This window comes from Gluconobacter sp. Dm-44, assembly GCF_018256175.1.
Lineage (GTDB): Bacteria > Pseudomonadota > Alphaproteobacteria > Acetobacterales > Acetobacteraceae > Gluconobacter > Gluconobacter cadivus.
Genome location: NZ_JAERLZ010000001.1, coordinates 1 through 461373, shown reverse-complemented (window position 1 = coordinate 461373; position 461373 = coordinate 1). Strand labels below are relative to the sequence as shown.

The following is a 461373-nucleotide window of genomic DNA, read 5'->3' as shown; positions in this document are numbered from 1 at the left end:
CTCTGGGCAAGAAGCCGGGTGACAGCTTCATCGCCATCACCGATCCGGGTTCGCACATGCAGAAAGTGGCCGAGGAAAACGGCTTCTGGCGCGTGTTCTACGGCGATCCGAAAATCGGCGGCCGGTACTCCGTCCTGTCCAATTTCGGCCTCGTTCCGGCGGCGGCAAGCGGCATTGACGTTCGCAAGCTGCTGACGGTCACGCGCCTGATGGTGGAATCCTGTGACGGAAGCGCGCCTCCGGCTGCCAATCCGGGTGCGGTTCTGGGCTTGATCCTCGGTCATGCCGCGCACTGCTTTGGCCGCGACAAGGTGACGATCCTCGCCTCTGACGGCATTGCTTCGCTGGGCGCATGGCTGGAACAGCTCATCGCCGAAAGCACCGGCAAGAAGGGCCTCGGCCTGATCCCCATCGACGAGGAAGAACTCGGCGTGCCGGATGTCTATGGAACGGACCGCATTTTCGTGGACCTTCTGCTGGGCGACGACGTTCCCGACAGTCGCCTCGGCGCTCTGCGGGCCGCTGGTGCGCCGGTCGTCACCATCCGTCTGGCCGATGCGTCCCAGATCGGACAGGCATTCTTCCTGTTCGAATTCGCAACGGCTGTGGCTGGTGCGGTTCTCGGGATTGATCCGTTCGATCAGCCCGACGTTGAGTTCAGCAAGCTCGAAACGCGCAAGCTGACCTCAGCCTATGCCGAAACGGGCTCGCTGCCGCCGGAAACGCCGTTCGCGAAGGATGGTCCGCTGTCCTTCTACGCGGATGCGAAGAACACGGAAGCTGCTGGCAGCAAAAGCGATGCGGTCTCCATTCTCAAGACGCTTTTTGATCGTGTGAAGCCGGGCGACTATGTCGGTCTGCTCGCCTATATCCGCCGCGATCAGCAGACGCGGGACTGGGCACAGTCCGTTCGTATGGAACTGCGGGATACGTTGAAAGTGGCGACAGCCGCCGAATTCGGACCCCGCTTCCTGCATTCGACGGGTCAGGCCTACAAAGGCGGACCCGACAGCGGCGTGTTCCTTCAGGTCACGGCGACGGATGCGGCGGATGTGCCGGTTCCGGGTCATGGTTTCAGCTTCAGCGTTGTCAAGGCGGCGCAGGCACGAGGCGATTTCGAAGTGCTCGCGGCCCGTGGCCGTCGCGCCCTTCGCGTTCATATCGATGGACCGCTGGAAGACGGGCTGAAAGCTCTGGAAACGGCAATCCACGAAGCACTGGCAGGAGCATAAGTCATGCGGATCGGAATCATCGGACTGGGACGGATGGGCGGCAATATTGCCGTCCGTCTGACACGCCACGGACATGATGTCGTCGTGCACGACCGCACGCCGGAAGTGACGGCTTCGGTCGCCGGACGCTGTGAAGCGGGGCGTGCGACCCCCGCCGGTTCTGTCGCCGAGATGGCGAAGCTGCTCGAAGGTGATGAACACCGCGTGGTGTGGGTCATGCTTCCGGCAGGTGCCATCACCGAGGCCTGCGTGCAGGAACTCGGCGGCCTTCTGGGGCGTGGGGATGTCATCATCGACGGTGGCAACACTTACTATAAGGACGACGTCCGTCGCTCGGCCGAACTGGCCGAAAAGGGCATCTCCTATGTGGATGTCGGCACCTCAGGCGGTGTCTGGGGTCTGGAACGCGGCTACTGCATGATGTTCGGCGGCACGAAAGAAACCGCCGAATATATTGATCCGATCCTCAGCGCGCTCGCGCCGGGCATCGGGGACGTGCCGCGCACGCCGGGCCGTGGCGAAAAGGGTCATGACCCGCGGGCTGAACAGGGCTATCTGCACTGTGGGCCTGCCGGTTCGGGACACTTTGTAAAGATGGTCCATAACGGTATCGAATACGGCATGATGCAGGCCTTCGCTGAGGGCTTCGATATCATGAAAAGCAAGAACTCCCCCGTTCTTGCGGAAAAAGACCGGTTCGAGCTCAACATGGGCGATATTGCCGAAGTATGGCGTCGCGGCAGTGTCGTGTCGTCCTGGCTGCTCGATCTGACGGCTGAGGCCCTGACCCGTTCGGAAACTCTCAACGAGTTCTCTGGCGAAGTCGCGGACTCTGGTGAAGGTCGCTGGACGATCGAGGCCGCCATTGAGGAAGACGTCCCGGCTCCGGTCATGACGGCCGCGCTGTTCACGCGCTTCCGTTCGCGGTCCGGCAACAACTTTGCCGAGAAAGTGCTCTCGGCACAGCGTTTCGGTTTCGGCGGACACGTCGAGAAGAAATAAGACTACCGCCCCTCATGGGCAATGACTGGCTGGCAGGGTATGGTTTTTGCCATTGCTGACCAGCCAGCCCCCGCAAAGACTCTGACGGGGGTTTTTACAGGGGCTTTTATGTCCGTTGACCTCGACGCCATCCACGCGGATCTGCCACCGTTGCCAAAAACCATCCGGATGGTTGTGTCCGACATGGATGGCACGCTCCTGACGCCAGACAAGACCATTGCGCCGTCCACGCTGACGATGGCGAAAATACTTCAGGAGCGGGGGATTCCGCTGTGCCTCGCCAGTGCGCGGCCACCCGCCGCCATGGTGCCCTATATCGAGCAGCTTGGTCTGACCGGGCAGAATGCCGGTTTCAATGGCGGTATCATTTTCAAGCCCGACGGGACTACGAGCGTCAGCCGCGTTCTCGCTCCGAATGTGTTGTCGATCGTGTATGACATGCTACATCTGCATGGGATCGAAACATGGTTCCTGCGGCAGTCCTACTGGATGGTGCAGGACGCGCATACGCCGTTCGTCCAGCATGAGCATGGCATCACCGGCCTGACGCCGCATCAGGTTCCCGATCTGCGCAAGGAATTCGAGGGCATCGGCAAGGTGATGGGCGTGAGCAGCAATACCAGCCTGTTACAGGACGTCGAGACCGAACTCGGCGTGATGCTTCAGGGAGAAGCGAGTGTGCGCCGCTCTTCCGATATTCTTCTCGACGTGACGCCGGCCCTTGCCAACAAGGGCGAGGCGATCCGCGAACTGGCGCTTGCCCACGGCATTGCGCCGCATGAGGTGGCCTGCCTTGGCGATGCCCATAACGACCTGCCGATGTTTTCGGTCGCAGGACTGGGGATTGCCATGGGGCAGGCCGAAGAGGACGTGAAAGCCGCCGCTCAGGTTTTCACGGACACCAACGAGCGCGATGGCTGGGCCAAGGCTGTCGAGCGCTACATTCTGCCGAGGGTTCCCCATTCATGACGACCGATATTCGCACAGCCACTTTGGAAACCCTCCCTGATTCGGAAGCCGTCGCCCTGCGGATGGCCGATCTCTTCATCGAAGGCGTTCTTGCCAAGGCGGACGGCCTGTTCCGGGTGGCACTTTCCGGAGGCTCCACGCCCAAGCGCCTGTTCGAGATCCTCGCAACGCCATCACGGGCAAAGCTGATCCCGTGGGAGCGGGTCGAGATTTTCTACGGTGACGAGCGCCATGTGCCGGAAGGCCATGCGGATAGCAACCACACGGTTGGTCAGTCCGTTCTGCTGTCGCACGTCCCGGTGCCCACGCAGAACGTTCATGCCATTCCGACCGGCGGCACGGTCGAGGCGGATGCACAGGCTTACGAAAAAACCCTCCAGACCTCTTATGGCGCCACGGAACTTGATCCGAAGCGTCCGCTGTTCGATCTGGTCATGCTGGGCCTCGGCACGGATGGTCATACGGCCTCGCTGTTTCCGGGACAGCCTGTCCTGAAGGAGCGCAAGGCCTGGGTCGGGACGGCCGCACCGTCCACCGCGCCTTATGAACGCATCACGCTGACCTATCCCGCCATTCAGTCCAGCGCACTGGTCGTGTTTCTCGTGACAGGAGCGTCCAAGGTCGAAATGCTGGAGCGTCTGGTCGAAGGCGACAGTTCCATTCCATCCGCCCGCGTGACGAGCGAAGGCCGGATCGTCATTCTTGCAGATCGCGCTGCGGTCGGAGAAGACGCATGAGCGGCACGGACATGAACTTTCACAAGCGCACCGCGGCGCGTGAAGCCGCTGATATGGTCAAGAGCGGCATGGTCGTGGGGCTCGGAACGGGCAGCACGGCCGCCTATATGATCGAACGTCTGGGCGAGCGTGTTGCGGAAGGGCTGGAAATTTTCGGCATTCCGACCTCCGATGACAGTGAGGACAAGGCGATCAAGGCTGGAATTCCCCTGACGGATTTCAGCGCGCATCGTCGAATTGACATTGCGATTGATGGTGCGGACGAGGTCCAGCGCGGTTCGCTGAACCTCATCAAAGGTCTGGGCGGCGCGCTCCTTCGCGAGAAAATCGTGGCACAGGCCGCGAAGCGTTTCGTGGTGATCGTGGACGGCACCAAGCCTGTCGATCTGCTGGGCGAACGCGCACCTGTGCCTGTTGAAGTCATTTCCTTCGGCTGGGAATGCACGGCGGAGCGCCTTGCGGCCTGTGGCGCGCGTGGTGTGAAGCCGAGGGCCGATCGCGCCGGATCGCTGTTCGTGACGGATACCGGCAACATGATTCTGGACTGCCATTTCGGACCGATCGAAAACCCCGAAGATCTGGCAGGGAAAATCGACCGGATCGTCGGTGTGGTGGAGCATGGCATGTTCCTCAACATGGCATCGGATGTTCTGGTCGCCACGACAGAAGGCGTGGAGCGGTGGGAGCCATGACGGTTGCCGCAGCACGGGTGAAGATGGGTCTGGAGCCGCGTTTTCTCGTGATCATGGGCGTCTCTGGGACAGGCAAGACGACGATTGCAACGGGCCTCGCGACGCGGCTGGGCTGGCATTTTCAGGAGGGCGATGCCCTGCATCCGCCTGCGAATGTCGAGAAAATGAGCACTGGGCAGCCGCTGACCGATGCAGATCGCGCGCCCTGGCTTGCACTGTGTCATGACTGGCTGCGGGCACAGGTCGAAGCTGGCCATGGTGCGGTGCTGACATGTTCCGCGCTCAAACGCGCCTATCGTGAGCAGCTTCGCGCCAACGGATTGCCGATTGAGTTCGTTCATATCGACACGTCCGCCACTGAACTCGCGGCGCGGCTGGAGCGGCGGGAAGGGCATTTCATGCCTGCCAGCCTGCTGCCAAGCCAGCTCGCGACGCTTGAAGTGCCGGGGGACGACGAGCCTGTAATCCGCGTTTCAGGCGAAAAGCACCCGGACGTGGTGCTGGAGGAACTGATCCGTCATTTCCAGACGGAGGGCTGATCCGTGGCAAACACGACCCGACTTCTGGTGGATGCCGATGCCTGTCCGGTGAAGGACGAGATCTATCGCGTCGGGGCGCGCTATGGCCTGAAAACGGTCATCGTTGCCAATAGCTGGATGAATGTCCCACAGTCTCCGCTCATCGAACGCGTCGTGGTTCCTGAGGGGCCGGACGTGGCGGATGACTGGATTGCGGAGCAGGTGACGGCTTCCGACATCGTCATTACCAGCGATATTCCGCTGGCCGTGCGCTGCCTTGCCAAGAAAGGTTCGGTTCTGCGTCCGAACGGCGAGGAAATCGATGAGCGCTCCGTCGGCATGGTGTCGGCGATGCGGGATCTGATGCAGGGTCTGCGCGAGACAGGGGCGGTGACGACCTATAATCCGTCTTTCGGCAAAAACGACCGGAGCCGGTTTTTATCCGCGCTCGATACACTCATCGTGCGACTCCGCAGGAAAGCGGCTCTGGCGCAATCGCTCCCCAGTTCTTCAGAAACAATCCACAGGGCCTTCCCCGGAGATGTTCCCTGATTCTGGGGATATCTTTTGCCCCAACAGACGCTCCGTGTTGAAAAGATTTGGCCCTGTATGGGGTACAGTATCGCCACAGCGCTGGACAGTCTGCGTGAGAAAGGGTGCGTATTTTCACATCTTGATTCCCTGAGTGGACGTTACTCTACTTCATCTGGCATGATGCGGGACTGAACGATCGTTCCCGGAAATTGGCGCTTTATCGTTCTTGATTGCAAAAGAATGTCACTCTCGTGCCCTCATTGAGTGAACTGCTGGCGTCCTGATGCGTCTGTTTGAAGACAGGGCGCAAGTCGTCACACAGGAATGCAGGAAACTCCATGACTGAGAAAAGCACTCTTTTCATCAATGGCAGCTGGGTCTCACCGAAAGGCGGTGAATGGATTACGGTTGAAAATCCGGCCACGAAAGCAGTCATTGGTGAAGCCGCCAAAGGCGGTCAGGCAGATGTGGATGCTGCTGTCTCGGCTGCGAAATCAGCCTTTGTCGGCTGGAGCCAGCGTACGGCGACCGAACGGGCTGATTACATTCATGTGTTGAAGGATCTGGTGAAGCGGGATCGCGAAAAGCTGGCCGCTCTCATTACAGCAGAAATGGGCAAACCGCTGAAGGAGGCCCGCATTGAGGTCGATTTTGCGATTGGCCTGCTGCGGTTCGCGGCGGAGAATGTGCTGCGCCTTCAGGGCGAAATCATTCCGGGAAGTTCGCCGAACGAGAAAATCCTGATCGACCGCGTGCCGCTGGGCGTGATCGGGGCCATTACGGCCTGGAATTTTCCGCTGGCACTCTGTGCAAGGAAGATCGGCCCCGCTGTGGCGGCGGGAAACACTATCGTGCTCAAACCGCATGAACTGACGCCGCTGACCTGCCTGCATCTGGCTAAGCTGGTCAGGGAAGCCAAGATTCCTCATGGCGTCATCAATATCGTGACGGGAGATGGCAAGGATGTCGGTGTACCGCTGGTGGCGCATAAAGACGTCCGGCTCATTACGATGACGGGCTCGACCCCGGCAGGCAAGAAGATCATGGCGGCCGCCTCTGAAACACTGAAGGAAGTCCGCCTCGAACTTGGCGGCAAAGCACCGTTCATGGTGATGGAAGACGCCGATCTGGATAAGGCTGCGGATGCTGCCGTGGCCGCACGGTTCGGCAATGGCGGTCAGGTTTGCACGTCCAACGAGCGTACCTATATCCATGAAGCCATCTACGATCGGTTTGTTCAGAAAATTCGCGAGAAAATCGAGGCGCTGAAGGTCGGACTGCCAACGGACCCGGACACGGATATGGGCCCGAAAGTCAGCGAGGACGAACTCAACAAGGTCCATGCCATGGTCGAAAATGCCATCAGGCAGGGTGCGCGTCTGGCCATGGGCGGCAAACGCCTGAGAGGGGGCGTCTATGATCAGGGATATTTCTATGCCCCGACGCTGCTGACCGATGTCACACAGGACATGGACGTCGTTCATAACGAGGTGTTCGGACCGGTCATGTCGCTGATCCGGGTGAAGGACTTCGATCAGGCCATCGCCTGGGCCAATGACTGCCGTTATGGTCTGTCAGCCTATCTCTTCACCAACGATCTGAGCCGGGTCCTTCGCATGACCCGCGAGCTTGAATTTGGCGAGGTCTATGTGAACCGTCCGGGCGGTGAGGCACCGCAGGGCTTCCATCATGGCTACAAGGAGAGTGGTCTGGGAGGCGAAGACGGGCAGCACGGTATGGAAGCCTATGTCCAGACCAAGACCATTTACCTCAACGCATGAACGCATTGGCGGGGTACCACACGACGGTAGCCCGCTTTTTTCCTGAAGGAGGGGATCGGCATCATGGTAAAAGTCGCTGTACTGGCCACGGATGGCCTTGAGGAAATCGAACTGACCGCATCCCGCGCCGCTCTGGAAAATGCCGGGGCGACTGTCATGATCATTTCTCTCAAGGGCGGGGAATTTCAGGCCGTTAATAACGGTATTTATCCCTCGCATGGCATCCGGGCCGATCTGGCGATCGCTGATGCCAAGGCAGGAGATTACGATGCCCTGTTTCTTCCGGGTGGTCCGGTTTCGTCAGATGCGCTGCGTCTGAACAGAGACGTGGTGGCGTTTGCCAAGGCGTTCGTAAAAGCGAACAAGCCGATTGCAGCCATCTGCCATGGTGTGCAGACGCTGATTGAGGTGAATGAGCTTAAAGGACGAACCGTCACATCCTGGCCAGCCATTCGCCGCGATCTGGAGAATTCAGGGGCGATCTGGGTGGACAATGCGGTTGTCGTTGACGGGCCTTATGTCTTTTCCCGCTGTCCCGCCGATATTCCGGCTTTTAACAAGGCCATGCTCCGGCACTTCAGGCTCAGCTGACATCTCATGAAAACCCCAAAAAAGGAGGCTCCCGGAAAGAGAGCCTCCTTTTTTGTGGTGGTGATCTGACTGGTGTCAGATCGTGCCATCGACGGCTTTGCGCCCCAAAGCGGGATCGTCGGTGAAGAAGCCGTCGATGCCCATGTCCAGATAGCGGCGCAGTTCCGCGATCATGCCCTCGGGGTTGCGGGCGGCGTCGCCTGCAGTGTTGCGAAGCTGCGCGGGGAGGAAATGGTTTTCCGGCCGTGCCGTGTAGGAATGGACCAGAAGTCCGGCCTGATGGGCATCCGTAACGAGGCTGGATGGCTCCATCCAGGCGCCCTTGCTATCACGCGGGATCAGGTCCGTGTTGGACGGCCCGATCACGTCGGCATAGCGCCGGACCTCCTTAAGGCCCTCAGGCGTCATGAGATCGCCGAAAGTCGTGGTCTTGCCTGCTGCCAGCAGGTCTGGCGGTACGTCCTTGCGTTCACCCATCAGCAGCATCAGCCGTGCCTGCGGGTTGATGGACAGAACATCAGCGCGGATGCGCCCGAGGTTGCTGGTTTCGAAGGACTGGAGTTCCAGCGGGGCCTGCCGGGTATAGTCGTGGGCAGCGATGGTCTGGAGAAACGCGGCTTCGGGATTGAGCCCGAGGCTGTTGAAATAGGTGGAATGCTTGATTTCCGGCACCAGACCGAAAACTTTTCCCGTTGCCGCCGATTGTGCTGCGACCTGTTCGATGACTTCTTCAAAAGTTGGGATTTCGAAGTGATCGTCATAGCGCGTATTGTGGACGCGGATTGTGGAGAGGCGTTCACGGGCGCGGAGGGTCTTGAGTTCGGCGAGCGTAAAGTCCGTAGTGAACCAGCCGGTCTCGACCCGTCCGTCGATCTTGAGGGATCGGTGACGGGAGGCGAATTCCGGGCGTTCCGAAACATCCGTCGTCCCGACAATATTGCTTTCATGTCGGACGACCAGATGGCCGTCGCGCGTCATGACAAGATCCGGCTCGATGAAATCCGCGCCATCCATCATGGCGCGGGCATAGGAGGCCAGTGTGTGTTCGGGGCGCAGGGCCGAAGCCCCGCGATGGGCGAACACGAGCGGCTTCGGCGCCAGTGAGGGCGCGGCTTTCGCCCGCAGGTGCAGGGCGGGAAGCCCTGCCGCGAGCAGGCCGAGGCTCTGGCGACGTGTCAGCATAAGGCAGTGTTCCTTACAGGGCGGCGCTCAGGCTCAGGAAGAACATGCGCGGCGCGATGGGATAGGCCGAGAACTGACCCGCGGTCTGGGTCGCGTTGATCGTGGACCATCCCTTTGTGTTTGTCAGGTTGGTAATGTTGCCCTGAACCTTCAGCGATGCCAGATGCGGGATGTTGTGGAACGTATAACCCGCATTCAGGTTGAACTGCGCGTAGGGTGCGGCCCACATATCGTTGGTATAGGTCGCATAACGCTTGCCGATCACGTCGCCAGTGAATTGGCCGTAGGCATTGCCCCAGTTGGTGGTGAAGACGAACTTTTCCGACCAGTCCGGCATGCCCACAACGTTCTTCCCAGCCGTGTGGATGATGCTCGAACCCGTGCTGTAGTTATCGTTATAGGTGGACTTGTTGTAGGACAGCGCGTTGTACAGCGAGAAATGCGGACCGAAATGGGTGGTGAAGGAGAAATCCATACCATCCGTTGTGACCGAACCCACGTTGGCAAGCGTGGTTGCCGAACCAATGATGGACGACAGGGTCTGCGTCGTTGCCACGGCCAGAAGGCGGTTCGAGAAGTGAACGTGATAGTATTCGACCTGACCTTCGATCGCTGTCAGCGGACCAAGGTGGATCTGGCGGTGCTCACGCAGACCGGTTTCGTAGGTCCATGAGGTTTCCGGCTTGCCGTTCTTCTTGAATTCTTCGAAAGCGGCCTGGCTGGTCGCGCCCCACGGGGTGGCATTGCCATAGCCCGCATCCTGGAAGGAGCGCATGTTCTCCTGGATGTTGGCGAACCACTGTTCATGCTTCGTGATGTCCCAGACCGCGCCGAAAGCGGGGAGGAACGGCTTGGCGGCGTCGATTTCGCCACCCGGTGCCGTCACGGCATAGGACGGGGAAAGCGAACCCGGCTTCGCGGCTACGGGGAGGGTGCCGTTGGTATAGACCAGCTCGGACTTGAAGCCCGCCATCAGCGAGAAATTCTTTGAGATCTGCCAGTTGTCCTGCAGATGCGTCACGAACGTGTTGGTATAGAAATTGTTGGTGTACTGGTCGATCAGGGCGTTCTGCTGGCGCTCGTAAGGCGTGGTCGGGTTGTTGGCGTTCAGCGGATACCAGCGACGGGCCTGCGTGTTGTTGTTGCGCTCATACCAGCCGCCGAGTTCGATCGAATGCTTGCCGAGATGGTAGCGCAGCGTGGACATCAGGCCACCGCGGTTGTCCCAGTATTCGGTCGTACGGGTTGCGTAGCCCGAGCCACCGAACACGGTGTTCAGATCCTGCCCCGGATAATAGGCGGCGAACAGCGTCGGCAGACCGGCGGCCGAGATCGGACCGGCAACGACACCTTCACCCAGATCATGGTGATAATAGATGCTGTTGTCCCAGTGCAGGTTTTCGCTGAAGTCATGCGTCCACTTGGAGTAGGCAAGGAAGTCTTCGCGCTGGGCCGCAGAGTAGTAATTGCGATAGTTCAGACCGACCGCATTGGCGTTGGCCTTGGCGTAATTGAAATTGGGATAAGTGAACGGACGGACATAGAGACCGTAACCCTGCGGAAGCGTGATGCTGTCTTCATTGGGTTCGACCTTCTGGGACCAGTCGAAGAATGTCGAGAAATGATCATGTTCGCTGTTGTGAACAAACTTCGCGTTGACCTGATAGCCGCCCTGATGACCGGCAAAATCCCAGGCGCGCGCATCCTGACGGACGAAAGAGACATAAGCCGAGTTGCCGTTGCCGAACTCACCCGTATCGAGGCGGGCGAAGGTACGGAACGTCGACCAGCTGCCGAAAACCTGCTCGATCTGCGCGCCGCGCTTGTGAAGCGGGTCCTGCGTCGTGAACTGGAGCGTACCGCCGAGATTGGACGTCGACGCCGTACCAAGCGCACCCGCACCGGACGACACCGAGGCCGATCCGACGTTCTCGCTGATGACCGCGCGCTGCGGGGAGAGGCCGTTATAGTTGCCGTAAGCCTGATCGCCGAGGGGGATGCCGTCGAGCGTGTAGCCAAGCTGGTTCTGGTTGAAGCCGTGAACGTAGAGCGAAGAGTTCTGCTCGTTGTTGCCCCAGGGGTCGGCATTGTTGAACACGACGCCCGGCAGCATTTCTAGCGCCTTGACCGGGTTGATGCCCGGAAGAATGCGCTGGATCTGCACATGACTCAGCCCCTGTTCGGAACGGGTGCGGCGTGCCGTGATGACGAGCTGTTCCGTACCACCAGCGACGGCATCCACTTTGGCCTTGTGCTTGGCGCTGCTTTTCGCAGCATGTTTGGCTGGCGTGGCTTTTCTGGTTTCGGTCGCGGCGGCACTGGCAGAGTGCGGAAGAGCGGCAGCCAGCGCAAATGGCGAGCAGAAAACGGTCAGGAGCAGGCGGGAACGCAGCAGGTTGCGCGGCATCGAAGATCTTTCCGGAGCAAGAAGGGTTCGGACGCGGCGGACCCTAATCTTTCCGTAAAGAACTGCGTGTGAAGCTCCTGTGAACGTCCGATGACAGAATTATGACAGTCAGGCTGTCTGCCAGCCCAGCCCGACGATCGCCACCCGCCGCCCCAGCGGCGTATCCTGAAGAACGATGACTTCCCGCTCTTCCAGATAGTTGAGCTGACGGCGCGCGCGGCCCAAAGAATGTGTCCCATAGGCGCGGGCCAGTGCATCATCGTCCGGGCAGGTTTCCGCATCCAGCGCCGTGCGGGCCAGCAGCAGGAAAACGCCCTGCACGTCTTCCGGAAGGGTCGCGGCGACTGTCTGGGCCTGCTTCCACTCCTCGCTGTCGGAGCGCTCCCGGTCCATCCCGGCGCGGATCGTGGCCAGCATGCGGTTAAAAGACCCCAGTTCCAGCACATTGCGCGACAGGCCCTGAATGCGCGCCCGAAGCTGGAAGTCCTGATACAACGTCGCCAGCGGTTTGTAGTCCGAACCTTCTCCGGCCACGACTTCAGCGACCAGCGACCACAACTGATCGGGATCAGCCTCGACGCTCACGGCTGCGGGGGCGGGCTCCTCGGCCTCGCGCTCGGCACCATAGGCATCGAGTTGAGCGAGCAGATCCGGCGGAGGAGGGCGGGTTTCCCGACGCGCGCGGGGCGTGAACTCATGAACGGGTTCGAGAATGATGTCCCGCAGGTCTTCGGCGGAAACAGGCTCAAGCGGCACGAGAACCGGACCAGTGGCATGGCTTGCGGTCGTCACGGGGCCGATGGCCACGAGTTTCGGACGTCGGCTCAGGGCCGGCCCGAGCGCCATGAACTGACCGCGCGCCAGATCGCGGAAGGATTCCGCCGCACGACGCTCCATACCCAGAAGATCGGCTGCGCGCGCCATGTCGATATCGAGGAAGGTCCGGCCCATCAGGAAGTTGGACGCTTCTGCCGCGACGTTCTTCGCCAGCTTCGCCAGACGCTGGGTGGCGATCACGCCTGCCAGACCGCGCTTTCGGCCACGGCACATGAGGTTCGTCATGGCGCCAAGCGATAGACGGCGCGCTTCGTCCGATGTGTCGCCGCTGGCCACGGGTGCGAAAAGCTGGGCTTCGTCCACCACGACGAGGGCCGGATACCAGTGCGCGCGCGGGGCTTCGAACATGCCGTTAAGGAACGCGCCGGCCGCCCGAAGCTGCATTTCGGCTTCGACCTGTTCGAGGTTCAGCACCACGGAGGCCCGATGCGCCCGCACGCGCTCCCCAGCGGCGCGGAGGCTGGCTTCGGACTGGTCTTCGACGTCGATCACCAGATGACCGTAATGGTCGGCGAGAGTGACGAAATCGCCTTCCGGATCAATCATCACCTGTTGGACGAGGGTTGCCGTCTGCTCCAGCAGGCGCCGCAGGAGATGCGATTTCCCCGAGCCGGAATTGCCCTGGACCAGCAGGCGCGTGGCCAGGAGTTCCGGCAGATCAATGCAGGTGTCGGAGCCGTCGCGGCCCTGTCCGAGAACGATGGATGTCATGGCGTCAGGCGATAGCCGAACTGGACGATTCTAGCCACCCAAGGACGCCATTTGCCGCTGCATAAGCAGTGGAAAAACACCCCTGAAGCAGATAGCCGCCCGTTGGCGCTTCCCAGTCCAGCATTTCCCCGGCCACAAACACGCCGGGGCGGGACGTCAGCATGAACCGTGCATCCACGGCGTCCTGCCGCACGCCGCCTGCGGTCGAAATGGCGCGATCCAGCGCGTCCATGCCGATCAGCGGCAGGGGGAGAGCCTTGAGGGTCTGGGCAAGCTGAAGCGGGGTGGCGTTTTTCGGTGTCGCGAGCCTGAGAAGCTCCCGGGAGGGCGCATCAAGGGCCAGCGCCTTGCGTAGACGATTGGTCTGGCTTTCGCGTTCGCGCTGGGCCAGCAGGCGTTTCAGAACGTCTTCGGCCGAAAGTGTCGGACGAAGATCGAGCGTGAGAACTGCTCGCCCGTCGCGCTGGATCGTGTCCCGCAACGCAGCCGAGAGGGCATAAAGCGCCGATCCTTCAAGACCGCGGGCCGTGATGGTCAGGTCGCCCCGGCTGTGTTGTTCGTTAAAAGACAGCCCGACCGAATGCAGGATGCTGCCGTCGTACCGTGCTGCGAAATCCGCTGGCCATTCGGGTGCGAAGCCGCAGTTTGCGGGTGCGAAAGGCGCGGTGTCCTCCGGCAGAAGGTCTGCCCAGAGACCGTCCGATCCCAGACGGGACCAGCTTGCGCCCCCCAGTGTCAGGAGGGTCGCGTCCGCCTGAACGGAAATCCGGCCGTCAGGAGTATCGAAAACAGGGTCCGACCCCGCCCAGCCGACGAAACGATGTCGGGTCCGGATCGCTACGCCCTGCTGCGCCAGACGCTCAAGCCATGCCCGCAGGAGTGGAGAAGCTTTCATGGCTTTGGGAAACACCCGCCCTGAAGAGCCGGAAAAACAGGGCTGCCCGAGGCCTTCCGCCCATTGCCGCAGCGCTTCTGGAGGAAAGGCGCGAATAGTGGGTTCGAGCCAGTCGTGCGCGTTACCATAACGCTTCAGAAATCTGTCCAGTGGCTCCGAATGCGTCAGGTTCAGCCCGCTGCGCCCGGCCATGAGCAGCTTGCGCCCCACGCTCGGCATCCGGTCGAAGACCTGCACCCTGCATCCTCGCGCAGACAGAATTTCGGCTGCGAACAGCCCTGCGGGACCGGCTCCGATAATGGCGATGGAGGGGCCGAGGAACGGGGAAGGGGACGCAGCAGTCATAGGCGCCTGATTGCCATGTGCGGCAGGGTTTGTCAGGTTCCGCACGACTGGTTCTGGCCGGAAAGGACACACAGATGCAGGTTTTTGAGACAATCGCGGCGTTTCGGACCGCCCGGAAAGCCTATGCAACGCTCGGCTTCGTTCCGACGATGGGCTTCCTGCACGAAGGCCATCTGGGCCTCGTCCGCAGAGCCAAGGCCGAAAACGGTGCGGTGGCCGTCAGTATTTTCGTCAACCCGACGCAGTTCGGCCCGAACGAAGACTACGCTTCCTATCCGCGCGATCCGGACCGTGATCTGGCGCTTCTGAAAGATGCCGGAGCCGATCTTGTGTTTCTGCCAACGCCGGACGTGCTTTATCCGAAGGGTTTTGCAACCCGCATTGAAGTCGGCGGCGTTACGGACGAACTCGAAGGCCAGTCCCGTCCCGGACATTTCTCCGGCGTGGCGACGGTCGTGACGAAGCTGTTCAATATCGTCCAGCCGCAGCGGGCCTATTTCGGACAGAAAGATGCCCAGCAATGCGCGGTCGTCCGGCGTTTTGTGGCGGATCTGGATATCCCGGTCGAAATCGTGGTCTGTGACATCGCGCGCGAAAACGATGGTCTCGCGCGGTCCAGCCGCAATGTGCGTCTGACGCCCGAAAATCGTCAGAAAGCTCCGGCGCTATATCAGGCCTTGCAGGAAGCCGCGCGGCTGTTTCGCAGTGGTGAACGCAACGTGGATGTTCTGGAAGGTGCTTTGCGTGTCAGCCTGATAAAGGCCGGCCTGCCGGACATCGACTATGCCACGGTCGTAAATGCAGACACATTCCGCCGCGAAGACGCCTGTTCTGAAAACGCGCTGGCGCTTCTGGCTGTGCAGGCAGGGGCGGTCCGGCTGATCGACAACATGCCGCTTTGAGATCCACCTCCTTCGTGCGGTATAAGCATGAATTGCTGACGGACGGAGGATTTCAGACATGCAGAAAACCATCATGCGCCGGGTGGCCCAGGGGCAGGGACGCGAACCCGCCGATCTGGTCATCCGCAATGTCCGGCTGTTCGATCTGGTTACGGGTGATCTTGTTCCCACCGATATCGCCATCTGTGGCGACCGGATCGTCGGGACTTATGGTGACTATGACGGTGTGCAGACGATTGACGGTGTAGGCCGGATTGCCGTGCCGGGCTTCATCGACACGCATCTGCATGTTGAATCCTCGCTGGTCACGCCGTTCGAGTTCGACCGCTGTGTTCTGCCGCATGGCGTAACGACCGCTATCTGCGATCCGCACGAAATGGCCAATGTGCTGGGCCGCGTTGCATTCGATTATTTTCTGGCGGCCGCCGAGCGGACCATCATGGATTTGCGGGTCAATCTCTCAAGCTGCGTACCGGCAACGGCTATGGAGACGTCGGGAGCGGTTCTGAATGTCGATGATCTGCTGCCCTATCGGGACCATCCGAAAGTGATCGGTCTGGCCGAATTCATGAATATCCCAGGCGTTCTGAACGGCGATCCGGGCTGCATGGACAAGCTCGCGGCCTTTGCAGACAGCCATATTGACGGTCATGCGCCCCTCATGCGCGGCAAGGCCCTCAATGGCTATCTGTCCGCCGGGATTTCGACCGATCATGAGGCGACGGCAGCCGAAGAAGCGCTGGAAAAAGTCCGGAAAGGGATGACAGTCCTGATCCGCGAAGGCTCTGTCTGCAAGGATCTGGAAGCACTGGTTCCGCTACTAAACGTCGCCACATCGCCGTTTTTTGCGTTCTGCACGGATGACCGGAATCCGCTTGAAATTGCCCATGAAGGCCATCTGGATTTTCTCATTCGTCGGGCGATTGAACTGGGCGTGGAGCCTCTGGCTGCATACCGCGCGGCTTCGCTCTCGGCCGCCACCGCCTTTGGTCTGAAAGATCGCGGGCAGATCGCGCCCGGCAAGCGCGCGGATATCGTCCTGCTCGACGATCTAGAACGTTGTCAGGTGTCGGATGTCATTTCCGCCGGTCGTCTGGTGAATGACGCGTTGTTTGCAGGGCGCGAAATCGTAGCGCCCGTTGGGTTGGACAGTGTGCAACTGCCAAGCCCGGTGAGCGCGCGGGATATGCGGATTGAAGGCAGCAGAACAGATCGTCCGGTCATGGGGATCATTCCGGGACAGATCATCACCGAATTCCTGCGTCTTGATCTCTTGGAAGACGATGGCGTCGTCCTGCCGGATCCTGAGCAGGATATCGCAAAGGTCTGCGTCGTGGCGCGACATGGACATAACGACAATATCGGACGGGGCTTTGTCCGCGGTTTTGGTCTCAGAAGCGGCGCACTGGCCTCATCCGTCGGTCACGACAGCCATAATATCTGTGTTGTCGGAACCAGTGACGCCGATATGGCCTGCGCGGTGAACCATCTGGAGAAGACCGGCGGCGGTTTCGTGGCCGTCCGTGATGGACAGGTGCTTGCGGAGCTGCGTCTCCCCGTCGCGGGGTTGATGAGCGATGCACCTTATGAACAGGTGCGTGATGATCTGATCGTGTTGCGACAGGCCGCGAAAGAGATGGGCGTGGTTCTGGAAGAGCCGTTTCTACAACTGGCGTTTCTGCCGCTTCCCGTCATTCCCCACCTCAAGATCACGGATTTCGGAATGATCGACGTCCGGACCATGATTCTGGTTTGATCTCAATGGCTGTCCGAGGGGCAGCCGCGAATACTATGCCTGTAATTCATTGTTCTGAAGATTATTTCTATAAAGCCTAGCGAAGCGTCGCAGAGGTCAATGTTGGGGAAAATATTAACTAAACAGTTATAAAATAATATGGCATCCTCAATAGAAATTCTGACGCTGTTGTGACGAGAGAGGATCCTGTTTTGGGCCAAAAAACTGCAATTATCTTTGTTGCGGATAGAAATTTTCTGATGCCCAGCATCCTCGCGATGCTTCAGATCAGTCGCCAGAAAGATACGATGAGTGTCGCGGATCTATTCCTGTTCACGACAGATCTTGATGATACGGATTTTCGGACGATCACCGATCTCGTCACAACTCACGGCATTACGACAATTAGGCTTGATCTTGATAAAGTATTGAGTGAACAGGAAACGCTTTCGTTCAGAAAAACACATATTTCCATTTCAGCTCTGGGCCGTTTCTTTACTGGATCTTACATAGATTCCAAATATGAAAACATCCTCTATATTGATGGAGATGTTCAGGTTGTTGGATCGATTTTCGATTTGGCAAATGCTGATATTCCGAACGGTAAGATACTCGGTGTTATTGACCGACAGTTCCTTAAAGCAAAGGAGCATGACAAATCTGGAGAGAAAACACGCGAATACCTCAAAAAACTGGAGATTTCGCATGAGGAAGGTTATTTTAACTCAGGTGTCTTGGCTGCAACGCGTGAGACATGGATCAATATTTGCAAAGAAGCATTCGATTATTTTGTAAAACATTCCGAAGACTGTATGTTTCACGATCAGAGTGCTTTGAACGCTGTCTGCATCGGCAGAAGATTGCCCATGTCACCCAAATATAATTTTACGACAATGTTCGTCGAAAACAACCTCCTGAACATTGTTAAGCCGTCGATAATTCATTTTACAGGTGCTGAAAAGCCATGGTTTTCAAAAGCACGTCCTTGGCGGGGACGTTTTATGGCATCCTATGCTGAACTTTTAAGACAGTTCCCGCAGTTGGAGGCTTTCTATTCGCTCAGAGAATACTTTCATTCGTCAGGACAATCCGGTCTGAACAAAATAGACCGTCACGCGAACAGAATGTGGCTTCTAACCCGTATCCTGACACCCTGGCGTGTTATCCTGCGACGTCGCAAACTCCTGAGCTATCTAAAAACAACGCGATTTTTTATCTGAAGGTCGCTTTGAGGGTCGGGGCGCGCAATAACGTCCTGGCTCCCCTTTCAGCAGGAACTGAGGTTAACCAAAAAACCTTGAGCATCTCAAAATCTGGGGAGCATGGTGGACCTGACGCGATTCGAACGCGTGACCTTTGCCTTCGGAGGGCAACGCTCTATCCAGCTGAGCTACAGGTCCATGTGGGTTCAGATAACTGCTTCGGCGGAAGATTGCCAGCCCTCTTTTTTAAAGTTCTGTTGTTCAGACCTGTGATCGGGTGGTGATCATGGAAAACTCTGTGTCTGGGCCGTGGCCTGCCATGCGGCAGCGGCGATATCACCGCCGGAGGGCAGAAAATGCTCCGGTTCGGTCAGCCATGACACGGCATCCTGTGCAGCCCCTCTGCGATCACGGCTGAGAAGATGATGCGCGCCCGGCAGTTCGTCCAGTCGAGTACCAGCAGGCAATCTGCGAAGAAGTCGTGCCGTAAAGGGCGGCAGGACGAACTGGTCCCGGCCTCCAAAAATGATGAGCAGCGGGGTCCGTGTTTTTGGAGCCGCTTCGTAGGCGCTGTGCATTAACAATGTCAGGCCATAAAGCGGATGAATCGTCGAACTATGCAGGGTGAGGGGATCGAAATACATCCGGCGCAGCGCCTGAATATTGTCACTGGCGACGCGATGACCCGGCACTGCCGAGCCGTCCAGTTTCCAGTGTGGGGCAAGAAAATCCATCCCGCCAAGAACTGCTTCCCAAGGTTGGCCGATATTCAGGGCCGCTGGGGCAAGCAGAATTGTACTGCTGATCTGCGGCGTGTCGGTGGTCGCCAGCAGGAGGGCGATGGCACCCCCCATGCTTTCTCCCATGACGTGAATCGGGACGTGCGGATAACGGGCGTGCAGCCAGAGCACCTGCTCGCGGGCGTCCTGCACCAGTCTCGCCGTACTGCTCCATCCGCCCCGGTTCGGGGTCTGTCCGAAGCCGCGGATGTCCGGGGCGGCGAGTGTAAAGCCTGCGGAGGTGAAGGTTGGCGCCGCGAATTCCCAGGCGTCCCGGCTGTCGCCATATCCGTGCAGTGCGAGGATGATGCCATGTGGCTCTGATGTGGTGGCGGGATAAAGACGCAGCGGAACACGGGCGCCGTCCGACATGTCGAGCATCAGTGTTGGGGGGATCAGGGCCGTTTCCCGCGTCGTCGGATGCAGGTCGGGCATATGCGGCGTTGTGCACGCCTGTAACGCCAGAAGGCTAATCAGCCCGTAGGAAAGACGTGTGAGGCGGTTTGAAACGGAAAGGAATGGGCCTATCATCGCGCGGATTTTAGAACGTCCGCTCCTTCGGGGCGAGAAGGGAGACATTCGTGCCGTTAGAAAAACCTGATCTGGAAAAGCCTGATTCGGGAAAGCCCCATCTGGTCCTGATCGACGGATCTGGTTTCATCTTCCGCGCCTTCCACGCCCTGCCGCCGATGAGCAGCCCGCAGGGCGTGCCGGTCAATGCGGTTTATGGCTTTACGAACATGCTGACGCGCCTGTTGCGGGATCATGTGGGCACGCATCTGGCCGTGATTTTCGACGCTGGCCGCGTGACGTTCCGTAACGAGATTTATCCGCAATACAAGGCGCATCGGCCGGAAGCACCGGAAGATCTGCGCCCGCAGTTCGGTCTGATCCGCGATGCCACGGCCGCCTTCAACGTGCCGTCGATCGAGCTTGAGGGCTGGGAGGCGGATGATCTGCTTGCCGCCTATGCGAAAGCGGTCGTGGAGGAGGGCGGGTGCTGCACCATTATTTCGTCCGACAAAGACCTGATGCAGCTTGTGCGTCCCGGCGTTGAGCTGATGGACCCGATGAAGCAGAAGCCGATCCGCGATGCTGAGGTCGAAGCCAAATTCGGCGTGCGTCCCGATCAGGTTGTAGACGTTCAGGCGCTGATGGGAGATTCGACGGACAACGTGCCCGGCGTTCCCGGAATTGGCCCGAAGGGTGCGGCGCAACTCGTCAACGAATACGGCACGCTGGAGCAGATCCTTGCTGCCGCGCCGGGCATGAAGGCGTCCAAGCGGCGCGACAACCTGATCGAACATGCCGAGGCCGCGCGCATGTCCCGCAAGCTGGTGCTGCTGGACGACAATGCGCCGATGCCGCAGCCAATCAGCGAACTGGGATGCCGAGAGCCAGTGCGCGAGACCCTGCGGGACTGGCTGGAGGAAATGGGTTTCCATTCCACCATCCAGCGTATGGGGCTTGGTCTGGCCGCAAAGCCGCGCCCTTTCACGCGCCAGATCGTCCGGCCCGAGGACAAGGCCGCGGAACGGGAAGACGCTGCGGCTGTCGCGATCCCCGACGCGCCTTATGGCCCTTACGAAACCGTGACGGATCTGGAGACGCTGGATCGCTGGATCGCAGAGGCCCGAACCGCAGGTGTGGTGGCTGTCGATACCGAAACGGACAGTCTCAATGCGCGTCAGGCCAATATGGTCGGGCTGTCATTGTCAGTTGCGCCGGGGAAGGCCTGTTATGTGCCGTTCCTGCACGAAACCGTCCGCGACCTTCTGGAAGAAGATTCGACCGGGGAAGCGGCCTTCCGCCAGCTGGACCGTACCGAGGCACTCGAGCGTCTGAAGCCTCTTTTGCAGGATGCGTCTGTCCTCAAGGTATTTCAGAACGCGAAATACGATCTGACCGTCTTTCGTGGTGCGGGCATTCCTGGGATCACGCCGATCGACGACACGATGTTGGTTTCCTACGCCCAGTCCGCAGGTGAGCACGGGCAGGGGATGGACGAGCTTTCCGAACTGCATCTGGGGCATACGCCCGTCACTTATGATTCCGTGACGGGAACGGGCCGCAAGCGTATTCCGTTTGCACATGTCGCGATCGAGGCAGCGACGGCCTATGCTGCCGAGGATGCGGACGTGACGCTGCGTCTGTGGCAGGTGCTGCGCCCGCAGTTGCGGACCCGTCAGGCACTGGCGCTGTATGAAGAAATCGAACGTCCGCTGATCCAGATCCTGACGGATATGGAAGATGTCGGCATCAAGGTCGACGCCACCGAACTGCGCCGCATGTCCGTAGATTTCGCCGAGCGCATGGGCACCATCGAGCAGGACATCCATGAACAAGTGGGGCGGAGCTTCAATGTCGGCTCTCCCAAACAGCTTGGCGAAATCCTGTTCGACGAAATGGGGCTGCCCGGCGGCAAGCGGACGAAAAGTGGAAGCTGGGGCACGGATTCCGGCGTTCTGGAGGCGCTGGCTGAGCAGGGGCATGACCTGCCGCGGAAAATTCTAGACTGGCGCCAGTTGGCCAAGCTGAAATCGACCTATGCCGATGCGCTGGTCCAGCAGATGGATCAGGACACGCAGCGGGTTCACACGTCCTTCCAGATGGCCATCACCACGACGGGCCGTCTGTCGTCCAACGAGCCGAACCTTCAGAATATCCCCATCCGTACCGAAGAAGGCGCACGCATCCGCAAGGCATTCGTCGCCGCTCCCGGCTGTGTTCTGCTCTCGGCGGATTACAGCCAGATCGAACTGCGCCTTCTGGCTCATGTCGCACAGATTGAGCCGCTGCTCGAAGCGTTCCGTCTGGGGCAGGATATTCATGCCCGCACAGCGTCTGAAGTGTTCGGTATTCCGATTGAGGGCATGGACCCGCTGACCCGTCGCCGGGCCAAGGCCATCAATTTCGGCATTATTTACGGTATCTCGGCCTTCGGTCTTGCGCAGCAGCTCCAGATTTCGCCGGGCGAAGCGCGGTCCTATATCGACGCCTATTTTGCCCGCTATCCCGGCATCCGCGCCTATATGGAACGGACCAAGGAAGAGGCGAAGAAGGACGGCTATGTCACCACGCCGTTCGGGCGCCGCTGCTATGTGCCGGGCATCGCCGAAAAGAATGGTGCCCGTCGCGCCTATGCGGAACGTCAGGCCATCAACGCTCCGCTTCAGGGCGGTGCTGCGGATATCATCAAGCGCGCCATGGTCCATCTGGCGCGACGCCTGCCCGAAACGGGCCTGAAGGCGAAAATGGTGCTTCAGGTGCACGATGAACTGCTCTTCGAAGTCGAGGAGCGGGACGCGAAGGCACTGGCGGCGTTCGTCCGCACGGAAATGGAAGGGGCCGCCACACTCGACGTGGCCCTTGAAGTCGAAACCGGTATCGGCCCAAGCTGGGCTGACGCACATTAAAGACAGGAAGGTCATGCAGACCAATCACGAACGCCGCAAGCGGGTCGGCAATCGCATCATCTGGGGCGTTCTCGCCGTGGCGGCCGTTCTGGGATATGTCGGCTTCCACTTTGCGTCCAATGGTGGGCCGGGCCTTCTGGTCCAATCCAACGGCAATGAGGTCGGCGGCAGTTTCCGTCTGGACTCGCTGGGTGAAAGTACCGTCACCGAAGGCGATTTCCACAATACCTGGATGCTGGTCTGGTTCTTCGATGCCAACTGCCCCGAAGATAAGTGTCAGCCGGTCCTAAAGAGCATGGAGCAGGCTCTGGTAGCGCTCCGCAAAGACGGCATCCGTGTCTCGCCGCTTGCGGTCTCCCTCAATCCGTTCGACGAGGCCGACCCGCTTCGGGAATACGTTCTGCCCGTCGCCCCCCATGTCATGCCTTTCACCGGCACTCCGAACATGATCAAGGCCATGACGGAAGAATATCATGCGCCGCTCCAGAAGGAGGGAGACCATTTCGTTCCTGCGCCACAGATCGTCATCATGGACCCGAACGCCCGCTATGCCGGAACAATCCCGGCAGATGGCAACGCGGATGCGCTGATCGCGCGTCTGCGTGAACTTGTGAAGCGCTGAATGATACGGCGGGGGGCTACGCTTCTTGCGGCTGGTCTGTTTCTGGGGCTGGGGGCTTTTCAGGCCCGTGCACAGGACGAGACCCCGCCGGACTGGAACGGCATCACGCTCGGCAGCCCCCATCGTGGCGGCACACTACATCTGACGGCTGATGGTCCGGGCGGTACGCTGGACCCGCAGATCAATTACGGCACGCAGTACATGCAGGTGTTCCTCAACATGTACGATCCGCTCCTGACGTTTCGTCTGGCGCGCGGAACGGCGGGCCTGGAGGTGGTGCCGGACCTTGCCGATGCCATGCCGGTCATCAGCCCCGATGGCCTGACATGGCGGTTGCATCTCCGCTCCGGCCTGCATTTTTCCGACGGATCTCCCGTGCGTGTGGAAGACGTGGTGGCGTCTTTCCGCCGGATCTATCGTGCCGGAGGCCCGACGGCGGGATCTTTCTATGGCGGTATCGAGGGGGCCACGGACTGTCTGGCAAAGCCTGACCGCTGCACGCTTCCCGGCGTCGAAGGACATCCGAAGACTGGCGAAATCGTCTTTCACCTGACGAAACCGGACGGCGAATTTCTCTACAAACTGGCCTTCCCTCATGCCGTGATTCTGCCCGCCACAACTCCAGCTCATGATATGGGCGGCACAACCATTCCCGGAACCGGACCATATCGCATCACGCAGTACGATCCCGGACATGGCATGGTTCTGGAGCGCAATCCGTATTTCCACGTCTGGAATCCGCAGGCCCAGACGGACGGATTTGTGGATCGTATCGAATATGATTTCGGCCTGTCGGATGAAGCACAGGTCACGGCGGTCGAGCAGGGCCGGTATGACTGGATGCTGGACGCCAAGCCCGGAGACCGACTGGGCGAACTCGGCGCGAAATACACGGCTCAGGTTCATATCGAGCCATTGCTGGGCCTGTATTATCTGGCGATGAACACGCACGAAAAACCGTTCACCGATATGCGGGTGCGTCAGGCCGTCAGCATGGCTGTCAATCGCCACGCGATGACGATCCTGTTCGGGGGCAGCGCGATTTCCGTTCCCCTGTGTCAGATGGTGCCGCACGGTATTCCCGGCGCGGATCTGGGACTGGACTGTCCGCAGGATGTGGAGCGCGCGCGCAGTCTGATCCGTGAAGCGGGGGCGGAGGGGGCTTCGGTCACATTGGTGGTGCCTAACCGTGCCATGGAACTGGGTATGGGCACCTATCTGCGCAATGCCTTGCAGGCAGTAGGCCTGAACGCGCAGCTTCGCCCCATCACGGCGGGCCTTGCGGAATCCTACGAACAGAATACCGCCAACCACGTCCAGATCGCGCTGGCCTACTGGTTCGCGGACTATCCTTCCGCCTCAACCTTCCTCGACGACCTGTTCGGCTGTGACAATTACCATCCCAATTCAGCCGTCTCCCCGAATGTCACGGGCTTCTGCGACCCGCACATCCAGTCTTTGTTCGATCAGGCAAAAGCCCAGATAGACCCGTCAGAAGCTGCGCCGATCTGGCAGGACGCAGGCCATGCCATCATGCAGCAGATGCCCGGTGCTCCGATGATCCAGATGAAGACAGTCGATTTTGTTTCAAAACGGCTGGGGAATTATTATTCGACCCTTCTGAACCACATGCTGTTTTCCCATGTCTGGGTTAAATAAAATCAAGAGGGAAGCATGAAAGAAAATGACATAAATGATATTTTGAAAATAGCAAGAGAAATATCTTATAGAATAAAATTAAAAAATATTGAGGTGATTTTATTCTATTTATTTGAACATATATTAATAATTTCAATGATTTTAATGTCAATTTCATACTATTTCTATGTATCGAAAACAAATTTTATCCTTTTTTGTGTTGTTTATCCTCTTAGTTTAATTTCATTAATGATGATTATTTATGAAATTTTTTGGTTTATTAATGTTCAGAGAAAAAGAATTAAGAATTATATTCCTAATTTTTGTTCTGATATCAGTGTTTATGGTATTGAGGATGTTGCTTATGTAAATAGGCTTCTAAGGTACGATTCTGATGCTCTTCGTCTGGCACTGAACGTATGCAATCGTGAAATGACTTTCCGTCAAAATACAAATAATCTGTTTATTGGGGATAGCCGAAAAATTGGGTTATTGCCAATTTCCGCAGCTATTATTGTTGGCATATTGGTATTAAATAATTATCCGAAATACTTAATTGTGATATTGACTCTATTCTTTGTATTTAGAGCTATTTTTTCTATTTTGGATATTTTTGTTTTTCGGAGAGAAAAAGGGATTAACAGAGCGATAGATCTTCTGAATTTAGCAATAGAAATAAAGAAAAATACTATTAGCTCTGTTTCGTCCTGAGTTGTAAAAATTACAACCCGATATCGTTACGGAAAATCTTGTCTTCCCACTGGATTGCGGACGCCCCTTCATAGGCCAGCTTGCGGGCCTCTTCCGGCGTTGCCGCCTTGGCGCAGACCGTCAGGACACGGCCGCCATCCGCGACCAGAACGCCATCTGCCAGCTTCGTCCCAGCATGGAAAACCGAAACGCCCGGAACGGCATCGGCACGTTCGATGCCGCTGATGCGGCCACCCTTTTTCGGGGCGTCCGGATAGCCGTTGGCGGCCAGAACCAGCGAGATCGAATGCTCGTCCGAGAACTCGGCGGCGGCATGTTCCAGATTGCCCTGTGCCAGTGCGGCAAGGATTGGCAGCAGGTCTGATTGCAGGCGGATCAGCAGGGCCTGTGCTTCGGGGTCTCCAAAACGGACGTTATATTCGATCAGCTTTGGCCCTTCGGTCGTCAGCATCAACCCGGCAAAGATCACGCCCCGGAATGGCGTACCACGACGGACCATCTCGGCCAGCATCGGGCGCACCATGATGTCGAGCGCCTTTTCCTGCATCTCGCGTCCGAAAGCCGGAGGAGGCGAAATCGCCCCCATGCCGCCGGTGTTCGGGCCGGTATCGCCATCTCCGAGGCGTTTGTGATCGCGGGCCGCACCGATCAGAACGGCCTTGTCGTCCGAGCAGAAAGCAAAAAGCGAGACTTCCTCGCCCACCAGGCACTCCTCGATCACGAGCGGCATACCGAGCCTGCGGATGGCGTCTTCAGCCTCATCCACGCTCTGTGCCACCACGACGCCCTTGCCCCCGGCCAGACCGTCCGCCTTGATGACGATAGGCGCGCCCCGACGACGCACGAATTCGATGGCCGGAGCCTCGTCTTCAAAGCGCTCCCAGCGCGCGGTCGGAATGCCGGCCGCATCGGCCACGTCTTTCGTAAACGCCTTGCTGCCCTCCAGCAGGGCCGCAGCTTTCGTCGGGCCGGCGCATGGAATGCCCGCTTCGGCACAGGCGTCTGCCAGCCCGGCCACCAGTGGCGCTTCCGGGCCGGGGACGATCAGGTCGATCTTCTGCTCCTGTGCGAACCGGACCAGACCTAGAACATCGTCGGCTTTCAGCGGAACGAGCGTTGCAACGGACGCCATTCCGGGATTGCCCGGCGCCGCATAAAGAGCAGTCAGGCTCGGCGAGCGCGCAAGACATGTAGCCAGGGCATGTTCACGCCCTCCGGAACCGACCAGCAAAACGCGCATTCCGCTTATCCTTTATTCTGCACTCATGGGCTTCGTTTGAGGGCGTGCGTAGCATAGACTGGCGCCATGATGGAGAGTGATGGCGCGTCGATCCGCGGGAATGTACCGCAATATTCGGTTTCCGAGATTTCGGGGGCGATCAAACGCACTCTGGAGAGCGGATTCGGACGTGTCCGTGTGCGCGGCGAGATCACGGAACTCAAACGCTATCCGTCCGGGCATATCTACCTGTCGCTTAAAGATGAAGGCGGCAAGATCGCGGGTGTGATCTGGCGCGGGAGCGTCTCGCGCCTCGGCATGGCGCCCGAGAACGGCAACGAGGTCATCGCGACCGGACGCGTCTCGGCTTATGGCGAGCGCTCCAGCTATCAGCTGGTCATCGACCGCATGGAGTTTGCAGGCGAGGGGGCTTTGCTCGCAAATATCGAGCGCCTGCGCCGCAAACTGCTTGAAGAAGGTCTGTTCGACCCCGAGCGCAAGAAGGCCATACCTTTTCTGCCGTCTCTCGTTGGCGTCATTACATCGCGCTCCGGTGCGGTTCTGCACGATATCATCACCACGATCAGCCGCCGCTTTCCACGCGATGTTCTGCTTTGGCCGGTTCCGGTGCAGGGCGAAGGCGCGGCGGCCCAGATTGCCGCCGCCATCGAGGGCATGTCCGTCCGCCGTCCGCGCACGCCGGATGTGCTGATCGTTGCGCGCGGCGGTGGCTCTCTTGAAGACCTGATGGCGTTCAACGACGAGCGCGTCCTTCGCGCCGTCGCGGCCTGTCCGGTTCCGGTCATTTCCGCAGTCGGGCATGAGACCGACACGACCCTGATCGATCTCGTCTCAGACCGTCGTGCGCCCACCCCGACCGCCGCCGCCGAAATGGCCGTGCCGCTGCGCTCGGAAATGGTCGCGGACATGGCGCACCGGAATGCGCGTCTGATAGGTGCGCTGACCCGTATCATTCAGACGGCCCGTGCGCGGCTGGATCAGGCCGCCGCCCGTCTGCCCGACCTGCCGGGACTGCTGGATTCCGCCCGGATGCGTCTGGAGGATCGGGGTCAGCGGCTCGATCTGGCGCTACCGTCCTTCGTCATGCGCGTCCGGCATCGGCTTGATGCGCCGGGGATGCATCTGCCGTCGCCGGAGCTTCTGATCGGGCGCAGCCAAGCGCGTCTGCAGGCCCTGCGTTTGCCCGCGCCAGAACTTCTCGTCAGTCGTGCGAGAGCTCGCCTGAACGCCTCCGCTACCCATCTGCCGAACCCCGAGTTACTGATCGAACGCCGTCGTGCCGCCTTGCAGATGGTGTCCGGCGGTCTGGACGCCTCATGGCAGCGGTCGCTCCAGACCTTCCATTTGCGCACCGAACGTCAGCGCCTGTCGCCGGACGTTCTCAGAAGCGCCATCCGTCTTCAGCAGGCCCGCCTTCAGGGGGTGGGTAGCCATCTAGAAGCCGTCTCGCCCCGCGCCATTCTCAGTCGCGGTTATGTGCTCGTGCAGGATATGAACGGACAGCCTGTTACGAGTGCGGAAGCCCGACCTGTTGCCGATCGCGTCGTTCTGTCTTTCGTGGATGGAGATCGTGGCGCAAGACTGGACAGTCTGTCGCCGCAGGGCGATCTTGGGCTTTGATTTATTCATCCATCTGATATGCGATCCGGAGTCTGCATGCGTTCGTTCTGGTTGAGTCTCGTTGCCCTGCCACTGCTTGCAGCCTGCGCCGAGCAGCCCACGGCCCCCGCGCGCCCTGCCGCCGCTACGACGCAGGCCCGGATCCCGCCACAGGATTTTGCGCCGGGTCTGGCGGAAGAAGCGCCTGAAGACGGCAAGAAGAATCTGTTCAATGATCCTTCCGCGCCGCTGAACACACCGCTCTGCGGATCAGCGCTTCAGGAACAGGCACAGGCTGGTGCGGCGCTGTATCCGCAAAGTCTGGCCAGCACGAGTTCCTGTCCGCGCAATGCCTGTTTCCAGCCGCTGACCGGCACCTATATCGCGGCAACCGGGGCGCAGAGCGTCTGCCGCTGAAGCAGGTCACCGCTTCATTCAGTTTCAAAGAAAAAGGCCGGTCAGGATTTCCTGACCGGCCTTTTTTATAGGTGTGGAAAGTGCTGACGGATCAGCGCTTCCACCATCCCGCACGACGCTTCGCCGGAGCGACTTCGTCAATATTTACCGGCTGAAGGATGTTTCCATCCTCGGCAGGCGTCTCAACAGCGGCGGCCTTCGGCGTGCGACGGGTCCGGCCACGCTTCGGCTTGGCAGGCTCTTCCGCTGCGACTTCTACCGGAGCTGCCACGATTTCCGCAGCGGGTTCGGCCGGGGCTTCAGCGGCAACAGTCTTCGGAGCCCGACGGGCCCGGGTTCGACGGGGCTTGGGAGCCTCTTCGGTTGCGGATTCTTCCACAGCCGGAGCGACGTCCGCCGCAGGGGCTTCCGCAACCGTCTCGGCGGGAGCGGCATCCACCGCCTTGGCACGGGCCGGGCGACGTCCGCGACCACGGCGGGGCTTCGCAGCCTCTTCCGTTGCTGGAGCTTCCGCTACTGGAGCTTCGACTGCGGGCTCTTCCACGACAACGACCGTTTCGACAGCCGGGGTGTGCTCGATCACAACATCCGCAGGGATGCTGATCCCGGTCTGAAGGGCTTGTGTCGTCCCTTCAAATTCCGCCTGTTCGATCACGTCGAAGATGTCGAAGCTGCCGCCGAACGGATCGGCAGGCGTAGGGCCCGTATAGCGATGCTGGACGGGACGCTCTTCGCGTTCTTCCCAGCGGCGCGGGTTGCGGGCGACGGGCGCCGGTGCGGCAGGGCGCGCTGCGGGAGCAGGACGCCGGGGTGCCACGTCGCGGGCTTCGGCTACCGGCTCTGCGTGTGGTGCTTCGGAGCCTTCGGTCTCCCTGACGACGCGCTTGAAACGGGTGCGACGGCGGCCCGGAATGATGCCGTTTTCGTCGGCACTGTCCGCAACCGGGGTCTCACGCTCTTCGGGCGCATGGACGATGTGGTCCTGCGGTGCGTCCGCTGCGACGTCTCCGTTATGCTCGCGACGACCGCCACGACGGCGACGGCGACGGCGGCGACGGCCATCGTTGCTGTCTTCGTGACCTTCCGACGGCACAACATCCTCGATGATTTCCGCATCGACGACCGGGGTCTCCGTCCGCGGGGCGACCGGAGCCTGTTCTTCGATGATCTCGATCGTGCGGACGCTTTCTGGCGCACGCTCCATAGTGCGTTCCGTCCGTTCCGGAGCACGGGCCTGTGCCGGAGCCGGGATCTGGGCTTTCAGACGTTCGATCCGCATATCTGCCGCTGCAAGGTTTTCTTCCGTACGGAAGATGACCTGCATGCGATGATGGCGTTCGATATCCGCGAGCCACGAGCGCTTGTGGTTGAGAATATAAAGCGCGATCTCGGAGCCGACATAAACTTCGATTTCGGCTGAACGCTGGCGTGCGCCTTCTTCGTCAATGGCGCGCAGAACGTGCAGGGCCGAGCTTTCCGTCCCACGGATGAAGCCGGTGCCCTGACAATGCGGGCAGGGCGTGAGGACGGATTCTGCGATGGACGGGCGCAGGCGCTGGCGGGACATTTCCAGCAGACCGAAATGGGAAATATGCCCGACCTGAATGCGCGCACGGTCGGAGCGCAGCGCTTCCTTGAGGCGCTTTTCCACCTGTGCGTTGTGGCGGCGGCTTTCCATGTCAATGAAGTCGATCACGACCAGACCAGCCAGATCGCGCAGACGGAGCTGGCGCCCCACTTCCTCGGCTGCTTCGAGGTTCGTGCGCAGGGCCGTTTCCTCGATGTTGCGCTGCGACGTGGACTTGCCGGAGTTCACGTCGATGGCGACGAGTGCTTCGGTCTGGTTGATGACCAGATAGCCGCCCGAAGGCAGGCGAGCGGTCGGCGAGAACATCGCGTCCAGATGGTGTTCGACATTATAGCGCGCAAACAGGCTCTGGCCGCGGTTCTGCCACAGCTTCACCTTGTTGGCGTTGCTCGGCATCAGCAGGCGCATGAACTCACGTGCGCTCTTCCAGGCGGCTTCGCCATCCACGAGGATGTCTTCGATGTCCTTGGAAAACAGATCGCGGATCACGCGCTTGATGAGGCTTGCTTCCTCATAAACCAGCGTCGGCGCGACCGAAGACAGGGCGTGGGAGCGGATGTCGTCCCAGAGCTGAAGCAGATATTCGCAGTCGCGCGTTACTTCCTGTGCCGAGCGTCCGGCACCAGCCGTGCGGACGATCATCGCCATGGACTTCGGCAGGTCCAGTTCTGCAATCACGTCGCGCAGACGGCGGCGGTCAGCATCGGAGGTGATTTTACGCGAGACGCCACCGCCACGCAGGGCGTTTGGCATCAGGACACAATAGCGACCGGCAAGGGAGATGTAGGTGGTCAGGGCCGCGCCCTTGTTGCCGCGCTCTTCCTTGACGACCTGCACCAGCAGCACCTGACGGCGGCGGATGACTTCCTGAATCTTGTAGTTGCGCAGGAAGCGGGCCGTGCGACGTGATGATGCGCTTTCCTCGCCCGTATCATGCTCGCCACCAACAGTTTCGGGGGCACGACGGTCGTGGTTGTCACCGTCTTCGCTTTCGGAAGCGTCTTCGGAAACCGTTTCGTTGTCGGCCGCATCTTCGGCATCACCGCGTTCGGCAATTTCCTCTTCCTGGAGCGCGATGAGCTTTTCGCGATCTGCGACAGGAATCTGGAAATAGTCCGGGTGGATTTCGCTGAAGGCGAGGAAGCCGTGGCGGTTGCCGCCATATTCGACGAAAGCGGCCTGAAGGCTCGGCTCTACGCGAATGACCTTGGCAAGATAGATATTGCCCTTGAGCTGCTTCTTGGTCGATGTCTCGACGTCGTAATCTTCGACGCGGTCACCATCCATGACCACAACACGCGTTTCTTCCGCGTGCGTGGTGTCGATGAGCATACGCTTGGTCATGGAACACTGAACTCCACGACGCTCCGCAATGGCTGCCTGGGCCGGGGGGAACGTCAGATTGTGTGGGGTGGGGGGAACGGCGCAGTCCGAACGCACAGCGACGGGACATGTTGGGTCCCGTTTCACTGAGGTTGTTGGCTGCGAGCACGTTGAGTGACATTCGTCCCCTGAACAGACGGCCGGTCCGGAACTCCGGAGCCGGATGAAAAACCTGATCCGGACGGGCGTCTGGCCTGTACCGGAGTGACATATCACCAGTTCGATCCGGTCAGGACAGGGTGCGGAAGGCTAGTCGCGCATCTGTCAAACGACGGGACGTCGTGGCGGAGACAGGAAAAGGCGGGAGCGGCACGGGAAAGGTTAAGGCCCGTATCCGGTCGGACCGCGCTTTACAGGTCCCTGTCGTGTAGGATGACCGAAACTGCTGTCTGTGGCAAGTCCGGGGTAGATGCAGCATTTTTCATTTCTGCGTGGGGCGCTGTCGGCCGAAGCCTTCTGCCATGTTCCTGACAGGGTTTCGTGCTGTATGGTGGTTTCGTCATTCACCGCTGTAACCGGGAAACAAGGGATGCTGACGCGACGCATATTGGCTTTCGGCGGTCTTTCGGGAGTGTCTCTGCTGACGCCTCTGACAGCCTTCGGACGTCACCCGGTTCACGCAAAGCTGCACGCTCCCGCCGTGCATCGTGGTGCGCTGCCTCTGAAACCTCTTGTGATGCTGGACCCGGGACATGGCGGCAAGGACCCTGGCGCCATCGGGGTTTCAGGTACCTATGAAAAGCATATCGCCGAAGCCGCAGCGTCCGAACTGAGCCGCCAGCTTCTGGCTTCGGGTCAATACCGTGTTGCCATGACCCGTTCCGAAGACCGGTTCATTCCGCTTGAAGGACGTGTCGAACTGGCACAACAGCATCAGGCGCATCTCTTTATTTCCATGCATGCCGATGCCCTGCATGACAGGGATGTGCGGGGCGCGAGTGTTTACACACTTTCAGGCGGGGCGTCGGACGCGCAGACAGCATCCCTTGCAAAGACTGAGAACAGTGCCGACCGCTTTGCCGGACCGGCCTTTCATGGAATGTCGCCCGATGTGCAGCAGATCCTCGCGAGCCTCGTTTCGGAAGAAACGCGTCGGGGGTCGGCTCATATGGCGGCCAGTGTAGTCAATTCGTTCCGGAACAGGATCGGACTGCTGACCCATCCATCACGTCATGCGGCGTTCGTGGTTTTGAAATCTTCCGAAATTCCGTCGGTATTGGTCGAGATGGGCTTCATGTCGAACCGGCTTGATGAAGCCGCCCTACGTCAGGCGGTGCACCGCACACAGGTCGCCAGTGCCATGAAAACCGCCATAGACCGTTATTTTGCAACGCGCGCCGGTGTCATGACCGGCTGACCCGCTTTGTGCGCGGGGGAGACTTTATGATCATGCGGGTTGCGCATGGCGCAAGAATCGGTCATTTAACGCACCCATGACGTTTCTTTCGATCCTCTCGCTTCGACTTATCGGCCCCTGAACGCCTTATTCTAGGCGGACAGCGCTCCGTTGCGTTCAGGGGATAACAGACCGAAAGCCACCCTGAACCAGACGAGACGATCACAATCATGACTTTCCATCACCCGTCCTTCGGCACCATCGCCGACGACCGCGTCATCATTTTCGACACCACGCTGCGCGACGGCGAACAGTCCCCCGGCTTTTCGATGAACCTCGAAGAGAAGCTCCGCATGGCCCATGCGTTGAGCGCTCTGGGTGTGGATGTGATTGAAGCCGGGTTCCCTGTGGCGTCCGAAGGCGATTTCGAGAGCGTGCGTCGGATTGCCGAGGACGTTCGTGGTTCGGTGATCTGCGGTCTGGCCCGCAGTGGTGGCAAGCGGGATATCGAATCCTGTGGCGAGGCCCTGAAGAAGGCCGAGCGTCCGCGCATCCACAACTTCATTTCCACGTCTCCGCTGCACATGAAGTACAAGCTGCGGATGGAACCGGAAACGGTTCTGGATATCATCGCGTCCGGCAACCAGAAGGCCCGGCAGTACACGGATGACGTGGAATGGTCGGCCGAGGACGGCTCGCGGACCGATCCCGACTTCCTGTGTCGCTGCGTCGAAATGGCGATCCGCAATGGCGCGAACACGATCAACATCCCCGATACGGTCGGTTTTGCTACGCCGGAAGAAATGCGCGCGATCTTCACCATGCTGCGCGAGCGCGTTCCAGGTGCGGATCAGGTGATTTTCTCCGCACATAACCACAACGATCTGGGTCTCGGCGTCGCCAACACTCTGGCATCCGTCGAGGGTGGGGCGCGTCAGATCGAATGCACGATCAACGGCATCGGCGAACGTGCAGGCAATGCCGCGCTTGAAGAAATCGTCATGGCCCTGCGGACCCGTCACGACCAGTACGGTAAGGTGACCGGCATCGAGACGACGAAGCTGCTGGGCATGTCGCGTATGCTGGCGACGATCACGGGCTTTGACGTGCAGCCGAACAAGGCAATCGTCGGGCGCAATGCATTTGCGCATGAAAGCGGTATCCATCAGGACGGGATCCTGAAGAATGCTGCGACCTACGAAATCATGACGCCGGAGAGCGTGGGCTGGAACAAGACATCGCTGGTCATGGGTAAGCATTCCGGCCGCGCGGCGTTCCGCGACAAGCTGGCACAGCTCGGCTACCCACCGCTGGAAGACGAGGCTCTGAACGCTGCTTTTGCACGTTTCAAGGATCTGGCTGACAGCAAGAAAGTCGTGTTCGACGATGATATCCGCGCCCTTGTCGATGACGAGAGCCGCGATCATGAGAGGGTCCATCTGATCTCGCTGGAACTGGCTTCCGGGACGAAGCAGAAGTCTCAGGCCAAGCTCGAAATCAGCGTGGACGGCGCCATTCAGTACGCTGCGGTCAGTGGTAACGGCCCGGTCGATGCCGCTTTCCGCGCCATTGGTGAAGCGTTCCCGCACACAGCCGAACTGGCGCTGTTCTCGGTAGCCAACGTCACGGAAGGCACGGATGCGCAGGCGCGTACGACCGTGCGTTTGCAGGAAAACGGCAAGCTTGTGGACGGGCAGGGTGCTGATGCCGATACGGTGGTGTCCGCTGTCCGTGCTTATATTCATGCACTGAACAAGCTCCTGACCAAGCGCGAGCGTAGGGAGCCGGAAGCTCTGTCCTGATCCACCCGGAACGGTTCTCCTTCAGTCAGCGGGCATGCAGAGGATCTCTGCATGCCCGTTTTTCTTGTCCAATGGCTATATCGACTATACAAAATAGTTTATATAAGCAGTGGACAAACATAATACGATCGGTATGGTTTTCTTATCTGGCCGGACAAGGAACCCTCATGCCGCATTCATGGCTCTATACGCTTTCAGGACTGCTGGTAGGCTTTCTGGTTGGAATGACCGGCGTGGGCGGTGGCTCCCTGATGACCCCGCTGCTGATCCTGCTTTTCGGCGTTAAACCGCAATCGGCGGTCGGCACTGATCTGCTTTATGCCGCTATTACCAAGATCTTCGGGACGGCACTCAATCGCCATCACGGTGTTGTACGCCGGAGGATCGTTTTTCTTCAGATGGCTGGAAGTCTTCCGGCCGGTTTGCTGTGCCTGATTTTCCTGCGTCACTTTGGTCCGAGCCCGTTCATCTCGAAACTCATCACCGAAGTGCTGGGCATCGCACTTCTGCTGACGGTACCTGCCATCCTGTTCAAGCCGTGGCTTCAGAAATGGTCTGCCAATGCCGGTACGCTGCGTCCGCAGACGGTGGATGTGCTGACGGTCGTTCTGGGTGTCGTTCTCGGAACGCTGGTCACGCTGTCATCTGTCGGGGCTGGGGCAATCGGCATGGCCGCGCTGACGGTGCTTTATCCACGTGTCAGTACGCGCGAACTGGTGGCGACGGATATCGCCCATGCCGTCCCGCTGGCGCTTCTGGCCGGTGGCGGACACTGGCTTCAGGGCGCGGTCGATTCCGTCGTGCTTGTAGAACTGCTGATGGGGTCCATTCCTGGCATTCTGTTGGGAACGCTTCTGGCAGGACGGCTGCCAGAGGATGCACAGAGATGGTTTCTGGGCATCCTTCTGGCTATTATCGGCCTGAGAATGATCTGAGGCAGATGGGGCGGGGTGTTACGGCTCAGTAGCCGTAATTGCCCGGATAGCTCTGAGCCGGGGGTTGCTGCTGATAGCCACCCTGCTGTGAATATCCGCTATTGGGCGGATAAGTGTTGTTTGGGTAGCCATTGGGATATTGCGGCTGCTGACAGTTCGTGTTCGGCGGACACTGGTACTGCGGCTGCATATACTGACCCTGCTGTTGCGGGTAAGCGCCCTGCTGATTGTTGTAATAGCCCTGCTGCTGGCCATAGCCGCTTTGGGAACTGGGGCGGTTGGGTGTGGTGATCGCCCCTGCGCCGGCTCCCAGAACGCCGCCCGCCAGAGCACCGATCGCCGCGCCACGACCGCCGCCTGCCAGCGCGCCGATCGCAGCACCTGTTCCGCCGCCCAGAAGGCCGCCTCCCAGTGCGCGGGAGCCAGGGTTGTAATTCCCTTCACATCCACCCAGAGCCATGATCGTGGCAAATGCTCCGACCAACGCCGTGCAGCGCAGGCCAGTATGGGAAAAAGCGGTCCTCATAGTCCGAATCCTTGATCGTCTCTCACGGAGTGAGCGCTGCTTATAGCTCAATATCCGTTGCGTGGGCGGTTAGGTGTCGTTGCGGCACCAACTGCGGCCCCCGTGCCGCCACCAGCCAGCGCACCGATGAGCGCACCGCGTCCGCCACCGGCCAGCGCGCCGATTGCTGCACCACCACCTGCACCGATCAGGGCGCCGGACCCGGCACGGGATCCGCTGTCATACGGGCTGCCGCAGCCGGTGAGAGCGACGCCACAGAGAGCCAGAGCTGCCAGAAAGCGGGGTGTTGTAAGGGTTTTCATGACAAATCATCCTGTTTGACGTTCCGGTCCGTAATCCGATGATCGGGTCGGAAGGAACGGTTTCGCACTTCTAGACACATATAACGTGACAGAAGGGTGGCAGGATCGGGGCGCACGATTATTTTTTTCCATGTCCCCGGATGGGATCTGAAAAATGGGATCTGGACGCCCCGATCCCGTCGCGCGCATTATATTGACTCTCCGGGCCTTGCTGAACCTGCCGCGTCTGGTTAAGTCCACCCGCGGGGAACCGCCCCGCAATCACGATCCGCCATCTGTCACCCGCACAGAGCCGCGCCAGGAGTTTTGGATGTTTTCTCGTCTGCTGGGTCTCATGTCTGCCGACATGGCCATCGACCTCGGCACTGCCAACACGCTCGTTTATGTCAAGGGTCGCGGCATTGTCCTCGATGAGCCCTCCGTTGTGGCGATCGCCGAAGTGCGTGGCAAGAAACAGGTTCTTGCGGTTGGCAATGAAGCCAAGCAGATGGTTGGCCGCACGCCGGGAAACATCACGGCCATCCGTCCGCTGCGCGATGGTGTGATTGCGGACTTTGAAGTTGCGGAAGAAATGATCAAACATTTCATCCGCAAAGTTCACAACCGCCGCGCTTTCGCCAGCCCGCAGATCATCATCTGCGTACCTTCCGGCGCCACGGCGGTCGAACGTCGTGCGATTCAGGAAAGTGCGGAGAGCGCGGGCGCACGCAAGGTCATGCTGATCGAAGAGCCCATGGCGGCAGCCATTGGCGCGGGCCTGCCGGTCACGGAACCCTCGGGCAGCATGATCGTGGATATTGGCGGTGGCACGACGGAAGTTGCTGTCATTTCCCTCGGCGGCATCGTCTATGCCCGTTCCGCGCGCGTGGGCGGAGACAAGATGGACGAAGCCATCATCTCCTATATTCGCAAGACCTATAATCTTCTGGTCGGCGAAAGCTCGGCTGAGCGGATCAAGATCGAACTCGGATCCGCCATGATGCCGGACGATCCTGCAAACCCGGACGGTCCGCTGACGGAGATCAAGGGCCGCGACCTTATTAATGGTGTGCCGCGTGAAGTGGTCGTCAGCCAGGCGCAGATTGCCGAGAGTCTGGCCGAACCCGTCATGCAGATCGTCGATGCCGTGACGACCGCGCTTGAAAACACGCCGCCCGAACTGGCCGCCGATATTGTGGACAAGGGCATCGTTCTCTCGGGTGGTGGTGCGCTTCTGTATCGTCTGGACGAGGTACTGCGCCTCTATACGGGCCTGCCCGTGACGGTTGCGGAGAACGCTCTATCCTGCGTCGCACTCGGAACGGGACGGGCGCTGGAGGAAATGCGCCGTCTGCGTAGTGTTCTGAGCAGCATGTACTGAGGACTGGCTGACGCCGGATGCTGTCCATCCATGCCCGGCAGGTGCTTGCAAAGGCCATCCTGCCTCTCCTGATCCTGCTGGCGGTCGGGCTTGTCCTTCTGGGGCTGGTCCGTCGTCCGGCTGTTGACGGCGTGCGGCTGATGGCAACGGATTTCATGGCCCCGGCCTATCACGGACTGGTCTGGCCGCAGGAGCGTGTGGCCGTCTGGCTGACGGATCTGCGGGGTGCGACCGATCTGGCCAAAGAAAACTCTCGTCTTCGGGACGAAAACCGCGCTCTGCGACACTGGTACGATGTCGCGGTCGCGCTGGCGGCGGAAAATGGCCGTCTTAAGAACAGCCTGCACTGGATTCCGCAGATCGTTCCCCAATATGTGACCGGACGCGTCACCCGCGACGATGGGGGGCCGTATTCGCGCGCGGTTCTGCTGGATGTGGGCAGTGGCCATCAGGTCCGGATCGGGGATGTCGCGCTGGATGCGGCAGGATTGCTGGGCCGTGTGACGGAAGTCGGCCCCCATACGGTCCGTGTTCTGATGATCAATGACGATGCCAGCCGTATTCCCGTCACGCTGGCCTCCTCGCATGGGGATGCGATCATGGCCGGTGACGATACCGCCGCGCCGCGCCTGATCTTCTACCCGCAGGACCATCATCCCGTTGAAGGTGAACGCGTCGAGACGCGGGGCCAGAGCACAATGCCCGCCGGGCTGCCGGTCGGCACGGTGCATTACAGCGCACCGAACCGCCCGGTTGTGGTGCCGGATGCGGATCTGGACCGGCTCGATATCGTGCGCGTGTTCGATTATGGCGATGACGATTCGCAGGCGCCGGATGCGCCGGGCCGCGTGCGGGTAAAGAAACTGCCGCAGAATCCGCTTACCGGGCCGCTGCCATTCTCATGGCTGCCCAACCTGCCGGATATGCCGGGACGGGGAGGGCAGTAAGCGCATGGTCGCCGAGAACTCCACGCCCCATCTGCATTCCGCAGTCGAACCCAAACAGACTTTCCGCCGCGCGCTCGACATGTCCATCCGGGCGGCGATGCCGTCGCTGTTCATCATGTTTTCGGCCATCCTGCTCTCCGCGCCGTTTGGAATTCCCGGACAGGCGCAGCTTCAGTTCGGGATTGCGATGTGTACGGTCTGGTTCTGGGCCCATAGCCGTCCCCGCTCCATGCCGGCGCTTGCGGTCTTCCTGTGTGGGCTGGTTGTGGAAATTTTCAGCTTCGGGCCGCCGGGAACAGTGCTGCTGTCGCTTCTGGTGATTTACGGTGTGGCGCATCACTGGCGCTATGGCCTGTCGCGTCTGGGATTTCTCATGGGGTGGCTGATTTTCAGTATTTTTGCTATAATCGCCTCCTTCTTTCAGTGGGCGCTCGTGTGTCTGCACGCCGTGGCACTGCTCTCTCCCGCACCTGGCCTCTTTCAGGCGGCGCTGACAATCGGTATCTATCCCAGCCTGACCGCGCTGTTCGTCTGGGGACGCCGCACATTTGCCAATCCCGATCAGGCCTGACAGCGTCCTTCTACGTGCCGCGTCGAAGGCTGTTTTCTTTTCCGGATCTGAAATCCTGCCCTGATGTTTTCCCGAAACACTCCTTTCCGTTCGCGGATACGCCAGAAACGTCAGGCTGAGCCTGTGCGTTCGGGGCGCGGCGTTTTCACGCGCCGCGCCCTGCTGGTTATGGCCGTGCAGGCCGGGGTTCTGGGGGTGCTCGGGCGGCGGCTGTATAATCTTCAGGTCGTGGATGGCGGGCATCTGCGCCAGCTTGCCGAACGCAACCGGACCAGCAAACGCCTTCTCGCGCCTGCGCGCGGCACGGTCCATGACCGTTTCGGTGTGGCTCTTGCAGACAACAAGGTCAGCTGGCGCGCGCTTTTGATGCCGGAAGAGACGACGGACATCCCGGCCGTTATCGAGCGTTTCTCCCAGATCGTGCCTTTGGATGAGCATGACCGCACGCGCATCGAGCGTGATCTACGGCACGTCCATAAATACGTTCCCGTTACGCTGCACGAATTCCTGTCTTGGGACGACATGGCCCGGATCGAACTCAACGCGCCGTCTCTACCGGGTGTGCTGGTCGATGTGGGCTCGACGCGGCTGTATCCGTTCAAGGGGCTGACCGCCCATATCGTGGGCTATGTCGCGCCTCCGAACGAGGAGGACGTGGCGAAGGACACGACGCTTTCGCTGCCGGGAATGCGCGTCGGTCGCGCTGGGATCGAGCAGACGCAGGAAGCCTCCCTGCGTGGTGAGCCGGGCTCCGTGGAGATGGAAGTCAACGCGGTCGGCCGTGTCATCGGCGAGATCGACCGCGTAGAAGGGCAACAGGGCGAGGACGTGCGCCTGACGCTGGATTCCGTCCTGCAACAACAGGTTCTTGATCGTCTTGAAGACCGTGTGGCGAGTGCGGTCGTCATGGACTGTCGGAACGGCGAAGTGATGGCGATGGTCAGCACACCGTCTTTCGATCCGTCCCTGTTCGATTCAGGCGTCAGCCATGCTCAATGGAACGAATGGGCCAGTGATCCGCGCACGCCGCTGGTGGACAAGGCCGTGTCTGGTCTTTATCCGCCCGGCTCGACCTTCAAGCCCGCCGTGGCGCTCGCAGCCCTCAAATCCGGTTCCGTTACGGCGCAGGACCGTTTCAACTGCCCCGGATATTACGATCTGGGTGGCGTGCGTTTCCATTGCTGGAACCGGTGGGGCCACGGCATGATCAACATGCGCGAGGGTCTGAAATATTCCTGTGACGTCTATTTCTACGAAGTGGCGCGTCGTTGCGGCATGGACCCGATCAAGGCCGTCGGCAACCTGATGGGTCTGGGTGTCAGGCCAGATATCGAACTGCCCCATGTCCGGTCCGGTGTGATCCCGACACCGGAATGGCGCCAGAAGCACGGCTTTCACTGGAATGGCGGCGATACGGTCAATGCCGGCATCGGGCAGGGCTTCGTGCAGGTCACACCGCTGGAGCTTGCGACCTATACCTCCCGCATCGCTTCGGGCCGTAATGTTCAGCCGCATCTGCTGCGGGCGACCAATGACCAGATTTCCGCCATGGCATCGGACGAGGCGGTGCCCAAGGTCGATCTTCCAGAGGAATTTCTGGATGTCGTGCGCGGCGGCATGTTTGCGGTCGTCAACGATCAGCACGGCACGGCTCCCAAGGCGAGGCTGGATCTGCCGGGCATTCAGATGGCCGGAAAGACAGGCTCGGCGCAGGTCCGGCGTGTGTCGCGGGCACTGCGTGAATCCGGGCACTTCAACTCCATGAACCTGCCGTGGGAATACCGCCCCCATGCGCTGTTCATCTGCTTTGCGCCGTACGACAATCCGAAATATGCCGTTGCGGTGGTGGTGGAACATGGCAATGCGGGCGCGGACGAAGCCGCTCCGCTCGCCAAACTCATCATGACCGATACTCTGCTGCGCGATCCGGCCAGTGACGTCCGACCTGCCGCTCCGCAACCCCCTGTGGAGGCACAAACGCCGTCCGTCCCTGCTGAAGCCAGCGCTTCTGCTCCCACGGAGAACCCCGTTGCAGATGATCAGCCGGAGCGGGGAGCGACGCAATGAAACGTAACGGCCTGAACACGTTCGGCTTTCTCAAATCCGACCGCCGCCTCCTGCGTGCCGAGCCTGATTTCAGGCCCATGGCGCGTCTGCTTCAGGTCAACTGGCTGTATGTCCTGCTGGTCTGTGTGCTGGCGGGTGTGGGCTATATCGCGCTCTATTCCGCGGGCGGAGGCTCGGCCAAGCCGTTTGCCGGGCCGCAGATGGTGCGGTTCGGCTTCGGCCTTGTCATGATGATTGCGGTCTCGCTCGTCAGTCCGCGCGTTCTGCGGATGGCGGCGGTTCCCGTCTATCTGCTCTCGGTCACGCTCCTCGCTCTTGTGTTGCGGATGGGGCATGTCGGGAAGGGGGCGGAACGCTGGATCAATCTGGCGGGGATGCAGTTCCAGCCCTCCGAATTCGCCAAGATCGGCCTCGTCCTGATGCTGGCGACGTGGTTTCATCGGATTGGCAACGAGCGGATGGGCAATCCGCTGCGCCTGATCCCGCCCGCGCTCCTGACATTGCTGCCGGTCCTGCTGGTACTCAAGGAACCCAATCTCGGCACGGCCACTATCATCGGCGTCATCGGGGCGGCGATGTTCTTCGCGGCGGGAATGCGGTTGTGGCAGATCCTGCTGCTCGTGGCGCCGCTGCCTTTCATGGGAAAGCTGATCTACAGCCATCTGCATGACTACCAGAAAGCCCGGATCGACACCTTCCTGCATCCCGAACATGATCCGCTCGGCGCTGGCTACAACATCATCCAGTCCAAGATTGCTCTCGGTTCGGGCGGGATGTGGGGTGAGGGATATTTGCATGGCAGTCAGGGACAGCTGAATTTCCTGCCGGAAAAACAGACGGACTTCATCTTCACCATGATCGGGGAGGAATGGGGCTTCGTCGGCGGGATTGCCGTTATCGCCTTGCTTGCAACGCTCGTCATGGGTGGAATGCTCATTGCGATCCGCAGCCGCAACCAGTTCGGGCGGCTGCTGGGTCTGGGCATTGCGATGGATTTTTTCCTGTACTGCGCCGTAAACCTGTCGATGGTTATGGGCGCGATCCCGGTTGGTGGCGTGCCGCTGCCGCTGATTTCCTATGGCGGTTCGGCGATGCTGACGATGATGTTCGGCTTTGGCCTGCTCATGTCCGCCTGGGTGCATCGGAATGAACGCGATCCGGGGATGGAAGACGATGAGGACTGAGTATCTGCGTGCCCTCACGATCCCGCAGGGTGGGATGTCCGTGCGTCAGATGGTGCTCTGGGGACTGGTCTTCGCAGTGACCCTGTTCCTGAGACATCCAGGCGCACTGCTGATGGCGCAGTTCTGGGGAGAAGATTCATGGGTCTGGTACCCGCAGGCCTATGAGCAGGGTCTGGCAAGCCTGCTCAATCCGGAGACGGGATACCTCCAGACCTTCCCGCGCTTGATCGGCCTTCTGGCACAGGGGTTGCCGTTCCATCTGGCTCCGACCCTTTTTGCGGTCGTGGCCTTTATGGTGCAGCTCGCGCCGCCTCTGTTCCTGCTCACCGGACGTCTCGATCAGGCATGGCCGGACAGGACGTCGCGCCTGCTGTTCGCGCTGTTCATGGTCGCGTTGCCCAATTCCTACGAAGTGCAGGTCAATCTCACCAATTCCCAGTGGCACCTCGCCATTCTGGCGTTTCTGGTTCTCCAGAGCACGCCGCCACAGGGCTGGGGGCAGCGCCTGTTCGACGGAGCAGTCCTGCTGCTGTCAGGGCTGACAGGGCCGTTCTGCGTCTTCCTGTTTCCGATCGCTCTGCTCCGGGTTGCAGCGGTCCGGGATCGTTCACATCTGATACGACTGGCGTTCGTTACTTTGTGCGTCGGATTGCAGGCGCTGACCTATCTGCACAAAGCGCATCAGCGGGTTGGCACTGAACTTGGCGCCTCGCTCATCACGGGGATGCGCATTATCGCCCTCAATATCGAGATCGGCCTCCTGTTCGGGCAGCATGCCGCTGCGGATGTGGCGGGGTCGGCATTGTGGTGGCAGCACCGTAGCCCGGCGGTTGTACTCTGTCTTCTGGGGATCGCCGCCCTGATCTATGCCTGTCTGCGGGGTCCCGCGATTTTCCGTGAGGCGCTTCTTGCTTCCGGGCTGACGTTTGCGGCGGCCCTGGCCCATCCTCAGGTGTCCATTGATCAGCCCCAGTGGCATGTCATGCAGTATTCTGGCTGGAGCGATCGGTATTACATCTTCGCGATGCTGACCCTGCTCGGGTCATTCTTCGTTCTTGCTCGTGCTCCGCGTCCTGCGCTGAAGGCAGCCGGCGTCTCGACGCTCCTGCTCGTCACAGCAGCCTGTATCCGGGACTGGCACTTTCCATTCTTTCCAATGTCGGATTTCTATACGAAAGCCGCAGAGTTCGAGCGCGCCCCTTCCGGAACAATCATCACTTACGGCATCCAGCCTTCACCAATGACCGCCCAGATCCGCAAACGCTGAGAACCGACGGATCCTGCGTGTGCCCCTCAGGTCCTGTGACGCCCGGCCAGAATATCGGCGGGTGTGCGGGCTATAGAGGTCGGCGGCGATGTGTTGAAGTCCGCAATCGAAGCGTCACGGGCCTCTGGCGGGAGGGCTTCGATCATGGTCAGACGGGCATTAGCGGCCTGAATCTGTGGCATGGTCACAAACGTGAATTTCCCCGCCAGATAGAGCATGAGCGGGGCCAGAACGAGCCCGACCCCGAAAAATATGGTGAAAAGCGACAGAAAAGCCGCCGCCCACAGATAGATCGCTATAGCCCCGCTACTATGACGATAGGACGTCCCGTTGCTCAGGTTCAGGACGGACAGAACACCCCATTCTCCGGTCTTTGTCTTGCGACACAGGACAAGCAGCCTGTCTCCGGCCCGGATCGGAAGCTTCCCGTTAACCTGACTGAGCGTATAGGCCCGGTTTTCGTAAAAGATATGCGTGGAGAGAATGGTGTCAGTGCGCCCATGAACCATTCCGACCGTACCGGACTGTCCGCCGACGACGCCTCCGCTGACATGTCCCTTGACGATGGCAGACGTGTCTGTGGCTTCGGCGGTAATGAGGTGAATCTGAAGCGGGTTCATCAGCGTCGCCTTTTTTGTGGAAGGGAACAGAGCGTCTGTGGGCCGACGGTCGGTCGAAGGGGAAGCGAAAGACATCCGTATCCTGCGCTTCCCCTGAAAATCAGCCCTCGATCTGCCCAAAATCGGCAATCAGGGCCGTTGTGGTGCGGAAGCGGGCCAGCAGTTTGAGGCGATTGACTCGCACCTCCGGCTCCGGTGCATTGACCGTCACGGCCTCGAAGAAGCGATCCAGCGTCGGGCGCAGGGCCGCAATAGCCTGCATCGCATCCGTGAAACGCTCTTCTTTGAGAGCTGTTTCAATCGCAGGAACGGCCTGATCCAGACCTGTGGCCAGAGCGCGTTCTTCGTCCTGCGTATAGAGAGCCGGATCGGACGCGCCGGTATGCGGGCCGTCCTTCTTATCCTCGATACGCAGAATATTGGCGGCACGCTTGGCGGCAGAGAGCAGGTTGCGCCCGTCTTCCGTCTGGATCATGTCCGACAGAGCCGAGGTCCGGGCCAGAAGCCGGACCAGATAGCCATCCAGACCGTGCGTCAGGATGGCCGCAAGAACGTCATGCCGTTCTCCCTCACTGCGAAGCTGCACGCGCAGACGCTCGGCCATAAAGTCCGGCAGCTTGGTCAGTTCGCCCTCTGCACGTCCGTTCGCCGCCTTTGCGAACAGCGTCGTCAGGTCCAGACGCAGCCCGTTGTCACGGATCGTGCGGATGATGCCGAGTGCGGCACGACGCAGCGCATACGGATCGCCCGAACCGCTCGGCAGTTCGCCAATGGCAAAGAACCCGGCCAGCAGATCCAGCCGGTCCGCAAGGGCCACGGCCACTGAAACCGGCATTTTTGCCGTGTCGTCGGACTGACCGCGCGGCAGGTAATGCTCGGCCACGGCGCGGGAAACGGCCTCGTCTTCGCCATCATGCGCCGCGTAATAGCCGCCCATGACACCCTGAAGTTCCGGGAATTCGCCAACCATCCCGGTCGTCAGATCGGCTTTGGCCAGCAGACCCGCGCGCTCGGCCTGAGCAATCTGTGCGCCGTCGAGTCCCATGGCCTGTGCCACGGTGCCCGCCAGCTTCGAAATCCGCTCGGCGCGCTCGGCCTGCGTGCCCAGCTTGGCATGGAAGGTCACCGCTGCCAGCGCCGGAACGCGGTCAGCCAGCTTCGTTTTCCGGTCCAGATCCCAGAAATGTCGCGCATCGGCAAAACGGGCGCGGAGCACGCGCTCATTCCCCGCCGTTGTCAGTTTGCCACCGTCCTTGAACGGCAGATTGCCGATGAAGGCGAAGTACGGCGCGGCTTTCCCGTCCGGATTGCGCAGTGCGAAGTACCGCTGGTTGATCCGCATGGAAACCTGCATCACTTCGGCAGGCAGATCCATGAACGCCGCGTCGATTTTGCCCAGAAGCGGCACCGGATATTCGACCAGTCCGCAGACCTCATCGACCAGCCCGTCATCCTGCACGACCGTAATGCCATGCTGCTCCGCCAGCCGTGCCACGCCGGTGCGGACCATGTCGCGGCGGCTGTCCATGTCCACGATGACCGAGCGCGTCTCAAGCTCGTCCTGCCACTGCGAGGCGGACAGGATTTCGAACGCGCCGGTTGCAAGGAAGCGGTGACCTTCGGAGAGGTTCGACGCCTTCAGCCCATGCGCGTCATCCCCGTCACGGGCGAGGGTGAACGGCACGACCTGCCCGTCCAGCAGGCACGCGATCCGACGCAGCGGGCGGACCCATGTGAAGTTCGATCCCGCACCCCAGCGCATGGATTTGGGCCAAGGGAACTTCCACAGCAGATCCGGCACGGCTTCGGAAACGCGGCTTTCCGCGCTCACTGGATCAAGGGACTTGTTTAGAACCCAGAAGCCGTTTTCCTGCGCCAGATCCGCCGGTGTGACGCCATGCTTGCGCGTGAAGCCTTCCAGAGCCTTTTCCGGAGCGCCCTCGCGCGGGCCGCGTTCAGACACGCTGCGGGCGGGGATTTCGGCATCGATGTTCAGAACTGCCGCGATGCGTCGGGCCCCGAAAAACGTCCGCAGATCGCGCGGATTCAGGCCATCGAGCGCTTTGGTCAGCAGCGAACCCAGATCGTCGGCCGCGCGGGCCTGCATACCGGAGGGGATTTCCTCGCTGAACAGTTCGAGAAAGAGTTCAGCCATGGGACGTCTCCTCACCGGCGAGCCAGGCGTCGCAGGCGGCTTTGGCCAGCGCACGGACGCGCCCGATATAGGAAGCGCGCTCGGACACGGAAATCACGCCGCGTGCATCCAGAAGATTGAACAGATGCGAGGCCTTGAGGCACTGGTCATAAGCGGGCTGGGCCACGCCAGCCTCGGACAGACGCATGGACTCGCGCTCGGCATCGTTGAAATGGGTGAGCAGCATCTGCGTGTCGGCGAGCTCGAAATTATGGCGCGAATAGTCCTGCTCGGCACGCAGGAACACATCGCCATAGGTCAGGCCACGACCATTGAAATCGAGGTCATAGACGTTCTCAACGCCCTGCACATACATCGCCAGACGCTCAAGCCCGTAGGTCAGCTCCGTGGATGGCATGACGGTCGGAATGCCGCCAACCTGCTGGAAATACGTGAACTGCGAGACTTCCATCCCGTCACACCAGACTTCCCAGCCCAGCCCCCACGCGCCGATGGTCGGGTTTTCCCAGTCATCCTCGACGAATCGGATATCGTGCAGTTCCGGGTCGATCCCGATGGCGCGATAGCTGTCGAGCAGAAGCTGCTGGCTGTCTTCCGGCGTCGGCTTGAGCAGCACCTGATACTGGTAATAGTGCTGAAGACGGTTCGGGTTCTCGCCATAACGGCCATCCGACGGACGGCGGCAGGGCTGCACATAGGCCGCAGCCCACGGCTTGGGACCAAGCGCGCGAAGCGTGGTGTGAGGGGAGAGCGTGCCTGCTCCGAGTTCGGTATCGTAAGGCTGCAAAATGGCGCAGCCCTTCTCGGACCAGAATTGATGAAGGCGCAGGATCAGGTCCTGAAAACAGAGCGGCCGGGTCGCAGACAATTCGATAGGCTCCGGTTGGCAGAAATCGGGCGTCACCTTACAGGCACAGGCCCTGAACCGGAAGGGAGCCTCCTGCGGTTGATCTTGTAGAGTGCTCGTGGCTGCATCATATGATGGAGGCTCAGCAATTTCTTCATCTGGAAGGATGATGACGATGAATAACGAAGAACGCGATCTGATCGCCCGTTTCGTCGCCCGTGTCGGGGGAGGGCCGCAGGTCACGGGACCCGGCCAGCCACCGGCCGCCCCTCTGCCGCCTGTAGACCCCGAAGCGGACCGCTTCATCGCCGAAAACTTCCAGCAGTATCCGGAAGCACGCTACCGCGTCACCCAGATGGCGGTAGTGCAGGAAGCCGCTCTGGCGCAGGCGCAGAACCGTATCCGCCAGCTTGAATTCCAGCTCCAGCAGGCCCAGCAGCAGCTCGCACAGGCGCAGCAGTCCGGCGGCGGCAAGCCGGGTGGGCTCTTTGGTGGCTTCTTCGGTGGTGGCAACCGTCCGCAGCAGTCCGCCCCCCCGCCGGGCTGGGGTGCACAAGCCGCGCCTCCGCCGAACTTCATGCCGCAGCAGCAATATGGGTATCCGCCGGGCTATCAACCGGGCATGTTCCAGCGTGGCGGCTCAGGCTTTTTAGGCTCGGCCCTGACCACGGCTGCGGGCGTTGCGGGTGGCATGATGGCCGCCAACGCGCTTGAAGGCCTGTTTTCCGACCATCACAGCGGCGGCGGTGACGCAGCCGGTGGCTGGGGCACGGGCGGCGATACCATCATCAACAATTATGGCAGTGATGCTTCGAGCGCAGATCCCTTCGGCGGTTCGGGCACTGATGCCGGCAACTTCTCCAACTCCGATTTCGGCGGTGGCGATTCCGGTGGCGGAGACTTCGGCGGCGGTGACGGCGGCGGATTCGACGACATGTTCTGAGCCTGTCTCCACCGGACAGATGTTTTCCAAAAGCCCGTCCGGACTTGATGTCCGGGCGGGTTTTTTGATGTTTGTCAACCCGGCGCCTTATGCTGCGTTCGCTCTCATGACTGACCTCTTTCCCGATCGGGAGGCCCCATCTGATGTCTCACTCCGCCCCGAATGCCGATTTCCGCGATCTCTCCGCTTTCGATGCGCTCGAAGATGGCAGGATCACTCCGTTTTCGCTGGACGGAGCGCCGGTGGTGCTTATTCGCGACGGCGAGAAAATCCACGCCTTCGCTGGGAAATGCCCGCACAAGGAGGCCCCGCTGGAGCAGGGCGCGTTCTGCCGGACGGAAAAAGGCAGCGTGCTGGTCTGCCCCTGGCACAAGGCGGTTTTTGATGCGACGGATGGAAGCCTCGTCGAACCGCTGGCCCTCGATCCCCTGCCACGTTACCCCGCCCAGATTGTCGACGGACGTGTTCTGGTTGGGCTGAAACCGGTGCAGCGTGTCGCGCCTGCGAAACGACAGGAAAGCGACAGTGTTCTGCTTCTCGGGGCTGGGGCCGCAGCTGTCAGCGCAGCGGTGACGCTCCGGGCGGAAGGTTTTGCGGGCACGATTACAATGGTCAGCGAGGAAAAGGATCTTCCCTATGACCGCACGGCCCTGAGCAAGACCGTCCTCGTTAGCGAATCCGAAAAGGCCCATGCGCCCCCGGTTCGGGAGGAGGAGTTTTATACAGAGCGCGACATCACGCGCATCCGCGGCCATGTGGCACAGTTCGACCCGCAGACCCGCACCGCAACCTTGCAGGACGGGACAAAACTGACAGCCGATCATGTCCTGATCGCTACGGGAGCCGTCACCAAAAAGCCGGATATTCCGGGCGTGGACATGAGGGGCGTCTATACGCTGCACCGCGAAGCGGATGCCGAGCGGATTGCCGCCATTCTCGACCCCGATCTGGCGGTCACGATCGTCGGTGCGGGGTTCATCGGGCTGGAAGCCGCGTCTTCCCTGCGTCAGCGCGGCGTCGGAGTAACGATTGTTTCCGATAACGAAATCCCGATGGAAAAACAGTTCGGGCGTGAAATCGGCATTCGTCTGCGACAGCTTCATGAAGAAAACGGTGTGGCGTTCGTCTCGGATGCGCGGGTGACGAAGATCTATGCCAATGAGAGCGACGGCGAGAAGGCGTCGGGCGTGGAACTGGATGACGGAACCCGTCTGCCCGCTGCTTTCGTGCTTCTCGGCGTTGGGGTTATCCCGGCCACGGATTATGTTCTGGGGCTGGAGCGGGACAAGAGCGGTGCGATTGTCGTGAACGGCCAGATGCGCGTAACGCGGGGCGATGATGTTGGGGCCTATCCCGGCGTCTATGCAGCCGGGGACGCATCCGCCGTCTTTCATGATGGTGCGCCACGGCGAATCGAGCACTGGCGTCATGCCGAGGTACAGGGGCGGATCGCGGCTCTTGCGATGATGGGGCACGATACCCCGAACGTTCCGATGCCGTGGTTCTGGACGCAGCAGTTTGGCAAGAAAATCGAGCTTCTGGGCTGGGGCGAGAGCTTCGACAATGTGGCGCTGGAAGGCGATATCCGTGGTTTCAGGTTCCTCGCGACCTATCTAAAGGATGGCAAACCCATCGCGCTGGCCGGGGCGGGGCATGCCTCAGACATGGCGCGGGCTGCGGTCGATTTTGATGGTTTCATGAAGGAAAAGGCCTGAACCCGCCCCTGAGGTCGCAGAAAACTTGACATCAGAGGGCCGTCCCGGCTTCCTGCGCCCACTTATCCGCACAGGACGTTGAAGAGGCCCGCCATGCATCCATACCGCACCCATGACTGTAGCGCACTGCGTGAAGAGAACGCCGGGCAGACCGTCCGTCTTTCCGGCTGGGTGCACAGCAAGCGCGATCACGGCGGCCTGCTGTTCATCGACCTGCGCGACCATTACGGCGTCACGCAGATCGTCATCCCCTCGGGCACGGACCTGCTGGAAAAGGTCGAGCGCCTGCGTGTCGAGAGCGTCATCACCGTGACCGGCAAGGTCGTGGTGCGTCATGGATCGCAGCGCAACCCGAACCTGCCGACCGGTGACGTCGAAGTTCTGGCCGAGGCTCTGGACGTCCGCTCCAGCGCTGAAGTTCTCCCATTCCAGGTCGCGGGCAACGAGAACTACCCCGAAGAACTGCGCCTGAAATACCGTTACATCGACCTGCGCCGTGACAAGATGCACCAGAACATCCTGCTCCGCAGCAAGGTCATCACGAGCCTGCGCCAGCGCATGATCGCTCAGGGCTTCACCGAGTTCCAGACGCCGATCCTGACGGCCTCTTCCCCCGAAGGCGCGCGGGACTTCCTCGTCCCCGCCCGTCTGCATCCGGGCAAGTTCTACGCCCTGCCGCAGGCTCCGCAGCAGTTCAAGCAGCTCGCGATGGTTGCCGGTTTCGACCGCTACTTCCAGATCGCACCCTGCTTCCGCGACGAAGCCTCGCGCGCTGATCGTAGCCCGGGCGAGTTCTATCAGCTCGATTTCGAGATGTCGTTCGTCACGCAGGAAGACGTCTTCACGGTGCTCGAGCCCGTCCTCGCGGGCGTGTTCAACGAGTTCACGCCTGAAGGCTGGAAAATCACGGACGGCGCATTCCCGCGCATTCCGTATGCCGACGCCATGCGCGACTACGGTTCCGACAAGCCGGATCTGCGGAACCCGCTGATCATCAAGGACGTCACGGAAGCCTTCCAAGAGTCCGGTTTTGGCCTGTTTGCCAAGATCGCGGCCTCGGGTGGCCAGATCCGCGCCATTCCGGCTCCGGGTGCGGGCGACCGTCCGCGCGGTTTCTTCGACAAGCTGAACACATGGGCGCGTGAAAGCGGTGCCGGTGGTCTGGGTTACATCATTTTTGAAGCCGAAGGTGGCAAAGGCCCGATTGCCAAGAACCTCGAAGCCGAGCGCGTCGAGAGCATCCGTGAAGCCTGCGGCCTCAAGGCTGGGGACGCCGTGTTCTTCGCCGCAGGCAAGGGTGATGAAGTCGCCAAGTTCTCCGGCGTTGTCCGCACCAAGGTTGCCACAGAACTGGACCTGATCGAGAAGAACGCGTTCCGTTTCTGCTGGGTCGTGGACTTCCCGATGTTCGAGCTGAACGAGGAAACCGGGAAGGTCGACTTCTCGCACAACCCGTTCTCTATGCCGCAGGGCGGCCTCGACGCGCTGAACACGCAGGACCCGCTGACGATCAACGCCTACCAGTACGACATCGTCTGCAACGGCGTAGAACTGTCCTCGGGCGCCATCCGGAACCATTTGCCGGAAGTCATGCTGCGTGCGTTCGAAATCGCAGGCTACGGCCCCGAGGTCGTGGAAGAGCGCTTCGGCGGCATGCTGAACGCCTTCCGTTATGGCGCTCCGCCGCATGGTGGCGCCGCACCGGGCGTGGACCGTATCGTGATGCTGCTGGCCGATGAGCCAAACATTCGCGAAGTCATTCTCTTCCCGCTCAACCAGAGCGGCGAAGACCTGATGATGGAAGCCCCGGCCCCTATCGAACCGGCCCGTCTGAAAGAACTGCATCTGGCGCTCGACCTGCCGAAGCCCAAGCCGACCGCCAGCAAGTAACTTTCAAGAGAGTTTTTCCGCTGTTGCCTGAACGGCATCTCCTTCACGGGAGATGCTGTTTTTTTATGCCATGTGTGTTCGCACACTCACCAGTGCACTCGGATGCCTCCTGTGACGGCTGCACTCCCACCTGCGGCACCCTGAATGGTGTCGCGGTGTCCTCCGAAGAAACTCGCCGTCAGGTCCACGCCTGGAAGGGCTTTCAACGGGTAGGCGAAAGTCGTCGTCACGCCTTTTTCTTCCATCAGCGGTGACTGTGTCGCGCGTTCGACATTCAGAGGGCCGATTTTTGAGAGGTTGGCCAAATCCAGCTTCATCCATTCGGCTCGGATAGAGGGGCTCGTTTCTGTCTGTTTAAAGGTTAATCTGCCTGAAGCGGTTCGGTATTTCATGCCGTCCAGTAGGGCAGGACCCCGGAGGGAGTCTGGACGAGGTATCTGTGCGCGGGCGGTATGATGTGCGGGCATGAAATAGGCGGGCGTCTGTGCGCGAAGCGGGAAGGCCCAGATACTGCCGAAAATATAGGCCGCAAGCCGCCAGTCTATGCACATGATGAAAACCCCCAACGAAAAACGATATGAAGGTCTGCGGTACTGGCGTGCGAAGCGGATGCGCAAGATGTGAGCGCGCAGCAGGGGTTGTGTCAAAAAAGATACAGTCAATATAAGATATTCAAAATCAAAGACTGAAAATAAATTTCATCCTGATTTTGTGTTTTTAAGGACACAGATCAACTTCTGTATCTTTCCGTTACAGAGGTGGAAAGGGCATCACTTCTGCAACACAAAATCATCATCTGCCCGGATTCCGCCATAGATGCGCCGCAGCCGCGCCAAGACGGTCTCGCCATCATCTTTCCGTGACAAGGCGTCATGAGAAGGAGAGCATTGATGCTGAAACATCTGTCAGGGATCTTGGCTGTTTCCGCCCTGTTTGCAGGTACGATGGCGATTGCGCCGATGTCGGGAACAGCCCATGCCCAGTTCGTGCCCTATAGCGGCCCATACCGCCAGCCGCCTCCGCCTCCGCATACGCTGCCGGAAACAATTCCGCCCCATCGCGGAGACCTGCACTGGGTGCCGGGCTACTGGCGCTGGAGCGGCAACGGGTATCAGTGGCAGCCGGGCCATCTGAGCAGAAAACCCAGTCTACGACACGCATGAGGTGGCGCAAGGGGGACAGGCGGCCTGTTCCCCTTGCGCCTTCAGACCGTGACGAGAACCGGAACGTGATCGGAAGCCTTTTCCTTCGCCCGCTCGTCCCGGTCGATCACAAAAGCTGTCAGGCGCTCGGCCAGACGGGGCGACAGAAGCGCATGGTCGATCCGCAGCCCTGAGTTCCGCTGGAAGGCCGCCGCCTGATAATCCCAGAACGTGTAATGTCGGCCCGCAGGGAGCAGGGCTCGGAGGGCATCCGTCAGCCCCATCCATTCCAGCCTACGGAACGCCGCACGGGTTTCAGGACGAACCAGCGCGTCGTCAGGGGAAAGCGCGCCGGGTGCCAGATCCTCGTCCGTCGGGCAGACGTTGAAATCGCCGATGAACGCAAACGGTTTCTCAGCTTCCAGCAGAACACGCGCGCGTTCCGCTAAAGCGTCGAAAAACACGAGCTTGGTCGCGTAACCGTCCTCACCGCCGGAATTGCCGTTGGGCAGATACAGATTGCCGATCGTGATTCCATCAAGCTCCGCCTCGATATAACGGGCAGACGGATGATCGAAGCCCGGAAGCGCATGATGCGTCACTGTGAAAGGTCGGCGTCCAATCAGGGCCACGCCATTATAGGCTTTCTGCCCAGAGGTTGCGACATGCAGCCCGGCTTCCGCGAACACGGCCGGGAACTGGCTGTCCTCACATTTGATTTCCTGAAGGCACAGCAGATCGCAGTCCGGATGGCGCTCCAGCCAGTCCTGAACATGATGGGCGCGGGCGCGGATGGAATTGATGTTCCAGCTTGCGAAGGTAAACGGCGTGTTGCTCATGAACTCAGGCTAGCGAAAAGCTGGTGCCGCAGCCACAGGACGAGGCCGCATTGGGGTTCGTGACCGTGAAATGGGCGCCCATCAGCTTGTCCACGAATTCCAATTCCGCGTTTTCCAGCAGGTCGAGGCTGGTCGTATCCACGAACACGCGTGCGCCGTCCCGTTCGATGACGACATCATCCGCGGCCTGATCGCGTTCCAGCTTGAACTGATACTGAAACCCGTTGCAGCCTCCGGCCAGCACCGCAACGCGCAGCGCGAGCCCCTCAGGTTCGGGTTGCGCTGCAATGATCTCCCTGATGCGGGCGGCCGCACTGGCGGAAACACTGAAAGGCACGGTGTCGGACATGGGTTCTGGTTCCCGGACTTTTCTGAAAAGACAACTGCGGTCCTGATTATATGGCCAGAGCGCCCCCCAGAGCAAAGGGGAAGGGCAGAGGGACCACGCTTGCACCGGCACGATGCTGGCGTAGAATGCCCCCGTAAGCCGCCCGAAACGGCGCTCTCCCGGCCCGACGGCTCACGCAGGACATGTCTTGATGGTAGCGATCTACGCGGTACAGGATTCCGGCTCCCCTACGGATTTCAGAGGCCGACTCTACCCTGAAGTGGAAAGCCCAGTCCGCTCGCCCTGGCAGCGGGACCGGGACCGTGTGCTGCATTCCGCAGGCTTTCGGACCCTGCAATACAAGACGCAGGTCTTCATCAATCACGAAGGCGATTTTTTCCGCACGCGCCTGACACACTCGCTCGAAGTCGCGCAGATCGCCCGTTCCATCGCCCGTAATCTGGACCTTAACGAGGATCTGACCGAAACCGTGGCGCTTGCCCACGATCTCGGCCACACACCGTTCGGCCATGCCGGGGAAGACGCCCTCGCACTCGCGATGAAGGACTGGGGCGGTTTCGATCACAACACCCAGTCCCTGCGCCTCGTGACCGCGCTTGAAGCCCGGTACCACGCTTTTGATGGCCTGAACCTGACATGGGAAGCGCTGGAGGGGCTGGCCAAGCATAATGGCCCGGTCAAACGTCCGACGCCCTATTTCGCGGAATACGACGCGAAACATCATCTGGATCTGCAAAGCTATGCGTCCGCAGAAGCGCAAGTGGCCGCCATGTCGGATGATATTGCTTATCACGGCCACGATCTTGATGACGGTCTGCGGGCCGGGCTGCTGTCTTTTGAAGATATCGAAGACCTGCCTCTCGTCGGAGACGCCCTGCGCCGGTCGCGCGAGATGGAACGCCTGATCGGGCGTGAGGCGTCCGATCAGGCGCAGCGCGTGCGTCACGAAACCATCCGCGTCGTGATTAACCAGCTCGCCACGGACCTCACGGACCAGACGCGTCGCAACCTCGAAGCGCTTAACCCGCAGTCCGCTGACGACATCCGCCATGCCGGATATCCTGTCGTGGCGTTCAGCCCGGACATGCGGGAAGCCAACAAGGCCATCCGCAAGTTCCTCTATGCCCGCATGTACCGCCACTGGCGCGTCAACCGCATGGCGCGGAAAGCCAAGATCGCCGTGCGCGAAATTTTTGAGATCCTGTCCGAAGATCCCGGCCTTCTGCCCGATCCGCTACGGGGGCGGGCGAAAGCCGCCGATGACGTGCAGCGCAGGCGTCTGGTGGCCGATTATATTGCCGGAATGACCGATCGTTTCGCGATGGAAGAACATCGACGGTTGACGGACCTCTCCGTGCTGGGCTGATAGAGCCTCTGATTTAAAGACGCGTTACAGGAATCGAGCTGAAATGGCCGCTGACACCACGACCCTTACGACTGACTGTCTCTTTGCCCGCACCCGGGTTCAGGTGTGCGAGGCTCTGCGATCGGTCGTCCCCGGCCTGCCGGAAGAGGTGGTGCAGCGCGTCGACCTGACCCCCACGCGTGACCCGTCTCACGGCGATATGGCGACGAATGCCGCGATGCTGGCCGCCAAGCCTGCGCGCCGCAAACCCGCCGATATTGCCGCCGAACTGGTCGCGAAACTCTCCGAGCTGCCGGGGGTCGCGAAGGCCGAAGCCGCCGGTCCGGGCTTTGTGAACCTGACACTCAAGCCCGAAGTCCTGCAGGGCGTGGCTGTTTCCGTTCTCAAGGCGGGCGACCGCTACGGCCGCTCCACGATGGGGCAGGGAACGCGCGTGAACGTGGAATACGTCTCCGCCAACCCGACCGGCCCGATGCATGTCGGTCATTGCCGTGGTGCGGTGGTGGGTGATGCGCTGGCCAACCTGCTCGAAGCCTCAGGCAGCCCGGTGACGCGCGAATACTATATTAACGATGCCGGAACTCAGGTTGTCGCCCTGACCTGGGCCACATACTGGCGCTATCTTCAGGCCATCGGCACGGATATTCCGGCGGACGAATTCGGTGCCCTGACACCGAATGGCCTGCAATATCAGGGCGAGTACCTGATCCCCGTCGCGCAAAGCATTGCTGAAAAGCACGGACGTTCGCTCGCCAATGCCGAAGGTGGCCCGGCAGATCCGTCCGTCTGGTTCGAGACTGTGCGTCGTGAAGCGCTGACGCAGATGATGGCTGCCATCCGCGAGGATCTGGAAGCGCTCGGCATTTCGCATGAAGTCTTCGCCAGCGAAGCTGAAACGCTGGCCAGTGGTCGTGTCGACGCCGCGATCGCCAAGCTCGACAGCAAAGGCCTGCTCTATGAGGGCGTGCTGGAGCCGCCGAAGGGCAAGATGCCGGAAGACTGGGAAGCCCGTCCGCAGACGCTCTTCCGCTCCACGGAGTTCGGCGACGATCAGGACCGTGCGCTCCGCAAATCCGACGGCACCAACACCTACTTCGCCAATGATATCGGCTATCATGCCCAGAAAGCTGAAAATGCTGACGTCCTGATCGACGTCCTCGGCGCTGATCATGGCGGTTACGTCTCGCGGATGCGGGCCGCCATTTCCGCTCTGACGGATGGCAAGACCGGCTTTGAAGTCGTGATGTGCCAGATCGTTCGCGTCGTGAAAAACGGTGAACCGGTGAAGATGTCCAAGCGTGCTGGCACGTTTGTGACCCTGCGCGACCTTCTGGACGAAGTGGGCAAGGATGCCGTGCGCTTCACGATGCTGACCCGCAAGGCCGACGCGCAGATGGAGTTCGATCTGGACGCCGTCGTCGCCCAGACGCGCGACAATCCGGTGTTCTACGTCCAATATGCCCACGCCCGTTGCCGCTCGGTCTTACGCTCGGCAGAGACGATGTTCGGTACGGAGTCCGTGACGCCGGAAGCCCTATGCGGTGCTGACCTGACCAACCTGTCTTCGGACGTCGAACTGGCCGTTCTGCGCCGTCTGGCCGCGTTCCCCCGCAGTGTGGAAGCCGCGGCTACGGCGCGTGAACCGCACCGGATCGCGACCTATTGCATTGATCTGGCGTCTGACTTCCACGCCCTGTGGAACCGGGGCCGCGAAGACACCACCCTGCGCTTCCTGCACGAGAACGATCGCGAAACCAGCCTCGCCAAGCTGGCGCTTGTTTCGGCCATTGCGGGAACGCTGCGTTGTGCCCTCACCATTCTCGGCGTCGTGCCGGTGGAGGAAATGCGATGAGCCCGGAAAACGATCAGGGACGCGGAAACGCCGATCCCGGCGATTATGGCCGCTCTCCGAAACAGTCTTCCGGTCCGGCACCGGGCCCACGTCCGCAGCAGCGTTTTGATCGTGAGCGCCTGAGTAACGACTATGACGACGAACCCGCTCCGCGCCGTCGCCCGCCGACAGGAGCGAATACTGCCGGGGCAGGGCGCCTGACATCCCTGCTGGGCAATGATCCTGCAACGCGCAAGCTGGTCGGCGGCGCGGTGGGTATCGGCGTTGTGCTGATGCTGGCGGTCGGCGGCTGGTCGCTTATGGGAACCCATCACGGCGGCATTCCCATTATCGGACCGCCTCCCGGCCCCGTGAAGGACCGCCCCGCCGATCCGGGTGGCATGCAGATCATGAGCGGTGATGGCGGCGAAACCGACATGACTGGCAATGGCGAGGCGCATCTCGCGCCCGGCCCCGAACAGCCCGACACGAAGGCGCTGGCCCGTCAGTACGGCGTGCCTCCCGGAACGCCGGCGCAGGACCCTGCAAAGACGGATACAAAGCAGGACGCAGCTGCGGGAAATGCTTCTGCCCCGACCGCTCCTGCGAACAACCCTGACGCAAGCGCATCTGCCGCCCCCGAACAGCCTCAGCCCGCAGCACCGCCTGCGACGACGCCGGAGAAGCCGCAGGTTCAGCCTGCTGCCCCGACGGATACTGCTGCCAATACCCCGGCTGAAGCTCCAAAAGAGGTACCGAAAAAAGAAGAAGCGCCCGTTCATCACGCGGCCCGCCCAATTGAAAAGCCGCTTCCCGCTCCTGTGCCGGAACCCGAGAGTGTCGCACCGCCAAAGGCTGCTGCTCCCGAAAAAACGGCTTCCAAGGCGGATGCCCCGTCCGGTTCGCATGAAGTGCAGCTCGGTGCGCTCGACAGTGAGGCCGCAGCCCGCAAGGAGTGGGACAGTCTGCGCCATCAGGCTCCGGCCCTGCTCGCCGGGCATACGCCGCTGTTCGAGAAGACCACGCGCGGCGACCACACGTTCGTGCGTCTGCGGATCGGTGGATTTGCGGATCTGAAAGCTGCGCGGGCTTACTGTGTGAAGCTGCACGCGCAGTCCGTCGCCTGTACGCCAGCCCAGTTCTGAGCGCTGGCGTTTGAGCGAGACACTGCATCTGACGCTTGACGGGTTTGAGGGGCCGCTCGATCTGCTCCTCGACCTTGCCCGCAAACAGAAGGTGGATCTGGCGAAAATCTCCATCCTGCAACTGGTGGAGCAGTATCTGGCCGTCGTGGACAAGGCCCGTGCGGAAGCGCGGAGCCTGCGGCTGGAACTTGCGGCGGATTGGCTCGTCATGGCGGCTTGGCTCGCCTGGCTGAAATCCAAACTGCTGCTTCCCGCCGAAAATGAAGACCCGGACGCCGAGGACGCGATCGAACTTCTTCAGGAACGTCTGATCGAACTCGAACGGATGCGTGCCGCCGCCCAGTGGCTGGGCGCACAGCCCCGTCTGGGTCTGGACGTATTCCGGCGCGGGCAGGGCGAGGACCATACCGAAATTGACCGCTCGGGCCTGCGTGTGGAGATGCCCGCGCTCATTACGGCCTATCTGTCCGCCCGGCGCAGAACAGGCCGCCGCACGGTCTATGCCCCACGTGCCCGTCGCTACTGGAGCGTGCAGGACGCGCTCTCCCGCCTCAAACGCCTTCTCGGAACCGACAGCGTGGTCGGCTGGCACACCCTGACCTCCCTCCTGCCGGACCCGGACGAATTGGCTGGCGAAGAAGGCCCTTACGGACGCAACGCAGCACTGGCAGGGACGCTCCTCGCGGGGCTGGAGATGGCGAAGGGCGGGGCGCTGGAACTGCGTCAGCCCGAGGCTTTCGGTCTCATCGAATGGCGTCCCGCATCATGACCGACTCCGAAATGCTCGATCGGGCCTGCCACTTGGTGGAGGCACTGGTTTTCGCCAGTCCTGAGCCCATTAAACCGTCTGCAATCGCAGAACTTCTGAAAACCCAGTCTATCGCCATTTCGACGGATGAGGCTGTGGAGGCCGTCCGCGCACTCTATGCCGATCATGCCATCGAAATGGTGCTGGTTGCGGGTGGCTGGCAGTTTCGCACCCGTCCCGAATACGCTTCGGCTTTGACAAAAGTCGTGGAAAAGCCGCGTCGCCTGAGCCGGGGGGCGATGGAAACCCTGGCAATCGTGGCCTATCACCAGCCTTGCACCCGCGCTGAAATCGAGGCCATTCGAGGCGTTTCGCTCGGACAGGCCGTGCTCGACGCCCTGCTGGAAGACAGCTTGATTGCGCCCAAAGGCCGCAAGGAGGTGCCCGGTCGCCCTGTTCTGTGGGGCACCACGGCTCATTTTCTGGAAAGTTTTGCCCTCCCGGATCTTGCCGCTCTGCCGCGCAGGGAAGATTTCCTGCTGGACCGGGCCTCCACAGAAGCGGAAGACGATGCCCCGGACGGTTCTGCCGTAGGCGGAACGGAGCAGACAGGCTAGGAATGTCGCATGTTTGACTTCAGTTTCTCGGAAATCGCGCTGTTCGTGATGGTGGCGATGGTGTTCATCCGCCCGAAGGACCTGCCGGTTGCCATTCGCACCCTGTCCAACGGGCTGAAGGCGATGCGGCGCATGGCTTCGGAGTTTCAGTCCCATGTGGACGAAATGGTCCGTGAGGCCGATCTGTCCGAGGCGCGGGACCAGTTCCGGGATCTGAAGAGTTTTAACCTTCGCGACCGCGTCACGAAAGCCATCGACGGCGACAACTCCATCCGCCGCAGTCTGGAACTGGATGCGCCGACGAAAGCGTCTGCCGCCGCGCTGCCAAAGGTTCCGCCCGCCCCGCCGCTTCCGCCGCCTTCCCTGACCGATCTGGAAACGGTGCCCTACAATGCCCGTCCACAGTTCGAGCCAGCCGTGGACCTGCCCGCGCAAGAGGAACCGGACGTCAACGAAGATGTCGCGGGCGCTCCGTCCATTCTTCCGCCCAGCACGGCACGACGGCTTCAGCATGAGCGCTCCCGCTGGCGCGCGCCCGATATCCTGCCGCCCGTCCGGGCCATCCATGCCGGTCGGCGTATCCCCATCGCGAGCGGAAAGGACGGCGAATGACCGACACCGACAGCATCAATGACACGCCGATGCCGCTCCTCGAACATCTCGTGGAACTGCGCAAACGGCTGATCTGGTCGATCGTGACCTTCGTGATCGCCTTTGCCATCTGCTATCATTTTTCGGGCGAGATTTACCGCTTTCTGGCGGCCCCGCTCGGCAACATCATGCGCAAAAACGGCGAACAGCCGCACCTGATTTACACTGCGCTGTATGAGGCTTTCTTTACCTATATCCGCGTGGCCGTGTTCGGCGCGACCTGCCTCTCTTTTCCCATGATCGCCATTCAGGCGTGGATCTTCATCGCGCCCGGCCTGTATCGCAGCGAGAAACGTGCCTTCGCGCCCTTCCTGATCGCCACGCCCATCATGTTCCTGATTGGCGCTGCACTGGCCTATTACGTCGTGTTTCCTTACGCGTGGCAGTTCTTCCTGTCCTTTCAGACGCCACAGAACACTGATGGCGGCATGCAGATCGAGCTTCAGGCCAAGGTCTCGGAATATCTGACGCTGGTGACGAAAATGATCCTGGCGTTTGGGGTCTGTTTTGAGTTGCCCGTCATCCTGACGCTGCTGGTCCGTGTGGGGCTGCTGAGCGTGGCGCAGCTCAAGCGTTTCCGCCGTTATGCCGTCGTTGCGTCCTTTGCGGTTGCGGCCGTCATTGCGCCGCCGGATGCGATTACGATGCTGAGCCTCGCCATTCCCCTCGTCGCACTGTACGAGGTATCCATTCTGACGGCCCGGTTCGTGGAACCGAAACCGATGGCCGCCAACGAAGACTGATGACACCTGCCGGAGCCCTGAACCATGCATGACCTGAAAGCCCTGCGCGCCGACCCGGCCGCTTTTGACGCTGCTCTCGCACGTCGGGGCCTGTCACCCGTGGGACAGCAACTCGTCAGCGAAGACGAAGAGCGCCGGGCTGCTCTGGTCGCGCTTCAGGAAGCGCAGGCCGCCCGCAAGACGATTGCCAAGGAAATTGGCCTGCTCAAGCGCCAGAACCTTGATACCGCCGAAATCGAGGCAAAGGCCGTCGCGCTGCGTGACCAGATCGCGGGGCTTGAAGATCGTGCGAATACGATCCAGACCCGCATCGACGATGTGCTGAAAGCCCTGCCAAACCGTCTGGATGCCTCCGTCCCGGACGGCAGAAGCGAAGACGACAACGTCGTTGTTCATGTCCGTGGTGAAAAGCGTGAACTGACCTTCGAACCGAAACAGCATTTTGAGCTTGGCGAAGCGCTGGGCCAGATGGACTTCCCGACCGCTGCCAAACTGTCCGGCACGCGTTTCGTGGTTCTGCGCGGCGCACTCGCCCGTCTGGAGCGCGCTTTGGGCCAGTTCATGCTCGACACCCACACGTCCGAGTTCGGCTACAGCGAAACCAGCGTGCCGCTTCTGGTCAATGACGACGCGATGTATGGCACCGACAAGCTGCCCAAATTCGCCGAGGATTCGTTCCGCACCGAAGACGGTCGCTGGCTGATCCCGACTGCCGAAGTCCCGCTCACAGCGTCCGTCATGGGGGACATTCTCCCCGCCGATGCCCTGCCGATCCGCATGACCGCTCTCTCGCAGTGTTTTCGGTCCGAAGCCGGTTCCGCCGGGCGTGATGTGCGTGGGATGCTGCGTCAGCATCAGTTCACCAAGTGCGAACTGGTGTCGGTCGTGCGTCCCGAAGACAGCGAGGCCGAGCACGAGCGCATGACTCAGGCCGCCGAGACGGTTCTGGAGCGCCTGGGCATCACCTTCCGTCGGATGCTGCTCTGCGCGGGCGATACGGGGTTTGGTGCTGCCAAGACGTTCGATCTGGAAGCCTGGCTGCCGGGCCAGAAGGCGTGGCGCGAAATTTCCTCGTGCTCCAACACGCGCGATTTTCAGGCACGCCGCATGAATGCGCGCTATCGTGCAGAAAACGGACCGGCCTTCGTCAACACGCTTAACGGCTCCGGTCTTGCTGTCGGCCGGACGATGATCGCGGTCATGGAGACCTATCAGAACGAAGACGGCAGCATCGATATCCCCGAGGTTCTGCGTCCTTACATGGGCGGGCTGAACCGCATCGGCTGAGGACTCTGACGCATGATGATCACGCTCCGCTGTTTTGCCCTGAACCTGCTGGTGGCAGGCTCTTTCCTGTCTACTGCACCGGTTTATGCGGCCAGCCAGATGGCGAGTCAGGCGGCCACCATGCACACGCTGCAGGGTCAGGCTCTGTATCGTGAGCGCATGGCCCTGCCATCGGGTGCCGTTCTGAGCGTCTGGATCGAGGATACGGGAGCCACGCATGGTGCCCCGCTCGTTATGGCTGAGCAGCGCGCGGAGATCCATCATGGCGTGCCCATTCCCTATACGCTGACCTACCCCACGCTGCCGCCGGGCGGTCATTATGTGCTGAACGCGGAAATTACGGTCGAGGGGCAGCGACTGTTCGCCACACCCGACGGAGGCACGCCGCTCGATCACCCACAGCTTCTGCTGCGGCGTGTCGCGGAAACGACCGTTCGCGCACCGTACGGAACATGGCGAATCCAGAGTGTCGGCGATCTGAACATTCCCAATACCCCCGAAGCGCCGGGTCTGACCCTGCAACAGGATGGCACGGTCTACGGAACGGATGGCTGCAACCGTCTGATGGGCCATTTCCGGCTTAAAGCGCAGATGCTTCAGTTCCAGCCAATGGCCACGACACGCAAAGCCTGCCTTCCGCCGCTGATGGCTCAGGAACAGAAGATCGGCGCCTTCTTCCCGACCGTGACGTCATGGTCCCGGGACGGCGAAAACCATCTTATTCTGTATGGAAATACGACGTCCGGCACGATGGTGCTTGTGCCGCAGGATGCCCAGTAGAAATTCGCTAAAAGACGGATTTTCAGGAAACTTTTCGTCCTCCGCGTTTTTTGAAAGGGCAGGGGGGTATCCTCCCTCTTTCCTTGAAAAGCGAAATAGGACTAATCTAATCCGGCTACCGCTATCTTCCAAATGGATCGAGCAGACAGAGCTTTTCGCTGATGACGCGAAAACTCTGACAGGCGGAAAATTTCTGTCGCAGAACGGGCGCAGGATGGATCGCGCCGCTGTCATCAGTCTGGAGGTTTAGACATGAAAACGGCACTTCAGCTCGGTCTCGGGCAGAAATGGACGTCTTATTCCGCATCTGACCGGACAGTGCGCGAAGTGCGCGAAATTGTGACGCTTGCCGCGGGGCGCGTCTGCTTCAGAACAGAAGGAAAGTCGCTTGTTCCGACGCAGACTTCCGAAGCGGCATACAAGGCATGGATTAGAGAAACGGAGGCCGTATTGACCAAAGATGCCATTCCACAAGCACAGCTTTCCCCCGGGCTAGAGCTTGGGCGTCGTATTCGGCTTTTGCGGGAAATGGCCGGGCTGAGCCAGAACCAGCTGGCTGAAAAAGTCGGGATTTCGCGCTCGGCCGTGGCTTTTTGGGAAACAGGCCGCTCAGGCCATGTGGGAAAGCATCTGGGCGGTTTGGCCGAGGTTCTGGGCGTGGAACCCGAAGTTCTGCTGACGGGCATGGCCTACAAGGCGATTCAGGCCACCCTGACGCCAGATGAAGACACGATGCTTGCCCTCTACCGGCAGCTTGATCCGCTCATCAAGCTACAGGCCCAGAAATGGATCGAGCGGCGCGTGCGTCACAGCGAAGGCCAGAGCGCAAAAACTCCCCGCCCGCCCAAGTCGGCCTGAGCGAAAACGGCCTGACTTTCGCCAGGCCAGTGCCCTCTTAAGAGGGCCGTCTGCGCGTACTGCCGGGACGCTTGCCGCCTTTCGCAGGGAACGTCCGGCCTCCCGAGTGGGACCCCGGCTTTTTCGAACCCGAAAAAGAGCTTCTGTCTCCAGACTTCCCGCCGCCGCGCCCCGGACGCCCTCCGATACGCTGCTGCTTCTGGCTCTCGCGCATCCGGCTCTGGGTCCGCAGAACCTGTTCGATCCAGTCATTGAGAATGGACGTGTTGATTTCCGCGTCCTGACGGGCGGGATAAGCGTCCGGGAAGCGCAAAGCGAGCCAGCGCCAAGCCACCAGCCGTTTGTGCCGCTTCTCGGCTCGCTCCAGTTCCTCACGTCCCGCCTGTTCTGGATGCGGCAGCCGCCCTGTACCTGGCGGTGGCACCGGGCGTCCGGCTGCATGGTCCGCAGCCCACTGGACAAGGCGCTGGATCCCGTTGTCCCGCTCATCGATCGGGCACATGGCGTAGGTCCAGCGGGTCGAGAGATCGAGGTTTTCCACGCCCTCCAGAGCGGCCGCAATTTCGAGAGCCTGCTCCATGTCGGCGAGACGATAGTTCGGGTCATCCGCACGCAGAACGGCATGTTTGATGCGTGTCAGAACGCCATAAAGACTGTCGCTGGCAATTTCTTCGGCCACGGCGCGGACGATATCCGAATCCGGCTGAACCAGTGGGCGGAGTTCCGTCACGACTTCAGGTGGTGCACTCAGCATCTTCTTGACGAAGGTCGGGCTGCCCGCTCCGGCCAGCACACACACTAGTCCGTTTTCATGCTTGCCGTAACGCCCGGCCCGCCCGCCGATCTGTTTGACTTCCTGCGAGACCAGATCGCGCGTCTGACGTCCGTCGAATTTGCGCAATGCACTGAACACGACCCGGCGGATGGACAGATTCAGCCCCATACCGATCGCATCCGTCGCAATGAGGATATCGGCCTCGCCATTGTTGAAGCGGGCTGCTTCCGCACGCCGGACTTCCGGGCTCAGAGCGCCATACACCACGGCTACGCGACGCCCGCGCGCCATGAGCTCGGCGCGCAGATCCAGCACTTCGCGGCGCGAAAAGGCGATGACGGCGTCGCTGGGCTTCAGTTCATCGAGATGCAGCGTCTCACCCGCTTTGAGCGGGCTTTTACGCTCGAGATGGATCTCATCCACCGGGTCATCGCAAAGCTCGGCGATGCGCTTGACCAGAGGAATGCAGTCCGGCGCGCCAAGGATGAAGACATGCCGTGCCGGAACACCCATGATGGCAGCCGTCCAGGCGGCCCCACGGTCCGGATCGGCGAGCATCTGGGCTTCATCGATGATCGCCACATCCACCGGATTGTGGAACGGACACATCTCGACCGTCGCCGCCAGATGGCGTGCGCCCGGCATTTCAATCCGCTCCTCGCCCGTGGACAGGGATGCCGGAACGCCGCGCGAAAGCAGGGACTCACGGAATTCATGGGCCAGAAGGCGCAGGGGCGCGAGCGCTAGGCCGCTCTCGGCATTCGCTAGCGCATTGAGCGCTGTGTAGGACTTGCCGGAGTTCGTCGGCCCGGTCACGAGCGTGATGCGCCGTTTCAGCGCACGCGCGGTGCGGAAATGAGCCGCGAACCGGTCCAGCGCCGCGACACGGGCAATGGCCGCATTGCCCGCCTTGTTGCCCAGATCCAGAACTTCCGGCCGGTCTTTCGTCCCGCTGCGCCACTGCGGGAGGAAGGTCCGAAGCCGTTTGAGTTCTATGGGATCGAAAAAGAACAGCTCGATTCCGTCCGGTCGCGTTTCGCGGCGCGCAACGGGAATCCGGTTTTCCGCAACCCAGCGCAGGGCCTCGCGGCGGGAGCAGTGCAGAACGCCGGGCAGGTCGTCGAAGCTGACGAGTCCCTCTTCCCATTGCCGCAGGCGTTCCAGTTCGCGTGCCCTGCGTTCTTCGGCGCGTGCCTGAATATCGGCCTGTTCACGGGCGCGGCGTTCTTCGGCAATCCGCAGATCGTCCTCAAAGCCCAGATCGACGCTGCCGAAGGCGCTTGCAATGCTCTGTGAGAGCTTTTCAAGCTGACCACTCGACAGGATTAGCCCGGTATCGGCCAGATCGGCGCGGACATCTTCCAGAACGGCGCGCGGAGAATCGCCCATCTCCTGCCAGCGCATCATCAGGACATCGTTCAGTGTCTGGCGCAGGGCAGGCATGTCGGCGCGCGGGTCATGGGTGCGGGCCGCCGCATCCTGCGTGTCGGCTTTGCCGACCCAGACTTCACCGGCCCTGCGGCACAGATTCATGAGCTGGGACGCCCATGTCTTGCGGCGCACAAAGCACAGCGCCTCGATCAACCCGTCATGGGACAGGCTTGCCTCCGGGCCTTCAAGCCTGCGCGCGACCTGACGCAGCAGGGCAGGGCGTTCGCGCGATGTAATTTCGAGCGGGCTTCCGAAGTCAGCCTCGGCCCGCGCAAGGGCACGTTCGGCCGGAGAGAGTGTGTCGGAAAGAGGGGCGTCCGGCATGGAGTCGTCTGTCATAAGAGTCTTGTGCGTCATTCCGGCATGCGCTTCAACGCACATGGGTTTCCCGAGCGGTGACGATTGGGCTAAAAGACCCGACCCTTATCAGGTCCGAGACCTGTTATCCGTTCCGCATCGGAGACAGAACCAGACATGTCTAACCCGACTTTTGCCGCCCCCACGCCCGAGATCGACGAGCCCCTGACCGGCCTTGTGCCGTTTGAAGGCCATCCGAAGCAGTATCGTCTTGCCGAGCCGAGCAAGGAATATGCGCATCTGTATCCGGCCAAGGTGCTGACGGTCCATCACTGGACGGACCGCCTGTTCAGCTTCACCACGACGCGTGACCCCGGTCTGCGTTTCGAGAACGGCCAGTTCGCGATGATCGGCATCGAAGTCGAGGGCAAGCCGCTCCTGCGCGCCTATTCGATCGCGTCCGCCAATTACGAAGACAACATGGAGTTCCTCTCCATCGCTGTCCCTGATGGTCCGCTGACCTCGCGTCTGCGCCATGTGAAGGTTGGTGATACGGTTCTGATCGGCCGCAAGCCGGTTGGCACGCTGCTGCTCGATAACCTCAAGCCGGGCCGCAACCTGTATTTCCTGTCCACGGGAACGGGTCTGGCGCCGTTCATGAGCCTCATCAAGGACCCTGAAGCCTATGAGCGCTATGAGAATGTGATCCTCAGCCACACCGTCCGCATTTCGGGCGAGCTGGCCTACGAGAACCACATCCGCCACGAACTGCCGCAGCATGAGTTCCTCGGTGAGTTCGTTGCCGGCAAGCTGCGCTACTACCCGGCTGTGACCCGCGAAGATTATGCCGTGACCGATCGCATCACCAAGCTGATCGAAACGGGCAAGATCTTCGAAGATCTGGGCATCGACAAGCTGGACCCCGAGCATGACCGCGTCATGATCTGCGGTTCGCCGGAAATGCTGGCCGACACCGAAGCCCTGCTGGAGCGTATGGGCTTTGAGGAAGGCAATATGAGCCATCAGGGCTCGTATGTCGTCGAGAAGGCCTTCGCCGAGCGCTGAGGTTTCAAACAGGGTACGAAAGGCCGGAATGATGCAGGATTTTGATCTGTTCGTTATTGGTGCCGGATCGGGCGGAGTGCGCTGTGCGCGCATTGCCGCCCAGAACGGAGCGCGCGTCGCGATTGCGGAACGCCGTCACTGGGGCGGAACCTGCGTCAATCTGGGCTGCGTGCCCAAGAAACTGATGGTCTATGCGGCCGATTATGGTCGCGAGATCGCCGATGCCCCGTCTTATGGATGGGACGTCGCACCGGTCGCGCATGACTGGTCCACGCTGATCAGCGCCAAGGACCGCGAGATCGAGCGCCTCAACCGCATCTATGTGTCGATGCTGGAAAAGGCCGGGGTCACGTTGTTCACGGGCGATGCGCGTTTCGTGGACGCCCATACGGTCGAAATCGGCCCGTCCGAACTCGCACCGGACACGTCCGTCCAGCGGGTCCGGGCGAAGAACATCGTGATTGCCACGGGCTCCACGCCCACACGTCTGAATATCCCCGGCGCCGAGCATGCGATCGTCTCGGACGATGCCTTCCATCTGGCGGACCGCCCCGAGCGCGTCGCCGTGATCGGCAGCGGCTATATTGGCCTAGAATTTGCCGGGATTTTTGCAGGGCTGGGGTCGAAGGTCGATCTGGTGTTCCGCCAGTCGCACCCTCTGCGCGGGTTCGACAACGAACTGCGCGCCCATCTCTCCGAACTGCTGCCACTGAACGGCATCAAAGCGCATCCCGGACGCTCGCCGGAGCGGATCGAGAAGGTCGGCGAAATTTTCCGTCTGCATCTTGAAGGCGGCGAGATCATCGAGACGGACTGCGTCTTCATGGCGACGGGCCGTCATCCCAATCTGGCCCCGCTCAAGCTCGATAATGCGGGTGTGGCCACATGGGATGGCCGTATTCCGGCCAAACCTGACGATGCGACCACCAACGTGCCCGGCATCTATGCCATCGGTGACGTGACGGACACCTACAATCTTACGCCGACCGCCATTGCCGAAGGTCATATCCTCGCCGAGCGGCTGTTTGGCGAACCGGGCCGGGAGTGGTCTTTCGCCACGACGCCCAAGGCTGTGTTCTTCTCCCAGCCGCTTGCCACGGTGGGTCTGAGCGAAGAAGACGCCGTACAGAGCCATGACGTGGATATCTACACATCCAGCTTCACGCCGATGCGCCAGACGCTTTCAGGTCGCAAGGGCAAGACCCTGATGAAGCTCGTCGTGGACGCAAAGAGCCAGATCGTGCTGGGCGCCCACATGATCGGCCCGGATGCGCCGGAAATCATTCAGGGCCTGGCCATTGCGATTACGGCAAAGCTGACGAAGCGGGATTTTGATCGCACGATCGGCCTGCACCCCACCAGCGCGGAGGAATTCGTGACCATGCGAAGCCTCACACGCCACGTTCCCCGAAAAGCAGGCTGACACATCATGACGGCGCGTACTGGTCTCACGGAGGCCCGGCAGTCGGGCCGTCACAGAATCTCTGAAGGGCAAGACCGGGCATGAAGTTTGGCTGGCTGTTTGCCCCGTCCATCACGTCCGTCATGTTCGCCCTCCGCACCACGGTCGCCTCGCTTCTGGCGCTGGCGATCGCGCTGTGGATGGAACTCGGTGAGCCGCAATGGGCCGCCATGACCGTCTGGATCGTCGCCCAGAATTCGCGTGGCGAGAGTATTTCCAAAGGACGCTGGCGTCTGGTCGGTACCGTCATCGGAATGGTGATGGCCATTATCCTCATGGCAGCGTTCCCCCAGTCTCCGTGGTTGTTCCTGCCGGCCCTTGCCATCTGGGTCGGGCTGTGCGCGGGTCTTGCCACGCTGACACACAACTTCCGCGGTTATGCGCTCGTGCTTGCGGGCTATACCTGCACCATCATCGCGCTGGGCGCGGTGAAGGAGCCGGACCACGTCTTTAATATCGCGATGGCGCGGGGAACCTATATTTTTCTTGGCGTGATCTGCGAGACGGCGATGGGCATGATTGCGCTTCCCAATGTCGCCGGACGTGCACGTGAAGAACTGCGGAACCGTCTTCAGGCTATTCTGACCCGCGCCATCCCGGCGCTGACGGCTGTCCTGCGCCAGAAAACGGGCGCGACGGATGATCTGTCCGCGCTGCTGGGGTCTCTTCAGGCCTCCAGCGATCAGATCGAATTCAGCCGTATCGAGATCCGTAGCGAAGGCAACGAGGTCGAACACGCCTATGTCACGCTCGGACTGGTTGCGCGCGTTCTGTCGCGTGGACTGGGCCTGCGGACCCGTATGACGTCTGTGACGCACCAGCCCGAAGCCCTGCGGCCGTTCCTGGAAAATATGGCTAATGCGCTGGACGGCTTGCCGGAGCGTCTGGTGACGGATCGGCGCGGAATCGGTGCTCTGGTGCAGGCCGAGGCCCTTCTGGCGGAATGTCGCGGGCGCATGCAGACGGTCCTGCCTCGCGACGACGAGGATTCCCTCAACGAGGGCATCATCCTCACGGGCGTGGAAGTCATGCTGTCCGATCTGTGCGAGACCCTGCGCTCCTATCGGGCCAGCGTGGATGGGGCACCAGTGTCCGAACGGCATCGCCTGACCCGCAATCCGGACTGGCGCGCGTCCATGCGCAACGGCATCCGCACGACCGTGGCGTTGCTGTTCGGGGCCTATGTCTGGGAAGTCACGGCATGGCCGCAGGGCAGCGTGTTCCTGACCTTCATCGCCGTGGTCTGTGCGCGTTTCGCAACCTTCGAGAACACCGTTCTGCTGAGTTCTGCATTCTTCTACGGTGCGGTTTTCGCGGCTCTGGGAAGCATTATCCCGGTCTTTATCGTTATGCCGGTTACGGCGAATTATCCGTTCTTCTGCCTCGTGGTTGGATTCTTCATGATGATCGGCGGGTTGGCAGCCCGCAATCCGTCCACGGCGGTCATGGCGGCATCCTATGGGACGTTTTTTCCATTCCTGCTGGGAATGGACAATCAGGGACGTATCAACGAACTCGGCTGGTTCAATACCACCATCGCCCTGTTGCTCGGCCTTGGAGCGGGTGTGGTGATCTTCCGTGCCATCCTGCCGTTTACTCCAGCTCGTGCGGGCGAAGTCCTGCGCTATCAGCTCAAGCGTAGCCTGCGACGTCTGGCGCTGCCGGGTGTCGTGATGGACGAATATGTCTGGATCAACGAAGGCACGCAGAGCATGGAGCGCGCCGTGCGCTTTGCAGGCTCCCTGTCCAGCGACCGCGCAGAGGCCATGTTGCGCGGAACGCTTTCGGTGCTGACGGTCGGACGAAACGTTCTGATGCTGCGTAAACTCGCACAGCATGGAAGCCTGCCGGACACGGCGGTTGCGGCGGTGGACGGGCTGGTTCGCAACCTGTCCCGTCGCAAGCTGCCTCTGACGCACACAACCGCGACCATCGACCCGACGCTCGACGAGCTTTATGCGCTGGAACGCCAGTCACAGGACCCGTCGATCCGCCATGATCTGGTTCTGGCCATCGGGTCCCTGCTGATCGTGCGGACTGAAATGCCGGTCAGCAGGGCGTTTCTCAAAGGCGCGTTCTGAAGCGTCTCAGGGCGTGGCGAGGAAGCGGAGCAGATCCTCGTTCACCCGCTCGGCATGGGTCATGAAAAGTCCGTGCGGGGCGCCCTCATAGGAAATCCAGGTCGAACCCGGAATGGCCGCCGCGGCCTTCTCGCCAGAAATTTCCGCCGGAACGGTTGAATCACCTGTTCCATGGATCACCAGCGTCGGAACGGTAAAGGCCTGAAGATCCGGACGGAAATCGGTCGTGCCCCAAGCATCCACGCAGTCCAGCGTGGCCATCGGGCTAGCCATGCTGGCCAGCAGGAAGGACCAGTCCAGCACGCCCTGACTGACGGGGTGATGGATCATGCTGACGCCGTAGAAGTCTGGAATGAAATCTTTCAGGAAGCCAAAACGGTCCTGACGGATTTTCTGCTTGATGCCGTCGAGCACAGCAATGTCCACGCCTTTAGGATTGTCGGACGTCTTGAGCAGGAACGGCACGACGGACGACAGCAGGACGGTTTTGGAAATGCGTGAACGACCATGTCGGCTCAGATAGCGGGCGACTTCGCCGCCGCCCATGGAGAAGCCGACCAGCGTCGCATCCCACAGATCTAGCTGTTCGAGAATGACCGCCAGATCGTCGGCGAATGTATCGTAGTCGTAGCAGTCGATCGGGTGGCCGGACTGGCCAAAGCCGCGCCGGTCATAGGTGATGACGCGATAACCCGCCTCCACCAGTGCAAGCGTCTGTTTTTCCCACATGTCCCCGGTGAGGGGCCAGCCATGAATCAGGACGACAGGCTTGCCTGCCCCCATGTCCTTGACGTGCAGGCTCGTTCCATCAGTGGCGGTGATATACGGCATGGTTCTGATCCTCGAAGGAAGTCATACGGGGATCAGAACTTGCTGCCGGGGTTTTGGTTGCGTGTCTTACCAGCCGTTTCCGCGCGGCGCGACATAGCCGTTGCCGGTGGCGTCGCCGAGCTGGCCGGACTGCGTGTTGTTGCTACCCTGATAGGACGATCCAAACTTGGAGAGGTTTGCGCCCGTTACGGAATCACGTTCCACACCCGCCTCATGATCCGGGTCCGGGCCATGCTCGAAATCGTTGGAAGGCGTATCGGAATAGCCCGGAGGCGGCTTGCGATGGCCGCGTGCCCGGAAATGCTCGCCGCCTGTCGTGGCCTGCTGCTTGGCGTCCGTCTGCCCCTGATTCGGCTGCACGGGAAGGGTCGTGCCGGAGGCATAAGGCTGACCGAACGTCGCGGTCTGGGCCTGTGCCGCCCCTGCCACTAGGGCAGTTGCCAGCAGGGCGTGGCAGAAGAAACGGGAAGAGGACAACATGTGATCCAGTCCTTGGCCGATCATGACAACAAAACTGCCTTGCAGAGTTCTGATAACGTCATGGTCTGACATTCATCGGCAAGGCGGCATATCGTTTTATAATCGGCCTGCTTTGATCCGGGTTCAAGAGTTCTTTTCCTGTGCAACGTTCCCATATGCAGGGTCATGCCGAAATTCGGGAAATTTTATCGCCGTTCGGAGAGAGGTTGATGGAGGATCTTTTCGCGTCTCTGCGTCCCAGAACCGTTCTGGCGGAGGGCGCGGTGTGGTTGCCCGGCTTTGCACTGCCGGATGCTTCTGCGCTCCATCAGGCCATTACGGATGTCAGCGCCATCGCACCCTTCCGGCATTTTCACACGCGCATGGGGCCGATGTCCGCCGCCATGACCTCCTGCGGAGCCTGTGGCTGGACAGCCGATCCATCGGGATATCGCTACACCCGGACCGATCCACAGACCGGCCTGTTCTGGCCAGCCATGCCGGACGCACTTCGTCATTTTGCTGTCCGGACGGCAGCGGAAGCGGGATATGACGGCTTCGATCCCGCCTCCTGCCTCATCAACCGCTATGCGCCGGGAGCGGGCATGGGGCTGCATCAGGACCGTGACGAGGGGCGGCCGGAAGCGCCGGTTGTGTCAGTTTCCCTTGGCGTCCCGGCACGTTTTTCGTTTGGTGGCCTTACACGGAATGAGCCCAAGCGCATCATCGAACTTCTGGATGGGGATGTCATGGTCTGGGGTGGGGCATCGCGCTTTGCGTGGCACGGGGTCTCCCGCATTCGCGAAACATTCCATCCGCAGACAGGTGCCATGCGATACAATCTGACGTTTCGCGCTATCAACGTCGCGCTTTTTCGGCCATAACCAGCCCCCCGCAACTCCTGCATTCACATCCTTCCGGAGGGCATTTGATGCACCCCTCGAGCCAGACCCCGACGTCCACCAACACGATGTCCTGGTCTCCTGCAAGCTGGCGTTCCCGCCCCATCGTCCAGGCTCCATCCTATGCGGATGAAGCGGCGCTTGCTGCTGTCGAAGCTCGTCTGCATCGATATCCACCGCTGGTTTTTGCGGGGGAAGCCCGTCGCCTCAAGACCCGTCTGGCCGCAGCATCGCGTGGTGAGGCTTTTGTCCTTCAGGGCGGCGCTTGTGCCGAGAGCTTCGACGAGTTCACGGCTGACATCGTGCGCGACACGTTCCGCGTCCTGCTCCAGATGGCTGTGGTCCTGACATTCGCTGCCAAAGTTCCGGTCGTGAAGATCGGTCGTATGGCCGGGCAGTATGCCAAGCCGCGCTCGTCCAATACCGAGACGATCAATGGCGTGACGCTGCCGTGCTATCGCGGTGACATCATCAACGGTCCCGAGTTCACACCCGAAGCCCGTATTCCTGATCCGCGCCGCATGGAGACCGGATATTTCCAGTCTGCTGGCGTGATGAACCTGCTTCGTGCTTTCGCGCATGGCGGTTATGCGAACCTGCATCAGGTCCATAGCTGGAATTTGGGCTTCGTGGAGCGTTCTCCGCTCGCCGCGCGCTATCAGGATCTGGCCCATCGCATCGACGAGACTCTCTCCTTCCTGCGCGCCTGCGGCTTTGACGGCTCAGCGTCGCAGATCGACGAGACGGAGTTCTACACGTCTCACGAAGCCCTGCTCCTGCCGTACGAACAGGCCCTGACCCGCGTGGACAGCACGAGCGGTGCCTATTACGACTGCTCGGCGCATTTCCTGTGGATCGGCGATCGCACCCGTCAGCCCGACGGCGCGCATGTCGAGTTCCTGCGCGGCGTGCAGAACCCGATCGGCATCAAGGTCGGCCCGACCACGACGGTTGCGGACCTTGAAAAGCTGCTCGAAATCCTGAACCCGAATGACGAGGCCGGTCGCATCACGCTGATTTCGCGCATGGGCAAGGACAAGGTGCGTGAGCATCTGCCGCCGCTGCTCGATGCCGTAAACCGCACGGGCCGCACCGTGACATGGCTGTGCGATCCGATGCATGGCAACACCACGACCACGGCCAGCAAGATCAAGACCCGCTCTTTCGACAATATTCTTGGCGAGGTGCTCGGCTTCTTCGATGTGTTCGAGGCTGCGGGCCGTCGTCCGGGCGGGATCCATCTTGAAATGACCGGTCAGGACGTCACGGAATGCATCGGTGGAGCCCAGTGCCTCACCGAAGACGATCTGGCGGGTCGCTATGAAACATTCTGTGATCCGCGCCTTAATGCGGAACAGTCCCTTGAAATGGCCTTCCTTCTTGCTCAGGAATTGACGGGACGAGCAGGAAAGAAATAATGACCGCTTCCGATCCCCAGAATACTCCACAAGCCGCGCTCCGGCGCGCGCTTGGCACTCTCGGCCCGCTGGACGAGACAACCATCGAAGCGCGGACGGACGCCTATTTCGGGCGAACGCGGCATATCGTGGAGCATTTCGGAGATTCCCGCGTCACCTATGCGGTGTTCATCCGCCGCCCGGTGATTGCGGCCTGCGGTCTGGTCACACAGTGGCTGAAGAACGTGGCGGAAGCGCAGGGCTTCGACCTTGAATGCCGGGAAATGTATGCCGAAGGCGAGTGGGTTGGCGCGGGTGAACCGCTCCTGTACCTGACCGGCAGTTTCAGCTGTCTGGCGCCGCTGGAAACGCTGGTGCTCCAGCGGATCGGCTCGACCTGCGTGGCCGCCCATAACGCCTATCAGATGGCCATGGCGCTCCCCTCCATTCCGTTTCTCGCGATGGACGCCCGCCACTGTGCGGGCTTTGAGATGCAGGAACAGATGGCCTATGCGGCGGGCGTCGGCTCCCGCGCGGCCCGCAAGGAAGGCGCTCGCGGCTTCATCGGCAATGCCAATGACGCCACGGCCGGTTTCTTCGGTCTTGAGGCCGGTCTGGGCACGATGCCCCATGCCCTGATCGGATATGCAGGCTCCACGCTGCGTGCGGCGGAGATGTATGACGAGGTCTATCCGAACGATCCGCTGACGGTGTTGGTGGACTATTTCGGGCAGGAAATCACGGATGCGCTCGCCGTCTGCCGCCGCTTCCCCGAGCGTGCTGCGAAGGGCCATCTGAGCGTCCGTCTGGATACGCATGGTGGGCGCTTCCTTGAAGGACTGGACCCCCAGACCTCATATGGTGTGCTTGAGCGTCACACGCCGGGCACCATCCGCCGCTACCGTTCCGATCAGGAACTGCGCGATCTGGTGGGAACGGGCGTGTCGGCGGCAGCAATCTGGCGCATGAGGGAGGCTCTGGATCATGCAGGGTTCCATCATGTCAGGATCGTTGCCTCTTCCGGCTTCAACGTCGCCAAATGTTCGACGATGCGGGACGCTCATGCCCCGATCGACGTGATCGGCAGCGGGTCCTTCATCCCCGACCGCTGGTCCGAAACCTATGCAACGGCTGATATCGTGGCCTATGACGGGCAGCCCCGCGTCAAACTCGGACGCGAGTTCCTGCTCCAGAAGGTCCGTGACAGCCACGAGACATCCAAGGACATTTCATGACCGACGATACGATTGACCCTGTCGAAGGCGCCCCCGAAAACGACCCGCAGACGGGAACGTGGAGCGTACGCATCATCGACCTGTCCGGCGCTTCGGAAGGCGAGGATGACACGGTTGAGGTGGTCAAAGACTTCATCGACCTGATGCACGCCAACGCCTATGCCCGCGCTTACGTCCGCGACAGCATCGAGCGGTGCCGCACTCCGGGTGCGAGCAGCAAGGAAGTGATCGAGAACTGGTTCGCTTTCGGTGAAAACGCCGAAGTCGTGGACGCTGGCGAGGATGGCTGGAAGTCCTCCACGGAACTCGAAGACTTTGCAGCCAGCCGCGCGACCCCGATGGAGCGTGACTGGCGCGCCATTGATCCGCGTCGTCTCGTTGATGACGAGGAAATCGCCGGTCCGCCGGATGATGATGACGACGAGGACGACGAAAACCGCCACGAAGTGATCCGTCACTGAACACCGGATGCAGGGAAGGGGCCTCCCCCCTTCCTTCGCATGGCTCTTCATAAAAACCCGCTCTGGCAACGCGGCGCATCATGCGGCATTAAGGCGTCATGAAACTGCGCTTCGCTCCGTCCCCGACCGGTTACCTGCATGTTGGCAATGCGCGCCTTGCCGTCGCCAACTTCCTTTTCGCACGCCATAACGGCGCAAAATTCCTGCTGCGGATCGACGATACCGATACCAGCCGGGGCAAGCCCGAATATGAAGAGGCCATCGGCAAGGACCTATCCTGGCTGGGGTTGAAGTGGGACGAATATGTCCGCCAGTCCGAGCGACTGGACCGTTATGCCGAAGTCATCGAAAAGCTGAAGGCGACAGGCCGTCTCTATCCCTGCTTTGAGACGGAATACGAACTGAATGCCAAGCGCGAAGCCCGCATCCGTGCGGGCAAGGCACCGATCTATGACCGCGCCATGCTCAAGCTTACGGCTGACCAGCGCGCGCGCGCCGAAGCCAACGGCAAGACCCCGCACTGGCGCTTCCGCCTGAGCGATGGCAGCCGCAAATGGAACGACCTCGTCATGGACGAGTGCTCGGTCAAGCTGACGGCCATTTCCGATCCGGTTCTGGTGCGTGGGGACGGTACAATCCTCTACACGCTGGCGTCCGTGATCGACGATCTGGATCTTGGCATAACCCATATTGTCCGTGGCGAAGACCATGTGACCAACACCGGCGTGCAGATCGACATTGCCGAAGCGCTGGATGCGAAGCCCAACCGTTTCACCTTCGCGCATCTCCCACTTTTGCTGGATTCCGATGGTGGCAAGCTGTCGAAGCGGTTCGACTCGCTTGCGCTGAAATCCCTGCGTCAGGACGGGCTGGAGCCGATGTCGATCGTCTCCTATCTCGCCCGCGTCGGTTCTTCGGATGATCCGCAGGTCATGACGATGGACGAGGCCATTGCGGCCTATGACATCTCGCATGTTTCCAAGTCGGCCGCGCGGTTCGACATGACGCAGCTTCTCGCCCTGAACCGCCGTGCGCTGCACAGCCTGCCGTTCGAGGCGGCAAAAGCGCATCTTCCGCCAGAAGCCGACGAGACGTTCTGGAATGCCGTGCGCGGAAACGTGGATCTCTCCGCCGAGATCCCGCACTGGTGGGATGTGGTGCATGGCACGATCGTCCCGCCCTCACAGCCGGAAGACCGTGAGTTCCTTCAGCAGGCCCTCGACACCCTTCCCGCCGAGCCGTGGGGCGAGGACACCTGGAAGGACTGGACCAACACGCTCAAAGAAGCTTCGGGCCGCAAGGGGCGCACCCTTTTCATGCCGCTGCGTCTGGCCCTGACGGGTGAGGATGCCGGTCCAGAACTGCATGTTCTTCTCGGCCTGATGGGGCGCGAGCGCACGGTTTCCCGTCTGCGGGACGCCATTCAGGCCTGACCCTGTTGCCCCGTCGCGCTTTTCAACAACCGCGACGGGGTTGATCTTTCAGATCGCCTTGACGGACCAGAACGCCGTCCAGCTTTCGCCCGGCTTCAGATGTAATAGGCCGGGTTTCTGTGAAAAATCGCCCTTGAAGCCAACCGGCGTTGCATAGCCGTACCAGGGCTCGATGCACAGGAAATCGGCTCCGGGTTTCGTCCACAGGCCAAGTTCTTTGAAGCCGCCCCAGACGAACCGGATACCCGCTCCGTCCGGACCGCCCATGTCCACGGACCGGCTTTCGGGCTTCTCCATGATGAGCGCGTCTTTTTCAAAAAGCGCATCCGTCAGTGCAAGGACGTTGTCCCGGACCGGCGTATGCTGTTTTTCCGGCAAAAGCAGTCCGTCAGCGTCAATGCGCCGGACGGGCAAGGGTTCGTCATATTCAAAAACCAGCCTGTAGCTGTCTTTTGTTACGCCCTCTTTCAGCGGCCAGCGGAACGCCGGATGTGCGCCGAGGGAGGCATGGAGCGTGCTGGTGCTGTCCGGATTATGCAGATGATACGAGACGCGCAGGGTGTTGTTCTCGATCAGATAGACCAGTCGCAGCCTGAATGCGGATGGGAAGAGCGCGCGGCTTTCGGCATCGTCCACCAGTTCCAGCGTGCAGCCTTCGGGTGTCCGTGCGATCCAGCGGAAGACCCGGTCCCGCGCTAAGCCGTGCTGTTTCAGCCGGACGGGCGTGCCATCGAGCGTGATCTCGTATTCTGGGAGTCGGCCAATAATCGGAAACAGGACCGGCGACTGTCTCGGCCATGCCGGTCCTGCGTTCCAGAGCAGATCGTCCGTCCCGTTATGCAAGGCGACCAGTTCGGCGCCATGGCTTCTGACCGAGGCCTTCAGCAGGCCGGTCCCGAAATCATGTCTGTCGTCTGTCACGATATCCGTCATGGGATGTCTCCTGTCAGGGGGTAGGATCAGGCGTTTGCGGCGTATCGCCCGGCTCGGTCGTATGGAAGCGACGGAAATCGACCTCCACGCGCCCGTCCGGACGATTGGCGATCATATCCGAAAAACGATAGCCGTGTTTCACATGTCCGATCTCATAGGCATGACGGGCAAAAACGGTCTGGGATGAGATTTCGTCCGTTCCGTCCATCGTGATAATAATTTCCGCGTTCTGGTCAATCAGAGTCTCTGCGGACAGGCCATAAAGCGGGCTCTGGCCGTCGATCAGATGCGTGGCATTCAGGCTGATGCGGAAGATCGGCATGTGGGACTGCACCAGCGTGAGCCGGTCGAAACGCCGGACCAGACGCCCGCGCTCGTCCGGCATCAGGCGGGTGAGCGTCATCTCGATATTGGCGGACAGGATCAGGGTGCGGCGCTGGTTGGCGATGCGGATCGTGAGGGTGGGGATCACGTCGTCATAGGAGACGACCGCGACATGGCTGAACAGAACGCGGGCACGGGGGCGTGAAAAGCGGGCGAAGACCAGTCCTGTGGCGAGCGCGTTCAGCATCATGCCTGCCAGAACTTCGAACGACACGATGGTGTTCGTCAGGCGTCCGACGGGCGACATGGTGCCATAACCGACGGTTGAAATCGTTTGAACGCTAAAGAAAATATCGTCGAGGAAATCGCCGTCCGGAATACCACTGACGCTGTGCGGGATGATGTAATACATCAGCGCAAAGCCGATATTGATAACCAGATACAGCCCGATCGAGGCCCAGAAGAACATGAACCAGCTCATGGTCATCAGGGTATGGTAGAGGTCTCCAAGAGCGCCGGAATCCAGACCTGTGCGGATGATGTCGCTGCGGCCGTTCTCTTCGAGGACATGCGCCCGGATCCTGTTGACCGTCTCGACGACGGTGGGATGTCCGTGCTGTGATTCTGGCGCCCCCGGATCAGGTCGGGCTTGCATCCGTTTCCGGTGGCGCCAGTGAATCATGGGGTCAGCTCCTGTTCCTGCGGGCGCTGCTCAGTTCGCTGACAACGCCGTGAAGGGTGCGAAGCTCCTGTTCCGTGACTTCGCCTCTGGTGAAGAAATGACGCAGATTGCGCACCATGCCGGGGCGTTTCTGCTCGTTTCGAAGGAAATTGGTCTCATCCAGATCGCGGATGAGATGGGACATGAAATTCTCCATCTCCCCCTTCGTCGCCACATGCGTCTCATTGGTCATGAGTTCGCGTGGTGGCGTCATGTCCTCGGTCAGGAACCACTCATAGGCCATGATCAGCACGGCCTGTGCGAGGTTGAGGGACATGAATTTCGGGTTGAGCGGATAACGGACCAGCGTATCGGCGCGGGCCATATCCTCGTTGTCCAGACCGGCGCGTTCGGGTCCGAACAGGATGCCGGTGCGCAGACCGCGGGTAGAGGCGACGCGCAGTTCGGCCGCGGCACCTCGCGCGGTCATGACCGGCTTGACCACATGGCGCGGGCGCGGGCACGTCGCGAAAATGCGGTGCAGGTCGGCCACGGCATCGTCCACCGTCTCGAACACCTGAGCCGCGTCCAAGATCCGGTCCGCGCCCGACGACGCATACCAAGCGCGTTCCTGCGGCCAGCCGTCGCGCGGGGCCACGATCCGCAGATGGAACAGGCCGCCATTCGCCATGGCGCGCGCCGTCGTGCCGATATTCTCGGCAAGCTGCGGGCGCACAAGGATCACAACCGGATCAAAATCTCCAAGGGGGCCGATATCCGCCCCGCCGTCACGTCCGGTCATGATTACGCCTTCCGCCATGTTGTGCCACCGGGGCCGTCTTCAAGGGTGATACCATCGGCGGCAAGCTGCGCGCGGATGGCATCGGCGCGGGCGAAATCGCGGGACTTTCGGGCTGCAAGACGCTCTTCGATCAGTGCTTCGATCGCACCCGCATCGACACCGGACTGAAACCACTCGGCGGGCGTCACATTGAACAGACCTAGCATCTTTCCAGCAGCCAACAGGCTGGAGGCCGTGTCCTGATCGCCCTGCATGGCGGCATCCGCCAGCGGGTGAAGGGCGGCGATGGCCAAAGGCGTGTTCAGATCATCGCACAATGCGTCCATGACCGCTGCCGGAACAGCCGCACCCGGCTGCGCATTGCCGCGTTCAAGTGCCCGGTACAGCCGGTCCAGAACCCGGCGGGCTTCTTCCAGCTTGTCCCAGCTGAAATCCAGCGTGGAGCGGTACTGCGCGCCCAGATAGAGCAGGCGCAGCGGTTCCGCGGGCGAGCGGTCCAGCACTTCGCGGATCGTGAAGAAGTTGCCGAGAGATTTCGACATTTTCTCGCCGTTCGACAGCAGCATCCCGTTATGGACCCAGTGCGTGGCGAACTTGCCATGCGGATGGCAGCACATGGACTGCGCGCGTTCGTTTTCATGATGCGGAAACAGCAGGTCGTCGCCGCCGCCATGAATGTCGAAGCTCTCGCCCAGATAACGGTGTGACATGGCCGAGCATTCGATATGCCAGCCCGGACGTCCGCGCCCATAGGGGCTGTCCCAGCCCGGCAGCTCCGGCTCGGACGGCTTCCACAGCACGAAATCACCCGGATCACGCTTGTAGGGCGCGACTTCAACACGGGCGCCCGCGATCATGTCATCGAGCGAGCGTCCGGACAGCGCACCATAGGACGGGAAGCTGCGGACTGCGAACAGCACATGCCCTTCGGCTTCATAGGCATGTCCGGTTTCGATCAATTGCGCGATCATTTCCAGCATATCGTCGATATGATGGGTCGCGCGGGGCTCGATATCGGGCGGAAGAATGAAGAGTGACGCAAGATCTTCATGAAAGGCCTGCGTCGTGCGGTCGGTCAGGGCGGAAATGTCCTCGCCGTTCTCTTTCGCGCGTGCGTTGATCTTGTCGTCCACGTCGGTGACGTTGCGGACGTAAGTGACGCGCGGATACAGCGTCCGCAGCAGACGAATGAGGATATCCGCGCACATCATGGCGCGCAGGTTGCCCAGATGCGCGCGGTCATAGACGGTCGGTCCGCAGAAATAGACGCGCACATTCTCAGGATCGAGGGGCGTGAACGGTCGCTTTTCGCGAAGATGGGTATCGTGCAGGCGGAGCACGTGTGCAGCAGGATCGGCCATATGCCGATCAATGCGCCAGCCTTGGTTTGGGCGCAACAGGCTTGTTACTCTTGTCGGCAGGTTTGACGCCTGTATTAGGGAGGCATGAGCAGCACCTTTTCCAGTCATCCGCCGTCTGACCCAACAACGCCACGCAATCATGCCTTAACGCTCGTGCGGATTGCGCTGCCACTGGCTTTGTCGCAGCTCTCCGAAATGGCGATGGGTGTCACGGATACGGTCCTGCTCGGTGGACTGGGTGTGACAGAACTGGCCATTGGTGGTCTGTCCAGCACGTTCTTCTTCACGACGATGGTGACGTTCCAAGCCGTGCTCGGCGGGGCAGGGGTGCTTCTGTCACATGGACGCGGCGCGGAAGATCATGGTCGCACGTCCCATGACGGGCGCAGCGTCATGAGCGCAACCCTCTTACTCGCCATTGCGGTTTTCGTTCCGTGTGCCCTGCTGCTAGCCTTTTCGAAAACCATCTTCACTTCCATCGGCGAACCGGCGGAAGTCATCACACATGGCAGCCGCTTCATTGATATTCTGCTGCTGTCACTTCTGCCTGATCTGGCTGTCATTGGCGTTCTGCGTGTCGCGCTGCCAGCGCTCGGCGCCGAGACACTGCTGCTCTGGATCATGCCCGCCATGGCGGTCTGCAATGGGCTGACCAATGCGGCGCTGATTCACGGCTGGGCGGGGCTTCCCGCTATGGGGCTTTATGGTTCCGCAACGGCCACGACCCTGACAGGCTGGGTCGTCAGCTTTGCCCTGTTCGGTCTCTGCCTGACTCATGAGCGCGTCCGGGCGGTTCTGAAGCCAGCGCCTGTGCAGTGGGCCGTCATGAAGGATCTGCTGAAGCTCGGCGGCCCGATGATGATGGGGGCTGCGGCGGAAATCCTGATGTTCCAGATCACCAGTCTGCGTGCCGGTGAACTCGGAACGCCCAGTCTTGCGGCGCATCAGGTTGCGGTTAATGTCAGTTCGCTGCTGTTCATGGTGTGTCTGGCGATCGGTCAGGCGACAAATGTGCGTGTGGCGTACTGGCGCGGAGCGGGGCGTATGGAACAAGGCCGCCGCGCGGCTCTGACCGGAATGGGCATCGTTCTGATGTGGAGCCTTGCCACATCCTCGCTGCTGCTGATCTGGCCTGAAAAGATCCTGCCGCTTTATTTCTCGAATCGTGCGCCGGACCCCGAAACCACGGCGCTTGTCGTAACGCTTCTCAAGATCGCCGGGCTCTACCAGATCGCAGATGGTCTGCAATGCGTCTTCAACGGTGCGCTTCGGGGCTGCGGAGATGCCGTGACGCCCATGCTGATTGCCATGGCGAGTTATGGTCTGGTCGGGCTGGTGTTCGGAGGATGGCTGGCCTTCCACCAGCATGTTGGTGTGGAAGGCCTCTGGATCGGTATGGCGTTGGCACTGGCCACGACCTGCGTGGCCTTCGGGATCAGGCTGCTTCGCGTGATGCGGAGGCCCGTGCCTGCCATATCGTAAACCCGTAGATCACCAGTCCCAATGCCGAGAACAGCGCTCCGCCCCAGCCAACGGACCCCAGCCCCAGCCCTGAACTGACCAGCACCGCCCCCAGCCATGCTCCGAAGGCGTTGGCGAGATTGAACGCCGAATGGTTGAGCGAGGCGGCGAGGGTCTGGGCATCTCCGGCAACTTCCATCAGGCGGGTCTGGAGGGCGGGGGAGAGCATGATGATGCCGGCTGGAACCAGAAAGGTGATGGGCAGCATGGCGTAGGGCGAGGGTAGCAGCAGCCAGAAGCCCAGCATGAAGACAATGCTTCCCGTGAAGGAGACGATCACCGTCCGGTCGATGCTGCGGTCAACCATGGCTCCGCCAAACGCATTGCCCGCCACCATGCCCAGCCCCCATACGACCTGATAGACAGCCACGAGCCAACCCGGAAGCTGCGTCACTTCCGTCAGTCCGGTCGTCAGAAAGGTGTAGATCCCGAACAAGCCGCCAAATCCGACCGCGCTGGTTAGCAGCGTCAGCAGAACCTGCGGGCGTTTGAACGCGCCGAGTTCGGTGAGTGCGGTTGCGCCCGGATGAGGCCTGTCGCGCGGTGCGAAGAACCAGATTCCCACAAAGCACACGGCGCCCAGAGCCGCGATCGTGCCATAGGCCACGCGCCATCCCACATGATTGGCGGCATAGGTCGAGAGTGGCGACCCGATAACGGTCGAAATCATGATGCCTGACAGCACCCGTCCGACCGCGCGTCCGCGCCGGGCCCGCTCGACCATCGACGCGCCGATCAGGGCTGAAACGCCAAAGAAGGCCCCGTGAGGCAGGCCCGTGATGAAGCGCATGAGTTCGATGCCCGCAAAGCTGGGCATCAGGATGCTGCCAATATTGCCCGCGATGAACAGGCATAACAGGCAGAGCAGGAGCGTGCGGCGTGGCAGGCGCGCGCCCAGGATCGCAATCAGCGGCGCTCCGATGACGACGCCCATGGCATAGGCGGAAATGGCCCAGCTTGCCTGCGAAATGGTGATGTTCAGGGAGTGTGAGAATTCCGGCAGCAGACCCATCATGGCGAATTCGCCGGTGCCGATGGTGAATGTCGCTAGCATGAGGGACAGCATGGCCGGTTCGACACCGTGGGGTGGGCGCACCCGTTCGACGTCGAGAGGTTCGATGGAGTCCATAAGGAGAATTCCGGGAATGGAGGTCAGGACCGTTCTGCCAGTGCCGGATCGTGAAACGCAGTCGTGGCTCCCCATCTCGGAGGAGCCACGACGAACAGATCAGTTCTCGGTCGGCAGTCGGATGGTCTGACCCGGATAAATGTCATCCTTGGCCGTGACAAGCGGTTGATTGGCATCAAGCAGTTCATCGCCGGTGATGTCCTGCGGCAGCTTGTCCGCCACTTCGTCCAGCGTCTTGCTCGTCTTGATTTCCAGAAACTCCGGCTCCGGCGTTCCGGCCGGGACGGCAATTTCGGCTTCAACAGCCGAGACGCCTGCAACATTGCCTGCCGCAAGTATCATCTGGTCGCGGTCCTTGGCGTTGTCCGCCTTGCCGCGCAGATAGATCGTGCGATCGTCGATCACCAGATGGGACATGTGCATCTGGGCGAGGCCGAATCTTTTGAAGGCACGCTTGATGACGCTCTCCCCGGGCTTGGGGGGCAGAGGCGCATCAAGGGACTGCACCAGTCCTTCGAGGGAACCTTCGCCGATACGGCCGGCTTTGGGATTGAAGCGGTAGGTTTTCATACGGAAACTCGAAAAAACGTGTTGCTCCCCTTCAGGAGTGCTCGGGAAAAAGCGAAGGGGAGTTCCGGACAGTTAGCGCAGCCGGAGTTGATGTGGTTGCGTACTTTCCGCGCCCCCACTGCAAGAAAATGACATGGCTTGCAAGCAGGTTTTGATTGACCGCGATCGGGGACTCCTGTAGGCGCGACGGCACAGCCGGAAACGTGGACGTACCGGCCGGTCCAACAGCGCGGGAGTCTGCAATCCCGCCGGCCCGGCATCTGGGTGCGCGCCCGCTCTTTCCAATCCGGGAGAGGGCCTACCGGCACAACAAAACGGACCGCCATGCAGCATGGGGTGGTTCTGATGAGTACAGGGGTCAACCCATGTCAAAGCGTCTTGAGAGCAAGTACAAGATCAACCGCCGCCTCGGCGTCAACCTGTGGGGCCGTGCCAAGTCCCCGGTCAACCGTCGCGAATACGGCCCCGGCCAGCACGGTCAGCGCCGCAAGCAGAAGCCGTCCGACTTCTCCATCCAGCTGATGGCCAAGCAGAAGCTCAAGGGCTACTACGGCAACATCAGCGAGAAGCAGTTCCGCAAGTATTATGACGAAGCCGTCCGTCGCAAGGGCGATACGTCCGAGAACCTGATCGGTCTGCTCGAGCGTCGTCTGGATGCCGTCGTGTACCGCCTGAAGTTCGCGATCACGCCGTTCGCATCGCGTCAGTTCATCAGCCACGGCCACGTCACGGTCAACGGCAAGAAGGTGAACATCCCGTCCTACCTCGTGAAGGAAGGCGACGTCATCGAAGTCCGTTCCTCCTCCAAGCAGCTCGCCATCGTGCTTGACGCTGTCCAGACGGGTGAGCGCGACACGCCGGAATACGTTGAAGTCGATCACCGCCAGATGAAGGGCACGTTCCTGCGTGTTCCGGTTCTCTCGGACGTGCCGTACCCGGTGCAGATGGAACCGAACCTGGTCGTCGAGTTCTACTCCCGCTGATCCTGAGCCGGGCCTCATGGCCCGGATCGGAACGCGACCGGAAAATGCCGGATGGGATTTCCCATCCGGCATTTTTTTGTGCCAGGGCCGTAGGCTTCCGTATCCTGTTGCACGGATAGTCTACTGGTCATTACTGTTGCATGACGTTTGCAAAGGATCCGGGGATGCGCACTCCTATCGCTGTGAGGTTATGCCTGATGCTTCTGGCACTGCTCAGTGCGCCTGCCCTCTCCAAAGGGATCAATACTTTTGTCCCGCCCGTGCACGTCCCGGTCGATCTTCCACGGAATTACGCCGTGACGTCTGCGCAGACCTTTGAAGGATCCGGGCATTACGTGGACGCCCCGCAGGAACGGGTCATGGCCCCGCCCCCGCTCCGTCTCACGCGTGTCGGCAAAGCCTGGCAGTTCCTGCGCAGCGTTCTGCCTGGCGGGAAAGGAGATATATCCAATTCAGGCACTCTGCATGACCCTGTCTCAGGGAGTGCCATCGGGAAATTCGGCGAAGCCTATGCCACATCAGGCCCGATGGGAACCGGAATCGCACCCCATGGGAACACCGTGGACTAAGCGGCTTCGTCATCAAATCGACATTTCCCTAAAGAGCAGTCCTCCCATCCCTTGACGGGGCATGGGTCCTTCTGCACATTGCCGCCTTCCCGATGGAATAGGCTTCGATCAGGGGTGTCCTCTGCTTCTGCTGCCCGGTGATCTGCCTGTCTGGGTACTCTGTCTGGGCACCATGAAGGTTCCAGTCCCGGGTCTTTCTTTTTGCCGGAGGCATCATGTCAGAGGCGCAGAGCGCTGAAATCAGCCGCGAGATCGCTCGCCGGCGTACGTTCGCAATCATTTCCCACCCTGACGCCGGTAAGACGACCCTGACCGAACGCATCCTGCGGGCGGGTGGCGCGATCCAGATGGCGGGCAATGTCCGCGCCAAGGGCGAACGCCGCCGCACGAAGTCCGACTGGATGGGCATCGAGCGCGACCGTGGTATTTCCGTCGTCACTTCGGTCATGACGTTCGAGTACGGCGACTGCGTTTTCAACCTGCTCGACACTCCGGGCCATGAAGACTTCTCCGAAGACACCTACCGGACCCTGACGGCCGTGGATTGCGCGGTCATGGTCATCGATGCCGCCAAAGGCATCGAAGACCGGACCCGCAAACTGTTCGAAATCTGCCGCCTGCGCGACATTCCCATCGTCACCTTCATCAACAAGATGGACCGTGAGGCGCAGGACTGTTTTGCGCTGCTTGACGAAATTGCCAATACGCTCGCGCTGGACACGTCTCCGGCCACATGGCCGATCGGACGCGCCGCCAAGTTCATCGGCACATACGATCTGCGGACGCAGACAGTGCATACGAAAGAACCTGTCGGCGAGGACGACCCCCGCATCATCCAGATGCGCGAGGAAGTCGAGCTTGCCGAAGCCGCACTGCCTCTGTTCGATCGGGAGTCCTTCGATGCGGGCCATCTGTCTCCGGTCTTCTTCGGCTCGGCCATGAAGGAAATCGGCGTCACGGATCTGCTCGACGCGCTTGTGGCTTATGGTCCGGCACCCCGTGCGCAGCAGACCGAAACCCGCGAGGTGAAGGCTTCCGAAGATCAGGTCACGGCGCTGATTTTCAAAATTCAGGCCAATATGGACCCGAATCATCGCGACCGTATGGCCTTCGCCCGCGTCTGTTCCGGTCGTCTGACCCGTGGGATGCGGTTGAAGCATGTCCGGACCGGCAAGCAGTTCGCCCTGCACACGCCGCAGTTCTTCTTCGCCCGCGACCGCCAGCTTGCCGAAGAGGCGTTTGGTGGCGACGTCGTCGGTATTCCGAACCACGGCACATTGCGGATCGGCGATACGCTGAGCGAGAGCGAAGACCTGCGTTTCACGGGCGTGCCGCACTTCGCCCCCGAAATCCTGCGTCGTGTCCGTCTTGATGACGCCATGAAGGCCAAGAAGCTGCGTCAGGCTCTTGTGGAACTGGCCGAAGAAGGCGTCGTGCAGCTTTTCCGCCCGCAGGATGGCCTCTCGCCGATCGTGGGTGTGGTCGGAACACTTCAGCTCGACGTGCTGCAGTCGCGTCTGCTGGGCGAGTATGGTGTGACCATCGGCTTTGAGAGCACGCCTTATTCGCTGGCCCGCTGGATTACGGGTGACCGCGCCAAGATCGAGATGTTTCAGGACATGAACCGTTCGGCCATGGCCGACGATCTGGACGGAGATCCGGTTTTCCTCGCGACGTCCTCTTTCATGATGCGCCGGACCATCGAGATGAACCCCGATCTGGCGTTTCACGACATCAAACAGATCGGCATGTCAGCCGCCTGAACATCGAAACCCCGCTCTGCAAGGAGCGGGGTTTTTCTTTACAGCCCCATCAGGGACAGAATATCGGCAAAACTCCGCAGCGACGCGCCCTGCACAACCAGCGTTCGTCCGATCTGGAGCGCTTTCTGTCGTGCCAGAAGCCGATCCTTTTCGGTGCTGCACACTCCATAATCGGCGACCTGCGCAAACCCGACCGTGCGTCGGACCATTTCAAGCCCGCAGAACCCGGCCGTATCGCGCAGAATGCCGTTCAGGAACGTCTCGATCAGATCCTGACGGGTAGCAGGTCCGGACAGAGCCCACTGATCGCCACCCTCCTTTGAGAGGCTGGAGCGTAGTTCTGTCGAGAAGTTCTGCCAGAAGGCCAGCATTTCGTCTCTGAGGAACGCAGCCTTGTGGGGGACGGCGCAGAGATGCAGCGCCAGATTGCCCAGATAAAGCCCGCAATCGAACCCGACCGGCCCCATCGTGGCGAACTCGCCGTCAATGACGCGGACATCCGAACCGTCCAGCATGATGGAGCCGGTGTGCAAATCGCCATGAAGTAGCGCCTGCCTTGCCGTCAGGAAACGCTCCTGAAGCCGACCGACAGCAAGATGCAAAGTCTGGTCGTTCTGAAGCGCTTTCACGTCCTCACGCAGACCGGCCTCCGGTTCCGGGTTACGATCACAGACGCGGTACGGGTCCGTGAGGATCAGATCGACAGTAATGCGGGTGAGGGCGGTATTGCCGGAAAACTGTTCCAGCAGGCGCGCGCCGGTCTCAAACGGCTGGTTCACCCATCCCGTCGCCTGCACGGTTCTGGCCACATAGGTTCCGATCACGGCGGAAAATCCCGGAAGCGCACGATCCGCGATCAGCGCCGATCGCAGAACTTCATGAGCCGTCAGACATTCCATGACGATCAGAAACAGATCTGCATCATAGGCCAAGAACTCCGGCATCAACCCCGGAACGGCAGGCGCCATAGTCTGCATATAGCGCGATTCATACAGCGCCCGCTCCAGAGGCATCGGCCAGTTCGGAGCAACGCGCACATGGGGCAACGCCTGTTTGCAGCACAGTGCCCCCGTCGGACCCGTGACCAGAAACACCGTATTGAGGTTGCCGTCGCTGACCTCCCGAATGCTCCAGTCGTCAGCCTTGCCGCCCAGACGCTCCGAAAGCTCCGGTTGCTGTACGAGCCAGTCCCGCAGGCCCGCAGCATCCAGAATATGATAGGTCATCGGTTTTGCTCCAGCATGGCGGAGAGGGTGGGGACGAGCAGCGCGGGAAGTGGCGTATCAGGCCGGATCAGCATCAATGTTTGATATTCGGCATTGCCCAGACGGCTGCAACGTTCTTTCAGCGCTTCGAAATCCAACATAGTGGTAATCTTCATGCCGACATCCACGATATGCGTTTGCGGATGTTCACAGGCTAGAAGACAACTTTCGATCTGACATTCCGTCTCAGCCACCCCGAGTTCTTCAAAACATTCCGCCATTAACTGGGCTGCAAGATCAATCTGCGCTTCGCCAGCACGGCTTTCCACATTGCCCGCCGGAGCGCCCTGCCAGTAACCGGGCAGGTACAGGGACTGTTCCGAGCGCTGCCCAATCACGATCCCGTCTGTCGTCCGGAAAAGACCCACAACTGCCAGTGGGCGCAGAGAATCTGCCCCATACAGATCTGGTTCCCGCATCTGGGCCAGAACCCGCCTGTATTCTGACCAGTGCCCACGGATGATTTCTTCTTCGATCACATCCGCACAGAAAACACGCCCGTTATAGAGCATGGGGTGCGTCGCGAGCGCGGCATCCCAGTGCGATGCCACACGACTTTCGATTTCTGGCGGCAGTTTCGGCATAGCCCGCTCAACTCGAACCACGACCTGAGGGGCCAAAGGGGTAACGGGCCATGCAGATCGGAAATCAGACATCGATCGCTCCGGGCGGGACAGCGGGAAGGGTACCCTTCATGGACTGGAACCTTCGGCCCTGCAACGCTCTATCAGGGCATGTCCAGTCGGATCGAAACCGGGCAGTGATCCGAAAGACCCGCAGGAGCCGTATCGTTTTTATAGGTCATGACTCGCAGGCTGTCCGGCACGAGCCAGTTCCGTGCCGCATTGCCCAGCAGAATATGGTCGATGAAATATTCGCCGCCCCAGCAGGGACTGGCCTTGCCCGCCGTCGTTAGCATGACAGGTGTTTCAGTCTCGATCTGCTGCATCAGCGGATCATGCAGCGTCAGGCGCCGGTTGAAATCTCCCAGAACAGCATAAGCCTCCCCCTCGTCCTGTCGTTCGAGCATCCAGTCCTGCATGACGCGAACCTGCTGATACAGGGTAGGGCAGGAGTGTTGACGCTGGTTCAGCGGCTGATCCCAGCATCCCGTCTTGAGATGCACGACAAGCAGACGCAGGCTGGCGTGCGCATCACTGATGGTGACATCCAGACCGCCGCGAAGTTGGTGAGGCGCATCTGGTGCCGCGACATTGAGGGCCGAAAGTTCCTCATTGACCGTCACATGCAGATCGCGACGGACGGCGACACCCACCCGCTGTACTACCGCATCAGGCGTCAGGAGAATCTGATATGTTTTGGGACTGAAAACGCGGGAAGCGGCGATCGGGCCGTCCACTTCCTCAAAAGCCACCACATCTGAGTCCAGATGTCGGGCATAGGCCGCGAGTTTTGAAAAATCGCGATGTTCTCCCCCCGGAACATCATCTGGCAGTGCTTCATCGCCCGAGGGGCGAAGGGTCAGCCAGTCCATGTTCCAGGTCGAGAGCTTCAGAATATGCGCTGAAGCTGTTCCCATGCTGGCGATCCCGATAAGACCGGCCAGCACGGAAGCTGTGGCCTGTTTCAGGCAGCCTGTCCTTCGGTAGCGCACATTTCTTCAAGCACGCTCTCGACGGTGCGTGTCTTGCGTGTGCTCTCATCAATGATGAGGATCTCGCCCTTGGGAATGTCGTAGAACCAGCCCTGTAGCTTCAATTCACCCTGCGCCAGCGCCCGCACGACGGCAGGATGCGTGCGCAGATGCACAAGCTGGAGCATCACGTTGTATTCGGCCAGCGAACGGATATCTTCCGGGCCAGCATCTTCTGCCTTGAGGTTCCCAAGTGCGGCGCGGGCGGCTTCGCCATGACGCATCCAGCTCTTGACCGTCGGCAGATTGTCCAGCTTCGGCGAATTCAGATCCATCAGGGCGCCCATTGCGCCACAGTTGGAATGCCCGCAGATGATGACGTTCTTCACCTTGAGCGCGCCGACCGCATATTCGATCGCAGACGACACACCGCCCAGCATCTCGCCATAAGCCGGCACGATATTGCCGACATTGCGTACGATGAACAGCTCACCCGGCTCCGTCTGAGTAATCAGACTTGGGCTGATCCGGCTATCGGCGCAGGTGATGAACAGGGTTGACGGAGACTGGCTGGAAGCCAGGCTCTCGAACAGTTCCGCACTCTCGGGATAAACGTCCGTTTCGAATTTCCGGACGCCGCCCAGCAGTTTCGCCAGAGTATCACGACCACAGGCCATGGTGTTCTCCTTCATCTTGAACTACCGGGCAGTTAGAAGGCTTTATCAGGACAGGTAAAGCATGATTCCGGTCAACCCATGCTTTGTCACTGCCCTGACATACCATGATGCGATTGCTTAGGCTGCTCCCAATGTCGTGCGCAGCATTGCAAAGACCGCATCCGCATTGGCATCCGGACCACCGGCCTGAGCCATATCCGGCCGGCCGCCGCCACCTTTTCCGCCCATCAGTGCGGAAGCTTCACGGACGAGCTTCACCGCATCCAGACGGTCTGTCAGGTCCTTGGTCACGGCAATCACAATGCTGCCACGACCATCTGCGTTGGACATCAGCGCCACCACGCCGGACCCGATCTGCTGGGAAATGCTCTCCGCCAGACCCTTAAGTTCCTTGGGGCTGACATCCCCCAGATCGCGGGCCGAAAGTGTGATGCCGTTGATGCTCTCGGTTGCGCTTGTACCTTCACCGGTGGCCAGTTTGCGCTGAAGATCGGACACCTGCGACGTCAGGGATTTACGCTCTTCAAGCAGCGCCGCCACCCGGGCAGCAGCGTCGGTCACGGGAACCTTGAGCAGATCTGCAATCTGCTTCAGGCGGTTCTCGGTTTCCAGTGCCAGCGCTTCGGCTGCCAAACCGCAGACCGCTTCAATCCGCCGCACGCCAGCCGAGACACCGCTTTCCGAAACGATCCGGAACGGCCCGATCTCGCCCACGCGGCCCACATGCGTGCCGCCACACAATTCGATGGAATAGGCCGTGCGATCATCGTCGCCCTTGCCCATCGAAACCACGCGAACCTCGTCACCGTATTTTTCGCCAAAGAGCGCCATCGCGCCTTCCGCAACGGCTTCGTCCTGCGTCATCAGGCGCGTCTGGACCGGAGCATTTTCGCGGATGCGGGCATTGACCTCGGCCTCGACTGCCGCAAGCTCCTCATCTGTCAGCGGGCGTGGCTGGCTGATGTCGAAGCGCAGACGCTCCGGTGCATTCAGGCTGCCCTTCTGCGTGACATGGGTTCCGACCTGACGGCGCAGGGCTTCATGCAGCAGATGGGTCGCGGAATGATGGCCACGAACAGCCGTGCGACGGGCGTGATCGATTTCGGCATGAACCGCCATGCCCGGCTTGAGCGTGCCTTCGACGACCTTGCCGTAATGGACGATCAGATCGCCGTTGCGCTTCTGCGTATCCGTAATCTCAACGCGCAAACCAGAAGCCGTCAGCGTTCCATGATCGCCGACCTGACCGCCGCTTTCGCCATAGAACGGCGTCTGGTTCAGCAGGATCGCAACCGTATCGTCGCCAGCAGGCGCCGAAGCCAGTTCGTCATTGCCGCGGAAAATGCCCTGCACTTCCGCATCGGATTTTTCCGAAACATAGCCGAGGAACTCGCTGGGGCCGTGCCTGTCGCGCGCATCGAACCAGACCGTCTCGGCCGAGGTGTCGCCCGATCCAACCCAGGCCGCGCGCGCGCGCTTACGCTGCTCGGCCATGGCGGTCTCGAAGCCGGTTTCGTCAACCGTGCGTCCCTTTTCGCGCAGGGCGTCCTGCGTCAGATCGAGCGGGAAGCCGAACGTGTCATACAGCTTGAACGCCACATCGCCGGGGAGGGCTTCCGTTTCGCCCAGACGGTCCAGTTCATCGGAGAGCAGCGTCAGGCCACGCTCCAGAAGTGCTGTGAAGCGTTCTTCCTCGCCCTTCATCGTCTGTGCGATGAGCACCTGATGCTGGACCAGTTCGGGATAAGCCGCGCCCATTTGCTGAATCAGCGCGGGGAGTAGGCGATAGAAGACAGGCTCTTTCGCGCCCATCATATGCAGATGGCGCATGGCGCGACGCATGATGCGCCGCAGCACATAGCCGCGCCCTTCCTTGGACGGCAGCACGCCATCGGCGATCAGGAAGGCGGTAGAGCGCAGATGATCGGCGACAACGCGGTGGCTGGACTTGAAAGCCCCATCCGCGTCCTGATGCATCACATCAGCCGAGGCTTCGATGAGCGCACGCATGGTATCGGTATCATAATTGTCCCGTTTGCCCTGCATGATCGCGGCGAAACGTTCCAGCCCCATACCCGTATCGATCGAAGGGCGGGGCAGCGAGTCACGCGAACCGTCCGGCTGATCGAGGAACTGCATGAACACGAGGTTCCAGATCTCGACGAAACGGTCGCCGTCTTCGTCCGGGCTGCCCGGAGGGCCACCGAAGACGCTGTCCCCATGGTCGTAGAAAATCTCGGAACACGGACCGCACGGTCCCGTATCGCCCATGCGCCAGAAGTTGTCGGATGTCCCAATGCGGATGATCCGATCATCGGACAGCCCGGCGATTTTCTTCCATAGATCAGCAGCGTCTTCGTCTTCCGCATAGACGGTGGCGAGCAGCTTTTCTTTTGGTAGTCCAAAATCGCGGGTCAGCAGCGTCCAGGCGAATTCGATAGCTTCGGGTTTGAAATAATCTCCGAAGCTGAAATTCCCCATCATCTCAAAGAACGTATGATGGCGCGCCGTGTAGCCGACATTATCGAGATCGTTGTGCTTGCCGCCTGCCCGCACGACTTTCTGCGCCGTGGTGGCGCGGGAATAGGGACGGGTTTCCTGACCGGTGAAGACGTTCTTGAACGGCACCATGCCAGCGTTGGTGAACAGCAGTGTCGGGTCATTCTGCGGCACCAGCGATGCCGACGGAACAATGCGGTGGCCTTGTGCACCGAAATATTCGAGAAAGGCCGATCTGATATCGTTGGTGCTGGTCATGATAAGGGAGCGTCAGTTCCGGAAAAGCAGGGAAATCGTCTGCCTGTCCTAGACTATTGTAGCGGCCTTGGAAATGCAGCCTTCAGTCATTGCGGTCATGCAGTCTGAAGGTGTTATTCTCCAGACCCGACAGATCCGGTTCGGGCTCCGGTGCCGTCAGTCCGGCAGCAGGGATCTCTACAGCCATCTGGACGAGTTCCAGCGGAGTTTCCGGTGTCTGGGCGCGAAAGACGAGACGTCGCGAAAGATTGAAATTGGCGACCATGCCGCACAGCGCGCCTGCGGCCAGGGCCAGTGCAGGAAAATGCACGGTCAGTGGAACCGTAGCGTAAAGCAGGAAAACCATTCCACGGTTGAGGAGAAATCCGAACGAATTGGCCAGCAGGAATCGAAGCCATTGCAGGATCATATGCTGGTTGTCGGTGGCGGAAAGCCGAAAGGTCCAGAAACGGTTGAGGCACCAGTTTCCGGTCGCTGCCACGAAATAGGCAATCAGCGTTGCTGCGACTAACCCTGCTGGCTGGCGCAGCAGGGACACAGTTCCCCAGTCCACAAGAAATCCGAGAGCCCCGACAATCCCAAAACGCAGGAACTGGTCAATGATTTCCGGGCGGCTGCGCGGATAAAAGATACGGCTGCGTCGCAAGGGAGCATGTCTCCGGTGTGTCGGGGTGGAGTGGCTCTAGCGTGCCGGGAAAGAGACATGCAAGGGCGTTCTGTCTTCAGTCTGGATGAGCGCATAAAGAAAAAGGCGCCCCGAAGGACGCCTTTCTCAGAAACCGAAGTCGAAGACCCCGACGTCAGATCATGTCTGAATTACTTCAGGATGATCTCGACGCGACGGTTCTGCGGCTCGCGGGTGTTCGGGCCGGTCGGCACCAGCGGGTTGGATTCACCGTAGCCGTGGATGTCGATGGCAGCAGCCGGGACACCGTCACGGATCAGTTCAGCCTTCACGCTGGAAGCGCGACGGTTGGACAGGCCGAGGTTGTACTTCACGCCGCGCGGACCCGGGTGAGCAGCGGAGTTATCCGTGTAGCCGTTGACTTCGATGCGCGTCGTCTGGACGTGCGTGGAAGCCTGGGCTGCCTGGGCAACGATCTCACGAGCACGGCCCGTCAGGTCAGACTTGTCCCAGTCGAAGAACACGAGATACGTGCGAGCCGGGGTCGGAGCGGGCGGAACGATGACCGGAGCCGGCGGCGGCGGCGGGGGAGCCGTGTCGAAGGCATAGCGCAGGCCCAGGATGAACTGGTGCGAGAAGCGCTGGTCGAAGTTCACGTTGCCCGTCCGACGGCCAGACTTGCCGTAATACGTGCCGCTGTAAGGGCCGTCAGCAAAGGTCTGGCCAACGAAGCGGTACTCGGTCGTGACGGCCAGGCCTGGAACGTTCGGGATGTCGTAGGCGGCGCCCACGATGCCCTGGTAAGCGAAGCTGCCCTGCGTGCCGCCCAGACGGCCGACCGTGCCGTTGTTGAAGTGCGTATCGGTCGGGTTGTAATGCTGCCAGAGGTAGCCTGCACCAACACCAACGAACGGCGTGACAGGAACGTTCAGGCCAAAGTTTGCCAGATCGATGTCATACAGAACGTTGACAAGGCCGCCATAAGCCTGATCGGAACCGCGAGTGGAACCCGGGGTTGCCGTGTGGCCGAGGTGATTGATCTGGGAGTAGTTGTACACGCCTTCGACTTCAAGACGCAGGCCGTTGCCGAAGCCCCAGCCGAACGAACCGAAGCCCGTGAAGCCGTCATGGTGACGGTACTGAGCGCTTACGCCATCGTTGGCGCCCTGAGCGGACGGGGAGAAGTGGGCGTGCTGGTTCTGGACCAGGTTGTAACCACCGCCGATGTTGACATAGGGGCCGGTGATCGTGCTGGCCATGGCAAGCGACGGTGCGGCGACCATCGACGTCATGGCAAGGAGTGCCGTGCGGAGACGCATGTTTTCGTCCTCTTAGTGACTAACGTTCGAGCCGTTGGAAAATGCTTTCACCAACGGACCCAGCGCGATGCATAAGCGCATATAGAACTCAGAGTTCCCGGCGACAAAGCCACTCAGGGTGTTCCGGCTCTACTCGGGGAAGGGGAGTGACATAAAAGCCACAATCCATTTCGCCCGCTTTACGATCTACGCCTCGCGTCTACGCTGCCTTAGCTCAAGGTTCCAGCCGACGCCAGAGCCTCTCGCAGAAAGCAGCTATGCAAAAGGAGTTGTAAAACAACTATTTAGCCGAGGTATGACGAAATTTTAACATTCATCACGGGCGGCAACCCTCGCTTACAAGCAGATTACGCACTGTTTCTGCGGGGATTTCGCGTGTGGAGAAGGCTTTTCCAATTCCGCGCAACAGGACGAACGCAACCTTTCCGTCCTGCATTTTCTTATCCCGAGTCATGTGGTGCAGAAGTATTTCTGCCGAGAACGAGTCCCTGAACCAGTCAAAGCTCACCGGCATACCCAAACTGCGCAGATGCCGGTCCAGTCGATGCAGGTCTTCGACGGGGGCATAACCCAGCTCCACGGAAAGCGCCATCGCCAGATGAATGCCGATTGAAACCGCTTCGCCATGCAAAAGACGTCCGTCATATTCCAGTTCCGCTTCCAGAGCGTGACCGAAAGTATGCCCCAGATTGAGTAGGGCGCGTCCTCCGACAGAAGCCTGTTCCTTTTCGTCGGCAGCCACGACGGCCGCTTTGAAAGCACAGGCGCGGCGCACGGCTTCCGCAAGAGCCGCGGGATCGCCTTCCAGAACATTCTGTCCGTAGTTTTCGCACCAGGCGAACAGGTCCGGATCTGCGATCAGGCCGGATTTGACGATCTCGGCATAGCCAGCAATGCGCTGACGACGGGGTAGCGTGGCCAAAGCAGAGGTGTCCGCCAGAACAGCGACAGGTTGATGGAACGCTCCGATCAGGTTCTTGCCCGCCGCCGCGTTGATCCCGGTCTTGCCGCCGACGCTGCTGTCCACCTGAGAGAGCAGCGTCGTGGGGATCTGCACGAAAGGCAATCCGCGCAGGGCCGTCGCCGCAACAAAACCGGCCAGATCCCCTACCACGCCGCCGCCCAACGCCACGATGGTCGTCTTGCGTTCGATCCCCGTGGACAGAAGCCGGTTCATCACGTCGCCGTAACAGGCGAGAGACTTGCTTTCCTCGCCGCCTGAAACCGAAATCACGTCCGCACGGATGCCCGTTTCTTCGAAAGACGCCAGCAGGCGCGGCAGATGCAGTTCCGCTACGGTGTCGTCAGTAATGACGACCACGCGCTTTTGCGGCAGATGTGGGGCGAGCAGGGCACCGGCACGGGAGATAAGATCTGGCCCGATCAGCACGTCATAGCTGTGATGGCTGAGCGAAACATGGACCGTCTCCGGTCTGCGATATTCGGCCAGAACTTCCCGTACCCGCTGCACGCCCTGTTCCACGGTCTCATCCCCACAATCGATAATGATGTCTGCTTCGGCATAAACCGGATAGCGTAGCCCGACGAGGCGCTCCAGAACTTCGTCAGGGCGCCCCTGAGCCAGAAGTGGTCGTCCCGGACGGCCCGCAACCCGTTTAACCAACACATGCACGGGCGCGCGCAACCAGATCGAAACGGCATGTCGACGGACCAGCCGACGCGTCTGGGCATCCATCCATGCCCCGCCACCCGTCGCAAGGATGCAGGGTGGTCCATCAAGCAGGCGCTGAATGACGCGCCGTTCGCCGTCTCGAAACGCCGCTTCGCCATGTCGGGCAAAGATTTCGGGAATCGAGCATCCGGCAGCGCGTTCGATTTCGACGTCCGCATCGACGAAGGGCAGACCACAGATCTGGGCAAGGCGCCGTCCGATGGTGGTTTTGCCAGCACCCATCATCCCGACGAGGACAACCGTGCGTGACGGGATGCCGTCGGATGAGAAAAAGGGTTCCGACTTGGCTGAAAGGGAGAATGGCAGGCGTGACATGCCCTGCTACCTATCATAGGAGAAGGGACACGTCCTGCCCTCACTTCGAGACCTTTTTCATGGCCAATATCGATCGTTCCATTTTCCGCCTGCCGTTCATTGGCGGAGCTGTTGCCGTCCTTCTCGTTCTGGGCGCTGGCGGAGCGTTTCTGCGTCTGGGCATGACCGCTACCCCGCCGGAACAGACCATGGTGCACAAGGATCTGTCGGGTGCGGCTTTTGCAAGCTCCGCCGCGCCACAGGCCGAGTTGCCAGCGATGCCGCCTGTGCCGACGGCCCAGACCGCCGTCCAGACGACAACCCAAGCGCCTGTTGCCGCTTCTGGCACGACTCCGGCAGCCCCGGTTGCTGCTCCCCTGACGCCTTCGACTCCGCTGCCGACAATGCCCGCTCCCAAGGCCGCCCCGGCGCGGTCCATGCCTGCTGCTCCGGCTCCCGCTCCCGCGCACTGATCAAGCCATCATGCCGCGCTCCGGTGACAGCAGACATGTCGAGGCTTTCCTTGAGATGCTGGCCGCCGAGCGCGGGGCGGCCCTGAAAACCCGGCAGGCTTATGCTTCCGATCTTGCCGATTTCGCAGCACATTGCGCGCCCGTGTCCCTCGGCGATGCGCAGGGGGGGGAAGTTCAGTCCTATCTGGCCGAACTGTCCCGTGCTGGTCTGGCGGCACGAACCGCAGCGCGTCGGCTGTCGTGTCTGCGTCAGTTCTATCGTTTCCTGATGCTCGAGTCGGTGCGGGAAGACGACCCGACCGAACGCCAGCAGACTCCGAAGATCGCGTCCTCCTTGCCCAGACCGCTCGACGAGGCGGAAATCCGCCTTCTGCTTGAGGTCGGTACGCGAGGGCACGAAAACGAACGCCGGGATATCGTCTCCCGTGCCGCGTTGGAACTGCTTTACACGACCGGACTGCGCATTTCCGAACTGCTCGCTTTGCCCGCGACCTGTGTGTATGTGCGCGGCCCTATGCTGCTGGTGAGGGGGAAGGGGGGGCGGGAGCGGCTGGTGCCTCTGTCTCGAACTGCGCGCGAGGCGGCCGACCAGCTTGTGCATTTCGATCGCGATCTCGGCAGTCCATGGCTTTTTCCGGGGCGCAATCCGCAAAAACCGCTGACGCGACAGGGATTTGACAAGATCCTGCTCGCCTGTGCCCTGAAGGCCGGAGTAGATCCCGACCGCGTTAGTCCGCATGTTCTGCGGCACTCGTTTGCGAGTCATCTTCTGGCGCATGGGGCCGATCTGAGGGCGCTTCAGATGTTGCTGGGACATGCGGATATCGCCACGACCCAGATTTATACGCAGGTCATGTCGGAGCGTCTGCGACAGGCTGTGAGCGCGCATCATCCCCTGGCCCGTAAAGGCGTGTCTAAACGCGCGGAAGACTGACAGAAACATTCCGCCTGTCGCAGGGACTGTTTCCCGGCGCGCAAGCGTGCTATCGGGCGGCCATGCGCCAATTCCTAGATTTCGAGAAGTCGGTCGCCGAACTCGAGACCAAAATCGACGAACTCCGCCAGATGGGCAGCCAGGGCAAGGCCTCCGGCACCAGCGGCATCAATATCGATGACGAGATTGCCCGTCTGTCCGAAAAGGCCGACAAGCAGCTCCGCTCGACTTACTCCAAGCTCACGCCGCTGCAGAAAGTGCAGGTGGCCCGTCATGCCCAGCGCCCAAAGGCTCTGGACTATGTGCGTCTGCTGACGACAGATTACACACCCCTGTCCGGCGACCGCGCCTTCGGTGACGATGACGCCATGATCGGTGGTCTGGCCCGTTTCCGTGGAGAGCCTGTCGTTATCGTCGGGACCGAGCGTGGTCACGACACCGAGACGCGCCTGAAGCACAATTTCGGCATGGCCCGCCCTGAAGGCTATCGTAAGGCGCAGCGCCTGATCGAAATGGCCGGACGTTTTGGTCTGCCGGTCCTGAGCTTTATCGACACTGCCGGTGCATGGCCGGGAATCGATGCTGAAGCGCGCGGACAGGCTCAGGCCATCGCGAAGTCGATCGACGTGTGCCTCAAGACTCCCGTACCGTTGATTGCGACCGTGATTGGCGAAGGCGGTTCGGGTGGTGCCATCGCCATCGGTGCGGGTGATCGCATCCTGATGCTCGAACACTCCATCTATTCCGTGATCTCGCCGGAAGCTGCGGCCTCCATTCTGTGGCGGGATCCGAAGCTGGCCCCTGCTGCTGCCGAAGCTCTTAAGCTCACCGCTCAGGATCTTCAGTCACTTGGCCTGATCGACCGGATCGTCCCCGAACCCATCGGTGGCGCCCAGCGTGCGCCGGAAGAAGCCGTCATGGCGATCGGAAATGCGATTTCCGAAGAACTCGAGACCCTTAAAGGCCTGACAGGTCCGGCGTTGATCCAGAAGCGTCGGGACAAGTTCCTGTCCATGACCCGCACCCCTCTGCACTGAGGTGTTTCTGAAAGCCGCTGCTCCTTCGCAGCGGCTTTTGTGTTTTCAGGCTGTCTGCCTGTGCGGCGGTTCACCCGCCAGCGGCTCGCGTCCATGCGCCATGATGAGATCATGAATCGCCTGTGCGGCTTTCTCGACGATCGCGCTGTCATAACCCTTGGCTACGAGCGCCACGCCACTTGCGCCGTCCGGTAGGTGATAGGGATAGGAGCCCAGATCAATCGTCGGAAAGCCTTCCTGCAACGTCGCCAGATCAGAGGCGAAATCCCCTTCCTTCAATCCCGTTGCATGCCAGCTTGCGGAAACGAGAGGGGCGCCCTTTTCCATCTGCGGCACCAACCATGCGACCATGGATGCAAAGATCGACGGCACTCCGGCCATCACATGCACATTGCCGATGCTGAAACCGGGCGCCACGGACACCGTGTTGAGGATGGGTGTTGACCCTTCCGGCAGATAGGCCATGCGCTGACGGGCGGCATTAAAGCGATCCGCCCCAAGCGCCGCTTCCAGCAGACGGAAACTTTCTTCATGACGAACCAGCGGGGCGCCCATGGCTGTGGCGACGCATTCCGCCGTGATGTCGTCATGCGTCGGCCCGATTCCGCCGGACGTAAACACGATATCGAAAGCCGCACTGCATTCACGGACCGCACTAATGATCCGCTCCGCAATGTCGGGAATGACACGGACTTCCATGAGCCGGATGCCCTGCGCATTGAGCGCCTGAGCCAGAACGCGCGTATTCGCGTCCTGTGTGCGTCCCGAGAGGATCTCGTTGCCAATGACGAGAAAACAGGCAGTTTTTTGAAGCATGTGTCCGCTCCTGATAGTCTTCGCCACAGAACGTAACGGGTCGTCCCGCGTTGTCGAGAACAAACCCATCCCGAATTCTGGTTTTCATCAGGAGGAACTATGACCAGCAACCCGCTCCATCATCCCGAATGCCTCCTGGACCTGCGTGCAACACTGGGGGAAGGTCCGATCTGGATTGCCAGCGAAAAATCGCTCTATTTCGTTGATATCCCCGAGGCGAGAATTCACCGTTTCACGCCCGAGACGGGGGCTCATGAAAGCTGGAGCGCGCCGGACCGTGTGGCTTTTCTGCTGCCGGTCGAAGATGGGACATTCCTTGCGGGCATGCCCGACGGTCTGCGCCGTTTCGATCCGAAGAACGGCACTTTTTCGGATCACAAACTCGTTGAGCCTGAGAAACCCGGTAATCGTCTGAATGACGGCTGTGTCGATCCGCAGGGGCGACTTTGGTTCGGGACGATGGATGATGGCGAGGAACAGCCTTCCGGTTCGATCTATCGCGTTGTGCACGAAGGGGCCGCCCTGAACGTGACGCATCATGATGAAGGCTATACCGTCTCCAATGGCCCTGCCGTCTCCCCCTGCGGAAAGACGCTCTATGTCTGCGACAGCCCAGAACAGACGATTTACGCTTTCGACATTCAGTCCGATGGCGAACTTGCGAACGAGCGGGTTTTTGCCCGGCTGGAACAGGGATATCCCGACGGGATCGTGACCGATAGCGAGGGCACGCTCTGGTGCGGCGTGTGGGGTGGTTCGCGCGTGATGCGTTTCAGGCCGGATGGCACGGCACTGCCATCCATTCCCATGCCTGTTACAAACGTGACCAAGGTTGCGTTCGGAGGAGACGACCTGAAGACTGTCTTCGTGACAACGGCCCGCAAAGGACTGGATGCCGAAACGCTGGCGAAGGAGCCGCAGGCCGGGTCTCTGTTCGTGTTCCGCACGGATGTTGCGGGAGCGCCCCAGCAGGTCTTCCGTCTGAACTAGCCCAGAAGTTCCTGCAAAAGCGGGATCAGCGGGAGGTCCGGGTCCGGCATTGGATAACGACCCAGATCCGATGCCGAAACCCATTCCAGCGTCTGGCCTTCGCGCGGGGTGGGAACGCCCCGCCAGCGCCGCACCGCATAAAGCGGCATCAGCAGATGAAACGGCCCGGCATTTTCGCTGACGAACGTGAAGGGGGCCAGGCAGGAGCCGGTCAGATCCAGTCCGAGCTCCTCACGCATTTCCCGGATCAGCGCCTGTTCCGGCGTCTCATCGCGTTCGACTTTGCCGCCGGGAAATTCCCATAGCCCCGCGAGACGTTTGCCTTCCGGTCTTTTGGCGAGAAGAATCCGTCCTTGCGCGTCCAGAAGTGCGGCTGCCACGACCAACAGCGTTCGCGGCTTGGGTGCTTCCACAACGACAGGAGTCACTTCGGTCTGCTGCACAGGAGCCTCAACCGGTTCTGGCACGTCAGAAAGAAATGTTGTCCGGGACAATTCGAACAAATCAATCGGACAATCCTGTCCGCGCGACACGAAGCGTCGGCTGGATGTTCCCGTTTTTGCAAAACCGAGCTTGCCCAGAACCGCCAGAGAGGCCGCATTGTCCTGTGCCGCGTCTGCAGTAATTTTCTCCAGACGCAGAACCGTCAATCCCCATTCGATCACGCGCCGGGCCGCTTGAGTGGTCAGGCCCTGTCCCCAGACGCTCGGAGCCATCCAGTATCCCAAAGAACCGGAGCGCCGGTCGTCGGACAGAACAAGGCCGATTGCGCCCAGAAGGGATCCGTCCCGGGTGATGGCGAAATGATGTGCGCTGCCCTGCGCACTGTCATGACGTGTGGAGTCGATCCACTGTTCCGCCAGATCGCGCGGATACGGAAAGGGCAGGCGACTGAGCATCCGCACGACGCTCCAGTCATTGATCAGACGATGGACGGCCGGGGCATCTTCCGGCTGCAGGGCGCGCAGAACGAGGCCCCCTGCCTTGAGTTCAGGTGTCATGTCAGGATTGTGGAACCTGCTGTTCTGTAGGTTTGTCGTCTGGAACGCCGCATCGGGCCAGAAGCCGGCGCAGCATGTTGATGACCGGGAAGACTTCCTGATTGCGGTCGCCGCCCTGCTCGTTCCACGCAGCCTGTTCCAGCTCCACGATGTCACGGTCTTCCTTGAAGATCCGCTCCGTAAATGCGACGAGGAACGGCCAGGCAATGTCCAGAACCAGCTTCGCTTTCGGACGACGGATCGAAAGCAGTCCGAAGACGCGACAGGTCTTCTGGTCCGCATCCTGCGGGACATAGACGATCCACAGATCCATGACCGGCGGTTCGTCGCCTGTCGCGATGCGGAGTGTCTGGTACGGATATTCCGTCCGGATCGTCATGACGTCTTTATGGGCGTATTTCTCGCTCGCATCCCGGCGCTCGCCGAAAATGAATGTCTCGCCCCAGGGCTGCTTGCCGCCTGTCCGGGCGAAACTGTAGCGCGCCTCGACCAGTGTGGGTTCGTCCCGCCCGCCCAGAAAGCGGGGTTTCATCTGGCCCATCTGTTTCATGTGCATGAACTGATGGTTCATATCCATCAGGTTTTCATGCATGAAACTGTAATGACACGCGACCGTTTCGCCGAAACGGCGCGTCTTGTATTCGGGATTGCCAACCGATCCCATCTGCGGAAACGGCGTGCTTTCGGCTTTCGCGGGATCGCCCGGGAAAATGAAGATCAGCCCGCCTTCCTCACGACACGGATAGGTCCGCACGCCGTTCGGCAGCTTGCCTTTGCCCAGATACGGCACATCGATACACCGTCCCGAACGGCCATAGGCCCAGCCGTGATAGCAGCACTGAACCGCTTCGCCGCTGACTTTTCCAAGGCTGAGCGGCACCTGACGATGCGCGCACCGGTCTTCCAGCGCGAACACGCTGCCATCCATCGGGCGTACAAGCGCGATCGGCTGCCCGGCATAGCGCGTGCCAATGGTCTTGCCGCGCTTGAGTTCACGGGACCACGCGATCGGATACCAGTAATCGGGATTGGACAGGACGCGACGGAGATCTCCTGTCTTGCGAACCACATCCTCTACAGGAGAATATTCGCCGATATTCGGGTCGATCACCCGATCCGTGTCCGAAGGAGAGTTTTCGGCAGCAGAAGAGACAGAAAGCGTCTGCGACATGAGTATCCTGATCCGTGATGAAACCGCGACATTGTCTTGCTAAGGACAAACCTAACAGGCAAAGCCCCCCTACAGGAAGCGATCATTCATCCTCGCAGAGCGCGTCTTTCCCGCAACATGCGGCACAAAAACCACCGTTTTCGTGTCATTGAAACATCATCTAGCAATGCTGGCGCTTTCCGCAGTGTGCAGGCACGTTTAGGACACCGCTTCCCAAAGTTTACAAAACCCAGATTCCGGAGTTTCGTCCACGGTGCGAACCAGATCCCTGCTGCTGTCCTTCATCGCACTGTTCGCAGTCCGCCAGTCTGCTTTGGCGGCAGGGCATCAGCCTCTTCCTGCAGCCGGTGATGCTTCGCCGGTGTCGGTGTCTGCACACTCAGCGAAGCATCATGCCCTGAAAACAGCTCCGAAAGCTGTTTCTGGTGCATCTGCACGGAATGGCGTGGAGCGTGCCACACTGGCCCGTCGCAAGACCGAGGCTCTGGAATCCCGCGCGACCGAAAGCGTCGCTGTCACGGGACGGCAGCTGACGGGCCGTGACGCCGAGCAGGCTGTCTCGAAAGCCATTATGCGCCAGTATGTTCCCGGAACCAGCGCCTACAAGATGCTGGACCGTACGCCGGGCGTGAGCTTCACTTCCACCGATCCGTTCGGCATCGACAGTTTCGGCGCTAATCTCTACGTCCGTGGCTTCTTCATGAACCAGATGGGCGTGACGGTGGATGGCGTTCCCCTGAACGATCAGACTTACCAGTCCGTCAGCGGCATGAGCCTTGCCTCGGCCATTATTCCAGACGACATCCAGTCCATGCGGATGTCGCAGGGCGCAGGCTCGGTTGAGCTGCCCTCCATGAACACGCTGGGCGGGACGATCCAAATCGGCTCTTCGGACCCCGACGACAAACGCGGCGGCAAGGTGAGCCAGTCCTTTGGCAGCTATGGCTCCTACCGCACCTATGTCCGGCTGGATTCCGGCAAGCTGAACCAGACCGGCACGAAGCTCTACACCTCCTATGCCAGGACCGACGAAGGCATGTGGATGGGCAGCGGCGACCAGTTCATGCAGCAGGTCGATGCGAAGCTCGTCCAGCCGATCAACGAACGCAGCCGCATGTCGGCGTTCTTCAACTGGTCCAGCCTTGCCCAGTGGAACTATCCCGATACGTCCATCGGGATTTTGAAGAATCTCGGCTGGCGCACCCCTCATCTTTATCCGAATTACGCTCTGGCTTACGGCATCGCCAACGGCACGCGTCCTTATCCGGCCGGTTATGACAGTGTTCCGGGCATCGATGGCTCCAATATCGCCATGTATGATGGCGGACAGGCCGAAACCAACTACATGGGCGGCCTGCATTTCGACCTCGCCCTCACAGACCATCTAACCTGGAACAGCACGGTCTACGGTCACAGCCAGACCGGCTACTATAGCTATACCGACAGTGACCCCGACGATCAGGTCGAGGGCGGTGCGCCTCTGTCCGAGGAAGTCTGGCAGAACCGTCAGGAGCGCTACGGCTTTGATACCAGCCTGCGTTACAAATGGGGTCGCCATACGATTGAAGGCGGTGTCTGGTACGAGAATAACAACCAGCAGGCCGGGCTCTTCAATTACCGCGAGCCGATTCTGGGGCAGGGCGCACCGCTCAAGGCCGTTGGGCCCTATGACGTTTATGGCCCGGCCTATCTGGAAGGTTACAACTTCCAGTGGAACACCAATGTCATGCAGTTCCACCTTCAGGACAGCATCCAGCTTGCTGAAGGCCTGATCCTGCATGCCGGTTTCAAGTCCATGACCGCCACCACATCCGGCGGCGCACAGTATAACAATGCTGACTGGACGGGTGCGGACGCCCTGCCGAACGGATCACTGACAGCGTCTCAGGCCTTCCTGCCGCACATCAATCTGGATTGGCATATCAACCGCCACCACGAGATCTATGTGGACGTGGCCGAAAACATGCGCGCCTATGAAGTCTCGGCTTATGGCGTGGCAAACTCGGTCTATTCCGTGCAGGATCAGGCGACGTTCCAGGCTCAGAAGAAGTCTCTCGAGCCGTCAAAGGCCTGGGTCTATCTTGGTGGCTATCGCTATTCGTCCAAACTCCTTCAGGTGAATGCGACCGTCTATCACGCCAGCCTGATCCACCCGATTCTGGCCGCTGCTGTGGGCTCTCTGACCAATCCGGTTTCGCAGGTCATTGATTTCGGCCATATCTCCATGACGGGTGCGAATGGCGACATCACTATCACCCCCATCGACGGGCTGAGCATCAGCAACAACCTGAGCTACAACAAAGGCACCTACGACCGAAACGTCGATACGGTCGGCGGCTATTACGCGCTGGCTGGCAAGAATATCGTCAACTATCCGGCATGGATGTACAAAACGTCCGTTGCCTATAGCTGGAAGGGCATGACAGCGCATTTTGATGCGAACTACTACAGCCGCCGCTATTACAGCTTCATGAACGACACCTCGATCGGCGGCTACTGGCTGGCTAATGCCGGTGCGCAGTATCGTTTCGGCAAGCTCAGCGTTCTCAAGGACGTCACGGCGAGCTTCAATGTCTATAATCTGTTCAACACCAAGTACATCTCCATGATGGGTGAGAACGACAACCCTGCGGTGGGTGATTACCAGTCCATGGAACGCGGTGCTGTCCGCGAATTCTTCGGTACCGTCAGCGCGTCGTTCTGAACGACGGCAAGGCAGGCGGCGCTTCGGTCCGCCCGCTTTCATCGTTAGGCATAAGCTGAAAGAAGTGCCGGGTCAGGGTCATCTGTATTCCGGCCCTTCAGGCATACGCGGGCTGCGCTCATCATGCGCCTGCCGCGTTGCGCTGTTCGTCGGAACAGCTGCCGCAGAACCAGCATGTTTTTCCCTACGCCTGTCGTTAGTACCATGAACGCAATGCTGGATGCTGCTTCGATAAAGGACGTCACTTCAAAACTGGTCGCAAAAGTCAGAAAATCGGGAGCCATCCGCATGCTGCTGGCAAAACCATCATGCCCCAGCATCCATGTGGCACAACTTACAAACAGAATAGTTACCAATGCGAGCATTCCTAAAGTGTAAGGAAATTCTCTCATCCATCGGCAGGGCCGCGTCACAAGTCTATCACGACAGATTCTGCCGATGGGTGTGTCTGGAGCGGCATAAGCCAGAAAGAATGCGGCGATTATCATCAGGATGATCATATTATTACTCTCGTATCTTCAATGTTTTGTGCGAGTAAAAATAACCGTAAAATTCAGGCGTCCTGTTCGGGTGTTACGCCTAGTTCCGCAGCCAGATCGCTGATGAACTGCGAGGCCACGCGGCCGGACCGGCTGCCGCGCGCCATGGCCCATTGCAATGCCTTCCGCCGCAGTTCCTCGCGCGGAACCGGCAGCTTGTAATAAGCCGCATAAGCCTCGACGATCGCCAGATAATCGTCCTGTGTTGCGCCATACAGCCCGATCCAAAGGCCGAACCGGTCCGAAAGCGAGACCTTTTCCTCAATCGCCTCGGATGGATTGATTGCGCTTCCCGTCTCGTTCTCGATCATGTCCCTCGGCATCAGGTGTCGCCGGTTTGACGTCGCGTAGATCAGGACGTTCTCGGGCCGACCGCCGATGCCACCATCGAGCACGGATTTGAGAGATTTGTAATCCGCGTCCTGGCTCTCGAATGACAGATCATCGCAGAACAGGATGCAGCGGCGTTTTGTAGTCCGCAGAACGGCCAGCAGTTTGGGCAGAGACGCAAGTTCGTCACGCTGGATCTCGATCAGGGCCAGTGTTCCGCCGTTCTTCGCACGCTGCTCCGCGTTCACCGCTGCAACGGAGGCTTTCACGAGCGAAGATTTCCCCATGCCGCGCGCGCCCCACAGCATCACATTATTGGCGCTGAATCCCTCGGCAAAATGCCGCGTGTTGGCCATCACCTGATCCATCTGCCGTTTCACGCCCTTCAATAGCGATAGCGGCACGCCCGAAACCTTCTCCACCGGCGTCAGAACACCCAATGCGGCCTGCCACAGAAAGGCATCATGTTTGTGCAGGATATCCGCACTTGGCGGGGGCGGGCTCATACGCTCCAGACTGGCGGCAATACGTTCGAGAGCGCTGAGCAGGGCGTGGTCGGTCATGGAAAACGGTTCCGGGCTGAAAGGAGTTGAGATCAAAAGACATCGGCGCCACGCTTGACGGGCAGCCCCCGGACGATATGGTCCCCGCCAGCTTCACTCAAGACTGGACCCTGACATCCATGAGCAGTCTGTTCATTTCTTCCGCCCAGGCCGCCGATGGTGGTGGTCTGCTCTCCAATCCGCAGGTGCTTCAGTTCGCCCCGATGATTTTTATCTTCGTGGTGTTCTATTTCCTGCTGATCCGTCCCCAGCAGCAGCGCGCGCGCAAACTGCGTGACGAGCAAAGCTCCCTGCGTCGCGGCGACCGGATTGTGACGGCCGGTGGCATCGTCGGCGTCGTGCAGGCGACCCGCGATGACAGCGATGAAGTGGATGTCGAGATCGCTCAGGGCGTGCGCGTGAAAATCGTTCGCAGCACGATCACGAATATTACGTCGCGTGAAAAGCCAGCCAACGATTCCTGAACTGGAACTTGCAAAGCCGTTCACTAAAAAGCCCCGCCCGGAAAACCGGACGGGGCTTTTTTTGATCTGATGAACCCGAAAAGGGATCAGGCAGACTTCAGTTCAGCTTCCGCAAACTCGTAGTTGGCGAGCTTGTCCAGAAAGTTCGTGACATAGTCCGGACGGCGGTTGCGGAAATCGAGGTAGTAGGCGTGTTCCCAGACGTCGAGACCGAGCAGCGCCTTGCCCTGACCTTCGGCCAGCGGGTTGGAGCCGTTTGCCGTCTTCGTCACGGCCAGCTTGCCGGACTTGTCCAGTACCAGCCAGGCCCAGCCGGAACCAAACTGCGTCGTGGCAGCCTGTTTGAAGAGCTTCTTGAACTCGTCGACGGAGCCGAAGTCTTCAGTAATTTTCTTTTCCAGACCAGCCGGAATCTTGCCGCCCTTCGGGGAGAGGTTCTTCCAGAACAGGACGTGGTTCCAGTGCTGGCCCGCATTGTTGAAGACCGGCGCGATTTCAGGCTTGCCGTAGGAGAACGTAACGATCTCCTCAAGCGTTTTGCCAGCCAGTTCCGGTTTGCTTTCCGCGAAACCGTTCAGAGCCGTGACATAGGCCTGATGGTGCTTGCCGTGGTGCAGTTCCAGCGTTTCCTGGCACATGCCGGCGTCGGCAAGAGCGTTTTCGGCGTAGGGCAGGGTGGGAAGTTCGAAAGCCATGATGTCACTCCTTGGCACAATAAGGCGAGGTGACCGCCCTCAGGGACGGTCGCTCCCGCGTATCGTTCTCATTTATGAGGAAGATTGGCAACGCTGTGTTCCATCGCACCGATGAGGGCCGAGTAATCCTCGTCCGCATGCAGACGGTTTGAAAGGGCCAGTGCCTGATCGGCAACAGCCATGCCCGGCATGAACGCGCCGACCTTGCGACCGGCATCCAGCAGAAGTCCCATGTCTTTGGACATGAGACGCGTGGGGAACTGAGACGGGAACTCCCGGTTCTGGCCCATCTTCAGTTTGCGCTTGTGATGCGGGCTGACGACGGCCACCTGCTGAAGTGTTTCGAACACGACATCGCGGTCCAGTCCAGCGGCAAGACCGTAAGACACGCCTTCGGCCACGATATTGAGCGTCGCGCCCATCACACCGTTCACAACCAGCTTCAGGCGCGCCGCAGAACCCGCTGGACCAGCATGGATCGTCAGCTTGCCAATGACGTCCAGAACCGGCTGGGCCCGCTTCACCACGGATTCGTCGCCGCCTACCAGCATGACCAGATCGCCGCTTTCGGCTTCCGGCGTGCTGCCGGACATGGGGGCATCAAGCAGGGAAAAACCATGTTCGACGGCAAGTTTTGCAAAGGCGTCCGCCTGATCCGGCGAGACGGTGGATGTATCGAGGACAAGCTTATCAGCCGTCAGAGCGGCGAGGGCACCGTTTTCGCCGGACAGGGACTGAATTTCCGCTGCATCGTTCGGCACGCAGAAAATGATGATCTCGGCGGCTTCGGCAATTGCGCGGGGTGAGGGCAGCATCTCCGTCTCGTCCTTGCCGCCTGAAGGCGCGAACGCCACAACCGGGTAGCCGGCCTTTCGCAGATTGGCGCCCATACGCTGAGCCATCGCGCCGTAGCCGATAAAACCGATTTTAGGACGGGGCATGGATACTGGCTCCTTATGATGCGTTACGACAGACTCACGCATCATAGGTGCCAGAGTTTCTCAAAGTCCGGAAATTGATCATGGCACTTTTTCAGTACCCCAGACCCCAGCCGTCCGAGATTACGCCGAAAGAAGCCTATCTTTCCCGACGCGCTCTGATCGGCGGTGCCGTAGCCCTGAGCGCGCTTGCCACTACGGCAAAGGCTGCCTCCCTCCAGACACATCCGGGTCCGTATTCCGGTAATCTGACGCCGACGCCACACGAAGACGTGACTCATTATAATAATTTTTATGAGTTCGGGATGGGCAAGGCTGATCCTGCGGCCCGCTCCCAGGATTTCCATCCGCTCCCATTGACGCTGGAAATTACAGGCCTCGTCCGCAAGCCCGTCCGTCTGGATGTCGAGCAGCTTCTGCGTTCTGCAGCGATGGAAGAGCGGATTTACCGGATGCGCTGCGTCGAGGCGTGGTCCATGGTCATTCCGTGGGACGGTATTCCGCTTGCGAGCCTGCTGAAGGATGCCGATCCCGATCCACGCGCCACCCATGTCGCTTTCGAGAGCGTTCTGCGTCCGTCGGAGATGCCCGGACAGAGCGATGGTCTGTCGGGGATTCAGTGGCCTTATGTGGAGGGTCTGCGTCTGGATGAGGCCATGAATCCGCTAACGTTGCTCGCACTCGGCGTTTATGGCGAAACGCTTCCGAACCAGAATGGCGCGCCCATTCGTCTGGTCGTCCCGTGGAAATATGGTTTCAAGGGCATCAAGTCCATCCAGCGCATTCGCCTGCTGGATCACGAACCGCCTACGACATGGAACCGCCTCGCCTCCGATGAATACGGCTTTTATGCCAACGTTAATCCGCAGATCGATCACCCGCGCTGGAGTCAGGCGACAGAGCGCGTCATAGGCGCACACTCCCTGTTCGGCGCCACACGACAGCCGACGCTGATGTTCAACGGATATGGCGAGCAGGTGGCGGATTTGTATCGCGACATGGATTTGCGGAAAAACTTCTGATGCCGTCAGATTTTGTGTCCGCCTTAAGAGCCGTAAAACGGCATTGGCGCGTCATTCTGTATCCGATCGGCATGATCCCGGCTGCATGGCTCGTCTGGCAGGGGCAGCATGGGGCGCTTGGTGCCGATCCGGTCAATGTGTTCGAGCGGTCACTGGGTCTCTGGGCCTTCCGCTTTCTGCTGGCCTGTCTGGTGCTGGCTCCGCTGAAACGCTTTGCGGGTATCAACCTGCTCCGATACCGACGCCTCACGGGACTACTGGCGTTTTTCTACGCCAGTCTGCATGTGCTGGCCTATATCGGTCTGGATCACGGGTTCGACTGGGGCGTCCTGTGGACTGACATCACGCGCCGCCCTTTCATTATTCTCGGGATGAGCGCGCTGGTTCTGCTGGTCCCCCTCGCGCTGACCTCAAATGCGTTTTCGATGCGCCTGATGAAGCGGCGCTGGAAGGTGCTGCACAGGCTGATCTACCTGGCCGCAGTTCTGGCAGGCATCCACTTCTTTCTGTCGTTCAAGACACTGAACGCTGTCTCTGCGCCGTATCTTGCCGGTCTTGCACTGCTTCTGTTGTGTCGTGTCCTGCCTGAAAAACGGAGATAAGTGGGCTCTGAGCCAGAGCCCATCGGTTTCTCAGGCGGTCGGACGCAACGCTGCACGGATTTTGGGAGAAAGCTCTGTCAGGGCCGAACGACGCTGAGCCATCATTTCGGCTGGGAATGGCGTATTGGGGAAATGGCATCCATCGGCCAGAAGCAGGCCATCCGGAAGATGGGTGATTTCGCCGGGGCGGAAATCAAGGCGAGACAACGGAATGCCGCATGCTCCCAGAACCACAATATGCGCGCTGATTCCAAGTGTGAGGACCAGTTTCAGCCTGGGCATACTCTGAAGTTCGGTACAGAGAGCGGTGCTGCAGGACTCGAGTTCGGACGGAAGTGCCAGCGGCTGTGGCGACAGGGGCTGCATGACTCTGGTGATCCGTCCCAGAATGGCCTCTGGTCCGGCAAGGGCTGTGTCGAAAACGATGTTGTTGGCGTCCAGAAAGGACGCCAGTGTCGCCGTGGCGTCTTCCGGATCGAGGCAGACAATCAGCATTTCGGCTGAGAGCGGCCCTGTTCCTGACCGCGTGCCTTCTGTAAAGGCAGGGAGCGGAGGCGGGGCGGGGATCGTTCCGGTAGAAGCCCGAGGGGTCATGAGTCGTTGGTCTCGTCACTGTTGATATCAGCAGGATGACGAACCGGCCCCTGTCGGGGAGGATTGCGTGGTTCGGCCTGACGCCGTGTGAACGACGGCGCGATGTCAGCCAGTTCCACAAACATATCCGCCTGGCGCCGCAGATCGTCTCCGATCATGGGCGGGGTCGAACGCATCGAGGAAATGACCGTAACCCGGACCCCCCGTGCCTGCGCAGCCTCAACAGCGCGACGCAGATCGGAATCACCGCTGATGATCACGGCGTGATCAAGGCGGCCCGACTGTTCCAGAAGATCCACTGTCAGTTCGACATCCATGTTTCCCTTGATACGCCGTCTTCCTGAAGGATCCGTAAACTCCCGCGCAGTTTTTAGCACGAGATGATACCCGTTATAGGAGAGCCAGTCGGTCAGCGGACGGAGCGGAGAGTAGTCGTCTGTTTCGGGCATGGCGGCGTAATAGAAGGCGCGCTGGAAAAGGCAGGCATTTTCAAACAGTTTGCGAAGGCTGCGGAAATCGACTTCAAATCCCAGATTACGGGCGGCGTGATGGAGGCTGGCGCCGTCAATGAAAAGGGCGGTGCGTTCGTTCTGGCGCAAAAGCATGTAGAGTAATCCTGATATATAAAATATGTCGCCCCACGCGAGAGAGGCAGAGGCTGCCATCCAGCTGCGACCAGGCATGGAGGCACTCGCGTTCAATTCCGGAGGTGGGGCAGGCGCCGATTGCATTCGCATGAACTGCATGTTATTGCCAGCGTTCTCTCTTATTTTATTCTTTTGTCTTACCCGAAGGGGGCCTGTCGCATGGCGCGCGTAACCGTCGAAGATTGCATCGAGAAGGTTTCTAACCGTTTCGAACTGGTCCTGCTGGCCGCCCAGCGTGCCCGTGGCCTGTCACGCGGTGAAGAAATCCGTCTCGATCGTGAAAACGACAAGAACACGGTCGTTGCCCTGCGTGAGATCGCTGAAGACAAGGTGAGCCTGCCCGTTCTGCGCGAAGGGATCATCCGTTCGCTGGCCCGTGCGCCTGAGCCGGAGCCCGTGGACGAAGAAGTTCTGGATCTTATCCCGACGGACCAGAACATTTTTGGTCTGCAGGATGTGTCTGCCGAAGAAGAGCATGCTCACATGGCTGAGAACATGTCCGCTGACGAAGCTGCTGCCATTGAAGCCGAACTGGGTGGTCGGGGTCGCCGCTGATCTCTGACCGGCTTTACTGAGAGAGGAATGCTTCATGCCTGATGCATCTCCTCCAACTACGTCCCCGTCTATCGCAAGCGGGGACTTCAAGCCGTCCATCGCAGGACTGCTGAGGCGAATCGAAAGCTACGATCCGTCAGCCGATCTCGCGCAGATCGAGGCTGCCTATGATGTTGCGGCCAACGCCCATAACGAGCAGCGTCGCGATAATGGCGACGCCTACATCACGCACCCTATTGCTGTCGCCAATATCCTTGCGGGTTTCCGCATGGATGCGACCTCCATTATGGTGGGGCTACTTCACGATACTGTCGAAGATACCGGTGTTTCCTGTGACTCCCTGAAAGCCCGCTTTGGCGAGGATGTTGCCGCGCTCGTTGACGGGGTGACGAAACTGACGCGGCTCGAACTCCAGTCCGACCGCACCAAGCAGGCCGAAAATTTCCGTAAGCTCGTTCTGGCCATGTCGCGGGATATCCGCGTTCTGATCGTCAAGCTGGCCGATCGCCTGCACAACATGCGCACACTTCATTATGTGCAGCGCACGGACCGCCGGCAGCGTATCGCCCGCGAGACGATGGACATCTATGCGCCGCTTGCCGAGCGCATCGGTATGGATCGCGTCAAGACGGAGCTTCAAAACCTTTCTTTCGCTCAGCTCGAACCCGAAGCTGATGCAACGATCCGTGCGCGTCTGAACTTCCTGCGGGGGCAGGGGGCAGATGTCATTGAACAGGTCCGTCAGGAACTGATGGCCCTGTGCACGGAAACCGGGATCGACAGGGTCGAAGTCACTGGGCGTGAAAAATCGCCCTATTCGATCTGGGAAAAGATGCAGCGCCGGAACGTGGCGTTCGAACAGCTTTCGGACATTATGGCCTTCCGCCTGCTCGTTCCCACGCGTGACGCCTGTTACATGGCGCTCGGAGCGATTCATGGCGCCTATCCGATGATCGCCGGTCGCTTCAAGGATTACATTTCCACTCCCAAGGCCAACGGCTACCAGAGTCTTCATACGGGCGTGACCCTGCGCCATCCGCGCAACCAGAAAATCGAAGTCCAGATCCGCACTGCCGAAATGCACGATCTGGCTGAAAATGGTGTGGCGTCGCACTGGGCCTATAAGGAACATGCGACCCCCAGCGAGCGCGAAGCCGCGGCCCTGTCGTCCGCCTTTGGCGCGCCGACCCGCAAGCTGCGCTGGGTGCAGGATCTTCTGGAGATTCTTGAGGACAGTCAGGCTCCTGACGAGTTCCTCGAAAACACCAAGCTGGAACTCTATCAGGATCAGGTTTTCTGCTTCACTCCCAAGGGGCAGCTGATTTCCCTGCCGCGCGGTGCCACTCCCGTCGATTTCGCCTATGCCGTACACAGTCAGGTCGGTGATACCTGTGTTGGTGCCAAGGTAAACGGACGTCTGATGCCGCTGCGGCATGAACTGCAGAATGGCGATCAGGTCGAAATCATGACCGCCCGTGGCGGTACACCGTCGCCGTCCTGGGAGCGTTTCGTCGCAACGGGCAAGGCCCGCGCCCGTATCCGGCGTTTTGTGACGCAGCAGCAGCGGCAGGGCCATATCGACAACGGTCGTGCCGCCATCGCCAAGGCTTTCCGTCAGGAAGGCGTGGACGGTTCTGAAAAGGTACTCGACGGTATCCTCAAGGAACTGCGTCAGGCTTCGGTTGAAGATCTGTACGTCTCGGTCGGCAATGGTCAGCTTGGCCCCAAGGATGTCGTCAACACTGCTTATCCCGAGCTGCGCCAGAGCGTCCGTGCGCCCCGGATGGTGCCGGGTCTGTCGCCCCGTTTCGGGCAGTCCCTCATGCTGGGATCGGGGCATGGTACCCCGAAAACGACGGCGCATTCCGGGAGCACGATCAAGGGGATCGGTTCGGGGATCGCCATCAGTTTTGCGGGCTGCTGCCGTCCCCTGCCGGGAGACCCGATCGTCGGCATCATCGCGCAGGGCAAGGGCGTCACTATCCATAGGCGTGGCTGTCAGAACCTGTCCAGCTTTGCCGATACGCCCGAGCGTTTCCTGGAAGTGGACTGGGATTACGAAGCTCTTGGCCGCCGTCAGGGCGCCGAGCCCTATACGGCCCGACTGTCGGTGGTGGCTGCCAACGAACCCGAGGTTCTCGCGACCCTGACGAACGTGGCCGCAAAGCACAGTGGCAGCGTCCTCAACCTCAAGATCGTAAACCGCCAGCTCGATTTCATGGAAATTCTGGTGGATCTGGAGGTAAAGGATCTGCGTCACCTCTCGTCCATGATCGCGGCCTTCAGAACGGCTGTGGGCGTCATGCAGGTCGAGCGCGCCAAGGGGTGATTTCATGATCCTCGGAATGGGGACGGATCTGTGCATGATCTCGCGCATTGAGAAAAGCGTCGACCGCTTTGGCGATCGCTTTCTCATCCGCGTTTTCACAGAAGCCGAACGCAGTTATGCCGACCGGCTTTCGGGAGTCGCGCGCATGGGCAGCTACGCCAAGCGTTGGGCCGCCAAGGAAGCCTGCGTCAAAGCACTGGGAACCGGCTTTGCCCATGGGGTCCAGCTACAGGATATCGGGGTCTGTAATGGCCCGAGTGGTGCTCCTGAATTGCAGCTCTCCGGAAGAGCAAAGGAAGTCCTGCATCAGTTGACGCCTGCGGGACAGAGCGCCCAGCTTCTGGTCAGCCTGACGGATGATCCTCCGTTCGCACTCGCGCAGGTCATCATACAATCTGTTCCGTCGGGGCTGTCTGGACAGTCCGGGCCGATTGAAGCGCTCGCCAACGCCGCCAAGCTGCGTTAAGAGCGTCTGATGATCAAGGAGAACAGACCCGTGCAGGGTTCAGAAAGTACGGGTGACAAGCCCGCACGCCGCGAAGAGACGCTTGGCGAAAGCATCCGTTATTTCTGCGTGCTGCTGCTGGCGGTGTTTGCCGTGCGCTCCCTTGTGGTGGAGCCTTTCAATATCCCTTCCGGTTCGATGATTCCGACACTGCAGATCGGCGATTTCGTTCTGGTCTCGAAGTTCAGCTACGGATATTCCCGTTTTTCCTTTCCGTTTTCGCCAAACGTCTTCAGTGGCCGGATTTTTGGGTCCGAGCCTCATCGTGGCGATGTTGCGGTCTTCCGTTTCACGCGTGATACGTCCGTGGATTACATCAAGCGCATCATCGGTCTGCCCGGCGACCATATCCAGGTCACGGGAGGGCATCTGATTCTCAACGGAATCGAAGTTCCCCGGACGGCTCTTGGTCATTACGAGGTACTCGACGAGAACAACCGCCTCCTCAGTGGCGAACTCTATCGCGAAAGCCTCCCCGGAAGTGGCGGACGTCCTCCGGTTGAGCATGATATTCTCAAGCTGACGGATGACGGTTTCGCAAACGACACACCGGAATATGTGGTTCCGGAGGGATCGTTCTTCGCCATGGGCGATGACCGTGACGACAGTGCCGACAGTCGTTTTCAGGGTGATGGCCCGGACGATCTCGGGTTCGTGCCCATGCAGAATCTTGTTGGTCGTGCGCCGATCGTTCTGTTCTCGATGGATATGCGTCATCCCGCATGGCAGTTCTGGTACTGGCCGACCGAAATCCGCTGGAACCGCTTTTTGCATCTCGTCACATGAAGCTCTCTTCAACAGACGCTCTTGCGTCGATGCAGGCTGCTCTCGGGCATGATTTTGCAAAGCCTGAACTGCTGAGCGAAGCCCTGACCCATCGCTCTGCCGTGTCCGGCCGCGATCCGCGTCGCGCGCGTCGTAGCCAGCGACCCAAGGGTACAGGCTCGAACGAGCGTCTTGAGTTCATCGGGGATCGCGTTCTGGGTCTGCTGATGGCGGAATGGTTGCTGGAACGCTATCCGGATGAGCAGGAAGGCGCACTCGGTCCGCGCCATGCCCATCTGGTGTCCCGCACGGTTCTGGCTGAAATCGCCGATCAGGTCGGGCTTTCCGGTTGCCTCCAGATCTCTCCGCATGAGGAAGATGCCGGGATCCGGCGTCTGTCCAGCATCCGGGCTGATGCGATGGAGGCTCTGTTGGGAGCGCTCTATCTGGATGGCGGTCTGGAACCGGCGCGTCGTGTGGTCCGCCAGTACTGGCAGCACCGTCTCGATACTGCCGATCGGCCGCACAAGGAGCCCAAGACCCTGCTGCAGGAATATATGCTGTCACAGGGTCTGCCGCTTCCGAATTATGAACTCCTGTCTTCGGATGGTCCCTCCCATGCGCCCGTTTTCCGCGTCAGTGTGACGACGCTCGGGCAGACGGGAACGGGAGAGGCCGGCAGCAAGAGGCTGGCAGAAACGGCAGCGGCAACCGCCCTGCTGAAACGTCTCGGTCAGAATGTGGCGTCCTGAGATGTCATCAACAAAGGATCAGAACATGACCACGCGCTGCGGTTTCGTGGCTCTCGTCGGGGCCCCGAACGCGGGGAAATCCACCCTGCTCAACCGGATTGCCGGAGCCAAGCTGTCCATCGTCAGCCCCAAGGCGCAGACGACCCGTTTCAGGACGCTGGGCATCGTCATGCAGGACAATGCCCAGATCATCCTCGTGGATCTGCCGGGTATCTTCAAGCCACGCCGCCGTCTCGACCGGGCCATGGTCAACGCTGCCTGGTCGGGATCGCAGGACGCGGATCTGACGCTGCTTCTGGTGGATGCGAAGTCGGGTCTGCGCGAGGAAGTCCGCGAAATCATTGCGAAACTCGCAGAGAGCAAGGGCCGCATCTGGCTCGTTCTTAACAAGACCGACCTCGTGGAGCGTGGCGAACTGCTTCCTCTCACGCAGGAAATCGGCGGTCTGATCAGCGTGGAGCATGTCTTTATGCTGAGCGCGCGTTCAGGCGAAGGCGTGAATGACCTCATGGCCCGTCTGGCGACCGAACTGCCGGAAGGTCCGTTCCTGTATCCTGAAGATGACCTGACCGACCTGCCGGATCGCCTTCTGGCTGCCGAACTGGTTCGTGAGCAGATCTTCATGCAGACGCATGAGGAAATTCCCTATCAGGCCACGGTCGAGACTGAGAGCTTCAAGGAACGTCCGGACGGTTCTGTGCGGATCGAGGTGACGATCTATGTGTCCCGTCCCGGACACAAGGCCATTCTGATTGGCGAGGGCGGTCACAAGATCAAATCCCTCGGGGCGCGGGCGCGCATGGAGCTTCAGGAGCTTCTCGACCGCAAGTGCCATCTTTTCCTGAACGTCAAGGAACGTGCAGGATGGGACGAGGAAAAGGCCCGGCTTCGCGCCATTGGTCTGGACGACTGAAGAACACAGGTGCCGGAGCGTTTGAAATCCGGCATCCTGACATCGCTTGTTCCAATCCCGTTGCGTCTGTATGACGGGCGCAAATCAAGACACCACATCCAGCCGGAGACGGGCATGACGATCGAAAACCCAGAACAGAGCTCCTCCTACAAACGTGTCCTGCTCAAGGTGTCCGGTGAGGCGCTGATGGGCGATGGACCGTCAGGAGTCGATCCCGCGATGGTGGACATGGTTGCCGCCGATATCGCTGAAGTGCGGGCTTCGGGCGTGGAAGTCTGCCTCGTGGTCGGAGGTGGTAATATTTTCCGCGGTCTGGCCGCTGCTGCCAAAGGCATGGATCGCGCGCAGGGTGATTATGCCGGCATGCTGGCAACCGTCATCAATGCGCTGATGCTACAGAATGCGCTGGAGCGCCGTGGCATGGAAACGCGCGTCATGACCGCGATCCAGATGGCCTCGATTGCCGAGCCCTATATCCGTCGTCGTGCCGTGCGCCACATGGAGAAGGGCCGCGTCGTCATTTTCGCCGCCGGTACGGGTAATCCGTTCTTTACAACGGATACCGCGGCCGCCCTGCGCGCCAACGAGATGGAATGTGACGCGCTCTTCAAGGGAACGCAGGTGGATGGCGTTTATTCCGCCGATCCGCGCCGCAACCCGGACGCCCAGCGCTACGATCGCCTGACCTATCTTGAAGTTTTGGCCCGCGACCTGAACGTCATGGACGCTGCGGCCATCAGTCTGGCCCGCGAAAACAGATTGCCCATCGTGGTGTTCAACATGCATGCTCCCGGCTCTTTCAGTGCGGTCATGCGTGGGGAAGGGCGTTTCACCAAAATTATCGAAGCGGACTGATCTTCGCATTTTCAACGAAATCTTCAGGTTTTGTCCTGAGACCAACGTCGAACTGAAAGGAACAGCTCATGCCTGCTGACCTGAATGACCTTCTTGCCGATCTGACCCGCCGTATGGACGGCGCGATCGAAAGCCTGCGCCGCGACCTTTCCGGCCTGCGTTCGGGCCGCGCCAGTCCGAACCTTCTGGAGCCGGTCCGCGTCGAAGCCTACGGGTCCGAGGTGCCGCTGTCACAGGTCGGCTCCATCGCCGTTCCTGAGGCCCGGATGCTGACGGTTTCCGTCTGGGACCGCACGGTCGTGGGCGCTGTCGAGCGCGCCATCCGTGACAGTGGCCTCGGCCTCAATCCGTCCACGGACGGCCAGACAGTCCGCGTGCCCATTCCGGCCCTGACCGAAGAGCGTCGTAACGAACTTGCCCGTGCCGCTGCCCGCTATACCGAGAACGGCAAGATTTCCGTCCGTGGCGTACGTCGCGACGGTATGGAGCAGACCAAGGCTCTGGAAAAGAAGAGCGAGATCAGTCAGGACGATATGAAAACCTGGACGGATGCCATCCAGAAGCTGACGGACCAGTACATCAAGAAAGTGGACGATATTTTCGCGGACAAAGAACGCGAGATCAAACAGGTCTGATTGCGCATTTGCCCTTAGGATCTTTTCCCCGCTCTGAAGGCACGGTCTCCTCTCCCGCCGGGGGGGGAGCGAACGCTGTTCCCGTCCATGTCGCTGTGATCATGGATGGAAACGGCCGCTGGGCACGTGCGCGCAGACTCCCGGTGATCGCAGGACACCGCCAAGGTGCGGAGTCCGTGCAGAAATGCGTTCGTGCGGCTATCCAGCAGGGTGTGCGTTACCTCACGCTCTATGCATTTTCTTCCGAGAACTGGCGGCGTTCGACGAAAGAAGTCGGGGATCTGACGTCTCTGCTGCGCTTTTATCTGCGCCACAAGATCAACGAACTTCATGCGCAGGGTGTCCGACTGCGGATCATCGGCGAACCGGAGCGGTTCGAAGGCCCTCTGCGTGAAGAGCTTCGCCGCGCTGAAACCCTCACGCTTCACAACACGACGCTGACCCTCACGCTCGCGCTGTCTTATGGCGGCCGTGCGGAAATCGTACAGGCCGCGCGTCGTCTCGCCGAAGATGCTGTTGCAGGCCGGATTACACCTGACAACATCACTGAAAACACGCTTCATGATGCGCTTCAGACAGCCGATATGCCTGATCCCGATCTGGTAATCCGGACCAGTGGCGAATGCCGGTTGTCCAATTTCCTGCTCTGGCAGAGTGCGTATGCCGAGCTGATTTTCATGGACGTGCTCTGGCCCGATTTTGGTGAGTCAGAATTTCTGGATGCCCTGTCACGCTTTGCCGGTCGTCAGCGCAGATTTGGCGGACGCCCCGCATGAGCAGTGCTTCAGCACGCTGGTCCGATCTGAGATTGCGTCTTCTATCGGCCGCGGTCCTCGTGCCGGTTGCGGCTTTCTGCATCTGGCGCGGTGGTCTGGTCTATGATGCCCTGATCCTGCTGGCGATGTTCGGTCTGGTCTGGGAGGGCGAGACGCTTATTCGCCAACCTCTGAAAACGTGGCGTGGCGGTCTGCTGCTCGCTTGGCCCGTGATTGCTGGCCTTGCTGCCTTGAAAGGGGAGTGGAGCGCCGCCTTCTGGATGATCTGGCCCACGCTGATTTTTGGCTTTCCTGTCAGCGTTCCTGTCATAATCGCCATTGTTGGTGGCCTGTCGCTTCTGTGGTTGCGTCATCTGCCTTTTGGGATGGCGTCCGTTCTTTTCGTTCTGTCCGTCGTGATTGCCAGCGACAGCTTTGCATATCTGACAGGTCGTATTTTCGGTGGCCCGAAGCTGGCTCCGTCCATCTCTCCGGGCAAAACCCGCTCCGGCGCGATCGGAGGGCTTCTTGGAGCGTCTCTGGCGGGCGGTCTTGTTGCGTGGCTGGCCGTGCCGGGTACGCAGATCGGTGGTCTGATCTGCGGTGCGGTCTTGGGAATTTTTTCCCAAAGCGGAGATCTTCTGGAGAGCGCGGCCAAACGTCGGTTGGGCGTGAAAGATTCAGGACGCCTCATCCCCGGGCATGGCGGCCTTCTGGACCGCTTTGACGGCCTTCTTGCTGCGGCTCCTGCGGCGGCATTGTTATCGCTTGCGGTGGCAACGCAGCCTTTCTGGTCCATCCTTCCTGCACATTTACCTACTTCTTACGGGAGTTCTTCGCATGACTGACGGTTCTGCACGGTCCACACGCCGTCGCATCACAGTGCTGGGCAGCACCGGCAGTATCGGAACCTCCACGGTCGATCTCCTCGCCCGAATTCCGGATGAGATCGAAGTGCGGGCCTTGGTCGGAGGTTGCAACGCCACGCTTCTGGCAGAACAGGCCCGTCTTTTGAATGCCGAAGTGGCTGTTCTGCATGACGAAAGCCGTCATGACGAATTGAAATCGCTGCTGGCAGGCGCCGGCATCCGGACGGCCGCCGGTCGTCAGGCCGTGATCGAAGCCGGGGCCATGGAAGCCGACTGGACCATGGCTGCGATTACTGGTGCTGCGGGTCTGGAGCCCACACTGGCTTCCGTTCGCAACGGACATGCTGTGGCTCTGGCCAACAAGGAAGCGCTCGTTTGCGCGGGCGATGTCATGCTGCGTGCCGTGTCTGAAGCCGGAGCCACCCTTCTGCCCGTCGATTCGGAACATAACGCCATCGCCCAGTCTCTGGGCGGCTGCGATATGGAAACCGTTGAAAAGATTATTCTGACGGCGTCCGGTGGCCCGTTCCGCCAATCGACGCTTGAAGACATGCGAGCAGCCACCCCGGAAAAGGCCTTGAAGCATCCGACATGGTCTATGGGCGCCAAAATCACGATCGATTCGGCGTCCATGGCCAATAAAGGTCTGGAAGTCATTGAAGCTGCACGTCTGTTTGGTCTGACTGAAGACCGGATCGACGTTCTGGTTCATCCGCAGTCTGTCGTGCATGGTCTCGTGCAGTTCCGGGACGGCAGCCTCGTCTCGCAGATGGGCTCTGCCGATATGCGTATTCCCATTGCCCACACGCTCGCCTGGCCCAAGCGGATGGAGACGCCTTGCGGACGTCTGGATCTAGCCGCCTATGGCCGTCTGGAGTTTGAAGCGCCGGATGAAGTGCGGTTTGCCCCGCTTCGCCTTGCCCGGCAGGTTCTGCGGGCAGGCGGCGCGGCCCCAGCCGTGTTCTCTGCTGCCAACGAAATCGCCGTCGAGGCGTTTCTGAACCGCCGTATCGGGTTCCTTGGTATTGGCGAGACGATCGATGCTGCCCTTCAGGCCATGACTGAAAATCCCGAGCTTAAAAGTCTGGATGATGTCCTGCACTGGGATGCGCGAGGCCGGGAGCTTGCCGAGGCTCATATCCTGCGGACCAGCGGGCATCTGCGAAACCACCTCAGCGAGGCCACTCTGAATGCATGATCTTCTGCGGACCATTCTGGCCTATGTCCTGATTCTGGGCATTCTCGTCTTCATTCACGAACTCGGGCATTATCTGGCGGCGCGCTGGCGTGGCGTGAAGGTCGATACATTTTCGATCGGCTTCGGCCCCGCACTCTATCGCTGGCATGACCAGTCCGGGACCGAGTGGCGGATCAGCGCCATTCCTCTGGGCGGTTTCGTCAAGCCGCACGGCTTTGAAGGTCCGGAAGATGCGACCGAAGAACAGAAAGCCGCTTGGATTCCGGGGCGAACATTCCATGACAAACCCGTGGGATCGCGGGCGATCGTCATTCTTATGGGGCCGGTCTTCAATTTTCTCTTCGCCATTCTGGCGTTCACGGTGCTGTTCGCAGTCGTGGGCAAGCCGGAGCTTCATGGCGATATCTCACAGGTTGTCGTGGGAAGTCCTGCGGACCGTGCCGGGATCAAGCCGGGCGACGTGATTACCCAGATTGGAGAGACCCACATCCTCGGCGCCGAGGATGTGATGAATACCGTCTCTTCCCATCCAGGTCAGCAGACAGTTCTCGGGATCCATCGTGGTGCCGAAAATCTCAGTCTGCCTGTCACGTTTGATACCGTGAAAAGCGGCGGTCATGAGATGGGGAGCCTCGGGGTTGCTTTTGCCATTTCCCGCGGACGTCCGGTCTCGCTTCCCTCAGCTTTCATTATGGGCATTGAGGAAACCTGGGACAAATCGGTCATGACCTTGCAGGGCGTCTGGCAGATCGTCAGCGGCCAGCGGAGCGCCAAGGAACTGGGAGGTACGATTCGCATCGCACAGCTCTCAGGACAGGTCGCCAGCTACGGTCTGGCCAGCATCATCTCCTTTATGGCGCTGCTTTCGATCAATCTTGGCCTGATCAATCTCTTTCCAATTCCCGTGCTCGATGGGGGGCGTCTGGTCTTTTATGCGTGCGAACTGGTCCGCGGTCGCCCCGTCTCGCGCCGGGTCCAGGAGATCAGCATGCAGGTCGGAATGGCGCTGATCGGCGCTCTTTTCCTCTTTTCGACATTCAACGATCTGACCAACATCGGACTGTTTCACTGGATCTTTCACGCAGTAAGCTAAATATTCTGAAAAGACTTGTGATACAGTTGAACACGTCAGGGCATCTTGCGCGGGGCAGGGGTTATCGGATACCTCGGCCAGTGGCGTGACGTGTCAGTCGCCTGCAAAAAATATGTTACAAGGAAAGCCGGTTTGTCAGGATCACGGTCAAGAGGTTCCCGGTCTTCGAACACGCGTCTGATGCTTCTTGCATCAGCCTGTCTGCTGCCGGTCGTCCTCGGAACAGCTCAGGCGCGTTCCGTTCGTCATCAGGCCCCGGCATCAGCCCCCGGCGGAAACATCATCCAGGCGATCTCGGTCAAGGGAAATACCCGGATCGAGACGAGCACGGTGCTGTCCTACATGGTCGCCCAGCCGGGTGACACGTTCAATCAGGACGACCTCGACCGTTCTCTGAAGACGCTTTACGCCACCGGTCTGTTCAAGGACGTCACGCTACACCGCGACGGCAACACGCTGCTCGTGGATCTCGTCGAGAACCCGATCGTCAATCGCATCGTGTTCGAAGGCAATCACGCGCTGAAAGACGAAGATCTCCGCAAGGAAATCAGCCTGCGTCCCCGCGCGGTATTTTCGGCGGAAACCACGGCAGCCGACCGTCAGAAGATCCTGAACCAGTATGCAGGCAAGGCCCGCTTTGGCGCGACCGTCACGCCGCAGATCGTCAGGCTGTCCCATAATCGCGTTGATGTGGTGTTTAACATCAACGAAGCACAGCAGACTCTGATCAAGAAGATTGTCTTCGTCGGCAATCATGCCTTCAGCGAAGCGCGTCTGGCACAGGTCATTTCCTCCAAGGAATCGATCTGGTACCGCTTCTTCTCGTCCTCGGATGAGTATAATCCAGAGCGCATCAAGTACGATGCCGAACTGCTGCGTCGCTTCTATCTGCATAACGGCTTTGTGGACTTCCACATGGTCGATGCAACGGGTGAGCTTTCTCCCGATCACAAATCTTTCTACATCACGTTTACCGTCCATGAAGGTGACCGGTATCGTCTGGGTAAGATGGACGTCCGTTCCAGCGTGCGTCATGTAACGCCGGAAATGCTCCGTCCGCATATCGAGCTGTTCCAGCACCAGATTTATGACGGCACGGCGATCCAGAACAACACCAAGAATATGCAGGAATGGCTGCAGGCTACGGGTCATCCGTTTGCCATGGTCCGTTCGGAAATCGCCCGGAACCCGGAAAAGCGTGTTGTCGATCTGCTGTTCGATGTGACTGAGGGCCCGCATGTCTATGTCGAGCGCATTGATATCAATGGCAACACCATCACGCATGACGACGTAATCCGCCGGAACCTGCCGATGGCGGAAGGGGACCCGTACACCCCGTTCGATCGCAAGTATTCCAAGCTGGGTCTTCAGGATCTGGGATATTTCAGCTCCGTTTCCGTTGATCAGACGCAAGGCTCCGCGCCCGACCGCGTCAACGTTTCCGCAAACGTGGTCGAAAAGCCGACTGGCGAATTCTCGCTGGGGGGTGGTTATTCGACGGACGTTGGTATCCTTGGTAACGCCTCTATCAAACAGCATAACCTGCTCGGAACGGGTGTGGATGCCGGTATTTCGGGAACAGTCGCCTATTACGAAAAACAGGCCGACATCTCGATCACGGATCCATACTTCCTGAACCGGAACCTCGTGGCAGGTGCAGATTTCTACTTCATCCAGAACAACTACCAGACGTATCAGAGCTATAAGGAATCCCAGTACGGCATGAGCCTGCGTCTGGGTTATGCCTATAACCGCTATCTGTCGCAGTCGTGGAACTATACCCTCGTTGATCGTCAGGTCGGTAATTTCTACGATGCTTCTGCGGTTGCTTCTGATCCGAGCCTGATCCAGTGGGTCCCCTCGATCTATGTCCAGCAATCTGCTGGCTGGTCGTTGCTGTCGCAGCTCAGCACGTCCATAACCTATGATCGTCGTGACCAGCGGGCAAAGCCGCACTCCGGTTATATGTTTAAGGTTGGTGGTGACTTTGCGGGTCTGGGCGGTAACTCCAAATATGCCCGCGTTAAGGCTGACGGCGCCTATTACCTGCCGCTTGATGACCTGACCGGAAACCATGACTGGACCTTCCAGTTCAAAGGTGGCGTCGGTTACATGGGAGACTGGAGCTCCAGCGGAAACCGCAACATCATTGATAACTTCTATCTTGGTGGTGAAAACCTGCGAGGCTTCCTTCAGGGTGGTGTTGGGCCGCGTTCAGGCCATCTTAAAATCAACGGCGTTTATATTCCGGCTCAGGGACAGGAAGATCTTCTGGGTGGTCGTTTCATGTATACGGCCTCCGCACAGCTTAACTTCCCGCTGCCCATGGGGGACGATCTCGGGATTTCCGGTCGTGGCTTCATTGATGCCGGTAGTCTCGCGGGTGTGCGCGTCAAGCATCTTTACACGAACCGTACGAATGACGGGGACAACTATACCCCGATCACCGGTGACAATCTGATCCCGCGCGTTTCTGGCGGTCTTGGTGTGTCGTGGAAGAGCCCATTTGGCCTCGTCAACATTGATGGCGCCGTGCCGATCCGTAAAGAACATGGCGACCGTCTGTATCCGCTGCGTTTTGGTTTTGGCCAGCAGTTCTGATCTGCCTAAACCTTTTGCCATCCTGTTTTCCAACCCCTTGCCAAGAGGTGGTCATGACCCTCAATTCCCTGATGCGCACGGTTTCGGCCGGCGCGCTTCTGGCCGCGTCCCTTTTTGTCTCTACTCCGGGCGCCCACGCTCAGGCTGCTGGCGGCAATGGTGGCTGGTTCGTTCCCAAAGCCGCTCATCCTGATGCTCCGCCGCCGCGCCCCGTTCAGCGTCGCGTTCCCGAAGCCGCTCCTGAAGAGGAAGAAGAAGCCGCTCCTTCCGATCAGCAGCAGGCTCCTCCCGTCCTGCCTCTGCCTCCAATCCCGGCTCCTCCGAGCATTGCCAAGGGCGCTCCGCCTCCGGCTGCCATTATCGGTGTGATCAATGTTCAGGCCGTCATGCAGATTTCCAGTGCATGGCAGGAAATCCAGCAGGTTCTGGGCGCGCGTCGGGATCGTCTGGCGCAGGCTGTGCAGCGTGAAGAGGCTGCGTGGCGTGGTGAGCAGCAAAAACTGCAGGCTCAGGCTCGGACTCTGACATCCGACCAGATTCAGCTGCGGGAGCGTCACCTTCAGGAACGTCGCGCCAAGGACCAGCATGATTTCGGCGGTCAGGCCCGGATTATTCAGGAAGCAGCTCAGGTCGCCATGCACCAGATCGAGCGTGAACTGGAGGAGCCCAACGGCATTATCGCTGCCGTTGCCGCTGCGCATAACATGAACCTGATCCTGCATGCCGAGCAGGTCGTGTTGCATGTGGGTGGTCAGGATATTACCGAAGAAGTCGCTGCGCAGCTTAACAAGACGCTGCCGCATGTCTTTATCCCCGACGACGGTGTGGATCCGGAACAGCTCGCTCGTTCCGGCAAGATGCCGACAACCGCTGACGAACAGCGGCAGGCTCAAGGGCCACAGGCTCAGGGCGCGCAAGCCCAGCAGGCTCCGGCTTCTGCACCAAGCGAGTCCGTTCTTCGTCAGCATCACTGAAGCGAGTGACCGTGTCTGAAATGACAGCAAACGAGACCCGTCCCGGCGATAGCCGTTTTTTCCAGCGTTCCGGGCCTTTTGGTCTGGAACAACTGGCTGAGGCCTCTGGTAGCGAGATCGTTGCGTCAGCCTCAGGCAAAAATGTAGCAGCGTTTCGGGGCGTGGCTCCCCTGCATGTAGCTGGACCTGACGAGGTCAGCTTTCTCGATAATCGTCGGTACCTGCCGCTTCTGGCCGAAACGAAAGCGGGCGCTGTCATTCTGTCGCCTGCGTTTTCCGACAAGCTGCCGCCGGATACGGCCGGATTGGTCTGCAAAGCGCCCTATCTCGCCTGGGCCCGTGTCGCCACATTGTTCCATCCCGATCCGCAATCTACCGGAATCCGGCATCCGACAGCCTGCATCGCAGATGATGCAGAGATTGGCGACAATGTTGAAATCGGTCCCTTTGCCGTTATCGGAAGCGGAGCCCGTATTGGTCGTGACACCATCGTGGCCAGTCATGTCAGCATTGGTCAGAGCGTTGAAATCGGTTCGCGGTGCCGTATCGGTGCTCATGCCGCCATTTCTCATGCGCGTATCGGCGATCGCGTTACGCTCTATCCCGGCGTCCGTATTGGGCAGGATGGTTTCGGGTTCGCCGTCGGGCCGGAAGGGTTTGAAACCGTTCCACAGCTCGGTTTGGTCGTTCTCGAAGACGGCGTGGAAGTCGGCGCCAATTCCACGATTGATCGCGGGTCCATGCGGGATACGCTGATTGGTGCAGGCACCCGCATCGATAATCTCGTGCAGATCGGTCATAATGCCCGTCTGGGACGGTGCTGCATCGTGGTGTCGCAGGCGGGGATTTCCGGTTCCACGGAGCTGGGTGATTTCGTCACCATCGCCGCGCAGGCCGGTCTGATCGGACATATCAAGATTGGTTCCAAAGCCCGGATTGGCGCCCAGTGTGGCGTTATGTCGGACGTGGATGCGGGTGCCGACGTTATCGGTAGCCCTGCAATGCCGTTCCGCGAGTTTTTCCGGAATGTCGCCACCTTGCGGAAGCTTTCACGTAAAAGCAGTGACTAGCCGCCCTGTGGCGCGGATGGTAACTCCCCCTCAGGTTTGCTAAGGGAAGCCATTCGCGCTGCCACTGGGTAGCAATTGACAGACAACACCGCTTGAAGGGCATGGTGAAACGATGGACCGAGTGGACGCTCCAGCCGAACAGATGACTCCCGCGACAGACGCCGCCGCTGCAGGCCATCAGCTTCCGCAGAGCATCGACATTCTCAAGATCATGCAGTCGATCCCACATCGGTATCCGTTCCTGCTGATCGACAAGATGGTCGAGATCCATGCCGGGCAGTCCGCCATCGGCATCAAGAACGTGACGGTCAACGAGCCGTTCTTTCAGGGGCATTTCCCCTCCCATCCTGTCATGCCCGGCGTCCTGATTGTGGAAGCCATGGCCCAGACCGCAGCCACGCTGGTTGTGATGACTTTGGGTGAAGCGTTTGAAGGCAAGCTGGTTTATTTCATGACGATCGAAAACGCGAAGTTCCGCCGTCCGGTCGGCCCCGGAGACCAGCTCCGCATTCATGTGGACAAGGAGCGTTCTCGCGCGAATGTCTGGAAGTTCAAGGGTGTGGCCCGCGTTGATGGCGTGGCCGTGGCCGAAGCGACCTTCAGTGCGATGATCATGGGTTGACGTTGATGCAGATGGCAGGGAAGCGTCCCGAAACCGCCGAAATCCATGCGACCGCTCTCGTTGATCCGCGTGCGCGCATCGGCGAAAACGTGCGGATCGGTCCCTGGTGTCTGGTTGGCCCCAATGTTACCATTGGTGATGGGGTTTGCCTGCACGCATCTGTCATCGTGGATGGGTACACGACTCTACGCGAAAACGTGGAGGTCTATCCGTTCGTGACGATCGGACTGGCCCCGCAGGACCTGAAATATGCTGGTGAGCCTACGCTGTGCGAAGTGGGCGCCAATACGGTCATCCGTGAGAATGTGACGATTCATCGTGGTACAGCGCAGGGCCATGCTCTTACGCGTATCGGCGCGAACTGTTTGATCATGGCCAATTCCCATGTGGCGCATGACTGCGTCATTGGTGACCGTGTCATTATCGTCAACAATGTCGTCATGGGCGGCCATGTTGAGATCGATGATGATGCCAAGGTTATGGGATCGGCGGCATTGCACCAGTTCGTTCGGATCGGGCGCGGGGCTGTCGTCGGTGGCGTCTGCGGTGTGGAAATGGACGTTATTCCTTACGGAAGCGTTCTGGGCAACCGTGCCCGTCTGGTCGGGTTGAACTGGATCGGCCTGAAACGTTCAGGGGTTGGGCCGGAGGAAATGCAGGCCATGCGCCGTGCGTTCCGCACGCTTTATCCGCGTCATGGTGCGACGGAAGCCGTTCTGGAAAGCCGCATCGCTGAAGTCAGGGCAGAATACGGGCATCTTCCGCGCATCGCCGAGATGCTGGACTTCATGGAAGCGCCAAGCCGACGGGGCCTGACACGTGTTGCGCGTCAGGAAGGGCAGTCCGAAACCGAAGGCGCCTGAGCATGGGCGATCGAGGCTGCATCGGTATTCTGGCTGGTTCGGGACCACTTCCCGCGCAGGTCGCCGCCGCCGCCATTGCCAAGGGTCGCAAGGTTTTCGTCATTGGCTTCCGTGATTTCGCCGATCGTACGCTTCTTGGTCCTTACCCGCATGAAATCATTCGTCTTGCGGCTGCGGGTGATATTCTCGGCGCTCTCAAGAGAAACAACTGCCGCGAACTGGTTCTGATTGGGCCGGTTCGTCGCCCTGCATGGCGGGATCTGCGTCCCGACGCTGAGGGCGCGCGTATTCTAGCGCGTCTCGGGCGGGCGATTTTTTCCGGCGATGACGGGCTCCTCGGCGCAATCGTCCGTGTCCTTGGCGAAGAGGGCTTTCTTGTTCGGGGCGCCCACGAATTTCTTGAGCATGCCACGGGTCGTTCAGGGACACTGGGACGTGTTTTGCCTGATGCGCAGGCCCGACAGGACATCGCCCGTGGCGTCGATGTTCTTAAAGCGATGGCCGTGCTCGATATTGGTCAGGGATGTGTGGTCCAGAACGGGCTTGTGCTGGCAGTCGAGGCCTTGGAGGGCACCGACGCTATGCTGGGGCGCTGCGGACGCCTGATGCAGGCAGGAAGTGGTGGCGTTCTGGTGAAGATGCCCAAGACCGGACAGGATCTTCGAGCTGATATGCCGACGATCGGGCCGGAGACGCTGGAAAACGCAGCCCGGAACGGATTGCGGGGCGTTGCGTTCCAGCCGGGAGTAACGCTCATGACGGACCCTGACGGCTGCGTGAAGCTGGCCGATCGTTACGGGCTGTTTCTGTATGGGCTGACACCGGAAGATCTGAAGGACAAGTAATGAGTACGTTTCTGCATACGATGGTGAGAATCCGGGATATCGACCGGAGTCTGGCATTCTACAAGCTCCTTGGCATGAAGGAGCTTCGTCGCAAGGAAGTCCGGGAAGGGCGCTACACGCTTGTTTTCATCGGATTCGATGATAACGAACACGGCCAGGCCGAAATCGAACTCACCTATAACTGGGATCAGGAATCCGACTACGAGGTCGGGACCGGCTTCGGACACTTTGCAATTGGGGTTCCGGACGTGGCAGCTCTTGTTGAAACAGTCCGTACTGGCGGCGGCAAGGTGACACGGGAAGCCGGTCCCTTGAAATTCGGAACGATCATCATCGCCTTTGTTGAAGACCCCGACGGCTACAAAATCGAGCTTATCGAGAAAAAGTAGAGTTTTTAAGCAGTTTCAGTGCTTTTTCCAGCGCCTCGATGATGGTTTGCGCGTTCTGCTGGACGGTCCCGTCCTTGTGGCTGCTGAGAATATCGGCACAGAGGAGCGCAGGGGCCAGAGCGTTGCGCAGGTCGTGGCGAAAGGTGGCGGCGTCCTGAAGCGCTGTGCCAGAAGACGGGTTGTTACTGGACTCGGTCATAGGTTCAAGTTCCTGTAGCTCTGGCATTGACATGAAGGGCCTGTGTGCTTACAAGCCCGGGTCTCAATCACCGGGCGTTTCGTGCGCCCGATCGACGCGGATGTCCAGCAGTTGAGGCGTCCGCCTGGTTTTTAAGGATCAACGTCATGAAGCGCACGTATCAACCCTCCAAGCTGGTTCGCAAGCGTCGTCACGGTTTCCGTACGCGTAGCGAAACCGTCGGCGGCCGCCGCGTACTGGCCAACCGTCGCACCAAGGGTCGCAAGAAGCTCTCCGCCTGAGTTTGACCCAGATCGGTACGACCCATACACCGAGCCGTCTTAAAAAACGGCCGCAGTTTCTGCGTGTAGCCGGGAAAGGGCGCAAGGTCGCCACTCCCGGTATGGTTGTGCAGATCCTGCCGGATGACACAGCGACCGAAATCCGCGTTGGTTTCACGGTCACTAAAAAAGTCGGTAATTCTGTCATCCGTAACCGCACCCGCCGTCGTCTCCGCGAGGCTCTTCGCCTCGTTGCACGGGAAGACGGTTTGCCTTCCGGCGATTTCGTCCTCATTGGGCGGGACAAGACCCGTGGGCGCGAGTTCTCCCTTCTCAAAGACGATCTGCGACAGGCCCTTCGTAAAGGTCTGGATGTCAATTTCCGGGAAAAACCTTCTGGAAATCCCAATCATGCCCGGAATCGGACGAAATGATTGCGTCCCTCATCAGGAAAGCCGTCACGGCCCTGATGCTGTCGCTCATTGACGCCTACAAGCTCTTCATCAGTCCATTTATCGGCACCAACTGCCGGTTCGATCCGACATGCAGCACTTATGCGCTGACGGTGATCCGCGAGCATGGCCCTATTCGTGGTGGCTGGCTTGCCGTGCGCCGGATCGGGCGCTGCCATCCCTGGTCGGAAGGAGGTACGGATCTGCCTCCAAAGCCACACCGGCATTAAAAACACCCACCACCTATTGTTTTGGATGCGGTTTTCGGCCACTTGAAGCGCAAGCCCCATTCAGTGAGACGAAAGACCGGCATCCGCCCGATGGACATCAAGCGCATTATTGCGGCCACACTTCTCTCGGCCCTTATCCTGATCGGTTTCGACTATTTCATGCCGAAGCCCCATCAGGACGATCCCCATTCCGTCCCTCATGCACCCGCTGCGCAGGTTCAGTCCAGCGCTCCTGCTGCTGCGCCTGAAACATCTGCGGAGACGCAGGTTGCCGCACGGCGTATCCCACTATCCGGGCCGGACGTGCAGGGATCCGTCAATCTGAAGGGCGCTGTTCTGGATGATCTGATCCTCACGAAATATCGCGAGACGCTTGCCAAAAACAGCCCGCTCGTGCGGTTGCTGGACAAGGCGGGAAGTGCCCATCCGAATTTCGTTGTCATCGGCTGGACGAATGCTCCCGGCTCCAACGCCCATGTGCCGGACCTAAATACGGTCTGGGACAGCACGGACGAGACGCTGACGCCGGACCATCCGGTGACGCTGCACTGGGATAACGGGCAGGGGCTGGTGTTCTCCATCCAGATCGGGCTGGACGACCATTACATGTTCGCGATCAACCAGACGGTCGAGAACCATTCCGGGCAGCCCGTGGCGCTTGTGCCGTTCCAGCGCGTGCAGCGGGACTATGACGCGCCGGAAGGGGCTTTCACCGCGCATGAAGGTCCGATCGCGGTCGTCGGTGGCCGGATGCAGGACGAGAGCTATAAGAACCTCCGCAAGGGTGCTGACCACCCGGACCATGTCTCCTGGTCTTCGACGGGCACGAGTGGCTGGGATGGCATCAGTGACAAGTTCTGGCTGACAGCCGTGGCTCCTGCCGACGGTACGCCCGTTACGGCGAGCTTTGCTTACGTCCCGGGAGCGCCGGCATCTTATCAGGTTGGGATGTCCACACAGGCTCCCCAGCAGATCATGCCGAACGGCTCCATTACCGAGAAAAGCCATGTTTTCGCCGGGGCCAAGGTTCTCAGCCTGTTACAGGCTTACAGTAAGCAGCTTGGGATTCCTGATCTGGACAAGGCGATCGACTTCGGCTGGTTCAGCTTCCTGACCCGTCCGCTGCTGACGCTTCTGCACTGGCTGTATCTGCATATCGGCAATTTCGGTCTTGCGCTGATGGCGCTGACGCTGATCGTCAAGATCGTTCTCTTCCCGCTGGCCTCCAAGGCGGCCCAGTCTTCGGCGCGGATGCGTCTGCTGGCACCCAAGGTCAAGGAAATCCGGGAGAAGAACAAGGACGATCCGATGGCCATGAACCAGAAGGTCATGGCGTTGTATCGTGAAGAGAAGGTCAGCCCGGCCAGCGGCTGTCTGCCGATGCTGATCCAGGCTCCGATCTTCTTTTGCCTCTACAAAATCCTGAACATCAGCATTGATGCCCGTCATGCGCCGTTCTTCGGCTGGATCCGCGATCTGTCGATGCCGGATCCGACGAACGTCTTTAACCTTTTCGGACTGCTGCCCTTCGATCCGACGCATTATTCTTCATTCCTGCATGTCAGCATCTGGGGTGCGGCGCTCGGCCTGACGTTCTGGCTGCTGCAGCGCCAGACCAGTTCGACCGCAAGCCTTGATCCGGCGCAGGCACGCGTGATGCAGTTCATGCCGCTGGCTTATGTGTTCTTCATGTCCGGCTTTCCAGCCAGCCTTCTGGTCTATTACACATGGAATAACCTGCTGACGGTCGCGCAGCAGATGTTCATACAGCGCCGGACCGCTCTCCCCGTTCCGGTGTCCCGGACCTGAGGCATGATGAAAGAAATACCCGGGCCTCCGACCGAGGCCCAGATCGAGGATGGGCGGCTTCTGTTCGCTGGAGAATGTGAATTCTTCTTCGGCTCGCAGAAGATCGACCAGCTTCCTCCCATCGGTCGGCCCGAAGTGGCTTTCGCCGGCCGCTCCAATGTCGGTAAATCGAGCCTCATCAATGCGCTGACGGGACGTCGTGCGCTGGCACGGGCCTCTTCCGAGCCGGGGCGGACCAAGCAGCTCAACTTCTTCAATCTCGCTGACCGGATCTCTCTTGTGGATATGCCGGGCTACGGGTTTGCCAAGGCTGCGAAGTCGGTCAAGGAAGACTGGCAGGACATGATGTTCGCCTATCTTCGGGGGCGCACCACGCTGGAGCGGGTCATTCTGCTTCTGGATGCGCGGATCGAGCTCAAGGCGTCCGATAAGGACGTCATGGAATTGCTGGATCGTGCTGCCGTAGTGTTTCAGATCGTGCTGACCAAATGCGATCAGGTACGCCCCAAGGCGCTCGCAGCAAAGACCGCTGAAGTCGAAGCGCTGGCGCTCAAGCATGCCGCCGCCTATCCGCGGATCATCTCCACAAGCAGCGAGACCGGTTTCGGGATCGAGGATCTGCGGGCGGAAATCGCCCGTTTTGCCGTGCCACTCGAGACGTCAGGGGAAGGACAGTCCGGATCATGACCAGCAAGACCCACAGCGACAAACTGCCGGATGTGCCTCCGGTTGTGAATGCGGAAGAAGCGCAGGCACAGGCAGCTATCCTGTCGAGTGCCCTGCCGTTCCTACGCCGGTATGCCGGGGACACGATTGTCGTCAAATATGGCGGCCATGCCATGGGTGAAGGCAAGCTGGCGCATGCGTTCGGCTATGATATCGCTCTGCTCAAGCTGGTCGGGATCAATCCGATTGTGGTGCATGGTGGCGGACCGCAGATCAGCGCAATGCTGGACCGTCTCAAAATCCGCTCCGAATTCATTGACGGCCTTCGGGTTACGGACCAGTCGATGGTTGACGTGATCGAGATGGTTCTGTCAGGCAGCGTCAACAAACAGGTCGCCGAACTGATTAACCGGGCTGGCGCACTGGCTGTCGGTATTTCCGGCAAGGATGGTGGTCTGCTGCAGGCGCGCCGCCTGACACGGACAAAGCGCGATCCGGACAGTGAGATCGAAAAGGTCATTGATCTCGGTTTCGTCGGGCAGCCGGAAAAGATTGATCCGCGGGTCCTCTATGCGCTGCTCGGGGCCGGGCTGATCCCCGTGATTGCTCCGGTTGGCGTGGGTGCGGACGGCGAAACCTATAACATCAACGCCGATACGGCAGCGGGTGCGATTGCCGGTGCGGTCCATGCCTCGCGTCTGCTGATGCTGACGGATGTTCCGGGTGTGCTGGATGAAAACGGCAAGCTGATTGAAGAGCTGAGTGCTGAAGAGGCCCTGCGCCGGATTGCTGACGGTTCGATTTCGGGAGGCATGATTCCGAAGGTCGAAACTTGCCTTGAAGCCGTTCGTCAGGGCGCCAAGGCGGCTGTCATTCTGGACGGCCGTGTGCCGCATAGCTGTCTTCTGGAGCTTTTCACACGGGCAGGCCCGGGAACGCTCATCAAGGCATAAGCGGCCTGACGTTTAAATTGGCCTGGAGATTATGGCGCTTCGTGTGAGAAGCGCCATTTTCTGTTTTCGGCCAGTCCTTCCTGTAAAGCCAGCATCCCGCGCTCCAGCAGGCTTTCCGGCGTTTCCTCGGCATTGGCTTCACGGGAGACGAGCCCGAGTTGCAACGGGAGATGAACGGGAGGGTCGATCAGGATGGGAATGCCGTGCGCCGTCATGCGTTCAGCCCGTTCGGCTGCTGCGAAACGATCGCCGCCATCCATCCAGAGCCCGAAAATATTATTACTGATGCGGCCTATTGCGTCCGTGGGACGAACCGCTTTGCGGAGCAGTGCGACGCATTGCCTGAGGGCTTCTTCGCCTGCTTCAAACCCCCGTGTTTTTGAGAGTTCCGTCAGGCCGGGAACGCGCGCGATGATCAGGGTGGCGGGCATAACCTCCTGATCCAGACGGCGGGTGCGGCGGTCTATTTCCGCTTTCAAACCCTGCCAGTTCAGCAGATTGGAGGAAACATCATAGTCGGAATCGAGCAGGATCCGGCGATGAATGCTGTCCAGTTCCCAAAAACCCGCCAGCAGGGAGCAGACGGCCTGACAGAGTTGCTGTTCCGGCAGTGACCATGAGGTCGCGCGCCAGACAACCAGACACATCTGTGCGAGACTGCGGATGTTCTCGCGACAGATCATGGCATAGCGGGTGCCAGCTCTAAAAACGATTGTCCCTGTCTGTGCGGGGGTGGCGGAGAGAACGGCCTGAATGTCGTCTGTCAGACTTGAGGAACTGAACAGAAGTGTTTCGGGAGCTGCCGTATCCAGCAGGGCACCCTCGGCGGCGAGTGGCTCCAGCAGAGCCTCCATGGCGGAAGCAGCGGCTAGTCGGGGTACGATCGCCTTGCGCAAAGCTGTCGTCACGGCAGCAAGAATGGCGATTCCATCGTGTTCGGGGACAGGGACGGATTCGTTTGTAAGGCTGGAAAGGGGCGCGGAAACGGCTGTGAGTGTGCCGCGTGTTCCTGTAATGCGTCCTTCGCTGTCATGAAATGGGCAGGAAGACAAGATCGCGGTCAGAGGCGGCCCTTGCGGGGGCGTGATGGAAGCGGGCGTGCCCGTATGGGGCTGAAGAATATCTACAGAATCGCATAATGCGCTGAAAGGATGCCCGATCAGAGGAGTGGTCGGCTGCCCGAGCCATGTGTCCGGGGAAATGAGAATGATCCGACCGCGGCTGTCTGTCTCGAAGACCAGATCTACCGCCTGATAAAGCAGGGAGCGCCATCGTTCGCGGCTTTCCAGCGTGGACGCCAGCATGTTCCGCAGATCCTGCTGCGTTTTGCCTGCCGCAGATGGATTCACGAACTGGGACATCAAGGAACGTATATCAGGCAAGAGTGACATATCCCGCAGAAAGCTCTAGGTCGGGCCAGCCAGTCAAAGCCCCTCGCTTTCATAAGCTTGACGGATTAAGGATTCATGAACAACGCGCGAATGTGTGTAAGGTGAACTCCGGGGTAAAGATCCGTTGACATGCACCGTCGGGAACCGCATGGTCCGGCGGATTTTCTGCTTTTCTGACCGGAACGACCTGATGCCGAATGCACCCCTTCGTACTGCCATCGAAGCCCTGTGGGAGCGTCGTACGACTCTCAGCGCCCGTACGGAAGGCGAAGACCGCGACGTCGTGGAAAAAGCCCTGTCCGGGCTTGATGCCGGAACCCTGCGTGTCGCCGAGCCTTCCGAAAACGGCTGGGTCGTTCACGAATGGCTGAAGAAAGCCGTTCTTTTGTCGTTCCGTCTGAACGACAGCCGCGTCATGGAACGCGGTTGCGGTGGTGAGCCGGCCTTCGACAAGGTTCCACTGAAGTTTGACGGCTGGGACCAGTTCCGTTTCGCAGAAGCCGGTTTTCGCGCCGTTCCGGGTGCGATCGTGCGCCGTTCCGCCTTTATTGCGCCGAATGTGGTACTGATGCCGAGCTTCGTGAACGTAGGCGCACGCGTCGACAGCGGCACGATGATCGACACCTGGGCGACCGTCGGCTCCTGCGCCCAGATCGGCAAGAACTGCCACATCAGCGGTGGTGCGGGGATCGGCGGCGTGCTGGAGCCGCTGCAGGCTGCTCCGGTTATCATTGAGGACGACTGCTTCATCGGTGCGCGGTCTGAAGTGGCCGAAGGTGTTGTCGTCGAGAAGGGCTCCGTTCTGTCGATGGGTGTGTTCCTTGGCGCGTCCACCAAGATCGTGGACCGTGCGACCGGTGAGATTTTCATGGGCCGGGTCCCGGCCTATTCCGTCGTCATTCCGGGCACGCTGCCGCCGAAAGAGCCGGGTATGCCGTCACTGGCCTGTGCGGTGATCGTCAAGCGTGTGGATGAGCGGACGCGCTCCAAGACCTCCATCAACGACCTCTTGCGCGACTGAGTGTCGTGAGCGGATCACACCTGCCGACAGACCCCGTGACACTGGCGCGGGATCTGCTGCGTTGCCCGTCCGTGACCCCGGCCGATGGAGGCGCGCAGGCGCTTCTGGCAGGTGTGCTGGAGGGGATGGGCTTCGAAGCAGTCCATCTTCCTTTCGGCCCCGCGGAGGCCCCGACGCCCAATCTGTATGCCCGGATGGGGGCGGGCCATCCCGTGCTCTGCTTTGCGGGACATACAGATGTCGTGCCGCCCGGCGAAGGCTGGGCGCATGATCCGTTTGCAGCTGTGGTTCAGGACGGTCGGCTTTATGGACGCGGCATTGCAGACATGAAGGGCGGTGTGGCCTGTTTCGTGGCCGCCGTGGCCCGGCGTCTGGAACAGGGGCCGCTGAACGGCTCCATCTCCCTGCTGATTACGGGAGATGAAGAGGGCCCCGCGCATTTCGGGACGAAGCCAGTCATCGAATGGCTGGCGGAACGCAAAGAGCTTCCGGATTTCTGTCTGCTGGGCGAACCCACGAATCCCGAGGCTCTGGGCGATGTCATCAAGATCGGCCGACGCGGCAGCATGAATGCCGTGGTGACCGTTCAGGGCATTCAGGGGCATGTGGCGTATCCGCATCTGGCGGATAATCCGGTGCACCGTCTCTTGGCAGCGTTCTCCGAACTGACGGCGCGCGAGTTGGATACGGGCAGCGAGTGGTTTGATCCGACTTCGCTTCAGGTCACCAGCATCGACGTGGGTAATCCCGCGACCAATATTATTCCGGCGCAGGCCATCGGGCGGCTGAACATCCGTTTCAATGACCTGCACACCGGGGCCGCTTTAACGGCGTGGATCGAAGATGTCGTCCGGCGTCACGCACCTTCAGCTGATGTGCAGGTGTCCATCAGCGGTGAGGCTTTTCTAACACAGCCTGGAGAGGCCGTAACGTGCCTGTCGGATGCCGTGCGTCAGGTGACGGGGCGTACGCCTCGGCTCGATACCGGCGGCGGTACGTCCGATGCACGCTTCATTTCGCGCTATTGCGAGGTTGCGGAGTTCGGTCTTGTGGGGGCGACCATGCACAAACGGGACGAGCATGTGGGACTTGAAACGCTGGAGGATCTGACGCGGATCTATCAGGCGTTTATAGAAGGATACGGGCTGTGAATTCCGGACGGCAGGGGTCGTTTCCTCCCTCCGGGAACATGGCCATACCGCTGGGTGTGTGGCTTCTGGGGCGCGGGCGCTCCGAAGGGATCAACTGCTTCGCTCCGGGAGCAGGTGCGTTGTTCGCGGCTCTGGCACCCACGATCGCACTGGCGCTCATCGGTGTGTGGATGGCCTTCATGCTGCCTCCTGCCGAACGGGTCATGGGGCTGGTACGGGCGGTGGTGCCGCTGGTCTGCACGCTGTTGCAGCTTGTGGTGTCAGAGCTCTACGCGGTTTTTCTGAGCCGGAAGGGGCTGTGGACGCGCTATGCGACAGCCTCTTTATGGTGTGGCTGGCTGCCGCTGGTCATGCTCATTGTGGCCCAAGGCGTGCTGCATCTTGTGTTTCCAGGGGCTGCGGCCTCCGGTCAGGCGCTGGCCGGTCTCGCCTTCGGGGCACAGCTTTATACGCTGTGGCTGACCTGGTACGTCACGAAAGTCGGGCTTCTGACGACAGGGTGGCAGGCCTTCGTCATGACGCTTCTTCAGACCCTGCCGGTTGCCGCATTCCTCTGGATTCTGTGGCTTCTGCCGCCGCATTACAATGCGGTGGTGGATCTGCTCGGGATCTCGTTTTAGGTCCTGCTGAACGGATTGTCGGGATAGCCGACATCCATCAGGCAAAGTCCTTCCGGCGGGGCTGTCTGTCCTGCGGCGCAGCGGTCTTTCGCTTCGAGAATCTCAATCATTTTTTCGACCGGCCACAGGCCCGCGCCAATCATCATTAGGGTGCCGGCCATGTTGCGGACCTGATGATGCAGGAAGGAGCGCGCCTTCGTGTCGATCATGACCAGTTCGCCCTCGCGACGGATCGTCAGAACGTCCAGCGTACGAACGGGACTTCTGGCCTGACAGGCGACCGCGCGGAAAGACGTAAAATCATGCGGGCCGAGAAGATGGTTCGCGGCCTGCTGCATAAGGTCCACATCCAGCGGACGTTTGATGTGCCACACCCGGTTTTCCATCAGACCCGGACGGGCAGGGCGGTTGAGGATCGTGTAGCGATAGCTGCGCCATGTGGCGGAGAAACGCGCATTCCACTCCGGCCCGACTTGCGCGGCTTCCAGCACGACAACGCGGTGGGGCTTGAGATGATATCCCATGCCGTCGCGGATCTGGCGGGCGTCGATCGGGGCGTCATCCGGGAAATCGAGATGGATGACCATCCCAGCGGCATGGACGCCTGCGTCCGTGCGTCCGGCAGTGATGCTGGGCACGAGCCGGTTGCGGACCAGTTTCGAGGCGGCAGCTTCGATCAGGCTCTGAATGGAGACGCCGTCATTCTGCTTCTGCCAGCCGAGATAGCCGGTGCCGTCATATTCGATGCGTAAGGCCCAGCGGTTCAGGCCGGAAGGTTCATGCTCCTGAGCCTGTGCGTCAGACAAGTCCCATCCCTTTCGGCACGGGCTGACCGCGCAGGAAATCGGCGGCGGACATCATGCTGCGCCCGGGCTTCTGAAGGCGGTCGATTCGAATCGCACCGGTGCTACAGGCGATCGTCAGCGCGCCGTCGAGCGTGGTGCCGGGGGGGGCGTTGTGGACTGCGTCCGGCAGCGGAGTGGCTGTGCCGATTTTCAGCACGACACCATTGAGCGTCGTAAAGGCGCCGGGCCAAGGCGTGAGGCCACGGATCTGACGATCGATCTCGGCTGCCGTGCGCGTCCAGTCGATACGGCCATCATCGCGGGTCAGGCGTTCGGCATAGGTCACGCCGTCTGTGGACTGCGGCACGGGTGTCGGCTGCTCGGCGAGGGCACGCACGACCAGACGGCTCCCGATTTCGGACAAACGGTCATGCAGTGTGCTGGCGGTATCGGTCGCGCTAATGGGCGTGGCCTCCTCCAGCAGAACCGCGCCGGTGTCGAGGCCCTCATCCATCTGCATGATGGAAACGCCGCTTTGCGTGTCGCCTGCGAGGATGGAGGACTGGATGGGCGAAGCCCCACGCCAGCGCGGCAGAAGGCTGGCATGGATGTTCAGACACCCCAGACGCGGAGCGGCCAGCATTTCCTTGGGCAGAATGAGGCCATAGGCGGCGACCACGGCGGCGTCGGCATTCAGGGCTGCAAAAGCGGCGTGCTCCGTTGCGTCCCGGCGAACGCGGGCGGGTGTCCGCACTTCGATTCCGGCGGCTTCAGCGGCTTCATGAACCGGCGAGCGACGCAGCGCCTTGCCACGACCTGCCGGACGCGGTGGTTGTGTGTAGACCGCAACCACCTCGTGACCGGCGTCGAGTAGAGTGTGCAGCGCCGGGACCGAGAAGTCCGGCGTTCCCATGAAAATCAGCCGCATCGGAAATCAGCGCCTTCCGATTTTCTGCTCTTTGGCGAGGCGGCGCATGATCATGTTGCGCTTGAGCGTCGAGAGATGATCGACGAACAGGATGCCGTCGAGATGGTCCATCTCATGCTGGATGCAGGTGGCGAGCAGGCCGGATGCATCACGCTCGATCGTCTCTCCCGCGAGGTTACGATAGCGCACGCGGATCGATTCGGGGCGGACGACTTCGGCATACTGGTTCGGCAACGAAAGACAGCCTTCCTCGCGAGCCGCCATCTGCTCTGAATCCGTAACGATTTCCGGATTGATCAGCAGCATGGGCTCACGCGGCGCGTCTTCTTCGGCCACGTCCACCAGAGCAAAGCGCATGCCAAGACCGACCTGCGGCGCGGCGAGGCCGATGCCGGGGGCCTTGTACATGGCGGAAAACATGCCCGGAAGCTGATCGCGGATGAAGGCGATATCCTCGGGGCGGACCTCACGGGCGACCTCCCGCAGCACGGGCTGGGGGGCGATCAGGATCGGGGTGGGCGGCACATCGTCGATGCCGGACAGGAAATCGAATTCGCTCATGCCCTGCGATGTAGCGAGCACGGGCGTCAAATGCCAGTGCAACATGCAGAGCAACATGCCATTAACGTCGGTTTTGCACGTGCTTGGTTGAGAGCAGAGCTTGCATCCCTAGGGGTGGTCACCATATCGTAGGACCAGCCAGTTGCCGCAGAATGGGACTGGCTCTGTTTTACGTCTCGCTCATGGAGGAGGCTCTCGCCCTATGTCCGGTCGCCTGTTCACGTCCCCGATGTTCCTCGGCTTCGATCACCTCGAGCAGATGCTTGAGCGTGCTGCCAAGTCGACGTCCGATGGCTATCCCCCCTATAATATCGAGCAGCTTAGCTCCACGGCCTTGCGCATTACGCTGGCAGTTGCGGGCTTCGTCATGGACGATCTGCAAATCACGCAGGAAGACAACCAGCTCGTGATTCGCGGGCGTCAGACCGATGACAGTCAGGGGCGCATTTTTCTGCATCGCGGCATTGCGGCGCGGCAGTTCCACAAAGCCTTCGTACTGGCAGAAGGCATCGAAATCGGCGGAGCGTGGCTTGATAACGGCCTGCTGCATATCGATCTTCTGCGTCCCGAGCCCGAAGTTCGGGTCAAGCGGATTGCGATTTCGCAGGGGCGGCGAAGCCCGGCACCGGCTCCGACGGTTCACCACGAAGTGGTGCCGCCCGTCGTGAAGACCCGGCGCACGACGCGTCCTGCGCGCGATATCGACGACGAATAAGACCGGCCGCGCGCTTACAATTTTTACAGACTGAACCCAAGGCCGGGCGGCAGAAGCCGCTGCGGCTCCAAAAGGAAACGGAATTGAACAATCCCTTCGAAAACGGTGATCGTTCGGACGAAAAACTGCCTGCGGATCTGCGCCGCATCACGGGGCCGCAGCTTCTGACGCTGGGCATGTCCCGCCTCGCCTATGTCAGATCCGTCATGCATGAGGGCGAAATGCTCGTGGCCATCCACGCTGCCGACGGCACACCCATGGCCGTTGCAGAAGACGAGGAAAGCGCGCTCGACGCCATCCTTGAGCATGAAATGATCCCGACGCTTCTTCAGTAACCTCTTTCAGAAGGTCCGCCCCCATGAGCAAAAACGCCGATATTTCCCGTCACCTCGAAGAGCAGCGCCTTGCAGGCGTCGTCGTCCATAACGGGCTGGCCTATCTGGCCGGTCAGGTCGCGGACGATGCCACGCTCGATACGGAAGGGCAGACGGTTGATATCCTGCGCCAAATCGACGCGCTTCTGGCCTCGCTGGGAACGGATAAGAGCCGGATCCTGTCGGTGCAGATCTTCCTGACGGATATTTCGGAAATCGGGGCGATGAACCGCGCTTGGGATGCGTGGCTAGACACGGACAGCAAACCAGCCCGTGCCACGGTTGAAGCAAAGCTGGCCGTTCCGGAATGGCGCGTGGAAATGACGGCGATTGCTGCGCTGAAATAAGAGCAATCAGCGGGGGCGGTTCAGGCAGGAAACAGAAACGCTCTCAATCGACGGTCCAGTTCTGCGTGCAGGGGCAGATCATGGCCGTCGATGCTCGAAACGGCTGTCAGGGACAACGCATTGACCAGCCAAGCCCCCGTCACCGTTTTGAGGTCCTGCGGCAGAAGACAGCTTTCCATGCAGAAACCGCCGTCCAGCAGTCGGGCGCGGGACGTTCCCGGCAGGGCGCCGTCAGCGATGGGGGGCGTTTGCAAGCATCCCCCCCGCAAAAACAGGACGTTCGCAGCACTGGCTTCTGCAATAGCCCCTGTCGTGCCCAGAAGAAGCGCATCGTCCAGTCCTACTGCGACGGCTTCCATGCGGCTCATAACGGAGAGCAGACAGGCCAGCGATTTGACACGTGCCAGTGGAGAATCCCCGTCCCGCCGGTAGCGGCTGAGGCCCAGCCGGACCGGAGCAGGCACAGTCATTATGGAAGCCGTGGCCTGAATGAGAACTGTCGGATGCGGCATAGCAGGTGGCACAAGGCCACGCGGTCCGGTGCCTCGTGTGACTGTCAGGCGCAGCGATCCGTCTGACAGATTTGTGGTATGCAGTAGGTCGGATACGGCCTGTGTCAGTAGCGTCCGGTCCGGTGAAGGCAGGCTGAGGATCGCGCACCCTTCTTCCAGCCGCGCGAAATGACGTGCCAGATGAGGCGTTTGTCCGTTAGCAACGCGGATTGTTTCAAACAGACCATCGGAGAGCAGAAATCCCCGGTCATTCGGGGCAATATGGGCATCTGTAATGTTCAGAAGGCGCCCGTTGAGCCAGACTGTCGTGCTCATGCTTCAAACGCTTTCAGGATCGGGGCGACTTTCAGAAGCATTTCCTCATATTCCCGCATCGGATCGGACAGCACGGTAATGCCGCCCCCTGCGCCGACGGAGACGGTATCGCCCGATCTCGCCAGACTGCGGATGATGACGGAACTGTCCATCGCACCATCATTTCCGATACGGAACAGGCTGCCGCAATAGGCCCCACGGGCCGAGGCTTCCAGCAGGTCGATGATCTCCATGGCCCGTTTTTTCGGTGCCCCCGTAACGGAACCCGGCGGAAGCGTGGCCTGAAGCAGATCAATGGCGTCCAGTTCGGGGCGAAGCTGTCCCTGAACGGCCGAGACCAGATGTAGGACATGCGGGAACTGCTCAACCTTCGAGAGTTGCGGAACACGGACGGAGCCGATCTCCGAAACACGACCAATATCGTTCCGCATCAGATCCGTAATCATCAGGTTTTCGGCAAGCTCTTTTTCGTCCGCAGCCAGTGTCCGGCTGTTCCGGGCTGTGTCTTCCAGAGTGTGTCCGAGGGCAATGGTGCCCTTAATAGGGCGCGTCTCGATCAGGCCGCCCCGCGAGAGTGAAATGAACCGTTCCACAGACGCACTGAGCAGCGAAAAATCGGGTGTTTTCAGATAGGCCCCGAACGGAGCCGCGGAGGTCTGGCGCAGTGTCCGATAGGCAGCCAGTTCATCGAAATCGCCCGCACAGTTCGCAACCCAGCGCATCGTCAGATTGGCCTGAAAAATATCCCCGGCCCGAATGAAATCGACAATGCTGCGAACTGCATCCGTCCAGACATCCCGGGACTGTTCAGGCGCAAAGTGCAGGGGAGTTGCTGTGAGGCTGACGACGTGTTGGGTCAGATCAGGGAGGACCGGGTTTCCAGTCTGACTGATCCACCAGCAGCGTTCTTCATGCCGGTCGAACGCCAGTACGTCCGTAAAGGAGGTCGCAACCAGTCTGGGCGCGGAAGAAACATGACGGGACGGGACATTTTCAAGCGCCATGCCTGCTTCGTAGCTCACCATTCCGATTACCCCGCCCGTAAAGGGGATGACGCCCTCGGCCTCGGGGAAACGGCGCGCGGCAGCGGTCATATCGCGAAGGTGCGTCCAGACATCGCCTTCTACGGACACACCGTTCCGGCAAAGGCTTTCTCCCTGCCATTCGAGGGTCTCGGCAGGAGACAGGCAGAGAAAGGACCAGCGGGCCCGACCGTCCGTGTCCAGCCCCCCGCTATCGAGAAAAGCGGCCCAAGGGGCAGCTTTCATGGCAGAAAGTGCCTGTTCGGGAGGTTTCCAGGGAATTTCAATGAGAGACAGTGGGAATATCCTGCTTCGACGTCATGGAGACATGATGCAGGACGCTAGCCATCAAAGCACAGGATGGGAAGGTTCGGTATTCTGTCAAAATGAGACCATTGTTCCCGACAGAATGCCGCCAAAGGCAAAACAGGGATGTGATCAGTCCTGAAGTTCAGCCTGGATTTTCTTGATTTCGGCTTTGAGGGCATGAATGCGTTCGGGATCGGATTTTTCAGCGCGGGCAAGGTCGCGCTCAACTTCTTTGAGGCGCTGTTCGAGTTTCTGCTGAAAAGGCAGTGCGTGAGAATGATCGGCCATGAAATGTAATTCCTTGTCAGAACATGAAGCGAAGAGTGTGTTGCTCTTAGTTAAACATGGTTTGACATAAATACTTTTCAAGATGTCCGGCGCAGTCGCTTGCGCTGGCTGGACTTCGCAATGCCAAGCCCCTCACGATATTTCGCAACGGTGCGGCGTTGAATGGAGAAGCCTTCTTTTTGCAGAAGGGTCGTCAGGGCATCATCGGACAGAACATTGTCCCCTTCCGCCGAGACGAGCGCCTGTAGGCGATGCTGGATCGCATGGGCGCTCTGGGAGGTTCCGTCTTCGGACGTCAGGGCTGTAGAAAAAAATAGCTTGAGCGGGACGGTGCCCTGTGGCGTGTCGATATATTTGCTGCTCACGATGCGGCTGATGGTGCTTTCGTGCAGATCCGTGCGCTCGGCGATGTCGCGCATGGTCAGCGGGCGCAGAGCGCTGGGACCATCGCGCAGGAAATCGGCCTGATGCTGCACAATGGCGCGACCAACCGCGAGCAGGGACTGCTTGCGGCTGTCCAGCGCGCGGATTAGGGCCGTGGCCTCTGCCGCACAGACAAGGAGTGCCTTATCAGCGTCCGTGCGCCCGTCGAGCTGCGCGCGCATCGTGTCATCAAACCGAAGTTGCGGCAGCAGGCGCGTATTGAGAGTCAGACGGAAGCCAGCGCCGTTGGGACGGACGATTAGATCGGGTTCGATGGGGGGCTCGGGCGGTGGCAGGGTCAGGCCTGGACGCGGGTCGAGTGCCTGAATCTCGGCGAGCATCTCCAGCAGATCGTCCTGCTCAAGAGCGCATTTCTCGCGCAGCCTGCGCCAGTCCCGCCGTGCGAGAAGGTCAAGATTATCGAGCAAAACCTGCATCGCGGGATCAAGGCGATTTCGGACGCGGAGTTGTGCGGCCAGACATTCTTCAAGCGATCTGGCGAAAAGCCCGACAGGTTCAAAATGCATGAGACTTTGACGGATGGCTTCGAGCCTTGTCGCCTCCATGCGAAGGTCGCCTGCAAGATCCGCTACCGAAACGGGGAGGCGACCGCTTTCATCCAGACTGTCCAGAAGATGCAGTGCCGCATCCTGTTCGTCCGCAGGAAAAGAGAGGCGAATCTGAAGGATCAGATCGTCCCGGGCCGATGGAGGCGGGGCTGCGGCTTCCGGGCGATCAGAGGCCGTGGTGAAGCGGTCCGGGTCGTCGTCGTGAAACTCTTCCGAAGACGGTGCAGCTTCGGGCGCTGTGTCGCCGGGCTCCAGAATGAGAAGCGGATTGGTTTCGCAGACCTGTCGCAGATGCTGGGCGAGGTCGAGCTGCGTATATTGCAGCAGGGCAATCGCCTGACGCAGCTGGGGCGTCATGACGAGAGACTGCGACTGACGCTGGATCAGACCCGGGACAAGCATCCCGGCATGTTACAGCGAGAAATTCTCTCCGAGATAGACCCGGCGGACATCTTCGTTCGCAACGATGGCTTCGGGCGTACCTTCCATCAACACCTGACCGCCATGCATGATATAGGCGCGATCAATAACTTCGAGCGTTTCGCGGACGTTATGGTCCGTAATCAGCACGCCGATACCACGATCCTTAAGGTGAGAGACGAGATCGCGGATTTCTCCGACGGCGATCGGATCAATACCCGCAAGCGGTTCGTCGAGCAGGATGTAGTTCGGCTGACTGGCCAGCGCACGGGCAATTTCCAGTCGACGGCGCTCACCACCGGACAGGGCCAGCGAAGGGGAGCGGCGCAGATGGGTGATACCGAATTCAGCCAGAAGGCCGTTGAGCATCAGGTCCCGCTTTTCCGGGTCGGGCTCGACGACCTCAAGGGCGGCCATGATGTTTTGCTCGACATTCAGGCCACGGAAAATACTGGCTTCCTGTGGCAGGTAGCCAACACCGAGGCGCGCGCGGCGATACATCGGCAGCTGCGTGATGTCGGCGCCATCCAGCGTGATGGTGCCGGTATCGGGCTGAACGAGACCGACGATCATATAAAAGCTGGTCGTCTTGCCGGCGCCGTTTGGGCCAAGGAGACCGACCGCCTCGCCGCGCTGCACTTGAAGCGAAACGTTTTTGACGACGGCGCGTTTCTTGTAAGATTTGCCGATACCGCTTGCGACCAGACCGGTTGCGGGCGGCTGAGAGGGGATATGTCTGTCTGTCACTTGGGTGCCTGGCTGCTGTTGGCCTCGTTTGGCACGACGAGCCCCTGAATAGGGGAATCCGTGCCCGGCAACATGGTTGCGATGCCGGTCTTCATGTTCACGATGGCCTGCGAGCCATTGTTCTGGTTCTGCCCCTGCGTGACATGCACATGGCCGATCAGGCGGGCGATCTGGGTATCGAAAACATAGACGCCACGATCGCCCGTGGCGGTCTGGGTCGGTGTCCGCAGAACGACATGCCCCCAGCCATAGGCCCGGTCGAGCTTCGAGGAACCACCGCTCATCGGATTGGACGAATCCGCTGCCCCGGCCTGTCCCGGTTTTGCAGACTGTCCCGGAGCAGGCGCATCGTTAGGTTTGCTGAATGAGACGAGCACATCTGCCTTGACCTGCTTGCCGTCATTGGTTGTGACGGTCGCATCGCCCCGGCCAACCGACATGCGCGTCTTGGCGTGATATTCCATGACGTCGCGGGCCGTCAGAACGTCCTGCGGCGTCGTCAGTTTCAGATGCTTGCCGGTCATGACCATGACGCCCTGATCCATGTCGTACAGCGCATGATCGCCCCAGCCCTGATCGGTCTGGTTGTAGATATGGACATTGCCGCGCGCCTCGATCCGGTACAGTTCAAGCGAACCGCCCATCGGATCATTGCTGCTGGCGCTTTTGCCGTCGGCCGGTGTCGGCGCAGGAGCGGGCTGTCCGGGAGCAGGCACTTTCTTGCGCAGATATCCGATCAGCGTATCCGCATCGACGGTCGTATCCCCGCGCACGGCCCGCGCTCCGCCCGTGAGTGTCACGGTCTGGGCATTGCGGTCGTAGACTTCTTCCTTTTTCCAGAAAAGCTGCACGGCTTCCCCGTGGGACATGTCCAGCCCGTCCGCATAGGCAGGAGCGGAGGGAAGAGCCAGAGGAAGGGCGATCAGGAAGGGAAGGAAGGCTGCGGAACGGCGGGTCATTTCTCTGTCTTCAGTCCTTGCAGGTGCAGGCGGGCCGCCGCACTCGGAGGGCCGTTGTCATCGTTGCGGACCGTCAGTCCGGGGCCCGTAAACTGCATGATACCCGCATGCTGGTCCAGAAAATAGCCTTGGGCATCCTGCGTGCCGAACGGACCTTCCGCATGGACCCAGTCCCGCGAGGCGATGACGTCCGCCTTGAGGTCCAGATCGGCGGAGGGGCCATTCAGGAGAAAACCATCGTCGCGGTAGAGCACGACGTTGTCGTCAAGATCGAGCGTCTGTTCGTGCTGCATATAGACGCCGCGATCAGCCTTGATATGTGCCCAGGAATTGCCCGAAAGCTGGATGTCGGCAACCGGCTCTACCAGGTCCACGCGATCCGGGCCCTGCTGGTGGGTGGTGCGGGCCGTGATCATGTAAAGATGGTCGTGGGCGTCGAGGCCGCGATAGGTGGCCTGTTCCATGTTGCCGCTTTCCACGCGCAGGCGGGCCATTTCCTTCAGGGCGGCGCGGTTCTGGTTCATGAGATGGGAGATCTCGGGCCAGGCCGCGATGGAACTGAGGAGGACGAGAGCGAGCCCCGGGAGTGCCCATTTAGCGAATCCCAGAAGCGAGCGGCGTCGGGCGAGTTCCTGAGCGTTGGGGGCTTGGCGGATCCGCTGGAAGGCGGCGCGGCGCAGGTTGTCGAGACGGGCGAGGCTCTCTGTCCGGTTCGGGTCGAAATCTTCCCGGCGGATGCGGTGTTCGCCGTTATCAGGCGTGGGGTCGCTCATGACAGGCCGCTTCGCAGGAGGTCGTGAATATGGACGATTCCCGCAGGGCGGCGTCCTGCGTCCACGATGAATATGCTCGTGATGGGGCGCTCGCGCTGGTTCATAAGATGCAACACGTCCTGCGCCAGCGTGTCGGCACGTGCAGTGATGGGGGCGGGATTCATGACGTCCGCGGCCGTGGTCGCGTCGAGGTCGCCGGAGAGGGCGCGGCGCAGATCGGCGTCTGTGATGAGGCCCTGAAGTTCACCATTGTCATCAATGACACCCATGCACCCGAATGACTTGCGTGTCATCTCGAGAATGACGGAGCGGAGCGGGAGGCTGCCCTGTCCAAGGGGCAGAGCGTCGCCGGTATGCATGAGGTCGCTGATCGGGCGCAGGCGCGCCCCGAGAAGCCCTCCGGGGTGAAAAGCGCCGAAATCGCGGGCGGTGAAACCGCGCTTTTCCAGCAAGGCAATGGCGAGTGCGTCGCCCAGAGCCAGTTGCAGCAGAGTGCTCGTCGTTGGCGCCAGCCCCATCGGGCAGGCTTCGGCGCTGGTGGGCAGGACCAGCGGGATCTGTGCGGCACGGGCGAGGGCCGAGGTGCCGACGGCGGTCACAGCGATCACGCAGTGATTCTGTCGGGTGGCATAGGCCAGAATCGCGGCAAGTTCTGCGGTTTCGCCCGAATTGGAGAAAGCGAGGATCAGATCGCCGGGCGCTACCATCCCAAGATCGCCATGTGCGGCTTCAGCGGGGTGCAGAAACAGCGACGGGGTGCCCGTAGAGGCGAGGGTTGCCTGAATTTTGCGGGCGATATGACCTGATTTCCCGATTCCGGTCACGATCAGACGCGCGCGACTTTCTGCGATGCGGTCAACGGCTTCGCTGAACGCAACTCCGAGCGGGCCAGAGAGGGCCTGTTCGAGCGCTTCCAGCCCTTTGCGTTCGATGGAGACGGTCTGGCGGGCCGATTCCAGAGCGGTGCGGGAAAAACCGGGCGACGGGCGGTGCATGATCAGTCGGGCCGGAATTCAGGCGCGGTGCGAGAAAATGTCGGACTCGTCGTAGCCCAGCAGGTCGAGGCGGCAGCGGGCCGGAAGGAAATCGTAGCAGGATTGCGCGAGGTCGCGTCGGTTTTCACGGATCAGCATGGCTTCGAGCTTATCCCACAATGCGTGAAGATGCAGCACGTCCGATGCGGCATAGCGAAGCTGATCGGGGGTGAGGGTCTCGGCACCCCAGTCAGAGCTCTGCTGATGCTTGGAGATTTCGACGCCGAGGAGGTCCCGGCACAGATAGGCCAGACCGTGACGGTCCGTGAAGGTATAGACCAGCCGGGCGGCGATTTTGGTGCAGATGACAGACGGGATCGTAATATTGAAGGCGTTCTGCAGGACTGCGACGTCAAAGCGTGCGTAATGCATCAGCTTGGTGACGGAATCGTCTGTCAGGAGCGCTTTAAGGTTTGGGCAGTCATAGCCCCGGCCACCCATGGAGACCGGTTTGATCTGCACAAGATGGGCTTCGCCATCGCCGGCTGAGAGCTGGATGAGGCAGAGGCGGTCACGATGGGGATTGAGACCCATGGTCTCGGTATCGATGGCAACGACAGGGCCAAGATCAAAGTCATCCGGCAGATCGCCGTCATGAAGATGGATGGCGTCTTGCGAACTCATTTGTCGTCACCAAATTTTTTTGATCACCAGAGGATCGAGGCGATTGATCGCCTGATCGTCTGTGGTGCCCAGAAGAAGACTCGAACTTCCACGTCCTTTCGGACACAGGTACCTGAAACCTGCGCGTCTACCAATTCCGCCATCTGGGCTCAGAAAGCACCGGAGTTTTTTCAGTTTCCTGAAGCATCCCGGCTCGGTGAAGAGGCGTTTACCCCTCCACGTATGGGGCGTCAACAGCCAACTGAAAGAAAAATGCAAATGCGTAGAAATTTTTCCGTGGACGGGACGTCGAGTGGAGAGGGAACAGGCCGCAGTCCAAGGGTTGTGGCGGTTCTGGGCGGAGGAGGCTTTGTCGGGCGCGAACTTGTCGGACGGCTCGTGGCCTTGGGGCACGTCGTGCGGGTGGGGAGCCGAAACCCCGAAGACGATCAGGGACTGGCGCGGTTTCCGGGTGACGGGCGTGTGGAGTTCATCAAGGCATCCGTGAATGACGCTGCTGCGCTGGAGCGTGTGTTTGCCGGGGCTGATGTGGGGATCAATCTGGTGTCCATCATGTCGCCGGACGTGCAGGCGATGCATCGGGTCAATGTGGAAGGGGCGCGACTTGCGGCGCTCGTGGCGCGGCGTGAGGGCGTGGGGCAATACCTGCATATGTCGGCCATCGGCGCGTCGCTGACGTCGCCGGGGAATTACGGGCGCAGCAAGGGACTGGCCGAAAGGATGGTGCGGGAGGTCTTTCCCGAGGCGGTTATGTTGCGGCCTTCGGTGATTTTCGGGCCGCAGGACAGTTTCTTCAACATGTTCGCGCTGATTGCGAAGCTCTCCCCGGTTCTGCCGGTGTTTGAGCCAAAGACGCGGTTTCAGCCGGTCTATGTTGGTGATGTGGCGCGGGCGATCGTCACACTGACTGAGCCGGGGCACGAAGGTCTGACTGTCGAAGCAGGTGGACCGGATGTTCTGAGCATGAAGGACTTGATGGCGTTCGTTCTGGAGGCGTCGGGGCGTCATCGGATTCTGGTGTCTGTGCCGGGATGGGCGGCGAAACTGGAGGCCGATGTTCTTGAGTCGCTGCCGGGACATTTGCTGACGCGCGATCAGGTGGCGATGATGGGCGTGGACAATGTGGTGCAGCAGGGAGCGGTCGATCTTCAGGCGCTTGGGATCAGGCCTGCGGCGATGCGGAGTATCGTTCCAGACTATCTGAGGGGAAGTGTTTGTGAGAGCTGGCGGCGTTTCCGAAAGTGATTAGTCCGTTTCGGACCTAAAAATCTGTGTGAAAAATGGCTCATACGACAAGAAGATGGGTCATTTCGCACGAAAGGTCAGCATTACTGACTGTTATTGAATAAAGTGACGGAATAGCTGCATTCTCACTCGCATGTTTGCAGGAGACACGACGCATGGCCGAACGGATGTTGCAGTTCGTCACCCACCCCCAGGTGCTTCCGGAGAAGCGCGACGCGGCCGAACGCCGTCAGGATTTCGGGGAGATTTATCGTGGGTTCGCGCGCAGCCGGGCGGAAGAGCAGGCGTCGCGGTGTTCGCAGTGCGGGATTCCGTTCTGCTCCGTGCATTGTCCGCTGGGGAACAACATTCCCGACTGGCTGAAGCTGACAGCGGAAGACCGGCTTGAGGAAGCGTATGAGATGTCGTCCGCGACAAATACGTTTCCAGAGATCTGCGGGCGCATCTGTCCGCAGGACCGGCTGTGCGAAGGCAACTGCGTCATCAACAAAGGCTTCGAGAGCGTTACGATCGGCGCTGTCGAGCGCTTCATTACGGAAAATGCGTTTGAGCAGGGCTGGGTGAAGCCATCGCTTCCGGACCGGGAGCTTGGGCGCAGTGTCGGGATCGTGGGCTCCGGCCCGGCGGGTCTGGCCTGTGCGGAGCGGTTGCGGGCGCAGGGTTATGAGGTTCATGTCTATGAGCGTCAGGACCGTGTGGGCGGGTTGCTGACTTACGGCATTCCGAGCTTCAAGCTGGAAAAACATGTGGTGGCGCGCCGTCATGCGCTGCTGGAGGAGCAGGGGATCGTGTTCCACCTCTCCACGCCTGTGGGTTCGGGCGAAGGCGAGACGGCGCTTGAGGATCTGCGGGCGCGGCATGATGCGGTGTTTCTTGCAACGGGCGTGTACCGCTCGCGCGATGTGAAGGTGCCGGGGGCCGGGCTTGAGGGTGTTGTCGATGCGATCGACTTCCTGACGGCGTCTAACCGCCGCGGTTACGATGAAGATCCAGGCGAAGATGCTGCGCTTCATGCGAAGGGGCGTCGGGTCGTGGTCATTGGCGGTGGCGACACGGCCATGGACTGCGTGCGCACGTCGATCCGTCAGGGTGCCGAGCGTGTGACCTGTGTTTACCGTCGGGACCGGGCGAATATGCCGGGATCGCGGCAGGAAGTTTACAATGCCGAGGAAGAGGGCGCGCAGTTCGAGTGGCTGGGGTCGCCGGAAGCGTTTCTGGGCGATGGCGGAGTGTCGGGCGTGCGGGTTCTGAAGATGCGGCTTGGGTCTCCGGATGCGTCGGGGCGTCGTTCCATTGAAGGCACGGGACAGCATGACGTGATCGAGGGCGATCTGGTCATCAAGGCTCTTGGCTTTGATCCCGAAGATCTGCCGGGGCAGTTCGCGGCCCCCGAGCTGGCCGTGACGCGCTGGGGCACGCTGACGGTGCCGCCGGGCGGTTTTGAGACGAGCCTTCCGGGTGTGTTCGCCGGTGGCGACATCGTGCGCGGAGCGAGCCTTGTCGTCTGGGCGATCAAGGATGGCCGGGATGCGGCCGATGCGATCCATCATCATCTGACTGAAACAGTAACCGGTTCTCTGGAGGCCGCGGAATGACACACAATAACGATTTCATCCGCGAGTATGCTGAGAACGTCGAACGCCTGAAGGGGCTGTATGACCCGTCCCAGGAGCGCGATTCCTGCGGTGTGGGTCTGGTCGCGTCGCTGGATGGCAAGCCGTCGCGCAGCGTGGTGCTGGCGAGCATCGAGGCGTTGGGCAATATCTGGCATCGCGGTGCGGTCGATGCCGATGGCAAGACCGGCGATGGCGCGGGCATCCATGTTGAGATCCCTCAGGATTTCTTTGCCGAGGCGATCCATAACAGTTCCAGCGACGATACGATTGACGGTCGCATCGCAGTGGGCATGGTGTTCCTGCCCAAGACCGATTTAGGCTCGCAGGAGCGGGGCCGTCAGATCATTGAGACGGAGATCCTGAACTTCGGTTACGGGATCTATGGCTGGCGTCAGGTGCCGATCGATACGGCGTGCATTGGCGAGAAGGCCAACCAGACGCGGCCGGAAATCGAACAGATCATGATCCGCAACCGCCTCGGCCGGTCCGAGGACGAGTTCGAGCGCGACCTGTATGTGTTGCGTCGGCGGATCGAGAAGCAGGCGACGGCGCAGCAGGTTGATCTGTATGTGTGCTCGATGTCCTGCCGTTCGGTGATCTACAAGGGCATGTTCCTTGCGGAGAACCTGACGGATTTTTATCCCGATCTGCTGGATGAGCGGTTCGTGTCGCGGTTTGCGATCTACCATCAGCGCTATTCGACCAACACGTTTCCGACATGGAAACTCGCCCAGCCGTTCCGCAAGGTGGCGCATAACGGCGAGATCAACACGATTTCGGGCAACACGAACTGGATGCGCTCGCACGAAACGCGGCTCGCCCATCCGGATCTGGACCCGTACATGGCGGATTTGAAGCCTGTGGTGCAGGCTGCCGGCTCCGATACGGCGGTTCTGGACAATGTGTTCGAACTGCTGAGCTTCGCCGGGCGTGATGCGCCGATGGCGAAGACGATGCTGGTACCGGCCTCTGGCGGTGCGAACTCGGCAATGTCCGACGCGGCGCGCGCACTGTTCCGGTATTGCAATGCCGTGATTGAACCGTGGGATGGCCCGGCGGCTTTGTGTGCGACAGATGGGCGCTGGGTTGTGGCGGGTCTGGATCGCGCCGGACTACGGCCGCTGCGCTACAGCATCACGCAGGACGGTCTACTCATTGTGGGGTCCGAGACCGGAATGGTCCGGGTGCCGGATGCACGCGTTAAAAGTCGCGGGCGGCTTGGTCCGGGGCAGACGCTGGCGCTCGATCTGAAGGAAGGGCGGCTCTACCAGTCTGAAGAACTTCTGGAAATGCTGGCCTCGCGGCAGGATTTTCAGGGCTGGGTGAAGCGGATCCGTGATATCGAGCCGATCGTGCGCGATGTTGTGGAACCCGAGGCGCTGGACCCGGATGTGCTGCGGCGGCATCAGATGGCGGTCAGTCTGACGCATGAGGAGCTGGAGACGATCCTGCATCCGATGGTGGAGACGGCGGCTGAGGCTCTGGGCTCCATGGGCGATGATACGCCGCTTCAGGTGCTGTCGAAGATTTATCGTGGGCTGGCGCATTATTTCCGTCAGGGGTTCAGTCAGGTCACGAATCCGCCGATCGATTCCCTGCGTGAAACGCGGGTGATGAGCCTGATCACGCGGCTGGGCAATCTGGGGAATATTCTCGATCAGGCACCGGAGCAGTGCGACCTATTGCAGCTGCCGAGCCCGGTCCTGACGATCGGTGAGTTCGACGAATTGCGAAAAGTCTGCGGCGAGAACGCGGGCGTGATCGACTGCACCTTCCCGGCTGAGGAGGGCGAGGAAGGTCTGCGGGCTGCTATTGCGTCCATCCGCGTGCAGGCGGAGGATCATGTTCGCGGCGGGTGCACGCATCTGTTCCTGACGGACGACAACACGGACGCGACGCGGGTTGCGATTCCGATGATCCTCGCCACTGCGGCCGTGCATATCCATCTGGTGCGCAATTCGCTGCGGACGTTCACGTCGCTGAACGTGCGGACGTCCGGGGCGATTGATGTTCATGCGATTGCCGTCACGATCGGTGTGGGTGCGACGACGGTGAACCCGGCTCTGGCGCAGCATTGTGTGGCGGACCGGCTGCGGCGTGGTCTGTTCGGCAAGATGTCGCTGCGTGAGGCGATGGAGCGGTACCGCAAGGCCGTGGACAAGGGTCTGCTCAAGATCATGTCCAAGTCGGGCATTTCGATCATTTCGGCCTATCGTGGCGGGTATAATTTCGAGGCGATCGGACTGTCCCGCGCGCTGGTAGCGGAGTTCTTCCCCGGTATGCCCTCGCGGATTTCGGGGATCGGTCTGCCGGGCATTGCGCGCAACATCCTTGGCGCGCATGCGGCCGCGTGGAACCGGAAGGTCGAGGCACTTCCGGTCGGTGGACGCTACAAACTGCGCCGTCAGGGTGAGACGCATGCGTTCTCGGGGCAGCTTGTGCACATGCTTCAGAGTGCGGTGACGGCGAACAGTTTCACGCTGTACCGGCGTTATGCGGATGCGGTGCGTCAGATGCCGCCTGTGGCGCTGCGGGATCTGCTGGATTTCAAGCCGCTTCATGCGCCGGTTCCGGTGGATGAGGTGGAGAGCATCACGCAGATCCGTCGCCGTCTGGTGGCACCGGGAATTTCGCTCGGCGCTCTGAGCCCAGAGGCGCATGAGACACTGGCGATTGCCATGAACCGGATCGGCGCGAAGTCCGATTCTGGTGAAGGCGGCGAGGATGCGGAACGCTCAAAGCCGCGTCCGAACGGGGACAATGCGTCTTCGGCCATCAAGCAGGTGGCGTCCGGGCGTTTTGGCGTGACCGCGCAGTATCTGAACGACTGCCGCGAGATCGAAATCAAGATGGCGCAGGGTGCGAAGCCTGGCGAGGGCGGGCAACTTCCGGGCTTTAAGGTCACGGAGCTGATCGGGCGGCTGCGTCATGCGACGCCGGGGGTCACACTGATTTCGCCGCCGCCGCATCACGACATCTATTCGATCGAGGATCTGGCGCAGCTCATTTACGATCTCAAGCAGATCAACCCGACGGCGACCGTGACGGTCAAACTGGTGGCGCGGACGGGCATTGGCACGATTGCGGCCGGTGTGGCGAAGGCCAAGGCGGATGCGATCCTGATTTCCGGTCATTCGGGAGGGACGGGTGCGAGCCCGCAGTCTTCGATCCATTATGCGGGTCTCCCGTGGGAAATGGGGTTGTCGGAGGCGCATCAGGTGCTGATGCTGAACCGGCTGCGTCATCGTCTGGTGCTGCGGACGGATGGCGGCATCAAGACTGGCCGCGACGTTGTCATGGCGGCGATGCTGGGTGCGGAAGAGTTCGGCATTGGTACGGCCGCACTTGTGGCGATGGGTTGCATCATGGTGCGCCAGTGCCACTCCAATACCTGTCCGGTGGGCGTGTGTGTGCAGGACGAGAAGCTGCGCGAGAAGTTCGGAGGATCGCCGGAGAAGGTCATCAACCTGTTCACGCTGATTGCGGAAGACATCCGGCATATTCTTGCAGATCTCGGCGTGCGGTCGCTTGAAGAGGTGATCGGGCGGACGGATATGCTGCGTCAGGTGTCGCGTGGTGCGGATTATCTGGATGATCTGGATCTGAATTCCCTGCTGGTTCAGGCCGATCCGGGAGAGCATGCGCGGTTCTGCACCCGTGAGGGGCGCAACGAAGTGCCGGAGACGTTGGACGGGCAGATTATCCCGGATGCGACCGCGTTGTTCGAACGTCGGGAGAAGCTGCACCTGCATTACACCGTGCAGAACACCCATCGTGCGATCGGTACGCGGGTTTCAGGGCTGATCACGCGCAAATTCGGCATGAAGGAGCTTCCGGAAGGCCAGCTCACGCTGTCGCTTCGTGGGTCTGCCGGGCAGTCGCTGGGCGCGTTTGGTGTGCAGGGGCTCAAGATCGAGGTCGAGGGCGATGCCAACGACTATGTCGGCAAGGGGCTTTCGGGCGCGACGATCGTTGTCCGCAAGTCACCGGCCGCGCAGTGGGCGTCCGAGCAGAGCGCGATCATCGGCAACACCGTTCTGTACGGCGCGACGGCAGGCACGCTGTTTGCGGCTGGACAGGCCGGTGAGCGCTTTGCGGTCCGGAATTCGGGGGCGACAGCGGTGGTCGAGGGCTGCGGCTCGAATGCCTGCGAATACATGACCGGCGGCACGGTCGTGATCCTTGGAGAGACAGGCGACAATTTCGGCGCCGGTTTCACGGGTGGCATGGCCTATGTGCTGGATGTGAAGGGACGGTTCGAGGCGCAGATCAATCCCGATACGGTGATCTGGAGCCGTGTGCAGGCTGGCAGCCGCTGGGATCAGGAGCTTCGGGCGTTGGTGGAGCGGCATGTGGCGGAGACGGGCAGCACCTATGCCGAAGATCTGCTGCATTGCTGGGAGCGGACGCTGGAGCGGTTCTGGCATGTCGTGCCGCGTGATTATGCGCGGATCATCGGGTATGTTCAGGAAGACCTGTCGCAGCTTTCGGCTTGAAGCACGTTATCCCTGCCTGGGACGGAGTTTCAGGCAGGGGCGCTCCACGAGGCGCCATGACAGGATTGCGCCGGCGATCGTGGTGAGGATCGTGAGAAGTACGGCGTTTCGGCGGCTGAGGCCGTAGCGGATGTGAAGGTCTCCGGCCATCATCACCAGCGGGAGATGGCACAGATAAAGCCCGTAACTATGGGTGCTGAGGCTGCGGACTGCCGGGTCGATCACAGGCGGCAGGGTTCGCAGGCGCATCATTGCAGGCATGCAGAGCGCATAACCGAAGCCTACAGTATCAAATGAAATGATGGCGCTGAAGCGTGGCGGCCAGAGCGGGATGGGCAAGAGATCCCCCAGCCATGTCGTGAGGACGATCACTGTGCCAAGAATGGCCAGTGGTCTGTACAGGCGGGGGATGCTTTTCGAATATCGGTTCAGGCACGCGGCGGCGACGCCCCATGCGATGGAGTCAAGGCGGCAGGGCACGATTTTGCTGATGGCTTCCTCCCAGTTGAGGTCTGTGGGCAGCGACAGGCGCCAGCAGACCGGAACGATGAAGAAAGCCGCAAGTGTGAGTCCGAGAGCCCGAGTGGGTCTGATCCGGCAGGCAAGAAGCGTGAGTAGCAGGGCGGGAAAGGTGATGTAGAACCATTCTTCCACGCAAAGCGACCATGTAACGCCATACCAGTTCGAAACCATGGGCCAGCCGAGATTTTGCGTCAGGGTCAGGAACCAGGGCAGGACGCGTCGGGCTTCATCCCATGTCACGCCGTAGGGGCCGAAACGGGCGAGCGGGATCAGCAGTGCGAACAGCCAGACATAATAGGCCGGGAGGGTGCGCATCCATCGGCGGACGAGAAAAATTCCCCAGCCTTTGAGGGAGGTTCCGCGTTCCAGCAGATCCAGTATGATCGTGCCGATCAGAAAGCCACTGAGAACGAAGAACAGCATCACGCCATAAAAGCCGAGGATCACCAGATGGAACGGAAGCACGCGGTGCCACCAGTCCAGAAACAGGCTTCCGTCATGGCAGATCAGGACATCGAGGATGGCGACCGAACGCAGCAGATCGGGGCCTGCGATTCGCTGCTGCAGATTTTCAAAGGATGTCAGAGTAATTGATGCCTGGGGGGGGGTATTTTTTCATGAAATGGCGGAAGATCCCGGAGTGTGGCTCCATTAGGCTCCGAGAGGCGATTTTATACTACAGATTTGTCATCAACATCCCGTTTGACGGCGCGGATTGTGGCTCTAAGGTCAAGGTATGACCATGCTCTTTTCTGCCGCTGACGGCACGCCCAATTCATCCTCCGGGGAGCAGATGCCGCCCCGCTGGGACCTATCCGATCTCTATGCCGCGCCGGAAGATCCGGTTTTAGCGACGGATTTCGATCGCTGGGCGGCAGAGGCGCGCCGTTTCTGCGAGACGTATAAAGGACGTCTGGATAGCCTGAATGGTGCCGGACTCGCAGCAGCCTTTGCCGAATATGAAGCGATTGAAGAAGGTCTCGGGAAGATCGGGTCTTTCTCCAGCCTTGGCTTTGCGGCGCATACGACTGATCCGGTCTGGGGGCGGTTTGCGCAGGGTGTGCAGGAGCGGATGACGGAGGTGGCCTCCGATCTGATGTTCTTCACGCTCGAACTGAACCGGATTGCGGACGAGGATCTGGCGCGGATCTGCGAAGCGCCGGAGATGCGCAAATGGGATGCTTATCTGCGGGATCTGCGGATGTACCGGCCCTACCAACTCTCCGATGAGGTCGAGCAGGTGCTGATGGACAAGTCGGTGACGGGACGGAATGCCTGGAACCGGCTGTTCGACGAAACGATGGCGACGCTAAGCGTCACGATCGACGGTGAGGAAAAGCCGCTCGGCGAGGCGTTCAATCTGCTGACGAATGCGGATCGTGCGAAGCGCGAGGCTGCGGCGCAGCAGATCAGTGCGGTTCTGGGCGAGAATTCGCGTCTGCTGACGATGATTACCAACACGCTCGCCAAGGATAAGGCGATTGGGGACAAGCTGCGCGGCTATCCGCGCCCGACGAGTTCGCGCAATCTGGCAAATATGGTCGAGGACGAGGTTGTCGATGCGCTGGTGGGCGCGGTGGACGAGGCTTATCCGCGTCTGGCGCATCGGTATTATGCGCTCAAGGCGAAGTGGCTCGGGCTGGAAAAGCTGGAGCACTGGGACCGCAATGCCCCGCTGCCAGGTGTGGAGGCGCGTCAGATCGACTGGGAGCAGGGCAAAGAGATCGTGCGGACGGCCTATGCCGGGTTCGATCCGGCTCTGGGTGAGATCGTCCAGAACTTCCTGACCAATCCATGGATTGATGCCGCCCCTGTAGCCGGGAAGTCTTCGGGGGCGTTCTCCCATTCCTGCGTCCCGTCCGTGCATCCGTATATTCTGATGAATTATCGCGGGCAGCCGCGGGACGTCATGACGCTGGCGCATGAACTGGGGCATGGCGTTCATCAGACGCTGGCCGGGAAAAAACAGGGCTATCTGAATGCCGATACGCCTCTGACGCTGGCCGAGACGGCATCGGTGTTTGGCGAAATGCTGACGTTCCAGTCCCTGCTGGATGCCGAAAGCGATCCGAAGCGTCGTCGTCATATGCTGGCAGCGAAGGTCGAGGATATGCTGAACACGGTTGTCCGGCAGATCGCGTTCTATCAGTTTGAAGTGAAGGTCCATGACGAGCGGGCGAAGGGTGAGCTTTCGCCGGAGCGTCTGGGAGAAATCTGGCGGGAGGTTCAGGTCCGGAGTCTGGGGCCCGTGTTCCACTTCACACCAGATTATGACCTGTACTGGTCTTACATTCCGCATTTCGTGCATTCCCCGTTCTATGTTTATGCGTATGCTTTCGGTGACTGCCTGGTGAATGCGCTCTATGGCGTTTATCAGGAAAAATCTGAGGGTTTTGCTGCGAAATACCGCACCATGCTCGAAGCTGGCGGGACGCTGCGGCGCAAGGACCTGCTCGCGCCGTTCGGACTTGATGCGACAGATCCGGGTTTCTGGCGTAAAGGACTGGATGTGATCTCGGGGCTGATCGATCAGCTCGAGCAGGAGGACTGAGGAGCATCATGGCGAGGGATCTCGACAACACCGGCCTTATGGGGGAACTGCGTCGCATGGCGCGGACTTCCGGCGCGGTCGGCGGTATTGCAGCGCGGATGGCGGGTAACCGTCTGGGCTTCAAGACGGACAAGGGCGTTCATGCAGAGGGCCTGAAGTCGGCGTTGGGAAACCTCAAGGGGCCGCTGATGAAGGCGGCCCAGCTTCTTTCCACCATTCCCGGCGCGCTTCCGGACGAATATGCGGAAGAACTGGCGCATTTGCAGTCCAACGCGCCGCCGATGGGCTGGAGCTTCGTGCGCCGTCGCATGCAGGCAGAGCTTGGGGCGGGTTGGGAAAAGCATTTCCGCTCCTTCAGCCACGAAGCCGTGGCAGCGGCGTCGCTCGGGCAGGTGCACCGGGCGCGTCTGGTTGATGGGCGCGAAGTGGCGTGCAAATTGCAGTATCCGGACATGCAGGCGGCTGTGGATTCAGATTTGCGGCAGTTCCGCGCCGCACTCGGTATTTACAAGCAGTTTGAGACGACGATCCGTCAGGACGAGGTTTACACTGAACTTGCGGACCGACTGCGCGAGGAACTGGATTACCGGCGGGAAGCCAGCCATCTGCGGCTGTATCGGGACATGCTCTCGGAAACGCCCGAAGTCACGGTTCCGGCGCCAGTCGAGGAACTGTCCACCGGGCGCCTGCTGACGATGGACTGGGTGAGCGGCCGCAGCATGAGGACCGTTCTAGGCGAGAACCTGCCGCTTGAGGATCGCAATGCGATGGCCACGGCGCTGTTCAAGGCCTGGTACACGCCGGTGTATCGCTATGGTGTCATTCATGGTGATCCGCATATGGGCAATTTCACCGTGCGGGATGATTATGGTCTGAACCTGCTGGATTTCGGGGCTGTTCGGATTTTCTCGCCGCGCTTTGTGGAAGGGATCATCGACCTGTTCACGGCGCTGCGTGAGAACAACGAAGAGCTGGCGTTCCATGCCTACAGCAAATGGGGCTTCGTCGGGATTTCGCGTGAAACGGCGGGTATTCTGAATGAATGGGCGCGGTTCTTCTACCGCCCGCTGATGACGGACCGCGTGTGTTCCATGCAGGAGAGCAATGATCCGGCGGAAGCGCGTCAGGTTCTTGAGAAAGTCTATGACGGTCTCAAGCGCACGGGCGGTGTGAAGCTGCCGCGTGAGTTCGTGCTGATGGACCGGTCCGCGATCGGGCTGGGCAGCGCGTTCCTGCGTCTGGAGGCGCGGTTGAACTGGCACAATATGTTCGAGGAACTGATCGAGGGTTTCGATGTGAATGTTCTGGCCGCGCGTCAGAAAGAAGCTCTGGAGAAGGCGAGGGTGCCCCCGGCACTGTCTTCACTTTAAGGGGTTCAGCCAACAAAAAGGGCGCTTCCTTTGCAGGAAGCGCCTTTTCTGTTTCTGGAGTGCTTATAACGGTTCAGAACTGGGCTGCAATCGTTCCAAAGAATTCGCGCGGCGCTGCGACAAACAGGTTTGCGTTGTCATCGCCAGCAACCGAGGCTGCGCCGTAGACGCCGCCGATATAGTTCTGATTGTAGAGATTGGTGATGCCAAAAGACGTCTTCAGGTTCTGGGCAAAACCCACCTTACCAAAATCGTAGGCAACGTTGAGGTTTGACGTCCAGTAAGCGGGGATTTGCTCATCGTTGGTGTAGGTCATCTGACGTGCGCTGGTGTACGTCGTGTTGAAGTTGAAGGTTGCGCGATGCCATGTGTAGCTCACGTCAGCCTTATACATGAACTTCGGGTAGTAGACCTGCTGCTTGCCCTTGATGCTGACGTAACCGCCATTATACGGCAGATGCGTGTCTTCGTAGGTGGCATCATTCCAGCTGAAGCTATTGGTGATGGCCAGACCGGGCAGCGGGCGGAACGTACCTGCGACGTCTGCGCCATTCATGGTTTCACGACCCACATTCATGAATGCGCTGTAGGTGTTGCCGGTTGATCCGCTGGTGATGGCGGCAAGGCGGTTATAATAATCGGTGTGGTAGAAATCGGCACTTCCGGAGAAGAAGTGGGAGTTGAAACGGTAGCCGACCACATAGTTCCAGGTCCGCTCCGGACGCAGGGATTTTTTGTTCTCGTCAAAGACGGTTTGTGCCGGGTTGGCTGCGCTTCCAAGACCGGACCAGGGCGATCCGCTGGAACTCTGGGCGGAGTAATCATAAGCGCGCATGTTTTCAGCAATATCGAAATAGACTTCGTGCTGATTCAGGAAATGATAGTCGAAGTTGAAATGCGGAAGGAACGCGTTCGCTGCCGTCAGATTACCGGAAGCAGGATGGCTGTAATAGACGCCCCATGAGGACAGCGTGCTTGTGTTGTCGACGCTGGTTCCGCCATGCGTCGTTTGCAGCAGGGAGCGGAAGCCTGCCTCAACGGTCATACCTGGGATGATGTGGTATGTATCCTGCAAATAGAACTGAAATGTATTGGTGTTAAAGGAGTCTGCCCACCAGGTTGTTCCGTTCTTGAAGTTGGAGATGGAGGAATGCGGTGTATCGACGCCGTCTTCATACATCATCATCGGGTAGTTAAAGCGGTCGTTTTCGTACCAGATGCCGGTTTTGATATCGTTGTTATGACCGGCATGGATATCAAAATTCTGGACAAAACCGAGACGTCGGACGTCGGGATGGCCGGTTTCCATCGCCATGGGAACCTGTGAGGTCGGGGAGGTCAGGAACGGGTTCGTGGCGCTGTAATCGCCGTTCGAGACGTGGGCGTAAGCGATTGTCTTGGATGTGACGTTGGGGAACAGCTGGAACTCACCCGTGATGGCAGAGAGATAGTTCCGCTGGGTCTGGGTGCCGTCGTAAGCGTAATCGCCAATTTCATCGTTGGACAGAACGCCTTCAAGACCAGCCGGGACGCCGCCATTCTGGGCATAATAGGCGTATTCTTTGGCAAGAGCATAATTGGGTTTCAGATAGGTCGTATTGCGCCCCATCTTCTGCCACATGTTCTTGGTCAGGCTGAGATAATTGTACTGTTCAAAGTTTGAATAGTCGAAAACTGCCGTAATTTTGCCGCGATCGCCAACGGGCTGGACCAGTTTGAAATTGGCCTGCTGTTCCTGCTGATCGCCATAGCCTTTCCAGAGATCCTGATCGGTTCGGGCATAGGCAGCGTAAAATTTGGTGCCGCTGGAATTCAGCTTGCCACTATCCACACGGCCGAAAGTTCTGAAGCCGTTATAACTGCCGAAAAGCTGACTGATCTGGCCGCCTGCCTTGTCGGAAGGGTCTGCAGAAGTAAAGGTAATGGCGCCTCCAAGCGTCTGGGCTGATGGCGTGTCCAGTGCGCCTGCGCCCTGAGACATGGTCAGGCTGGTGATGTTTTCCTGAATTTCCATCTGGTCGACACCAAGGCCGTTCCAGTTGTGGAAGCCCTGCCCACCCATCGGGATTCCGTCGAGCGAGACACCGAGCTGGGTCTGATTGAAGCCGCGGACATAAAGGGTATTGGCGACTGTATCGAGTCCGAAAGCGTCATCGGAGGCAAAGTTTGCGCCGGGTGTTGTCAGAGCAAGGATCTGCATTGGGCTTGTGCCGGCGACGAAATGATCCATTGTCTCACGTGTGACGACTTCCACCGCACTATGCGAGCCTCTGCGCTGTGCATGAACCGTCATATCTTCAGTGCCGGATGCCACTGTTGCATGTTTATGCGTCGGGAGTGCGCGGTGTGCAGGCGTCGTGGTCCTGGCGTGGTTTGCATGATGCGGATGTGTTTTGTGCGTAGTGCTGGCGGCCCGCGTCGGGCTGACCAGAAGGCCGATCAATGCGACACCAGATAAAAGATATCGTCCCAAGGCTGACTGCACGAGCGGGTTCCAGTTCTTGTTCATAAAAATTCTGGAATTCACGCTATGTCATCGAATTGAAACACTGCAATATGTTTATTAAACAATAAGTCATAATTCCAGTCGGGCTGGCAAATACATCACATATGAAACGAATTGTTGCGGCGAAGATTCCTGAGAGAATTTTATAAATAAAAAACAATTCGGAATATAATTATCAAATAATGCAACTGAAAATTTATATTATTATCTTATTGGGTATTTTTCATTCATTATATGTTGGAGTGGTCGGTAAAAAGATTTTCGTTTTAGAGATTGCTAGAGGCTGGCCCGTTGGCAAGTCGGGCCTGATCATGACTTTGCGCAATAGAGCGTGTCAGAATGTACGGAAAATCAGAAGATTTCCTTGATAAGGTCGTTGCCAATGCTGAACCCTGCGCCAGCTTCGACCGAGCGGGCAAAGCCGGAATTGAGGATATCGGAAATGAAATTGTTGTCGGGCAGGGCCTGAACCGGTTGGACGGGGATCTGCTGCGTCGGGGCTTGATAGGTCGTTGATGTGCCGTCATCGGGCTGCGCGTTGGACAGGGCTGCGTGAAGCTGCTGCAGAAGATTCGTGACCTGCTGCTGTTCCGCCTGAAAGGCGAGGGCGAGTTCACGCAGGTCTAGAGACCATTCCCGGGCCTGCATATCACCGCTCTGGACAGCAGTCTGCATCTTGGACCCGAGAGCCTGAAGTGCCTGCGCGGTCTGCTGGGCCTGCTGCTGGAGCTGGATATAGGTCTGTTCGATCGTTTGGACGTCCATGACGGTTTTTCCTTCAAAGAGACATGGGCGTTGATAAGGCCGGACGGCGAGTCTCTCCATCCCTTTCAGCAATAAAATGTCATAAAGATATGCGGGCGAAATGTTGTCCGGAGAGGCCTCTGTGCAGATGCCTCTTGCCCTGTGTCGCGCGGTTTCCCATCTTGCGATGATGGCCAAAAAACCGACCTCTTCCATTCGCAATGCTGCTTCCATGCCCCTGACGCAGTTTCTCCCTGAGAGACAGCCCGTCAAACCCAAAACGCGCCGGCTCGTCGTCAAGTCGGATTACGAGCCGGCGGGCGATCAGCCGACGGCGATTTCGGAGCTTGTGAAGGGCGTTGAGGGCGGCGAGCGGGATCAGGTCCTGCTGGGCGTCACGGGCTCGGGCAAGACGTTCAGCATGGCGAAAGTCATTGAGGCGACACAGAAGCCGACGCTCATTCTGGCGCCGAACAAGACACTGGCGGCTCAGCTTTACGGAGAGATGAAGCAGTTCTTCCCGGACAATGCGGTCGAGTATTTCGTGTCGTACTACGATTACTATCAGCCGGAGGCCTACGTGCCTCGGTCGGACACGTATATCGAGAAAGACAGTCAGATCAACGAACAGATCGACCGGATGCGCCATGCGGCCACGCAGGCGCTGCTGGAGCGCAATGACGTTATCATCGTGGCGTCTGTGTCCTGTATCTACGGTATCGGGTCGGTCGAGACATATTCGAAGATGGTCGTGCGACTTGAGGTCGGTGGCTCCATCGATCGCGAACGGCTGATCAAGGCGCTGGTGGAATTGCAGTACCGGCGCAACGATGCAGCATTCGAGCGCGGGACGTTCCGGGTGCGGGGCGAGCAGATCGACATCTTTCCGGTGCAGAACGAGGACCGGGCCTGGCGCGTGTCGCTATTTGGCGACGAAATCGATCAGATCGTGGAGTTCGATCCGCTGACGGGGAACAAGACGGCGGATCTGGCGGAAATCAGTGTTTATGCGAACTCGCATTACGTGACGCCGCGTCCAACACTCAATCAGGCGATGATCGGGATCAAGAACGAACTTCGCGGACGCCTTGAGCAGTTCACCGAGGACGGAAAGCTGCTGGAGGCGGAGCGTCTGTCGCAGCGGACCACGTTCGATCTGGAAATGATTGAGACGACGGGTGCGTGCAAGGGGATCGAGAACTACTCGCGCTATCTGTCCGGGCGTGGTCCGGGCGATCCGCCGCCGACATTGTTCGAGTATCTGCCTGAAGATGCGCTGCTGATCGTGGATGAAAGTCATGTCACCGTGCCACAGATTGGTGGCATGGAGCGTGGAGACAGGGCACGGAAAAGCGTGCTGTCGGATTATGGTTTCCGTTTGCCGTCCTGTATCGACAACCGTCCGCTGGCGTTCGGGGAATGGAATGCGTTCCGGCCGCAGTCGATTTTCGTCTCCGCGACGCCGGGGCCGTGGGAAATGGAACAGACGGGCGGTGTGTTTGCCGAGCAGATCATTCGTCCGACGGGGCTGATCGATCCGGTGACGGATGTGCGGCCTGTCGAAGGGCAGGTCGATGATCTGCTGCATGAATGTCGGGACGCGATCAGCAAGGGCGGGCGGGTTCTGGTGACGACGCTGACCAAGCGGATGGCTGAGGATCTGACGGATTATCTGGGTGAGGCGGGCGTCAAGGTCCGGTATCTGCACTCGGATGTGGATACGCTGGAGCGGATCGAGATCATCCGTGATCTGCGTCTCGGGGCCTTCGATGTGCTGGTGGGGATCAACCTGCTGCGTGAGGGGCTGGATATTCCGGAATGTTCGGTCGTGGCCATTCTCGACGCCGATAAGGAAGGATTCCTTCGGTCCAAGACGTCGCTGATCCAGACGATCGGGCGTGCGGCGCGTAACGTCGACGGGCGTGTCCTGCTTTATGCGGACAAAATGACGGACAGTCTGAAATACGCGATCGAAGAGACGGCGCGGCGTCGAGCCAAGCAGACGGAATGGAACGAGGCACACGGAATTACGCCGATGACGGTGCGGTCAAAGATCGGCGATGCGCTGTCGTCGGTGTTCGAGCAGGATTATGTGACCGTGGCGCCAGATGGCTCTGGCGATACGGAACAGTTTGTCGGCAAGTCGCTGCCTGCCACGATTCAGGATCTGGAAAAGCGGATGCGGGAGGCCGCGGCCAATCTGGACTTCGAACAGGCCGCCCGACTGCGCGACGAGGTCAAGCGGCTTGAGGCGATTGATATGGGGCTGGAGCCGCCACCGATTGCGAACTCGACTGCCGGACGTCCGGGTGCCCGAAAGGCTCCGAAGACGCCTGTTCCTCTGGGACCGGGCGGGGGCGGGTATGATCCGGCCAAGAAAAAACGCGGTCGGGGAGGCCGCTGAGATGGCTGAGAAAACGCCGCTATCGCATTATCTGTCGCCAAAAGGGGCGTCTGTCATGCGGGCTGAACTGAAGGAGTTGGCGCAAAAGGAACGGCCACGCATTGTGGAAATCGTGTCCTGGGCGGCCAGCAATGGCGATCGTTCGGAGAACGCCGATTATCAGTATGGCAAGCGCAGGCTGCGGGAAATCGACCGGCGGATGCGGTTTCTGGGCAAGCGGCTGGAAAACGCGGTGATTGTCGATCCTGCGGCCCAGACGACGCGGGATCGTGTGTTTTTCGGCGCGACCGTGACTTATGTGGACGAAGATGACGTCGAGCACACGGTGACGATCCTCGGTGTGGACGAGTCCGATCTGGCGCGGGGCGAGGTCAGTCTGGTCTCGCCGGTGGCGCGGGCACTGATGCGGACGCGGGTCGGGGACGTGGCGATGTTACAGACGCCGCGCGGGCCGGTCGAGATCGAAATCCTGAAGATCGCCTATCCCGTGGCGGTAGCGGCCTGACGTATGAACGCGCGGCAGGGGAGTGGCTTTGAAAAAGTACGACCTGCGTTTACACAGACTGTTCCACTCCCATTTCCCCGGACCGGAGTTTCCTGATGTCCCGTTCTCTTCGCGTTGCTGTTCAGATGGACCCTCTGGAGTCCGTCAATATTGATGGCGACTCCACGTTTGCGATGATGCTTGAGGCTCAGGCGCGCGGCTATGAACTGTGGGTCTATCCGGTGACGACGCTGAGCCTTGTCGAAGGACAGGGACGTGGCGGGCGTGTTCAGGCGCGGGCACGGCCGGTTGAAGTACGGCGCGAGCGTGGCAATCATGCGACGTTCGGCGAAGAGCAGGTTCTGGATCTGGGGCAGGCAGATGTGATCCTGATGCGTCAGGACCCGCCGTTCGACATGGGCTACATCACGGCCACGCATATGCTGGAGCATGTGCATGGTGTGGGCGAGGGACGCTCGCTTGTGGTGAACGATCCGGTGGCAGTGCGGAACGCGCCGGAAAAGCTGCTGGTGACTCATTTTCCGCATCTGATGCCCCCGACCCTCGTGACATGGGATACGCGCGAGATTCTGGCGTTCCGCGAAAAATATCACGACCTGATCGTCAAGCCGTTGTTCGGTAACGGTGGGGCCGGGATTTTCCGGATCAAGCCGGACGATGAAAATCTGGGCGCGCTACTGGAGATGCATTTCGCACGTTCGCGTGAACCGCTCATGATCCAGCGTTACGAGCCGGCCGTGCGTCAGGGAGACAAGCGCATCATTCTGGTGGATGGCGAGCCGATCGGCGCGATCAACCGGGTTCCGGCAACGGGAGAGGCGCGCTCGAACATGCATGTCGGCGGTCGCGCCATGAGTGTGGAACTGACGGCGCGTGATCTGGAAATCTGTGAGTCGATCGGGCCATATCTGCGCGACCATGGGCTGATTTTTACAGGAATCGACGTGATCGGGAACTGGTTGACGGAAATCAACGTCACGTCCCCAACCGGTTTGCAGGAACTGGACCGCTTTGATGGCATCAACAGTGCGGGGCTGATCTGGGATGCGATCGAGAGACGCGTTCTGGCGTGAAGTCTGTCGGGGACGGGCTGCCGGTCAGGGCTGTCCGTCCTCTGAAGGAAACCTGTGAGCGAAGGACGTCCGCGGTTCCTCCGGCGGAAGTTCTTTCACCTTGGGGGGCTGGTCCCGGCCGAAACGGTTGCCGAACCACTCCTCAAGATGTTTGCGGAAATACATGAAAAAGATGCTGCCCCAGGCCACGCAAGTGAACGCCACAAGGAAATAGATCAGCACGTTTGTCCTCCCTGGTCTTGTTCATGGCATGGGTTTGAAGGGTCATGCACACTGCGTGTCTTGCCAGATGCCTATCGGGGAGGGCAAGAAGGTGCGAATTGAACATGTTCCGGATAGCTCTGGTCTGCGAAGGCCGAGCGGACAAAGAAGGTCGCATATTACGATGTCCTCAACCCTTTCCCCGCGTTCGGCACTGGACGCGGAAGCCGTCAAGACGGCTTATCGTCGTTGGGCCCGTGTTTATGATACTGTTTTTGGCGGTATTTCGGGTTACGGGCGCAAGAGAGCAGTGGCTGCGGTCAATGCTCTGCCAGGCGAGAGGGTTCTGGAAGTCGGTGTCGGAACGGGGCTGGCCCTGCCGTCCTACTCCCAGAGCAAACGCATCACGGGAATCGATCTTTCCGAAGACATGCTTGAGCGTGCACGGATGCGGGTGCTTCAGGAGCATCTGACGAATGTGGACGATCTGCTGGAAATGGATGCGGAAGCCACAACGTTCGAAGATAACAGCTTCGATATTGCGGTGGCGATGTTTGTGGCCTCCGTTGTCCCGCACCCTGACCGGCTGCTGGCCGAACTCAAGCGCGTCGTGAAGCCAGGTGGGCACATTCTTTTCGTGAACCATTTTCTGGCAACCGGTGGCGTGCGTCTGTCGGTGGAGCGTGGCATGGCCCGGGCGTCGCGCTCGTTGGGCTGGCATCCGGATTTTGCCATTGAGTCGCTCCTGCCGCCGGAAGATCTGCGTCGTGCCACGCTGACGCCGGTTCCGCCTGCGGGGCTGTTTACACTCGTGACATTGCCGCAATGCGAGAGTAAAAGCGACGCAGCAGCCCTGGTCGCCTGATCGGCGTTTGGTTCCGCATGTGTGTCGGCGCCGAGTATTCCGACGCTCGCTGCGGTATTCCTAAGTTCAGGGACCGACTACGCGATCATGACTTATCAGGCCGTCGATACTGCTCCGGATACTGGCTCGGACCGCTCAAGCCGCCGAGTCGGAACATCCTTCATTCTGCTGGCCCTGTTTGCGGGTCTGCTGGGTGGGTCGCTGGCCCTGCCAATTCTCCAGACACATCCCACAAGCGGGCAGGCCTTCTGCCACGGTATTCTCATGACGTTCTTCGTCATGTGTCCTGCCGCGCTGGGTGGGTTTGGGCAGTGGCTTCTCCCGGCAGCGCTCGGAACTGACCGGACGGTACTTCGCGGACTGACGCTGGCGGGGTTCGGTTTTCTTTCGGCAGGCGTTGTCCTTCTGCCCCTCCTGCCGTTCGTCGCGATGCTGCTCTGGTCTGCTGGTATTCTGGCCGTAGCGATTGATGTGATTACAACCTGCCTCGAAGGACGGACCTGCCGCTTCAGGGACATGGCCCCGTTGGCATGGTCGCTTCTCGCAACGGCATGCAGTGTCGTTCTGGTGGCGCCGGTTCTGGCGGCTGTCGTGACGCGCGGTATGATGAACGGACTGACCACCGACGCTCTCATCGAAACGCTCCATCTGCCTGAAATGGCACTGATGCTGACCCCAGCACTCGGGCTGGTCACGTCGGCCCTTCTGTCACGTTCTGCCCGTGGCGGGGCATCATGGACGGTTGCACCTTATGTGTTCGGCGTGATGGGGATTGGCGGACCGCTGTTCTGGATGGACGGGCTGTATGGGTCTTTGGCATCCGGGGTAGGGGCCAGTCTTGTTCTGGTGACGCAGATCGTGCCGTCAGTGGTGCTGATCGGGGCGCTATGCCGGGATGTGTGGCAGCAGAAGCGTGATTTGGACGGAGCGGCGCTGTGGGCGGTCGGCAGCATCCTGCTGTTTGCGGCGGGATGGCTGTCAGATGGTCTGCCGGGCCATTCAGGCGATCATACGGCCGTGGCGTTTGGTGGGATCATGGCGCTGTGTGGCGGGTTCTATGCCTGGGTTGAGGGGCTTCTCCCCGGTCGTATTCCTGCTTTGCTGAGCCGGGTCCATGCGGGTCTCATGCTGGTGGGTGCGTTCTGTTCAATCGTGCCGGGCGTGATGATCTATGGTGAGATTCTGATGGGTGTCAGTCTGCTGGCCTTTGGGCTGGTGGGGCTGTTCCTGTTGAGGGAGACCGGGCGTGCCCGGGTCTCGGCATGAGCGATACGACAACACCTCTGGCCCCTTCGGGGGTTTTTTCCGTTCCGGGGAAGGATAATGATCCGTCCCTACGCGAGTGGCTGGCACTTCTTAAACCGCGTGTGATTTCTCTGGTGGTGTTTACCGGGGCCGCGGGTATGGCCGTGGCGCCGTGTTGGCCGTCCATTCCCATCGGACTGATTACCATCCTGTGCATTTGCATCGGGGCAGGGGCCGCAGGCGCCATCAACATGTGGTACGACCGCGACATCGACGCGATCATGAAGCGGACGGTCGTGCGGCCTATCCCGGACGGGCGGATGCCGGAACAGGCGGCGCTGGTTTACGGGATCGTGCTGTCGGTTCTGTCTGTCGTTGTGCTCTGGCTCGCGACGAATGCGCTGGCAGCCGGTATTCTGGCGTTTTCGATCTTTTTCTACAGCGTCATTTATACGATGTGGCTCAAGCGGAGCACGCCGCAGAACATCGTAATCGGTGGGGCTGCGGGCGCGTTCCCGCCGATGATCGGCTGGGCTGCAAGCATGAATTCCATGGCGGTTCTGCCGGTCGCAATGTTTGCGATCGTGTTCCTGTGGACGCCGCCGCATTTCTGGTCGCTGTCGCTTTATGCCTGCAAGGATTACGACAAGGCTGGCATTCCGATGCTGCCGGTCGTGAAGGGCGCGCGCCATACGCGGTGGCAGATCCTGATCTATACGTTCATTCTTACGGCGGTATCGTTAGTGCCGACGTTCGTTCATGAAGTCGGGCTGACCTATACGATCGTGACCAGCTTGTTGGATCTGGGATTCATTCTCTGCGCGTTCCGGGTGCTGATGGACAAGCAGGATGCAGCGGGTGTGAGCCTGACAAAGGACAAGCCCGCGCGCTTCGCGTTCCGTTACTCGCTGGCTTATCTGTTCCTGCTGTTCTGCGGACTTCTTGTTGACCGGGTTCTGATCGGATGACCATGACGACGGATGTTGATCTTGCCCGCAAGCGGCGACTGAGCCGGATTACGGGGATTGTCAGCGGCGTGGTGCTGCTGGCCGTGATTTTTTACGTGATTACGCTGACGCGGCTTTAAGAAGCGTTCAGGCAATAAAAAAGGCCCGGGGTTATGCCCGGGCCTTTTTCGTTTGAGGCGCTTTTCAGCCTGCCTGCTGGATGGCGGACAGGATCCAGTTGCCGCGACCATCGGCCCGAACGAAAGTCCAGAGTTCTGTTACGGTCACGGGTTCGGTGGAACTGCCGTCAATGACATTGCCCATGGAGTCCGTCGTAACGTCTGTCATGGCGTAACGCATGGCGACGGTGGCGTAGGTCAGATTGCCTTCACGCCAGGCTTCGGAGAGATCACCGCGCTGGAACTGGACGTTGGACACGATGTTCCGTGCGCCCCGGCTGGCCAGTTCGGAAAGCTGGGCGTTGAAATAGCCCGTCATTTCCGGAGTGGCCATGCTGGCAAGCGCACGTATGTTCTGTGCGCTCCAGGCCGCCTGAATGTCGAGCAGAAGCCTCTGGAAGCTCGTATAGTCGTCATTCGTGAGCGTCACGGGTGTGCTGCCGCCGTTATTGCCGAAAGGCGAGGCCCCTGCGGGCATTCCTGTGGAACTGGCGCCCATCTGGTTCTGACGGCGATTGCCGAACAGACGCAGTACAAAAGCAATCAGGCCGCCGATGATCAGAACCTGAAACAGGAAGCCGAAGAACGACGTTCCGCCTGTCATGCCGCCCATCATGCCGTGACCGCTGAGGAGACCGAAAAGCCCCGCGCCCAGAAAGCCGCCCGCAAAGCCGCTCAGGAACGGATGCCGGACCGGATAGGACGGTCTGTAGGCCGGAGCACCGTAACCCGGCATCGGACGGGCCCGAGCGGCATAGCCGGGTGCGCCGCCGTAATTGGGCGAGGGACGCGGGGTTGCGGACTGGTCCATCGGGCGCGCCCAGCCGGGCGTGATGGACGTGCGCGGCGGGGCGCTCCAGGTGTGGGAGCCGCGGCTTCCGATGGAGCTGCCGCCGCCCGGACGCGCATCTGCCGTTCCAAGAAGGCAGAAGACCGCGAAGGCGATGGGGAGAAGTCGAAAATTACGCATCAAAGTCCTGCAATGTTCATGCCGTCGATCCGGATGCTGGGCGCATTCACGCTTTGCCGGAAGATCAGGTCACTGCCCGGAACCATGCGGGCAAACATGTCTTTCAGATTGCCCGCAACCGTGAGTTCGGCGACGGGTTCGGCAATCTCGCCGTTGCGGATCATGAAACCCGAAGCCCCACGGCTGTAATCGCCGGTCAGCATGTTGACCGATGAGCCCATGAGTTCGGTGATCAGGATTCCTTCACTGATATCGGAACGCAGGGCGTCGGAAGAAAGGGTTCCGGCTGCGAGATGAAGATTTGTCACACTTGGGGAAGGCGGAGAGGCGACCCCACGGCTGGCACGACCGTTTGTAGGCATGTTGAGCTGGCGACCGCTGCGGGAATCGAGCAGCCACGTCTGAAGGACGCCATCTGCGATCAGGTCCAGCGGCAGGGCGGCACAGCCCTCAGCATCGAACGGACGGGACGCCGCGCCCCGGATGCGGCGCGGATCGTCATGCACAATGAGGCCAGCGGAGAGGATCTGCTTGCCAAGGCTGTCCTTGAGGAAGGACGTTCCGCGAGCGATGGCCGCGCCGTTGATGGCGCCAACCAGATGACCAAGCAGTGATGCGGAGACGCGAGGGTCGTAGATGACGCTGTAAGTGCCTGTACGGGGGCGGCCGGGATTGATGCGAGCCAGAACCCGCTCGGCAGCTTCGCGTCCAATAGCGATCGGGCTTTCGAGGTCTTCCAGATGTACGGCACTGCGATACGCATAGTCGCGCTGCATCGTCGCCCCTTCGCCAGCAAGAACGCTGGCGCTGGTGGAATGAGCAGTGCGGCTGTAAGCGCCGAAGAACCCTGCCGAAGTACCGAGTGCGACCGAGGTCCGGCCGTGCCCGGCGGAGGCGCCGTTGGTGTTGGTGATGCCTGCAAAAGACAGTGCAGTATCCTCAGCTTCACGGGCGCGGGCGAGCAGGTCGTCCATGCTCGGCGAGGAACTGCATTCGAGATCCAGTCCGGCGGCATCGAAACGGCCCTGAAGGGCGGATTCGGCCAGTCCGGCATACTGGTCTTCGGGAATGACGAGGGCCATGGCGCAGGCCTGTTCGGCCAGACGGTCGAATTCGGCCTCGTTCAGAACGCTTGTCGAAACCGTGGCTGCGCGTTTGCCGCGAAAGACGCGCAGCCCGAGCGCGATGCTTTCGGAGCGCTCGATGCCTTCGGGGACGCCCTTGCGGATGAGCGCGGATTCAGATTCGTCACGGATGAAAATGGCATCCGCGTGATCTGCGCCGTGGCGGCGGGCCGCGGCGAGGAGGGCTTCGACGGGCGTTGTGGTCATGCGGCAAGCCTTGCTGTGATGTCCTCCAGAGAGGGCATGGTGCCGACGGGGCCGATCGCGGTGAAGGTCGGCGTGCCGGAGAAAATGGTACGGGCCACGCGCAGGATGTCGGCTTCCGTCACGGCGTCGATTTTCGCAACGGTCTCGGAAGTCGGGACCGGGCGGTTATGGACCTGGATCTGGCGGGCAAGCTGTTCGCAGCGGCTGCCGGTGCTTTCCAGCGACATCAGAAGCGAGGATTTGAGCTGGGCGCGGGCGCGGGAGAGTTCCGCTTCGCTCAGACCGTCCTGAAGACGCTTGAGTTCGTCGATCATGACGGGAACAAGTTCGGCAGCCTGATCCTCGCCCGTACCAGCATAGAGGCCGAACAGGCCGCTGTCGCTGAAAGGGGACGCGAAGGAATAGACGCTGTAAACCAGCCCGCGCCGCTCACGGATTTCCTGAAACAGGCGCGAAGACATACCGCCGCCAAGCAGGGTCGAGAGGATCATGACCGCGTAATGGTCGGGGTGCAGGTAGCTGACCGAGGGGAAGCCCATGACGAGATGGGCCTGATCCAGTTCTCGCGTCGTGCGGAGTTCGCCGCCCTCATAGGCCGCGGCACGGGGGCGGGGCGTCTGGTGGGATGGCAGATCGCGGAAATGCTCCTTCACCAAGTCCACGACGTCCTGATGGTGCAGGTTTCCGGCGGCGGCGATGGTGATATTGTGGGTGGTGTAGTGTTCGCGCATGTAGGACATGAGCGTGTCGCGCGTCATGCTCGACACGAGCTCTTCCGAGCCCAGTGTGGGGCGGCCCATGGGCTGTTCGGGGAAGGCGCGTTCCTGAAACTGGTCGAAAATAATGTCGTCGGGGGTGTCGTTGGCCTGACCGATTTCCTGAAGGATCACGCCGCGTTCGCGCTCGATTTCGGCATCGAGGAACGTGCTGTGGGTCAGGATGTCACCGATGATGTCCACGCCCAGAGCCAGATCGTTCTTGAGCAGCTTGACGTAATAGGCCGTGGTTTCGCGGGCCGTGTAGGCGTTGATGTAGCCGCCCACGTTCTCGATATCTTCTGCGATCTGCGCGGCGGAACGACGCTCGGTGCCCTTGAAGGCCATATGTTCGAGGAAGTGGGAGACGCCGTTATTGGCAGCGGTCTCGTCGCGTGTGCCGATGGAGACGTAAGCTCCGAAAGACACGGTTTCAACGCGGTCCATCCGTTCGGTGATGATGGTCAGGCCGTTATCGAGGCTGGTGACTTCAATCGTATCGGGCATGAGGTTCCGTAATGTCGAAGGAAGGCAGGCTCCCCGGATGGAGAGCCTGTGTTTTTCTGAAGATCAGGTGTGTTTGATATGAGCGCGGACAGCGTCCTGAAGACCAGCGATCTGACTGTCCATGCACTCGTAACGCTCGGTGCGCTCGAACAGGTCGGACAGGTGCGGCGGCAGTTTGGGATGAATGCCGGTAGCAGCGGTGACGGCATCCGGGAACTTGGCAGGGTGCGCCGTGGCGGCTGCGACCATGGGGATGCCGGGTTCCTGAAAACGCTTGCCCACGGCGAGGCCGATCGCGCTGTGCGGGTCCGCGAGATAGAGGCTCTCGTTATAGAACAGGCGCATGGCTTCGCTGTTTTGCTCGTCGGTGAGGGTCATGCCCTCGAAGACGTCCTTCATACGGGTCCAGGCGTCGTGCGGGACGGCCATGCGACCAGTCTCGCGGAACTCGCGCATGATGGCGGCGCAACGCGTGGAATTGCGGTCCAGCAGTTCGAACAGCAGGCGCTCGAAATTGGACGAGACCTGAATGTCCATCGATGGTGACAGGCTTGGTTCGACAGTACGCACGCTCATATCGTTGTCGATGACGAAGCGCGTCAGAATGTCGTTGCGGTTGGAGCCGATGCAGAGCTTTTTGATGGGAATGCCCATCTGCTTTGCGGCCCATGCGGCGAGGACATTGCCGAAATTGCCGGTCGGGACCGAGAAGGAGACTTCGCGGTCCGGAGCGCCAAGCGCTAGAGCTGCGCGGACATAATACGGGATCTGGGCGGCGATACGGGCCCAGTTAATCGAATTAACCGCTGAGAGCGAGACTTCGTCACGGAAAGCGTGGTCGGCGAACATCGCCTTGACCAGATCCTGACAGGTATCGAAATCGCCCTCGACGGCAATGTTGAGGATGTTGTCGTCCTGAACGGTCGTCATCTGGCGCCGCTGGACGTCAGAAGTGCGGCCCTTGGGATGCAGGATGACGACGGAGAGGCGTTCGCGGCCACGGCAGGCTTCGATGGCGGCCGAGCCCGTGTCGCCGGAGGTCGCGCCGACGATCGTAACATGGCGGTTGCGCTGGGTCAGGACGTGATCGAACAGGCGGCCGAGCATCTGCATCGCCATGTCTTTAAAGGCGAGCGTGGGGCCGTGGAACAGTTCGAGGGAGTAGAGGTCCTGCTCGACTTCAACCAGCGGGACGACGGCGGCATGGTCGAAACCGGCATAGGCGTCCCGCGTCATGTCGCGCAGGGTGTCGACGTCGATGGCGCCTTCCGTGAAGAGGGCGATGACTTCTGCGGCGAGGTCCGGATAGGAGAGCGCACGCCATTCGCGCAGGGTCTGCGGGCTGATCTTCGGCCAGCTCTCCGGCATGTAGAGACCGCCGTCTCCCGCAAGGCCAGCGAGAAGGATGTCAGAGAAATTCGGGGCGTCGGCGGTCAGCTCGCCGCGGGTCGATCGGTAGCGCATGGGGGATTTTATATCACGTCCTGTCAGGGCAAGGCGATGCGAAGAATGTGCGTTTTGCCATCTTCCGTCGCGAGCACGGCCATCTGGTGGCTGTCGGAGACTGCGGGCGCGCCTGCATCATAAAGACGAGGGTCTGTCAGTATCCGCAGGGGAATACGGTCAGTGCCGAATTTCAGGATGCTGCCGACGGTAATGTCGGAAAGGTAAAATATGTTGTCCGGCGTCAGGGTTTCGCCGCCAATGCCAGGGGTTGTCCGCCATTCAGTAATGCCGTCAAGCTGCTCGACGGGGGTGAACTCCGTGTCGGTCAGTAGAGCGGTGTCGATGCGGGACATTGGGCCGCAGGCGGGTTGATAGAACAGCCACTGGCCTTTTGCATCCAGAAGCAGGAAGCGCACATTGCCACCTGCCATGGGGCGGCCATCTGGTCCCATCCGGGGCTGGCCAGCGCGCAGGAGCGGATGACGCCCGGTGAGAGAAGGATCATAGGACAGGAAACGCTTTGCGTTGCCAGTCTTGAGATCAACCGCGACGAGAGCAGGTTTGCCTTCGTCGGCCAGATAGGCCTGTGTGCCGTGAACCTGAAGCGCGACAAGATTGCTGCCCGCAATCGCGGCACCTGTCAGCGGGAGGCGGGACTGGGCTGCTCCATCCGGGGACATGCGGATGAGGGTGGGAGTTTTCTCTGTCGAAAGACCCCACAAATCATCGCCTGCGGTCGCAAGCACGCTCAGCGGTTCGGTGGGAACGTCAGGGCCGGACAAGGGAGTCGGCGTGTTGGTGGCGTCGATCCGGACGGGATGTCCGCTGGCATCAAGAGCGAGATAGGTTCCGTTCTTACCTGCAAGCAGCGCGGTGGATCGAAGGCCGGGGAGTGCTGCGTCGGCTGTAATGGAAGCCTGAGTGGGAGAGTCCTGCCAGGGGTGATCCGCTCTGGCGGGAGAGGCGCTCAAGGCCAGTGCCGCCAGCCCTGTTGCGGCGGCGACGTGCAGGAGACGGGTTTTCATAGGACTGACATTGCCTTGCCGGACGCATTTGGCAAGGATGAAGTGGACTCAGGAGTTCGCTTCGGTTTTCTGTTTGAGAGTTTTCGGAGGTGCCGGAAGGGGCCCCTGACCATCAGCAATCGGGCTCTTTATCGGTCCAGCAGCATTGCTAAGCGCGGACGGGGCAGGCTTGGGATTGGAGAGCCAGGGAGAGAGTTCCTGTTCAATCGGGAACAGGACTGCGGCATGCATGAGCAGCGCGGCTTCGACGGTCAGGCATTCGATGGACCAGCGATTGTCTGGCATACGGGAGATATAGTGGCCGGAAGCCGTACGGCGTACTTCGATGGGGAATGTTCGGGTGGTCATACCCTGTCGGACAGTCGCGTACACCAAGCCCGGCACAGGACCGGTTCGTTGCTCAAGATGCATTGCTGAAAAACCTCTGCTTCTGTCTCGGACTTACAATATTGACCAGAGAATCGTGAAAACTTCGTTAACACTATCTTTGGGAATTTTTAGGATTTTCCGGAGCACGAAGAATTGATGACAGTGCTATTTTCTTCTGACCCCACAGAAACTGCTTTCGCCTGTTTCGACGCAGGAGACCTCTCAGGCGCGGAGGAGGGCTTTCGCGTCATTCTGACCACCGAACCGGGCCAGCCGGATGCTCTGCACGGTATGGCGTGTCTCGCCCGAGCCCGCGGGCAAAGTGCTACAGCAGTCGCCTTGGTGGGGCGTGCCTTGCAGAAATCCGCTGTTTCTCCCGATCGCAGGGCACGGATGCACATAACGCTGGGCCTGGCCTTGCTTGAACAGGGTCATACTGAGGCGGCGCGGGCAGCATTGCATGTGTCCGTACTATTACAGCCTGCCGATCCGCGTGCCCACGCTGCGCTTGCGGAGGCCCTTGCAGGGCTGGGGCGTCGAGGCGAAGCGCGGAAGGCTTTGCAGAAAGCAGCGGGTCTGCTGCTAGATAAAAGTAATGTGAGAACCCGAATCGGGGAACTTTTTCTCGATGACGGTTTGGTGGTGCAGGCGGTCGAAGAGTTCCGGCAGGTCGTGCGCGACAGGCCCGGTGACGGCGCAGCGCTGGCCAATCTGGGTGCCGCTCTTTTCGCTGGAAATGCTTTCGATGAAGCAGGAGACGTTTTGTTGCGGGCCTGTGAACTCGGGGCTGGGACGGCGGAGACTCTTAACAGTCTTGGCCTTGTGCAGATGGCACGGGGCGAGCTTGCGGCGGCGTACAGCACATTAGGGCAGGCGTTGGAGTTACGTCCTTCGGATGCACGGATTGCCAACAATCTTGGCACGATCCTGATGGAAATCGGGCGCGTGGAGGATGCGGACGCTCTGTTCCAAATGATCATGGCCCGTGAAGCGGGGGAAGAAGCCGAGCGGGCGCGCTTCAACCGGGCGACCGTTTTATTGGGGCAGGGACGGTTCGCGGAAGGTTGGCCGGACTTTGAAAGCCGCCGCTCGCTTCTGGGGCTGGCTTCGGAAAGTCCGCAATGGGATGGCGCGGCGGGAGAGGAGCCTGTTGCAGTCGTGGGAGAGCAGGGAATGGGCGACGAGGTCCAGTTCCTGCGGTTTCTGAGAGAGGCGGCGCGGCTCCGTCCGTTGCGTCTGCGGTTCCGCACGGCCGCGCTGGCGGGGCTGATGCCAGACCTGGATCAGGGGCGGATTCTACCAGCGGAAGGGCCTGTGGCGGCGGAGATCAGCCTGTTAAGTCTGCCGGCTGTTCTGGAGCTTGAAGCGCCACCTTGTACTGAGCCCTATCTTGCGGTTGGAGAAAAGTCTGAGGCGGGGCGCATCGGACTCTGCTGGTCGGGAAATCCGTCCTACCGCTTTGATCGCAGACGCTCGGTTCCGACCGGATGTCTGGAGGCTTTGCGACAGCTTTCCGGGATACGGTTTGTGGCGCTTCAGCCCGGCGATGCGCCGGAATGGATGGAGCGCCTGTCGCTTGAAACTTCTGAAGATCTGGCGCGGGAAGTGGGGCGATGTGCGTTGGTGATCAGTGTGGATACGCTGGTGGCGCATATGGCAGGAGCATTGGGGCGTCCGCTCTGGCTGCTGAACCGTGAAGGCGGAGACTGGCGCTGGAAAGACGTGAACTGGTACCGCGATGTCCGTCAGTTCCGCCCGCCCGCCGGAGCGGGCATCGCTGAAGGATGGTCGATTGTGTTGAAGGACGTGGCCGCGGCGCTCAGTTTGCGGGAGCGGTGACCGGAGGGCTTGTGAGGGACGCCAGCAGGGTCTCGCGCAGACGGGTAAGGCGGACCGGATCGGTGATTTTCAGGCCCAGCAGGTCCCGCACATAGAACACGTCCACGGCGCGCATGCCGTAGGTCGTGATGTGGGCCGAGGAAATCTGGAGGGACTGGCTGCTAAGCGTTGATGTGATGTCGTGCAGCAGACCGGGACGGTCGCGACCGTTGACCTCGATAACGGTATGACGGTCCGAAGCCGTGTTGTCGATGACGACGCGGGGAGGCACATGAATGGCGCGCATCCGGCGCGAGGTGCTGTGGTGGCTGGCGTCTTCGATGCCCTTGCGGATGTCGAGGCGCCCTGACAGTGCCTGTTCCACGAGATGGTTGAGGCGCCCGAGTTGATGAGGCTCCTCGAAGGAACAGCCTTCTCCGTCCTGTACCCAGAATGTGTCGAGCGCCATGCCGTCGCTCAGCGTGTGAATGCGGGCATCCACGATGGAGGCCCCGGCGACCGCGAGCGCCCCCGCAATCTGTGAGAAGAGGCCCGGATGGTCGGCGCAGAGGACGGTGAGTTCGGTAACGCCGCGTTCTGGGATCGGGAAGGCTTCGACCGTCACAGGAGAGCGATATCGGTCCGAGTCGTGGACCATGCGGGCATGGCGCATCTGGGTATCGGTGTCGAAGCCGAGCCAGTAGCTCGGATAGCCGAGTTCCAGAAAGCGTTCGATGCTGCTTTCTGGCAGCGTGCCAGTGAGGCCATCCCGGGCCAGGTCCCGGGCATGGTTGACGCGGCTGTCGCGTTCGGTGGCAGCCAGTCCGCCTTCCAGAACCTCGGCAACGCGGGAGAAAAGCTCGCGCAGAAGCGTTGCTTTCCAGGCGTTCCAGACTTTTGGGCTGACGGCGCGCATGTCGGCGATGGTCAGCAGAAGCAGCAGGCGCAGGCGTTCGGGAGACTGAATGGTGTCGGCGAGGTCGAGAATCGTGCGAGGATCGTCGATGTCGCGGGTGAAGGCGGTCTGGGAAAGCAGAAGGTGGTGCAGGACCAGCCAGGAGACGGTGTCGGTTTCTTCAGGGTCGAGTCCGAGTTGTGGACAGATCGTCAACGCAAGATCGGCACCGATTTCGGAATGGTCGCCGCCGCGTCCCTTGCCAATATCGTGGAGCAGAACCGCGACGTAGAGCGCGCGGCGGGAGCGGAGGTCGCTGGCCAGCGTATAGGCCAGCGGGATCTCGTCCGCCATGCGACCGGCTTCAATCTGACCCATCATGCGCACGGCTTCGACGATATGCTCATCGACCGTATAGATATGATAGCTGTCGAACTGCATCTGCCCGACAACACGGGACCAGTCCGGAAGGAGACGGCCGAGAAGGCCGGTTTCGTTCAGGATCGGGAGCCAGAACGGTACGGCTTTGGTGTCGTCCGCACTCGGCTCGCAGAGCAGATCCAGAAAGATTTTTGCAGTCTCGGGATCGTCACGCAGGGTCACGGCATGGCGTTCGTTGCGGATGATCTGCTGCATTGCGATGGGATGCAGCGGCAGGTCGTGACGACGCCCGCAATCGAGCAGGCGAAACATCTCGCGGGGCTCGTCTGCGAAAGTGACGGGCTCGATCGGACAGATGCGCCCGGCGATGGTCTGGAACTCTTCGGGTCCGGGAACGATTTTGGGCGGCTCGCCGGTGGTCTGATCCTGAAGATGCATCAGCACAACGGGTTGCAGCACGCTGGTCAGGCGCATGACGTCGCGGGCGGTCAGGAAGTAATGCCGCATGAAGCGTTCAACACCGCGCTGTCGGCCGTGCGTTGCATACCCCATACGACCGCCGATGACGGGCTGGACATCGAAGGTCAGGCGTTCTTCTGCGCGGCCGGTGATGTAGTGCAGATGCAGACGAACGGTCCACAGGAAGTCCCACGAGCGGCGAGCACGGTGTGCTTCACGTTCCGTCAGCAGGCCGAAAGACGCGAAGGACGGCGTCTGGGGTGCTTCGGCGGGTGCACCGTTGCGGTCCGGTGTCGAGACGGCACAGCCTAGAGCTGCACGACCCATCCAGTTCAGGGTTTGCAGATCCCGCAGGCCGCCACGGCCTTCCTTGATGTTGGGCTCAACCATGTAGGGGTTGTCGCCGAAGCGGCGGTGACGCTGCTCGCGTTCGCCGATCTTGCCCATGACGAAGTCGCACAGACGATCGTTTTGGAGATCAGCGCCCAGAGCGCAGCGCAGATTGCGGGCGAGGGCGCGGTCACCATGCAGGAAACGCAGATCCAGCAGGGCGGTGCGGATCGTCAGGTCTGTGTCGGCATCGCGGACGCATTCTGTGATGGAACGCGTGGCATGACCAACGCGCAGGCCAAGATCCCACAGGGCGTAAAGAATGAACTCGATCCGCGCCGTCATGGCCGCGGAAGGATCACCCGGGATCAGGAACAGGATGTCGATGTCGCTGAAGGGGGCGAGCAGGCCCGCGCCGTAGCCACCGGTGGCGCAAAGGCAGAGTGTTTCGCCGGGAGCACCGTGTTTCTGCGCAGCGAGGTCGGCCAGCGCGCAGACCATGTCGTCGGCCTGATGGGCGAGCGCACGGGCGGCATCGATTCCCGAGATCCGGCGCTTTTCAAACTGGTAGCGGACGGAAGCGTTCCCGCTGCCGAGATGCCGCCGCAGGATGGAGAGCACGGCTTCGCGGCTTGTCTGGCCCTGTTCCGCAGCCGTATCGAGAGCGCTCTGCAGGGAGGAGGCCGGGTCATACGGGAGGGGGGCGGTTCGGTCAGACAGGGGCTTATCCGTATCGTCAGCGAAGGAAAGAGGGAGAGTTTCGCCCCAGAAAGAGTTTTCTTTCAAGTGCCGTTTCCTGAGGCAAGGCGTTTCAAAGAGTATAACGCATCCAGCGCGTCCCGGGGAGAGAGATCGTCGGGGTTCAGGGCGTAGAGTGCGTCCTCCAGCGGAGTGGGTGCGGGAGGTGTGGCAGGCGCAGCCGACTCTGGTTCCGCAACCGCTTCAAACAGCGGTAGAGACGATCGGGAATCGGCCTGTTCGCGCTCGAACTGGGTCAGAAGACGGCTGGCACGGTTGATGACTGAGGCCGGGATTCCCGCCAGTTTTGCGACATGCAGGCCCCAACTCTTGCGGGCCGCACCGGGGCGGACCTCGTGCTGGAAGATGACCTCGCCGCGCCATTCCTTCACGGCCATCGTGTAAGGCGCGAGGCGGGGCAGGAAGTCGGTCAGCGCGCCGAGTTCATGGAAATGTGTGGCAAAGATTGTCCGCGAGCCAAGCTGTGTGTGCAGGGCTTCGAGCGTAGCCCATGCGATGGACAGACCGTCGAGGGTTGCGGTGCCCCGCCCGATCTCGTCCACGACCACAAGCGATTTTGGTCCGGCCTGATTGAGAATCGCGGCTGTCTCGGTCATTTCGACCATGAAGGTGGAGCGGCCCCGGGCAAGATCATCCGCGCCGCCAACGCGGGAGAACAGACGGTCCACGACACCGATCTGCGCGGATTTTGCCGGGACAGGCAACCCCGCCTGAGCCAGGATCACGGCCAGTGCGGTTTGTCGCAGGAAGGTGGATTTGCCCGCCATGTTCGGCCCTGTGAGCAGCATAGCGCGGTGTTCGGGCGGCAGGGCGCAGTCATTGGGGATGAAGCGGGCGTCCGCGCTTCCCGACTCGGCCAGCGCAGCTTCCACAACCGGATGTCGGCAGGCGACAAGACTGAACTCCGTGCCATCCGTGACAACGGGGCGGCACCATGATCCACCTTCGGCGAGCAGACCGCAGGAGCGCAACACGTCGGCGAGGGCGAGGAACTCCGCCACCTCATCAAGGGCCGGGGTTTGGAGAATGCGGGCGCAGAGTTCGGAGAAGATGCGGCGTTCCAGCGCAGAGGCTCTGTCGGCGGCTTCGAGGATCGCACGATCCAGACCGGCAAGCTCTTCGGTGGAGAAGCGGGCGAGACTGGCAGTCCCCTGGCGGAACGAGAGTTCGGGGTTGTCGCGCAGTTTCGCGCCAGCCGCGGACGGGACTTCGATGACGTAGCCAAGCTGGGCGTGGTGTTTGATTTTCAACGTTGTGACGCCGAATTTTTCAGACAGTTCGCCCTGCATGGCGGCAATGATGCGCCGGCTTTCGTCACGCAACCCACGATAACGGTCCAGTTCCGCATTGTAGCCGGGCGCGATGAAGCCGCCGTCTTCGATGCGGGCGGGCAGGGTTTCGGCGACAGCGGCCTGAAGCTGTTCCAGCAAGGTATCGGCACGGCCGTACAGACCAGCGGTGAGCGTGCGGATCAGCGTGGGCGTTGACGCATCGCAGGCAGGCTGGAACAGAGCTGTTATGTCGTTGGCGGCGATCAGCGTGTCGCGGATGGCGGCGAGATCGCGCGGCTGCCCACGCCCAGCGGAGATGCGGCCAAGGGCACGGGCAGGATCGGGCGTGCGGCGCAGAATATCGCCCAGCGCACTGGACAGGTCGGGAATAGACTGGAGCCAGAGCCAGCCATTCTGGCGATCCGTGATGGCGGTGGCATCCGTCAGCGGAGAAGCGAGCCACTGGGCCAGAAGACGCGAACCTGCGGCTGTAGCGGTGCGAGTGACAGCGCCGAGAAGGCTGTGTTTCGTCTCGCCGTCACGGGTGCGGAGGATGTCGAGGCTGGCGCGGGTGGCGGGATCAATGCCCAGCACACCGTCCGTGCCCTGCGGAATGGGACGGGAGAGGCGCGGAAGCGCTCCGGCCTGACTGCGCTGGACGTAGTTCAGGGCAATGGCGCAGGCAACGGCCTGTTCGGGCGGAAAGTCTCCGAGGGCATCGATCTGCGCCACGCCATAGGCGCGGGCGACGAGGGTGCGGGCGCTGTCGAGCGTGGGCGGGACGGCCACGGGAGCCAGTCGGCTCGCATAGTCGGGGGCAAGCAGGTTGGGTTCGGACAGGATTTCGGCGGGGTCAAGCCTTGCCAGAAGTTCCGGCAAAGCGGCATCGCTGACCGAAGCTGTCTCGAAGGCCCCAGTGGAAATATCGATCCAGGCCGCGCCGATCGTTTTTGCGCGTTTTTCCGGGCTGCGGGCGAGGGCGAGCAGGAGATTGGCGCGTCCGGCTTCGAGCAGTTCGTCTTCGGTCAGGGTGCCGGGGGTGACGACGCGGACAATGGCACGGGCGAGCGGGCCTTTCTGGGGCTTCTCGCCCTTTTTCGGCGGGGTCTGCGTCTGTTCAGCGACGGCGACGCGAAAGCCGCGTCGGATCAGCCGCGAGAGATAGGCGGGGGCGGCCGCGACCGGGACGCCACACATGGGGATCGGCTCGCCCTGATGTGTGCCGCGGGCTGTCAGTGCGATGTCGAGCGCCATGGCGGCGGCCTGTGCGTCGGCGAAAAACAGCTCGTAGAAATCGCCCATGCGGAAAAACAGCAGAGCATCGGGTTCGCGGTGTTTGAGATCGAACCACTGGGCCATCGCGGGGCTGGCGTTTTCGGCGGTAGGCAGGGGCATGAAAGTGCCGATGGGTCCGGTCTCCGGGTTGTCAGGTCGGGGAAGGGGAAAACAGTGCCTTGGCAATACCGTCTTCCTGCCGGTGTGTGAACCGGCAGGGCGGGGTCAGCGGGTGCGTCTGCGGTTCAGGCGTGACTGGAAAGCCACGGCGACGTCACGCAGGCGCACCACCTTCAAGGCATCGAGCGTCATGACATAGACCAGCATGCCGAAGACGATCAGAGCCATAAGCATGCTGAAGCGCCACACGCCATGCCAGGAAGGCAGGTCGGGCGCTGCGAGTTTTTCTGAAGCCGCGACCCAGAGCGCCATCATGATTGCGGCTCCCGTAATTCGCAGGGCGCGACCTTTGAGGAGCGGGTCCGCGATGAACAGGCCGCGCCGATGCAGGATGATGGCGAGGAGGGTGCAGTTGGCGAAAGCGGCAATCGTGCTGGCCAGCGGCGGCCCAATATGACCCAGCGGGCGATACAGCAGCAGGTTGAGGACAAGGTTCAGCCCCAGTGTGAAGAAACCGATACGGACGGGTGTGACGGTGTCGCCTTCCGCGAAAAAGGCCGGGGAGAGAACCTTGATGAGGACGAAGGCCGGCAGGCCGAGCGCATAAGCCTGAAGGCACTGGCCGGAAAGGAGAGCGTCCGCGACGGTGAAATGGCCGTAACTGAAAAGAGCGGCCATGATGGGGAAGGCGAGGACGATCATGCCAATCATGGCCGGCAGCGTCAGGAGCAGCGTGTAGTCGATTGCGCGGTTGACGCTGGAATGAACGGCGGCGCGGTCGTTGTTGGCGATATGGCGGGTCAGAAGCGGCAGAAGAGCTGTTCCCGCCGCCGAGCCCAGAACGCCGAGGGGAAGCTGGTTGATACGGTCCGCGAAATACAGGATCGAAGGCGTTCCCACAGGCAGGTGGGTTGCGATGATCATATCCACGGTCAGATTGATCTGGGTGACGCCGGAGCCGACAAGGCCCGGCCCCATACGCCGTAGGAGTGCTCGCATGTCCGCCGACAGGCTGGGCCATGTCAGATGTGGTCCCATCCCTGCGCGATGGGCGGCCCAGTAGAGAGCGCCAAACTGCACGATGCCTGAGAGCGTCACGCCCCAGGCACTCACGACGGCCGTATTATGCCAGACCAGAGCGCCGAGGAGAATCGCCGCGATGCCGATGATGTTGAAGGTGACGTATGCGGCGGCTGCGGCAGTGAATTTCCCAAGCCCGTTGAGGATACCCGAGACGAGAGCCGCGCCGCAGATCAGCAGCATGTAGGGAAACGTGATTCGCGACAGATGTACCGCTATTTCGAAACGGGTGCCGGTGAGGCCCGAACCGATGAAGCTCACGACCAGAGGCATAAAGATTTCGGCAAGGATCGTCAGCAGGGCAAGCCACAGCATCAGGCCGGAAAGCGCCTGACCGGCGAAGCGCAGAGCGGGCTGGGGGCCTTTTGTTTCGTAACGCTCGGTGAACATCGGCACGAACGCCGCGTTGAACGCGCCTTCGCCGAAAAGACGCCGGAACATGTTGGGCAGCCGCAGCGCGATCAGGTAGGCGTCCTGAACGGGGCCGGCACCAAGGAACGCGGCGAGAAGCTGGTCACGAACGAGGCCGAGGACACGCGAAAGCATGGTCCAGCTGCCGACTGTCAGGAAATTGCGAAGCATTTCCTGATCCTAGCCTATCATTCAGCGCTGCAACATATACTCCGTGACAGGAAAAACACGCCGTTGCGGATTGGCCTCAACGCAGGATCGTTTCGCGGTTGTACGGGGTCTTGCTGCTGCGCTGCGACTGGCCCAGGCTGGGGCGGACGGCGGCAAGACCGATGCAGAGCAGCGTGACTTCCAGCATCAGCATGGCGCTGGCCCAGAAAATGCCGGACAGACCGAGGAAAGTCGTGACGTGATGGGCCACGGCCGGGGTTAGGGCACCAAGCGCCGCAACCACCAGAAGGGGCAGGATCGGACGGAGTGCTGAGTCCTTCATAACGAATCTCCTGTCACATTTCTGACTTGAACTGTGACGGATTTCGATACGGATATTCAAGGAAAAAAGACGATAGCCCACATCTCTCCTGTGTGAGAGCGGCCCGTCAGTTGCTCAGGATAACCCTGCGGATGGCTTCCTCGACCCGGTTGGAGGCCGGTTTGGCCAGCGGGGTGAACCAGTTCGCAAGATTGCCGTCGCGGTCGATCAGGTATTTGTAGAAATTCCAGCGTGGGCGGGCGAGGAAGCCGCCCTGCTTATCAAGCCACTGAAAAATCGGCGTAATTTCAGGGCCGCGGACATGCTGTTTGGCTGTCATGGGAAAAGAAACGCCGTAGTTGCGGTAACAGAAAGTCTTGATATCTGCCGCAGAGCCGGGTTCCTGCTCGCCGAAATCGTTTGACGGAATACCAATGACCATCAGACCATCCGAGGTGTCACGGCCATAACGGGACCAGACATGCTGGAGATCTTCATATTGCGGAGTAAAGCCGCATTTTGAAGCCGTGTTGACAATCAGCAGTGGTCGTCCGCGATAGGCCGAAAGGTCGATCGTATCGCCGGACAGGCCGGGGAGGCTGAAATCATAGGCACAGGTCATGGGGCGTTTCCCTATCAGTCGGGCGGCATCCTAGCGGTTCAGACGCGTGCAGGCGAGAGAGGAGGGGTGGACAGAACGTGACATGATGGACAGGTTCAGATCGTTTCAGGTTCAGTTCTACCTGTTTTTCATGAGGAGTTTGCCTGAGTGATCCTGCGCGTCCTTTTCGGCATGGCCGGGCTTCTGTTTCTGGGGGCGCTCCTGTCCACCAACCGCCGGGCCATCGACTGGGCGCTGGTGGGCCGGGCGTTGCTCTTGCAGGTGCTGATTGCGGCGGTCGTGCTGTGGGTTCCGGCAGGCGCGCATGGACTGCATGTCGTGTCCGATGCGGTGACGAAAGTTCTGTCCTTCGGGGATGTGGGCAGTGCGTTTCTGTTTGGTGGTCTTGTTGGCCCGAAAATGGATGGATTGTTCGGCAATGGCGGCTTCGTCTTTGCGTTGAAGGTGCTGCCGGAGATCGTCTATGTCGCTGCACTTCTCGGGCTTTTACAGCACTGGGGCGTGTTGCAGTTCCTCTCGAAGCTGATTGGCGGGGCGCTCTCGCGGATCCTGGGAACGACGGGGCTGGAATCGTTTGCAGCGGTGCTGACGATCTTTCTGGGACAGAGCGAGATTCCGATCGCGCTTCAGACCTGTCTGGCGGAAATGTCGGAGGGGGAACTGGCGACGGTTCTGTGCAGCGGAACGTCGTCCATCGCCGGGTCCGTGCTGGCGGGATATGCGTCGCTGGGTGTGCCGATGGAGAACCTGCTGGCGGCGTCTTTCATGGCCATTCCGGGCGGGCTGCTGTTTTCACGCATTCTGTTTCCGGGGCCGCGCCACTCTGACGCGCAGATTGCGGGGGCGGATCATGGTCATCACAGCATGTTCGAGGCTATTGCCGACGGCGCGATGAATGGTGCGAAGATCGCTGTGGCGGTGGGGTCTGTTCTGATTGCCTTCGTGGGGCTGATTGCGTTGGCAAATGGGCTTCTGGGAGCGTTTGGGCTGTCGCTATCGTGGATTCTGGGGATGGTCTTTGCGCCGTTTGCCTGGCTGCTTGGCGTGCCGTGGAGCGAATGTGTCGTGGCGGGGGGGCTACTGGGGCAGAAGATCGCGTTCAATGAGTTCGTGGCCTATGTGAACCTGTCGCCGCTGATCCATGCCCATGCGCTGTCTCAGCGGACAATCACGATCCTGTCCTTTGCCCTGTGCGGATTTGCGAATATTTCGACGATCGGCATTCTGATTGGCGCGTTTGGAAGCGCGGAGCCGCGTCGGCGGACGGATGTGGCGTCGCTTGCAGTGCGAGCCGTTGTGGCAGGAACGTTGTCCAATGCGATGAGCGCGGTCATTGCGGGGCTCTTTGTCTGATTCTGGGCGGATCACGAATCTCTGATCGGAAGATTTGCCTGACCTAAGCTAAGATGAGAATAGTTATCATCTGACTTTGCAAAGACTGTGAGTGCCCATGCGTCGTTCCGGATTTCTGACCATTCTTTTGGCCTCCGCCATAGCCATCCCTTCTCTGGCCTGTGCGGCAGACAGCGTTTCGGGAGAACTGAAGGGGACGGATGGCGCGTCTCATGGGATCGTGACCGTGACGGACGCGCCAAAGGGCGTTCTGCTGCGCCTTCAGGTGCAGGGGCTGACACCGGGCTGGCACGGCATTCATTTTCATGAAAAGGGCAACTGCGCGGCTCCGAAATTCACCAGCGCGGGCGCGCATGTTCATGCGACAACGCCGGTGGTGCATGGTCTGCTGAAAGCGGATGCGAATGACGCCGGTGATCTGCCGAATCTGTATGTCGCACCAGACGGGACCGCGACGGTAGAGCTTTATTCCACACTGGTTTCGCTGAAGGGTGGCAAAGCCCTGCCTGCGCTGATGGATGCCGACGGCGCATCTGTGGTGGTGCATGCCAAGCCGGATGATTACCAGACCCAACCGATCGGTGGTTCAGGCGACCGGGTGGCCTGCGCCGTTCTTCACTGAAGCGCGTCGTTATTCCCGGGTTGGGGGGCGGTCCAGCAGAAGATGACGCGCTTCCTCGATCGAAACGCCCTCGTTAAGGAGGCGGGTGACGGTCTCGATAATCGGCACCCGCACATTATGTTTGCGGGCAAGGGCGAGCATCGCGGGGGCGGTCAGAACGCCTTCCGCCACCGTTGTGCGCGAAGCGAGAATATCCGCAAGCGGGCGACCTTCACCGAGTTCCAGACCCACGCTGTAGTTGCGTGAACCGCGACCGGTGCAGGTCAGAATAAGATCCCCCATGCCCGCAAGCCCTGCAAGCGTGATGGCGCGGCCTCCAATGGCTTCGGCCAGGCGGCCGATTTCGGCCACCGCGCGGGTGATAAGAGCAGCGCGGGCGTTTTCGCCCAGTCCAGCGCCGATCGTGATGCCTGCGCCGATAGCAATGACGTTCTTGGCGGCTCCTGCAAGCTGAACACCAGCGGCGTCATCGCTGGCATAAAGACGAAAGCTGGATGTGTTGAGGAGCGCCGTGAGGGTCTGTGCAAGCGCAAGGTCCGCGCAGGCCAGCGTTGCTGCGGCAGGGAGGCCCTTGGCGATTTCGATGGCAAAGTTCGGACCGGAGAGAACGCCTGTTGGGCGGTTCGGCATGGTCTGGGCTAGCACATCGAGCGGCAGGAGAGAGGTGGCCTGTTCCAGCCCCTTGCAGCAGGTCACGACCGGAACGGCCAGGTCGAGTACACTCTGAAGCCGTGTTGAGACATCGCGGGCGGTCTGCACCGGGGTCACGAGCAACACAACATCGGCGGTGCGCGGGAAATCACCGGTAATGGTGACGGTGTCGGGCAGGGGAATGTCCGGCAGACGCGGCAGGGTGCGGGTTCCCGGCGGGACTGGGTTTCGCATCCAGAGCGTGACGTCCGCGCCGGTCGCCGCCATGGCGCAGGCCAGCGCGGTTCCCCAGGCTCCGGCGCCGATAACGGCGATATGCGGACGTCTGCTCATGATTATTCCTCTGCCAGCCGTTCGATAATGATCTGGATGTCTTCGGCATCAGGGGAACGCAGGCCGGTGGCGAGGGCTTCAAGAATATTGCGGGCATCGTCTTCGAAGCCGAACGGCGCGTTGACGACCAGCAGTCCACAGCCATTCAAACGGGACGGATCGACGGGCGGCCGGAGCAGGAACTCGCAGGCGAGCATGTCTCGGATGCCTGCGTCCTGAAGGGCCGTGTAGAACGCGCGGACAGGTGTGCGATGCTTGATCGGGTACCAGACGGCGACGATGCCGGCGCGGAAACGATTGCGGATCAGGGCGATGGCCTCGGCGCAGCGGGCGAAATCGTCCGGTTTTTCAAACGGCGGATCAATGAGAACGAGACCGCGCTTGAAATCTTTGGGCGGGAGAAGCGCACGCAGGGCCTCGTAACCGTCACGGTGATGCACGGCGGCCTGCGGGTCCGCATGGAAGAGGCGGCGGAGGGGGCGGACGTCTTCAGGATGCAGTTCGCAGGCAATAAGCTGATCCTGCGGACGCAGTTCGCTGCGGGCGAAAGCCGGGGAGCCGGGGTAGCGGTGCCGGTCCTGCACGTTGGGGCGGACGGCGTTGAGATAATCCGCAATCGCGGGGGCTGCAGGATCGTCAAGCAGGCGGCCGATGCCCGCGCGCCATTCCCCGGTCTTCTCGGCTTCTTCTGACGTGAGGTCGTAGCGGCCGCATCCGGCATGGGTATCGAGGACGACGAAGCCTGCGGGTTTACGCTTGAGCGCCTTGATCAGTGCGAGAAGCAGGGCGTGCTTCATGCAGTCGGCGAAGTTTCCGGCGTGATAAATGTGACGGTAGTTCAAGATGTCTGTTCCGGGGTGGAGGCGGGGAACTGCCTGAGGATGACGGGATCGTTGATTTTGTCATCGGCAGCGAGAAGGAAGAGTTTCGACAGGATGACCGAGAGGGTCTGGTCGTCGTCGAAGGGCAGGGCGATGCTGGATTTCTTTTTGCGGGGGTCGGGTACGATGCAGATATAGCGCCGGTCGGGATCGAGGAAGATGTTCCCTGTTCCGATATGGATCTGGTAGCTGTGCAGCACGCCGCGGACATGGACATGCGTGTCGGTGAGTTCCAGGCGGTCCGCGATGGTGAGGCGGGGGAGGATCCGTTCAAGCGTCTCATAGCGGATGCGGGCGCGGCCGTTGAGGGACGTGGTTTCGTCCTGCCCCCACATGGCGAGATCACTCAGGCGGCGCCATTCGCCGATGGAACGGCCTTCCGCGCCGTCGAGATAGGTGACTTCGAGGCCGATGGAGGCCACGCTCACGAAGAGGTCCAGATCGCGCATGACTTCCGAAAAAATCAGCGGCGGGACGTTTTCGAGGGGAACAGTGTCCTTGCCGATGGCGAGCTTTTTGCCGCCGTCGTGACGCCAGGAGCCCTTGTCCGTGACGGTGCGGAACTGAACCCGATCAGTGAGGATATGGGTGAATGTTCCGTGCTGGAAAGCGGCCTGACCGTCGACGCCGGCGGTCCAGATTTCGGCATGCAGACCGGCGGCGGGAATGGTCAGGCTGGTGGGATCGCCCTCGCTTGAGGGCAGGTGCATGCTCAGGGTGCGCACGCGCCAGCCGCGCTGGCGGCCGAGTTCGACAGACTGTGCCTGACGCAGGACCTGCTTTGCGTAGCGAAGGGAGGCCGGGGACGTGGCGCGCTCGGCGTCCGTCAGGACATAGGTTTCGCGCCAGGCCTGACGGATGGGCTGGATGAGGGCGATGGCTTCCAGCGTGTCGCGCCACTGGTTGACGAAGGCCATATCAGCGTCCAGCGGGTGCCAGAGTGTAAGGGTTTCGTCGTCGCGCAGGGGGGCGGTCGGGGTGCCGTTCGGGGCGACGGGTGTGCCGTTCGGGAAGAGGACGGTGCGCTGTGTGCCGTCGGGCGCGGTGAGGGTCCAGATCTGGCGGTGGGCGAGCCAGGACAGGACGGGATGGGCCAGATAGTTCGTGCGGAAACGTTCGGCAGTCCAGCTTTCCTGAGTGAGCCAGGAGCGTTCGAGGCGCAGGCGGTGGGCCTGCATTTCCTTTGTCAGGGCGCGGGCTTCTTCCCTGAGTTTTTCATAGGCGCGGATGGTTTTGAGCTCGGCTCGGATCGCGGGAGGGACCGGGCGCAGTTCGGTGCCATCGGCGGAGAAGAGTGTGACCGTGCCGGAGCCGTTGGTTTTTACGGAGAGGGTCGCGGTCAGGCCGTTGGGAAGCGGAACGGCCCGTTCATGATGGCTGTCGAGGTCGTGGGTATAGGCGGAGCGTTCTTCGAGTTCGGTGATGCTAGTGCCGGATTTTTGTGCGGAGTCGGCCAGGGCGGCGTTGATCTGACCGAGCATCATGGAATGACGGGTCTTCTGGCGCAGGGCGATTTGTTCGTTGATGGCGTCGCGGTCTGCGGTAATGCCCAGGGCGCGGATGATGCGATTGAACTCGAAGACTTTCTCGTTCTTCTGGAAGTTTTTTGCCAGTGTGCTGAGGAGTTGCACATCTTCAGGCTTGCCACTGACAGCGACGAGCCAGAGGCAGCCGCACAGGATTTTATTGAGCTTGAGCAGTTCCGTTGGAGGGCGTTTGCCAAGGTTTTGTAGTCCCAGTGCCGCAGTGTCCATTCGCCAGAGGGTCTCTTGTTCCGGTATGAAAGCGTCTGGCTTGGCGATTAGTTCGTAGGCCGCTTCCCGAACGGAGCCTGTGGCCTTGATGCGGTTGTTTGCATGCAGGATGAGGATGGGAAGAATGGTGGCCCGATAGAGCGGACCGTCGATCCAGCGACCGTCCGCCGTATCGAAATCGCGAAGAATAGTACGGGCCAGGGTCAAAACGTCCTGTCCGTCAGGGGCGGCGAGAATGGCAGCTCGGTCGTGCAGGGTTCTGACAGAGGGTGTAACATTATCGGGGGTGGAGAGGCGATCAAAGACGGGATCGTCCACATTGCTCGGATACAGGGTCAGGCGAATGATGTACTGGCGGATGAGGCGGAACGCCCCAGGGCGTTCGACCGGAACCCGGACATAATCTGCTCGGGCCTGGGCTAGCCATTTCAGATCTATGATGCGATGGGATTCGGAATTCACGGACGGGACTGGACCCGAGCCGAATATTTCGAAGCGGGTCCAGTAGGAATGGCGCTTCGCCAGTGGAATGGGAGCTTCGGGATCAAGGCTCTCGCGAGAGAGACGCTCCAGCCATTTCGGAGACGCAGGCCGTGGCGCGGTGCCCATCGTCTCGGGCAGGAAATAGGCGGCGAGAGGAATGGTATCGCTGAGGTATTGGTACGCATGCTCCCTAAAGGCGTAGCCTTTGTAGTCGCATCTCTGCTGTTCGTAGAGTTCGACCCATTTTTTTCTGGCGTCTTCGAAAACCGTAGGGCAGCGGGAACGCATCAGGGCGCGCCACTCAATGAAGGCCTGTTCCATGTCGCCGACTTTTGACAGGAGGCGATAGAGCGGACCACCGGGCAGGGAGGCGACAAGCACTGGATCACGCTGCTGCATCTCAGCCTCCGACCAGCGGGATGAGGCGCATAAAGGTGATGGTCATGTCCGGGCTGAGGGTGATGCCGTCATCCAGATGCGGGATCTGATGGTCATTGATGATGACCAGATAGGCCCGGCGTTCAAAAGCCTTCAGGGCATGGTCGATGGCGGCTTCCACGGTTTCGATACAGGGTGCGCCCTGCGGAACGAGGGCGGTTTCTTCGTTCTCTGTTTTGCCGCCGTTGTCCCATTCGAGACGGACGCGTTCTGCGATCAGGTCCCGCACGCGCAGATGTCTGCGGGCTTTCCAGTCAAAGCGCAGGGCGAGTCTGCTGATGCCGGTTCCGGTCTCGTCGCGGATGAGGATGGCGGTCATGAGGCTTCCTGTTCAGGCGTGAGCGGGAGTGCGTTCAGAGAGCGGCCAGCGGGGGCGGGCGGCGGTGTCGATGTCGTTGGGTGTTTCGCCTGCATGAAGACGCTCAAGCGCAGCCCACGCAACCATCACCGCATTATCCGTACACAGCCGCAGGGGCGGAGCGAAGAAAGGGATGCCGTGATTGGCGGCGACCTGTTCGAGCGCATGACGCAGGGTTTTGTTGGCCGCCACGCCACCTGCTACGACGAGCGCCGTGGCATTCGGGCTGAGGGCAAGAGCATGCTCGGTACGATCAGCCATCACATCCGCGACGGCGCGCTGGAAGGAGGCGGCGACGTCTGCGGCGAACTGGCGCGGAAGGGCATTGCGCGTTCCGGTCGGATCCTGCGTGTCGATCAGGCGGCTGACAGCGGTTTTCAGGCCCGAAAAAGAGAAATCGCAGCCTTCGCGGCCTTTGAGCGGACGGGGAAGTGCATAGGCATCGTCCCGGCCTTCGGTGGCAAGTTTTTCCAGCGCAGGGCCGCCGGGCCAGCCAAGACCAAGCATCTTGGCCACCTTGTCGAAGGCTTCACCGGCGGCATCGTCGATCGTACCGCCTAGGCGGACATAGTGGCCCGTCTGTTCGACCGACACGCACTGGCAATGACCACCTGAGACGAGCATCGTCAGGTAAGGAAAGTGAAGTGCCGCTCCGAGGCTGGGAAGCCGGGGCGTGAGAATATGGGCTTCGATATGGTTCACGGCCATGAAAGGACGCTTCAGCGCCATGGCCAGTCCCTTGGCGTAGGAACTGCCAACAATCAGGCCGCCAATCAGGCCCGGACCGGTCGTGCCAGCGAAAATATCAATCTCTGCGAGCGTCAGAGAGGCTTTTTTCAGGACTTCCGCCACCAGAGCGGGCAGCGCGTCCAGATGCGCACGGGCCGCGATTTCCGGGACGACGCCACCAAGAATGGCATGATCGATCTGGGACAGCACGCTTTCGGCCAGAATGGTGCCGTCATAAGCGAGAATGGCGCAGGCCGTATCGTCGCAGGACGTCTCGATTGCGAGAAGGGGACGCGCAGGTGTGGGAGAATGAGTAACGGGGGCTGACATCCCCTTATTATGGCCGAGTCTGTCATATCATGACAGTCCCGTGTGAATGGGCTAAAGCTGCCGTTCATGAATGCTCCCGTCCTGCCTTCCGATGCGCTCCAGCGAGTTGCAGCGGAAGCCGTCCGCCGTTCCCATGCCGCTGAGCCGCCGACTGGCCGCAAGCTCCCTCTTCGTGTCGGGTCGCGGGCATCGCCGCTGGCGCTGGTCCAGACGCGCAATTTTCTGACGCGTCTGACGCGCTTCTGCCCGGTCCTGCGCGACATGGGCGCGTTTCAGGAATACCAGATCAGCACAGAAGGCGACCGCAATCAGGTTCAGCGTCTGGCAGAAATTGGCGGTAAGGGACTGTTCGCTAAGGAAATCCACGAGGCACTGGTGGCAGGGCGGATTGATTTTGCCGTGCACAGCCTCAAGGATCTGGAAACCAATCTGCCGCCGGGCCTCGTGCTGGCCTGCACGCTCAAGCGTGAGGACGCGCGCGATGCGCTGATCCTGCGGGACCGGACCGTAAAGATCGATCCCGAACGCCCGTATGACTGCCTGCCCGAAGGCGCGCTGATCGGATGTGCGTCCGTGCGGCGTCAGGCGCAGATGCTGCATGTGCGGCCTGATCTGCGGTTCGGGCTGCTGCGGGGCAACGTGCAGACTCGACTGGACAAGCTGCGGGCCGGGGCGTGCGATGCGACACTTCTGGCGCTGGCCGGACTGCGTCGTCTGGGCATGGAGGACCGTGTGGATGTGGTGTTCGAGCCGCATCAGATGCTTCCGGCCTCTGGGCAAGGAATCGTGGGTGTGACGGTTCGTGAAAGCGATCTGGAACTGCGTGAACTGCTGTCTGCGATCGAAGATCCAGAGGCCCGGGCCGTTTCGACAGCCGAGCGCGCGCTTCTGGCGGAGCTTGACGGCTCCTGCCGGACGCCGATCGGAGGCTATGCCCGCATCGAGAAGGGCGTGCTGAAGCTGACGGGCATGATTGCAAGCGAGGACGGCACGTTCCTGTTGCAGCGCCACATCGAAGGCGCGCCGCTCGAAGCTGCCCGTATGGGAACGGAACTCGCGGACGAACTGCGCCGCGATACGCCGTCCAACATTTTTGAAGACATGAGGCGTCCCTGACACTTCTATCGGATCGTGTTGTTCTGGTGACCCGGCCGGAGCCCGGACTGTCCGTTACCATGGCGGAAGTCAGGGCACTGGGCTGGCAGGCGATAGCGTGTCCGATGCTGGACATCACGGCGCTGGCGCCGGTTGCTCCTGAAAACTTTCGAGCCGTTCTGGTGACAAGCGCGAATGCGCTGCCTGCATTGCGGGACTGGCCGAAGGAGCGGCTTGTCGTCGCCGTGGGCTCGCAAACGGCGGCGCGGGCGCGTCAGGCCGGATTTATCCATGTTGAAGCGGCAGACGGAGATGCCCGGGCTTTGACCGCATTCTGCCGGATGCGGGGCATTACGGGCGCAGACGTGCTTCTGGCCAGCGGCGAAGGCTACGGTCTGGATCTGGCGAGAAATCTGGAGGTGCAGCGGGCGGAAGTTTATGTGGCCTGCAAGCGTATGACCTTGCCGGAGGATGCGACGGCGGCTCTGCGGGAGCGGCGAGTCAATTCTGTGCTGCTGTATTCCGGGAAAACGGCGGAAGCGTTTCGAGAAGCACTTGGAGCCGAAGATGTGACGGCACTGTCTGCCGTGCGGGCGCTCTGTCTGTCAGAGGCCATAGCCGCGCGCCTGAACCATAAGGAATGGCGCGCGGTGATGTGGCCCGATCCGCTAAAGCAGCTCGGGCCAGTTGCCTGAGATCAGGCTTCGCCAGCGGGTTCCGGGAACTGCTGGGCGCGCTTGGCCTGCCACAGGGCCACGAAGTCGATCGGCTGAAGCACGACGGGCGGGAAACCGCCGTCACGCGTGACATCGCTGACGATGGCGCGGACATACGGGAAGATCAGGCGCGGCACTTCAACCAGCAGGATCGGCTCGACCAGTTCCTGCGGCGGGTTGGTCAGCGTCACGACGGCAGCATAGGTCAGTTCGGCGATGAACACCGTACGACCGGCCTGTCCACCTTCCTGTGCGGGCGGTTCAGCAGCTTCGGCGCGGACGGCCAGAGCCACTTCATAGACAGCCTGATCTTCTTCCAGACGGTTGGCCTGGACGTCGATGTTGACGGAAATCTGCGGGGCAGAGCGCAGCGTTGCGAAAATGGACGCGCCAGCCGGAACTTCGAAGGAAAGATCCTTCGTATATTGCAGGTTGATGGCGAGCGGCATTGCCGGCACGTTTTCCTGACCCATCACGGTGTTGTCGGCGGTGTTCTCTGACATGCGGTCTCCGGTTCCGCAGGGGCGAACCCCATGGCGGACATCGATTGAAACGATTGCGATCCCTCGGCGGTAGCATGATGTCTGCTGAACGCCAAGACACGCTTCTGGCCGACAGATGGTTGAGATCAGAGGGATTGCACCCTATCTGTAGGGCAACGGATCTTTAACCGGACACTTCGAAGTCCGGACAGTGAGAAACAGAGCTTCATGTCTTCTGACGACATTCATCTCCCCGCTGGCCTCATGGCACATGCTGGCCATTCTTTCCCCTGGGACCTCGTGGTCCTGTTCGTGCTCGCCGTGGTGCTGGGTGTGAGGCTGTACCGTGTGCTCGGTCGTCGCGTCGGGATGCAGGGTGTGCGGCAGGAACGTCCGGGCGGTGGCCGGTTCGGTTTTGGACCGCAGAAGGGCGCTGCTCCTGATGCAACGCGTCCAGGCGCGCCGCCTCCGCTCCCGGGACAGGCCTCGGGCAAGGGCGATAACGGTGCGTTCGCCGCCACAGTGCCGGATGTGGACTATGAAATTCCCGCTCCCGTAACCCGTGTCGGTGGCGTTCTGGCTGAAATTGGAACGACTTTCCCCGGTTTCTCGCCTTCCGGTTTCCTGAAAGACGCTGAAGACACGTTCCGGCAGGTCGTTCCAGCCTTCGCAGTCGGGGACCGTGCCGCGCTTGAAAAACTGCTGACGCCCGCTGCGCTGGAAAGTTTTTCGGCTGCGATCGACGTGCGGACGCAGGCTGGTGAGACGCAGCGGAGCGATCTTCGCGGCGTTGAGAGCCTTTCCATTCTGGATGCGATGCTGATGTCAGCGGAAGACGGGCAGCGGACAGGGCGAATCGAGGTGCGCATCGTGTCGCGGCAGGTGAATATCCTGACCGATCGTCAGGGCGACCCCGTGGTCGGAACCGAAGCTGTCACCGAGTTCCATGATCTGTGGCTGTTCGAGCGTGTGGCAGGACAATCCGATGCACAATGGCGTCTCGCGGCGTCCTGCCCGGCCTGATCCTTTTCGAGATTTTTTCTATTCGAGTTTTCTGCCTGTCCGATGAAAAAACTGCTGACTCTGCTGACTCTCGGCGTGCTGTGCGGCTGTACGCCGCAAGAGGCGCCGTCGTCACTTTCCCTTTCTCCCGTTGGATATGATTCGCTTGCCGGATGGGGGCAGGAGGATTTTGCATCGCTGATGCCGCTTCTTCGGGAGGAGTGCCATCGACTGGCACAATTGCCGCCCGAAACGCTGCTCGGTGGAAGTGATGCCATCACTTATGGCCGTCATGCTGCCGATTGGAGCAATGCCTGTACGGCGCTGGCGACGGCAACGGACGCCAGAACGTATCTGGAAACATGGTTCCAGCCTTACGAGACCGGCACTGAGGCATTTTATACCGGCTATTTCGAGCCACAAATTCCTGCCTCCCTGACACGCGGCGGGGAGTATCAGACGCCGGTCTATGGCCGTCCGCATGATCTCGTCCGGGCAAAGGCGACCAATGGCCAGATGGTCAGCGGGCGCTGGGTGAACGGACAGTTCGCACCCTATTACGACCGGGCCGCGATTGATGGCGGTGCGCTGGAAGGACAGGGGCTTGAGATCGCCTGGCTGAAAAACCCGATCGATCTGTCGTTTTTGCAGATTCAGGGCTCAGGGCGGTTGATCCTGCCGGATGGCGGACAGGTGCGTGTTAGCTATGACGGGCGCAACGGGCAGGCTTATGTGCCGCTGGGGCGCGTGCTTGTGCAGCAGGGCGAACTGCCTGCGGATGGTGTCAGCATGGACAGCATCCGGAACTGGCTGGAAACGCATCCGGACCAGATGATGGCCGTGCTGGAGCGTAATCCAAACTATGTCTTTTTCCGTCGTGACGACGGCAATCTGACGCAGGGGCCGAAAGGCGCGTTCGGGATGCCGCTGACGGCTGGACGTTCCGTGGCGGTTGACCGGTCTCTGGTGCCGTTTGCAATGCCGCTCTGGGTTGAGACGAAGCTGCCTTATAGTGCGGGGCAGCCTGTGGCTTGGGATCATCTGGTGTTCGCGCAGGATATCGGAACGGATATCAAAGGTGCGGGGCGGGCTGATCTGTTCACCGGATGGGGCGCGAGTGCGCAGTCCATCGCTGGGAACCTGCATGCACATGGCCGGATGGTGCTGTTTCTGCCGCGCCCACCTGCGGATTCCGGGGCGCAATGATCCGCAGTCGCCGGGAAAAACTCGGTGTTCATACGCTGATCCGGGGAGACTGCACGACGGTTCTCAAGCGGATGCCGTCGCAGAGCGTGGACGTGGTGGTGACGTCGCCGCCCTATAATCTGGGTGTGTCGTACCGGACATATCAGGACCGGCTGCCGGAAGACGCGTATCTGGACTGGCTGGAGGATGTCTGCACCAGTTTGTGTCGTGTGATGAAAGATGATGGGTCGTTTTTCCTGAATATTGCAGGATCGTCGTCCCAGCCCTGGCTGCCGTTCGAGCTGATGACGCGGCTGCGCAAGCTGTTCGTGCTCCAGAACCACATCACCTGGATCAAGTCGATTTCGGTCGGTGAGATCACCTACGGACATTTCAAGCCACTGAATTCTGCGCGTTTCGTCAACCGCAACCATGAGCATGTGTTCCATCTGACCAAGACGGGAAACGTGCCTGTGCAGCGGCTGGATGCGGGTGTGCCGTTTACGGACAAGAGCAATATCGTGCGGCGGCAGCACATTACGGACCGGCGTTGCCGGGGCGATACATGGTTTATTCCCTACGAGACCGTGCGCAGCCGCAAGGAGAAGTTCAGCCATCCGGGGACGTTCCCGGTGGCGCTTCCCGAAGCCTGCATCCGGCTGCACGGGCTGCGGCCCGGTGGCGTGTTGCTGGACCCGTTTATGGGCTCCGGGACGACGCTGGTGGCGGCGGAGCGGATGGGGTGTGTGGGGATCGGGATTGATACCGATACGTCTTATGTGAACGTGGCGCGCAAGAGGGTGCGGGCTGCGATCGATCACGAGGACGAAGATTAATCGACGACACCTGTTTTTCTGACAGGTTCAATCACTTTGACTTTGCGTGTCACTTTTCGACATTATCACGACACCGTGAGTATGAGGAGAAAAGTGGTGCGTTCCAGCACGATTACAAAGGGAATTGCCGGTCTGGTGGCGCTGGGCGTTGTCGCCTGGGGCGGGACTGTCACTTATCTCGAGCATTTCGATCATGCTGGAGCACCGCAGCTTCCTGCCAGCAGCCCGACGCGACAGGACCCGACGGCCATGGCGGCTTTTGCGGCTCTGCGCGAAGTGCGCTGCGATTACTGCCACACGCAGAATGCGAACCTGCCGTTCTATTTCAGCCTGCCGCTGGCTAACCAGATCATGAAGCGCGACTTGGTGCAGGGACAGCGTCATTTTGAATATGCACCGGTTCTGGCCGCGTTGCAGCAGGGCAAGCCGCCTTCGGTCGAGCAGCTTTCCCGCATCGAGGAAGTCATCACCCAAAACCGTATGCCGCCGGCGGCCTATTTGCTGATGCATCCGCATGCCCATCTGAACGAAAAGCAGCGCGTGGACATCCTGAATTGGGTGCGTGAACAGCGCGAGCGTTATTATGCGACGCCGGGCGTGGCAGCGCAGTTCCGTGGCGAGCCGATCCAGCCAATTCCCGAGAGCGTGGGCGTAGACTGGAAGAAGGCCGAGCTTGGCCGGGCGCTGTTCTTCGACAAGGGCCTGTCGGGTGACGGGACGCTCAACTGTGCAAGCTGTCATGGTCTGAACAAGGGCGGCGTGGACAACCTGACGACTGCGACGGGTATTGGGGGCCAGAAAGGGCCGATCAATGTGCCCAGCGTCTATAATTCCGTGTTCAGCATGTCCCAGTTCTGGAATGGTCGTGCGAAGGATCTGGCGGAGCAGGCGGCAGGGCCGGTCATGAACCCGCTCGAAATGGGTTCGCATGACTGGGCGACGGTGGCCGAGCATGTCCGGAGCACACCGGGCTATGCCGGGCAGTTTGAGGCGGCTTTCGGTTCCGATCAGATCGACAAGGACACGATCACTGGCGCGATTGCGGAATATGAAAAGACGCTGATCACGCCGGACAGCCGTTTCGATCTGTATCTCAAGGGCGATGCGAAGGCGATTACGGCGCAGGAAAAGCGCGGCTATGAGCGCTTCAAGGAAATCGGCTGCTCTGGTTGCCATAGCGGTATTGCCGTGGGGGGTGACGCTTATGAGATCCTTGGACTGGAAGGCCCGTATTTCGAAAACCGTCACACGAAGCTGACGGCTGCCGACGAAGGGCGTCTGTCTGTGACCCATGCGGAAGGCGATCGGGCGCGGTTCAAGGTTCCGAACCTGCGCAATGTCGAACTGACCGGACCGTGGCTGCATGATGGCTCGGCCACCACGCTGGAGCAGGTCGTACGGGAAATGGCGCGTTACGAGACACCGGATCGGGACATTGCCGATCAGGATGTCACGGATATCGTGGCGTTCCTCAAGACGCTGACAGGCAAATATGAAGGCATTCCTCTGAAGGATGTGCCCGCTGATCAGCCGCTACAGGCTCCGGCTTCGAACTAAAGTCTGCGGAACCTGCGGAAATAAAAAACGGCCCCGGATCATCCGGGGCCGTTTTCTTATGGGCTGTGTCTGTAAGGGCTTATTGCTGCGGCACGGGGTTGCACTGCGGCGGGACGGGCTGGCCGGTCATGACTTCGTTGGTGAAGATCGCGGAATCGGCCAGAGAGCCGTTGACCGTCTCACTGTGGTTCAGACCCTTGTAGAGATGTGCCTGAACCAGCGATCCGGCGGCGCAGGCCGCTTTGACCAGTCCGAGCTGGAGTGCAGGAGGGACGTCACGGTCTTCCGTGCCCGTCCCGGTGAAGAGGGGCTGGGCCAGCTTGAGGGTTGGGAACTCCATGCCCTTCAGAGCCGGGCTGATGGCCTTGAGAAAGGTCGGCTGGAGCGTGTTGTGCAATGTCAGGCCAGCGGCCTGCGTCTGCTGGGACAGGGATGTCAGGCATTCATGCGCCGCCTTGCGATAGAAGGGCAGCGCCTTGGGTGTGAAGGCCTCTTCGGGACGGAAATGCGGGTCGTGTCCTGCCAGTCCGGTGGCAAGGTAGAGGACATAATCGACGAGCGGGCTGTAGCCTGCGTCGGGATGGGCGGCATTCTTGAGCAGATCCCCAAGAAGTTCGGGCGTGACGTAGGGGGCTCCGGTGGCCACGGTGCCGCGGATGTCCAGTTCGGGGGCGTAGGTCGGCGCATAGGCCGCCGTAGCGACGGCGGCGCCACCGCCCTGAGACTGGCCGACGATCATGATTTTGTTTTTCAGGTCCGGCACGTTGGCCAGTGCGGCGCGGATGCTGTCGAGGACGCTATAGGCTTCGACCCGGGTGTCCAGATAGGCATGCGTGCCGGGTCCGCCGAGGCCCTGATAGTCCGTTGCGACGATAGCGAAACCGCGTTTCATCCATGTTGAAAGATAGGTGCTGTTGCGATCGTTATAGGGATTGAGGGAGGGCGCGCAGCTATCGTCCACGCCGACAGTGCCGTGTGCCCAGGCGACGATCGGCCAGCCGCCTTTTGGCGCAGGGCCGGGGGGAAGGATGATTTCGGCCGTGACGGGAACGAGGCCCTTGCCGGTAATGCCGTTCGTCGAAAGATAAGTGATGCGCAGGGCGCGCCCGGCGTCTGGAAGGCTGAGCGCTGCGGCCAGCGGCGCCGAGGTTGTGATGGTTCCGGGTTTTTGAGCGCCGGATGGGGCTGCGGCCTGTGCCGCGCTGAAACAAAGGGCGGTGCTGGCGAGAAGGGGGGCGAATTTGCGCAGGAGAGGCAGGGGCATGGAAGATCCTAAGTCGGTCTTGGGCCGGTCTGGCGTTGCAAGCGAGACTGACGGCATGGTCCTTAACGTCAAGTGAATTTAAAATGGCTTTATGTAAGAGACGGCGCCTGAAGTGATGCGGGACGATCAATCGTCCTGCGCGAGGCGGCGGTCAGCGGCCTTGTCGATCCGTTCACGCTCTTCTGCCGTCAGCAGGCCGCGTTCGTATTCCTGTGTGGCGCGGGCCTTGGCGTTGCTGGCGCGAGCGCGGGTATCGATCGGATAGGCGCGTTTTTCAGGCAGGGCGAAGGCGCTGTCGGGGAGGTTGTCGCGCTCTTCCTGTGTCAGATGGCTCATGGCCCTGTTCTTTCGGAAAATGGAACGTGAGGCGTAAACGCATCCGCGGGCGGAAAGTCCCGAAAGAACATTGTTCAATGATGCCCGAAGCCGTTACATGCTCGGGGCCTAAACTGTCTGATGGACAAGGGCGGCCGGACAGGAAGTGAGGATAGTGTGGCGAAGCGGGATCTGAGGGAGGAAGAAGCGACGCTGTGGCGGATGGTTGTCCGCGATATCAAGCCGTTGCGGTCTCCGCGCTCCCCGCGTCGTCTGGCGCCTGCGGTCAAGGTCGAGCCTCCTGCGTCCATATCGGAGGCACCGCGCTCCATGCCTGCCGTGACGGGACGCTCTTTCCTGCCTGTACAGTCTGAGAAGCCGAAACCGCGTCCTGCGGAGCTTTCAGTGGGTGTTCGCGCGCCGGGCTTGGATGATACGAGCTGGAAACGTCTGTCACGCGGGCAGATGAAGGTGGATGCGCGGCTCGATCTGCATGGTTATGTCGTGCAGGAGGCCTTCGAGCGGCTGTATGACTTCATGCAGCGCGCGCGAGTGCGGAATTGGCGCTGCGTAGAGGTGGTGACGGGGCTTGGAAGTGGACAGACCAGCGGGCTGATCCGTCGTGAACTGCCAATGTGGCTTCAGCGCGGTGACCTGCGGTCGATGGTTCTGGCGGTTGTGCATCCCCATGCGGCCAATCACGGATCGGTCCGGATTCTGCTGAAAACGCGCCGTCGCTGATGCTGTCAGAGGTGGCGGGTTTCCTGTCCCTCGCGCCAGCGCGGTGTATTGACGGAGAGCCAGCGGCGCAGGGCCAGCGTGGCGCCCAGATCGGGAACGGCACGTGAGAGAAACGGGGCCGCGTTGTCGCCCGTGACCAGCTTGAAATGATGCGTCTCGGCCCAGCGCCTCACACCGGCATCCGCCGTGGCAGCCGTGCAGGCGCGGTTCCATTGCGCGACGATCTCAGGCGGAGTCAGCATAGGGAGGGCAATGGCCATGGCCGTATCTGCCGCGGCGGAGACGGCCTGCCACGCGTGATAGAACGGCCCTTCGGGCGCGCGATGCCTCGCCTGCTGATAGGCTTCCATGAAAATGGGGATGGTCGTCGAATGCGTATCGGTCAGGTCGCCGGTGTAATAGATCGCGCTCGTGCCCTCGGGCAGGTTGGCGAGGACGTCATCAAGCGGTCGGTCGAGCGTGTAAGGAGAAATCTGCACGGCATCGACGGTGCCTTCGTGCAGGGCGGTCAGGGCGTTTGACGAATCCACATAACCGGGCACGGGAATGGGGCGCAGGCCGAGAAGCGAGAGGCCCATCAGGGCATTCAGTTCCGGGCCGCCAATGCGGGAGACGGCAAGGCGGACAGGATGATCGTGGAAGAAACCCGTCAGGCGGCTGCGCAAGGTCTTGTGCAGTTCGGCGCGGGCGATGACGACGGTCGTGGTGGAAGCCACCAGAACCGGGGTCCAGCGTCCGAAATCGTAATGGACGCGGGAATCGCCTGTCAGGGATGCCAGAAGTGTGGCGCCGGGAAAGGCCAGCGCCGTATTGCCGTCAGGCGCGCTGTTGGCGTCGAACAGGTTTGCGGCGCGAACGCCGTCCTGTCCGATATCGGGGGTCAGTTCGAGAGGCGTCGCCAGATCCAGTGTGTGGGAAATGGCGCCACTTGCCAGTTCTGCGAACTGGCCGGGGATGGAGGCGAGCGTGCCGCCCAGAAGGAGCTGAACATCCGTCAGAGTCCCGGCGCGGGCCGGGGTGTTCAGGAAGGGAGCGGTTCCGCCAAGGGCCGCCAGCCCTTTCAGGGCGGCACGTCGGGTCAGTCTCACGGCCAGCGGACTTCCGGCGGCATGCTCATGAGGATGGCTTCGGTGTTGCCCCCTGTCTTGAGACCGAACAGCGTGCCACGGTCATGCAGCAGGTTGAACTCCACATACCGGCCACGGCGGATGAGCTGGGCATCGCGGTCCGCTTCGGTCCATGGGGTGAACATCCGGCGGCGCACGACAGCGGGGTAGGCATCATGGAAGGCCATGCCGACATCCTTCGTGAAGGCGAAGTCCTGATCCACATTTCCGGTAGAGAACTGATCGTAGAAAATACCGCCCAGACCGCGTGGTTCGTTGCGGTGGGACAGATGGAAGTAGCGGTCGCACCATTCCTTGAAGCGGGGGTAATGCTCCGGATTGTGCCGGTTGCAGGCATCTTCGAACGATTTGTGGAAATAGTCCGCGTCCGACCGCGCTTCTGCGGTGTCGGGGAACATGGGCGTGATGTCCCCGCCGCCGCCGAACCAGCCCTTCGTCGTGATGATCATGCGCGTGTTGAAATGCGCGGCACTGACATGCGGATTGCACGGATGGGCGACGAGGGAGACGCCGGTTGCAAAGAAACGCGGGTCTTCTTCGGCCCCCTGAATGTTTTTGCGGAATTCGGGGGAGAACTCGCCCCAGACGGTCGAGACATTGACACCGACTTTCTCGAACACGCGGCCGCGCATGACGGACATGACACCTGAACCGCCTTCGGGGCGGCTCCAAGCCGTGCGTTCGAAACGGCCGGGGGCAGTGCGGTCGCGCAGGACCTGCGACCCCCCTTCGGCGGCCTCGTCTTCGAGTTTTTCGTAGGACGCGCAGATGCGGTCACGGAGGGTTTCGAACCAGGCTTTGGCGTCCTGCTTGAGGGCGTCGTGAGGTACGTCTGGACGAACGGTTTCGGCGAAACCGGGGCTGATCTGGTCCATTTTTTCTTCCCCCGTCTATACAGGACAAAACTTCGTTACGCGCAGTGTCCTAGCAAATCGTGCCGTCGTCGAACAGTTGGCTGATGCATGACTGACGCTCATTGGTGGCGGCCATCCGTGGCGGGACGATGGCGCAAAGACATTTTCATTTCGTAAAAGCGCTGGGTTTTGTGAAAATATTTTGCTGAACGCGGGAAAGGAGCGTGTGCGGCGTGCGAGGGTTGCGCGCCGGGCGTTCTCGTGGTCCAGAACGGGCGAGCGGACCAAACAACAGTCAGGAACAGACATGTCTTCGGAACAGGAAATCCAGCCCGTCATCGGTGTGATCGGTGGTTCGGGACTGTACGATATCGACGGACTCGAAAACAAGGAATGGCGCAAGGTCGAAACGCCTTGGGGTGAGCCGTCCGATGAACTGCTGTTCGGGACGTTCGAGGGCGTGCAGTGCGTGTTTCTGCCGCGTCATGGACGGGGCCATCCCATTCCGCCGTCGCGCCTGAATTTCCGCGCCAATATTGATGCGCTCAAGCGTGTGGGGGTGACAGATATTCTGTCGCTTTCGGCTGTGGGGTCGCTCAAGGAAGAATTGCCGCCGGGGCATTTCGTGCTGGTGGACCAGTTCATCGACCGCAGCTTTGCGCGTGAGAAGAGCTTCTTCGACACGGGCTGTGTGGCGCATGTTGGCATGGCGGACCCGGTTTCGGCGCGCGTGCTGGATGTGGTGCAGGGTGAAGCGGCTTCACTCGGTATTCCGTTCACGCGGGGCGGAACATATCTGGTGATGGAAGGTCCGCAGTTCTCCACGCGCGCAGAGAGCGAGCTCTACCGGTCCTGGGGCTGTTCGGTAGTCGGTATGACGAACATGCCGGAAGCCAAACTCGCACGCGAGGCGGAGATGAACTACGCGACCGTTGCGATGGTCACGGATTTCGACTGCTGGCACAGCGAGCATGACAGCGTGACGGTCGAGGCTGTCGTGAAGGTCATGACGGGCAATGCGGAGAATGCGCGTCGCCTTGTGAAGGCTGTCATTCCGGTGCTGGGCAGGAAGCGCCCGGTCGATGCCAGTGCCGAGCGTGCTCTTGATCATGCGATCATCACGGCTCCGGCTGCACGTGACCCGAAGTTGGTGGCCAAGCTCGATGCTGTGGCCGGACGTGTTCTGAAACAGGGCTGAGGCTCTGCTGAACGCCGCGCCTGCGTAAAACGGGCGCGGCGGATATCATTGATCAGTCGAAATTATGGTTCGGATCTGCGTTCAGGTCGATGCCTGCCCGTGCATCATCAATTTCCACGCCGTCCAGTTCCACCGGCGGCAGGTCCTTAACCGGAGTGCCCTGCGGCACTCCCTTGATTGCGATCAGGTCGGCGGCTTTTTCGAGATAGCCTTCTGGACCACAGTCCGGCTTGCCATCGGCTTCCCACAGAAGACGCGCTTCGTGACGGATCGCGGCGTCGTGCTTGGGGTCGTCTTTGAGCGGATTGGTGCTCATCTTGAAACTCCTGTCTGATCCGGTGCGGTATTCGCCGGGATTGTTATCAGTATAGACCCCTTCCACGGTTTTGCGACAGTCTGTGTCACCGTGTCGGGAGAGTGCTTCAGGCGAGATGTGTTTTCAGAAAATCGACGCTGCGGGACCAGGCGAGATCGCGGGCGTCACGGTTGAAGCTCGGGCGTTCGGGGCAGCCGAAACCGTGACCGGCGTCGTCATAGACATATTCCTCGACCTCGGGGCGGGCGTCGCGGATCTTCTGGATTTCGGTGTGGGGGATGGAGGAATCCTCGCCGCCGAAATGCAGTTCGACGGGACAATGCGGCGCGGTATCGACATGGTTGCCGATGCTGCCGCCATACCAGCTGACGGCGGCGTCCACGTTATGGGTCTGGGTCGCTGTCAGCCATGCAAGCAGACCGCCCCAGCAGAAGCCGATGATACCGACTTTCCTGTGTCCGGCATCACGCAGGACCTTCGCGCAGGCAGCAATATCGGCAAGCGTCTTGTCGGACGGAATCTGGCTGCGAAGTTCGAGGCCTTCTGTCACGCCAGCCTGTGAGTAGGGCAGGACGATATCGGCTTTCGCGCGGTCGAAGACGGCGGGCGCAATGACGTGGAAGCCTTCTGCGGCGAAGTCGTTGCAGATACTGCGGATATGGTCGGTCAGGCCGAAAATTTCCTGCACGACGATGAGGGCGAGGGGCGACTCCGCCGAGCCGGATTCCCACGCGCCGAAGCTGTGTCCATCTGAAGCTGCCAGCTTGACCATCTGGCCTGATGCGGGGGTTTTCTTGTCCGATGGGCTGTGTTTCATGTCTGTCTATCCAGTTTTGTCATGCCCGAAAGGCCATGAATCATGAGCGACGTCATCAATCTCCGCCGGGAACGCAAACGCCGCAAGGGCGTTGAGGATGCCAAGGTTGCGGATGCCAATCGTCGTTTGTATGGACGGACCAAGGGCCAGAAACTGACGGAAAACATGGAAAAACAGCGGCTGAAAAGCCAGCTTGACGGGCGGAAACTTTCTTCTGATCCGTCTGGGAACGACAGCGAGAAACCTTGACGGAAACGGGTTGGGCGCCTATGTCATTGGCACTCTCCATACGAGAGTGCCAAATGCACTGCAGTCATTGAGTGCAGCAACCCGGTCATGCTGCTTTTTACAAGGGTGTGACCAATAATGGAGCGATCCATGACGAAGTTTCGTCCCCTTCACGACCGCGTGGTGGTCCGTCGCCTGACGGGCGAAGAGAAGACCGCCGGCGGCATCATCATTCCTGACACCGCCAAGGACAAGCCGACCGAAGGCGAAGTTGTTTCCGTCGGCCCGGGTGCCCGCAACGAGCAGGGCCAGATCGTGGCTCTGGACGTCAAGGCTGGTGACAAGGTGCTGTTCGGCAAGTGGTCCGGCACCGAGGTCAAGATCGACGGCGAAGAGCTGCTGATCATGAAAGAGAGCGACATCATGGGTGTGATCGGCTGATCAGCCGTCCCCGTTTCCTCTCGTAAAAACCTCATTCAGGAGTAAGAATTATGGCTGCCAAGGACGTAAAGTTCGGCGCTGATGCCCGCGAGCGTATGCTGCGTGGCGTTGATATCCTCGCAAATGCCGTCAAGGTCACGCTCGGCCCGAAGGGTCGTAACGTTGTTCTCGACAAGAGCTTTGGCGCACCGCGCATCACCAAGGACGGTGTGTCGGTTGCCAAGGAAATCGAACTGGCTGACAAGTTCGAGAACATGGGCGCCCAGATGGTCCGCGAAGTCGCGTCCAAGACGAACGACATCGCAGGCGACGGCACCACGACCGCAACCGTGCTGGCTCAGGCCATCATCCGTGAGGGTGCCAAGGCTGTTGCTGCTGGCATGAACCCGATGGATCTCAAGCGCGGCATCGACAAGGCTGTCGGCGTTGTCGTTGAAGAGCTGAAGAACAACACCAAGAAGATCACGTCTCCAGAAGAGATCGCTCAGGTCGGAACGATTTCCGCCAACGGCGAGACCGAAATCGGCGAGATGATCGCTTCTGCCATGCAGAAGGTTGGTTCCGAAGGCGTCATCACGGTTGAAGAAGCCAAGGGCCTGCACACGGAACTCGACGTTGTCGAGGGCATGCAGTTCGACCGCGGCTACATCTCCCCGTACTTCGTGACGAACCCGGAGAAGATGACGGCTGATCTCGACAGCCCGTACATCCTGATCCACGAAAAGAAGCTCTCCTCGCTTCAGCCGATGTTGCCGCTTCTCGAAAGCGTTGTGCAGTCCGGCCGTCCGCTGGTGATCATCGCCGAAGACGTCGATGGTGAAGCCCTTGCCACGCTGGTCGTGAACAAGCTGCGTGGTGGCCTGAAGATCGCTGCCGTCAAGGCTCCGGGATTCGGTGACCGTCGCAAGGCCATGCTGGAAGACATCGCCATTCTGACGGGCGGTCAGGTGATTTCCGAAGACATCGGGATCAAGCTGGAATCCGTCACGCTCGAAATGCTGGGTCGCGCCAAGAAGATCCACATCGAGAAGGAAAACACCACGATCGTCGAAGGCGCTGGTAACAGCGACGACATCAAGGGGCGTTGCAACCAGATCCGCGCGCAGATCGAGGAAACGACGTCCGACTACGACCGCGAGAAGCTCCAGGAGCGTTTGGCGAAGCTGGCCGGTGGCGTTGCCGTCATCCGCGTCGGTGGCAGCACCGAGGTCGAGGTGAAGGAGCGCAAGGATCGCGTTGACGACGCCCTGCATGCAACCCGCGCCGCTGTTGAAGAAGGCATCGTTCCGGGTGGTGGTACGGCTCTGGCCCGCGCATCCTCCGCTCTGAAGGGTCTGACCTTCGACAACGACGACCAGCGCGTCGGTGGCGAGATCGTCCGTAAGGCTCTGCAGGCTCCGCTGCGCCAGATCGCCTTCAACGCTGGTGAAGACGGTGCAGTCATCGCAGGCAAGGTGCTTGAGAACGACGGTTATGTCTTCGGTTTCGACGCTCAGAAGGGTGAGTACAAGGATCTGGTCGCGGCCGGTATCATCGACCCGACCAAGGTTGTGCGTACGGCCCTGCAGGATGCCGCTTCGGTCGGCGGTCTGCTGATCACGACGGAAGCCATGGTTGCTGAACGCCCTGAGAAGAAGGCTCCGGCCGGCGCTCCGGGTGGCATGGGCGGCATGGGCGATATGGACTTCTAATCGAAGTCCGGTCCGTCTCTCGCCTCTTTTACGAAAGAGGCGAGATGCCAGATCTGTTGCAAAAAAGCCTCTGGCCTTCGGGTCAGGGGCTTTTTAAATTTCAGTTTAATTACTGAATCCAAACCAAAACCCTGGCTGGGTATAACCGTTGCATTTATCACACATGTTGCATTCAAGTGTCCTCTGAAGACATGGCTGGTATGTATTTTTCGTGACAGTCACGCTCTGAGATCTTTAGACAGGGAACAACATTCTTCTGAAGGATTTTGTTCTTTGATGAGCACATCTCGTCGCCACCTGTTGCTGTGTGCATCAATTCTCGGAGTTGGGACCCTGTCAGGAACGGCTTTCGCCGCTTCTACGACACAGCCGGAACACCGTTCCCACAAGGCTGTGCATCACAAGACAGCCGCTTCGACGACTACTTCCAAGGCCGTAAAGCCTGCTGTGGCCGCTCCAGTTACTGCACCGTCCGTTGCCGTACCCGTTGCTTCCACGCGGAAAGCAAAAGCCATATTTGCACCTGCTGCTGTCGAAGGCGGTAGTGAAAGCATGGTGGTTACGGGCTCTGCACTGCGCTCGTCCAACAACCAGAATGCGAACCCCGTCCAGATCGTGACGTCCAAGCAGATCCAGATGACGGGCGCGACGTCTGTTGGGGACTTCCTGCAGCGTCTGCCGTCCATGGGGTCCGGTGGAACATATAACAGCAGCACCAATGGCGGCGGCGGCATGTCCTGCGCGGATCTGCGTAATCTTGGTCAGCAGCGCGTCCTGGTCCTGATCGATGGCAAGCGCACGACGCTGAACACGAACGGGACCAGTTCCTGCGTGGACATGAACACCATTCCGGTTCAGGCGATTGCAAGCATCGAAGTGCTCAAGGACGGTGGTTCGGAGCTTTATGGTGCGGATGCCGTTTCGGGTGTCATCAACATCAAGCTTAAGCATAACCTGAACACCGGCAACATCACGCTGCATGGTGGCATCAGCGACTTGGGCGATGGTAAAAATGGCCAGATTTCAGCCTACAAGGGCTGGAATTTTGATCATGACAAGGGCAACCTGACGCTGTTCGCGCAGTATCAGACCAATCAGGGCGTGATGAATCGCAACCGTGACTGGGCCTATTCTGCCGCCCAGAACAATCCGGGCGCGGGCGGGACGGTTAAATATGGTTCGGCCATTCCGCCGAACGGTCAGATTAGCACAGCTGATGGTAACTACGCCTGGAGCACGAGCAATAACGGTACGCAGTTCCATAATTGGTCGAATTCTGACCGTTATAACTTCGCCCGTCAGTCTTCGCTGCTGAATTCCTGGCAGGATGCGACAGCTAACGGCGATTTCCATTATGATTTCAACCGTCATCTGACGGTCTATTCGAACGCCATGTATTCGCACCGTACGACGTCCACGTTCATGGCTGCTGAACCCACGTCAGGTAGTGTTCCGCCGTCGACGTTGCCGAACGTTCTGACGATTCCGGCAAACGACCCTTACAATCCGACTGTAACCGGTGCGAATGGTTTGTATTCCGGCGACCCGCAGGATGTGCAGCTTTATCGCCGTCTGACCGAGATGGGAAACCGTCGCACCGAGACGTCCAGCGATACTGTGACGGGGATGTTCGGTGCCAAGGGCGAGATTACCCACAAGTGGATGTATGACGTGTCCTACACTTACGGCAACAGCCAGATGGCTGATGTCGGCGAGAACATGGGCAATTACCAGCACCTGCTGAACACCTACGGCATCCAGCAGCTTGATCCGAGTGATCCGAACAGCGGCGTGAGATATAATCCTGCCGTCTGTCAGGCCTCTGCCGGTTGTACGCTGTCGACCAATCCGTTCGGTAAGCTGACGCCTGAGCAGATTAAATACGTCAACTACAATACGCATGACAACGCGACGTATCAGATGCGTGACCTGAACGTCCGCATCAACAACAACGACGTTGTGAAGATGCCGTGGGCGAATGGTGGTCGTCTGGGTATTGCTCTGGGGATGGAGCATCGCAGCGAGCAATTGTCCTACCATCCCGATCCGCTGGCCGCGGCTGGTCTGAGCATGACCAATCCGTCGGGTGCGACGGGCGGTGGCTTCAGCGTCAGCGAAGCCTATCTCGAAGGCCGTCTGAACCTTCTGCATAACGCACCATTCGCAAAAGATCTGACCATCGACGGACAGGGGCGTTTCTCGTCCTACAACAATGTCGGCGACACGGAAAACTGGAAGACCTCAATCAACTGGCAGCCGGTTCGTGACGTGCATCTCCGCGCAACGCTGGGAACGTCTTTCCGTCAGCCGAACGTGTATGAACTGTATGGCGGCCAGTACCTGAACTATCTGCCGGGTGCCGATCCGTGCACGGAAGCTACGAGTCCGACCGTCATTGCCAACTGCATGAAGCACGGCGTCTCCAGCCCGCAGACCATGCAGGACGTGAACTCCGGCCAGATTCCGTCTCTGACGGGTGGCAATGCGAAGCTGAAGCCGGAAACCGGCCGGACCTATACGTTCGGTGCAGAATTTACCCCTCACTGGATTCCGGGTCTGTCCGCGTCTATCGAGTATTGGCATTACACGCTCAAGAACCTGATCTCGCCGCTGAGCCCGCAGTATATCGTCAATCAGTGCTATCAGGGTGGAAACGAATCTTACTGCTCGGATATTAACCGTTCGTCCATTTCCCAGCAGATCAACGACGTTTCCACTTTTTACGTCAATCAGGGTGGTCTGAAGACAGGTGGTATCGATTTCGATCTTGATTATCGTATCCGCGTCACGCCGCATGACGTCCTGACAATCAGCAACAACTTCCAGCAGTTGATCAGCTATCTCCAGCAGTTCCAGGCTGGTGGTCAGTGGGACAATCTTGCCGGTCGTCTGATGTACACGACGGGTAACGGTCAGCCGCGCGTTCGTGACTATGCAACCGCGACTTGGCAACATGGCAATTTCAGCTTCACCTATATGATGAATTATACAGGTGGCATGATGTGGAATGATGGTGAGACGGACCTCGCCGCCTATAACCGTCAGTCCCCGGGTAGCTATGGTCGCGTCAAGACGCCGGGCATTTTCACGCATGATATTTCCGTCGGATACCATTACAACGACTGGAACTTCACCGGCGGCGTGAACAACCTGCTCGACAAGAACCCTCCCTATGTTGTGGACGGTTCCACGAACAGTGCGCAGGGCCTGTATGGCAGCATGTATATGGGCCGTTACGCCTGGCTGCAGATTTCCCGCGATTTCTGATGGCGGCTTGACTGTCTGAAGACAGGCTTTCTGAAAAGCCCCCGGTCATTGCGACCGGGGGCTTTTTTTTATGCGGACTTTTCGAAAGCGGAATTTCCTGATTGACGGGAGAGGAAACCTGTCGAACTGTAACAGCCGATGTCGAAGAGGGGCTCATGACCGGCAATATCGACGATCTTGCGGCGCTGATCCGGGACGCTGAAGGCGGTCGGGAGCGTTTTCTGGAAAAGTTCGCAGCTTTCTGCGAGCAGGCCTTTCCGCGTCAGGCAACCGTGACGCGGAAGGCGCGAGGATGGCTGAAACGCACGGTCGATATCGAGGAGCTTGCCCTTCGGTTTGAAACGCGGGTTTTCGTGCTCCGGCGTGACGGAGCCGGGGTGGTCGCCGAGATCGCCCACGAGGTGCGTGGAGTGGCGATCAGTCGCAAGCAGGTTCCGGTCCGGGACTGGATCACAGAGTTGCGTCAGAAAATCCATGAAGCTGGGCTGGCCGTTTCGGGTGAGGGTCACGCATCTGCCGAACTGACGGATTTCCAGCCGTGATGCGCCTGTTCCCTTGGTCCTCCGCTCCGAAAAAAGAGGCCGAGGCACGGGCGTTTCACGAGCTTGGCGATCGGGCACGTCCTCTGGTGCGTCTGGGATCGGTGCGACAGGCGCTTCTGACGCCGTCCATGGCGATTGTGCCGCTGGGGAATGTTCATGCCGAAACCTGGTGGAAGTCCGGGATGAACTGGCAGGCCGTGCATGAAGCAGGCTGGCGCACGGCAACGGACCGAATCCGCGAGCAGGCGCGGGCGTTGGGGGCGGGAGCTATTCTGAACCTGCGATACCGGCTTGAGCATCATGGCGGGGCCCTTGGCTTCATGCTGCACGGGGAAGCCGTGCGTGTGCCGCAGCTTGAACGTCTGGATGTGCTCCCTTGTGTGCCGTGGAATGTGGCGACGCTGGATGTGGCGCTTGCAGCCGGGATCGTGCCTGTGAATTACGGCGTCGGGACGTGGGAAGAGATCCGCTACACGGGGCCTCTGGAAGGCTTTTTTGATGCGTTCAGCATTGGGGAAAGCGCGCTTTTGACGCAGACCAAGCGGTCGGCCCGAGATGCAGCGGCGCTGAGTTTGCGGAACGATCCGGCCTGTCGGAACTGGGACGGGGCGCTGGGGCATGACGAGATCGTCGGACTGACGGTGCAGTCGGAACGGGGTGTCGTGAAGTCGCTTCGGGTTCGGGCGGCTGTGAGTATTCTTGGATATCGGCGCATCGGCGGTCAGGGTTCAGTGTCGCCTGCGATGGTCTGCGGACTGGAGGGTGTGGTCCGTTCTGGCTTGCAGCATCGGCCGCTTTTCGCTGGAGTTTCGAACCGGATCGAGGTTGAGGACGAGGCTGGCGAACGGGGCAGGGATGGTCGCGTTGAGGCCGCTGTTCTGGGCCTTGAAGTCGGCGGTGAGGTTGTCAGCGAGGCCGTCGAGGGACTGGATGGTCTGTTTGACGGCTTGAATGATCTGTTCTGAGGCTCGTTCCGAGCGGCCTCGTGATGTTGTGGATTTTACGGCGGGAGTCCCATGGGTATCTTCGATCAGGTTCCGGGTTTTGACGCGCTTCCTCCGGGTTGGGGCGGGGGTGGATCTTCCGAACCAGCGCAGGGTGGTGGACAGGTGCCGCCGGTGAGGGCTTCTGGCGGTCGGGTTGCGACGTCGGATTTCAGCGTGCGCGAGCTGCTGGTCGTCGAGCAGGCCGGGTTCCGGGCATTGGGGTTATGTCTGGGCAACAGCATCTGGAAGGTGCAGGCCAATACGCAGTTTCGCAACACGTCTTATGAACTGACGGATCTGACGGGCGCCATGTATGGTGCGCGTGAGAAGGCCGTTGAAATCATGCGCGAAGAGGCCGAGCAGCTTGGTGCGGACGGGATCGTGGGAACGCGTCTGGAGATTTCACAGCTTGCCGATAGCGGCATGCTGGAATTCCGGGCGTTCGGGACGGCGATCGTGCATGCGGAAGGACATTCTGGATATCGGCGTCCGGACGGACGCCCCTTCACATCCGATCTGTCGGGGCAGGATTTTGCACTGGCGCTGCGGTCGGGGCGGCGGCCTCTGGATCTGGTTCTGGGATGCTGCGTGCAGCATATTCCGCGCCGGAGCCTGATGACGACGCTCAAACAGGCCATGCAGTGTGTGGAGTTGGATCTGTTCACGCAGGCTTACTACACGGCGCGCGAGCACGCGATGGAGCGGATGTCGGCTCATGCGGCGGAAGTCGGGGCCAATGAAATCATCGGGACGACACTGCGCGAAGAATCGCATGTCTGGGGTGATCATATCGTCGAGTTTCTGGCCATCGGAACAGCCATGTACGACACTGGAAAGCCGGACCCGAATTTCCGTATCGCCCCGACCTTTACCCTGACGCTGGATGACTGACATGAGTGCTGACGAGACCAGACCGCTGGATCTGAGCGATCTTTATGCTGATGAGCCCGCACCGGTTCCTGTGAAGGTTGAAGTGCCGGTTTCCAGCAGTGCCGTTCCGGTGGCGCTGGAGCCGATGCCCGCTTTTCCGCGGCTGGTGGAAATCAGCCGTCTGCCAGCGGATATGGTCGAGGAGGCGCATCGGCGGGCGGAGACGATCGATTTTGGGGATCTGAATACGCTTTTGTCGCACGGGATGGGCGCACTTGGTGAACTGGCGAAGGTTTCAGACCGGATGTTGGCGGGGCGGACGCTGGGTGAAAGCGATGCGGTTGGTGAAATCGCGGCGGGTGTTCTGGATGGCGTAAAGATCCTGCGGATTGGGGATTTGCAGAAGCTGGCGCGGGGCGAAGGCGGGACACCGGGTGGCTTTCTGGCGAAGATGGGCGGTCTGCTCGGTGGGGCGAAGGATGCGCTCAGCGGGTTTGCCGAGAACCGCAAGAAGTTCAACGCTCTGATGGATCAGCAGGAAGCCAAGGCCCGGGTGACGATTGCCGATCTCAAGCGGAACATTACGTCCTTCGAGGACATGTATCAGGCGCTGCGGCATGGCGTGCGGGAACTGAACATTGATATCGCAGCCGGGCAGCTTGCGCTTGAAGAGGGCGAGCGAAAAGTTGAATCGCTACGACAGCATGCGCTGGAGACACAGGACCCTGTGGATGCGGCTGAAGTCATGGAACTGCGAGGGCGTCTGGCGAATTTCTCGGGGCATCTGAGCGAGCAGCGCGAAGGGCTGATGAGGGCTGCGCTGACCATTCCGATGATCAAGAGCACGCGCGAGGCGGCGGAAGCGCGGATCATGGCGCTGCATTCGGCGCTGACGAAGACCATTCCCAACCTGAAAGCGGCCTGTGCGGTGGCGGTGGGGCAGGTGGACAACCGCAATGCCGCTACCGCGCGCGATGCGCTGAACGAGGCGGACCGCAAGATCCTTGGACTCGTGGCCGACGGTGCGCTGGATGCGGCGCGGACGACTGCCGCCAGCCGAGGTGTGGACCCGCGACAGATGGAAGCACTGGCGCAGGCGGCGGACAAGGTCACGCAGGCTCTGGGCGAAATGGCACAAAATGACAGGCTCGCAGCCGAAAGGGCGCAGGAGCAGGAAAAAGAACTGCATCAGCTTCGGGACCGTCTGGCGAGCAGCATGCACAGCCTGGCGCAACAGTCGGTACAGCCCTTGGCTCAGCCCTGAAGGAGGGGCGGCTCGTTTTCCTGCTCTTGGGGACGCAGGAAGCGCGCGATGTCTTCCAGCGCGTCGGCCAGAGACATGCGGCGGACATCCACGCCGTCGGGAAAAGCCGAGAGCAGACGTGAGGGCATACGGCGGTCCAACATGACGAATACGCCGCGATCATTGCCCTGACGGATCAGGCGGCCGAACGCCTGCCGCAGACGCATCCGGGTGATGCGGTCGTCATAATCACCGGGGCGGCCTTCGGACAGCAGGCGGCGGCGTTCGCGGTGCAGGATGTCCGGGCGGGGCCAGGGCGTCTTTTCAAACACGACCATGCGCAGGGCCTCACCAGGGACGTCCACGCCATCGCGCATGGCGTCCGTGCCCAGCAGGCAGCTATGAATTTCGGTGCGGAAGACGTCCACGAGCGTTGCGTTGTCCATCGCATCCACATGCTGAGCATAGAGCGGAAAGCCTTGCGTTTCCAGAGGCTCATGGATGCGGCGGTGGACTTCGCGCAGACGGCGGATGGCTGTGAACAGGCCGAGCGCACCGCCACTGGCGGTTTCGAAAAGGGCACGGAAGGCGTGTGCCAATGATGGGATTTCGCCAGAGACGTCCGTAATCACATAGGCGCGCGTCTGCGTGGCGTAGTCGAACGGGCTCATAACCGAGGCGCGGATGGGCGGCTTGAGGAAATGTGTGGCGCCCAGACGCAGTTCGGCTGCGTGCCAGCTTGCTTCGTTCTGCGCGTCGCCATGGCCGGTCTGGTCGCGCAGGGTGGCGGAGGTCAGCAGCAGGCCGTGGGCGGGCGTCTGGATGGTCGAGACGAATGGAATGGTCGGGTCCAGCCAGTGCCGGTACAGCCCGATATCGTGGTCGCCCTGTGAGGCCCGGGGGCGGGGCAGGCGCTCGGTGCGGATGAAGTCCACGAAAGTGGGGGTGACGTCCGGTTCTGGCGGTGTTTGCAGCGCATCAAGCATCCCGATCCAGCCGGACAGGCGACTGATGGCACGGCGGTGCAGGGTGCGGATCATGGCTTCGATGCGCTGTCGGGTTGGGGCGTCCATTGCCGCATCGTCCTCGACCTGTGCGGCGAGACGGTCCGCCAGAAGACGGATGGGATCACGCAGGCGCGTCAGGGCGCGGCTGAGCGTTTCGGAGGCAGCGGCCACGTCGTCATTGACGGGATGCAGGTCGCATTCAGCAGAAATGTATCCGTCCCGAGGGTCTTTGGTCTGTCGCGCGCGGAGTTGCTGGTCGAGCGCGCGCAGGAAAGCTTCGGACGGGTTTTCCGGCGCGGGGTCTGCAGGGATCAGCAGGGCGGGCGCATCCTCGGAAGGCGGTAAGATGCTTTCGTCAGCGAGGCTCTCGGGACGCAGGCGCGTGCTCCAGCCGGGGGCGGGGAGGCTTCTTGCGGCCTGAAGCGCCGCTTGCAACGGCGTGTCGATCATGGGCAGGCGTTCGACCAGATCGTCGAGGCGCCGTTGCAGACCCCGCGCGCGGGAACGGCTGCCTTCCGCACCGAGAAGCCAGCGGCGGAGTTCGGCGGCTTCGAGACCGGACAGGGCCGTAGCGAAGGCGCTGTCTGCCGCGTCGGGGATGTGGTGACCTTCGTCGAAAACATAGCGGGTGGGCGTGGTGTCTTCGTCTGGCAGGCCGGGCGGCGCGAGGGAAGCCCACGCCGCCTGGGAGAGAACGAGGGCGTGATTGGCCACGACCAGATCGGCCTGCCGAGCACGGCGGATTCCGTGTTCGACAAAGCAGGTCTGATAATGCGGGCAGGCGGCATGGATGCACTCGCCGCGTCGGTCTGCGATGCCAAAAAGCGTGCCATGCCCGAAGAGTTCGCCGAACCAGCCGGGGAGGTCCCCGCCCATGAGATCGCCGTCGCGGCTGGCTTCGGCCCATCGGGCGAGCAGGGCCATCGGCAGGAGCGCGGCGTAACCGTCAGGGCCACGGGAACTGGCGACGTTGAGCAGGTCTTCCATGTTCAGCAGGCAAAGATAGTTTTCGCGACCTTTGCGAACGACGACTTTCTCCCGAAGAATCTTTTCACCCGGATAGAGGCGTCGGAGTTCCTGTTCGATCTGGCGCTGGAGATGGCGGGTATAGGTGCTGATCCAGACGGCGCCATCACTCTGCTCGGCCCAGAGGCTGGCGGGTGCGATATAACCAAGCGTCTTGCCCGTACCGGTTCCGGCTTCGGCGAGGACGACATTGGGCGAACCGATGCTTTCGCGCGGCTCGAACGCAGCGGTGGCGACCGAGGCGAAATCGGCCTGTCCGGGGCGGATTTCGGCGTTTTCTCCTAGGATTTCTCGCAGGCGCTGACGGGCTGCGTTTGGTGAGACCGGCTGGCTTCCGGGGGCGGAGCGCGGGGCGGTTTCTTCCCAGCGTGGCAGGCGCTTCCAGATGCGGATGGCCTCGTAGGGATGAGCGCCGGTTGTGTCATGCGGAGTACCGAGGACGTCTGTGACTTCGCCGCTCCAGGCCCATCCGGCACGGGTCAGGGGGACCATCAACTCGCGCAGGCGGGCGCCTTCGGGTGTTGCGGCCTTGTGGCGCAGTTCGTCGAGCAGGGTTTCGCACAGAACGGGCAGGAGGTCCGCGCCAATGGTTTCGGGCGGGTCGATTCCGAGGGCGAGGGCCAGTCCGCGCGGGGTGGGCGCGACGGTCGTGGCGGGGCGGACGAACAGGAACAGGTCCAGCAGGTCAAACCATGGCACAGGCTGGGACAGCGGAGTGAGGTCCAGGGCGCGCAGGGCGGCGGGGCCGTGGACCAGAAGGGGCGGGGGGAGTTGTGTGAGGCGCTCTCGCGTTTCTTCCGCCGTAAGGTCCAGCAGTTCGCCATCCGGCGTCAGGAGGGAGGACAGGCCACGACGGGCGACGAGGGCCGGAGCATCGAATGGCGACAGGAAGGTAGGGGCGCGGGGCATTGTGGTTAGTGTAGCGGGAAGGAAAAATTCCGGCGAGGATGTTTTGCGGGTTTTGCGAACGGAACGTGAAAGCTGGCTGTCTGCAAGGGGTTGGGAAGAGCAAAAAAGTTACTGAAATATTTCGTAATGTGAAGGATTGGTCAGAGTGAAACGGGAATGTGTCGTATTGCTTGACCAAGAAGGGGTGTCTCCCTACTTTTTCCTGTAATCATGCAGAAATCCAAGACACCTATCGCCCCGTCCCTCTCTCCTGACGCGCCGCTTCCGAAAGCATGGCCGTTTGAAGAGGCGCGAAAAATCACCGCGCGCATGGACGCGCGCGCATCAGATGCTTCGGAACAGGCTCCGGTTCTTCTGGAAACGGGCTATGGTCCGTCGGGTTTGCCGCATATCGGTACGTTCGGTGAAGTGGCACGGACGACCTGGGTGCGTCAGGCCTATGAGGCGCTGACCGGCCGGCCGACGCGCCTGCTGGCGTTTTCTGACGACATGGATGCGCTGCGTAAGGTGCCAACCAATGTGCCGCAGCAGGAACTTCTGGCAAAGCATCTCGGCCTGCCGCTGACGCGGGTGCCGGATCCGTTTGGCGAGTATGACAGCTTTGCCGCGCATAATAATGCGCGCCTGCGCCAGTTCCTCGACAGTTTCGGTTTTGAATACGAGTTCGCCTCCGCCACGCAGTATTACACCAACGGCACGTTCGATGCGGCGCTGCGCCGCATGCTTGAAGTCCATGACGAAGTCGTAGCGACCATTATTCCGACGCTTGGTCCGGAGCGTCGTGCGACCTACTCGCCGGTTCTGCCGATCCATCCCGAGACCGGGCAGGTCATGCAGGTGCCGATCATCAAGGTTGATCCGCATGCCGGGACCGTTGTCTGGAAGGACGAATCCGGCAAGACGTTCGAGACATCCGTTCTGGGCGGTCATGCCAAGATGCAGTGGAAGGCCGACTGGGCCATGCGCTGGTATGCGCTGGGCGTGGATTATGAAATGTCGGGTAAGGATCTGATCGACAGTGTGAAGCTGTCGTCGAAGATCTGCCGCATTCTGGGCAAGGAACCGCCTGCGGGCCTGACCTACGAACTGTTCCTCGATGCGCAGGGGCAGAAGATCAGCAAGTCCAAGGGTAACGGCCTGTCGGTCGAAGAATGGCTGCGCTATGGCACGCCGGAAAGTCTGGGGCAGTATATGTTCCAGCAGCCGACGCGGGCCAAGCGTCTGTTTTTCGATGTTATTCCGCGTGCGACGGATGATTACCTGACGCTCGTGCAGAAGGCGGAGACGCAGGAAGGGCCGGATCTGATGGCCAATCCGGTGTGGTTCATTCATGGCGGGACGATCCGCCCGGAAGACACCAGCCCGGTCTCGTATACGGCGCTGCTGAACCTTGCGAACGTGGCCAATGCCGACAAGCCGGAGACGTTGTGGAAGTTCCTGCGCCGCTACGATCCGACGCTGTCGCCCGAGACGCATCCGTATGTGGACCGTCTCGTACGTTGTGCGCTGACGTATTTTCAGGAACAGGTTTACCCGAACAAGACCTATCGTGCGCCGACCGAAACCGAGCGCAAGGGCTTGGTCGATCTTGCGGACGAACTGGCAAAGCTCGCGCCGGAAACGCCGCCGGGCGATGTGCAGGATGTCGTGTTCGAAGTCGGCAAACGGTATTTCGAGAAGTCCGAGCTGCGGTCGTGGTTCGGGTGCCTGTATGAGGTTCTGCTGGGGCAGACCGAAGGGCCGCGTTTCGGGATTTTTGCGTCCCTGTTCGGGCTTCCGGAGACGGTTGGCCTGATCCGGGAAGCTCTCGCGCGGCCTGTTGAAGAGCCTGTACAGGGCTGAGCCGTGGGCGCGCCCAAAGAGAAAAGACCGGAGTTCCGGTCGCCCGATGTTCAGGCTTCGTCTGTGAAGGACGAAGTCTGTGCATTGGTCGAGGCGGATCCCGTGGATTGCGGGTGTGAGGAGGCCAGTCCGTCGAAGCGGCGCTGGCAGGTTCTCCTGTCGCGTGCGCCCGCTCTTGTGGGGCTGGTTCTGCTGGTGGCGGCTGTGGTCGTTATCTGGCGCGAACTGCGACATCTTTCGCTGCATGACATTACCACGAGCCTGAGCGCCATCCCGAACTCTGCGCTGATGGCCGGCGGGGCGGCGACGGTTTTGTCGTATTTTATCCTGTCGTTCTACGACAGGCTCGCGTGTCTGCATGTCCGGGCGGACGTGTCGTATCAGCGCTCCGCTTTTGCGGCGTTCTGCTCCTATGTGCTGTCCCACAATCTGGGCTGTGCGGCGATTTCAGGGGCAGCGGTGCGGTTCCGGCTGTACCGGAGTTGGGGTGTGGCGCCGGGTGCAATTGCGCAGATCATTGCTTTCTGCTCCGCGACCTATCTGCTCGGTACGATGGCGCTGATCGGTGGAATTCTGATTATCGAACCGCACGCGGTGCCGGTTCTGATGCATCTACCGACGTTTCTGCTGAGATTTGTTGGCCTCGGCTTGTGGGCTGTGTTGCTGGCCTATGTGTTGGTCTCGCGCGTCCGCAAGCATGTGCGTGTCTGGAAGTATGAGATTGAACTTCCGGGGCCGGGAATTGCGATTGCACAGATCGCCGTCAGTGCGGCGGACATGGCGGCAACGGCGCTCATTGCGTATTGCGTGCTGCCGCCTCTGCCGCCGGAAGCCCATTTCGGGTTCGGGACGTTTTTGGCGATCTATCTGGCTTCTTATACGGCTGGGCTGATGGCAAGCGTTCCGGGGGGCTTGGGCGTTTTCGATGGCGCCATGCTGCTGGCGTTGCAGGCTTATCTGCCAACGTCGCAGATCATGGGCGCGATCCTCGTATTCCGGCTTTTCTATTACATTATCCCCCTTCTGATTGCGGGGCTGATGTTCGCGGGGCATGAGCTGTTCCTGCGTGGCGAACAGGCTCTGGTCTCGGCGGGGCAGACCCCGCGCAGGGTCAGGCCCAGTCAGGTCATTCGTGAATCGGAAGCGGATTTTTCCGTGGCGGTGGCGACGAGTGTGCAGGCTGTCGTCGGACTTCTGTTGCTGCTCTATGCGTTGGTGGCAGACCTGCCGCCTGTCCAGACCTCCTTTTGGGCGGCGGTGTCTCAGATTGCGGATCTTCTGCTGACGGTGGTTGGTGTCGGGCTTGCGGCACTGTCCTGGGGGCTGTCACAGCGTGTGGCGCTGGCCTGGAAATTTTCTCTTGGGATGCTGGGATCGGCGGTTCTGCTGCTGATCCTGCGTCATGCGCCGTGGGAAGGGCCGGTTGTCATCGCGCTTGTGATGCTCCTGCTGCTGCCGTTCCGGAACTGCTATTATCGCCGGGCACATCTTCTGACCGCCCCTCTGACGCCAGCAACGCTTGCGCCCCTGTCGCTGTGGGGGCTGGGGCTCATGGGGGTTGGCTGGGTGGCGATACAGCGGCATCTGGGGCCGATCTGGTGGCGGTCCATGATCTACGACGCCCATACGGCTGTTGGGCGCTGGTTTCTGGGATTTTCAGCCCTTTGCGGGTTTTACGTCCTGTGGCGCGGAATGCGTCGGACGCGCATTCGGTTTGAGGCATGGACGACCGAGAATGCCTGCCGTTATCACAGTCTGGCCCATGCCTTGCCGCAACTGGGTTTGCGTCGTCCAACCGGGCTTTTGCTGGACGAGGCAGGGCGCGCGGCCATTCCGTTCCTGCGGACGGGGCAGTTCATTATCGGGCTGGGCGATCCGGCGGGTTCCGAACGCAACTGTGTGGCGGCGATCTGGCGGTTGCGGGATCTGGCGTTGCAGGAAGGTTGCAAGCTCGCTTTCATACAGGTTGGCCAGTCCCTGATGGCCGTTTATAACGATCTGGGACTGACGGTCTGTCCAGACAGGACAGCCGGGACGGTATGCTGTTTTTCCGAGGACTATCGGATGCTGCGGGCTTTTCTGAAGGGTGAGGAACGTCTGGCACGCAAGCGCCAGCCACAGGCTGCAACAGGCTCATGAGTCTGGCGCCCGGGCTGGGGAATACGCTCAGCAGCTGGCTGATTGCCTTTCCCGCGCTGTTTTCGATCATCAATCCGCTCGGGGCCTCGCTGATTTTCGCGCAGGCAACAGAAGGGCGCGAGCGCCGCGAAGTCGTCGAACTGGCGCGTCAGGTCGCCCTGAATTCGCTGGGCATCATGCTGGTGTCCATCTGGTTCGGAAGCTGGATTCTCGGGTTTTTCGGTATTTCAATCAATGCGTTGCGTATTACTGGTGGTCTTGTCGTAGCCTCCCGGGCCTGGGTGATGTTGTTGCAGCCTGAAACGTCCGAGGCGCGCAAGGAAAAGCAGGCGCTTCAGGGTGGCCGCACCGTAACCACACCAGATCTGCGGGAGAGGGCGTTCTTTCCACTGGCAATGCCGTTCACGGTGGGGCCGGGAAGTATTTCCGTCGCCATCGCCCTGAGTTCGTCCACGCCGCCCCATATGCCAACAGCAGATTACTATCTGGGCGTTTCCGCTGCGGCGACGACCATGGCCGTCGTTGTGGCCATCGTTTACGCCTATGCCGAGCGTGTCGTGGCGATGCTGGGTGTGACCGGTGCGCGGATTGTCAGCCGTCTTGCCGCCCTGATCCTGCTGGCGATCGGGATTCAGATTCTCTCCTCCGGCGTCGAGGGGTTTCTGGTCGAGGCTTTCAGGCAGGCTAAAGCCGCCTGAAATTCAGCGCTCGGCAAGCAGCGCATGAACGCGCGCTCGCAGGGCCGGGATGACCTCTTCCTGAAACCATGGCGCTTTCTTTTCCCAAACCCCGGTCCGCCATGACGGATGGGGCAGGGGAAAATATTCAGGCAGGTAATCCCTGAAGTTCCTGACTCGCTCCGTGACTGAACCACGTCCTAGGACGTGGTTTTGGGAATAGCTACCCACGAGAAGCGTCAGGCGGACATCAGGCAGAAGCGACAGGATACGCTGTCGCCATAGAGGGGCGCATTCAGGGCGCGGCGGTTTGTCGCCGCCTTGAGGCAGGCGTCCGGGATAGCACAGACCCATTGGCAGAATAGCGACATGCCGGGTGTCGTAAAAAATGTCTTCCGGGATATCGAGCCAGCTCCGGAGCCGATTGCCGGACGGATCGAAAAACGATTTTCCTGCAATATGGGCCTTGGTGCCCGGTGCCTGACTTGCAATCAGAATTCTGGAAGTTGCGGAGGCGTGGATCAGAGGGCGAGCCCCCAAAGGCAGATGATCCTCACAGACGCGGCAGGCACGGACTTCCCTGAGGAGGGCGTCAAGACGCTCCTCAGGGGAGGGGATAGATCGGGTCATTCTTCCTCAGGAGTCAGCGGCATCTCTGGCTGCCACGCATATTCGGCTCTGGGAACATAAACATGCTCTCCAAGGCTGCGCAGACTTTCAAAGAGTGTAACGTGCTCTACGGACATCGGTTTGCTGCGAAAGAGATTGTGTCTTTGCACCCACTGAATGGCATCCGCCCGCTGACTGGAGGAGAAATGCCCCAGCGTGACGGCTGGCTGGAAGCGTCGCTTCGCGGGAGGACATCCGGCACGGCGAAGGACACTTTCGACCTGAGACTGGAGCGCTTCAAGTTGTGGCGTTCGCTCAACCCCGATCAGAAGGCTGTCGGCATTGAGGCCCTCGCGGATATCGGCCTGTGCGAGCGACAGATCAAAGGGCTTCCAAGCTAGACGGGAGAGGGCGAGGTCAATTTCCTCCATTCGGTGTCTGTCCGTGATTTCCCCGATAAAACGAAGCGTAATGTGGTGGTTTTGGGCAGGAACCCATTGCACGCCGGGCATGGAACCGCGCATCAGCGCAAGCGTTTCCCGGATGTCGACAGGAAGGTCGAGTGCGACAAAAAGTCTCAAGAGGCGCGTTTCCCATGAAAAATAAGTAAGGGACGACGGAGTATTCTTGACCCCTCCGGCAAAACTCCCACATTCAGATGGAGTGTACGGACGGCCCTCCCTGGTTCGTCAAGCGCCCTTTTCAGAAGGGCATCTCATTGGAAAAGGTGTCATGGCTTTTAATTCCAACTTCAGCAGAGCCGGTGTGCAGGCCGGAGCCGGCAGCCTCGATGCCGGACTTCGCGCTTATATGTGCCGGGTCTTCAACTGGATGGCGCTTGGTCTGGTGATCACGGGAGTGGTCGCCTACGGCGTCGCACAGACATCTCTGCGCGCTCTGTTCTTCCATCTGGCTGAAATGCCGAATGGTGCAATCGTCCTGCGACCGACCCTCCTGGGTGGTATCAGTATATTCGCGCCGCTCGTGTTCGTGATGGTTCTGTCTTTCGGCGTTAATCGCCTCTCCCGTCCGGCTGTGCAGGGAATTTTCCTGCTGTTCAGTGCCGCGATGGGTGCCAGCATGGCCAGCCTGCTGTTGAGCTATACGGGCGTTTCCGTGGCTCGGACGTTCTTCGTGACGGCCATTACATTCGCCGGAATGTCGCTGTGGGGATACACGACCGGTGCCAATCTCGCTCGACTCGGTTCGTTCCTGTTCATGGGCCTGATCGGTATCGTTCTGGCTTCGGTGGTGAACATTTTCCTGCACAGTTCTCCGCTGGGCATGCTTGTTTCTGTAATAGGCGTGGGTCTTTTCACCGTGCTTGCAGCCTATGACACGCAGCGGATCAAGATCACATATCAGCAATACATGGCTTATGCTGGTCCGGAAGAAGTAGCGAAGCTGAGTGTCTATGATGCTCTGACGATGTATCTCAATTTCGTGAACCTGTTCCAGTTTCTCATCCAGTTCATGGGCGTGCGTTCAGGTAACAGCGACTGACAGTATTGTCTGGACGATACTGGATATCGGGAAAGGGGCGGCAGTTGATGCCGCCCCTTTCTGCTTTTTGGACCAATAAAGTCTTGAATTATTTCCGCGAATTCTAAAGAGGTTTACATTAAAAATCTGTAATGTTCATATTTAATGAAAGTCATAATTAGATCAAATGTGGCGAAAAACAGCCATTTCATCCTGAGGTCCATGCTGGGGATAGGCTCACGAAATCCGTGATAAGCCTTGTCTTTGAGGCGATTCAGGCAGAAAAAACCTGAGGAACCGGGACAGCCGTGTCCCATGCTGAATGAACTTCAGGATCGGATCTTTGATCCGGTTCCTGACGTCAGGATACGAACGAGAAAGGTAGCAGACTATGGCAGCGTTCGGCGGCACTGATGCGGACCTTATCGTGTCAAACCGTTTCCCGGCGACTACTGCAAGCCGGAACGGATGATGAAAGCAGGACCGATGAAAAAACTCTGGCGATATCTCCCAGCGTTGCCGGCGCTGATGCTATCGGGTTGTACGGTTGATCTGCTTCAGCCGCGCGGCCCGGTCGCAGTAATGAACCGCGATGTCATGGTGGCGGAATTCGTCATCATGATGCTCGTTGTTGTTCCAACCTGCGTCGCGACGCTTTATTTTGCGTGGAAGTATCGTGCTTCCAACAAAGAGGCCGAATACCTCCCGACCTGGGATCATTCGACCGCAATTGAATATGTCATCTGGGGTGTTCCCGCCATTCTGATCGCCTTCCTCGGTGCTATCAGCTGGTGGAGTACGCATGCCTATGACCCCTACCGCCCGCTTCAGACGGATGACAATGTCAAGCCGCTGAATGTTCAGGTGGTTTCTCTCGACTGGAAGTGGCTGTTCATTTATCCGGATCTGGGGATCGCAACGATCAACCAGTTGGATGTGCCGACGAACACGCCGCTGGACTTCCAGATCACCTCTGATTCCGTCATGACGTCGTTCTTCATCCCCCGTCTGGGCTCGATGATCTACGCCATGCCGGGTCAGCAGACGCAGCTGCATCTGATTGCAAGCTCACCTGGGGATTACCTTGGTGAAGCGTCGCAGTTCAGCGGTCGCGGTTTCTCGGATATGAAGTTCCGCACTCTCGCCATGGACCCGGCTCAGTTCAATGACTGGGTTGAGAAAGTGAAGAGCGGAAGCGAAAATCTCGACGACACGACATACCCGAAATATGCTGCGCCGCAGGAAGCTGCACCGGTACAGTATTTCGCGCATGTCCAGCCGGAACTCTTCGACGGCATCGTTGCCAAGTATAATAATGGCATGGTGGTGGACAAGACGACGGGCAAGGTCATGCACATGCAGTCCGTTCTCAACGCTGCACCGTCCGACACTGGCATGAAGGAATAACCGACAGATGCTCGGAAAACTCTCCTTTTCAGCCATACCGTTGGATGTGCCGATTCTTGTCGGTACATTCCTTGGTGTTGCTGTTATCGGTCTCGCCGTACTGGGTGCTGTCACCTATTATGGCAAATGGGGCTATCTCTGGCGTGACTGGTTGACGACTGTCGACCACAAGCGTCTTGCAGTGATGTATATCATTCTGGCGATCGTCATGCTGTTCCGCGGTTTCGCGGATGCCATCATGATGCGGACCCAGCTTGCGCTGGCCTATAATGGTAACCCCGGTTATCTGCCGCCACATCACTACGATCAGGTCTTCTCCGCTCACGGCACCATCATGATTTTCTTCATGGCGATGGCGTTTATGACGGGCCTGATGAACCTAGTGGTTCCCCTTCAGATCGGTGCGCGTGACGTTGCGTTCCCGTTCCTGAACTCGCTCAGCTTCTACATGACGCTGGTCGGAGCCCTGCTGATCAACATCTCGCTGTTCATCGGTGAGTTTGCCCAGTGCGGCTGGCTGGTTTACCCGCCTCTGTCCGAGATGCAGTTCAGCCCGGGTGTCGGCGTTGACTACTACATCTGGGCCGTTCAGATCTCCGGTGTTGGAACGCTGCTGACAGGCGTGAACTTCTTCACGACCATCGTCAAAATGCGTGCTCCTGGCATGGGCTGGATGCAGATGCCGGTGTTCACCTGGACTGCATTCTGCACGACCGTGCTGATCATGGTGTCCTTCCCGGTTCTGACGGTTACGCTGGCTCTGCTCAGCCTTGACCGTTACCTCGGCATGCACTTCTTCACGAATGATGCCGGCGGCAACGTCATGCTTTACCTCAGCATGATCTGGACCTGGGGCCATCCGGAAGTTTACATCCTCGTCATCCCGGCGTTCGGTGTGTTCTCCGAAGTCACAGCAACATTCTCCCAGAAGCCGCTCTTCGGTTACAAGACGATGGTGTACGCCACGTGCTCCATCATGGTGCTCTCCTTCGTCGTGTGGGTGCATCACTTCTTCACCATGGGTGCTGGTGCCAACGTCAATACCTTCTTCGGTATCATGACGATGATCATCGCCGTCCCGACGGGTGTGAAGATCTTCAACTGGCTGTTCACCATGTATAAGGGCCGCGTGGAATTCACGGCTCCGATGTACTGGACGCTGGGCTTCATGATCACCTTCTCCATCGGTGGTATGACCGGTGTCATGATGGCCATGCCGGCTGCTGACTGGATCCTGCACAACTCCCTGTTCCTGATTGCCCACTTCCACAACGTCATCATCGGCGGCGTGTATTTCGGTTACATCGCGGGCATGGGTTTCTGGTTCCCGAAGGCTTTTGGCTTCAAGCTGAACGAAGCCTGGGGCAAGCGCGCGTTCTGGTGCTGGTTCGTCGGCTTCTATCTGGCCTTCGTTCCGCTCTACATCCTCGGTCTCGAGGGCATGACGCGTCGTATGAACCATTACGACAACCCCGACTGGTATCCGTGGATGCTGGTTGCTGAAGCCGGTGCAATCGTTATCGCCTGCGGTATCGTCTGCCAGCTGACGCAGCTTTATGTGTCCATCCGTGACCGTAACCTGCCCGAGAACCTCGATCTGACGGGTGATCCGTGGAACGGCCGTACGCTGGAGTGGTCCATTTCCTCTCCGCCGCCGGCTTATAACTTCGCGGTCATTCCTGACATTCATGGTCTCGACACGTTCCATACCGAGAAGCAGCTGGGCCTGAAGGCTCACGGCAAGCCGCTGGCTCCGATCCACATGCCGAAGAACACATCTGCTGGTGTTTTCATCGGTCTGTTCAGCTTCATTCTCGGTTTCGCTTCGGTCTGGTACATCTGGTGGCTCGCTGCCATCGGCCTGATCGGTATCGTTGCAACCATGATCCTGCGCAGTGCAAACCGCGACGTCGACTACTACGTCCCGGTGAGCGAAATCGAGCACAACGAGGAAGTCTATTCTCGTCGTATCGCTGCGGCGCAGGCAGCAGAGTAAGAAGGAGGCATAAGACTTATGGCTCACGAAGCAACAATGTCGCCTCTGGCACACGCCGACGATCACGGCGGGGAACATCATCACGAAACCCCCAACGTGTTCGGCTTCTGGCTCTACCTGATGACGGACTGCGTCCTGTTCGGGTCGATCTTCGCTGCCTTTGCGGTCCTCCGGAACCAGTATGCCGGTGGCCCGTCGGGCAAGGAACTGTTCGACCTGACGAACGTGGGGATCGAAACGGCTATCCTGCTGTTCTCGTCCATCACGTACGGCTTCGCCTCGCTGAACGCGCTGGCGAAGAACAAGACGATGGTTCTGGTCTGGCTTGCCGTCACGTTCGTGCTGGGCGCGTCCTTCGTCGGTCTGGAGGTGAACGAGTTCACCTCCATGATCGCAGAAGGTAATGGTCCTGACCGTTCTGCATTCCTCTCCGCGTTCTTCACGCTGGTTGGAACGCATGGTCTGCACGTCACCTGTGGCCTGATCTGGATGGTCGTCCTGATGGTTCAGATGATGGGTCCGCAGGATCTGTCCGAGCGTATGATGAACAAGCTGGCCTGCCTCAGCCTGTTCTGGCACTTTCTCGACATCGTCTGGATCTGTGTCTTTTCGTTCGTCTATCTCGCAGGAGTGATGTAATGGCTCAGGCACATACAGCCCACGATAGTAGCCACGGCTCCTATTCGGCTTATCTGATCGGCTTTGTTCTGGCCGTGATCCTGACGGTGGCATCCTTTGCCGCTGTTATGGCCCACGTTCTGCCTCCGTCCATGACGCTTGCAGCGCTGACGTTTCTTGCCGTCGTGCAGATCGTCGTCCACCTGGTGTTCTTCCTCCACCTGAACACCAGCAGCGAGCAGAGCTGGAACCTGATGTGCTTCATCTTTGCTGCGGCATCGGTGATCGTCATCATCGGCGGTACGATCTTCATCATGCATGACACTGCAATCAACATGATGTCCCGCTAAGGTTTCTTTCGAAACCTGCGGGAAGGGCTGGTGGGAGAAATCCTGCCAGCCCTTTTTTTGTGCCGTACGCCTTGGTGGGGATCGGGATGCCAGTCAGAGCAGGTGGCATAAAAAAACCCGATCTCGTAAGAGACCGGGTGAGGATTACTTCGGTATATCGGAGAAAATCAGCCCTGATGCGGTGCCTCGGACAGCATGGCGGCTTTGCCTGGCTTGTCTTTCCATTCTTCCGCATCTGGCATGGCGTCGATCTTGCGGGTCATGTTCGGCCATTGAGCCGAATATTTCGCATTAACCTCGATCCACGGCGCGGCGCGGTTGTCGCTGTCGGGGAAGATGGCTTCGGCCGGGCATTCCGGCTCACATACGCCGCAGTCGATGCATTCGTCTGGATTGATGACAAGGAAGTTCTCACCTGCGTAGAAGCAGTCTACGGGGCAGACTTCCACGCAATCCGTGAACTTGCAGCGAATGCAGTTTTCTGTGACCACATAGGTCATTGACGTCTCCGATCGTTTTGCTGGTCCGGCATCCGGCCGGTTTCATCCGAGCGGGATGATATGCGAAGGTTTGGCGTCAGACGCAAGCATCCTCAGCCGTCTTCTGTGATGACTTCGTAAAGAAGTGCGGCTTCTTTTGCCGGACCGCGGCGTTCACCAAGATCCAAAACGCGCCACACGCGCACTTCTCCGCCAGAAACTGCGGGAAAAGTCAATATGTCGCCGATGTGAAGCTTGGCATGGGGCTTGCTGGTAGGCTGCCGGTTGATGCGGATGCGACCTTTCCCGACGATAGCCGCACAAAGCGGACGTGTCTTGGCGATGCGGGCGTAATAGAGCCACTGGTCCAGTCGCTGATATGCTTCGCTCATGGGCGGACTTTTTCCCTCAGGATGGCGAGGGCCGCGAAAGGACTGTCAGTCCGTGGAGGCGAAGGGCGCCTGGAGGCAGATCCGTGTTGAGCGGCTCTGGGGCGACGGGAGGCTCGGGTTTTGCGATCATTCAGGATCATGAGCGGGCGTGGTGGACCGGCATGGGTGGAGGACTGAGCCTCTGCAGGTTGATGCGCGATGCCCAGACCTTTCAGGACGGAGGGAAGGCTGTCGGATTTTACGCCCAGCCTGGAGCCCAGATCGGGCGGTGCTGTGTGGTCGCGGCGGCGTGTGAGTTGGTGCAACTCCGCAATGCAGCGTTCTGCGATATCGAGGCGCAGGCCCGTCTCTCCGGCACGGATCCAAGCGAATTGCCCGCTGATTTCAGGCCATGGAAGGGAGACGCGACCGGGCGCTGTTGGGCGATGAGGCGTCTGGCGATGTAGGGCGTGGAGCAGTCCCAGAAGATCCAGAGGGCGTTTTCGGAACAGGGCCGGGCAGAAGATCGAGAAACGTCCGACTTCGACTCCGTGCTTCCGTAGCGTGTTGCGCAAAGCGGGAGGAAGCGCCTGATCTTCTGGCAGGGTTTCGGTGATGCCGCCGTCTTCCATGAGACGGTGCAGAATGGCGCGAAGTCCCGGTTCGTGTTCGGCAAGTGCGTGGGCGCGATAAAGGGCTTTCAGATCCGTTCGAATGAGGTTGGCCACAAATGTCAGCAGACGGGCTTCGACATGGGTTTTCTGAACCGTATCAGTGAACTCGGCTGGAAAAAGCTGGATGGCGGGGCGCAGCAGGGAGGTGCCTGCGGTGAGGCGACCCAGAGGAGTTTCGTCCCAGAAAAGATGTCCGGTGGTGGCGTCCAGTTTAAGGGCGGTGTCGGGCGCGTCCTGCAGGAGGCGGATGCGGCGGGGGATTTCATGGATGAGGGCTTTGCGTCCGGCACGCAGGATCATCTGGCGCTCCGGACCGGAGGCGACGTCCGTCTCCAGCGTGAAGCCCCGGATGCGTCCGATGCTATGGCCTTCTACCAGAACGTCGCCATCGGGTTTGACGGCAGACAACAGCGTGCGGTCGCCATCGCTGTCCAGACGGCGCAGAAGCGTCGTGGCGCGGCGGTCCACGAAACGGGCGGTGAGGCGTTCGTGCAGGGCGTCGGAGAGCTGGTCTTCCACTTCGCGGGCACGCTCCTGCCATATGGCGGAATGGCGGCTCCATTCGGTGCGGGCGGCGACATAGGAACACACGCGCACACCGGTGAGGCGGTGCATGAGGGTGTCGATATCGCCTTCGGTTTTGGCCAGACCACGGATATGGCCTTCCATCCAGTTGGCGGGAATGGATCCCTCCTTGACCAGATGGCTGTAGAGGCGCGCGCAGAGGCGGGTATGGCTGTCATCGCCGAGTTTGCGGAAATCGGGGATCTGGCAGACGTCCCAGAGCAGGGTTGTAGCGCGCTTGCCTCGGGCGATCTCGCGAACATCCGGGTCAAGCATCAGGGATTCTAGGGTGGTGACGTCCGAGGCCACGCGCCCTGCGGTCAGGCCGCGCAACGGTGGCGGGCGGGTCAGGCTTTTGAGCAGTTTGGCCGGGTTGGTGAAATCGAGTTCGTGGTTGCGCCAGTAGAGACGCTGAATCGGGTCGAAGCGGTGCTGCTCGACAGCTTCGACGAGGGCGCTGGACATGGGCGGACAGTCGGCCGTAGTGCCGAAGGTGCCGTCTTTCATGCCGCGACCGGCGCGTCCGGCAATTTGGGCGATTTCCTGCGGGAACAGTGGGCGAGGAACCGTGCCGTCGAACTTGCTGAGTTGGGCAAGGGCGACGTGATCGACGTCCATGTTCAGACCCATGCCGATGGCATCGGTTGCGACGAGATAATCCACATCGCGGTTCTGATAGAGCTCGATCTGAGCATTACGGGTACGGGGGCTGAGCTGGCCCATGATAACCGCACAGCCGCCACGGCGTCTGCGGATCACTTCGGCCAGCGCATACACTTCGCTCATGGAGAAGGCCACGATAGCCGAGCGTGGAGGCAGACGGGAGAGCTTGGTGTGTCCGGTGCTGGCGAGGCTCGAGAGGCGGGCGCGGATGTCGATTTCGATACCCGGAACGAGTCTCTGAAGCAGCGGGCGGATGGTCTCGGCGCCGAGGAACAGCGTCTCGACGGTGCCACGAGCGTGGAGCAGGCGATCCGTGAAGACGTGACCGCGATCCGGATCCGAGGCAAGTTGGATCTCGTCGATGGCGATGAATTCGGCCTTACGGTCCAGCGGCATGGCCTCGACGGTACAGGAAAACCAGCGTGCGCCGGAGGGCACGATTTTTTCTTCACCCGTGATGAGCGCGACGCTGCGCTCGCCTTTGATTTTAACGAGGCGTTCGTAGTTTTCTCGGGCCAGAAGGCGCAGAGGAAAACCGATGATGCCGGACGCATGGGCCATCATGCGCGTTAGGGCATAATGGGTCTTGCCGGTATTGGTGGGGCCGAGGGCAGCACGGATGCTGGCTGGCATGGTATGGTCGCTGGACGAGGTTCCGTGGAATGCACCCTTCATGTCTGAATGGTCGGGTGCCTGCGGAGCAAAAGCAAGCATCTGAAGCCCTCCCGGCGGATCTTTCTCGGGTGAGGCAGGTCTTTGAGGAAGAAAAACTATGAATCCGCATCCCCAGCTTCCCTTCGTGACCTCTGCCGAAGCGCCTTCGGCGCGTCTGGTTCATCTGGTGGCCTGTGAGGACAGTGCTGCGGTTTCCGGTCTTCTTGGAGAGCATGCTGCCTTTCTGCAAGCACAGGGATTTTCGGCGAAAGACGGTGCTTTCACGCTGCTGCCGGGTGAGGGCGGGGTCGGAGCAGCAATCCTGTGCGTGGCCTCCGCGCGGGCAAATGATCCGGAGGCTTTCGGGGTTCTGGGAACAGCCCTGCCGGAAGGTGACTGGACGGTCGTGCTGCACGGACTGGAAGCCGGAGCGCTGGAGAGTGCGCTGCTCGGGTTCTGTATGGGGGCGTATCGGTTCGGTCTGGGGGAGGTGAAGCCACGCGCGACGCGGATGGTCGTTCCCGACGATGCGACGCGGCTTGTGGCGCTGTCGAAGGCTGTGTGCTTCGGGCGGGATCTGATCAACATGCCGGCAAATCTTCTGGGGCCGCGCGAACTTTCGGAAATGGCGGGCAAGGCGCTGGTGCACCGGGGGGCGAGCGTCAGTCTTGTCGAGGGTGACGATCTGCGCAGTGCGTATCCGTGTCTGGCGGAAGTGGGCGAGGGATCAGAGCGTAAGCCGGTCGTGGTCGTGGCGCGCTGGAAAGCACGTGAGGGAGCGCCGAAGGTTTCGCTGATCGGCAAGGGGGTGTGCTTCGATACGGGCGGCTACGACCTTAAGGGGGCAGCAGGGATGCTGCGGATGAAGAAGGACATGGGCGGGGCAGCCCTGATGCTTGCCGTGACATGCGCGGCGATCGATCTGGGTCTGGATGTGGATCTGGAACTGCGTCTGGGGTGCGTGGAGAACAGCGTGTCCGGTCATGCCATGCGGCCGGGGGATGTTCTGAAGACGCGCAGCGGCAAAATGGTCGAGATTGGCAATACGGATGCAGAAGGGCGGCTGGTGTTGTGTGATCTCATAACGGAGGCGTCTGAAAACCGTCCGGATTTCATTCTTGATGCTGCAACCCTGACGGGTGCTGCGCGCGTAGCACTCGGTCCGGATGTACCAGCGCTGTTCAGTAATGATGATGAACTGGCTTCACTCATTCTCGAATCGGGAAAAAAGACAGCCGATGTGATGTGGAGAATGCCGCTCTGGCATGGCTATGATGCATGGCTCGATAGTAAAGTTGCCGACTTCGGAAACGTGACGTCAAAACCCATGGCCGGGGCGATTACAGCGGCGCTTTATCTCCAGAAATTCGTTCCGGATGGCCAAAAATGGGCTCATATCGACACTTATGCGTGGAATGATGGAGGGCGTCCGGGTCGGCCGGAGGGCGGAGAAGTGCTCGGTCTGCGGGCGATTCTGGAGACTTTGTCACGAATTCATAATAATTCCTGAGCTTTCATGAAGCGTTTCACTCGGGAAACAGTGTGACGGTGTGAAGAAGGCTTGAAAGATTAGGGTGTCAAACGCGTTTCAATGAGGCATATGCCCCTTATCGTTTCGATGCAGAGTCATCGTCTACTGGAATGTTTTGAAACCCATATGCTTGCGTATGCGTTTCGAATCACCATCTGAGTGTAACTGACGCCTCTCCCGGGAAGGAGAGGTAGAGACAATTTCATGTTGGCTCCCGTGCTGCGGGTCTCTGTTATGGGATCGGACAACAGGGGGTCTAACTGTTTAGGAGAGAGATCATGCCCCAGGCTACCAATGATCAAATGCTCAACCTTCTGTGCGACACCATCGTTTCCATGGTCCGTCGTGACGGACCCGACCTGTCGGCACGCCAGCTTGCCGTGTTCCTGACCTGCTATCTGCGGGACGGTGCTCATACGGTTCGTGGTCTGGCCCTTGAGCTCAAGGTGTCCAAGCCCGCCATTACCCGCGCGCTCGACCGTCTGGGTGAACTGGATCTGGCCCGTCGCAAGGTCGATCCGCTGGACCGTCGTTCGGTTCTCGTGCAGCGCACGCTGAAGGGTTCCACCTTCCTTCGCGAAATGCGCGCCGTCATGACGGAAGCCTCCGGTACCCGTTCGACCCGCACAGAGCGCGCTTCGGCGTCCGTCGAGCGCCTGAGCAGCCGCCGCGCCGGCTGAACGATCTGCTGATTACCAGCGATCCTGCACGCGGGCTTTGGCTCGCGTGCAGACATATCCTGTCCACAAAATCTGTGGCAGGGCGATCATCAGAACTGTGATGATGATCTGACCTGTGGCGAAAGCCACAGCGCCCCAGAGGGCAAACCCCCAGTATAAAAAAGTGACGAGTGGTACGGGCAGTCCTGAACGGACGGCCAGTTGGTAGAGATGGCCACGATGTGCTTGGGCGAGTCTGTCTCCGGCGCGGGCGCGACGCAGCAGCGTAAAGGTCACGTCCCACAACACGCCCGAAAGCAGTGCGATCACGAGCACGCCGCTGCCTGTGCCAAACCCTGTCATGCCGCCCCATGCGATGGCGAGTCCGATGGGCTGGCTGCCAACGTCGCCCATGAAAATCCGGGCCTTTGGAAAATTATAAGGCAGGAAGCTCAGCAGGCAGATGGCGAGCAGCATGAACGCGACTGGTATGATGCCTGCGCTCGCCAGAAAGATGGCGGAGATGGCCATGACGCCAGAGGCGAGACCGTTGATCCCGTCGATGAAATTCAGAGCATTCGTAATGAACACCGCAGCGAGAACGAAAGGCACTACCATCCATGATGGAATATTCGTGCCGTATGTCGCTCCGAATGCCGCGGCAATAGCGGCCAGAAACTGGGCTGCGAGTTTGTAGCGGGCCGGGAAAGGGCGCATGTCGTCGAGCCACGATATAGCGCCCAGCACGATCATGCCGATCAGCAGTCCCGTAATAGCCGGAATGATGGACACCGTGGCATGGGATGCGCGCAGGGCCGGGATCAGGCATAGAACGAAGGCTCCCACGATTCCGATGCCGCCACCCTTAGGGGTTGGTCGTGTATGAGAGCTCCGCTCTACGGGATGATCCAGAACACCGGCCCGGATCATGAGCAGGATCAGGATATTGCACAGCACGACTGCGGCCACGCAGGGGAGCGTAAGGCCGTTGTTAATGTTCTGAAAAGAAAAGGGCATGGAACGACTTTATGGGAGAGCGGCTTTTGGCGCTATAAGGGGCGGGTGACATCTGCTGATCCTACAGGCCCTGCCGCTCCGGCCTCAATGCCCCCTTCGGCGCCGTCTTTCAGGCCGCCTTCTGCCTCGCATACGTCGATGCGCGCGCGGCGCATTGCGCTCAATGTTGCGTTGGACGGAGTCGTGTCTGCGGCTGCCGCACCTGTTGCGCGCTGGCTGGCCGATCCGGCCGGAGGGTGGTTGCATCCGCTTTGGTTTATTGCGGGTGGCGGGATCACGCTTCTGGTGGGTGGGCTGCCGTTCCGCGTTCCGCAGCAATACTGGCGGTTCTCGGGTGTGGCGGATCTGTTCAATATTGCCTGCGCCTCGGTTCTGAGCGCGCTGTTATTTGCGGGACTCTTACGCGTAGCGGGCTATCCGCTGCCGACGCCGACCTTTCCGATCATCCATGCGCTGGTCCTTCTGGTGTTTCTCGGTTCTGTCCGCATGATGTGGCGGCTGGCAGCGCGCCGTAAGAGCACCGCGTTGGCCAGTCAGCGCATTCTGCTGTTGGGTGCGGATCATGAGGCGGATCTGTTCATCCGGGCGATGGAGCGGGACAGCGAGAACAGCCGCAGCGTGACGGGGATTCTGACCGGCGGTTCGCAGCAGGCCGGGCGGCGTATTCATGACTGCCCCATTCTGGGAACGATCAGCGAAACGCCCGCCATTCTGGAGCGCCTGTTCGCTGCGGGAAAGCTGCCGGATGCGCTGGTCCTGACGTCAGGAGATATCAAGGGGCGGGACTTGGCACGCATCCTTGAAGCCGCGCGCGTCTATGACATCGACGTTCAGCGCACGCCGTCTTTGACAGCGTTGCAGCCGGCAGACAGGGTGGAACTTCGGCCTATCGCGATTGAGGATCTGCTGAACCGTCCACCGGTTGCGCTCGATTCGCAGGGTATGGCGCGGTTGATCAGTGGCCGTGTCATTGCCGTGACCGGGGCCGGGGGGAGTATTGGCTCCGAACTCGCGCGGCAGATCGCATCGTTTCAGCCCGCTGTGCTTCTCCTGATTGAGAGCAGCGAGTACGCGCTGTGGCAGATCAATCTGGATATTTCCGAGCGCTTTGGTGATGTGACATGCCATCAGATCGTGGCGGACGTGCGCGATCGGCGACGCATGGCGGAGATTTTCGGGGAGTATCGACCGCAGATCGTCTTTCATGCGGCGGCTCTCAAGCATGTGCCCATCGTCGAGGACAATCCGGTCGAGGGTGTGCTGACAAATGTGATCGGCACACGCATTGTCGCGGACGAAGCCGAGCGCGCTGGTGTGCAGGCGATGGTCATGATCTCTACCGACAAGGCGGTCAATCCGTCCAGTTTGATGGGCGCCAGCAAGCGTTGTGCGGAGGTTTACGGGCAGGCGCTCGATATGCGGGCGCGGGCCGGGCAGGGCGGCATGCGGTGCGTGACTGTGCGGTTTGGCAATGTGCTGGGGTCCACGGGATCGGTCGTGCCGCTGTTTCGGCGGCAGCTTGAACATGGCGGTCCGCTGACCATCACGCATCCCGACATGACCCGGTATTTCATGACGGTGCCTGAGGCCGTGGGGCTTGTCTTGCAGGCGGCTGTGCGCGGAACACATGAGCGTGCGGAAAACGATGCGACGGACCGGCGCCTCAAGCAGGGCGGGATTTTCGTGCTTGATATGGGCGATCCGGTGCGGATCATGGATCTGGCGTTCCAGATGATCCGTCTGGCCGGGCTGCGTCCCGAAACCGATATCGAGATCCGCTTCACCGGCCTGCGTCCGGGCGAAAAACTCTTTGAGGAACTGTTCCATGGCCGTGAGGCCCCGGTTCCGACAGATGCGCCCGGCCTGCGGATGGCCTCTCCGCGCACCGTCGATTTCAGGGTTGCGAGACTTGCGATGGATGAGCTGGAAATGGCCTGCCGCGCAAACGATCTGGGCGCGATCATGACGATCCTGTACAGGCTGGTCCCCGAATTTCTTCATAACCGTGACGGCGGACTGCCGGTCGCGGTCTCCCATCCCGATCCGGAGATGATAGCGCCATGACACGGCAGATTGCTTTTCTCGACCTCCCCGCCCAGCAGGCGCGCCTTGGCGGCAGCATTCAGAAGCGCGTGGATGCCGTCATGGCGCATTGCCGCTTCGTGCTTGGCCCGGAAGTGCAGGAACTCGAGCATCGTCTGGCAGAGTTCGGCGGTGCGAAACATGCGATCGGCGTCTCATCCGGGACCGATGCGCTGCTGATGGTGCTGATGGGCGAGGAAATCGGGCCGGGAGATGCGGTTTTCCTGCCAGCCTTCACCTATACGGCGACGGCGGAAGTCGTCCTGTTGCTGGGTGGAACACCGGTTTTCGTGGATGTCGATCCGCAGACTTTCCAGATCAGTCTTGAATCGCTGAAGGCGCGGCTTGAGGCCGTCCGTCAGACTGAAGATCTGGAGCCGCGTGTTGTGATCGGTGTGGATCTGTTCGGCCAACCCGCGCCCTGGGACGAACTGAAGCTCTGGACGGCGCAGGAAGGTCTGACGCTGGTGGCCGATTGTGCACAGTCTTTTGGGGCGACGTATCATGGTCGTCGTCTGGGACATGAGGCGAAGGCGACCACATTGTCTTTCTTCCCGTCCAAACCACTGGGTGGATACGGGGACGGCGGCGCGATCCTGACGGACGACGACGATCTGGCGGCGCTGTATCATTCCCTTCGCACGCATGGCGAAGGCCGGACGCGTTATGAAGTCGAGCGGATCGGGATCAACGGGCGTCTGGATACGCTTCAGGCGGCTGTGCTTCTGGCAAAGCTCGATGTGTTTGACGCAGAGCTGAAGCGCCGGGATGCGATTGCGACGGCCTATGATGAAGGGATGCCTGCGGGGATCGTACCGCCTGTACGCGTTTCGGATAGCGAGAGCGCGTGGGCGATCTATACGATCCTGCTGCCGGATGCGGAAAAGCGGAATTCGCTTCAGACGTTTTTGAAGGATGCAGGCGTTCCGACTGCCATTTACTACCCGAAGCCGCTGCATCATCAGCCAGCCTATGCGCCGCATCATGACGGAGCCGTGCTGCCAGTGGCCGAAGGGCTTGGCGCACGCGTTCTGGCGCTTCCCATCCATCCCGAACTGACGGACGATGACGTCCGCCACATCATTGCAGCCCTCAATCGCTGGGCAGGAGAACAGGCGTGAGACGCGAGCAGAAACTTCTTCTGGTTTTCGGGGCGCTGGTCCTCATTCCCGTAGGCATCATCTGGTTTGTGACGTGGCCGCTGCTGCATGCGTGGAAATTTCCGCAGGTGACTGCGGGGCAGATGAGCGCGCCGATCAGTCGCGATCTGTCGGCAGATGAGGTTCAGAAGGTCAATCTGTGGCTTCAGTCGCATGAAACGGCCTGGGGGCCGTCGGGCGAGAAAACCGATCTCGCACCGAAAGTCGTTCTCGAAATGGCGGGCGCACAGGGCGAGCCAGTTATTATTTCCATCTGGAAATACAAAAAGCAGGACGACATTGTTGGGATCCAGCTTGCGAAAAATGGCCCGTACCGGATGAACGCCTTTCCTGATGCACAGCTCATGGCCTTGCAGCCTGCTGGAGCGCAGCCCGGAAAGTAAGGACTTTCTGGAGCGTGTTGAGAGCACAAAAAAGACCGGCCTCCTTCGGGAGTGCCGGTCTTTTTTGTGCTGTCGCGGAAAGGGCGAGGCTTATTTCTGCTGTTTCTCTTCTTCTTCCGTGACTTCGCCGACGTCACGACGGGTCTGGTTTTCGTCCTCCAGCGGGGCCGTGGCTTTGTCGCCCATCGCCAGAAGGGCGGAGGTGATGGGGGAGGCGAGGATCAGGCCGGGGGCACCAAGAATGGAGCCGAAAACGGTCTGCGACAGGATCGCCATGGCGGGGGGCATATGCACGGCGCGGCGCTGGATCAGCGGGGCAAGGACATTGCCCTCGAAGAACTGGATCACACAATACAGAATGGCGACGAACAGGCCCTCATGCGTGCCGAGCGACAGACCCAGCAGGACAGCAGGCACGGCACCGAGAATGGCGCCGATATAGGGTATGAAATTGCACAGACCCGCCACGACGCCGAGCGCCAGTGCAAGCGGTACGCCAATCAGCGACAGGCCCACGCCAGAGAGGATGCCGACCACGAGCATGTCCAGTGCCTGCCCGGCGGTCCAGGCCCAGAGCGTGGACCCGGCAGTCAGCATCAGTTCACGCGCGGCGGGACGGTGCTGCGTGGGGACGAGGCGGATCATCCCGTCGATATAGACGGCCGGGCTGAGGGCGAAATACAGACCGGCGATCAGAACGACCAGAAGCGTTCCGATAATCCCGAAGACACTGCTGAGAAGGCCTGTGACCGAGCCTGCAAGTCCTGATCCCAGAGAGCCGAGGCCTCCTGTTCCGGGGGCGTTTCCGCCAAGAGAGGCTGGCAGGTGGTCGAGGACCATCTGGCCGATCGTGGAGCCGGACAGATGGGCGCGCAGTTCACCGGACTGGGTAATCAGCGCCTGTTTAAGGCGGATGAACTGGTCACTGATGGAAGGGCCGCTGCTCCAGCCAAGGCCGATCATGGCGACGAGGATCGCAACGGTCACGAGGGCAACCGCGCCCTGATAGGGAATGACGGGAACGTGACGCCGGAGCATACGGGCCAGTCCATGCAGGACGATGGCCACGAGAGCGGAGGCAAAGATCACGGCCAGAACATCGCCGATCAGCCAGATGGCGAGCAGCATCAGGGTCAGGGCGAGCGTGATCCGCATCAGCCCGGCAATTTTGGACAGTTCCCGCGCACGGGGTTCCGTTTCGCTGCGTTCTGCCGGATCGGAAAAAGAGATGCGCATGGAGGTGTCAGTCCTGAGGCTCAGTCGTTGGCAAATGGCTTATGGGGCGGAGGAAGAAGGGTCAATGGGCCCGGCTCAGGCCGTTGCATCTTCCAGTTCGGCCTGTGCTTCGAGCCAGCTTTCCTCGACGGTTTCGAGCGTGGCGTTGAGCGCGGCAAGATGCACGTTCAGGGATGTCAGTTCTGCAGCATCACTGGACTGGTACAGAGCAGGATCGGCCAGCCGGGCCTCGATTTTTTTCTTTTCGCCAGAAAGCTGGGTCATTTTTGCTTCGGCATCGCGGATTTTCCGCCGCAGCGGGGCGAGGGCACGGGTCTGTTCCTTGCGGTCGATGCGTTTCTGGGCAGACGCTGTGCCGCCATCTGCTGACGCCGTGGAGGCCTTGCTGCGTTCCGCCATCTCGGCACGCGCTTTGCGGGCCCGTTCGAGAAGCCAGGCGCGATATTCTGCCATGTCGCCATCAAACGGCGAGATCGTACCATCTTCGACCAGCCAGAAACGGTCGGCGACAGATTCCACGAGATGGCTGTCATGGCTGATGAGGACGAGCGCGCCTTCGAATGCTGACAGGGCGCGGATCAAAGCGTCACGGGCGTCCAGATCCAGGTGGTTGGTCGGCTCATCGAGGATCAGCAGATGCGGGGCTTCGCGGGTGGAAAGGGCGAGGAGCAGACGTGCCTTTTCACCGCCGGAGAGTTCACCGACCTTTGTTTCGGCGCGATTTTCATCAAGGCCGAACCGGGCAAGTTGCGCGCGGACGGCAGCGGGAAGCGCGTCCGGCATGGCGCGGCTCATATGGTCGATGGGCGTGTCGGTCAGGACGAGTTCATCGCTCTGGTGTTGGGCGAAATAGCCGATTTTCAGCTTGGGCGAATGACTGTAAGTGCCGGACATCGGTTCCAGCCGACCGGCGAGCAGCTTGGCAAAGGTAGATTTCCCACGGCCGTTCTGACCAAGCAGGGCGATCCGGTCTTCCATATCCAGACGCTGGTTCAGTCCCTTGAGGACAACGCGCCCGTCATAGCCAAGGCTCACATTGTTCAGGCTCAGCATCGGGGGCGGCAAAGGCTGCGGTTCGGGGAAAGAGAAGCGGGTGGGGGTGTCTTCCACGACGCTCTCGATCTGGGGGAGGCGTTCGAGAGCTTTCAGACGGGCCTGCGCCTGCTTGGCTTTGGTGGCCTTGGCGCGGAAGCGGTCCACGAAAGATTGCATATGCGCGCGCTGGGCCGCGATGCGCTCGGCAGCGCGGTTCTGCTGAAGCGCTTGTTCCGTGCGGATGCGGACGAAATTGTCGTAGCCACCGGGGGTAACGCTGATTTTCTGGTGATCGAGATGGGCGATGGCATCGACGGTGTTGTCCAGCAGGGAGCGGTCATGGCTGACGATGATCGCGGCCCCGGAAAACTTCGCGAGCCAGGATTCCAGCCAGAGCGTGGCTTCGATATCGAGATGGTTCGTTGGTTCGTCGAGCAGCAGCAGGTCAGGGTTCAGGAACAGGGCCGTGGCGAGTGATACGCGCATTCGCCAGCCGCCCGAGAAGTCCGAAACCGCTCGATTCTGCGCGTCCTGATCGAAGCCGAGACCAGACAGGATGGCCCCGGCGCGGGCGGGAGCCGTGTAGGCGTCGATGGCGATGAGGCGTTCATGGACATCTGCGATGCGGACAGGATCGGTCGCGGTTTCGGCTTCCGCGAGCAGTCGGGTGCGTTCAAGGTCGCCTTCCAGAACTGTATCGAGAATGGACGTACTGCCGGAGGGTGTTTCCTGTTTGACGCGGCCCATCGTAGCGCGGGCGGCGAGGGTGATTGTGCCGCCGTCAGGCGCGAAATCACCAGCAATCGCGGCCAGAAGGGTGGATTTTCCGGCGCCGTTCCTGCCGATCAGGCCGATCTTGCGTCCTGGGTCCACACTGAGGGACGCATTGTCCAGCAGGGAGCGGCCCGCGATGCGGAGGGACAGGTCGGTGATGGTGAGCAGGCTCACGGGCGCCTCGATCAGTCGGAAGAAAAGAAACAGGTCGGTTAAAATACTGCGACAGACCTATCAGGAACGATGAATTTGCTCTAGTGGAACGGCGGTATTGACCCGCTGGTCCAGCGAGGACCGGTCCTAACAGGAGAAGAAAGATGGCTCTCGAGCGCACGCTTTCCATCATCAAGCCCGACGCGACCAAGCGTAACCTGACCGGCAAGATCAATGCCGTGTTCGAAGACGCCGGCCTGCGTATCGTCGCCCAGAAGCGCATCCACCTGACCGAGAAGCAGGCTGGCGCTTTCTATGCGGTTCACAAGGAGCGTCCGTTCTACGGCAGCCTCGTGTCCTCCATGATTGCCGAGCCGGTTGTCGTGCAGGTTCTGCAGGGTGAAGGCGCTGTCGCCAAGAACCGCGAAGTCATGGGCGCCACCAACCCGGCCGATGCTGCTGAAGGCACCGTCCGCAAGCTGTTCGCCGAGAGCATCGAAGCCAACTCCGTGCACGGTTCCGACAGCCTTGAGAACGCGAAGAACGAGATCTCCTTCTTCTTCGCCGAGACGGAAATCCTGCCGTAATTTTTACGACAGGTAATCTGTTCTCAACAAAAAAGGCGCGGACTTCGGTTCGCGCCTTTTTTGTTCGGAGACGCTGGACGTCTTTTACTTTTTTACTTCGCAAAAACGTCGCAGATCATTTCGAGCACGTCCGGGTAGAGGAGGTGTTCCTGTTCCAGCACGCGGGCGGCAAGGGTTTCCGGCGTATCGGTTTCAAGGACGGGAACGCTGGCCTGCCCGAGGATAGGGCCTTCATCCACGCCGGATGTGACGAGGTGGACGGTGCAGCCATGTTCTTTTGCGCCAGCCTTGAGGGCGGCTTCATGGGTGTGCAGACCGGGGAAGGCGGGTAGGAGGCTCGGGTGGATGTTGAGCATCCTGTCTTCCCACGCCTTGACCAGCCATGGTGTCAGGACACGCATATAGCCCGCGAGGACGACCAGCATGGCGCCGGAGGCCTGAAGGGCTGCGTCTATTTCGCGTTCGTGGGCTTCGCGGTCCGTACCGAAAGGCTTGTGGTCGATGACGAGGGTTTTCAGGCCCGCGTCTTCGGCGACCTCAAGGCCCGGCGCATCCGGGCGGTTGCTGAGGACCAGCACGATTTCGGCGGGATAGTCCGGTCGGGCGCAGGCCTCGATCAGGGCGCGCATATTGCTGCCGCGACCGCTGATGAGGATCGCGACAGGCACCTTCTGGATTTTTTTTGGCGCGTTTTTAGGCTGGGCTTTGGCTCTGTTTCTGACGGGCGGCTTCTTCATGCGAAGGAAACCGGTGCGGTCAGGGTGTAGGCGTCGTCGGAGCGGACGATCTGGCCCATGAGGAAACCGGTTTCGCCGCGCGCATCCAGTTCCGCCATGACCTTTTCCGGCTCGGATGTGACAAGCACCATGCCGATGCCGCAGTTGAAGACGCGGAGCATTTCGTCAGCCGCCACATTGCCGGTTTTGGCCAGCCAGCGGAAAACGGACGGAACGACCCATGCGGAGCCGTCAATGCGGACGCCAAGGCCTTCGGGGAGGACGCGCGGCAGGTTGCCCGGCAGGCCGCCGCCTGTGATGTGGGCGCAGCCGTTCAGCAGGCCCTTGGCGTGCAGGTCTAGCACCGTGCGGACATAGAGCTTCGTGGGCGTCATCAGGGCTTCGGCCAGCGTGTGACCTTCGGCGAAGGGGGCCGGGTCGTTCCAGCCGAGGCCGGAGCGGCGTACGACTTCGCGCACCAGAGAGAAGCCGTTGGAATGAACGCCCGAGGAGGGCAGACCGATCAGCGTATCGCCTTCGGCGATGTTGGCGGGAAGCAGGCTGTTGCGCTCGGCAGCACCCACGCTGAAGCCTGCGAGATCGTAATGGCCGGGAGCGTACATGCCGGGCATTTCAGCCGTTTCGCCGCCGACGAGAGCGCAGCCGGACTCGGCGCAGCCCTTGGCGATGCCCTTCACGACCGTGGCTGCGGCTTCGACGGAGAGTTTTCCGGTGGCGAGATAGTCCAGGAAGAACAGCGGGGTGGCGCCTTGTACGACGAGGTCGTTGACGCACATGGCGACGAGGTCGATCCCGACATCATCATGCTTTCCGGCCTCGATGGCGACCATCAGTTTCGTGCCGACGCCATCGGTGCAGCTGACGAGGACGGGATCGGTGAAGCCTGCGGCTTTCAGATCGAAGAGCGCGCCGAAGCCGCCGAGGCCGCCCATCGTGCCGGGACGGTTCGTGGCTTTGGCTGCGGGCTTGATCGCGTCGACCAGTGCATCGCCTGCGGCAATATCCACGCCGGCCTGTGCGTAGCTTGCGCCGCCAGTCGTGCTGTGGCTCGATCCGGGGGCGATATCAGGCTGATCGGTCATGGTCGAAAGGTTCCCGCTGGTTGACGTGACGCCGTTCTAGAGCATCCTGCGCGCTGGCGGAACGCCTGTTTGATGGTGTTACGGCATGAAAAAGGGGGCTGCGATGACGAAACGGGATGTGGGCGGGGTGTCCGGAAGACCCGCGGCCACCCAGATGGCGTTTCCCCTGCGCCGGGTGACGGCGATGACGTCCGATCGTTTCATCAATGGTCCGTCGAATGTGGCGGCGCGGGCATGGCTTGCGCGCAGTCAATGGCCGGATGGGCGTTTATGGCTCTGGGGGCCTTCGGGAACGGGAAAGACGCATCTTTTGACGGCATGGGCGCATGAACATGACGCGACGGTGCTGGATGCCCGCCTGTTCTCCACGTCCTCTGCGGGCGGGCGGATCCGGGTTCAGGGGAATCTTGCGATTGATAATACCGATTCGCCGGGCGATGAGGCGACCATGCTGCATCTGCTCAATGATGCGTTCTCCCAAGGCGATCGCGTTCTGATGGCGGGCCGCCTGCCGCCGTCGCGCAGTCATTTCATGCTGCCCGATCTTGCGAGCCGTTTGCGGGCGACAGCCACGACCGCGACGGGCGAACCCGAGGACGATCTGCGGGCGACGCTGCTCCTGTCGCTGCTGGCAGACCGGCAGCTTGTCGTGTCGCAATCGGTGACGGACTGGCTGTGGCGTCATCTGCCCCGGACGGGCAACGCACTGGTTTCGGCAGTGGAACGGCTGGACGAGGCGGCGTTGGTGCGCAAGCAGCCCATCACGCGAGCGTTGGCGCTGGAAATGCTGCCGGATCTGCTGACGCCTGAGGAATAGATGTCACGAACGTGACACAAAAACTCCGTTTGACATGCCTATCCCGTGGCATGACCCTTGAGGCGATTTTTAAATCCGTGTGTTCCGGAAGGCCCCATTGTGACGACTGAAGATTCCCGGCCCGCGCCGCGCCGCCGCTCTCCCCGCAAGCCACGCAGTGCAGTCACTCCAGCCCAGAACCGCAGCCGTCGTCGGCAGACTCCCGCTATCCGGGCCGAAGATTACGCGCGTATGGCAACGTCGCCAGAGCGCTTCCTGAACCGGGAACTGTCTTGGTTGGATTTCAACGAGCGCGTTATTGAAGAGGCCGAAAATACCCGCAACCCGCTGCTGGAGCGGGTGCGGTTTCTCTCGATCAGTTCCAGCAATCTGGACGAGTTCTATTCCGTGCGCGTGGCCGGGCTTGTGGGGCAGGTGCGTGAAGGCATGGTCGTGCGCAGTCCGGACGGACTGACTCCCATCCAGCAACTTTCACAGGTGCGGCAGAAGGCGCGGCATCTTCTGGCGGAGCAGCAGCGCGTCTGGCATGTGCTGGAAGGAGAGCTGAAGGACGCGGGGATCGTCATTCTTCCGACCGACTCGCTGGATGAGACGGATCTGGCGCAGCTTTCCACGCTGTTCGACGAGCGGGTCTTCCCGGTGCTGACCCCGATGGCGGTCGATCCCTCCCATCCGCTGCCTTTCATTCCGAATATGGGTCTGGCGCTGCATCTGCGTCTGAAGGATGCGGCCTCTTCAGCACATGTGATGGATGGACTTATCCTGCTGCCAGCGCAGGTTCCGCGTTTCTTGCGGCTTCCGGCGCGGTTGAAGGAAGGGCAGGAAACACCGGACCAGACCCGCTTCGTGCTGCTCGAAGATCTCATCACGCTATTTGCCGGACGCCTGTTTCCGGGGCTTGTGATCGGGGCGGCGGGTGTGCTGCGCGTGATCCGCGATACGGATGTGGAGTTTGAAGACGAAGCCGAGGATCTGGTCCGGTCTTACGAAACAGCGCTGAAGCAGCGTCGGCGCGGCGTGTGCATCCACCTCGCACTTGATCGCAAGCTGCCGGATACGCTGGGTCGTGAGATGGGTGAAGAGCTGGGCGTGGGTGAGGAGGACGTTGTCGTTCTGCCGTGCTTCGTCGGCGTGACCGATCTCAAGCAACTGATCGTGGATGACCGGCCGGATCTGGTGTTTCCGGCCTATACGCCGCGCTTTCCGGAGCGGGTTCTGGATTATGACGGCGACTGTTTCGCGGCGATCCGGGCGAAGGACATGCTGGTCCATCATCCGTTCGAGAGTTTCGACGTGGTGGTGCAGTTCCTGCGTCAGGCGGCGCTGGACCCGAACGTTCTGGCAATCAAGCAGACGCTGTATCGCACATCTCGCGACAGCCCGATCGTTCATGCGCTGATTGAAGCGGCAGAGGCCGGAAAATCAGTGACCGCCATGGTCGAACTACGGGCGCGGTTTGACGAGGAAGCCAATATTCGCCTGTCCCGCGCGCTTGAAGCGGCGGGTGTGCAGGTCGTGTTCGGCTTCGCGCATCTCAAGACCCATGCCAAGCTGAGTCTTGTGGTCCGTCGCGAAAACGGCTCGCTACGGTCCTACGCGCATTTCGGAACAGGCAATTACCATCCGATTACGGCGCGGATTTATACGGATCTGTCGTTCTTCACCTGTGACCCGAAGCTGGCTTCGGATTCGGCGCGTCTGTTCAATTACATGACGGGCTATGCCATCCCCGCGAAAATGGATGCGCTGGCCTTCTCGCCCATCACCATCCGCTCCACGCTGGAACAGCTCATTCAGGACGAAATCGACCATGTGAAGGAAGGGCGTCCGGGGCGGATCTGGCTGAAAATGAACAGCCTCGTGGATGCCGAACTGATCGACAAACTCTACGAAGCCTCGCAGGCCGGGGTGAAGATCATTGGGATCATTCGCGGAATCTGCTGTCTGCGGCCCGGTGTGCCGGGGCTTTCGGACAATATCGAAATCAAGTCGATTGTCGGGCGTTTTCTGGAGCATTCCCGGGTTTTCGCCTTTGGAAACGGGCATCGGATGCCGTCCGCCAAGGCAAAAGTTTTCATTTCTTCGGCAGACTGGATGGTGCGGAACATGGACTGGAGGGTAGAAGCCATGGTGCCCATCACGAACCCGACGGTCCATGCGCAGATTCTTGGCCAGATCATGACGATGAACATCAAGGACAACCTTCAGAGCTGGACGCTCACGAGGGACGGCTATTGGCATCGGGTTTCGCCGGGCGCACATCCGTTCTCCGCCCACGAATACTTCATGAACAATCCGTCCCTGTCCGGCCGAGGCTCGGCTGCGCGGGAGAAGGTCCTTCCGGAGGCACATCGCCCCCGTGAGCGGCCCGACAGGATTCTGGAAGACTGATTTTCATGTCCTCATCTGCACAGCGTTCCGCCATTGTCGATCTTGGGTCCAACTCGGTCCGGCTGGTTGTTTTTGAAGGGGTGACGCGCAATCCCCTTCCGATTTTCAACGAGAAAGCCACGCTCAAGCTGGGGCGCGGACTGGATGTGACCGGGCGTCTCAATGACGAGGGCGTTACGCTGGCGATGGACGTGCTGGGGCGGTTCCATGCCGTCGCCCGTGCCATGGGGGCCGAGCCTTTCGAGGTTCTCGCCACCGCAGCCGTTCGCGATGCGACCAACGGGCCGGATTTCGTGGATGCTATTCGCGCGCGGATGCCGGGTGTGCCGATCCGCGTTCTGGAAGGAACGGAAGAAGCCGATTACGCGGCCCGCGGCGTTCTGTGCGGTCTGCCGGAAGCGAATGGTCTGGTTGCGGATATTGGTGGCGGTTCTCTGGAACTGATCCATGTTGCGGACAGCCAGTATTTTGAAGCCGTGACGACGAAACTGGGCGTGATCCGGCTGCATGATCGTTCCAAGGGCAGCATTGAGCGGGCAGCGGAAATTGCGAACGAGCTTCTGGCAGAAGTGAACTGGCTGCCGGGTATGACCGGGCGACCGCTTTATCTTGTGGGCGGGGCGTTCCGTGCGCTGGCGCGACTTCAGATCGCGCGGACGCAGTATCCATTAAACCTCGTGCATCTGTTTACCCTTTCCGAAGGGGAAGCGCGGGAAATGGCGGACTGGGTCATCAGTTCCCCACGCCGGACCCTTGAGAAAATGCCGGGGGCTCCGCGCAAGCGTCTGGCGGATGCGCCGTTTGCGGCGGTCGTACTGCGCTGTCTGATGGAGCGGGTCCGTCCGTCCAAGGTCGTGTTCAGTGTCGATGGACTGCGCGAAGGCTGGTACATGCGCCACGTGGCGTCTTCGGTCGCGGATCTTGATCCGATGACGGATCTGGCGACAGAGATGGCCAATCGTCTGGCCCGCAGCGCCTCGCTGGCTGAAGCGCTGGTGAGTTGGACGGCACCGCTGTTCCGCGACGAGACGCGCACCCAGAAGCGTCTGCGCGAACTGGCGTGTATGCTCTCCGATATCGGTTCTTACGATCACCCGGAATATCGGGTCGAGCAGACCTATCGACGGGTAATGTATGGGCATGGTGTGGGCTTCGATCATACGGCTCGGGCTTTTATCGGCCTGACGCTCGCCGTGCGGTATGAAGTCTCGATGGACTCTCCCCTGATTGAACCTTCCCGACAGCTTCTGTCGCGCTCGGAGATTGACCGTGCGGTGCGTCTGGGCCTTGCGCTCCGGCTGGCCTATACACTCTGCGCGGGGACGAAAGTCCTGCTCGATGAGTGCAGGCTTCTCGTGGAAGACGGAACGCTCGTGCTGGTTCTGGGCGCGCGCAGTGTGCGGGCGGCGGGCAGTGCGGTCCGACGTCGTTTCGAGAGGCTGGCGGCTGCGATGCAGCTTGAATGTCAGGTTAGGGAAGAATGACTTTGCGGGATTACGGGACGGCGGCCAGATTTGGTCTTGTAGCGGCGGCAGTGGTTTTCGGGTTGGCCGGCTGCGGAAAATCCCATGACCGGGGTGCGCTGTGGAAGGTCGTTCACGGGCGTTGTGCTGTTGATGCGGATCACAAGCCCTGCACGGTTTATGACGAGAAAGATGGCTATGCCCTCCTCAAGGATCAGACCGGACGCGGCCAGTATCTGGTGATCCCGACGCAGAAGGTGCCGGGCGTTGAAGATCCAAGTTTGCTGAAGCCTGAGACGCCGAATTATTTTGCGGAAGCCTGGGGGCAGCGTGCCCATGTAGCGCAGTCCTACGGGTTTGAAATCCCTGACTCGCATCTGTCGATGGCGATCAATTCGCGTCCGGGGCGCACGCAGGACCAGTTGCACATCCATCTGGATTGCCTGACGTCCTATGCGCGTGCCGAGCTCGACAAGAACATGATCACCGAGGATTGGTCTTTGGTCTCGTTGTACGGTCATCCCTATCGGGCGCGGATCGTGACGTCTCTGGAGCCGTCGCCGTTCCGGGTGATTGCTGCTGATGACATGTCCATCCACACGCTCGTCATCACGCCGGCGAAGCATGGCGGTTTCATCCTGCTCGATGACATGGCGCATGTGCTCGATCATGGATCGGGCGAGGAGCTTCAGGACCATGAATGTCATCTCGATGATCCGCACCACAAATCCATGATCATGGATGGCATGGATATGGGGCAGCACCCCAACGGAATGATGTAAAACAGCTTTGGGTTGTCCGGGGATTCCGGGTGTGGCAGGGTTCGATTAATCTCGAACAATCTGTCCTCCCGGAGACCGGTCTTGAAACTGGCAGCGAAATCGTCCCCAAACTGGCCACTGCTTTCGCTCGCTGTTGGCGCCTTTGCCATCGGCACCACAGAATTTACGCCGATGGGCCTGCTGCCCGTCATCGCGCATGGTCTTCAGGTCAGTGTACCCAAGGCCGGTGGGTTGGTGACGGCTTATGCGGTGGGGGTGATGCTGGGCGCGCCCGTCATTACGCTGCTGATGGCGCGTTTTCGCCGAAAACTGGCCCTGATCTTGCTGATGGGGCTGTATGTGGGAGGAAATTTGCTCTCTGCGGTTTCCGCCAGCTATGACCTGCTGTTTGCCTCACGCGTCCTGACCAGTCTGGCCCACGGGGCGTTCTTCGGTCTGGGGGCCGTGGAGGCTTCGCTGTCTGTCGCGCCAGCGCGCCGGGCGAGTGCGGTGGCGTCCATGTTCATGGGGCTGACGATCGCCAATATCGTTGGTGTTCCAGCAATGACATGGCTCGGGCTGAATTTCGGCTGGCACAGCGCATTCGGCGTGACGGCCATACTGGGGCTCGTGACCATGCTGGCCGTGCAGTTTGCCCTGCCGGCCCGCGAGATTGGCCCGGCCCCGGAGGTCGGGCGCGAATTGCGGGTTCTCGTGAAGGGCAATGTACTTCTGGCGCTGCTGACGACGGCGATCGGCGCGGGGGCGATGTTCGTGCTCTACACCTATATCGCGCCAATCCTCGAACACATCACCCATGCCAGCCCGACCATCATCACTCTGGCGCTGATGCTGACCGGGGTAGGGTTCTCGATCGGCAATGCCATAGGCGGCCGAAGCGCGGATCGCTCTTTGGATGGGAGCCTGCTGGTCTTTTTCCCCGTCCTTGGCGTGATCATGTTGATCTTCCCGTGGTTGGCGCAGAGCGTACCGGGCGCACTGTTTGCGGCGCTGCTGTGGGGTGCGGCGACCTTTGCGCTCATGCCTGCGCTTCAGATGCGGGTGATGCAGGCGGCGCATGATGCGCCTGCTCTGGCGTCGTCCATGAATATCGGAGCGTTCAACCTCGGCAATGCGATCGGTGCGGCTTTGGGAGGGATCGCACTGTCCATGGGGTTGGGCTATGGCGGTGTGTCCGTCATTGGTACGGCTCTGGCGCTGGTCGGGGTCGGGCTTGTTCTTCTGTCACGAAAGGTGGCTCCTCCATGATCCGTTCCCTCCTGCTCGCCACCAGCCTGTTTGTTGCGCCCCTCTCGGCGCTGGCCGCACAGCCTGCGAATGTTGGCGATGCCATTATGGCCGCCAGCGCCTATCACGACAGCGGCGATTATCAGCGCGATTTCGACGCCGTGGTTGCTCAGGCGCGCCAGTGGATCAAACAGACGGCGCCTAAGACGCGTCATCCCGCAATCGTTCTGGATATCGACGAGACGACCTTGTCCAACTGGGACGAGATCCGCGCCGATGATTTCGGCTATATTCCGGCGGGCCCGTGCGACGCCCTGCCAAAAGGGCCGTGTGGAGCGATCGCCTGGGAAAAGAGTGGCCGTGCCCCGGCTTTTGCGTCCATGCGGGCGCTGATCGAAGAGGCTCAGGCGCATCATGTCGCGGTGTTTTTCGTGACAGGGCGTCATGAGGACGAGCGGGACGCGACCGAGCGGAACCTGCATCTGGCGGGAATTCAGCACTGGGACGGGCTGTATCTGCGACCGATGACCTCCCATGGATATGCTGCCTTGTACAAGGCGCCGACCCGCGAGCGGATCGAGCGTAAAGGCTATACAATTATTGCAAGTCTTGGGGATCAGCCGTCCGATCTGAGCGGTGGCTTTGCAGAAAAGACTTTCCTGCTCCCGAATCCGTTTTACCGTGTTCCGTAATATTATGTAATTCAAGGGAGCGAGATCGTTTTTGCCGCCTTTGAAAAACCCCGGTGCCGTGATGGCACCGGGGTTTTTTTGTCTCAGAACGATTTGAGGAGCCGTTCCAGATAGTCCAGTTCGCTTTGTGGGCGGGTACGGTCGGAGGCGCGGCGGCGGAGTTCGCGTTCGATGTCGCGGGCGCGGTCCCGGGCGCTTTTGTCGGGGATATGGGCGTCCGAATCCTTGCCTTTGTCACCTTCGCCGAGTTTACGGCCCAGCGGATCCTGATCCTTCTGGTCCTCATCATCACCGTCTTCATCGCCAGCCTGCGGCTGGTCGCCGTCATCGCCCTGCTGGCCCTTTGCGCCGTGCTGGGGTTTTCCGGAACCGCCTGCACCACCGGAGGGGATAAAGCTCAGGCTGCCTCCACCCTGTCCGCCCTTGCCGGACCCGCCAGATTTCTGGTTCTGGCGCATCTGCTTTCCGGCTTCGGACAGGTCGGCCAGAACTTTCTGCTCGGCTGTCTGGGCGTCGGCGTCCTTGCGGTCCGCGAGGGCTTCGCGAGCGCTCTGCATGTCCGTTTTGGCCTTGTCGAAGGCTGTGGCGGGCTTGCCGGTCAGATCCTTGACGCGGTGGCTCAGGATATCGTTCACGCGCTGAAGGGCGCGTTGCAGGGCGTGATCCGCACGGCGCCCGTCGGACTGGGCAGCAACCGTCGCCGGATCGACCGGTGCAGGCGGTTTGTCGGCAGGCTGATCCATTCCGGCAGGCGGCTGCATCCCAAGCTGGCGGAGCAGGTCCGCCGTGGACATCTGGCTGACATCGGGGGGATTGCCGTCATCGGGCGGTGCTGCGGCCTTGCGGGCGGCGGAAAGGCGGGATTGTGTGTGGTCGAGCAGCGTGGTTTCGCGGTGGACGAGATCATGCAGGGCCGCGCGCTGCGCCTGTGCTTCGGCCTGCGCTTTCATCTGGGCGGCGAGCGCCTTGAGGTCTTCGGGGCGCGCCTGACGCATGCGTTCGGCCATGTCTTCCATCTGCTGGAGACGCCGGAGGGCTTCGTCGCCATGACCCTGATTGGCTTCGGACTGAAGGCGTTGCATTTCGTCTGAAAACGGATCGGCCGAGCTGGTGCCGGATTGCGGCATCATGATCCCGCTCTGGGCAGCGCGTTCGAACAGGAGCTGCATCCGGCGGTTCAGGGCGTCCTTGAGGGCCTGTGTGCGGCGCTGGAGTTCTTCCTGTTCAGGAAGAGTATGACCTTTTTCTCCCAGATCGCGCATATGGTCGAGCTGCTGCTGTACACCCTGTTGTGCGGCACGGACTTCGGCCGCGGCATCCGCGATTTCGGGGCCGTCACGGCGCAGATCGTCCAGATAGAGCGCAAGCGCCCAAAGATCACCGGGGACGCGACCTGCGGAGCCTTCCGGAGCGTCTTTGCGAAGGGACGCAATTTCCAGACCCAGCGCTGCAAGGATCGCGCGTTCGTCGGTTGTCTGTGTCAGGAGTTCCAGTTCGTCCGAGGCTTTTGAAGCGCGTTCCTGCCCGAGCATGAGGCGGCGGCGCAAAGCCACGAGGGCGCGGGCCAGCGGGTCGGTGAATTTGCGGGCGCCGATCTGGAATTTGACGAGATCGCTACGGCTTTCGCGACCCGAAACGCTTTTGGCATGCAAACGGCCTTCGACGTCCATTCCCGCAAAAGGATCGGAGGAGAGGTCGGGTGTGGCGATCCCTTTCGCGTCCTTCGGATGGCCGTCGAGAGGGATTGGAACGCGCAGGACGCGGCCGCGCGAGAGGCCGGGCAGATGGATTTCGGCCTCCAGCGACTCTACGCCATAGGTCTGATGGATGTGCCACGGCAGGCCGGTGCGCCAGTCGTCTTTTTGGGGGCCCGGCTTGCCGTCCCATGTGACGGTCGGGGGCAAATCAGGCTCGATGGTTACGTGCCAGGCGCCGAGAGTGCGGCCACGAACGACGATGCGGACAGTCCCGGATTGCTGGAGCGTGCCGTGGCTGTTCCAGCTTCCTGCATCCAGACGGCTCTGTTCGGGCGAAGCGACGCCGGACAGAGTGGGTTTTCCGTGGGCGCCGGTGATGGTGGCGTTCAGGATCGAACCCTGCGGCACATCCAGCGTGGTGCGGCCTGTTGAGGACAGGAAAATGGGGGCGCCGGGCGCATAAGGCGGTCGGTCGATCCAAGCCTGAAGGGTCGGGAGCGGGACGCTGTCATCGTCCACGCCGGGGACCAGTCCGGCGTACAGACGCGATGGTGTGTGTGTGCTCGCCAGCAGCGCGGCGCCGATCAGGGCCAGAGGGACGGCGATAAGACCGATGCGGTCTTGCAGGCTGGTCTCGGGATGCGGAAGATCGACGCGGAGCGTTCCGAGCGAGGCTGTAACGCGTTCGACATGGCGCGCCCAGATGGCGGACTGTTCGCCGTTTCCGGCAAAAGCCGGCCGGTCGGTCAGGCTGAGCAGTGGCTGGCGGGCGAGGCGGGAATCGTGCTCGATCCTGCGGTCTGCTGCCGGGATGCTCACGGAGGCGACACGGCGCAAACCGGTGACGGTCAACCAGAGGGCCGTGCCGAGCACACCGATTTCGAGCAGCGCGTGCAACCAGTCGGGCAGGGACTGTGGAATGCGCGCCAGGCTGGCCAGGCCGTAGAACGCCACGAGAAGTAGTGGCCAGCGCAGGGGTTCCCACGCACGTTCCCACCACAGGACGCGCTGGGCCTTGCGCCGCAGGGTTTTGAGATGGAGGGCCGGGTTTGGCTCAGCCATGGTCATTCCCAGCCGCTGTCAGCCATTCGGGGACGGATTCAGCGGCAATCAGTTCCGCAACGCTCTGGGGCTGGCGGATGATGTCCCATTTCCCATTGTCGATCAGAACCTGCGCGGCGAGCGGGCGGGAATTATAGGTGGAACTCATGACAGATCCATAAGCGCCGGTGTCGAGCAGAGCGATCAGGTCACCACGTTTCGTATCCGCAGGGAGCCCGCGATCGCGGGCGAAGATATCGCTGCTTTCACAGACCGGGCCGACGATATCCCAGAGTTTTGTGGGGCTGTTCAGGCTTGTAGGCGCGACAGGCATAATGCCGTGCCAGGATTCGTAGAGGGACGGGCGGGCGAGATCGTTCATGGCGGCATCGAGAACGACGAAGTCAGGGTTGCCAGCTTTTGTTTCGATTACGCGGCTCAGCAGGATGCCGGTTGGTGCGGACAGCCAGCGGCCGGGTTCGATGCTGAGGCGGACACCAAGGTCCCCCAGCGTCTCGGCAATAACGCCTGCGAGCATATCCGGCGAGGGAGCGATTTCGTCACGATAGCGGATACCGAGGCCGCCGCCGCAGTCCACGGCTTCGACGGTGTGACCGGCGGCGCGGATTTCGCGGACCATATCGGCCAGTCGGGTATAGCCTTCCCGAAAAGGGCCTGCGGTCAGCATCTGGCTGCCCAGATGAACGGCAAGGCCAACGAGGCGGACGTTCTTCAGGCTGGCGGCTTCACTATACAGGGCCACGGCGCGGCGGTGTTCGATACCGAACTTGTCTCCGGCACGACCTGTGGAAATCTTGTCATGGGTGTCGGCGTCCACGTCTGGATTAACACGCAGGGCAGCACGCGCGACACGACCGCAGGCCCGGGCGATGTCGTCGAGACGGTACAGCTCCTCGACGCTTTCGACATTGATCTGTGCGATATCGTGCTCGACGGCTGCCCGCAGTTCCGCATCGGATTTTCCGACACCGGAGAAGACGATCTTCGAGGGTTGGATCCCGGCATGGAGCGCGCGCTGCATTTCGCCGCCGCTGACGATATCCACGCCGTAACCGCACTGCCGCAGGATGGTGAGTGTGGCCTGATGGTCCTGCGATTTCATGGCGAAATGCATGCTGATCGGCAGGTTCCGAGCCTCGAACGCCGCGCGCAGGGCTTTTGCCCGCCGTCGCAGCGTTTCTGCTCCTGTGATCCAGCACGGCGTGCCGACAGCGGCCGCGATGACGTGTAGGGGCACGCCTTCGAACAGGAGGCCGTCCCGTGCATCCATCGTCAGGGAAGAGCGGGTGTCCAGCATGTCGTGGAAGGACGGGTCGGTAGCGGGATCGGAGGGAAGCGGTGCACTCATGATGGTGATACCGTATCGCTCTTGGAAGCATGTTCCAAGCTGAACCCGCAGGGGATAATATCATCGGTATGATACAGGAACTGATCCGGGAGGCCCTTGAGGCCCGTTCGCGTGCTTATGCACCCTATTCGCGCTTTCAGGTGGGCGCGGCCTTGCGGTGTGAGGGGGGTGTTCATTCAGGCTGCAATGTCGAGAACGCCGCCTATCCGCTGGGAACATGTGCTGAGGCCGGTGCGATTGCCTCCATGATCCGTGCTGGGGGACGGCGGATTGAGGAAATCGTGGTCGTGGGCGGCGATGCGCCGTGTACGCCCTGTGGCGGGTGTCGGCAGAAACTGCGGGAGTTCGGTCTGCCGGACCTGCGGGTGCATATGATCTCGCCCAAAGGGGATATTCTTCTGACCCGGACTCTGGCCGAACTGTTGCCTGATGCGTTCGGCCCGGATCATCTGGGATGAAAGGCGCCGCTGCGCTGCTGATGTTCTGGATCTGCGGCGCAGCAGCGTTCGCCGCTCCGGGTGTCGCGCTGCCGGGACTCGGACCTGACAGCCATCGCAGCGTGGTGGATGTGAATAAGGCGCCCTGGAAGATTTTGGGGCGCGTCCAGACCTCTCTCGGTAGTCGTTGCACGGGATTCGCCGTAGCGCCGACGGTCATGGTGACGGCGGCGCATTGTCTGTGGCTGCCTGCGACGCGGCACTATATCCAGCCTGAGGATGTTCATGTCCTGATGGGGTATATGCTCGGACATTACCGTCTTCATGCGCAGGTGACACAGTTTGTTATTGCGCCCGGTTACGACCCTGAAAACGAGGGCGGCACGGCGTCCGAGGATCGGGCAACGCTGGTGCTGGACCGCAAGGTCATCGCGTCGGCCGATCTTGTTCCTTACGGCGCAGCAGAGATGGGCGCGGCTGCGATGCTGGTCGGATATCCGCAGGATCGGCAGGAAGTGCCCTATGGTGATATTGCCTGTCAGATCAATGGATTGGCAGCGAATGGATTGATCCATCATGACTGTTCGGCAACACGCGGAGACAGCGGTGGCCCCCTTCTGGCACGCCAGCCAGACGGCCAGTGGGGGATTGTGGGTATCGATGTTCTGGCGACGCCGGAGCGGGGCGGGTTTGCCGCACCCTTGCCGCACTGAAATTTGCGTGTTTCCGCAAAGCATAATGCGTAAGATTTGCGTCAGAAAAAATTCACTCATGCAAACATGAGCCGTGTTTCCGCGTTGTTGAAAAGACGACACCATTATGGTGTTAAAGGTTTTTTAATCCCGGAAAGTAACTGCCATGTATGTCATGTCCATGAAGGGAGCATCATCCAGCGTCGTTCCGCAGGGAAACGCGCAGGGGGAGAGTAAAAAAATCGACAGAAAGCATGTTCTGGTCGTTGAAGATCAGGCGCTTCTGCGATTCCTCGCTGCGGACATGCTGGAAGAGGCTGGTTACGAGACGTCGCTTGCGGCTGATGCTGACGAGGCACTGGCTGTTCTGGCCCGACACCCGGACATCTGTACGATTTTTTCCGACGTCAATATGCCCGGTAATATGGACGGCGTGGGTCTTGCGCATGCGATTCGCGAGCAGCACCCTGATATCGGTCTTGTTCTGACGTCAGGAACCCGGATTCAGGAGCTGGGGGAACTGCCGGGCGGCACGATGTTTTTGGCCAAGCCCTATGAATGGGACGAGGTCTATCGCTGCCTTGAGCGCGTGCGCCACTGAATAACAGGTAAAATCTTTTAAGGAGAAGGCAATGTGGTGCACCCGAAAGGACTTGAACCTCTAACCCCCAGATTCGTAGTCTGGTGCTCTATCCAGTTGAGCTACGGGTGCGGACACATTGTATAAGTCTTCATCAGGAGAAGACTGGTGCACCCGAAAGGACTTGAACCTCTAACCCCCAGATTCGTAGTCTGGTGCTCTATCCAGTTGAGCTACGGGTGCGCTGTNNNNCTGGTGCACCCGAAAGGACTTGAACCTCTAACCCCCAGATTCGTAGTCTGGTGCTCTATCCAGTTGAGCTACGGGTGCGCTGTGAGGCGGGGTTTTACAGAGGCTTAACTGACCTGACAACCCCGCTTTCGAAAAAATTTCAGTTTCGCGTCATGGTGATATGAGCGCGGCATGACGGCGAGCCGAAAATGCCGCCGATCGCCTGTCCGACGGGGTAGCCGTTGAAGACGGCGGCTGTGGGATGGTGGTCCAGATCCGTCATGGCGAGTTCTGCATGATAGTGCTGGTTGCCGGGTGTGTAGGTGCCGTGAAGAACCTGTGAGCCGTCGGCGGGTGTGAACAGGATCTCTCTGCCTCTTATACGAAGGGTGGAGGGGTGCTCGGTCGGGCATGTTCCCTGATCCGTAACAAGAGCACCAACCCAGGAACCGGTTGGATCGTGGCCGGGGTCAGGCGTGCCCGCACATGCGGTAAGCAGGGCCGTGGCGGAAATGGCGAAAAATGCTGGCAGGCGCATGTTGTTCCTGTTCGATGTTGCAGAATGGATGACGCAGACGACACAACACCTTATAGGAGAGCCTCAAAAGGCACCATGAAACCGGAACGCGAGGCCACGACATTGACCCAGCAGGACGCCAGCACCGTCGAAAAGCTCGACGAAACTCTTCACGAAGACCGTATCCTCATTCTGGATTTCGGCAGTCAGGTGACGCAGCTCATTGCGCGCCGCGTCCGCGAAAGCGGTGTGTACTGCGAGATCTGGCCATACACGGCGACCGAGGAAAAAATCCGCGCTTTCAATCCGCGCGGTATTATCCTCTCCGGCAGCCCGGCCAGCGTCCATGACGAGAATGCACCGCCAGTTCCAGAGGTGGTTTTTGCTCTGAACCGCCCTGTGCTGGGCATCTGCTACGGCCAGCAGGCCATGTGCCAGCAGCTGGGTGGCAAGGTCGAAAACCACGATCATCGCGAATTCGGTCGGGCCTATATCGATATTGCCGAAGACTGCTCGCTGTTTCGTGGCGTCTGGGCGCGCGGTAAGCGTGAACAGGTCTGGATGAGCCACGGCGACCGCGTGACGCAGCTTCCGCCGGGCTTCCGTGCCGTCGCCCATTCCGAAGGCGCGCCGTTCGCGATCATCGCGGATGAGGGACGTCGTCTGTATGGCGTGCAATTCCATCCCGAAGTTGTGCATACGCCGCATGGTGCAGCGCTGATCCGCAACTTCACCCATAATGTCGCGGGTTGCAGCGGAAGCTGGACGATGGCGGGTTTCCGCGATCTGGAAATTGCGCGTATCCGCAAGCAGGTCGGCTCTGGTCGGGTGATCTGTGGTCTGTCCGGTGGTGTGGACAGCTCGGTGGCTGCAAAGCTGATTCATGATGCGATTGGCGATCAGCTCACCTGCATTTTCGTGGATCCGGGCATTATGCGGACGGGCGAGGCGGACGAGGTCGTCAAGACGTTCCGTGGCCGCTTCAACATTCGTCTTGTGCATCGTGATGCGTCCGAGCTGTTCCTCAAGGAACTGGCTGGCGTGACGGACCCGGAAACCAAGCGCAAAACGATTGGCCGTCTGTTTATTGAGGTCTTCGAGGAAGAAGCCGCGAAGCTAGGCGGTGCACAGTTCCTCGCACAGGGTACGCTGTATCCGGATGTGATCGAGAGCGTGAGCTTCTCGGGCGGTCCGTCCGTGACCATCAAGTCCCATCACAATGTCGGCGGCCTGCCGGACCGCATGAACATGGAACTGGTCGAGCCGCTGCGTGAGTTGTTCAAGGACGAAGTCCGGATGCTGGGCCGCGAGCTCGGGATTCCCGAAAGCATCGTGGGACGGCACCCGTTCCCGGGACCGGGACTGGCGATCCGTATTCCGGGCGATGTGACGAAGGAAAAGCTCGATCTGCTGCGTAAGGTGGATGTGATCTATCTTGAGGAAATCCGCCGCGCCGGACTTTACGATGCGATCTGGCAGGCTTTTGCGGTTCTGCTGCCGGTGCGGACCGTGGGCGTCATGGGCGATGGCCGGACCTACGATCAGGCCTGCGCCCTGCGCGCCGTGACCAGCACGGATGGCATGACGGCGGAAGTCTATCCGTTCGACTTCGAGTTCCTGAACCGCGTTGCAGGCCGTATTGTTAACGAAGTGCGCGGCATCAACCGCGTGACCTACGACATCACGTCCAAGCCGCCCGGCACGATCGAGTGGGAATGATTCTGTTTCGTTAGTGCTTGAACCTCTTCAGGTTTGACGTGCTGAAAACCCCGCAGTGATGCGGGGTTTTTTGTTGTGGTTATTATGTGTTGTGATGGAGAGGCTATGTTGGGGTTGCTTGACCCTGTGGAGGATGACAGGGTGTATGTCTCTGAAAACAGGAGACTCTCGATGTCGATCCGGTTCATTTCCTCTTCCGCCCCTCTGCTTCTTGCTGCTCTGGCCGCGCTGCCGCTGGGAATGGCTCCGCAGGCTATGGCGGCTGACTCTACTGAGAAGCCCTGTGAAACCGATCTGTGCCGGAGCGTGCGTCAGTCCTGGGCCGCGGTTCGTCATGACACGTCCGATGCGGCGCAATGGACGAAGAAAGAGAGCGTCAAAGGTTGGGACGCTACGAAAAATGGCGTTTCCGATGCGGCTCACTGGACTGGCAGGGAAGGCGAGAAGGGCTGGAAGGCCACCAAGAACGGCACGAAGGATGCGGTGCATGACACTGGCGTCTGGACGAAAAAAGCCGTGCATGATCTTGATCCGGAACAGCCCGCCAAGGCTCCCGCCACGAAAAATTCCACGACAGGCGAATAAAACTGCCCGCCAAACTGGATCTGTTGCCAGTCTCATGAAAAAGGCCTGCCCTGTGAGGGGCAGGCCTTTTTTAATTTGCCGTGATGACAGTCTTATTCCGCGTGGTGGCGATGGCCGGTCAGTTCCGTGGTCAGCTGGGCGCGGGCTTCTCCGTCCGGGAATTTTTCCGTGTGAAGATTGATGTAGCTCCGTCCGGCCTGAACGTCCTTCACCTGATCCGGCGTGAGCTGGAGTGTGCCAGTCATGCGGGTGGTGTAGGGACCGTTGATCGGGGCCAGAACGCCTGCGTCTTCCCCTGCGTCTGCGGGGCCATGAAGATGGATGGCAGTAACGGGACCGGACAAGCCATTATCTTCGAACCGGTAGGTCAGAGTGTTTTTCGTGGTGTCCAGCATGGCGGACGCCGAGCCCTTGATCGGCGTTGTGGCACCGTGTTCACCCTTGAAAGGGCCAAAAAGATGCAGGGTCTCGGCGGAAGCCGGGAGGGCTGTGACGGAAAAGCCGAGGGCGAGTGTCGTCAGCAGAAGTCCGGTACGCATGGAAGTCCATCCTTACAGAATTTGGAACAACAGAACGTCTGCTCAGGTTTCGAGTTCGGTATTCCAGTACAGATAATCGCGCCAGCTTTCGTGAAGGTAATGGGGCGGGAAGGTCCGGCCATTTTCCTGAAGAAGGCGACTGCTGGGCTGTACCGGCTTGCGGTGCGGGTGCATGCCGAGTTCGCTTGGCAGTTTTGAGCCCTTGAGCAGGTTGCAGGGGCTACAGGCAGTAACGACATTTTCCCATGTCGTGCGCCCGCCGCGGGCGCGAGGGATGACGTGATCGAAGGTCAGTTCGTGCGTGGGCAATCGGTCGTGACAGTACTGACACGAGAAATTGTCCCGCAGGAAGACGTTGAAGCGCGTAAAGGCTGGTTTGCGCGCGCTGGGAATATAGTCCTTCAGGGCAATCACGCTGGGCAGGCGCATACTTTGGCTTGGGGAATGCACAACGGCATCTTCATATTCCGAAAGGACCGAGACGCGATCGAGGAAGACGGCCTTGACCGCTTCCTGCCAGGACCAGAGCGAGAGCGGGAAATAGGACAGCGGACGGAAATCCGCGTTCAGGACAAGAGCCGGAAAATGCTGACCGCTGACGGACACCACACGCATCCTTTCTGCAAGGACGACACATGCGGGGTTAGGCGCCGAATGAAAACGGGACAAACAGCGGGAAAACACGTGTCGTCGGCTTCTTTGAGGAAACTATTCCAGTAAACTGCGCGAACCGCAAGCAAACGCTGGTCACACATTCATGACGCTTCCCGCCACAACACGATTTGCGCCGAGTCCTACGGGGTTTCTGCATCTGGGACATGTGGTGTCAGGGCTCTATTCGCGGATCATGGCGGGTGAGAGCGGAAGGTTCCTGATCCGTATCGAGGATATTGATACGACGCGCTGTACGCCGGAGCTGACAGCGGCGCTGCGGGAGGATCTGGACTGGCTTGAATTGTCGTCAGACGCGCCGGTTCGGCAGCAGTCCAGACATTTGTCTGAATATCACGCCGTACTGGAAACTCTGCGGAAGCGGGGGCTGCTCTATCCGTGTTTCTGCACGCGGCGGGAGATCGCCGACGCCGCGACGCAGACCGCGCCGGACGGGAGCGTCGTGTATCCGGGAACCTGTCGGCATGGCGCAGTTCATGCAGGTCGGGAGCCGGTCTGGCGGCTCGATATGGGGCGGGCGATTGATGTGTTGCAGGAAGTGCCTGGCTGGCAGGAGTTAGGGCATGGGCGGATCGCAGGGCAGGCCGGGACGTTCGGCGATATTGTGTTGGCGCGGCGGGATACGGGTGTTTCGTATCATCTGTGCGTCACGCATGACGATGCGCTGCAAGGCGTGACCACAGTCACGCGCGGGCGGGATTTGTACGAGGCGACGTCAGTGCAGCGGGTGTTACAGGACCTGATGGGCTGGCCGGAACCGGTCTATGCCCATCATGCCCTCATCATGGATGCGGATGGGCAGAAACTGTCCAAACGGGATGGGGCTGAAGGCGTGCGGGTTCTGCGGCAGAAAGGGTGGACGGCCCGACAGGTTCTGGAGCATCCACTGGTGCGGCAGGCTTTGAAAGAGAGCTTTATTCCGGCGGGTAGGTCCCCGGATAGGTGATGTCCTGCGCGGGGCCGGGGGCGTGTGGCGCGCCTTTCTTGCCGCAGGCGGTCAGGCTGAGAGCCATAACCGCCATGCTGACGAGCAGCAGGGTTTTCATGCGGATTCTCCGAGTTTTGCGAGCCACGCTTTGGCCTGATGCGTCACATTGGCCGGTGCGGTGCCGCCTTCGCTGGTGCGGGACGCCAGAGAGGCCTCAACGGTCAGGACATCGAAAACGCCCGCGTTGATCTGGGGCTCGACGGACTGCATTTCGCCAAGCGACAGATCCGCCAGATCGCAGCCTTTCTGTTCCGCCATGCCGACGAGCCGACCTGTGACGTGATGGGCGGTGCGGAAGGGAACGCGCAACTCGCGGACCAGCCAGTCGGCGAGGTCGGTCGCGGTGGAGAAGCCCATGCCCGCGACTTCGCGCATCCGGGGAGCGTTGGCCTTTAGGTCCCGGATCATGCCGTCCATGGCGGCGAGGGAAAGCGTCATGGCCTCGGTGGCGTCGAAGACGGGTTCCTTGTCTTCCTGCGTGTCCTTGGCATAGGCGAGCGGCAGACCTTTCATGACCGTCAGCAGACCCACGAAATCGCCCATGATCCGGCCGATCTTGGCGCGAACCAGTTCGGCGGCGTCCGGGTTGCGCTTTTGCGGCATGATGGACGAGCCGGTCGTGAAGGCATCGGACAGCGTGACGAAACCGAAGGGCGCGGAGGCCCACATCACGATTTCCTCGGCAAGACGCGACAGATGCATGGCCTGAAGCGACAGGGCGGACAGGAATTCGAGCGCGAAGTCACGGTCCGAAACCGCATCGAGCGAATTGGCGGTCGGGCGGTCGAAATCCAGCGCCGCAGCCGTCATGCGACGGTCGATCGGGAAGGACGTTCCAGCAAGAGCGGCCGAGCCGAGCGGGCATTCGTTCAGACGGGCGCGGGCGTCACGCAGACGGCCGCGATCGCGCGACAGCATCTCGACATAGGCCAGAAGATGATGTCCGAACGTGACCGGTTGTGCGACCTGAAGATGGGTGAAGCCGGGCATCGGCGTTGCGGCATGTTCCAGCGCGCGCTTGGCGAGGGACCGCATCAGGGCGGCGGTCTGGTCCTGAAGGCCGTCGATGGCATCGCGGACCCAGAGGCGAAAATCGGTGGCGACCTGATCGTTGCGCGAGCGGGCCGTGTGCAGGCGTTTGCCGGCCTCGCCAATCCGCTCGGACAGACGTGCCTCGATGTTCATGTGGATGTCTTCGAGGGCCGGGGAGAACTCGAAGCGCCCTTCGCCGATTTCCTGCGCGATGTCGCCAAGGCCCTGACGGATTTCGGCAAGTTCCGTCTCGGTCAGCAGGCCGACTTTCTGAAGCATGGCGGCATGGGCGAGGGAGCCGCGGATGTCCTGTCGCCACAGGATCTTGTCAAATCCGATAGAGGCGTTGATCTCACCCATGATGGCGGCAGGGCCTGAGGCAAAGCGGCCACCCCATTGCGGATTGGCGGCAGTGCCTTCAAAGGACGTGGCGGCATCTGATTGTGTGTCGACAGGAGCGTTTTTCATGATAACCGTAAGCAGATGATTCGGAAGCAGATCGACCGGCGAACCCTTCTTGGAGGAGCTGCCAGCCTAGCTGCGGCAGCCTCCCTCTGCAATTGCGGGCTGGGGAATTCCGCCCGCGCGGGGGATGGAGCACAGCCAGTGCTGCCCTCGCTCGCGCCCGGCGCGCCTAAGTTGGAGCCCGTGAATTTCCAGCTTAAGGGACCGGATGGCACGATGTTGGCACTCTCCTCGTTGAGGGGGCGGCCCTTTATTCTGCATCTTTGGGCGACATGGTGCCCGCCGTGCAGGCTCGAGCTTCCTGCACTGAATGCGTTCATCGAGAAAACCGAAGCCAGCATTCCTGTCATTCCAGTCGCCGTGGCGAGTCCGCTGCCGAAAGTGATGATCTTTCTGGCGCAGGGCAATCTGCCGCACATCGCGCCCTGGACGCTGGGCCAGCATGAGTTTTCTCAATGGTTCACGTCCGGCGAGCCAAGCCTCCCCATGACCTGCGTGGTTGATTCGCAGGGACGGTTGCGCGCCAGTGTCGAAGGGGAAATGGCGTGGAGCGCACCGGACAGTCAGGCCTCTTTTGAAAAGGTCCTGTCGGGCCTTCAGGCGTCCAAACCCGCGTGAAGGCAGAGCTGGTCAGTCGGCGGAACGTTGTTTTTGGAACGGCAGGTCTTGCGGTTCTGGTCGGGGTCGGGGCTTCGAAACTGGCCGGGACGGTTGTGCGCCGTGGGATGCCGATTGAGCAGCTGATGCCGGGGCGGGCCGTGTCGGAACCCGTTACCCTTTCGCTGTCCGGCCCTGAAGGCGCGCATTCGTCACTTGTCTCGCGTCGGGGAACGCCTTTCCTGCTGCATGTCTGGGCGACATGGTGTCTGCCCTGCCGTCATGAACTGCCTGCTCTGGCGGGGTTCATGCGGGCATGGGGGACAGATTGCCCTGTTGTTCCGGTCGCGGTTTCAAGTGGATCGCCCGACGATGTTCGTGCGTTTCTGGACCGAAACGGCATCGCAGATTTGCCCGCATGGACAGTGGACGGGACGGCTCTGAAAGACTGGTACCGGGCTGCGGCGCTTGCCATTCCTGTAACATTCCTGATTGATGATGCAGGGCGCATTCGCGCGACGGCGGCCGGTCCGCTGGACTGGATAAGTTCCGATGCCGTTGGCGTGCTTCATCAGGTGCTTGCCGCCACGATCATCTGAGTCGCAATAAAGTAGAAATGAAAGAACGGATTTCCAACATGACTTCCCACCTGACGCGCCGTCATCTCATGGGTCATCTCTTAGGCGGAGCCGGTGCCCTTCTGGTTTCGGGGCGGGCCATTGCCGCAACGGCGGCAAAGGAAGAAGCTGGCAAGGGACTGGCCTTCGAACCGAACTCTTTCGGCAAGCTGGCTGTGCCGAAAGTGCTGCCGCCGCTGAGCGTGAAGAACGAGCAGGATCAGGACGTGCCGCTGTCGCACTGGTATGGCAAACCGTTCATCCTGCATTTCTGGGCAACATGGTGCCCGCCCTGCATCCGCGAACTGCCTTCGGTGAATGCGACGGCCAAGGCGCTGGGGGCCGAAGGGCCGCAGATCGTCGCCGTCGCGGTGCGTGGCAGCACGATTCCCAAGGTCAGGGCGTTTTATGACAGCCACGGCATTGATGCCCTGCCGATCCTGGTCGATCCGCTTTCAGCCGTGATGATGGAAACGGCCGATCAGGCGGCGCTGATCCAATCGATCCAGCAGGTGCGTCCGGATGATCTGAAGAGCCTGACACCGGACGTTATGTCTCTACATGGCGTGCCCCGGTCGCTGATCCTGAATGCGAAAGGCGAAGTCGTGGCGGAATCCATTGGGAACATGGACTGGTCTGCGGACGCTGTGAGGCATACTGTGCAGGCTCTGGCTGGATAGTAAGAGTAAAGTCCTGATGTCTGCTCCCCTTCTTGGCGCCAATGACCCGGCACCCTTCCTTCTTTTTCCTGAAAAGACACCGTCTCCGTTCGTGTTCGTGAGCGATCACGCAGGGCGGGCGGTGCCGGATGCGCTGGGAGACATGGGGGTGCAGACCGAGGACTGGGACCGGCACATCGCTTGGGATATCGGCATCGTCGGTGTCGGGCGCGTGCTGCATGAAACGCTGGGCGCGGCGTTGATCGAGCAGGTCTATTCAAGGCTTGTGATCGACTGCAACCGCGCGCCCGGCCATCCGACATCCATGCCGGGTGTGAGTGATGGCACGCCGGTTCCGGTTAATCAGGCGGCGCAGGAGAGTTGCCGGGCGAAACGCGAGCGGGAAATCCTGCATCCGTATCATGATACCATCGCGGAAGTTCTGGCCGAGCGCGGCTCGCGTCCGACGGCGCTGATTACGCTGCACAGTTTTACGCCGCAGATGAACGGGAAAGACCGCCCGTGGCAGATCGGCATTCTGCACAATCAGGACAGCCGCATGGCGTCGATCGCGCTGGACCTGCTGCGCGAAGACAGTGTGTTGTGCGTGGGCGATAACGAGCCTTACGTTCTGACCGATACGTCCGACTACACGGTGCCGCGCCATGCGGAAGCGGCGGGCCTGCCTTATCTTGAAATCGAAATCCGGCAGGATCTGATCCTTGAAAAAGCTGGACAGCGGGCATGGGCCGAGCGTCTGGCCGACTTGCTGCCGAAAGTCTGGGAAAGGCTGGCGGCATGATTGACGGGCATACGAAACTCGCGGGCGTCATGGGCTGGCCCGTCGAACACTCGCGCTCTCCGATGATGCACAATCACTGGTGCCGGGTGAACGGGGTGAATGGCGCCTATGTGCCGTTACCAACACGGCCTGAAAGGTTCGATCAGGCGTTGCGCGGGCTGGCAGCGGCCGGTTTTCAGGGCGTTAATGTCACGATTCCGCACAAGGAAGCCGCGATGCGCGCCTGTGATGAACTCACGCCGACCGCGAAACGGGCGGGAGCCGTAAACACGATCTGTTTCGTGGCGGGACGGATCATCGGTGACTGTACGGACGGAACGGGCTTTTGCGACAATCTGAGCGCACATGATGTCGCGATTGGTGGTCGCGCGCTGATTCTGGGTGCGGGTGGTGCGGCGCGGGCTGTGGCGGCAGCGCTGCTGGACCGGGGCTGCGAAGTTGTGATTGCGAACCGGACGCTGGAGCGGGCCGAGGCTCTGGTCGAAGCGCTTGGTGGCGGTGAGGCCGTCGCGTGGTACGACTGGCCGTCCCTGCTGTCGGGGTGTTCGCTTCTGGTGAATGCCACCTCCATGGGTATGGGTGGCCAACCCGGCATGGACTGGGATTCCGCGCTGCGAGAGGCCGCACCGGGGCTCTGCGTAACCGATATCGTCTACACACCGCGCGAGACGCCTCTGCTGCTGGCAGCTCAGGCGCGCGGACTGCGGACGGTGGATGGTCTGGGAATGCTCGTCCATCAGGCGCGGGCCGGGTTTCGGGCGTGGTTCGGTGTTGACCCTGAGGCCGACCAGACGACGTTCGACCTTCTGGCGGCGAGCCTGCGCTAGGGCGTGCGGATTATTGGCCTGACGGGCGGGATGGCAGCCGGAAAAAGCACTGTTGCAACACTGTTCCGCAGAGCCGGAGTGCCGGTTTTCGATGCCGATGCATGTGTTCGGAGGCTTCAGGGCGAAGGGGGAAAGGCACTCCCTTTGATCGAACAAATATTTCCGGGCACGGTGGTTGAGGGACGTCTGGATCGAGGGGCGTTGCGAGAGATTGTACGGACGCAGCCTGACGCGCTGAAACGTCTGGAAGCCATCATGCATCCGTTGGTGCGCGCCGAACGGGCGCGTTTTCTGAAGCAGTGTCGGGCGCGGAAAGAGCCGTTCTGCGTGCTGGATATTCCGCTGCTCATGGAAATCGGGGAAGACCGACGCTGTGATCTGGTCGTGGTTGCTGAGGCCCCGATGAGTACACGGCTTTCGCGTATCCGACAGCGCGGACGCAGTGGGGGGCGTATGAGCGTGACAGATGCCAAAGGATTGCTGGCCCGTCAGATGAGTGACCATGAACGCAGACGCCGGGCCGACATCGTGATACGAACCGGCCTGTCCCGTGGACACGCCGCCCGGCAGGTCCATGCCCTGTTGCACCGGCTGCGTGAGGCGTCATGAAACGATCCATCCTGTTCGATACGGAAACCACGGGATTTGACCCGGATATGGGCGACCGCATCATCGAGATCGCGGCTCTCGAACTGATCGACGACCTGCCGACGGGTGAGGCGTATCATGTGCTGATCCATCCCGAGCGCGATATCCCGCCCGAAGCGACCAAGGTGCACGGGTTTCGGATCGAGGATCTGGAGGGGAAGCCGAAATTCGCCGAAGTTGCGGACGGTTTTCTGGAGTTCATCGCAGACAGTCCGATGATCGCGCATAATGCCCGCTTCGATTTCAAGTTCGTCAATGCCGAGCTGAAAGCTTGTGGACGTGAGCCGCTCGATTATGCGAGCCGGGCCATCGACACTGTGGAAATGGCGCGGAAGAAATATCCGGGCCTTCCGGCAAGCCTGGATGCACTGTGCCGACGTTTCGGCATCGATCTGTCGCAGCGCGGCACACATAACGCACTGCTGGACTGTAAACTTCTGGCGGAAGTGTATGTCGAACTGATGGGCGGCCGGCAGCGTGGCTTAGGTCTGGCGGGTCCGTCCCGCAGTCGCAGCATGACGGACGGGATCAATGCGCTCGCCAGTCGTCCGCCACGGAAAATGGCCCCGCCGACCGCGGAAGAGCTTCAGGTGCATGAGGCATTCGTCAGCACCATCAAGGACGCGGTGTGGCATCGCGAATGATGCGGATTTTGTTCATCACGTCCAACCGTCTGGGCGATGCGGTGATTTCCACGGGCGTTCTGGATGCCCTGCAGAAGCGCTATCCGGCGGCGATGTTCACAGTGGTTTGTGGTCCTGTAGCGGCGGGGCTTTTCGAAGCGGACCCGCGATGTGAGCGCATCATTACCATGGAAAAGCGCCCTCATGACCGGCATTGGATTGATCTGTGGCGGGCCTGTTTCCGAACACGATGGTTCATGGTCGTGGATCTTCGCGGATCGCTGCTCGGGCTGACGTTGTGGGCGCGGCGTCGGGTCATCGTGCGAGGTGGGCGCCGTCCGGGGCGAAGGGTCGAACAGCTTGGAGAAGCGCTCGGATATCGCCGCACGCCCATGCCGCGTGTCTGGACTTCCGAGGCGCAACAGGCGAATGCGGTTGCGGCATTGCCTGAAGGGCGCTGGCTGGCATTGGGGCCGACGGCGAACTGGGATGGCAAAATCTGGCCGCCCGAGCGCTTCGTGGCGCTGGCGCAGGCACTAAGGTCGGAAAATCTACGTCCCGTCGTGTTTTATGGACCCGGTGAGGACGAGCGTGCGCGGGCGGAGCCTGTGCTAAAGGGACTTCCCGATGCGCTGGATCTGGGCGGGAACCATGCGCTGGGTGATGTGGCGGCACGTCTTCAGCGTTGCGCGCTGTTTGTAGGTAATGATTCCGGCTTGATGCATCTCGCCGCCGCTACGGGGACGCCGACGCTGGGTCTGTTTGGGCCGTCCCGGGCGTCGGAATATGCGCCCGCCGGTCGTCTTGCGCGTTTTGTGGAAGCCCCAGGGCCGGAAGGTCATGCTCCTATGGCCGGATTGGATGTGGCGCAGGTTCTGAAAGCTGCGACGGAAATCCTGAATGAAAAAAGCGTGTTTGTTCCGGACCTTGGAACAGACTGACTTGATGCCCTGTCGGTCATGGCCGATAGAGGAAGGATGATGTCTGCATCGTCCAACGAATACCGGGGCCGCGTGGCCCATGTGATGGCGGGGGCTCCCCGAGGGGGCGCAGAGCTTTTCTTCGAGCGCCTGACGATGGCCCAGATGCGGGATGGCCGTCCCGTTCAGGCGTTAATCCGACACGATGCTGGTCGGCTCGCACGGCTTGAGGAAGCAGGAGTCGACACCCGGACGTATCGGTTCGGCGGTCTGCTGGACCTGCGGACCCGGCCCGGCTTGCGGCGTAGTCTGAATGCGTTCCGGCCGGATGTCGTTGTGGCGTGGATGAGTCGGGCGGCGCGTCTGGTGCCGTCAGGGCCATGGCAGATGGCCGGGCGTCTGGGTGGATATTATGACCTGTCGAACTATCGTCGCTGCGATCATCTGATCGGCAATACGCGGGGGCTGGCGGACTGGATGAAAACGCAGGGCTGGGCCGCCGATCGCGTGCATCATCTGCCGAATTTTGCGACGGATTTTTCAGACGTAGCTCCGCAGCGTCCCGGTTTTCTGCCGCCCGGTGTGCCGTTTGTGCTCGCTCTGGGCCGTCTGCATGAAAACAAGGCTTTCGATGTCTTGATCCGGAGCATGAAGCATGTACCCGGCGCTCATCTCGTGATTGCGGGTGAAGGACCAGAGCGTGGCGCGCTTGAGGCGCTGACGAAAGCGGAAGGGGTTGCGGATCGTGTGCATCTTCCCGGCTGGATCGGGCAAAGCGGCCCATGGCTGCGGGCCTGTAATGTTCTGGTCTGCCCGTCCCGGATCGAGCCGCTGGGCAATGTTGTCATCGAGGCCCTCTCCGCCGGGGTTCCGGTCGTGGCAAGCCGTATTCAGGGCCCGCAGGAAATCCTTGAAGGCACGGAAGACGGGCTTCTGGCGGCAGTCGAGGACGAGAAGGATCTTGCGGCGCAGATCGGTAGTGTTCTGGACAGCCCTGCTCTGGCGCAGCAGCTTTCCCTGAACGGGCGGGCGCGGTTTGAGCGGGAGTTTTCGCAGAACGTGGTCATGACGAGATGGTCCGCGTTTCTGGACGGGGTGCGGGCCTGATGTGTGGCATCGCAGGCCTGTCCTGTCTGCCGGGGCATCGCCCGGACCACGCGGCGCTGGAGCGCATGTCACAGGCGATTTTTCACCGTGGACCGGATGGGGAAGGGCGGCTGGATCTGGCGGGGGCCGCCCTGCGTCACCGCCGGCTGTCCATCGTCGATATCGCAGGCGGTGCGCAGCCCTTTAAGCTTGGCGCAGCAGCCCTGATCGCGAATGGTGAAATCTATAACGATCCGGTCCTCCGCAAACGGTTCCCCACAACCTGCTTTCAGACACACAGCGACTGCGAGCCTCCATTGCATCTATGGTTGCAGGATGGTGCAGGTTATACCCATGCATTGCGGGGCATGTACGCCATTGCGATCGTGGAGAACGAGCATGGGCGTCATGAAATGGTGCTCTCGCGCGATCCGTTCGGGATCAAGCCACTCTATATTGCGGCTTACGAAGGGGGTATCGCCTTCGCATCCGAAGCGCAGGCATTGCTGGCGGGCGGATTTGGGCGACGCGCCGTTCGCGAAGGCGCGCGCGATGAACTGATGCAGCTTCAGTTCACAACAGGCCAAGACACCATTTTCGAGGGCATCCGGCGTCTTCTTCCGGGTGAGACGCTTAGGATCGTGGACGGGCGAATCGTGGAGTCACGCCGCCGTCACGTTCTGCACGAGGCACGGGATACGGTTCCGGCCGGCCTGACGGATACGGACGCACTGGCACGGCTGGACACGGCGATTCTCGACAGCGTGGCAGCCCATTTGCGGGCGGATGTACCGCTTGGGCTGTTCCTGTCGGGCGGGATCGACAGTTCGGTCATTCTGGCGGCGGCCCATCGGCTTGGACTGCCGCACCCCAAAACATGGACCGCGCGTTTTGATGCCGGATCGGCAGATGAGTCCGCCGATGCCGCCGCTTTGGCGGCGTCTGTCGGTGCGGAGCATCATGTCCTGACCGTCACGGAAGATATGGTCTGGCGCGATCTGCCATCCATCGTGGCCTGTATGGACGATCCGGCTGCGGATTACGCCATCATCCCGACATGGTTTCTGGCACGTGAGGCGCAAAAGGACGTCACCGTTATTCTCAGCGGTGAAGGCGGGGACGAGCTTTTTGCGGGCTATGGTCGCTATCGGCGGGTCATGAAACCCTGGTGGAAAGGTGGCCGTGCGCCGTATCGCTCCGGGACCTTCGGCCGAAATTTTCCGCAGCGGGGGCGGCAGTGGCGACACGGGATCGCCATGACGGAAGTGGCGCTCGGAACATCCGGGCTCGAAGGCGCGCAGGCGCTGGATATCGCGGAATGGCTGCCCAACGATCTGCTGCTCAAGCTGGATCGCTGTCTGATGGCCCATTCTTTGGAAGGACGTACCCCGCTGCTGGACCCGGTGGTGGCCAAAGCGGTGTGGTCTTTACCTGAGACGTTCAAAGTGCGTGACGGTTACGGAAAATGGCTTTTGCGCCGCTGGCTTCAGGACGCACTGCCTCAGGCCCGGCCGTTTGCGCCAAAGCAGGGATTTACGGTGCCTGTAGGGGCATGGATCGAGAAACAGGCTCCGCGTCTGGGGCCGCTGGTCGCGCGTCAGCCCTGTATCCGCGCCATGATGCCGCAGCAGGATGTAGAGCGTCTTTTCGCCCGCGCCAGCCAGCGCGGCGTTGCGCGGCAGGCCTGGACATTACTGTTTTATGCGCTCTGGCATCGCCATCATATCGAGGGTGTTCCCGTGGATGGGGATACGTTTGAAACTCTCTCGCGCGCTTTATGAATAGCTTACTGATTTTTAAGGACGGAACATGCATTACGATCTGATTATCCGCGGTGGACGCTGCGTTTTTCCCTGGGGCGAAGCGGAAGCAGATATCGGAGTTCGCAACGGCAAGGTCGCGTCGCTGTCCGTTGCCTCGACGGATGAGGCGGATCGGGTGATTGACGCGCGTGGCCTGCATGTTCTGCCCGGCCTGATCGACGCGCATGTTCATCTGCGTGATCCGGGCAAGCCGGAAGTTGAAACACTGGAAACCGGAACGCGCGCTGCGGCGCTGGGCGGTATTGCAACGGTTTTCGACATGCCCAATACGTCTCCGAGCATCACCGACGTGACGATGATCGACTGGAAACGCGATCATATCCGCAAGACGGCTCATGTGGATGTCGGGATGTATGTGGGGGCCACGCGTGAGAACACGCCGGATCTGGCGCTGCTGGAGCAGCAGCCGGGTGTGTGTGCGGTGAAGGTTTTCGCAGGATCGTCCACCGGCAATCTCATGATCGAAGATGATGCGGGGCTTGAAGCGGTCATGCGCTCTGGCCATCGCCGCGTGGCTTATCATTCGGAGGACGAATACCGCCTTCAGGCGCGCAAGCCAATGTTCCATGAAGGCCAGCCTTACGAAACACACAGCGTGTGGCGGGATGTGGAATGTGCGTTCCTCGGCACGCGTCGCATCATGGCGCTGGCTCGCAAAACCAACCGTCCGGCGCATATTCTGCACGTCTCGACAGCGGAAGAACTGGAATATCTGGCAGAATATCGCGATATTTCCACGGTCGAGGTCCTGGTGAACCATCTCACGCAGGTCGCGCCGGAATGTTATGAGAAGCTTGGTGGTCTGGCGGTCATGAACCCGCCACTCCGGGACCGGCCGCACTGGGAAGCGAGCTGGAAAGCCGTGCGGGACGGGCGGGTGGACGTGGTCTCGTCCGATCATGCACCGCATCCGCTCGAGGCCAAGCAGCTTCCTTGGCCCAAATGCCCGGCTGGCCTGGCAGGGACGCAGACGATCGTGCCGGTCATGCTCGATCATGTGAATGCGGGCCGTCTGTCGCTGTCACGTCTGGTGGATCTGATGGCCGCAGGTCCGGCGCGGGTTTACGGGTTACAGACGAAGGGGCGTATGGCTGTCGGATTCGATGCCGATTTCACGCTTGTGGACATGAAGGCTGAGCGCGAAATCACCAATGACTGGATCGTCACGCCTGCGGGCTGGACGCCGTTCGATGGCACGCGTGTCACGGGTTGGCCGATGGCGACGATCGTGCGTGGAACGGTCGTGATGCAGGACAATGAGGTTCCGGGTGCGCCAACGGGGCAGCCTGCCAAATTTGCGCCTTGATCTGAGCGTAGGGCGCGCAACGCTTCAATCAGGAAAGGGAGCTGTATGAGACGTTGCGTTGCCGCCAGCCGTAAGGCGGTGCTGTTTGGACTGGTTTTCGCAGGAATTGTTGGTGTCGGAACGGCACAGGCGGGTGAGGCAGCATGGACGGCTCCAAAATGTGGTGTCGAGCCGCAGGCGCCAGCCGTCAAGGCCGGGACGGTCGCGCAATATAACGAAAGCGTTGACCGTGTGACGGCCTATGAAAAGGCTGCCCGCGTTTATAATACCTGCGTTGCGGCTCAGGCTAACCGCGAAGAAACGGCCATCAGTCAGGACGCCAGTGCGCGGATCGCGCATGTCCATGCGGGAAGTGCCGCCGTTCAGTCTCATATTGCGGCGTCATTCCAGACGCTTTCCGCCAATCTGGCGGTAGCGGAGCGCAAGCTCGGCCATCACTGAAACCCCGTTGGGGCAGTTTGCGATTCTTACTGCCCCATGCGTTCCTGATTCTGGAGCGGTGTCAGCGTCGTCGGGCCTTCATAGGTCTGGCGGGCGACATTGGGCATAAGGTCAGGACGCGCCCAGCAGGTCGTGCCTTCAAAACTCGTCGTACAGTAAGGTTGTGGCGGAGGTGGCCCGATCGGGCGGGCACAGAAGCTTTCGTTGTCATACAGATAGGCCGTGTTGCAGTCCTTTCCGGTAATGGCGGACGCGATACGGTCCGGCGCGCAGGCGTCAAGAGCGCAGAATACCAGCGGAAACAACAGAAGCGGGGCGGGCTTTTTCATGGCCGTCAGGATGCGTTGGGTCGCGTTAAGGAAGTCTGAATGTCGGTCGGATTTTCTGACGAAAACCGGTTTTTCAGCACTGCGCGCTACGCGAATATCTGTCCGGGCGTGTGAAGCGTTTGCCGCGACGGTTCGGCACCTGTATGGTCGTGCAAACAGTTTGAAGACCGATCCAGCAGGGGACCAGGTGGCAGACGATTTCATCACGCAGATTGACGAAGAAATGCAGGCGCAGCGGTTGCGGGCCATGGCACGGCGGATTGGTGCCGTAGCTGGCGTCGTTGTGCTCGTTGGTGCCATCGGGGGTGGTGTGTGGGGCTGGAACAGCCATGCGCGCCATGTCGCACAAAAGGCAGCATCGGCACGCTATTTCACAGCCATGGCCGCTCTGTCTGATCCGAAGCGGGACGCTGCGGCTCTCAGTAAAGCCACCGCAACCTTGCAGGATCTGGCGGAGCACGGCCCTGCTGGTGCGCGCTCCTATGCTGCGCTGCGTCTGGCCGACCTTCAGGTTCAGGCACATCAGAACGCTGCCGCTCTTCAATCCTGGAAGAGTGTTGCGGATGATTCCGCGGCCGAACCGTCTCTGCGGGACATGGCGCGTTACATGGCCCTGAATGCCCAGACGGCGTCTCCTGCTGACCCGAAGTCGGTCCGTTCGGGCTATGAAGCTCTGGCGCAGGGTGGTGGAGCATGGGCGCCTCTCGCTCAGGAAGGTCTTGTGGCGCTGGATCTGCGGTCCGGCGCGACGGCCGACCAGCAGAAGGAGGCCCGGCGTATCCTGACGCAGATCGTCAGTAGTGCAAACGCGACCGAAGGGGTGCGTGCGCGTGCGCAGGCCCTGCTTGAGACATTTGGAGACGCCGGTTGATGCGCCGTCCTGTTCTTTTCCGCTCTTCTCTTTCCGTGAATCGCAGGGCTCTGCTTCGGACGGCCTGCTCAGGCAGTGCGCTCGCAGTCCTCGGCGGATGCAGCCTGTTTGAAGACGACAAGAAGCCACCTCTGGCCGGGCATCGTGTCGATGTGCTGTCCACCGGGGCCGGGCTGACGGTTGATCATGACGATCATACGCCGATCAATCTGGGTCCGGTGCAGCCGGTTCGGGAATGGCTTCAGGAAGGCGGTCGTCCGTCCCATGTCGCGGTGAATGCTGCCTGGAATGGTCCGGATCTGGCCTGGAGTCAGGCCATCGGTGCGCCGACCGATCCATCCAGTTTCCTGTCTATGATCGCCATCATGCCGACCAACCGTGGCGCGATCCAGTCTCCTCCGGTGATTGGAAACGGCCATCTCTACACGACGGACGCTCAGGGCGTTGTGAAAGCCTGGACATGGCCGGGCCGCCGCCTTGTCTGGACACGTCAGCCTGCATCTTCGGCAAGCCGTTCCACCAATATCGGCGGTGGCCTCGCGCTTGACGGAGACACGCTCTACATCGTGGACGGCGTGGCGCAGGCTCTTGCGGTCGACGCGCTGACAGGCAAGGTAAAATGGCGCGTAAGCACGGGAACGCCGGGTCGTTCCGCACCCACGATTGCAGAAGGCCTGATGGTTTTCGGAACCATTGACGAGCGTCTGATCGCGCTGAATGCGAATACGGGCCATCAGGTCTGGGCGTATCAGGCAACGGCGTCCGACACGGTCATTTTCGGCCAGTCCGCTCCAGCCTTTGTGGATGGTGTTATTCTCGCGGGCTTTGGCAGCGGCGATCTGGTTGCTCTGCGTGCGGCTTCAGGCGAGATGGTCTGGAGCGACAGTCTGGGCGGCACCAACGGCATGGGCGCCATGCTGGATTTCTCCTGCATCCGGGGCGCGCCGGTCATCAAGGACGGCACGGCCTATGCCGTGTCCATGTCCCGCGTGCTGGTGGCGATCGACATGCGTTCGGGCCGACGGTTGTGGGAACGTGAAGTCAGCGGGCAGAGCCCTCTGGCGATCTGTGGCGACTGGATGTATGTGCTGTCCACGGATCAGCAGATCGCCTGTCTGGATCGTCTGTCCGGGCATGTCCGCTGGATCACGCAGCTTCGTCGCTTTGTCCGGGTAGACGTGGAAAAGGATGCCATCGCCTGGGTGGGACCGCTTCTGGTGAATGGCAAGCTGGTCTGCTTCTCCACCTTTCCGAAAGAAGGCATGGCGGTCGTGAACGCCGTGACCGGGAAACTTGAACTGACCCGCAAGACCGTTGCCCCGTGTCAGGTTCAGCCGATCGTCTGTGACGGTCATGTGCTGGCTCTGTCGCAGGATGCCGTTCTGCGGGCCTATGGCTGAACGAATGACCTCTGAGAACCTGCCCGTTGTTGTTATTGCCGGGCGCCCGAATGTCGGGAAATCCACTCTGTTCAACCGGCTTGTCGGCCGCCGTCAGGCGATCGTTTCCGACATGCCGGGCGTTACGCGCGACCGCAAGGAGGGCGAAGCCCTTCTGCGTGGCCGCCGTGTGCGACTGATCGATACGGCCGGGTTAGAAGAAGCAGCACCCGATACGCTGTACGGCCGGATGCGCGCTTCGTCGGAATCCGCTGTTGCGATGGCGGATCTGGTACTGTTCTGCATTGATGCACGCTCTGGCATCACGCCTGCGGACGCACATTTTGCAAGCTGGCTGCGTCGTCAGAACCGGCCTGTCCTGCTGATCGCCAACAAGGCGGAAGGGCAGGCCGGGACGAATGCGGCACTTGAAGCCTATTCCCTTGGTCTTGGCACCCCGCTGGCACTGTCAGCAGAGCACGGCGAAGGCATTGCCGATCTGATGGGTGAGATTGCCGAGCGTCTGCCTCCGGCTGAAAAACAGCGCCGTCGGGAAGCGCCGAAGGTTGATGCCGAGGGTGAAGAAGAGGAACGCCCGGCGGGTCCGCTGCGTCTGGCGATTATCGGACGGCCCAATGCTGGAAAATCCACGCTTCTGAATTGTCTGCTTGGCGAAGAGCGGATGATTACCGGTCCTGAAGCCGGGCTGACACGCGATTCCATTGCAGTCACGCTTCATGACGATCAGGGCGAGATCCGACTCGTCGATACGGCCGGAATGCGCAAGCGTGCCCGCGTCGAGGAGCATCTGGAGCGGATGTCCGTTTCGGCCTCCATCGAAGCCCTGAAAATGGCGGAAGTGGTCGTGCTGGTGATCGATGCGACGCTCGGCGTGCATGAGCAGGATCTCCAGATTGGTCGTCTGATCGAGCGCGAAGGCCGCGCCTGTGTCATCGCGCTGAACAAGTGGGATGCAGTCGAGGATCGGAACGCGACGAAAAAAACGATTCTGGACCGTCTGGAAATTTCTCTTGCGCAGGTCAGAGGCATTCCGGTCGTGACGTTCTCCGCACTCACGGGAGCGGGTGTGCATCGTCTCCTTCCTGCGGTGCGGGAGGTTTACGAGATCTGGAACTCGCGCATCTCGACCGGTGAACTGAACCGCTGGTTTGAAGATGCTCTGGAGCGCCATCAGCCGCCTCTGGTGGACGGTCGTCGCCTCAAATTGCGTTATATGACGCAGGTCAAGGCACGCCCTCCGACATTCCTTCTGTTTGGCACGCGTGCGGAACAGCTTCCCGATTCCTACAAGCGTTATCTGGTCAATGGCCTGCGTGAAACGTTCCACATGCCGGGCGTTCCGGTGCGTGTACAATTGCGCGGAACGAAAAATCCTTACGCGGAAAAGTGATTTTCTGTTGGTTTCGATATAGACCACACCCCTGATTGATCATTAAATACAGGACCGTCTGTTTCCGATTTCGGAACATTCGGTTCTGTTCCCCTCGCCGGTATGAGGGGATATGTTTGGGGTGACTAAGGGTATGGTTGGGATTGCTGCGTCTTCCAGCGAAGGTCTGTCGACAGGACAGACCCGCAGCACCGCACGGGCGACAACCCTTGGTATTCTGGCAGCGTTAGCGGGACTGATGTTCGGTCTTGATACCGGCGTTGTCGCGGGCGCCCTTCCTTTCATTGCAACCGATTTTCATGCGGGCGACGTTCTGCAAGGCTGGATCGTATCCTCTATGATGGCAGGGGCTGCGGTTGGGTCGCTGTTTGCTGGTCGGATTTCGGTTCGGTTCGGGCGCACCGGTGCGATGCTTGGCGCTGCAATCCTGTTTCTGATTGGCACGCTGCTTTGCGCTCTGGCTCCTGGCGCTACGATCATGATCGTAGGCCGGATTTTTCTGGGGCTTGCGGTCGGTGTCGCGGCATTTGCAGCCCCGCTTTATATTTCCGAAATCACGGTTGAATCCGTTCGCGGAGCCATGATTTCGTTTTACCAACTCATGGTCTCTCTCGGGATTTTTCTGGCTTTCGTCTCGGACAGCCTGCTGGCTTCGGGAGGGCACTGGCGTTGGATGCTGGGTATCATGGCGGTCCCGGCCAGTTTCTTTCTTGTGATTGTTCTGATCCTGCCGCACAGCCCGCGCTGGCTGATGATGCGGGGGGAAACGGAGCACGCACGCCGGGTTTTGCAGAGCCTGCGATCCGATGAGGAAGTGGCGGAAGCGGAACTGATCGACATCCAGTCGCGGCTCCAGAAAAGCAGCGACGCGGGGATTGGGCTTTTCAAAAGCAACCCCAATTTTCGGCGGACGGTCTTTCTGGGCATGTTGCTTCAGATCATGCAGCAGCTCTCGGGCATCAACGCGCTCCTGTATTATGCGCCGCGCGTGTTTCAGGCCGCGCATTTCGGAACAAACGCCGCCATCTGGGCGACAACCCTTGTTGGGTTGACGAACATGGCATTGACGGGTGTTGCGATTGCCTGTGTCGATCGCTGGGGGCGGCGGCCGCTGCTGATGCTCAGTTGTGCGATTGCTGCCTTTTCTCTGGCCGGCGTTGGAACATTGCTGGCTGTCGGAGCGAACAGTTTTCAATCCCAGCTTCTGCTCTGCGGGTTTGTGCTTCTGTTCGTCGCCGGGTTTGCCATTGGCGAAGGGCCACTGGTCTGGACGCTGTGTTCTGAAGTGCAGCCAACGCGGGGACGGGATTTCGGGATTGGCTGCTCGACCGTGACGAACTGGGCCGCAAACTGGGCCATCTCCAACGTGTTTCCGCTCGGCATGGCCATGATGGGGGCGTCCGTGACGTTCTTGATGTTTGCCCTCTTCAATGGTCTTTTCATCGTTGTGACCGTATTGTTCGTTCCCGAAACGAAAGGCGTCTCGCTCGAAAAGCTGGAGGCCAACCTTTTTGCAGGCATGCGCCTGCGTGATCTGGGGCGCTGATACCATGACGACCACGACGGAAGACGAGCAACAACACGAAGAATACGACTCCAAACGCCATGCCGGGCTCTACGGGGCGCAGCGGGTCAAGGCGATGTCGGCTGTTCTTCTGGCGCTTCTTCTGTCGGTTCTGGATTATGCGATCGCCAATGTCGCTCTGCCGCTGATCGCGGTGGATCTGCATGCGTCATCGTCGCGAGCCATCTGGGTCGTGAATGCCTATCAGCTTGCGAATCTGTCCTGTCTGTTGCCGCTGGCCTCTCTGGGTGCCCGCGTGGGGTTCGGACGGCTAAGCCAGTTCGGGATTTTCCTGTTCCTGATCGCGTCCGTAGCCTGTGCGCTTTCGCAAAATCTGCTGGAATTGACGCTGGCGCGCGCCTTACAGGGCGTGGGCGGGGCCTGCATCATGAGCGTGAACATTGCGCTCGTCCGTTTCATCTATCCGCATAATGAACTGGGGCGCGGGATTGCGCTGAACGGATTGTTCGTCGGTATCGGCGTGGCGCTCGGACCCACTCTGGGGTCTCTGATCCTGTCTGTTGCGACGTGGCCCTGGATTTTCTGGATTAATCTGCCACTGGCTCTGGCCGCTCTGGCGCTGGCACATGCGGCGCTTCCCCAGACTCCACGCAGTGATATTCCAACCGACGTGGTCGGCTCGCTCCTCACGGTGGCGTCTTTCGCCCTGACCGGTGTCGGGCTGGACGGGCTGATGCATGCCGATTTCGTGTCCGGTGCCGCAGTCACGGCTGCAGGTGTGTTGTGCTGGGCGATGTTGTTGCATTACCAACGTGAACGACTTGAACCGATCGTGCCGGTCGATCTCTTGGCGCGCCGCCCGTTTCTGTTGGCGTGTCTGGTTGGATTTCTGGGCTTCGTGGCGTCCAATCTTTACATCGTGGCGATGCCTTTCACGCTGGCTACGGCATTCCATCGCGGGGCGGGAACGATCGGTCTTCTGATCGCACCATGGGCGGTGGGTGTGGCAACGATGTCTTTTGTAGTCAGCCGTCTGGCCGACCGTTTCCCGGCCTCAGTGCTCTCTTCGATCGGACTGTTCATTACTGCGAGCGGTTTCTGCCTGCTCTGGTTCCTGCCGACGGATGCAGGCAACTGGGATATCGCCTGGCGGACGCTTTTTGCCGGATGTGGCTTTGGACTGTTTCAGCCGCCCAACAACCGCGCCATCATGGTGACGGCCCCTCCCGGACGGGAGGGCGGGGCAAGCGGTATGTTGTCTGTTGCACGATTGGCAGGACAGACGACGGGGGCGCTGCTCGTGGCGGCACTGTTTACGATCTTCCCCCATCCGGCCTTTATTTGCCTCGGGGCGGCCATGACCGTGGCGCTGACGGGATCAATCCTCAGTCTGGGACGGAAGTATCTCGCAGCCTGAAGAGTGTGGTAGCGCGTTGCTCCACGCTTTCCAGTTCCTGCGTGACGGAGACGGACTGCCGGACCAGCACTTCAAGCGGCATTGATGGCGCATAATGCCGACCCGGATCGCAGAGCCAGACTTCGCAGGTTTTCGAACACTCCAGAAGCCACGGAATAATGCGTGAGGCCATGGATTCGTTGTAGCAGACGTCTCCGATGACCAGCAGGTCACAGTCCGGAACCGTTCCGATCAGATCACCGGGAAGCGGAGTAATGGTCGTGCGGTTCAACCCCGCATTGAGAACCGTGGCTTCCAGCGCCATGAAGTCGATATCGTTGGCCTGCACAGCCGATGCGCCAGACAGGGTCGCGGCAATGGCCGCCAGTCCACATCCGCAGGCCACATCCAGAACGCGACGTCCGCGCACAAGCTCCGGGTTGTCGAGGATGAAGCGGGCGATGAGCTGGCTTCCAGGCCATGCGAAGGCCCAGAAAGGCGGTTCGATCCCAATCTGTTCGAGATAGGTCTCGCTGGCCTGCCAGATCGGGGTGATCTCCGTTGCCAGATACAGGGAAATCTCGGGAACCAGCGGGGCCTGCTCAACGAGCGTATTGTCGCGGATAAAGCTGACGGGATCGCCTAAGGTGGTGATCATCCCAATACTCTTGCCGCGACGAAGCCTGCGGCCAGCACGAACCCGATGGGCACGTTACGGCGAAATTCCTTCAGACACGCCGGAGCATCATACGGGTTCAGCACCCGGACCTGCTGGAGCAGCATGGCTGTTGCAATGGCGAGGAACGGCCAGAAAATCCAGTGCAGATGCGCATGGATACCGACGAGCGCCAGAGCCAGAATCATGAGGCTGTAACAGGTGCCGATGAAGGAACGGGCGTTTTTCTCCATCAGGCGCGAGGTGGAGCGCACACCGATGCGGGCATCGTCATCCATGTCCTGAAAGCCGTAGATCGTATCGAATCCGAGCTGCCACAGGATGACGGCGCCATAGAGCAGCAGCCCGTTACCCTCGAGCGTCCCGGCTGCTGCGGCGTATCCCATGGGGGCGCCGAATCCGAAAGTGAACCCCATGACGAGCTGCGGCCACCATGTGACTCGCTTGGCCGCCGGGTAGAGCGCGACGAGCAGGAGCGCGAGCGGGGCAAGCGCCCAGCAGACAGGTGGCAGGCAGACCAGAACGCCGAGCCCCATCAGGAGCAGCATCGCCAGAAGCAGCAGCCCCTGTTTCAGGGATAGCACCCCGCTGGCGAGGGGGCGGCCTGCGGTCCGGGCGACTTTTGCGTCGATGTCGCGGTCCCAGATGTCGTTCACGACACATCCGGCGGAGCGCATGACCAGAGAGCCAAACGCAAACAGCGCCGTGTCGATCAACCGCGTCTGGAGAGAGGCACCGGGGGCAAGGAACAGGCCCCACACGCTAGGCAGGAGCAGAAGCCATGTCCCAACCGGGCGGTCGAGACGGGCGAGCAGCGCATAGGAACGCCACGGCTCGGGGAGGCGGGCAATACGGCCGCTCAGATCAATGTCGGTATGGGCGCGGGTCTGGCTCATGGGAAGATGTGATGCTGTGTGGACGTGCTTCCGTCAATGGCTCAGGCGCGCTATCGGAAAAGGATGAGCCGATCCGATCCCCGTCTTTATGTGCCTGCGTCTGAAACAGCTTTCGTGGAAGGCCAGACTGTGCCGCTTCCACCGGGACAGGCGCATTATCTGGGCAATGTCATGCGTCAGGGCGTGGGAAGCCTTGTGCGGGTGTTCAACGAGCGTGACGGGGAGTGGAGTGCCGAGATTGCGGCTCTGAAGAAGGATCGTGGAAGCATCTTGCTCCAACATCGCGAGCGGGACCCCATGCCGACGCAGGGCGTGGAGTTGCTGTTTGCGCCGCTCAAGAGGGATGCGACGGAACTTGTCATCCGCATGGGCACGGAGCTTGGCGTGACACGGTTCCGCCCTGTCGTGACGGAGCGGACCAATACGCACCGGCTCAATCTGGAGCGTCTGGCGGTGATTGCGACGGAAGCGGCAGAGCAGTGTGAACGGCTGGACGTTCCAGAGATCCTGCCGCCAGAGTCGCTGCGTGTGGTTTTGGCGGAGTGGCCGGAGGATCGCCCGCTGTTTGCCGCGCTGGAGCGTCGCCCCGGCGAAGACGCGAACGTGCGGGCCGCCGCTCTGCTGATCGGGCCGGAGGGCGGTTTTTCGGAAACCGAAGTGGAGATGCTCAGGCGGCATGGTGCCGTTCATGCGCTGAGTTTGGGGCCGCTTGTGCTGCGGGCGGAGACGGCCGTGTGCGCGGGGCTGGCCCGTCTGGCAGCGGGAGCCGGCGGTACGCCCTGAGGGTGACAGAACCGTCGGACCTGCTACAGTTCAATCATTATCGAACAACGAATTCAGACCGAGGCCAAACGCCATGTCCAATCCCGGAACGTCCAATGCTGCGTCGATCGAAAGCCGGGCGCAGCTCGTCGAGGCGATCGCAAGGGGTTGCAAACCGAAATCGGAATGGAAGATCGGGACCGAACATGAAAAATTCGGTTTCATCCTTCCTCAGGATGCTGATGGACGCGAGCCGCTCTCACCGCCGCCTTACGCGCCGCGCGGAATCGGAGCCTTGTTGGAAAAGCTTCAGGGCCCGGATTGGGCCCCCATCATGGACGGCGAAAACCTGATCGGATTGAAAGGGCAGAACGCACAGGCTGGACGGGCAATTTCGCTTGAACCGGCCGGGCAGTTCGAGCTTTCGGGTGCGCCGGTGGTGTCGCTTCAGGAAACGGAAGCGGAGATGCAGGAGCATTACGATCAGGTCCGCGGTCCTGCTGCGGAACTGGGGCTGGGTTTCCTGCCGTTCGGTTTTCAGCCGCTCTGGTCGCGCGATGAGATGCCGTGGATGCCCAAGAGCCGCTATGCGATCATGCGCAACTATATGCCGAAAGTCGGCACGCTTGGCCTCGACATGATGACGCGGACCTGCACGGTTCAGGTCAATCTCGATTTCAGCGACGAAGCCGATATGGCGCGCAAAATGCGCGTATCGCTCGCGCTTCAGCCGCTGGCCACCGCGCTGTTTGCGAACTCCCCGTTCGTTGAGGGCAAGGCCAACGGGCTTCTGTCCAACCGCGCGCGGATCTGGACCGATACGGACAACCAGCGTTCGGGGCAGCCTTCGGTGTTCTTCGAGGACGGGTTCGGCTTTGAGCAGTATGTGGACTGGGCGCTGGACGTGCCGATGTATTTCGTCTCCCGCGACGGAAAGAACCTCGACGTGGCAGGCTGCTCGTTCCGTCGCTGGCTGGCTGGCGACATTCAGGAGCCGTTGAAGGGCCTGACACCGACGGTTGGCGATTTTGAAGACCATCTGACAACGGTTTTCCCCGACGTGCGCCTCAAGCAGTTCCTTGAAATGCGCGGTGCGGACGCGGGAAAGCTTGAGATGATGGTGGCGCAGTCAGCCCTGTGGGTCGGCCTGCTATACGATCCGGCAACGCTGGAAGCTGCGGAAAAGCTGGTGCGCGAACAGCCCTGGAGCGCCTATCAGCAGCTTCGGGCCGACGTGCCGCGTCTGGGACTGGATGCTGCATTCCCGGGTGGGCTGAAGCCGTTGGCCAAGCGCGTGGTCCAGCTTGCGGAGCAGGGGCTGCGGGCGCGCGTGCGGAACGAGGCCAGCTATCTCGATCCGCTGCATCTGATTGCCGATGGTGGTCCGAATCAGGCGCAGCACTGGCTGGATCTGTATAATGGTGCCTGGGGGCAGAGCGTGAAGCCGCTCTTTACCGAAGCCGCCATCTGATTTTTATGAGACAGGACCTGCTGCCTACGTGACGAAACTTTCCGAGCTGACCGAACGCGAAATCCTTGCACTGGCGATCGCCAGCGAAGAAGAGGATGGTCATATTTACGCGGATTTCGGCCAGATGCTGACGGAAGACTATCCCGACAGCGCCGCTATTTTCCAGGATATGGCGGAAGAGGAAAACCATCACCGCCGCGCACTGATCGACCTGTTCGTCCGGCGTTTTGGCAATCACATTCCGCTGGTCCGGCGGCAGGATGTGCAGGGCTTTCCGTCCCGCAAATCGGCCTGGCAGATGCAGAATCGCGGAATTGAGGCGATCCGGGCGCAGGCTGCCGACATGGAGCGACAGGCGGCAAGGTTTTACCGTCAGGCCGCCGGACAGACCAATGATGCCGAAATCCGCAAGCTGCTGGGCGATCTGGCGACGGAAGAAGACCGGCATCAGCGCGAAGCGCGACGCCTTGAAGACGCGCATCTGAATGACAATTCCCGGGATCGCGAAGACGAACACAGCCGCCGCGATTTCGTGCTGCGGATCGTCCAGCCGGGTCTGGTCGGGCTTATGGACGGCTCCGTCTCGACGCTGGCGCCCGTTTTTGCAGCAGCGTTTGCAACGCACAGCCCCCATGCGGCTTTTCTGGTCGGGCTTGCAGCGTCTCTCGGGGCCGGGATTTCCATGGGACTGGCGGAAGGGCTGGCCGATGACGGCAAGCTGTCCGGGCGGGGGGCACCGCTTCTGCGCGGGTTGATCTGCGGAGCCATGACGTTCGGCGGGGGCATCGGCCATACGCTGCCGTTTCTGGTGCCGGATTTCCGTCTGGCTTTCGGCGTGGCGCTCGTTGCGGTAGCGATTGAGCTTCTGCTGATTTCCTGGGTGCGCTGGCGGTATCAGGACACGCCGTTCGGCTCGGCCATGGTGCAGGTTTTCCTTGGCGGGGCTCTTGTTTTTGCAACCGGCGTGCTGATTGGCAGTTCCTGAGACATGATGAATCGTTCCTTTTTTCGCGCGGCTGCTCTGGCGGCGCTGTTTCCTGTCTCCCTGCCTTGCAGTGCTTTTGCACAGACGGCTCCCGTGCAACTTCGTCCCGCGGATCAGAGCTGGGTGTCCCGCATTGAAGACACGCTCGGAAAGGTGACGACGCTTCAGGCGCATTTTCGCCAGACGGCTGCGGATGGCAGCGTGACAACCGGGACGGCGACGCTCGACCGACCGGGTCGGATGCGTTTTGATTACGACAAGCCGAGCCCGCTGCTGCTGGTCGCCAATGACGGTCGCGTGGTGTTTCAGGACCGCAGCGTCGATCAGGTCACGACTCTTCCGCTGGACCGTACCCCGCTGGGGCTGCTGCTACGGCCTGATTTCAAGCTTTCAGGCGATGTGACTGTAACAGGATTCGAGCATCGGGACGGGCAGATCCGGATTCAGCTTGTCCGGACGCAGAGTGCCGGTGAAGGCAGCCTGACGTTCGTATTTTCCGATGCGCCTCTGGCATTGGAAGGCTGGAGCGTCGTGGACGCGCAGGGGCGCACGACCACGATTGCCCTGTCCGATGTGCATCTCGGCGGAGATGTGTCGCAATCGCTGTTCGTGCTGCCGAAAGCGGACTGAACTTTCAGTGCTTCAGTTCGCGTGAAAGCTCCAGCGCGCGGGCATAGACCGTGCGTTTGGGCAGCTTGACGATGCCCGCCACCAGAGCCGCCGCGTCCTTGACGGAATGGGTGGCAAGAGCCTCGCGCAAATGCGTGTCCAGATCGGCCGCGCCACTGTCGTCTTCGTCGGATGGGCCGATCAGCAGTGTAATTTCGCCGCGTGGTGCCGTCATGCGAAAATGTTCCAAAACCTCCGCAAGCGTGCCGCGCACCATTTCCTCGAACCGCTTGGTGAGCTCGCGTCCGACTGCCGCTTCGCGCTCAGGGCCGAACACGTCAATCAGGTCTTCAAGGCTCTCGACCAGCCGGTGCGGCGCTTCGTACCAGATCAGGGTTGAGTGGAGACCCGCCTGCTCTGCGGCGCGCAGGGCGGAGAATCCGCTCTTGCGGGCTTCGCTGCGTGGGGCCGGAAAGCCCAGAAACATAAAGGGCAGGGGCGGCAGGCCCGAAAGAGTCAGGGCCGTGATGACGGCGTTCGGACCGGGAATGGCCGTGACGTGTATTCCGGCCGCAATGGCGGCGCGGACCAGTCGGTAGCCGGGATCGGACACCAGCGGCGTACCCGCGTCAGAGACGACGGCATAGCGGGCACCTTCCTGCAGTTTTTCGATCAGGAACGGAGTGCGGTCCTGTTCGTTATGGTCGTGCAGTGTTCGGGTCGGTGTGGCAATATTGCGCGAAAGAAGGAGTTTTGCCGTAACGCGCGTGTCCTCGCAGAGGATCGCATCCACGGTGCCAAGGGCCTCGATTGCGCGTTCGCTGATATCGGCCAGGTTGCCGATCGGCGTTGCAACCAATATCAGACATCCACCTTCGGCCTGGCTCTGCGCTGGCAGGGGGGCGGCCGGTAACGTTTCAGCCGCATCGCTCAAGGGAGTTTCAGCGGAACATGACTTTTCGGACATCTGCATCCTCAGTGACAAACTCAGGGACGTATTGTCGCCCCTTGAGCCGTCTGCGCAAGGGTGTAAGCACCGGCCTTGCCGCGGGAACCTTCCTGACCCTTGCCGCCTGCTCGGGTGGCGGGTCGTCTTCCGTGCCGGGTGTGGGCGGTATTCCGGGCGTTTCCGAAGGGCCGGGAGCCCATGATGTCGGGCTGATCCTGCCGCTGACGGGACGCAATGCGTCATACGGCACGCGGATGCGCGATGCAGCGAAACTGGCCCTTTCCGCCAAGGGTTCTCCTGCGCTCGACGTGCATGACACCAATGGTCCGGGTGGCACGGAACAGGCCGTGCGCGATGCGCTCGCGCGGGGGGACGCTATTCTTCTAGGCCCTCTGACCGCCACCGAAACTGCCGCCGCTGCACCGCTCGCGATCAATGCGGGCAAGCCGGAGCTCGCCTTCACCAGCGACTCCACGCAGGCCCGTCCGGGCGTCTGGGTTATGGGCCTGACGCCGGAGCAACAGGTGCGTCGGATGGTCGATGCCGCGCGGGCGACCGGACGGAAAACTTTCGCGGCCTTCCTGCCGGACAATGCTTTCGGGCACGCCATGGGAGACGGGTTGGCCCGGGCCTGCCGGGATGCGGGTCTGAAGGATCCGCAGATCGTCTTCCATACGATGGATGCCCAGAACATCGACGACGGGCTGAAAACGCTGTCTGCCATCGAAACACGTCAGCCCGCTGCGCCAGTGGTTATGGAGACGCCGTCTGGCCCATCCGCAATTGACCCGACAGGTGAGTCCACTCCGGACGCTGCTGCTCCAGCGGGGACTCCGTCTCCCGCCCCCACGCCTGCGGCGCAACCCGCGCCGATCCCGCCGCCGCCATTCGATGCTCTGGTGCTGGCTGATACCGGGCTGGAGCTTGGACGAGTCATCACCGCGCTTCAGGCCGATCATATCGATTCGTCGCAGGTGCAGATCATGGGGCCCGCGCTGTGGAAGGCCTTTGATGGCAAGCTCGGCGCGCTGCATGGCGCCTGGTATGCAGCCCCCGACGCGCATGACCGGTTAGGCTATGTCGCGCAGTATCGAGCCCTCTACAAACAGGCACCGTCGCCCGTCAGCGATTTTGCGTATGACGCGGCGGCTCTGGCTGGCAGTCTGATCCGGCAGGGCGGTGTGACGGTCGAAGCTTTGACGCGCCCGGATGGTTATATGGGTGTGGATGGCCTCTTCCGCCTGCGGCCGGACGGACATGTAACGCGGGCGCTGGCGATTTATCAGATCCAGCGTGGTGGTGGTGCGCGCATCGTGGTTCCGGCTTCCCGGGATGTGGCGATTCGCCCAAGCTAAGACTGTATTTTTTCAAAAAAAAGCGCGTCCGTTCTTTGAACGGCGCGCTTTTTTTATGTCTGATCGAGAAAGCCCTGGTGCAGGTTCAGGCGGCGCAGGTCTCGGCGAGCGGCAGAACCGGGCGGATCACATGCAGGGCGAGCTCGAAGCTGGCATAGCTGCCCAGTTCATGATCGCGGATCTGATCGATCAGCACCCAGCGCATACCCTGTGGCCGCAGCATGTAAGCGGGATCGGGATTTTCACGGACCCAGACCAGAACATGATCGACAGGTGCGCTTCCGTCTACATTGATGATGTCGTGGGAAGCATCTGCGATTTCTGCATCGAAAACGCCCATACGCTGTCCCGCTTCAAGCCAGCGCAGCAGATATTCGCGATGACGCGGCAGCAGGCCCTGTCGCAGAGGCACGATATTGCTCGTGCTGCGGCTGTGAGAAAGGTCGTGAAGGTGAGCCACCTGCGCCATCAGGAAGTCCTCATCAAAAAGCCGGGCAGGGCACCCGGGCTGTGGTGATGAATTCAGGCTAGGGTTTAGAGGGCACGTTTCACAATCTTTAATAACGTCTGAAGAAGGTTTTGCGACACAAACCATCCCTACTGTGGCAAATCTGCCATGCTGTAAACGCATAGCTCAACAGGGTGTTGCCATATTCCGGTACAGGGATTTGTCCCAACGACGATGCAGCCAGAGCCAGGAGCCCGGGATTTCACGGATCCAGGATTCAAGACGGTCGTTGAAAAGCTGCGTCAGGGCGAGGACGTCTTTTGCGCGATCATCCGTTTTTTCAGGCGAAAAAGGCGGATCAACCACAAGCACGAGTCTGGCAGGTCCGTCACGGCGCACATGGCCAGTGACGATCAGGGCATCATGTCTGAGGGCGAAGACTGCGGCGGCGGACGCTGTCATGGCGGAGCGTCCGAAAAGGCGGGCTTCGATTCCGTCGTTCATTTTCTGATCGCCCAGAACCCCCAGATGACCGCCTTTGGACAAATGTTTCAGGGCTGAGCGTGCGCCTTTGGCCCCTTTGGGGAACATTGGCACATCCTGTCCCATGGCCTCCTGACGAAGGCTATGGATCAGACCGTCGACGCCAGGGTTGCTGGCCGCCCGATAGAAGGAGGCGAATGGCATACCGTAACGCGCAACCACCGGCGGCATGAGTTCCCAATTCCCGATATGGCCGGAAAAGAAAATGACCGGCCGGCCTGAAGCCTTTGCGGCTTCAAGATGTTCTTCGCCCTCGACGCTCCATCCAGCGCCGGAGGGTGTGTTGTGTTTCAGGTGGCCGATATGAGGGAACTCGCCGACAGTCCGGCCCAGATTGTCCCAACAGTCGCGCACGATACGCCGTCGGGCGAGGGCGTCGAGTTCGGGCATGGCGAGTTGCAGGTTCCGGTCCGCTATTTTCGAGACTGGCAGTGCTGGGCCGATCGTGCGGGCCACACCCCCTCCAAGATTCGAGGCTATGGCCGCGGGAAGGGCGCGGATCACGGCCAGAAGTCCACGGATCAGCAAGGTTTCCGCGCGGTACAGAAAAGACGTCATGGAGTGCTGAACAGCAGATCGAGAAGGCGTTCGGGCGCTTTTGGATCAGCCCAGAGCAATTCGACGTTGATGATCTTCACCTGTGTGCGGAATGGAAAGGGCAGTTTCACGGCATCCTTCGCGGTCGTGACCAGTGTGGTGCCCGATTCCCGGCTGAGGGCTTCAAGGCGCTGAATATCACGAGGCGTGTAGATGTGATGATCGGGGAACGGGAGTGCGCGGATGGGTGTGACGCCAGCGTCCCGTAGCATGTCGAAGAATTTTTCTGGGCGTCCGATTCCCGCGAACGCCACGATCCGCCGTCCCTGAAGAGTGCGGATTTCAGGGCCGGGGACCAGTCTGGCCTGTGCGGTCAGGAGATGGCGCGGAAATGTCGGGAGCAGGTTGTGCCTGTCGTCTCCGATGACGACGACGGCCTGTGCGCGGGAGAGCGCGTCCGGGAGGGGTTCGCGGAGCGGACCTGCGGGGAGGACGCATCCGTTGCCGAAACCCGTTATGCCGTCCACCACCAGAATGGAGACGGTCTTGTGCAGCGTCGGATTCTGGAAGCCGTCATCCATGACGAGGCAGTCTGCCCCCTGACCAATGGCGAGACGCGCAGTTTCAGCCCGGTTGGCGCCAATCCATGTCGGCGCGGACTGTGCGAGGAGGAGAGGTTCGTCGCCTACGTCGCGGGCGGTGCTGCGTCCGGGATTGACGTCGATAGGGCCGCGCTCACGTCCGCCATGGCCTCGGCTGAGGATATGGGGATGGTAGCCCCGGTCTTTGAGGCGCTGCACGAGGTCGAGGGCGAGAGGAGTCTTGCCTGTCCCGCCTGTGGTGACGTTACCGCAGCACAGAACCGGAATGGGAGCATGAAACGGAGGCCGTCTGAGACGGCGGCGGGTAAGGGTCGTGGCGACGAGAGAGAACGGCCTGAGGAAGCGGGCGGTGAGACTGCGCCTCGGATGCAGCCAGAAACGGGGTGGGCGACCTCTCATCGTTCAACCGTTCTGAGGATACGGTCTCGCAGGACGCTCACGACCGAGCGCTGCAATCCCGTGGTCCTGACGGGCGGGAGAGGGGATTTGAGCCATCGTGTCAGACACTCCACATCGTTCACGATCCGGATGGTATCAGAAATGGTGGCCATTGCCTCCCGCCAGTTCTCCATTTTCGGGCCAGTTGCTGTTGGAATTTCCAGACGCAGCGGTTCGAACGGATTATGGCCGCCGCCTTTTCCGGTCAGGGAATTTCCCAGAAAACAGCGGTCCGCCAGTCTGTAGAACAGGCCGAGCTCGCCGAGTGTGTCGGCCAGCCAGACTGGGGTTTGTGGCGTCGGTTCCTCGCCGGCAGAGCGGCGGGGGAGCTGGAAACGCTCTGCCAGTTCCGCGCCACGAGCGGGATGACGCGGAACAAGAATGGTTAGAAGATCGGGTTGAAGGGTGCGGGCGTTTTCGGCGGCTTGAAGGACGAGGTCCTCTTCTCCGGGATGGGTGGATGCGGCAACGAATATCGGACGTTCCCCAAACAGGGCCTTCAGACGGTTATATTCCGCTTCGTCATAAGGAAGGGGCGGCGCATCCTGTTTGAGGTCGCCGTCTTCGTAGACTGGAACGGCTCCAAGTGCGCGAAATCGCCCCGCATCTTCGGGGCCGCGGGCTGCTACCCAGGAGAGACGTCCCATCATGCGCCGTGCAGGGCCACGCAGACGGCCCCAACGTTGGGAAGAGCGATCCGACAGGCGTCCGTTGACGAGCATGACGGGAATGTCCCGGTCCGAACAGGCCGCGATGATGCCTGGCCAAAGCTCGCTTTCGACGAACACTGCGCCTTCGGGTTGCCAGAGGTTGAGGAAGCGTCTCAGCCAGCGGGGCACGTCATGCGGAATAAAGCGATGAATGATCCGCTTTCCGAAAAGCGGGTGGCGCGCGACGATTTCGCTCCCTGTAACGGTTGCTGTCGTAAAAAGAAGTGTCAGCTCCGGTCGGGCGTCGAGCAGGGCCTCGGCCAGAGGCAGGGCGCAGAGGGTTTCGCCAACACTGGCGGCATGAAGCCAGAGAATTCGGCCTGCGGGGCGCCGGGTGTTGCCCAGTCCCATGCGTTCACGCAGACGATCGGGGAGTTCACGGCCCTTGTGCAACCGGATGCGGAGCATGACAGTCAGAGCCGGGGCCAGCAGGGTTCCGGTCAGACGCCACAGATGCTCGCTCACGCCAGATTGGTGATGCCTCTGAATACTCTCCGCTCGCCCTGAAAGAGTATTCAGTGCGGTCTGGAGGTCAGAGGCTCCCGGTTGGAACAGGGGTTCGCCCAGAATGAGCGCGCCGCGTCCGAAGGGGAGCGGGAAGGCGAGACCGTCCCACGAGGGCAGACGCAGACTCGTGCAGGCCATGCCGACCGGCACCACGGCGCATCCGGCAAGGCGCGATAAGGCCACGGCACCGGGCTGGACGTGTTCGGCTGGTCCGCGTGGGCCGTCGGGAGTGATGCCTACGATCGCACCACTGTGCAGTTCTTTCAGGGCGGTCCGTAAAACTGCAGCGCCGCCTTTGTTCCTGCCGTTCTTGCTGGAGGAACCGTGGATACCGATAATGCCCCATGGCCGGACAACATCGGCGATCAGCATGCCATCCGGATTGCGGGAAATCAGCACCCGTAATTGCAGCCGTGGCTCCTGCGATCTGGCCCAGAACCAGAGTGCGGGACTGAGCGTCAGGGAGCGGTGCCAGAAAGCAACCACAGCCCCGTTTTGGGGCGTGAGTAGTGTTTCGACCGCACGGGGAGAGCCGCTGACCTGCCAGCGCGTGGAGCGTAGGCAGAGTCCCAGCCACAGGCGGAGCAGGCGTGGAGACAGGGTCATGTCGCGTCGGGTAGCACGCGACGTTACAGGGGGCAAAGACCGAGCATTTCGACAGGCAGAGCCATCACGCTGCCGGATGATTCATCTCAAGGGATGTGAACGTCACGCGCGCTGAGTCGCTGTGACAGGGCATATGCCAGCCGGTCTGCCCGGCAACAGCCTCGAACCACATGGCGGGAGCTGTTGCCGCGGCGGGCATGGCGAATACATTGCGGGTGCCATTCACGACGACAAGCAGCGTTCCATTGGGTCGGGAAGAGAGACCGTAGCTGATGCTCCGGTCAGGATAGATCGTCCCGGCAACGACGCGGCGCGTTTCGGTGCCATTATGAATGACAGCAATAACGTGCGAACGCTTGCCATCCGCGATCAACTGCACGACCGGTCCCCGCGCGCTCTGGATCTGGCCGATAATGACGCGCTGATTGCTGGGCCATGTGTCGATGTGCAGGGTGGCGGTCATGTCCGCCGGGGTCTGCTGGAAATACCATGCCGCCCCTTCGCGCAACACGGTCGCGGGGGCCGTTTGGCCACGGATTGATGGCTGAAGCGCGTCCGTTTGCAGGGTAATGGCGCCGGTCGCGGCATTCTGCTCATAGAACGGGCTGTGATAGCCCTTCGCGAGCGTAGTGCCGGGAACCAGGCGCAGTTTGAGGCGTGCCTGCGGTTCCTGAAGGGTAAAGCCAACAGCCTGAGGTGGAGCGTGCGTGTCCATGGCCCATGCGGGAGCCAGCGCGGTGCCTGCCAGCGTGAGGGTCAGGCAGGTGGCGCAGAAGAGGCGGGGCAGGGACATGGGACGGTTCCTTCAGGTCAGCAGGCAGTAAGCGGCAACAGGCGTGTTCAGCGGCTCATGAGAACCGTGATCTGGGCGTGCTCCAGAATATGACGGGTGACGCCGCCCAGAATCATCTGCCGCAGGCGTGAATGGGAATAAGCGCCCATACCGAGCATGTCGGCATTGAACTCCGTGGCAGCGTTCAGCAGGCCCATACCGATGTCCCTGTTGACGGCCTCAAACTCACGGGATGTGGCGGAAATGCCGTGCATCCGCAGATAGGTCACGACCTCGTCAGCACCCGGACCGCGACGCTGATAATCCTGGCAGGTCAGAACCTGCACCGCTTCGGCCTTGTGGGCCCAGGGCAGGATGCAGCGCAGGGCCAGCGAGGCTTCGGGCGTTCCGTTCCAGGCAATGGCAATCCGTCTGCCGACCGATTTGGGCGGAGACGGCGGTGCGATCAGCAGAGGACGTCCGCTGTCGAACAGGATGGCATGCAACGTCTCGGAAGCACGCGGGTCGCCGTCCTTGGCAAGATTCGGGACCAGCGTCATATCGGCCAGACGGGAGCGCCATGTCAGGGAGTCGTGCTCGGTTCCGTTGAGGACGTCGAGGCTTGCGCTGACGCCTTCTCCGGCCGAAGAGCCGATTTTCGAGGGCTCGATACGACGGATGCCATGTTCATGGACGAAAGCGTCGAAAGCCCTGCGGATCTTGATGGCCCGGTGCTGTGCCTCGGTGATGGCGGTGTCGATCATTTCATTGACCATCCCGGCCGAGATGCCTTCACCGGCCAGTGTCGCGACTTCGGACGGGTCCGATCCGACCACGACCGCGGAAAGATGAGCGTCGAACCGGCGCGCGAAATCCAGCGCGACTGACATGACGGCGTCCAGCTCATAGGTGCCGTTCAGGGGGAGAAGGATGTTCTTGATGTCGATAAGCATGGGTGAAGGCTCCCCGGCCGTAATTTTGTGACGTCGTTATGAGGTATTTACGGATAAAGTCGTGTGACGTTCCATTTGTTTCCATCACGCGTCCACACAGCACGATCATGCAGGCGATAGGGCCGGTCCTGCCAGAATTCGATAACCTCGGGCAGAACGCGGAAACCCGACCAGTTGTCAGGGCGGGGGATCGGGCCATCGCCATATTTTTCGTCCGCAGCCTTCAGGCGCTCCTCGAATGTGCTGCGTTCATCAAGTGGACGCGACTGGTCGGAAGCGATGGCCCCGAGGCGCGACATACGGGAGCGGCTGGCGAAATAAGCATCCGCTTCGGCTGCGGTAACGGCTTCGACCGGCCCCTCGATCCGGACCTGACGGCGGACGGATTTCCAGTGAAACAGCAGGGCGGCGTGCGGATTGGCGCGCAGTTCGCCGCCCTTGCGACTGTCCAGATTGGTGTAGAAAACAAAACCCCGCTCATCCACGCCCTTGAGCAGGAGCATCCGGACGGACGGATGCCCGTCAGGTGTAGAGGTGGCGACGGCCATGGCGTTGGGATCGTTTGGTTCGGCGGCCTCCGCGTCCGACATCCAGGCTGCGAACAGGGCGAAGGGATCGGCCTTCAGATCAATCAGGGGGAGGTCGGACATCGGGTGCTCCTTGGGATCGGCATGACGGAGCGGTGCAGGACCGCTTGATCTGTAATCATAACGCGACTGACGCGTTGCAGCTATCGCGCGGTTTATTGGAGTAGCGTTTGCGGATGGTAACGCAGCAGGATTGCGTCAGGCGCATTCCTGTTGTCGGAAAAACCCATGGCTTCAATATCCGACGGCGACATCTGAATGACTGAAAGGATGCTCATTTCCTGAAAACGCTCAGGAACCGTCGTCGCGCCGGAGTGATGCCTTAATGTCCTGTCAGAAGGCAAAAAACCGGGCAATCGTCGCAAAGTCTTGTCTGTAACGGGCGCTTGTGCAACCACCACCCTCAATACGCCAACGCGATTCAGGAAATCACCATGTCTGAAACGGAAGACAATATCCCGGCACCCGTGACCGGAACCCTCATGAAGGGCAAGCGCGGTGTGATCATGGGTGTCGCCAACAAGAACTCGATTGCCTGGGCCATTGCCAGTGCCTGCGCGGCACAGGGTGCGGAACTTGCTTTCACCTATCAGGGCGAGGCCCTGGGCAAGCGCGTTCGTCCGCTGGCCGAGAGTGTCGGGTCTGAACTCGTCATCTCCTGTGACGTCAGCGATGACGACGCCATCAACACCACGTTCGACGAGATCGAGAAGGTCTGGGGCAAGATTGACTTCGTGCTCCATGCCATCGCTTTTGCGGACAAGCAGTATCTCCGCGGCCGCTATATCGACACGCCGCGCGATGCCTTCCTGCAGGCCATGGACATCTCCTGTTATTCCTTCGTCGCCGTCGCACGTCGTGCATCTGCCATGATGAATCCGGGCGGGTCCTTCCTGAGCATGACCTATCTCGGCGCCGAGCGCGTCATGCCGCACTATAATGTGATGGGTGTGGCCAAGGCGGCTCTGGAAGCCTCCGTGCGTTACATGGCCGCCGATCTGGGCCGCGACGATATCCGCGTCAACGGTATCTCCGCCGGTCCGATCATGACGCTGGCCGCCAACGGGATCAGCGATTTCCGCTACATCCTGCGCTGGAACCAGCTCAATGCTCCGATGGAGCGCAACGTGACGCTCAAGGATGTCGGCGGTTCGGGCATGTACCTGCTCTCCGACCTGTCCAGCGGCGTGACGGGCGAAATCCATCATGTGGATTGCGGCTACCACACGGTCGGCATGAAAAACCCGGACGCTCCGGATATCGCAGCGGTTGGCTCCGGGACCTGACATGTCGGACAACAGCTTCGGGAAGCTCTTTCGCGTCACCACCTGGGGTGAGAGTCACGGACCAGCCATCGGCTGTGTCATTGATGGCTGCCCGCCCCGCCTGAAGCTGTCCGAAGAGGACATCCAGCCCTGGCTCGACCGTCGTCGGCCGGGGCAGTCCCGTTTTACCACGCAGCGCCGGGAGGCGGATCAGGTCCGCATCCTGTCGGGCGTGTTCGAAGGCCAGACGACCGGCACCCCCATTTCGCTAATGATCGAAAATACCGATCAGCGGTCCAAGGATTACGGCGATATCGCAACCCGGTATCGCCCCGGTCATGCCGACATTGCCTATGATATGAAATACGGTATCCGCGACTATCGCGGGGGCGGGCGCTCCTCGGCGCGCGAGACGGCCATGCGGGTTGCCGCAGGGGCCGTGGCGCGCGTGTTGCTGAAAACACTCGTGGGGGAGGGTGTAAAGATCCGCGCGGCCCTGACCGGCATTGGTGGTCAGACCATCGATCCATCCCGCTGGGACTGGGATGAGGTGGAGCGCAATCCGCTCTGGTGTCCCGATGCGGGTTCCGTGGGCTCGTGGGAGGCTCTGCTCGACTCCGTCCGCAAGGATGGATCGTCGATTGGGGCGACTGTCGAAGTCGTGGCGGAAGGTCTACCCTCCGGACTCGGTGCGCCGGTTTATGGCAAGCTGGATGCCGATCTGGCGGGCGCCATGATGGGGATCAATGGCGTTAAAGGCGTCGAGATCGGGGATGGTTTTGCCGTGGCCGCCCTTCGTGGCGAACAGAACGCCGATCCGATTTCGCCCGGGCCGCAGTTCGCATCCAACCATGCCGGTGGCATTTTGGGCGGTATTTCCACGGGACAGCCAATCGTGGCGCGTTTTGCGATCAAGCCGACCAGTTCGATCCTCACACCCGTTCCCAGTATCACGCGCGATGGCGAGTCTGTCGAAGTGATGACCAAGGGGCGGCATGATCCCTGTATCGGGATCCGCGCCGTTCCCGTGGCGGAAGCGATGATGGCCTGCGTACTGGCCGATCATCTTCTCCGTGATCATGCGCAATGTGGCTGGGGCCGCTAAATCCCCGCCAGCATAAGCGACGTTTCAGTGTTCGAGCGTGGCATCCAGCGTGATGTTCGCCTTGATGACCTGCGACAGCGGACAGCCCGCCTTGGCTTTGTTCGCAATGTCGAGAAACTGGGTTTCGGACGCGCCCGGAACCTTGCCGCGCAACGTGAGATGAGACTGGGTAATGGCAAAGCCTTCGCCGGACTTGTCCAGCGAGATGGTCGCTTTCGTTTCCAGTGACTCGGCTTTGAATCCCGCCTGTTCGAGCATCATGGACAGCGCCATGGTGAAACATCCCGCATGGGCCGCACCGAGCAGTTCCTCGGGGTTCGTGCCGGGCTTGTCTTCAAAGCGGGTGTTGAAGCCGTAAGGCTGGTCATGCAGAGCGCCGCTCTGGGTGGAAATCGTGCCTTTGCCGTCCTTGAGACCGCCGGTCCAGTGGGCTGAGGCTGCCTTTTTGATGGTCATGATGAGATCTTTCGCAATGTGGGTTTCGTAATCCAAACGCGATGCCGTTCGGATCGTTGCTCGACGCGATGTTCATGAAATTTCCCAATTCTGTGACCGCTATCACACACCGGGAAAATGCCTTGGGGGAAAACTCTTGGGATAACAACGCTTAGGGGCGGTTTTCTGCGATCAGCACTATATCTAGGGGCATTAACGAATTCCTTCCCTAGATATGGGATAGTTCGCATTCACAGCTCTTTGGATTTTGCAAGCGAACTTCGTGCTTGCGATCGGGTTCGGAGTGATGGAAATGAGTGCTCAAGATTTCGAAAATAGATGCCCTGCGGAGAGAGCGAATGACCCTTCATGACGTGACGATGGACGTGTCCGATCAGTCCGACCGACCGCATGATGTGCGCCCGCTTTCCGACCATCCTGTGGGCGAGACGCCGATTCCCGGAGATGCCAATTCGGCGGACATGTTCGACGATGTGGTGCAGCTTCCAGGCCATCACGCCGTGCGCGTCGATCGCTCGCGCGATTCCCTGCTGACGGATTTCGGCAAGGCGACACTCAACAATCGCTATCTGCTGCCGGGCGAGGACTATCAGTCGCTTTTCGCCCGCGTCGCCTCCTATTACGGCGCGGATGCGGGTCATGCGCAGCGGATTTATGATTATATTTCCCGTCACTGGTTCATGCCGGCTACGCCTGTTCTGTCCAATGGCGGAACCGAGCGTGGACTGCCGATTTCCTGCTTCCTGAACGAAGCTGAAGACAGTCTTGAGGGAATCGTGGGGCTGTGGAACGAGAATGTCTGGCTGGCGTCCAAAGGCGGCGGCATCGGGTCTTACTGGGGCAATCTGCGGTCCATCGGTGAGAATATCGGCCGCAACGGCAAGACGTCCGGCGTCATTCCCTTTATCCGCGTGATGGACAGCCTGACGCTGGCGATCTCGCAGGGCTCGCTCCGTCGCGGCTCGGCCGCGGTGTATCTGCCGGTCTGGCATCCGGAAGTGGAAGAGTTCGTCGAGATGCGCCGTCCGACGGGGGGCGATCCGAACCGTAAGGCCCTGAACCTTCATCACGGCGTGCTCGTGACCGATGCGTTCATGCGTGCTGTGGAAAACGACGAAGAATGGGCGCTGCTGTCGCCGAAGGATCACAGCACGATCCGCAAAGTTTCGGCACGCGGTTTGTGGATCCGGATCCTGACGGCCCGGATGGAGCAGGGCGAGCCCTACATCATCTATTCCGACCATGTGAACCGCGCGCGGCCCGAGCATCACAAGCTGGCTGGTCTGGAAGTGAAGACCTCCAATCTCTGCGCTGAGATCACCCTGCCGACCGGTATCGACCATCACGGCAAGAACCGCACGGCTGTCTGCTGCCTGTCCTCGCTCAATCTTGAGACCTGGGACGAATGGAAGGATGATCCGCAGTTCATCGAAGACGTCATGCTGTTCCTCGATAACGTGTTGCAGGATTTCATCGACCGCGCGCCTGACGACATGGCGCGTGCCAAATACGCCGCTGCCCGTGAGCGTTCGGTCGGGCTAGGCGTAATGGGTTTTCACTCATTCCTGCAGGCCCGGATGATCCCGTTCGAGTCCGTGATGGCGAAGGTCTGGAACCGGAAGATTTTCGAATATATCCGCAAGCAGGCCGATGCTGCGTCGAAGCATCTGGCAGAACTGCGTGGTCCGTGCCCGGATGCCGAGGAATACGGCTTTATGGAGCGCTTCTCGCACAAGCTCGCCATCGCGCCGACGGCCTCGATTTCGATCATCACGGGCAATGCCAGCCCCGGCATTGAGCCGATCAGCGCCAATGTGTTCCTGCAGAAAACGCTTTCGGGCTCGTTCTCGGTGCGCAACCGCCACCTGAAGAAAATTCTGGAAGAGCGTGGGCAGGACACGGATGAAGTCTGGTCGGCGATCACGCTGAACAAGGGCTCGGTGCAAAACCTCGACTTCCTGACGCAGGACGAGAAAGACGTGTTCAAAACGGCGTTCGAGCTCGACCAGCGCTGGGTCGTGGAACATGCCGCAGACCGTGCACCGTTCATCTGTCAGGCGCAGTCGGTCAATCTGTTCCTGCCAGCCGATGTACATAAGCGCGACCTGCATCAGATCCATTTTCAGGCCTGGAAAAAGGGCCTGAAGTCTCTCTATTACTGCCGCTCCCTGTCCGTGCAGCGCGCCGATGCGGTGTCCACGCTGGCGGTAAAGAGCGACATTCTGGAAGACGAAAAATACGAAGCCACCGCTCAGGCCGCTCCGCGCGGCGAAATGAGCAGCGGCGATTACGAAGAGTGCCTGTCCTGCCAGTAATGGCGGGATGTGAAAGGACGCGATCATGAGCGACACCACCCCGATCTCCGGCAAGCCGGACGAACAGCATTTCGACCTGATGACCGCCAACCCGGTCTACAAGCCTTTCCGCTATCCCTGGGCCTATGACGCCTGGTTGACCCAGCAGCGCGTCCACTGGCTGCCCGAGGAAGTGCCGCTGGCCGATGACGTGAAGGATTGGCACCGGACACTGACGGCGGCCGAGCAGCATCTCGTCACGCAGATTTTCCGCTTCTTCACGCAGGCGGACGTGGAAGTAAATTCCGCGTACATGAAGTATTACAGTCAGGTTTTCAAACCGACTGAAGTGCTGATGATGCTGTCGTCGTTCTCCAATATCGAGACGATTCACATTGCTGCGTATTCCCATCTCCTAGATACTATCGGGATGCCCGAGACTGAGTATTCGGCCTTCCTGAAATACAAGGAGATGAAGGACAAATACGATTTCATGCAGTCGTTCAACATCGACAGCAAGCGTGAAATCGCCAAGACCATGGCCGCCTTCGGGGCGTTTATGGAAGGCCTCCAGCTTTTCGCGTCCTTCGCGATTCTGCTGAACTTCCCGCGCTTCAACAAGCTCAAGGGCATGGGGCAGATCGTGTCCTGGTCGGTGCGTGACGAGACGCTGCACTGCCTGTCCATGATCCGCCTGTTCCGCACCTTCATCCGCGAGAACCCGGAACTGTGGACCGCCGATTTCCGCGAAGAACTCACGCAGGTCTGCCGCACGACGGTCGAGCATGAAGACGCATTCATCGATCTGGCGTTCGAGATGGGCCCGGTCGAGGGCATGTCGTCCGATGACGTAAAGGCCTATATCCGCTTCATCGCCGATCGTCGCCTGACGCAGCTTGGGCTGGACCCGGTTTATGGGCAGGAAAGCAATCCGCTGCCGTGGATCGACGACATGCTGAACGCCGTCGAGCACGCCAATTTCTTTGAGAACCGTTCGACCGAATATTCCCGTGCCTCCACCTCCGGCACATGGGAAGAAGCGTTTGAAGGCAACGTTTTCAGCTAAAAACAGGGTCTGGAGAGGTCCTGGCTTTCAGGAAGGGCTTCTCCGTCTCTCAGAACACGCTCTGCGGCGGCGGTGAAACGCCCGTCTGCTTCATGCAGAACCAGTCCGGCCCTAAGCCGGAAGATCCCCCGTCCGCCATAAACGGCGCGGACCAGAACCAGCTTCGCTTCGCGGCCCGCTCGTGGCCAGAAGGGATAGAACTGGATCGAGCCACACCCATTTTCCAGTAAAGTTCGACAGATCCTGTCCGCACTGGCGGCTGACAGGACGAATGTCAGCGTTCCGCCCGGCATAACCCACTTTATCAGGGTGCGCGCCCAGTCTTCCGGTGCGGTCGCTTCCGCACTCAGGGCGAGGCGGCGTCGGCTGTCGGGAGAGGGCGTGCCGTGCGGACTGTGCCAGGGTGGGTTGGCCATCACATGATGAAAACGACCATTGGCGGTTGGTGTGAGGGCGCGCAGGCTTTTGGGGATGTCGGGCAGATGGGCGTGGACCACCTGAATCCGCGTTTCACCGTCGGGATCAGCATTGGCGCGGATATTGCGCTCGGCCAATGCCAGAGTCTCCGGATCGGCTTCCAACCCGACTCCACGGACTCCCGGAAGACGCGCGGTGAGGCACAACAGGGCTGCTCCAGCCCCACAACCCGCTTCCAGAACCGTTTCGCCATCTTTTGCCGGGATGGAGGCTGCCATCAGAACAGGTTCCAGACCCGTCCTGTAACCTTCGGTGAACTGGTCGTAGCGCACGCGCCCTCCCAGCAGCGATCCTTCTTCGCGGGCGGGGCCGGGAACGGAAAATGCATGGCCGGAGAAGATGTTCGGAGGGGGCAATGGGTTGACCGTCTTCCTGCTGCCGCTCATATGGTCTTTCCAACCTGTCGTCCGGCGTTACATGGTCCGTTCGTTCTTGTCGCGACAGGAGAGAAAGAACGGGCTACGCCACATCATATCGTGCCCGTGCGCTCCTGGGCCAGCCCCCGGAGCCGTTGCGGGAACTGGAGTAATGACCCTTGGATTCTGCCGCACCGGACGTTTCTGCGACCGTTGATAAAGCTGTGCTCAGGGATGCAGGGAGCGAGAGCGCCCTTTCCGCTCTGTCCGCCTATCTGGAACAGGACATGCAGGCCTGCAACCGCGCCATTATCGCGCGGATGGAGAGCCCGGTCCCGCTCATTCCGCAGCTTGGCGCCCATCTTGTTGCAGCCGGTGGCAAGCGCCTGCGGCCGCTGCTGACGCTCGCTGCCTCCCGCCTGTGTGGCTATCAGTCGACTCCTGAAAACCAGCGTCATGTCGGACTGGCAGCCTGTGTGGAGTTCATCCACACCGCAACGCTGCTTCACGATGACGTGGTCGATGAGAGCAATCTGCGTCGTGGGCTGGCTTCGGCCAATGCGGTTTTTGGCAACAAGGCGTCCGTTCTGGTGGGCGACTTCCTGTTCGCACGCTCGTTCCAGTTGATGACGGCCGATGGCTCGCTCAAAGTCATGGCGATCCTGTCCGATGCTTCGGCGACGATTGCCGAAGGTGAAGTCCTTCAGATGGTGACCCAGAACGACCTTTCCACACCGGTTGAGCGTTATCTGGAAGTCATTCACGGCAAGACGGCGGCCCTGTTCGCGGCGGCCTGTCGCGTCGGCGCGGTCGTTGCCGATCGTCCCGAAGTGGAAGAAGTCGCCCTGGACCGTTTCGGGACCAATCTGGGCATGGCGTTCCAGCTCGTTGACGACGCGCTCGATTATGCTGCCGATCAGCAGGTTCTGGGCAAGACCGTTGGCGACGACATGCGCGAGGGCAAGATCACGCTGCCGGTTCTGGCCGCCTATGAAGCGGGTTCTCCCGAAGACCGGGCGTTCTGGGAGCGTGTCATCGAAAAGGGCGAGCAGACGGAAGCTGACCTGCCGCACGCACTGGCCCTGATCGAGAAGACCGGCGCAATCGCCACGACCATCGCCCGCGCACAGGTCTATGCCGCCGAGGCCGTCGAAGCGCTGTCCATTTTCCCGGACAGTGAACTGCGTCGCCTGATGACGGAGACGGTCCAGTATACCGTTGATCGCGCTCGCTGAAGCGTGTTGGCCCCTGCCTGATCGGGCGGGGGCTTTTCAGCTTTCCGTTATTGTCATGAGCGGAGCGGGGACGGTGAGCAGCTCCCACCCCTTGAAGCCGAGCCTTGCGGCGGCGGCTTCAAGCCCCGGCGCTGTATGCGGCAGCCGGGTCATCAGGAAGCGGCCTTTCTGCGCTGCTTCTGCGCCGTAGGACACTGTCTGAAGGACGGTTCCGACCTGTCGCGCGACGGCGGAAGCAGGGTCCAGCCAGCGGACGTCCTTCGGGGAGAGACGCTGGAAAGCATCCATCAGAAAGGTGTAGTGGGTGCAGCCGAGCCCGACCGTATCAATCTCGTCGCCATAAGGCTGCCCGAACAGGCAGTCCAGTTCGTGCTGAATGTCCGTATCCGCAATAACCTCACCCAGAAAAGCACGTTCCGCCAGATCAGCCAGCCTGCGCGCGCCATGAGTAATCAGACGGCAATCCGCAGCAAATTCCTGATGGAGCCGAAGGGTGTAGGGGCGTCGTGCAGTGGCGGAGGTCGAAAGCAGGCCGATCACGCGGGTTTCCGAAACCCGCCCGGCCCAGCGGATGGGGGGGACGCATCCGACCACCGGGATGTTGAGTCGTGCACGCAGGGCGGGGAGGGCGATCGTACTGGCGGTATTGCACGCAATGACCAGCACATCGGGCTGGAGATCGTTGCAGGCCGCGACCAGCAGGCTAACGATACGCGCTGTCAGCAGGTCATCCGGCTGTTCGCCATAGGGAAAGAGCGCCGTATCGGCGAGGTAGTCGATATGAAGAGCGGGAAGGAGATCGCGCAGGGCCTGCACGACGCCCATCCCCCCGATGCCGGAGTCAAAAACCAGACTCCGACCTGCTGGCACGGATGCGCCAGTCTCCATCAGGCTTCGGCTTTGGCCTTGAGGGCCAGCGCTTCTTCGGCGCTGCTCACGCCGCCATGCTTCTTCGACCAGCCACACGGATCTTCGAGGAAGCGGCGAACCTCGGCGCTGTCTTTTTCAGAGAAGTAGTTCGCTCCCGCACAGGCTTCCAGCACGTCCCACCAGGTGCACAGCGCATGGAGAGAAATGTCCATGTCCGCCAGCGTTTTGTGAGCGCCGGGGAAGACGCCGTAGAAGAAGACAACGAAGGTGTGGTTCACGATGGCTCCCGCATCGCGCAGGGCATTGGCGAATCGGATCTTGGATGCGCCGTCCGTCGTCAGATCTTCGACCAGCAGGGTGCGCATGCCTTCGGGCACATCGCCTTCGATCTGTGCGTTGCGGCCAAAACCCTTGGGCTTTTTGCGGACATAGGCCATGGGCGTCATCATCCGGTCCGCGATCCAGGCGGCGAACGGAATCCCGGCGGTTTCGCCACCCACGACGGCGTCAATGCTTTCATAGCCGATATGGCGGCCGATCTTTTCGACGGCCAGTTCCATGATCTTGGTGCGCGCACGCGGGAAGAAAATGATCTTGCGGCAGTCGATATAGACCGGGGACTTCCAGCCTGACGTCAGGGTGTAGGGGTCTTCCGGGCGGAAGTTGATGGCCTTGATCTCAAGCAGGATACGGGCCGTGGTGAGGGCCGCGTCGCGGTCCCACTGGGTGCGGCCCGCCATCGGGCTCTCGGCGAACTGGGTCATGCTTGTCTCCGCTGACGTCGTTTTCTCGTGGTTTACCGGGCTGTCGCCGGGAAGGGTAGGGGCAATATCGCCCCCTTTTGGACTGTGTGAATTTTATCCGCTGCCTGTCAGTGTCACAGGCTGTTCCGATCTTCCCGCTTGCATGGGAGGCCGGGGAGTTCTAGGGAGGGATATCGATATTCATTCTCATTTACGGCAGGATCAGAAGTGAGCATAGAGACCAGCCGGATCGGCCGGAAATGCGAACGCGCTGTTGTCACGGCCTATCAGGAACTGCGGGAGGTCGGCCAGCCGGACATGCAGGCCTTCGCCGCATGCACGACGCTGTACCGCATCCATCACCCCGAATCTTCCGTCAAGGAAGCCCGCCGCCTTGTCGCGGAGTGGATCGACCATCACGTCGTCCGTCAGGCCAGAGGCCAGACGCCGGGCTGCGACTGCTGAATTATAGAGAGGAGCCTCAGCTCCTCTCGCTCATCGGGACGAAACTCCGCTCCGCCGCACCGATATAGAGCTGTCGAGGGCGGCTGATGCGGACGGACGGTTCCTCGATCATTTCCTTCCACTGACTGACCCAGCCGACCGTCCGCGCGACAGCGAACAGGACGGTGAACATGCTTTTGGGAATGCCCAGAGCCTTGAGGATCAGTCCGGAATAGAAATCCACATTTGGATAGAGGCGACGGCTGACGAAATAGTCGTCCTCGGTCGCCACACGCTCCAACTCCATCGCCAGATCCAGCAGCGGGTCACGCTTGAGTCCGAGTTCTTCAATGACTTCGTGGCAGGTCGCCTGAAGAATTTTCGCCCGCGGGTCGAAATTCTTGTAGACGCGATGGCCGAAGCCCATCAGGCGCACCCCGGAATTGCGGTTCTTGACCTCATTGAGAAAGGCCGGGATGCCGTCGCGGCTTCCAATGGATTCCAGCATGCCTAAAGCCGCCTCATTGGCTCCTCCATGCGCAGGTCCCCAGAGGGCTGCAATGCCTGCCGCGATGCAGGCATAGGGATTCGCCCCGGTTGAACCGACAAGCCGCACGGTGGTGGTGGAGGCGTTCTGCTCATGATCGGCATGAAGTAGCAGAATGCGATCCATCGCACGGGCCAGAACCGGATTGACGCGGTAATGGTTACCGGGTCGGGCAAAGAGCATGTGCAGGAAGTTCTCGGAGAAGGACATCTCCTCATCGGGATAGATGAACGGTTCGCCGATGGAGTATTTATAGGCCCAGGCCGCGATGGTCGGGACTTTGGCGATCAGACGCCGGGCGGAAAGGTCGCGCGCCTCCGGCTGGGAAATATCCAGCCCGTCGTGATGGAATGCGGACAGAGCGCCTACGGTCCCGCACAGGATCGCCATGGGATGCGCGTCGCGGCGAAAGCCGTTGAAGAAGTTCCGGATCTGCTCGTTCAGCAGCCGGTGGGTGTTCATGTCTTTGCTGAAGGCCTGATATTGCGCGGCCGTCGGAAGTTCGCCGTAAAGCAGCAGATAAGCCGTTTCCGTGAAGCTCGCATTCAGGGCCAGATCTTCGATCGGATAGCCGCGATGCAATAGGACGCCCTTGTCACCATCAATATAGCTGATGGCGCTGGTGCAGGTGGCGGTGCTGCCCAGCCCGGGATCGAAGGAAAACACCCCTGTTTTCTGGGACAGGGCACGCATGTCCATGACGTCCGGGCCGATCGTTCCTTCCAGCAGCGGAAACTGGCGGCTGAGGCCATCGAGGCAAAGGGTCGCGGAACGATTTTCGGACATGCAGAAGATAACCCGCCTGAAATGTAAGAATGTTATTCCGTTTTATCTCTGAAAGGTTTTTTGTGTCCAGAGAGCGTCTCTGAACAGAGCTTTCAGGGCAAAAGAAGTGTGGCCGGCTGAATGGTCGACGGACGGACATCCAGCCAGTGTCCCGGAACGTCGAGAATCGTCAGACCCGCAAGCGGATATCCACGGGAAAGAGCCGAGAAACGCATATTCTGAAGGGCCGGGCCAAGGAGGTCGCAGGCGAACTCACCGATGGTCGGATTATGCCCGACGATCAGAAGCGTTCGTATAGTCTCGGATGTGGCATGCACGAGACCGTAGAGGGTGTCCGGGGTTGCGGAATAGAGGCTGTCTTCGATTGAGACTGAAGCCGCCTGACCCAGCGCGTCCAGTACGCCCTGAGCCGTTTGTCGGGTGCGGATGGCAGGGCTACACAGAATTTGTATTGGATCGAGCAGATTGAGTGCAGCAAGCTGTCTGCCAATGCTCGCGGCCTGTTCGCGCCCTCTGGGCGTCAGCGCGCGACTTCGGTCGCCGTCTTCCGTCAGGACGTGCGGGATGGCCTCCGCATGGCGCAGCAGCAGGAGGCGGTGCAGGGGCATCAGGCTTCCGAAGCCTTGCGCGCATTGGCGGCGATGGCTTCATGATGGCGGATGACTTCGTGAATGACGAAGGCCAGAAACTTTTCGGCGAAATCCGGATCGAGATGCGCATCGCGGGCGAGCTGGCGCAGGCGTTCTATCTGCCGTGTTTCGCGGGAGGGGTCCGCAGGCGGCAGGTAGGCGCGGGCCTTGAGCTGTCCGACTTCCTGCGTACAGCGGAACCGTTCCGCAAGCATATGGATCAGGGCGGCGTCGATATTGTCGATGCTGCCGCGCAGGCGTTCGAGTTCAGCCAGAGCAGGATCGGGAGTGCGGGATGTGGAAGACACAGGCTCAGGGTTCATTCAGATCAATCCATGCAAGATGGCCGCCTTTTCCGGCGCCAAGATCGGTAAAGACGGCCGTGCCCCCCAGACGTCCCGTTCGGCGCCAGGGGCGTCCGTCGGTCGAGCGGCGGTCATGGCCGACATACACCGTCATCCCTTCTGGGATACGGTTGATCCAGGTCAGGCGGCGTTCGGGATAGCCATCCGGCTGCATGCGGCCGGTGGTTTCTCCAAAAAGGGCGCGGGACAAGGGCGCGGACATCTCGCCCAGACCCGGCACGGGGGAGTGGGACAACATGGCGGTATGAAACCCTCCATGGACGAACAGCGAGCGCCCGATCCGCAGCCATGTCGGGGCCTGATCGATGGCCCTGTAGATGCGTTCGGGGAGGCCGTCATATTCCGGCAGCGAGATCTGACGCAGCGTTTCCTCAAGCGGCGGATCACGTCTCAGGCGACGGCCTTCAAGGGCGCGGCCGAGTTTGCGGTCATGATTGCCGAGAATGAAAAGCCCGCGCTGCTGCTCCAGAAGATCGAGCATCAGCTCCATCACGCCCGCGCTGTCCGGTCCGTGATCGACGAGGTCTCCGAGCTGGATGACGAAGCGTTCCGTCGCCGTTGCATGCCGGAAAGCATTCAGATCGCCATGCACGTCCCCCACCACGCGAATGCCGTGTTCACGGATTCGCGTCATGACAGGGTCGGGAAGGGGAGGATCAACGAAGATGGCGCGTGCTTTCTGATTTTCCTTCTATCAAAGGGCCAGAACGGTCCAAGGTCAATTTATCTGTTTGAGAAAATTGACCTTAGCCGTCCATCAACGCGGCTGCGCGCCCCAGATCGACTGACAGAACCCGGCTTACACCACGCTCCTGCATCGTGACACCATAAAGACGATCCATATGCGCCATCGTCAGCTGATGATGCGTCACGACCAGAAACCGCGTTCCGGCTTCCTTCGTCATATCGGACAAAAGCGAGCAAAACCGCTCCACATTGGCATCATCGAGCGGCGCATCCACTTCATCGAGCACGCAGATCGGGGCCGGATTGCATCGGAAAGTCGCAAAGATCAGCGACAGTGCGGTCAGGGCCTGTTCGCCACCCGATAGCAGGGAGAGCGTGGAGAGCTTCTTGCCCGGAGGCTGCGCGAAAATTTCCAGCCCCGCTTCCAGTGGATCATCGCTTCCGACCATACCCAGATGGGCGCGTCCGCCGCCAAACATTCGGGCGAACAAGGACTGGAAATGCCGGTCTACTTCCGAAAAGACGGCCAGAAGGCGCTCACGTCCTTCGCGGTTGATCGTGCCGATCCCGCCGCGCAGCCTGTTGATGGCAGCCGTCAGTTCGGCATGTTCGCGGGCAATGGTTTCCGCTGTCTCGCGAGCTTCCTCGAATTCGGCTTCGGCCCGCAGATTGACCGCGCCAAGGTCTTCGCGCTCGCGCGTCAGGCGGGAGAGGCGCCGGCGGGTCGCGGTCTCGGCCTGTTCGGAGAGGTCGGACGGATAAGCCGCACCCTCTGCACCGCCTTCCGGGGGTTCGCTATCGGCCAGCAGGCGCTCTCGGGCGGCAACAGCCTGTTCCGCGCGTTCGGTCAGACGTGCGATCGCCTCACGCCCCGCCGCCAGCGCCAGATCGGCGTTGCGGCGCTGCTCCTGTGCTTCAAGCCCGGCTGCGCCCGCTGCCTCATCAGCAGCCCGTGCCGCATCGTAAGCGCTCTGGGCGTCCATCAGAATCTGGTCGTGTCCGGCGAGTTTGCGCTCCAGTTCGGCAGGAACTGTGCTGACGGTCTGGAAGCTGGTGTGCAGTTCGTCCCGTCGGTCCCGCAGATGCGTAAGGCTGGCGTTTCCGGCTGCAATCTGACTTGCCAGCACTTCAAGTCTGGCGCGGATAGCAGTTAGCGCGCCGGTCAGGCGAACGTCCTCAAGGGAAAGGCGGCCGCTTTCGGTACGGGCAGCGTCCAGAAGGTGCCGGGTTTCATGGAGCGAGGCCGTGGCGTCCAGAACCGTCTGTTCCAGCAGCGCGGGTTCGGGACGCTCCGTCAGTTCAGCCATGCGTTTCGCATGGTCGTCCTGCAGGCGGGTGACGAGCGCCTGAAGCTCCGTCTGGCGCGGTTGCAACGCCGAGCGGCGTGCGAGGGTCGTTGCGGCAGTCTGGTCCAGCATTTGGAGTTCGCGCGTCAGACGCTGGGCGTCTTCACGGCTCTTTCGCGCGGCTTGTGTTGCTGTATCCGCCGCAGACCGTGCCACATCGAAAGCCTGCTGCGAGGTTTCGGCGGCGGTCCTCAGGGCGGAAATGTCAGGACGGTTTTCCTGCTGTTGAAGAGAGGCACGCTGTTCTGCAAGACGGGCCTGTTCCAATTCCAGCCGCGCTACGGCTTCATCCAGATCCCGCAGACGCGCCAGTGTGGTGTCGTGGCGCAGAAGAGTCTGATCCAGCGTCCGGGCGGCGGTATCGGCGGCATTCCGGGCGTCCTCAAGCCTCGTTCCCGCCACGCGGAGTGCTTCGCGGGCGGCTTCGGCATCTTTTGTGCTGTTCCGCGCCTGTGCCTGAAGGTTCTCGGGATCGGGATGGGCGGCCAGTTCGGCTTCTGTCTGCGTGACGCTGGTCTGTGCGGCTGTCAGCGCGCCTTCCGCGTCTTTCAGGCGTTCGCTGGCCTGTTCCCAGTGGGCGAGCGCAAGGGCCGCTTTCTGTTCCATCCGCGACGAGACGGTCCGGGCTTCGGCCAGTTGGGGTTCGAGTGTCGCGCGTTCCTGTCGCAGGGCGGTGAGAGCCACTTCCGCCCGCTCGCGGGCCTGCAAGGCTGCGGCACAACTTTCTTCCAGTGCGGGCTGTGAGGCAAGATGGGACTGAAGAAGCGCGCGGGCGTCCGTCAGACGGCGACGCTGCTCCAGTCGGGCCGCACCGGAATCCGGGGCATCGGCCGAGCGTGTGAAGCCATCCCAGCGCCAGAGCGCCCCGCTGCGGCAGACCAGAACCTGTCCTGGCTGGAGGGTTTTTTGCAGTTCGGGCCCTGCCGCGTCGTCATCCAGCAGGAATGCGGCGTCCAGACAGCGTTGCAATGCTTCAGGAGCCTGAACCAATATCGAAAGCCGGACGCAGTTCTGCAGTTCCGCAGGCGCAAGCCGCTCCAGCGGCCGCCAGCGCCGATCGGCTGGAACATGGTCCGGAGCGAGAGAGGCATCCAGCCCGTCCGCCAGAACTGCCGCGACGGCCCGCGCCATGTCTGCGGGAAGGTCCAGCACATCTTCAAGTGGGTCGGGTTGCGCGGCCACGGCATTGAGGCTCTGCTCCAACCCTTCACATTCGCCCTGTGCGCGCAAGATCAGCGTCTCCAGTGCGGAAAGTGCCTGCCGGGCCTGTCCCTCCCGTTCGCGGGCGGTCGCGAGGGTGGCGTCCGCGTCCGCAAGAGACTGTTGAAGGGTTTTCAGGCGGTCTTCGGCCTGTGCAACGGTATTGCGGACGTCCTGAACCGTCTGTTCCGGAACCAGAGCGGTTCGGGCTGTAGCCTCCGCCGTTGCGGCGATCTGCACTTTCTGGCGCGCCTGATCGCGTGTCTGGCGGCTCTGTTCGACGACTCGCAGCAGCGTTTTATGACGCTGCATGCCTTCCTCGGCTGCTGCACGGGCTTCCAGCCAGATTGTGCCGAGGCGTTCCTGCTCCTGCCTTGCCTGCGCTTCCAGAGCATGGGCGTCGCTCTGGGCCTGTGCCGTGACGTCGCGGGTTTTTTGAAGATCCGTGTGGGCTGCTTCCGTGAGGAGCCCGGCCTGAGCAGTCTCACGCGTTGTTCGATCCTGCGTGATCTGGGCCTGGGTCGTTTGCAAGCGTCTGTCCAGATCGGCTTCCGTAGCTTCCAGCGTCTGAAGGCGATTTTTGCCGTCTGTCAGCGCCCGTCCGTCCAGTTCTGCTTTTAGGCGTGCCTCCTGCAAGGCCGTTATACAGTCCTGCTCTTTGCGGCTGTCGGCTTCGGACTGTTCCTGCATCAAGGCGGTATTCTGGCGTAGCGCATTCAGTGCCGCATCATCAGGCGTAGCTGCGTCCAGAGCCGCGATTTCTGCCTGAATCGCGTCGAGTGCGCTTGCTTCCGTATCGAGCCGCAGCGTCAGGGCCTCAAGCCCTTCCAGCATCGCATCCCTGCGGATGGCTTCGGCATCCCGCAGACGGGTTGCGTCTTCCAGCGCAAGCGCCTGCTCCTTTTCGAGCGCGTCCAAACGCTCGCATTCGGCGCTGCAGGCCGAGCGGAGTTGCGGGAGCGCATCCATTTCGGCTTCAAGCGCCTCACAGTCTGCGGCAGTCGTTTCCTGTGTCGCCCGGTCCGCCGTCAGACTGGCATGGCTTCGGGCCAGATCTCCTTCCGCCTGTTCGAGGCGCAGGCGTGTTTCGGATTCAGCCTGTCGGGCGCGGTCGAGATCCTGTTTCAGGGTCTCAGATTGTACTTTCAGCCGTTCAAGCGTGCTGCGGAGGCGGTCGGTTTCTTCGCGCGCCTGTGGGGCGGCCTTGCGGGCTTCGAACTCGGCGATGGCCGCGGTTTCGGCGGCGCGTTCGGCTTTTTTCAGATCCTCGCGCGCCTTGGCCAGATCGTCCCGGCTACGCTGCACGGCCAGATTGGCGCGGGCATGCAGCAGGGCATGGAGCGCGGTTTCCGTCTCGCGAATCTTTTCGGAAAGCTCACGGTATTTCCGGGCCTGAACCGTCTGGCCTTCGAGGCTCGCAAGCCGTTCCTCAAGTTGCAGACGCAGATCTTCGGCGCGGGAGAGATTGGTTTCGGTCTGGCGGAGCTTGAGTTCGGCATCGTGTCGGCGGGCATGCAGGCCGGTGATGCCGGCGGCCTCTTCGAGCAGCAGCCGCCGTTCCTCGGGCTTTGCGACGATGAGCTGGCCAACGCGGTTCTGGCTGATGATGGCGGAGCTGCGTGCGCCGGACGCCAGATCGGCAAACAGGGTCTGAACGTCACGCGCGCGCATGACCCGGCCGTTAATACGGTATTCGCTACCCGATCCACGTTCGGCCCGGCGGCTGATTTCCAGTTCCTCCGCGTCCTGAAACGGCGAGGGCGCCAGTCCTGCCGCATTGCTGAGATGCAGCGTGACCTGTGCGATGTTTCGGGCCGAGCGGGCGCCCGTCCCCGCGAAAATTAGATCATCAAGCTCTCCGCCCCGCAGGGCGCGGGCGGAGGTTTCGCCCATCGCCCATCGCAGGCCTTCGACGACATTGGATTTACCGCAGCCGTTCGGCCCGATAATCCCCGTCAGGCCCGGAAGGATATCGAGACGCACCTCATCGGCGAAACTCTTGAAACCGCCAATGCTCAGGCGGTCGATCGTCGTGGTACGGCTCGACATCAGGGGAGGGAAATACCGGTCCTAGAGAGGTGGATCAGGACGCCTTGGCGACAAGATCGGCGAATTTTTCGTAGGTTTCCGGGTCCTGGTCGTAATGCGTATTGTTGAAGCGGAAATACGGCGTGCCCTGGATATTGTAGGTGTCCGCGTCCTTCTTGACCTGATCGAACAGCGCCTCGGCGAAGGCATTGTCCTTGCTGATGGCATCGAACTGGGCTGCGGAGACGCCGGCGAGGGCAGACATCTGCTGAAGGCGCTGCATCGGGTCGCCACCTGCGGCGAAAGCCCACTGCATCTGGCTGGAGAACAGGGCCTCAATGAACGGAACGTAGCGTTCTTCCGGCAGAGAGCGGGCCACCATGGCCGCTGTCAGGCCAACTCGATCGCCGCAGAAATCATGGAACTGATAGCGGATCTTTCCCGTATCGATCAGCTTTTCCTTAATTTTGGGGAACTCTTCCGTCGCGAAATGCGCACAATGCGTGCAGGTCAGCGAGAACCATTCCTGCACTAGAACCTTGGCATTCGGGTTGCCGAGAATGCGCGGGCTCAGCCGGGCGTCAGTGGAGCTTGCATCTGCGGCGTGGGCCGCACCAGCAGCGGTTCCCGCAACAGCAAGAGCTGGAGCGGCGGAGACGAAAAAGCGGCGGGAAAGGGAAAGACGGGTCATTCAGGAAGCCTTTGCGACTGCTTTTGCGAAATCATCATAGCTCCCGACCACGTCGGGCGCGGGAACATCATTGATGCGGAAATATGGCGTGCCCTGGATCTGGAGGAAAGCGCCGTCGTGATCCTGCTTGTTGATAATGGCCTCGCGCAGGGCATTATCTGCGTTGATCCGGTCAAATTCCGCAGAATTCATCCCGAACAGGGCAGTGCGTTTCTTCAGTTCGGCAACCGGATCGATATTCTGTGCGAACGCCCACTCGTCCAGATGGTCCAGCAGATCCGTCACGAAGGCTTCGTAGCGGTCCACTGGCAGGGAGCGGGCTACCATAGCGGCCAACAGGGCGACCTGATCGATCGGGAAATCATGAAAGCGGTAACGGATCTTTCCTGTGTCGATCAGGTTCTTGCGGATCTGCGGAAAGATCTCTTTCGAAAAATGGGCGCAGTGCGAGCATGTCAGGGAGAACCACTCGTCCACGATGATCTTCGCATCCGGCGAGCCGATAACGCGCGGTCCCATGCGCGGGTCGCTGGCGGGCACATCGTCCGCCCGTGCGAACGGTGCCGCCGCAATGGCCGCGAGAGCCATTCCGGAGGCGAGGAGGGTACGGCGGCCGAGAAGCTGGGCGGCAGGCATGGACGGGGCTCCGCTGAAATTGATGGTGATACTCGAACGACGAACACGCGGCTCCGTCAAGAGCCCCGGTCGTCTTCCTGTGTCTTGATGGTAGGAAGCGGCTTGTTTTCCCAGCCTTCCGGAACCCGCATTCGCAGGGCACGGATATGCCGGGCGTCTGCATCCAGAACGCGGAATTCCAAACCGCTTTCATGGGTTAGAACTTCATCCCGGGCCGGGACATGTTCGGCCAGACGGAATACCAGCCCGCCAACCGTCTCGATTTCGGCTTCGCGTTCGGCATCCGTCAGGACAGCGCCGAGCCGCTCCTCAAGTTGCCGCACGGGAAGGCGGGCGTCGATGTCGAAGGAGCCGTCCGGACGCTCGACCCACATGGTTGTCACCGGGTCATCATGTTCGTCCGAAATATCGCCAACGATGGTCTCAATCAGATCCTCGATCGTCACGAGCCCGTCGATGCTGCCATATTCGTCAATGACGAGGGCCATGTGCATCTGGCGCTGACGCATCTGGAGCAGCAGGTCCAGCACCGGGATCGTGGGCGCGATCATCAGTGGCTGACGGAGCAACGGGCGGATGTCGAAGGCGTCCGGTTCGCCGACATAGGCAATCAGATCCTTCACATGGATCATGCCCGCAATGTCGTCGAGCTGGTCGCGATAGACCGGAAGGCGGGAGTGGTTTTCCCGGCGCATCAGATCCAGCGCTTCTTGAAACGGCAGGGCTTCGGGCATGGCAATGATGTCTGCACGCGGGATCATGACGTCATCCGCCGTGATGTCGCGCAGACGCAGCACGTTCATGATGAGGGCACGTTCCTGCCGGTCGAGTTCAGGCTCGTCGCTGGAATCCTCGGTCGGCTGGCTGGCTTCATGAACAAGCGTCGCGATGGATTCGCGCAGGCCCTGATCGCGGTTGCGACGGTTGAAAAGTCCAAAAAGCCCGCGCGAAGAGCGGCTTTTTCCCGACTCTTCCGATGAGCGGTCGTTGGTATCGTCACTCATATCCGGACACTCCCCGCCATCTGCCCGTTGCCCTGCTGCCATGGATCGCCAAAGCCGAGGGACCGAAGCGTCCGGGTCTCGATCCTCTCCATTTCCCTAGCTTCACCGGGGTGGTGATGATCATAACCGGCAAGATGCAGCGCGCCATGCACTACAAGATGCGACAGATGCGCCTTCAGTGAGCGTCGTGCGGCATCTGCTTCCCTGCGGACAGTTTCGTAGCCCAGAACGATATCTCCGCCATGCTCCGGCGAAAGTGGCTCGAACGTCAGGACGTTCGTGGGCTTGTTCTTGTCCCGGAAGCGCGCATTGAGGCGCTTGACGACCCTGTCCGTTGCCAGAAGGATCGAAGGGGCCGGAGACTGTGTGAAATCGGGGCCACCCTGGCGGGCGACCGCGACGAGAGCGCGCCGGATTGCGCGCTCCGTTCCCGGCACCGAGGCGCGCCAGCGCGCGTCCTCGATGATAATGTCAGTGCCGGCGTGTCGACTTGGAGGTTCCATTGTTTTCCCGGCGCAGCCTGTTCCGGAAGACGTCCCGGGGGGCTGGCGCTTTCTGTTCATAGGCATCGACGATACGGGCAACCAGCGGATGGCGCACCACATCTTCGGAAGAAAAACGCGTTATGCCGATTCCCTTGATGCCTTCGAGGGTCTCGACCGCTTCGCGCAGACCGGATGATATACCATTTGGCAGGTCGATCTGACTCAGATCGCCCGTAATGGCCATGCGTGTGCCTTCGCCCATGCGGGTGAGGAACATCTTCATCTGGGCTGCGGTCGTATTCTGGGCTTCGTCCAGAATGACGTAGGAATGAGCGAGCGTGCGTCCGCGCATGAAAGCGAGCGGCGCCACTTCGATCTCACCCGTCCCCATGCGGCGCACCACCTGATCGCCCGGCATCATGTCATGCAGGGCGTCGTAAAGCGGGCGCAGATAGGGGTCGATCTTTTCGCGCATGTCGCCAGGCAGGAAGCCGAGGCGCTCGCCAGCCTCCACGGCCGGGCGGGACAGTACGATCCGGTCCACCTGTCCGGCGAGCAGCATGCCGACGGCCTGCGCCACTGCGAGATAGGTCTTGCCCGTGCCCGCCGGGCCAATGCCGAACACCATGTCGGTATTGGCCAGCATCTCCATATAGGCAGCCTGACCGTGCGAGCGTGGCGCGATCACGCCGCGCTTGGTCCGGATGGCGGGCAGGTCCCCAAACGGGGTGGCGGGCAGCGTTTGCGGTTTGCCATGACCCTTTTCCGGACGGCGCTGGCCATTGCCGCGCGAAGGAGGCTCCTGCGAAGCAATCGGCCGGGCCTGCCGCGTATCGACTGGACGCTCCGGACGGCTGGGGAGGGCCGTCAGACGAATGACGCCATCGACCTGCGAGGCATCGATCGTGCCGCCCTGTTCGAGCTGATTGTACAGCGCGATGATGGCCGCCTGCGCGCGCCCGACCGTGTCCGTTTCGCCGGAAATGGCAATTTTGTTGCCACGACAGGACAACTTGACGTTGAACCCTTCCTCCAGCCGGACGAGATGCCGGTCATGGTCTCCAAGCAGGCGCTGGAGCAGGATGTTGTCGTTGAAGCGCAGGGCAACGGTGCGGTTGCCTTCGGAGCCACTGCTGGTGGCGACGGGACGGGTCGGGTGCGTTGTCAGCAAGCGGAGGCTGTCTCCCGGATCAGGATGCCGCCCAGGGAATTGGTGCGGCGAGTGGTGATGGCGACCTTGACGGTGGAACCGATCAGATGGTCGGGGCCGTCGAAGTGAACAGGCTGGAGGTAAGGCGAGCGCCCGGCGATCTGCCCGGGCTTGCGGCCCCGGTTCGTCACCAGGATTTCTTGTACCGTCCCGACCATATCGGCATTGAAGGCGTCCTGCTGTTCGCGCAGAAGCGCCTGCAACTCGGCGAGGCGACGATCCTTCACGTCCTCGGGCACCTGCATCGGCTGCCCTGCGGCGGGAGTGCCGGGACGGGGGGAGTATTTGAAGCTGTAGGCCATGGCGAAACCGATATCGCGCACGAGCTGCATGGTCGCTTCAAAATCTTCTTCCGTCTCGCCGGGATGACCGACGATGAAATCGGACGACAGGGCCAGATCCGGCCGGGCTTCGCGCAGCTTGCGGACGCTCTCGCGGTATTCGTCCGCCGTGTGACCACGGTTCATGGCCTTGAGAATCCGGTCCGAACCGCTCTGCACTGGCAGGTGCAGAAACGGCATCAGTGCCGGATTGTCCCGGTGTGCGTCGATCAGGCTCTGATCCACGTCGCGCGGATGGGACGTCATGTAGCGGATGCGGCCCAGACCGGGGATCTGTGCAAGCTGCTCGACCAGCCCCGCCAGCGTCGCACTGCCGCCGTTACCGTCATCGCCATGATAGGCATTGACGTTCTGCCCGAGCAGCGTGATTTCACGCACGCCACTTTCAGCCATCCGTCGCGCTTCCGCCAGAACGGAAGAAACCGGACGGCTCGTTTCCGCGCCACGGGTGTAGGGCACGACGCAGAACGAGCAGAACTTGTCGCAGCCTTCCTGAATGGTGAGGAACGCCGTGAGATTGCCCTGCGTCTGGGGGGCAGCATCCGTGGGCAGGAAATCGAACTTCTGCTCGACCGGAAAATCCGTCTCGATCACCGCACCACCCGCACGGGCGGCGCGGGCCACCATTTCGGGCAGTTTGTGATAGGTCTGCGGGCCGAGCACCAGATCGACATAGGGCGCGCGGGAGAGAATGACCTCGCCTTCAGCCTGCGCTACGCAGCCTGCCACCGCGATGATGGTCCGATCTTGACCATTGCCGACCCGCTCATCGCGGATTTTGCGCAGCCGTCCGAGTTCGGAAAAGACCTTCTCCGTCGCCCGTTCGCGAATGTGACAGGTGTTGAGAATGACCATGTCCGCGTCTTCGGGACGCTCGACCGGACCGTATCCCAGCGGACGCAGGACATCGGCCATGCGCGCACTGTCATACACGTTCATCTGGCATCCCCATGTGATGACATGCAGGCCGCGCGGCGCCTGCACGGCGGACGCGGGATCGGAAGAAGCGGGCATGGCTGGGGAAGTCGGCGTGGCGGTCAAGGTCTCGGTCCGGGAATGGCAGAATCAGGCACACACATCGGGGCAGGCATCCTCGGGGTCAAGCCTGTTCCGGAGAACGGCTGGCCGAGCACAACGGGCCGACGGATGATAAGACGGGCCTGAATGGGTAATACCACCTCCGGACACGAAAGCCGGGTTGCCGCCGTGTCATAATCCGAAAGTGGCGTGGAGGCAGGCTTCAAGTCAAGATAAACCTGATGGCAGACTGGATTGCAGCCTGCATTTCAGGCCCCGGCCGCTTTGGGCTGGCCGCGGCGGAGGTCTGCTGCGCCGGTATTGACGGCCTCGTACGTCGCGCGGGACAGGTCCTTGCGGGAGAGGAACTCATCCGGTGTGATCGGTTCATGCAGCATCAGAGACGCTCCCATGGTCCGCCATTGGCCGAAAGACCAGAGATGCGGCGCAAGGTCCATGTCGCCATACCATGAAAACACATTCCGGCGGCTTCGTCCGACCGGCAGGCCTTCCAGACTGTCATAAACAACGGAAACGGGCTGGATCAGAACGGGCGGGGCCTTGGGCAGGCCAACCTTTTCCAGACGTCCGGGTTTCGCGACCGCGAAAAACGACGACAGGAAAGGCAGAACGCGCGAGCCGTCCGAGGACGTGCCTTCGGGGAACAGAACAATATCGTCCCCATCCCACAGATGTGCGGCCATTTCCTGAAGCTCGCGGCCGGTATCCTGACGGTTGCGGCTGACGAAAATCGTGCGGCCCAGACGGGACGCCGTGCCGATGAGGGGCCATTTGCCGACCTCACCCTTGGCGACGAACACGACAGGAAGCTCGCTGCCGATAATGGCGATGTCCAGCCAGGAGCAGTGATTGGCCACGAACACCACCGGGCGCTTGCCGTTACGGACGTCCTTTGCCGTCCGCACGCCCCCCGCGCTCCGGCCGATGACTTTTGTCTTGATGCCCAGAATCCGGCACACGCCTCTCCAGTAAATGCGTGGCATCATGATTTTCAACCGCCCGGGCAGACGCACCAGAACGGCCTGAAGACTGCACGCCCAGAATGTCCAGATCAGGACAAGCGACAGGCGAAGCGTACAGCGCAGACGGCTGTAGAGCGATGTGGATGTTGTCGGCTGAAAAGCCGGGAAGGCGGCATTTTCATCCACGATGGGACGGTTGTGACCGCGTCGGCTCTTCGGGGTCTTGGCATCACGATGGGACATGGGTGCTGAGTGATACGGTTTTCGCAGGGACGACACAATCTTGTTTGTTTCCATGCCTTCAAACAGAGCATTTTTCCGGGCTGTCTCCGTCGTGAAGGGCTTGACAGGGAGCGCCGTGCAAGGTTCCTCGGATTATGCAGTCCTGTCGTTCGGTCTGCGCGCCCGTATCCGGCTTTTACAGGCCGGAAATACCCTCAAGACAGATTTTCAGGACGCACGGTGAAGTCAGGCCGCCGCTCAGTTTCTTATTCTGTATCAGTCGTTTCGATGTCCTGCATGCTGGGTGTCGTAACGGTGTTCTGTGCGCCGTTGCCCCTGTATGCGAAGGCACCCAAAACGGCTGCGACCGCTCAGCCGGCTTCAGATGGCACCTCTGACCCCGCCATCCCTTACACCGTGATACTGACCCCGACGAAGCACCCTGAACTGGATGCCGCGATCAGCGCATCATCCCAGCTTGAGGCCCTTCAGGCGTCCCATGCCGTCGGGGCCTATGCGCTCGCCGGGCGGATCCGCAGCGATTACGACCGGGTGAATATCGCGCTGGAATCACAGGGCTATTATGCGGGTTCCGTGCAGATCAGCGTCAAGGTCGGGACGCGGGTCGTGGACGGCAAGGACCCATCCCTGCCGGATATTCTCAAGGCGCTGGAAAAAAACCAGAAAGTCGCCATCACGATTTCCAGCACGCTCGGACCACGTTTCAGTCTTGGAAGCATCGCGCTCCTTGCGCCCCTCGAAAAGGCTGCCGCACCGGCACCCGTAGTAGGGTCTCAAACCGTGAAAACGCCCGTCGCGAAGGCGTCTGCGTCCAAAGCCAAAACCCCGCCGGAAGCAGCCCCTGCCGACGCAGCTCCGGTGACCTTCGCGCAGGCCGTTGCACAGTCTCAGTCCGTCACGCTCGCACCAGATGAGCGTAAGGCATTCAACCTGTCCTCCGGCCAGCCCGCAGTGGCCGAGACCGTTTTGGCCGCTCAGAACACCCTGCTCAACCAGCTCCAGGAAGACGGCTACGCGACCGCAAGCGTCTCGACGCCCCTGGCCTATCTGGAACCCCAGGCACAGAAACTCGACATCGTGTTCCGCGTCCAGCGCGGGCCGCGGGTTGTGATCGGCCCGATCGGGATGACGGGGCTGGTTCACACCAACCAGAGCTTCCTGCGCAACCGGCTGGAACTCAAGGAGGGCGAACTGTATCGTCCGTCCCGGATCGAGGCCGCGCGTCAGGATCTGGTGAGTACGGGGGTGTTCGCGTCCGTGCAGGTTCGCAATGACCCGCCAATCATTACCCTGCCGCCTGGCCGCACCCTGATGCCCGGCATTCTTCAGGCCATGCCGATCGAGTTCAGCTTCAAGGAGGCCAAGCGGCGGACGCTGTCGGCCGAAGTCGGCTATTCAACCGATCTTGGTGGGCGTCTGGGCGCAAGCTGGACGCATCACAATCTGTTTGGTGATGCCGAACAGCTGAAACTGACGGCTCTGGTCACGGGGCTTGGTGGCTCCGCACAACAGGGGCTGGGCTATGATGTCTATGCGGATTTCATGAAGCCGGATTTCCTGTCGAAGGGACAGAACCTGAGCGTGCGCCTCGAAGGGGTGCGTCAGCTTCTCTATTCCTACCACCAGACCGCCATCATCGCCCGCGCAGGGCTGAACCGGCATGTGGGGAAATACTGGAACCTCTCGGGCAGCCTGATGGGCGAGCAGGAACAGATCAAACAGTTCGGCGACACACGCAGTTATTTCATCGTTGCAGCGCCTTTGAACGCGACATTCGATAATACGAGCCTGTCCAATCCGATCGACCCGGCCACGCACGGCGTGCGGGCGTCGCTGTCCATCACGCCCTCGGAATCTCTGGAAAGCGGATCGACGTTCTTCACGCTTCTCTCCGCACAGGCTTCGACCTATTTCGATCTGCACCATCTCGGGATTTCCAGGCCCGGTCGCAGTGTGATCGCGGTCAGAGGCATCGTCGGCTCCGTGCAGGGCGCGTCGACCTATCAGATCCCGCCCGATCAGCGGCTCTACGCCGGTGGTCCGGCAACAGTACGCGGCTTCCGCTATCAGGGCGTAGGGCCGCAATATGGCCGCACAAAATATGCGATCGGCGGGACGTCCATGGATGCGGGCAGTGTCGAGTTCCGCCAGCGTCTGCCAATGAATCTGGGTGTTGCCGGGTTCGTGGATGCCGGGCAGGTCGGGACAGGATCAAGGCCGGGGCAGGGAACGCTCCGCGTCGGATATGGTGGGGGCGTGCGGTACTTCACGCCGATCGGTCCGATCCGTGTGGACGTGGCACTGCCGATGAACCGGCCGCCGCAGGGCGATAAATGGGAACTGTATTTCGGCCTTGGGGAGACGTTCTGATGCGGGTTCGCAAGGTTCTTCTCCGTGTTGCGGCCGGTCTGGTTATTGTCCCTGCGGGGCTGGTGGTCGTGGCGGTTACGGGCGTTCTGGTCGGGATCAACCTGCCGGTTGGGCAACGGCTGATCGAACAGAAAATCGGCCCGCTAACGGGTGGCATGGTCGAGATTTCGGGGCTTTCGGGCTTTCTGCCGCAACATCTCGCGGTGACGAAACTCCTCATCAAGGATGAGAAAGGCCCCTGGATCGAACTGGACAACGCGGACCTGCGCTGGTCGCCGCTGTCGCTGCTGCATCTGGATGCGAAGATTACCAGTCTGAGTGCATCGCGTGTGGCCGTTCTGCGCAAGATGGTGTCGGCCCCCGACACCACACCTGCGCAGCCGACACCTACCAGTACTGCGCCGTCGAAGCTGCATCTGCGGGTCGATCTGGCCTCGCTGCATGTCGGACGGCTGGAAGTCAGTCCGGATTATACCGTCACCCCGACCGTCTTTTCAGCGGACGGACACGCCCATATCCACAGCATTGCGCCGTTTCTGGACGGTGTGACAATCCGCACGCTCCCGGTCATGGACATCGCTCTGGCCCTGAAGCGGCTGGATCAGCCGGGTAATCTGACGCTTGGTGTCGAGACGCCCAAAAACCGCATCGCGGTGAGTGTGCGATATCATGAGGGCGAAAACGGCTTCGCCACCACGCTGGGCCAGATGCCGCAGCTTGACCCGCTGGATCTGCATCTGAATCTCAACGGGCCGCGCACGGCGGGGGTGTTGGATTTCGGTCTGGGTGCGGGGCCGGTAAAGGCCGTTGCCAGCGGAACGATAAACCTGCTGAGCATGGTTGCGGACCTGCATGTGAAAGCGGATGCGCCGTCCATGACACTGCGTCCGGGCATTGCATGGAACAGCATCGCGCTGGACACGGACCTGCATGGTCCGCTCATGGCGCCGAACGGTCAGGGTGTACTGGATATCGACGCCCTGACCGCCGCAGAGGCCGGGATCGGGCATCTGCATGCCCGGTTTGACGGCGTAGAAGGCGCACGCCCCGAGGACACGACCGCCCATCTTGTGGCTGTGCTGGATGGCCTGCGTATTCCGGGTTCACAGCCCACGCTTCTGGCGTCCGCGCCGCTGGCGCTGGATGTTCTGGTGCATCCGCTGGCGGCCTCTGTTCCGGTTGTAGCGAAGCTGGATCATCCGCTTCTGCACGCCGCCGCAACGGCCGATCTGAAGCCTGCGCCAAAAGGTCAACTGGACCTCGCTTTGCCGGATCTGCATCCGCTGGCGGCGATGGGCAGCACGGATCTCAGCGGCACAGCCGGACTGCATGCCGATTTTGCCATGCCGGTGACGAAACAGGATGACCTGACGTTGAAAAGCACGGGAACGCTTGCGATCACTGGCGGTCAGCCGCAGGCTCTGAACCTGATCGGTAAAAGCGGCACGTTCTCGCTCGATCTGGCGAAATCCCCGGCCAATGTCCTGACGCTGAAAAGTTTCGCGCTGGATGGGGCGGCGCTGCACATGCTGGTGTCGTCCGTGATCGACATGGCGCATGGCAACCGGATGCAGACGAAGGCTTCTGTTCAGCTTCCGGATCTTGCCAAGGCCAGCCCTGCCATTCTTGGCAACACGACGCTGACCGCCTCGGCCGATGGCCCGACCGACGATCTGGCCGTCAAAGCCGATCTGAGCGGGGAGTTCGGCATGAAAGACGTGGCGAAAGGTCCTGTGGCGCTCCATGCCGATGTCCAGCATCTGCCATCTCATCCGGCAGGTGTGCTGACGGCTAAGGGAACGCTCGATCATGCGCCACTGGTGCTTGATACCGCGTTCCAGCAGGATGACGCGGGTGCATACCATCTGGATCTCAACACGCTGGATTGGAATAGCCTCAGCGGCAAAGGCAAGCTGCGCCTCCCGAAAGGGGCGAAGGTCCCGCTCGGGGATCTGGATGTCTCGATCCGCAATCTGGGTGATTTCCGCCGCCTGATCGGGCAGGCGATTTCCGGCCATCTGACGCTGGGACTGCACACGACGGAGACCGAGGGCGCGCCGCCTGTCGTCAAGGTCGGGCTGGACGGCATGCTGGGGATGGCGCAGGCCGCCGTCCAGTCTCTCAAGATCAGCGGAACCATCGCGAACCCGATTGATTCGCCCGAGCCCTCTCTGACGTTGGATCTCGCCGGGCTGCGCTATCAGGCCATGACGGGCAGGGCGCATGCCACGATCAAGGGACCCCAGACCGCAATGGCCGTCGCGCTGAATGCGGCTTTCCAGAACGTGATGGATGCCCCGGCCAATATCGATACCGCCCTTGTCCTGAACGTCCCCGAAAAGACGGTGCGCTTCGGGCGACTGGCGGCTCTGGTCAAGGGAGAGAGCCTGCGTCTGAGCCGCCCTGCGGTGGTATCGTTTGGCGATACGATGGGTGTGGATCATCTTCTGGCGACTCTTGCGCCGCAGGGTGTAGCGCCCGCAACGGTTGATATTGCCGGAACGTTCAAACCCGCACTCGCGCTCACCGCGCGGCTGGATCACCTCACACCCGCCATCGCAAAGCCTTTTGCGCCGGATCTTTCGGCAACGGGTGCAATCTCGCTTGCGGCGAAACTGGGCGGCACGCTGGAAGCACCAACCGGAACGGTCTCGCTGAACGGGCGTGATCTGCGGATGAAGACCGGCCCGGCGGCATCCCTTCCAGCGGCGCAGATTCTGGCGAATATCGGCCTTGCGGGCCATTCCGCGAAGGTGGATGCCACCTTTGGTGCAGGCCCGTCCGTTGCGCTGGCCGTCCACGGAACCGCGCCGCTTTCCAAAACGGGTGCGATCGCCCTGGCCACCACGGGGCATGTCGATCTGTCGGTTGGAAATGCCGTTCTGGGCGCGAACGGCATGGCTGTGGCCGGAAAAATCGGCATCAACCTCAATGTCGCTGGGACAGCCGCACAGCCGCGGGCATCAGGCCAGATCGGGCTGGAGAACGCCTCTTTCGACAACTACGCGCAGGGCGTGCATCTCAGCCGGATCAACGGGGCCCTCGTTGCCTCGGGGGATACGATCAACGTCAACCATATCATCGCCCATGCAGGGCCCGGCACGATCACGCTCGATGGCACTGTAGGTGCTTTCCGGCCCGATCTTCCCGTTGATCTGCACATTACCTCCGACAAAGCCCGTCCCGTCTCCAGCGAACTGCTGACTGCCACGATCAATACCGATCTGCACATCCACGGTCAGGCCACGACACGGCTGGATGTGGACGGGAAGGTCAATATTCCCAACGCGACCGTCAATATTCCGAATTCCATGCCTGCCTCCGTGCCCCAGCTCGACGTGATTCGTCCGGGGCAGAAGCCGGCTTCCGGTACGGGATCGAGCCTGATTATCGGACTGGGCGTGGATGTGATTTCCCCCGGCGAGTTCTTCGTGCGCGGACACGGTGTGTTCGCTGAAATGCAGGGGCGTCTGCGGATTCGCGGGACGAGTGCGGCGCCTCTGATCAATGGTGGGTTTGATCTCAAGCGCGGCAATTTCAATCTGGGTGGGATCAACCTCAATTTTACGAACGGGCGGGTGGCGTTCAACGGCTCGGGCGTGAACCATAAACTCGATCCGACGCTGGATTTCCGGGCGGATCGCAATGCCAACGGCACGCTCGCAAGCCTCCTGGTGACGGGCTACGCCAGCGCACCGAAACTGGATTTCGTCTCCTCGCCCAGCCTGCCGCGCGATCAGGTTCTGTCCATCCTGCTGTTCGGAACAGACACCCATTCGCTGTCCACGACGCAGCTTGCGGAACTGGGCGCGGCGGTGGTGCAGCTTGCGGGTGGCTCGGCGTTCGATCCGCTGAGCAAGGTTCAGAACCTGCTGGGACTGGATCGTCTGGCTGTTGGTGGGGGCAGCGGTGTCGATAACGGGGGCACCAGTGTCGAGGCCGGAAAATACGTCATGAAGGGCGTGTATGTTGGCGCCAAACAGGCGACATCAGGCTCGGGCACGCAGGCTCAGGTGCAGATCGACTTGACGAAGCGGCTGAAGTTCAACACGACGGTCGGGACGGGTGGGCAGGTCACGGGCTTCACGACGCCGGAAAACGATCCGGGATCGAGCATCGGCCTGTCCTATGGCTACAGTTACTGAGGTTTGTGCTGCCGGACAGCAACGGCGTCTTCAAGTAACCGTTTGACCCGCTCCACAACGTCCGACCAGTCCTGAAAACGTGTCTGGCGGACGATCCGCATCTGCGGATACCAAGGCGTGTCGTCCCGCCCGTGCAGCCAACGCCAGCAGTTGTTGATGCGGTCCATCATGATGACGGGTTTGCCGAGCCCCCCGGCCAGATGAACGGCTGATGTATCGACCGAGACGATGATGTCGAGATTCACCATCAGGGCTGCCGTGTCATCCATCGTGTGACAGTCTGGCATGACATTCACCAGCGTGCCCGGAAAATCCGGGATCTGTTCAGCGGGGGTGTCTTTCTGAAGGGAATAGAAGCTCACACCTTCGATCCCGGCCAGAGGTGCAAGTTCCGAGAGCGGCATGGAGCGCTGACGATCCACCATAAGAGCCGCCGTATCTTCGGGCCGTGCTGCTCCGGCCCAGACCAGCCCGACCCTCAGCTTGTGATCGTCCTGAAACCGCTGACGCCACGCCTCGGCTTTCTGCCGATCGGCACTGAGATACGGGACGGGTGCTCCCATGGCATCCGGCGTTCCCGAAAAAGCTCGGGGCAGGCTGATGAACGGGCAGTGATAGTCATAATCGGGCGTCTCACCACCGAACTGCACTTCCGAAACCCCGGCCACGCGTTCGCAGATCGCAGCCAGCGTTTCCGTACCCCAGATATGAATAATGGCACCCTTACGGGCGAGGGGCGGGATGTAGCGCAGATACATAAGCGTATCGCCCAGACCTTCCTCCTGCGTGATGAGGATGCGCTTGCCCCTCAGGTCCAGTGATGGAGAAATGTTGGGCAACAGGCGATCCAGCGGCATGCTGGTATGGCCGGGGAGACCGAAGCGCCATTCATGCTCTGTCCAGCCCTGCGCCATGCGGCCGCTTTTGAGCATGGTGATGGAATGGTTCAGGCGCAGGCGGGCATTCTGGGGTGCCATCGGAACGGCCTGCCGGTACAGATTGGCGGCTTCTTCCATCCGGCCCATGTTGCTGAGAATACAGGCCATATTGCAGAGCGGTTCCCAGTCCTGCGGGTTCGCGTCCCGCAAACAGGCCATGACTGATAGCGCACTGTCGAAGCGACCGGTTTCTGTCAGGAGCAAAGCGAGCAGATTGAGGGTGGCCGGATCTTCGGGGCGCCGTTGCAGGCTCAGGCGCAGGAGCAGTTCGGCCTCGTCGAACCGCGCAAGCTGGATCAGGACGGTGGCTCCGGCATTCATCAGGCGAAAATCGTCAGGTTTGCGCTTGCGGCAGATTTTCAGAAGCGGGAGAAGATCTTCCCGCCGCCGCATGGCAACTGCTTCATCCAGCAGCAGGGAAATCGCATGAGGCCCTGTATTCGTACTGGCCTCTTCAAGCTCCACCGCGCAGTCCTGATAGCGACGAAGATGGAAATAGGCCCGCGCCCTGACGTAATGCAGGGCCGGGATCTCAGGCATTCCATCAAGAGGCGCGCGCGCTATGGCAAGTGCTTCTTCCGGAGCGCCACGGGTCATGGCGTTTTGTGCGCGGTTCAGAATGTCCGATGGGTCAGGCTGGTTGTCCTCGATCGTGGGGACCGGAGTATCGAGGGCGGATTTGTCCAGACTGTCGGACATGCGGATCTCCTAGTCCGAGGCCGCTGATGTCATATCCTCAAGAGCCTCCAGAATACTGGCTAGCGTATAAGGCTTTGAGATGAAACGGTCCCGGGCCGGGTCACCGGATGTTTCGCCCCGGCGCAAATCCCCATGACCGCTGATATAAATGACCGGAAGGTCCGGCCAGCGTTCCCGGGCAGGCTGGACAAGCGTCATGCCATCCCCGTCCGGAAGGGTCATGTCCGCCACGAGGGCGTCGAGTTTAGGCTCCGCGCCGATGATGGCGCGTGCTTCGGCGCAATGATCCGCCTCCCTGACTGTCAGGCCATTATCCAGCAGAAATTCCGCCAGACATGTCCGGATGAGGAAATCGTCTTCGATCAGCAGGACAGTCAGGGAAGAGGGCATTTGGATTACGAGGACCAGTTCTTTTCAAAGTCGCCATAGAGGGTCAGACCACCATCGACATACAGGGTCTGGCCCGTGATGTAGGTGCTGTCCTCGGCGGCGAGGAAGGTGATGGCGTCTGCGATCTCGCGGCTTTCACCGGGACGCTTCATCGGAATATGGCTTGAAACGGCTTTGTACTGCTCCGGATCGTTGATCCACGACATGTTGATCGGGGTTACGATGGCGCCCGGTGCCACGGCATTCACCCGGATACCACGACCGGCATATTCCAACGCCAGCGTCCGGACGATGTTGCCGACTGCACCTTTGGAGGCGGAATAGCCGAGATAATGCGGTTTGGGGATGATCTGGTGAACGGAGGAGTTCACGATGATCGCGCCCTCGATACCATTCTCCAGCCAGTAGCGAATGACTTCACGGCATGGCAGCATCACGCCCGTGACGTTGACGGCCATCACGCCTTCGAAATCTTCGAGCTTGATGTCTTCGGAAGGGGACGGGATCTGATAGCCCGCATTGCAGACCAGAACGTCCAGACCACCCATGGCCTTGATGCTGTCAGCAACCAGACGTTTGACGTCATCTTCCTTGGAAATATCACCCGTGGCGATCGGGTGTTCTCCGCCAGAGACTTTAGGCAGCTTGTCGCGGACGGCGATCAGCTTGTCTTCCTTGCGGCCGTTGAGGGCGACCTGCGCGCCTTCTTCGGCAAAACGAAGCGCGGTGGCTTCGCCAATTCCCTGGGATGCCCCGGTAACGAGGACTTTCTTGCCGGCGAAACGGTTTTTGTAAGGGGCAGGCATATGGCCTCACCTCTCCTTTGGAATGCAGGTTTGAAACCGTGACTGAAAACACATCACGGAAAAGGTTTCTCGTGTCGCCAACGCGAGAAACCCGGTCCGGGATGCGAAGAAAACCACACCCTGATCCATATTGAAGAAATGCAGGCTTTTCAAACCGCATCCCAGGCCGCGTTTCAGGCGGCCTTCATCGTCTTGGTCAGGTTTTCAAGAACCTGTGCCGGATCGGCATTTTCCAGAACCGCAACCTCGGCCACGAAGCGTTCCTGCGCGGCTTCGAACAGCTTACGTTCCGAGAAGCTGCCATCAAGACTATCCACATTGCGACGCAGGTCGCGCAGCACTTCTGCAATCTGGATCAGATCGCCGGAGTTGATCTTTTCCTGATAGGCCACTGCGCGACGGGCCCACATGCCCTTGCTGACATGCGGCTTGCCCTTGATGACGGTCATCGCCTTGTCGACGATATCGCGCGTGACGATCTTGCGCAGACCCGCCTTACGGGCCTTGGCGAGCGGGATCCGCAGCATCATCTGGTTGCCGGGGAAAGAGATCTGGATCATCTCGATCACGGTATCGGCGACTTCGACCATGCCGATCTTTTCCACGCGGCCAACGCCATGAGCGGCGTAGACAATGGAGTCACCTTCGTGGAAAGGGTCAGCATCCTGCTCGGGATCGGTCTGACGGGCCGTGTTGTTGGCTGCGACACGAGCCATTTCATCGGTCATGCCGCCCTTCTGGGGGCTTTTGAACGTGTTCATAGGCTCGGTTCATAGCAGAAAAACCCCTTGCTGTCTTGTCTGATCGCAAGAGGTATTTTCGGTCCCGGAGTGCTTTTTACTACTGCCTCAGGGCTGGACGCCGTTGCTGGCCTGAATGGCCGGGGGCGGTGTATCCCCGATTGGCTGAAGCAGATCGCGCTCGATCGTGCGCGCCATGGTGAGCATGGGTAGGGCGTGAACGCTCTTTATAAACGGTTCCTGAAGGTCGCGGCCGCTGCGGTCGAGCATCTGGAACAGCATCCCGATAATGCTGGACCCAAGCGGCGTGATCCAGCCGAGGGTCTGTACGGCGGAGAGCGGCAGGATGATGCAGAACAGATGTGTCGCGATTTCGGGCAGCATGGAATACTGCGCGGGAAGGGGCGTGTTCTTGATGCGCTCAAGGCCGCCCTGTGCGTTGGCGATATCCGACAGGATGCGGTCTACCGTACCGTGAACGGCGCCATCGATTCCGCGTAGCTCAACTTCCTCACGGACACCAAGCCCGATCTGATAAAGCAGCATGTTGGCGGTGTTCGAGCAGGAAAAAACCTTCTCATACATTTCCGGCGCTAGGAGTCTTTTGGCGTCTTCGTTGGGCGGATCGCCTCTGAGAGCAGCGCGCAGGACATGCGGATACGCAGCCATGGCGCGGGCCAGATCCGGCCGACCTCCCAGTAGTGTTGCGGCTTCACGTCCGAAAGAGCGACAGTTGTTGGTGATCGCGCCCCACAGGGTTCGGCCTTCCCACCAGCGGTTATAGGCGGCGTTGTTGCGCATGCTCAGAAAGATGGCCAGCGCGGTACCCATGAGCGGCACCGGCAAGGAGGGCTGCTCCATCCAGTCCTGATGATAGATCTGGAACAGGATGACCACCACGAAATCCCACAGTGTCAGGATGAACAGCGGGGGCAGGGATTCCCGGAAAAGAATGGCCAGTCCATGTGGACGGTTGACGATCAAACGGCTGTCTCCTCGGATGGGCGGAATACGCAGACAAGTCCCTGTCGAGCGTAGCGGCGAACAGTCTGTCCGGCCAACAGCAAAGGGTGTCTGTCTTTTTACTTTCTTTTGCAGCCGCACCTCTTGCCGCCATGCCCTCCAATACGACACCCTGTTCTCACCGTTTCAGAGGAGAGTGATGTTATGGACGTGACCGCAGCCATTGCGTTCGAGGCCGGTCGGCCGCTGGAAATCGATACGGTTCAGCTTGAAGGCCCACGCGACGGGGAAGTTCTCGTCGAGATCATGGCCACGGGGCTGTGCCATACCGACAAGTACACGCTGTCCGGTCAGGACCCTGAGGGTCTGTTCCCGGCCATTCTGGGCCATGAAGGAGCGGGCATCGTTCGGGAGGTCGGGGCCGGGGTGAAGCATCTCAGGCCCGGCGATCATGTCATTCCGCTCTACACGCCCGAATGTCGGGAATGTCCGTCCTGCCTGTCACGCAAGACCAACCTGTGTACGGCCATTCGCAGCACGCAGGGTAAGGGGCTGATGCCGGATGGCACGTCGCGTTTCTCTTACAAAGGCCAGCCGATCCATCATTATATGGGCTGTTCGACCTTCGCGAATTTCACGGTGCTGCCGGAAATCGCACTGGCAAAAATCCGATCCGACGCGCCGTTCGACAAGGTCTGTTATATCGGCTGCGGCGTGACGACGGGTATCGGGGCCGTACTGTTTACGGCGCAGGTTGAGGCCGGTTCGACGGTTGCGGTGTTCGGGCTGGGTGGCATTGGTCTTAATGTCATTCAGGGTGCGAAAATGGTCGGGGCGAACCGGATCATCGGTATCGACATCAATCCCGAGCGCGAGGCAATTGCGCGCCAGTTCGGCATGACGGATTTCGTGAACCCGAAAGAACTGGGTCCGAATGGAGACCTTGTCGGGCATCTGATCGAGATGACGGGGGGCGGTCTGGACTACACATTCGAGTGTGTCGGCAATCCGACCCTTATGCGTCAGGCGCTGGAAAGCGCGCATCGTGGCTGGGGCGTGTCGTGCGTCATTGGCGTTGCCGGAGCCGGGCAGGAAATCAGCACACGGCCGTTCCAGCTCGTGACGGGACGGCGTTGGATCGGATCGGCTTTTGGCGGCGCGCGCGGGCGAACCGATGTCCCGAAAATCGTGGACTGGTACATGGAGGGCCGTATCGATATCGACTCCCTGATTACGCACAAGCTGAAGCTGGCGGACATCAATCTGGGCTTTGACATGATGAGCCGCGGCGAAAGCATCCGCACCGTCGTGGAGTACTGAGCATGTCGGATATTGAAGTTCTGGCGCATCACGCCTGTTTCGACGGTTCACTCAGGTTCGTGAGGCATCAGTCAGAGGCGCTCGGCGTGCCCGCGACCTTCGGCGTATTTCTGCCGAAAGAGGCGCTGGCGGGGCAGAAGGTTCCGGTCATTCATGTGCTTGGCGGGCTGACGGCGACGCAGGAGACGTTCCTCATCAAGGCCAATGCCCTGCGTTTTGCCGCCGAACACGGTATCGCGCTGGTCGCTCCCGACACCTCCCCACGCCATACCGGGATCGAGGGCGAGGATGACGCCTATGATCTGGGATCGGGGGCCGGGTTCTATATTGACGCCACGTCCGCTCCGTGGAGCCGTCACTACCGGATGGAAACCTATGTCGGGCAAGAGCTTCCGGCCCTGACGGAACGGCTCTATCCGCTGGATGGTACCCGACGCGGCATCATGGGACATTCCATGGGCGGTATGGGGGCGCTGATACAGGCGTTGAAATACCCAGACCGCTGGAAGACGGTCTCGGCCTTTGCGCCGATTTGTCATCCGAGTACGGTTCCCTGGGGCCAGAAAGCGTTCGATGCCTATTTCGGCGGCGATCCGGCGAAATGGCAGAGCTGCGATCCCACGCTGCTTCTGCGCTCAGGGCGCACGCATCCCTCAACCATTCTCGTGGATCAGGGGCTGATGGATCAATATCTGGCAGATCTGTGCCCCGACGCGCTGGAGGCGGCGGCAAAAGAGGGCAAACAGGCGCTCGAACTGCGTCGCCATACCGCCTATGACCATTCCTACTGGTTTGTGCAGAGCTTTATTGCCGACCATCTGACCCATCATGCCAAAGGGCTTTCTGCGTGAAGCGTTCCGTTCTTGCTGCTTTTCTTTTGATGGCAGGCTGTGTGTCTCAGGCGCCAACCGGGCCTTCGCTTACGCCCACGGCCCATACCGATTTCCGGCACGACACGCTGGCGCTGACCTGGCAGCCGGGGTTCTGCGCTACGGGCGGTGGGTGCGAATGGGACCAGACGCATCGGATCTCGATTGGTCTGCATGGGCTGTGGGCCTCGGAACCGCATGCTCTGGAGGCTCAGGGCGTGCCGGTGCAGGAATGGTGGTCGAAGGGTTGCGATCTCTACGATCATGACGACACCCCGCCCCAGCTCCTGCCTACGACGGTCGAGGCGTTGCGGGGCGTCGTGCCGCATCTGAAAAAGCCGCTTTATGTGCATGAATACACCAAGCATGCCCGTTGCTTCGGCTATGATGCGGACAGCTTTTTCGTCACATCCATGCAACTGCGGGACCGGTTCGCGGCGTCGGCTTTCGGAGTGTGGCTGTCGCAGCAGGAGGGTTTTCAGGTCAAGCGCGACGATCTTCTCGTCATGTTCTCGCGCCTGATGAACGTGCATGACGACCGGGCGCTGCAGGTCCGCTGCGAGCCCGCGCATAACGGCCAGATGGTCCTGACGCAGCTCTGGTTCACGCTGGACCCGAAGAAGCTGTCGCGTTTCCCCTATGAGGGCGCTTATCTGTCCTCACCGGACGACCAGAATGGCTGTCCGGCCACGTTCCTCGTACCGGGCTGGACCCTGTCGGGTCAGGCTGCTCAGCTTCCGTAAAGCTCTTCAGCGCTGATTTCGGGCTGTGCGGTATCGCGCAGCCCGTCCGGCGTCACGCCATGATAGAAACAGCTCCGGCGGCCCGTGTGGCAGGCTACTCCGGTCTGATCCACGATCATGAGAATAGCGTCCATGTCACAGTCGAGCCGCGCTTCGATCAGTTTCTGTTGCTGGCCCGAAGTCTCGCCCTTGCGCCAGAGCTTCTGACGACTGCGGGACCAGTAACAGACGCGACCGGTCAGAAGCGTCTCGCGCAGCGCGTCCGCGTTCATCCAGGCGAGCATCAGCACCATGCCGTCCGGCGCCTGCGCAAGAGCTGAAATCAGGCCGTTCGCATCGAATTTCACCTGCGCGATGATGTCATCGACAATCGCTGGGGAAGGGGGGGTATAGGTCACGAACACATCTCCTCAACGCATTTCCGGTGGGAACCAGGCGGGCCAGACGACAGAAAGCGGTTGTCCATTGCAGGTCAGTTCGGGGGAAGACCATGCGTCCCGTCGCAGCATTGCAAGCGCCCGGTTGCCGCTGCGGGAACGGATGTCTCCAACCTCGCGCTCTCCCGCGATGATGATGCCGCCTTCATCGGAAAACGTTCCGTCCGACAGGACAACGGGCAACAGGCGACGTTTGGCAAGGCCGCGGTAATGGGTGCGGGCGGTCAGTTCCTGCCCCATGTAGCAGCCTTTTTTCCATGAGACGCCATTCAGAAGGTCCATGTCGGCTTCCAGAGCCAGTGTCTGCTCGCTTTCGAAATCCATGACGTCTGGCAGGCCCAGCGTGAGGCGGCGTTCCAGAAATTCTTCAGGCGTCTCACCACCTTCCCCGGTTCCGGTCACGATGGCCCGCCAGCCCGCGCCATCATAGCGTGGGTCCGGGGCATGTGTGATCGTATCGGGTGGAACGGGTCGGCTTTCTGCGCCAGTGATGACGCGCAGGTCTGTTTTTTCGATCTGCACATCCGCGCGAAGGCGGAAACGGGAGAGGCGTTTGACGAGCATGTCGGCATGCTCTGCCGCGCAATCCATCAGGATACAGTCGGATGCGTCATACAGGAAAAATTCGCTCAGCCAGCGGCCCTGCGGCGTCAGAAGCGCGCTCCAGACAGAGGTCGCGGGCGCGAGATTCAGGGCATCATTCGTAATGAGGCCCTGAAGAAAGCTGGTCCGGTCCGCACCTGTGAAGGACAGGACGGCGCGGTGGGAAAGATGTTGATTCATGGGAGAGACCGCAATTCCGACAGCGTCCAGCAAAACCATCCTGCCGGAAAAACGTCTGACCATAACGAGGAACCCTGCAAACCGCCAGTTCGGGAACATGGGAGTATTTTCAAACGCAGTGTTGTTTCAGTCCGTGACGGCGGGTTGCAGTCTCGCAATACTCGGAGGATATTAACCTATCGCGGCAGTATGGCCCTGTTCCGCGACCCCGTGCCTGTCCGGAGAGAAAACACGTTGTCAGCCGCAGAGATCGTGGACCCTACACAGAGCCCCGCCAGCGACCGTCGTCGGATCTTTCAGATTCTGGGGCCGTTCGTGGGTGTTCTGCTGGTCATCGCCGCGATCACGGGCATCAGTCTTCACAATTACCAGACAACCCGCAGAGGCGCGATTGCGCTGTCCAACGATCTTCTGCGCAGCCAGCAGCGCTATGTGACGCAGGAAGTAAGCGACTATCTGGCCCCGGCCTCTGTCGGCGCCATGATCGCGCGGGACATGTTCCGCGATCCGCTGACCAACGCCACCCCCACGACGTTCATGCTCTACGGACGCTCCATTCTGGCCCACGCGCCTCAGGTGGACAGCTTCTATATCGCGAACGATCAGGGACAGTTCTGGATGATCACGCGGCATGGAAAGGATGGTTTCGAGCAAACCCATTTCCAGACCGACGATGGCAAGCAGGTCTATCATCACGTTTATACAGATCGTGATGGCAATATTACGGGAGAAGCGGCGGACCCGGCTGACGGCTATAATGTCGTGGTGCGTCCGTGGTTCGCGAAGGCCATCAAGCATCAGAACGATCCGGGCCGTCAGCTCCACTGGACCGATCCTTATGCCTTCGTGTCAACGCGCCAGTTCATCATCACGGCGTCTCTCGCCTATGATGGGCATGACGGGCATAAATCGGTGTTTGCGATCAATGTTTCGCTGAACCAGCTGACGTCGTTTCTCAATAAACTTCAGGTCGGACGCAGTGGTCAGGCCGTAATCGTGAACATGCACGGCCAGATAATTGCCGGTCATAATATGGCTCCCGGACAGGACCCGAAAACTTTCGATCCGGGAAATGTCTTTCTCGATCCCAAGACGCAGCCTGTCTTCACGCAGGCGCTCAACCGGTATCGCATCGAGGGGCCCGGAACAGGGACGGTGCGGGCCCGGGGGAAGAATTACGTTACGATTGCCTCCGAACTGCCCTTCGTACACCGGCAGTGGGTTCTGCTGCTGAATGCGCCTGAAAGCGATTTTGCCGATTTCGCACAGACGGCGCGGCGACAGAATATCGGGTTTTCGCTCCTGATCGTCATGCTGGCGTCCGTTCTGGCGTTCGCGCTGGTGGCGCAGGGGCGGCATGTTGAGCGGCTGCGAAAGCGGATCCTACGCGGACGGGACCAGATCCGGGCAGAAAATGCTTCGCTGCTCGAAATTGCCAGCACGCCCGACTTGTTCGATCCCGCCCATGAAGTGCCGATCCTGACCGAAGCGCTGACAGCACGAACCAGCGCGCGTCGCGCCAGCCTGTGGCGACTGTTGCCCGATGGCGACCGCCTGTTGTGTGAGGATGCGTTCGATCCGTCGCGCGATGTTCACAGTACGGGCGTTGAGATCAGCCGTCGTGAAAACGGCAAGCTGTTCGAGGCTCTGGACGAAGGACATACACTCTCGATCGCGGATGCCTCGCAGGACGAGCGGACGCAGAACTTCCAGCGCGTCATCATGCGGGCTGTGGGTGCCAGCACGCTGCTGTTCCAGCCGGTCCGCAATGCTCACCGGACGGTTGGCGCCGTCGTTCTGGAAGATCCGGGGCAGGTCGAAACGATGGAGCATATCATTGCCATCGTGGGATCGGTTGTTGCTCTGCGCTTTGCCAAGCCGTTCGATGCTGCGGGCGACGGCACGTCCGGATTTGCGGTCGCGGCGGAGAAATACGAGACGCGCTTTGGCGAAGGCTTTCTGCTGGAGCCGTCGCCCACAGCGGGAGAGCCGGTTGCGGCAGGGTTCTACCCGCAGGTTCCGGTCATGGTCATTTCCTTCGTGGACCCTTACGCGCCGGATCGTGACAGCATCACGCGCGCCATGACCGTCATCCGCACGCTCAGTCTGGAAATCCAGAAGATCGCCCGCGACAGCGGACTGTTCTCTGTTCAGGTGGTGAGCAACAGGCTCGTTCTCGTGGGTGGCTGCTCGCAGACGCCGGACCCGTCAGCCGCCGTGCGTCTTGCGGATGCGGCGGTGTCGATCCGTGAAGCCTGCCTGTCGTCTCTGGCGGCGGCAGATCTCGACCCTGTGTTCCGGATCGGAATGGATGTGGGATCTGTCATGGCCTCCGAACTGGGAGAGGCTCCTTCCGTCTTCAACATCTGGGGCGATGCGCTCAACGGGGCCGAACTCCTGACCGGAAGCGCACCGGATGCCGGGACGATTCAGGTGTCCGAACAGGCCTATCTGATCCTGCGGGAGCATTTCCTCTTCCGGGCACGGGGGATGTTCTATCTTCCCAATAGCGGCATTACCCGCAGCTTCGTTTTGGCTGGCCGCCGATGAAAGGTCTGCGCAACCTCGACCGGATTACGATGGTCCGGACCATGCTGGTCCATCTGGGATATTTTTCCCGCACGCAGATGCGTTTTACGCTGATGATGATCGGGGCCGGATGGGGCATCATGCGCGAAGCGACCCGCCTGACGACATGGCGGCGGACGGTACGGATCGAATTCTGGGCATCCCTGCATCAGGCGGTGGGCGGAGGGTTGCTGAGTACGCTCGTGACCGCCGCGCTGACAGGGTTCGGGATCGTGGCGCAGACCGTCTACTGGCTCGGCTTTGCAGGCATGGCGCAGATGACGGGTTCCATCCTGTCAACGGTTCTGGTGCGTGAAATCGCGCCGGTTCTGGTGGGTGTGATCCTGCTAGGACGTTCGGGAATGCTGATGCTGACCGAACTTGGAACCCTCACGACCGGCGGCCAGATGCGCGCCATGACCGGGATGGGGGTCGATCCCTTCATTTCGTTTCTCGTGCCGCGCAGTCTCGCCATGACGATCAGCGGCTTTACGCTAGGCATCATCTTCAGCCTGACGGCGCTTGTCGTGGGTTATGCAGTCTGTCGTGTGGAAGATGCGATCACGATGCCGATCTGGGCGTTCATGGATCAGGTCGCGGGGAGCGTAAAGCCGATCGACTATTTCGTCATACCGGCCAAGTTCGTTTTCAGCGGCTACGCGGTGGGTGTCTGTTCGTGCCTCTCGGGCATGGATGTGACGACCGAAGACGATCTGGCGAGCATGCTGCCGCGCGGGTTTGCGCGGGGAATGCTGTCGATCATGATCATCAATGTCGTGTTCAGCGTGTGCTTCGATGGCTGAAAACGACGACGTCCTGTCCGATGCGCTGGAAGCCCGGCTCGAACTGGTGGATGCGCGTCCGCGGTTTGATGAGAGCGGGCTGGTGTCGAGCCGCTATAATCTGCGTCTCAATCCTGGAGAGTGCGCGCTGATCGAGTGTCGGGACATGGGGCAGGCGGCGCTGTTCGCCGATATGTGCGTGGGCCTTATTCCGCTTGATGACGGCCATGTGCGTTGCATGGGCATGGATTGGGCCGATCTGGACGAGCGACGTGCCAACGCCTTGCGAGGGCGGATCGGACGGATCGTGGTTACGGGAGGCTGGGTGGACCTGTATGGGACGCATATGAACATCCTGTGGCCGCAGCTTCATCACACGCGCACGCCGATTGAAAAACTTCAGGCACAGGCCGTGCATCTGGCGGTTACGCTGGGTCTGCCGGGTTTGCCGGTGGTGCCACCGGGACGTCTGTCAGCGATGGACCGGCAGCGCGCGGCCTGTGTGCGGGCCATGCTGGGGGAACCGGCGCTCCTGCTGCTGGAACACCCGATGGAAGGGGCTTCCGCCAGCCTGATGAATGCGTTCCTGTCTCTTGTGACCGATCTGCGGGACCGGGGCTGCGCGGTGGTGTGGATGGCTCCGGATGAAAGCGGGTGGGGGGATTATGCGTCCGATGCCACGATCCGCCTGAGACTGTACGATGATGGACTGTTTTCGATGCGAGGTTCCTGATGTTCCGCCTGCGCCAGACCGAGACCGCCCGCCCGCTCTTTCAGAACCGCTATGCGGATGAATGGGTCGGACTGCTTGTCCTTGCCGCGATAGTCATATTCGCGGTTGCGGTCGTGGAGGCCGGATTCCTGCGTCAGTGGCTGACCCCGGAAAAGAAACTGCATTTCATTCTGCCCGAAAGCGGCGTGGCGGGGCTTGCGATCGGCAACGATATCGAGGTCATGGGCGTCCATGCCGGTGAAATACGGCGCCTCAAGCTCAATGAAACGGGGCGGATGTATGCGGAAGGGGATCTGGACCCGCAATTCGCAAACTTCATCCGTCAGGACAGTACGGCCGTCATTCGCCATCGCCTGATCGTGGCTGGTGCGAGTTATATCGAACTGGGGCGCGGCAAGGGCAAACCGCTGGACTGGGACTATGCGGTCCTTCAGGCCACGGTAGAGGCAAACCCGGCGGATGTGATTACCCAGACCGTTATGGATCTACGCAGCAAGCTGGTGCCGGCGATGAATAACGTCCAGCTCATCACGGCGCAGGTGAACGACATGATGACCGATATGCGCAAAGGACAGGGCACGATCGGCGGTCTGCTGGTGAAGGATGACGTTCTGGACAAGGCCAATGCGGCTCTGGCGCATCTTGATGCCGTCATTGCGGATCTACGGCCCATTGAAAAACAGGTCGGGGGGATTATGACCAAGGCTGACGGAACGATGGACAACGCGCGGGCCGCGACTGCGGGTCTGCGTCAGAGCATACCCCAGATCCAGCAGACCATCAGCCATGCCAACACCGCTACGGCTCAGCTTCCGGCCCTGCTTGCGCAGGCCGAAGCAAGTGCGAGCAGTCTACGGAAGCTGACCGATCAGCTCCGGGGGTTGTGGCTGCTGGGAGGCGGAGGTGCAAAACAGGAGCCTTCCCGTCGTCTTCCGGCTGAGGCGGTGCGGCCATGAGGTACGGTTTTCTGGCCTGCACGGCTTTGGTCGTTCTGACGTTGGGCGGCTGTTCGTCCTCAACTGCAACGAAGGGGGCCAAGCCCGATCAGTCCTATGAAGATGCCATGGATACGGGCAAAGCCGTTTATGGGATCGGTCAGGCGTCTCAGGCTGAGGCGCAGTATCGAACGGCCATGGATCGGGCGCTGATGCGGGACGATGCAGTCGCCATTCATGAAGCCGGGTTCAATCTTGCGACGGTGCTTCTGGCGCAGGACAAGCCTCAGAAGGCTCTTCAGAGTCTCGGCGAAACCGAGACCGCGCTGAGCCTGCGCAATGTCTCCGACACGTCTGATCTGGCGGTGATCCGCGCGGCTGCCCTGTACAGGCTGCATGATACGGTGTTCGCGTCGCAGGCCGTACAGCGCGCGCTGCAATCCCCCGATATCGGCATCCGCGAGAGAGCGCTTTATCTGTCTGGCCTGATTGCCGCAGATCAGAAGCAGTCTGCTGCTCTGACGCAGCGTGTTAACGATCTGGCGACCTTCCATGACAATGGGGCTGCGACTGACCGGCAGGAACTTCTGGCCCGTCTGTATCTGTTACAGGGGCAGTCCGAACTCGCTTCCAAGGAGGCGCTTTCAGTCGTGAAAAACCGCCGTGATGCTCTGGATTATCGCGGAATGCGCCAGGCGCTCACTCTGGCAGCGGAAGCTGCGGAGGCCGCGGGACATTCACGTCAGGCGGAAGCCCTGCGACAACAGGAAAGTGCCAGCCGGGAGGTGGAAGCAAAACAAGCGGGGGCTGCAAAAACCCCCTGACAGGCTCAGAACTGGCCGCGTGTATTCCCCGCCCGCTTGGCGTCGTCTTCGCACATATAGGTTCCATGCGCGGTCGCGCCGTACCAGAAGCTGCCCGGTACATGATAGACATGGGTCACCGTGTTGACCCAGACCTGAGTGCAGGTCTCGCTATTCTTTGTGTCCGCGACCTGCGTGACAGGGGCCTTCGCGTCTGAAGAGGCGCTGGCCACCGCGTTTTCGACTTTCGGATCCTGTGCGAGTGCGGTTCCGCCCAGAAGTCCAAGAACCAGAAAAGAAGCGAACATGGTTTTCATTCGGAAAATCCTTTGTCAGGTGTCCTTATCTGTGTCCAGGGTATGTAAATAAATATTTATACTCCAATCACGAACGGGTAATGTCAGTGTTGAAGAATAACAATGCTGTTAACTCACAAATAACGGATCGCTTACCTGTGATTTTGTCTTAAAGGTTTCCAAGAACCTTGAGACCGATCAGCGTTGCATTCGGAATGATGGACGTTTCGCCGGGGCGCATCATGTATTCGAACTCAGGCTGCACCACGAGGCCGGGGTGGATGGGAATACCGTAATACGCTTCCAGAATGGCGGAATGGGTCTGTGGGCCGTTGACGAAAGCCCCCATGGACATGCCTGCAAGCTGTCTCAGGCGCTGCCCGAGCGTAATGGCGGGACTCATCTGATAGTAAGAATACATCACGCCGAAACGGTCGAACGGTCTGCGCGGAATGATGCCCAGAAGTGATGCGCCGACATAGACCTGATCGGAAAATGTCGAGACGCTGGGCGTATTATGGACATAGCCCGCAAGAATGTATCCACCCGCCATCTGGTGCTGACCACCTTTGCGATAAACCATCTGGTCGGCCTCGATGTAGAACGTATCCCGGGGTTTGTTGGCATCATGGAAAACGTCATGCGCGAACATCGCCGGGATCGTTCCCAGGCGGTCGGCGTAAGGGGACGTATCGTGGCCGAAGCCGAGTTTGTAATGGCCCGGTAGATTGTCTTTACCGATAAAGGGCTCCCAGGTCAGTTCGACGGGAAGCATGACTCCCGTGGAGGTTTCACTGCCCCAGGCCCAGCCGCTCGGATTTTCCGTCAGTGGGCCGACTTTGTAGACGCCGGTGCGTAGCGTGAGGTCGCGGGTAGGCTTGATTCGCAGCGTTCCACCCCATGTGGCTTTCGGATAGACGCTCCAGCCTTCGTCTGCCTTGATCGCAGGAGGGGCGGAACACTGCACCATGAAGGTGCAGAGCAGCACAGACGTCGCATAGGTATGCGTCAGCGTGATACGACCGATATTGATGTTGACGCGATTGTTGAAGAACGACTTCTCAACATAGATATCCGCCAGATGCGCGGCTGCATGGCCCGAAAGGCTGTAGACTTCGCTCAGCAGGATGCGATGCTCCCCGACATGGTCGTAGGAGATCTGACGGCCTGCACGTTCCATCATCACGGCATGTAGAATCCAGCCATCCAGCCCGAGCAGTCGTCCGAGATCCCAGCGCGTGTTGAAGGTCAGTTCGTGGGCGTAGGACATACCCTTGCTGATGCCGCCGCCAACATTCGCCATGGCTTCTCCCTTGTAGGAGAACTCAAAGCTGAAGCCGCGTTCCGACAACCAGTTTCGATAAGGCGAAAGCTGGGGGACGAGATGGCCGAAGGCTTCGGCTGGCACATAATAACCGGCTGTCAGATCGCTGCGGCGCAGGGCGTCATTGTTGCGGTTCAGGAGCGAGGAAATGCTCTCCGTATCAAAAATCGCGCCCAGATGGTCGGCGGAAGGGGCAGGGGGATGCTTATGCTGCGCCGCGCTGGCTGGATGTGAAATCCCGGGCGAGGTTGAGGGCAGCAGCCGGACTGTTGGCTGACGCGCGCTCTGTTGAAGAACTGGCGCCGTGTCCTGTGCATAAGCGGTCAGGGGAAGGGTACTGAATACTGAAAGGATGTTGATCTGCAGGAATATTTTCAAAAAACGCGGGCGAGACATGTCTGCTGTTCTTTCCTGCGATCATGGCTTGCATGATGCATGACTGTAAATCTGGTCTGTAAAAGCAGAACGCTTAGGGATTCCTACGGTGCGTTTCTGGTTCTCCAAGGAAAGATAAAATCCTTATTGAAGAAAATTCCCAATCACATAATCCGGAACCTTCTTCACTAAATAAAAAAGTACAATATAGTGTTCTTTAAGTAATCGTTTTTTGTATCGTCCTGAATGGTATGGTGATTTTGATTGTATAGGTGTCGGTTCAGGCCAGATGGCGCTCACGTTCAATCAAGGCCAACCCTTCGGCAACCGATACAAACTCTGACCCGCCATCCACGCGCTCTGCCCCGAAGCGCTGGTCGAACAGGTTGCGGACTGCCGGGACGAAAGATGTGCCCCCTGTCAGGAAGACCCGGTCAATATCACTCGGCCCCAGACCAGTCTGACGCATGGCGTCTTCGATCGCGTCGTCCAGACGGCTCAGATCAGGGGCAATCCAGCTTTCAAAATCCGCGCGGGTGATGGTTTCTTCGATTTTCAGATCCCGATGGATGAAGCGCAGAACAGTGCTGTCCTGACGCGACAGATCGCTCTTGGCCTGTCCAACCGCACGATAAAGATTCTGGCCTTCCTGATCCTCGATCAAGCGCAGCAGGCTGCGGAGTTTCTCTGGCTCTGACGACGTTTTGGCGACATCCGCAATGTCCCGCAGCGTCTGGGGAGTCCGCATCAGCGACAGCCGATGCCAGCGGCCGAGGCTTGCGAACCATTCCGCCGGTACGGGCAGGGGCTGTCCACCCATGACGCGATAGGTCGCATCCCGGCCTAGCGCCGGGGCGACGGCATGGCTGATGATGCGGTAGTCGAACTGGTCGCCCGCGATGCCCACACCCGAATGACCCAGCGTCGTGACACGCTGACGGGCCTGCGGATCAAAGCGCATGATCGAGAAATCGCTGGTGCCGCCGCCAAAATCGCCGACCAGAACAGTTGCTGGGCGGTCGAGGCGCTGCATGAAGCGCCAGCCCGCGCCTTCGGGTTCAAGAACAATATTGGGTTCGGGAAAACCCGCTTCCAGAAAACTTTCCCGCAGACGGTCCACACCGAGCGAATCATCGGCCAGCTCACCCGCAAATCGCACGGGGCGACCGATCGTGGCGCTCACATCAGACGGGTTCAGTCCGGCCTTGTCCATGAGAGACGTCAGAAAGCGTGCGATCAGGGCTTCGAGCGTCATGACGCTGCTGAAAACCCGCGTCTCACGAAAAGACCCCTGCGCGAGATAGGTCTTCATGGACATGATCAGGCGACTTTCGGCCGGGTCGTCCAGATAGGCCTCGATGGCGTCCAGCCCGATCGCGTCTTTCATGACGCGGCGGCGGCCGTCCTGATCCATCCACAGGCAGAGCAGCGTGCGGCAGGTTTCGCTGGTGGCGTGATCCGTGAAGACAAAGCGGGCAGGGTGGGTATTGCCGTTTTCATCCGCAATCACGACCACGCTGTTGGTGGTGCCGAAATCAATGCCGACGCGGATTTTGGTCTGGTTGTGTCCGGGCGTCGTCATCGGTTCTGCTTTCTTCCGGTATGGGCAAAGGGCGTGGGTTTAGGGAAGAAGCGACCGCACGCCAAGCATAAAAAAGGGGAAGCGCCCTTTCGAACGCTTCCCCATAGCGGTCGACCTGAGATTCAGGACGCGGCCATCTCGCAGACGGCTTCTTCCGCGACGGCAGGACGCATCGTGCCCATTTCGGCTTCAGACTGCACCATCGGAGACATTCCGAGGGCGGAGAGAAGCTGGCGGTCGCGATGTTCTGCCGGGTTTGGCGTGGTCAGGAGCTTCTCGCCACAGAAGATCGAATTCGCACCTGCGAGGAAGCACAGGGCATGGGCTTCGTCGGTCATGTTTTCGCGCCCTGCGGCAAGGCGGACATGGCTTTCCGGCATCATGATACGGGCCGTGGCAATGATGCGGACGAAGGTGATGGGATCGACGGCCTCGGCCTCGCCCAGCGGCGTACCCTCAACGCGGACGAGCAGGTTGATGGGCACGCTCTCGGGGTGTTTGGGCAGGTTGGCGAGCGTCATCAACAGACCGGCACGGTCGGACAGGTCTTCGCCCATGCCCACGATTCCGCCACAGCAGACATTGATGCCTGCGTCGCGCACGTTCGAAAGCGTGTCGAGACGCTCCTGGTAGGTGCGGGTGGAAATGATGGAGCCGTAGAACTCTTCGGACGTGTCGAGGTTATGGTTGTAGTAATCCAGCCCCGCCGTCTTCAGGCGCTCCGTCTGCTGCGCGTCGAGCATGCCGAGCGTCACGCAGGTTTCCAGCCCCAGCGACTTCACGCCTTCGATCATCTCGCAGACGGTGTCGAGGTCATGATCCTTCGGCGTGCGCCAGGCCGCGCCCATACAGAATCGGCCCGCACCGGCTTTCTTGGCAGCGCGCGCTTCCTTCAGGACGGATTCCACGGCCATCAGGCGCTCGGCTTTGACGCTTTTTTCGTGAAGCGCGCTCTGTGGACAATAGGCGCAGTCTTCAGGGCAGCCGCCCGTCTTGATCGAAAGAAGCGTGGAAATCTGCACTTTTGTGGGGTCGAAGTAGCGGCGGTGCAGGGTTTGTGCGCGGTACATCAGCTCGGGGAAAGGCAGGCTGATAAGGGCTTCGACTTCGTCGCGGGTCCAGTCGTGGCGGACGTCTGGGTGGGGCGTATGGGTGGCCGTCACGGATCAATCTCCAAGGGTTGCTGCATCACACCTACCCAAAATTGTCCCACCGTGTCATCTGATCGTCACTATTGGTGAGCCGGAAAACGGACGAGGTTGCAGAATGAAACACTGGCATATCGATCAGATGGACTGGAACTCCTTTGATCCGTCCCGCGTGGACCCCGAGATTATCCCCCTCGTGAAGGCTGCTTCCGTGGTGGAAAAGAATGGTCTCGATTATGCCGAATATCTGCGTCGCGTTTTCGTGGGAGACCCGGATTTCAGTGCGGCTGCTGCGAACTGGGCCGTCGAGGAAGTTCAGCACGGCGATGCGCTTGGCCGCTGGGCCATGCTGGCCGATCCGTCCTGGAACTATGAAAAGGCATTCGACCGCTATCGCGCATCGTACAAGATCGACGCCGATGTGGATGCCTCAATCCGCGGCTCCCGCACAGGCGAACTGATTGCGCGATGTATGGTCGAAACCGGCACGTCATCCTTTTATACCGCACTGGCCGACGCAACGGACGAGCCATTGCTCAAGGCCATCTGCAAGCAGATCGCAGCCGACGAATACCGGCATTTCAAGCTGTTCTACGATCACATGCACCGGTATCTGAAGCGCGAAAAGCTTGGCGTATGGGCACGGACGCGCATTGCGCTGGGCCGTGTGACGGAGAGCGAGGACGACGAACTCGCCTCGGCCTATCACACGACCAATGAGCCGCCGGGTATGGCCTATGACCATCAGCGCTGCATCGCGGCCTATATGTCCAAGGCGATGGGCTTCTATCAGCCCAAACATATCGACCGCGTGACGGCGATGATTTTCAAGACGATCGGTTTTACGCCGCATTCGCGCTGGCAGAAGCTGGCATCTTCGCTGGTCTATCGGTTGATCCAGTGGCGCCGGAAAGTTTTCAGGAAACAGGTTCAGGCCTGAGGACTTCCACGCAACATCCGGAAACTGGAAAACAGAAGACGAAACTGGGCGTCTGTGCCATGAAAGACGCCTGATTCTTTCGCCTGCGTCCGGAGATTTCGATGACCGTTTCCGCCATTTTCTCCCGTCGTGCCGTATACGGCGCAACCCTGACCCTTTGCGCCGCCGGTTTGTATCAGTTTCCGACGGCGAAAGCGGATCCTTATTCCCTGCCGATCGCGTCCTCCGGTCCGGTCAAAACCGATACGGTGAGCCCGGCCACCCTGTCTGCCCAGCAGTTGGCCAAACAGGTCGGTTATGCGCAGTTCACTGCTCCAGACTGGCGTGTTGGTCCGGTCCGGCACATGGTCATGTTTCGCTACACCAAGGATTCCACAACGGCCCAGCGTGCTGAAGTGTCGGGCCGTTTCCTGCATCTCGCGCAGGACAGCCGTCGTTCTGATGGCAAGCCGGTTGTCGTCAGCATCGAAACCGGCTTTCAGAATAGTGGCGAAGGGGCAGATGCCGGCCTTCAGCAGGCATTTCTTGTGACGTTTCGCTCCGAAGGAGACCGGAATTATTATGCCGGCAAACCTGTCGTAACGGACGTGGCGTTCATTGATCCCGCCCATGAGGCCTTCAAGGAATTTGCCGCGCCTTATCTCGAAAAGGTCGTCGCTTTCGATTACCCGGTCGCGGCTGTCGTGACGCCGGAAAGTACGAGCGCAAAATCCAAAAAAGTCCACAAAACCCGCTGAACGGAGCGGAGGCATTTTGTCCTTTTGACGAAATGATACTTTATACCTCATTCTAAAGGCACCACTCTGGAATGAGGTACATTGTGAAACGATTCCTTACGTCACGACATACTCTGAAATATGGGGCCAGCCTTCTCGCCCTCGCTGGAGGCCTGATGGTTTCCGGTGCACAGGCTGCTGGCTACAATGCGGGCTGGGGCTTTGATGAAGCCGGGATGAACCGCGCCGTTGAACCGGGCAACAATTTCTTCGAATATGCCAACGGTACCTATCTCAAGAACCTCAAGATCCCCGGGGATATGAGCAGCTACGGCCCGTTCCGTATTCTGTATGAACTCTCGCTAGAGCGTCAAAAAACCATTCTCGACGAAGCCGCAAAGAAGGTTACCGAACAGCCCACGGACGACATGGGCAAGATCGGCACCTATTACGCCAGCTTCCTCGACCAGAAGGCCGTGGACCGCCTTGGTGGCAAGCCTCTTGCAGCTGATCTTGAAACAATTCGTAACGTTAACGATGGCAAGTCACTTGCCGCAGCGTTCGGTGCGTCTCTGAAGTCCATGATGTTCTCCACGTTCCAGATCGGCGTGGAGCAGGACCAGAAGGATCCGGAGCGCTACATGCTGATGCTCGATCAGGGCATGAGCATCGGCGTGAGCGGTGGCCTCGGTCTGCCGGACACGAGCTACTACACAAATCCCAAGCTGGCGGACAAAAAGAAGGCCTATCAGGCCTATATCGCCAAGATGCTGACGCTTGAGGGCTGGCCGGACGCTGCAAAGAACGCGCAGGCCGTGGTTGATCTCGAAACGGCTCTGGCCAAGGTCGAAGTGCCGCGCGACCAGACCCGTGATCCGCTCAAAATTTACAACCCGATGCCGGTGTCCGAGCTTCAGAAGCTCGCGCCGGACTTCGACTGGGTCACGTTCCTGACCAGCGCCGGCCTTCCGGCAGAAGGGCTCGAAAGCCGCAAGATCGACGTGCGTGAACCCGCCGGAATCAAGGCGATGACGGCCGTTCTCAAGGCTGCTGACCCTGCGACGCTGCGCGCCTGGCTGGCGTTCCATCTTGGAGACAACGCTGCCGGTTATCTGTCCAGCAACTTCTATGATGCGTCGTTCGACTTCAACAGCCATACGCTGTCGGGTGTGGCGCAGCAGTCTCCGCGGTGGAAGCGTGCCGTGCGCGTGACGAACGGTGCATTAGGTTGGGCACTGGGTCGCGAATATGTTGCGCGCTACTTCCCGCCATCCGCACAGGCGCAGATCACCGATCTGGTGCAGAAAGTGAAGGCGTCTTTCCATGATCGTCTCGAACACAACAGCTGGATGGACGAGCCGACCCGCAAGGCCGCTCTGAACAAGCTGGACCATTTCGCCATTCAGGTCGGTTATCCGAAGAAGTGGTGGGATTACAGCAAGCTCGATATCCGCAAGGGCGACGTTTACGGCAATGCCGTGCGTGGTGCGGCGTTCAGCTGGCAGCACGATCTGGACAAGCTCGACAAGCCGGTTGATCGTGACGAATGGGGCATGACGCCGCAGACGGTGAACGCTTATAACGATCCGACCATGAACGAGATTGTGTTCCCGGCTGCGATCCTTCAGCCCCCGTTCTTCGATCCGAAGGGCGATACAGCCGTCAATTACGGTGGTATCGGTGGCGTGATTGGCCACGAAATGAGCCACGGCTTCGACGATCAGGGCCGTCATTATGACGAACATGGACGTCTGAACGACTGGTGGAGCAAGGCGTCTACAGAGGCCTTCCAGAAGCTGGCCGACCGTCTGGCCGCGCAGTACGATGCACAGGAAGTCCTGCCGGGCCTGTATGTGAACGGCAAGATGACCATGGGCGAGAACATCGCGGATTCCGGTGGTCTGAACCTCGGCCTTCAGGCTTATCATGACTCGCTGCACGGTCAGCCTGCGCCGGTCGTACATGGTCTGACGGGCGATCAGCGCGTGTTCCTTGGCTGGGCGCAGGTCTGGCGGGAGAAGGACCGTCCGGATGCGCTGCGTCAGCAGGTTCTCTCCAACGAACACGCCCCTGCGATCACGCGCGTCAACATCCCGGCTCATAACATTGATGCCTGGTATGGGGCGTTTGACGTAAAACCCGGTCAGAAGCTCTATCTGGCACCGGATCAGCGCGTAAAGATCTGGTAAGGTCGTGACAAACTGGAACGTGGGGCCTAATCACGGTCTCACGTTTCAATTTTCTGCCTGACGGACCCATTCTCATGACACAAATGACGATCGGCCATCTGTACACCTCGTTGCATGCGGGATGTGCCAGCGCGGTCGCGCGCGTGCTTGAGGCCTATGAAGTTGAGGTCGAGTATGTCGATCTTGATCCCGATGATGTCGAAGATGCGTTGGAACAGGGGGAGGTCGACCTTCTGGTTTCCGCCTGGTTCCCGCGTGACGAGCATCTCGCCGGCCCGGGCCTTCGGGTGCTGGGAGACCTCTATCAGCCGGTGGTCAGCTTCGCAGCCCTGACGCCGCTGGGCGCTGTCGGAACCCTGACTGCAACGGATGTGGACCGGATCATCGTGGCCGATGACAGCCGTCAGGCATTGGAAGAGGCGCTCAAGCAGCTTCCGGCGCTTTCGGTCCTGTCCATTGAAACCATCGGTGAGGGTGCTCTGATCGAACGTCTGGAGAAGGCCCGCGATGCTGGTGAGAAGCCGCTCGTGGTCGCAACACAGCCGCACGCGGTATTCCATACAGATCTGCTGACCGTGCTCGAAGACCCGTCACGTCTGCTTGGTGGCGAGATGTCCGCGCGGATGATCCTGCGTGAAGATGTAGCGCGTCAGGCAGACAGCGATCTGCTGGACGAACTTTCGGAAATGATGCTGGGCAACAAGGTCATGAGTGCCCTCGATTACGTCATTTCCGTTGACGGGCAGGACCCTGAAGGGGCGGCTGAAGCCTGGCAGCGCGGCCGTCTGATCGGGCGCTGAGACATCAGGGGGCGCGGGAAACCGGCCCCCTTTTTCTGGTCTCAGCGGAAGACGAGGCCACCGTCGATCAGCACAGACTGACCCGTCATATAATCGGCGTCGCTGCTGGAGAGATAGGCCACGAAACCTGCGACGTCATCGGCAGTTTCCACACGGCCCAGAGCAATTCCTTCCACATATTTCTTGTAGGTTGCGCCCACTTCCGTGCCGGTAATTTCGGCCATGCGCTGGTCGATCGTGACCCACATATCGGTTCCGACAATGCCAGGGCAGTAGGAGTTGACCGTGATCCCCGAAGACGCCAGTTCCTTGGCTGCTGACTGTGTCAGGGCGCGGACGGCGAATTTGGTGGCGGAATAGGCGCCCAGCAGTGGGTAGCCTTCATGTCCGGCAATCGAACAGGCATTGATGATTTTGCCTTTCGTGCCCTTTTCCTGGAAAATCTTCGCAGCGGCCTGAATGCCCCACAACACGCCCTGCACGTTGATGCTGAAGATCTTTTCGATCTCCGCAGGCTCGATCTCCAGAACCGGTTTGACCTGACAGATGCCGGCATTGTTGACCATGATATCCAGCCCGCCCAGCGTATCCGCGGCTTCGCGCAGGGTCGTGGCGAACTGGTCGCGGTTGCTGATATCGGCCGTAAGCGCGACGGCACGCCGTCCGAGGGCTTCAACCTCCTTGGCGGTCTGGGCGAGAATGTCCTGTTTGACGTCCAGCAGAATGACGTCCGCGCCATCTTTGGCCAGACGAAGTGCGATGGCCTTGCCGATACCCTGGGCGGCACCCGTGACGGCAGCTACTTTTCCAGAAAGGGACATTGAAAAAAGATCCTTCGATTGTCCGTCATCCGCATGTGAATGCCATGACAGCCCAAACCATCGGTTCTTTATTTTTGGGATTCCACAAAAAATCGCCTGTTTTCTAAATGTTACACGGAATTGTGTCGGCCTGGGGAAGCTCTGCCCGCAGAGCGGGCGAAGGACGTAATTTTCATAAACCAGCTCTGGTCATGGAAGGCAGGGACTGCAAGAATGCGTTAAATAAACGTTACCACACGGCTTCGGCGGGAATTAATGAGCCATTCTGAAAGTATTAGCGCCGTCTTTGAAACTTTCGGTGGCATCAGCGATGAGGAATGGCTTCAGGTTCTGGTGTCGTCAGTGCACATTCCTGAAATTCAGGGTGTGAGGGTGCCCTCCTTCCCCCCCGATGACCTGCAACGGGAAATCCATGGGCATCATGGAGAAATTTCCATCCACGAAGCGCATGTCTTCTTCCGGGAAATCAAGGCGTACTGTGCTTATGCCGGGCGGCCGGTTCGTCCTGAGACACGTCTGTTGGACTTCGGTTGCGGCTGGGGGCGTATTGCCCGGCTGTTCATGAAAGATATCCGGCCTTCCAATCTGTATGGCGCGGAAACCACGGACCGTTTTCTCATGGCGGCGCGACTGAGCAATCCGGCGCTGAATTTTCTGGGCTGCGATCTGGTGCCGCCTATGCTTCTGACGTCGGAGAGCTTTGATCTGATTACGTCATGGTCGGTGTTCTCGCATCTGGACGAGTTTCTCGCGGGGCACTGGGTCCGGGAGTTTCACCGTCTGCTCAGACCGGGCGGGATTCTGGTCATGACGACGCAGAGCCGCCGGTTCATCGCCTTCTGCGCCGAACAGCGGCTCAAACGTGCTTCCGGCATCCGCCTGGAGCATCCGTGGCATGAAGCCTGTGCTGATAGTTTCACGGATGAAGCACGTGCGAATGCGGAATTCGAGGCTGGACGTTTCCTTCACGCGGCGACTTCGAAACCGCCTCAGCCCCAGTCGCATTATGGTGAGGCGATCATTCCGCGAAATTATATCATCAAGGCATGGGGCGGTCTGTTTCGTCTGATCGAATACATGGACAATCCCGTCCGGTTGCCACAGGTCCTGATTGTGATGCAGAAGATCGGATAGTCATCGTTTGTCACGAAGATGTGGCAGAGCGGGAGGAGAGGGGCTTGAAAAAAAACGGCATCGGCATGGGATTGCTCGCAGTTCTTCTGGTCGCACCGTTTTCCAGCGTTTCTGCCGAACCGGAAGAAACTGTCACCGTTACCGGCCAGCACGCTATGCGGGTCGGGAGCTACAAGGGTATTTACCGGGTGTATGACCGGTTTGACCGCCTGCCGGACAAGGCAGGGAAAAGTCTGTCGCTGCATTTTCTGGGCGATATCGTGCCTGACCATGCTGCACCGTCTGAGGCGCGGGTCGTCCTCCATACCAAAGAGGGCGATATTCCGCTTTTTGTTGGTCAGGATCGGGAGATGCATTTTCCCCGTTCCGCGGCCCTTCTGGCGGAAAATCCTCCCGTTCTGCTGACGCTGCCACCCAACCGGAAGGTCCAGCTTGAGCTGGCGATCGAGGTCGATCCTCTCCCGGTGCCGTCTTTTACAAAAGAGCAGGCCGTGGGCTGGATGGGGGAGATCAATGCCGCCATCCGCGATTTCTTTGGCGTGATCCTTGCTTTTCTGGCGCCTGATGCACATCGGCTGAAGATTGATGTCGCTCCCGGCGCGCGTTTTGAAGCCGTGGAAAACGGAACGGCGCGGCTTCTGGTCGATAATCAGGGTGCGGTGCCTTACACATTCATTCTCCGCCCGCAGGATTACCAGAATGGCACCGTATTCCGCTCGGACAGGCCGTTTTCCATGATCCGTGTGAAAATTCCGACTGATGAATTCTTTACGCTCAAGCGTAAAAACTGATGCCGGATTTGACAGATGGAGCGTGAGGACGCATCACGCAAAACCTTAAATTCACTGCTAGCAGGGGGATCCATGTCGGTTCACGCGTTCGTCTTTCCGGGACAGGGGAGCCAGTCCGTCGGGATGGGACAGGCCCTTCATGAGGCTTTTGCATCCTCGCGTGCGGTTTTTCAGGAAGTGGATGAGGCGCTTGGCGATCATCTGTCGCGCCTGATGTTCACTGGTGATGCGAATGAACTGACGCGGACGGAAAATGCCCAGCCCGCACTGTTCGCGGTTTCGCTGGCCGCCGTGCGTGCTCTGGAAAGCGAAGGCGGTTTCAAACTGGCGGACAAGGCAGCCCTGCTGGCCGGGCATTCGCTGGGTGAGTATTCCGCTCTCGCCGCTGCTGGCACGCTTGGGATTGCGGAAGGTGCGCGTCTGCTGCGTCTACGTGGTCAGGCCATGCAACGCGCCGTTCCAGCCGGGGAGGGCGGTATGGCGGCTCTTCTGGGTGTGGATGCGTCTCAGGCCCGTGCGATCTGCGATGAAGCCTCTCAGGGCGAGACGCTGGAGATCGCCAACGATAATGGCGGTGGCCAGATCGTGGTATCCGGTGTGATGAGCGCCATCGACCGCGCCATCGTTGTCGCCAAAGAGCATGGCATCAAGCGCGCCGTGAAGCTGCCGGTCTCCGCACCTTTCCATTCGTCACTGATGGCGCCTGCCGCCCGCGAGATGGAAGATGCACTGGCGACCGCGACGCTGAACGCACCGTCCGTTCCCGTGATCGCCAATGTTACGGCTGCCAAGGTGACTGATCCTGCTGTTATCCGCGACCTGCTCGTCAAACAGGTGACTGGCACTGTGCGCTGGCGGGAGAGCGTGGAGGCCATGGTGGCGATGGGTGTGACGAACATGCACGAGCTTGGTGCGGGCAAGGTCCTGTGCGGTCTGGCACGTCGTATCGCTCCCGAACTGGCCACCAGCAATGCCGGGACGCCCGCCGAAATCGAAGCCCTGCTCAAGACCCTTTAAGGACAACCGATCATGTTCTCTCTTACCGGCAAGACGGCCCTCGTGACGGGCGCATCGGGCGGCATTGGCGCTGCCATTGCCCGCCAGCTTCACGCGCAGGGCGCAACGGTCGTGCTCAGCGGCACACGTGAAGCGGCCCTTCAGGAACTGGCCGACAGTCTGGGCGAGCGCGTCCACATCGCCGTCGCCAACCTGTCCGATCCCACCGAGGCCGACGGTCTCGTGGCCAAGGCCGAAGCCGCTGCGGGCGCTCCGCTGGACATTCTCGTCAACAATGCCGGTCTGACGCGCGATACGCTGGCCATCCGCATGAAGGACAGCGACTGGTCGCAGGTTCTGACCGTGGATCTGGAAAGCCCGTTCCGTCTGGCCCGCGCTGCGCTCAAGGGCATGCTGCGCCGGCGTGCGGGGCGGATCATCTCGATCGCCTCCGTGGTGGGAACGACGGGCAATGCCGGTCAGGCCAACTACGCCGCCGCCAAGGCCGGTATCGTGGGCATGAGCAAATCTCTGGCGCAGGAAGCCGGTCCGCGTGGTGTGACGGTCAATGTCGTGGCGCCCGGTTTCATCGAAACACCGATGACGGATGTGCTGCCGGAAGCGGTTCGCGAGAAGCTGGTTGGTTCTATTCCGCTCGGTCGGATGGGGAATACTGGTGACGTGGCGTCCGCAGTGGTATATCTGGCTTCCGAAGAGGCAGCATGGGTCACGGGTACGACCCTGCATGTCAATGGTGGCATGGCGATGGTGTGAATGCTTGGCCTTTTTGGTTAAAGCATGCTAATCGCGCGCTGCTTTGCCCGGCCTGCTGAAGGCTGATGTCCGGTTCTTCCGGTGGCAACGCCTCCCCTTCAACGGGGGCGGCCCTGCTCTGGAGGAACCACTGGGCTTCCGGACTGGCAGGCGGCAGTACGAGTTTTGATGTAACGCACCGGACGGGCAACAGGGTCCCGGATGGGCATAAGGAACGAACAGATGAGCGACATTGCTGACAAGGTAAAGAAGATCGTTGTCGAGCACCTCGGTGTGGACGAAAGCAAGGTAACGCCGGACGCGTCGTTCATCGACGATCTGGGCGCAGACAGCCTCGACACGGTCGAGCTGGTCATGGCTTTCGAAGAAGCCTTCTCCGTCGAGATCCCGGAAGATGCAGCCGAGAAGATCGCAACCGTCAAGGATGCCATCGACTACATCGAAAAGCAGAAAGCAGCCTGAGGCCAGTCTTCAGACTGACCGGGGCTGCTTTTCCGGCCCCGGATTCCTGCCCCGTTCAGGGGTGGAAGATCAGCCGGGCCTTGTCATGAGGTCCGGCTGCAAGACCCGGACATAACGTGAGACAAGAGGCATCGATGAGCGGGACTGCAACTAACGGGCGGCGTGTCGTCGTAACCGGTATCGGTGTTGTCAGCCCACTGGCTGTGGGCGCGGAACTGACCTGGAAGCGGCTGATCGAAGGACAGTCCGGCATTGGCCGGATCACGCATTTCGACCCCTCCGAACTTCCTGCCCAGGTCGCCGGACAGGTTCCGGATGGCCCGACGGCGGAAGGTGGTCTCACGTTGTCCGACTGGGTGCCGGTCAAGGACCAGAAGAAGATGGATCGCTTCATCCATCTGGGCCTTGCCGCAGCCATTCAGGCTGTCGAGGATTCAGGCTGGAAGCCTGAGGACGAAGACGATCGCTGCGCTACTGGCGTCATGATCGGCTCGGGTATCGGCGGTCTTCAGACGATTTATGACGGCTCTCTGACGGTTTCGAGCGGCAAAGCCCGCCGTCTGTCGCCGTTCTTCATTCCCTCGGCCCTGATCAATCTGATTTCTGGGCACCTTTCGATCCGCTACGGATTCAAGGGGCCAAACCATGCTGTCGTGACGGCCTGCGCGACAGGCGTTCACGCCATTGGCGATGCCTCGCGTCTGATCCAGTATGGCGATGCGGACGTGATGATTGCCGGTGGTGCGGAAGCTGCGATCTGTTCGCTCGGCATTGCCGGGTTCTGCTCGGCCCGTGCGCTATCTACCGCTTCCAACGACGATCCAACCAAGGCTTCGCGCCCTTGGGACAAGGACCGTGACGGCTTCATCATGGGTGAAGGTGCCGGTGTGGTTGTGCTTGAGGAACTTGAGCACGCCAAGCGCCGTGGTGCGAAGATCTATGGTGAAATCGGTGGCTACGGCATGTCCGGCGATGCCCATCACATCACGGCCCCGGCTGAAGGCCATGAGGGTGCGTTCCGTGCCATGAAAGCCGCGCTGCGCAACAGCGGTGGCCTGACCACGGCCGATATCGACTATGTCAACGCCCACGGAACTTCCACCATGGCGGATGACCTTGAGCTTGATGCAGTCGAGCGCTTCTTCGGCGAGGACGCCAAGCGTCTGGTCATGTCCTCCACGAAGTCGGCCATTGGCCATCTTCTGGGCGCGGCTGGTGCGGTTGAGGCGATCTTCTGCCTTCAGGCCATCCGTGACGGCGTCGTACCGCCGACCCTGAACCTGGACAATCCAGCGCGTGAGAGCGTGATCGACCGCGTGGCGCATGTCGCCCAGCAGCGCAAGATCGACGTCGCCCTGTCTAACAGCTTCGGCTTTGGCGGGACGAATGCGAGCATCATCCTCAAGCGCTTCAAGGACTGAGGAAAGGTTCGTTTTTCATGTCTGAAGGTCAGTCTGACAGCGAAGAACCGCGGAAGCTCGTTCTTCCTCCAAAGGCTGGCCGCAAGCTGGCGTTCTTCGGAGCGCCTTTGCTTCTCGTAGCCGGACTGGTCGCGGGGTATGGCCATTACACCGATCCCGGCCCGCTACAGGACGCGAAGACTTTCGTCATCCCGCATGGCAATAATGCCCGGGTGACGAAGGCCCTACAGGACGATGGTATTCTGTCGCCGACATGGGCTTCCGGCACTTTTTTCCGAATTGCCGCTTTCCTGACGCATCGCGACGGCCAGATCCATGCGGCGGAACTCCAGTTTCCCTCTCGTGTCTCGGTCGCGCATGTTCTTGAGATCCTGCGTCACGGCAAGCCTGTTTCCCACCAGGTAACAGTGCCTGAGGGACTGACGGCGCTGAAAATCACAGCCATTCTGGACAAGGCCCCGGCCCTGAGTGGTGATCTGCCGGCATTGGCGGAAGGGACGGTTTTTCCGCAAACTGTCTCCTATGTCTGGGGCACGTCGCGTCAGGCCTTGGTCGAAAAATTGCAGAAAATGATGGCGACCAAGCTGGCCGTAGCGTGGGACGGACGCAATGTCGAGGCGCTGGACGGGCTGATCCAGTCTCCGCAGGAACTGCTGGTTCTGGCGTCCCTGATCGAGCGTGAAACGGCAGTCCCATCGGAGCGCCCCATGGTGGCGCGCGTATTCCTCAACCGCTTGAAGCTGGGGATGCGACTACAGACAGATCCGAGCGTGATTTATGGGCTTAGCAACGGGGCCGGGACGCTTGATGCGCCTCTGACCCATGAGGACCTGCAAACACCGGGGCCGTACAATACCTATCTTCAGGTCGGGTTGCCCCCCGGGCCAATCTGCTCGCCGGGGCAGAGTTCTCTGGATGCGGCGGCGCATCCGGCTGATGGCAAGATGCTGTATTTCGTGGCGACAGGATCGGGCGGCCATAATTTCGCCGAGACCCTTGCCGATCAGGATAAAAATATCCGCGCCTATCGCGCACATCTGACTGCGACACCGCAGAACCCGGACTGAAGTCCCGCCCTCCGGCAAGAGGACGGGACGGCGTATCAGTGCTTCAGCGGCGCGAGGCTCTGGCTCTGGACACCTGCGGCCTGCGCCGAATAGGGGCGGGAGGCATCATAGGTTGTGGGATAGGGGCTGTTGCCCACAACGTCCTGCGCGGCCGTGTTACGGGCTGTAGTGGCCGCCTGCGTCACACGGGACGAGACCGTGGACGCTGCCGGAGTCTGGGCGACCGACATCAGGGCGCGGCGTAGCGGGTCAGCAGACGGGTTGTTGACGCGCATCGTCACGACGATGTCCTCGGGGCCGACCGTCTGGTTGTAATAGGCGCGGTTTGCACCGCTATCGACGGTCAGTTTCGAGCCACCCAGAGCTGCACCGGCATAAAGGCCTTCGTTTTTCTGGGCAGCGTAAATGTCGGTGTTGTGCGCGCCAGCCGTGCTGTTTTCCAGACCCGTGCCAATGCTGGCGAAGGAAGCGGAAGCGGAAGCGTCAAACTTGAACTGGCTGTCCAGAATGGCCTGAATGCCGCGCTGGGACATGATAAACAGGATGGTTTCTGCGCTCTGCACGCCAACCTGTAATCCCAGTGAAGCGGTGCTCAGACGGTAAAACGCCGGATCGGACCATGATCCGCGTGCGTCGCGGCTGAGCAGCAGACAGCGCCCACCGGAGCCGCCGATCCCGAAGGACATGTTCAGCACGGACGGGCAGACCATAACAGCCTTGGCTTCTGCGAGGAGTTTCTGCGAGCGCGACTGAGGCGTGGTCCCCGCAAAGAGATCCTGAACAGCCAGTGTGGCGCGATCAACGATAAGCTGCTGCTGGCTGGCAGTGGTCTGGGGTGCGTCGGAGCAGGCCGACAGGGCAAGACAGCCCGAAGCGACGAGCGTGGTCGTACGCAGGAGACCGGACAGGGTCATGTAAGATACCTTCTGCAGTCATCGAAAGGATGTTTCCCGCACTATGCGCCAAATGCGGCCAAATCACGAGTGCGGGAAAGGAGATGTCAGATTTCCACGTTAACCGCGGCTGAGAGGGCCTTTGCGACGCCCGGAGCGGCTGCGAGGATGGTCGCCCCTCCGGTCAGGCCACCAGTCTGGAGGAAGGGCGAGACGGCCGCGCCAGACTCTGCGAGAATGGCCAGTGCGGCGGCGACATCCCAGAGCTGGATAACAATTTCCAGGTAGCCGTCGGAGCGACCGCACGCCACATCCGCCAGAGCCAGCGCGCCGGACCCGCCCGAGCGTGGCATGGCACCCAGCGCCATGATGGCTGCGATCTTTTCGTTAAAAGTTTCGGCAGGAACGCGGGAGGACCAACCCATTTCGATCATGGCCTCCTGCGTGTTGGTGATGGGAGAGGCCTTGATGGGCTTGCCGTTCAGGAACGCGCCCTTGCCTTTGCTGGCGGTGAAGACTTCACCCAGAGCCGGGGCCTCGATCACGCCTGCGACGGGTTCATCGCCTTCCAGAAGGCCGAGGGAGACACACCAGCGGTCCCGACCACGCGCATAGTTCGATGTGCCGTCGATCGGGTCCACGACCCAGCGGAAGCGGCCCTGACGGGTCGTACCGTTTTCTTCGCCCTGAAAACCGTCTTCAGGGAAAAGCTCCTGAATGCGGCGGCTGACGAGGGCTTCGACAGCGCCGTCCGCTTCGGTCAGATAGTCCTGACGTCCCTTGAGAGTCCCGCTCGGGCCGCCCAGGGCCGGGCGGAGGGAGAGGGCCAGCTGGGCTGCGTCGCGAACGACGCTGCGGGCGGCTTCGAGGCGGACGGCAATCGGATCGAAGGTCATGGAACAGTCCTATTCAGCGCGACGTGCGGCGCGGAGGGATGAGGTGATGGCGGGGTCTTCAAGGCCCATGAGACGGCTGGCGGCGGTTGTTGCGAACAGATGCACCAGTGTCCGCCTCCGGGCAGGGGCGAGTCTGTGGAGTGCCGGTTCCCGGATGATGGTCCATTCTGCCAGAACGCTGTCGCGCAGGGCAGGGGGGACGGCGCTAACGCCGACGACGATCAGACCCACATCCGGCGGTATGAGGTCCACGGGAAAAGCATCATCCACGGCGAAAAACAGGCGGTCGGACCAGTCACGGTATTCGGGCCATTTCTGATCGGTCTGAAAATCGCGCAGGCCGGACTTGATCTCGATACAGGTCAGGGAATGGTCGGGCAGCAGCGCCATCACGTCCGCGCGACGGCCTGCGGCGGGCAGGGAAAATTCATTGATGGCCGCCCAGTTCATCGTCCGGCACAGGCCGAGAACGGCGCGCCGGATGGCCAGTTGCGTTTCGGGCAGACCGCAGGCGACGTCTGCGGGAATTGCGGAAAGAGCCTCACTCATGGTTCCATCCTGCCCCGATCTGCGCTCTACGTCTGCCCCGGCAGATATTTTTTGAAGCTGTATTTTTGCGGGAGGAGTGCCTCATGCCATTTCTGCGGACAGATCACTGGCGATGCGCCATCGTTCATGCGCCCCTGGCGGAGATCGTCGATGCGGCCAGCCTGAACGGTTTTCCCATCACGACGCTGCCTGACATCGGGGATCATCGTTTTCTGGCGGACCCTTTCGGACTGTGGCGGGATGGAAAGCTGTATGTCTTTGCCGAAGCGTTCGATTATCGCCATCCGAAAGGCACGATCGAGGTTCTGATCTATGACGGTACGGGGCGTCTGCTGTCCCGCGAGAGCGTTCTGGAAGAGCCTTGGCACCTGTCTTACCCTTTTGTGCTCGAGCATGAAGGAGAGGTCTATCTGCTGCCCGAAGCGAGCGCTTCGGGGCGTCTTTCGCTCTATCGTGCGACATCGTTTCCCAAGGGCTGGGAGCGCGTCGAAGCTTTCGATTTCCCCGAAGCCGCGATCGACGCCACACCGTTCCATCATGCCGGTCGCTGGTGGATGTTCTGGACGCCTGCGGGCAGTAAGGTCGAGCGGCAAAGTCTGCTGAATATTTCGGTTGCCGATACGCTGACGGGCTCATGGAAGAACCTCGGGCTTTTCCTGAATGACCGTGCGGGTGCGCGTCCGGCAGGAACGCCTGTTGTCGTGAATGGAAAGATCATTCTGCCCACACAGGACTGTCAGGGCACCTATGGGCGCGGTATCCGGCTGCTGGAAATTGAGGGGCTGGAGCGTGAACTGCCGAAAGTCACGCCCGGCCTGACGATCTCCATTCCAGCATCCCTGCGTCGGCGTTTTGGGGACGGAATGCACACGCTCTCCGCAGCCGGGCAGGTGACGCTGATTGATGTCAAGAAAATCGGGCTTGGCCCAAAGCGGGATCTGCTGAATGTGAAGCGGCGGCTTTTCGGAGCCTAAAAGCGTGATTCGGGTGTTCAGAAGCCCGGAATGCGATCCAATACGGCATTACCGTTACGGGTGAAGGCTTCCGGCCCGAAGCGCTCCAGAACCCGCTTGCGGGAGCGTTCACCCATTGCTGCCAGATCGGCGGGTCTGCCGATCAGGTCCGCCAGGGCGGCTGCAAGAGCGGGGGCATTGTCGAACGGCACGATACGCCCCGTCTCTCCGTCGAGGATGCTGGACGGCAGTTCTCCGGCAGGGGTCGCAACAACCGGGAGGCCGCATGTCATGGCTTCATGTCCTGCGACACACATGCCCTCCCAGTGTGACGACTGGACATAAAGATGCAGGGTTTTCAGGAAATCCATGGGCTTTGACGTATAGCCCGGAAGGTCGATCGGCAGATTTCCGGCCGTAATGCGGGCTTGAAGCGCGGCATGCAGAGGGCCATCTCCCGCAATCTGAAGACGAAATGGCGGCAGGTCGGGATGGTCCTTCAGGAGGGCCACGGCATCACAGAGGATATCATAGGCCTTGACCGGATTGAGGCGTCCCAGAGAGCCGACACGGACGATTTCGCCTTCTTTCCACGGTGTTGCGATGGGCGCATTGGGATCGGCGCGGAAAATGGGCCAGGCCACGAAATTATCGCTGAGGCCGAGCTCTTTGGCTGCGAAGGTGATAACGGACTGGGAGTCGGCGACCCAGAGCGTGGTGTAGGGGCGGCAGAGCCTGAGGAGGAATGCGTTGGCCTTCTTCAGGCGTCCACAATGCTGCCAGTGGACCGTTGGAGTCTTGCGGCGCAGGGCGACCAGTTGTCCCAGAAGTGTGGCGCGGCTCAGGGACGTCCAGATCAGGTCGGGCTGGAACGTCTCCATCTCGTCGCGCAGCCAGCGATAGGCCGCGATATGGTCACGCGTCGTACCTTCGCGTACGCGGACGTGAATGCCTGCGGCTTCGAGCAACGGAATCGCGAGGCCGTCTTTGCGGGCCAGCGCGAAGACCGTCACATCCCCGCCTCGGGCGCGCATGACGGAAACAATATCCGGAATGGGAAGCTGTGCGCCGCCACATTCGAGCGAATTGATAATATAGGCGATTTTCATGGAGTCGTCTGCGCCAGAATCTGTTCAGCCAGCGTCAGGTCGGACGGCTTGTCCACATCCACCGCCGCGCGCCCGTCCGATAGCGTCACCAGCCAGACGTTCGCGCCGGTGAGCTTCTGGATACGGCGGTAAAGGGCGTTGGAATCTAGTGTACGCGTTACAGCGCGCAGCAATGTGCCGAGGCCGAGCGTCAATGCCATCCGAAGCGGCTGTTTGCGGTTCTGCTGAAGGCGCTTCCACAATTCGATGACGTTCCGCCCTTTTGGCGTCCCGATCAGGAACAGGTTACAGCCTGAAAAACTCATATCTGAAAGATGGATATAGGTGCGTTTCGTGCCGGGAACATCGCGTTCGACAGTTGTGCGCAACGCCACGCCTGCTGCCAGATCGCAGCCCTGTGCTTTGGCCAGAAATTCCTCAATCCATTCCGGGCGAAGAAGCGCGTGGTCGGCTGTCGTCACCAGACAGGGCGTGCCAATCCGGTCGATCGCTTCGGCAACGCTTTCGCTGGGAGAAGGAGCAGAGCGCAGGATCGTGGCATTGCCAGCGAGGTCCCTGATGCAATCCGGGTTTTCGATGCTGATCGTAACCGGGCCAAGGCCGGGCGTGCGGGCGATGGTGTCGAGCACGCGGGCCAGCATGGGCTGACCCGCGACGGGAAGAAGCGCTTTGTGAGAAACCCGCCCGAGTTTTGCGAGAACATCATTCTCGCCGTCACGCGAACCAGCGAGCACCAGAACCGGAAGACTCATGCCGCGGGGTTACGGTCTGACGTTTTGCGTGATGCTGCCGGACGGGCCCCGTCCGGGCGATCCTTCGGCGGCGAGCCGGTCAGGTCCATGACCCATGGATAGCGGTGCGCCTCTTCAAGATCGTAGCCGAGATTGAAGACGTGTTTGCTGCGGGGCCGGTCACGCGCTTCACGGTAGAAGCTGCTGAACAGACGGTCCGGCACATAGTTCGTGATGCCGTAATTGCCGTCTTCGTCGTGGAAGTGATGCAGGACGTGCAGCTGCTTGATGTTCGCCACCCATTTCCAGCGCGGCTTGTAAGCCAGATGCTGGATGCAGTGGAAGAATTCATAGATACAGGTCATGACCAGTGCGGTCGAAAGGGCGCAGAACGCACCGCTCCAGCCCGCGATCAGACCGCCGATCGGCATCGTGATGATGGCCATCGTCGGCACCGTGTTCAGCGGTGAGCCGAACAGAACGTCCAGCAGATGCGGGTCCTGATGATGGTCAAAATGGATGCGCTTCCACAGGGAGGCGGTCCAGTGATTGCGATAGAGCCAGCGCCCATGAAGGATGAAGCGGTGGATAGCATACCAGGCCAGCGGGTAGACCACGATCACGACGGGAACGGGGATGAGTGTCACCCACAGGGCAGTCGAGAAATGCAGGGCCGCCCAGGCAGCGCCCGCGATCAGGGCGAAATAGAGCAGGATTGTCGGATAGGTCAGATAGGCGAACCAGAGCTGGGAGAGGTTCATCTTCCCCAGATCAAAGCTGCGGCCAGTCCGGATGGCGGACATGTTGCGCCACGGTGCAGTGAAAGTGCTCATCGTTCCTCCATCCGCAGGATCCAGGTCAAACCCAGAAGGGCGCCAAGCAATGGCCCGACGCTGACAGCCAGCGGGGCTGGCAGCGTGCCTGCGTTTCCAAGTGCGGAAATCATTCCCTGCAGGATGACGAAGCCCATTCCGGCGCCAAGAACATACACCGGAAGCGGATTTCGAAGTCCTGCACGGGGAGGGATATAGATCACCGGAAGCGTCAATAGAAGCATTACTGCAATTTCAAACGGTAAAATCATGCCGCCAAAGAGGGCCATGCGGTAGGTGGCTCTGGGCAGACTTGCAGGAGCCCCCTTGTGCAGAATGGCACTGATCTGCCCCGGTGTGACGAAAGCGCCGCTCTGGGACAGTGTCATGATGGTGGACGGGGTGGCGGGGATGATGAAGGTGCTGTCGCCCTTCGTGACGTTTACAAACGATTTGTCTTCGGAAAGGGACAGATCCTGCGCGCCATCAGGATGCCACCGGCCCTGTGTGTAGGTCAGGGTATTCGTATGTTCGGTTCCGGTCAGCAGCCCCGTGGAGTCACGGTGATAGATCGTCACATCCCGCAGGAAATATCCGCCCTGGGCGATCTGCCCGATCCGCACCAGAGTGGGGCCTGCGCGAAACCACAGGATGTCGTCTTCAGGCTGTCCGTCCTGCCCGGCCAGAGGGTCTGTCCTGTTCCACCATGTGGTGAGGGCATTTTCACAGGCGGGGACCAGCCAGTACTGGGCGCAGGTTCCGCAGAGACCTACAATCAGGACGGCGGGCAGAAGCAGGCGGTACAGCGAGGGTGTCGAAAGTCCGGCTGCGCGCAGGGCGGAGATTTCGCTCGACAGCGTCATCTGCGTCAGCAGGAAAAGTGTACCGACCATGAAGGCCAAAGGCAGGATGTCGATGCTGAGTGCTGGCAGGTGCAGGAACGCGAATGTCAGGATCCCGCGGATCCCGAGATGTCGGTTCAGGATCGGCGTCGTCTTCTCCATAAGGGCCAGAATTTCCAGCAGAGAGACGAGCACGACACCGCATAACATGAACCGGCCAAGCAGGGCCCGGTTGAGCGCCTTGATGAGCACGAAGCGCGGCATGGAAGGCTGAGAGTCGCTCATGCCACAGCCCGTTTCAGCAGACGACGGCGCCAGGAACCCCGGGATCGACGCAGCAGGGCCGCGAGGCAGCCTATACAGAACACGGCCTCCGGCACCCAGATTGCCAGCCAGATCGGCAGACGGCCCGTGGAGGCGAGGCTGTGCCCGAACATCAGGGTCTGGTCGAAGCCGATCAGGATGACTGCGACGGCAATCAGGCCCCAGACGGATTTGCGTCGTCTTGCGCTGATGGCCAGTGCCACTGCGAGGGGAGGAATGAAGGGAATGGCAATGGCGCGGGCCATGCGGAAGTCCATTTCAGCCCGAAGTGTGCGGTATTCGATGCCCGGCAAGCCGTAGCGCAGATCATGGGCCAGTTCGAGCAGGGTCAGTTCACGCTCGTCCGCTCCGCGTGTGCGGAACGCGGTTTCCTTGTCCGGCCGATCGATGACGCGGACGACATGCTCGAAATGCGTGACTGTCGGCTTGTGAGGGTGGGTAGCCTGAAACGGATCGTCCACGATTTCTCCGTTCCACAGATCGAGGCGCGTGCTGCGCGTTTTTTCCGAAATGGTCAGCGCGCCTGTTTGCGCCGTGATGATGTGGGCGACCCCACTGGGGCTGACTTCGCGGATGAAAACGCGTTTGAGGCGGGTTCCGGCATGGCTGACACTGTCTGCGGTCATGACGGCTTTACTGGAGGTGGAGGCGAACATTCCGGCCTGAAGATGGGGCGCCCAGCCGGTATGTTCGGCAAAATAGAAGCCTGCGCGATAGTCATAGCGGGCCACGGGCTGGATATAGCCGTACAGGAACACGCTCGCCCCCCCGAGAAGCAGGCCGACGATCATGAAGGGACGGCTGATCCGCATGAGCGAGACGCGACCGGCCTGAAGAGCGTCGATCTCGTTGTTGTCGCTCATGCCGCGGATGGTCAGGAAGACTGCTATGCACAACGCCGCGGGCAGGGCGATGCCGAAATAATGGGGCAACAGGTCCGTCAGGAGCGCGATGCAGGTCGCAAGCGAACTGCCTGCGGAGGCGAGATAGTCGAAAAGCGACAGCAGGCGTTCGAGAAGCAGGGCGACCAGCATCGCCAGCAGTGCGATCGCAAATGGCGGCGCCATCTGCGTCAGCAGATAGCGGTCCAGAATATGGGCCCGCTGTTTCACGCGTCTGTCCTTCCTGCCTGTTTTCGCCCGGATCTCTTCCATGACGCCCGCTCGCTGACCGAACCGTCCAGCCGGTGACGGGCCAGATCAATGTGCCAGCCCCCTTCATATGGGCGGATCGTCAGATGATTCCAGCACGCCTGTCGGTGAGGGCGGTCATCTGTCAGGGAGGCCGATGCCACGCCCAGCAGGGGAATGTCCGTTCCGGCGATATGGGTCAGTGTCGCATCATGGGAGTGGCCGTGCAGGACGATTTCCGCTCCGCCCCGTCGGAGGAGGGCCGCAACCTCAAGATGGTCCAGTAGCGATTTGCGCCAGGGCACGAGGCCGCGCTTTGGGGGGTGGTGGATCATCACCACCCGGCACAGTCCTTCTTTTCCAAGCTGCTCCAGCAGAGCTTCAAGCCGTTCCCGCTGCCTGCGTCCAACGCGACCGTAGGCCATGAAAGGGGCTGTAGGGATGCCGGAATTAACGCCGATGATCGCAACCCCGTTCTGCAGACGCACATACGGATATTGCCGCGCGGACCAGCGTTCCCACTGATTTAGCCCCGCGGAAGCCGGTTGCCGAACCATGCAATCATGATTGCCGGGGATCACGAGGGCCGGAGCGGGGAGTGCCTCCAGCCAGCGGGCGGCCTCGGCGAATTCGTCCGGTGTTCCAAAATTGGTCAGATCCCCGCTCACAAGGATCGTATCCACGCCTGTGCGTCCGATATCCTTCACCAGTGCAGCGCAGGTCTGCGCGAGATGGACGTACTGGCGGTGCTTCTTCCAGGACAGAAGACTCAGGGCGCGCTTGTTGAGCGCCGCACGCCAGTGAACGGGCGGCGGAGGCAGATGCGGGTCTGAAATATGGGCCAATGTGACATGAGACGTTGTGACAGGGGACGTATGCCGCGACGCGAGGGGATCTGCGGGCAGGTCAGGGGTCATGATCAGAGAAAGGCCTTGTCAGTATGCACGCCATGAGACGGCGCCCGGGACTGCCGGGATGTGCCGTTCTGGCAGTTCCATCATAGCCGTGCTAGACCCGCCCGCATAGCCGAACGCCATATGAAGATTGCCTCCCTAGTGCGCATAGCCTTGATCCATAATGCCCGTAGCCGGAAAAACCGCCGGAACGGTTCCAGTTTTGCTGTCGAGGCCCAGGCCCTTCTGGGGAAGGATTTCGTTCCCTCCGACAGTCGGGAAGGAACCACCGCTCATGTTCGCCAGCTCTACGAACGGGGTATCGACACCATTATTATTGATGGCGGAGACGGGACGGTCAGTACGGCCCTGACCGCCATTGCGCGCGCCTATCCTGCAGACCGTCTGCCAGACATCGTGGTTCTGGCGTCGGGTAATACGAACCTGATTGCCAGCGATGTGGGGTTCGGTCTGCGGGGCATGGAAGCCATCCGTCGCCTGAAGGCAGGGGCCCTGCGCTCAAGTATCCGCACGCCCATCCGTCTGTCCTGGCCCGGAACCGACCGGATGCCCGTATTGGGGCTTTTTGGAGGATGCGCCGGATTTGCGCGCGCCGTCCGCATCGCCCATTCGCCAACGGTCCTGCGTTTTGCGCCGCATGATCTGGCCGTCGGTATCACGCTTCTCACCACGTTCGTCAGTCTCATGTTCCGCAAAAGCCGCGAGGCATGGCTCCGGGGAGATCCGTTGCGGATCGAGACAGGCGGTCATGTCTATGATGGGCAGAGCTTCATGTTCCTTGTAACGGGACTGTCGTGTCTTTCGCGTGGGATCTGGCCGTTCTGGGATGCTGAACCCAATGTCGAGGGTCTTCGGTACCTGGATGTCAGCGCACAGCCCGAAAGTCTTCTGCGAGCCACATGGGCGCTCCTGTGTGGTCGTGCACCGCGCTGGCTGCGTCGTCATCCCGATTACGTCAGTGGTCGTACGGACGATATGACACTGGTGACGGAAAGCGATTTCGTGCTTGACGGAGAAGTTTTCAGCGCAGCCCCGGATGGCGTGTTGAGGCTGGAACGTGCGCCCAGCTTCCGGTTCCTTCATGCCTGATGCGCTCGAACAACGACTGATCGGTGAACTGACCACCTCTGTCGATCCGGGCGTCAGCGCTTTTGCGGATGCTTTGGCCCGTGCCTGTCCCGAACCGCCGCTTGGCGTGCTGTTTTACGGCTCGCTTCTGCGCAAGGCCGATCCGGACGGTATTCTCGACTTCTATATTGTCACCGAAAATGCAGAAGGCTTTTCAGGTGGACTGATCGCCCGGACCGGAAATCTCGTGCTGCCGCCCAATGTGCGGTATTCGGAATTCCGGTATCAGGACCGCGTTTTGCGTGCCAAGATCGCAGTCCTGTCCCGTGACCAGTTCGCTGCCCGTACAAGTCTTGGCGCTTTGGACACCACGATCTGGGCCCGTTTCTGCCAGCCGGTCCGGCTGGTCTGGGTGCGTGGGCCGGAGAGTGCGGACTCTCTTCTCACCCTGATTGCGGGATGTGTGACGACGGCGTCATGCTGGGCTGCCCTGCTGGGTGCGCCTTCCATGACGGCGCTGGAGTTCTGGCAAACCCTGTTCGCCCATACTTATGCGTCTGAATTGCGGGTTGAGAAAAAGGGGCGTGGTAACAGCATTCTGGAAGGACAGGAGGAGCGTTACGCGGCCCTGCTGCCGCTAGGGTGGGCGCGGGGACGGCTCCAGTTTTCCGCTCATGACGACACACTGGAACCCGTTATCAGTGCGGCCCTACGTCGAAAAGCGCTCCGTCGCTGGGCGTTAGTGCAGACATCCGGCCGTCCACGGAATATCGCCAGACTGTTGAAGGCGGCTTTCACCTTTGAAAACGGCGCTTCCTATCTTGCCTGGAAAATACAGCGGCATACCGGTTTCGATATGCAGTTGTCGCCTTTTGAAAGTCGGCATCCGCTCGTGATGTTGCCACGACTTCTCTGGCGGGCCCGAAAGCTGTTGGGCCGCCCGAAAGCATAAAAAAGGGGGATCCACCGGATCCCCCTTTTTTATGGATTACAGCCCGAAATGTCTGGCGACTTCGCCGAAGACCGTGACCGCGCGGTCGATTTCTTCGGGCGAATGGGCCGCCATCACTGAGCAGCGCAGCAAGGGACGGTTGTCAGGCGTTGCCGGTGGCAGCGAGAGGTTCACATAGACCCCGTTTTCCAGCAGTGCGTTCCAGAAAGCGACGGCCTGATCCACGGTTTCAAGCGTTACGGCCACGACTGGCGAAATGTGCTCGCCGGTCTTGAGGCCAGCTTTCTGAAGGCCCGCATGCAGACGTGCCGCATTGTCCTGAAGCTTGGTCCGCAGTTCCGGGTGTTCCTGCATGTCCTCGAGCGCTGCCATGGTGGCGGCAATGATCTCAGGGGGAAGGGAAGCCGTGAACATATAGGGGCGTGAGCACAGGCGCATCAGGTCCACACCGTCATGGTCTGTGACGCAGTAGCCGCCGACGGTGCCAAGCGATTTGGAGAAGGTCCCGACCACGAAGTCGATGCCGTCCTCGCAACCCTGAACTTCCGCAACGCCACGGCCATGCGCGCCCATAACACCAAACGAATGGGCTTCGTCAGCCATCAGATAGGCGCCGTGGCGCGTCTTGATGTCCACGAACTTGTCCAGAGGGGCGACATTGCCCGTCATGGAATAGATGCCCTCGGCGACAATCAGCTTCGCGCCCGGATGATCCTTGAGACGCGCCAGACGCTTTTCCAGATCGATCGGATCGTTGTGGCGGAAGCGGATGACCTGCGCACCGGACAGTTTGGCGCCGTCATAGATGCTGGCATGGCTGTCCGCATCGAGCAGCAGAATGTCATCCTTGTTCACCAGCGCCGAGATCGTGCCGAGATTGGCCTGATACCCGGTGGAGAATACCATGCAGTGCTTGCGTCGGAAGAACTCGGCCAGACGGGCTTCGAGCTTGCGATGCAGGCCGAAGGTGCCGTTTGCGATGCGTGAGCCTGTCGTGCCGACGCCCATCGTCTCTGCCGTTTCCACGGCGGCTTCGATGGCTTTTTTCGACTGGCTGAGACCAAGATAATTGTTGGTCCCGAACAGGAGCGTTTCACGGCCTTCGATGATACCAACGCTGGCGGAAACCGGACGCTCGATCACGACTTCGAACGGATTACGCGGCGACGTGGCCGTCAGGGCGTCGTAAGCTTCGCGCAGTCCTGCATGTTTGGCGAAGATATCGATCACGCCTGGGCGACCTTCAGCGCGTGCAGGCAGCCAGCCAGATCATTGATGGTACGGATATCGGCCAGCTTGTCGAGAGGGACGGAAACGTCGATTTCGTCTTCGATTTCCATGACGAAGTTCATGACGGCGAGGCTGTCAAAGGCAAGATCTTCGACAATCTTGCTGTTGCCATCGATGTCCCGGGGAACTTTCGGGTTGGCAAGCAGTTTCTCAATGATCATTGCGGAAATGTCGGTGACGCTGTCAGTCATGGACTTCAACTCTCGATGTCTGTGCAATCTTGGGCAAGCCTTATGCTCCAAACCCGTCCCGTTCGCCAGCCCTCTGTGTCTTCAGGCAATGTGGCAAACGGAACGGGCAGGATCAGGCAGCCGAAGACGTGGTTTCGGGCTGCTGGTCAAACTGCCCGGAGAGCAGCATGGTCTTGGCTTTAGCGCGGGTCAGCTTGCCGGAGGATGTCTGGGGTAGCGTGCGGGGCGGAACGAGGATGACGTCCACATCCACTCCGTGCTGGCGGCGGAACAGACTCGTGACCTCATCACGGAGCTGGTTGCGGCTCGCATCCTCGCTCGCACGGCACTGGACGAGGGCCACAATCTTTTCGCCTTCTTCTCCGTCCACTGAGAATACGGCCACGTCACGCGAACGTAGGGTCGGGATCTCGCTTTCGGCGGACCATTCCAGATCCTGCGGCCAGATATTGCGTCCGTTGATGATGATCAGGTCCTTGGCGCGTCCGGTGACGACGATCTGACCGTTGAGGTGATAGCCAAGGTCACCGGTATTCAGCCAGCCATCTGCATCAAGAACCTCTTCGGTCTCGTCAGGGCGGCGGAAATAACCGCACATGAGGCTCGGCCCGCGCACATAGACGGTTCCGACCTGCCGGTCTGCCAGGTCACGGCCAGATGCATCCCGGACTTCGATCTGGTGGTCAGGGAGCGCCGCACCGCATAGCACAAATGTCCGCAACGGAAGGGACGGATCGTTGGACGGTTCGGCAATGCCGTCCTTTTCAAGGCGGCGCAGATCAATCGTGTCGGTCTGGATGCCGGTGTCGAGCGGGGCAAAACTGATGGCGAGGGTTGCTTCTGCCATGCCGTAGCTCGCGACAAAAGCGCTGGCGCGGAACCCGTTGGACGCAAACCGTTCGGCAAAGCCTTCGAGGATGTGATGGCGGATCATGTCGCCACCAATCCCTGCAATGCGCCAGCAGGACAGGTCCAGGTCAGCCTGACCGCTACGGCGGGAGCAGAGTTCGTAACCGAAAGACGGGCTGTAGGCGATCGTCCCGCGATTGCGTGAAATCAGGTCCAGCCAGACATGCGGACGGCGGGCAAATTCGCGGGTCGGCAGCAGATCAACGGAAAGCTGGCAGGTCAGGGGAGTCAGGAAGAAGCCGACAAGACCCATGTCGTGATAGAGCGGCAGCCAAGACACGCAGCGGTCATCGCGCGGGTCTTCGGCCGGATGAACGTGCAGGCCGTCGCGGGCGATGGCTCGGGCGTTGGCCATGCCCGCCGCCTGCGTGACCGAAACGCCCATCGGAAACCGGGTGCTTCCCGAGGAAAACTGGAGATAGGATAGCGCTGTCGGGGCGATTTCCGGCAGTTCGACGCGGGCTTCGGCATGACGGTTAAGATCGGCAGGAGATCCGCCGAACACCAGATCCAGTCCCTCGACGATGTCGCTGGTCCAGCTTCCGATCACATCGGGCACCACGACGGCACGAGCGGCGGCGCTTTGAATCATGCCACGCAGGGTCGCCACATAGCCGTCCTTGCCGCCGAACGCGACGGGGAGGGGAAGCGGCGCCGGAACAAGACCGGCATACTGGCACCCGAAGAAAATACGGGCAAAATCGCCATCGCTTTCCGCAACGATTGCAACACGGTCACCGGGCGTGAGGCCAAGACCCAGCAGACGGCAAGCCATTGAACGGGCCTGCTCGCGTAATAGACGGTAAGGGAGTGCTTCGAGAAGCTGTCCGCGACCGGAATAGATGTTGAATCCGCTCTCACCCTGTGCCGCGTAATCGAGTGCGGCTGCAAAGCTGGGGAAATCTCCGTAACGTCGTTCCAGACCGGATCGGCTGGGCGTCGGGACGGGATTGGCGGTTGGGTTCTGGTTGGCCTCGGTCAAACCTAGACTAGCTCCGTTTGGGTTGCCTGACATCAGGCTGCCCTTTTCAGAAAATCGACGATTGCGTCCGCCGCAGCGGGAGCAGTGGGTTCATCACCCAGTGTTTCGAATGTCTCTAAACCATATTGGCGCTGCGCCTCAAGAAAACGAGGATGCGTTTCGAAGGCATTCTCGATCTTGTCGCCCAGATCCAACACATTTTCCGTCACCGGCCCCAGCGTCCAAAACTGATAATCCGGATCTCCATTCCATTTCACATGGTGGGCGTTGAGGAAGAGACAAGGGCGGGGACGGATCATGAATTCCGCCACCTGACTGCTGACATCTCCCAGATAGAGGTCTGCCCCCATCGTATAGGTCATGTCGATGCTTCGGTGGCTTCCAGGGTCGATCAGCATGTGCGGAAGATGCCCATACTGACGTTTCAACGCTTCGCCTTCCTCGCGACGATTGTCGAAAAGACGGAAATGAGGTGCAAAAACAAGATTGTAGCGGTCCTGTCCGGCAAAGAACTCCAGAATCTGATGCCCCATCCCGGGCCATGAGGACAGGCGGCGAACGAAATGAGGATTATACAGGATCGTGGGCCGGTTGTTATTAAAAAGCTTTGGCCGTTTCGCATCCATCCGCCGCACGAGATCAAACTTGGCATAGGTGCCGCGATGATACGCGCCGGGACGAATGATGCCTTTTTCCAGCATACGCTGCTCTACTTTGCGCCCAGGAACCAGCAGAAAGTCGAATTTGCCCAAGTGGCGGGCAAATCCGATCGCCCGATCTCCGGCGCCATGTCCCGTCCAGATCATTTTCGGACGTCTTACGCCCATGCGGCGAAGCTGCAGGGACGTGGCTTCCGGCACGATGATGGCGTCAAAGCCCCGGAAATAATGCCGGGATGCGAAGAGGCCGATCAGCCTGTCCACCACCCGCAGTCCATGTTTCTCGATGCGGCGGCGGAGGGTCTGGGAAATGGGCAGCAGGTCGAATTGGACGCGGGCTTCTGGATAAAGGGTTGCGAGGGAACGGGCCAGTTCCAGATGACTGACAGTCAGGCACGAGACATGAACCGCTACGTCGGGATGGCGGGCGGAAATCTCTAACGCGACGGGCAGGGCATGCAGGGTCTGGTGGCGCTGGCCGATGAGGGGAAAGGCCACCTTCATGCTGCAAGACCATCGGGGCTGCGGGCCGCGCGGATCACGAGGACCAGCTGAATCGTGATCAGTAATGTCACACCGCAGAACGTGGCTGGACCGACACCGCTCAGCCCGTACTGGCGGACCATCATCACCAGCGCCGGGAGAAAGAACAGGCATTCGAGAATACGTGCGCCGATCGCAGCGCCGGAGCGGTTTGTCGTGAACAATAGCGGCTCCAGCGGGAGGCCCCAGACAGTCACGACTTCGGCGGCGAGCAGCCACAGCGTGACGGGCAGCGCTTCCGTCGCTCCGGTGTGTCCGATGTAAAGCCGAAGCAGCGGGCGTCCGGCGAACAGTGTCAGCAGGAGCAGGGCCGTCCCGATCCCCCCGGCCATCAGGGCGATCTGTCCCGTCATGCGATACAGGCGGTTCATGGCCCGATCACGCCATAGCCGAGCCATTTCCGGATAAACGGTCGTCTGGATCAGGGTGGCGGGTTTTGCGATTCCAGCCGCGATCTGGCTTGCAATCCGGTAATAACCCGCGCCCGTCGGGCCGACGAATGCGCCAACCACGAGCGTGCCGATATGACCAAAAGCGAGAGCAAGTGTGGAGTTGAGGTTCGTATTCAGCGCAAAGCGCCAGATCCCGGGATAGGCGCGAAAAAACTGTCCGTTCAGAAGTTCGGGGATAATGCCGCGCATTTCCTGGAACAGTCCGCGGATCAGGCCACGGCGATACATTTCGCGGGCTGCCATAAAGAAGATCGTGCCCCACGCAGCGGCTTCAGCGGCGATCCAGACGCTGGCAAGGGCTGCCACAGAAGCCCAGCCCAAAGCCATCGAGGCCGTTCCGATGACCCGGACGATGGTGGCGACGGTCCCCTGTACGGCCAAGAGGTCGTAGCGGTCGAACACCCGCAGCAGGCCAGTTGCAGTCGCGGACGCCATAAAGAGAATGGAGACGCAGTAAACAACGCCGATAATGTGGATCTGGGGTGGCCATCCCAGAAATTTCATGGCCAGAAGGCTGATGAGGACGCCGCCGCCGAAGCCCAGAAGTCCTCCCGAAGTATCCAGAAGAAGGCTGAACGAGACGATTTTCTGGAAACTGCGACGATCTCCCTGCGTTAGGGGTTTCAGGCCGTAGTGTAGAACGGTCTGCCAAGACTGGAAGTCAACGATATCACCCATCGTTCGGGCGAAGGCATACATCATCGCAACCAGCCCGAAGCCGTAACTGCCCAGCAGATGGGTCGCGAGCCAGATATGAAGGAGGCTCAGCGGAGCATTTACGGCACGTCCCCCGAGAAGGACACCCAGATTGCTCATGACGCGCTGGATACCGCCGGGCCTCGCTGCCTGAGAAGACGATGAGTCGTCTGACATCAATTTATGGAAACTTTCGTAACAGTCTTGTCGTTAACGTCAGTGGCGAACAGAAATAGGCGTTTCCCTGAAAATCTGAACTCACTTTTTGTGACGGAAAATTGCATTCATATACGGACCAGAGCGTCTTGTTGCGCAGAATGTCCGATCTGAAAAGAGGGTTGCGGCCGTTGCGTCGTATGGTGGGCGTGCCATAAAGGTGCATTGCATCCTTGCGGACGGTCCCATGCACATATTCTCTCAGGACGACGCATCCGCCAGAGCGGGCGCGTGGCTTACCGTCAATCTGAAGGCCATTGCCGATAATTATGATCTCGTCGCCGGGCTAGGCGCGGGGGCAGAGTGCGCGGCGGTGGTCAAGGCGGATGCTTATGGGCTGGGGGCGGCGCAGGTCGCACAGGCTCTGGCCGCGCGAGGCGCTGAAACGTTCTTCGTCGCGCATCTTGATGAAGGCATGACGTTACGGGAGACACTGCCCCACGCACGGATTTTCGTGCTGCATGGCTTCATGCCAGACTGTGAGAGCAGGATGCAGGCGCATGGTCTTACGCCCGTTCTGAACAGCCTTGATCAGGTGCGGAGCTGGAAGCAGTTGTGTGAGCGGGCAGGGCAGGCTCTCCCGGCTGCGCTCCAGTTCGATAGCGGGATGTCGCGTTTTGGTCTGAGCGTTGAGGATCTGGCGGAGCGGAACCTTTTCGAGGGGCTGAACCTGCAACTCGTGATGAGTCATCTGGCCTGTGCGGATGTGCCCGACAGCCCTGCCAATGAAATGCAGCGACAGCGTTTCGTGACGATGGCGGCGGCTTTTCCCGGCGTTCCCCGCTCTCTGGCGGCGTCATCCGGGATTTTTCTGGGGCCGGACTATCATTTTGAACTGATCAGACCGGGCGCGGCCCTTTATGGGATTGCGCCCTCCGAAGGGCACCGTGTTCTTGCGCCGGTCGTTTCGCTCGATGCACGCATTGCTCAAATCCGCACGATCCAGCCCGGAGATCGTGTGGGGTATGGTCTAAGCTGGACAGCTTCAAAGCCGACGCGCATTGGCACGCTTGGTCTCGGATATGCGGATGGGTTCTTTCGCGCTCAGGCGGGACAGGCGAGTGTCTGGCATGGTCAGACGCGTCTTCCGGTTATCGGGCGCGTCTCGATGGACAGTATTTCCGTGGACCTGACCGATGCACCTGCCGATCTGAAAGCAGGGGATGTCCTCTCGGTTCTTGGGCCGCAGCAGGATGTGGACGCGCTGGCACGGTCCGCGGGGACGATCGGATATGAAGTTCTGACCTCACTCGGAAGCCGCTTTCATCGGGTTTATGCGCCGGCGGGTTGACCTTTCTCAGACTGATTTGCGGATCGAGATGGAGACAGTCCGGCCCAGCGGGTCCAGAAAAGCGGGTTCATAGCCCGCCGGTGTCACGCCAAGGCCGTTGCGGGCGCGGATGCGGCTGTTGAACAGGTTGCTGACCGACACCATGACCCGGAAATTCTTGGCCCAGCTGCGCTTCTGCCAGTGCGGAATTTCCCCCAGATCGGCAAAAGCCGTCATATCCACTGTAGCCAGATCGCTGAAGAACAGACTGCTGGCATGGGTGCTGGCGAGCGTGGACGTTGCGGACTGCCATTTGGTCACGAGGCGGAAGCCGAACCCGTTTTTGAAGACACCACCCTGAAGCTCGACTTCATGTCGCGGCTGGCCGCCTGTTCCGCCGATGGTTCCGCCGTTGAGTAGGTCGATGGGAGGGAGGCCTGAGCGAAGCTGCACGGTGTCCTTGAGGCGCCAGACCTGCGTCAGAACAATGTAATACCGTCCTCCCGCACCATGTTTTCCGCCTTTTCCTTCCGGCTTTTTTCCAAGCGGTCTGGAAAACGAGAATGTCGCGTTCCACTCATTGCGCTTTTCCATCAGCGCATTGACCGGACGGATATCGACGACGTCGAGAATTCCGTCCGAATTGCGCTGGTACCGGTCCGGGAAAGCGTCTTCGATGGCGGCGGTCGCGGTGGGCAGGCTCATGACCGGGTTGTGGTTCCGGTCCCGGACGTAGTTCACATGCAGACGGGCGCCGTCGAGAAAGCTTGGGGAAATGATCGTTCCGATGCTGATTTCGTGGCGGTCTGCGGCCTGAAGGTTCCGGTTGCCGCCTGAAATCGTCGTTACCTGAACCGACCGTCCGGTGACGTAATCATAGGTCGTGACGTTGGGCGTTTCGATCCGGGGGGCAATGAGGTCCGTGGCGCCGGGGGCCTCGGTCCGGTCGGTGACGGAAAACGGGAACTGGACCCACGGCGCGGGCTCCCACGTCACACCGCCGCCGATCGTTCCCAGCGTTCCGAAATGGGACACCTGACTGATGGCGCCATTGATGTTCGCATCAAGCTTGCCCAGAAATGACAGGACATGCTTGCGCGCATTCGCGATGGGAATATCGCCGTCGATCTGAAGGGTGCCGACGTCGCGGCTGATATGGGTACGTTGCAGCTTGCCCTGACTGAGCGAGGTGGCGTTCTGCTCTGTTAAAGTGCCGGTCGGCGCGATGCTGGTGGAGACATCACCCGCAGGCAGAGAAAAGAGTGAGCCTGACAGCAGGCCCGTGATTTCGCCGCTCGTGCCGGTAGTGTGGCCGCGATTGACCAAACGGCTGTTCAGCCAGTTGCGGTCCACTTCGGAAAATGGATCAAAACTGCTGAGGCCGCTGGTCAGGGCTGTCTGGGCGGCGCTCAGGTTAAGGCCGGTCTGGCTGTTGGTGGACGTGGTGGAGCGGTCGAAGCTTCCTGTACTGTTCCACTTCCAGTCTCCGACGTCGCCGTTGAAATTCACCCCGGCATGAACGGTGTCCGTATGCGCCGTGTGTTGCAGGGCGGGGACGGTGGTGTAGTTCCGGTAGAGCAGCGTGTCCTGGGAAAACGGCGAATAAAGACTATCAGCCGGAAGGGTGAGGATGCCGCGTGCCGGTCCCTGAAGGCTTTCGGAATTGCTGTGGGTGTAACTGGCATTGAACGACGCCGACACGCTCTTGAAGATCTGGTCGGCATAAACGCCGTTCAGCTTCAGTTCGTGCGTTCTGGGCTGCAGGCTGTAATCCGAGGTGTTCGAACTGACATGCGGCGTATTGGCATAGGCCGTGAAATCCTGAAGTGTCGGAACCTGTCCCGCCACCAGTGATGGTACGCCTGCGGATGTAACGCTCTGCCCGGCCAGCGCATCCAGAGCCGGATCGAGGCTGCCACCACTGACAGACGTGACATTGCCTGCGTTGGAATACAGCCCGCTTGCGGACGGAGGTGTCACGTCGCGATCACTGTCGAGCAGACGGGCCTGCACTTCATAACGGGCGCTCAGATTGATCCGCCGCTCGCCTGAGAGTTTTGTAAAACTCGCGCCCAGAACCCCATCGTCTCCTCCACCATCCGTGGACGTGCTGCCATAAGTGCGCAGTCGCACGGCGCGGAAAGTCTTCACGGTAATGATGTTCACCACGCGCTCGTCAGCCGGGTAGCCGTAGCGCAGGGCTTCTTCTTCAGTGAAGATTTCGACCCGGGCAATGGCTTCGAACGGCAGGTCGTTGACCTCCTGCATTCCCGAAATGCGCTTGCCATTGAGCAATACGACCGGCGTATTCCCGGTAGCGCCCCGTCCAGAGCGGGTTTCGGGGGCAATGGCCGTCAGGAGATCTGCTGCGGTATCGACGCCATAGGAGCGGATTTCATCAGACTGGATCTGCATGATCGCCTTGGCGTCACCCAGAACGGCTCCGGCGGGCTTGTGTCCCTTGACGACGATTTTTTCGCCACCGTTTACGGAGGTGGTGGAGGTCGTAACGCTTGTGCCGCTGTTCTGTGCTGCGGGCGATGTCGTGACAGATGCTGTAGTCGTCTGTGCGGATGCGCTGACCAGCAGGCTGCCAAGACCACAGACCAGCCCAAGCGCCGGACACAGCAAAGGGCGACCCACGGAAGGAAGGATGCCGGTTTTCAGGTCATGATCTGCCATGCGCTTGTCTGCATCCTTCTGCATTTCATGTGGGCCTGAACGTCCATATCGGATGCAGATTGTCACGAATCTGTAAGGATTTCGCGACACGGAAGGCCGTCTGACGCCGCTTCTGACGGATTTGCTTTCAGATGTCGAGCAGAAACGGCCGCTCAGCCCACGACCATGTTCCGGCTTCGCATCATATTGCGGCGCGTTTCTTCGTCCAGAATGTCGCGGATCCGGCGCGTCAGTTCGGTCGCATCGGTATATTTTCGGCCATAGGTCAGATTGAATGTATGGTCGAAATCGTCCGGGTTGAGGCCTGCATTGTGCTGGCTGATGGTTTCGATCTTGTCGAACGCTTTGGCCAGCCGTGCTTCGGGGGATGCTGCGTTTTCATACTCGTCCCACAGCTCCAGAAATTCTGCCTGCAGGTCGGCAGGCAGGGGAGCCATGATCGTCAGCAGGTCTTCGCGCTCCTGCGCTGCCTTGTTGGCGGAGGCATGGACCGAAATTGCGGGAACGTCGCCATGAATGGCTTCGCCCAGATCATGAAGAATGCAGATTTTCAGAAGTTTCAGAAGGTCGATGCCTTCAAGCTGGTCGGCAAAGGTCATAACCAGAAGGCAGAGCGCCCAGGTATGTTCCGCCGTGCTTTCGGTCTGCCCGCCGTGGGTATAGGTCCGTCTGAGGATATCCTTCAGCCGGGAGGCTTCCCGGAGAAAATCGAGGCGCTTTTCAAGATCGCCTTTCGTCATGAAGCAAAGTCCAGTCTGTGGTGAGCGCCTTATCCGACAAGCGCGTACAGGATTTCATACCCCACAAAGCAGGCAACGGCCAGCAGCGCGAGCAGGACAATGAAGCCGGGCCCCTGCTGGAGTGATCTGAAGATTTTGACCATCAATCCAGCCATAAGACATGTTTTCCTATCAGGACGCTTCCGGTTCATGAAGAGCGTAGCATTTTAGTAGGGTGTTCTGTCTGGATTTCTTTGTGCGTCGTCCCGGTACGAGATCAGGCCTTTCGCCTTTCCGGGGCAATTATGGGTTTGACGTTGCGTCCGGCCTGTCGCTCAATATGCTGGACCTCCTTATCGCAGCCTATGACCCGGAAATCCGTCCTTTGATGAATACGTCGTCCGCTTCTTCTGGTCCCGTTGCAGGAGGTATTTCGGAATCCGACCCGCAGACGGGATGGTTCCCGATTTCCGTCAGGCTCGCAGGGGTGCGCGTTCTGCTGGTGGGCGGCGGGGAAATCGCGGTGAACAAGGGGCGTCTTTTACTCGATCATGGCGCACGGATCGATGTTCTGGCCGAAAGCCTCAATCCGGTTGTGCAGGGCTGGGTTGAGAGCGGTAGGGTGCGCCATGTTGCGGGGCGGGCAGATGAGAGCGCCCTGAAGGAGCATCTGCCGGGGTGCCGACTGGTCTATGCCGCGACTGATGATCGAGACGTCAACCGGCAGGTGGCGGCTTTGGCAGATGCGCTGAATATACCCGTCTGCGCGGTGGATGATCCGCAGCCGTCGAGCTTCATCACGCCCGCGCAGGTTCGCCGGGGTGCAGTGCGCGTTGCTGTTTCAACAGGAGGGGCGGCGCCTGTTCTGGCGCGTCGTCTGCGTGAACAGATTGAGGCGCTTCTGCCTGAAGGGACGGGGCGTTTGTCGGCTTATATGCAGTCCCGCAGGGCGCAGGTTTCTGAACGCTATCCGCAGGTGCAGGATCGCAAGCGCATCTGGGAGGATTTTCTCGATGGTCCGGGTGCGGAGGAGGCCAGAAATGGTGATGATATCCGCGCGGATGCGCGACTGAACGCGCTTCTGGACGCGGCGCGTAAACCGGGAGAGGTCTGGCTGGTTGGAGCAGGCCCCGGCGATCCGGATCTGCTGACCCTCAAGGCGCTGCGTCTGATGCAGAATGCGGATTCCGTCCTCTACGACAATCTCCTGTCTCCGGCATTGCTCGACATGGTCCGGCGGGATGCTGAACTCGTATTCGTGGGCAAACAGCGTGACAGACATGCCCTGCCGCAGGACGAGATCAACAATGAAATGATCCGTCGTGCGCAGGCAGGGGAACGCGTTCTGCGTCTCAAGGGCGGCGATCCGTTCATTTTCGGTCGTGGCGGAGAAGAAATCGAAGCGCTGGTCGAGGCCGGGGTCGCGTTTCGGCTGGTTCCGGGCATTTCCGCGGCAAACGGGTGCGCTGCCTATTCCGGCATTCCTCTAACGCATCGGGACTGTGCGCAGGCCTGTCTGTTCGTGACCGGGCACGCAAAAGCGGACGGGGTTCTGGATCTGCCTTGGGACGACATGGCCGATCGCCGCCAGACGGTCGTGATCTATATGGGGATTTCAACCCTGCCGCAGCTTGCCGCCGGACTTCTGGGAAAAGGACTACCGGCTGACTGGCCTGTGGCGATTGTGGAGCGGGGCACGCAGCCGGCGCAGAGGGTTTTCACCGGGACGCTATCCAACATCGCCCTTCAGGCGGCCGAAGCGCAGGTGAAATCCCCTGCGCTGGTGATCGTGGGGCAGGTGGTGATGCATCGGGTGGTTTCTCCCTGATCTGCATGGGAAGAAGGCAGGCTCTTTCAGCTATGTTGTAAATGCATATCCCACTTCACGTCCGTGCGGGTTGTCCGCAGGGGCGGCAGCTTGTGAAACTCCTCTTCTTTCAGTCACATCGCGTTCCGTACACCGAGGCCCCATGACCACACTTGCGTCCATTATCGTCTCGATCGCAGAGGAAATGCGGACGGCCTCAGAACGGGGTGCTGTTGCCAATTACATTCCTCCGCTCGCACGGGTGGATCTCAATCGTTTCGGTATGGCCGTCGTGGGGATGGATGGAGAGACGCACACGGTCGGAGATGCGGCTGTTCCGTTCTCCGTGCAGAGCGTGTCCAAGGTGTTCAGCCTCAGCATGGCGCTTAATGCGATGGGCGAGGAATTGTGGGGGCGCGTGCGTCAGGAGCCTTCGGGCAGCGCGTTCAACTCCATCATCCAGCTTGAAAACGAGCACGGTATTCCGCGTAATCCGTTCATCAATGCGGGCGCCATCGTCATCGCCGATATTCTGGTGTCCCGCTATGGCCGCGAAAATGCCCGGACTCGCCTACTGGATTTCCTGCGTCCGCTGGTAGACGATCCGGCCTCGATCGACATCGACACGGATGTCGCGCGTCAGGAGCGCGAGACCGGGTTTCGCAATATGGCGCTTGCAAACTACATGCGGACCTTCGGCAATATCCGCAACGTGGTTGAGGATACGCTGGATTTCTATTTCCATCAGTGCGCTCTCACCATGAGCTGCCAACAGCTTGCGCAGGTCGGAACCTATCTCATGACGGGTGGCCTGAACCCGCTGACAGGCGAGCGTGTCATGTCAGAGCGCAATGCCCAGACGATCCTCGCGCTGATGATGATGTGCGGCCATTATGACGGTTCGGGGGCATTTGCCATTCGCGTAGGTCTGCCCGGAAAATCCGGTGTGGGGGGTGGCATCCTTGCGATTGCGCCGGGAGTGGCGTCCATCGCGGTGTGGTCGCCGGGGCTGAACGCACAGGGCAATTCTCTTCTCGGAACGCGTGCGCTGGAGCGGCTTGTGCAGCATACGGGCTGGTCGGTGTTTCGCGCCAGTCCGTGGGTTGTCAATCCAACCTGACTCTCAGCCCGCCAGAGTGTCGTAAAGCAGCTTGAAATTCAGCAGCAGGATCAGCCCCGCCACGCCCCATGACAGGATACGGATGGGCATGGAAATCACGAATTCGCCCATCTTGCGCCGGTCCGAGACGAACATGACGAGCGGAATGACGGCAAAGGGCAGTTGCAGCGACAGGATGACCTGACTGGCCATCAGCAAATCGCTCACGCCCCGGTTGCCATAGATCAGTGTGACGATCGCCACGGGAATGATCGCCAGCCCGCGTGTCAGCAGCCGCCGCGCCCAGTGCGGGATGCGAAGGTGCAGAAAGCCTTCCATGATGATCTGTCCGGCCAGCGTGCCGGTGATCGTGGAGTTCGTGCCTGCTGCCAGCAGTGCGAGTGCAAACAGCGTGGAGGCGATGCCCAGTCCGAGGATCGGGGAGAGCAGCCTGTAGGCATCCTGAATTTCCGCCACATCCTGATGGCCGGAGTTGTGGAACGCCGCTGCCGCCACGATCAGGATGGCTGCATTGATGAACAGCGCCAGCGTCAGGGCAATCGTGCTGTCCCACGTCGTCCAGCGGATGGCGTCTCGCCGTCCGGCCGGGGTGCGTTCATAGGCGCGGGTCTGGACGATCGAGGAATGCAGATACAGGTTGTGCGGCATGACCGTGGCACCAATGATGCCGATGGCGATATAAAGCATCCCCGGCGTCGTCACGATTTTCGGATCGGGGAGAAGGCCAGCCAGAACACTGTGAACGGGCGGGGCTGCCGCGACGAGCTGGATCCCGAAACAGAGGGCGATGATCCCCAAGAGCGCGATCACGAACGCCTCCAGGTACCGGAAGCCCCGGTTCATCAGCATCAACACGATCAACGCGTCTAGAATGGACAGCAGAGCTCCGGCGAGAAGCGGCAGGCCGAACAGGAGTTGGAGCGCCACGGCGGTGCCGATGACTTCCGCCAGATCGCAGGCAATGATGGCCAGTTCACAGGCCAGCCACAGAACGATGTTCACGCGCGGGGAAAAATGGTTCCGGCAGGCCTGTGCGAGATCCTGTCCAGTCGCGATCCCGAGGCGGGCGGAGAGTGCCTGAAGCAGGATCGCCATGAGGTTCGACAGCATGATGACGCAGAGCAGCGTATAGCCATACCGCGCGCCGCCCTGAAGGTCGGTGGCCCAGTTTCCGGGGTCCATATAGCCGACCGAGACCATGAATCCCGGCCCGACAAACGCCATGAAGCGACTGAACCACGATGCTTCCGCACCCGGAACACGGATGCTGGAAAACACATCGGGCAGGCTCGGGCGCATAGTCGGAGAGGGTGTACGGGGGGCGTTGGTGTCTGGCATCGGGACTGTATTCAATCCCATCCGGAATTGATATTCAATATGCTATATTGATGAGCCTCATGAAAAACACGGAATCTCTGTAAATCGTGATTGCCCGGACTGGCAGAGCGATCCGGAATGTTTTATTCCGCCGTGAATAATGTTTTCTGGATAGAGGCACAGGACGGGAATGGAACGGAAAAAACGGCTGAAGGACACCGCGCCCAAGGAGACGCTGCCTGATGTCGAAACCCATTCCGAAGGCTTTCGCGCCAATCGTGAGGCGCGGCGCAATGTGCTGGTGGAAGACTATGTCGAACTGATTTCGGACCTGCTGTCGGAAGGGCAGGAAGCGCGACAGGTCGATATCGCCGGGCGTCTGGGCGTGTCCCAGCCGACCGTGGCGAAAATGCTCGCCCGTCTCGCGACGGAAGGTTACGTCACGCAGAAACCCTACAGAGGTGTCTTTCTGACGCCCGCGGGACAGGAAATGGCGGACAAGGCACGGCACCGGCACCGGATCGTGGAAGCATTTCTGCTGGCGCTCGGCGTCAGCGAGGAAAATGCCCGCGTCGATTCCGAGGGGGTGGAGCATTACGTCGGGAGCGAGACCCTGACGCTGTTTGAAAAGGCGATCCGGGGCAATCTGCAACAGTTCATGCAGAACTTACCGGACGCCTGATAGTCCGTGTCTGAAATCTGCGCTCAGGTGCAGATTTCGAGATTGACGTCTTCCTGCGCCAGAGCCTTCGCGATGGAGGGCTTGAGATGGGAATCTGTCAGGACGTGGTCGAATTCCGACAGGGACGCCAGCCGGTGCAGGCCGCCTTTGCGGAACTTCGTGCTGTCCACCAGCAGAACACACTGGTCCGCCATATCCATCATGATCCGCTTGACCTTGACCACATCCTGATCGTTCTGGAACGCGGTGGCGTTATGGATAATGGACGTCGAGAGGAACATCATGTTGGCCCGCAGGGACTGCGCGGCCTGTTCGCAGACCAGCCCGAAAAACGCGTTGCGCGGCGGATTATAGTCGCCGCCAAGACAGATCAGTTTCAGGTTCGGGTAAGGCGAGAGAGCCTGAATTACACCGACTGCGTTGGTGATGATCGTCAACGGCGCGAGAGCGGGGAGAAGCGGCAGCATGGCCGCGACGGTCGTGGAGTCATCAAGGACAAGAACCTGCTCGGGCTGGATCAAGGAGACGGCGCGCTGGATGATCGCGTCCTTGAGGTCTGTCGCCCGTGAGCGTCGGAAATTGACCGTTTTCTGGGTCGTGACCTTGTTGCGCAGAACGATGCTGCCATGCAATTTGTCGATCAGGCCCTGCTGCACGAGGGCATGGGAGTCGCGGTGGATCGTCATGCGACTGACCCCGAAACGCTCCGCCAGACCTTCGATGGTGGCGCTTCCGGTCTCGAGAAGGACGTCGAGGATCTGTTTCTGCCGGGCCGAATTATCCCGCCGTTTCGAACTCTGCGGCGAGGCGGTGGTGATCACGGAGCCCGAACCATCAGTCATGTGTCAAATCGATTCCTGAGCGTGAAAGCAAACAGACAAGTGTAAAATCACACATACCATATCAGAGCCGAATGGACGTGTAACGTCCGTTGAGCGAAATCCGGCCCTAAAAAGGTGACTATTACGCTTTTGCCGTGATTTTCAGAACACGGGCAGTTTCTTCCCGGAGTGTCGCGCAGGCTTGGGCGTCTTTGATCAGATCGATCCCGTAGGCCGGAAACACCTGACGCAGGCGGGGCAGCCAGTCAGCCTCTGTCAGCCGTTCGGGAAAGACCTGCTGGACGACCTGAAGCGCCACGGAGGCGGCAACGGACGCTCCGGGCGATGCGCCGAGGATGGCTATAAGGGAGCGGTCGGCGCTTTTCACAAGCTCGGTCCCAAAGCGCAGGGTTCCGTGCAGCCCCTTGTCCGGACGGATAATCTGCACGCGCTGTCCGGCCACGACTTTCGTCCAGTCCTCGGGTCTGGCTGTCGGGTAGAAATCCTGAAGGGCTTTGAAGCGGCCCTCGTTCGTCTGGAGAACCTGACGCACGAGATAGTCCAGCAATCCAAGATTGTCTTTCCCGGCGGTCAGGGCGGGAATGATGTTTTGGGGCGTCAGAGAGCGAAAATAATCCGTCCATGAACCGCTTTTGAGGAATTTCGTGGAAAACCCCGCATAAGGTCCGAACAGCAGGCAGGATTTGCCGTCGATGACGCGCGTATCGAGATGCGGGACCGACATGGGCGGCGAACCGACAAGGGCCTTGCCGTAGACCTTGGCGTGGTGTTGCCCGGTAATGGCCGGGCCCATGCAGCGCAGCCACAGGCCGCTGACGGGGAAACCGGCATAATGTGCCGCTTCGGGAATGCCGGATGCCTGAAGCAGTGGCAGCGCATTGCCGCCCGCGCCGACAAAAACAAACCGCGTCAGAACCGTGATCGTGTGGCCGCTTTCGGTATCGGTGGCCGTCACGCGCCAGCGACCGTCCGTGGTGCGTGTCAGGCCGGTGACGCGATGATTGTAGTGGGTGGCAATGTTGCGGTCTGACTTGAGGGAGGCCGTCAGCGCGTGGGTTAGGGCGCCGAAATTGACGTCCGTGCCCTCTTGAATGCGCGTGGCCGCAACGGGTTGGGACGTATCGCGCCCTGCCGTCGCAAGAGGCGCCCATTGGGCGATGACGGCCGGATCGGACGTGTATTCCATATCCGCAAAGCAGTGATGGGCGACCATCGCCTCGTAACGGGCTTTGAGAAAGGCGAGGTTCTCCGCTCCCCAAACCAGACTGATATGGGGGCAGGGCTGCACGAATGAGGCCGGATCGGCAATGCGGCCTTCGCGGACCCAGTGCGCCCAGAGCTGCCTTGAGAGGTCGAATTCCGTGTTGATCGCCAGCGCCTTGGAGATGTCGATGCTGCCATCCGCGCGCTGGGGCGTGTAATTCAGTTCGCAGTTCCCGGCATGTCCGGTCCCGGCATTGTTCCAGGCATAGGAACTTTCCTGCCCGCAATCCGGTAGTGTTTCGAACATCATCATCGACAGCGACGGATCGAGCTCGCGCAGCAGGGCCGCAAGTGTGGAACTCATGATCCCCGCACCGATCAGGACGACATCGGGGCAGAGGCTGGAAACTGACGGCATGAGGCTGAAATCCGGCAAGGGCTGGAAAGAAAAGAGGGCGAAAGATCTCCGAAAGTTCAGCCCGTGTAAACCGGGCCTGCGGGCAGGAGTTTGCCGGGATTGAGGATATGATGCGGGTCCATCGTGTTTTTCAGCGCCCGCATCACGCTGAGGCTTCCAGCACCATGTTCGGTTTCCAGAAATTCCAGCTTGCCCATGCCAACGCCATGCTCGCCGCTGCATGATCCGTTCAGCGACATGGCGCGGGCAACGATTTTCCGGTCCAGATCGAGGGCGAGATCATGCCCTTCGGGTGTGTCGTCCGTAATGATGAGCGTATGGAAATTGCCGTCCCCAACATGGCCCAGCAGCGGCGCGCGCAGGCCGGACGCTTCGATATCGCGATGCACGCCTTCGATCAGCTCGCCCAGACGCGAAATCGGCACGATACAGTCCGTAGAGATGACCCGCGCGCCCGGAACAATGGCCTTCGCTGCCCAGTAGGCGTCATGCCGCGCTTTCCACAGACGGGTTCGGTCTTCCGCACTCTCCGCCCACGCAAAACCCAGCCCGTTATTGCCCGACGCAATGGCTTCCGTTGTCTCGACCTGTTCGCGCACGGCCGCAGGCGAGCCGGTGAATTCGAAGAACAGCGTGGTCAGCGGCTGATATTCCGTAAGGCCGGAATACTGGATGGAGGCCGCCATCTGCACGCTGTCCATCAGTTCCACGCGGGTGATGGGAATGCCGCACTGGATGATTTCCATGGCCGTCCGGATCGCGTCATGCAGGCTCTCGAACTGGCAGATGGCCGCGGATACGGTCTCGGGGCGTCCATGCAGACGAAGCTGGGCTTCCGTGATGATCCCCAGCGTGCCTTCCGAGCCAACGAACAGGGATGTTAAATCATAGCCGGTGGAGGATTTGCGGACGCGGCCGCCCGTGCGGATGATTTCGCCAGTCGCGAGCACAACCGTCAGGCCGAGCACGTTTTCCTTCATTGTGCCGTAACGCACGGCGGCTGTGCCTGAGGCGCGGGTGGCGCACATGCCGCCGATCGTCGCTTCTCCACCCGGATCGACCGGAAAGAAAAGGCCGGTGTCACGGATTTCCACATTCAGCGTCTGGCGCGTGATCCCTGCCTGAACCCGGCAGTCCAGATCTTCGGCGTTCAGTTCCACGATGTCGGTCATGCGCGACAAGTCGAGGCTGATGGCCTGCTCGGGCGGTACGACATGCCCTTCGACCGAGGTGCCCGCTCCGAATGCCACAACTGGGACCCGCCATTCATGACAATGGCGCAAAACGGTTGCGACATCCTGCGTGCTTTCCGCGAAGACCACCGCCTCGGGCAGGCGGGAGGCATTCATGGCCTCGCCGTGGCTGTGTTCCTCACGAACGGAGGGCGCCGTGCTGATCTGCTCTCCCATGACGGACTGAAGGGTCTTGAGAACGGCCTGCAAGCGGTCCTGAGCAGAAGCGGAAGAGACGGTCATGACTGGGTCCGGCATGAAGAAAAAGGACGCTCTTCATAGGGCGGATTGCAGGGTTGGGAAATGTCTTCAAGCCGATATGGGGATATAGAATGAAATAATCTGTCTAAAAATGGATCTAAATTGCAAGATCAGGCTCTGTTGGAGGGCGGCGGCCTTATTCAAAGAAAATATTGCTCGCTCGGCTGACGAAAATATAGGTCCGCTCGTCCCCTTTGGTGTTGACGATGATCCCCTGTTCCAGATCCGCCCCGACTTTCATGGCCGATCCGATCACCAGAATTTTTTTGTTCAGCACCATGTTGCGGAAATCGCCACCAAACCGGATGTCGGCGTTGTAGGCCACGCTTGACGTGATCTGCACGGCGACATTGGCGCGGTCCAGATAGGTATCTTCCGAGTTGAGGAAGACCATCTTGTTGAAAACGTTCACGCTTTTAACGGTCATGACGAACGTGCCGGGAACCACAGTGCGGTTCGATGTTTCCCTCAGTGTGTCCGCTGGTGTCAGTCTTTTTTCGAGAACCCAGTCTCCTGAACAGGCTGTCTGTCCGATCAGCGCTGTGAGGAGGGTAAGTGAAAAAAGAGTGTTACGGACGGTCATCTGACGAGTGCTACCGACTGTGAAATACTGGATCGACCCTAGGAGAGAATATTCCGGGTGTCGTGCGAAATTTATATGTCCCGTCGAAGAAAAGCCTTGTTCAGGTCGCAAAGACGACTGTGCGGCTACCGTTGATAATGGTTCGGCGTTCGATGTGATACCGGACGGCACGTGCCAGAACGCGACGTTCGATATCGCGTCCTTTGCGGATCAGGTCCTCGGGTGTGTCGGCATGGGAAATACGCTCCACATCCTGCTCGATGATCGGGCCTTCATCCAGATCCAGCGTGACGTAATGGGCCGTCGCGCCGATCAGCTTCACGCCGCGGGCAAAGGCCTGATGGTAAGGGCGCGCGCCCTTGAAGCCGGGGAGGAAGGAGTGGTGAATATTGATACAGCGACCGGACAGGCTGGCGGCCATCTCGTTGGACAGAACCTGCATGTAACGCGCGAGAATGACCAGCTCGGCACCGCTCGATGCCAGCAGGTCCAGCACGTGGGCTTCCTGCGCGGGCTTCGTTTCTTTCGTGACGGGGACGTGGTGAAACGGAATGCCGTAGAAATCCAGATCCGCGAACACGTCGCGCGGGTGGTTCGACACGATGCCAACGGGCTCGATCGGCAGTTCCCCAATGCGCCAGCGATACAGCAGATCGACCAGGCAGTGATCGAAGCGCGAGACCATCAGCAGGACCTTCGGCTTCACGCTGCGGTCATGCAGGGCCCACTCCATGCTGAAACTGTTTCCCAGAACGGCCAGCGCCTCTTGAAGCTGCTTCATGCTGGTCCGGTCTTGTGCGACTTCAAAGACGATCCTCATGAAGAAGACCGTGCTGTCCCGGTCATCGAACTGCTGAGCTTCCGTGATGTTGGCATCCAGCTCCGCCAGCTTCCCGCTGATGGCCGCCACGATACCCGGGCGGTTGGGGCAGGAAAGTGTCAGGACATAGGTCGTCTGCGGAACTGAAGGGGCCGTCATGGAAGGTCTTTTCTCGTCTTTTTTAAAAATCTGCCGTCTTCAGACGGTGAAGTATTTTGCACGCGGATTTAGCATCACGAGCGCTGATGTCGACTGTTCAGGGTGCAGCTGATAGCCGTCCGAAAGCGACACGCCGATGCGTTCGGCATCCAGCATTTTCAGGATCGGCTCCTGATCCTCCAGGCGCGGGCAGGCGGGATAACCGAAGGAATAGCGTGAGCCGCGATAGGACTGCGACAGTAGCTTTTCCATGTCACGGTTGTCGTCGCCCGCGAAGCCTAGTTCGGCGCGGATGCGCTTGTGGGTGTATTCCGCCATGGCTTCCGCCATTTCGACCGACAGGCCATGCAGGTACAGATAGTCCTGATAGCGGTTGTCCTCGAACCATACCCGCGCCAGATCGGATGCTTTCTGTCCGACGGTGACCACCTGAAGCCCGACCACATCGCGCACGTCATCGCTGATATCGCGCACGAAATCGGCGATGCACTCGCCGTCATCCTTGGGCTGGCGGGGCATGGTGAAGCGTGCGGCTTCCGTTTTACCGTCTTCTTCGAACAGCACGAGATCGTTCCCGTCTCCCGCTGCTTTCCAGTACCCATAGATCGCCTGTGGACGGATGATGTCCTGCTCCGCGCTTAGCGCCAGCATCCGCTTGAGCACGGGGCGGAGTTCGATCTTGGCGTATTCCATGAATTCGTCGAGCGAGCGGCCCTGTTTCCGAAAGCCCCACTGAAACTGATACAGCGACCGCTCATTGAGGAACGGCAGAACTGCGTTCGGCGTCGCTTCCAGAACGCGCGCGCCCCAGAAAGGCGGCGTGATGACAGGCTCGGAACCTGAAACGCGCTCGCGCCGGGCCTTTGCCGCCTCACGATCCACCTCACCAAAGCCGCGTGTTTCCGCGATTTCCGGCGCGCGTTCCGTCTTGCGGCTCGCTTGGCTGGCGCGGCGCGTCTGGATTGCGCCCAGATAGGAGTCGAGGTCGTTATTGGCGATCTTGTCCATCAGGCCCAGACCGTCGAACGCATCACGCGCATAGGCCACACGTCCCGGCTCACCCGCGCCATAAGAGCGGGCGCATTCTTCCTCGACGTAATTCCGCGTCAGGGCCGCGCCGCCAAGAATAACCGGAAGGTCAAAGCCCTGACGGTGCATTTCCGCGAGATTTTCGCGCATGATAACCGTGGATTTCACCAGAAGCCCGGACATGCCCAGCGCATCGGCGTTATGTTCTTTGACGGCCGCAATCATGTCCGCCAGTGGCACCTTGATGCCCAGATTGATGACCCGGTAGCCGTTATTGGTCAGGATGATGTCCACAAGGTTCTTGCCGATATCGTGGACGTCGCCCTTGACGGTCGCGAGTACCATCGTGCCGCGATGCTGGCCTTCCGTGCGCTCCATATGCGGCTCAAGCCAGGCGACGGCAGTCTTCATCGTCTCGGCGGACTGCAACACGAACGGAAGTTGCATCTTGCCCGAACCGAACAGCTCGCCCACAACCTTCATGCCATCCAGCAGGACATTGTTGATGATGTCGAGCGGCGGCATTTCTGTCATTGCGGCCGCCAGATCGTCCTCGATGCCCTTGCGGTCACCATCCACGATCCGGTCTTTCAGACGTTCCGCAGGGGTTTCCGCACGACGTTTCTTGACGGCATCGGCGGCTTTGCGGCCCGCAAACAGCTCCAGCAGTTTCTGGAGCGGATCGTAGTCTTCGGTGCGACGGTCGAAGATCAGGTCTTCCGCAACCTTGACCTCTTCAGCCGCGATCAGATGCAACGGACGGATTTTGGAGACATGCACGATCGCGCCCGTCATGCCCGCCTTGACGGCATGGTCGAGGAACACCGAATTCAGCACAGCACGCGCGGCCGGATTCAGGCCGAAGGAAATGTTCGACAGGCCGAGAATGATCTGGATATCGGGGAACTTGTCGCGGATCAGCTTGATGCCCTCCAGCGTCCACTGCCCGAGCTTGCGGTCGTCTTCCACGCCCGTCGCGATGGTGAAGGTCAGCGGGTCGATCATCAGATCGGACTGTGGCAGGCCGTATTGGGTGCAGGCGAAATCGACCAGACGTTCGGCAATGCGCAGCTTGTCCTGCGGCTCCTTCGCCATGCCAACTTCGTCGATCGTGAGCGCAATCATCGCCGCGCCGAACTTGCGGGCCAGCTTCATGCGGGCATGCGCCTGTTCTTCACCGTCTTCGAAATTGATCGAGTTGATGATCGGCTTGCCGCCATGCAGCTTGAGCGCGGCTTCAATAACGGGGGTTTCGGTCGAATCAATTACCAGAGGCGCATTCACAGACGACGTGAAGCGCGTGACGACCTCGTTCATTTCGCGGACTTCATCGCGTCCGACGAACGCCGTGCAGATATCGAGCGCGTTGGAACCCTCGGCGGCCTGTTCGCGCCCGATGGCGACGCAGCCATCCCAGTCATTGGCTTCCTGAAGCTCGCGCCATTTCTTGGAGCCATTGGCGTTGCAGCGTTCGCCGATGGAGAAATAGCTGTTTTCCTGACGCAGCGGCGTCTGGGTGTAGAGGCTGGAGACGGACGGCATCCAGATCGTGTTGCGTTTGACCGGGGCAGGGCGCAGTTTCGTGCCACCAAGGTGACGCAGCATCCCGTCCAATGCCTGAATATGCGGGGTGGATGTGCCACAGCAGCCGCCGATCAGGTTCAGCCCGTCTTCCTGAACAAAGCGCTCCATCCAAACGGCCATTTCCTCGGGGCTGAGCGGGTAGACGGTCTTGCCGTCCACAAGCTCGGGCAGGCCGGCATTTGGTTGCATGGAAATGAGGCCGGGCCAGTTTTCTGACAGCCAGCGCAGATGCTCGCCCATTTCCTGCGGGCCGGTGGCGCAGTTCAGGCCGAGCGAGGGCACGTCCAGCGCCTGAACGGTCGTAGCAGCGGCGGCGATATCGGGGCCGACCAGCAGCGTGCCAGTGGTCTCGACTGTGACCTGCACGAAGATTGGCGCATCGGAACCCAGTTCGATCCGCGCAATCTTGGCAGCATTCACGGCCGCTTTGATCTGAAGTGTGTCCTGACACGTCTCGATCAGGAACCCGTCCACGCCACCGTCGATCAGGCCACGGCACTGTTCGACCAGACCGGCTTCCAGATCGTCATAAGCAATGTTGCCCAGCGTCGGCAGCTTCGTGCCCGGACCGATGGAGCCCATGACGTAGCGGTGCCGTCCGTCGGAGAATGTTTCAGCCGCCTCACGGGCCAGAGTGGCCGCCGTGCGGTTGATTTCCCGTGTGCGGTCCTGCAGCCCGAACTCCGCCAGCGTAACGATAGAGCCGCCGAACGTGTTCGTCTCCACCATATCCGCCCCGGCCTCGAAATAGCCGCGATGGATTTCACGCACGAGTTCCGGACGGGAGAGGTTCAGGATTTCCGTGCAGTTTTCCTGTCCCCAGTAATCGCGCTCGACTTCGAGATCCAGCATCTGCACTCGGGACCCCATACCGCCATCACAGAGCAGGACCTGATCGGCGAGGGCGTCAAGCAGATGGGGGCGTGAGGACATGGGCAGAAGGCTCTGTAACTGGAAAGGGCGGGAGGCGGGTTCGGGAACCCGCGATCGGGACAGGGCCTCCATATACGGTAAGAGGCAGAAACGGTGTAGCAAACCGCCTGCATGGCGGCAAAGAGTTGGAGGCATGAAAAACGGAACATGAAAATGCTGCCCGGGTACGCCCGGCCTGCTACAGAGGACGGAATGACCGTGCCCCACATGTCTCTGATCCCCCTGAGCCTCCTGTCCGGACCATGTTCGTGGTCGCAGGAGCGCAAAAATCATGCGCTGTTCATCGGTAAGGCACGGCCTGAGGAAACGTGGGGCGACGTCGCCGCCATTCCGGCACCGTTGCCCTTCAGGAACCGCCACGCTACGGGATGCTTTTGTTGCAGTCGTGATCCGGTGGTCATGGTTCTGGCGCAGGTTTTTCAGGACCGCGTGACGGGCAGGCGTCCGTTTTTTCACGAGGTGGCGGTTCTGACTGCCCCGCAGGAGATGTCGGCGCTCCGGCAGCAGCTTGAAAATGACGTGCTGGTCCGGGCGCGTTACCGGCTCGTGTCCTGAAGCCGGTGGTTTCTGCCTGCTGGAACGCTTCAGCAGATCGGGTCTATGCTGGTTGCGGACTTCGGGATAACTGGACGGCATGACGATAGACGCACAAGAGGATGGCGAACAGGACGGACCGCTGCGGCAGCGCAAGAAGGACCGCACCCATGCCGCGCTGGTGCGCGAAGCCATGCGCCTGTTTTCGACTTACGGTTATGAAGAAACATCCGTCGATGAAATCGCAGAAGCCGCCCAGATCTCGCGTCGGACGCTCTTTCGTTATTTTCCGGGTAAGGCCGATATCATTCTCGCCTGGACCACCGGCGTTACAACGATCCTGACCGATGCCATTCGCGCCGTGCCGCTGGACGTTCCGCTACAGGACGCTGTGCTGGCGGGGCTTGTTCCGGTCGTCGCCTGTTATTCGTCCGACCGGATGGATGCCTATGCGGTCGTCAGGCTGGTGGAGCAGACGCCCGCGCTGCGTGACATGGCTTTGCGCCGGTATTCGGAATGGGAAGAGACGCTCGCTTCCACCCTGATCGCCCGCTTGCCCGCCACCGAAATGCCGTCACTTGCGGCGCGTCTTCTCGCTCGGACGGCCATTGCGACGTTCCGGACGGCTCTGGATGAGTGGGTCAAGACCGAAGGCCGGTCGGATCTTGAAACCATCCTGCGCCGGACCTTCACGCTTCAGCCTCTGCTGTGGCAGAACGATTTCCCGATGAGTTCAGGCTGAACCCCGCTCAGAGGTCCAGCTCGATGCTGAAATGGTACGTCCGCGGCAGGCCGGCCACTGCGGAGTTGGTAGCATTGCTGACGCCATTAATGCTGGACGGATAGACGGACGCCCAGTAGCTCTGGTTCGTCACGTTGTTCACACCAAAGCGGAACACCAGCGGCTGGCCATAGGCATGGGTCGCATAACGTGCGCCCAGATCCAGCGTGACGTAAGACGGCGCAAAGGTCGTGTTGTAAACATTGGCCGCGCGACGGCCCATATAATGAACATTCGCGTTGACGGCCGCGCCCTTTAGGAACGGCAGGCGATAATCCAGCAGCGCATTCGCCATCAGTGGCGGGACTCCCACAACCTGCTTGTTGGCCGTCAACGACGATCCCGTGCCCAGCATCTGGGCATCAAGCCATGTCATGCCACCAAGAAATGTCAGGTTATCGGTGATATTGCCCGATGCCTGAAATTCGACGCCATAATTCCGCTGCGTGCCGTAATTCGCATAGACATGCGTCACAGGGTCCGTGAATCCAAACGGACGTGACATGCGGAAGCCCGCAATGTTGACCTGCATGCGCTTGGCGATCAGGATCTTGTAGCCGACTTCATATTCTTCTGAGCGCAACGGAGCCGTGACGTCATTCACGTTGACCGACCCCACCGGGGCGGTCGTTCCCGCCTGTAGCGAACGTCCCCATGTGAAATACAGCGTCTGGCTGTCCGTCGGCTTGTACATCAGGCTCGTCATCGGGCTGAATGCGGCGGCTCGTGTGTAGCTGGATGTCTTGGTGCCGGTCTTGGCGTAGTTATTGGTGCTCAGCCAGCTCCAGGCGAGGGAGCCCATGATCGACCAGTGTTTGCCCAGCGAAATTGTGTCGCCTGCCAGCAGCGACTGGTTCATCGTATCCGCGGATTTGTAGCGGCCGGAATAATAAGGCTGCACGCTTGAGAAGCTCTTGGGATGGCCAATCGTGGCTTCCCCAAGAGTGATGGTTCCGGTGGAGGAGGTGGGGTTGTAGTTCCCCATTACATAACCATTCGTGCCGAGTTCGATCTGGTGCCGCAGTGGGCCGGTGCGGAATTTGCCGTTCAGGTAAGCCATATTGCTTCCTGCGACGAAATCATTGGCCGTAAGGGCTGCGGAAATCGTCTGGCGATACAGGCCCGAGGAATTCAGAAGCTGGTTGGACGTGCTGAAGACATTGCGCGCCGCATTCTGCCATAGACCGCCGAGCTTCAGGCTCCAGTTGTCGTTGAAATTATGGATGATCTTGGCCAGAGCCGTATCGGTTTCCATGTTGTAGCCCGCCTGTGGCTGACCATAACCCTTCTGGCTCAGATCCGGTGCCTGGGGGAGCTGGATGGCGGTACTGTAGGCGAAACCGCCCGGATAGCCGCGTTCGGCATAGGTATACTGGCTGGCATCGATCTGGATGACGGTTTTGTCCGAGAGGTGAATGTCGAAATCGCCGCTGACGAGATCACGCCGCAGATGCGAGCCCTCCACATAGCCTTCGCCGTTCTGGTTCAGCAGGTTCAACCGGTAGCCGAACCATTTGTTTTTCCCCACGCGCCCCGAAACATCCGCGCTCTCCAGAGGAGAGCCGATGGAATCCGTTCCCACAACGAAGCGTTCGGTCATACGGTCCGTCGGACGCTTGAGCGTGAAGTCGAACGTGCCCGCCGGGTTCTGCGGTCCGTAAAGCGCGCCTGCCAGACCGTTCAGAACCTGAAGGCTGTCGAATTGTTCGGCGGCATAGGGCGTAGTGATGACCATGTTCAGCCCGTCCATGCGCGTGTTGGCAATCACATCGCCTTCAAAACCACGAGACTGCGGCCGGCTGGTATTCGGATCGCCGCGCATTTCAAGCTGGGCGGACGGCACATATGCCACGAGATCGTTGATGTTGCGGCTCTGCTGGTTCACCAGAACATCATGCGGAATAACCATGATGGACATCGGTGTATCGAGCACGGAGCGCGTGCCGAGCGGCCCCAAAGCCACGTCTTTGTTCAGATAATCCGCAGCAGTTCCAGAGCCGTTTCGACTACGAACCGTGATGGTCTCTGCTTTGGGGGGGTGTGTTTTGGCATAAGATGACGGGGCGGGTACGGCTGTTTTGGTCTTGGAAGCTGGTTGTGTCTCCGCTGCGAAAGCGGGCATACTGCTCAGGACAGATCCGGAAAGAAGACAAAGCAGCAGGCGTGCGGATTTCATGAGCGGTCCTGATCAGTCAGTATGGGTGGCTGAAATCTCCTGTCCACATTATGGCACTGAGTGTCAAAATGATTCGTCTGTTTTGGTGCTGATATGCGGCGCGTTTCCCCATGACTGTTTCTTGAAAGACACAGATACAAACGCTTTGTTCGATCACAAAACGGAACAGGGGTTTTTTCATCCTGATGTGAAAATGAGGCCAAAACCCCATAATTTTCCGTTAATTTTCCGTTGATTCTGCTGTTAAAGTTAAGTATTTAGCAATCATTGCAACTGGATGTTGTGTGATGAAAGTTTTTGTGCAGCTTGCGTACGGTTTTGGCAGCAAAACCTGGCGGGAACGCTGGGAAGCGGGCCGAATATTGGGATTGAATGAGGAGCAGGCTTATGGCTACTCCCGAGCTGCCTCAGACGATATAGAAATCGTTTATTCTGAAGATCAGCGCGAAAATCCGCTCAACAAAGCGCTCCGCTATGGTGCACGTCTTGTGCTTGGTTTCGACTTTGTCCATGCGTGGCGGAACCGTAAGCAAATGCTTGCGTCCGATGTGGTGTGGACGCATACAGAATCGCAGACTCTGGCAGTTCTCCTCCTGTTCCGAATTCTGAAGCCTGTGCGCAGGCCAAAGCTTCTTGGGCAGGCTGTCTGGCTGATTGACCGCTGGCGCAAACAGCCTTTCTGGAGGAAATGGTTCTTCCGGCGTCTTATGAAAGACCTCGATCTTCTGACAGTACTTTCGGTTTTCAACCGGGATGATGGTCGGCGTATGTTTCCCGATCTGCGTGTTGAGCGGGTGCATTTCGGCATCCGGGCAGACGATATGAAGCCTGCTCGCAAAACCTGCCAGGGGAAAAAACTCAAGGTCCTTTCGCTTGGCAACGACGAGCACAGAGACTGGAAGACCTTCTGCGCTGCGGCAAATGCATTGCCGGATGTGGAATTCAGCATCGCAAGCAGTTCGCCTGCTGCATTTGAAGCAGCAAAGAATGTGCCTAATGTCACGCTTGTGCGGGCGAAAAACAATGCCGAGCTGATCGGCCTTTATTCTGACGCTGATATCGTTGTAGTTCCCCTTCAGTCCAATCGACATGCTTCTGGCATTACTGTCGTTGAGGAAGCCATTATCCTTGGGGTCCCGGTCATTTCTTCAGACTGTGGTGGTTTGACAGATTATTTCGGGTCAGATTCTGTACTCTATGTGCCAGAACGAAACCCCACTGCGCTTGCAGAGGCGATTTCTGCGGTGCGTACCAATCCGTCTGGTGCTTTGCAAAGAACCGAAGCTGCTCAGGAGCGCGTGAAAAACGCCATTAATTCCGTGGCATATGCCCGAAAGCATGTGGAGCTTTCAAAAGAGCTTCTGGACGCCTAGTTTTCTCTCTCTTCGAGGGAGAGAAAATCCCTCAGAAACGCCAAGGCTCCTTACCCTGCAAGTCGTTCCAGGCGTGCGGTGTGATTGGTCAGATCTGCTCTCTCGGGTGTGACGAGCAGGTCTTCCGAGAGGCAGCCAGCATCAGCAAGCGCCTGTTTTGTCTCCCTCAGACGGGGAAGATCAACGCGGGTGTTGATGGGTTCTGCCATGACATATTCCAGAGTGCGCTCGCTTTCCGAAAGGGCGGACTGGGTGCTGGCAATCGCTTCTGCGCGGGCTTGCGGCGTCAAGGCCTGAGACTGGAGTTTCAGAGCTTCCGCCAGTTTGCGCAGACCTTCTCCAATTCTGTCTCGGGCGGTCGCCGGCCAGAAGCTCGTGAACATGGCGTAGGTGATGAAATTGCCCAGCATGATTCCGATGATACGGTCCCGCGCGGTTTCCATGTCGCTGGTGGGGCCGAAGCCTTTCAGATCCGATAGATAAAAGGCCAGGCCGATCTGAAACCCCGCATAGGCAATGCGCTCATCACCCGTTTTGACCCATGCCGCGAGCAGGGACACCACGAAAATCAGAATCAGAAAACCGGTGATTCCATCCAGATGGGGCATGACGAAAATGATGGAGCCAATGCCAATCGCCCCCCCCACAAGCGCCCCTGAGATACGCAGGGTCAGCTTGGAAACCATCTCCCCCATGGTTGGCAGCGCAACGATGAAGCAGGTGATGATGCAGGTGTGGATACCGGGCCAGTCCAGCACCATGAAGGCCAGATAGCTGAGCATAACCCCTGCCGTGCCCTTGACCGCAAAGCGGACATGTTCGGGATTGCTGAATGCGTCGTCCGCAAAGAACCCGGATTTTTTCTCCGGGGGGGCGGCTTTCGTACTTTCCGCAGGGGGTGTGGTAAACTCGGGCAGCATGTCCGCCATGGCGCAGGCTGCTGGAGATGCGGTGCTGACAGTGGGGCGCTCGATGTCGGCGGGATAGTCCCCGGCTGCGAAAATGGCGGCCATTTTTTCAAGGTTTGCTATCAGACAGGCCGCGTCTTCTGCCGATAGTCCGGTTCGGTCTGCTTCATCGGCGAGCGCGAGGACGGCCACGCTGCTGCTTGCGGATTGTTTGAGGCAGGCCAGATCCTTGGCTGCCCAGATTTTTTCCAGCCCGGCCATTTTCGCAGACTTCATCATGTCCGTCGTGCCGATGCGCAGCATGTCCGTCGCCTGCTCGCGGGTACGGTCATCCGCGCCCCGTAGCAGGCGGCACGCCATGAGAAGACGGGCTGCAATATCGTCGGTCAGAACCCTGCGCGGAGACGGGCAGATCAGCATACCGAGCACGATCATGACCGCTCCCGGCACGGCCAGAAACAGATCCGTATAAAGAATAGCCCGAGTGATGACTTCCCCGACCGGAACCTGATCAATCACGACCAGTCCAAAGACGATAATCAGGCCGAACATATAGGCTACGGGTTTGAGTTTACTGGCTGACCCCAGAAAGAAAAACCCGAATGACAGGAGGGCGATCACGATCACCAGTTCCATCGCGTGATCCAGCGTGATCTTGATCAGGCCATAGATCAGCAGGAGCAGGAACACCACCACGATGTTCACCAGAACCCCGACGAGGGCATTGGTCACGCGGTCTTTCTGCCACAATGCCATTGTCACGAGTGCCGGAACACCCAGATCGGGAACCTGCCAGATTTCCCCGACCAGAACGGTGGTTGTGCAACCAGCCGCCATGCGCAGCGCATAGCCCAGACGTCCCGGCGCAGGGTCCCATATCAGGCGCCAGATCCGCGCCAGCCCGAGGGTGCGAAGGGGTGATGCGTCCTGGATCACGTCCTGATCCGAAACGTCCGGGGAAGGGGAGGTTTCAGGGACAGGCAGCGCCATGCCGGACCTCGACCGTCGCGGTGGCGCCGAGACGTAGCAGAAGCGGGTTCGCTTTCTCCAACTGGATACGGACCGGGAAACGCTGGGCGACATGCACCCAGTCCATCTGTCGCGGCACGAGGGGAAGCGAACGGGCAATTCCGGAGGAATCCACCGAGAGAACGCCCCAGCCGATACTTTCGACATGTCCGCGGATCGGTGTGTTCCGATCGATCATGGAGTGAACCGTCACGCAGTCTCCAACCCCGACGGCGTCAAGATCGCCCTCCCGGATATTGGCCATCGCATACCACTCGTTGTCCGCGATCAGCGTAAACAAAGACTGCGAGGGCGCCAGAACCTCACCGACCTTGACGCGCAGGCTGGTGACATATCCGTCCGCAGGAGCAATGACCGTGGTTTGTCGCAGTTCATAACGGACGCGGTCATACGCTGCCTGACTGGCATCACGCGCGGCGATCGAACTTTTCAGATCGCCAATTGCAGTCGTGGCCGCCGTGGACTGGATGCGGGACTGGGCCAGCGAGATTTCGGCGTCGTGCAGGGCAACGCGGGCCTGATCGTATTGCTGCCAGGGAATATAGGACTTTCCGGCCAGAGGCTGAAGCCGCTCCACCGTCCGCGCCGCCAGATCCCGGTTGGTCTGGGCGCGGGAAACCTGATCGCCAGCCGTTGCGGCGTTGGAGGTCTTGACGCTGAGCAGACGCGTCTGGTTCTCCACTTCTGCATTGGCAAGATCCAAATTGGCCTTTGCCTGTCGAAGCGTCAGTTCGTAAGGTTCAGGGTCAATCTGGTACAGCACATCGCCTTTGTGCACATGCTGGTTGACCGACACGTTCAGTATTTTAAGGCGCCCTCCCACAACCGAAGCGATATGCACCACTTCCGCATCGATGATGCCACTATCAGAGGAGGGGTGAGCACTGTCCTCATGGGCGACATGTATGCCGAAAGCGGTGGCCGCTCCCACGCACAGGACCGCAATGATGATGCCGACTGGTTTTTTGCTGGAAACAGGGATGCGCTGCACGATCAGGGTCCGAATACCAGCGTCCACACCGTGAGTGCGGCGATGACGCCAAGGGCGACATAGGTGAAAAGGCGGAAGCTGAGCAGCGCATCAAGCCCTGTCAGCAGAAAGAGGACGCGCAGGCCCACAGCCGTCGCCACGCCGATCAGTGCGCAGGCCATCCATCCCGGGAAATAGGCTCCCATGATCGGAAAGGCCGGAGCGCCGCGAAGAGTGCATCCGCCCGTCAGGAGAAAAGCGGGGCCGGAGATGCAGGATCGGAGGCGGGCAGGTCGCATTGGAGGCAGGAAACTTTCGCGCGGCCATCAGGAGGGCTGAAGCCTATCACAATTATTTGCGAAAGACACAGTCCTGTCGACCCGGTAGGGAAGTCGAGAATGGAAAACTGCTGCTTTTGTGAAAAGTTGCACGGATAAGCAACAAATCGGGATTTAGGGAGAGTAATGATACTCTGTTGCTTCATTGCGGCGGGTCTTCCGGCTGCTCTGCTTGAAGGGCGTGGGGTCATCCGATAAGCAAGCTTGAAAATCTTCCCTTTCTCCAGCTTTCGGCCTGATGGACATGACTTTGCGGACGCCTCTGATCCTCTCCTTCGGCAGTATCAATATTGATCTGACGGCCCGCAGTCAGCGGCTTCCCCGCCCTGGCGAAACTGTTCACGCCGACAGTTATGCGATCGGGCTGGGCGGGAAGGGCAGCAATCAGGCTGCTGCTGCTGCAAGGCTTGCACAACCGTTCGACGTGGATGTCGCTCTCGCCGGTCGTGTGGGGTGCGATGCGTTCGGAGCGCAGGCCCGGGCCAGTCTGGAGGGTTTCGGCGTGGATCTCTCGCCGCTGCGGGATGATCTCGAGCATCCGACCGGCATTGCCCTGATCGGGATCGATGCTTCGGCGGAGAACTGCATCACCGTTGCCGGCGGGGCGAACATGGCGGTGGACGAAACGGATGTCGTGGCAGCCTCGCCTTGGCTGGACAGGGCGAAGGTTCTGCTCCTCCAGCTTGAAATTCCACAAACAGTCGCTCTGGCTGCCGCGCGTCAGACAAAGCGGGCGGGCGGTCTCGTCGTACTCGATCCGGCTCCTGCGCCTGAGCATGGTTTTCTCGACGCTTTATGGACAGAGATCGATATTCTGACACCTAATGAAAGCGAAACCTTCAGTCTCACCGGCATCCGTCCCGCGACTATTGAAGAGGCAAAGACGGCCGCAGAAGCTCTTGTGGCGAAAGGTGTCCGCGCCGTTCTGGTCAAGATGGGAGCGAAAGGCGTGCTCTGGCACGATGGAACGTCGTCAGGGCACATCCCGCCATTTCAGGTAACTCCGATCGACACGGTTGCCGCCGGAGACTGTTTCAATGCAGGGCTTGCCGTTGCATTGGCCCGTGGAGAAAATCTGCCGGAAGCAGCGCGGATCGCCTCAGCTTGTGGGGCTTTGGCGACGACCCGTCGTGGCGCCGCAGACGCCGCACCGGAATGGAGCGAGGTCGCGGCGCTTCTTCAACAGTAGGTCGCTTCCTTAGCGTGGCCCCGGTCCATATCCCGGAGGGGGCGGCGGAGGCGGTCCTGGAGGCGGTGCCGCAATATTGGCGCCAACGACCCCGGCAATCAGACCCGTTGCCAGAGCTGTCAGCAGGAACTGGTTTCCAGAACGCGTCCAGTAATAACCGGGTGGCGGAGCATACAGGCCACGATAGCTGCGCCAGTTATTGACGGCCCAGCGATTGCCACGGGGGCCGTCATAACGGTCTCCACGACGCCAAACCCGATCAGGATCGCCGCGCCGACCGCCGCCGCGATAATCTCCATTTCGTCCCGGACCATCATGCCATCCGGGTCCACCCTGAGGACCGGAATTCCGTGGATCGGCGGAGGCCAGAGGGGCTGCGGCGAGGAGGCAGCCTGCCATTAATCCTGCGAATAATTTTGTCTTCATAACTCACCTTCAGGCCCGACTGTTCAACTCCGGGCACTTACAGTCTCAAGGTAAATCCTCTGACATGGCTGGAATATGTCTTTTAGGGGACGATCTGTAACGGCCTGTGAGGCTTCGAGGTTGCTTTGTCGCTTCAGAAATGAACGTTCTTGCGGCGGCACGGGCTTTCCGTAAGCGAAAATGTGCGCTTATGTTCGCTTTCTTACATTTCGCGTCAGGATTCCATCATGCCTCACGATCCGCCTTCCACCAGCCCAAGACAGGACCAGATCGTGCGTCTGGTTCGCAGTCAGGGCTACATGGCCAATGAGGAAATGGCGCAGCATTTCAGTGTTGCGGTTCAGACCATTCGCCGGGACGTGACCCATCTTGCGGAACTTGGCCTGCTGTGTCGCCATCACGGGGGTGCGACTCCCGTCTCTACGGTTGAAAATCTGGATTACGATGCGCGCCAGATCCTCAATTCCTCTGCCAAGGATGCGATCGGACGTTATGCCGCAGCACTGATTCCTGATCGTTCGTCTCTATTCATCAACATCGGCACAACGACGGAAGCCTTTGCCCGATCTCTGACAAGCCACAGGGATCTACGGATCGTGACGAATAATCTGCATGTGGCCTCGCTTGTCTCTGGGCGACCGGATTTTCATACCATCATTGCGGGCGGACAGTTACGTCCGCAGGATGGTGCCATTCTCGGGGCCACAGCCATCGAAACCCTGTCCTCGTTCCGCACGGAATTCGGCGTGATCGGGATCAGCGGGATTGAGGAAGATGGCACGTTGCTGGATTTTGATCTGGAAGAAATCCAGTGCGCACGGACAATTATCCGGAACTCGCGCCGTGTTCTGCTGTTGGCCGATCATACGAAGTTCACGCGTCACCCGCTGGGTAGGGTGGGGGATCTGCGGGATATCGACGACCTGATCACGGATCGCCCGGTCTCCGACTCCTTTCAGCGGCTTCTGGATGCTGCGGGTGTCACGCTGCATGTGGCTGAAAATCACGAATAACGCAGCGTCTTCTAACACTATTGCGTTACGAATCACATAAACCCCTTTCTTTATCGCTCAACACGCTCCAAAACGAACATCGACCGCTCGTTTTGGAGCGTGATGACAGGAGATTATGATGTCATCGATTCACGAGGTTTCATCTGCTGCCAATCCATCCGCGCCCTACGACCTTCTGGTTGTGGGCGGCGGGATCAATGGCTGCGGAATTGCAAGGGATGCCGCGGGCAGGGGGGCGAATGTGCTTCTCGTCGAGCAGGATGATCTTGCAAGCCATACATCGTCCGCCAGCACCAAGCTTATTCATGGCGGCCTGCGCTATCTCGAATATTACGAGTTCCGGCTGGTCCGTGAGGCTCTGATGGAGCGTGAGCGTCTGCTGAAGATCGCACCGCACATCATCTGGCCGATGCGCTTCGTTCTGCCGCACTCGAAAATGCTACGCCCGGCATGGCTGCTGCGTACGGGGCTGTTCCTGTACGATCATCTTTGCCCGAACATGACGCTTCCTAAAACGAAGGCGCTGAACCTGCGGTCTGCTCCGGCGGGCAAGCCGCTGCGTTCGGAGTATGTGCGCGGTTTTGAATATTCGGATGGCTGGGTGCAGGACAGTCGGCTCGTGGTTCTCAACGCCATGGATGCGGTGCGCGTGGGTGCGAACGTCCAGACCCGCACGCGTCTCATCAAGGCTGTTCGCGGCCCGCAGGTCTGGACCGCCACGCTCGAAAACACCCAGACGGGCGAGCAGAGCACGGTTCAGGCAAAGGCCCTCGTGAACGCTGCCGGTCCTTGGGTGGCGGAACTGCTTCAGGATCGTCTGAACGTGCCAAGCCGCAACAAGGTGCGTCTGGTCAAGGGAAGCCACATCGTGGTTCCGCGCGTCTTTGACGGTTCGCAGGCCTACATCTTCCAGAACCCGGACAAGCGGATCGTCTTCGCCATTCCCTACGAGCAGGACTTCACCCTGATCGGCACAACGGATGTTCCGTGGGAGAAGGACCCGGGGAAGGTCGACATCTCGCCTGACGAAATCAGCTATCTGTGCGAGAGCGTAAATCGCTATTTCACGAAAACTGTCAGCCCCGACGATGTCGTCTGGACTTACGCTGGCGTGCGCCCGCTCTATGACGACAATTCGGGCAATGCCTCGGCCGTGACGCGTGATTACGTGCTGGATGTGGACGCGACAGCCGCGCCGATCCTGTCCGTTTTCGGTGGAAAGATCACGACGTTCCGCAAACTGGCCGAACATGCCGTCGAGAAGCTCGCGCCGCATCTTCCCGTCCTGCATAAGCCGGGCTGGACGGATGGTACCCCGCTTCCCGGCGGAGAGTTCGCACCGAAGGATTTCGAGGCGCAGCTTCGTCGCTTCCGTGGATACGCGCCGCATCTTTCCGAGCGCAGTTCGTGGCGTCTGATGCGCAATTACGGGCTCCGGGCCTACGAAATTGCGACGGCCGATGCGGAAGGCATGGGCCAGATGTTCGGCGATACGCTCAGCGCTCGGGAAGTGGATTACCTGATCGACAACGAATGGGCTCGCACCGCCGAGGACATCCTGTGGCGTCGCTCACGGCTTGGTTTGTTCGTTAATGATGCTGATCGCGCGGCCCTTCAGACCTATGTCGAGGGACGTCTGCCAGCGGTCGTCGCCTCCGTTGCCAATCCCGATCCGGTCGTGCGGCAGAACGTCGCCTGACCATTTTTACTTCATTTTTCATGGCGGATATCAGTCATGTCAGAAAACAGACGTTATCTCGGTGAGCTCCTCGCGGAGTTCTTCGCAGTCGCAATCATCATTCTCTTCGGAGACGGGGTTGCGGCCATGTACTCGCTCTACGATCCCAGTCCGTACAAGACTGCCTATTGGGGCGTGTGTATCGTCTGGGGTCTGGGTGTGACGGTGGCAATTTATGCCACCGGCGCGATCAGCGGAACGCATGCAAATCCGGCTATCACGCTGTCTCTGGCCATGTTCCGCGGCTTCTCGTGGAAAAAAGTGCTTCCGTACATTAGCGCTCAAGTTCTGGGCGGTTGTGCCGGTGCAGCGGTGGTTTACTCGCTTTATGTCCCGGTTATCGACCATTTCAATCTGGCGCATAACCTGACGCGCGCCGTCGACGGCGGGGCTTCGGGTGTATTCTTCACCCATCCCGGTGATTTCGTCACGGTGTCGCATGCGTTCTGGGACGAACTGGTTCTGACGGCTGTGCTGGTTTTCGGGATTTTCGCGATCACCTGCCAGTACAATACGCAGGCTCCGCAGGCCAATTCGAGCGCGCTCATCATCGGTCTGCTGGTGGCAATCATCGGCGCGTCCTGTGGCTATCTGGACGCTTGGGCGATCAATCCGGCCCGTGATTTCGGCCCGCGTCTGTTCTGCTTTTTTGCAGGCTGGGGACAGAGCGCGCTGCCGGCACCGGGCAACTACTTCTGGGTGCCCATCGTTGCTCCTCTGATCGGTGGTCCGATCGGTGCAGCACTCTATCAGTTCGGCCTGCGTCCTTTCATGCCGCGCTATCTGGAGCAAACGGTCGTTGTGTCCCCCGAGGGGATCAATCCCGCCGAACCGGTTCTGGTCGTGTCCAACCCTGGCGATCCTGCTTTCCCGGTCGTCAACAGAGTGTCCTGAAAATCAGTCTGAAATTTTTTGAACCTTTATTGGAGTGTCCATCATGAACAAGAAAGACTGCATCCTCGCCATCGATCAGGGCACGACCTCGACCCGCAGCATCGTCTTTGGAAAGGACGCGCAGGCGCTGGCCATCTCCCGCCGTGAGTTTCCGCAGCATTATCCCGAACCCGGCTGGGTGGAGCATGACGTCGAAGACATCTGGCGCGATGTATTGGCCACGGCGCGGGAGACCATCGACGAAGTGGGCGGGCCGGAGCGGATTGCGGCTCTGGGCATTACCAACCAGCGCGAAACCATCGTGATCTGGGATCGCGAGACGGGCCGCCCGATCCACCGCGCGCTCGTCTGGCAGGATCGCCGGACGGCCCATGAGTGCAGTCTCCTGCGTCAGCAGGGCAAGGAAGCCGTCGTCCGGGACAAGACCGGACTGCTGCTGGACCCGTATTTCTCGGCCAGCAAGATTGCCTGGCTTCTCGATCATGTTCCCGATGCGCGCCGCCGTGCGGAAGCCGGAGAACTCGCAGCAGGCACGATCGACTGTTTCCTGCTGTGGCGCCTGACGGGCGGGCGTAAGCACGCGACCGACATTACCAATGCCTGCCGCACGTCTCTGTTCAACATCCATACCCAGCAGTGGGATGATGAACTTCTGGAGCTTTTCAACGTGCCGCGCGCCCTTCTGCCGGAAGTCTGCGACAACAGCAGCGATTTCGGTGAGACGGAAGCCAAGCTGTTTGGGGAAAAGATCGCGATTGGCGGCATGGCAGGCGACCAGCACGCTGCTGTCATCGGGCAGGCCTGCTTCCATGAAGGCATGGCCAAGGCGACGTACGGTACGGGCTGCTTCATGCTGCTCAACACCGGCGAAAAGCCCATCATGTCCAACAATCGCCTGCTGACGACGATCGCTTATCGCATTGGCGGCAAGACCTTTTACGCGCTGGAAGGGTCCATTTTCGTGGCTGGCGCGGGCATCAAGTGGCTGCGTGATGGCCTGCAGCTGATCACGCATGCCTCCCAGACTGACGACATGGCAACCCGTATCCCGGACAGCCACGGCGTGTATATGGTTCCGGCCTTCGTGGGCCTTGGTGCTCCGCACTGGGACCCTGATGCGCGCGGCTTGATCTGCGGTCTGACGCTCGGTTCTACGCAGGCGCATATTGCCCGCGCCATGCTGGAATCCGTGGCCTATCAGACCTATGACCTGATCCGCGCCATGCGCGAGGACGGTGCCATGCGCACGAGCATCCTGCGTATTGATGGTGGCATGGCAGTCAACGACTGGTTCGCCCAGTTCCTGTCCTCCATGCTCAAGGCCGAGGTGGAGCGTCCAGTCAATATCGAGACCACGGCTCTTGGCGCAGCATTCCTTGCCGGATTGCAGGTCGGGCTGTGGAAGAGTCTGGACGAAGTTGCGGCGACCTGGAAACAGGAGCGCGTTTTCGCACCGAAGATGGACCCGGCACAGCGTCGCATCATGATTGATGGCTGGCATGATGCCGTCCGTCGTACGCTCACGCCTCCTGCTGCGGTCGCTCCCGCGACGGTCTCTGCGGTCTCCAGTCAGGCTGCTTGAGCGGTCAATGTTCCAGGAAAACCGGCGCCCGCAAAGGCGCCGGTTTTTTTGTTGGATGCCTGACAGAGCAAGGCCTTGCGCTGCTTTGTGGAGTTGAGGCTTTGCTCTTGCCAGAGTTGGCAGTATCCTTCCCGGCGCTCCGACGAAATGGAAGGCCACGACTGGCGTGTTCTTGTCCATTTTCGACAGGAAAACAGGAAGTATGCCCGCAATGACCGTCCCGCAGCAGTCCAGTTCCTTTTTCAATCAGCTGCGCCAGATCAACGGAGACCGTGGGTTTTTCGCAAATCTGGGTGGTTTCTTTTGCGTCAGTTGCATGATGGGGCTAGGCAATCTCTTCAGTCAGTCGCTGTTTCATGAAAACATGGCCTGGTTGCTGGGTCCGCTCATGGTCATGATCGGACTTTATTTCTTCGTGCCGTATTTCATCCTGCTGCTGATGAAGCGCCGCTCCAGCGAAGGCTGAACCGGATTTTTTCATAAAAAAGGGGAGCCGGATCTGATCCGGCTCCCCTTTTTTATAGACTGTGGCTTGTCAGGATCAGTAGGGCGTATGGTCCTTGCGAACCTTTGCGACCTGATCTGCGGTTACGGTGTAGGTGCCGTTTCCGAAGGTCTTGCTGACATAGTTCACAAGGCTCGCGACTTCCGCGTCACTCAGACGCTGCACATCCGAAGTGCTGCCGAAAGCCGGCATGCTGGCATGACCGTCCGCCGTTTTGCGGTTCACGCCCGTCAGGATCGTCATGATCAGATTGTCTGGACGGCCTGCACCGACTACTGAGTTTTTATAGAGCGACGGCGCATACTGATCGACGGTCCCCGCGCCGTTCTGCCCATGACACGCGGCACAGTTGGCATCGAACAGGTTTTCCGGAGATTTCTGTGATAGGTTGTCAATCCGGGTCAGTTCACCGGAACGCAGATCGGGGATGTTGTTCGCCTTGCCAAAACCGTCGCGCGGTTGGTGTTCGGAAGAATCGTCAATCGCTTTCACCTGAAGGACAAATGCCGCCAGCGCATGCAGATCCGCATCCGTCAGATGGCTCGTGCTGTGTTCGACAGCTTCTCCCATCGGTCCGGCTGCCTGACTTCTGCCCTTGACCCGACCAGTGTGCAGATACTGGACAAGATCGTCCTCGCTCCAGTCTCCGATCCCGCCTGTTTTGCTGGGGGTAATGTTCGGAGCGTACCAGCCTGACAGCGGGCTGCCCGCCAGATATTGATCCGACTTCTCCATCAGCATGACGTTGCGCGGTGTGTGGCAGGTTCCGCAATGTTCGAGCGCAATGGCCAGATACCGGCCACGCCGCATCTTGTCATAATTCGCGGAATCACCCGTTTCCTGCGTCTCGGTTCCTGCCAGCATGTTCCAGCCTGAGAGTGTCAGGCGGACATTGCTCGGAAAGCTGAGTTGCGTGGCGGGCGGTGTCTGCGCGACAGGTTTGACGCCGTTCATGAACCACACATAAAGCGCGTGAACATCCTGATCCGTCAGGGCCGCATAGGAAACATACGGCATGACCGGATAGAGGTTTGCGCCATCACGGCGCTTGCCCTTGCGGAGGGCCTGCTCGAAATCATGTTCCGAATATTTGCCGATCCCATGATCGGCATCGGGCGTGATGTTCGTGGAAATGATGTCGCCCATGGGCGTTGCAATCTTCAGCCCTCCCGCGAACGGTGTACCGCCCGGCTTGGTGTGGCAGGCGATGCAGTCCGCAGCCGTGGCGAGATAGGCGCCACGGTTCATGACATCCTGATCCACATCCGCCGCCCGCGCAGCGAAAGAAGACAGTCCAGCCAGAACCGTTCCACCAACAAGAAAAGACCAGAAAACGGTTTTGAAATCAGGCATGGAGCAGTTCTTTTTTCAGCGTATCGGCAACACGAAGCGCAAGGGCTGCGACGGTGAGGGTAATGTTTCCGGTTCCGACCGTGGAGAACACGGACGAACTTGCGATGAACAGGTTCTCGTGGTCATGCGTCCGGCAATGGCCGTCCACCACGGAATCCTTGGGGTCTACGCCCATGATGGTGCTGCCGGAGGGATGATCCTGCGGGAAATAGCCCGGCGTCCACTGTTCATCCGTGCCATGCATCAGGCCGATGAGGTCTTTGAACAGTCCGCGCGTATGCTCGCAACTGCGGACCGTGTACTCCGGCAGCTTGTAATAGACATCCGGGTGCGGAATGCCGAGCGCGTCCTTATGCGTCTTGCTGAGCGTCAGACGGTTGTCCGGATCGGGCAGGGCTTCGTTATGGCTGAACAGGCGGACGGTGTGGGAAGCCAGATAGCGGATCTGATCTTCCAGATCCTTGCCGACATACCCCTTTGAAATCGCAAGCTGCGTTGCGAAATCGACCTGATTGTCATCGACCATGTGCACAAGGTATGCGCCACGATCGCCACGCCAGTCGCCATCGCGGAAATTGTCGATCACGTTGGTCTCAAGCGGGCCACGTCCCGGCCACAGGGCCTTGTCGCCGCTGATGAACGTCACCTGCACGCCGGTATGATCCATCATGTTCCGGCCAACATGGCCCGAACTGTTGGCGATACCATCTGGGCTCTGCTCATCGGCCGAAACCAGCAGCAGCTTGGCTGTCTCGATGCAGTGCGCTGCGATCACGAAATACTTGCCCGTCACGCGGTGCGATCCTTTGTCCGGATCGTAGTAGTGAACGGCCGTTACCTTCTTGTTCGCGCTGTCACGCTCGATTTTATAGACCACCGCATTGGGTACGAACTTCGCCCCGGCAGCCTCGGCGTGATAGACGGAATAGCCGCCGTTATACATCGCCCCGATCGGGCAGATCGGCATGCAATTGTTATGCCCTTCGCAGGTCGGACGGCCGTCATAAGGCCGCGTATTGCGGGCCTGCGGTTCATGCACGACGCGATAGGGTGTCTTTTCATTGATGAGCTTGCGGAACTGCTGTGCCGCATAGGAAATTGGCAGCGCTTCCATCGGATAGGGCTGCTGGCGGGGAGAGCCCAGATCCTCGACCTTCGGGTCCGGACCGCACACGCCCATCATGACTTCGGCCTGATAATAAAATGGCTCAAGATCATCGTATTTCAGCGCCCAGTCACGGCCCTGACCATAGCGGGTCTTGAGTTCAAAGTCCGACGGAAGGTAGCGCCATGCACATCCGGCCCAGTGCCAGGTCGTGCCACCCATCATCCGCAGATAGACCTGCTGATAGGCTTCCGCGTTCGGGCCGCTCGTATGCAGATACTGGTTCGGCGTCATCTGGTTGGGCGGGTGCACGGCCCAGGGTGTGGACGGGAAGGGCCCTTGATAGGACGGCTTGTTTTCCAGATTGCGGAAATTATCCACGAAATGCTGACGGTCCACACGTGGCCCGGCTTCCAGCACAATGACGGAAATGCCCGCGCGCGCCAGTTCGTTCGCAATGGAACTGCCAGCCACACCGGACCCGACGATCACGACATCGGCGGAGAGATTCTGATCAGAAGACATAAGAGATGCTGTTCCCGCTCTCAGGTAGGTTCCACGTCAAACTTGGACGGCGACAGCGCAGGCGCGCCGGTCGGCTTGTCGACTTCAGGCGGCTGCGTCGTCCAGTAGAACGGGCCGCCCGCGGCGTAGGTCTTGGGGTAGATCGCGTCCTTGGTGACGTCGAACATCAGGGCGGAGCGATAGACCACGACCTTGCCGTCCGCGACCCCGCGATACCAGCCGGTCATGATGTCATGAATGACGTCCTTGAACGCCGGGTCGGCCTGTTCGGCGGCCTTGGCGAAGGCGGAGGCATTTTCATAATTCCCGCTCTCCAGAAGCGTCGCGAGCTTCGAAAGCTGGGCTTTAAGCTCCGGGCCGGACTGGAGAATGCGCTCGTACAGTGCCTTTCCGATCCGGGGATCAAGAGAGGCGCGGTCGGTCAGGCGCGTTGACACCTTCATGAAGCGCTCAAGTTCAGGATCGACGCCAGTCGCAGGCTCTGCGGCCACGACATTTCCAACCGCCAGAACGCCCACACCCGCCATGCCTGCCATCAGCGTATCGCGGCGCGACATCCGCGTCAGCCGGTTCAGGCGCATGGCATTGGGGGAGGACGTATGGAGGTCAACAAGAGGGCAGTGACGATCTTTCGTCATGTAGGATCACTCTTCGCATACACTCGAGACGGATGACATGACCGTGATCAGTGTCACCTTACAGAGGTCCGCAACCTACAGACGTCACGTGATCATGCAACCGTGAAGAGCTGATTATCGGTAAATAATCCCATGAGGAGTAAAGTTTTCGGACGATATGTCGAAAGGATAGAAAGCGAAAACGCTTGTTATCCTATTATGGTTCCCGAAAAATCCTGAAGAGTTCGACGATGCTCTATTGTCGGGAATCTTCGAGGGAAAGCGAGTAGTCGTCGGGATATTCGTGCAATGAGGTTTACTATTATTGAGAATGTTTCTCAATTCGCTTTGGGAAGTCTTATACGGCAATTCTGTTCAGACCCTGAAAAGAAACCGGGCGCGGAAATGTTCCTGCGCCCCGTCATAACCGCTCTCAGATCAGCGCAGGATCAGGCGCCTACCCCCATGAAAACCAGCGCTGTCGTGATGAGCCCAACCAGAACGGCTAGAATGATGCTGCATTTCAGCGTGAAATGCAGCAGTTCGCCCTCGCGCCCGACCAGCCCGACGGCCGCCGACGCTACAGCGATGGATTGCGGAGAAATCATCTTTCCAACCGCGCCGCCGACCGTATTTGCTGCGACCAGAAGTTCCCCGCTCACTCCGATCTGCCGTCCGGTTGCCGCCTGAAGTCCGCCGAACAGCGCGTTGGAAGACGTATCGGAGCCTGTGAGGAACACCCCAAGCCAGCCCAGAAGCGGTGCGAAGAACGTGAAAGCGCCCTTGGTCATGGCAAGCACCAGAGCCAGCGTGGTGGAGAGGCCGGAGTAGTTCGCGAGGAACGCGAAGGCCAGCACCATGCCGATGGCGTAAATCGGAATGCGCAGTTCACGCAAAGTGTCGCGGAATGTCGCAAGGGCGTCTGTGGGGCGCATCTTCAGGAACAGAACAGTCATCACACCGGCCAGCAGAATGGCTGTCCCGACAGAGGAAATGAAATCCAGCTTGAAGATTGCGGCGTAAGGGGTCGGGCTGGGAACGATTGGAGCCGTTTTCAGGACAAGGTTATGCAATCCCGGAAACTGGATGACGAGAACCGTCCAGTTCAATGGCCCACCAGCGGCAAACAGCGCCTTGAAGGGCTTGATGCTCCAGATGGCGACGAAGGCCGTGAGAATGATGAACGGAGACCAGGCCCGCATGATCTGCGATGACGTGTAGGTCGCGTTGTCAATCACGGCATCTGCGGGTGTATCGCCAGTGTCGAAGCGGAAAACCCGGCTTGGTTTCCAGAACTGCAGAAAGACCGGGATGGCAACCATCGTCACCAGCGGTGCAATGATATCAGGAAGTTCCGGTCCGATCAGCAGGGCCGTCAGAGATTGCGTGAGGGCAAAAACAACGCCGGTAAAGAGAATGACAGGCCATGTCTCACGAATGCCGCGCATGCCGTCCACAACGGCGACCAGCCAGAATGGAATGATAACGCCAATCAGGATCAACTGCATGACGACAAGCCGACCGACGGCATAAGGCTCGGCCCCGATCACCTGTGCACCAACGATTACGGGAATACCCATGGCGCCGAATGCGCCCGGTGCCGCATTGGCGATCAGACACAGCCCTGCGGCATAGATCGGCGGAAATCCAAGCCCGACGAGTAGGGCGGTCGTAATGGCTACAGGCGCCCCAAAACCGGCCGCTCCTTCCAGAAAAGCCCCAAAAGCAAAGGCGACCAGCAGAAGCTGGATGCGCTGATCTTTCGAGACTGTGGAAATGGAATGACGGATAATGTCGAACTGCCCTGTCCGGACGGAAATCTTGTACAGGAAGACCGCCCCGATGATGATCCAGGAAATTGGCCATAATCCATAAGCGAAGCCATACAGACCGGCGGCTACAGCCGTGGAAACGGGCATTCCATAAAACAGGACGGCCAGTGCGAAAGTAATTCCCACAGTAATGGTGCAGGCAATATGACCCTTCATATGCAGATAAAGAAGGGCGAAGAAGAAAAACAGGATTGGAATAAGAGCGATTGCTCCAGAAATCCAGATGTTCCCTATTGGATCGTAAACTTGTGCCCAGGATGACATGCTGGATCCTCCAAAATAAAAACCAAGTGACATTTAGAAAAATATATCTTTTTCTTGTCGTTAAAGAGGATATTATTTTTTGATAACAATAATGGCAATGATGATATTTTGAAGAATGCGGTAAATTTTATGACATACTTTTTTTAATAGTTGGATTGGAAAGAATAAGCCTCTTGATGGTTTTGAACGAATTATAATGTTTATCGATAAATATCATGGTTAAAGATTGATGGGTTTGTGAAAAATTTTCTCTCAATCAACAGGGAAGCTGAAATAAATCGGGATGATCTGAAATAGATATAAAATATTGATCAGAACAATTTTGCATGAAAGAAAAAATAATTTTCCAAACTGAGAAATTTTACTGATATCGGGAGATTTTAAGATTTTTTATTGCGGATTTCCCATGTGGGTGCGCAGGTTCGAGACAAGGTTATGACAGCGCGCTGGAATATCTTGTGATGGTCCCGAAAGGGTGAGAAACAGGGATAACGTCATTTCCAGAGATGGGCAGTCAGGTTTTCCATGCAGTTTCGTGTTCTCTGTGCGTCCCTGATCGGCGCGGGTATGCTTGCTTTTTCTTCCAGCGCATTCGCTTGGGGGCCTTATGGTCACGCCATCGTGGCGGATATCGCTCAGGAGCGCCTGACACCTCAGGCCAGCAAAGCGGCAGCGGCCCTCCTGGAGCTTGAAAACCACCAGACCCTTGATCAGGTCGCTTCCTGGCCTGACACGATCGGCCATGTTCCCAAGAAGAAGGGGGGCGCGCCAGAGACGCTGAAATGGCATTATGTCGATATCGATGTGTCTCATCCGGCCTATGATCAGGCTCGCGACTGCTCGGATCATGCCTGTGTTGTGGAAAAACTTCCCGAGGAAATCAGGATTCTTGCTGATACGCATGCCTCGCCTCAGGACCGTCTGGTCGCGCTGAAATGGGTCGTTCATCTAATGGGCGATATCCATCAACCCCTGCATGCTGCCGAGCGCAACAAGGATATGGGCGGGAATGCAATTCACCTGACCTATTTCGGCAATAACGCCAATGGCCACATGAACCTGCACTCCCTATGGGATGAAGGGGTAATCGACCATGAAGCGGACCTGCATGTCGGCCCGTTCTACAGCATCGATCCCGCCCGCGCGAAGCAGGAAGCCGATCGTCTCGGCGCTCTGATTACGCCTGATGAAGCCCAATACTGGGTGCAGGATCTGGCGGCTGGTAACGTGCATGACGCCACCGTCAACTGGGCCGATGAAAGCCATTCTCTGGCCCGCAGTGTGGCTTACGGTGCGCTTCCAGCGAACAAGGGCGCCGATGTTGGCAAGGCGTACACCGAACTCACTTGGCCGATCATGCAACTGCGTCTCGAACAGGCGGGTGTGCGTCTGGCCGCCGTCCTCAACTCGGCTCTGAGCAACGGATAAAAGTTGGGCTAAGACTGGCCTGAAGGCGCGGAACAACGAAATCCAGGAACGCGCGGATACGTTGCGGTACCCGTTTTCCACCCTGATAAAGCGCGTGGATGGCCTCCTCATCCCGCGTGGCATTGTCTGCCAGCACTTCAACCAGACGTCCTGCCGCCAGATCGTCGCGCACATGATATTCGGCCAGCCGGGCCAGCCCGGCACCACGGACTGCTGCGCGTCGAACGGTTTCACCATTATTGGCGAGTAGCGGTCCCCGGACGATCCGATCTACGATCCGCCCGCGTTCCTGCAACGGCCAGACCGGAGCCGCGCGGCGGAAATTGAAACCCAGACACCGGTGATGCTCCAGATCGTCCGCGCTCTGGGGCCACCCGAACCGCTCCAGATAATCCGGTGCCCCGACAATCAGCCGCGGTACGGTCCCCAGTTGTCTGGCCATCAGGCTGGAATCCTGAAGTTTTCCGACCCGGAACGCGATATCCGTCCGGTCCAGATACAGATCCGCCATCTCGTCGGACAGGGACAGATCCACAACGATATCTGGATATGCCGCCCAGAACTCCGGCAGCAGCGGCTCCAGCATCAGCGCTCCGAACGCTACAGAAGCATTGATTCGGATGGTCCCCGTCAACTGGACGGTTTTTCTGGACAGGAAGCCCTCCAGATCGTCCAGTTCCGCAATCAAGGCCTGCGCCCGTTCGTAATAAGCCAGTCCTTCAGGCGTGATGGACAGTTTTCGAGTCGAGCGTTCCACAAGCTGAACGCCAAGGCGACTTTCAATGCGCCCGATCAGTTTGCTGACTGTAGAGGGCGTCATCATGGAGAGGCGTGCCGCTTCGGAAAAACTGCCGCTCTCCACGACGCGGAGAAAGATTTTCATCTCGCCGAAACGGTTGTCCATTTTCTGCCTCATCTGTGAAACTGCTTCACAGATTTTGTGGAGATCGTGGCGCTTATCAAGTGGGTATCAGGAGTTCATGATGGCCCAATAGCTCCGATCTGGGGCAATGATGGATATGCAATCATGACAAAAATTCTTCTTCTGAATGGCAGCAAGGTCTTCGCTCATTCTCACGGTCGTTTGAACGATACACTTCAGGCGTTTGCCGCCGATATCCTGTCCAAGAGCGGGCACGACATTCGCCAAACGAAAATTGATGACGGATACGATGTGGAACAGGAAGTCGGGAACTTCCTGTGGGCTGATCTGATTATCTATCAGTGCCCCGGTTGGTGGATGGGCGTGCCTTGGATCGTCAAGAAATACATGGACGAAATCATGACGGCTGGCCATGGGAAGCTGTATGCCAATGATGGTCGCAGCCGCGCACATCCGGAGCGTAAATATGGCTCAGGCGGCCTGGTACAGGGCAAGCATTACATGCTCTCAGCCACATGGAACGCGCCGGAAGACGCGTTTACGGACCCGGATCAGTTCTTCGAGGGGCGTGGCGTGGATGGGGTTTATTTCCCGTTTCACAAAGCTCATGAATTTCTGGGAATGTCGGCGCTTCCGACGTTTCTGGCGACAGACGTGATGAAGGCGCCAAATGTCGACGCCACACTCGCGGCCTATCGCCAGCATCTGAAAGACGTGATCGGGACGGCGTCCTGAAAGGAGGGGCGGCCTGAGCCGCCCCCTGCCTTACAGGCTCAGCTCAAGCACCCGGCGGCTGACATCCAGAGTGATTTCAGACTGTTCTCCCAGTGCAGTCATGCCGTGGGCATCGAGCTGCGCGACCAGTGGATCAATGCCCTCTTCGCCGATCTCGTAAGCGGAGAGGCGGGTCGGAATGTCGAGACTTTCGAAGAATTTCTCCGTCTGTACGATGGCGGCTTCGATCCGCTCGTCTTCCGTGCCTTCATGCAGGTTCCAGACACGAGCCGCATATTGCAGGAGTTTGCCGCGCTTGGCGTCTTTGCGGACACGCAGCATGGACGGCAGAACGATGGCCAGTGTCCGGGCATGGTCGATATCGTAACGTGCCGTCAGTTCGTGGCCGATGCTGTGCGTGGACCAGTCCTGCGGCATGCCGACGCCGATGATGCCATTGAGCGCCAGCGTTGCGATCCACATGAAATTGGCGCGGAGTGTATAATTTTCAGGTTCTGCAACGACTTTCGGCCCGATCTCGATCAGGCTGAGCAGAAGCCCCTCGGCAAAGCGGTCCTGAGCCAGACCGTCCGCCGGATAGGTCAGATACTGTTCCATGATGTGGACGAAGGAATCCACGACGCCATTCGCAATCTGCCGGACGGGCAGGGAATAAGTGCGGGTCGGGTCCAGAACCGAAAAGCGCGGGAAGACATGCGGGCTGCCGAAGGCCAGTTTCTCGCGGGTGGCATGCCGGGTGATGACACTGAAGCTGTTCATTTCCGAACCGGTCGCAGGCAGTGTCAGAACCGTTCCCAGCGGCATCGCAGCTTTGACGTTTGCACCATGCGTCGTCAGGATGCTCCACGGATCACCTTCGAAATCCACGGCTGCGGCCACGAACTTGGTGCCGTCAATGACGGAGCCGCCACCTACGGCCAGCAGGAAATCCAGTTTCTCGTTCCGGATCAGCTCGACCGCCTTCATCAGCGTCTCGAAGGTCGGGTTGGCTTCGATGCCACCGAATTCCCGGGTGAAGCGGCCATTCAGCGCCTCGCGTACAGCCGGAAGTGTGCCGTTGCGCTCTGCACTTGCACCGCCAAAAAGGATCAGGACGCGGGCCTCGGCCGGGATCTGGTCTGCCAGTTTCGGGATCGTATTCTCGCCGAAAATGATGCGTGTGGGATTGTAGAATTCAAAATTCTGCATGGGTTCTGCCTTCAGAGTGGGGGTTTCTGATTGCGCCGTCATCACTGCCGCCGTTACGGCCTGAAAAGAGTGACGGCAAGGCTGTGCCTGAGATGATCCTAACGCTTTTTCCCCCTTTCACCCAGACTGGAAAATATCCCGCTGTCTGGAGTGGCTGTCTTCGGGATCATCTTGACGTCGGGGTCGTAACGGTTTGTGAATGGGATAACTGCTATGCAATCCAGACAGGAAGAACAATGACTGCCTCTCTCCGCTCCGAAGTCACAACGCTTCTCGACAGCCTTGGCGTGTCGGCTGATCTCTACTCGGGCGGCACTCTGGCTGTCACATCACCTCTGACGGGCGAGCGGATTGCTGAAGTTGCGGAAATCAGCGCGGACGAGGCAAAAGCGACGATCGGCCGTGCGGCAGAGGCGTTCAAGGTCTGGCGCAGGGTTCCGGCACCGCGTCGTGGTGAGCTGGTCCGCCTGCTGGGCGAGGAATTGCGGGCGAATAAGGACGCGCTTGGTCGGCTCGTGACGCTGGAAGTGGGTAAGGTTCCGTCCGAAGGTCTGGGCGAAGTGCAGGAAATGATCGATATCTGCGATTTCGCAGTTGGCCTGTCCCGCCAGCTTTACGGTCTGACAATCCCTTCTGAACGACCGGACCATCGCCTGACGGAACAGTGGCATCCCGTTGGGCCGGTTGGCATCATTTCGGCGTTCAACTTCCCGATCGCAGTCTGGTCGTGGAATGCGGCTCTGGCGCTGGTCTGCGGTGATAGCGTGATCTGGAAGCCTTCGGAAAAGACACCGCTGACTGCGCTCGCCACGCAGGCTTTGTTCCTGAAGGCGGCAGCGCGCTTCGGGAACGATGCACCAGCCGCACTCAGCACATTACTGGTTGGCGGACGCGATATTGGCGAACTGATGGTGGAAGATCGCCGCGTGCCGGTCATTTCCGCAACTGGTTCGACCCGAATGGGCCGCGACGTGGGCGAGCGCGTGGCACGTCGTTTCGGGCGTTCTATTCTGGAACTCGGCGGCAACAATGCGTCCATCGTCACGCCTTCGGCAGATCTGGATCTGACGCTGCGGGCGGTTGCGTTCGGCGCAATGGGAACGGCTGGCCAGCGCTGCACGACATTGCGGCGTCTGTTCGTCCATTCCAGCGTTTACGACACGCTCGTGCCCAAGCTGGTGAATGTCTACAGAAGCATTTCGGTTGGTAATCCGATCGAAGGAACGGCGCTTGTCGGGCCCCTGATTGACGCGGCGTCCTTCACAATGATGCAGGACAGTCTCAAGGCTGCGGCGGATGCGGGCGGTACGGTTCATGGCGGAACCCGCGTCGATGTGAACGGAGAGGCGTCATTTTATGCGCGTCCGGCATTGGTTGAAATGCCGTCTCAGGTGGGGCCGGTTCTGGAAGAGACATTCGCGCCGATCCTGTATGTCATGAAATATGACACGCTTGATGAGGCTATTGCGCTTCAGAACGACGTGGTGCAGGGCCTGTCGTCTTCGATTTTTGCGACCGATATCCGGGAAGTGGAGCAGTTCCTGTCTGCGCGGGGATCGGATTGTGGCATTGCGAACGTGAATATGGGGCCGTCCGGTGCGGAAATCGGCGGGGCGTTCGGCGGTGAAAAGGAGACGGGCGGGGGGCGTGAGTCCGGTTCGGATTCATGGAAGGCCTATATGCGTCGCCAGACCAACGCCATCAATTATGGACGCACCCTGCCGCTGGCGCAGGGTGTGACATTTGACGTGGACGGTGGTTCGTCAGAAGCCTGACCCTCAAGGTTTTCCGGCGGGGAGAGGTGGGGCCTGCTTTTCCTCGCTGGCATGGGTGATGCTGAGCCGGTCATGGGTCGGCGACCAGGGGAGGGCCTTTTCCTCCACATGGCCGGGCGGCGGAACGTAGTCCTCCAGCCAGAGTTTACCGGCCATGGGATTGATCAGGACGTTGAAGTGCTTGAGCACGTCCATCCCAAGAATATTGAACTCCGCATCCGGGACGACATCCAGCGTGATGTTATGCAGGGTATGTGAACCAAGTTGCAGCGTATTGAAGTGATGTCTGTGTCCGAGCAGGACTTCCCCTGCGCCGACACGGATTTCGTCGTCCTGTTTAAGGATGTGTCGTGAAATCCCCATCTTCCGCGCCACCCATTGCTGGATAATGGAGCGGTTGGCGCTCGTATTGATCTGCATGTCCACCTTGTGGCCATCCAGAAGAGCCGTCATCTGATTGAGTTGCGGGGACTCATCATCAATGGATGTCAGGGGAATGGCTGGTCCCGGGTTTTTCAGAAGTGTTCCGATATCCGGGCAATCCGCAGCAGTATCGTAAGTGAAAATACCGATTTTCTGCGAATACCTGTCGATGAGCAGATGGTATTGTCCAAGAATGTCCCATCCGAGATCCATCATCAGAAGCAGGCCATCCGGCGTTTTGGGGGGCCGCTCATTGACTAGCAGGGCTGTCATGTCTTTGAGCACGGATTGACCGATCTGGAGGCTTTCGATCGTGGTGGAATAGTTTCCGCCCGTTCCTGTGACCGACATGGTTCTGACAGGGTCAAGACGGTAAAAATCTAACCCTTTTGCATCCCAGACGCTGGTCCGCGTTGTGAATGTCGAGAAGAAAGAGCCGACATCATGGCCGTTGATCTGGACATGAATGACGGGAGCGCCAGCCGGGTTCAGGAAGGGGAGGACCTCGCTCATGGTGACGCAGTCATGGATGTTTCGCGCGTGTACGGGAGAACAAAGCAGGCAAGTAGCTGCCACGAATGCGGGAATATTGCGCCACAAGGTCAGTCTGCCCATCACTGATCCTTGCTGAGTGGTCAGGGAGTCCTGAACGGATATTGTCGTGTTTCGTCATAAAACCCAAATGGTTTTATGCGATCAATCCACTCAGGACTACCTTGTAAAAGCTCTGACGAAGGCGTTTTGTTGTTTGACTTCGACGGGGAGCCTTGTGTCGGTGAGGGCTTTTCCCTGCCATCCGGCGCCGAGGGCGATGTAGAGGGCGACGGCGTTGCGGACGCGGGCGAGGCGTCCGACGACGGCCTGATCTTCGGCGGACAGGGCGGTCTGTTCGGTCGTCAGCACGTTCAGATAGCCGGTCAAACCGGCTCCGAACAGCTTCTGGGCGCGGTCGCGGGCGAGGCCGGCATCGACGGAGGCCTGGTTCAGCTGCTCGACCAGTTCGGCATTATGCCGCCAGTCTCCCATTGCGTCCTCGACATCCGCAAACGCCTTGAGCACGGTCTTGCGGTAGTTCAGACGGCTACCCTCGGCCTCGGCCCGGGCCTGTGCGATGGCGGCGGTATAACGGCCGCCATGAATGACCGGCAGCGTTGCCATCATCATGAAGCTCCACGCCATGCCACCCGCCTGGAACGCCTGATAGGCGGCGGACGCGTTGGGGTTGAACGTCAGCGGGATCATGAATTTCGGATAGAGGTTCGAGACCGCAATGCCCACGCGCGCAGTATCGGCGGCGTATTCGGCCTCGGCCACGCGGATGTCGGGGCGGTTGGCCAGCACGATCGACGGCAGGCTGTCGGGGAAGCGCGGCAGATCGGGGATTGGGCGGCGCTTTTCCAGCTCTTCCTCAAGCTGGCCCGGCATGTCGCCGACAAGAACGGCGATGGCATGCATCAGCCGCTCTTCCTGCTCGTGCAACGGGGCCAGACGGGCGCGTTCGAGATGTTCTTCCGTCTGCGCCTGCGCCACGGCCAGCGTGTTGCCGAGACCGTGGGTGTAGAGCTTTTCGGTCAGTTCGCGCGAGCGCACGGCCACGTCGATGGCGCGCTCGGTCACGGTCAGACGCTCCTGCACCGAGCGCAGTGTTACATAGTCCGTCGCCATCTCGGCCAGCAGGGCCAGGAGAACGCCCCGACGGTTCTCGATCGATTCCTCGACGATCCGCTTGCGCTCTTCCACCTGCCGGGCGATGTGCCCGAACAGATCGACTTCCCAGGTCGCCCGCGCGCCATAGGTCAGGACCGAGGCTTCGGGGCGGTTGGCCGGATTGCCCGGACGCAGCGGCCAGTTGTCGATATTGATCGAGTAGCGGTCATCGCCACCACCTGCGGCCACGTCGAGCTGCGGATACCAGGCCGACTGGGCCTGCCTGCGGACGGCGCGTTCGGCAATGATGTGCTGCGAGGCGATCTGCAGGTCGTAATTGCCCTTGATCGCCTGATCCACCAGCTCGTTGAGCATGGGGTCGTGGAACTGTGACCACCAGTCCTTCATGTCCGCTGCCGACTGCGCCAGCGCATCGGCCGTGGCGGGATGGGGCTGCTCGACGAAGGCGTCGGGCACCTTGATCCGGTCCGGCGTGAAGTTCGGCCCCACCGTACACGCCGTCAGCGACAGACAGGTACTCAGGGCAAGGGTCAGGAATTTGCGGGACATGTCAGAGGTGGTTCTGCAGCCAGGTGGTCAGACGCCCGCGCGCGCCCGGCGTTTCGCGCCCGATCGTCACCGTGGCCGTCATGCCGGCCGCCAGCGTGATGTTCGGCGGTACGCTGTCGAGTTCCAGACGCACCGGAATACGCTGAGCCAGACGCACCCAGGTGAAGATCGGATTGACGTCCGGCAGGCCCAGCTTGTCGGACACGCCGTTCTGGTCGTTGATGCCGCGACCGATACTGACGACATGCGCCATGAGGATCTGTTTGTAGCCCATCAGCTTGATGCGGGCTTCGTCCCCCACATGCACACCGTGCATCTTCGTTTCTTCGAAATAGCCGTTGATCCAGAAGCTGTGTGCGTCGATCACGGCCATGCCGGGTTGCCCGGCATGGGCGTAGTCGCCCACGCGCAGGTTCAGGTTGGTGATGTAGCCGTCTACCGGCGAATAGACCGTGGAGCGCTGGAGGTTCAGCAGCGCCGTATCCAGCTCGGCTTTGGCCGCGTTGACCTTGGCGCGCTGGGTTTCAACATTGGAGTTGAAGTCTTCCTGCTCTTCCGCCGAGACGATGCCGCCCAATCCCATACGGCGCTTGGCGTCGGAGGTCCGGAGCTTCAGGTCTTCTTCGGCTCCAGCCAGACGGGCGCGGGCGGCGTCGATGTCGAGACGGAAGCGCACCGGATCGAGGACGAAGAGCGGATCGCCTTTATGAACGAACTCGTTGTCCACGACTGGCACGGCCACGACCGTGCCCGAAACTTCAGGGGCGGCGTCCACGACATAGACGCGCACGCGGCCGTCACGGGTCCAAGGGGCGAGGACATAGATGTCCCACATCGTCCGTCCCAGGCCGATGGCGAGCGCCAGCACCACAAGGGTCAACAGGACACGGATTACACTGCGGGTCCAGTTCATCGCTGACCCCTCCTATACGTAAAGGATGAGCAGACAGAGAACACAGACATAGAGCGCTATTTCAAAGAGAGCGACGTGCCAGAACCATCCCAGAGCGCCCGTGCGCCACAGAAGACTTCTCAGCAGTAACGTTACAAAGACCGCCGCTACGGCATAAATGGAAAGCGGAGCAACGAAAACGCCAAACAGGTTAACTTCAGCCAGCATCAGAAGCCAGCTCCAGCGTCAACCATCAGACTGCCAAACGCCAGACTGTAAGACAACTCGCCCACAACGCTCCTCAATCAAACACAACGACTCCCCCTCAAATAATGAGGGGGTTGTGTTCTGGAGACGTGCTTACGCCATTACGCTGGGGCTGACTATACGGCTTAGGCCAATATCAGCCACAAAATGTCTTATTTCCGAAGGCCGAGGATATTACGCACCAGATCCAGTATACGCCTGAACGTGAAACGCCCGGCGGGACCAAAAACAACGCCTGTCAGGGCCGCCATGGCAACGGACTGCTTGAGCTGTGCCAGCTTACGGTCACGACGGATGCGCGCTTCGATTGCGACAGGGTCCGGAATGGAGCGAGCCGCAAGAAGTCCGAAGATCAGGACGAACAGAAGATCCACACCCATGACGCAGAGCGCGGAAGCCACATAGCCCAGTCCGACCACATCAATGAAAAATGCCCACAGGAACCCGTGAAACGAGATCGCCGCGAACATCAGAAAGACTGCTGCAACAACACCGTAAGCGACTCTGCGGCCGATTCGCATGGCAGAGCGGGAAAGGATCTGTCCCTGGGCAGCAAGGACATCCTGTCCGAGTTCAATGGGCTTCATGGGAAATCGTTTGCCTCTTCTTCAGGACGGAGCCGGACGCAATGCCGTCCGTCTCCTGCCTGGAAAGAACCGGGCTGTTACTTGGAGAAACGGCCGGCAAGGAAACCGACAACGGCCGAAATCAGGACGGCTGCGATCGGACGCGCCCGCACACGCGTCGAAACATTTTCAATTTCATGATCCGTGATTTTGCGGGCATTTGCAACGGCATGATCCGTACGGTCCGCTGCGTCGAGCAGGGCGGGATTGATGCGGTTGTTCAGGAGTTCCTGCAACTGGGTCCGCAGACCGTCGATCTGAGCCTGCGTGGTCTCGGTTGCAACTTCAATGTTATCCTTGACGCTTTTACGGCTCATGTTCAAACCCCTTCTTCAGTATCAGGTCAGATCCGTTCTGGCCTGATTTTGTTTCGCTCATAACGGTCCATTCTCCCAGAGGTTGCATGTCAGGCCTGTCAGGCGCTCCCCGCATGGCTCCCAAGCAGAGGAGCACTCGCCCCTCCCGCCCCAAAGCCGTCGTGCAGCCCGTGCTGGACATTGTCGGCCTACGCGCTGCCATTGACGCACCGCCCGTCGATCTGTCGCTCCAGCCCGGCGCGACTCTGACCCTTTTCGGCAACCAGCCTGCGGCCCTGTCGCGCCTTTTGGACGTGCTGGCAGGATTCCTGCCCCATCTGGGCGGCACCATCATGGTCAATGGCGACGATGTGACGTCCCGGCCGCCCGCAGAAAGGCGCATGCGGATCGTGAGTCCGCGGGACCCGCTGTTTCCGCATCTGAACCTGCGCGACAATATCGCCTTCAGCCTGCGCGCGAACGGGAAAGGCAAAACGGAGGCCCAGGCCGCCGCCGGACGGATGATCTCGCTCATGGGACTGGATGGTCATGCTGACCTGCGCCCGGCTGAACTGAATGCGGAGCATTCCCTGCGCGTCAGACTGGCGCGCGCCCTGATCACTTCGCCTGACGTCCTGCTTCTTGACGACCCGCTCCATGCCCTTGATCCACATGCCGCACGCCGCATTCCGATCCTGCTGGGCACCCTCTCCCGCGCCCTGAACCTCAGTATCATCCATGCTGTCTCACGTCGTGAGGATGCCCTGCGCTCCGGCGGTGCCATCGCGGTTTTTCAGGATAATGTGCTTTTGCAATGCGCCGACGCTGCCCGTCTCTATGACCGTCCCGCCTGCGTTGAAGTCGCAACCCTTTTCGGCGAGACAAACACGCTGACAGGACAGGTGCTGGACATCGGTGATGACGTGGCCCGCATTCATCTGGCCTGCGGCGGGATCGTGGACGCCATGGTTTCCGAAGATCTGAGCGAGGGGCAGGAATGTCTTGTCTGCGTTCGCCCGGACCGGATATCGCCCTTTTTCGGTCCCCAGAGCCTTGGCATGGACGACGACGGAGACACACCCGTGCGGGGCGTGCTGACCGACAGTACCCATCTCGGCGACCATATCCGCATGCGCGTCCGCTGTGCGGAAGGGACGGAAATCGAACTGCGCCGCCCCCCGCTTCAGGCCCAGAAAATCCCGGCATCGGGCACCTCCGTACAGCTTGCCTGGCCTGCTGCTCATGCGACAGCCTTTCCGCTGAGTGCCGGGATGTATTAAACTACGCCCGTTCTGTCCGAGTGTAATCGGACAGCCCCTTTCGGACACCTGAATTTTTCTGAGGATCCTCTCGTTCTGACCCGGCCCGCCTTCCCTTTGCGACATGTCTTTTGGACATCTGGTCGGATCTCCCGCAGGAGCCTTCCGCTTCGGGCGTCTTTGTGCGCGTTGCTGATTCTGTCATCGCTAAATTCGACAGTGCAGGCCGCCTCGCCCCATCAGAGCGGTGGTATCGGCACGTTTCTGACGTCTGTCGGGCGCGACATTACATCCGTTTTCGTGCCCGCACCGGCCTCCGCCCATGGGCACAGACGCGTTCGCCACGTTCGCAAACCCGTCCATCGTCCAGAACCCGGCTTCGGTGTTCCGCAAGGAACGATCGCAGCGCACGCCCTGACTTCCGCCAACACCGCGCTGCCTCTGGTAGAATGGGACGGTAAGACCAGCACCCTCCAGACTGCGATGCAGGCAGCAAAACCCGCATGGATGGCCGTCCTCGTCACCGGGACGCAATTGGCTCAGTCCTGTGAAGGCAAATGGGTTCGTCCGATAGATAACACTTCCACCTGCGGCATTCCCGGAGGCGTGAGCGACATCGCCCTCACCTGGGATCGCTCACGGCTGACAGCAGCCCCAAACTGGCAGGATTTCTGGGATGTGGCCCGCCATCCGGGACGACGGGGGTTGCATTTTGGCGCCCGGACAACACTGGAAATCGCTTTGCTGGCTGACGGCGTTGCGCCACAGAATATCTATGCAACGCTTTCGACGCCAACCGGCGTGGAGCGTGCGTTCCGCAGACTGGACTTGCTGCGCCCCTATATCGTATGGTGGGAAACACCGGCCGATGCCGCCCGCATCATGGAACAGAGCGGCGCCCTTATGCTGAGCGCACCCGCCACTGAAGTCACCAGCGTGAGTGCGCGCGCTCCATCCGGCCCGGCGACATCACTGTTCGTTGCCGGAACACAGAATGTGCTCCGCTCGCCCCTTTTCTGGGCCATTCCCATTAATGTTTCCGCCGAAAGCGCCCACCGGGCCCTTGAGCAACTCCGGATGCACGCGCCTCATCTGGAAGACATGCCCACGCCCGTTCCTCCAGAAGCGGCTCCCACGTTCCTGACGGTCAGCGACACCTTCTGGTCCCTGCATGGCGACGCGCTCGAACAGCAGTTCGCGGCACATTTCGCTCCCCGGACGCCCTGATGGCCCTCGCGCTCCGCCTTAATCTTCCCTCGATCCTGACAGGGCTTCTGGGAGCCTGTGCGCTGATCGCACTCCTCATGCGCGTTCTTCCAGCTTCCGTTCTGCGCCGTCTGGGACTGATCCTGCTTCTGCCCGGACCGGGGCTGGCCCTTGCAATGGCCAGTCTTCATTCTGTTCCGGGATGGCTCGAAGGACTACTCATCGCCCCCGCAGTCGCTTTTCCCATTGGGGCAACTCTTTTGACTCTTCCTCCCGGCACGACCCGCGCCGCCATCGGTCTGGGCGCAGACCTGCCGACACGCCTGCGCCTAATCTGGTTTCCGCTTTTGTTGCCGTCCGTTGTTCTTTCCCTTCTTCTGGCGACCGCTTTCTGTGTCACCTGTGCCCTGCTGGACCATCCATGACGTCTCCCTCCGCACCTTTCTGGCAAACCGTTCCTCTGGATCAGATGTCCTCCGAACAGTGGGAATCCCTCTGTGACGGCTGTGGTAGGTGCTGCCTCAACAAGCTGCGCGACGAAGATACGGAAGAGGTGATTTACACAGACGTTGCCTGCCGCCTTCTCGACACCCATACCTGCCGTTGCACCGACTACGCCGACCGTCACCGCAAAGTCCCGGACTGCGTGACCCTGACCCCAGCCCTTCTGGCCGAAATCGACTGGCTTCCGCCCAGTTGCTCCTATCGCCTGCTGCGCGACGGCTTTGATCTCCCCGACTGGCATCCGCTGCGCACGGGGAACGACAAAGGCGTCCACAGTTCCGGTGCATCCGTTCAGGACCGCTGCGTCAGCGAACGTCGCGCAGGCCCTCTGGAAGACCATCTGGAAGACTGGCCCGGCGAATGGCCGGACCGCTCGCCGCTGTGTCAGGTCCTGAAGCACAAGGGCTGACATCCATGCTCCCCCCGACCGTTCCACTGATCTGGAAGCGTTCGGCACGGGCCAGACGCATCACCCTGCGGATCGAACCAGTCCGCGGCGAAGTCATCGTCACGGTTCCCCAGACTGTCACCAAAGACCGGGCTCTGGCTTTCGTTCACCAACAGACAGAATGGATCGCAAGAGCCCTTGCGGCATTGCCGGAAAAACCTGCACTAACAGACGGTTCTCACGTCCTGATCGACGGGCACCACGTTCCGATTCTTCATGACCCCACGGCCAGACGTGGATGCTGGCTTGATACAGACGGGCTCCACGTGAGCGGAGATGCTTCCCATACAACCCGTCGCGTCCGCGATTTTCTTCAGATTCTGGCAAAAGAACGTCTGACCCAGACACTTCAGGCCCATTCCGAAACAATGGTTCTGTATCCCACCCGCCTCGACCTGCGCGAGGTCCGAACGCGCTGGGGAAGCTGTACGAAACAGGGCCGGATCATGCTCAGCTGGCGCCTGCTAATGGCGCCTACGAATATTCAGGATTATGTCATCATCCACGAACTGGCGCACCTGAAACACTTCAACCATGGCTCCGACTTCTGGGCTCTGGTGGACAGTTTTATTCCCGAAGGACGCATTGGACGTCTTGCAGCGGAACGCTGGTTGAGAGAAAACGGTACCGCTCTTCTGCGCGCAGCATGAGAGCTGTGCGAGCTTGGCGGAATGGTAGACGCACGAGACTTAAAATCTCGAGTCCGCAAGGACGTGCGGGTTCGAGTCCCGCAGCTCGCACCACACAACTCTCTGATTTCATTGGAAATGTGAGGATATGACCCGCAATCTGCGGGTTGGTTCTCCAAAGCTCTTCTCCAAAATCTGGAGAAGCTTCGTGCTCAAGCAAGTTGGTTCACGATTCCACTTCCGCCGTGTGGTGCCGGAGGCACTTCGTCCGATTCTCGGAAAAAGCGAGATCTGGATCTCGCTGGGAACAGCAGGCAAAGTTGAAGCCCGACGTCGCGCGGCAGAGCTGCATGCGCAAACAAGTGATTTGTTCAGAGGACTTCGCAGCGTGAGCCGTTCAAAACCACCTTCTGAAACCTCAACGCCCTCTCCAAACGATAGCGCAGCTTTCATGCAGCAACACGGCTTCAAGACGAAAGACGATGCCTACTGTGCTCTGCTGGATAAATACGAAGACATGCTGGCAACACAGGAGACAATTCGAAAGAATGACGTCTCGTCAGCGGAGATGGCCGGACAAATAAAATACTACAAAAGCGTGATGCAACACGCTCACGACGTCCGCACCTTGAGTGCAGGTGTCGAAAAGGTCATTGCGGTCGCGCTCGACAGCCAGAATCATATGACGGCGATAATCCGAAAACTGATCGAAGCCTCCCATATCAGCGCCGCTGAGAAGAAGGGTCTTGAGAACGAAATCAAGCGTCTTCATGAAACGCTCCTGAGTGCCTTCACCAAAGCCCTCGACAGTCGTAGTGCTACAACCGAAGCCTCAGCGCCTGCGACCAGTGAAGCTAACACAAAGCCTAAAAAGGTCACCGCAACACCGAAGACACGGCCTGCAACTTTATTAACAGAGGCTCTCAACCGCTTTTTGAACAGTAAGCCTGCCAAAAGCCTCGAAACTCAGAGAGACACCAGCAGAACCGTGGCGCTTTTCATCGAAGCATTCGGTGACCTGTAGATACGGAACATCGATGGAAAAGTGGCCGGTGATTTCAGGGATGTTTTGTTCTCGCTGCCTGCCTCACATGGCAAGACCAAGAACCTGTCCCTGCAAGAAGAAATCGAAAGAGCCGCTTCTCACGATGTGCCAACACTGAGCGCGAAGACTGTGAAGAACCACTTCATGCGCCTGTCCTCACTCTGGAACGACCTCTTGCGCCGAGACATGGTTGAGAAAAACCCTTGGGGAAATTGGGACTTCAATCTGACCAAGAAGAACCCGCGTCGCGCCTGGACAGCAGAGGAGATGGGCAAACTTCTGCAAACGCCATGGCCGGTGTGCAGTATTCCTGCCGATACTTTCAAAGGCATCACAATGGTCGCCGCTTACAGCGGGATGCGCTTGGGAGAAATCTGCAATCTCCGCAATGAGGACATTCAGACTATCGATGGCGTTCTATGCTTCCGCATTTGTGCCCATCCTGAAGACAGCTGGTCGCCTAAGACTGAGGCTGGAGAACGTCTCGTGCCTATCCACTCCGCCCTCCTCGACTGGGGCATTCTGAATTTCCAGAAGACGGGCGAGAAATATCTCTTCTCTGAGTTGAAGACATCAACGGATGGCAATCGTGGTGCTGACTTCAGTCGAGCATTTTCCCGCTACAAAACCATGATGGTGCTTCCTCCAGCCATTACGTTCCATGGATTCCGGCATACTGTCTCAACACTTCTGCGCAACCAGAATAGCGATATTCGCGAAATCTGGATTGATGCCCTGCTGGGACATGAAGCCAGCCATAAAAGTCAGGGAGCCACGACATATCTGAGCGGTATTGAGATGCAGAACCTCAAGCGGACGGTCGAATCGATTCAATATTCATCTTTCGTATTCCAAAAATTCGGCGTTTCTTGAATATATCTTTAGTGAAAATTTCTTATATTTCCTTACAAATAAATCCTTATTTGAAAATTTTTAGCGTTCATTTCTGAAATCCAATCCTCGAATTGGTATCCTGTTCTTCAGAGGTTCTTCTGTCTTCAGCCAGCAGTGCTTCGTGGCTACCCACGAAACAACTGGCAAGGGGGAGTTCCCCCGTTGACCCCCAGACCAGAACGTCCCGCCATGCGTGATCCTTTATCCTCATCTCGTATCCGCTCTTCTCGTCTGTCCGTCCGAGCCTCGCCTGACGAGCTGGAACGCTGGAGCCAGACCGCCCGGTTTCTCGGCCACGCCACAACCGCTGACTGGGTCCGGACATTGTTGCAGGATGCGGTTCTGTCTCACTATTGCGGCGGAAAGGTCAGTCATGAGCTCCGTCAGTTGCGTGGCGAGCTGGGACGGATTGGCAACAACCTGAACCAACTCGCTCACGCTGCTCATCTCGGTGACGCCGTTGCCTGTGGTGACACGTTACAGGATATCGACCGGCTGAAAGACCGGACCGATCACCTGTTGCGAGGTTTGCGTCCGGTTCGTGTCCAGAGGGTCCGGTCTGTTTCCGTTCCTCTCATGCACTGAACCAATAGTCATATTCTCGCAGGTGCGACGCCATGATTGTTCAGGAAAGCCGGATCAAAACCAGGAGCGGACATCAGGCTGTCTCACGACATGTCCTGTCTGGCTCGAAAAATGAAACCATTCGCATTCTGTCCGGGAGCGACTACCTGCTGAAAGACTGGATGAAAGAAGCGAAACGCGAAGGCATCCGCTATGGCCTGCGTCATATTGCCTTCAACCCGTCCGAACCGATGAGTGATGAGCAACTTGCTCATTTCGCCAACCAGATCTGTCTGGAACTGGGCCCTGACCCCGACCGCATGACACTCGTCATCCATCAAAAAGACGGCAGCACCCACGGTCATCTGCTTTTACCCGAATGGCAGGAGGATCACGTCCTCAGCAGTAAATTTACATGGCAGCGCCTGGAAAAGATTGCTCGTCTGGAAGAACTGCGGCTGGATCATGCCCTCGTTCCCGGACGGCACGATAAAGCGATCGCGAAAGCCCTGAGAGGGGCCGGGAACTCCGAGGCGGCGGACAAGATTGCTTCCATGGTTTCCGCAAACGGATTTTCTCCTCCGGTCTCGGTGTACACATCGCAGGCCCAGAGGATGACAGAACGTCAGAGCTTTGACCTACCTGCGGCCAGACAGGAAATTATGGCGTTCTGGCAGAACTCTGGAAATAACCTGAAGACGTTTCGCCGCTTCCTGAAAACAAAGAAGTGGCACATGCGACCGGGAGACCGCACGGACCGGCGACGGGAAGCGCATGTCATCGAAACAGACGATGGCATGCTGATCGGGTCATTCACACGGCTGACGAAAGTCCGCATGAAGGATTTCCGTATTCTGCTGGAAGAAGAGGCGTCCAGGCCATCACCTGTAGATCTTCGACCTGTCGTCAAACGGCTGGAACGACTTGAAACCCGGCATCGTCAGCGTGCAGACCGAAGACATGTCGTGAAAGATCTGATCTGGGATCCCCTAGCCTCATTATCCGCCTTGGATCGACAGAGGCTCCGTGAGCATGGACGAAAAGAAGTGAACGCTATTCAAAAGCGACTGCCGTCCATCGGCTCGTCTCGGCATCCCGGACAGTTCAGCGAAGGATTCCAGATCTATCTGAAGGACTGGAAACAAGAGATGCAGGCTGCCCGAACCGTCCTGAACGCCCGGCATCCCTTGGAACGGCGCTACGGGCCGGAAAGTCCTCTCGATATCCAGACCGACTGCATCGTGCGGATGATGAAGGAAGGATGGAGCAGACTGAAGCATGCCCATCAGGCCGTTGCCCGGGCGCGACAGGATCTGAATGAACTGGAAGCCCGGAAAAGCCTGTTCTCCCGGAAGAGTAGAATTTCCGAAGCGGAAGAACAGTACCGCCAGGCCCTGTCCCAGCTGGCCGAGATCCTGCGCTATCTCGTCCAGTTCATTCTGTATCACCTAGGACTGAGCAGTCAGAGTCCTGACCCGATCCAGATTCCGGTGCCAACAGAACGGGAAGCGACATGGCAGGACTATCTGCAAGACAGGCGTGAGTTGCTTCAGACTCTGCTGAATGAGAGAACCCGTCGCGTCTGGATCAAAGATCGCTGCCGGGAGGCGGAGCACAAACGGGCTCAGGTCATTGCACAATGGCATGCGGACCGTGTGCTGGACTGTGATCAGGCACAGCAGACCATTGCTAGGCTTGAGCAACTGGCCCGGCTTTCATGGTCGCTTCCAGAGGACATTCGCTTTGCGGTCAGAGATCTGAAACGGCAGGGGCAGTTCCAAGCAGCCTTGAGAGAACTGGATCGCTTTTACGACAGGAACACTCTTGTCTCTTCGCCGTCCGATCATTGTGCTGACGTCAATCGGTCAGATTGCGCACACCATGTGGTCACACAGGGAAACAAGAAAGCTGAGGCCGTAGATTGTTCTGAGGCAGTGTCAAAACTCAGTTGCCAGGACGTCCCGAGTCACTAAAATGGCTCATGCTTGAGGAACAGACTACATGCAAACCATGTCCGCAAAGGACACCAAAAACAGTTCCAAGCTGCCGCTCGAGTGGGCCAAAGTGAAATCTGTCCAAGTGGAAAAGCACGGCAGCTCTGTCGCCGTAAGCGTAGAAGAGTTTCAGCGCCTATCACTTACCTCTGGTGCAATACTCGAAAAAACCGAGGAGTGACCATAGACATGCTTGCAATTGAACCTATCAGCGAAAAGTTTCCAGCCCGAGCTGATAGCATTACGGACCAGCTCTGCCCGTCGTGGCTGGGCGCAGCGTTCCCTATAGTCGATGTATTTGCAGGCCCCGGCGGCCTCGGCGAAGGCTTCTCCCTCAGCTCGAATGAGAAAGGCAGGTCCTGCTTCAAGAGCGTAGTTTCCATCGAGAGAGACATATTTTCGCATCAGACACTGCTTCTCCGCCATTTCATCCGTCAGTTCCGGGTGGGCGAAGCGCCAGACGAATACTACACCTTCCTCAAAGGCGGAATGACCTGCGAGGAGATGTATCGTCTCCATCCGGAAGCCTATGCCCATGCGGCTTCATCGGCGTTGCGGATTTCGCTTGGACCGGAATCCCGCACTGAGGTGAAGAAAATCATCCGCAATCGCGTTGGCTCGAGCCGCCGATGGGCACTCGTCGGAGGACCGCCATGCCAAGCATATTCGCTGGTCGGACGTTCCCGCATGATGGGCCGCAAAGACTTTGCAGAGGATGAGCGGCACACCCTGTACTTGGAATATCTCCAGATCATAGTCGATCACCGGCCGCCGGTGTTCGTTATGGAGAATGTAAAGGGACTGCTTTCCGCGACCATCAATGGCAAGTCGGCGATCACCCGGATCGTTCGCGATCTTTCACATCCCGGAACCGCTATTCCCGGAACGCCGGACGATCTCTCCTATAAGCTTTATTCGCTTACCGAGCAGGATATGGCGGAAGGAGATGTAGACCCGCGCCTCTTCGTGATCCGCGCTGAAGAGTATGGCATCCCGCAGGCGCGGCACCGAATGTTCATTGTCGGCATTCGCGGCGACCTAAAAGTCCGTCCGGGATCGCTCAAAAAGATGATCGCACCCACCGTTCAGGAGACGATAGGGTCACTGCCTTCCATACGCAGCGGCCTCTCAAAAACGAAAGACAGCCCCACTGCTTGGCTCAGTGAGCTTCAAGCTATCTCAACCATGAACATCCGCCGTCAACTCAATGGCGCGGTCTATGCTGGCGATATTGCGAAGGCGCTGGATTCCCGCAATCTGACTAAGGTTAGTTCCCCTCGCGCGATATCGTCGTCCCGATACATTATGCGCAAGCCTGCGCATAATGTATTGCGAAGCCTCTACGACAGCAGACTGTCTGTGCTGACAGCACATGAAGCGAGAAGCCATATGGCGTCCGACCTCCGTCGCTATCTTTATGCTGCAACATTTGCGGAAAAGACCGGACGCAGCCCGAAGCTGGCCGATTTCCCAACGAGCCTGCTGCCCGACCATAAGAATGTCGAGGAAGGTCGATCAGGCAAGATGTTTTCGGACAGGTTCCGGGTGCAGCTCGCAGACCATGTTGCGACGACCATCACGTCCCACATCTCGAAGGATGGCCATTACTTCATCCACTACGATCCGGCTCAGTGCCGCAGCCTGACAGTACGCGAAGCAGCGCGACTCCAGACATTCCCGGACAACTACTTCTTCGCAGGGCCGCGCACAGAGCAGTATCATCAGGTCGGCAACGCCGTGCCGCCGCAGCTCGCCAGACAGATTGCGGATATCGTCGCCGAAGTGCTTCACGCCGTACCGGATGGCCAGTGATGGCGGACACGATTTCAGCAGAGCGTCGAAGCTGGAACATGTCGCGGATCAGGGGACGCGACACCGCCCCTGAAATACGGCTCCGATCACTGCTGCATCGTGTTGGCTTTCGGTTCCGGCTTCATACTAAAGACCTGCCCGGCAAGCCCGATATCGTTCTTCCAAAATACCACACCGTCATCTTTGTTCATGGCTGTTTCTGGCACCGGCATGAAGGATGCCGGAATGCGACCAAACCCTCTACCAGAACCGAATTCTGGCAGGCGAAGTTCGATGGGAACGTAGCAAGGGACAAACGGAACAAGGCCGCACTTGAGGCGGCAGGCTGGACCGTCATCACCGTCTGGGAATGCGAGCTAAAAGCTAATGCCGACCGGCTCGTGCATCAGCTCTCCAACGAAATACGAAAGGCAACCTGATGGCAAGACCTGAACGTCTGCCGCCAAGTGCGGCCTGCCTCTCAGCCTCAATGCGCGATCTGGGCTACTCGCTTGAAGCAGCGGTGGCAGATCTGATTGACAACAGCATTTCCGCCGACGCATCGAAAATTGATATTTTCTGTGAACCATCAGTTCTACAGCCTGTCCTCGTCATTCTGGATGACGGACGCGGCATGGACGCAGCCGAGCTTTTGGCGGCTATGCGGCACGGAGCCATGAACCCTCGCACAGAGCGATCCCCCAACGACTTGGGCCGGTTCGGGCTTGGTCTTAAAACCGCTTCTTTCTCTCAATGCCGGTCCCTGACCATCGTGAGCGCAAAGGATGACAGCCTGTCCGGGGCTGAATGGAACCTCGACGTCATCGATGAGACGGATGACTGGATTCTGAACATTCTTGACGAAAAGGATATTGATGCTCTTCCCTATGTGAGCCAGCTTGGCGCACACGGCACCGCAGTCATCTGGCGGGAAATGGATCGCCTTCTGGAGGATGAAACCGGCAACCGACGAGATGAGATCGTCAACGAGAAGCTGGACGTTCTAGAGAAGCATCTGGCACTCGTCTTTCACCGTTTCCTAGCCGGTGAAATCCGGGGGAGGAGCCGTATCGCGATCAGCGTGAATGGACATTCCGTCGAAGCCTTTGATCCCTTCTGCCGCAAAAACACCCACACCAGACACCTCCCAGAAGAGATCGTTCGGATCGGTTCAGCAGCGGTGCATCTGCAACCTTACATCCTGCCGCACCACTCAAACCTGACAGCCCGCGAATACGACTTCTATCAGAACCGCAGCGCCTTCATTTCCAATCAAGGAGCCTATATCTACCGCAACAGCAGGCTGATGGCATGGGGTGACTGGTTCCGGCTGATACCGAAGGGAGAAGCGACCAAGCTGGCGCGTGTTCAAATCGACTTTCCGAACAGCCTTGATGAGGCATGGACTATTGACATCAAGAAGTCTCGATCCCGTCCCCCGCTGCCAGTACGGGAACGCCTTCGGCAGATTATCGCCCAAGTCTCAGGTGCAAGCACAACCGTTCATCGGGGACGCGGCCAGAAGCTTTTCCATGAGGTCATCGCCCCGCTGTGGGAGCGATATGCCGACAAGACCGGCATTCGGTATGCCCTGAACGGGATGCATCCGCTGGCACAGCGCCTATACGAGAAACTTGACGGCGAAGGTGTGCGTCATCTCGATCTTCTGCTGAAAGCAGTTTCAGCATCGCTGCCCGTCGAGATGATCTACTCAGATTATTCGACTCATCCCCGCGACGTGACCCAGATGCCGCAGGTCGATGACGTGAAAGAACGCCTTGACGACCTCAGGTACGCTCTGTGGGGTGACGGACCAGGGAACGCGGACGCATTCAGGGATATTGTCAGATCGACACGATTATTTGACGATCACGGAGAGATCGTTGAGAATTACATTCAAGGGAGATTTTCTTGATTATGCAGAGCGATAAGGAGAAAGTTATTCTGGCTGCACTTATCGGCGCGTTTAACGATCAGGACGGTCTGCCATCACGCAACGAGATCGCGAGCAAAGCCACCCTCCTGGCGCCGCTGCTAGGTTACTCCGGCGATCTTCAAAACATCGTCACTGAAGCCGAGACTGCAATCCCATCGCACATGAACGCGGGCGTATCACTGATCGATGTCGATGCTGCGCACGATGAGGAGTGGATTCACAAGCGAGAAATCGAGACGACTTATGCGGACGCCTATGGCGGCTATCTACGCAGCCAAGGCTGGAAGCCTAACATTGTAAACACCCTTCTGAACGGTGATGGTTCAAAAATTCTTGGCCTCCTCCAAGACCCCACGAGCGAAGGAGCTTGGAGTCGACGCGGACTTGTCATCGGCCATGTGCAGTCTGGTAAGACAGCAAATTACATGGGCGTGATCGCCAAAGCAGCGGATGCTGGCTACAAATTCATTATCGTTATCGCAGGCATCCACAACAATCTGCGCAAGCAGACCCAGCAGCGAGTCGACGAGGGGTTTGTTGGACGCAAAAGCGATCCGGCAGATCGTGTGAGTATCGGGGTAGGACTAGACAAAAACTACCCCAACCCAGTGACGCTCACCAATATCCTCTCCGATTTTAACAAGCAGACCGCCGATAAAAGCGGCGCGCAGCTTAACGATTTCAAAAAGCCCGTCATCATCGTCATCAAGAAGAATGTAAAGACGCTCGAAGCTCTGTACATCTGGCTGCGGGAGCTGAACGCCGAGGGGCGCGACCGAATTGGCGATGTCCCAATGCTGGTCATCGACGACGAGGCTGACAACGCATCGATCAACACCAACAAGCCGAACATCAATCCGACCGCAACCAATGCGTGGATCAGAAAAATCCTGCGCCTATTTACGAAAAACTGTTACGTCGGATACACGGCCACGCCGTTCGCCAATATATTCATTGACCCCGACGCCTTTGATGAAAAGGCTTACGAGGAACTCTTTCCAAAAGACTTCATTTATTCTCTGGACGCGCCCACAACTTATTTCGGGCCTAAAAAGGTGCTCCTAAACGACGAAAGTAGCAGTGCAATCCTCCGACAGATCACCGATTGCGAAGAATATCTTCCTCTAACTCACAAAAACGGATCGCCGGTTGCGGAGCTGCCGCCCAGCCTTTATCGAGCGCTGGATCAGTTCATTGTGGCGCGGGCCATCCGCAACCTCAGGGGTCAGGAGCGAAAACACTGCTCCATGCTGGTCAACGTGTCCCGGTTCGTATCCGTTCAGAAGGAAGTGCGGAGCTTCATCAGTCTGCGCCTTGACCGGATGCGGGAGGCCGTGAAGGCCAATTACATGATGCCGGAAGCCGCATCATCGAAAAACGAACACATGGCCCGTCTGCATGCCGCGTTCGACGCTGAGTTCGCCGCCAACGAATTTGGCGGGCGAAACTACACTTGGGATGAAGTGAAAGCGGCTCTATGGGGTGTGTTCGAAAACACGCGGACTTATGTGGTCAACAGCAAGAGCGATGAGGTTCTCGACTTCGCGAAATACGAGAAGGATGGCATCGGCCTGACCGCAATCGCCATCGGGGGTCTCAGTCTGTCACGCGGCCTGACAATTGAAGGTCTGACAATCAGCTATATGTACCGCAACACCAAGATGTACGATACGCTTATGCAGATGGGGCGCTGGTTCGGCTATCGACCTGGCTACGAGGATGTCTGCCGCGTCTGGCTGCCGAATGACTCGATCAACTGGTACAAGCATATCGCACTAGCATCCGAGGAACTGCGTCAGCAGATCACGCGGATGCGTCAGGCCGAAATGAGTCCTAGGGATTTCGGCCTCTACGTGAGGTCCCATCCGGACAGCCTGATGGTGACTGCTGCCAGCAAGATGCGCAGTGGTGAAAAGGTCGTTCTCAATCAGAATCTGACCGGCACACTTCAGGAAAGCTGGCTGCTTCCTCTCGACGCTGAGACTAAGATCAATAAGGACAACGAGAAGCTGATTGAGGAATACTGGCGCGACGGTTTCGGAGGCACAGTAAAGCCGACCGAAAAAGGATGGTTCATTCCTGACGTCGATGTTGGGAAAATCGATGAGTTTCTGTTGCGGTTCAAGACACATAAATCGGCACGAAAGCGGAAAGCCGACGCGATTGAATACTTGCTCAAAATCGCACCTAAATTCCCCAAGGCTGACGTGCTGCTTATCTCGAAAGGCCTTGGCGACCCGGCGGCATATCGCCTTGGCGCACAGGATCGGACGGCTGCAAAGGATGCCACTCCCGATAAATGGCTGGTTTCAGGATACCGTGTCGCGAGTCGCGGCGACGAAAAACTTGGCTTGACAGATGATCAGATTGCCGAAGCCGAGAAGCTGGCGTCCGATGACATGAAGTCCAAAAAGAAAAAGCCCTCTGACGTTCACTATCGCATGGTCCGAAAAAAACCACTGCTGATGATCCATGTTCTGGAGCCGACCGAAAATCCTGACTTTGCCGGATACAGGGTTCCCGCATGGGGGCTGAGTTTCCCGGACGGCCTGTACGGAGCCGACTACGAGATCGAGGTGATTGCCAATAAGGTCTGGATGGAAGAGATGTACGGTGCGATGGACGACGATCCGGACGCCGACGAGGACTATGACGATGAGTAGCTCTGCGCCATGGGCCGCCATTCCGACACCGACGGCCGATCTCAGTGTTCTGCGCGTCGCGGAAACGAAGGGTGTTCCGGTATTCTGGGGCCGCGATGCGGGAGCGCAATGTCTGCTGATTATCGAGCTAGACGGCGATTACACGGCGCAGTTCCGCCGTGATGTGATTTCCCTGCACGGAATCAGTGTCGATCTTCGGAACGGCGACGGTGTCGGTCAGCAGCGGTTTATCCTGACACTTGGCCGCCATATCGACACTGACCTGTTCCTTGGCCTGTGCGAAACGCTTATCGGCAGTCTCCGGGAGGTTGTGGAGCCGGCGACGGCACTGGCTGTCGCGCTTGCTCATCTGCGGCGCTGGAAGGCGTTTCTGGCGGGGCGGAACGCCCGTCTACTCTCGCCTGAGGAGGTTCGTGGGCTGTTCGGCGAACTCCACATTCTGCGCCTTCTCTATCAGGACACGCTGCCGCAGCTCGCGGCCGTCGATGCGTGGTGCGGTCCCGACGATTCCCATCAGGATTTCATTTTCGGCAACCGGGCCATCGAGGTGAAGTCGCTTTCTGGTCGGGAGCGCAGCACTGTCCGCATTTCGTCCGAAGATCAATTGGAATCGCTTGCTGACGAGCTGTTTCTCCTGACCCAGCGCCTGAACAGTCAACCTGATGCTGGCCAGGCATTGTCACTGAACGGTATTGTCGGGCTGATCGACAGTGAGCTTGCGGATGCCGATGCCATCGAGCAGTTTGCCGATAAACTCGCAGGCATGGGGTACGTTCCACTCGCAGAATACGATGCTTCACGCTTCATTGTCGGCGGCCTTCAGGGATACCGCGTAACCGATGGGTTTCCCCGCCTGATCCGCTCGGAGCTGCCACCCGGCATCACCAAGGTTTCCTACGACGTCCTGCTGGAAGCGATAGCGCCGTTCTCCTGCGGTGAAGCCGATATGTTCCGGAGACCCTGATTGGAAACGACCGCCGACGAGTTCTTCCATGATTTCCGTCAGGATTTGCTGGCCGGAGCCGAGGCAAACGGCAGCTTTCTGCTGGCCGAATTCATGGATGTCGTGTCCCGCGAGCTGACAGAGACGGGGTTCACGGAAGGCTTCGAGTTCGCGCACTATCGAGCGAAGCGCGGGATGCGTGTGGACGGATACTGGTTCAACGACGAAGGCGTTCTGAACCTTTTCGTGGCGGATTTCGACAGCCGCACTGAGCTGACATCACTTACCCGCACCGATGTTGATGCCGCGTTCAAGCGTGTGGTCAATTTCTTTGATGCCAGTTTGCGGAAAAATCTGGCGGCTGATCTGGAAATCACGTCGCCGGAATATGGCCTCGCAAGGCAGATCGCGGACAGGAAATCGCTGATTCGACATCTCAATCTTATTCTCGTTTCCGAGCGTACCTTGAGCGACCGGATTCAGGCGCTGCCGGATGCCGAGACAGCCGGTATCGCAACGAGCTTTCACATCTGGGATATCTCCCGCCTTCATCGCCAGCGCAGTTCCCGTAGCCAAAAAGAGGCGCTGGACCTTGACTTCGAGGCTATGTTCGGAACCGGCATACCCTGCCTTCCCGCCCATCTGGGGACAGATGCTTATCAGTCCTATCTCGTCGTCATGCCGGGACCGATCCTTTCGTCAATATACGAGAAGTTCGGCGCGAGGCTGCTGGAGCAGAACGTCCGTACGTTTCTTCAGGCCAGAGCGAAGGTCAACCAAGGTATCCGCACGACGATCATGACCGAGCCGGGCATGTTCTTCGCCTACAACAACGGCATTACAGCCACAGCGCAGTGCGTCGCAACGAAAAGGACGGGAGATGGCCTCCAGATCACCCGGATAACCGACCTTCAGATTGTGAACGGTGGACAAACTACCGCGTCGCTGTTCCACACCCGCCGAAAGGACAAAGCCGACCTCACGCAGATATTCGTACAGATGAAGCTGTCCGTCATCGACAGTGATGAGAGTGAGAAGGTCGTCCCGCGCATTTCCGAGTATGCCAACACCCAGAACCGGGTTCAGGCTGCGGATTTCTTCTCAAACCATGCTTACCATATCCGCATGGAGGAGCTCTCCCGACGCCTATGGGCACCTGCGGGCAAAGGTGCACAGCGAGAAACAAAATGGTTTTATGAACGCGCCCGCGGTCAGTATGCTGACGCGCAGGCCAAACTTACCCTTGCCGAGCAGAAGCGGTTCAAGGCGGAAAATCCGAAGCCACAGATGCTGACCAAAACGGATCTTGCGAAATTCGAGAACGTCTGGGATGAGCATCCGCGATACGTGAACTTGGGAGCCGAAAAGAACTTCGCCCGTTACGCCGCCCGGATTGGCAAGGAATGGGACAAGTCGTCGGACAGTTTCAACGAAGCCTACTTCAAACGCGCCGTTGCGCGAGGGATCATATTTCGTGCTACCGAACGGATTGTGTCAGCGCAGCCTTGGTATAATAACGGCTATCGTGCCAACATCGTCTCCTATACTCTGGCCGTTCTCAGCGAACTGACAAGACGGCAGGAAAAAAGTCTCGATTTTCAGAGGGTCTGGAGTGCGCAGGCGATAAGTCCTGTCCTTGAGAGCATCATTGCGGTTGTGGCTTCCCGCGTGAACGATGACCTCCTGCGCCCGATGCAGGGTATTTCGAATATTTCGGAATGGGCCAAGCGTGAGGCGTGCTGGATGCGGATGCTGGAAAATATGGACGAGTTTGCCGATCTCTTGCCAGATGAGTTCGACGGCGAATGTCTATCCCGCGACGATCACCTGTCTGAAAAGCGGGCGGCTCGGAATACCCAGAAAATGGACAACGGCATTGAAGCTCAGACGAAGGTTTTTGCGATCCCGGCTTCAACATGGATCGTAATCCACGACACCTTGGCCTCGAAAGGCCTGCTGACGCCGAAGGAGATCGGTGCTTTGAAGATTGCCATGCAAATACCGATGAAGATTCCAACCGACAGGCAGTGCGTCGCGCTGCTCGACACCATCAAAAAGGCGCGCAGAGAAGGCATTGCCTTCGATTGACGACATTCAGCAATCCCAGACAACTTCAGTGTCAGGGCAGTTGTAAATGGCGGAATAAAAAGCCCTATTCAGGCTTTTTATCCCTCAATAATATCAACGAGTCATGATTTTAAATTGACCCAAAAGAGGGTTTTTTAGAACCTTCCAAATGATATCAGCCGCCTCTACTTCTGACCCCCAACGCTTACTGAACACCTCTTCAAAATAGGATACCCGATGAGCCCTGCCAGATTGTCAGCGCTTATAATACGGCAACCTTGAATATTTTTCTGTTATCGATACGGCAAACAACATGTTCACCCGAGACAAAGAGAATACCGTGCATAACGGTTTTCTCCTGTCCGATTAAGGGCGCCAAGCCCCACCAAGGCAGCCAGGTCACGTGTCGCCGTGGCAGACGTTGCGCCTGTGATGGAGCGATAGTTCTGAGCACTTAGACCGCCCTGAAAGCCATCAGGACCTTCTGCCAGCATCCGAAGCAGGGCCTTTTCTTGACGGTCGTTCAGCTTTCCACGGAGGCGATCCAGAAACCGTGTTTTCTCAATCAGGAAGCGAATGTTCTGAAGCGTGCGAGACTGGGCTTCCAGAACGACACTCCCAAACCAACCAACCCACGCATCAATGTGATTGGTTTCACTGGCCCGATGCAGTTCGAGATAATACACTTTCTTTTGTGCGTTGATGGTTGCGGCCAGTGCCGTAAGCGTCGGGGCCTCAAGGCTTTGCGCTAATGCTTTCTCAGCAAGAGCACGTCCGATACGGCCATTCCCATCTTCGAAAGGATGGATGGTCTCAAACCACAAATGTGCAACCGCCGCCCGTTCGATAGCCGGGAGAGGCTCCGCTCCGGTGGGGGCCGTTCTGTTAAACCACTTAATAAACCGCGCCATCTCAGGCGGCACATTTTTCGACGGCGGCGCTTCAAAATGAATATGTGGGGCGTAGAGAGGACCTGAGATAATCTGCATGGCTTCTGTATGCATCCGATATCCACCGATGACGTCCAGATCACGGCGACCATTCATCAGCATGGCATGCCAGTCGAACAGGATTTGGTCGGTTAAAGGAGCCGCATAATGTCGATAGAGATCGACCATCAATTCCGCAGCCCCAGCCTCCGCTGGCGTGGAGCGCCGCTTGTCTGGAGCAAAGCCCAACTGTCGAGCAATCGAAGATTGCACACTGGCCCGATCAAGAACCTCCCCCTCAATGGCAGAACTCTCGACCATTTCCTGTGAGATCAGCTGAACAATGAGCTGCTGATTGGCATCTTTGTCCAGATGTTGCATCGCGCCCACGACAACGCCCGAACCTTTCAGGAACTGCGTTTCAGCCTCGCGTAAATGGCTTTTCTCAAACTGAAACTGCGGCCAGTCCGGACGCTGCCAATTCCAACGCATGATCGATACCTCAACCTTCTATCAATCATTTTAACTGCAATTTATGATTGATAGAAGTGTAATCTATCCATCATCCGACATGGCGGATTATCCCGCACGCTAACCCGCAACTCTCCTCAGTACCCCGGAACGATATTGCAATGAGACATCGCACTCATCATTCCAGTAGGAGCATCACAACAGAACCCTTGACTGGCCTCAGTTTTTCTCCAAACCTGTTCTCCATAATGTTCACTGAGAAGAGCGTCATATCCGCAGTTTTCTGCTGAAATTGAGAGTTTCCCAACACCCTGAAAATGTTGCGGAGCAGGTTCTTGGCCTGACGATGCGGCATCCTCAGGCGGCGCAGCCGGACCCCTGCGCGGCAGCATCTGACAAGCGGCCCCAGAACTGCCCCGAGCAGGGCAGTTCTTCGGGGCGTGGGGTATATATCTCCTCTGGCACGGACCGTGACGGCCGGGCCGGGCATGGCGACGGCGGAGCTGAGTCCGCGGGGCATGCCGGGTTTGGGGAAAGTGCGGGCGGACATGCGGGCGGGGGCGAATAGGGTCGGTCCGTGGGGCAGATCCGTCGCCTGACATCCTGTGCGAGGCCGGACTGGCAGAGTCAGGCCGATCGGCTCGGTTATCATTATTATCGCAATACGGATGGAAGTTTCGCATGGCGTGAGGACGTGCGTTACGAGTTTGATGCGCAAGCGGTGGCGTGTGTTCGGAACGTGGCCGAAACGCTGCATCGGCTCTGTCTGGAGGTTGTGGACGAGGCCGTTCGGCGGCCTGAGGGGCTGGACGCGTTTCATATTCCGGCTGCCATGCAGGATGTGGTGCGGGAGTCCTGGAGGCGGGGGGACCCGTTTCTGATCGGGCGGTTTGATCTGGCGTGGTGCGGCGGGCGGCCAAAGCTGATTGAATATAATGCCGATACGCCTGCGACACTGCCGGAAAGCACGCGGATGCAGGACCGCTGGCACCAGCAGTGTGGCGGCTCTCATGACCATGCGCCTCTGGATGCGCGGGCTCTGGTGGAGCGTCTGGCCGCACTGAGGCGGGCGGGGCGGATAGGGTACATGGTGCATATCGTGCCCTATCCCGACAATCTCGAAGACACCACGCATGCCGTTTATTACCGGGAGTGGGCCGAGCAGGCGGGCTTGGAGGCGGTTCACTGCGAGTTGCGGGATCTGGAGGTGACGCAGGATGGTCAGCTTCTGCACCGTGGGCGGATCGTTCGCAGCATGATCCGCATGTATCCGTGGGAGTTGATGTTCCGCGATTCCGGGGCGCGGCATCTGCGGGAGTGTGGCTGTACGTTTCTTAATCCGCCTTGGACGGCGCTTTTGTCGAACAAGGCGCTTTTGCCAGCTTTGTGGCGGCGGTATCCCGGGCATCCCAACCTGCTGGCGGCGGGATATGCGCCCGAGGATCTGCGTCGCAGGCGTGGGGGGAAGGCCGGGGCGCCTTATGTGGAAAAACCGATCCATTCCCGCGGTGGGGAGAATGTGCGCATCATTGCAGGTGGACGGCCGGTCTGTGCCGAGGGCGGGACATATGGGGCGTATCCGAGAATTTTTCAGGAATTTGCGGATCACCGGATCGACGGGGTGACGGCGTCGGTCGGGGCGTGGATTGTGGGGGAGCGGTTTGCGGGACTGACGATGCGGGAGAGTGCGGACCCGATCGTGCGGCATACATCGCCCATCGTGCCGCATCTGGTGTGTGAAGCGCCGGGCAGGCTGGCGCGATGGCGCCCTGTGTTGGGGAAGCGTTTCTAAAAAACTTCACATGTTACGGCCCATCTTTTGCCACATGGACGGCCCAGCGTTCTGTAGGGTGCCGACTCCCGTTATCGCCCCGTTTCACGAGGATGCCATGCGATCAGTCAGCGCAATCAACAGGTTTGGGTGGGGCCAGCGGGATGGCTCCAGTTCTGGTCTGTCCGTTCAGGACTGGCTGGCGGGTCAGTTGACCGGGCCGGACAGGGCCGTGTTTGCGGGTGTGGGGCCGTGTGCGGACGGACTGGTGGCGCTGCGGGAACAGCGGAAGGCCAAGATGCAGGGCGATCCGCTGGTCAAGCCGATCTTTCAGGCTGAAGTCGCAACACAGATGGACAATCTGCTTCTGACGGAGCAGCCGTTCCGGGAGCGGCTTGTCTGGTTCTGGTTCAATCATTTCACGGTCAGTCTGCGGCAGGGCAGTACGCGCGCCGTTGTGGGCGCCTATATGCGCGAGGCGATCCGCCCGCATGTGACGGGGCGCTTTTCGGACATGCTGCTGGCGGTCATGCGGCATCCGGCGATGTTGATGTATCTGGACAATGCATCCTCCATCGGGCCGGACAGCGCGGCGGGGCGCAAAAGCCATCGCGGATTGAACGAAAATCTGGCCCGCGAATGTCTGGAGTTGCATACCGTCTCGCCTACTTCCGGATACAGTCAGGCGGATGTGACGTCTTTTGCCGCGATCCTGACGGGATGGGGCGTGGATCTGAAGGCTGACGAACCGGGGTTTGTGTTCCGCGAAAAGGCGCATGAGCCGGGTGTGAAAACGCTTATGGGACAGGCTTTCCCCGAAGGCGAGGACGGCGGCGTGCAGGCGTTACAGTTTCTGGGCACGCATCCGGCGACCTACCGTCATATTGCGACGCAGATGGTCCGACATTTCGTTTCGGATACGCCAGCGCCAGCCTCCGTACGGCATGTCGAGGATGTTTTGCAGGCCAGTGGCGGGGATCTGCGGGCGGCGTCTCTGGCGCTGGGGGCATTGCCGGAACCGGCTTTGGGCGGGGGCAAGTTCCGCTCTCCCATGGATTATGTCACGGCGGTTCTGCGGGCGTTGTCCGTGGGGGGCGCGCCCAGCCAGCCGGGCGATCCGCATTCTCCGGCGCATCAGCTGGTTTCGGGTTTTGCGTCGCTCGGGCAGCCGCTGTGGACCGCGCCGCTGCCTAATGGCTGGAGCGACGATGCGGCGGACTGGTCCGCGCCTGCGGACATGCTGGCGCGGACGGACTGGGCCTGGCGCGTGGCGGCGCATGTCCGGACCGGCGATCCGATGGATATCGCCGATATTGCCCTTGGTCCGGCCCTGCGACCGCAAACCCGCACGGCCATGCATCATGCCGGGTCGCGTCAGGATGCGCTGGCCCTGCTGTTTTCCTCTCCTGAATTCCAGAGGCGCTGAGCCATGATGATTTCCCGTCGTACTGCTCTGCTGGGTCTGACGTCCGCCTGGACGCTCGGGCGGTCTTCTCTTGCTTTTGCGGGCTCTTCCGGTGGGCCGGATGATCCGCGTCTGGTGGTGATCCTGCTTCGGGGGGCGCTCGACGGGTTGTCGGCCGTGACGCCATATGGAGACCCTGATCTGGCGTCGTATCGTCGGGCGCTGGTTCTGCCAGAGCCGGGGCAGGAGGGCGGGCTGCTTGATCTGGGTGGGTTTTACGGGCTGCATCCATCTCTCGTGACGCTGCATGGGCTGTATGGTCAGGGGCAGATGCTGCCGATCCATGCCGTTGCGGGGCATTACCGCAGCCGGTCGCATTTCGAGGCGCAGGATTATCTGGAGAGCGGCGCGGATGAGCGTCTGGGGAGCGGATGGCTGAACCGGGCTGTCTCCGTGCTTCAGGGCAAGGCGAACCGGCCGGATGGGTATGGGCTGGCGATGGGGCTGACGGTTCCGCTTCTGCTGCGCGGTTCGGCGCGGGTCGGGAGTTATGCGCCTGCGGGAAGCCAGCACCCGGATGCGGATCTGTATAGCCAGATTTTGGCGCTGAATGCGTCCGACCCTGTGACGGGACCGGCGTTGCGGAATGCTCTGAAAGCGCGGGGATTTTCGGATGCCGCCATGACGCAAGGTGGCATGGCTGCTGCGCCGGGCGTGGATGCTGCGGGCAAGCCGCGGAAAATCGACGCGTTTACGCAGCTTTCCACGGCAGCGGGGGAGATGCTGGCGACGGCGCATGGTCCGCGTGTGGCGGCGCTGGAAATTGGGGGGTGGGACACCCATGCCGGGCAGCTCGGGCGGTTGGGCGGACCGCTGGCGCAGCTTGACCGCGGCATTGGGGCGCTGCGTCAGGGGCTGGGCGAGAGCTGGAACCGCACCGTGGTTCTGGCTTTGACGGAATTCGGGCGCACCGTGCGGATCAATGGCACGGGCGGGACGGATCACGGGACGGGGACGGTCGCGTTTCTGGCGGGTGGCGCGGTTGCGGGCGGGAAGGTCGGGGGGACGTGGCCCGGTCTGCGCTCCGGGCAGTTGTTCGAGAACCGGGACCTTGCGCCGACGACCGATCTGCGGTCGGTCGTGGCGGGGGTGCTGTGCGATCATCTGCATCTGCCGTCTCATGCGATTGGGACGGTGTTTCCGGGCGCGGCTGTGGAGCCTGCCCGGGGGCTGGTTGTTCCGGTGTGAGGCCGGGTTCTTACATCCGTTCAGAACTCCGAAACGACTGAGAAAAACGTGCCGCGCCGCTGGCCGTACTGGGCCTGATAGATGCCGACGCCGCTGCCGTTGCGGAGCTGGTAGCGTTTGTCGAACAGGTTCATGACGTCCGCGCGGATTTTGATGTCATGCCCGAACGGGACCTTCGTGAAGGTGTGCTGATAGCCGATGTTGAAGACGTCGTATTGCGGCTCTTTTTCCAGATTGGCGAAGCCGCTGCGCAGGCCGTAACCATAGACGAAATCGACATAGGCCATGTCGTGTTTCCTGGTCCAGGATGCTCCTGCGGTGGCGGTGAATTCGCCCTGATGGTCGAGCTGGATTGCGTGGTTGCGGATATAGGCGAGTTCGACCAGATCGAATTGGTACTCTGCCGAATTGATGTCCCGGGCTGAAGTTTTGACGTAGGAAAAATTGCCGTACATCGACCAGGGGCCATGCCGCCATGAGCTGCCGAATTCTGCGCCATAGACGCGGCCGCGTTTGTAGCTGAAGGGGGCGAGGATGACCGCGCGGCCGAACTGTCCGAGATCGGTGAGGTCATGCGCCCATTTGGCGTAGGCGTCGAGCGTGATCTGGAATTCGGGTGTGATGCGCTGGAGGATGCCGCCATCGACGTAATTCGATTTCTCGACTTTCGTGGCGTTGTTGATCGTGTTCGCCGCCGCGTTGGTGGTGCCCGCAAAGCGCGCGAGTGTGGACGGGTAGACATATTGCGGGGACGGCGGGGCGAAATAGCGCGAATAGCCGAGATGCAGCGTCGTGGTGCGGGTGGGTTTCCAGACCATGTTCGCGCGTGGGCTTAACTGTCCTTCATTGTCGAAGGACGAGGCGAAGCGGTCGTAACGGATGCCGTAATTGAAGGTCAGGGTGTGGGTAATTTTATACTCGTCCTGAATATAGGCGCCCGCTTCAACGGACCAGTTTCCGGTATTGTCGATCATGCGTTTTGCGATGTCGGACGTCTGGTTTCCGGCGTCGTCCACGGGGAAGGCCAGTGTATCGGTATCCAGACGTTCGGAGGTGTACTGCCCCAGCAGACCGGCCCGCAGGGTATGATGGGGGGCGATGTCGTAGGACAGATCGGCCTGCATGCCGCCGGTTGTGAAGTCGTTGACTTCGTGTTCCGAGACGCCCTGATAGATCAGATCGCGGTCCCGGTCCGGGGTATAGTCGATCCGGCCGTAGCGGAAATAGGGTGAGACCTGAAGGTTCAGTTTTTCGGTCGTGCGCTGATAGGACAGCACGGCGTAGTAGTTCTGTTCGGTCTGGCTGTCGTTCAGGTTGGCCCAGTTCATGGACGGATCATGCGGATTGACGCCTGCGACGTTGTACAGGGTCGTGTAGTCCGGGCTGGTTGTGTCGAACGTCTTGAACGAGTTGGGGATTTGGAAATCCGCGTAGGAGGCGCTCGTCAGCAGCGTGATCCGGCTTGCGTCGTCGAGATGGTAGGACAGATACGCGAAGGCTTTTTCCTGTTCGGTCACGTCATGGATGGCGCGGAACGTGTTGCTCGGGTTTTCGATGCCGATATTGTTGCGGGTGAAGGACAGGGTGGTGAAATAGTCCAGTTTTCCATGCTGGCCGCCAAACTGCACGGACGGGACGAACGTGTTGTAGCTGCCGCCATATAGCGAGACCTGGTTGTGTTTGAGGCTGTCTCCGGTCTTGGTCGTGACGTCCACCACGCCTGCGGTGCGGAACCCGAACTGGGCGGGGAGGGTGCCGGTCAGCAGGTCCACGGACTGGATGATGCGGGTGTCGAGTTCCTGTCCGAAACCGTTCAGCCCTTCCGGCAGCAGAACGCCGTTGACGCGATAGGTCAGGCCGCCATGTTCGCCGCGGACATGGACTTCGCCATAGCTGTCGAGAACGACGCCGGGGACGCGGAGGAGGATCTGGCTGAAGGCCGCGTTCTGGCCGCCGGGTGTGGTCGCGATCTGGCGTTGGTCGATGGTGTAGTCCACGGCGCCGAGGCCGGGGAAAATGCGCGCGCGTTCACTGTTGAGATGCCCGACGACGCTGATGTGTTCGGAAGGGGCAGTTTTTTTCGCAGGATCGGCTTTTTTGACGGTCCGGGATTTGTGTCTGGATGGGGTGTCGTTGGCGAAACCTGTGCCGATAAGGGTCAGGCTGACGGCCATCAAACCGCAGGTCCGGAAGCATTTCCGGCACGATAGTAAACTGATCATGGTATAGTATTTGCTATATATGCTGGAGTGCATGCGGGCGGCCTGAGGCGTGGGGTTCAGCCACCCGGAATCAGGGGGCAGGCTCAGACTTAAAGCATCAGCGTTATGATATGCAATATGCTATATCAATCAGCAGAGGATCTACCTTGGGGGCTAATCGAAAGATCGGGAGAGGCTGGAGCTGAAAAGCCTCTGTCAGGAGGGTCTGAAAAGCGATAAAAATCATTACGGTACTGGATATGCGATCATTCGTCCGCCATGCTCGCCCGTCTTTCTTTCTGCCTCTGTTGTTTCAAGCGAAGCGTCAAAATATGCCAGTCTCTTCTCCGGTCTCTTCTCCGGTCCTAACGCACCATCATCAGCCCTGCATTGCCGCCATAGACGGTGGGGGGACCAAGACGCTTCTTGCTGTTGTGGGAAGGGACGGATCGCTGGGGCCAGTGCTTCGGGGGGCAGGGTCCAATCCGTTTGATCAGGCCGGATGGCAGGATGTGTTGCAGTCTTTGCTGAGGCAGCTTCCCTCCACGACGGCTGCGTTGTCTCTGGGGCTTGCGGGGTATGAGGAAACGCGGGTTCTGGGGCGTGAACAGAGCGATGTTGTGGGGAACGCCTTTGCGGGGCCTTTCAACATCTGTAGCGATGTGGAGATGGCCTGTACCGGGGC

The 461373-nt window shown here is 60.2% G+C and carries 417 protein-coding genes, 6 tRNA genes and 1 pseudogene (1 of these 424 only partly in view); 237 read left to right on the top strand and 187 right to left on the bottom strand.

Features of this window, described 5'->3' with window-relative positions; genetic code table 11:
* From JK213_RS02105 to JK213_RS02065, 9 genes are all read left to right on the top strand, one after another.
* Window positions 1-1232, top strand: the 3' end of a protein-coding gene (locus JK213_RS02105; protein WP_194261917.1) for a bifunctional transaldolase/phosoglucose isomerase. 1642 nt of this gene lie to the left of the window's left edge; the window shows 1232 of its 2874 coding nt (coding positions 1643-2874); its start codon lies beyond the left edge, outside the window; it ends in the stop codon at window positions 1230-1232.
* 3 nt (window positions 1233-1235) lie between these two features.
* The gene (gene gnd / locus JK213_RS02100) at window positions 1236-2234 is read left to right on the top strand and encodes a phosphogluconate dehydrogenase (NAD(+)-dependent, decarboxylating) (RefSeq protein ID WP_194261918.1); all 999 of its coding nucleotides are present in this window, start codon (window positions 1236-1238) and stop codon (window positions 2232-2234) included.
* Between the two features lie 108 nt (window positions 2235-2342).
* Window positions 2343-3203, top strand: coding sequence for a Cof-type HAD-IIB family hydrolase (locus tag JK213_RS02095; protein WP_194261919.1), 861 nt, complete (start codon window positions 2343-2345; stop codon window positions 3201-3203).
* The gene (gene pgl, locus JK213_RS02090; RefSeq protein WP_194261920.1) at window positions 3200-3940 is read left to right on the top strand and encodes a 6-phosphogluconolactonase; all 741 of its coding nucleotides are present in this window, start codon (window positions 3200-3202) and stop codon (window positions 3938-3940) included. The genes JK213_RS02095 and pgl overlap by 4 nt, the downstream gene beginning before the upstream one ends.
* Window positions 3937-4632, top strand: coding sequence for a ribose-5-phosphate isomerase RpiA (rpiA, locus tag JK213_RS02085; protein WP_194261921.1), 696 nt, complete (start codon window positions 3937-3939; stop codon window positions 4630-4632). The genes pgl and rpiA overlap by 4 nt, the downstream gene beginning before the upstream one ends.
* Window positions 4629-5171, top strand: a complete 543-nt coding sequence (locus JK213_RS02080; RefSeq protein WP_194261922.1) for a gluconokinase — start codon at window positions 4629-4631, stop codon at window positions 5169-5171. The genes rpiA and JK213_RS02080 overlap by 4 nt, the downstream gene beginning before the upstream one ends.
* Before the next feature lie 3 nt (window positions 5172-5174).
* Window positions 5175-5702: a YaiI/YqxD family protein gene (locus JK213_RS02075; protein ID WP_194261923.1), complete on the top strand. Its 528-nt coding sequence runs from the start codon at window positions 5175-5177 to the stop codon at window positions 5700-5702.
* A 320-nt stretch (window positions 5703-6022) separates the two neighbouring features.
* Window positions 6023-7465 carry an aldehyde dehydrogenase gene (gene aldA, locus JK213_RS02070; RefSeq protein ID WP_194261924.1) on the top strand — a complete coding sequence of 481 codons (1443 nt, stop codon included), beginning with the start codon at window positions 6023-6025 and terminating at the stop codon, window positions 7463-7465.
* 63 nt (window positions 7466-7528) lie between these two features.
* Window positions 7529-8056, top strand: a complete 528-nt coding sequence (locus tag JK213_RS02065) for a type 1 glutamine amidotransferase domain-containing protein (protein WP_194261925.1) — start codon at window positions 7529-7531, stop codon at window positions 8054-8056.
* Window positions 8057-8131: 75 nt separating this feature from the next.
* Here JK213_RS02065 and JK213_RS02060 read toward each other — a convergent pair whose 3' ends face one another.
* The 4 genes from JK213_RS02060 to JK213_RS02045 form a co-directional block, all read right to left on the bottom strand.
* On the bottom strand, window positions 8132-9238 hold the full coding sequence (locus JK213_RS02060; RefSeq protein ID WP_194261926.1) for a glycerophosphodiester phosphodiesterase family protein: 1107 nt from the start codon (window positions 9236-9238) through the stop codon (window positions 8132-8134).
* A 13-nt stretch (window positions 9239-9251) separates the two neighbouring features.
* Window positions 9252-11645: a TonB-dependent receptor gene (locus tag JK213_RS02055; protein WP_194261927.1), complete on the bottom strand. Its 2394-nt coding sequence runs from the start codon at window positions 11643-11645 to the stop codon at window positions 9252-9254.
* A 108-nt stretch (window positions 11646-11753) separates the two neighbouring features.
* Window positions 11754-13193: an ATP-binding protein gene (locus JK213_RS02050; protein WP_194261928.1), complete on the bottom strand. Its 1440-nt coding sequence runs from the start codon at window positions 13191-13193 to the stop codon at window positions 11754-11756.
* 4 nt (window positions 13194-13197) lie between these two features.
* Complete coding sequence (locus JK213_RS02045) at window positions 13198-14433, bottom strand: TIGR03862 family flavoprotein (protein WP_194261929.1); 1236 nt, start codon at window positions 14431-14433, stop codon at window positions 13198-13200.
* A 74-nt stretch (window positions 14434-14507) separates the two neighbouring features.
* Here JK213_RS02045 and panC point away from each other — a divergent pair, with 74 nt between their 5' ends.
* The 3 genes from panC to JK213_RS02030 all read left to right on the top strand — a co-directional run bounded on the left by panC (window position 14508) and on the right by JK213_RS02030 (window position 18290).
* Window positions 14508-15335: a pantoate--beta-alanine ligase gene (gene panC, locus JK213_RS02040; RefSeq protein ID WP_194261930.1), complete on the top strand. Its 828-nt coding sequence runs from the start codon at window positions 14508-14510 to the stop codon at window positions 15333-15335.
* 58 nt (window positions 15336-15393) lie between these two features.
* Window positions 15394-17091 carry an adenine deaminase gene (gene ade / locus JK213_RS02035; RefSeq protein WP_194261931.1) on the top strand — a complete coding sequence of 566 codons (1698 nt, stop codon included), beginning with the start codon at window positions 15394-15396 and terminating at the stop codon, window positions 17089-17091.
* A gap of 170 nt (window positions 17092-17261) precedes the next feature.
* Window positions 17262-18290, top strand: a complete 1029-nt coding sequence (locus JK213_RS02030; RefSeq protein WP_322783034.1) for a glycosyltransferase — start codon at window positions 17262-17264, stop codon at window positions 18288-18290.
* A gap of 103 nt (window positions 18291-18393) precedes the next feature.
* Here the strand turns inward: JK213_RS02030 and JK213_RS02025 are convergent.
* Together JK213_RS02025 and JK213_RS02020 are read right to left on the bottom strand one after the other, a co-directional pair.
* Window positions 18394-18470 (bottom strand) — tRNA-Arg (locus tag JK213_RS02025).
* Between the two features lie 86 nt (window positions 18471-18556).
* Window positions 18557-19582 (bottom strand): alpha/beta hydrolase, encoded by a 1026-nt coding sequence (locus tag JK213_RS02020; protein ID WP_194261639.1) that lies wholly within the window; start codon window positions 19580-19582, stop codon window positions 18557-18559.
* 50 nt (window positions 19583-19632) lie between these two features.
* Here JK213_RS02020 and polA point away from each other — a divergent pair, with 50 nt between their 5' ends.
* From polA to JK213_RS02000, 4 genes are read left to right on the top strand one after another with little or no spacing between them, the layout of a single operon-like run.
* Entirely contained in the window at window positions 19633-22467 is a 2835-nt protein-coding gene (polA, locus tag JK213_RS02015; protein WP_194261638.1) for a DNA polymerase I, read from the top strand.
* 13 nt (window positions 22468-22480) lie between these two features.
* A complete protein-coding gene (locus JK213_RS02010) occupies window positions 22481-23089 on the top strand; it encodes an SCO family protein (protein WP_194261637.1) in 609 nt (202 codons plus the stop codon).
* Complete coding sequence (locus JK213_RS02005) at window positions 23090-24748, top strand: ABC transporter substrate-binding protein (RefSeq protein WP_194261636.1); 1659 nt, start codon at window positions 23090-23092, stop codon at window positions 24746-24748.
* A gap of 15 nt (window positions 24749-24763) precedes the next feature.
* Window positions 24764-25438 carry a hypothetical protein gene (locus JK213_RS02000; RefSeq protein WP_194261635.1) on the top strand — a complete coding sequence of 225 codons (675 nt, stop codon included), beginning with the start codon at window positions 24764-24766 and terminating at the stop codon, window positions 25436-25438.
* Window positions 25439-25448: 10 nt separating this feature from the next.
* On the opposite strand, the gene purD is transcribed toward JK213_RS02000, so the two are convergent.
* On the bottom strand, window positions 25449-26678 hold the full coding sequence (purD, locus tag JK213_RS01995; RefSeq protein ID WP_194261634.1) for a phosphoribosylamine--glycine ligase: 1230 nt from the start codon (window positions 26676-26678) through the stop codon (window positions 25449-25451).
* A gap of 66 nt (window positions 26679-26744) precedes the next feature.
* On the opposite strand from purD, the gene xseA reads away from it, so the two are divergent.
* On the top strand, window positions 26745-28298 hold the full coding sequence (gene xseA / locus JK213_RS01990; RefSeq protein WP_194261633.1) for an exodeoxyribonuclease VII large subunit: 1554 nt from the start codon (window positions 26745-26747) through the stop codon (window positions 28296-28298).
* Window positions 28299-28334: 36 nt separating this feature from the next.
* The gene (locus JK213_RS01985) at window positions 28335-28694 is read left to right on the top strand and encodes a hypothetical protein (protein ID WP_211571260.1); all 360 of its coding nucleotides are present in this window, start codon (window positions 28335-28337) and stop codon (window positions 28692-28694) included.
* 91 nt (window positions 28695-28785) lie between these two features.
* Here the strand turns inward: JK213_RS01985 and JK213_RS01980 are convergent, their stop codons facing one another.
* Window positions 28786-31626 (bottom strand): Rne/Rng family ribonuclease, encoded by a 2841-nt coding sequence (locus JK213_RS01980; protein WP_194261631.1) that lies wholly within the window; start codon window positions 31624-31626, stop codon window positions 28786-28788.
* A gap of 568 nt (window positions 31627-32194) precedes the next feature.
* Between JK213_RS01980 and JK213_RS01975 the strand changes: the two genes are divergently transcribed.
* The 3 genes from JK213_RS01975 to JK213_RS01965 all read left to right on the top strand — a co-directional run bounded on the left by JK213_RS01975 (window position 32195) and on the right by JK213_RS01965 (window position 35738).
* A complete protein-coding gene (locus tag JK213_RS01975) occupies window positions 32195-33022 on the top strand; it encodes an N-acetylmuramoyl-L-alanine amidase (protein WP_194261630.1) in 828 nt (275 codons plus the stop codon).
* A gap of 209 nt (window positions 33023-33231) precedes the next feature.
* Complete coding sequence (locus JK213_RS01970) at window positions 33232-34803, top strand: 2-isopropylmalate synthase (RefSeq protein WP_194261629.1); 1572 nt, start codon at window positions 33232-33234, stop codon at window positions 34801-34803.
* A 167-nt stretch (window positions 34804-34970) separates the two neighbouring features.
* Window positions 34971-35738, top strand: coding sequence for a sulfite exporter TauE/SafE family protein (locus JK213_RS01965; RefSeq protein ID WP_194261628.1), 768 nt, complete (start codon window positions 34971-34973; stop codon window positions 35736-35738).
* Between the two features lie 25 nt (window positions 35739-35763).
* Here the strand turns inward: JK213_RS01965 and JK213_RS01960 are convergent, their stop codons facing one another.
* Both JK213_RS01960 and JK213_RS01955 read right to left on the bottom strand, forming a co-directional pair.
* The gene (locus JK213_RS01960) at window positions 35764-36264 is read right to left on the bottom strand and encodes a hypothetical protein (RefSeq protein WP_194261627.1); all 501 of its coding nucleotides are present in this window, start codon (window positions 36262-36264) and stop codon (window positions 35764-35766) included.
* A gap of 47 nt (window positions 36265-36311) precedes the next feature.
* Complete coding sequence (locus JK213_RS01955; RefSeq protein ID WP_062110705.1) at window positions 36312-36566, bottom strand: YMGG-like glycine zipper-containing protein; 255 nt, start codon at window positions 36564-36566, stop codon at window positions 36312-36314.
* Between the two features lie 310 nt (window positions 36567-36876).
* On the opposite strand from JK213_RS01955, the gene JK213_RS01950 reads away from it, so the two are divergent.
* The 6 genes from JK213_RS01950 (at window position 36877) to JK213_RS01925 (ending at window position 43962) form a co-directional block, all read left to right on the top strand.
* Complete coding sequence (locus tag JK213_RS01950; RefSeq protein ID WP_062033912.1) at window positions 36877-37926, top strand: rod shape-determining protein; 1050 nt, start codon at window positions 36877-36879, stop codon at window positions 37924-37926.
* 17 nt (window positions 37927-37943) lie between these two features.
* On the top strand, window positions 37944-38873 hold the full coding sequence (gene mreC, locus JK213_RS01945; protein WP_194261626.1) for a rod shape-determining protein MreC: 930 nt from the start codon (window positions 37944-37946) through the stop codon (window positions 38871-38873).
* Between the two features lie 4 nt (window positions 38874-38877).
* Entirely contained in the window at window positions 38878-39444 is a 567-nt protein-coding gene (locus tag JK213_RS01940; protein WP_099285421.1) for a hypothetical protein, read from the top strand.
* A gap of 63 nt (window positions 39445-39507) precedes the next feature.
* Entirely contained in the window at window positions 39508-41511 is a 2004-nt protein-coding gene (gene mrdA, locus JK213_RS01935; protein WP_194261625.1) for a penicillin-binding protein 2, read from the top strand.
* The gene (rodA, locus tag JK213_RS01930; RefSeq protein WP_194261624.1) at window positions 41508-42695 is read left to right on the top strand and encodes a rod shape-determining protein RodA; all 1188 of its coding nucleotides are present in this window, start codon (window positions 41508-41510) and stop codon (window positions 42693-42695) included. The genes mrdA and rodA overlap by 4 nt, the downstream gene beginning before the upstream one ends.
* Window positions 42685-43962, top strand: coding sequence for a hypothetical protein (locus JK213_RS01925; RefSeq protein WP_194261623.1), 1278 nt, complete (start codon window positions 42685-42687; stop codon window positions 43960-43962). Before rodA ends, JK213_RS01925 begins: the two co-directional genes overlap by 11 nt.
* A gap of 26 nt (window positions 43963-43988) precedes the next feature.
* Here the strand turns inward: JK213_RS01925 and JK213_RS01920 are convergent, their stop codons facing one another.
* Genes JK213_RS01920 through JK213_RS01910 form a run of 3 tightly spaced genes read right to left on the bottom strand, consistent with a single transcriptional unit; the run spans window position 43989 to window position 47605 of the window.
* Window positions 43989-44657, bottom strand: coding sequence for a hypothetical protein (locus JK213_RS01920; RefSeq protein WP_194261622.1), 669 nt, complete (start codon window positions 44655-44657; stop codon window positions 43989-43991).
* Window positions 44658-44682: 25 nt separating this feature from the next.
* Complete coding sequence (gene glyS / locus JK213_RS01915; RefSeq protein WP_194261621.1) at window positions 44683-46737, bottom strand: glycine--tRNA ligase subunit beta; 2055 nt, start codon at window positions 46735-46737, stop codon at window positions 44683-44685.
* Entirely contained in the window at window positions 46730-47605 is an 876-nt protein-coding gene (locus JK213_RS01910) for a glycine--tRNA ligase subunit alpha (protein ID WP_099285417.1), read from the bottom strand. The genes glyS and JK213_RS01910 overlap by 8 nt, the downstream gene beginning before the upstream one ends.
* A gap of 154 nt (window positions 47606-47759) precedes the next feature.
* Here JK213_RS01910 and JK213_RS01905 point away from each other — a divergent pair, with 154 nt between their 5' ends.
* From JK213_RS01905 to aspS, 3 genes are all read left to right on the top strand, one after another.
* Window positions 47760-48527 carry a DUF2076 domain-containing protein gene (locus JK213_RS01905; RefSeq protein ID WP_194261620.1) on the top strand — a complete coding sequence of 256 codons (768 nt, stop codon included), beginning with the start codon at window positions 47760-47762 and terminating at the stop codon, window positions 48525-48527.
* A gap of 143 nt (window positions 48528-48670) precedes the next feature.
* Window positions 48671-50242 (top strand): FAD-dependent oxidoreductase, encoded by a 1572-nt coding sequence (locus JK213_RS01900; RefSeq protein ID WP_194261619.1) that lies wholly within the window; start codon window positions 48671-48673, stop codon window positions 50240-50242.
* A gap of 93 nt (window positions 50243-50335) precedes the next feature.
* Window positions 50336-52132, top strand: a complete 1797-nt coding sequence (gene aspS / locus JK213_RS01895; RefSeq protein WP_194261618.1) for an aspartate--tRNA ligase — start codon at window positions 50336-50338, stop codon at window positions 52130-52132.
* A gap of 86 nt (window positions 52133-52218) precedes the next feature.
* On the opposite strand, the gene JK213_RS01890 is transcribed toward aspS, so the two are convergent.
* A complete protein-coding gene (locus tag JK213_RS01890; RefSeq protein WP_228125354.1) occupies window positions 52219-52449 on the bottom strand; it encodes a hypothetical protein in 231 nt (76 codons plus the stop codon).
* Between the two features lie 573 nt (window positions 52450-53022).
* Between JK213_RS01890 and JK213_RS01885 the strand changes: the two genes are divergently transcribed.
* Complete coding sequence (locus tag JK213_RS01885; RefSeq protein WP_062033715.1) at window positions 53023-53295, top strand: YXWGXW repeat-containing protein; 273 nt, start codon at window positions 53023-53025, stop codon at window positions 53293-53295.
* Window positions 53296-53336: 41 nt separating this feature from the next.
* On the opposite strand, the gene xth is transcribed toward JK213_RS01885, so the two are convergent.
* Both xth and JK213_RS01875 read right to left on the bottom strand, forming a co-directional pair.
* Window positions 53337-54113 carry an exodeoxyribonuclease III gene (gene xth / locus JK213_RS01880; protein WP_194261617.1) on the bottom strand — a complete coding sequence of 259 codons (777 nt, stop codon included), beginning with the start codon at window positions 54111-54113 and terminating at the stop codon, window positions 53337-53339.
* 4 nt (window positions 54114-54117) lie between these two features.
* Entirely contained in the window at window positions 54118-54462 is a 345-nt protein-coding gene (locus JK213_RS01875; protein WP_194261616.1) for an iron-sulfur cluster assembly accessory protein, read from the bottom strand.
* Window positions 54463-54652: 190 nt separating this feature from the next.
* Here JK213_RS01875 and JK213_RS01870 point away from each other — a divergent pair, with 190 nt between their 5' ends.
* The 10 genes from JK213_RS01870 to JK213_RS01825 all read left to right on the top strand — a co-directional run bounded on the left by JK213_RS01870 (window position 54653) and on the right by JK213_RS01825 (window position 64488).
* Complete coding sequence (locus JK213_RS01870; RefSeq protein WP_194254302.1) at window positions 54653-55828, top strand: deoxyguanosinetriphosphate triphosphohydrolase; 1176 nt, start codon at window positions 54653-54655, stop codon at window positions 55826-55828.
* Between the two features lie 43 nt (window positions 55829-55871).
* The gene (argS, locus tag JK213_RS01865) at window positions 55872-57680 is read left to right on the top strand and encodes an arginine--tRNA ligase (protein WP_194261615.1); all 1809 of its coding nucleotides are present in this window, start codon (window positions 55872-55874) and stop codon (window positions 57678-57680) included.
* Complete coding sequence (locus JK213_RS01860; RefSeq protein ID WP_194261614.1) at window positions 57677-58804, top strand: SPOR domain-containing protein; 1128 nt, start codon at window positions 57677-57679, stop codon at window positions 58802-58804. Before argS ends, JK213_RS01860 begins: the two co-directional genes overlap by 4 nt.
* A 10-nt stretch (window positions 58805-58814) precedes the next feature.
* Window positions 58815-59573 carry a ScpA family protein gene (locus JK213_RS01855; RefSeq protein ID WP_194261613.1) on the top strand — a complete coding sequence of 253 codons (759 nt, stop codon included), beginning with the start codon at window positions 58815-58817 and terminating at the stop codon, window positions 59571-59573.
* Window positions 59555-60169 (top strand): SMC-Scp complex subunit ScpB, encoded by a 615-nt coding sequence (gene scpB, locus JK213_RS01850; RefSeq protein ID WP_194261612.1) that lies wholly within the window; start codon window positions 59555-59557, stop codon window positions 60167-60169. The genes JK213_RS01855 and scpB overlap by 19 nt, the downstream gene beginning before the upstream one ends.
* 9 nt (window positions 60170-60178) lie before the next feature.
* Window positions 60179-60781, top strand: coding sequence for a Sec-independent protein translocase protein TatB (tatB, locus tag JK213_RS01845; protein WP_194261611.1), 603 nt, complete (start codon window positions 60179-60181; stop codon window positions 60779-60781).
* Entirely contained in the window at window positions 60778-61563 is a 786-nt protein-coding gene (gene tatC / locus JK213_RS01840) for a twin-arginine translocase subunit TatC (protein WP_194261610.1), read from the top strand. Before tatB ends, tatC begins: the two co-directional genes overlap by 4 nt.
* 24 nt (window positions 61564-61587) lie before the next feature.
* Window positions 61588-62850, top strand: a complete 1263-nt coding sequence (gene serS / locus JK213_RS01835) for a serine--tRNA ligase (protein WP_194261609.1) — start codon at window positions 61588-61590, stop codon at window positions 62848-62850.
* 12 nt (window positions 62851-62862) lie between these two features.
* Entirely contained in the window at window positions 62863-63630 is a 768-nt protein-coding gene (locus tag JK213_RS01830) for an META domain-containing protein (RefSeq protein ID WP_194261608.1), read from the top strand.
* 252 nt (window positions 63631-63882) lie between these two features.
* Entirely contained in the window at window positions 63883-64488 is a 606-nt protein-coding gene (locus JK213_RS01825) for a helix-turn-helix domain-containing protein (RefSeq protein ID WP_194261607.1), read from the top strand.
* A gap of 37 nt (window positions 64489-64525) precedes the next feature.
* Here the strand turns inward: JK213_RS01825 and JK213_RS01820 are convergent, their stop codons facing one another.
* The gene (locus tag JK213_RS01820) at window positions 64526-67033 is read right to left on the bottom strand and encodes a helicase-related protein (protein ID WP_194261606.1); all 2508 of its coding nucleotides are present in this window, start codon (window positions 67031-67033) and stop codon (window positions 64526-64528) included.
* A gap of 135 nt (window positions 67034-67168) precedes the next feature.
* Here JK213_RS01820 and JK213_RS01815 point away from each other — a divergent pair, with 135 nt between their 5' ends.
* The 3 genes from JK213_RS01815 to JK213_RS01805 all read left to right on the top strand — a co-directional run bounded on the left by JK213_RS01815 (window position 67169) and on the right by JK213_RS01805 (window position 71599).
* Window positions 67169-68056, top strand: coding sequence for a ferredoxin--NADP reductase (locus JK213_RS01815; RefSeq protein ID WP_099285400.1), 888 nt, complete (start codon window positions 67169-67171; stop codon window positions 68054-68056).
* A gap of 28 nt (window positions 68057-68084) precedes the next feature.
* On the top strand, window positions 68085-69479 hold the full coding sequence (gorA, locus tag JK213_RS01810; protein ID WP_194261605.1) for a glutathione-disulfide reductase: 1395 nt from the start codon (window positions 68085-68087) through the stop codon (window positions 69477-69479).
* A gap of 80 nt (window positions 69480-69559) precedes the next feature.
* Window positions 69560-71599, top strand: coding sequence for an FUSC family protein (locus tag JK213_RS01805; protein WP_194261604.1), 2040 nt, complete (start codon window positions 69560-69562; stop codon window positions 71597-71599).
* Window positions 71600-71605: 6 nt separating this feature from the next.
* Here the strand turns inward: JK213_RS01805 and JK213_RS01800 are convergent, their stop codons facing one another.
* Together JK213_RS01800 and JK213_RS01795 are read right to left on the bottom strand one after the other, a co-directional pair.
* Window positions 71606-72430, bottom strand: a complete 825-nt coding sequence (locus tag JK213_RS01800; RefSeq protein ID WP_099285398.1) for an alpha/beta fold hydrolase — start codon at window positions 72428-72430, stop codon at window positions 71606-71608.
* 66 nt (window positions 72431-72496) lie between these two features.
* Window positions 72497-72910 (bottom strand): hypothetical protein, encoded by a 414-nt coding sequence (locus JK213_RS01795; protein ID WP_174694200.1) that lies wholly within the window; start codon window positions 72908-72910, stop codon window positions 72497-72499.
* Window positions 72911-73119: 209 nt separating this feature from the next.
* On the opposite strand from JK213_RS01795, the gene alkB reads away from it, so the two are divergent.
* The 5 genes from alkB (at window position 73120) to gltX (ending at window position 78317) form a co-directional block, all read left to right on the top strand.
* Window positions 73120-73773: a DNA oxidative demethylase AlkB gene (gene alkB, locus JK213_RS01790; protein WP_194261603.1), complete on the top strand. Its 654-nt coding sequence runs from the start codon at window positions 73120-73122 to the stop codon at window positions 73771-73773.
* A 47-nt stretch (window positions 73774-73820) separates the two neighbouring features.
* Complete coding sequence (locus JK213_RS01785; protein WP_194261678.1) at window positions 73821-75209, top strand: class II 3-deoxy-7-phosphoheptulonate synthase; 1389 nt, start codon at window positions 73821-73823, stop codon at window positions 75207-75209.
* Window positions 75209-76423 carry a nicotinate phosphoribosyltransferase gene (locus JK213_RS01780; RefSeq protein ID WP_194261602.1) on the top strand — a complete coding sequence of 405 codons (1215 nt, stop codon included), beginning with the start codon at window positions 75209-75211 and terminating at the stop codon, window positions 76421-76423. Before JK213_RS01785 ends, JK213_RS01780 begins: the two co-directional genes overlap by 1 nt.
* A complete protein-coding gene (locus tag JK213_RS01775) occupies window positions 76420-76884 on the top strand; it encodes a hypothetical protein (RefSeq protein WP_099285394.1) in 465 nt (154 codons plus the stop codon). The genes JK213_RS01780 and JK213_RS01775 overlap by 4 nt, the downstream gene beginning before the upstream one ends.
* A 98-nt stretch (window positions 76885-76982) precedes the next feature.
* Complete coding sequence (gene gltX, locus JK213_RS01770) at window positions 76983-78317, top strand: glutamate--tRNA ligase (RefSeq protein WP_194261601.1); 1335 nt, start codon at window positions 76983-76985, stop codon at window positions 78315-78317.
* A 48-nt stretch (window positions 78318-78365) separates the two neighbouring features.
* Here gltX and JK213_RS01765 read toward each other — a convergent pair whose 3' ends face one another.
* The 4 genes from JK213_RS01765 to cysS are packed head-to-tail and all read right to left on the bottom strand — an operon-like array spanning window position 78366 to window position 82398.
* On the bottom strand, window positions 78366-79250 hold the full coding sequence (locus JK213_RS01765; RefSeq protein WP_194261600.1) for an aldose 1-epimerase family protein: 885 nt from the start codon (window positions 79248-79250) through the stop codon (window positions 78366-78368).
* Between the two features lie 13 nt (window positions 79251-79263).
* Entirely contained in the window at window positions 79264-80256 is a 993-nt protein-coding gene (locus tag JK213_RS01760; RefSeq protein WP_194261599.1) for an ion channel, read from the bottom strand.
* Window positions 80257-80260: 4 nt separating this feature from the next.
* Complete coding sequence (locus tag JK213_RS01755) at window positions 80261-81037, bottom strand: RNA methyltransferase (protein ID WP_099285569.1); 777 nt, start codon at window positions 81035-81037, stop codon at window positions 80261-80263.
* Window positions 81038-81039: 2 nt separating this feature from the next.
* Complete coding sequence (cysS, locus tag JK213_RS01750) at window positions 81040-82398, bottom strand: cysteine--tRNA ligase (RefSeq protein ID WP_194261598.1); 1359 nt, start codon at window positions 82396-82398, stop codon at window positions 81040-81042.
* 84 nt (window positions 82399-82482) lie between these two features.
* On the opposite strand from cysS, the gene JK213_RS01745 reads away from it, so the two are divergent.
* Window positions 82483-83880 (top strand): MATE family efflux transporter, encoded by a 1398-nt coding sequence (locus JK213_RS01745; RefSeq protein WP_194261597.1) that lies wholly within the window; start codon window positions 82483-82485, stop codon window positions 83878-83880.
* Here the strand turns inward: JK213_RS01745 and JK213_RS01740 are convergent.
* Window positions 83834-85048, bottom strand: coding sequence for an MFS transporter (locus JK213_RS01740; protein WP_194261596.1), 1215 nt, complete (start codon window positions 85046-85048; stop codon window positions 83834-83836). The two genes, JK213_RS01745 and JK213_RS01740, sit on opposite strands and share 47 nt — an antisense overlap.
* Window positions 85049-85147: 99 nt before the next feature.
* On the bottom strand, window positions 85148-85618 hold the full coding sequence (locus JK213_RS01735; RefSeq protein ID WP_062033644.1) for a BON domain-containing protein: 471 nt from the start codon (window positions 85616-85618) through the stop codon (window positions 85148-85150).
* A 365-nt stretch (window positions 85619-85983) separates the two neighbouring features.
* Here JK213_RS01735 and rpsD point away from each other — a divergent pair, with 365 nt between their 5' ends.
* The 3 genes from rpsD to JK213_RS01720 all read left to right on the top strand — a co-directional run bounded on the left by rpsD (window position 85984) and on the right by JK213_RS01720 (window position 88933).
* Entirely contained in the window at window positions 85984-86601 is a 618-nt protein-coding gene (gene rpsD / locus JK213_RS01730; protein ID WP_099285388.1) for a 30S ribosomal protein S4, read from the top strand.
* A gap of 164 nt (window positions 86602-86765) precedes the next feature.
* Window positions 86766-87170, top strand: coding sequence for a hypothetical protein (locus JK213_RS01725; protein ID WP_228125351.1), 405 nt, complete (start codon window positions 86766-86768; stop codon window positions 87168-87170).
* Window positions 87171-87385: 215 nt separating this feature from the next.
* Entirely contained in the window at window positions 87386-88933 is a 1548-nt protein-coding gene (locus JK213_RS01720; RefSeq protein WP_099285386.1) for a peptide chain release factor 3, read from the top strand.
* A 38-nt stretch (window positions 88934-88971) separates the two neighbouring features.
* On the opposite strand, the gene mtnK is transcribed toward JK213_RS01720, so the two are convergent.
* The 8 genes from mtnK to aroB form a co-directional block, all read right to left on the bottom strand.
* A complete protein-coding gene (mtnK, locus tag JK213_RS01715; RefSeq protein WP_194261595.1) occupies window positions 88972-90159 on the bottom strand; it encodes an S-methyl-5-thioribose kinase in 1188 nt (395 codons plus the stop codon).
* A complete protein-coding gene (locus JK213_RS01710) occupies window positions 90156-90854 on the bottom strand; it encodes a hypothetical protein (protein WP_194261594.1) in 699 nt (232 codons plus the stop codon). Before JK213_RS01710 ends, mtnK begins: the two co-directional genes overlap by 4 nt.
* A 71-nt stretch (window positions 90855-90925) precedes the next feature.
* Window positions 90926-91738 (bottom strand): endonuclease/exonuclease/phosphatase family protein, encoded by an 813-nt coding sequence (locus JK213_RS01705; RefSeq protein WP_194261676.1) that lies wholly within the window; start codon window positions 91736-91738, stop codon window positions 90926-90928.
* 47 nt (window positions 91739-91785) lie between these two features.
* Window positions 91786-92469, bottom strand: coding sequence for a carbonic anhydrase (locus JK213_RS01700; RefSeq protein WP_194261675.1), 684 nt, complete (start codon window positions 92467-92469; stop codon window positions 91786-91788).
* A 117-nt stretch (window positions 92470-92586) separates the two neighbouring features.
* Window positions 92587-95226 carry an alanine--tRNA ligase gene (alaS, locus tag JK213_RS01695; RefSeq protein WP_194261593.1) on the bottom strand — a complete coding sequence of 880 codons (2640 nt, stop codon included), beginning with the start codon at window positions 95224-95226 and terminating at the stop codon, window positions 92587-92589.
* 82 nt (window positions 95227-95308) lie between these two features.
* Window positions 95309-95872, bottom strand: a complete 564-nt coding sequence (locus JK213_RS01690; protein WP_099285381.1) for a GtrA family protein — start codon at window positions 95870-95872, stop codon at window positions 95309-95311.
* A 170-nt stretch (window positions 95873-96042) separates the two neighbouring features.
* Window positions 96043-97170 carry an OmpA family protein gene (locus JK213_RS01685; protein WP_194261592.1) on the bottom strand — a complete coding sequence of 376 codons (1128 nt, stop codon included), beginning with the start codon at window positions 97168-97170 and terminating at the stop codon, window positions 96043-96045.
* 316 nt (window positions 97171-97486) lie between these two features.
* A complete protein-coding gene (gene aroB / locus JK213_RS01680) occupies window positions 97487-99178 on the bottom strand; it encodes a 3-dehydroquinate synthase (protein WP_194261591.1) in 1692 nt (563 codons plus the stop codon).
* 59 nt (window positions 99179-99237) lie between these two features.
* On the opposite strand from aroB, the gene JK213_RS01675 reads away from it, so the two are divergent.
* The 3 genes from JK213_RS01675 to JK213_RS01665 all read left to right on the top strand — a co-directional run bounded on the left by JK213_RS01675 (window position 99238) and on the right by JK213_RS01665 (window position 101601).
* Complete coding sequence (locus tag JK213_RS01675; protein WP_194261590.1) at window positions 99238-99630, top strand: hypothetical protein; 393 nt, start codon at window positions 99238-99240, stop codon at window positions 99628-99630.
* Between the two features lie 10 nt (window positions 99631-99640).
* Entirely contained in the window at window positions 99641-100564 is a 924-nt protein-coding gene (locus tag JK213_RS01670) for a tyrosine recombinase (RefSeq protein ID WP_194261589.1), read from the top strand.
* A 62-nt stretch (window positions 100565-100626) separates the two neighbouring features.
* Window positions 100627-101601 (top strand): acetyl-CoA carboxylase carboxyltransferase subunit alpha, encoded by a 975-nt coding sequence (locus JK213_RS01665; RefSeq protein ID WP_194261588.1) that lies wholly within the window; start codon window positions 100627-100629, stop codon window positions 101599-101601.
* 45 nt (window positions 101602-101646) lie between these two features.
* On the opposite strand, the gene JK213_RS01660 is transcribed toward JK213_RS01665, so the two are convergent.
* A complete protein-coding gene (locus tag JK213_RS01660) occupies window positions 101647-102417 on the bottom strand; it encodes a molybdopterin-binding protein (RefSeq protein ID WP_194261587.1) in 771 nt (256 codons plus the stop codon).
* 99 nt (window positions 102418-102516) lie between these two features.
* Between JK213_RS01660 and JK213_RS01655 the strand changes: the two genes are divergently transcribed.
* Window positions 102517-103407, top strand: a complete 891-nt coding sequence (locus JK213_RS01655; protein WP_194261586.1) for an SMP-30/gluconolactonase/LRE family protein — start codon at window positions 102517-102519, stop codon at window positions 103405-103407.
* Here JK213_RS01655 and JK213_RS01650 read toward each other — a convergent pair.
* Both JK213_RS01650 and JK213_RS01645 read right to left on the bottom strand, forming a co-directional pair.
* Window positions 103404-104408: a bifunctional GNAT family N-acetyltransferase/(deoxy)nucleoside triphosphate pyrophosphohydrolase gene (locus JK213_RS01650; RefSeq protein ID WP_194261585.1), complete on the bottom strand. Its 1005-nt coding sequence runs from the start codon at window positions 104406-104408 to the stop codon at window positions 103404-103406. The two genes, JK213_RS01655 and JK213_RS01650, sit on opposite strands and share 4 nt — an antisense overlap.
* Before the next feature lies 1 nt (window position 104409).
* Complete coding sequence (locus JK213_RS01645; RefSeq protein WP_194261584.1) at window positions 104410-105579, bottom strand: aromatic ring-hydroxylating dioxygenase subunit alpha; 1170 nt, start codon at window positions 105577-105579, stop codon at window positions 104410-104412.
* Window positions 105580-106024: 445 nt separating this feature from the next.
* On the opposite strand from JK213_RS01645, the gene JK213_RS01640 reads away from it, so the two are divergent.
* A complete protein-coding gene (locus JK213_RS01640; RefSeq protein ID WP_408869887.1) occupies window positions 106025-108283 on the top strand; it encodes a TonB-dependent receptor in 2259 nt (752 codons plus the stop codon).
* 44 nt (window positions 108284-108327) lie between these two features.
* Here the strand turns inward: JK213_RS01640 and JK213_RS01635 are convergent, their stop codons facing one another.
* Both JK213_RS01635 and JK213_RS01630 read right to left on the bottom strand, forming a co-directional pair.
* Complete coding sequence (locus JK213_RS01635) at window positions 108328-108783, bottom strand: hypothetical protein (RefSeq protein WP_194261582.1); 456 nt, start codon at window positions 108781-108783, stop codon at window positions 108328-108330.
* 53 nt (window positions 108784-108836) lie between these two features.
* Window positions 108837-109715 (bottom strand): ATP-binding protein, encoded by an 879-nt coding sequence (locus JK213_RS01630; protein ID WP_194261581.1) that lies wholly within the window; start codon window positions 109713-109715, stop codon window positions 108837-108839.
* A 119-nt stretch (window positions 109716-109834) separates the two neighbouring features.
* On the opposite strand from JK213_RS01630, the gene yajC reads away from it, so the two are divergent.
* Window positions 109835-110179, top strand: coding sequence for a preprotein translocase subunit YajC (gene yajC / locus JK213_RS01625; RefSeq protein ID WP_194261674.1), 345 nt, complete (start codon window positions 109835-109837; stop codon window positions 110177-110179).
* Window positions 110180-110265: 86 nt separating this feature from the next.
* Here the strand turns inward: yajC and JK213_RS01620 are convergent, their stop codons facing one another.
* Complete coding sequence (locus JK213_RS01620) at window positions 110266-110874, bottom strand: superoxide dismutase (protein ID WP_194261580.1); 609 nt, start codon at window positions 110872-110874, stop codon at window positions 110266-110268.
* Between the two features lie 68 nt (window positions 110875-110942).
* Window positions 110943-111815, bottom strand: coding sequence for an NAD(P)-dependent oxidoreductase (locus JK213_RS01615; RefSeq protein ID WP_194261579.1), 873 nt, complete (start codon window positions 111813-111815; stop codon window positions 110943-110945).
* An 80-nt stretch (window positions 111816-111895) separates the two neighbouring features.
* Between JK213_RS01615 and msrP the strand changes: the two genes are divergently transcribed.
* Both msrP and msrQ read left to right on the top strand, forming a co-directional pair.
* Entirely contained in the window at window positions 111896-112834 is a 939-nt protein-coding gene (gene msrP, locus JK213_RS01610) for a protein-methionine-sulfoxide reductase catalytic subunit MsrP (RefSeq protein ID WP_194261578.1), read from the top strand.
* Window positions 112834-113436 (top strand): protein-methionine-sulfoxide reductase heme-binding subunit MsrQ, encoded by a 603-nt coding sequence (msrQ, locus tag JK213_RS01605; protein WP_194261577.1) that lies wholly within the window; start codon window positions 112834-112836, stop codon window positions 113434-113436. Before msrP ends, msrQ begins: the two co-directional genes overlap by 1 nt.
* A gap of 30 nt (window positions 113437-113466) precedes the next feature.
* Here msrQ and JK213_RS01600 read toward each other — a convergent pair whose 3' ends face one another.
* Together JK213_RS01600 and JK213_RS01595 are read right to left on the bottom strand one after the other, a co-directional pair.
* Window positions 113467-114030, bottom strand: a complete 564-nt coding sequence (locus JK213_RS01600) for a hypothetical protein (protein ID WP_194261576.1) — start codon at window positions 114028-114030, stop codon at window positions 113467-113469.
* Window positions 114027-114635, bottom strand: coding sequence for an NYN domain-containing protein (locus JK213_RS01595; protein WP_194261575.1), 609 nt, complete (start codon window positions 114633-114635; stop codon window positions 114027-114029). The genes JK213_RS01600 and JK213_RS01595 overlap by 4 nt, the downstream gene beginning before the upstream one ends.
* A gap of 201 nt (window positions 114636-114836) precedes the next feature.
* Between JK213_RS01595 and rpoZ the strand changes: the two genes are divergently transcribed.
* The 19 genes from rpoZ (at window position 114837) to gloA (ending at window position 133265) form a co-directional block, all read left to right on the top strand.
* Window positions 114837-115232, top strand: a complete 396-nt coding sequence (rpoZ, locus tag JK213_RS01590; RefSeq protein WP_062033888.1) for a DNA-directed RNA polymerase subunit omega — start codon at window positions 114837-114839, stop codon at window positions 115230-115232.
* Window positions 115233-115266: 34 nt separating this feature from the next.
* Window positions 115267-117561, top strand: coding sequence for a bifunctional (p)ppGpp synthetase/guanosine-3',5'-bis(diphosphate) 3'-pyrophosphohydrolase (locus tag JK213_RS01585; RefSeq protein WP_194261574.1), 2295 nt, complete (start codon window positions 115267-115269; stop codon window positions 117559-117561).
* Between the two features lie 4 nt (window positions 117562-117565).
* Entirely contained in the window at window positions 117566-118027 is a 462-nt protein-coding gene (gene acpS / locus JK213_RS01580; RefSeq protein ID WP_194261573.1) for a holo-ACP synthase, read from the top strand.
* Between the two features lie 9 nt (window positions 118028-118036).
* Window positions 118037-118852: a signal peptidase I gene (gene lepB, locus JK213_RS01575; protein WP_207728808.1), complete on the top strand. Its 816-nt coding sequence runs from the start codon at window positions 118037-118039 to the stop codon at window positions 118850-118852.
* Window positions 118849-119583, top strand: coding sequence for a ribonuclease III (gene rnc / locus JK213_RS01570; RefSeq protein ID WP_099285362.1), 735 nt, complete (start codon window positions 118849-118851; stop codon window positions 119581-119583). Before lepB ends, rnc begins: the two co-directional genes overlap by 4 nt.
* Window positions 119584-119608: 25 nt before the next feature.
* Window positions 119609-120496: a GTPase Era gene (gene era / locus JK213_RS01565; RefSeq protein WP_194261571.1), complete on the top strand. Its 888-nt coding sequence runs from the start codon at window positions 119609-119611 to the stop codon at window positions 120494-120496.
* Between the two features lie 114 nt (window positions 120497-120610).
* Window positions 120611-121351: a UMP kinase gene (gene pyrH, locus JK213_RS01560; RefSeq protein ID WP_099285561.1), complete on the top strand. Its 741-nt coding sequence runs from the start codon at window positions 120611-120613 to the stop codon at window positions 121349-121351.
* Window positions 121352-121419: 68 nt separating this feature from the next.
* A complete protein-coding gene (frr, locus tag JK213_RS01555; protein WP_194261570.1) occupies window positions 121420-121986 on the top strand; it encodes a ribosome recycling factor in 567 nt (188 codons plus the stop codon).
* An 8-nt stretch (window positions 121987-121994) separates the two neighbouring features.
* Entirely contained in the window at window positions 121995-122762 is a 768-nt protein-coding gene (uppS, locus tag JK213_RS01550) for a polyprenyl diphosphate synthase (RefSeq protein WP_228125350.1), read from the top strand.
* Window positions 122759-123589 carry a phosphatidate cytidylyltransferase gene (locus tag JK213_RS01545; RefSeq protein WP_194261568.1) on the top strand — a complete coding sequence of 277 codons (831 nt, stop codon included), beginning with the start codon at window positions 122759-122761 and terminating at the stop codon, window positions 123587-123589. Before uppS ends, JK213_RS01545 begins: the two co-directional genes overlap by 4 nt.
* On the top strand, window positions 123582-124808 hold the full coding sequence (gene dxr / locus JK213_RS01540) for a 1-deoxy-D-xylulose-5-phosphate reductoisomerase (protein WP_194261567.1): 1227 nt from the start codon (window positions 123582-123584) through the stop codon (window positions 124806-124808). The genes JK213_RS01545 and dxr overlap by 8 nt, the downstream gene beginning before the upstream one ends.
* Complete coding sequence (gene rseP / locus JK213_RS01535; protein ID WP_194261566.1) at window positions 124801-125901, top strand: RIP metalloprotease RseP; 1101 nt, start codon at window positions 124801-124803, stop codon at window positions 125899-125901. The genes dxr and rseP overlap by 8 nt, the downstream gene beginning before the upstream one ends.
* 180 nt (window positions 125902-126081) lie before the next feature.
* Window positions 126082-128502 carry an outer membrane protein assembly factor BamA gene (bamA, locus tag JK213_RS01530; RefSeq protein WP_194261565.1) on the top strand — a complete coding sequence of 807 codons (2421 nt, stop codon included), beginning with the start codon at window positions 126082-126084 and terminating at the stop codon, window positions 128500-128502.
* A gap of 53 nt (window positions 128503-128555) precedes the next feature.
* Window positions 128556-129476 (top strand): OmpH family outer membrane protein, encoded by a 921-nt coding sequence (locus JK213_RS01525; RefSeq protein ID WP_194261564.1) that lies wholly within the window; start codon window positions 128556-128558, stop codon window positions 129474-129476.
* 20 nt (window positions 129477-129496) lie between these two features.
* Window positions 129497-130546 (top strand): UDP-3-O-(3-hydroxymyristoyl)glucosamine N-acyltransferase, encoded by a 1050-nt coding sequence (lpxD, locus tag JK213_RS01520; RefSeq protein WP_194261673.1) that lies wholly within the window; start codon window positions 129497-129499, stop codon window positions 130544-130546.
* A gap of 142 nt (window positions 130547-130688) precedes the next feature.
* Complete coding sequence (gene fabZ / locus JK213_RS01515) at window positions 130689-131168, top strand: 3-hydroxyacyl-ACP dehydratase FabZ (RefSeq protein ID WP_086649100.1); 480 nt, start codon at window positions 130689-130691, stop codon at window positions 131166-131168.
* Window positions 131169-131173: 5 nt separating this feature from the next.
* Window positions 131174-132031: an acyl-ACP--UDP-N-acetylglucosamine O-acyltransferase gene (lpxA, locus tag JK213_RS01510; RefSeq protein ID WP_194261672.1), complete on the top strand. Its 858-nt coding sequence runs from the start codon at window positions 131174-131176 to the stop codon at window positions 132029-132031.
* 2 nt (window positions 132032-132033) lie between these two features.
* Complete coding sequence (locus JK213_RS01505) at window positions 132034-132876, top strand: LpxI family protein (protein ID WP_194261563.1); 843 nt, start codon at window positions 132034-132036, stop codon at window positions 132874-132876.
* Complete coding sequence (gene gloA / locus JK213_RS01500) at window positions 132876-133265, top strand: lactoylglutathione lyase (RefSeq protein WP_194261562.1); 390 nt, start codon at window positions 132876-132878, stop codon at window positions 133263-133265. The genes JK213_RS01505 and gloA overlap by 1 nt, the downstream gene beginning before the upstream one ends.
* On the opposite strand, the gene JK213_RS01495 is transcribed toward gloA, so the two are convergent.
* A complete protein-coding gene (locus JK213_RS01495; protein ID WP_228125349.1) occupies window positions 133249-133464 on the bottom strand; it encodes a hypothetical protein in 216 nt (71 codons plus the stop codon). The two genes, gloA and JK213_RS01495, sit on opposite strands and share 17 nt — an antisense overlap.
* 146 nt (window positions 133465-133610) lie before the next feature.
* Between JK213_RS01495 and rpmH the strand changes: the two genes are divergently transcribed.
* From rpmH to argB, 6 genes are all read left to right on the top strand, one after another.
* Window positions 133611-133745, top strand: a complete 135-nt coding sequence (gene rpmH / locus JK213_RS01490) for a 50S ribosomal protein L34 (protein ID WP_062033507.1) — start codon at window positions 133611-133613, stop codon at window positions 133743-133745.
* Window positions 133746-133756: 11 nt separating this feature from the next.
* The gene (gene rnpA / locus JK213_RS01485; protein WP_194261671.1) at window positions 133757-134158 is read left to right on the top strand and encodes a ribonuclease P protein component; all 402 of its coding nucleotides are present in this window, start codon (window positions 133757-133759) and stop codon (window positions 134156-134158) included.
* Window positions 134155-134406, top strand: a complete 252-nt coding sequence (yidD, locus tag JK213_RS01480; protein ID WP_194261560.1) for a membrane protein insertion efficiency factor YidD — start codon at window positions 134155-134157, stop codon at window positions 134404-134406. The genes rnpA and yidD overlap by 4 nt, the downstream gene beginning before the upstream one ends.
* A gap of 90 nt (window positions 134407-134496) precedes the next feature.
* Complete coding sequence (yidC, locus tag JK213_RS01475; protein ID WP_211571271.1) at window positions 134497-136215, top strand: membrane protein insertase YidC; 1719 nt, start codon at window positions 134497-134499, stop codon at window positions 136213-136215.
* Window positions 136216-136221: 6 nt separating this feature from the next.
* Window positions 136222-136902, top strand: a complete 681-nt coding sequence (gene yihA, locus JK213_RS01470) for a ribosome biogenesis GTP-binding protein YihA/YsxC (protein WP_194261669.1) — start codon at window positions 136222-136224, stop codon at window positions 136900-136902.
* On the top strand, window positions 136899-137834 hold the full coding sequence (argB, locus tag JK213_RS01465) for an acetylglutamate kinase (RefSeq protein ID WP_194261559.1): 936 nt from the start codon (window positions 136899-136901) through the stop codon (window positions 137832-137834). Before yihA ends, argB begins: the two co-directional genes overlap by 4 nt.
* 29 nt (window positions 137835-137863) lie before the next feature.
* Here the strand turns inward: argB and JK213_RS01460 are convergent, their stop codons facing one another.
* Window positions 137864-139195: a diguanylate cyclase domain-containing protein gene (locus JK213_RS01460; protein ID WP_228125347.1), complete on the bottom strand. Its 1332-nt coding sequence runs from the start codon at window positions 139193-139195 to the stop codon at window positions 137864-137866.
* 220 nt (window positions 139196-139415) lie between these two features.
* Here JK213_RS01460 and dapD point away from each other — a divergent pair, with 220 nt between their 5' ends.
* The 3 genes from dapD to JK213_RS01445 are packed head-to-tail and all read left to right on the top strand — an operon-like array spanning window position 139416 to window position 142017.
* Entirely contained in the window at window positions 139416-140246 is an 831-nt protein-coding gene (gene dapD / locus JK213_RS01455) for a 2,3,4,5-tetrahydropyridine-2,6-dicarboxylate N-succinyltransferase (protein ID WP_099285558.1), read from the top strand.
* A gap of 5 nt (window positions 140247-140251) precedes the next feature.
* A complete protein-coding gene (dapE, locus tag JK213_RS01450; protein ID WP_194261557.1) occupies window positions 140252-141397 on the top strand; it encodes a succinyl-diaminopimelate desuccinylase in 1146 nt (381 codons plus the stop codon).
* A gap of 38 nt (window positions 141398-141435) precedes the next feature.
* The gene (locus JK213_RS01445) at window positions 141436-142017 is read left to right on the top strand and encodes a hypothetical protein (protein WP_194261556.1); all 582 of its coding nucleotides are present in this window, start codon (window positions 141436-141438) and stop codon (window positions 142015-142017) included.
* Here the strand turns inward: JK213_RS01445 and truA are convergent.
* The 3 genes from truA to def are packed head-to-tail and all read right to left on the bottom strand — an operon-like array spanning window position 142014 to window position 144291.
* Window positions 142014-142823, bottom strand: a complete 810-nt coding sequence (gene truA / locus JK213_RS01440; RefSeq protein ID WP_194261555.1) for a tRNA pseudouridine(38-40) synthase TruA — start codon at window positions 142821-142823, stop codon at window positions 142014-142016. The two genes, JK213_RS01445 and truA, sit on opposite strands and share 4 nt — an antisense overlap.
* Entirely contained in the window at window positions 142816-143730 is a 915-nt protein-coding gene (fmt, locus tag JK213_RS01435) for a methionyl-tRNA formyltransferase (protein WP_194261554.1), read from the bottom strand. The genes truA and fmt overlap by 8 nt, the downstream gene beginning before the upstream one ends.
* Before the next feature lie 6 nt (window positions 143731-143736).
* Window positions 143737-144291 (bottom strand): peptide deformylase, encoded by a 555-nt coding sequence (def, locus tag JK213_RS01430; RefSeq protein WP_194261668.1) that lies wholly within the window; start codon window positions 144289-144291, stop codon window positions 143737-143739.
* Between the two features lie 202 nt (window positions 144292-144493).
* On the opposite strand from def, the gene JK213_RS01425 reads away from it, so the two are divergent.
* From JK213_RS01425 to JK213_RS01415, 3 genes are all read left to right on the top strand, one after another.
* Complete coding sequence (locus tag JK213_RS01425; RefSeq protein WP_077802432.1) at window positions 144494-145006, top strand: Hsp20 family protein; 513 nt, start codon at window positions 144494-144496, stop codon at window positions 145004-145006.
* Window positions 145007-145089: 83 nt separating this feature from the next.
* A complete protein-coding gene (locus JK213_RS01420; RefSeq protein ID WP_062033464.1) occupies window positions 145090-145341 on the top strand; it encodes a DUF1150 family protein in 252 nt (83 codons plus the stop codon).
* A gap of 23 nt (window positions 145342-145364) precedes the next feature.
* The gene (locus JK213_RS01415) at window positions 145365-145727 is read left to right on the top strand and encodes a RidA family protein (RefSeq protein ID WP_194261553.1); all 363 of its coding nucleotides are present in this window, start codon (window positions 145365-145367) and stop codon (window positions 145725-145727) included.
* A gap of 20 nt (window positions 145728-145747) precedes the next feature.
* On the opposite strand, the gene JK213_RS01410 is transcribed toward JK213_RS01415, so the two are convergent.
* The 10 genes from JK213_RS01410 to JK213_RS01365 form a co-directional block, all read right to left on the bottom strand.
* Window positions 145748-146554: an aminotransferase class IV gene (locus tag JK213_RS01410; RefSeq protein ID WP_211571259.1), complete on the bottom strand. Its 807-nt coding sequence runs from the start codon at window positions 146552-146554 to the stop codon at window positions 145748-145750.
* Window positions 146551-147858 carry an anthranilate synthase component I family protein gene (locus JK213_RS01405; protein ID WP_322783025.1) on the bottom strand — a complete coding sequence of 436 codons (1308 nt, stop codon included), beginning with the start codon at window positions 147856-147858 and terminating at the stop codon, window positions 146551-146553. The genes JK213_RS01410 and JK213_RS01405 overlap by 4 nt, the downstream gene beginning before the upstream one ends.
* Before the next feature lie 156 nt (window positions 147859-148014).
* On the bottom strand, window positions 148015-148173 hold the full coding sequence (locus tag JK213_RS01400) for a hypothetical protein (protein WP_194261550.1): 159 nt from the start codon (window positions 148171-148173) through the stop codon (window positions 148015-148017).
* A gap of 77 nt (window positions 148174-148250) precedes the next feature.
* Window positions 148251-149567: an RNA polymerase factor sigma-54 gene (gene rpoN / locus JK213_RS01395; protein WP_194261549.1), complete on the bottom strand. Its 1317-nt coding sequence runs from the start codon at window positions 149565-149567 to the stop codon at window positions 148251-148253.
* 9 nt (window positions 149568-149576) lie between these two features.
* The gene (gene lptB / locus JK213_RS01390; protein ID WP_194261548.1) at window positions 149577-150332 is read right to left on the bottom strand and encodes an LPS export ABC transporter ATP-binding protein; all 756 of its coding nucleotides are present in this window, start codon (window positions 150330-150332) and stop codon (window positions 149577-149579) included.
* Window positions 150329-151291, bottom strand: coding sequence for an LptA/OstA family protein (locus JK213_RS01385; RefSeq protein ID WP_194261547.1), 963 nt, complete (start codon window positions 151289-151291; stop codon window positions 150329-150331). The genes lptB and JK213_RS01385 overlap by 4 nt, the downstream gene beginning before the upstream one ends.
* Complete coding sequence (gene lptC / locus JK213_RS01380; protein WP_194254382.1) at window positions 151288-152064, bottom strand: LPS export ABC transporter periplasmic protein LptC; 777 nt, start codon at window positions 152062-152064, stop codon at window positions 151288-151290. The genes JK213_RS01385 and lptC overlap by 4 nt, the downstream gene beginning before the upstream one ends.
* Window positions 152061-153059, bottom strand: coding sequence for an SIS domain-containing protein (locus tag JK213_RS01375; RefSeq protein ID WP_194261546.1), 999 nt, complete (start codon window positions 153057-153059; stop codon window positions 152061-152063). Before JK213_RS01375 ends, lptC begins: the two co-directional genes overlap by 4 nt.
* Window positions 153060-153077: 18 nt before the next feature.
* Window positions 153078-153722 (bottom strand): ribonuclease D, encoded by a 645-nt coding sequence (locus JK213_RS01370; RefSeq protein ID WP_194261545.1) that lies wholly within the window; start codon window positions 153720-153722, stop codon window positions 153078-153080.
* A gap of 62 nt (window positions 153723-153784) precedes the next feature.
* Window positions 153785-153871 (bottom strand) — tRNA-Leu (locus JK213_RS01365).
* A gap of 109 nt (window positions 153872-153980) precedes the next feature.
* Here JK213_RS01365 and JK213_RS01360 point away from each other — a divergent pair.
* The 3 genes from JK213_RS01360 to gltB all read left to right on the top strand — a co-directional run bounded on the left by JK213_RS01360 (window position 153981) and on the right by gltB (window position 161079).
* Window positions 153981-154967, top strand: a complete 987-nt coding sequence (locus JK213_RS01360; protein WP_194261544.1) for a complex I NDUFA9 subunit family protein — start codon at window positions 153981-153983, stop codon at window positions 154965-154967.
* Window positions 154968-155122: 155 nt separating this feature from the next.
* On the top strand, window positions 155123-156562 hold the full coding sequence (locus JK213_RS01355; RefSeq protein ID WP_194261543.1) for an NAD(P)-dependent oxidoreductase: 1440 nt from the start codon (window positions 155123-155125) through the stop codon (window positions 156560-156562).
* A complete protein-coding gene (gene gltB / locus JK213_RS01350; RefSeq protein WP_194261542.1) occupies window positions 156559-161079 on the top strand; it encodes a glutamate synthase large subunit in 4521 nt (1506 codons plus the stop codon). The genes JK213_RS01355 and gltB overlap by 4 nt, the downstream gene beginning before the upstream one ends.
* 6 nt (window positions 161080-161085) lie before the next feature.
* Here the strand turns inward: gltB and JK213_RS01345 are convergent, their stop codons facing one another.
* Window positions 161086-162141: an acyltransferase gene (locus JK213_RS01345; RefSeq protein ID WP_228125372.1), complete on the bottom strand. Its 1056-nt coding sequence runs from the start codon at window positions 162139-162141 to the stop codon at window positions 161086-161088.
* A gap of 202 nt (window positions 162142-162343) precedes the next feature.
* On the opposite strand from JK213_RS01345, the gene JK213_RS01340 reads away from it, so the two are divergent.
* Both JK213_RS01340 and JK213_RS01335 read left to right on the top strand, forming a co-directional pair.
* Window positions 162344-164152: a M3 family oligoendopeptidase gene (locus JK213_RS01340; RefSeq protein WP_194261666.1), complete on the top strand. Its 1809-nt coding sequence runs from the start codon at window positions 162344-162346 to the stop codon at window positions 164150-164152.
* An 8-nt stretch (window positions 164153-164160) separates the two neighbouring features.
* Window positions 164161-165522, top strand: a complete 1362-nt coding sequence (locus JK213_RS01335) for an AarF/ABC1/UbiB kinase family protein (RefSeq protein ID WP_211571258.1) — start codon at window positions 164161-164163, stop codon at window positions 165520-165522.
* A gap of 73 nt (window positions 165523-165595) precedes the next feature.
* On the opposite strand, the gene JK213_RS01330 is transcribed toward JK213_RS01335, so the two are convergent.
* Complete coding sequence (locus tag JK213_RS01330) at window positions 165596-167815, bottom strand: TonB-dependent receptor domain-containing protein (RefSeq protein WP_228125371.1); 2220 nt, start codon at window positions 167813-167815, stop codon at window positions 165596-165598.
* A gap of 564 nt (window positions 167816-168379) precedes the next feature.
* Complete coding sequence (locus JK213_RS01325; protein ID WP_194261540.1) at window positions 168380-168793, bottom strand: hypothetical protein; 414 nt, start codon at window positions 168791-168793, stop codon at window positions 168380-168382.
* A gap of 169 nt (window positions 168794-168962) precedes the next feature.
* Between JK213_RS01325 and uvrB the strand changes: the two genes are divergently transcribed.
* The 6 genes from uvrB to JK213_RS01295 all read left to right on the top strand — a co-directional run bounded on the left by uvrB (window position 168963) and on the right by JK213_RS01295 (window position 176033).
* A complete protein-coding gene (gene uvrB / locus JK213_RS01320) occupies window positions 168963-171176 on the top strand; it encodes an excinuclease ABC subunit UvrB (protein WP_283091817.1) in 2214 nt (737 codons plus the stop codon).
* A 1-nt stretch (window position 171177) separates the two neighbouring features.
* On the top strand, window positions 171178-171681 hold the full coding sequence (greB, locus tag JK213_RS01315; RefSeq protein ID WP_194261539.1) for a transcription elongation factor GreB: 504 nt from the start codon (window positions 171178-171180) through the stop codon (window positions 171679-171681).
* A 95-nt stretch (window positions 171682-171776) separates the two neighbouring features.
* Entirely contained in the window at window positions 171777-172754 is a 978-nt protein-coding gene (gene gshB, locus JK213_RS01310) for a glutathione synthase (RefSeq protein WP_194261538.1), read from the top strand.
* A 385-nt stretch (window positions 172755-173139) separates the two neighbouring features.
* Window positions 173140-173820, top strand: a complete 681-nt coding sequence (locus JK213_RS01305; protein WP_194261537.1) for a class I SAM-dependent methyltransferase — start codon at window positions 173140-173142, stop codon at window positions 173818-173820.
* 87 nt (window positions 173821-173907) lie between these two features.
* Window positions 173908-175086, top strand: a complete 1179-nt coding sequence (locus JK213_RS01300; RefSeq protein WP_194261536.1) for a cbb3-type cytochrome c oxidase subunit I — start codon at window positions 173908-173910, stop codon at window positions 175084-175086.
* Entirely contained in the window at window positions 175083-176033 is a 951-nt protein-coding gene (locus JK213_RS01295) for a heme o synthase (RefSeq protein ID WP_194261535.1), read from the top strand. The genes JK213_RS01300 and JK213_RS01295 overlap by 4 nt, the downstream gene beginning before the upstream one ends.
* A 183-nt stretch (window positions 176034-176216) precedes the next feature.
* On the opposite strand, the gene JK213_RS01290 is transcribed toward JK213_RS01295, so the two are convergent.
* The 6 genes from JK213_RS01290 to JK213_RS01265 form a co-directional block, all read right to left on the bottom strand.
* Window positions 176217-177161 (bottom strand): TIM44-like domain-containing protein, encoded by a 945-nt coding sequence (locus JK213_RS01290; RefSeq protein ID WP_194261534.1) that lies wholly within the window; start codon window positions 177159-177161, stop codon window positions 176217-176219.
* Complete coding sequence (locus tag JK213_RS01285) at window positions 177161-178492, bottom strand: TldD/PmbA family protein (protein WP_194261533.1); 1332 nt, start codon at window positions 178490-178492, stop codon at window positions 177161-177163. The genes JK213_RS01290 and JK213_RS01285 overlap by 1 nt, the downstream gene beginning before the upstream one ends.
* Entirely contained in the window at window positions 178489-179754 is a 1266-nt protein-coding gene (locus tag JK213_RS01280) for a pitrilysin family protein (RefSeq protein WP_194261532.1), read from the bottom strand. Before JK213_RS01280 ends, JK213_RS01285 begins: the two co-directional genes overlap by 4 nt.
* Window positions 179755-179817: 63 nt before the next feature.
* Window positions 179818-181218: a threonine synthase gene (thrC, locus tag JK213_RS01275; protein ID WP_194261531.1), complete on the bottom strand. Its 1401-nt coding sequence runs from the start codon at window positions 181216-181218 to the stop codon at window positions 179818-179820.
* Window positions 181219-181241: 23 nt separating this feature from the next.
* Entirely contained in the window at window positions 181242-182225 is a 984-nt protein-coding gene (locus JK213_RS01270; protein WP_194261530.1) for a hypothetical protein, read from the bottom strand.
* Between the two features lie 48 nt (window positions 182226-182273).
* Window positions 182274-182573, bottom strand: coding sequence for a hypothetical protein (locus JK213_RS01265; protein ID WP_228125346.1), 300 nt, complete (start codon window positions 182571-182573; stop codon window positions 182274-182276).
* Between the two features lie 177 nt (window positions 182574-182750).
* On the opposite strand from JK213_RS01265, the gene JK213_RS01260 reads away from it, so the two are divergent.
* Window positions 182751-184433: a tetratricopeptide repeat protein gene (locus JK213_RS01260; protein ID WP_194261528.1), complete on the top strand. Its 1683-nt coding sequence runs from the start codon at window positions 182751-182753 to the stop codon at window positions 184431-184433.
* On the opposite strand, the gene JK213_RS01255 is transcribed toward JK213_RS01260, so the two are convergent.
* The 5 genes from JK213_RS01255 to JK213_RS01235 all read right to left on the bottom strand — a co-directional run bounded on the left by JK213_RS01255 (window position 184414) and on the right by JK213_RS01235 (window position 192487).
* Window positions 184414-187263: a [protein-PII] uridylyltransferase gene (locus JK213_RS01255; protein ID WP_194261527.1), complete on the bottom strand. Its 2850-nt coding sequence runs from the start codon at window positions 187261-187263 to the stop codon at window positions 184414-184416. The genes JK213_RS01260 and JK213_RS01255 overlap by 20 nt on opposite strands.
* A complete protein-coding gene (gene mutS / locus JK213_RS01250; RefSeq protein WP_194261526.1) occupies window positions 187260-189902 on the bottom strand; it encodes a DNA mismatch repair protein MutS in 2643 nt (880 codons plus the stop codon). Before mutS ends, JK213_RS01255 begins: the two co-directional genes overlap by 4 nt.
* A 105-nt stretch (window positions 189903-190007) precedes the next feature.
* Complete coding sequence (murJ, locus tag JK213_RS01245) at window positions 190008-191564, bottom strand: murein biosynthesis integral membrane protein MurJ (protein WP_194261525.1); 1557 nt, start codon at window positions 191562-191564, stop codon at window positions 190008-190010.
* A 76-nt stretch (window positions 191565-191640) separates the two neighbouring features.
* Window positions 191641-191886 carry a hypothetical protein gene (locus JK213_RS01240; RefSeq protein ID WP_194261524.1) on the bottom strand — a complete coding sequence of 82 codons (246 nt, stop codon included), beginning with the start codon at window positions 191884-191886 and terminating at the stop codon, window positions 191641-191643.
* Between the two features lie 106 nt (window positions 191887-191992).
* Entirely contained in the window at window positions 191993-192487 is a 495-nt protein-coding gene (locus tag JK213_RS01235) for a glutathione peroxidase (RefSeq protein ID WP_194261523.1), read from the bottom strand.
* Between the two features lie 147 nt (window positions 192488-192634).
* Here JK213_RS01235 and JK213_RS01230 point away from each other — a divergent pair, with 147 nt between their 5' ends.
* Both JK213_RS01230 and sodC read left to right on the top strand, forming a co-directional pair.
* The gene (locus JK213_RS01230) at window positions 192635-193840 is read left to right on the top strand and encodes a nucleoside transporter C-terminal domain-containing protein (RefSeq protein ID WP_194261522.1); all 1206 of its coding nucleotides are present in this window, start codon (window positions 192635-192637) and stop codon (window positions 193838-193840) included.
* 97 nt (window positions 193841-193937) lie between these two features.
* Window positions 193938-194462 (top strand): superoxide dismutase[Cu-Zn], encoded by a 525-nt coding sequence (gene sodC / locus JK213_RS01225; RefSeq protein WP_194261521.1) that lies wholly within the window; start codon window positions 193938-193940, stop codon window positions 194460-194462.
* A 9-nt stretch (window positions 194463-194471) separates the two neighbouring features.
* Here sodC and JK213_RS01220 read toward each other — a convergent pair whose 3' ends face one another.
* Genes JK213_RS01220 through tsaD form a run of 5 tightly spaced genes read right to left on the bottom strand, consistent with a single transcriptional unit; the run spans window position 194472 to window position 200419 of the window.
* Window positions 194472-195446, bottom strand: a complete 975-nt coding sequence (locus JK213_RS01220) for an NAD(P)H-dependent glycerol-3-phosphate dehydrogenase (protein WP_194261520.1) — start codon at window positions 195444-195446, stop codon at window positions 194472-194474.
* 2 nt (window positions 195447-195448) lie between these two features.
* Entirely contained in the window at window positions 195449-196288 is an 840-nt protein-coding gene (locus JK213_RS01215) for a 23S rRNA (adenine(2030)-N(6))-methyltransferase RlmJ (RefSeq protein WP_194261519.1), read from the bottom strand.
* Window positions 196285-198963 carry a DUF4132 domain-containing protein gene (locus JK213_RS01210; RefSeq protein WP_194261518.1) on the bottom strand — a complete coding sequence of 893 codons (2679 nt, stop codon included), beginning with the start codon at window positions 198961-198963 and terminating at the stop codon, window positions 196285-196287. Before JK213_RS01210 ends, JK213_RS01215 begins: the two co-directional genes overlap by 4 nt.
* A 1-nt stretch (window position 198964) precedes the next feature.
* Window positions 198965-199321, bottom strand: a complete 357-nt coding sequence (locus JK213_RS01205; RefSeq protein ID WP_194261517.1) for a hypothetical protein — start codon at window positions 199319-199321, stop codon at window positions 198965-198967.
* Between the two features lie 12 nt (window positions 199322-199333).
* A complete protein-coding gene (gene tsaD / locus JK213_RS01200) occupies window positions 199334-200419 on the bottom strand; it encodes a tRNA (adenosine(37)-N6)-threonylcarbamoyltransferase complex transferase subunit TsaD (RefSeq protein WP_194261516.1) in 1086 nt (361 codons plus the stop codon).
* 66 nt (window positions 200420-200485) lie between these two features.
* On the opposite strand from tsaD, the gene hemC reads away from it, so the two are divergent.
* Both hemC and JK213_RS01190 read left to right on the top strand, forming a co-directional pair.
* Window positions 200486-201535, top strand: coding sequence for a hydroxymethylbilane synthase (gene hemC, locus JK213_RS01195; protein ID WP_194261663.1), 1050 nt, complete (start codon window positions 200486-200488; stop codon window positions 201533-201535).
* 26 nt (window positions 201536-201561) lie between these two features.
* Complete coding sequence (locus tag JK213_RS01190) at window positions 201562-202209, top strand: uroporphyrinogen-III synthase (RefSeq protein ID WP_322783024.1); 648 nt, start codon at window positions 201562-201564, stop codon at window positions 202207-202209.
* A 2-nt stretch (window positions 202210-202211) separates the two neighbouring features.
* On the opposite strand, the gene secB is transcribed toward JK213_RS01190, so the two are convergent.
* Entirely contained in the window at window positions 202212-202733 is a 522-nt protein-coding gene (gene secB, locus JK213_RS01185; protein ID WP_062033330.1) for a protein-export chaperone SecB, read from the bottom strand.
* A 207-nt stretch (window positions 202734-202940) separates the two neighbouring features.
* Here secB and JK213_RS01180 point away from each other — a divergent pair, with 207 nt between their 5' ends.
* The 4 genes from JK213_RS01180 (at window position 202941) to JK213_RS01165 (ending at window position 207292) form a co-directional block, all read left to right on the top strand.
* Complete coding sequence (locus JK213_RS01180; protein ID WP_194261515.1) at window positions 202941-203735, top strand: Tim44/TimA family putative adaptor protein; 795 nt, start codon at window positions 202941-202943, stop codon at window positions 203733-203735.
* Window positions 203736-203777: 42 nt separating this feature from the next.
* Window positions 203778-204920 (top strand): murein transglycosylase A, encoded by a 1143-nt coding sequence (locus tag JK213_RS01175; RefSeq protein WP_194261514.1) that lies wholly within the window; start codon window positions 203778-203780, stop codon window positions 204918-204920.
* Complete coding sequence (locus JK213_RS01170; RefSeq protein WP_077802466.1) at window positions 204917-205735, top strand: site-specific DNA-methyltransferase; 819 nt, start codon at window positions 204917-204919, stop codon at window positions 205733-205735. The genes JK213_RS01175 and JK213_RS01170 overlap by 4 nt, the downstream gene beginning before the upstream one ends.
* Window positions 205736-205816: 81 nt before the next feature.
* Window positions 205817-207292, top strand: coding sequence for a cytochrome-c peroxidase (locus tag JK213_RS01165; RefSeq protein ID WP_228125345.1), 1476 nt, complete (start codon window positions 205817-205819; stop codon window positions 207290-207292).
* A gap of 79 nt (window positions 207293-207371) precedes the next feature.
* On the opposite strand, the gene JK213_RS01160 is transcribed toward JK213_RS01165, so the two are convergent.
* Window positions 207372-208556, bottom strand: coding sequence for a lipase family protein (locus JK213_RS01160; RefSeq protein ID WP_194261512.1), 1185 nt, complete (start codon window positions 208554-208556; stop codon window positions 207372-207374).
* Window positions 208557-208682: 126 nt separating this feature from the next.
* Complete coding sequence (locus JK213_RS01155) at window positions 208683-208892, bottom strand: hypothetical protein (RefSeq protein ID WP_194261511.1); 210 nt, start codon at window positions 208890-208892, stop codon at window positions 208683-208685.
* Window positions 208893-209048: 156 nt separating this feature from the next.
* Between JK213_RS01155 and JK213_RS01150 the strand changes: the two genes are divergently transcribed.
* A complete protein-coding gene (locus JK213_RS01150; RefSeq protein ID WP_322783023.1) occupies window positions 209049-209612 on the top strand; it encodes a Smr/MutS family protein in 564 nt (187 codons plus the stop codon).
* A gap of 5 nt (window positions 209613-209617) precedes the next feature.
* Here JK213_RS01150 and JK213_RS01145 read toward each other — a convergent pair whose 3' ends face one another.
* Window positions 209618-210700 (bottom strand): hypothetical protein, encoded by a 1083-nt coding sequence (locus JK213_RS01145; protein ID WP_194261510.1) that lies wholly within the window; start codon window positions 210698-210700, stop codon window positions 209618-209620.
* A complete protein-coding gene (hemF, locus tag JK213_RS01140; protein WP_194261509.1) occupies window positions 210697-211614 on the bottom strand; it encodes an oxygen-dependent coproporphyrinogen oxidase in 918 nt (305 codons plus the stop codon). Before hemF ends, JK213_RS01145 begins: the two co-directional genes overlap by 4 nt.
* Before the next feature lie 286 nt (window positions 211615-211900).
* Here hemF and JK213_RS01135 point away from each other — a divergent pair, with 286 nt between their 5' ends.
* The gene (locus tag JK213_RS01135) at window positions 211901-212791 is read left to right on the top strand and encodes an S-methyl-5'-thioadenosine phosphorylase (RefSeq protein WP_194261508.1); all 891 of its coding nucleotides are present in this window, start codon (window positions 211901-211903) and stop codon (window positions 212789-212791) included.
* 52 nt (window positions 212792-212843) lie between these two features.
* Here the strand turns inward: JK213_RS01135 and JK213_RS01130 are convergent, their stop codons facing one another.
* Together JK213_RS01130 and JK213_RS01125 are read right to left on the bottom strand one after the other, a co-directional pair.
* Window positions 212844-213107 (bottom strand): hypothetical protein, encoded by a 264-nt coding sequence (locus JK213_RS01130; RefSeq protein WP_228125344.1) that lies wholly within the window; start codon window positions 213105-213107, stop codon window positions 212844-212846.
* A 106-nt stretch (window positions 213108-213213) separates the two neighbouring features.
* Window positions 213214-213924 (bottom strand): dienelactone hydrolase family protein, encoded by a 711-nt coding sequence (locus tag JK213_RS01125; protein WP_228125343.1) that lies wholly within the window; start codon window positions 213922-213924, stop codon window positions 213214-213216.
* A gap of 42 nt (window positions 213925-213966) precedes the next feature.
* On the opposite strand from JK213_RS01125, the gene JK213_RS01120 reads away from it, so the two are divergent.
* From JK213_RS01120 to JK213_RS01085, 8 genes are all read left to right on the top strand, one after another.
* Window positions 213967-214173 carry a DUF4169 family protein gene (locus JK213_RS01120; protein ID WP_194261507.1) on the top strand — a complete coding sequence of 69 codons (207 nt, stop codon included), beginning with the start codon at window positions 213967-213969 and terminating at the stop codon, window positions 214171-214173.
* 129 nt (window positions 214174-214302) lie between these two features.
* A complete protein-coding gene (groES, locus tag JK213_RS01115; RefSeq protein ID WP_062027127.1) occupies window positions 214303-214593 on the top strand; it encodes a co-chaperone GroES in 291 nt (96 codons plus the stop codon).
* 50 nt (window positions 214594-214643) lie between these two features.
* Window positions 214644-216284, top strand: coding sequence for a chaperonin GroEL (groL, locus tag JK213_RS01110; RefSeq protein ID WP_062495641.1), 1641 nt, complete (start codon window positions 214644-214646; stop codon window positions 216282-216284).
* A 276-nt stretch (window positions 216285-216560) separates the two neighbouring features.
* Complete coding sequence (locus JK213_RS01105) at window positions 216561-219551, top strand: TonB-dependent receptor domain-containing protein (RefSeq protein ID WP_194261506.1); 2991 nt, start codon at window positions 216561-216563, stop codon at window positions 219549-219551.
* Window positions 219552-219706: 155 nt separating this feature from the next.
* Window positions 219707-220093 (top strand): hypothetical protein, encoded by a 387-nt coding sequence (locus tag JK213_RS01100; RefSeq protein WP_194261505.1) that lies wholly within the window; start codon window positions 219707-219709, stop codon window positions 220091-220093.
* Window positions 220093-221058 carry a hypothetical protein gene (locus JK213_RS01095; protein ID WP_211571257.1) on the top strand — a complete coding sequence of 322 codons (966 nt, stop codon included), beginning with the start codon at window positions 220093-220095 and terminating at the stop codon, window positions 221056-221058. The genes JK213_RS01100 and JK213_RS01095 overlap by 1 nt, the downstream gene beginning before the upstream one ends.
* Before the next feature lie 51 nt (window positions 221059-221109).
* Entirely contained in the window at window positions 221110-221970 is an 861-nt protein-coding gene (locus JK213_RS01090; RefSeq protein ID WP_194261503.1) for a heavy metal-binding domain-containing protein, read from the top strand.
* Between the two features lies 1 nt (window position 221971).
* Window positions 221972-223213 (top strand): toxic anion resistance protein, encoded by a 1242-nt coding sequence (locus tag JK213_RS01085; protein WP_194261502.1) that lies wholly within the window; start codon window positions 221972-221974, stop codon window positions 223211-223213.
* Here the strand turns inward: JK213_RS01085 and JK213_RS01080 are convergent.
* A complete protein-coding gene (locus JK213_RS01080) occupies window positions 223204-226134 on the bottom strand; it encodes an ATP-dependent DNA helicase (protein WP_194261501.1) in 2931 nt (976 codons plus the stop codon). The two genes, JK213_RS01085 and JK213_RS01080, sit on opposite strands and share 10 nt — an antisense overlap.
* Before the next feature lie 210 nt (window positions 226135-226344).
* On the opposite strand from JK213_RS01080, the gene JK213_RS01075 reads away from it, so the two are divergent.
* The 3 genes from JK213_RS01075 to JK213_RS01065 all read left to right on the top strand — a co-directional run bounded on the left by JK213_RS01075 (window position 226345) and on the right by JK213_RS01065 (window position 230813).
* On the top strand, window positions 226345-227976 hold the full coding sequence (locus JK213_RS01075) for a lysine--tRNA ligase (protein WP_194261500.1): 1632 nt from the start codon (window positions 226345-226347) through the stop codon (window positions 227974-227976).
* 102 nt (window positions 227977-228078) lie between these two features.
* On the top strand, window positions 228079-230115 hold the full coding sequence (locus JK213_RS01070; RefSeq protein WP_408872056.1) for a lysylphosphatidylglycerol synthase domain-containing protein: 2037 nt from the start codon (window positions 228079-228081) through the stop codon (window positions 230113-230115).
* Window positions 230112-230813, top strand: a complete 702-nt coding sequence (locus JK213_RS01065) for a MarC family protein (RefSeq protein WP_099285269.1) — start codon at window positions 230112-230114, stop codon at window positions 230811-230813. The genes JK213_RS01070 and JK213_RS01065 overlap by 4 nt, the downstream gene beginning before the upstream one ends.
* Window positions 230814-230816: 3 nt before the next feature.
* Here the strand turns inward: JK213_RS01065 and JK213_RS01060 are convergent, their stop codons facing one another.
* Together JK213_RS01060 and thpR are read right to left on the bottom strand one after the other, a co-directional pair.
* Window positions 230817-231422 (bottom strand): uracil-DNA glycosylase family protein, encoded by a 606-nt coding sequence (locus JK213_RS01060; protein WP_194261499.1) that lies wholly within the window; start codon window positions 231420-231422, stop codon window positions 230817-230819.
* The gene (gene thpR / locus JK213_RS01055) at window positions 231419-231982 is read right to left on the bottom strand and encodes an RNA 2',3'-cyclic phosphodiesterase (protein WP_194261498.1); all 564 of its coding nucleotides are present in this window, start codon (window positions 231980-231982) and stop codon (window positions 231419-231421) included. The genes JK213_RS01060 and thpR overlap by 4 nt, the downstream gene beginning before the upstream one ends.
* A gap of 151 nt (window positions 231983-232133) precedes the next feature.
* Here thpR and JK213_RS01050 point away from each other — a divergent pair, with 151 nt between their 5' ends.
* The 5 genes from JK213_RS01050 to cyoD all read left to right on the top strand — a co-directional run bounded on the left by JK213_RS01050 (window position 232134) and on the right by cyoD (window position 237254).
* Window positions 232134-232904 (top strand): Bax inhibitor-1/YccA family protein, encoded by a 771-nt coding sequence (locus JK213_RS01050; protein ID WP_194261497.1) that lies wholly within the window; start codon window positions 232134-232136, stop codon window positions 232902-232904.
* A 447-nt stretch (window positions 232905-233351) separates the two neighbouring features.
* Window positions 233352-234290 carry a ubiquinol oxidase subunit II gene (gene cyoA, locus JK213_RS01045; RefSeq protein WP_194261496.1) on the top strand — a complete coding sequence of 313 codons (939 nt, stop codon included), beginning with the start codon at window positions 233352-233354 and terminating at the stop codon, window positions 234288-234290.
* Between the two features lie 7 nt (window positions 234291-234297).
* Window positions 234298-236286 carry a cytochrome o ubiquinol oxidase subunit I gene (gene cyoB / locus JK213_RS01040; RefSeq protein WP_194261495.1) on the top strand — a complete coding sequence of 663 codons (1989 nt, stop codon included), beginning with the start codon at window positions 234298-234300 and terminating at the stop codon, window positions 236284-236286.
* 18 nt (window positions 236287-236304) lie between these two features.
* On the top strand, window positions 236305-236925 hold the full coding sequence (gene cyoC / locus JK213_RS01035; protein ID WP_062030824.1) for a cytochrome o ubiquinol oxidase subunit III: 621 nt from the start codon (window positions 236305-236307) through the stop codon (window positions 236923-236925).
* Window positions 236925-237254 (top strand): cytochrome o ubiquinol oxidase subunit IV, encoded by a 330-nt coding sequence (gene cyoD / locus JK213_RS01030; RefSeq protein WP_194261494.1) that lies wholly within the window; start codon window positions 236925-236927, stop codon window positions 237252-237254. Before cyoC ends, cyoD begins: the two co-directional genes overlap by 1 nt.
* Before the next feature lie 167 nt (window positions 237255-237421).
* Here the strand turns inward: cyoD and fdxA are convergent, their stop codons facing one another.
* From fdxA to JK213_RS01015, 3 genes are all read right to left on the bottom strand, one after another.
* The gene (gene fdxA / locus JK213_RS01025; protein ID WP_099285255.1) at window positions 237422-237754 is read right to left on the bottom strand and encodes a ferredoxin FdxA; all 333 of its coding nucleotides are present in this window, start codon (window positions 237752-237754) and stop codon (window positions 237422-237424) included.
* Window positions 237755-237846: 92 nt separating this feature from the next.
* The gene (locus tag JK213_RS01020) at window positions 237847-238125 is read right to left on the bottom strand and encodes an RNA-binding S4 domain-containing protein (protein ID WP_099285253.1); all 279 of its coding nucleotides are present in this window, start codon (window positions 238123-238125) and stop codon (window positions 237847-237849) included.
* Window positions 238122-240719: a helicase-related protein gene (locus JK213_RS01015; RefSeq protein ID WP_228125342.1), complete on the bottom strand. Its 2598-nt coding sequence runs from the start codon at window positions 240717-240719 to the stop codon at window positions 238122-238124. Before JK213_RS01015 ends, JK213_RS01020 begins: the two co-directional genes overlap by 4 nt.
* Window positions 240720-240777: 58 nt before the next feature.
* Between JK213_RS01015 and JK213_RS01010 the strand changes: the two genes are divergently transcribed.
* Together JK213_RS01010 and JK213_RS01005 are read left to right on the top strand one after the other, a co-directional pair.
* Window positions 240778-242169 carry a leucyl aminopeptidase family protein gene (locus tag JK213_RS01010; RefSeq protein ID WP_194261493.1) on the top strand — a complete coding sequence of 464 codons (1392 nt, stop codon included), beginning with the start codon at window positions 240778-240780 and terminating at the stop codon, window positions 242167-242169.
* Between the two features lie 299 nt (window positions 242170-242468).
* Window positions 242469-242870, top strand: coding sequence for a MarR family transcriptional regulator (locus tag JK213_RS01005; protein WP_062030832.1), 402 nt, complete (start codon window positions 242469-242471; stop codon window positions 242868-242870).
* A gap of 12 nt (window positions 242871-242882) precedes the next feature.
* On the opposite strand, the gene JK213_RS01000 is transcribed toward JK213_RS01005, so the two are convergent.
* Window positions 242883-243866, bottom strand: a complete 984-nt coding sequence (locus tag JK213_RS01000) for a glycosyltransferase family 4 protein (RefSeq protein ID WP_194261492.1) — start codon at window positions 243864-243866, stop codon at window positions 242883-242885.
* An 87-nt stretch (window positions 243867-243953) separates the two neighbouring features.
* Between JK213_RS01000 and JK213_RS00995 the strand changes: the two genes are divergently transcribed.
* From JK213_RS00995 to JK213_RS00985, 3 genes are read left to right on the top strand one after another with little or no spacing between them, the layout of a single operon-like run.
* Window positions 243954-245930 (top strand): nucleoside-diphosphate sugar epimerase/dehydratase, encoded by a 1977-nt coding sequence (locus tag JK213_RS00995; RefSeq protein WP_194261658.1) that lies wholly within the window; start codon window positions 243954-243956, stop codon window positions 245928-245930.
* Window positions 245927-247069, top strand: coding sequence for a DegT/DnrJ/EryC1/StrS aminotransferase family protein (locus JK213_RS00990; RefSeq protein WP_194261491.1), 1143 nt, complete (start codon window positions 245927-245929; stop codon window positions 247067-247069). The genes JK213_RS00995 and JK213_RS00990 overlap by 4 nt, the downstream gene beginning before the upstream one ends.
* Window positions 247066-247491, top strand: coding sequence for a hypothetical protein (locus JK213_RS00985; protein WP_194261490.1), 426 nt, complete (start codon window positions 247066-247068; stop codon window positions 247489-247491). Before JK213_RS00990 ends, JK213_RS00985 begins: the two co-directional genes overlap by 4 nt.
* 90 nt (window positions 247492-247581) lie before the next feature.
* Here the strand turns inward: JK213_RS00985 and JK213_RS00980 are convergent, their stop codons facing one another.
* Together JK213_RS00980 and JK213_RS00975 are read right to left on the bottom strand one after the other, a co-directional pair.
* Window positions 247582-248727: an AI-2E family transporter gene (locus JK213_RS00980; protein WP_194261489.1), complete on the bottom strand. Its 1146-nt coding sequence runs from the start codon at window positions 248725-248727 to the stop codon at window positions 247582-247584.
* Window positions 248728-248802: 75 nt separating this feature from the next.
* Window positions 248803-250710, bottom strand: coding sequence for an ABC-F family ATP-binding cassette domain-containing protein (locus JK213_RS00975; RefSeq protein WP_194261488.1), 1908 nt, complete (start codon window positions 250708-250710; stop codon window positions 248803-248805).
* Window positions 250711-250853: 143 nt separating this feature from the next.
* On the opposite strand from JK213_RS00975, the gene ndk reads away from it, so the two are divergent.
* Window positions 250854-251276 carry a nucleoside-diphosphate kinase gene (ndk, locus tag JK213_RS00970; RefSeq protein WP_062030848.1) on the top strand — a complete coding sequence of 141 codons (423 nt, stop codon included), beginning with the start codon at window positions 250854-250856 and terminating at the stop codon, window positions 251274-251276.
* A 92-nt stretch (window positions 251277-251368) separates the two neighbouring features.
* Here ndk and purN read toward each other — a convergent pair whose 3' ends face one another.
* On the bottom strand, window positions 251369-252013 hold the full coding sequence (gene purN, locus JK213_RS00965; RefSeq protein WP_194261487.1) for a phosphoribosylglycinamide formyltransferase: 645 nt from the start codon (window positions 252011-252013) through the stop codon (window positions 251369-251371).
* Window positions 252010-253095, bottom strand: coding sequence for a phosphoribosylformylglycinamidine cyclo-ligase (gene purM / locus JK213_RS00960; RefSeq protein WP_194261486.1), 1086 nt, complete (start codon window positions 253093-253095; stop codon window positions 252010-252012). Before purM ends, purN begins: the two co-directional genes overlap by 4 nt.
* A 103-nt stretch (window positions 253096-253198) precedes the next feature.
* Between purM and JK213_RS00955 the strand changes: the two genes are divergently transcribed.
* From JK213_RS00955 to JK213_RS00930, 6 genes are all read left to right on the top strand, one after another.
* Complete coding sequence (locus JK213_RS00955; protein ID WP_194261485.1) at window positions 253199-253912, top strand: DnaA ATPase domain-containing protein; 714 nt, start codon at window positions 253199-253201, stop codon at window positions 253910-253912.
* Between the two features lie 231 nt (window positions 253913-254143).
* Window positions 254144-256303, top strand: a complete 2160-nt coding sequence (locus tag JK213_RS00950; protein WP_249200382.1) for an RNA degradosome polyphosphate kinase — start codon at window positions 254144-254146, stop codon at window positions 256301-256303.
* A 5-nt stretch (window positions 256304-256308) separates the two neighbouring features.
* Window positions 256309-257787 carry a Ppx/GppA family phosphatase gene (locus tag JK213_RS00945; protein WP_194261483.1) on the top strand — a complete coding sequence of 493 codons (1479 nt, stop codon included), beginning with the start codon at window positions 256309-256311 and terminating at the stop codon, window positions 257785-257787.
* Window positions 257784-258548, top strand: coding sequence for a CDP-diacylglycerol diphosphatase (locus JK213_RS00940; RefSeq protein WP_194261482.1), 765 nt, complete (start codon window positions 257784-257786; stop codon window positions 258546-258548). The genes JK213_RS00945 and JK213_RS00940 overlap by 4 nt, the downstream gene beginning before the upstream one ends.
* A gap of 81 nt (window positions 258549-258629) precedes the next feature.
* The gene (locus tag JK213_RS00935) at window positions 258630-259796 is read left to right on the top strand and encodes an MFS transporter (RefSeq protein ID WP_194261481.1); all 1167 of its coding nucleotides are present in this window, start codon (window positions 258630-258632) and stop codon (window positions 259794-259796) included.
* The gene (locus tag JK213_RS00930; RefSeq protein WP_194261480.1) at window positions 259793-260467 is read left to right on the top strand and encodes an HAD family acid phosphatase; all 675 of its coding nucleotides are present in this window, start codon (window positions 259793-259795) and stop codon (window positions 260465-260467) included. The genes JK213_RS00935 and JK213_RS00930 overlap by 4 nt, the downstream gene beginning before the upstream one ends.
* 83 nt (window positions 260468-260550) lie before the next feature.
* Here JK213_RS00930 and JK213_RS00925 read toward each other — a convergent pair whose 3' ends face one another.
* Entirely contained in the window at window positions 260551-263226 is a 2676-nt protein-coding gene (locus JK213_RS00925; protein ID WP_194261479.1) for a DUF4175 domain-containing protein, read from the bottom strand.
* Window positions 263219-264523 (bottom strand): diaminopimelate decarboxylase, encoded by a 1305-nt coding sequence (gene lysA, locus JK213_RS00920; RefSeq protein ID WP_408869885.1) that lies wholly within the window; start codon window positions 264521-264523, stop codon window positions 263219-263221. The genes JK213_RS00925 and lysA overlap by 8 nt, the downstream gene beginning before the upstream one ends.
* Window positions 264524-264642: 119 nt before the next feature.
* On the opposite strand from lysA, the gene JK213_RS00915 reads away from it, so the two are divergent.
* The 3 genes from JK213_RS00915 (at window position 264643) to JK213_RS00905 (ending at window position 266304) form a co-directional block, all read left to right on the top strand.
* The gene (locus JK213_RS00915) at window positions 264643-265032 is read left to right on the top strand and encodes a cytidine deaminase (protein ID WP_194261477.1); all 390 of its coding nucleotides are present in this window, start codon (window positions 264643-264645) and stop codon (window positions 265030-265032) included.
* Complete coding sequence (locus JK213_RS00910; RefSeq protein WP_194261476.1) at window positions 265029-265724, top strand: serine protease; 696 nt, start codon at window positions 265029-265031, stop codon at window positions 265722-265724. Before JK213_RS00915 ends, JK213_RS00910 begins: the two co-directional genes overlap by 4 nt.
* 145 nt (window positions 265725-265869) lie before the next feature.
* The gene (locus JK213_RS00905; protein WP_194261475.1) at window positions 265870-266304 is read left to right on the top strand and encodes a response regulator; all 435 of its coding nucleotides are present in this window, start codon (window positions 265870-265872) and stop codon (window positions 266302-266304) included.
* A gap of 34 nt (window positions 266305-266338) precedes the next feature.
* Here JK213_RS00905 and JK213_RS00900 read toward each other — a convergent pair.
* The 4 genes from JK213_RS00900 to JK213_RS00885 form a co-directional block, all read right to left on the bottom strand.
* Window positions 266339-266415: transfer RNA gene (locus JK213_RS00900), tRNA-Arg, on the bottom strand.
* A gap of 34 nt (window positions 266416-266449) precedes the next feature.
* Window positions 266450-266526 (bottom strand) — tRNA-Arg (locus JK213_RS00895).
* A 10-nt stretch (window positions 266527-266536) separates the two neighbouring features.
* Window positions 266537-266613: transfer RNA gene (locus JK213_RS00890), tRNA-Arg, on the bottom strand.
* A 61-nt stretch (window positions 266614-266674) separates the two neighbouring features.
* Window positions 266675-267052, bottom strand: coding sequence for a hypothetical protein (locus JK213_RS00885; RefSeq protein WP_194261474.1), 378 nt, complete (start codon window positions 267050-267052; stop codon window positions 266675-266677).
* Between the two features lie 75 nt (window positions 267053-267127).
* Here JK213_RS00885 and guaA point away from each other — a divergent pair, with 75 nt between their 5' ends.
* Window positions 267128-268750 (top strand): glutamine-hydrolyzing GMP synthase, encoded by a 1623-nt coding sequence (gene guaA / locus JK213_RS00880; RefSeq protein WP_194261473.1) that lies wholly within the window; start codon window positions 267128-267130, stop codon window positions 268748-268750.
* Between the two features lie 171 nt (window positions 268751-268921).
* Entirely contained in the window at window positions 268922-269335 is a 414-nt protein-coding gene (locus tag JK213_RS00875; protein WP_194261472.1) for a hypothetical protein, read from the top strand.
* Window positions 269336-269427: 92 nt separating this feature from the next.
* Here JK213_RS00875 and JK213_RS00870 read toward each other — a convergent pair whose 3' ends face one another.
* Together JK213_RS00870 and JK213_RS00865 are read right to left on the bottom strand one after the other, a co-directional pair.
* A complete protein-coding gene (locus tag JK213_RS00870) occupies window positions 269428-269874 on the bottom strand; it encodes a CHRD domain-containing protein (RefSeq protein ID WP_194261471.1) in 447 nt (148 codons plus the stop codon).
* 42 nt (window positions 269875-269916) lie between these two features.
* Window positions 269917-270489 carry an HNH endonuclease gene (locus JK213_RS00865; protein ID WP_099285209.1) on the bottom strand — a complete coding sequence of 191 codons (573 nt, stop codon included), beginning with the start codon at window positions 270487-270489 and terminating at the stop codon, window positions 269917-269919.
* A 142-nt stretch (window positions 270490-270631) separates the two neighbouring features.
* Here JK213_RS00865 and gluQRS point away from each other — a divergent pair, with 142 nt between their 5' ends.
* Entirely contained in the window at window positions 270632-271492 is an 861-nt protein-coding gene (gene gluQRS / locus JK213_RS00860; RefSeq protein ID WP_194261470.1) for a tRNA glutamyl-Q(34) synthetase GluQRS, read from the top strand.
* On the opposite strand, the gene JK213_RS16035 is transcribed toward gluQRS, so the two are convergent.
* Window positions 271461-271592, bottom strand: a complete 132-nt coding sequence (locus JK213_RS16035; protein ID WP_255308560.1) for a hypothetical protein — start codon at window positions 271590-271592, stop codon at window positions 271461-271463. The two genes, gluQRS and JK213_RS16035, sit on opposite strands and share 32 nt — an antisense overlap.
* A complete protein-coding gene (argH, locus tag JK213_RS00855) occupies window positions 271589-273034 on the bottom strand; it encodes an argininosuccinate lyase (protein ID WP_194261469.1) in 1446 nt (481 codons plus the stop codon). Before argH ends, JK213_RS16035 begins: the two co-directional genes overlap by 4 nt.
* A 15-nt stretch (window positions 273035-273049) precedes the next feature.
* Here argH and JK213_RS00850 point away from each other — a divergent pair, with 15 nt between their 5' ends.
* From JK213_RS00850 to JK213_RS00795, 12 genes are read left to right on the top strand one after another with little or no spacing between them, the layout of a single operon-like run.
* Window positions 273050-273649 (top strand): TlpA disulfide reductase family protein, encoded by a 600-nt coding sequence (locus JK213_RS00850; protein WP_194261468.1) that lies wholly within the window; start codon window positions 273050-273052, stop codon window positions 273647-273649.
* On the top strand, window positions 273646-274227 hold the full coding sequence (locus tag JK213_RS00845; RefSeq protein ID WP_194261467.1) for a TlpA disulfide reductase family protein: 582 nt from the start codon (window positions 273646-273648) through the stop codon (window positions 274225-274227). Before JK213_RS00850 ends, JK213_RS00845 begins: the two co-directional genes overlap by 4 nt.
* 38 nt (window positions 274228-274265) lie before the next feature.
* On the top strand, window positions 274266-274925 hold the full coding sequence (locus JK213_RS00840) for a TlpA disulfide reductase family protein (RefSeq protein WP_228125340.1): 660 nt from the start codon (window positions 274266-274268) through the stop codon (window positions 274923-274925).
* A 16-nt stretch (window positions 274926-274941) separates the two neighbouring features.
* The gene (locus tag JK213_RS00835; protein ID WP_194261466.1) at window positions 274942-275706 is read left to right on the top strand and encodes an N-formylglutamate amidohydrolase; all 765 of its coding nucleotides are present in this window, start codon (window positions 274942-274944) and stop codon (window positions 275704-275706) included.
* Window positions 275703-276533 (top strand): shikimate dehydrogenase, encoded by an 831-nt coding sequence (locus JK213_RS00830; protein ID WP_194261656.1) that lies wholly within the window; start codon window positions 275703-275705, stop codon window positions 276531-276533. The genes JK213_RS00835 and JK213_RS00830 overlap by 4 nt, the downstream gene beginning before the upstream one ends.
* Window positions 276534-276536: 3 nt before the next feature.
* Window positions 276537-277142, top strand: coding sequence for a dephospho-CoA kinase (gene coaE, locus JK213_RS00825; RefSeq protein ID WP_194261465.1), 606 nt, complete (start codon window positions 276537-276539; stop codon window positions 277140-277142).
* Window positions 277139-277825, top strand: a complete 687-nt coding sequence (gene dnaQ, locus JK213_RS00820) for a DNA polymerase III subunit epsilon (RefSeq protein ID WP_194261464.1) — start codon at window positions 277139-277141, stop codon at window positions 277823-277825. The genes coaE and dnaQ overlap by 4 nt, the downstream gene beginning before the upstream one ends.
* Entirely contained in the window at window positions 277825-278745 is a 921-nt protein-coding gene (locus tag JK213_RS00815) for a glycosyltransferase family 9 protein (protein WP_194261655.1), read from the top strand. Before dnaQ ends, JK213_RS00815 begins: the two co-directional genes overlap by 1 nt.
* Before the next feature lie 36 nt (window positions 278746-278781).
* Window positions 278782-279831 carry a glycosyltransferase gene (locus JK213_RS00810; protein ID WP_194261463.1) on the top strand — a complete coding sequence of 350 codons (1050 nt, stop codon included), beginning with the start codon at window positions 278782-278784 and terminating at the stop codon, window positions 279829-279831.
* Complete coding sequence (gene asnB / locus JK213_RS00805) at window positions 279831-281591, top strand: asparagine synthase (glutamine-hydrolyzing) (RefSeq protein WP_194261654.1); 1761 nt, start codon at window positions 279831-279833, stop codon at window positions 281589-281591. The genes JK213_RS00810 and asnB overlap by 1 nt, the downstream gene beginning before the upstream one ends.
* 28 nt (window positions 281592-281619) lie before the next feature.
* On the top strand, window positions 281620-282939 hold the full coding sequence (locus JK213_RS00800; RefSeq protein WP_194261462.1) for a dihydroorotase: 1320 nt from the start codon (window positions 281620-281622) through the stop codon (window positions 282937-282939).
* 45 nt (window positions 282940-282984) lie between these two features.
* Window positions 282985-283380: a hypothetical protein gene (locus JK213_RS00795; protein WP_194261461.1), complete on the top strand. Its 396-nt coding sequence runs from the start codon at window positions 282985-282987 to the stop codon at window positions 283378-283380.
* A 26-nt stretch (window positions 283381-283406) separates the two neighbouring features.
* On the opposite strand, the gene JK213_RS00790 is transcribed toward JK213_RS00795, so the two are convergent.
* The gene (locus JK213_RS00790; protein ID WP_194261460.1) at window positions 283407-283709 is read right to left on the bottom strand and encodes a hypothetical protein; all 303 of its coding nucleotides are present in this window, start codon (window positions 283707-283709) and stop codon (window positions 283407-283409) included.
* 187 nt (window positions 283710-283896) lie between these two features.
* On the opposite strand from JK213_RS00790, the gene JK213_RS00785 reads away from it, so the two are divergent.
* The 5 genes from JK213_RS00785 (at window position 283897) to JK213_RS00765 (ending at window position 290312) form a co-directional block, all read left to right on the top strand.
* Window positions 283897-284580, top strand: a complete 684-nt coding sequence (locus JK213_RS00785) for a tetratricopeptide repeat protein (RefSeq protein WP_322783019.1) — start codon at window positions 283897-283899, stop codon at window positions 284578-284580.
* Window positions 284580-285980: a PQQ-binding-like beta-propeller repeat protein gene (locus tag JK213_RS00780; RefSeq protein WP_194261459.1), complete on the top strand. Its 1401-nt coding sequence runs from the start codon at window positions 284580-284582 to the stop codon at window positions 285978-285980. The genes JK213_RS00785 and JK213_RS00780 overlap by 1 nt, the downstream gene beginning before the upstream one ends.
* A gap of 4 nt (window positions 285981-285984) precedes the next feature.
* Window positions 285985-287370 (top strand): ribosome biogenesis GTPase Der, encoded by a 1386-nt coding sequence (gene der, locus JK213_RS00775; RefSeq protein ID WP_194261458.1) that lies wholly within the window; start codon window positions 285985-285987, stop codon window positions 287368-287370.
* Between the two features lie 133 nt (window positions 287371-287503).
* The gene (locus tag JK213_RS00770) at window positions 287504-288916 is read left to right on the top strand and encodes a sugar porter family MFS transporter (protein ID WP_194261652.1); all 1413 of its coding nucleotides are present in this window, start codon (window positions 287504-287506) and stop codon (window positions 288914-288916) included.
* Between the two features lie 4 nt (window positions 288917-288920).
* A complete protein-coding gene (locus JK213_RS00765) occupies window positions 288921-290312 on the top strand; it encodes an MFS transporter (RefSeq protein ID WP_194261457.1) in 1392 nt (463 codons plus the stop codon).
* Here JK213_RS00765 and JK213_RS00760 read toward each other — a convergent pair.
* Both JK213_RS00760 and ubiA read right to left on the bottom strand, forming a co-directional pair.
* Window positions 290281-290949, bottom strand: coding sequence for a methyltransferase (locus JK213_RS00760; protein WP_194261456.1), 669 nt, complete (start codon window positions 290947-290949; stop codon window positions 290281-290283). The two genes, JK213_RS00765 and JK213_RS00760, sit on opposite strands and share 32 nt — an antisense overlap.
* Window positions 290946-291863, bottom strand: a complete 918-nt coding sequence (gene ubiA, locus JK213_RS00755) for a 4-hydroxybenzoate octaprenyltransferase (protein WP_194261455.1) — start codon at window positions 291861-291863, stop codon at window positions 290946-290948. The genes JK213_RS00760 and ubiA overlap by 4 nt, the downstream gene beginning before the upstream one ends.
* Before the next feature lie 36 nt (window positions 291864-291899).
* Here ubiA and JK213_RS00750 point away from each other — a divergent pair, with 36 nt between their 5' ends.
* From JK213_RS00750 to JK213_RS00735, 4 genes are all read left to right on the top strand, one after another.
* A complete protein-coding gene (locus JK213_RS00750) occupies window positions 291900-292646 on the top strand; it encodes a 16S rRNA (uracil(1498)-N(3))-methyltransferase (protein WP_194261454.1) in 747 nt (248 codons plus the stop codon).
* 73 nt (window positions 292647-292719) lie between these two features.
* Window positions 292720-294096: a glutamate--cysteine ligase gene (locus tag JK213_RS00745; RefSeq protein WP_211571255.1), complete on the top strand. Its 1377-nt coding sequence runs from the start codon at window positions 292720-292722 to the stop codon at window positions 294094-294096.
* 28 nt (window positions 294097-294124) lie between these two features.
* The gene (gene mbfA, locus JK213_RS00740; RefSeq protein ID WP_211571254.1) at window positions 294125-295081 is read left to right on the top strand and encodes an iron exporter MbfA; all 957 of its coding nucleotides are present in this window, start codon (window positions 294125-294127) and stop codon (window positions 295079-295081) included.
* Window positions 295082-295084: 3 nt separating this feature from the next.
* Entirely contained in the window at window positions 295085-295711 is a 627-nt protein-coding gene (locus tag JK213_RS00735; RefSeq protein ID WP_194261452.1) for an outer membrane lipoprotein carrier protein LolA, read from the top strand.
* A 4-nt stretch (window positions 295712-295715) separates the two neighbouring features.
* Here JK213_RS00735 and rsmI read toward each other — a convergent pair whose 3' ends face one another.
* On the bottom strand, window positions 295716-296549 hold the full coding sequence (gene rsmI, locus JK213_RS00730; protein ID WP_099285535.1) for a 16S rRNA (cytidine(1402)-2'-O)-methyltransferase: 834 nt from the start codon (window positions 296547-296549) through the stop codon (window positions 295716-295718).
* A gap of 149 nt (window positions 296550-296698) precedes the next feature.
* Here rsmI and JK213_RS00725 point away from each other — a divergent pair, with 149 nt between their 5' ends.
* Entirely contained in the window at window positions 296699-297994 is a 1296-nt protein-coding gene (locus tag JK213_RS00725) for a penicillin-binding protein activator (RefSeq protein WP_194261451.1), read from the top strand.
* An 85-nt stretch (window positions 297995-298079) separates the two neighbouring features.
* On the opposite strand, the gene JK213_RS00720 is transcribed toward JK213_RS00725, so the two are convergent.
* The 8 genes from JK213_RS00720 to JK213_RS16030 form a co-directional block, all read right to left on the bottom strand.
* Window positions 298080-298463, bottom strand: a complete 384-nt coding sequence (locus tag JK213_RS00720) for a hypothetical protein (RefSeq protein ID WP_194261450.1) — start codon at window positions 298461-298463, stop codon at window positions 298080-298082.
* Between the two features lie 165 nt (window positions 298464-298628).
* Complete coding sequence (locus JK213_RS00715; RefSeq protein WP_194261449.1) at window positions 298629-299543, bottom strand: lysophospholipid acyltransferase family protein; 915 nt, start codon at window positions 299541-299543, stop codon at window positions 298629-298631.
* A complete protein-coding gene (gene lpxK / locus JK213_RS00710; protein ID WP_194261448.1) occupies window positions 299540-300523 on the bottom strand; it encodes a tetraacyldisaccharide 4'-kinase in 984 nt (327 codons plus the stop codon). Before lpxK ends, JK213_RS00715 begins: the two co-directional genes overlap by 4 nt.
* Window positions 300520-302385: a glycosyltransferase N-terminal domain-containing protein gene (locus JK213_RS00705; protein ID WP_194261447.1), complete on the bottom strand. Its 1866-nt coding sequence runs from the start codon at window positions 302383-302385 to the stop codon at window positions 300520-300522. The genes lpxK and JK213_RS00705 overlap by 4 nt, the downstream gene beginning before the upstream one ends.
* A gap of 64 nt (window positions 302386-302449) precedes the next feature.
* Window positions 302450-303178 (bottom strand): polysaccharide lyase family 7 protein, encoded by a 729-nt coding sequence (locus JK213_RS00700; protein ID WP_194261446.1) that lies wholly within the window; start codon window positions 303176-303178, stop codon window positions 302450-302452.
* A gap of 47 nt (window positions 303179-303225) precedes the next feature.
* The gene (locus JK213_RS00695; RefSeq protein WP_194261445.1) at window positions 303226-304110 is read right to left on the bottom strand and encodes a universal stress protein; all 885 of its coding nucleotides are present in this window, start codon (window positions 304108-304110) and stop codon (window positions 303226-303228) included.
* A 47-nt stretch (window positions 304111-304157) separates the two neighbouring features.
* The gene (gene pdxH, locus JK213_RS00690; protein WP_194261444.1) at window positions 304158-304760 is read right to left on the bottom strand and encodes a pyridoxamine 5'-phosphate oxidase; all 603 of its coding nucleotides are present in this window, start codon (window positions 304758-304760) and stop codon (window positions 304158-304160) included.
* A 92-nt stretch (window positions 304761-304852) separates the two neighbouring features.
* Window positions 304853-304975, bottom strand: a complete 123-nt coding sequence (locus JK213_RS16030) for a hypothetical protein (protein ID WP_283091816.1) — start codon at window positions 304973-304975, stop codon at window positions 304853-304855.
* A gap of 156 nt (window positions 304976-305131) precedes the next feature.
* Here JK213_RS16030 and fabI point away from each other — a divergent pair, with 156 nt between their 5' ends.
* Complete coding sequence (fabI, locus tag JK213_RS00685) at window positions 305132-305983, top strand: enoyl-ACP reductase FabI (RefSeq protein WP_099285158.1); 852 nt, start codon at window positions 305132-305134, stop codon at window positions 305981-305983.
* A 1-nt stretch (window position 305984) separates the two neighbouring features.
* Window positions 305985-307067 carry a chorismate synthase gene (gene aroC, locus JK213_RS00680; protein ID WP_194261443.1) on the top strand — a complete coding sequence of 361 codons (1083 nt, stop codon included), beginning with the start codon at window positions 305985-305987 and terminating at the stop codon, window positions 307065-307067.
* A gap of 24 nt (window positions 307068-307091) precedes the next feature.
* Here the strand turns inward: aroC and JK213_RS00675 are convergent, their stop codons facing one another.
* A complete protein-coding gene (locus tag JK213_RS00675) occupies window positions 307092-307523 on the bottom strand; it encodes an OsmC family protein (protein WP_194261442.1) in 432 nt (143 codons plus the stop codon).
* Window positions 307524-307861: 338 nt separating this feature from the next.
* Here JK213_RS00675 and JK213_RS00670 point away from each other — a divergent pair, with 338 nt between their 5' ends.
* A complete protein-coding gene (locus JK213_RS00670; RefSeq protein ID WP_194261441.1) occupies window positions 307862-309838 on the top strand; it encodes a ribonucleoside-diphosphate reductase subunit alpha in 1977 nt (658 codons plus the stop codon).
* A 25-nt stretch (window positions 309839-309863) separates the two neighbouring features.
* Window positions 309864-310883 carry a ribonucleotide-diphosphate reductase subunit beta gene (locus tag JK213_RS00665; RefSeq protein ID WP_194261440.1) on the top strand — a complete coding sequence of 340 codons (1020 nt, stop codon included), beginning with the start codon at window positions 309864-309866 and terminating at the stop codon, window positions 310881-310883.
* Here the strand turns inward: JK213_RS00665 and JK213_RS00660 are convergent.
* Window positions 310880-311746 carry a tRNA1(Val) (adenine(37)-N6)-methyltransferase gene (locus tag JK213_RS00660; RefSeq protein WP_211571253.1) on the bottom strand — a complete coding sequence of 289 codons (867 nt, stop codon included), beginning with the start codon at window positions 311744-311746 and terminating at the stop codon, window positions 310880-310882. The genes JK213_RS00665 and JK213_RS00660 overlap by 4 nt on opposite strands.
* A gap of 149 nt (window positions 311747-311895) precedes the next feature.
* On the opposite strand from JK213_RS00660, the gene JK213_RS00655 reads away from it, so the two are divergent.
* A complete protein-coding gene (locus tag JK213_RS00655; RefSeq protein ID WP_228125338.1) occupies window positions 311896-312951 on the top strand; it encodes a polyprenyl synthetase family protein in 1056 nt (351 codons plus the stop codon).
* A 36-nt stretch (window positions 312952-312987) separates the two neighbouring features.
* Here JK213_RS00655 and murI read toward each other — a convergent pair whose 3' ends face one another.
* Window positions 312988-313839, bottom strand: a complete 852-nt coding sequence (gene murI / locus JK213_RS00650; protein WP_211571252.1) for a glutamate racemase — start codon at window positions 313837-313839, stop codon at window positions 312988-312990.
* Complete coding sequence (locus JK213_RS00645; RefSeq protein ID WP_194261437.1) at window positions 313839-314585, bottom strand: orotate phosphoribosyltransferase; 747 nt, start codon at window positions 314583-314585, stop codon at window positions 313839-313841. Before JK213_RS00645 ends, murI begins: the two co-directional genes overlap by 1 nt.
* Before the next feature lie 207 nt (window positions 314586-314792).
* Here JK213_RS00645 and JK213_RS00640 point away from each other — a divergent pair, with 207 nt between their 5' ends.
* On the top strand, window positions 314793-315029 hold the full coding sequence (locus JK213_RS00640; protein ID WP_024716776.1) for a hypothetical protein: 237 nt from the start codon (window positions 314793-314795) through the stop codon (window positions 315027-315029).
* A gap of 16 nt (window positions 315030-315045) precedes the next feature.
* On the opposite strand, the gene JK213_RS00635 is transcribed toward JK213_RS00640, so the two are convergent.
* The 12 genes from JK213_RS00635 to JK213_RS00580 all read right to left on the bottom strand — a co-directional run bounded on the left by JK213_RS00635 (window position 315046) and on the right by JK213_RS00580 (window position 329206).
* Window positions 315046-316341: a citrate synthase gene (locus JK213_RS00635; protein ID WP_194261436.1), complete on the bottom strand. Its 1296-nt coding sequence runs from the start codon at window positions 316339-316341 to the stop codon at window positions 315046-315048.
* A 92-nt stretch (window positions 316342-316433) separates the two neighbouring features.
* Window positions 316434-316949 carry a histidine phosphatase family protein gene (locus tag JK213_RS00630; RefSeq protein ID WP_194261435.1) on the bottom strand — a complete coding sequence of 172 codons (516 nt, stop codon included), beginning with the start codon at window positions 316947-316949 and terminating at the stop codon, window positions 316434-316436.
* Window positions 316949-317293, bottom strand: a complete 345-nt coding sequence (locus JK213_RS00625; protein WP_194261434.1) for a chorismate mutase — start codon at window positions 317291-317293, stop codon at window positions 316949-316951. Before JK213_RS00625 ends, JK213_RS00630 begins: the two co-directional genes overlap by 1 nt.
* Complete coding sequence (locus JK213_RS00620; RefSeq protein WP_099285136.1) at window positions 317283-317969, bottom strand: metallophosphoesterase; 687 nt, start codon at window positions 317967-317969, stop codon at window positions 317283-317285. Before JK213_RS00620 ends, JK213_RS00625 begins: the two co-directional genes overlap by 11 nt.
* A gap of 112 nt (window positions 317970-318081) precedes the next feature.
* Entirely contained in the window at window positions 318082-322617 is a 4536-nt protein-coding gene (locus JK213_RS00615) for an AAA family ATPase (RefSeq protein ID WP_194261433.1), read from the bottom strand.
* A 34-nt stretch (window positions 322618-322651) separates the two neighbouring features.
* On the bottom strand, window positions 322652-323287 hold the full coding sequence (locus JK213_RS00610; protein ID WP_194261432.1) for a thioredoxin domain-containing protein: 636 nt from the start codon (window positions 323285-323287) through the stop codon (window positions 322652-322654).
* Window positions 323288-323923 (bottom strand): thioredoxin domain-containing protein, encoded by a 636-nt coding sequence (locus tag JK213_RS00605; protein ID WP_194261650.1) that lies wholly within the window; start codon window positions 323921-323923, stop codon window positions 323288-323290.
* A gap of 56 nt (window positions 323924-323979) precedes the next feature.
* On the bottom strand, window positions 323980-324927 hold the full coding sequence (locus tag JK213_RS00600; RefSeq protein ID WP_194261431.1) for a hemolysin family protein: 948 nt from the start codon (window positions 324925-324927) through the stop codon (window positions 323980-323982).
* The gene (ybeY, locus tag JK213_RS00595) at window positions 324924-325430 is read right to left on the bottom strand and encodes an rRNA maturation RNase YbeY (protein WP_194261430.1); all 507 of its coding nucleotides are present in this window, start codon (window positions 325428-325430) and stop codon (window positions 324924-324926) included. Before ybeY ends, JK213_RS00600 begins: the two co-directional genes overlap by 4 nt.
* Window positions 325399-326583 carry a PhoH family protein gene (locus tag JK213_RS00590; protein WP_194261429.1) on the bottom strand — a complete coding sequence of 395 codons (1185 nt, stop codon included), beginning with the start codon at window positions 326581-326583 and terminating at the stop codon, window positions 325399-325401. Before JK213_RS00590 ends, ybeY begins: the two co-directional genes overlap by 32 nt.
* Window positions 326577-327977 carry a tRNA (N6-isopentenyl adenosine(37)-C2)-methylthiotransferase MiaB gene (gene miaB / locus JK213_RS00585; protein ID WP_194261649.1) on the bottom strand — a complete coding sequence of 467 codons (1401 nt, stop codon included), beginning with the start codon at window positions 327975-327977 and terminating at the stop codon, window positions 326577-326579. The genes JK213_RS00590 and miaB overlap by 7 nt, the downstream gene beginning before the upstream one ends.
* A 272-nt stretch (window positions 327978-328249) precedes the next feature.
* Window positions 328250-329206: a 1-acyl-sn-glycerol-3-phosphate acyltransferase gene (locus JK213_RS00580; protein WP_194261428.1), complete on the bottom strand. Its 957-nt coding sequence runs from the start codon at window positions 329204-329206 to the stop codon at window positions 328250-328252.
* Window positions 329207-329425: 219 nt separating this feature from the next.
* Here JK213_RS00580 and JK213_RS00575 point away from each other — a divergent pair, with 219 nt between their 5' ends.
* On the top strand, window positions 329426-331576 hold the full coding sequence (locus JK213_RS00575; RefSeq protein ID WP_322783017.1) for a BamA/TamA family outer membrane protein: 2151 nt from the start codon (window positions 329426-329428) through the stop codon (window positions 331574-331576).
* Window positions 331576-335721, top strand: coding sequence for a translocation/assembly module TamB domain-containing protein (locus JK213_RS00570; RefSeq protein WP_194261427.1), 4146 nt, complete (start codon window positions 331576-331578; stop codon window positions 335719-335721). Before JK213_RS00575 ends, JK213_RS00570 begins: the two co-directional genes overlap by 1 nt.
* Here the strand turns inward: JK213_RS00570 and JK213_RS00565 are convergent.
* The 5 genes from JK213_RS00565 to JK213_RS00545 all read right to left on the bottom strand — a co-directional run bounded on the left by JK213_RS00565 (window position 335715) and on the right by JK213_RS00545 (window position 340278).
* Entirely contained in the window at window positions 335715-337358 is a 1644-nt protein-coding gene (locus JK213_RS00565; RefSeq protein WP_194261426.1) for a tetratricopeptide repeat protein, read from the bottom strand. The genes JK213_RS00570 and JK213_RS00565 overlap by 7 nt on opposite strands.
* Before the next feature lie 9 nt (window positions 337359-337367).
* Window positions 337368-337748, bottom strand: a complete 381-nt coding sequence (locus JK213_RS00560; RefSeq protein ID WP_194261425.1) for a response regulator — start codon at window positions 337746-337748, stop codon at window positions 337368-337370.
* A 5-nt stretch (window positions 337749-337753) separates the two neighbouring features.
* Window positions 337754-338554, bottom strand: a complete 801-nt coding sequence (locus JK213_RS00555; RefSeq protein ID WP_194261424.1) for an SDR family NAD(P)-dependent oxidoreductase — start codon at window positions 338552-338554, stop codon at window positions 337754-337756.
* Window positions 338555-338727: 173 nt separating this feature from the next.
* Complete coding sequence (locus tag JK213_RS00550) at window positions 338728-339315, bottom strand: CarD family transcriptional regulator (protein ID WP_194261423.1); 588 nt, start codon at window positions 339313-339315, stop codon at window positions 338728-338730.
* An 87-nt stretch (window positions 339316-339402) separates the two neighbouring features.
* Window positions 339403-340278, bottom strand: coding sequence for a bestrophin family protein (locus tag JK213_RS00545; protein ID WP_194261422.1), 876 nt, complete (start codon window positions 340276-340278; stop codon window positions 339403-339405).
* 183 nt (window positions 340279-340461) lie between these two features.
* Between JK213_RS00545 and JK213_RS00540 the strand changes: the two genes are divergently transcribed.
* From JK213_RS00540 to JK213_RS00530, 3 genes are read left to right on the top strand one after another with little or no spacing between them, the layout of a single operon-like run.
* Window positions 340462-341577, top strand: a complete 1116-nt coding sequence (locus tag JK213_RS00540; protein WP_194261421.1) for an S-(hydroxymethyl)glutathione dehydrogenase/class III alcohol dehydrogenase — start codon at window positions 340462-340464, stop codon at window positions 341575-341577.
* A 2-nt stretch (window positions 341578-341579) separates the two neighbouring features.
* Entirely contained in the window at window positions 341580-342428 is an 849-nt protein-coding gene (gene fghA, locus JK213_RS00535) for an S-formylglutathione hydrolase (protein ID WP_194261420.1), read from the top strand.
* Entirely contained in the window at window positions 342425-343189 is a 765-nt protein-coding gene (locus tag JK213_RS00530) for a ribonuclease T2 family protein (protein WP_194261419.1), read from the top strand. The genes fghA and JK213_RS00530 overlap by 4 nt, the downstream gene beginning before the upstream one ends.
* Here JK213_RS00530 and hisI read toward each other — a convergent pair.
* Both hisI and JK213_RS00520 read right to left on the bottom strand, forming a co-directional pair.
* Window positions 343177-343587 carry a phosphoribosyl-AMP cyclohydrolase gene (hisI, locus tag JK213_RS00525; protein ID WP_194261418.1) on the bottom strand — a complete coding sequence of 137 codons (411 nt, stop codon included), beginning with the start codon at window positions 343585-343587 and terminating at the stop codon, window positions 343177-343179. The genes JK213_RS00530 and hisI overlap by 13 nt on opposite strands.
* 12 nt (window positions 343588-343599) lie before the next feature.
* Window positions 343600-344409, bottom strand: a complete 810-nt coding sequence (locus JK213_RS00520) for a folate-binding protein YgfZ (protein ID WP_194261417.1) — start codon at window positions 344407-344409, stop codon at window positions 343600-343602.
* Window positions 344410-344643: 234 nt separating this feature from the next.
* Between JK213_RS00520 and JK213_RS00515 the strand changes: the two genes are divergently transcribed.
* From JK213_RS00515 to JK213_RS00495, 5 genes are read left to right on the top strand one after another with little or no spacing between them, the layout of a single operon-like run.
* Window positions 344644-346959, top strand: coding sequence for a cache domain-containing protein (locus JK213_RS00515; protein WP_194261416.1), 2316 nt, complete (start codon window positions 344644-344646; stop codon window positions 346957-346959).
* Entirely contained in the window at window positions 346956-347780 is an 825-nt protein-coding gene (locus JK213_RS00510; protein WP_099285103.1) for an ABC transporter permease, read from the top strand. Before JK213_RS00515 ends, JK213_RS00510 begins: the two co-directional genes overlap by 4 nt.
* Complete coding sequence (locus JK213_RS00505) at window positions 347773-348492, top strand: ABC transporter ATP-binding protein (RefSeq protein ID WP_194261415.1); 720 nt, start codon at window positions 347773-347775, stop codon at window positions 348490-348492. Before JK213_RS00510 ends, JK213_RS00505 begins: the two co-directional genes overlap by 8 nt.
* Complete coding sequence (locus JK213_RS00500; RefSeq protein ID WP_211571251.1) at window positions 348492-349448, top strand: MlaD family protein; 957 nt, start codon at window positions 348492-348494, stop codon at window positions 349446-349448. Before JK213_RS00505 ends, JK213_RS00500 begins: the two co-directional genes overlap by 1 nt.
* Window positions 349445-350251 carry a hypothetical protein gene (locus JK213_RS00495; protein WP_194261413.1) on the top strand — a complete coding sequence of 269 codons (807 nt, stop codon included), beginning with the start codon at window positions 349445-349447 and terminating at the stop codon, window positions 350249-350251. Before JK213_RS00500 ends, JK213_RS00495 begins: the two co-directional genes overlap by 4 nt.
* A 5-nt stretch (window positions 350252-350256) precedes the next feature.
* On the opposite strand, the gene JK213_RS00490 is transcribed toward JK213_RS00495, so the two are convergent.
* The 4 genes from JK213_RS00490 to bioB all read right to left on the bottom strand — a co-directional run bounded on the left by JK213_RS00490 (window position 350257) and on the right by bioB (window position 354970).
* Window positions 350257-350547, bottom strand: a complete 291-nt coding sequence (locus JK213_RS00490) for a hypothetical protein (protein ID WP_194261412.1) — start codon at window positions 350545-350547, stop codon at window positions 350257-350259.
* 148 nt (window positions 350548-350695) lie between these two features.
* Entirely contained in the window at window positions 350696-352246 is a 1551-nt protein-coding gene (locus JK213_RS00485; RefSeq protein WP_228125336.1) for a carbohydrate porin, read from the bottom strand.
* Between the two features lie 259 nt (window positions 352247-352505).
* On the bottom strand, window positions 352506-353807 hold the full coding sequence (locus JK213_RS00480; protein ID WP_194261411.1) for an Hsp70 family protein: 1302 nt from the start codon (window positions 353805-353807) through the stop codon (window positions 352506-352508).
* A 122-nt stretch (window positions 353808-353929) separates the two neighbouring features.
* Complete coding sequence (gene bioB, locus JK213_RS00475; RefSeq protein ID WP_194261410.1) at window positions 353930-354970, bottom strand: biotin synthase BioB; 1041 nt, start codon at window positions 354968-354970, stop codon at window positions 353930-353932.
* Between the two features lie 103 nt (window positions 354971-355073).
* On the opposite strand from bioB, the gene JK213_RS00470 reads away from it, so the two are divergent.
* The 4 genes from JK213_RS00470 (at window position 355074) to JK213_RS00455 (ending at window position 359600) form a co-directional block, all read left to right on the top strand.
* Complete coding sequence (locus JK213_RS00470; protein ID WP_099285091.1) at window positions 355074-355895, top strand: acyl-ACP desaturase; 822 nt, start codon at window positions 355074-355076, stop codon at window positions 355893-355895.
* Between the two features lie 101 nt (window positions 355896-355996).
* The gene (locus JK213_RS00465) at window positions 355997-356632 is read left to right on the top strand and encodes a Dabb family protein (protein ID WP_194261409.1); all 636 of its coding nucleotides are present in this window, start codon (window positions 355997-355999) and stop codon (window positions 356630-356632) included.
* 71 nt (window positions 356633-356703) lie between these two features.
* Complete coding sequence (locus JK213_RS00460) at window positions 356704-358800, top strand: M13 family metallopeptidase (RefSeq protein ID WP_194261408.1); 2097 nt, start codon at window positions 356704-356706, stop codon at window positions 358798-358800.
* Between the two features lie 74 nt (window positions 358801-358874).
* Window positions 358875-359600: a glycine betaine ABC transporter substrate-binding protein gene (locus JK213_RS00455; RefSeq protein WP_194261407.1), complete on the top strand. Its 726-nt coding sequence runs from the start codon at window positions 358875-358877 to the stop codon at window positions 359598-359600.
* A gap of 41 nt (window positions 359601-359641) precedes the next feature.
* On the opposite strand, the gene JK213_RS00450 is transcribed toward JK213_RS00455, so the two are convergent.
* Window positions 359642-360421 carry an acetoin reductase gene (locus JK213_RS00450; RefSeq protein ID WP_194261406.1) on the bottom strand — a complete coding sequence of 260 codons (780 nt, stop codon included), beginning with the start codon at window positions 360419-360421 and terminating at the stop codon, window positions 359642-359644.
* A gap of 255 nt (window positions 360422-360676) precedes the next feature.
* Between JK213_RS00450 and JK213_RS00445 the strand changes: the two genes are divergently transcribed.
* The 7 genes from JK213_RS00445 to mltG all read left to right on the top strand — a co-directional run bounded on the left by JK213_RS00445 (window position 360677) and on the right by mltG (window position 367066).
* Window positions 360677-361555: a bifunctional 2-polyprenyl-6-hydroxyphenol methylase/3-demethylubiquinol 3-O-methyltransferase UbiG gene (locus JK213_RS00445; protein WP_194261405.1), complete on the top strand. Its 879-nt coding sequence runs from the start codon at window positions 360677-360679 to the stop codon at window positions 361553-361555.
* Between the two features lie 44 nt (window positions 361556-361599).
* Window positions 361600-362346, top strand: coding sequence for a hypothetical protein (locus tag JK213_RS00440; protein WP_194261404.1), 747 nt, complete (start codon window positions 361600-361602; stop codon window positions 362344-362346).
* A 72-nt stretch (window positions 362347-362418) separates the two neighbouring features.
* A complete protein-coding gene (gene fabD / locus JK213_RS00435) occupies window positions 362419-363363 on the top strand; it encodes an ACP S-malonyltransferase (RefSeq protein ID WP_194261403.1) in 945 nt (314 codons plus the stop codon).
* Between the two features lie 12 nt (window positions 363364-363375).
* Entirely contained in the window at window positions 363376-364116 is a 741-nt protein-coding gene (fabG, locus tag JK213_RS00430) for a 3-oxoacyl-[acyl-carrier-protein] reductase (protein WP_194261402.1), read from the top strand.
* A 222-nt stretch (window positions 364117-364338) separates the two neighbouring features.
* Window positions 364339-364578, top strand: coding sequence for an acyl carrier protein (locus tag JK213_RS00425; protein ID WP_011253554.1), 240 nt, complete (start codon window positions 364339-364341; stop codon window positions 364576-364578).
* 134 nt (window positions 364579-364712) lie between these two features.
* A complete protein-coding gene (fabF, locus tag JK213_RS00420; protein ID WP_062110332.1) occupies window positions 364713-365999 on the top strand; it encodes a beta-ketoacyl-ACP synthase II in 1287 nt (428 codons plus the stop codon).
* 17 nt (window positions 366000-366016) lie between these two features.
* Complete coding sequence (gene mltG / locus JK213_RS00415; RefSeq protein WP_194261401.1) at window positions 366017-367066, top strand: endolytic transglycosylase MltG; 1050 nt, start codon at window positions 366017-366019, stop codon at window positions 367064-367066.
* A 35-nt stretch (window positions 367067-367101) separates the two neighbouring features.
* Here mltG and JK213_RS00410 read toward each other — a convergent pair whose 3' ends face one another.
* From JK213_RS00410 to JK213_RS00400, 3 genes are all read right to left on the bottom strand, one after another.
* Window positions 367102-367980 (bottom strand): lipid-binding SYLF domain-containing protein, encoded by an 879-nt coding sequence (locus JK213_RS00410; RefSeq protein WP_194261400.1) that lies wholly within the window; start codon window positions 367978-367980, stop codon window positions 367102-367104.
* Between the two features lie 86 nt (window positions 367981-368066).
* The gene (locus JK213_RS00405) at window positions 368067-368855 is read right to left on the bottom strand and encodes an inositol monophosphatase family protein (protein WP_211571250.1); all 789 of its coding nucleotides are present in this window, start codon (window positions 368853-368855) and stop codon (window positions 368067-368069) included.
* Window positions 368856-368864: 9 nt separating this feature from the next.
* Window positions 368865-369404, bottom strand: a complete 540-nt coding sequence (locus JK213_RS00400; protein WP_194261398.1) for an MmcB family DNA repair protein — start codon at window positions 369402-369404, stop codon at window positions 368865-368867.
* Window positions 369405-369487: 83 nt separating this feature from the next.
* On the opposite strand from JK213_RS00400, the gene JK213_RS00395 reads away from it, so the two are divergent.
* Complete coding sequence (locus JK213_RS00395) at window positions 369488-370378, top strand: hypothetical protein (RefSeq protein ID WP_194261397.1); 891 nt, start codon at window positions 369488-369490, stop codon at window positions 370376-370378.
* A 17-nt stretch (window positions 370379-370395) separates the two neighbouring features.
* On the opposite strand, the gene JK213_RS00390 is transcribed toward JK213_RS00395, so the two are convergent.
* Genes JK213_RS00390 through JK213_RS00365 form a run of 6 tightly spaced genes read right to left on the bottom strand, consistent with a single transcriptional unit; the run spans window position 370396 to window position 376222 of the window.
* The gene (locus JK213_RS00390; protein ID WP_194261396.1) at window positions 370396-371466 is read right to left on the bottom strand and encodes a glycosyltransferase; all 1071 of its coding nucleotides are present in this window, start codon (window positions 371464-371466) and stop codon (window positions 370396-370398) included.
* Complete coding sequence (locus JK213_RS00385) at window positions 371463-372218, bottom strand: NTP transferase domain-containing protein (RefSeq protein WP_211571249.1); 756 nt, start codon at window positions 372216-372218, stop codon at window positions 371463-371465. Before JK213_RS00385 ends, JK213_RS00390 begins: the two co-directional genes overlap by 4 nt.
* On the bottom strand, window positions 372215-373030 hold the full coding sequence (locus JK213_RS00380; protein WP_194261394.1) for a sterol desaturase family protein: 816 nt from the start codon (window positions 373028-373030) through the stop codon (window positions 372215-372217). Before JK213_RS00380 ends, JK213_RS00385 begins: the two co-directional genes overlap by 4 nt.
* Window positions 373027-374136 carry an LptF/LptG family permease gene (locus tag JK213_RS00375; protein WP_194261393.1) on the bottom strand — a complete coding sequence of 370 codons (1110 nt, stop codon included), beginning with the start codon at window positions 374134-374136 and terminating at the stop codon, window positions 373027-373029. The genes JK213_RS00380 and JK213_RS00375 overlap by 4 nt, the downstream gene beginning before the upstream one ends.
* Window positions 374133-375287, bottom strand: coding sequence for an LptF/LptG family permease (locus JK213_RS00370; RefSeq protein WP_194261392.1), 1155 nt, complete (start codon window positions 375285-375287; stop codon window positions 374133-374135). Before JK213_RS00370 ends, JK213_RS00375 begins: the two co-directional genes overlap by 4 nt.
* Window positions 375284-376222 (bottom strand): metallophosphoesterase, encoded by a 939-nt coding sequence (locus tag JK213_RS00365; RefSeq protein ID WP_194261391.1) that lies wholly within the window; start codon window positions 376220-376222, stop codon window positions 375284-375286. Before JK213_RS00365 ends, JK213_RS00370 begins: the two co-directional genes overlap by 4 nt.
* A gap of 120 nt (window positions 376223-376342) precedes the next feature.
* Here JK213_RS00365 and JK213_RS00360 point away from each other — a divergent pair, with 120 nt between their 5' ends.
* Window positions 376343-377308, top strand: a complete 966-nt coding sequence (locus JK213_RS00360; RefSeq protein ID WP_228125335.1) for a diacylglycerol kinase family protein — start codon at window positions 376343-376345, stop codon at window positions 377306-377308.
* The gene (locus JK213_RS00355) at window positions 377301-378239 is read left to right on the top strand and encodes a hypothetical protein (RefSeq protein ID WP_194261646.1); all 939 of its coding nucleotides are present in this window, start codon (window positions 377301-377303) and stop codon (window positions 378237-378239) included. Before JK213_RS00360 ends, JK213_RS00355 begins: the two co-directional genes overlap by 8 nt.
* 36 nt (window positions 378240-378275) lie before the next feature.
* On the opposite strand, the gene spt is transcribed toward JK213_RS00355, so the two are convergent.
* From spt to JK213_RS00330, 5 genes are all read right to left on the bottom strand, one after another.
* A complete protein-coding gene (gene spt, locus JK213_RS00350) occupies window positions 378276-379469 on the bottom strand; it encodes a serine palmitoyltransferase (RefSeq protein WP_194261390.1) in 1194 nt (397 codons plus the stop codon).
* A complete protein-coding gene (locus JK213_RS00345) occupies window positions 379466-379720 on the bottom strand; it encodes an acyl carrier protein (protein WP_062027581.1) in 255 nt (84 codons plus the stop codon). The genes spt and JK213_RS00345 overlap by 4 nt, the downstream gene beginning before the upstream one ends.
* Window positions 379721-379832: 112 nt before the next feature.
* Window positions 379833-381644 carry a fatty acyl-AMP ligase gene (locus tag JK213_RS00340; protein WP_194261389.1) on the bottom strand — a complete coding sequence of 604 codons (1812 nt, stop codon included), beginning with the start codon at window positions 381642-381644 and terminating at the stop codon, window positions 379833-379835.
* Window positions 381644-382774, bottom strand: a complete 1131-nt coding sequence (locus tag JK213_RS00335; RefSeq protein ID WP_194261388.1) for a sensor domain-containing protein — start codon at window positions 382772-382774, stop codon at window positions 381644-381646. The genes JK213_RS00340 and JK213_RS00335 overlap by 1 nt, the downstream gene beginning before the upstream one ends.
* Complete coding sequence (locus JK213_RS00330) at window positions 382771-384138, bottom strand: lipopolysaccharide biosynthesis protein (protein ID WP_194261387.1); 1368 nt, start codon at window positions 384136-384138, stop codon at window positions 382771-382773. The genes JK213_RS00335 and JK213_RS00330 overlap by 4 nt, the downstream gene beginning before the upstream one ends.
* 226 nt (window positions 384139-384364) lie before the next feature.
* On the opposite strand from JK213_RS00330, the gene alr reads away from it, so the two are divergent.
* Window positions 384365-385468 carry an alanine racemase gene (alr, locus tag JK213_RS00325; RefSeq protein WP_194261386.1) on the top strand — a complete coding sequence of 368 codons (1104 nt, stop codon included), beginning with the start codon at window positions 384365-384367 and terminating at the stop codon, window positions 385466-385468.
* Window positions 385469-385474: 6 nt separating this feature from the next.
* Here alr and JK213_RS00320 read toward each other — a convergent pair whose 3' ends face one another.
* From JK213_RS00320 to JK213_RS16025, 3 genes are all read right to left on the bottom strand, one after another.
* Complete coding sequence (locus JK213_RS00320; RefSeq protein WP_194261385.1) at window positions 385475-388129, bottom strand: hypothetical protein; 2655 nt, start codon at window positions 388127-388129, stop codon at window positions 385475-385477.
* Window positions 388130-388281: 152 nt separating this feature from the next.
* Window positions 388282-388869 carry an HD family hydrolase gene (locus JK213_RS00315; RefSeq protein WP_194261384.1) on the bottom strand — a complete coding sequence of 196 codons (588 nt, stop codon included), beginning with the start codon at window positions 388867-388869 and terminating at the stop codon, window positions 388282-388284.
* Between the two features lie 29 nt (window positions 388870-388898).
* Entirely contained in the window at window positions 388899-389024 is a 126-nt protein-coding gene (locus JK213_RS16025) for a hypothetical protein (RefSeq protein WP_265589637.1), read from the bottom strand.
* Window positions 389025-389236: 212 nt separating this feature from the next.
* Here JK213_RS16025 and cysG point away from each other — a divergent pair, with 212 nt between their 5' ends.
* Complete coding sequence (cysG, locus tag JK213_RS00310; protein ID WP_194261644.1) at window positions 389237-390676, top strand: siroheme synthase CysG; 1440 nt, start codon at window positions 389237-389239, stop codon at window positions 390674-390676.
* A 142-nt stretch (window positions 390677-390818) separates the two neighbouring features.
* Window positions 390819-391775 carry a glutaminase gene (locus JK213_RS00305; protein WP_194261383.1) on the top strand — a complete coding sequence of 319 codons (957 nt, stop codon included), beginning with the start codon at window positions 390819-390821 and terminating at the stop codon, window positions 391773-391775.
* A gap of 3 nt (window positions 391776-391778) precedes the next feature.
* Here the strand turns inward: JK213_RS00305 and JK213_RS00300 are convergent, their stop codons facing one another.
* The gene (locus JK213_RS00300) at window positions 391779-393113 is read right to left on the bottom strand and encodes an Nramp family divalent metal transporter (protein ID WP_228125334.1); all 1335 of its coding nucleotides are present in this window, start codon (window positions 393111-393113) and stop codon (window positions 391779-391781) included.
* A 169-nt stretch (window positions 393114-393282) separates the two neighbouring features.
* Between JK213_RS00300 and mntR the strand changes: the two genes are divergently transcribed.
* The gene (mntR, locus tag JK213_RS00295; RefSeq protein ID WP_099285018.1) at window positions 393283-393774 is read left to right on the top strand and encodes a manganese-binding transcriptional regulator MntR; all 492 of its coding nucleotides are present in this window, start codon (window positions 393283-393285) and stop codon (window positions 393772-393774) included.
* 23 nt (window positions 393775-393797) lie between these two features.
* On the opposite strand, the gene JK213_RS00290 is transcribed toward mntR, so the two are convergent.
* The 6 genes from JK213_RS00290 to metH form a co-directional block, all read right to left on the bottom strand.
* Window positions 393798-394616 (bottom strand): DeoR/GlpR family DNA-binding transcription regulator, encoded by an 819-nt coding sequence (locus JK213_RS00290; protein ID WP_099285016.1) that lies wholly within the window; start codon window positions 394614-394616, stop codon window positions 393798-393800.
* A gap of 121 nt (window positions 394617-394737) precedes the next feature.
* Window positions 394738-396237, bottom strand: a complete 1500-nt coding sequence (gene mqo, locus JK213_RS00285) for a malate dehydrogenase (quinone) (RefSeq protein WP_211571248.1) — start codon at window positions 396235-396237, stop codon at window positions 394738-394740.
* Between the two features lie 56 nt (window positions 396238-396293).
* Window positions 396294-397712: an FAD-binding oxidoreductase gene (locus tag JK213_RS00280; RefSeq protein ID WP_194261380.1), complete on the bottom strand. Its 1419-nt coding sequence runs from the start codon at window positions 397710-397712 to the stop codon at window positions 396294-396296.
* 154 nt (window positions 397713-397866) lie between these two features.
* On the bottom strand, window positions 397867-398313 hold the full coding sequence (locus tag JK213_RS00275) for a hypothetical protein (protein WP_194261379.1): 447 nt from the start codon (window positions 398311-398313) through the stop codon (window positions 397867-397869).
* A gap of 100 nt (window positions 398314-398413) precedes the next feature.
* Window positions 398414-399292: a formyltetrahydrofolate deformylase gene (purU, locus tag JK213_RS00270; RefSeq protein WP_194261378.1), complete on the bottom strand. Its 879-nt coding sequence runs from the start codon at window positions 399290-399292 to the stop codon at window positions 398414-398416.
* A 39-nt stretch (window positions 399293-399331) separates the two neighbouring features.
* Window positions 399332-402838 (bottom strand): methionine synthase, encoded by a 3507-nt coding sequence (metH, locus tag JK213_RS00265; RefSeq protein WP_194261377.1) that lies wholly within the window; start codon window positions 402836-402838, stop codon window positions 399332-399334.
* A 147-nt stretch (window positions 402839-402985) separates the two neighbouring features.
* Here metH and JK213_RS00260 point away from each other — a divergent pair, with 147 nt between their 5' ends.
* On the top strand, window positions 402986-403393 hold the full coding sequence (locus JK213_RS00260) for a hypothetical protein (protein ID WP_194261376.1): 408 nt from the start codon (window positions 402986-402988) through the stop codon (window positions 403391-403393).
* Window positions 403394-403472: 79 nt separating this feature from the next.
* Window positions 403473-404114: a TetR family transcriptional regulator gene (locus JK213_RS00255; protein WP_194261375.1), complete on the top strand. Its 642-nt coding sequence runs from the start codon at window positions 403473-403475 to the stop codon at window positions 404112-404114.
* Window positions 404115-404121: 7 nt separating this feature from the next.
* Here the strand turns inward: JK213_RS00255 and JK213_RS00250 are convergent, their stop codons facing one another.
* Window positions 404122-406329 carry a TonB-dependent siderophore receptor gene (locus JK213_RS00250; RefSeq protein WP_194261374.1) on the bottom strand — a complete coding sequence of 736 codons (2208 nt, stop codon included), beginning with the start codon at window positions 406327-406329 and terminating at the stop codon, window positions 404122-404124.
* A 287-nt stretch (window positions 406330-406616) separates the two neighbouring features.
* Here JK213_RS00250 and JK213_RS00245 point away from each other — a divergent pair, with 287 nt between their 5' ends.
* Window positions 406617-407702, top strand: a complete 1086-nt coding sequence (locus JK213_RS00245) for a glycosyltransferase family 4 protein (protein WP_194261373.1) — start codon at window positions 406617-406619, stop codon at window positions 407700-407702.
* 50 nt (window positions 407703-407752) lie between these two features.
* Here JK213_RS00245 and JK213_RS00240 read toward each other — a convergent pair whose 3' ends face one another.
* Genes JK213_RS00240 through JK213_RS00230 form a run of 3 tightly spaced genes read right to left on the bottom strand, consistent with a single transcriptional unit; the run spans window position 407753 to window position 410815 of the window.
* The gene (locus tag JK213_RS00240) at window positions 407753-409600 is read right to left on the bottom strand and encodes an FUSC family protein (RefSeq protein WP_194261372.1); all 1848 of its coding nucleotides are present in this window, start codon (window positions 409598-409600) and stop codon (window positions 407753-407755) included.
* A complete protein-coding gene (mdtN, locus tag JK213_RS00235; protein ID WP_194261371.1) occupies window positions 409581-410630 on the bottom strand; it encodes a multidrug transporter subunit MdtN in 1050 nt (349 codons plus the stop codon). The genes JK213_RS00240 and mdtN overlap by 20 nt, the downstream gene beginning before the upstream one ends.
* A 2-nt stretch (window positions 410631-410632) precedes the next feature.
* On the bottom strand, window positions 410633-410815 hold the full coding sequence (locus JK213_RS00230; RefSeq protein ID WP_235993225.1) for a hypothetical protein: 183 nt from the start codon (window positions 410813-410815) through the stop codon (window positions 410633-410635).
* Window positions 410816-411191: 376 nt separating this feature from the next.
* On the opposite strand from JK213_RS00230, the gene JK213_RS00225 reads away from it, so the two are divergent.
* Window positions 411192-412136 carry a ribokinase gene (locus JK213_RS00225; protein WP_194261370.1) on the top strand — a complete coding sequence of 315 codons (945 nt, stop codon included), beginning with the start codon at window positions 411192-411194 and terminating at the stop codon, window positions 412134-412136.
* Between the two features lie 9 nt (window positions 412137-412145).
* Here JK213_RS00225 and JK213_RS00220 read toward each other — a convergent pair whose 3' ends face one another.
* The gene (locus tag JK213_RS00220) at window positions 412146-412562 is read right to left on the bottom strand and encodes an RcnB family protein (RefSeq protein WP_194261369.1); all 417 of its coding nucleotides are present in this window, start codon (window positions 412560-412562) and stop codon (window positions 412146-412148) included.
* A 227-nt stretch (window positions 412563-412789) separates the two neighbouring features.
* Here JK213_RS00220 and JK213_RS00215 point away from each other — a divergent pair, with 227 nt between their 5' ends.
* From JK213_RS00215 to JK213_RS00195, 5 genes are all read left to right on the top strand, one after another.
* Window positions 412790-413575, top strand: a complete 786-nt coding sequence (locus tag JK213_RS00215) for a DeoR/GlpR family DNA-binding transcription regulator (protein WP_194261368.1) — start codon at window positions 412790-412792, stop codon at window positions 413573-413575.
* A 118-nt stretch (window positions 413576-413693) separates the two neighbouring features.
* Window positions 413694-415274, top strand: coding sequence for a glycerol-3-phosphate dehydrogenase (gene glpD, locus JK213_RS00210; protein ID WP_194261643.1), 1581 nt, complete (start codon window positions 413694-413696; stop codon window positions 415272-415274).
* Window positions 415275-415310: 36 nt separating this feature from the next.
* Complete coding sequence (locus JK213_RS00205; RefSeq protein WP_194261367.1) at window positions 415311-416207, top strand: MIP/aquaporin family protein; 897 nt, start codon at window positions 415311-415313, stop codon at window positions 416205-416207.
* A 43-nt stretch (window positions 416208-416250) separates the two neighbouring features.
* A complete protein-coding gene (gene glpK / locus JK213_RS00200; RefSeq protein WP_194261366.1) occupies window positions 416251-417789 on the top strand; it encodes a glycerol kinase GlpK in 1539 nt (512 codons plus the stop codon).
* A 202-nt stretch (window positions 417790-417991) separates the two neighbouring features.
* Window positions 417992-418255 carry a hypothetical protein gene (locus tag JK213_RS00195; RefSeq protein WP_228125333.1) on the top strand — a complete coding sequence of 88 codons (264 nt, stop codon included), beginning with the start codon at window positions 417992-417994 and terminating at the stop codon, window positions 418253-418255.
* A 75-nt stretch (window positions 418256-418330) separates the two neighbouring features.
* Here JK213_RS00195 and JK213_RS00190 read toward each other — a convergent pair whose 3' ends face one another.
* The 4 genes from JK213_RS00190 to JK213_RS00175 form a co-directional block, all read right to left on the bottom strand.
* Window positions 418331-419647, bottom strand: a complete 1317-nt coding sequence (locus JK213_RS00190; RefSeq protein ID WP_194261365.1) for a cytochrome c — start codon at window positions 419645-419647, stop codon at window positions 418331-418333.
* Complete coding sequence (locus JK213_RS00185; RefSeq protein ID WP_062027487.1) at window positions 419640-421277, bottom strand: GMC family oxidoreductase; 1638 nt, start codon at window positions 421275-421277, stop codon at window positions 419640-419642. The genes JK213_RS00190 and JK213_RS00185 overlap by 8 nt, the downstream gene beginning before the upstream one ends.
* Before the next feature lie 20 nt (window positions 421278-421297).
* Window positions 421298-421915 (bottom strand): sorbitol dehydrogenase family protein, encoded by a 618-nt coding sequence (locus JK213_RS00180; RefSeq protein WP_194261364.1) that lies wholly within the window; start codon window positions 421913-421915, stop codon window positions 421298-421300.
* A 428-nt stretch (window positions 421916-422343) separates the two neighbouring features.
* Window positions 422344-423990, bottom strand: coding sequence for a lactate permease LctP family transporter (locus tag JK213_RS00175; RefSeq protein WP_211571247.1), 1647 nt, complete (start codon window positions 423988-423990; stop codon window positions 422344-422346).
* Window positions 423991-424515: 525 nt separating this feature from the next.
* Here JK213_RS00175 and JK213_RS00170 point away from each other — a divergent pair.
* A complete protein-coding gene (locus tag JK213_RS00170; protein ID WP_194261362.1) occupies window positions 424516-425418 on the top strand; it encodes a S1/P1 nuclease in 903 nt (300 codons plus the stop codon).
* Here the strand turns inward: JK213_RS00170 and JK213_RS00165 are convergent.
* A complete protein-coding gene (locus JK213_RS00165) occupies window positions 425393-426322 on the bottom strand; it encodes a LysR family transcriptional regulator (RefSeq protein ID WP_194261361.1) in 930 nt (309 codons plus the stop codon). The two genes, JK213_RS00170 and JK213_RS00165, sit on opposite strands and share 26 nt — an antisense overlap.
* Window positions 426323-426445: 123 nt before the next feature.
* On the opposite strand from JK213_RS00165, the gene JK213_RS00160 reads away from it, so the two are divergent.
* Window positions 426446-427036, top strand: coding sequence for an NAD(P)H-dependent oxidoreductase (locus tag JK213_RS00160; RefSeq protein WP_194261360.1), 591 nt, complete (start codon window positions 426446-426448; stop codon window positions 427034-427036).
* A gap of 30 nt (window positions 427037-427066) precedes the next feature.
* Here the strand turns inward: JK213_RS00160 and JK213_RS00155 are convergent, their stop codons facing one another.
* On the bottom strand, window positions 427067-428224 hold the full coding sequence (locus JK213_RS00155; RefSeq protein WP_194261359.1) for an iron-containing alcohol dehydrogenase: 1158 nt from the start codon (window positions 428222-428224) through the stop codon (window positions 427067-427069).
* Window positions 428225-428460: 236 nt separating this feature from the next.
* On the opposite strand from JK213_RS00155, the gene JK213_RS00150 reads away from it, so the two are divergent.
* On the top strand, window positions 428461-429999 hold the full coding sequence (locus tag JK213_RS00150; protein WP_194261358.1) for an aldehyde dehydrogenase family protein: 1539 nt from the start codon (window positions 428461-428463) through the stop codon (window positions 429997-429999).
* A gap of 3 nt (window positions 430000-430002) precedes the next feature.
* On the opposite strand, the gene JK213_RS00145 is transcribed toward JK213_RS00150, so the two are convergent.
* The 6 genes from JK213_RS00145 to JK213_RS00120 all read right to left on the bottom strand — a co-directional run bounded on the left by JK213_RS00145 (window position 430003) and on the right by JK213_RS00120 (window position 434741).
* The gene (locus tag JK213_RS00145) at window positions 430003-430935 is read right to left on the bottom strand and encodes a retroviral-like aspartic protease family protein (RefSeq protein ID WP_194261357.1); all 933 of its coding nucleotides are present in this window, start codon (window positions 430933-430935) and stop codon (window positions 430003-430005) included.
* A 198-nt stretch (window positions 430936-431133) separates the two neighbouring features.
* The gene (locus JK213_RS00140) at window positions 431134-432639 is read right to left on the bottom strand and encodes an efflux transporter outer membrane subunit (protein WP_194263515.1); all 1506 of its coding nucleotides are present in this window, start codon (window positions 432637-432639) and stop codon (window positions 431134-431136) included.
* Between the two features lies 1 nt (window position 432640).
* On the bottom strand, window positions 432641-433552 hold the full coding sequence (locus tag JK213_RS00135; RefSeq protein WP_194263514.1) for an HlyD family secretion protein: 912 nt from the start codon (window positions 433550-433552) through the stop codon (window positions 432641-432643).
* Window positions 433553-433564: 12 nt separating this feature from the next.
* Window positions 433565-433759 carry a DUF1656 domain-containing protein gene (locus tag JK213_RS00130; protein WP_062026972.1) on the bottom strand — a complete coding sequence of 65 codons (195 nt, stop codon included), beginning with the start codon at window positions 433757-433759 and terminating at the stop codon, window positions 433565-433567.
* 191 nt (window positions 433760-433950) lie between these two features.
* Window positions 433951-434385, bottom strand: a complete 435-nt coding sequence (locus JK213_RS00125) for a hypothetical protein (RefSeq protein ID WP_099287713.1) — start codon at window positions 434383-434385, stop codon at window positions 433951-433953.
* A gap of 77 nt (window positions 434386-434462) precedes the next feature.
* Entirely contained in the window at window positions 434463-434741 is a 279-nt protein-coding gene (locus JK213_RS00120) for a hypothetical protein (protein ID WP_062027183.1), read from the bottom strand.
* Between the two features lie 86 nt (window positions 434742-434827).
* Here JK213_RS00120 and JK213_RS00115 point away from each other — a divergent pair, with 86 nt between their 5' ends.
* From JK213_RS00115 to JK213_RS00035, 17 genes are all read left to right on the top strand, one after another.
* A complete protein-coding gene (locus JK213_RS00115) occupies window positions 434828-436000 on the top strand; it encodes an ABC transporter ATP-binding protein (RefSeq protein WP_194263468.1) in 1173 nt (390 codons plus the stop codon).
* Between the two features lie 168 nt (window positions 436001-436168).
* Window positions 436169-437206: an extracellular solute-binding protein gene (locus JK213_RS00110; protein WP_228125674.1), complete on the top strand. Its 1038-nt coding sequence runs from the start codon at window positions 436169-436171 to the stop codon at window positions 437204-437206.
* Complete coding sequence (locus JK213_RS00105; RefSeq protein ID WP_228125673.1) at window positions 437206-437610, top strand: hypothetical protein; 405 nt, start codon at window positions 437206-437208, stop codon at window positions 437608-437610. Before JK213_RS00110 ends, JK213_RS00105 begins: the two co-directional genes overlap by 1 nt.
* Window positions 437607-438098: a YcgN family cysteine cluster protein gene (locus tag JK213_RS00100; RefSeq protein ID WP_194263467.1), complete on the top strand. Its 492-nt coding sequence runs from the start codon at window positions 437607-437609 to the stop codon at window positions 438096-438098. The genes JK213_RS00105 and JK213_RS00100 overlap by 4 nt, the downstream gene beginning before the upstream one ends.
* Window positions 438071-438787 carry a SprT family zinc-dependent metalloprotease gene (locus JK213_RS00095; protein ID WP_322783077.1) on the top strand — a complete coding sequence of 239 codons (717 nt, stop codon included), beginning with the start codon at window positions 438071-438073 and terminating at the stop codon, window positions 438785-438787. Before JK213_RS00100 ends, JK213_RS00095 begins: the two co-directional genes overlap by 28 nt.
* A gap of 7 nt (window positions 438788-438794) precedes the next feature.
* Window positions 438795-438880 (top strand) — tRNA-Leu (locus tag JK213_RS00090).
* 34 nt (window positions 438881-438914) lie between these two features.
* Window positions 438915-439790 carry a DUF6538 domain-containing protein gene (locus tag JK213_RS00085; RefSeq protein ID WP_211571246.1) on the top strand — a complete coding sequence of 292 codons (876 nt, stop codon included), beginning with the start codon at window positions 438915-438917 and terminating at the stop codon, window positions 439788-439790.
* 21 nt (window positions 439791-439811) lie between these two features.
* Complete coding sequence (locus tag JK213_RS16115; protein ID WP_322783027.1) at window positions 439812-440684, top strand: tyrosine-type recombinase/integrase; 873 nt, start codon at window positions 439812-439814, stop codon at window positions 440682-440684.
* Window positions 440685-440894: 210 nt separating this feature from the next.
* On the top strand, window positions 440895-441290 hold the full coding sequence (locus JK213_RS00075; protein ID WP_194261751.1) for a MobC family plasmid mobilization relaxosome protein: 396 nt from the start codon (window positions 440895-440897) through the stop codon (window positions 441288-441290).
* A gap of 32 nt (window positions 441291-441322) precedes the next feature.
* Complete coding sequence (locus JK213_RS15805) at window positions 441323-443242, top strand: hypothetical protein (RefSeq protein ID WP_249200365.1); 1920 nt, start codon at window positions 441323-441325, stop codon at window positions 443240-443242.
* 28 nt (window positions 443243-443270) lie between these two features.
* Window positions 443271-443444: a type II toxin-antitoxin system Phd/YefM family antitoxin gene (locus JK213_RS00065; protein ID WP_194261752.1), complete on the top strand. Its 174-nt coding sequence runs from the start codon at window positions 443271-443273 to the stop codon at window positions 443442-443444.
* 8 nt (window positions 443445-443452) lie between these two features.
* Window positions 443453-445075 (top strand): DNA cytosine methyltransferase, encoded by a 1623-nt coding sequence (locus JK213_RS00060; RefSeq protein WP_194261753.1) that lies wholly within the window; start codon window positions 443453-443455, stop codon window positions 445073-445075.
* Complete coding sequence (locus JK213_RS00055; RefSeq protein ID WP_194261754.1) at window positions 445075-445494, top strand: very short patch repair endonuclease; 420 nt, start codon at window positions 445075-445077, stop codon at window positions 445492-445494. The genes JK213_RS00060 and JK213_RS00055 overlap by 1 nt, the downstream gene beginning before the upstream one ends.
* Complete coding sequence (locus JK213_RS00050; protein ID WP_194261755.1) at window positions 445494-446969, top strand: ATP-binding protein; 1476 nt, start codon at window positions 445494-445496, stop codon at window positions 446967-446969. The genes JK213_RS00055 and JK213_RS00050 overlap by 1 nt, the downstream gene beginning before the upstream one ends.
* A gap of 2 nt (window positions 446970-446971) precedes the next feature.
* Window positions 446972-449653, top strand: coding sequence for a Z1 domain-containing protein (locus tag JK213_RS00045; RefSeq protein WP_194261756.1), 2682 nt, complete (start codon window positions 446972-446974; stop codon window positions 449651-449653).
* Window positions 449646-450617 (top strand): PD-(D/E)XK motif protein, encoded by a 972-nt coding sequence (locus JK213_RS00040; protein WP_194261757.1) that lies wholly within the window; start codon window positions 449646-449648, stop codon window positions 450615-450617. Before JK213_RS00045 ends, JK213_RS00040 begins: the two co-directional genes overlap by 8 nt.
* Window positions 450618-452684 carry an AIPR family protein gene (locus JK213_RS00035; RefSeq protein ID WP_194261758.1) on the top strand — a complete coding sequence of 689 codons (2067 nt, stop codon included), beginning with the start codon at window positions 450618-450620 and terminating at the stop codon, window positions 452682-452684.
* 296 nt (window positions 452685-452980) lie between these two features.
* Here JK213_RS00035 and JK213_RS00030 read toward each other — a convergent pair whose 3' ends face one another.
* Window positions 452981-454084, bottom strand: coding sequence for a Fic family protein (locus JK213_RS00030; RefSeq protein WP_194261759.1), 1104 nt, complete (start codon window positions 454082-454084; stop codon window positions 452981-452983).
* Between the two features lie 556 nt (window positions 454085-454640).
* On the opposite strand from JK213_RS00030, the gene JK213_RS00025 reads away from it, so the two are divergent.
* The 3 genes from JK213_RS00025 (at window position 454641) to JK213_RS00015 (ending at window position 458487) form a co-directional block, all read left to right on the top strand.
* Window positions 454641-455855: a glutathionylspermidine synthase family protein gene (locus JK213_RS00025; protein ID WP_194261760.1), complete on the top strand. Its 1215-nt coding sequence runs from the start codon at window positions 454641-454643 to the stop codon at window positions 455853-455855.
* A 97-nt stretch (window positions 455856-455952) separates the two neighbouring features.
* Window positions 455953-457260 carry a DUF1800 family protein gene (locus JK213_RS00020; protein ID WP_211571245.1) on the top strand — a complete coding sequence of 436 codons (1308 nt, stop codon included), beginning with the start codon at window positions 455953-455955 and terminating at the stop codon, window positions 457258-457260.
* A gap of 3 nt (window positions 457261-457263) precedes the next feature.
* Window positions 457264-458487, top strand: coding sequence for a DUF1501 domain-containing protein (locus JK213_RS00015; protein ID WP_211571244.1), 1224 nt, complete (start codon window positions 457264-457266; stop codon window positions 458485-458487).
* Window positions 458488-458507: 20 nt separating this feature from the next.
* Here JK213_RS00015 and JK213_RS00010 read toward each other — a convergent pair whose 3' ends face one another.
* A complete protein-coding gene (locus tag JK213_RS00010; RefSeq protein WP_249200362.1) occupies window positions 458508-460661 on the bottom strand; it encodes a TonB-dependent receptor in 2154 nt (717 codons plus the stop codon).
* 359 nt (window positions 460662-461020) lie between these two features.
* Here JK213_RS00010 and JK213_RS00005 point away from each other — a divergent pair.
* Window positions 461021-461373 (top strand): annotated as a pseudogene (locus JK213_RS00005) (hypothetical protein); the annotation flags it as partial.

Excerpts from the sequence above, each read along its gene's own strand:
- gnd (WP_194261918.1), top strand. The coding sequence starts at position 1,236 with ATGCGGATCGGAATCATCGGACTGGGACGGATGGGCGGCAATATTGCC.
- JK213_RS02095 (WP_194261919.1), top strand. The coding sequence starts at position 2,343 with ATGTCCGTTGACCTCGACGCCATCCACGCGGATCTGCCACCGTTGCCA.
- pgl (WP_194261920.1), top strand. The coding sequence starts at position 3,200 with ATGACGACCGATATTCGCACAGCCACTTTGGAAACCCTCCCTGATTCG.
- rpiA (WP_194261921.1), top strand. The coding sequence starts at position 3,937 with ATGAGCGGCACGGACATGAACTTTCACAAGCGCACCGCGGCGCGTGAA.
- JK213_RS02080 (WP_194261922.1), top strand. The coding sequence starts at position 4,629 with ATGACGGTTGCCGCAGCACGGGTGAAGATGGGTCTGGAGCCGCGTTTT.
- aldA (WP_194261924.1), top strand. The coding sequence starts at position 6,023 with ATGACTGAGAAAAGCACTCTTTTCATCAATGGCAGCTGGGTCTCACCG.
- JK213_RS02065 (WP_194261925.1), top strand. The coding sequence starts at position 7,529 with ATGGTAAAAGTCGCTGTACTGGCCACGGATGGCCTTGAGGAAATCGAA.
- JK213_RS02060 (WP_194261926.1), bottom strand. The coding sequence starts at position 9,238 with ATGCTGACACGTCGCCAGAGCCTCGGCCTGCTCGCGGCAGGGCTTCCC.
- JK213_RS02055 (WP_194261927.1), bottom strand. The coding sequence starts at position 11,645 with ATGCCGCGCAACCTGCTGCGTTCCCGCCTGCTCCTGACCGTTTTCTGC.
- JK213_RS02050 (WP_194261928.1), bottom strand. The coding sequence starts at position 13,193 with ATGACATCCATCGTTCTCGGACAGGGCCGCGACGGCTCCGACACCTGC.
- JK213_RS02045 (WP_194261929.1), bottom strand. The coding sequence starts at position 14,433 with ATGACTGCTGCGTCCCCTTCCCCGTTCCTCGGCCCCTCCATCGCCATT.
- panC (WP_194261930.1), top strand. The coding sequence starts at position 14,508 with ATGCAGGTTTTTGAGACAATCGCGGCGTTTCGGACCGCCCGGAAAGCC.
- ade (WP_194261931.1), top strand. The coding sequence starts at position 15,394 with ATGCAGAAAACCATCATGCGCCGGGTGGCCCAGGGGCAGGGACGCGAA.
- JK213_RS02020 (WP_194261639.1), bottom strand. The coding sequence starts at position 19,582 with ATGATAGGCCCATTCCTTTCCGTTTCAAACCGCCTCACACGTCTTTCC.
- JK213_RS02010 (WP_194261637.1), top strand. The coding sequence starts at position 22,481 with ATGCAGACCAATCACGAACGCCGCAAGCGGGTCGGCAATCGCATCATC.
- JK213_RS02005 (WP_194261636.1), top strand. The coding sequence starts at position 23,090 with ATGATACGGCGGGGGGCTACGCTTCTTGCGGCTGGTCTGTTTCTGGGG.
- JK213_RS02000 (WP_194261635.1), top strand. The coding sequence starts at position 24,764 with ATGAAAGAAAATGACATAAATGATATTTTGAAAATAGCAAGAGAAATA.
- purD (WP_194261634.1), bottom strand. The coding sequence starts at position 26,678 with ATGCGCGTTTTGCTGGTCGGTTCCGGAGGGCGTGAACATGCCCTGGCT.
- xseA (WP_194261633.1), top strand. The coding sequence starts at position 26,745 with ATGATGGAGAGTGATGGCGCGTCGATCCGCGGGAATGTACCGCAATAT.
- JK213_RS01985 (WP_211571260.1), top strand. The coding sequence starts at position 28,335 with ATGCGTTCGTTCTGGTTGAGTCTCGTTGCCCTGCCACTGCTTGCAGCC.
- JK213_RS01980 (WP_194261631.1), bottom strand. The coding sequence starts at position 31,626 with ATGACCAAGCGTATGCTCATCGACACCACGCACGCGGAAGAAACGCGT.
- JK213_RS01975 (WP_194261630.1), top strand. The coding sequence starts at position 32,195 with ATGCTGACGCGACGCATATTGGCTTTCGGCGGTCTTTCGGGAGTGTCT.
- JK213_RS01970 (WP_194261629.1), top strand. The coding sequence starts at position 33,232 with ATGACTTTCCATCACCCGTCCTTCGGCACCATCGCCGACGACCGCGTC.
- JK213_RS01965 (WP_194261628.1), top strand. The coding sequence starts at position 34,971 with ATGCCGCATTCATGGCTCTATACGCTTTCAGGACTGCTGGTAGGCTTT.
- JK213_RS01960 (WP_194261627.1), bottom strand. The coding sequence starts at position 36,264 with ATGAGGACCGCTTTTTCCCATACTGGCCTGCGCTGCACGGCGTTGGTC.
- JK213_RS01955 (WP_062110705.1), bottom strand. The coding sequence starts at position 36,566 with ATGAAAACCCTTACAACACCCCGCTTTCTGGCAGCTCTGGCTCTCTGT.
- JK213_RS01950 (WP_062033912.1), top strand. The coding sequence starts at position 36,877 with ATGTTTTCTCGTCTGCTGGGTCTCATGTCTGCCGACATGGCCATCGAC.
- mreC (WP_194261626.1), top strand. The coding sequence starts at position 37,944 with ATGCTGTCCATCCATGCCCGGCAGGTGCTTGCAAAGGCCATCCTGCCT.
- JK213_RS01940 (WP_099285421.1), top strand. The coding sequence starts at position 38,878 with ATGGTCGCCGAGAACTCCACGCCCCATCTGCATTCCGCAGTCGAACCC.
- mrdA (WP_194261625.1), top strand. The coding sequence starts at position 39,508 with ATGTTTTCCCGAAACACTCCTTTCCGTTCGCGGATACGCCAGAAACGT.
- rodA (WP_194261624.1), top strand. The coding sequence starts at position 41,508 with ATGAAACGTAACGGCCTGAACACGTTCGGCTTTCTCAAATCCGACCGC.
- JK213_RS01925 (WP_194261623.1), top strand. The coding sequence starts at position 42,685 with ATGAGGACTGAGTATCTGCGTGCCCTCACGATCCCGCAGGGTGGGATG.
- JK213_RS01920 (WP_194261622.1), bottom strand. The coding sequence starts at position 44,657 with ATGTCTTTCGCTTCCCCTTCGACCGACCGTCGGCCCACAGACGCTCTG.
- glyS (WP_194261621.1), bottom strand. The coding sequence starts at position 46,737 with ATGGCTGAACTCTTTCTCGAACTGTTCAGCGAGGAAATCCCCTCCGGT.
- JK213_RS01905 (WP_194261620.1), top strand. The coding sequence starts at position 47,760 with ATGAATAACGAAGAACGCGATCTGATCGCCCGTTTCGTCGCCCGTGTC.
- JK213_RS01900 (WP_194261619.1), top strand. The coding sequence starts at position 48,671 with ATGTCTCACTCCGCCCCGAATGCCGATTTCCGCGATCTCTCCGCTTTC.
- aspS (WP_194261618.1), top strand. The coding sequence starts at position 50,336 with ATGCATCCATACCGCACCCATGACTGTAGCGCACTGCGTGAAGAGAAC.
- JK213_RS01890 (WP_228125354.1), bottom strand. The coding sequence starts at position 52,449 with ATGAAGCTGGATTTGGCCAACCTCTCAAAAATCGGCCCTCTGAATGTC.
- JK213_RS01885 (WP_062033715.1), top strand. The coding sequence starts at position 53,023 with ATGCTGAAACATCTGTCAGGGATCTTGGCTGTTTCCGCCCTGTTTGCA.
- xth (WP_194261617.1), bottom strand. The coding sequence starts at position 54,113 with ATGAGCAACACGCCGTTTACCTTCGCAAGCTGGAACATCAATTCCATC.
- JK213_RS01875 (WP_194261616.1), bottom strand. The coding sequence starts at position 54,462 with ATGTCCGACACCGTGCCTTTCAGTGTTTCCGCCAGTGCGGCCGCCCGC.
- JK213_RS01870 (WP_194254302.1), top strand. The coding sequence starts at position 54,653 with ATGGTAGCGATCTACGCGGTACAGGATTCCGGCTCCCCTACGGATTTC.
- argS (WP_194261615.1), top strand. The coding sequence starts at position 55,872 with ATGGCCGCTGACACCACGACCCTTACGACTGACTGTCTCTTTGCCCGC.
- JK213_RS01860 (WP_194261614.1), top strand. The coding sequence starts at position 57,677 with ATGAGCCCGGAAAACGATCAGGGACGCGGAAACGCCGATCCCGGCGAT.
- scpB (WP_194261612.1), top strand. The coding sequence starts at position 59,555 with ATGGCGTCCCGCATCATGACCGACTCCGAAATGCTCGATCGGGCCTGC.
- tatB (WP_194261611.1), top strand. The coding sequence starts at position 60,179 with ATGTTTGACTTCAGTTTCTCGGAAATCGCGCTGTTCGTGATGGTGGCG.
- tatC (WP_194261610.1), top strand. The coding sequence starts at position 60,778 with ATGACCGACACCGACAGCATCAATGACACGCCGATGCCGCTCCTCGAA.
- serS (WP_194261609.1), top strand. The coding sequence starts at position 61,588 with ATGCATGACCTGAAAGCCCTGCGCGCCGACCCGGCCGCTTTTGACGCT.
- JK213_RS01830 (WP_194261608.1), top strand. The coding sequence starts at position 62,863 with ATGATGATCACGCTCCGCTGTTTTGCCCTGAACCTGCTGGTGGCAGGC.
- JK213_RS01825 (WP_194261607.1), top strand. The coding sequence starts at position 63,883 with ATGAAAACGGCACTTCAGCTCGGTCTCGGGCAGAAATGGACGTCTTAT.
- JK213_RS01820 (WP_194261606.1), bottom strand. The coding sequence starts at position 67,033 with ATGACAGACGACTCCATGCCGGACGCCCCTCTTTCCGACACACTCTCT.
- JK213_RS01815 (WP_099285400.1), top strand. The coding sequence starts at position 67,169 with ATGTCTAACCCGACTTTTGCCGCCCCCACGCCCGAGATCGACGAGCCC.
- gorA (WP_194261605.1), top strand. The coding sequence starts at position 68,085 with ATGATGCAGGATTTTGATCTGTTCGTTATTGGTGCCGGATCGGGCGGA.
- JK213_RS01805 (WP_194261604.1), top strand. The coding sequence starts at position 69,560 with ATGAAGTTTGGCTGGCTGTTTGCCCCGTCCATCACGTCCGTCATGTTC.
- JK213_RS01800 (WP_099285398.1), bottom strand. The coding sequence starts at position 72,430 with ATGCCGTATATCACCGCCACTGATGGAACGAGCCTGCACGTCAAGGAC.
- JK213_RS01795 (WP_174694200.1), bottom strand. The coding sequence starts at position 72,910 with ATGTTGTCCTCTTCCCGTTTCTTCTGCCACGCCCTGCTGGCAACTGCC.
- alkB (WP_194261603.1), top strand. The coding sequence starts at position 73,120 with ATGGAGGATCTTTTCGCGTCTCTGCGTCCCAGAACCGTTCTGGCGGAG.
- JK213_RS01785 (WP_194261678.1), top strand. The coding sequence starts at position 73,821 with ATGCACCCCTCGAGCCAGACCCCGACGTCCACCAACACGATGTCCTGG.
- JK213_RS01780 (WP_194261602.1), top strand. The coding sequence starts at position 75,209 with ATGACCGCTTCCGATCCCCAGAATACTCCACAAGCCGCGCTCCGGCGC.
- JK213_RS01775 (WP_099285394.1), top strand. The coding sequence starts at position 76,420 with ATGACCGACGATACGATTGACCCTGTCGAAGGCGCCCCCGAAAACGAC.
- gltX (WP_194261601.1), top strand. The coding sequence starts at position 76,983 with ATGAAACTGCGCTTCGCTCCGTCCCCGACCGGTTACCTGCATGTTGGC.
- JK213_RS01765 (WP_194261600.1), bottom strand. The coding sequence starts at position 79,250 with ATGACGGATATCGTGACAGACGACAGACATGATTTCGGGACCGGCCTG.
- JK213_RS01760 (WP_194261599.1), bottom strand. The coding sequence starts at position 80,256 with ATGATTCACTGGCGCCACCGGAAACGGATGCAAGCCCGACCTGATCCG.
- JK213_RS01755 (WP_099285569.1), bottom strand. The coding sequence starts at position 81,037 with ATGACCGGACGTGACGGCGGGGCGGATATCGGCCCCCTTGGAGATTTT.
- cysS (WP_194261598.1), bottom strand. The coding sequence starts at position 82,398 with ATGGCCGATCCTGCTGCACACGTGCTCCGCCTGCACGATACCCATCTT.
- JK213_RS01745 (WP_194261597.1), top strand. The coding sequence starts at position 82,483 with ATGAGCAGCACCTTTTCCAGTCATCCGCCGTCTGACCCAACAACGCCA.
- JK213_RS01740 (WP_194261596.1), bottom strand. The coding sequence starts at position 85,048 with ATGGACTCCATCGAACCTCTCGACGTCGAACGGGTGCGCCCACCCCAC.
- JK213_RS01735 (WP_062033644.1), bottom strand. The coding sequence starts at position 85,618 with ATGAAAACCTACCGCTTCAATCCCAAAGCCGGCCGTATCGGCGAAGGT.
- rpsD (WP_099285388.1), top strand. The coding sequence starts at position 85,984 with ATGTCAAAGCGTCTTGAGAGCAAGTACAAGATCAACCGCCGCCTCGGC.
- JK213_RS01725 (WP_228125351.1), top strand. The coding sequence starts at position 86,766 with ATGCGCACTCCTATCGCTGTGAGGTTATGCCTGATGCTTCTGGCACTG.
- JK213_RS01720 (WP_099285386.1), top strand. The coding sequence starts at position 87,386 with ATGTCAGAGGCGCAGAGCGCTGAAATCAGCCGCGAGATCGCTCGCCGG.
- mtnK (WP_194261595.1), bottom strand. The coding sequence starts at position 90,159 with ATGACCTATCATATTCTGGATGCTGCGGGCCTGCGGGACTGGCTCGTA.
- JK213_RS01710 (WP_194261594.1), bottom strand. The coding sequence starts at position 90,854 with ATGTCTGATTTCCGATCTGCATGGCCCGTTACCCCTTTGGCCCCTCAG.
- JK213_RS01705 (WP_194261676.1), bottom strand. The coding sequence starts at position 91,738 with ATGGGAACAGCTTCAGCGCATATTCTGAAGCTCTCGACCTGGAACATG.
- JK213_RS01700 (WP_194261675.1), bottom strand. The coding sequence starts at position 92,469 with ATGGCCTGTGGTCGTGATACTCTGGCGAAACTGCTGGGCGGCGTCCGG.
- alaS (WP_194261593.1), bottom strand. The coding sequence starts at position 95,226 with ATGACCAGCACCAACGATATCAGATCGGCCTTTCTCGAATATTTCGGT.
- JK213_RS01685 (WP_194261592.1), bottom strand. The coding sequence starts at position 97,170 with ATGCGTCTCCGCACGGCACTCCTTGCCATGACGTCGATGGTCGCCGCA.
- aroB (WP_194261591.1), bottom strand. The coding sequence starts at position 99,178 with ATGTCACGCCTGCCATTCTCCCTTTCAGCCAAGTCGGAACCCTTTTTC.
- JK213_RS01675 (WP_194261590.1), top strand. The coding sequence starts at position 99,238 with ATGGCCAATATCGATCGTTCCATTTTCCGCCTGCCGTTCATTGGCGGA.
- JK213_RS01670 (WP_194261589.1), top strand. The coding sequence starts at position 99,641 with ATGCCGCGCTCCGGTGACAGCAGACATGTCGAGGCTTTCCTTGAGATG.
- JK213_RS01665 (WP_194261588.1), top strand. The coding sequence starts at position 100,627 with ATGCGCCAATTCCTAGATTTCGAGAAGTCGGTCGCCGAACTCGAGACC.
- JK213_RS01660 (WP_194261587.1), bottom strand. The coding sequence starts at position 102,417 with ATGCTTCAAAAAACTGCCTGTTTTCTCGTCATTGGCAACGAGATCCTC.
- JK213_RS01655 (WP_194261586.1), top strand. The coding sequence starts at position 102,517 with ATGACCAGCAACCCGCTCCATCATCCCGAATGCCTCCTGGACCTGCGT.
- JK213_RS01650 (WP_194261585.1), bottom strand. The coding sequence starts at position 104,408 with ATGACACCTGAACTCAAGGCAGGGGGCCTCGTTCTGCGCGCCCTGCAG.
- JK213_RS01645 (WP_194261584.1), bottom strand. The coding sequence starts at position 105,579 with ATGTCGCAGACGCTTTCTGTCTCTTCTGCTGCCGAAAACTCTCCTTCG.
- JK213_RS01635 (WP_194261582.1), bottom strand. The coding sequence starts at position 108,783 with ATGATCATCCTGATGATAATCGCCGCATTCTTTCTGGCTTATGCCGCT.
- JK213_RS01630 (WP_194261581.1), bottom strand. The coding sequence starts at position 109,715 with ATGACCGACCACGCCCTGCTCAGCGCTCTCGAACGTATTGCCGCCAGT.
- yajC (WP_194261674.1), top strand. The coding sequence starts at position 109,835 with ATGAGCAGTCTGTTCATTTCTTCCGCCCAGGCCGCCGATGGTGGTGGT.
- JK213_RS01620 (WP_194261580.1), bottom strand. The coding sequence starts at position 110,874 with ATGGCTTTCGAACTTCCCACCCTGCCCTACGCCGAAAACGCTCTTGCC.
- JK213_RS01615 (WP_194261579.1), bottom strand. The coding sequence starts at position 111,815 with ATGCCCCGTCCTAAAATCGGTTTTATCGGCTACGGCGCGATGGCTCAG.
- msrP (WP_194261578.1), top strand. The coding sequence starts at position 111,896 with ATGGCACTTTTTCAGTACCCCAGACCCCAGCCGTCCGAGATTACGCCG.
- msrQ (WP_194261577.1), top strand. The coding sequence starts at position 112,834 with ATGCCGTCAGATTTTGTGTCCGCCTTAAGAGCCGTAAAACGGCATTGG.
- JK213_RS01600 (WP_194261576.1), bottom strand. The coding sequence starts at position 114,030 with ATGACCCCTCGGGCTTCTACCGGAACGATCCCCGCCCCGCCTCCGCTC.
- JK213_RS01595 (WP_194261575.1), bottom strand. The coding sequence starts at position 114,635 with ATGCTTTTGCGCCAGAACGAACGCACCGCCCTTTTCATTGACGGCGCC.
- rpoZ (WP_062033888.1), top strand. The coding sequence starts at position 114,837 with ATGGCGCGCGTAACCGTCGAAGATTGCATCGAGAAGGTTTCTAACCGT.
- JK213_RS01585 (WP_194261574.1), top strand. The coding sequence starts at position 115,267 with ATGCCTGATGCATCTCCTCCAACTACGTCCCCGTCTATCGCAAGCGGG.
- acpS (WP_194261573.1), top strand. The coding sequence starts at position 117,566 with ATGATCCTCGGAATGGGGACGGATCTGTGCATGATCTCGCGCATTGAG.
- lepB (WP_207728808.1), top strand. The coding sequence starts at position 118,037 with ATGATCAAGGAGAACAGACCCGTGCAGGGTTCAGAAAGTACGGGTGAC.
- rnc (WP_099285362.1), top strand. The coding sequence starts at position 118,849 with ATGAAGCTCTCTTCAACAGACGCTCTTGCGTCGATGCAGGCTGCTCTC.
- era (WP_194261571.1), top strand. The coding sequence starts at position 119,609 with ATGACCACGCGCTGCGGTTTCGTGGCTCTCGTCGGGGCCCCGAACGCG.
- pyrH (WP_099285561.1), top strand. The coding sequence starts at position 120,611 with ATGACGATCGAAAACCCAGAACAGAGCTCCTCCTACAAACGTGTCCTG.
- frr (WP_194261570.1), top strand. The coding sequence starts at position 121,420 with ATGCCTGCTGACCTGAATGACCTTCTTGCCGATCTGACCCGCCGTATG.
- JK213_RS01545 (WP_194261568.1), top strand. The coding sequence starts at position 122,759 with ATGAGCAGTGCTTCAGCACGCTGGTCCGATCTGAGATTGCGTCTTCTA.
- dxr (WP_194261567.1), top strand. The coding sequence starts at position 123,582 with ATGACTGACGGTTCTGCACGGTCCACACGCCGTCGCATCACAGTGCTG.
- rseP (WP_194261566.1), top strand. The coding sequence starts at position 124,801 with ATGCATGATCTTCTGCGGACCATTCTGGCCTATGTCCTGATTCTGGGC.
- bamA (WP_194261565.1), top strand. The coding sequence starts at position 126,082 with ATGCTTCTTGCATCAGCCTGTCTGCTGCCGGTCGTCCTCGGAACAGCT.
- JK213_RS01525 (WP_194261564.1), top strand. The coding sequence starts at position 128,556 with ATGACCCTCAATTCCCTGATGCGCACGGTTTCGGCCGGCGCGCTTCTG.
- lpxD (WP_194261673.1), top strand. The coding sequence starts at position 129,497 with ATGACAGCAAACGAGACCCGTCCCGGCGATAGCCGTTTTTTCCAGCGT.
- fabZ (WP_086649100.1), top strand. The coding sequence starts at position 130,689 with ATGACTCCCGCGACAGACGCCGCCGCTGCAGGCCATCAGCTTCCGCAG.
- lpxA (WP_194261672.1), top strand. The coding sequence starts at position 131,174 with ATGCAGATGGCAGGGAAGCGTCCCGAAACCGCCGAAATCCATGCGACC.
- JK213_RS01505 (WP_194261563.1), top strand. The coding sequence starts at position 132,034 with ATGGGCGATCGAGGCTGCATCGGTATTCTGGCTGGTTCGGGACCACTT.
- gloA (WP_194261562.1), top strand. The coding sequence starts at position 132,876 with ATGAGTACGTTTCTGCATACGATGGTGAGAATCCGGGATATCGACCGG.
- JK213_RS01495 (WP_228125349.1), bottom strand. The coding sequence starts at position 133,464 with ATGACCGAGTCCAGTAACAACCCGTCTTCTGGCACAGCGCTTCAGGAC.
- rpmH (WP_062033507.1), top strand. The coding sequence starts at position 133,611 with ATGAAGCGCACGTATCAACCCTCCAAGCTGGTTCGCAAGCGTCGTCAC.
- yidD (WP_194261560.1), top strand. The coding sequence starts at position 134,155 with ATGATTGCGTCCCTCATCAGGAAAGCCGTCACGGCCCTGATGCTGTCG.
- yidC (WP_211571271.1), top strand. The coding sequence starts at position 134,497 with ATGGACATCAAGCGCATTATTGCGGCCACACTTCTCTCGGCCCTTATC.
- yihA (WP_194261669.1), top strand. The coding sequence starts at position 136,222 with ATGAAAGAAATACCCGGGCCTCCGACCGAGGCCCAGATCGAGGATGGG.
- argB (WP_194261559.1), top strand. The coding sequence starts at position 136,899 with ATGACCAGCAAGACCCACAGCGACAAACTGCCGGATGTGCCTCCGGTT.
- JK213_RS01460 (WP_228125347.1), bottom strand. The coding sequence starts at position 139,195 with ATGTCCCAGTTCGTGAATCCATCTGCGGCAGGCAAAACGCAGCAGGAT.
- dapD (WP_099285558.1), top strand. The coding sequence starts at position 139,416 with ATGCCGAATGCACCCCTTCGTACTGCCATCGAAGCCCTGTGGGAGCGT.
- JK213_RS01445 (WP_194261556.1), top strand. The coding sequence starts at position 141,436 with ATGGCCATACCGCTGGGTGTGTGGCTTCTGGGGCGCGGGCGCTCCGAA.
- fmt (WP_194261554.1), bottom strand. The coding sequence starts at position 143,730 with ATGCGGCTGATTTTCATGGGAACGCCGGACTTCTCGGTCCCGGCGCTG.
- def (WP_194261668.1), bottom strand. The coding sequence starts at position 144,291 with ATGAGCGAATTCGATTTCCTGTCCGGCATCGACGATGTGCCGCCCACC.
- JK213_RS01425 (WP_077802432.1), top strand. The coding sequence starts at position 144,494 with ATGTCCGGTCGCCTGTTCACGTCCCCGATGTTCCTCGGCTTCGATCAC.
- JK213_RS01415 (WP_194261553.1), top strand. The coding sequence starts at position 145,365 with ATGAGCAAAAACGCCGATATTTCCCGTCACCTCGAAGAGCAGCGCCTT.
- JK213_RS01410 (WP_211571259.1), bottom strand. The coding sequence starts at position 146,554 with ATGAGCACGACAGTCTGGCTCAACGGGCGCCTTCTGAACATTACAGAT.
- JK213_RS01400 (WP_194261550.1), bottom strand. The coding sequence starts at position 148,173 with ATGGCCGATCATTCTCACGCACTGCCTTTTCAGCAGAAACTCGAACAG.
- rpoN (WP_194261549.1), bottom strand. The coding sequence starts at position 149,567 with ATGCTTGTCCCGGGTCTGATCCAGCGTCAGTCGCAGTCTCTCGTCATG.
- JK213_RS01385 (WP_194261547.1), bottom strand. The coding sequence starts at position 151,291 with ATGACCCGCCGTTCCGCAGCCTTCCTTCCCTTCCTGATCGCCCTTCCT.
- lptC (WP_194254382.1), bottom strand. The coding sequence starts at position 152,064 with ATGAGCGACCCCACGCCTGATAACGGCGAACACCGCATCCGCCGGGAA.
- JK213_RS01375 (WP_194261546.1), bottom strand. The coding sequence starts at position 153,059 with ATGCACCGCCCGTCGCCCGGTTTTTCCCGCACCGCTCTGGAATCGGCC.
- JK213_RS01370 (WP_194261545.1), bottom strand. The coding sequence starts at position 153,722 with ATGAGTTCGCAAGACGCCATCCATCTTCATGACGGCGATCTGCCGGAT.
- JK213_RS01360 (WP_194261544.1), top strand. The coding sequence starts at position 153,981 with ATGCGTAGAAATTTTTCCGTGGACGGGACGTCGAGTGGAGAGGGAACA.
- JK213_RS01355 (WP_194261543.1), top strand. The coding sequence starts at position 155,123 with ATGGCCGAACGGATGTTGCAGTTCGTCACCCACCCCCAGGTGCTTCCG.
- gltB (WP_194261542.1), top strand. The coding sequence starts at position 156,559 with ATGACACACAATAACGATTTCATCCGCGAGTATGCTGAGAACGTCGAA.
- JK213_RS01340 (WP_194261666.1), top strand. The coding sequence starts at position 162,344 with ATGCTCTTTTCTGCCGCTGACGGCACGCCCAATTCATCCTCCGGGGAG.
- JK213_RS01335 (WP_211571258.1), top strand. The coding sequence starts at position 164,161 with ATGGCGAGGGATCTCGACAACACCGGCCTTATGGGGGAACTGCGTCGC.
- JK213_RS01330 (WP_228125371.1), bottom strand. The coding sequence starts at position 167,815 with ATGACGGTTCATGCACAGCGCAGAGGCTCGCATAGTGCGGTGGAAGTC.
- JK213_RS01325 (WP_194261540.1), bottom strand. The coding sequence starts at position 168,793 with ATGGACGTCCAAACGATCGAACAGACCTATATCCAGCTCCAGCAGCAG.
- uvrB (WP_283091817.1), top strand. The coding sequence starts at position 168,963 with ATGGCCAAAAAACCGACCTCTTCCATTCGCAATGCTGCTTCCATGCCC.
- greB (WP_194261539.1), top strand. The coding sequence starts at position 171,178 with ATGGCTGAGAAAACGCCGCTATCGCATTATCTGTCGCCAAAAGGGGCG.
- gshB (WP_194261538.1), top strand. The coding sequence starts at position 171,777 with ATGTCCCGTTCTCTTCGCGTTGCTGTTCAGATGGACCCTCTGGAGTCC.
- JK213_RS01305 (WP_194261537.1), top strand. The coding sequence starts at position 173,140 with ATGTCCTCAACCCTTTCCCCGCGTTCGGCACTGGACGCGGAAGCCGTC.
- JK213_RS01300 (WP_194261536.1), top strand. The coding sequence starts at position 173,908 with ATGACTTATCAGGCCGTCGATACTGCTCCGGATACTGGCTCGGACCGC.
- JK213_RS01295 (WP_194261535.1), top strand. The coding sequence starts at position 175,083 with ATGAGCGATACGACAACACCTCTGGCCCCTTCGGGGGTTTTTTCCGTT.
- JK213_RS01290 (WP_194261534.1), bottom strand. The coding sequence starts at position 177,161 with ATGCGTAATTTTCGACTTCTCCCCATCGCCTTCGCGGTCTTCTGCCTT.
- JK213_RS01285 (WP_194261533.1), bottom strand. The coding sequence starts at position 178,492 with ATGACCACAACGCCCGTCGAAGCCCTCCTCGCCGCGGCCCGCCGCCAC.
- JK213_RS01280 (WP_194261532.1), bottom strand. The coding sequence starts at position 179,754 with ATGCCCGATACGATTGAAGTCACCAGCCTCGATAACGGCCTGACCATC.
- thrC (WP_194261531.1), bottom strand. The coding sequence starts at position 181,218 with ATGCGCTACCGATCGACCCGCGGCGAGCTGACCGCCGACGCCCCGAAT.
- JK213_RS01270 (WP_194261530.1), bottom strand. The coding sequence starts at position 182,225 with ATGAAAACCCGTCTCCTGCACGTCGCCGCCGCAACAGGGCTGGCGGCA.
- JK213_RS01265 (WP_228125346.1), bottom strand. The coding sequence starts at position 182,573 with ATGACCACCCGAACATTCCCCATCGAAGTACGCCGTACGGCTTCCGGC.
- JK213_RS01260 (WP_194261528.1), top strand. The coding sequence starts at position 182,751 with ATGACAGTGCTATTTTCTTCTGACCCCACAGAAACTGCTTTCGCCTGT.
- mutS (WP_194261526.1), bottom strand. The coding sequence starts at position 189,902 with ATGCCCCTGCCTACCGCCGAAAACGCCAGCCCCGCGATGGCCCAGTGG.
- murJ (WP_194261525.1), bottom strand. The coding sequence starts at position 191,564 with ATGCTTCGCAATTTCCTGACAGTCGGCAGCTGGACCATGCTTTCGCGT.
- JK213_RS01240 (WP_194261524.1), bottom strand. The coding sequence starts at position 191,886 with ATGAAGGACTCAGCACTCCGTCCGATCCTGCCCCTTCTGGTGGTTGCG.
- JK213_RS01235 (WP_194261523.1), bottom strand. The coding sequence starts at position 192,487 with ATGACCTGTGCCTATGATTTCAGCCTCCCCGGCCTGTCCGGCGATACG.
- sodC (WP_194261521.1), top strand. The coding sequence starts at position 193,938 with ATGCGTCGTTCCGGATTTCTGACCATTCTTTTGGCCTCCGCCATAGCC.
- JK213_RS01220 (WP_194261520.1), bottom strand. The coding sequence starts at position 195,446 with ATGAGCAGACGTCCGCATATCGCCGTTATCGGCGCCGGAGCCTGGGGA.
- JK213_RS01210 (WP_194261518.1), bottom strand. The coding sequence starts at position 198,963 with ATGCAGCAGCGTGATCCAGTGCTTGTCGCCTCCCTGCCCGGTGGTCCG.
- JK213_RS01205 (WP_194261517.1), bottom strand. The coding sequence starts at position 199,321 with ATGACCGCCATCCTCATCCGCGACGAGACCGGAACCGGCATCAGCAGA.
- tsaD (WP_194261516.1), bottom strand. The coding sequence starts at position 200,419 with ATGTCAGCCCCCGTTACTCATTCTCCCACACCTGCGCGTCCCCTTCTC.
- hemC (WP_194261663.1), top strand. The coding sequence starts at position 200,486 with ATGAATGCTCCCGTCCTGCCTTCCGATGCGCTCCAGCGAGTTGCAGCG.
- secB (WP_062033330.1), bottom strand. The coding sequence starts at position 202,733 with ATGTCAGAGAACACCGCCGACAACACCGTGATGGGTCAGGAAAACGTG.
- JK213_RS01180 (WP_194261515.1), top strand. The coding sequence starts at position 202,941 with ATGTCTTCTGACGACATTCATCTCCCCGCTGGCCTCATGGCACATGCT.
- JK213_RS01175 (WP_194261514.1), top strand. The coding sequence starts at position 203,778 with ATGAAAAAACTGCTGACTCTGCTGACTCTCGGCGTGCTGTGCGGCTGT.
- JK213_RS01170 (WP_077802466.1), top strand. The coding sequence starts at position 204,917 with ATGATCCGCAGTCGCCGGGAAAAACTCGGTGTTCATACGCTGATCCGG.
- JK213_RS01165 (WP_228125345.1), top strand. The coding sequence starts at position 205,817 with ATGAGGAGAAAAGTGGTGCGTTCCAGCACGATTACAAAGGGAATTGCC.
- JK213_RS01160 (WP_194261512.1), bottom strand. The coding sequence starts at position 208,556 with ATGCCCCTGCCTCTCCTGCGCAAATTCGCCCCCCTTCTCGCCAGCACC.
- JK213_RS01155 (WP_194261511.1), bottom strand. The coding sequence starts at position 208,892 with ATGAGCCATCTGACACAGGAAGAGCGCGACAACCTCCCCGACAGCGCC.
- hemF (WP_194261509.1), bottom strand. The coding sequence starts at position 211,614 with ATGGACCAGATCAGCCCCGGTTTCGCCGAAACCGTTCGTCCAGACGTA.
- JK213_RS01135 (WP_194261508.1), top strand. The coding sequence starts at position 211,901 with ATGTCTTCGGAACAGGAAATCCAGCCCGTCATCGGTGTGATCGGTGGT.
- JK213_RS01130 (WP_228125344.1), bottom strand. The coding sequence starts at position 213,107 with ATGAGCACCAATCCGCTCAAAGACGACCCCAAGCACGACGCCGCGATC.
- JK213_RS01125 (WP_228125343.1), bottom strand. The coding sequence starts at position 213,924 with ATGAAACACAGCCCATCGGACAAGAAAACCCCCGCATCAGGCCAGATG.
- JK213_RS01120 (WP_194261507.1), top strand. The coding sequence starts at position 213,967 with ATGAGCGACGTCATCAATCTCCGCCGGGAACGCAAACGCCGCAAGGGC.
- groES (WP_062027127.1), top strand. The coding sequence starts at position 214,303 with ATGACGAAGTTTCGTCCCCTTCACGACCGCGTGGTGGTCCGTCGCCTG.
- groL (WP_062495641.1), top strand. The coding sequence starts at position 214,644 with ATGGCTGCCAAGGACGTAAAGTTCGGCGCTGATGCCCGCGAGCGTATG.
- JK213_RS01105 (WP_194261506.1), top strand. The coding sequence starts at position 216,561 with ATGAGCACATCTCGTCGCCACCTGTTGCTGTGTGCATCAATTCTCGGA.
- JK213_RS01100 (WP_194261505.1), top strand. The coding sequence starts at position 219,707 with ATGACCGGCAATATCGACGATCTTGCGGCGCTGATCCGGGACGCTGAA.
- JK213_RS01095 (WP_211571257.1), top strand. The coding sequence starts at position 220,093 with ATGCGCCTGTTCCCTTGGTCCTCCGCTCCGAAAAAAGAGGCCGAGGCA.
- JK213_RS01090 (WP_194261503.1), top strand. The coding sequence starts at position 221,110 with ATGGGTATCTTCGATCAGGTTCCGGGTTTTGACGCGCTTCCTCCGGGT.
- JK213_RS01085 (WP_194261502.1), top strand. The coding sequence starts at position 221,972 with ATGAGTGCTGACGAGACCAGACCGCTGGATCTGAGCGATCTTTATGCT.
- JK213_RS01080 (WP_194261501.1), bottom strand. The coding sequence starts at position 226,134 with ATGCCCCGCGCCCCTACCTTCCTGTCGCCATTCGATGCTCCGGCCCTC.
- JK213_RS01075 (WP_194261500.1), top strand. The coding sequence starts at position 226,345 with ATGCAGAAATCCAAGACACCTATCGCCCCGTCCCTCTCTCCTGACGCG.
- JK213_RS01065 (WP_099285269.1), top strand. The coding sequence starts at position 230,112 with ATGAGTCTGGCGCCCGGGCTGGGGAATACGCTCAGCAGCTGGCTGATT.
- JK213_RS01060 (WP_194261499.1), bottom strand. The coding sequence starts at position 231,422 with ATGACCCGATCTATCCCCTCCCCTGAGGAGCGTCTTGACGCCCTCCTC.
- JK213_RS01050 (WP_194261497.1), top strand. The coding sequence starts at position 232,134 with ATGGCTTTTAATTCCAACTTCAGCAGAGCCGGTGTGCAGGCCGGAGCC.
- cyoA (WP_194261496.1), top strand. The coding sequence starts at position 233,352 with ATGATGAAAGCAGGACCGATGAAAAAACTCTGGCGATATCTCCCAGCG.
- cyoB (WP_194261495.1), top strand. The coding sequence starts at position 234,298 with ATGCTCGGAAAACTCTCCTTTTCAGCCATACCGTTGGATGTGCCGATT.
- cyoC (WP_062030824.1), top strand. The coding sequence starts at position 236,305 with ATGGCTCACGAAGCAACAATGTCGCCTCTGGCACACGCCGACGATCAC.
- cyoD (WP_194261494.1), top strand. The coding sequence starts at position 236,925 with ATGGCTCAGGCACATACAGCCCACGATAGTAGCCACGGCTCCTATTCG.
- fdxA (WP_099285255.1), bottom strand. The coding sequence starts at position 237,754 with ATGACCTATGTGGTCACAGAAAACTGCATTCGCTGCAAGTTCACGGAT.
- JK213_RS01020 (WP_099285253.1), bottom strand. The coding sequence starts at position 238,125 with ATGAGCGAAGCATATCAGCGACTGGACCAGTGGCTCTATTACGCCCGC.
- JK213_RS01015 (WP_228125342.1), bottom strand. The coding sequence starts at position 240,719 with ATGCTTGCTTTTGCTCCGCAGGCACCCGACCATTCAGACATGAAGGGT.
- JK213_RS01010 (WP_194261493.1), top strand. The coding sequence starts at position 240,778 with ATGAATCCGCATCCCCAGCTTCCCTTCGTGACCTCTGCCGAAGCGCCT.
- JK213_RS01005 (WP_062030832.1), top strand. The coding sequence starts at position 242,469 with ATGCCCCAGGCTACCAATGATCAAATGCTCAACCTTCTGTGCGACACC.
- JK213_RS01000 (WP_194261492.1), bottom strand. The coding sequence starts at position 243,866 with ATGCCCTTTTCTTTTCAGAACATTAACAACGGCCTTACGCTCCCCTGC.
- JK213_RS00995 (WP_194261658.1), top strand. The coding sequence starts at position 243,954 with ATGCCCCCTTCGGCGCCGTCTTTCAGGCCGCCTTCTGCCTCGCATACG.
- JK213_RS00990 (WP_194261491.1), top strand. The coding sequence starts at position 245,927 with ATGACACGGCAGATTGCTTTTCTCGACCTCCCCGCCCAGCAGGCGCGC.
- JK213_RS00980 (WP_194261489.1), bottom strand. The coding sequence starts at position 248,727 with ATGCGCATCTCTTTTTCCGATCCGGCAGAACGCAGCGAAACGGAACCC.
- ndk (WP_062030848.1), top strand. The coding sequence starts at position 250,854 with ATGGCTCTCGAGCGCACGCTTTCCATCATCAAGCCCGACGCGACCAAG.
- purN (WP_194261487.1), bottom strand. The coding sequence starts at position 252,013 with ATGAAGAAGCCGCCCGTCAGAAACAGAGCCAAAGCCCAGCCTAAAAAC.
- purM (WP_194261486.1), bottom strand. The coding sequence starts at position 253,095 with ATGACCGATCAGCCTGATATCGCCCCCGGATCGAGCCACAGCACGACT.
- JK213_RS00955 (WP_194261485.1), top strand. The coding sequence starts at position 253,199 with ATGACGAAACGGGATGTGGGCGGGGTGTCCGGAAGACCCGCGGCCACC.
- JK213_RS00950 (WP_249200382.1), top strand. The coding sequence starts at position 254,144 with ATGGCAACGTCGCCAGAGCGCTTCCTGAACCGGGAACTGTCTTGGTTG.
- JK213_RS00945 (WP_194261483.1), top strand. The coding sequence starts at position 256,309 with ATGTCCTCATCTGCACAGCGTTCCGCCATTGTCGATCTTGGGTCCAAC.
- JK213_RS00940 (WP_194261482.1), top strand. The coding sequence starts at position 257,784 with ATGACTTTGCGGGATTACGGGACGGCGGCCAGATTTGGTCTTGTAGCG.
- JK213_RS00930 (WP_194261480.1), top strand. The coding sequence starts at position 259,793 with ATGATCCGTTCCCTCCTGCTCGCCACCAGCCTGTTTGTTGCGCCCCTC.
- JK213_RS00925 (WP_194261479.1), bottom strand. The coding sequence starts at position 263,226 with ATGGCTGAGCCAAACCCGGCCCTCCATCTCAAAACCCTGCGGCGCAAG.
- lysA (WP_408869885.1), bottom strand. The coding sequence starts at position 264,523 with ATGCTGGACACCCGCTCTTCCCTGACGATGGATGCACGGGACGGCCTC.
- JK213_RS00915 (WP_194261477.1), top strand. The coding sequence starts at position 264,643 with ATGATACAGGAACTGATCCGGGAGGCCCTTGAGGCCCGTTCGCGTGCT.
- JK213_RS00910 (WP_194261476.1), top strand. The coding sequence starts at position 265,029 with ATGAAAGGCGCCGCTGCGCTGCTGATGTTCTGGATCTGCGGCGCAGCA.
- JK213_RS00905 (WP_194261475.1), top strand. The coding sequence starts at position 265,870 with ATGTATGTCATGTCCATGAAGGGAGCATCATCCAGCGTCGTTCCGCAG.
- JK213_RS00885 (WP_194261474.1), bottom strand. The coding sequence starts at position 267,052 with ATGCGCCTGCCAGCATTTTTCGCCATTTCCGCCACGGCCCTGCTTACC.
- guaA (WP_194261473.1), top strand. The coding sequence starts at position 267,128 with ATGAAACCGGAACGCGAGGCCACGACATTGACCCAGCAGGACGCCAGC.
- JK213_RS00875 (WP_194261472.1), top strand. The coding sequence starts at position 268,922 with ATGTCGATCCGGTTCATTTCCTCTTCCGCCCCTCTGCTTCTTGCTGCT.
- JK213_RS00870 (WP_194261471.1), bottom strand. The coding sequence starts at position 269,874 with ATGCGTACCGGACTTCTGCTGACGACACTCGCCCTCGGCTTTTCCGTC.
- JK213_RS00865 (WP_099285209.1), bottom strand. The coding sequence starts at position 270,489 with ATGCGTGTGGTGTCCGTCAGCGGTCAGCATTTTCCGGCTCTTGTCCTG.
- gluQRS (WP_194261470.1), top strand. The coding sequence starts at position 270,632 with ATGACGCTTCCCGCCACAACACGATTTGCGCCGAGTCCTACGGGGTTT.
- JK213_RS16035 (WP_255308560.1), bottom strand. The coding sequence starts at position 271,592 with ATGAAAACCCTGCTGCTCGTCAGCATGGCGGTTATGGCTCTCAGCCTG.
- argH (WP_194261469.1), bottom strand. The coding sequence starts at position 273,034 with ATGAAAAACGCTCCTGTCGACACACAATCAGATGCCGCCACGTCCTTT.
- JK213_RS00850 (WP_194261468.1), top strand. The coding sequence starts at position 273,050 with ATGATTCGGAAGCAGATCGACCGGCGAACCCTTCTTGGAGGAGCTGCC.
- JK213_RS00840 (WP_228125340.1), top strand. The coding sequence starts at position 274,266 with ATGACTTCCCACCTGACGCGCCGTCATCTCATGGGTCATCTCTTAGGC.
- JK213_RS00835 (WP_194261466.1), top strand. The coding sequence starts at position 274,942 with ATGTCTGCTCCCCTTCTTGGCGCCAATGACCCGGCACCCTTCCTTCTT.
- JK213_RS00830 (WP_194261656.1), top strand. The coding sequence starts at position 275,703 with ATGATTGACGGGCATACGAAACTCGCGGGCGTCATGGGCTGGCCCGTC.
- dnaQ (WP_194261464.1), top strand. The coding sequence starts at position 277,139 with ATGAAACGATCCATCCTGTTCGATACGGAAACCACGGGATTTGACCCG.
- JK213_RS00815 (WP_194261655.1), top strand. The coding sequence starts at position 277,825 with ATGCGGATTTTGTTCATCACGTCCAACCGTCTGGGCGATGCGGTGATT.
- JK213_RS00810 (WP_194261463.1), top strand. The coding sequence starts at position 278,782 with ATGATGTCTGCATCGTCCAACGAATACCGGGGCCGCGTGGCCCATGTG.
- asnB (WP_194261654.1), top strand. The coding sequence starts at position 279,831 with ATGTGTGGCATCGCAGGCCTGTCCTGTCTGCCGGGGCATCGCCCGGAC.
- JK213_RS00800 (WP_194261462.1), top strand. The coding sequence starts at position 281,620 with ATGCATTACGATCTGATTATCCGCGGTGGACGCTGCGTTTTTCCCTGG.
- JK213_RS00795 (WP_194261461.1), top strand. The coding sequence starts at position 282,985 with ATGAGACGTTGCGTTGCCGCCAGCCGTAAGGCGGTGCTGTTTGGACTG.
- JK213_RS00790 (WP_194261460.1), bottom strand. The coding sequence starts at position 283,709 with ATGAAAAAGCCCGCCCCGCTTCTGTTGTTTCCGCTGGTATTCTGCGCT.
- JK213_RS00780 (WP_194261459.1), top strand. The coding sequence starts at position 284,580 with ATGCGCCGTCCTGTTCTTTTCCGCTCTTCTCTTTCCGTGAATCGCAGG.
- der (WP_194261458.1), top strand. The coding sequence starts at position 285,985 with ATGACCTCTGAGAACCTGCCCGTTGTTGTTATTGCCGGGCGCCCGAAT.
- JK213_RS00770 (WP_194261652.1), top strand. The coding sequence starts at position 287,504 with ATGGTTGGGATTGCTGCGTCTTCCAGCGAAGGTCTGTCGACAGGACAG.
- JK213_RS00765 (WP_194261457.1), top strand. The coding sequence starts at position 288,921 with ATGACGACCACGACGGAAGACGAGCAACAACACGAAGAATACGACTCC.
- JK213_RS00760 (WP_194261456.1), bottom strand. The coding sequence starts at position 290,949 with ATGATCACCACCTTAGGCGATCCCGTCAGCTTTATCCGCGACAATACG.
- ubiA (WP_194261455.1), bottom strand. The coding sequence starts at position 291,863 with ATGAGCCAGACCCGCGCCCATACCGACATTGATCTGAGCGGCCGTATT.
- JK213_RS00750 (WP_194261454.1), top strand. The coding sequence starts at position 291,900 with ATGGCTCAGGCGCGCTATCGGAAAAGGATGAGCCGATCCGATCCCCGT.
- JK213_RS00745 (WP_211571255.1), top strand. The coding sequence starts at position 292,720 with ATGTCCAATCCCGGAACGTCCAATGCTGCGTCGATCGAAAGCCGGGCG.
- JK213_RS00735 (WP_194261452.1), top strand. The coding sequence starts at position 295,085 with ATGATGAATCGTTCCTTTTTTCGCGCGGCTGCTCTGGCGGCGCTGTTT.
- JK213_RS00720 (WP_194261450.1), bottom strand. The coding sequence starts at position 298,463 with ATGGCGCAGGTGGCTCACCTTCACGACCTTTCTCACAGCCGCAGCACG.
- JK213_RS00715 (WP_194261449.1), bottom strand. The coding sequence starts at position 299,543 with ATGACGTCTTTTCTGTACCGCGCGGAAACCTTGCTGATCCGTGGACTT.
- lpxK (WP_194261448.1), bottom strand. The coding sequence starts at position 300,523 with ATGAGAGGTCGCCCACCCCGTTTCTGGCTGCATCCGAGGCGCAGTCTC.
- JK213_RS00705 (WP_194261447.1), bottom strand. The coding sequence starts at position 302,385 with ATGACCCTGTCTCCACGCCTGCTCCGCCTGTGGCTGGGACTCTGCCTA.
- JK213_RS00700 (WP_194261446.1), bottom strand. The coding sequence starts at position 303,178 with ATGTCCCTGCCCCGCCTCTTCTGCGCCACCTGCCTGACCCTCACGCTG.
- JK213_RS00695 (WP_194261445.1), bottom strand. The coding sequence starts at position 304,110 with ATGCTTATCGACATCAAGAACATCCTTCTCCCCCTGAACGGCACCTAT.
- pdxH (WP_194261444.1), bottom strand. The coding sequence starts at position 304,760 with ATGTCCGACCTCCCCCTGATTGATCTGAAGGCCGATCCCTTCGCCCTG.
- JK213_RS16030 (WP_283091816.1), bottom strand. The coding sequence starts at position 304,975 with ATGAGCATCCTTTCAGTCATTCAGATGTCGCCGTCGGATATTGAAGCC.
- fabI (WP_099285158.1), top strand. The coding sequence starts at position 305,132 with ATGTCTGAAACGGAAGACAATATCCCGGCACCCGTGACCGGAACCCTC.
- aroC (WP_194261443.1), top strand. The coding sequence starts at position 305,985 with ATGTCGGACAACAGCTTCGGGAAGCTCTTTCGCGTCACCACCTGGGGT.
- JK213_RS00675 (WP_194261442.1), bottom strand. The coding sequence starts at position 307,523 with ATGACCATCAAAAAGGCAGCCTCAGCCCACTGGACCGGCGGTCTCAAG.
- JK213_RS00670 (WP_194261441.1), top strand. The coding sequence starts at position 307,862 with ATGACCCTTCATGACGTGACGATGGACGTGTCCGATCAGTCCGACCGA.
- JK213_RS00665 (WP_194261440.1), top strand. The coding sequence starts at position 309,864 with ATGAGCGACACCACCCCGATCTCCGGCAAGCCGGACGAACAGCATTTC.
- JK213_RS00660 (WP_211571253.1), bottom strand. The coding sequence starts at position 311,746 with ATGAGCGGCAGCAGGAAGACGGTCAACCCATTGCCCCCTCCGAACATC.
- murI (WP_211571252.1), bottom strand. The coding sequence starts at position 313,839 with ATGGAGACTGGCGCATCCGTGCCAGCAGGTCGGAGTCTGGTTTTTGAC.
- JK213_RS00645 (WP_194261437.1), bottom strand. The coding sequence starts at position 314,585 with ATGACCCAGTTCGCCGAGAGCCCGATGGCGGGCCGCACCCAGTGGGAC.
- JK213_RS00635 (WP_194261436.1), bottom strand. The coding sequence starts at position 316,341 with ATGTCCGAAAATCGTTCCGCGACCCTTTGCCTCGATGGCCTCAGCCGC.
- JK213_RS00630 (WP_194261435.1), bottom strand. The coding sequence starts at position 316,949 with ATGCCCCTGCACCGCCTCCTGCTGCTGCGCCATGCGGAGGCCATCCCG.
- JK213_RS00625 (WP_194261434.1), bottom strand. The coding sequence starts at position 317,293 with ATGAACCCTGAGCCTGTGTCTTCCACATCCCGCACTCCCGATCCTGCT.
- JK213_RS00620 (WP_099285136.1), bottom strand. The coding sequence starts at position 317,969 with ATGACGCGAATCCGTGAACACGGCATTCGCGTGGTGGGGGACGTGCAT.
- JK213_RS00615 (WP_194261433.1), bottom strand. The coding sequence starts at position 322,617 with ATGTCGAGCCGTACCACGACGATCGACCGCCTGAGCATTGGCGGTTTC.
- JK213_RS00610 (WP_194261432.1), bottom strand. The coding sequence starts at position 323,287 with ATGACCCGTCTTTCCCTTTCCCGCCGCTTTTTCGTCTCCGCCGCTCCA.
- JK213_RS00605 (WP_194261650.1), bottom strand. The coding sequence starts at position 323,923 with ATGCCTGCCGCCCAGCTTCTCGGCCGCCGTACCCTCCTCGCCTCCGGA.
- JK213_RS00600 (WP_194261431.1), bottom strand. The coding sequence starts at position 324,927 with ATGAGTGACGATACCAACGACCGCTCATCGGAAGAGTCGGGAAAAAGC.
- ybeY (WP_194261430.1), bottom strand. The coding sequence starts at position 325,430 with ATGGAACCTCCAAGTCGACACGCCGGCACTGACATTATCATCGAGGAC.
- miaB (WP_194261649.1), bottom strand. The coding sequence starts at position 327,977 with ATGCCCGCTTCTTCCGATCCCGCGTCCGCCGTGCAGGCGCCGCGCGGC.
- JK213_RS00580 (WP_194261428.1), bottom strand. The coding sequence starts at position 329,206 with ATGTCCCATCGTGATGCCAAGACCCCGAAGAGCCGACGCGGTCACAAC.
- JK213_RS00570 (WP_194261427.1), top strand. The coding sequence starts at position 331,576 with ATGCGGGTTCGCAAGGTTCTTCTCCGTGTTGCGGCCGGTCTGGTTATT.
- JK213_RS00565 (WP_194261426.1), bottom strand. The coding sequence starts at position 337,358 with ATGTCCGACAGTCTGGACAAATCCGCCCTCGATACTCCGGTCCCCACG.
- JK213_RS00560 (WP_194261425.1), bottom strand. The coding sequence starts at position 337,748 with ATGCCCTCTTCCCTGACTGTCCTGCTGATCGAAGACGATTTCCTCATC.
- JK213_RS00555 (WP_194261424.1), bottom strand. The coding sequence starts at position 338,554 with ATGCCTGCCCCTTACAAAAACCGTTTCGCCGGCAAGAAAGTCCTCGTT.
- JK213_RS00550 (WP_194261423.1), bottom strand. The coding sequence starts at position 339,315 with ATGAACACGTTCAAAAGCCCCCAGAAGGGCGGCATGACCGATGAAATG.
- JK213_RS00540 (WP_194261421.1), top strand. The coding sequence starts at position 340,462 with ATGGACGTGACCGCAGCCATTGCGTTCGAGGCCGGTCGGCCGCTGGAA.
- fghA (WP_194261420.1), top strand. The coding sequence starts at position 341,580 with ATGTCGGATATTGAAGTTCTGGCGCATCACGCCTGTTTCGACGGTTCA.
- JK213_RS00520 (WP_194261417.1), bottom strand. The coding sequence starts at position 344,409 with ATGAATCAACATCTTTCCCACCGCGCCGTCCTGTCCTTCACAGGTGCG.
- JK213_RS00510 (WP_099285103.1), top strand. The coding sequence starts at position 346,956 with ATGAAAGGTCTGCGCAACCTCGACCGGATTACGATGGTCCGGACCATG.
- JK213_RS00505 (WP_194261415.1), top strand. The coding sequence starts at position 347,773 with ATGGCTGAAAACGACGACGTCCTGTCCGATGCGCTGGAAGCCCGGCTC.
- JK213_RS00500 (WP_211571251.1), top strand. The coding sequence starts at position 348,492 with ATGTTCCGCCTGCGCCAGACCGAGACCGCCCGCCCGCTCTTTCAGAAC.
- JK213_RS00495 (WP_194261413.1), top strand. The coding sequence starts at position 349,445 with ATGAGGTACGGTTTTCTGGCCTGCACGGCTTTGGTCGTTCTGACGTTG.
- JK213_RS00490 (WP_194261412.1), bottom strand. The coding sequence starts at position 350,547 with ATGAAAACCATGTTCGCTTCTTTTCTGGTTCTTGGACTTCTGGGCGGA.
- JK213_RS00485 (WP_228125336.1), bottom strand. The coding sequence starts at position 352,246 with ATGTCTCGCCCGCGTTTTTTGAAAATATTCCTGCAGATCAACATCCTT.
- JK213_RS00480 (WP_194261411.1), bottom strand. The coding sequence starts at position 353,807 with ATGACGACGCCCGGACACAACCAGACCAAAATCCGCGTCGGCATTGAT.
- JK213_RS00470 (WP_099285091.1), top strand. The coding sequence starts at position 355,074 with ATGAAACACTGGCATATCGATCAGATGGACTGGAACTCCTTTGATCCG.
- JK213_RS00465 (WP_194261409.1), top strand. The coding sequence starts at position 355,997 with ATGACCGTTTCCGCCATTTTCTCCCGTCGTGCCGTATACGGCGCAACC.
- JK213_RS00460 (WP_194261408.1), top strand. The coding sequence starts at position 356,704 with ATGAGGTACATTGTGAAACGATTCCTTACGTCACGACATACTCTGAAA.
- JK213_RS00455 (WP_194261407.1), top strand. The coding sequence starts at position 358,875 with ATGACACAAATGACGATCGGCCATCTGTACACCTCGTTGCATGCGGGA.
- JK213_RS00450 (WP_194261406.1), bottom strand. The coding sequence starts at position 360,421 with ATGTCCCTTTCTGGAAAAGTAGCTGCCGTCACGGGTGCCGCCCAGGGT.
- JK213_RS00445 (WP_194261405.1), top strand. The coding sequence starts at position 360,677 with ATGAGCCATTCTGAAAGTATTAGCGCCGTCTTTGAAACTTTCGGTGGC.
- fabD (WP_194261403.1), top strand. The coding sequence starts at position 362,419 with ATGTCGGTTCACGCGTTCGTCTTTCCGGGACAGGGGAGCCAGTCCGTC.
- fabG (WP_194261402.1), top strand. The coding sequence starts at position 363,376 with ATGTTCTCTCTTACCGGCAAGACGGCCCTCGTGACGGGCGCATCGGGC.
- JK213_RS00425 (WP_011253554.1), top strand. The coding sequence starts at position 364,339 with ATGAGCGACATTGCTGACAAGGTAAAGAAGATCGTTGTCGAGCACCTC.
- fabF (WP_062110332.1), top strand. The coding sequence starts at position 364,713 with ATGAGCGGGACTGCAACTAACGGGCGGCGTGTCGTCGTAACCGGTATC.
- mltG (WP_194261401.1), top strand. The coding sequence starts at position 366,017 with ATGTCTGAAGGTCAGTCTGACAGCGAAGAACCGCGGAAGCTCGTTCTT.
- JK213_RS00410 (WP_194261400.1), bottom strand. The coding sequence starts at position 367,980 with ATGACCCTGTCCGGTCTCCTGCGTACGACCACGCTCGTCGCTTCGGGC.
- JK213_RS00405 (WP_211571250.1), bottom strand. The coding sequence starts at position 368,855 with ATGACCTTCGATCCGATTGCCGTCCGCCTCGAAGCCGCCCGCAGCGTC.
- JK213_RS00400 (WP_194261398.1), bottom strand. The coding sequence starts at position 369,404 with ATGAGTGAGGCTCTTTCCGCAATTCCCGCAGACGTCGCCTGCGGTCTG.
- JK213_RS00395 (WP_194261397.1), top strand. The coding sequence starts at position 369,488 with ATGCCATTTCTGCGGACAGATCACTGGCGATGCGCCATCGTTCATGCG.
- JK213_RS00390 (WP_194261396.1), bottom strand. The coding sequence starts at position 371,466 with ATGAAAATCGCCTATATTATCAATTCGCTCGAATGTGGCGGCGCACAG.
- JK213_RS00385 (WP_211571249.1), bottom strand. The coding sequence starts at position 372,218 with ATGAGTCTTCCGGTTCTGGTGCTCGCTGGTTCGCGTGACGGCGAGAAT.
- JK213_RS00380 (WP_194261394.1), bottom strand. The coding sequence starts at position 373,030 with ATGAGCACTTTCACTGCACCGTGGCGCAACATGTCCGCCATCCGGACT.
- JK213_RS00375 (WP_194261393.1), bottom strand. The coding sequence starts at position 374,136 with ATGAGCGACTCTCAGCCTTCCATGCCGCGCTTCGTGCTCATCAAGGCG.
- JK213_RS00365 (WP_194261391.1), bottom strand. The coding sequence starts at position 376,222 with ATGACCCCTGACCTGCCCGCAGATCCCCTCGCGTCGCGGCATACGTCC.
- JK213_RS00360 (WP_228125335.1), top strand. The coding sequence starts at position 376,343 with ATGAAGATTGCCTCCCTAGTGCGCATAGCCTTGATCCATAATGCCCGT.
- JK213_RS00355 (WP_194261646.1), top strand. The coding sequence starts at position 377,301 with ATGCCTGATGCGCTCGAACAACGACTGATCGGTGAACTGACCACCTCT.
- JK213_RS00345 (WP_062027581.1), bottom strand. The coding sequence starts at position 379,720 with ATGACTGACAGCGTCACCGACATTTCCGCAATGATCATTGAGAAACTG.
- JK213_RS00340 (WP_194261389.1), bottom strand. The coding sequence starts at position 381,644 with ATGTCAGGCAACCCAAACGGAGCTAGTCTAGGTTTGACCGAGGCCAAC.
- JK213_RS00335 (WP_194261388.1), bottom strand. The coding sequence starts at position 382,774 with ATGAAGGTGGCCTTTCCCCTCATCGGCCAGCGCCACCAGACCCTGCAT.
- JK213_RS00330 (WP_194261387.1), bottom strand. The coding sequence starts at position 384,138 with ATGTCAGACGACTCATCGTCTTCTCAGGCAGCGAGGCCCGGCGGTATC.
- alr (WP_194261386.1), top strand. The coding sequence starts at position 384,365 with ATGCACATATTCTCTCAGGACGACGCATCCGCCAGAGCGGGCGCGTGG.
- JK213_RS00320 (WP_194261385.1), bottom strand. The coding sequence starts at position 388,129 with ATGGCAGATCATGACCTGAAAACCGGCATCCTTCCTTCCGTGGGTCGC.
- JK213_RS00315 (WP_194261384.1), bottom strand. The coding sequence starts at position 388,869 with ATGACGAAAGGCGATCTTGAAAAGCGCCTCGATTTTCTCCGGGAAGCC.
- JK213_RS16025 (WP_265589637.1), bottom strand. The coding sequence starts at position 389,024 with ATGGCTGGATTGATGGTCAAAATCTTCAGATCACTCCAGCAGGGGCCC.
- cysG (WP_194261644.1), top strand. The coding sequence starts at position 389,237 with ATGAATACGTCGTCCGCTTCTTCTGGTCCCGTTGCAGGAGGTATTTCG.
- JK213_RS00305 (WP_194261383.1), top strand. The coding sequence starts at position 390,819 with ATGACCACACTTGCGTCCATTATCGTCTCGATCGCAGAGGAAATGCGG.
- JK213_RS00300 (WP_228125334.1), bottom strand. The coding sequence starts at position 393,113 with ATGCCAGACACCAACGCCCCCCGTACACCCTCTCCGACTATGCGCCCG.
- mntR (WP_099285018.1), top strand. The coding sequence starts at position 393,283 with ATGGAACGGAAAAAACGGCTGAAGGACACCGCGCCCAAGGAGACGCTG.
- JK213_RS00290 (WP_099285016.1), bottom strand. The coding sequence starts at position 394,616 with ATGACTGATGGTTCGGGCTCCGTGATCACCACCGCCTCGCCGCAGAGT.
- mqo (WP_211571248.1), bottom strand. The coding sequence starts at position 396,237 with ATGCCGTCAGTTTCCAGCCTCTGCCCCGATGTCGTCCTGATCGGTGCG.
- JK213_RS00280 (WP_194261380.1), bottom strand. The coding sequence starts at position 397,712 with ATGACCGTCTCTTCCGCTTCTGCTCAGGACCGCTTGCAGGCCGTTCTC.
- JK213_RS00275 (WP_194261379.1), bottom strand. The coding sequence starts at position 398,313 with ATGACCGTCCGTAACACTCTTTTTTCACTTACCCTCCTCACAGCGCTG.
- purU (WP_194261378.1), bottom strand. The coding sequence starts at position 399,292 with ATGACGGCCCCTTCAGTTCCGCAGACGACCTATGTCCTGACACTTTCC.
- metH (WP_194261377.1), bottom strand. The coding sequence starts at position 402,838 with ATGTCCTCACGCCCCCATCTGCTTGACGCCCTCGCCGATCAGGTCCTG.
- JK213_RS00260 (WP_194261376.1), top strand. The coding sequence starts at position 402,986 with ATGAAAATGCTGCCCGGGTACGCCCGGCCTGCTACAGAGGACGGAATG.
- JK213_RS00255 (WP_194261375.1), top strand. The coding sequence starts at position 403,473 with ATGACGATAGACGCACAAGAGGATGGCGAACAGGACGGACCGCTGCGG.
- JK213_RS00250 (WP_194261374.1), bottom strand. The coding sequence starts at position 406,329 with ATGAAATCCGCACGCCTGCTGCTTTGTCTTCTTTCCGGATCTGTCCTG.
- JK213_RS00245 (WP_194261373.1), top strand. The coding sequence starts at position 406,617 with ATGAAAGTTTTTGTGCAGCTTGCGTACGGTTTTGGCAGCAAAACCTGG.
- JK213_RS00240 (WP_194261372.1), bottom strand. The coding sequence starts at position 409,600 with ATGGCGCTGCCTGTCCCTGAAACCTCCCCTTCCCCGGACGTTTCGGAT.
- JK213_RS00230 (WP_235993225.1), bottom strand. The coding sequence starts at position 410,815 with ATGGGAGCCTATTTCCCGGGATGGATGGCCTGCGCACTGATCGGCGTG.
- JK213_RS00225 (WP_194261370.1), top strand. The coding sequence starts at position 411,192 with ATGACTTTGCGGACGCCTCTGATCCTCTCCTTCGGCAGTATCAATATT.
- JK213_RS00220 (WP_194261369.1), bottom strand. The coding sequence starts at position 412,562 with ATGAAGACAAAATTATTCGCAGGATTAATGGCAGGCTGCCTCCTCGCC.
- JK213_RS00215 (WP_194261368.1), top strand. The coding sequence starts at position 412,790 with ATGCCTCACGATCCGCCTTCCACCAGCCCAAGACAGGACCAGATCGTG.
- glpD (WP_194261643.1), top strand. The coding sequence starts at position 413,694 with ATGTCATCGATTCACGAGGTTTCATCTGCTGCCAATCCATCCGCGCCC.
- JK213_RS00205 (WP_194261367.1), top strand. The coding sequence starts at position 415,311 with ATGTCAGAAAACAGACGTTATCTCGGTGAGCTCCTCGCGGAGTTCTTC.
- glpK (WP_194261366.1), top strand. The coding sequence starts at position 416,251 with ATGAACAAGAAAGACTGCATCCTCGCCATCGATCAGGGCACGACCTCG.
- JK213_RS00195 (WP_228125333.1), top strand. The coding sequence starts at position 417,992 with ATGCCCGCAATGACCGTCCCGCAGCAGTCCAGTTCCTTTTTCAATCAG.
- JK213_RS00190 (WP_194261365.1), bottom strand. The coding sequence starts at position 419,647 with ATGCCTGATTTCAAAACCGTTTTCTGGTCTTTTCTTGTTGGTGGAACG.
- JK213_RS00185 (WP_062027487.1), bottom strand. The coding sequence starts at position 421,277 with ATGTCTTCTGATCAGAATCTCTCCGCCGATGTCGTGATCGTCGGGTCC.
- JK213_RS00180 (WP_194261364.1), bottom strand. The coding sequence starts at position 421,915 with ATGACGAAAGATCGTCACTGCCCTCTTGTTGACCTCCATACGTCCTCC.
- JK213_RS00175 (WP_211571247.1), bottom strand. The coding sequence starts at position 423,990 with ATGTCATCCTGGGCACAAGTTTACGATCCAATAGGGAACATCTGGATT.
- JK213_RS00170 (WP_194261362.1), top strand. The coding sequence starts at position 424,516 with ATGCAGTTTCGTGTTCTCTGTGCGTCCCTGATCGGCGCGGGTATGCTT.
- JK213_RS00165 (WP_194261361.1), bottom strand. The coding sequence starts at position 426,322 with ATGGACAACCGTTTCGGCGAGATGAAAATCTTTCTCCGCGTCGTGGAG.
- JK213_RS00160 (WP_194261360.1), top strand. The coding sequence starts at position 426,446 with ATGACAAAAATTCTTCTTCTGAATGGCAGCAAGGTCTTCGCTCATTCT.
- JK213_RS00155 (WP_194261359.1), bottom strand. The coding sequence starts at position 428,224 with ATGCAGAATTTTGAATTCTACAATCCCACACGCATCATTTTCGGCGAG.
- JK213_RS00150 (WP_194261358.1), top strand. The coding sequence starts at position 428,461 with ATGACTGCCTCTCTCCGCTCCGAAGTCACAACGCTTCTCGACAGCCTT.
- JK213_RS00145 (WP_194261357.1), bottom strand. The coding sequence starts at position 430,935 with ATGAGCGAGGTCCTCCCCTTCCTGAACCCGGCTGGCGCTCCCGTCATT.
- JK213_RS00140 (WP_194263515.1), bottom strand. The coding sequence starts at position 432,639 with ATGTCCCGCAAATTCCTGACCCTTGCCCTGAGTACCTGTCTGTCGCTG.
- JK213_RS00135 (WP_194263514.1), bottom strand. The coding sequence starts at position 433,552 with ATGAACTGGACCCGCAGTGTAATCCGTGTCCTGTTGACCCTTGTGGTG.
- JK213_RS00130 (WP_062026972.1), bottom strand. The coding sequence starts at position 433,759 with ATGCTGGCTGAAGTTAACCTGTTTGGCGTTTTCGTTGCTCCGCTTTCC.
- JK213_RS00125 (WP_099287713.1), bottom strand. The coding sequence starts at position 434,385 with ATGAAGCCCATTGAACTCGGACAGGATGTCCTTGCTGCCCAGGGACAG.
- JK213_RS00120 (WP_062027183.1), bottom strand. The coding sequence starts at position 434,741 with ATGAGCCGTAAAAGCGTCAAGGATAACATTGAAGTTGCAACCGAGACC.
- JK213_RS00115 (WP_194263468.1), top strand. The coding sequence starts at position 434,828 with ATGTCAGGCCTGTCAGGCGCTCCCCGCATGGCTCCCAAGCAGAGGAGC.
- JK213_RS00105 (WP_228125673.1), top strand. The coding sequence starts at position 437,206 with ATGGCCCTCGCGCTCCGCCTTAATCTTCCCTCGATCCTGACAGGGCTT.
- JK213_RS00100 (WP_194263467.1), top strand. The coding sequence starts at position 437,607 with ATGACGTCTCCCTCCGCACCTTTCTGGCAAACCGTTCCTCTGGATCAG.
- JK213_RS00085 (WP_211571246.1), top strand. The coding sequence starts at position 438,915 with ATGACCCGCAATCTGCGGGTTGGTTCTCCAAAGCTCTTCTCCAAAATC.
- JK213_RS00075 (WP_194261751.1), top strand. The coding sequence starts at position 440,895 with ATGCGTGATCCTTTATCCTCATCTCGTATCCGCTCTTCTCGTCTGTCC.
- JK213_RS15805 (WP_249200365.1), top strand. The coding sequence starts at position 441,323 with ATGATTGTTCAGGAAAGCCGGATCAAAACCAGGAGCGGACATCAGGCT.
- JK213_RS00065 (WP_194261752.1), top strand. The coding sequence starts at position 443,271 with ATGCAAACCATGTCCGCAAAGGACACCAAAAACAGTTCCAAGCTGCCG.
- JK213_RS00060 (WP_194261753.1), top strand. The coding sequence starts at position 443,453 with ATGCTTGCAATTGAACCTATCAGCGAAAAGTTTCCAGCCCGAGCTGAT.
- JK213_RS00055 (WP_194261754.1), top strand. The coding sequence starts at position 445,075 with ATGGCGGACACGATTTCAGCAGAGCGTCGAAGCTGGAACATGTCGCGG.
- JK213_RS00050 (WP_194261755.1), top strand. The coding sequence starts at position 445,494 with ATGGCAAGACCTGAACGTCTGCCGCCAAGTGCGGCCTGCCTCTCAGCC.
- JK213_RS00045 (WP_194261756.1), top strand. The coding sequence starts at position 446,972 with ATGCAGAGCGATAAGGAGAAAGTTATTCTGGCTGCACTTATCGGCGCG.
- JK213_RS00040 (WP_194261757.1), top strand. The coding sequence starts at position 449,646 with ATGAGTAGCTCTGCGCCATGGGCCGCCATTCCGACACCGACGGCCGAT.
- JK213_RS00030 (WP_194261759.1), bottom strand. The coding sequence starts at position 454,084 with ATGCGTTGGAATTGGCAGCGTCCGGACTGGCCGCAGTTTCAGTTTGAG.
- JK213_RS00020 (WP_211571245.1), top strand. The coding sequence starts at position 455,953 with ATGCGATCAGTCAGCGCAATCAACAGGTTTGGGTGGGGCCAGCGGGAT.
- JK213_RS00015 (WP_211571244.1), top strand. The coding sequence starts at position 457,264 with ATGATGATTTCCCGTCGTACTGCTCTGCTGGGTCTGACGTCCGCCTGG.
- JK213_RS00010 (WP_249200362.1), bottom strand. The coding sequence starts at position 460,661 with ATGGCCGTCAGCCTGACCCTTATCGGCACAGGTTTCGCCAACGACACC.